This is a genomic window from Paenibacillus sp. ALE3 (assembly GCF_054113405.1).
On sequence record NZ_CM134214.1, the window covers coordinates 445514 to 906886 of the forward strand.

Genomic DNA, 461373 nt, shown 5'->3' on the forward strand with positions numbered 1-461373 from the left:
CCCCCAGACATAGTTGAGCCTGAACGAGAGAAGCCTGGCCACAGAGCTAGGACTTGGAACACACCGATGGTAAAGGCTTGTTTGTACGTGATCTCATCCAACGTATGTGATCTAATAGGCGGATGGAATTTTTCAGCCGCGATCATGAGCAAGCCCCCGATGACCAAACTGTATAAAACCGTTTCAGGACCAAACAAGTATTGCTTGATTACATCACGGAACAGTACACCAATTAATCCCGCAGGGATCATGGCTAAAATAATATGTAACAGGTTTAGACGTGGCTGGGATGAGATTTTGCGTCTGAAATCAAACAGGCTGAGGAATCTGCGCCAGTATAATACAACGACCGCCATTACAGCACCTAATTGTACGATAACCTCAAATGTTTTGACCGTATCATTCTCGGTGTTCAACCCTAGAAGATCAGCCGTAAGGATCATGTGACCCGTCGAAGAGACCGGCAAAAACTCTGTCAGCCCTTCAATAATTCCCATAATAATAGATGATAAAATATCCAATTTACTAGCTCCTCCTTACACGCATGTAGGGCAAACAACCTAAGTCGTTTGCCCTAAAAATATGTCATTTCAGTAGGAGTGAACGCAAGTGCCAAGTGCAGTATGCTGGTCGCTCAGATCACAAAGGTTCACTCCTGGGAAGAAGTGTCCGATTCCGACTCCATTTCCGAGGTCGGGGATTTGTGGTGTAAAATAATTTCCACCCGACGAATACGATTTTTACCCATTTCACGAATGATAAATTTCACATCATCTTCTATGAATTCCTTGCCCTGTCTCGGTTCCGGAACCCGGCTATACACCCACCCTCCGACAGTATCCACGTCTTCATCGTCCAATGCCAAGCCCGTCAGATCACTCAGATCGGAAAGCATCACTTTACCATCCATCAAATAACTGTTCTCCGTCAGTTTCTCGATTTCCTTCCGTTCATCCTTATCAAATTCGTCCCGGATTTCGCCGACAATCTCCTCCAAAATGTCCTCAATGGTAATCAAACCAGAGGTTCCACCATATTCATCGACCAGGAGAGCGATATGAACCTGCTCCTTCTGCATACGTTTCAGCAGCGTGTTGACGGGGATAACTTCCGGAACGGTCAAGATCGGTTGAATCAGGCTATCGAAAACAAGCTCGGGATTGCGATCATACTCAAGGAATAGCTGCTTGGTATTAATCATACCAATGATCTGATCCTTGCTGTCTGTCGCTACCGGAAAACGGGTATACTGTTCTTCGTGAATAGTCTGCATGTTTTCTTTGAGCGAGCGATTCGTAAACAAGCATACCATATCTGTACGTGGCACCATAATTTCTTTGGCAACGGTCTCGTCAAAAGCGAAGATACGATTCACGTAGCCATATTCGGTGTTATTGATCTTACCACTTTCCACGCTTTCGGACAAAATGATCTGAATTTCTTCCTGAGAGTGCGCTTCTTCATGCTCACTAGCCGGTTGGAGACCAAACAGACGAACCAGGCGATTGGCCGAGCCGTTAAGGAGCCAGATAAACGGATACATAATCCGGTTAAACCACACGATGACTGGAGAGGTTAACAAGCTGACAGCTTCCGCTTTGCGGATCGCCAATGTTTTGGGAGCTAGTTCGCCGATCACCACGTGCAGGTAAGTTACAATGACAAATGAAATAATAAAGGCCAGGATATGTGAAAACTCCCCATTGATGTTGAGCTGTTGAAAGAGAGGCTCCAGCAGTTTGACTACAGTCGGTTCACCGAGCCAACCGAGTCCTAACGCTGTAATCGTAATACCAAGCTGACAGGCGGACAGGTAGCCGTCCAGATTATTGACGACTTTTTGTAGCGCCAGTGCGTTTTTACGGTTCTCCACGACCAGCTGATCTACCCGGCTGGAACGGATTTTAATAATCGCAAACTCGGTAGCCACGAAGAAAGCACTAAATAAAATCAACATCGCAAACAAAAATAGACTGACACCTATACCCATATAATTTTCACTCATCCCTTTTTCGTTCAATTTTTTAAGAAACTCTATTTTGAGTTCACTTGAACTTATTTTAAGAACTTAAAAGAAAATATACAAGGTTCATATGGAATCGTAGCAGGTCACCTACCTCTAATTTACACGAAAAATAAGGCATAATAGAACCCGCACGGCTCATTGCTTCACTTTACAAGCCTAGTTTAAGGGCGTATGATGAGTTCGAATGAACTTGAAATGTAACAAAGGGAGGAAAGCAGATGGAGTCTTTTACCCTCACTCGCCGTGATATGGCCCATTTGCTGCTGGCCATGGAAGGTCGCAGCGATTTGCAGCCTTTGGCTGTTCTCCAAGACGCTTGGAGGCGCACTCATAGCCATCTTGCCCGTTCCGGTAGCACCATGCCGACATTTCTATATACCGAAGTGACGCCTGTGCTGGATAAAATCATTAAGGGCAAGCACAGCGCAGCCTTTTCGCTGCAGGAAATTGTTTCTCTAGGCCAACTGGTGGAATATAGTCATGTCTCACTCGCCTCTATGCAAAATTGGGTCAAACGTGATTTTAAGGAGTTTCTCGGCGCTCCGAAGATCGGCAAAAAATACTCAGTCAACCAGGCAGCCATATTGCTTATCGTGGAGGATTTAAAATCATGTCTTGATTTTGAATCCATCCGTCAGCTATTTCATATCCTGTTCCAACAGCCTGAAGATGATACGGATGATCTGATTCAGCCGGTCGATTTGTACGCTGCATATTCAACGTTATTTGAAGAACTGGATGCGAACGGAGACCAACTGCTTGATGTGACAGGAGCAGGGTATGCCAAAGACAACGGAAATTCTGCTACAGGACAGAAGCGGCAGGAAGCTGCGACAGAAGAACTGCTGGTACAGGCTGCAGATCAATATACTTGTCGTTTACAGCACTTGACCCCCAACCAGTGTGAAGCAGTGCGTAATACTTTGCTGGTAGCAGCGGTATCGGTGCAAAATAGTTATTTTTTGTCGATGGCACGTCGGTATGTGAATGCGACATTATTTTTGGATTTTCAAGGGTAGATCAGGATTGGCGTAAGAAGCCGATCCTATTTTTTTTGCTCTTTTTTGAGGATTGTCTACCCTTTTGGAGACTGAAAAAGTATACAAAAGAGGTATATACACTCAAACGCTGTCAAAGATACAATAAACATATATAATCCAGCAATTGGAAAAACTTTGAATATCTCTTCCAAAGCATCTGGATACACACACAGGAGGTAATGGCATGTCCGATGTCTCCATCATCATTTGTACCCGCAACCGGATCGAAGACCTGACACGCTGTATACAATCTATTGCTGCACAGCAGCAATTGGAGCATACAGCTGTAGAACTGCTGATTGTTGATGACGGCGATATTTCCGACCAACAGATTGAACAGTACCGTCACATGGTATCCGGATTGCCTCAAGGTGTTCTCAAATATTATAAAAAAAGTCGTCCCGGCGTTTGGTTATCCCGCTATGAGGCCTTGTCTCTCGTACGGTATGATATTGTGCTGTATTTTGACGATGATGCCGAACTGGACGATAAACTCTATATCCGGCGCTTGCTCGATACCTACGAACAGGATGAAACGATTGTAGGTGTTGGAGGGATTGCAAAGGGACTACATTCAAGCCGGGCAGGAAAGCTGCTTGGCGTTTTGACTTTTCAGATGTCTTCTTCCCTTGGCAAGCTCTCACCCAGTAGTCTGGCAGGTTCTTTGCTGCGTTGGAGCGAAGCAACTGAGACTTTTGACACTGAATTTTTCCATGGCTGCAATATGTCATTTCGGAGGGATGCGCTTCGGGACATGAAGCCGTATCCGTGGATGACCAGCTATGCGGTGGCTGACGACTTGTACATGTGCCAGTTAGCGAGCCGTTACGGCAAACTGGTGATTAATCCTGACTTAAAAATCATCCATCATGAATCTCCAAGCTCGCGCGATAAGGCGGGCAAAGTAGCCAAGGCGACAGCAATTAACCACTATTATTTTCTTGCCCTGAAAAAGGCGGGATTTATCCAGTATGGAGCTCTTTTATGGACCTTAACCTACTTGATGCTCAAAGAAACGCTGCGCCGTAATTTTAACGCAGCAGATGGATACAAGCAGGGGGTGTTGTTCATTCTGAACCCGCGTAAGCAAAAATATAACGAATATTTAGGCCCGGCGGTTCAGTAATCTGCTTTATACACATTGACAGGATAAAGGGGGAGTATGATGTTAAGCTTGTCCATTGCTCTGTGCACCCGCAATCGGGTTGACGATCTGACCCGATGCATCAATTCAATTGCCATGGGGGGAGCACCAGAGGCATGTGAAACCGAGCTGTGGATTATTGATGACGGAAAACTGCCAAAGCATGTGCTGGAACGTTATGAGCGTCAGTTGGGCAGAGCGGGAATTGCCTACCGATATCATCGTAAGGAGCAACCCGGACTATGGTTATCACGTGTAAAGACGGTGGAGCTTGCCCAAGGTGACATCATTTTGTTCCTTGACGATGATGTTGAGCTGCCAAGCAACTACTTGAATGAGTTAATGCGCACCTATGAGGCGTATCCGCAAGCAGCTGGTGTTGGCGGCATAGCAAAGGGAATGAGTAACAGTTTCATGGGTACGATTCGCTGCTTGCTTTCGTTCCAGCAATCCTTGTCCAAAGGAAGATTGTCCCTCAGCGGTCAGTCCGGCTCGATGTACAACTGGCATAAGGCCAAGAAGACGTTTAAGACCCAGTTTTTTCATGGTTGTAATATGTCATTTCGCCGTGATGCGATTCTAAGTCTGGAGCCGGTACCTTGGTTGCAAAGCTATAGCGTCGGCGAGGATTTATTACTTTCCCGTATCGCCATGAAAAGCGGTCCATTGTATATTAATCCGGCGCTTACGCTGCTTCATCACGAATCGCCGTCCTCGCGCGACAATATGGAACAGGTTACTTATATGCGGGTGATGAATCATATTCATCTACTACGTGACGAGGGGGCTGGGCCGATCGGTTATGCAGCACTATATTGGACGACGTTGTATCAGATTTTGAGGGAAAGACCCAAAAAAAACCATAAAGCCATTCAAGGCTATAGAAGAGCACTGAAAGAGATTTTCTCAAGTACGAAGGAGCCTGTTAGCGGAGGACAGTTGTCTGAGCGCAATACCAAAAAAACGGTGGGCTGATGGAGGTGCGTCAAAAGACGCGATGTGAGCATAGAGACGAGAGGCTTAATAAGGAACAGGAGTTGGACGTAACATGAGCACATGGACAGCAGCAAGGAAAGTATTCACGGGTGACAGTCTCGCCAAAACGATCATGCGCACAAGCTTTAATAATTTTTTTGTGCTAATCGTCACGACCCTGACTTCCATCCTGACCGCACGTATGCTCGGAGTAGAGGGGAAAGGTGAACTGGCGGCTGTTCTGTTCTGGCCTACGCTGATCGGCAGTGTATTGAGCTTCGGCTTGCCAACATCGTTAATTTATAACCTCAAGAAGAAAACAGGCACGACGGAAGAACTGCTGGCGTTGTCGCTCTGGATTCAGTTGCCTGCCAGTCTGTTGGCGGGAGCGGTGGCCTGGATATGTATGCCGTTGTGGCTGAATGGCTATGGTGCAGACATCATCCAACTGTCGCAGATTTATTGTGCGGCAGCAGTACCGCTAGCGGTGCTTACAGCACTCACGACGGCATTATCGCAAGGACTGGATCGATTTAGCGTATATAATGGCCTGTTGTTTTACTATCCGTTACTGAATTTCATCGGTCTAGTGACCCTGTGGCTGATGGGCTTACTCAATGTGCAATTGGCGGGGGCAGTGAATTTTGCTGCGAGTTTCCTTGCGCTCATGTGGGCGTTCCTCCGTTTACGCAAGCATATGAATTTGCGCGCATTTCGTCCGTTGACCAGCCGCCAAGTGCTGCGCCCTTATTATAGCTATGGAGCGCGGGTGTATGGGATGGAGTTGATGGGGACGCTGTCCACACAAACGGACAAAATCGTCATTGTGGCGCTGCTGTCACCCAAAGCGTTCGGTCTGTACTCTGTTGTCTACGCCTTGTCCCGTGTGTTCAATGTGGTGCAAAATGCCGTCACTAATGTAACCTTCCCGAAGGTGACAGGGATGGAACACAGCAAAATTGTCGAAACGGTGGGTCGTGCTTTTCGCATCTCTATGGCTGCGATGCTAATCGTCATTGTACCGGCTCTCTTCATTGGACGATACATGTTGGGATTGCTGTACGGTCCCGCTTTTCTGGAAGCGTCGCTAACGTTCTACCTGCTGTCACTGGAATGTATCATTGGTGGTGGCTCATGGATTTTGGCTTCGGCCTTTAACGCACTCGGTCGTCCGGGACTGGTACTGTTCCGGCAAATTGTAGCCTATGCGATCACCGTCGGTCTGTTTTTTATTTGTACACCGATCTTCGGTCTGGACGGCATTGCTATTGCTTTGCTTGTAGGTGCTTGTGTACGGTTGGCGTTCTCGCTGTTCTCGTTCCCCATGTTTTTCAATGTTCCGCTATCCCGGATCATTTTTGATAAAAGTGATATTACATTTGTCTTGCAGACTATACAAAAGAAGCGCAGGAAGGGAGAACTGAAAGATGCCGAATTCGCATCCCATGGCTAAACTGAAAAATAAGCTGAGCGTCATTCTCGACGTAGTCCCTCAAGGTTCGAACATTATTTATGTCGATTATCCCGTCTATAATAACGGTGGAGACGTACTGATCATGAAAGGCACCGAAGCGTTCTTTAGGGATAATGGCATTCGTGTCCGTGCCCGTTATAGCGCCATGGATATTCCCGATCAGCTTCATATTCCGGGCGACTGGATTATCGTGTGCCACGGCGGGGGCAACTTTGGTGACTTATATGCAAATCACCAAAATTTGCGGGAACGCATCGTTCGTGATTTTCCTAACCACCGAATTGTAATCATGCCGCAGACGATCCACTTCCAGTCTGAACAAAAGGCTAATGAGGTGGCGGCTCTGTTTAATGCCCACCCGGATCTACATATGTTTGTGCGGGATACACGCTCTTATCAGTGGGCTAAGGATAAACTGAACCAGTGCAGCATCACATTATGTCCTGATATGGCGCACCAGCTGTGGCCATTGAAGCCGACTACGGAAACCGTGAAGGACGTATTGTACTTCCTGCGTACAGATATTGAAACGGTAGGAGGACAAAAGAAATTCGATGACGAGGCTGATGCCTCTCACCGTCTGGACTGGGATACTTTATTCACTCCACTGGAAGTGAAGGGGATCGTCTATTTCCAAAAGTTTTACCGTCTGAATAAGAAAATCGGCGGCCCGTTGCCTACGCGTACATTCTGGTACAAGTACACCGACCATCTTATGAACAAGGCGGTTACGCTGTTCAGCTCTTACCGCGAGGTTCGCACTTCACGGCTGCATGGTCATATTCTGGCCTGCCTGCTTGATATGCCGCATGTTGTCATTGACAATTCTTACGGCAAGAATTCGCAATATTATAATACCTGGACACAGCCGAATCCGAAGGCAAAGCTGTTCAGTGAAACACCTGAAGCATTAGAGCAGCCGTCTTAATCGTAAGAAAAGCTAGTTAAAGACCTCCTGAACACTTCATTGGTTTAGGAGGTTTTTGGTTCAGTACTACAAAGAGCATAAGTATAATTTAATTAGATAAACAATTAACGCAATGAATATTTTAATGACTTAATCTATAAGAGAGGATATTTTCGCTCTATTTTGACAATTCATTTCATGAATAGATATAATTTATGGGATAAAACTTGCAGAAAAGCGCGGAATTCTCCAGCTTTTGCTGTACATCACATGATCGTATATTTATTTAAATGAATCGAGGCTGACGAATGAGCAATCAATCGATGGACATGCTTCTCACGAAGGATATCGTGCGTGAAGGGGAACCGATTTTGCGCAAAAAGGTTGATCCGGTATGTCTGCCGCTGTCTGAAGAGGATCTTCAACAGATGCAATGGATGCTGGATTATCTGAAAAATAGCCAAAATGAAGAGCTGGCCACCCGCTATGAGCTGCGCCCGGGTGTAGGACTATCCGCCAACCAGGTTGGGTTAAATAAAAGAATGTGTGCTATTTATTATGAGGACGGAGACCAAACGGTAGAATACGCCCTGTTTAATCCGAAGCTGGTCAGCCACTCTACATCCATGATTTACTTGGAACAGGGGGAGGGATGCTTGTCTGTAGATCGGTATATACCCGGATATGTACCGCGTTACGAGAAGATTCGCATCAAGGCCAATTTGCCGGACGGGACTCAGGAGTTGTTAACGTTTAAGGGTTATGCAGCGATTGTTGTACAGCATGAAATGGACCATCTGGATGGCATTATGTTCTATGACCGTATCAACCCGGAAGATCCGCATAAGCTGCCACAGGGAGTGCATATCGAACCTTTTGTACGTAAATAGTTCGTGATTCGTAAAGTGTGGTGACTCCGTTCACCACCTTTTTATTTTGCAAGAAAATATGGATATAAATGTTGTGAAGCTTTAAACTGAAAACATGTAAGCGCTTATTTCGTGGGAGGGATGGCATGTATCGTGGAGTACGGCATCTGATGAATAATATGCGTATGCGGAATAAGCTGCTCTTCTCCTACGTACTGATTGTCATGATCCCAGTGCTGGTGGTGGGCGGCTGCGTTACTTTTTATTTGCGAGAGCAGGCACTGGACAGTGCGATTGCCCAGACGGTAAATAATGTGGAAAAGATTAAGAGCCAGACAGCAAATTTACTACGTGTGCCAACAGATATTTCAAATGGGCTGATGTTCGATAAAAGACTAAAGGAGATGGCGAACCGTCGTTATCCCGGCATGGTGGAGCTCATGAATGCGTACCATCAATACAAGGATTTTAATGAGTACACCCAGCAATATAGAGAGGTTGCTACTATCCGGTTCTATTCGTACAATCTGACGTTGGTCAACAATCTGGAGTTTATTCCTGTGGACTCTAACATTGAGCGTCAGCCATGGTTCCAGGAGGCTTTGAAGGGGACGGCGATTAACTGGTTTTACATTCAGGATAAGGAGGATACCCCAGTTAATCGCCTCAGCCTGGTACGGCAAATTCCTTTTCCCGAATACAATTCCAAGGGAGTTCTGATGATTGCACTGAGTCAGACCGAGTTGAATCATATGCTAAGCAAGGAGCCCTTTGAAACATTGATTGCGGATCGTAACGGGATTGTGGTCGCAGCTACCCATCCACAGTCGGTAGGTCAGACGTTGACCGATTTACATTTAGGCTTTGATGTCCAGCGTGCAGGTAAGGGGATATATGAAGCAAAAATCAACGGAACGCCCTCGAACATTATTGTGGATGAGCTGCTGCCAACCTCAAGTGTGAGCGGATTGACAATTATTTCGGTGTTTTCAACGGAACATATTGTGCAGGGGGCGAACCGGGTCAGCCTGATTGGTGCATTATGTGTACTAGCGGTACTCATCATGGCGCTGATTCTGATTACCATCATTTCCTGGCTTATTACCAAACGGCTCCAGCGGTTGAGCTATGAGCTGGGTCAGGTAGCGGCGGGTGATTTTCATGTAGTATCCAGTGTGGAGGGAAGGGACGAGATCGGTGATTTATCCCGCCGTTTCAACTACATGGTAAGTAGTATCCGCCAGCTTATGGCACAGGTCTATGAGACGAGTGAGCATAACAACAAGCTTGAATTGGCACAAAAGGATATCAAGCTAAAAATGATGGCAAGCCAAATTAATCCGCATTTTCTGTTTAACGCGTTAGAATCCATTCGAATGAAAGCACATTTGAATGGGGAAGCGGAGATTGCAACGACGGTCCGTTTGCTTGGCAGGCTGATGCGCAGGAATCTGGAGATTGGCAGTGGTAAAACAACCGTATTACAGGAACTGGATATGGTGCGATCCTATTTGCAAATTCAGCAGTTCAGGTTTGGGAATCGTTTGGTCTATGAAGTGAATTTGGAAGAAAGCACGAAGGACATGTCGATTCCTCCCTTAATCATACAACCGCTAGTGGAAAATGCAGTTATTCATGGCCTAGAAAATAAGGAAGAGCCAGTTACCGTGAAGGTAGATATCACAATAGAACAAAGAGAACTGCACATTAAAGTGGCTGATGATGGAATTGGCATGAAGGAAGAACAACTGACCCGTCTGTTGGCTCGGATCACGGGTACGGAGGAGCCGGAAGGGAGCAGTATTGGTCTGCGTAATGTTCATCAACGTCTGACATTGATGTATGGTGAACGTTATGGTCTGCATATTGAAAGCGCATTACAGGTAGGAACAACCGTATACTTTTCCATACCAAGGGAGGAAGCGTCGAATGTATAAAGCGATGATTGTAGATGATGAGCCTGCGATTCGTGAAGGACTGTCTTCCATTATTGACTGGGGGGATTGTGGCTTTCGCATCGTCGATACGGCAGAGAACGGACGCGAGGCTCTGGAAAAGTTCGGAGAGCATCGACCGGAACTGGTCATTGTAGATATTCGTATGCCTGGGATGAGTGGATTGGAGGTTATACAAAGCATACGCCAAATGAATGGGGAGCCGTTTCACTTTCTCATTTTAAGCGGATATGCAGACTTTAATTATGCTAGGCAAGCCATGGGATTCGGGGTGGATGGTTATCTGTTGAAGCCGGTTGATGAGGAAGAAATGACGTTAGAGCTGAAACGAGTACGACAAAGCATTGAGAATGAAAAGGGAGATGGAAAGTGGGGGAGTCCATCTTCGCATGAGCGCGATTGGATTGAAGCACTGTTGTTTCCGGTTCATTCAGAGCACCCTCGGGATGCTGTAGAACCCAGCCATCGTGCATCCAAGCAAGCTGATCACCAAAGCGACGCTGGAAAGCATGGACAACAGCCAGCGTTACCAGCATTGGACTGGAGTAGCTATCAGGTGATTCTGCTGGATTTGCGTATACCTGACTGGGATCGGCAAGCCCGGCAGTTGGCAGCAAAGCAGCGGCTAGCGGAATTGTGTCGTGATCAGGATAGAGGCATTGTGTTTGAGGCTGGAATATATACGGGCCTATTGCTTCCCGCCATGTTAAAAACGGAGCAAGATGCTGTTCAGTTGCTGGCTACATGGCGACAGGAACTAAAGCCTTGGGTAAATGAAATCTATGGGGCTGCTGGCGCTCCGGTAGACATTCTTAGCGATATCCCCAGATCTTTTGAACAAGCGTTACGATTATTGGAGCGTACGTTTTTGTTCCGGGCAGAAAGAGTCATGCTTCCCGGAGACCTACGTGAATGGGAGACAGTCCATGCTGAAATGGATGAAGCGTCTGATAGAGCCTCGGATGACCCCATGCGTTATGCAGAAAAGCTGTACTATGCGCTGGATATGGCTAATGGTAAAGCGGCGACCCGTGTCATTAAGGACATGGAAGTCCAATTTCCACAGATTTATCGTACAGAATCTGCAATCAAGGCGGCATTCGCTCAGACATTCACACTGGCACTGAACAAGTATGCAGCTGGACAAGAACACAGCCGGACCGTGCTGGAGGAGCACTCTAACCTGATTACCAATGTATATGCTTATTCAACATTGGGCGAGCTGGTGGATCACTCGCTCGAGCATGTGTTGCAGTGGATTGGCCAGACTGATACGGGTGGCAAGGAGATCATCATGAAGCAAATGATTGACTTTATACATGGTCATTATGATGAAAATTTGCGACTGGAGTTACTGGCGGATATGTTCAATTACAATAGTGGGTATTTGGGCAAACTGTTCAAAAGTCATACAGGCGAGGCCTTTAATGCCTACCTGGATAAGGTAAGGATTGAGCGAGCAAGGGAATTGCTTGCACAGGGGATTAAGGTGCACCAAGTGGCGGGCCGCGTGGGATATGCGAATGCAGATTATTTTCATAGTAAATTTAAAAAATATGTCGGTATGTCACCTTCCTCCTATCGTAATCAGACCCAAAAAAACGGAGGAACAGATGGCTTTTGATCGATTTCCTAGGTTTAACGTTATGAAGTCTCTCTTGCAGATGTCGGAGGTATGTCCTTCGAATGAAGAGAGGCTTTTTTTATATGTTGAAAAAGGACGGATCAATAGAAAATGTCACATTCATTATGGATTTTAGGGCATTTTCATAAAAACGCCATCGTTATGACACAACTTTGACACGATGTTCACATTTTTGATTCTATTTCATTTAAATTTATTCTATATAATGGGGATAATCTGAAGCCCGGTTATGGCAACCATGGCAAGTTAGCTGAGTGGGTCATTTCCTAAGAAAGTGACGGTTTCATATGTAAGAGTGTGAATATAATCACAAATACAAAAGACTTCAGATCACAAACATTAAATCATTGTTAAGGGAAGTACAGGGGAGGAGCAGCATCATGGACGTATTGGATTTGGCACGGTTGCAGTTTGCAACCACTACGATTCTTCATTTTGTTTATGTGCCGATCTCCATTGGATTGTCATTGTTGGTGGCAATTATGGAGACTATGTATGTTATCAAGAAAAAGGATTTGTACAAAAAAATGGCTCAATTCTGGGGGACATTTCTGCTGATTAACTTTGCGCTAGGGGTAGTCACCGGGATTTTGCAGGAGTTCCAGTTCGGAATGAATTGGTCGGACTTTTCCCGTTTTGTCGGTGATGTATTTGGTACGCCGCTAGCCATTGAAGCATTGCTTGCATTTTTCCTGGAATCGACCTTTATCGGTCTATGGGTGTTCGGCTGGGAAAGATTATCCAAAACTGTCCATTTAATTTGCATGTGGCTAGTAGCGATCGGTACGATGCTCTCGGCTTTGTGGATTTTGGCTGCCAATTCATTCATGCAACGTCCCGTAGGATATGGGGTTGTAAATGGCCGGGCAGAAATGCAGGATTTTGCTGCCTTGTTAACGAACGAGCAGCTTTTGTGGGAGTATCCTCACACCATTTTTGCTGCCATTGCAACCGGCGCTTTTCTCGTAGCAGGTATTAGTGCTTGGAAGCTAATGCATAAAAAGAATATGGACTTTTTTAAACCTTCTTTTAAATTGAGCATTATTGTTGCATTAATCTGTGCCATTGCTATTCCTTTGTTTGGTCATGGACAGGCTCAATATTTGATCAAAACACAGCCCATGAAGATGGCAGCCAGTGAAGCTCTGTGGGGAGACAGCGGCGATCCGGCGCCTTGGACGGTTATTGCAAATATTGATCCTGATAAGCAGGAAAATACCTTTGAGATTAAGGTTCCGTTTGCACTGAGCTTTCTGTCGTATAGCAAGTTTTCTGGCTCTGTGCCTGGTATGAAGGAACTTCAAGCACAGTATGAAAAGACCTACGGTCCAGGCGATTATATTCCGCCTGTCCGTACGACCTTCTGGAGCTTCCGCATTATGATTGCGGCAGGATGTGCCATGATTGCACTTGCTCTGTACGGAGCTTACCTGAGTTTTCGACAAAAATTGGAGGGCTCACATCGTTGGTTCTTCCGCCTTATGCTGTGGGGGATATCGCTCCCATTCATTGGGAATACAGCAGGCTGGATCATGACAGAAATGGGACGTCAGCCGTGGACTGTGTTTGGCTTGCTTCAAACGAAAGATTCTGTTTCACCTACCGTTGTAGCAGGAGAAGTGCTGTTCTCCCTGATTGCATTTACGACGCTGTATCTCATTTTAACGGGTGTGCTGGCATTCCTGTTTGCTCGCACCGCTCGTAAAGGCCCAGATATTGAGCCGCATCAGCATACAGTCATTCATGATCCATTTGCTCAAGGAGGTGACAGCATTGTCGTTAAATGATTTATGGTTCTTATTGATCGCAGTGTTGTTTACAGGCTTCTTTTTTCTAGAGGGCTTTGATTTTGGCGTGGGGATGGCAACAGGATTAGTGCCGCGTAATGACCAACAAAAACGTTTGATGATCAATACGATTGGTCCATTCTGGGATGCCAACGAAGTGTGGCTGATTACAGCAGCAGGTGCGATGTTTGCCGCCTTTCCGCATTTTTATGCAACGATGTTCAGCGGATATTATCTGGTATTTGTGTTTATTTTGCTAGGTTTGATCTTGCGAGGAGTCTCCTTTGAGTTCCGTGGCAAGGCCGAAGGAAAAGGGTGGACAGGAACGTGGGATACTTGCATTCTGATTGGCAGCTTCCTGCCGCCGATGTTGTTTGGTATGGCCTTTGCGGCTTTGGTGAAAGGTGTACCTATTCAGCAAAACATGGATTTGAAAGCCGGATTTTTGGATGTGTTCAATGGATACACCGTATGGATTGGACTGACAGTGGTCGGAATGTGCCTCATGCACGGGCTGACGTTCATTTCTCTGCGGACGATTGGTGAAGTCAGAGATCGTGCTCGTGTGATCGCGTCCAAATTTCTTCCGGTATTGGGAATTCTACTTGCTGGTATGGTGGTATGGACTTATTTTGCAACGGATTTATTTGCACGTCGTGGTCCCTTTATGTATGTTGCGGTTGCGGTGGGAATTCTCGCCTATGTGCTGACATGGTATTTCCTGAGGCAGCGCCGCGAAGGGTGGGCTTTCGGGATGACAGGTGTCATCATTTTGCTAAGCTTCGTTTCGTTATTCGTTGGCTTGTTCCCAAGATTTATGGTGAGCTCGATCAATAGTGCTTTTGATTTGACGATATATAATGCAAGCTCCAGTCATTACACACTGAAAGCCATGACGATTGTTGCAGCAACGCTTTTACCCTTTGTGTTGGCTTATCAGGCGTGGAGCTATTTTGTTTTCCATAAGCGTCTCAGTGAGAAGGATCATCTGGAATACTAATGGATAAAGCCTGGTTTGAATTAAAGGGCATTCGGCCAGTAATGCTGCTGCTGGCCGCCCTTTCCCTGCTCCAGGGAGCAGCGGTAATTGCACAAGCCATCTTTTTGGCAAAGGCTGTAACGGTTTTGTTTAATAAAAATCCGCTGGTAATGGCTTGGCCATCGCTGGCGTTGTTTTTCGCGGCTTTTGCAGTGAGGCATACGATGATCTGGCTGCAACGCCGGACAGCCGGTCGTTTCGCCGAAGCAGCAGGCGCTTCCTTACGGGAGCGTCTGCTTGCGCGTTTGTTCGAGCGAGGTCCGGGTTTTGCCGCGCAGGAAGGAAGCGGCAAGTTGGTGACGCTAGCGCTGGATGGTGTGGATCGGTTTCGCAATTATTTGGAAATATCCATTCCTCGTATGATAGACATGATGGCTGTAACCTTACTAGTGCTTGTGTATGTTTTCACATTAGATATGATTTCAGGTGTGATTTTGACGACTACGATGCCGATTCTGGTGGGCTTCTTTATTTTACTCGGCTTGGCGGCGCGAAAACAGGCAGACAAGCAGTGGCGTTCCTATCGTCTATTATCACATCATTTCACGGATTCGTTGCGTGGCCTACAGACACTAAGGTTTTTGGGACGCAGTCGGGCGCATGGGGAAACCGTAGGGAAGGTCAGCGACCAATACCGTACGGCAACGTTGCGTACGCTGCGGGTAGCGTTTCTTTCTTCATTTGCCCTCGATTTTTTCAGTATGCTGTCGGTCGCTTTTGTAGCAGTAGGCTTGGGGCTGCGTCTGATTAGTGGTTCGGTGGGACTGGAGGCAGCGCTTGCGGTGCTTATTCTGGCACCGGAATATTTTATGCCTATACGCCAGTTGGGATCAGACTATCACGCCTCATTGGACGGTAAGGAGGCTTGGGGAGCGATACGCTCCATTCTCGTTGCAGAGGATGAAACGATAGAGCCGAAGACAGCTAATGATAAAGGATTAGACATCACGGGGCAGAACATCCTCAAGCTGTCCGATGTGTGTTTTCTTAATGAAGACGGCTCCGCCCGGCTTGAACATGTGTCTGCAAGTGTTGAACCGCACATGAACATGATTGGCATCGTCGGAGCGAGCGGTGCAGGCAAAACGACATTGCTTAGTCTGCTTGGCGGCTTTTCTGACCCCACTTCAGGTGAGCTGATCCTTAATGGATGCCGATTATCTGTGGATACCAAAGCTGAATGGCAACGGCATATTGCCTATATTCCACAGCATCCTTACCTGTTTAGCGCTACTTTGGCAGATAATATTCGCTTTTATGAACCGGAAGCATCCAACCAGCAGGTAGAGTGGGCGATTGACGCGGTTGGACTGCGTGAACTGGTGAATGGCCTTCCGGGTGGATTGAATGAGCCTATTGGGGAAGCAGGTCGGACATTGAGTGGAGGGCAGGCGCAACGGGTTGCCTTGGCGCGGGCTTTGCTTAGTAACCGTCCGATCATTTTATTGGATGAGCCTACGGCACATTTGGATATTGAGACAGAATGGGAGTTAAAACAGACCATTTTGTCCGTATTGAAACACAAAAGAATGTTTCTCGCCACCCATCGGCTGCATTGGATGCCGGATATGGATTGTGTCTGGATGATGAATCAAGGTCGTCTGGAAGAGGTAGGTTCCCATCAGCAACTAGTTGCCCAAAAGGGAGAATATTACCGATTGCTGACGGGAATGTCGGAAGGAGGGGACGGACGATATGAGAGCAACGGACAATAGTAGCCAAGGCTGGTTTTTGCCTTATCTGAAACACTATTTTTGGGCCTTTCTGGCAGCAGCTCTTTTGGGAGCGCTGTCCATTGGGTGTGCAGGCGCGCTGCTCTTTACGTCCGGCCATCTGATTACTCGTTCGGCCTTAAAGCCTGAGAATATATTAATGGTGTATGTGCCCATTGTGCTTGTGCGAACGTTTGGTTTTAGTAAAGCCGTCATTCAGTATCTGGAACGCTTGGTAGGCCATGATGCTGCGCTGCGCCTTGTGTCTCGTATGCGGGTACGCTTGTATCGGGCAGTGGAACCGCAGGCGCTGATGATTCGCAGCAAATTTCGTACAGGGGACCTATTGGGATTGCTGGCGGAGGATATTGAGCAGCTTCAAAATATCTATCTGAAGCTGGTTCTGCCTGCGTTATCGGCTTTGCTGATTTATGCAGCAGGCATCTTGGCGCTTGGCTGGATGGACGGAACATTTGCCTTGCTGATGGCGCTATATGGGGGATTTTTGCTGTTCATCGCCCCGGCTATCTCACTTGGGACCTCACTCGCCAAACGGCTTACGTTCAAGCAGGAACGGAGTAAAGCCTATCAGGAACTGACGGATGCTTTGTTCGGCATGAGTGATCTGGTGCTGAGTGGACGGACTGGGCATTTCCTTAACACCTTTACACAACGTCACAAGAGGGCTGCCATGGTGGAAAATTCACTTCGTCGGAACGAGTGGCGTTCTCATTGGATCGCACAATGCCTTGTAGGCGGCGGAATTGTAATTATGACTGTGTGGGCCGGAGGACTGGTAGCACAGAATCGCATTGAAGCCACATGGCTGGCATCCTTTGCCTTAGTAACTTTTCCGTTGCTGGATGCCTTCGTTCGCGCTGGAGAAGCGGTGGTTCATGCGCCGGAGTATCAGGATTCACTTCGACGGCTAAAGGATTCCGAGAAAGGTACATCTGCACTTGCAGCACGATCAGATGCAGGACAACCAGCAGCAGACGATGCAGCAGATACTAAAGAAGAACAGGCTACCGCTCAGCGATTAAGCCACGGGGGAGACCTACTGCTGAACAACGTAAGCTTCCGCTATGCGGCAACGCAGGAATGGAGTGTGCGTAATATCTCCCTACACGTACCCCAGGGGGGGAAGGTTGCATTGCTTGGCCGCAGTGGTGCGGGCAAGTCTACGCTGCTGAATCTGATTCAGGGAGCATTGCAACCTGATGAAGGGAGCGTCACTGTCGCAGGCGTCCCCGTATTTACAGGTGGAGCATACTCCAGTCTGTTTGCGGTGCTAAACCAGCAACCGTATTTGTTTGATACGACGGTAGCGAACAATATTCGTTTAGGGCGACCTGACGCCACGCTCGATGAGGTTCGTGCAGTAACGGAGCAGGTAGGGCTTGGAATTCTGATCGATTCTTTACCGGAGGGTTACGATACTAGAATGCAGGAGACGGGTCTTCGCTTTTCTGGTGGAGAAAGACAGCGCATTGCACTGGCGCGGATTTTGCTGCAAAACCATCCGATTGTTTTGCTGGATGAGCCGACAGTGGGGCTTGATCCACTGACGGAGCATGAACTTATGCAGACGATGTTTCGCGTACTGAAAGGCAAAACATTGATCTGGATCACTCATCATCTCACGGGGATGAAGCATATGGACGAGGTGATCTTTATGGAACAAGGCACCATCTCCATGCGAGGCAGTCATGATGAGCTTTGGCGCGATCATGCCCGGTACCGTAATCTGTATAAGCTGGATCATCCAGGTCTGGAAAATTAGTGATGATCACCGTGTCGGATAATATGATTCATCTGCTAGAAGCTTTGAAACAAGGTATTTAAAATTTCGATTAACTTTTATATACTGGTTAGAGTTGATGCGTCACATGTCATGTAGACATTCAACTGGAGGGGGCTGATAGAAATGAAAACACTCATCTCTAAACATTGGCATTTGATGCTGATTGGTTTTGTAGCCCTGATCATGGGCGGGTTTGTCTTGTTTTATTTTCAGGGGAGCGTGTCGTCGTTTCCGGCCGTTCAACCTAAACAAGCTCAGGAGGAGCCAGATGAAGCCAAATACGAGATTGTGACAGTGGGTGTAAAAGGGGATGGTTTCTATCCTAAAAATATTGAAGTGAAAGCCGGCGTTCCAACCAAGATCAATTTCAAGAAAATGACGTCTTTTACTTGCATTGATGAAGTACAGTCGTTGAAGATCGGAATGGACGTTTACCTGGATCACGAAAATAATTATTTTACCGTCCAGGACTTGAAACCGGGCATATATGAGTATAATTGTGGCATGTACATGTACTACGGGACGATCACAGTAAAATAAATCAAAAAAAGCTTTCTGGCACATTGATGCCAGAAAGCTTTTTTTCTTTTAACTAGGTGAATTGGGACAGTATGTGTATATATATCATCATCCAGCTGTGGTGCAATATGCCCTATCCTTTACCTCTGATCAGCTTACATTAGCTGATCTTTTGTTTTTTCTTCTCTCAGGGAATTTACATGAGAACGGAGCAGGCGGAATGGTGCTGTACAAGCGATAGCGGTCGCCTTTGTCCTCGGATTTCAACCTTTGTCTGCTTATCCAAGAAATCCGGGGACAACAGCGATGGGAAGCACCATCCGCATGCGTAGTGGCTTCAATGTAAATCTTAATCCACTCCCCATATATCTAATTTTGAACTGATTTTTCTCCTAATTCGTCGGGTACCCGCTTCTGAGCCAGCAAAGTATGATAATAGTATCTAGAGATGAGGAGGAGCTTGTTATGGGATCTTCAACTGAAACCGCTTCCAGAGCTGATACTGCGATTCCTGAATCCAATCGGGGAAGACCGCGTAAGGCTCGCGGATCGAAGCCCGAACGCGGTGAAAAAGGCCTGTGGAACAGCGTGAAACAGCAAAAGTATCTTTACTTTATGTCCATTCCTTTCGTCATATGGGTGTTTGTTTTCAGTTATTTTCCACTATGGGGCTGGACAATGGCGTTTCAAAATTATAAACCAGCCAAATCGTTTTGGGATCAAAAGTGGGTAGGGTTGAATAACTTTATTGAGCTTTTTCAGGATGAACGTTTTTATCTGGTATTACGCAATACGCTGGCGATGAGCCTGATGGGTATTGTTTTTGGTTTTGTTGTACCGATCTTTTTTGCAATTCTGCTAAATGAGTTGCGTGGTATGCTGTTCAAGCGAGTTGTGCAGACAGTATCCTACCTCCCGCATTTTGTATCATGGGTAGTTGTGGCCGGATTGGTGACGAAAATGCTGTCCATTGACGGAGGAATTGTTAACGATATATTGGTAGCGCTTCATATTGTGGATGAACCGATTCAGTTCATGGCCAAGGGGAGTTGGTTTTGGTACATTGTAACCGCTTCCGACATATGGAAAGAGACGGGTTGGAATACGATTATTTATTTAGCCGCCATCACAGGAATTGACCAGGAACAGTATGAAGCTTCGCGTGTGGATGGGGCCAGCCGCTGGAGACAGATGTGGCATATTACACTGCCGGGTATCCGCTCGACTATCGCCATTCTGTTTATTATGGCGATCGGGCATCTGGTCAGCAATGGTTTTGAAAAGCAGTTCTTACTTGGCAACAGTCTCGTAACGGATTATTCGGAAGTGCTGGATTTGTATGCACTGAATTACGGGATTAATTTGGGCCGCTTCTCTTACGGGACGGCAATAGGCATTTTCAACTCAATGGTTAGCATTCTATTGTTGTTTACAGCGAACGGTATATTCAAAAAACTGACCAAAGAAAGCATCATGTAGGGAGGGAGAAGCGAAATGACGAATAAGGCATTTAACGCTACACGGTCAGAAAAGCTGTTTGACTTGTTCAACTATATCCTCATGGCTCTGATCGTGGTGTTGACGCTGTACCCGTTTCTGAACGTACTGGCAATTTCCCTGAACAATTCGACGGATACGGTGCGTGGCGGTATTTATATATGGCCGCGCCAGTTTACACTCGAAAATTACAAAACGATTTTCCAATACGATGGCCTGCTTCGGGGTCTGCAGGTATCCATTTTACGTACAGTGGTTGGAACGCTGCTGGGACTCATCTGTGCTTCTATGCTTGCATTTACGCTGAGTCGGGTCGATTTCCGCGCGCGCAAGTTCATATCCACATTTCTGGCGTTAACGATGTATTTTTCCGGCGGGATGGTGCCTGTGTTTATTTTGATGCGTGATTTGCATTTGCTGGGTTCGTTCTGGGTGTATATTTTTCCGGGGCTGATCAGCGCGTTTAATGTTTTTGTCATTCGTTCCTTTATGGATGGTTTGCCGTATGCGCTACAAGAGTCTGCCAAGCTGGATGGAGCCAATGACTTTACAATATATTGGAGGATTATTTTACCGCTGTGCAAGCCTGTGCTAGCGACAATTGCCCTTTTTTTAGCGGTAAATCAATGGAACGCATGGTTTGATACGTACTTGTACAACGGAACCGCCGCACAATGGACAACGCTGCAATTTGAGCTGATGAAGATACTGCAAAGTACGCAGCAAGGCGGCGCCAATATGGCGAATAGCAACGATATGGCTAAGCAAATGGCTCAAATTTCGCCAGAGTCGATTAAAATGGCAATCACGATTACCGTCACGCTTCCTATTTTGCTCGTATACCCATTCCTACAAAAGTATTTTGTAGGCGGTATGACACTGGGAGCTGTTAAATCATAACAATCAAATCGTTACAGTCCATTCACAACGGTAAAATCCTACAAATGCAGGAGGTCTTGAACATGAAAAAACACTGGTCCAGATTTGCACTGATTCCCTTGCTCGCCGTATCTCTTGCTGCACTCGCAGGTTGCGGTGGAAGCGATAAAGCAGCGAAGGAAGGCTCATCCAGCGGCACAGATCCGATTACGTTTAGCTTCTTCGGAGCAGATACAAGCCCGCAATGGAATGGAATGAAAGATGAAATAGGCAAGGAAATCACCAAGAAAACAGGTGTAACTTTGAATGCGGAATTTGATGTCAGCGGCGGAGGTGGAGATGACCGAATTGCTTTGATGGCAGCAAGTGGTGAATACCCAGACCTGGTCTCTCCTAAAGCAAATATTAACAAGCTTGTGGATGCCGGGGCCATGATTGATCTGACTGATCTGATTAACGATCACGCGCCTAACCTCAAAAAGCTCTACGGTCCCTATATGGATCGGCTGAAATACAGCAATAAAGATCAAGCTATCTATGTTATTCCTACGTATGCAGGTGTTGGACAGGAGAGTTTTGATGCGACGGGAGGATTTGAAATTCAGCATAAGGTGCTTAAGGAGCTGGGATATCCCAAGGTAAGAACCTTACAGGATTTTGAAAACGTACTCAAAACCTATACAGCCAAGCATCCGACGATCAATGGCAAAAAAACGATCCCTCTCACGCTGGATGCGGACGACTGGAGAATTATGATTACCGTAACGAACCCTGCCTTCCAGACGACTGGAGCGCCGGATGATGGTGAATATTTTATTGATCCCAAAACATTTGAAGCCAAGCTTCATTACAAACGTCCGGAAGAAAAGGAATATTTCCGTTGGTTGAACCACATGTACAATGAAGGGCTGCTCGATAAAGATTCGTTTGTACAAAAAAGTGACCAATACAAATCCAAAATTGCCAGCGGCCGTGTCCTGGGTCTGATCGACCAAGAGTGGGGTTATCAGGATGCCGAAAATGCATTAAAAGCGTCAGGTAAGTCTGATGCCAGCTATGCACATTTTCCAGTTACACTTTCGGAGGAATATAAGGATCGTTCCTTTCAGGATACAGGATTTGCGTCCGGTTATGGTGTAGGGATTACGGAAAGTTGCAAGGACCCGGTGCGGGCTATTAAATTTCTGGATTATTTAGCATCCGATGAGGGACAGGTGCTAGTGAACTGGGGAATCGAAGGCAAGCACTATGAAATCAAAGATGGCAAACGCGTCATTCCTGCCGATGTATTGGATCAAAAAACGAACAATACAACCAGCTTCAATAAATCCACTGGAATAGACTTATACACATTAATGAGCGGACACTATGGTGACGGAGTGAAGGACTCTACGGGTAACTACTACACTGCCAAATTCCCGGAACAAATTATCGCGGCTTATTCGAAGCCGGAGAAAGAATCACTTAAAGCGTATGGCGTAAAAACGTGGAAGGAACTGTTTCCAGGAAAAGAAGAATTTGATGTGAAGCCTTGGGGCGCGGCCTATAACATAACGACAGACAATGAATCCAACTATAACGTTACATTCAAAAAAACGACAGACATTATCCGCAAACGGATACCGGAAGCGATATTAGCACCAGCTTCCAATTTTGATACGATATACGACAACATGATTAAAGAACTGGATGCCGCCGGAGCTGTCCAAATGGAACAGCAATATACGCAACTGGTGAAGGACAGAGTGGAGTTATGGAGTGGGAAAGCGTCCAAATAGTAAGTCCATTTATCCAAACTTTGAAATCTCGGAGTGACAGAGCGCATACGCTAGGGCCAATTTGTAGCAGCGCTTTGTCTGCCCCTGATGAGGGAGGGTTTGTCGTGACGAAAAGCGAAAGACCACAGTCCCTGCGGTTATGGTATCGCCAGCCTGCTGAGGTATGGGAGGAAGCATTGCCAGTCGGCAATGGACGGCTGGGAGCTATGGTATTTGGCGGAATCAGGGAGGAGCATTTGCAATTAAACGAGGATACGCTCTGGTCCGGATTCCCCAGGGATGGCGTTCAGTATGATGCATTGCGATATTTAAAACCTGCCAGAAAGCTGATTGCAGATGGAAAATACAAAGAAGCCGAACAACTGATTACTTCAAACATGCTGGGCCGCGATACAGAAGCCTACCAGCCTTTGGGAGATTTGTGGATTACGCAGGAGAACCTAGGGGAGATTGCGCATTATGAACGGGAACTGGATATGCAGACCGGAACGGCAACGGTCACTTTTCAGAGTGATGGAGTCCGCTATACTCGTGAAGTTATCGCCAGTGCACCCGATGGAGTCATTATGGTGTCACTGACTGCGAGTAAGGTCGGAAAAATCCATGCATCTGTGCGCATCACTACCCCCCATCCTTGTGAGGATGAAGTTGGAGAGGATGCACTTGAGAAATCCTCCAAATGGGCTAGCGATGACGATCCATCCGAGGAACCGACCAGGGACTTTATTACGTTGACTGGACGAGCGCCCAGTCATGTGGAATCTAATTATCACGGCGATCATCCACAGTCTGTCGTTTACGAAAATGATTTGGGGATGGCTTTTGCAGTTCAGGCGAGGGTTATTCCCGAGGGAGGAACCTTAACGACGGGAGATGACGGAGCATTGATCATCTCGGGCGCGGATAAAATCACGGTGTATTTGGCAGCAGCTACCGGATTTCGGGGATTCCAGGCTATGCCGAATAGTGATGCAACGGAGTCAGTAGAAGCATGCAAAGTCACTCTAGACGGAGCGATTTCGCTGGGAAGTGAGCAGATGCGGCAACGCCATGAGCAGGATCACCGGAAGCTGTTTGACCGTGTTGCATTAGAACTGGGAAGTGACACGCTAACCGACGAGTCCGTTCTCCCGACCGACCTGCGATTAGAACACTATCAGAAAGGTCAGGCAGACCTGGGGCTGGAAGTGCTGTTATTTCAGTATGGACGCTATTTGCTTATGGGCAGTTCACGTCCGGGCAGTCAGCCCGCCAACCTTCAGGGCATCTGGAATGACCGGGTACAGCCGCCGTGGAATAGTAACTATACAACCAATATTAATACACAGATGAATTATTGGCCCGCAGAGGTGTGCAATCTTGCCGAGTGCCATGAGCCATTGCTGCACATGATTGGAGAAGTCGGTCGTACGGGACGCAGGGTCGCTTCCATCAATTATGGGACTCAAGGTTGGACAGCTCACCACAATATTGATGTGTGGCGAAACGCCGGACCGTCAGGTGGCCATGCCAGTTGGGCATTTTGGCCGCTTGGGGGTGTATGGCTATCCGCTCACCTATGGGAGCGTTATCTGTTCACCTTGGATACAACCTATTTGGCAGAACAGGCTTATCCGCTTATGAAGGGGGCGGCGGCCTTTTGCCTAGACTGGCTCGTGGAGGGCCCGGATGGTCGGCTTGTAACGTCCCCCTCCACTTCGCCTGAAAATAAATTCATCACGCCCGAAGGCGAGGATTGCAGTATATCCATGGGCTCTACGATGGACATGACGCTGATTCGGGAGCTATTGAGCAACTGTATTCAGGCCGCGGATCTGTTGGAGTTAGACGATGAGTTCCGTAGACGCTGCGAAGAGACACGGGAACGATTAATACCCTATCAAATCGGCCGTCACGGTCAGTTACAGGAGTGGATGGTCGATTTTGAGGAAGCGGAGCCTGGGCATCGACATGTTTCGCATCTTTACGGGCTTTACCCCGGCCGACAGATCCATATCCGTGATACTCCAGAGCTGGCTGAGGCGGCCCGCATATCGCTACACCGCCGGCTCGATCATGGTGGCGGGCATACCGGGTGGAGCTGTGCCTGGTTGATTAACCTGTACGCCCGGCTGGAAGATGGCGACACTGCGCATCGGTATGTTCGCACGTTGCTGTCGCGGTCGACCTACCCTAATTTATTCGACGCTCACCCGCCTTTTCAGATCGACGGTAACTTTGGTGCGACGGCAGGCATAGCAGAAATGCTGCTGCAAAGCCGCCCGGGCGAGCTGACGCTATTGCCTGCCCTGCCATCGGCATGGCCTGAAGGACGGGTCAGCGGCTTGAAAGGGCGTGGCGGAATTACGGTCAGCATGGAATGGTCCGGTTCGCGGCTCGTCCGTGCGGAGCTTACCGCATCGGTCCAGACGGGAAGCTGTACGATTCGCAGTGCACATCCGTTTAGCGTTGATGATCGTCGGGCTCAGCCTGATCCCAAGCACGGAGGATTTATTTTGTCATGGACTTTTACCAAAAAGCAGGAAACAACGAATGAATATACGGTTATAATTAAGGGAGAGGAAGAGACACAATGACTATTTTTCAATTTCCGCAGGACTTTATGTGGGGTACCGCAACGGCCGCCTACCAAATCGAGGGGGCTTACCAGGAGGATGGGAGAGGGTTGTCGATCTGGGATACCTTTGCCCATACGCCTGGCAAAGTGTTCAACGGTGATAACGGCAATGTAGCTTGTGACAGCTATCATCGTTACGAAGAAGATATCCGTCTCATGAAGGAGCTGGGCATTCGTACATATCGTTTCTCGGTGTCCTGGCCACGTATATTCCCTAATGGTGATGGTGAAGTCAATCAAGAGGGATTGGACTATTATCATCGTGTAGTTGATTTGTTGAATGACAACGGAATTGAACCGTTTTGTACACTGTATCACTGGGATCTGCCTCAGGCGCTACAAGATGCCGGAGGATGGGGAAACCGTCGCACAATTCAGGCATTTGTCCAGTTTGCGGAAACGATGTTCCGTGAGTTTCACGGTAAGATACACCATTGGCTCACGTTCAATGAACCTTGGTGCATCGCCTTTTTATCCAATATGTTAGGAGTTCATGCTCCGGGTCTGACGAATCTCCAGACAGCGATTGATGTAGGACATCATCTGCTGGTCGCGCATGGCCTATCTGTACGCCGATTCCGCGAGCTAGGCACCAGTGGCCAGATCGGTATCGCTCCCAATGTCTCCTGGGCTGTTCCTTACAGCACCTCTGAGGAAGATAAAGCGGCTTGTGCGCGCACGATTTCTCTGCATAGTGACTGGTTTCTCCAGCCTATTTATCAAGGCTCGTATCCTCAGTTTTTGGTAGACTGGTTTGCGGAGCAGGGAGCCACCGTACCTATACAAGATGGAGATATGGACATTATCGGTGAACCTATAGATATGATCGGTATCAATTATTATAGTATGTCGGTTAATCGCTTTAATCCGGAAGCAGGCTTTCTTCAATCTGAAGAAATCAATATGGGACTACCTGTCACAGATATTGGCTGGCCGGTGGAGTCACGTGGGCTGTATGAGGTACTACATTATTTGCAAAAATACGGTAACATCGATATTTACATCACAGAGAACGGGGCTTGTATCAATGATGAAGTCGTAAACGGAAAGGTGCAGGATGACCGTCGAATTTCCTACATGCAGCAGCATTTGGTGCAGGTACACCGGGCGATTCATGACGGCCTCCATGTTAAAGGGTATATGGCCTGGTCACTTATGGACAATTTTGAGTGGGCAGAGGGATATAATATGAGATTTGGCATGATTCATGTCGATTTTCGCACACAAGTCCGTACCCCCAAGGAAAGTTACTATTGGTATCGAAATGTAGTAAGTAATAACTGGTTGGAGACTAGACGTTAAATCAAGAGAAATGATCTGAATATAAAGCAAATTTAGGTCTGCCTCCGCTCCCGTTTGTTTAAATAGGAGGTCCTCTGGGGTAATAATAGCCAAGATGAATTACAGATGGTTCTAGTATGTAGAGACCGGCAGGAATAATAAAATAAAAAATGTGCATACTGAAAAAAATACCTGGCGAGGGCACTTTTTAAACTATTTTAAACTAGAGGGAGTGGAGGGTATGGCTTCGAATTTTAGAAAATCAGGATCAAGTGATAACCAAATGAGCCGCACGGTATCTGTTATTTCTTTGATCGCTTGCATTGTAGGTATTATTCTTATTTTGCTTGATATAGGGAATTTAACCGATCGTAATATCTATTTAATGACAGGCATTGGCGCCTTTGCTGCCGGAATTTTCATTTTTCTAATCGGGAAATCATTTGTCATTGCCCGTAAGAAGGAAGACCAAGAGAACGGGCATCGTTAATACAATTGAAAAAATGATGTAAAACTGATAATGAAAACAACAGCGCGGGGCTTCGAGCAGTGTAGCATGATAACTGTAAGGAGTCCCGATTTTTGCTTTAGTATAGCTTTTTTAAGATACTTCAAGATGCATAATTAACGTTTTTATATGTCATTTTTGAATTAAAAAGAAATTTTGAATTTGCAAGAGAAATTTTATTTTTAGAGAGGTTTTTCACAAAAATCGGACAAATAATCGACAATTCTGTTAACAATAAAAAAAGTGGCCGCTTTTCTGCTATCTTATATAAGGGCAAGATTACAGGAGTTCGTTAAGTTTTGAGTAATTTACTATTTTAAGGAGAGGGGAACAACATGAACAAAAAACCAAAAGCGATTATTGCGTTGGTTTTGACCGTGCTCACGGTAGCATTGCTCATCTGGACGTGTTTTTATGCTGGCGGAAAATACGTTGTTTTCGATCCGAAAGGACCAATTGGGCAAGCACAAAAAGAGCTGATCATTCTTACAACTGCATTGTCTGCGCTTATAATTGTACCGGTTATGATTTTGACCTTCTTCATCGTTTGGCGGTATCGCGATACCCCAACAAACAAGGTGAAGTATCAACCTCACTGGGATGACAGCAAAAAGCTGGAAACCACATGGTGGGCTATTCCAATTATCGTTATCTGTATTATTGCGGTTATCACTGCGAGATATACCTACTTGCTGGAGCCTTCCAAGCCGTTGGCAAGTGAGCAAAAGCCAGTAACGATTCAAGTAACTTCACTGGACTGGAAATGGCTCTTCATGTACCCAGAGGAAGGTATAGCTACAGTGAACCAAGTTCACATTCCTAAAGGTGTTCCAGTCCGTTTTGAACTGACTGCTGACGCCCCGATGAACTCGTTCTGGATTCCGCAATTGGGCGGTCAAATCTACACCATGTCAGGCATGGCCATGAAACTGCATTTGCAGGCCGATCACGAAGGAACTTACTTTGGCTCGGGTGCAAACTTTAGCGGTGAGCATTTTGGACAAATGCGTTTTGATGTAGAAGTCCAGTCGGATGAAGAGTATAAAAACTGGGTCGCTGACATCAAGAAGCAGTCGAAGCCGCTGACGAAAGACGGCTATTTGGCGCTTGCAAAACCAGGTTTGTCCCAGCCTGATGAATATTCTTCGATTCCAGACGGCTTGTTCAAAGAGATTGTTAACAAGTATGTAGTGGAAGGCGCTCCTAACCCCCATGCTGGACATGGCGGAGCTACATCCACAGAAGATTCATCCAAATCCGGCACAGAAGATCATGCTGGAATGGACATGAGCGGACACAATTAAATGATTATAGGGAAGGAGGCCCCCAATGCTTGACAAAATAAAAGAGTTTGCATCCACTTTCTTCGTTACTGGAGACCCGATGATCTATGGAGCGGACGTTTCCATCGCATTAGCAACGATCGGGATCGTGTTTGTGCTCACTTATTTCAAAAAATGGGGCTGGCTTTGGAAAAACTGGTTGACTACGGTTGACCATAAAAAAGTCGGTATTATGTATATTCTTGCGGCCATCTTGATGTTATTCCGCGGAGGCGTGGATGCATTATTGATGCGTATTCAACTTGCTACACCGGATGTGACACTCCTACATCCTGAGCATTACAACCAGATTTTCACAACTCACGGCACAATCATGATCTTGTTTATGGCAATGCCGTTGATGTTTGGTTTGTTTAACATCGCCGTACCCCTTCAAATTGGTGCGCGCGACGTTGCGTTTCCTTTCCTGAACGCATTGAGCTTCTGGCTTTTCTTTATGGGTGCGATGTTGTTCAACTTGTCCTTCGTTATCGGCGGTTCGCCAGATGCAGGCTGGTTGAGTTATCCACCGCTCTCAGAACTGCAATTTAGTCCTGGCGTCGGTCAGAACTTCTATATCTGGGGTATTCAGATTTCTGGTATAGGTTCATTGGCTACAGGGATCAACTTTATTGTTACCATTATTAAAATGCGCGCACCTGGTATGACTTGGATGAAAATGCCTGTCTTTACGTGGTCCGTATTTTCATCATGTGTTATTATCATTTTCGCGTTCCCGATTCTGACGGTTACTTTAGCATTGCTATTCCTTGACCGCTTCGGAGGAGGGCACTTCTTTACCCTTGATTTCGGCGGTAACCCGATGATGTATATCAACTTGATCTGGATGTGGGGTCACCCTGAGGTATACATCGTAGTATTGCCAGCCTTCGGTATTTATTCCGAGGTTATCAGCGTATTCTCCAAAAAGAAATTGTTTGGTTACAAATCCATGGTTTACGCGATGTTCATTATTGCGATCCTGTCCTTCTTCACGTGGGCGCATCACTTCTTCACGATGGGATCTGGCGCAGATGTTAATGCATTCTTTGCGATCTCGACGATGGTTATCGCAATACCGACAGGGGTTAAAGTATTTAACTGGCTGTTCACGATGTACCGGGGTAAACTCGAATTTAAAACTCCGATGATGTGGTCTATTGCATTTATTCCGAACTTCCTGATTGCAGGTTTGACGGGCGTCATGTTGTCTGTAGCGCCTGCGGACTTCCAGTTCCATAACAGTTACTTCCTGATCGCTCACTTTCACTCCGCTCTGATTGGTGGGGTAGTGTTCGGTTACTTGGCAGGTCTGTACTACTGGTGGCCTAAGATGTTCGGTTTCACATTGCCTGAAACGCCTGGTAAATGGGCTTTCTGGTTCTGGAATATCGGTTTCTATGTATGTTTCATTCCGCAATATTCCCTCGGTCTGATGGGGATGACACGTCGTCTGAGCACTTACGGCTGGGATACTGGCTGGCAGCCGCTTAACATGGTGTCAACCGTTGGGGCATTCCTGATGGGGATTGGTTTCTTGTTCCAGGTTCTTCAAATTCTTCTGGGTATCAAAAATTACCGCAAGCTGAAGGATACAACGGGCGACCCTTGGGGCGGTCACACGTTGGAGTGGTCCATTCCTTCACCTGCACCGGAATACAATTTTGCTACCATTCCGCAAGTAGAAGAACGCGATGACTGGTGGGCAGAAAAAGATAAACGTGCAAAAGGTATTTTCAGAAAGCAACCGCCAATTGAAGCGATTCATATGCCGAAAAACTCGGCGATTCCATTCATTATGTCGGTATTCTTTTTCATTGCAGGTTTCGGGTTCGTATTTGGATGGTCGTTCTTCTATATTCCAGGGCTGATCGGCGTGGCAATTTGTATGATTTGCCGTTCGTTCTTCTCCTATGATGGCGACTACTATATCCCTGCGGATGAAGTAAAACGCACGGAAGCGGCAATAAGGGGGTCTGTATAATGGCACAAGCTGCAGCACATCACAGCCATGATCATGACCACGGGCATCACGATCCGCAAGAATTGAAGATGCTTGGTTTTTGGATCTTCCTCGTAACGGACGTAATCCTGTTCAGTACCTTGTTCGCAACCTTCGTTGTCCTTCGGAACAACACAGCCGGAGGACCAGGTGGCGCAGAGCTGTTTAACATGACGGGCGTTATTATTGAAACGTTCCTCTTGCTCACAAGCAGCTTCACAAGTGGTCTGGCTGTGTTGGCTATGAACAAAGGAAGCATGAAGGGATTAATCAGCTGGTTAATCGTGACAGCGATCCTGGGTCTTGGTTTTATCGGTTTTGAAGTTTACGAGTTTGTTGAGATGGTACATGAAGGTGCCAATTTTGGAACCAGTGCGTTCTTGTCGGCATTCTTCACATTGGTCGGAACACACGGACTTCACGTTTCGTTAGGTCTGGTTTGGATGATTGGACTTATGTTCCAGTTGAAAAAACGCGGACTTACTCCAGAGACGAAGGGCAAAGTTTCGGCATTGAGCTTGTACTGGCACTTTTTGGACGCTGTCTGGATCTTCTTGCTGACAGTTGTCTATTTGATGGGGGTGATGTAGATGGCACAGCATCAATCAGGAGCGGGTTCGCATGGTCATGATGATTCTCACGGTTCAGTGAAATCCTATGTTATCGGGTTTATTCTGTCCATCGTACTGACCATCATCCCTCTCTTCGTGGTTATGAATCATATGTTGAGCCGCACTTCGACCATGGTTGTTATTTTAGCCGCGGCAGTGCTGCAATTTCTGGTTCAGCTTTTCTTCTTCATGCACATCCGTGAAAGCAATGGACCACGTTGGAATGTTATGACTTTGATCTTTGGTGTTGTGATCCTGTTGACTGTCGTTGGCGGTTCTGTATGGATTATGGAATACAACATGGTAGCACACTAATAAGTCACACTAATAAGAGGAAGCGGCTCTATGCCGCTTCCTCTTTTTTGTAAAGGACCTGCTGGAATTTAACTGTGGCTTATTGAACACAAGTTTATATATATGTAAAATGGAATTGTATAACAGAAGAGTGAAAAAGATAATACTAATGAGAGAGTGAGGAAAACGTCATGAACACCGAAATATTGTTTAAACCTTTTAAGATAGGTAACTTATCGCTTCCCAATCGGATGGTTATGGCTCCCATGACACGAAATTTTTCTCCCCAAGGTATTCCAGGACATGAGGTTGCCGCGTATTATCGTCGCCGTGCAGAAAATGCTGTTGGATTGATTATTACAGAGGGAACGGCTATCAATCATCCCGCCGCTGTGGAGCACACAGGCATCCCTAACTTTTATGGTGAGGGATTGAAAGGATGGGCTAAGGTAGTAGAGGAGGTTCATGCGGCCGGCGGCAAAATTATACCGCAGCTCTGGCATGTGGGTACAGCCCGGAAAATAGGTGCGGATAACCAACCGAATCCCGAGGCATTGCCTGTCGGTCCTTCAGGTATTTCTCCCGCAGGTGAAAAGGTAGTTGAGCCATTGACGGAGGCGGAAATTACGGATATCATTGCAGCCTTTGCTCAAGCCGCTGCCGATGCCAAGCGGGTGGGGTTTGACGGCATTGAGCTTCATGGAGCACATGGCTATTTAATAGATCAATTTTTCTGGGACAAAACCAATAAGCGTACCGATCAATATGGAGGCGATTTGGTTCAGCGTACCCGGTTTGCGGTCGAGGTCATTGAGGCTTGTCGCCGTGCAGTAGGCCCGGATTTTCCAATTGTACTGCGATTCTCCCAGTGGAAGATGTACCATTATGGAGAAAAGCTGGCACAGACACCACAGGAACTTGAACAGTTCCTTGCCCCATTGGTACAAGCTGGGGTGGATGTATTCCATTGCTCAAGCCGCCGTTTCTGGGAGCCAGAATTCGAAGGGTCAGATCTAAACCTGGCAGCATGGACCAAAAAGATAACAGGCAAGCCAGTGATTACGGTGGGGTCAATTGGTTTGGAGAAGGCCTTTTTGAGTGATTTGGAAAAAAACAATGATCGTCAGACTGATCAATCGAGTAGTGTAGAGGCCAGATTAGAACAACTCGTGGAGCTAGTAGAACGAGAGGAAGTTGATCTGGTTGCAGTTGGACGTGCATTGCTGGTTGATCCGGCATTTGCAGTAAAATTACGTGATCAACAGATAAAAGAAATATTTCCTTACAATGATGAAGTATTAAAAACGTTGAATTAGGAAAATTTCGGTTACAGGGCAAGCTGTAATATAAGCTATTCGTAAATTCTACGAATTTGCTATAATAGGAGCATCAAGTCGAAATACACGGGGTGAAAAGGATGAATTCTGAAACGGAAGCTTTGGATTGTGAGCCGGCTTGTCACGGTTCAGATCAGGAAATTGAGCGTATAAAATCTTCCCTAGTTGAGGATTCCATCGCATACAAAATGTCGGAGCTGTTTAAAGCGCTAGGTGACCCGACACGGATCAAGCTGATTTATGCCCTGGCTCAAAAGGAACTGTGTGTTCATGATTTAACACAGGTGTTGAACATGGGCCAATCTGCGGTATCCCACCAGCTTCGTTATTTGCGCAACCTGCGCATTGTCAAACGACGCAAGGAAGGCAAGACAGTGTTTTATTCACTGGATGATAATCATGTGGAGCAGATTTTTTTGCAAACCCATCAGCACATATCACATCAATGATTTTTGACAAACCAACAGCAGGGCGCCAAGCAATTGGCGCTCTTTTGGTGTTTGTCCATTGAAGTCGATTTTTTTTCGTTAAAAAGGGCTATGATCATTGACTTTTGCCCCTAAACCTGAATATAATGACCTTAACAAATAATATATGAACAGTTGCTCATATATAGCTAATTGGAGGCCAATTATTATGGATGCTCTAAAAAGAAATGAACGGCATGAATGGGTTTTGGAAGGTTTGGATTGCGCCAACTGTGCTCTAAAGATTGAAAATGGAGTCAGTAAAATAGAAGGGGTCCTTGATTGCTCGGTCAATTTTGTAACAAAAACGTTGACGATGACCACAACTTCGGATCAAAAAGAAGAGGTTTTTCGCCAAACGGAACGGAAGGTCCACAGACTTGAGCCTCATGTTCGGATGGTTGCCAAAAGTGCGGGTGGACGCTTGCGCGAAGACAGTCGAAGTGGCGCTGGTGCAGTAGAGGCAAGCTGCACAGAGGATTGCGCATGCGGTCATGACCATGATGGTGAAGGACATAATCACAATGATGGAAAGCATGCTGCTCACAGTCATGGTGGTCATAGCCATGAAGCACATGACGCACACGATGGGCACGACCACGGTAATCATGCACACATGCACCACAATCACCATGCAGTGCACGATCATGGTGAAGCTACCCATGCTCATTCACATTCACATTCGCATGATGATGATAGTCATGCCGGGCATACGCATGATCATGGTACGGACGGTATGCGCCGCATGATTGCACGTCTGTCCATAGGAGCGGTTATTGCGGCTGTTGCCTGGTGGTTACCTGTCGAAGGTGTGGGCAAGCTGGCTCTATTTTTAGTGGCATATATTATCGTTGGCGGTGATGTTGTCTTGCAGGCTGCACGCAGCTTGGTGCGTGGAATGGCCTTTGATGAGTATTTCTTGATGACGCTGGCTACGGTGGGCGCATTTGCTATTGGGGAATACCCCGAAGGCGTGGCTGTCATGTTCTTTTATCAAATCGGAGAGCTATTCCAAGGCATTGCAGTTAACCGTTCACGTAAGTCCATCAGCGATCTGATGGATATTAGACCAGACTATGCCAACCTGAAGACGGCTGAATCCGTACGGAGGGTGTCTCCAGAAGAGGTCCGTATTGGAGATTTGATAGTGATCAAGCCGGGTGAGAAGATCCCGCTGGACGGTAAGGTTGTAGAAGGCAAGTCGCATGTCGATACCTCGGCGTTGACCGGTGAATCTGTGCCTCGTACCGTTGAGCCGGGAAGCAGTGTGATGAGTGGATTTGTGAACACGAACGGACTTCTGACGGTAGAGGTCAGCAAAGAATTTGGTGAATCTGCGGTCTCTAAAATTTTGGAACTGGTGCAAAATGCGAGTGCCAAAAAAGCGCCGACTGAAAAGTTTATCACGAAATTTTCCAGATATTATACTCCTGTAGTGGTTATTGTAGCGTTATTGCTGGCGGTTGTTCCTCCGCTGGTTGTGCCGGGTGCATTGTTTGCAGATTGGTTATATCGTGCGCTTGTTTTCCTCGTTATTTCTTGTCCGTGTGCGCTGGTGGTGTCTATTCCACTGGGCTTCTTTGGCGGAATCGGGGCAGCCTCCCGTTCAGGTGTGCTGATCAAGGGCGGTAATTATCTTGAAGCCCTGAATCATGTGAAATATGCTGTTTTTGATAAAACAGGTACGCTCACCAAGGGTGTTTTCCACGTGACAGGGATTTATCCTGCCGAAGCTTTTACGAAGGAAAGTCTGCTGGAGACTGCTGCATTGGCCGAGATGCACTCCACGCATCCTATCGCAGCTTCTCTGCGTGAAGCTTATGGCAATGAACTTCAAACGGAGCGAGTGCAGCAATATAGCGAAATATCCGGTCACGGGATTCGGGCTCAGATCGATGGGCGCTTGGTATTGGCCGGAAACGCTAAGCTGATGGAGCGGGAGCATATTGCTTTTAATGTGGCGCAGCAAGCAGGACCATTGGATGTAGGAACGGTCGTACATGTGGCTGTAGACGGAACGTATGCCGGGTGCATTCTAATATCGGATGAGGTTAAGGAGGACGCGGCCAAGACGATTGCTTCGCTGAAAAAGCTGGGGGTGGTAAAAACCATCATGCTAACAGGTGACAATCGGACAGTTGCCGAAGCTGTAGGACGTCAGTTAGGCCTGGATGAAGTACGGGCAGAACTGTTGCCTCAGCATAAAGCCGAAGCCATTGAGCAGTTGTCTGCAAGTAAAAAAACGAGCGATAAAATCTTGTTTGTAGGCGATGGAATTAATGATACACCTGTACTTGCTTTGGCAGATGTTGGTGTAGCGATGGGTGGTTTGGGCTCAGACGCTGCAATTGAAGCAGCAGATATCGTAATCATGAACGACGAGCCTTCAAGGCTGGTGACGGCGATTCATATTGCTCAACGCACACGCCGTATCGTATGGCAAAACATTATATTTGCGCTAGGTGTCAAAGTAGTATTTCTCTCATTGGGCGCGTTTGGTATTGCTACCATGTGGGAGGCTGTATTTTCCGATGTTGGTGTAACACTGCTAGCTGTATTAAATGTGATGCGTGTGCTGAAGGTTGGTACTGACGAATAAAAAGGTAACCCCCCGTTAACATTGGATGTAGGCATCCTATGAAAACAGGGGGTGTTTCTTTATAGCTGCCTTTTTTGTGCAGACATTTGCTTTCCGCAGACATTTGCTTTCCGCAGTATAGATCTATTTTTCTCATATATAGTAGTTGTGCAGAGATGTATAAATGTGGGGAGGGCCTAATACGTTTAAGGTAGGGACTTAATAAGTAAGGCCCACGTAACATTCGGTTGCTCAGCAATGAGTAAGCGTTTTCTTTATTTGGAGGGGTACTCGAATTCGTGTGTGCCACCTTGCTGACGAAAGAAAGGATGGATTAATAGCATGGAGGCTAAACTGATGCATGTATTCGCAGAGCTGTTGGGTGGCATAAACAGCAGGGATTGCAACGTTCCAGAGCCAGGTAAGGAGTCTGCTGCACGGAGATTGGCTATGGAGACGCTAAGAGCAGGAAGCCATCAAGTATCTGCTGCACAGGAGGAAGATCCATTGGGCTGGCTGGTTGGTTTAGCCGAGCAGGGTGCAATCAGTCGAGCGGAGGCATTGCTGGCTGTAAACCCGGAATTACTTGGAGAATCGATGCTGAATAACGGCAATGATACAGAGCAAGCCATGGACACACTACTAAAATGGAGCGATGAATACAGCGACACCTCCATACGGCTTTATGCTGATGCTCCTGCAAGTATGAGTCGTAAAAGTACAGGAATACGCGATCTTGACGGTTATAGCCTTCTGCATGGTCCATTGTCACTGGCATCCGGCCGCGTGAGGGAATTATGCTATGCCTATTTGGACGCGGCAGAGTCTGGACAAAAGATTCATGCCCTTGCTGGGGAGCCCGATCCCATCCTTGCCCCCGGTTCCCGTGCATCAGAGACGTACACAACATTTAATAAAGCATCTGGTTTGCCTGGATTGTGTGAGTACCTGTCCCGACGAATCATTGGCCTGCTGGAAACAGAGTACGAGGGCTTGTTTGAGTTGCTGGACGGATTGCCGTTGACTATAGCTTTGACTGAGCAGAACAATGCAGTGGGCATTGGAAGCCTGCAAGATATGCAGTTGGAGGCCCTACTGCGTGCAGCGTTGCGAAGCATGCGACAGGGAGGTGAACCACGGCTGGAGATTATGGTGCGCAATCCTACTGACGTAAACCAGTTCCAGACCATCCGAGACTGGATTGACGGCGTTGCCGAGCAAACGTTATGTGGCCGCCTGCGGTGCGTTCCATATCGGGTAGGTGTACTTTTGACGGTTGATACAAGTTTGGTGCCTAATGCAGGTCAAATAGGGGATGAGGAATCCGCACGGTCGGAGAAGTCGGACAACGCCGATGACATGTCCGAAGTGAGCGCACGACAGACCAAGCAGGCGGCTCAAGCCGCAGATTTGGCACGCTTTGCCGATACGGTCATTTTAGAAGTTTTACCAGCTCCATCTGATGGTATCAGAGCTGGGGATCCGTTGATTCCATCTGTTGCTGATGGGCATGAGAATGCTAATGATACGATAAAACGCATAATGGAAGCTGTTCGGCGTGTAAAGCCTGAGGTTCCTATATGGGTGGCGATAGATAAAATTCACCATTTCCTAGATAGGAATTGGATCTGGGAGAACGAGCTAACGGGGGTCATTTGCTCAGACCCAGCAGTTCCTACTGTACGTCTTGCGGCTGCGCGTTGGAGGCTGCAACAGCAAGCCAATCGGCAACACACTTCAGAAACTGCACACACCCATGCGTGGAAGTTTCCACTTTAGCCTTGAAGAATTTATGTGATAGAACGCTTTGAAATATTGAGGATACCTGCGTTGTTTACGCGGGTATCTTTTTATTTAGGCTATTAGCAGTTTACAAGCGGAAAAGAAAGGGTATATAATAAAACAAAAGTTTCTCTAAGCCAAAATAATTGTATAGATGCAAAAATGATTATCATTCTCATTGCCAAACATGCTGCTTCGGGCTTCCCGAAGCAGCATGTGCTATTTTAGGGCACTTAACAATGGATATCATTCTCAATGAAATGCAAGTACAAGGAACAAAAAATGGAAAGGAACGTGACATGATGCAAGCAGTTCAACGACTACAAGATACATTGTCTCCCTCTAACCGAGCACTTTCAAAAAACAGTGGCAGCGGACGCCCCGGTCCAAATCGCAAGCCGCAATTTCAGCTCAAAAGCATGCTGAAAAATAAGGAGATGCAGGCTGCTCTAGGCAGTGGAATACTAATGCTGATGGCATGGGGGGTCTCACATTGGTGGCAATGGCTATCCGTCATTCTCTATGTGGTGTCTTATGCCCTTGGAGGCTGGTCCAAAGCCAGAGAAGGGATTGAAACCCTGATCCGAGAACATGATCTGGATGTTAATTTGCTCATGATCGCTGCGTCTTTAGGAGCTGCGGCCATTGGCTACTGGAATGAAGGAGCCATGCTGATCTTTATTTTTGCACTCAGCGGTGCGCTGGAGAGCTATACCACGGAGCGTAGTAGTAAGGATATTTCCGAGCTCATGGCGCTGAAGCCGGAAACGGCTTTGCGTTTGTCTCACGAGGGAACAGAAACGGTTGGCATTGAGCAGCTGTTGCCAGGCGACCTGCTGCTGGTTAAGCCCGGCGAACTAATTCCGGCGGACGGTCGAGTCTCCAAAGGTGTGTCGGCAGTGAATCAGGCATCCATTACCGGGGAATCTGTTCCGGTAAACAAGATGGCAGGTGACGAAGTATATGCAGGCACCATCAATGGAGAAGGCGTGCTATATGTGGAGGTCAGCCAATCCTCAGAAGATACTTTATTTTCAAAAATTATTCGTATGGTAGAAGAGGCCCGGACTGAAGTTCCCGATTCCCAGCGGTTTATTAAAACATTCGAATCGGTATACGCCCGAATTGTTGTTGCCGTCACGTTGATCGTCATTGTAGGTGCGCCCATTCTATTGGGCTGGACATGGGCAGCGGCGTTTTACAAGGCGATGGTGTTCCTTGTCGTGGCCTCACCTTGTGCGCTCGTGTCATCCATTATGCCAGTGATGCTATCGGCCATTTCCAACCGTGCCCGGCGGGGCATTCTGTTCAAAGGTGGCGCGCATGTGGAGAATATGGCATTGACATCTGTCGTTGCTTTTGACAAAACGGGCACGTTAACGAAGGGCTCACCCGTGGTCACGGACTGGATCACCGCCCCAGATTACGATGCTGATGAGCTATTGCATATTGTCGCGACAATCGAAAGCTATTCCTTACATCCGCTGGCACGAGCGATTGTAGCCAAAGCCGAAGCTGAATTGGAACAGAGAGAGCTTCTCACAGCCGAGCAAGTGCAGGCTCTTACCGGATGGGGAATGGAAGGCATCATAGGTGGGGTGAAATGGAGAATCGGTCGCACGAATGTACTGGATGAACCTGGTCTTCTGGCTGGGCCAGAGTGGGTGGAGAGTCGAGCCCGACTGGAAGCCGAGGGCAAAACTGTATCCATCATTCTTGCGGATGATCGGATTGCCGGGATGCTGGCGCTGCGTGACGAGTTGCGTCCACAGGCACGAGAATCCGTGAAACGCCTGCAAGCGCAGGGTATCCGGGTCGTCATGCTGACTGGAGACCGCCCGGAAACGGCTGCAGTGATCGCGGCGCAGGCTGGAGTCGACGCCGTATATGCTGGCTTAATGCCGGAGGACAAAGTCAGTCATATTCGCATGCTGCGAGAGCAATACGGGCATGTCGTTATGGTCGGCGACGGTGTGAATGATGCTCCGGCTTTGACTGCAGCTACTGTAGGGCTGGGCATGGGGATGCATGGCAGCGGAGCAGCCCTGGAGGTTGCAGATGTGGTGCTAATGAACGACGGAATCGAGGAGATTGCTCCGACGATAGCACTGGCGCGCAAGGCGCAGCGAGTGGTCAAACAAAATATGATCTTCGCGGTAAGTGTCATTGTGCTGCTGGTGATTAGTAATTTTGTGCAAAATATAGCCCTGCCATTCGGGGTCATTGGGCATGAAGGTAGCACACTGCTTGTCATTTTGAACGGCCTGCGCTTATTGCGATCATAAGACTATAAACCAATTCACAAACATAACATTACAAACAGTCAGGAGCATTCAACCCTCTTACATGCAAGGGGGATTGAATGCTCCTTCTTTAGCAGTGTCAGTCTTTTTTTTGTATTTCAAGGGTAGTTCAATCTCATACCTCTAAATCACGATTGCAGTGCGCCTATCTACGACGCGGTGTAGACCGCCGCAAGAACAGGGAAAACAGTAATCCCGCCAGCGCAATTCCGGTTGCAATGATGAAGGCATCATTAATACCATGGATCGTCGATTCTGTAACAGCCCTTCCGTATACCTGTTGTATCGCGAGTGCAGAGCCGCTTTCCGTAGAAATACCCGCTGTTTGTGCGAGGGTTTGTCCCAGTTGTGATACGCCTTCCGTTACAGAGGCATTGGCTGTGGTAGCGACATTCGCATAATCTGCCATATGAACCGTAGTCCGGCTGCTCATTACAGTAATGAGCCAAGCGGTACCGATAGATCCGGCGATTTGCCGTACTGTATTGGACATGGCAGTACCATGGCTGCCGAGATGTGGAGGCAGCTGGTTGAGTCCTTCCGTCTGAACGGACATCATCAGCAATGACATCCCGAAGCTGCGAATCGTATAGATGATCATAATATGTCCGTAGGTGGTGGCATCGGTCAGCAGACTGAATTCCCATGTCGTGATTGCCGTAATGATTAGCCCGATGATCGCCAACGGTCTCGCGCCAATACGATCGAATACTGCCCCTGATATCGGTGACATCACACCCATCAGCAGCGCACCTGGCAACAGCAGCAGACCCGATTGCAGCGGAGTAAAACCGCGTATATTTTGCAAATAGATCGGTAGCAGCAGCATCCCGCCGAACATGGTCATATTGACGGTAGCCCCAACCAGCGTAGATACCGTAAAAATATCGTATTTAAATACACGGAATTCCAGCATAGGCTCCAGCATGTTCAGCTCACGCACGACAAAAAACACAATAAACACGATTCCAAAAGCGAGCGAGAGTATTACCGTATTGCTGCTCCAGCCCTTGTCTCCGGCTGAACTAAAGCCATACAACAGAAGACCAAAACCAAGGGTCGAAAAAATGGTTCCCAGCAGATCAAAATGTGGTTTTGTCAGCTTGGACACATTTTTGAGCCAGCGCACAGCAAACAGAATATCAATGATTGCCAGCGGAATTACTAACAAAAATAGCAGCCGCCAACTGTAGTGCTCTACAATCCAGCCAGATAAAGTGGGTCCTACCGCCGGAGCAAACATCATAGCGATCCCCATGGTCCCCATAGCAGCGCCCCGTTTTTCGGGAGGAAATACAGTCAGGAAAACGTTCATGACCACAGGCATGATGATGCCTGCTCCGCTGGCCTGGATAACACGTCCAACCAGCATAGGCGCAAAGCCGGTACTGGCAGCACAGACGACAGACCCGGCAGTAAATAACCCCATCGCGGAGATGAACAGTGCACGTGTTCCGAATGACTCAATCAGAAAAGCAGTGATAGGAATCAAAATTCCGTTTGTTAGCATATATCCGGTGGATAACCATTGAACGGTTGTGGCAGATACATTGAAGTCATTCATCAAGTGTGGAATAGCCACGTTAAGCAGCGTTTGATTCAAAATCGAAATGAAGGCGCCTAGCAGTAGCACGGACAGAATGCGTCCGACGGACATTTTTTGATCCATGACAGCCTCCTACTTGTGAACTCTGATTGTTGCACTCATTCCCGGGATAATACCTAGGCCCTTGTAACCTTGAATGGAAATGTTGACAGGCACGACCTGCGTCACCTTGGTATAGTTGGCAGTGGTATTGGAGGTGGGCAGCAGTGAAAAGGTGGATGCGGTTGCCAGACCGATCTTTTCGAGTTTACCGGTCAGGGATGTATCTGGGTAAGCATCAATATACACATCTACGGTCTGGCCTACTTGGAGATCCTGCACAGCCGTTTCGTCTATATTGGCAGTAATCCAAAGATTGTTCAGATCAAATGCTTTCGCTAAAGGTGTGCCCGCCCCGACAACTGAGTTGTTGACTGCAGTTTGCTGTACGATGGTACCGTCAGTCGGGATCGTAACGCTGATCCGGCTTCCGCCTCCCTCTACACTACCAAGCGAGCTGCCAGCGGTGTACGTTTTACCAACTTCAGCGTTCCAGCCCGTGAGCTTTCCTCCGCTTGGAGAGGCAACAGTAACTGCTTGTCCGCTCACTTGTGCATTGTCGGTTTTTATGTAGTTGGCGGATTGATTGTAGTAATAGGCGGCGGCTCCACCTCCTGCCAGAATAATAATAATTACTAGCAGATTAACTAATATGGCGCGCGAATTCATATTGTGCATGCCTCCTTAGTGTTTTTGGATGTTCAAAGTATGCGTCAAACGATTCATAATATTCAGATGGATTCTGGGAAAGGTTAAGAGCGTATGCAAAAAGGATGATCATGCTGATAAAGGATGATGCGCATAATGACGACCAGAATCATGATTGTATATGACAGTGAAAATGGACATACCGAACGTCTCGCTCGCTCGATCGCAGAAGGCGCACGTCTAGATCACACAGAAGTGGCGCTAAAGCATGTTAATGAGGCCGATGTGAATGAGCTAGTAAGCGCGGATGCGATCATATGGGGGTGCCCGGGTCATTTTGGTACCATCAGCAGCGGTCTGAAGAGCTGGATTGACAAGCTCGGATATTTGTGGGCGCAGGGCAAGCTGGTGGACAAAATCGGTGCAGTATTTTGCACAACTGCTACCGTTCATGGTGGATTGGAATCAACGCTTTTGAATTTGATTACTCCTATGCTTCATCAAGGCATGATTATTGTAGGCCTGCCCGCTAGCATCACGGAAAATGCGCTCTACGGCTCCTATTACGGTGTAGGGGTAACATGTCCGGTGGAGACAGACCCCGATGGACCGCCCAACCTTCCAACGGACGATGATCTTGCGTTAGGTCGCTCTTTGGGCAAACGGGTTGCTGAGATGGCGGGACGGTACCGTAGCGCTGAAAGAGAATAGGAGGCCGCCGATGACCATTGCTTTTATCGCAGTAGCTGTGGTTGCCTTGATCTTTTTGCTGGTATTTAACACAAAGATGACGCGCAAGTCCTCGGCCAAGAATCGCCCCAGCCAAGAGGAATCCCGGCAAAGAAGTAAACGTCCTTATCCTGTGCAAGTGGAACCCAAGGCGCATGAATTAGCGGAACATAACGGAGAGATGCCGCCTAAGGATTCCGAAGTTGAAGAACATCGTGCCAAGGAGCATCAGAAGTTGCCTGATATCCAAACGGATATGAAGGTAGAAAAAGATCGCAAGAACATAGAAGGTGCTTACGGGGATCAGGATTATCGTGCAGCTTTGCGTGGTTTTGCTGGAAAGGACGGAGAAAAGGATGGAGGTTCCCCAAGATCCAATGGGAAGAAAGGGACTTCCAAAAGTAAGGACGAACAGTACCGTGAAGCACTGCGTTCCATGAACCAAAAAAAATGAGGTCCCATCATTTGAACATGACAAAAAGGCTGCTTTTCTGTCTGAATTACAGGCAGAAAAGCAGCCTTTTTGTGCTGCGCGGCTATAGCCATTCGGTTAGCCCGATCATCGTAATCAAGCCAAGAATAAAAGAGAATGTCGCGATCCGCTGGTTACCGTCCCCGTGACTTTCGGGAATCAGTTCCTTGTAGACAATAAACATCATAGCCCCGGCGGCAAAAGCAAGGCCATACGGCACCAGTCCGTTCACCCAGCTGCTTAAATAAAAGCCGATTAGACTGGTGATGATTTCCACAGCTCCCGTTAGGGTAGCAATGCCCAATGCCTTGAAACGACCGATGTTTTGATTCACAAGGAATAACGCTACAATAAAGCCTTCAGGGGCATTTTGCAGACCGATAGAGAAGGCAATGAGATTGCCTAGATTCTGAGTCTCACTCGCGTAGCTGACCCCAACAGAGAGCCCTTCCGGCAAGTTGTGCAACGTAATAGCTGCAATAATGAGAAAAGATTTGGACTCCAATTGAAAAGTTTTGGAATCCGGGTCCTCCAAATCGGCATGGGGGATATACATTTCCATCACCAGTAATACGAGGCAACCAAGCAAAATTCCCGCAGTCAACACGAACCAATTGGAATGATGGATCGCTTCTGGAATCAGGTTATACACGGATGCAGAGGTCATAATTCCTGCGGCATAAGCCAGCAGAACATCGCGAAGCCGATGCGTGATATTACGCATAAACAATATAGGTACGGCGCCGAGTCCGGTGGACAGGGCAGAAATTAAGCTACCTACGAAAACGTCATTCATAATCGGGATAATCCCTCCATACCTCATTTATCTTTAAACTTCGCTTCATGAAAACTTCATTTGACTGTTTACAGCTCTTTCCGCATAATGAAATTAGGATTTAGAATCAGTCTAAGTCATAAGAAGCTACAAAACAAGTGATTCGTTTTTTACAATATCCGGGTGTCCACTTTTTGGGATGAGCTTCTGTCAGCACTACTTTTAGAGTATATGCAGTAGCCCAGCGCCCGGTACCGAAAACTCGCTATATAATACTTATGATATTTTAGGAGGAACCAAGATATGTACAAGTCCATTATTATAGGTACCGGCCCTGCCGGTTTGACCGCCGCTATTTACCTCGCACGTGCTAATATGAACCCGCTGGTAATCGAGGGACCACAGCCAGGTGGGCAATTAACCACGACTACAGAAGTTGAGAATTTTCCAGGCTTTCCTGAAGGAATCATGGGACCTGATTTGATGGATAATATGCGTAAGCAAGCGGAGCGTTTTGGCGCTGAATTCCGCACAGGCTGGGTGAACAAGGTAGACACAACTGCTCGTCCATTTACACTGGATGTAGAAGGTTTGGGTGAACTGGTTACCGATACGCTGATTATTTCCACAGGGGCGACTGCCAAATACCTGGGGATACCCGGTGAACAAGATAATATCGGACGCGGCGTGAGCACTTGCGCTACCTGTGACGGGTTCTTCTTCCGCGGCAAAGAAATCGTTGTTATCGGCGGTGGGGACTCTGCACTGGAAGAAGCTAATTTCCTGACTCGCTTTGCTTCCAAAGTAACGTTGGTACATCGTCGTGAAGAATTGAGAGCTTCTAAAATTATGCAGGATCGTGCTCGTGCGAACAGCAAAATTGAATGGGCGCTCAATCGTACTCCTGTCGAAGTAGTTGCAGACGAAAACGGAGTAACTGGCTTGAAAGTGCTAAACAACGCAACAGGTGAAGAGGAAATCATTACAGTGAGCGGCGTATTCGTGGCAATTGGTCATCATCCGAATACAGGCTTCCTCGAAGGACAAATTACAACGGATGCGAACGGTTATATCGTCGTCAATCCGGGTACCTCCGAAACAAACGTGCCTGGCGTATTCGCTTGTGGCGACGTACAGGATACACGCTACAGACAAGCGATTACGGCAGCAGGTAGTGGTTGTATGGCTGCTATGGACAGCGAGAAATACATCGAAAGTCTGGAGCACAGCGCACTGGCCCTGTAATGATATTTGGAAGTATGAATAAATATAATGTAACAAAATAAATGATGAGGTGATATTCATGGAAAAAGCAATAGTTTACACATCTACAAACTGTCCGCATTGCCGTCAAGTAAAAAGCTACCTGGCTGAAAAAGGTGTCGAATACGAAGAACGCAACATTGAAACCAATGAAGCTTTTGCGCAAGAGGTTTGGGATATGGGCATTCGCGCTGTTCCATTGACTTTGATCGGAGAAGAACGTATTTCCGGTATGAACAAAACCAAGTTTGAAAAAGTGTTGAACGCTTAATCCAACCTAACAGCAGATAACGGATTTTGCAAAATCCTAAGCAAAAAAAGCGTACAGGAACCTGAGTGTTCCTGTACGCTTTTTTTATAAAGATACACGTACACGCCCGAGAAAAGGAGCTGTTGCCGCATAGGCGGCACCTAGCATCGTCGAACGGCTGCCAAGCGTGGAGAAACGAATCTGTAGTTGCCGGCGGTGATAGGGCAGGGCACGTTCGTCAATCACTTTACGCATACTTTGCTCCAACCAAGGTCTGGCTTCCGCGAGTGGACCGCCAATGATAAGCATGCCAGGGTTGAGGCTGTTCACAATGTTGGTAATACCCACACCCAAATATCGCCCGATTTCACCAAGGACGCTTAATGTACTAACATCACCTTGCTGGGCAAACGGTAATAATCCCGCTGTATTATGTGCGGGCAGCTTCAAGGTGGATGCTACATACGCCTTCTCCGAAGCATACAGCTCCCAGCAGCCTCGGCTGCCGCAGGAGCAGAGGCGCCCATTCCAGTCAATGGACATATGCCCGCTCTCGCCCGCGTATCCCCAAGCCCCTTGATACGGCTTGCCATCAATGATAATTCCGGCCCCGATCCCGGAGCCTGCACTGATGTAGACCAGATCCCGCACCAGCTGCCGATGATCGGCGTCCATACCATAGTACAATTCGCCTTGTGCACCGACGTTGGCCTCATTATCCACCACTATGGGAAGACCCAGCTCTGTCTCCAGCTGCTGCCGCAGCGGAACCTCTTCCCAGCCCAGATTGGGTGCGAATAAAACATTTCCGGTTTCATCCACCATACCTGGTACCCCCAACCCAATGCCGACAATACCGTGAGGGGAGGGAGGGGTGACCTGCATGAGCTTCTGAACGAGCTTACGAATTTGTTCGATGACAAAGTCAGGATCATGCTGGGTTAGAGAAAGGGTAAGCTCTGTTTCAATGGTACCTGCCAGATCGGTCAAAGCACCCTTGATGTACTGTACACTAACCTCGATACCGAGTACAAAGCCTGCACGGTTGTTGAACAGCAGCATTAAAGGTTTGCGCCCACCGCTGGATTCTCCTAATCCCGTCTCATACACCAATCCATCGGTGATCAGCTCTGCAACCAGGTTGGACACGGTGGCCTTGTTTAATCCGGTTTGACTGGATAACTGTGCCCGGGATAGAGGGGCATGAAGGCGGATTCGCTCCAATACAATGGATTTATTCAGCTTTTTGACAAGCGCCTGATCGCCAGTAACATTCATGGTTATTTTCACTTCCTGTTGATGTAATTCCCTTTATTATATCATAAAAATAAACTTAGTTTAAGCAATAGACAAAGTTTCTTGGCTGTGCTAGAATCGTTTTTGTAAACGTTTACTACAAAGGAGGAACTTATAATGGCTTATTTCGAACAAGTATCCAAAATTAACTTTGAGGGCAAGCAATCTGATAATCCTTTTGCGTTCAAATTTTATAATCCTCAGGAAATGGTAGCGGGAAAAACGATGGAGGAGCATTTGCGTTTTAGTATGGCCTATTGGCATACGCTGGTTGCAGGCGGCTCTGATCCTTTTGGAGTAGAGACTGCGGAACGCCCATGGTCCAAGTTTACCGGACTTGATTTGGCGAAGGCACGTGTGGAAGCTGCCTTTGAGCTGCTGGATAAACTGAATTTACCTTATTTCGCCTTCCACGATGTGGATATTGCTCCTGAAGGCGCGTCACTGAAGGAATTTTACAGCAATCTGGATACCATCGTGGATCTGATTGAGGAGCACATGAAGGCTACGGGGAAAAAGCTGCTGTGGAACACGGCGAACATGTTTAGCCATCCACGTTATTTGCATGGAGCTGCGACGACTTGCAATGCAGATGTATACGCACACGCAGCTGCTCAAATTAAAAAAGGACTGGAAGTGGGCAAACGTCTGGGCGCAGATAACTACGTATTCTGGGGAGGCCGTGAAGGCTATGAAACACTGCTGAATACAGATTTGAAGTTGGAACAGGACAATCTGGGACGGATGTTCCATATGGCGGTGGACTACGCGCGTGAAATCGGCTTTGACGCTCAATTCCTGATTGAGCCAAAACCGAAGGAGCCAACCAAGCATCAGTATGATTTTGATGCGGCGACGACGATTGCCTTCCTGCAAAAATATGATCTGGATCAGCATTTCAAGCTTAATCTGGAAGCTAACCATGCCACTTTGGCGGGCCATACTTTTGATCATGAAGTACGTGTAGCACGGGTTAACGGCATGTTGGGTTCCCTGGATGCCAACCAAGGTGATTTGCTGCTGGGCTGGGATACGGACGAATTCCCGGTTGATCTGTATGATGCCACACTAACCATGTATGAAGTACTGCAAAATGAAGGATTAGGCCGTGGCGGTATCAACTTTGATGCCAAGGTGCGCAGAGCATCGTTTGAGCCAGAAGATTTGTTCCTCGCGCACATCGCAGGTATGGATACGTATGCGAAAGGGTTGAAGGTAGCCGCCAAACTGATCGAGGATCGTGTGTTTGAGGACTTTATTGAGAAGCGGTACAGTAGCTTTAAAGAAGGCATTGGAGCAGACATTGTATCCGGAAAAGCAACGCTTGCTTCCCTGGCTGAATATGCTCTGGCGAACGAAGCACCACGCAAAAACGTGTCCGGTCGTCAGGAATATCTGAAAGCAACATTGAATCAATACATTTTGGCTGATTAATGCCGGAATTTATATATGAATAAGGGCCGTACGATCACAGGGAAGGAGGAACTCCAATGCAGGAGAAGCTAAAACAGGAGCTGGAGCGCTATGTCATCGGAGTGGATTTGGGTACCAGTGCGGTCAAAACGGTGCTGGTCAACCGTAAGGGGCAGGTGGCTTATGAAACCTCTCAGTCCTATCCTCTTCATCAGCCGAAAGCAGGGTATAGCGAACAGCAGCCTGAAGACTGGGTGCGTGGGACGTTAGCATCGTTGAAAGAGCTTGTAGAGAAGGCCGGAATCGCCGGAACAGATGCTGTGGACGGCATCAGCTTTTCGGGGCAGATGCACGGGCTTGTGCTGACTGACAAGGAAGGCCAAGTGCTTCGTCCAGCTATTCTGTGGAATGACACGCGCACAACGGCACAATGCCGCCGTATTGAAGAACAGCTCGGGCCAGCGCTGCTAAGTATCGCGCGCAACCGCGCGCTGGAAGGCTTCACGCTACCCAAGCTGCTGTGGGTGCAGGAGCATGAGCCAGACGTGCTGGCTCGTGCGGCCCATTTTATGCTACCCAAAGATTATGTGCGCTACTGTCTCACAGGAGAGTTGGCGATGGAGTATTCGGATGCGGCAGGCACGCTGCTGCTAGACATCGCGAACAAGCAGTGGAGCGAAGAGATCGCAGCTGCGTTTGATCTGCCGTTGTCGCTGTTCCCGCCGCTGGTGGAATCCTTTGACCAGACGGGTACACTATTGCCGGAGATTGCGGAGCAGAGCGGGCTTTCGTCTGAAACCAAGGTCTATGCAGGTGGAGCAGACAACGCATGTGGCGCGATTGGTGCCGGCATTTTGAGCGAAGGCCGCACCTTGTGCAGTATCGGCACCTCAGGAGTTGTGCTTTCCTATGAGGAACGCAAGGATATCGACGTTCAGGGACGGGCACATTTTTTTAATCATAGTGAGCAGGATGCTTATTATATCATGGGGGTTACACTCGCGGCAGGATATAGCTTGACCTGGTTTAAGGATACCTTTGCGCCGGAACATTCTTTTGACGCACTGTTGGAGGATATAAACTCGATCGAGCCGGGCAGCCGAGGGCTGTTGTTCACGCCTTATATCGTGGGCGAACGTACCCCTCATCCGGATGCAGCTATTCGAGGCAGCTTTATCGGGATGGATGCAGGGCATAAGCTTCCGCATTTTACACGAGCAGTGCTGGAGGGAATTACGTTTTCGCTCAAGGAATCCATTGATATTCTCAGAGGCACGGGCAAAACGGTGAATGAAGTGATTTCCATTGGCGGCGGTGCGCGTAATGAGGCATGGCTGCAAATGCAGGCCGATATTTTTAACGCGGATATCGTCAAGCTGGAAAGTGAGCAGGGTCCTGCCTTGGGAGCGGCTATGCTGGCTGCTTATGGTAGCGGGTGGTTTGAATCGCTGCAGGCGTGCGCTGAAGCTTTTCTGCGTGAAGCAGCAAGATATACGCCAAATCCGGAACGTGTGGCACAGTATGAAGGCTTATATGAGCTATACCGTGAAGTTTATCTACACACACGGGAGCTAAGTGAGCAATTGGCGGTCTATCGGTAATACAGTGAACTTTGAACGTAAATGAGAAGCGGCTTCGGGTGTAGGAATCCCCGAAGCCGCTTATTTCATGGATGATAAGTTTTGGATTAAACACTTTTCTTCATTTTTGCATGACCTTCATTCACCGAGCTCACGGCACAGCCTGGGCATGACTTGCTCGATGAACAGCCAGCACAGGCGCCTTGGCGGCTTTTTCGCAAAAATCTTACCAGCACCCACGCACTGTAACCGAGGATCACCAATAAAATAATGATATTGACCATGGAATCCACTTCCTTTTATATACTCTAGGGTCTGACTTAACCCCAACCTAATAATCTGCCACACTGATAGATCAAGACGGCGATGATATATGCCACGGTCAAAGGATAGATCACAGAAAATGCGGTCCAGCGCCAGGAGAGTGTCTCCTTGCGAATAACCGCTACTGTAGCCAGACACGGCACATACAACAGAATGAACACCATAAAGCTAAATGAGGCAAGCGATGTAAAAGCATGACTGACTTGCAGTTCCAATCCCTGCATATCGGGAACATGATAAATGATATTCATCGTTGAGACGATAACCTCTTTGGCCATAAAGCCTGTGAGCAGAGACGCGCCTGCTTGCCAGGTGCCAAAACCAAGAGGAGCCAATAGAGGTGCAAACCATCCTCCAATCGTAGCGAGCAGGCTGTCATCCATTTCTACGCCGAAGCCCTGCGGACCGAAATTGGACAAGAGCCAGATGCCTACAGAGCCTGCAAGAATAATCGTTCCGGCTTTACGGACGAAGCCTTTGACCTTCTCCCACGTGCTGCGAAATAATGTAAGAGCCTGCGGCACCCGATAGGGAGGGAGCTCTACGATAAAGAGGGAGGGCTCACCTGATAAAATAGATACTTTGGAAAAAATTTTGGCAAGTATAAGCGATACGGTGATCCCTAACACATACATCAGCATGATAATGCTCGCCGCATGTGACGGGAAAAACACACCTGCAAACAACGCATAGACTGGCAAGCGGGCCGAGCATGACATAAAGGGTACCAGCAACGTTGTAATGAGGCGTTCTCTTGGTTGTTCTATGGTGCGCGCTGCCATAATTGCCGGAACATTACAGCCAAATCCGATGATGAAGGGAATGAAGCTTTTTCCGTTCAAGCCCACGGCTTGCATCAAGCGATCCATGAGTATTGTGACCCGTGCCATGTAGCCGGAGTCTTCGATCACCGAGATAATCAGAAATAAAATAGCAATTTGAGGCAGAAAAACAAGCACACCGCCGACCCCAGCCACGATGCCGTCCACGACTAGACTTTGCGTAAAAGCGGACGCGTTCAAGTGAACGAGTAATTCAGTAATCCAGTTGCTGAGTGTCCCTGAAAAAAATTCATCCAGCATATCTGAAAGAATGGTACCCGCCCAATCGAAGGTAAACTTAAAGGTAGCGTACATTAACAGTAAAAAGATCGGAATCCCCAAGTACCGATGAGTTAGCAGTGCATCCAGTTTATCAGTCAGGCTGTGCGGTCTGAGTTTGGATGTGTCAACTGCCTTGGTGCACAGCTCAGCAATCCATGCTGTTCTTACAAAACGAATATGTTGAGCAGGGGTGCTGTTATACCCTTCCCTGAGAAGCTCTTCCTCGCAGCGCTGGATGCGTGCAGTTACTTGTTCACGCAGTGTCTCATTCGTCATCCATTCCATGACGACCGGATTGTTTTCCAGACATTGCAGTGCAGCCCAGCGGAGCTGAGGCACAGATGTATGCGGCAGCAAGCTGCAAATATCCGCAATAGCAGCTTCGACAGCAGGGCCGTAATCCAGTTGAAAAGCATTGGATGTATGTCTGACCTCTCGAAGGGAAGCAAGCATTTGCTTACTTCCACTACCTGTACGTGCCACCATCGGAATAATGGGAACGTTCAATTGATCAGCCAACAGTTCCTTGTTTACCCGAAGACCGGTGGCATCGGCTACATCGGTCATGTTTAAGCCGAGTACAAGCGGACGGCCGTATTCCAATAATTGTACGGTCAAATATAGATTGCGCTGAAGCTGGGAGGCATCCACGATGTTAATTAGCGCCGCAGGCGGTTCTTCCAGCAAATAACGGGTTGCGACGCCTTCATCCAGCGACAGAGGGAGTAAAGAGTAGGCACCCGGCAAATCCACCAATACGGCAGACTTGTCACGCAGGATTCCTGTTTTCTTTTCCACAGTGACGCCGGACCAGTTTCCTACTTCTGCATACGTACGAGTCAACTTGTTGAATAATGAGGTTTTTCCTGTATTGGGATTACCGAAAAGAGCGATCATGTCCATGTCGGAACGACCTCCAGTTGCTTCACTTGATTTTGACGGAGGCCGACTAACTGGCCGTTGCATTCAATGACGATCGGGCCGCCCAATAAACTGATCTTTTTTAAGCGTATAATGGAGCCTTCGTTGATGCCCATGTCTGTTAAACGGCGGCGCAATGAGGGGTGAAGAGGGGCAAGAGATTGCAAACGCACAGTCTGACCTAATGGTGTACGAAGGAGTGAGATACATTCTGCCATGGTGCTCAGCCTTTCTGATCTAGAATGAGAATCAATATCATTTACTTCCGATGCCAGTACCATATCATGAGGAGTACTAGATTGCTGTGATAAATTTCTCTGCGAACGACATGTTTATGGTTATCCGTCTCTGTTATATAACAGAGTAAAGTGTCATAACCTGCTTTGAACTGCACGCTTACTCGTCTATAACCGACAAAACTAGAGCGTTTGGGGCAACTGTTTTTATGGTAAGATAGAGCTGTTTACAACTATGCTAAGAAGGGCAGGAACGCTCTGTATGAACAGAAAAATCGGGGTTAGGCTTGTAAAATGTCTGGTTGCAGGTGCAGCGCTGGCTGTGTTGCTGCCGCAGGCTGTAGAGTGGGGCAACAATGTGTATGCGGCGTCGGTCAAGCCGACTCCCTCCGTATCATCGCAGCAGCTTCAAAACAAGCTTTTACAGGCAATGGCTACGCGGAGTGAAACGCTGACCTTTACATATCAAGGGCGAGTGAACGGTCTCAAGCAGCAGTTACAGACAGCCATCCAACAGGCGATGGAGAGCGATCCGTATGTGAATTATACGATCAAAAGCTACGCATTCAGCTATACAGGCACAACCACCTCCGCCCAGGTTACGATTCGTTTAAGCTACCGGGAAACGAAGGAACAGACGGCATATGTGGATAGCACAGTGCAAGCTGTGCTGGGGGATATCATTACGAAGGGAATGACGGATCATGAAAAGGTGAAGGCCATCCATGATTGGATCGTCGTTCGCCTGAAGTATGATGAAGCACAGCAAAAGTACACAGCCTATGATGGTCTGAAAACGGGAAGCACGGTCTGTCAGGGTTATTCGCTGTTGGCTTATAAAATGCTCGAACGAGCAGGGATTACAAATCGGATTGTGGAAGGTAGAGCAGGAGGGCAGTTGCATGCATGGAATCTTGTTTTATTAGATGGCCGATGGTATCACATGGATACGACATGGGATGACCCGACCCCCGATCGCGCGAACGAGGTAAGCACTTCATATTATCTGCTGACGGATTCAGAAATGCGGCGGGATCATTCGTGGGTTAAACAATATCCTCAGGCGAACACATCGTACCGCGAAACCTTATCGGCATTGATAGCTGCCGGAGGAGCAAAGGCTGCCGTGTATCAAAAACTGTACAATAACCTGGAATATCCATTGCAAGACGGCAAGGGACTGGTTAAATCATCAGCTGACATCAAGGAACAGGTTCGGAAGATGATAACTAAGGGAGAAACGTCAATTACTTTTGGCTATCAAGGTACGGAACGAAGTCTTAAGGAGGATTTACAGTCCTTGTACCAACTCGGCTTAAAATCCATTTCCTATCAGATTACGGATCTCGGAAGTACCGGCAATCTTAGGGTAACCCTGAAATGGACTTAATTATTCGGCTGTAAAAAAGCCACATTATCAAAGGAGTATTCTAATTTATATGCACAAGCGTTCCTTTACCTATTTGCTTGGCACGCAGACGATGTCCAATGCGGCCGACATTCTTTACATTATGGCACTTGTGTCTTTGGTCTTTCATGAAACAGACTCGATCTTCTCTTCGGTGCTCGTTCCGTTGCTGCGGATGGGGGCGCAGATGATCAGCGGCTTTTTAGCACCGCTCATTTTGGCCCGATTCCAGCTTCCTTTTATTTTATTCGTTTCCCAGTTTGGACAACTGGCTTTCTTCGCCATTCTGCTGGGCCACTTGTGGTCAGCGGGCACAGAGCCTATGTGGGTAATTGTGTTTGCGCTGGTGACTGCCATGTCCTTTCTGGACGGCTGGACCACCCCTGCGCGCAATGCACTGATTCCCCGCCTTGCTTCTGGGGAAGGACTCATGCGGGCAAACAGTCTGGTATCGGTCAGTGATCAGACGGTGCAATTAGCAGGGTGGGGGCTTAGTGGTGTGCTCGTAGCTATGCTGGGCTCGGAGAAAACATTGCTGGTGGCTGGCGGTCTGTATTTGATAGCGCTGATCTTCACCAGCTTGATTCGAGATCCCCTAGAGGGCAAAGCTCATTATTTGCTTCAGCCTGGAACAAGGGTACAAAATGGGGATGTCTTGGCTTCTGAGGTTGTAACCGAGCCGGGACAAGGGCAACATGACTTGCCTCCAGCGCAGTTGGAAGATAAGCTGTATGGTCCGGAATCAGAGAGCACAGCGGTGCCTCCTAAACGTAAAAAAGAAATACTGCGTGAAGGCTGGAGTCTCATCGGAGCCAGTCACAGACTGAAGGCTCTTATTTTTATGGATATGATTGACCTGCTGGGGGGATCAGTTTGGGTAGGCGCGTTCACGCTTGCCTTCGCTCAGCAGGTCTTGCACAAGAGCGAGGCATGGTGGGGATACATTAATGCGGCGTATTTTGCAGGTGCGATTGGTGGTGGCATCATAGTCCTTGCCTGCGTCAAGCATTTGCAGCGCAGACTGCTGCCCGCTATGCTGGTGGGGATGGCAGGCTACGGGCTGCTGACGGCTTGGTATGCACTGAACACATTACCGCCACTAACGCTGCTTATCGTGCTGTTGATGGGACTACCTGCGGAAATGTCGGTCGTCTCCCGCCGCACGATGATGCAAATGAGTGTGTCGGTACATGATTTGCCCAAGGTGCTGTCCGCCCAGGCTACGCTGACAAGCCTGACGTTTTGTATTTCGCTGCTTTTAATGGGCTGGATTGCAGATCATCTGGGTATTGTTAATTTGTACTTGTTTTCAGCAGTGCTAACGATGATTGCTGTCATATACGGTATTTTTAGTCGTCGTGCCTTATCTATGTCTTTATCAGCTGAAGTAGCTGCTTCTTCCAAATAAACAGAAAAAGAAAAAGCCCGTCTCCGGGCATATACAGGGGAACATGCGGATAATGGTCTTGGGACCAGGTGTACCAGCGTGTTTTCCCTGATATGTGGAGACGGGCTTTTTATCACTGTGTTCTATTATTTATCCGAAGACGGATTTGAACTCAAATCACATTCTTTTAGCGGAACGATTTTAGTACGTTTGATCCATTTGTAGCCAAGCCACAGCAGAAGGAACAGCGGCACACTCATATACGTAGCGATCATCGTTTTCCAGTCAATCTCCTGTCCAGTGAAGGCATCTGTCCCTTGCCCGATAATGACAATGATACATAGAGCAAAGGCAAACAACGGTCCGAACGGGAACCAGCGGGCTTTGTAGGGAAGCTCACTCAGACTGTGACCCTGTGCAGTAAAGGCACGGCGGAAACGATAGTGGCTGACGGCAATACCGACCCACGTAATAAATCCGCACATTCCAGAGGCATTGAGCAGCCAGTTATAGACTACACCGTCTCCGTACAAGGAGGCGAGAAAAGCAAGCATACCAACAGCAGTCGTGATCAGAAGTGCATTCATAGGAATACCACGTCGATTGATACGCCCAAGGAAACGGGGAGCCTTGCCTTCCCGCGCCAAAGCGTACAGTACCCGAGTCGCTGCATACATACCCGAGTTGCCTGCTGACAATACGGAAGTCAAAATAACGGCATTCATGACCGAGGCAGCAATGGCAAGCCCTGCTTTTTCAAATACGAGCGTGAACGGACTGACTCCGATATCACTGATATCTCCCCGCAGCAGATTCGGATTCGTATATGGAATGATCAAACCAATAACGAGAATCGCGAGAATATAAAAGAACAAGATACGCCAGAAGATTTGACGGATGGCACGTGGCACATTGTCACGCGGATTTTCGCTTTCGCCAGCGGCTACCCCAATCAGCTCGGTTCCCTGAAAGGAAAAGCCCGCAGCCATAAATACGCCCAATACAGCGAAGAATCCACCATGGAACGGGGCATCTCCTACCGTGAAGTTGGCAAAGCCAACCGCAGGACCACCCATGATGCCGAAAATCATCAGCACCCCTACGGCCAAAAAGATGATTACAGTCACAATTTTAATCATCGCAAACCAGTATTCGGACTCACCGTAGCCTTTGACCGTCAATGCATTCAGCAAGAAGATTATGGCCAAGAATAACAGACTCCACCAGGCAGAGTGGCTTTCCGGGAACCAGTATTTGATTAGCACGGTCGCTGCTGCCAATTCGGCAGCAATTGTCACTGCCCAGTTGTACCAGAAGTTCCAGCCCATGGCAAAACCAAAAGCCGGATCGACGAAGCGACCTGCATAGGTATTAAAAGAGCCGGATTCAGGCATAAACGTAGCCAGCTCACCGAGGCTGGTCATTAAGAAGTAGACCATAAGGCCAACTGCTGCGTAAGCCAGCAGGGCACCGCCGGGTCCAGCTTCGGCGACCGCGCCTCCACTGGCGAGGAACAGCCCTGTTCCGATAGAGCCGCCGAGGGCGATCATCGTCATATGACGGGCTTTGAGACTTTTCCGCAAGGTTGCGTCAGATGTTGCTTTGTGTTGCACGTTCAAACACTCCTTCATGAAATTGTATTTCATGTCAGGGCAAGAGCCAGAAGGAGGGGGAGTATATAAATCAAAAGACCGCAGGGAATACGCCTGCGGTCTTGTCTATGCATTCCGCACCATACCTTCTTCTATAACAAGATAGCTCAACACACGTGTCTGTGTTAGGACATCGCGTGACAGTTCTGCTCCTTTCGGTTAGCAGCCCCAGCATACGGAGTATTTACAAAGAGTCGGCTCCGCATACTTCGGCGGGTGTACCTTTCTACTGGAATCTCAGACGGCTCTTGTCGTCTCCTCCAGTGTACTGATTACATCCGCGACCTCTACCTCATCATAAAACAGGTTGATGAGGTGTATGACATGATATTATATTGTATAGTGAACTATAGTATATCGTACCTGTACACTTTCTGACAATCGACAATTTTTTGGAATCCATTTATTGAATCTTAAATCAGGAGTTCCGCTTGGCCATTTGCTGCCACACCGTACCTGCGGCTTGTTCGCCTGATTCGATGCGCTCCAGCGCCATTTTAGCTTGCAAACTGACCTCAAATTCAGGGTCATCGACAGCCTTCTCCAGTGCATCACGCGCATCCTCGGTTCCAACCTCGTATAGAAAACGGGCTGCACGCCAGCGAACCAGCTTGCTACTGTCGGATAAGGCTCCGATCATAGCGTTGGTAGCGGCGGGATCACCAATGTCCGATAACGTGTCGCCAGCGGTGCGGCGTACTGCCGCGGAAGGATCGCGCAGCGCCTCGAACAGCAATTCCATCGCCTCCGGTGTACGAATATCGCCCAGATAGACGACTCCCAGCCTACGCAGCTGCATTTTGTCGTCATGCAGCGCTTGCCGGATCAGAGGCAAATGCTCAAGCGTCGGCTCCAGCCGATCCAGCGCAGCGTAGCGTGTGCGCCAGTCCTCGTGTTGGAGGGCCTGCTTCAGCTCGGCATCACTCCACTCGCGGCGTTCCTCCACGAATTCGCTGTTGTCCGCGCCGTGGGCAATCGCCTGCTGGATAATTTGTTCCAGCCGATCCTGCGGAAAGGCTGCCTCTAATTCCTGCTCAACCTCGCGGGCAATATCCGGCAGTTCACCGTAACGGATGCCGTAATCACTCAGCTTGCGTTCTTTGATCAGTGTTGCACTTGCCACGCGGGTAACGGCTTGCACGAAGCGGTCGGACAAGGAAATTCGTTCCTCCTGCTGTCCTGCTTTAACCCTAATCTGCATGGGAAGACCGCGGAAAAATTGTACAAAAACCTGTGCTTCGCCAAACGCTTCCCCAGAGGTTTCCTCCGGTAAATCCCAGTTTGCGTCAGCACCTTCCTCGCCTAGCTGATCCCGGACTTGACCCAGAATAGTAGACCAATCCGCATTTCCTTTACGGTCAAGGGCTACAAAATCGGTCGTGTGAAACACGCTTTTGACCCCTTCAATCGCCAGCATACGCCGGATAAATGGGGGAGCGGAGCGCTCATTGTCTCGTGTATATGTTCTGCGGATACCCGCTTCCAGTCGCTCATCCAGATGCAGCATCATGGTGTTCGGACTGGGAGTTGGCTCGATAGATGTTATCTTCATAGCTCGGTACAGCCTCCTATTCAAAAATTTTCCATAATATCATACATAGCTTATCTGTATTGTACCTCATTCTGCATATGTCTCCAAAGAGAGAGTTTTTATTTGTGAAGAAAATACAATGACATATATCACATGGTTTAGATGAATATGCCTGATAAATAGGAGTTTTTTCGAATGAAAACAGGATGCTGTATAAGCCAAACTCGAAAAATTAACATGAAAACGGAGTAGGCGGAATGGTGCTGTACAAGCGTAGCGGTCGCTTTTGTCCCCGGATTTTTACCCTATTCATAGGTTTTATTCTAGAAATCCGGGGGCGGTGGCGATGGGAAGTACCATCCGACTGCGCAGTGGCACTATAGGTAACTTTTAAGTTCGGTTTTAGTTTATGCGTCCCGCTTCAGCGGATTGTTCTGATGGATCAGGAGAGAAGCGATAAATCCCACAGACAGAACTGCCGCCAGCAGCATAAACGTAGTCATCTGATTGCCGCCATTTCCCATCAAACGAATGGAAAGCATAGGTGCTAGACTTGTACCGGCAAACAGAATGAAGGTATACAGTGAGACGGCTATGGCCCTTGCGGTACCGCTGAGCTGGCCAACTATTGCAATAAGTGAAGGGACACTCAGGGCAATGCCGCTGACAAAACATACACTTAATACCACGATAGATATTAGAGAATGCGTCATCCCCATCAGCGCCAAGCTGAGAATGGAAAGAAGAAGAGCTACACGTAATAAAAGGTGAACACCGAATTTCAGGGCCAGTTTTCCGGCGAAGGGTGAGAGAAGCATGCCGATGATGCCAGCGGATCTGACATATAGCATCTGTGTGCTATTCAGGCTAAATTCGGGACTGCCAAGGTAGCTTCCCAAAACCGTATACATGCTCACAAATGACATCAGAAGAACAAAAGCGATCGTGTAGCTTAACCATAAAGGATACGAACGCAGAACGGTCCCCAACTGACCGAAGGCTGCCCAAATGCGAACCCCTCGTTGCGGAGAGGGAGCTTTAGGCAGGAAAAAAAGAACGATCAGGAAGGTGATTCCGTACACAATACCTAGCATCTGAAATACCATATTCCATCCGGTTTGTTCGCTGATAACAATACTAAATACCTGTCCGGCAATACCTGCCACTAGAAAACCAGTGCTGATAAAGCCGATAGCCGTTACCCGTTTTTCAGTCGGAAACATATCTACGGCGTATGCGAGAGCAACGGGGGAAAAGGTAGCTGCCGCCAAACCCTGCAGCAAGCGAAGCACAACTAATACAGAATACTGATTGGTTAAGCCGAGAGATAACGAAAGGATCGTCAATGCGAGCAGTCCGGCAACGATAACCTGCTTGCGTCCAAAGCGGTCAGACAATCCTCCATAAATAAGACATCCCGCCGCAAATCCTAAGGAAAAGATACTTCCCGGCAGAGCTGCTTCAGCTAGCGTTTTTCCAAATACTTTAGCAAAGAGAGGGACCAAAGGGATCGTTACATACAGGCTGGACATCACGGCAACCGCTGACCAGCATAGGATTACAATCATCCATGCATAAGGGAGAGCAACATTTTCCTTCTGTATAACGCTATCATTTGTTCGTAATTTACTCATCAATAGAACACTCCTTAATCTTCAAATAAGTAATTTATAAATATAAACAATTAAATATATTAGATAACCTAATTATATGTTCAAAAAAAAATTACCTGCCCACCCCCAGTTTATCTTCCATATGATGATGGATTTTTTCTATAATTCGCAAAAAAACGATCTGCTCCTCGGGCTCCAAAATACTTGCTAGGGAAGCACAGGAAGACCAAAATACAGGAAGCACTTGCTGTACAAGGTGAGAACCCGCTTCTGTAATGCGTACATGAATTTTGCGCCGATCTGTAGAACTATGTTCTCTGATAATCCAGCCTCGTTGCTCTGTCCAGTCCAGGAGAGATGTAACAGATGCACGACGAATTCCCAGACGGTCGGCTATCATAGAAGGGCTCATCTGAGCTTGGGATTGGTGCAGTGTCAACAGCAACAATAAATCTAGCTTACTCTCTGTCAGGCCGTAAGCAGCCAGATCCAAATCTATTGCGTCGAGCGTATTATCACTGGTCCATAGCAAAAAGAGACCAATACGGGCAAGTTGCCGATCCGTTTCTGCAAGGGCAGTTTGATCCATTAACTCCAGATAAGGTTCTGGTCCCAGACGAGGAAGAGGCTGCTGGATGGTGTCCCGCTTACTTTGTTTTGGCGGCATAAGTTCACTCTTTTCATATAATTAGGTTATCTAACTATCCTAATATAACGTATTGCCATGCAAAAGACAATATCTAGCAAGAAATACTGCTACATTCCATACAGAAGCAGGGTTAAAAATCAGTTGAATGAACCAAACTGTGAGTAGGTTACCAAATTGCGCCAATAGATAAGTGAAGGAGGCGTTCCTATGTTCCGCAAGCAGGAAAGAACGCTCATTATTGTATGTATAGTCATTGCGGCCATTATGCTATATGCCGTAATTAAAAGCATAGCTCGCTTGACTCCCTAGTTGGTAATCAAGAGTGATTTCGAAGTTTTCCCTATTAAAAATGTGAAATGAAGGAGTGAAACCCATTTGTCTTCACTGGACCCTGTATTGCTAAGCCGGATGCTGACCGGAATTACCCTGTTTGTTCATATCGTATTTGCATCCATCGGCGTTGGTGTACCTTTAATGATTGCACTTGCAGAATGGCGCGGGCTGCGAACCGGTGATCCGCATTATACACTACTGGCCCGGAGATGGGCGCGAGGATTTGTCATCACTGTTGCCGTGGGTGTCGTTACAGGCACCTCCATTGGTCTGCAGCTCAGCTTGCTTTGGCCTACCTTTATGCGGGTGGCTGGACAAGCGATTGCACTGCCCCTGTTTTTAGAGACGTTTGCTTTTTTTATCGAAGCAATATTCCTAGGCATCTACTTGTATACTTGGGATCGGTTTAAAAGTAAATATTTTCACTTAATGCTGCTCATCCCGGTAGCGATTGCCTCGTCTGCATCAGCGGTTTTTATTACGACTGTGAACTCGTTCATGAACCAACCTCAAGGCTTTACACTCAAAAATGGAGTCATGACCAATATTCATCCCATCGAGGCTATGCTAAACCCGGCCACGCCGACCAAAGTGTCCCATGTACTGGCTTCCTCGTATACATTGAGCGCAGGGGTGCTGATGGGGCTGGCTGCTTACAGCATGCTGCGAGGGCGTAATCACCCTTATTTTAAAAAGGCGCTGAAGCTGACCGCCACCTGTACCATTGTGTTTGCCATCAGTACAGTGATGATTGGAGACGCATCAGGTAAATTTCTGGCCAAATATCAGCCGGAGAAGCTGGCTGCCGCCGAATGGCATTTTGATACGATGACGCACGCCCCCTTTGTATATGGTGGCTTTATGGATGAAAACGGTGAAATCAAATACGCTCTGAAAGTGCCTTATGCACTTAGTGTGTTGGCCGGGAATTTGCCTAGTACGGAGGTTAAGGGGTTAAATGACTATCCGGTGGAGGAACGTCCGCCGCTGTCTATTCATTATATGTTTGACCTCAAGATCACCACAGGAGTGCTGATTCTCGTCATCCCACTGCTATATCTGATCCGCAAGCGTTTGCCAGGTCGCAAACCCTACCCCAGATGGCTGCTGTTAGCGCTCATTCTGGTCGGACCGATGGCGATGGTAGCTATTGAGCTGGGCTGGATGTTTGCGGAGGTCGGCAGACAGCCGTGGATTTTACGCGGATATATGAAGGTGTCCGAAGCAGCAACTACTTCTACAAGTGTTGGGTGGATGCTAGTGTTGTTTGTTATTTTGTATCTGGTGTTGTGCTTCTCGGCCATCAAGGTACTCAGCAAACTATTCCGTAATAAGGATGCCGTGGAAGAGATAAGACAGCTGGGCCTGGAAGGGGCTGAAGGCAAGTGAACTATGAAATTGTAGGCATCGCCATTTTGTGGACCTTCCTGTTTGGATATTTGCTTGTGGCATCCATTGATTTTGGTGCAGGCTTTTTCAGCTTTTACAGTGTGCTGACAGGCCACCAGAACAAAATCCACAACATCATTCAACGGTATCTGTCTCCAGTATGGGAGGTTACGAACGTATTTCTCATCTTTTTTGTGGTGGGATTGAACGGTTTTTTCCCGGATGCAGCTTATTACTATGGGACGGCGTTACTCGTTCCCGGTAGTATTGCAATCGTGCTGCTCGCGATCCGGGGAGTATATTATGCTTACAATACGTATGGGCATTCGGGTAAAAATAATATCGTCTACATGGCGTTGTACGGTGCGACTGGATTACTGATTCCCGCGGCACTGTCGACGGTCCTCGCTATTTCGGAAGGCGGCATTATTTTGGAAAACAGCACAGGTGTTCATCTTCAATGGGGTCAGCTATTAAGCAACCCTTACACGTGGGCGGTTATTATTCTGGCGCTGGTGAGTGTATTGTATATATCGGCGATGTTTTTGTGCTTTTATGCCAAAAGGGCAGGGGACAAGGTCGCTTTCGAAATTGTACGAGGGTACGCGTTGCTCTGGAGTGCTCCTACGATTTTGGCGAGTTTGTTCGCATTTTTTCAGATTAACAAACAAAATCCGGACCATTTTTCCAATATGCTCAGTATGGCCTGGATGTTTGTCGCATCCTTCATATGCTTTGTAGGGGCAGTCTATCTGGTCTGGCAGCGGCGCCATTTGGGTATCTCCTTTATCCTAGTGATGCTGCAATTTGCATTTGCCTGGTATGGCTATGGCCGGTCACATCTTCCGTATGTTCTGTATCCCTACATTAATGTATATGACAGCTTTACGAACTCTACGATGGCATATGCATTGATTACGGCGTTTGTTGCGGGTCTGCTAGTGCTGATTCCTTCGCTGATCCTGATTTTGAGATTGTTCCTGTTCGATGCAAAGTATGTAAGAGGACAAGCGGGAAAGAAAGGGTGAGTTAGAGTGGTTGCTTTCGAGCATTTTACGATCATGTATGAGTCGCCGATCATTATCGTGGTGGCGATTGTGTTTTTGTTTATTTATTCGGCACACTTTAAAAACCCACAGGACTGACAATAACATGTGGAGCAGGCCTTCTGATAGACCCGGGAGGTCTGTTTTTGCTATATTATCGCTGAATTTCCTTTACAGATGTGATTGAATTATACTTTACATATATCAGGATGTTGCATCATTTCATGTTCACATTTGAGTGACAATATATAGTTAAATTGAACCGTTGTGTTTTTGGAGAACGGGTCTGTCAGGGAGGGGGCTGCATCATGCCTAAAGTGCGTTTTAACAATATGGATCATGTAAATACCGATAAAACCATCAAGCAATTCAGACAATGGCGGCAGGAGCGACGCAGCAAAATAAAGGATTATACGTTCGTTGTGCCAAACCATCCCCCGGAGCTGGAGTTTCTGCATCATAATCGGGAAATGGCGACGGCGACATGGGTGGGCCATTCCACCTTTTTTATTCAGTACCTTGGGCTGAATATTGTCACTGATCCGGTGTGGGCAGAGCGTATGGCTTTTGATAAAAGGCTGGCTCCACCCGGCATTCGCATTCAGGATGTGCCACCACTGGATATCATTCTGCTATCACATTCGCATTATGATCATTTACATTTGGCATCGTTGCGGAAGTTATATCGTGCAGACACATTGATGCTCGTACCCTCGGGGTTAAAGTCGAAAATGATCCGCAAAGGCTTTCGCAACTGCCATGAGCTGCAATGGTGGGAGCATTTTACGTTAGGCGGGGTACGGATTACATTTGTTCCGGCACAGCACTGGACACGGCGTACGCCGTTTGATACCAATACTTCGCATTGGGGTGGATACGTTCTGCAAAGTGAGCAGCAGGTGATTGGTTCTGCCACGTCTGTTGCAGGCTCAGATGCTCATGCAGAATCCGATTCAACGGAGGCACCTACGTTGTATTTTGTGGGAGATACCGGATATTTCCGTGGATTTAAAGAGATTGGCGAGCGCTTTGCCATTGATCTGACCTTTATGCCTATTGGCGCGTATGAACCGGAATGGTTCATGACCTCACAGCATGTGACACCAGAAGAGGCGTTGCAGGGCTTTGTGGATTGCGGCGCAGATCAGATGATCCCGATGCACTATGGAGCCTTTAAGCTGGCGGACGATACGCCGAGAGAGGCGCTGGATCGTCTCGAAGTAGAGCGAGAGCGCTTGGGGATTGCAAAGGAACGCATCCATGTACTGGGGCACGGAGAGACGCTGAAAATTGGGCGCCGTTGCTCAACCAGAATCTGAGGGATTCAATAAAATACGTATATAAGGGGATTTTGCAAAAATCCAATAAGCGGCCCAGCGGACAATTAATAATGCCTGCCGAGCCGCTTTTTTTAGTTCTATGCTACCGTTCAGAATTAAACGGCTTCGATCTCACTCGCCAAAGAGGAGTCATTGTTCGCAATGGGGTGACGAACGATTTTAACCTCATAGAACGTGATTTTATTTTCAATAATATAGTCTGGAATTTGACGGTGGTTGTGGGATTCACGGAACGCTTCACTTTTCGTCCAGCCTTGGAAGTTCTCTTTTTCCTTCCAGCGTGTGCTAATCGTTACCTCCTCATAATCCTTCGTGTTTTCCGTCAGCAGCACTTCCAGACCGAGGAAGCCTTCCATCTTTTCAACCTGTCCTTCTTTGTTAAATCTTTCGATGAGCAAATGGGCATTGCCTGGTGTGATTTTAGATGTGTTTGTAACGATAACCATATTAAATTCCTCCTGAATGATGTGGTATGGTCGGTATAATAACCGGATAGCCATCCTCAAATTTGATGGTAGCGTTCATTTCATAAATGTCGCGAAGAAAAGCAGACGTCAAAATCTGACGGGGTTCGCCAGCAACGGCGATTCGTCCCCTTTTAAGCGCAATCATATGATGACAATAGGCCGCAGCTTGCTGCAAATCATGCAGTACCATAACAATCGTCAAGCCGGACTCGTGATTAATACGCCGCAGCATATCCATAACTTCAAATTGGTGGGCGATATCCAGAAAAGTGGTCGGTTCATCGAGCAAAAGAATACCCGTTTGTTGGGCCAAGGCCATTGCAATTCGCGCTTTTTGTTGTTCACCTCCCGATAGAGTATGGAACATCCGATCTGCATAGGGCTGAATGCCCGTGATTTCCATGACATGGTCGATAATTTGCTGATCTTGTCTGGTAGGTCGTGTCCTCAAGCCCTTGGCATGAGGAGATCTTCCATAAGCGACCAGCTCACGAACCGTTAATAACGGCAGCATATCCTTCATTTGCGGCAGCATTGTAATCGTTTGAGCCAAATCACGCCGCTTGTATTCCTCCACGGGCTTGCCCAGTACAGAAACCTTGCCCTGATCCTGCTTGAGCAGCCGGGTCAAAATCCGCAAAAGCGTAGACTTGCCTGAGCCGTTGGGACCGACAATGGCGGTGAGCTGGCCAGCGGGCAAGGTAATGTTCACATCGTCCAGCTGGAAATATCCGCGTTGTAAGGAGAGATGCTCACCCTGAATGGCTGTCATCCGAAATTCCCCCGTTTCTTGAGCAGGATTAAGAAGAACGGTGCCCCAATGACGGCCAGCAAAATACCGACAGGCAACTCAATCGGGTCAAACCAAGAGCGTGCGACTGTATCCGCTAGGACAACCAGTGTCCCACCGCCCACAATGGAAAGGGGGAGGAGGAAACGATAATCTTCCCCGATGAGTAGCCTTATAACATGGGGAACGACCAGTCCTACGAACCCGATCAGCCCGGCTACACTGACCGCCGTGCCGGCGAGCAGAGCAGAGAGCAAGATAATGAGCATCCGTTGAAGCTCTACCCGCTGGCCTAGCAGCTGTGCTGAATCGTCGCCCAGCAGCAGCAAATTCGCAGGCTTAATCGCAAACAAAGAGGCGATTAAGCCAATGATAGCGTAAGGAGCCATGAACTCCAGATGATGCCAGCTGCGTCCATTTAACCCGCCAGATAGCCAAGGAAGTACTGCCTGTACGCGGTCGCTGTACATGACCATCACGCCGTTGGTGAGCGCGCCCAACAACGCGTTGATCGCAACGCCAGCCAGCACAATTTTGACAGGGGAAGCTCCTCGGTCCCAAGCCAGCAGGTAAATGACGATCGCACTCAGAAAGGCTCCCAAAAAGGCGGTTACCGGAAGAAGGTAACTAAGCTGTGGAAGCATCACCATCGTAATAACGGCAGCAAGTCCACCTCCAGCCGATACACCAATAATGCCTGGGTCAGCCAATGGATTTTTCATGACGCCTTGAAGAAGTGCTCCTGAAGCTGCGAGACAAGCGCCTACCAATAAACCTACCAATACTCTGGGGAGTCGGAGATCCATTAGAATCGTGCGATATGTGGATTCATCATTATGTAGCAAAACCTGATTGATTTCTTGAAGTGGAATCGACACCGAACCGTAGGCCAGACCGTACACAGAGACGGCTAGCAATAAGAACGGAAAGGTAATCCAGGCGATGGTGCGTCTTCTGGCGCGTTGTAGTTTGTTCATCGCCATCGCCTATTTCGCCGGATACAGCTTTTGGTGCATCAAATCCAGCGCTTTAGTGACCCGTGTCCCTGGATTTGTCCCGAACAAATCTGAAGGTAAAACCTCGACCTGGCTGTTTTGGACTGCCCGGATTCCGTTCCAAGCTGCATTTTCCTGCATTTCTTTTATAAATGCGGCTTTAACCTCTTCCGTATTGCCATGAGTCATGATGAAAATGTAGTCAGGGTCAGCCTGTACGATGCGTTCTGTGTTCAACTGCGCATATTGCGGGAAATTTTGCAGGCCCGGAAAATCAGAAGCGATATTGGAGCCACCTGCAACTTCCAAAATGTTTCCGCCTAGAGAATTCGGCAGCGCTGCCATGTACGTGGCCGGGGCTCCGTAAACCAGCAACACCTTCGGTTTGGAGGTAGAGGCTGTTTCTTTTTGCAGCTTGGCTACTTGCTGGTCAATTTGTTGGTTCAGCTTTACGGCCCCGTCCTGCTTTTGCAGTAATTGTCCGAACAGCGTAATTTGTGACTGGATATCCTTAACTGAATTAGCCCCAGTCAGCAGCAGCTGTGAACCGACTCCTTCAATGGCTGGGATGTCTTTTTCATTCATAGGATAGTTGCCTAGTACGACATCCGGTTTGAGCATCGTAATTTTCTCCAGATCTACTTCATGAGTGGAACCTATTTGCTGAACGTTTTCAGCAGCAGGTACGACGGAAGGTCCATTGGAGTTGGGCCTGCCCACGGCTGTCCCGCCCAATGCGTAAATAATATCCAGATCGCCATTACTGAGCGCAACGATATGTTGAGGGACCTTTTGAAACGCCAACGTCCGTTTTGAGAAATCAGTAACTTGAATCGTCGCGCCGCTTGTCGTGCTTGAAGTGGTAGATACGGAAGCACTGACTGGTTTGTGATCTGCGGTCGAGGTACCATTACTACATCCGGTAACTGCCAATAAAAGCGCTGCGGATGACCACAACACATAAGATTTCATGTTATTCCTCCTGCAATTTTCAAGTTGAACAATAATGATAATCATTTTCATTTATGGATAAGAGAATGATAATGAATATCACTGAGGATTGTCAATTGAAAAAAGCAAATTTTTAAATAAATTTTGAACTAAAAATAAAAGAGAGTCGTTCGAATTATAGAAGAAGGAACTACAAATTTTTATTAAAAAATAGCATATATCAAGGGATTACGTACACACAAATACATATTGACATTTTCGAAAAGTGTAAGATATATTGGTGATGGGTTTACTTGATTTTGCGAAATTATGGAATAGAGAGGTGGGGAGACAAGCTCGAAAAGAGCTATTTTTTTTAAATTATCAATTGAGAATGATAATCAATTAGTTTATTCTCGTGGGGAGGGACTGCTGTCAAAATGAAGAAGGGGTATTCTGCAATTATTGCTGTGTTTCTGCTGGTGAGTGTGCTGAGCTTTTGGCCAACTTCGTCATCTGTAGGAGCCGCTGCGGCTTCTCCAAAATTGGCGGATGGTACATACACGCTCAAATACAATATTCTCAAGGCAGAAAATGATTCGGTGTCCATGGCTAATGATTATTTTGAAAAACCAGCTAAGTTGTATGTAAAGAAAGGTCAAATGACCATGCAAATTAAGCTGAATCATAGCGAATGGACAACCGGGTTTAAAGTGGATTATAAAGGCAAAATCATCGATACCAAAGTCATCCAAAAGGATGCCAAAACCGATACTCGCACCGTGCAATTTCCAATTGCGAGTGTCAACAGCCCGTTGATCTCTAAAATTCATGTTACTGTCCCTGCATACAATTATGATCATGACTATACGATCCGCTTCGCTTTTGATTTCAAAAGCATCAAAAAAGTTGCAGCCGTCCAGTCAGCGAAATCAGCCAAATCTTCCAAAAAGTAAATTCAAGCTATCTTTATCGTTCATAAAATCAACATAAATTCAAGCATAAAAAATGAAGGAGTGTGTGTAGATATGAATATGGTAATGAATCGCTTTGAGCAATTTTCTTTCAAGAAGGTATTCGTAGCATTGATCATGACAGCACTTGTTTTTGCACTGATGGCTCCACTCTCTGCTAAAGCAGCAGCAGCCGACGGCACTTATAACGTAGATTATACCGTTCTGAAGGATCAAACCAATGAAACTTCTCGATTAGACAGCTATCTGACAAAGCCTGCTCAGGTTACGGTAGCCAATGGCAAAAATGTCGTTCGTCTGACTGTGAAAAGCAGCAATCTGATTACAGCGTTCAAAGTAGAGCAAAATGGCGTACTGCAAGATGCGACTGTAGTCAGCACAAATACGGCGAACAACACTCGTGTAGTGGAATTCGAAGTAGCTGACCTGAATGCAAAAGTAAATGCTTACGCTGAAATCACAATCCCAGTAGTTAACTACACAGGCAAGTACGATGTACAACTGCAATTCGACGAAATCTAATCCAAAATAAAACGTAAAAGGAGATTGAAAACATGAACATGATTATGAATTGTATGGAGAAGTTGTCTCTGAAAAAAGTAATGCTCACTGTATTGATGGCTGCGCTTGTTTTTGTGGTACTAGCCCCATTCTCAGCTAATCAAGCGAACGCGGCTTTGCCTAATGGAACGTATCAATTGCCTTATACCGTTTATAAGGATGGAACCACTCAGCCATCTTACATGGATACCAATGGTTATGTGAAAAAACCAGCTACACTGATTGTTACGAATGGTCAATACAAAGTGCGTGTAGCTATTACCAAAAGTGCTTGGGTTACTGAATTTAAAACTCAACAAAACGGTCAGTATGTGAATGCGACTGTGGTCAGCACATCCGGCGATACAAGAATAGTTGAATTCCCGGTAACTAGCTCGTCTCAAAAATTGAATGTCAAACTGCATGTAAGCGTACCTAAAGAATACACTGGCGGTATTCCTTACGATCACGACTATGTTGTTCAGTTCCAATTCGACGACAGCGATATCTAAGGGTTTCTTTTTGAAAATATGATTTTGAATTGAATACTCATTTGGAGCTCAGTTCCAGAGCTCCAAATGAGTATATTTTAAGTAGGGGGATATATCACCTTGAAAAGCCGATTTAACAAATATATTACGACATTCGCTGCTATTCTAATGTTGTTTTCTTTATTTTCACCATACGCAGGAGCAACACCCGAGGATGAAACCACTTCGTCGAATTTGTCTGACTCAAGCACTACAGTGACTAGTGCTACGTATGTTACTTATGAGTATCCGGTAGAACTGCCCGGTCCATATGTTGAGCCTACCAATGCTATAACTACTACTGAAGCGACTTATGCAGATGGAGAATACCTGATTGATTATAAGCCTTTACGAAAGACAGTCAGCGGAAGCACCAAGGACTCGAGTTTTAAAACAAACTATACCTATCCTGGAGACTTGATCATTAAAGATGGCAAATACCATTTTTCATTTAAATTTGCGGAGGCTCAAGGACTTTCGAAATTTTTAGTAGAACAAAACGGGGAAACGGTTCCCGCCAAAATAGAAGTAGATTCCGGAAAAGCTTCGGGAACTGTTAGCTTCGATGTTTATGATTTTCATCAAAATGTAAATACAGAGTTTGGATTTAACAGCAGTTCTCCATGGTATGTAGATACCGATCCAGACCGTTCAGTGAAGGAATGGATTGAGTTTGATCCTTCCAGTTTGAGACTTAAAAACTCAACGGAGAATCCAACCGTTCCACCAGTGACACCGCCGGTAACGCCTCCTAGCACAGGAGAAAAATTAGCTGATTTGGACTTTACCCTCTTGAAAGATGGAACAGATGAAAAGTCTATGATGGATGGGTATACAGAGAAACCAGGCTCACTAATAGAGCGTGGAGGTAAACAATATGCCCGGTTTACATTAAAGAATAGCAAGCAAATTGATGGCTTCAAAGTAGAGCAAAATGGAGTGTTAACCGATACCTCTATTGTAAGTGAAGATCAAAATGCGAATACTCGAGTTATCGAGTTTGAAGTAAAAGAACTGCCAGCCAAGCTGAACGCATGGGTGAGCATCAACTGGCCTGAGCTTAGCTACGTGCATACTTATAATGTAGATCTTCAGCTGTCTTCTGTACCTGTACCAACAACTTTGGCGGATGGAACGTACGCTATTAACTTTAATACCTTGCACGCAACTAAAGATCAGCCATCAGCCATGGCGCAATATCTGTTGTCTCCAGCGACTTTGACGGTATTGAAGGGACAAAAAGAAGTTTCTTTCACCATTAAAGACAGCACTACTGTAACAGAATTCAAAACAGAGCAAAACGGGACACTTACGGATGCAGATATTGTAAGTGAAGACAAGACAGTCAATACGCGTGTTGTGAAATTCAAAGTAGCCGATTTGGACGCGATTTTGAATGCACAGGTACATGTGAGTACGACTTATCCAGGTGGGGTTTATGAGATGGATCATAAACTTCGTCTTCAGTTCGATAAAAATAGTATCACAGAAAATGGAACCTCTCCGGAAACAAAATCCAATCTGGACTTCACTCTTTTGAAGGATGGAACGAATGAAAAGTCTATGATGGATGGGTATACAGAGAAACCAGGCACCTTGATTGAACGTAATGGCAAGAAGTATGTCCGTTTTACCTTGAAAAACAGTAAGCAAATTGACGGCTTTAAGGTAGAGCAAAACGGAGTATTAACTAATGTTGCTACAGTAAGTGAAGACAAAACTGCAAATACACGAGTTATTGAATTCGAGGTTAAAGAAATACCTGCTAAGTTAAGCGCATGGGTAAGCATCAACTGGCCTGAGCTGGGCTACGTGCATACTTATAATGTAGATCTTCAATTGGCATCTGTGCCCACATCACCTAGCTTGGCGGATGGAACGTATTCTATTAACTTTAACACCCTGCACGCAACCAAAGATCAGCCATCAACCATGGCACAATATCTGTTGTCTCCAGCGACTTTGACGGTATTGAAGGGACAAAAAGAAGTTTCTTTCACCATTAAAGACAGCACTACTGTAACAGAATTCAAAACAGAGCAAAACGGGACACTTACGGATGCAGATATTGTAAGTGAGGATAAGACAGCCAATACGCGTGTTGTGAAATTCAAAGTAGCCGATTTGGATGCAATTTTGAATGCACAAGTGCATGTGAGCACCACCTATCCAGGTGGGGTTTATGAGATGGATCATAAGCCTCGTCTTCAATTTGACCGCAGCAGCATTACAGCTAAAGGACCGGATAACGGAACCACAACCCCAATTGAAAATGGCAGATACAGCATTGATTTCTCCGTACTCAAAAACGGAAGCAATGACATATCTGTGATGGATGGGTATATGCAAAAGCCAGCTACACTGTTAAAACAGTCTGGTAAAAATATCATTCAAATTAAAATGGACAAGAGCAGCTGGATTAAAACGTTTAAAGTAAATGGTTCTGAAGCTCAGGTGGTTGAACAGTCCACCTCTGCAGACACAAGAACAGTACAATTTGAAGTGCCTAATCTTTCAGATAAAGTTACAGTGAACACGCATGTCATCGTACCTGGATTGGATTTCGGTGGCATCCCTTACGACCACGTATATGATGTGCAGTTCCAATTCGAGCCTGCTACCATTCGCAGCTTTGTGGAGCCTACTTCTTCAGGGGCAGCTGATCCTATCGTTAAATTGGATTTCGACAAGCTTGCCAATGGTAAATATGCATTGAAATTCAGCATTGTGCTGCCAGATGGTGTCACAGGATCTGATTCTCCGGCTCAACGCTTCATCACTAATGAACCAGCGCAATTGGTCGTGGAAGGCGACAAACGGTTTGTAGGTCTGAAGCTGCAAAACAGTAATGAAGTTAAGGCGCTGCGCATTTGGGATAACGCAAGTGGAGGTTATCAGGATGCAGAAGTGACCCGGGAAGATGCAGCAAGTAATACGAAGGACGTTCGTTTCAGTGTGAGTGACTTTAAGAACAACGTAAAAGGTCAACTGGTTGTCTACGAAGCTCCTAAAGTGGCAAGTAGCGCCCCGATGGTTTTCAAGGCGGAGGATCGAGTAGAAAAGGTATATGATTTTGAATTTAAATTCGATACCAGTAATGTATCTTATCATAACGAAACCAAAGCAGACAAAGTAGAACAGGGGAAAAATAACTTAGCCGATGGAGAGTACACTGCGAACTTCCGTGTGCTTGCAAACGGAACGGACAAGGATTCTTTGGTGGCTCCATTTGTACAGAGTCTGGCGAAGTTGATTGTGAAAAATGGTAAGGTCCAGGCCCATGTAACCGTAACGGACAATCAGGCTTTGAAATTATTCCAAACGGACTTTGAGGGCCGTTATGCTAATCCAACGATTGTGGCTTCCGACACAAAAGGGGATACACACACAATTGCCTTCGAAGTACCTGATCTGGATAAAAAGCTGAGTGTGTACACACAGGTATATCTGCCTGAGAAGTACATTTTTAATGAGAAATTCGGCGGACAGATTCAATTTGACCGTGCGTCACTCAAAGGTGAGGGAGTTAATGCAGCTACAACTGCAACCGCTACTGAACCGACAGCAGCTTCTACGGACAAAGCAGCAGAAACGACCACACCGGTAGCTGAAGCAAAACCAGCAGTTGAGCAACCAGTTCAAACGGCTTCCGAGAAGCAATACACGATTAATTACAACGTATTTAAAGACAAAACGAATGAAGCGTCCGTTATGGATGGTTATCTCGATAAACCAGCCACATTGATTGAAAAGGGAGACAAGCGTTATATCCAAGTCTCTTTGAAAAACAGCTCTTGGATGCCAACTCTACAAGTGGAGCAAAACGGTACCCTAAAAGATGTGGAAGTGATCTCGACATCCGGTGATACACGTATCGTCCAATTTGAGGTAGGGGACTTGTCCCAGAAAATCAGTGCTTACACACACGTAATTGTCCCTGGTTTGGTCCTTGGCGGAGTACCATATGATCACTGGTATACGGTTCAGTTCCAATTTGATGAAGCAAGCCTAAAGGTGAAATAACCTCAGGTTATGCCATCAATAAAGCCTGAATAACAGCAAAGCTTGTATGCGAGCAAGTCTTGGTGTCCCGGCATCAAGACTTGTCAGCATTTACATACCCGAAAAATTGGGACCCACGCTGTTGCTCTATATTTTGAATTGAGGTGATTGGATTTTCATGAAACAGTATGCAGCTTTGACTCAAAAGAAATCGTTTGTTTTCTATATGTTAATCGGCATTATGATCTTATTGCTGGCCGGATGCTCCGGGGGAGCACAGGCTGGACAGAACCCTAGCCATGGTTCGACTTCAACGGCAGCATCAGATGCAACCGGAAAGTCGTCTAATGATAAAAAAGCAACTCCACGTATTGTGGCGACTACAGTAGCCATTTCTGAAATTACGAATGCGCTGGGCTTGGATTTGGCTGGCAAGCCGACAAGCACCAAAGTATTGCCTGATCGTTACAAGGATGTCCCTGATGTGGGAAATCCAATGAGTCCTGATATGGAAAAAGTAATGTCCTTGAAACCTACAGATGTACTATCGGTGACCACACTCAAATATGATTTGGAGCCCAAGTTTAAGGACCTGAACATCAATGCTGAATTTTTGAATTTTGAAAGCCTTGCGAATATGCAAAAGGAAATTCAAAAGCTGGGAGACCGATTTGATAAAGCTGAAAAGGCGAAAGAGATTAATGGGGCCTTGGATGCCAAAGTTGCTGAGATTCAGCAAAAAATCAAAGGAAAGAAGTCTCCTAAAGTACTAATTCTACTGGGTGTTCCGGGAAGCTATCTGGTGGCTACCGAACATTCCTATATTGGAGATCTGGTTAAAATTGCAGGCGGAACAAATGTAGTTCAAGGCGAGAAAGTGGAGTTCATAGCCCATAATACCGAAGCCTTGCAGCAATCCAACCCCGATATCATTTTGCGTGCTGCACACGGGATGCCGGATGAAGTCGTAAAAATGTTCGATGAAGAGTTCAAAACTAACGATATCTGGAAGCATTTCAACGCTGTGAAAAAAGGGCATGTTTATGACCTGCCTGAACCGTTGTTTGGCACCACAGGGAATTTAGCGGCAAGCTCTGCGCTGGATGAGCTGATGAAAATGCTGTATCCTTCGAATTAAAGGAAGCTGATGACATGTCCAAAAAATTATGGAGCCTTATTGTTGTAATTGTCTTACTCGTCGCTGTCATGCTGTATTCAGCGATGACAGGCAGCCTCAAGGTGAATTTAAGCCAGTTGGTGACCGGATTGTGGACAGGTACAGATGATCAGGTGAATGTGGTCAAGGACCTCAGACTACCGAGAATTATCGTAGCTGTGATGGCGGGAGCAGCACTTGCGGTGGCGGGCGTTTTGCTGCAAGCTGTCATGAAAAACCCCCTGGCCGATTCTGGCGTGATCGGCATTTCTTCGGGAGCGGCCTTGATCTCGCTGATCGCGGTGACCATCTTTCCCGCACTTTATTTCTGGATGCCGTTCTTTTCATTTATTGGCGGTGCGTTGGCCTGTCTAATGGTCTACGGATTTTCATGGAAATCCGGCTTGCATCCCATTCGCCTTATTCTGATTGGGGTGGCAGTAAACGCCATCTTTTCCGGCCTAGGTCAGTCGTTTAACTATCGGGGCAGTTATGCGGTCACCAGCATTAATCAGGTCACCACCTCAACCTTGTCTATGAAAAAATGGGTAGATGTTGAGGTAATTGTGACCTATGGCGGGATTGGGCTAATTTTAGCCATGCTCGTCTTCTCCTGGTGTAATTTCTTGTCACTTCAAGATAAAACGGCTAAAAATTTGGGTCTTAACGTGACGCGCGCACGACTTTTGATTTCTGTGATTGCAGTGCTGCTTGCAGCGACTGCTACAGCTATCGCAGGGGTGATTGCTTTTATCGGCCTGCTCGTTCCGCATTGTGCCCGCTACCTGGTTGGTTCGGATCATAAGTGGCTGATTCCGTTCTCTGCCTTATGCGGCGGTTTGCTGCTGTTGCTTGCGGATACACTGGGGCGAACGGTGCTTGCTCCCAATGAAATTCCAGCCTCTATTATTATGGCAGTCATTGGCGGACCGTTCCTAATATTCCTGATCAGAAAGGCGGATCGTACCTATGGACATTAAAGATATAACCTTCTCCTATGATCGGAAAACAGACCGTTTACATGCGATCAATGCTGTTATTGAGCGGGGACGAATTACTACGATTATTGGCCCCAATGGATGTGGCAAATCGACACTGCTCAGCGTGATGTCCAACAATGCTGTTCCTCGCATGGGCCAGGTGATGCTGGACGGCAAGGAGATAGCCCACTACAAGCCCAAGGAGCTGGCCCGTCAATTAGCGGTAGTTCATCAGCAGAACGAAGCTCCCTCCGACCTGACAGTAGAAAAACTTGTCAGCTTCGGAAGACTGCCTCATAAGAGCATGTTCACAACCAGCCGGGACGAGGACGAGGAAGCAGTCGAATGGGCTATAGCCTGCACCAATCTGGAGGAACGCAGAACACATACACTGGATCAGCTCTCAGGAGGAGAACGGCAGCGTGTGTGGATTGCGATGGCCTTGGCACAGCGAACGCCGATTTTATTTTTGGATGAGCCGACCACCTATCTGGATATGTATTACCAGCTTGAGATTTTGGAGCTTATTCGTCAGCTCAATCGGGAGCACGGACTGACCATCGTGATGGTCCTGCATGATATTAATCAGGCTATTCGGTATAGCGACGTGATGATCGCTATGAAGGAAGGACGCATAATAGCGAATGGTCCGCCTAAAGAGGTCGTTACATCCGAACTGATTCAGGCAGTCTATGGTGTCAAAGTAGTCATAAGACAGGACGAGGAGGCGGGGATGTATCTTATTCCGATAGGCGTCGGAGCTTCCGAACATTTACACGTACAGAGAGAGTGTAAGGTATCTGTCCTTGAGTTATCTCATTGAATTTAAAACATAAAAATGGTTCTGGTCGAGGGGTTTGTCAGGTGACAATCGTGAAGACAGAAGCATTTTTTTATTTTATTTATAAGATATTGAATGAGATTCAGAGACAGTTCTGCTTAGACTACGGTTCGAATCCGATCTTTTGTGTGTTATACTATTGCCGTCGGTAATTTTGTGTTTAGCACTTTACTAATGATAAGGATGGTATGCTTATATGATCAGTACAAGCGGCGTAACGCTTCGTTATGGTAAACGCCCACTTTTTGAAGACGTAAATATCAAATTTACTCCTGGGAACTGCTACGGCCTGATTGGGGCGAATGGCGCGGGTAAGTCCACCTTTTTGAAAATTCTTTCCGGTGAAATCGAAGCCAATTCAGGTGAGGTTCACATGACACCGGGCGAACGGATGGCTGTCCTCAAGCAGAACCATTATGAATACGATGAATTTCCGGTTCTGGAAACCGTTATTATGGGTCATACGCGTCTGTATGAAATCATGAAGGAAAAGGATGCACTGTACGCCAAAGCGGAGTTTTCCGAAGCAGACGGTTTGCGTGCTGGTGAATTGGAAGGCGAATTTGCAGAGCTGAACGGTTGGGATGCCGAGCCGGATGCGGCTGCATTGCTGATCGGTCTCGGTATTCCGCGCGATCTGCATGACAAAAAAATGGCTGAGATGAGCGGCAACGACAAAGTGCGCGTTCTGTTGGCACAAGCGTTGTTTGGTCGTCCGAACAATTTGCTGCTTGATGAGCCTACCAACCATTTGGACCTCGAATCCATTCAGTGGCTGGAGAACTTCCTGATGGACTATGAAGGCACCGTCATCGTTGTATCCCATGACCGTCACTTCCTGAACAAGGTATGTACGCATATTGCGGATATTGATTTTGGTAAAATCCAGATGTATGTCGGCAATTATGACTTCTGGTACGAATCCAGCCAGCTTGCGCTTACACTGGCTCGCGATGCGAACAAGAAGAAGGAAGAAAAAATCAAAGAACTGCAAGCCTTTATTCAGCGCTTTTCTGCGAATGCTTCCAAGTCCAAGCAGGCGACTTCGCGTAAAAAGCAACTGGATAAAATTACGCTGGACGACATCCGTCCATCGAACCGTAAATATCCGTTCATTAACTTCAAGCCTGAGCGTGAAGCGGGCAAACAATTGCTGACTGTAGATAGTGTCAGCAAAACCGTGGAAGGCGAGCAAGTGCTTAACGAGTTCAGTCTGGTTGTGAACAAAGGCGATAAAATTGCGTTTGTAGGTCCGAATGGTCTGCCTAAAACGACGCTCTTCCAGATCTTGATGAACGAACTGGAAGCGGATAAAGGTGAATTTTCCTGGGGGATTACAACGAGCCAAGCGTATTTCCCGAAAGATAACTCCACTTATTTTGAAGGTGTGGATCTGAATCTTGTGGACTGGTTGCGTCAATATTCCAAGGATCAGGATGAAACGTTCCTGCGCGGCTTCTTGGGACGTATGCTTTTCTCAGGCGAAGAAGCGCTTAAGAAAGCAAGTGTACTGTCCGGGGGAGAAAAGGTTCGCTGTATGCTGGCGAAAATGATGTTGAACGGTGCTAACGTACTGCTTCTGGAAGAACCGACCAACCACTTGGATCTGGAGTCCATCACAGCGCTGAACAATGGTCTGATCGACTTTGACGGGACTATTTTGTTCACTTCTCATGACCATCAGTTCATTCAAACCATTGCGAATCGCATCGTGGAAATTACACCAAACGGCGTAATCGACCGTACGATGAGCTATGATGAATACTTGGAAAATGAAGAAATCGCTAAATTACGTGAACGCATGTACCCGGTAGAAATCGGCTAACATCCGAACTGCTAATTTCAGCAAATAGATAAACGAAAGAGGAGCTCCATCAGGCCATTGATATGGCCGGGAGACTCCTCTTTTTTCGTTTTGTGCCGTGCCCTTAGCTTAATCGGTTCCGAGAATGAGGTAAGATAGATCTTGCCTGCTCTTCGGTACCCTATATAGCCTAGGGGGGGCTTATGATCCGCCTGTACGACGGCGTTGGTTGTTCGGCTTCTTCGTATTTTGGCTTTTCAGTGTTTTGGTGGAACCGCCTTGAAAGCCGCCCTGCTGTGAAGCGCCGGACTGCTGTTTTTTTTGTGCCAGCTTTTCCCGAATGGCATCTGCGAGATTAATTTTACGTGGTTCGTTAGCATCGCTCATGAATAAATTCCTCCTGTTGCCGCCAGATTCAAGTCAATCATGCTGGATTGAAGAAAAACGCGGCTGTGTCCTCATTTTATACGTTTTTAAAAGAAGGGACAAGGGCAACAATGATAACACATCGCTGGAGTAAGGCAGGAGGGAAAATGTCTGTTTTTTGCATAAAGGAAAAATTGTTTTGTGTAACCTACAGGGATGGTGCCTGGCAATACTTTTTCGTTGTTCCTACAGCGATGTAGAGCGGAAAGACTGTTTCTCTAGACCCACACAAAGTACGTCTGTTATCCTGAAAATAACAGTTATCCAAAGGGAAATTGTTATTTTTAGTAGCAGCTTTGCTGCTTGTTTGAGGAGTAGTGTAAGGACAGCTGTGCTGCTTATTTTAAAGAATGGTACGACGGCAGCTATGCTGCTATTTTTATTTCTGGGCAGGTCTCTATGCTGCAAACTATCTATTTGAAGGAGTGTCCTCGGTTGTGGTAAATGTCTATGATGAAATACGAAAAGGTGAGCGAGGGGCGTGGGTGAGTATTGCTGCTTATCTCTTGCTGTCCGCCTTTAAGCTGATTAGCGGATATATATTTGCTTCTAGCGCGTTGCTGGCCGATGGATTCAACAATGTCACCGATATTGTGGTGTCGGTTGCTGTATTAATCGGTCTAAGAATCTCCCAGAAACCACCAGATTCCGACCATACCTATGGACATTTTCGGGCCGAAACGATCGCGGCGTTGCTGGCGTCCTTTATTATGGCTGTCGTTGGGTTGCAGGTGCTGATTGACGGAATCGGAAGCATTTTTAAGGGAGGAAAGCAAACACCGGATATTACCTCTGCGGGTGTGGCTGTGATTTGTGCAGTGATTATGTTGGGAGTGTACCTGTACAATAACAGGCTGGCTCGGCAAATCAACAACAAGGCGTTGCTGGCGGCGGCCAAGGATAATCTATCGGATGCACTTGTCAGTGTTGGAGCAGCAGTGGGCATTATCGGGGCACAGTTTGGGCTGCCGTGGTTGGATACTGTTGCGGCGATTGTGGTAGGGTTCATCATTTGTAAAACAGCGTGGGAGATTTTTAGGGATTCCACACATAGCTTGACTGATGGATTTGATGAGCAAGAACTGTCCGACTTACGGAGTACGATTGCTCTTATACCTGGAGTAGAGGGAATTCGTGACGTTAAGGCACGGGTACACGGTAACCATGCGCTGGTGGATGTGGTCATTGAGGTCAATCCGCAGCTCAGTTTGATCGAAGGACATCGGATCAGCGACCAGATTGAGGAACGTCTACAAGAGGTTCATAATACGATGCACGTTCATGTCCATGTAGAACCTAAATTATAGATTAATTATTAAATAATTAGTATAAAAAGTGACTTTAGACCTATACCTAAAATGGTGTACACGCTATCTTTTGTGACGTTTGGATTATATCTCTCTTCCTGCTGCTTTTACTATAATGAAGGCATGTCCGGCTATATTCGTCGGAATTATGCTCTTCAAATTCGTAAAAACAGCCAGGAGGTGCAACATTGAGAAGACGCGTGATGGGAATGCTCATGACGTCAGCCGCGCTGTTGGCAGCAATTCATGTGGCGCCGGGTCAGGTTGACGCAGCGGCATCGACTACAGCATCCACAGGCCAGAAGGCGGTTATCCAGGCGGCTGTAAAGCTTAGATCTGGCCCTTCCACTACGGGCGATGTAGTCAGCTTTATGAAGCAGGGAGAGGCCGTAACGGTATTGGAGAAAACAAACAACTATTGGTATAAGGTCAAGACTTCTGATGGAGTAACCGGCTACACAAGCAGCTCTGACAAGTACATAAAAGTTGGCGCTACCAGCGTCGCTGCTGCTGCCACGTCGCCTGTCAGCCGTAAAACGGAAGCCTCAGAGTCAGCTAAAACTGTTTCAGCTTCAGTTAAAAATGTTTCAACTAAAGAGGCTTCGGCTTCAGTGAATAGTTCTGCCGGTCAAACGAAAGCTACGATTCAAACGTCCGTTCGTTTGCGGGCGGAGGCATCCACTTCTTCCGAGGTTCTGGGCTATATGAACACAGGGGATGTCGTTACGATTACCGATTCAAGCAACGCATATTGGTTCAAGGTCACCACTGCTGACGGTACAGTAGGCTATGTCAGCTCATCTCCACAATATATTCGTATTGGTGAGGGCGTTGTTGTGCAGCAGGCAGTAGCTTCTGCGGCAGCTTCAGATACTACTGCTCTACCTGCGGTAGCGTCTCCTGTATCGACGGTTAGCTTGTCTTCTGGTGATACAGCGGCTGCAATTGAACAGGTTATTGACACAGGTATGACTTACCTTGGAACACCTTATGAATATGGTTCTGATCGCAACAGTACGGCTACTTTTGATTGCTCGGCATTTACTCGCCAAATTTTCCGTCAGGCTGTAGGTATCCAGCTTCCGGCAGATTCTCGTTCACAGGGTGAGTGGATCAAGCAGAACAGCCAGCCGAATACGGATATGACTACACTGAAGCGTGGCGATCTGCTCTTTTTTACAAATTATAATGCATCTTCAGGGGCGTACACGTCCTTGGATAATTCCTCCCAAACGATTACGCATGTAGCTGTATACTTGGGAGACAACAAGCTTCTCCATACGTTTTCTGTAGCGGCCGGTGGTGTAAAAGTTACGGATTTCAGCAAGCCTTGGCAGGATCGTTTCCTGTTTGGAGGCAGCGTGATCCAATAGAAACGCCGTTCACTGTTAAAAGTTGCATCAAAAAAGGATGTTCCACAACTCTGTTGACCAGGGTGGGAACATCCTTTTTTGATAAGCATATGATACATAACACTTTTGGGCGTAGCAATCATCCAATGCCTATGAGGCTCGTTTTCTTCCGGTAAAGAGTGAAATAACGAATAACACCAAAAATAGTACAAATAACATTTTGGCGATTGTAGCGGCTACGGAGACGACGATACCAAAAAAACCTAAAATCCCGGCGATCACAGCAAAAACTAAGAATAAAGCCGACCATTTCAGCATGTTCTGTATCCTCCTTTGATTGTATATAATGTGGCATACTCGCGCCCTGATCGAGCGTGGTAGCAGATGACAGTGACTTCTACAAATTAAGCGTGGCTGTGCCATCATTATATGGTGTTTTAAACGATGCAAGGGCCTGTGAATCATAACGATTGGAGCACAAGGAGCTACCAGTCTGGACGTTGTTTCGTGTCCGAATGTAGAGGGTAACTATGCAGTAATCATAAACATCATCGTGAAAGACGAAAGAGAGGTTACGCTATGTTAACACAGGTCAGCATTTTTATTATTGCTATCGCATTTGCCGTTCTCGTTATTTACCTTATTAAGACTTTGAAAGCAGCCCAAGGTTCTCTGGATAAGGTGACTCAAACCTTGCAGGAAGTACAAAAGACAGTCGATGAACTGAGTTATGAAGTAAAGCAAACGGTTCGACATGCAAATGACATCACCGCAGATGTTGATCATAAATTGAAGCAAGTGGAACCAGTGATGGAGTCGGTTAAAAACCTGGGGGAGGTACTTAGTGAAGTGACGCTGGCCGCCAAGCAGGCTTCAACAGCGTTAATGACACGGCTTCAGAAGTCGCGAAGCACTACGAGCAGCCCTTCCGGAACGGAGAAGGCAATCAAGTCAACGGTTTCGAACAGACCTTTGACTGCAACAGAGCGGACGGTTCAGAGCTACAATGCCACTTATGGGGAACCTGCGGGCAAGCCGGCTAAGAACTGGCTGGGTTATGTAGACATCGCTGCTGGGGTGTGGCAGAAAATGCGTCAGTAGTATAGTGCTGAACCGTAAACTATTGGAAATTCATTGAAAGGGTGAGAATTATGATGAAGACATTATTACTAGCCGCTGGTTTGCTCACTCCCTTTTCCGGACAGGATACGGTTCAGCAAACCGTCTCCCCGCAGACAGCGGGGCATATGGTAAGGGCTGTTCAGACGATAACTGCTCCACATGCTGTGCCAGCTGATTTTCAGACCTTAAATGGCATATCTCTGGATGATACTCGTGCGGATGTATTAAAAAAACTGGGCAAGCCACTTCGAGTCAAGAAGGATATGCTGCTGCTTTCTACAGAATATCAATATCCGGATGTCGTGGTAGGTATGCGTGATGACGTCGTCTCTTATGTGCATGTAGATCCTGCTGCAGGTCGAATCAAAGTGAATGATAAGTGGCTGCCACTGCAACGGAAAACGCTGGATCAGGCGCTAGGCGGCTCGCAATTTACGGCAGAAGACGGAGAAGTATATGTACGCGGGCAGCGTGCGATCAAAGTGTTTACGGATAAGACGTCTGATAAGCCGAAGTATGTTGAGTTTTTTGATGAAACGGAGTGGTGATCGATTTTTTCAAGGCGTGACATCATATGGAAGTTTCAAATGGATGAATGAAGTGTAATAGTCAGAGAAGTCAATCCTTAAAGGAGCGTGAGAAACATGAATCAGACCAATCATAAATCTTATGCCAAGGTGGTAGAGAACGGTGTACAAGCCGTTGAAGCTGTGAATGAGTTGCGTAACACGGGCTATCGTTATGAGGATGTGTTTGTGCTCGCTCATGATCAGGATCGGACGGATCGTATCGCCGATACGGTGGCTGCCAAGGAAATCGGGATTAAGGAAGAAGGCGTTTTCGACTCATTAGCGAATTTGTTCCGTTCCCGTGGCGATGAGCTTCGTGCTAAAATCACTTCCTTGGGTTTTACAGATACGGAAGCAGATTTTTATGAAAAAGAATTAGACCAGGGTAAAGTGCTGGTTATTGCGAAAAAAGCGTGATATTTCCAGCTCATCATAGGATCAAACAAGCTTAGAGTTGAAAAAGAGGATGTTGGCCGCAGCACAAGTGTTTCGCGGGTTCTCCAAAAACATAGATAAGGAATGGGGCTTCAGCCTCATTCCTTATCTATGTTTTTGGAATGCCTGCTTACGGAAACGCTATTTCCAATCAACATGGGTGTTGCCCCCTAAGCAGGTATAGTATAATACATGGGTTACAGATAAGGAGAGAGCAATGAGAATTCTAATTGTTGACGATAATCCAACGAATGTCATTATTATTCGTGAAATACTAAAAAAAGAAAATTATCGCGATGTAATCTCTGCCAGCTCGGCCGCAGAAATGCTGGAGCATCTGGGAATCGGCGACCGTACTATTAGTCTCCGGCCCCGTCCTTCGGATATTGATTTGGTGCTGCTGGATATGATGATGCCTGAAATGGACGGCATTGAGGCTTGCAGTATTGTGCAGGAATATGAACATTTAAAAGATATTCCGATTATTATGGTTACCGCTGTAGGCGATTCTAAAAAATTGGCCGAAGCCTTGGATGTGGGAGCCGTCGATTATGTCACGAAGCCGATTAACAAGGTAGAGCTAATGGCTCGTATTCGATCTGCCTTGCGTCTCAAGCAGGAAAAGGACTGGCATAAGGACCGGGATCAGCGAATTCAGGATGAATTGAAGCTGGCTGCGATGGTGCAGCAGGCGGTGCTGAGTCCTGCCATTCAGGACCCGATGCTGCAAGCGAATGCACTGTACCAGCCTTCCTTTGAACTGGCGGGGGATTTATATTCATGGTATCCGCTAGGGGAAGGGAGATATGCCGTCATTTTGCTCGATATGATGGGCCATGGCATTTCTTCTTCTCTGTTTTGCATGTTCATTGCGTCTGTACTTAAGGATACGGTGACCACGTATGTGGAGCCGGAGAAGGTCATACAAGAGCTGAATCGTCGTTTTAATCAACTGGATTTGGGCAAGCAGCTGGTACAGTATTATTTTACGGCGATTTATATGGTGATTGATACTCGTTCACGGCGAATTGACTATGTAAATGCAGGGCATCCTCCCGGCTTGCTGTTCAATCAGGACGGCAGTATAACCAAATTAGACCGTGCGTGTAGCCCGGTCGGATTGTTTGATAAAATTGATGCAGAGATGCACACGATTTATTACGAAGGAACTGGGCATATCGCTTTGTATACAGATGGCTTGCTGGAGGCGGTAGAAGGTGAATATGAGGAACAATTGGATTATCTGACTGCCTGTCTGCGTAAGTATGAGGAATGGAATGAAGAAGCGATGCTGGATGCATTTTTTCGTAATGACGGGGGACCGCAGGATCGCGATGATGATAAGTGCCTGATCTGGATTTCGCTGAAAGAGGGAGAGAGCTTGCATGAAAATCAGAAATAAGCTGCTGATTGGCTTTGGATCGCTTATGGCGATCCTCCTTGTGCTGACGCTAATCAGCTATGACCGGATGGGGAGCCTGAATGAACAGCTAAACCAGGTTTATCAAGAACGATATGTGAAGGTCCGGAAAACAACAGCTATACGCGGACAGGTGAACGATATGGCTAAAGTGATGGCCAATCTAATCTTGAATCCAGGCTCCTCTGTCAGTGAGGCCAAACGCGAGCTCGATGATCTTTCCGCTGCGGGTACGAAAGTGATGGCTAGTCTGCAAACGGATTCCGGCACCAGTGAAGAACAACAGCAGATTGACCGGGTGGCTGCTGCATGGAAAGACTTCATAAACTACGAAGAGAGACTCATTTCCTTATTGGGGCAAGATCGTATTGAGGAAGCTAATGCTTTCCGTAATAGCACTGGACTGCCTGCTCAAGAGGAGGCAATGGACAGCATTAATACCCTTGCCGTTTTTCAAGATCGGGAAATTGATAACGATATGAAGCAAGCCAATCGGGCCTATGAGGAATCTGTGCAGATTACCACAATCCTGATGGCTGCTGGTCTGATCATGGGCTTACTGGTTATTTTGTGGGTACTCCCGAGCATTGCCAAAGGTCTAAATACTGTTAACCTCATGATGAGCGGCTTTGGCAAGGGAAAGTACAGGGCTATCAGCCGGATGAGTGTGGCCTCCAAAGATGAAATCGGAGAGGTTGCTCGTGTGTTTCAACAATTGGCTGGAGACCTAGATGAAAAAAGGAAATTCGAGCATTCCGTCCTTCAAACGCAGAAGGACCAAACTTGGCTTAATGCCAATACTGCTCGGTTGACTGAGCTGTTTCGTGGTGTGAATTCACTGAAGCAGGTTGCTCAGATGTTCATTAGTGAGTTTACGCCCATCTTGGGAGGCAGTTACGGAGCCATCTACCTGCAAGGAAAAGATGTAGAAGACCACCGATTCAAGTTGTATGGCTCCTATGCAAAGGTGACTGGCGAAGGCTCGATCAGAGACGTTATCCAAGTGGGCGAAGGTTTGCTTGGACAGTGTGTTCTGGATCGTAAGCCAATCTTGGTTACAGAGGCGCCTGAAGGATACTTGTCCATTGGCTCCGCCTTAGGAGAAAGTAAGCCCGTGGGAATTATGATTTTCCCTATTATGTTCGAGGATGAATGCATTGGTGCCGTGGAAATAGCGTCACTGGATCGCTTCAGTGATCTGGAAACGAAGCTGTTTGCTCAGTTAGTGGAGAGCTTAGGGATCATTTTGAATAACATCAGGGGACGGATGCGAGTTGAGCAATTGCTGCGCGAATCGCAGGCACTTACCGAGGAATTGCAATGTCAGTCTGAAGAGCTGCAAACTCAGCAAGAAGAACTCAAGCGTTCCAACGAGAATTTGGAGCAGCAAACAGAGGAGCTTAAGCGTTCCGAGGAATTATTACAGCGTCAACAGGAAGAATTGGAGCATTTTAATACTGAACTGATTGCCAAAACGAGAGCACTGGAAGAACAGGTTCGAGAAGTGGAAGAAAAGAACGATGAAATCGAACGTGCACGAGCCCAATTGGAGCAGCAGGCCATGCAGCTTGGGATCACAAGCAAATACAAATCCGAGTTTTTGGCCAATATGTCGCATGAACTGCGTACTCCGCTAAATAGCTTGCTCATTCTTTCTCAGCTGCTGTCTGAGAACAAGGAAGGCAATCTTAAGCCCAAACAAGTCGAATATGCACAAACCATTTATATGTCAGGCGCGGATTTGTTAAAAATGATTGATGAAATTCTGGATTTATCCAAAGTGGATGCTGGAAAAATGGATATTAATCATGAAACGGTCCATTTGGAGGAGCTGGAGCTGTTTGTTGAACAGAATTTTGCTCCGGTCGCAGCCAAACGTGAGCTTCAACTGCATACCGAAATTGAAGAGAACTTGCCAGATGCCATTGTTAGTGACGGTTATCGTCTCAAACAAATTTTACGTAACTTGCTGTCCAATGCGTTTAAGTTCACCACGGAAGGTTCTATAAGTTTCAAGGTATCTCGGGTAAATGGAGAGCAGCTTCCGGGTATGCTAAATCCACGAAAATCCTATCTGGCTCTATCTGTGCGTGATACGGGCATCGGAATTGCTTCAGACAAAACAGATCTGATCTTCGAAGCCTTCCAACAGGTAGACGGTACGACTAGCCGGAAATACGGGGGAACAGGGCTAGGGCTGTCGATCAGTCGTGAGCTTTCCAAATTGTTGGGCGGTGCCATTACGGTGGAATCCGAGCAGGGGCAGGGCAGTTGCTTCACACTGTATTTGCCGGAACAAACGCCTACCGAAAAGAATATGGATTCTCATTCGAGAGAGGCGCTTGACAGTACAGATGTACATCCGGATTTTGAGGGTGTCGCTGCTTCAGCGGAAGCAGATCTTCCAATGATTATGCCTGCTGAACGCTTACCTGTATATCAGATGCCTGCGAAGAGCGGAGCGGAGGACATACATCCGGGTGATGACCGAAACGAGATTACCCCGCAGGATAAAGTGCTGCTGATTATTGAGGATGATATTAATTTTGCTAATATTTTGTACGACATGGCCCGTAGCCGAGGCTTTAAGGCGCTGATCGCTCTCAAAGGAGACGATGGGCTGAACATGGCTCATTCTTATTTGCCAGATGCTATTATATTAGATATTCAGTTACCTGTGATGGATGGCTGGTCCATTTTGGGCGAGCTGAAAGGAAACTCATCGACACGTCATATTCCAGTACATGTTATTTCGGTCATTGATGATGTGAAGCAGGGCTTGATGATGGGCGCAATTGCTTATCTCAAAAAGCCTTCCTCGAAGGAGAGTCTGGATAAGGCATTTTCACATATAAAGTCGTATACGGACCAAATGGTAAAACGCCTCCTTGTAGTCGAGGATGACGATAATCAACGCAAATCCATTATTGAGCTCATCGACCATGATGATGTGGCCATTACAGCGGTATCGACTGGTAAAGAAGCACTAAACGAGCTGGCCACCCAGCGGTATGACTGCATGGTACTGGACCTGATGTTGAGTGACATGACAGGCTTTGAATTGCTCGACCGCATTCGGGAAAATGAGCAGCTCACCGATCTGCCGATCATTATTTATACAGGCAAAGATCTGGATAGTAAGGAAGAAACACAACTTCGAAAATATGCAGAGTCCATTATTATTAAGGATGTCAAATCACCGGAACGACTTTTGGATGAGACTACGTTGTTCCTGCATCGGGTGGAGGCAAATCTTCCTGAGGACAAACGTAAAATTCTGCAGAAGCTTTATAACAAGGAAGAGCTGTTTGAAGGCAAAAAAATATTGTTGGTAGACGATGATATTCGTAATGTATTTGCTCTGTCCAGTGTGCTGGAAAGCTATCGTATGGAGGTTACCTTTGCTGAAAATGGAAGGGAAGCACTGGAACTGCTCGAACAGACACCTGATTTTGATCTGGTGCTGATGGATATGATGATGCCGGAAATGGATGGATATGAAGCGATGCGACGTATCCGGTTAATGCCACAATTCGAGAAGTTGCCTATTATTGCCCTGACAGCCAAGGCGATGAAAGATGATCGTTCCAAGTGTATTGAGGCAGGCGCTTCCGATTATGTAAAAAAACCGATTCAAACCGAACAGCTTTTATCATTAATGCGAGTGTGGTTGTATTCGTAACCCAAAAAAATGGGTAATATAAAACGACACATGATTGAGAGCGGTGCAGGCAAAACCTATTTAGGAATTGGAGAGAGATTATGACATCGAAGGATATGGCGGATAATGCTGCTAATGAAGTGAAATCGAATGACAATGAGCGGGAAATGATTGAGATTGAGCTGTTGCTGGAAGGTATACATCGGCTGTACGGCTACGATTTTCGTAATTACGCTCTGCCTTCGATCAAGCGGCGTATTTATTATCATGCGCAGTCCGAGAATGTAAGTACGATATCAGGACTTCAGGAGAAGGTGCTGCATGATCGCAGTGCCTTCGATAGACTGGTACAGAGTCTTTCTATTCCGGTGACCGAGATGTTTCGCGATCCGGAGCTGTTTCTAATTTTTAGGCAAAAAATTATTCCTATTTTACGAACGTATCCGTATATCCGAATCTGGCATGCAGGTTGCTCCACAGGTGAGGAAGTATACTCTATGGCAATCTTGCTGCATGAGGAAGGCTTATATGACAAGGCCCGTATTTATGCAACAGATATGAATAACTTGTCTTTACAGCAAGCGAAAGAGGGCGTATATGGGATCGACCGAATGAAGCTGTATACCAAAAATTATTTGGAATCTGGGGGCACACAATCGTTCTCTGAATATTATACAGCCAAGTATGATTCGGTGATGTTTCATCCCTTTTTACGAAAAAATATCATTTTTGCTGAGCACAATTTAGCGACAGACCGGTCTTTTAACGAGTTCAATGTGATTTTTTGCCGGAATGTTATGATCTACTTCAACGATGAACTTCGCAACCATGTACATGGGTTGTTTTATGATAGCTTGAGTCATTTTGGTGTGTTGGTGCTTGGGGCCAAGGAATCCATACATTTCACCGATTATAGTGATTCCTACGAGCCGCTGGACCGGGTAGAGAAAATATACCGGAAGATTAAATAGAGATGCTTAGGAGGATTCCATGGGGCTTCATGAACCGATTCATATATTGCTGGTAGATGACAGACCTGAGAACCTGCTCGCTCTTGAGGCAGTGCTGGAGAGTGAACAATATAATCTGGTAAAGGCCACATCAGGGGAAGAAGCGTTGCGATGTCTATTAAAAGACGAATTTGCACTTGTTGTCCTCGATGTGCAAATGCCGGGTATGGATGGAATTGAGACCGCAAAGCTAATCAAGGCCAGAGAGAAGACGAAGGATATTCCGATTATCTTCATTTCAGCTAACAGCAAGGAAGCGGAGCATTTGTTTGCGGGATATTCAGCGGGCGGTATTGATTATATGGTGAAGCCGTTCATCCCTCAAATTCTCAAGTCCAAAATTGAAGGCTTCGTACAAATGTATCTGACAAACAAGCGCTTGAAAACACAGTCCATGCTGCTTCATCAGAAGACGCAGGAGCTGGAAAAGATGAACAGCGAACTGATTGCCGCCAAGGAGGCGGCAGAGATTGCTGCCAATGCCAAAACCGAATTTTTGGCAATGATGAGCCATGAGATTCGCACACCTATGAACGGTGTCATTGGTATGATTGATCTGCTGATGGAGACAGAGCTGCAAAACGATCAACAGGAATATGCCGATATCATCCGCCGCAGTGCAGACGCGCTTGTCGCGGTCATTAATGATATTCTGGACTTTACCAAGCTGGAGTCAGGCAAGATGGAGGTTGAGGAATATCCATTTGATTTGGTTTCCTGTATCAAGGAAGTTTTCAGCCTGTTTACGGTAGAAGTGAACCGCAAGAATTTGGAGCTGGTTTATTTTCTCGATGAACAGTTGCCTCCCGTGTTATATGGAGATATGGGCAGATTGCGTCAAGTACTGATTAACTTGGTGTCCAATGCCGTCAAATTTACAGACCAGGGCGGGGTATATGTCTTCGCATCGGTTAAAGAGCGTAGCGACAATGGGCTTACGGTTGAGTTTTCTGTAAAGGATACAGGGATTGGTATTGATCCTGCCAAGGTTGGAAGGCTATTTCACCCTTTTTCCCAACTGGATTCTTCAATGACACGCAAATATGGTGGAACAGGTCTAGGACTCGCTATTTGCAAAACCTTAGTGAATATGATGGGCGGAGATATCCGTGTGGATACGAGTGGAGAACAGGGTGTGACGTTTCATTTTACAATGAAGCTTGGCTTTGCCAAGGAAAATGAACTGGAGGGGGAGTCCAGCCACGATTGGGAAATTCCACAACAGGAGCCCCCAACCCGTAGACCTGTACTGGTTGTGGATGACCATCCCATCAACCAGAAGCTGATGGTCAATATACTGGATAAGCTTGGCTTGGCTTCAGACGTGGCAGCAGATGGGCAACAGGCGCTTGATATGGTCACTGCGAATCAGGATTACGACTATATCTTTATGGACTTGCAGATGCCTGTAATGGACGGCCTGGAGTGTACGGGTAGAGTACGTGAACAGTTGGCGGGGAGATCTCAACCTGCGATTATCGCTATGACGGCTAACGTCATGGAGGGAATTCAGCCCCGATGTATTGAGGCTGGAATGAACGATTACATTAGTAAGCCCGTTAAAATCAGCAGTGTAAAACAGGCGTTGCTCCGGCATTCTCCAGACCATTTTCCAATGCAGCCAGGTAAAGATCGAATCAATGAAGCTTAGCTGGTGTTATTTGACAGGTGTATAAAAAGTTATAACGTGATTCAAACGCTCGTATATTGGGTTAGTATGTAGGGAAATCTTTTTTTGGGAGAGTAGGCCTATGAATACAAATAAAAATGAGAAGTTCAATGCGATCACAGAAACAGCTGATGGTGTAAATACCGTTTATCTGAGTGGAGAATTAGACCTTTCGGTAGCACCTGATTTCCGTCTGGTCATGGAGCCTTTAGTGGGGGAATCCAGCCAGGATTTGATTGTTAACTTGAGAGACCTTAAATACATTGACAGCACAGGCATTGGTATTTTGTTATCCATTTTAAAAGCAAGGCATGGGATGGAGTCCCGGTTTACGGTTCAAGAGGTACCGCCTCAGATTCAAAAACTGTTTGATATGACCGGTATTGCCAAATTCTTTGCCCCCCAGGAGAATTCCCAATAGGAAAGGAAAGAAAAAGAAATGAATGCTCAAATTCAAAAAGTAGTTCTTAATTTGCCGGCCACAGCTGACTTTGTTGATATTGTAAGATTAAATTTATATGGTATTGCCGCGAAAATGGGATTCTCTTATGAGGAGATTGAAGACATGAAAGTGGCCGTATCGGAAGCCTGTAATAACTCTGTTCTCTATGCATATGGTCATGAGGGAGGAGTCGTGGAAGTAACATTCGAATTTGACGAAGCTTCGTTGTCCATTCGTGTCAAAGATGAAGGGGAGAGCTTTGAACGTGTGGAGGACCCGACTCGTATCGCTTCCTTGCATGACAAGGAGTTGAATGATGCGCAGATCGGCGGATTGGGCTTTTATCTCATGCAGGCGCTTATGGACGATGTTCATATCTTGAATGAGACAGGAAAAGGCACCGAAGTGGTGTTGGTAAAGCGTCTGACCAGAAGTGAGGAAACAGTATGAATGAAAAGGTAACTCCCCCGGAGTCGATGGATGAAGCCGTTGGTCTAATCTGGGAGTACCAGCAAACCAAAGATAACGAAATTGCTACCGTGCTGATCCGCAAGTATGAGCCTATGGTCAAGATGGCTGCCGGGAAGATATCCCGTAACCGTCCGGACTTATACGAGGATTTATATCAGACCGGTCAGATGGCTTTGATACGTCTGCTCCAGCAATACGATATCAGCTTGGGTATCCCATTTGAGCCGTACGCTATGAAAAGTATGCTGGGACATATGAAAAATTATTTGCGCGATAAATCCTGGTACATACAGGTTCCTCGTCGCATCAAGGAAAAGGGTGCGCTTGTTCAACATGCCATTGATGAGCTGACCGTCAAATTAGAACGCTCACCCAATGTGAACGAGATTGCGGAGTATTTGGACCTTACCGTTGAGGAGACGATCGAGGTGCTTGCTGGCCGTGAGTGCTACCACTATGTTTCACTGGACTCGCCATTATCTCAGGAAGAGAGTGCAGCTACGTTAGGTGAGCTTATTAGCTCAGATGCTAACGATTTTGACACTGTGGAAAAACGGATGGATCTTCAGCAGGCTTTAAGCCAACTGAAAGAGCAGGAACAGAAAGTACTTCTTCTGGCATTTCAGGACGGTCAATCTCAACGTGCGATTGCACAGACGTTGGGCGTATCACAGATGAGCGTTTCCCGTATTCAGAAGCGGGCAACAGAAAAGTTGAAGCAGATTATGTCTAATTCCTCTATTTCATGACAAGATCGCTGAATTCATGGCTTATAATATTTGACGTCCCATCGTAAGGACACGTTATTCCAATTAGGGAAGCGTGTCCTTTTTATAAAGCGGAAAAAACAAAGAAAGGATGGAATCCATGACAGCATTTGAACAGATTTCTACCTTTCGTGGAGGCTGGGAATGGTGGGATATCTGTGCTGCGGACTGGCAGGATTCAGTCATACAGCACTTGAAGGAGAAGCTCCCAGAAGCCGCAGAGTGGCTGGATAAGGTAGAGGACATTCCATCCAGTTTTATTTCTGTGCGCTTTCCAGATGGCAATCAGCCGTTGATGTGCGGATCGTTGATCTACTCCGTTCAGGAGGAGATCGACAGTCAGCGTAATTGCAACAAGTTTTATTTTCTAGTCCTAGACCAGAAGCTAGTGACCTTAAATCTAGACCAAAATACACGTGAAATTATGCATACCGCGGAACGCCAAACCATGCTGGAACAGTGTGAGGATGCAGCAGACGGCATGTTCGTATTGGCGAGAGCCGTGCTTCATTATTTTCATACGGGAATGGATAAGTTTGAGATCAACCTGAGAAGACTGGAAGAGGACATGGAGAAAAGGAATGCACGTACGCTGATGGATTCTATATTGAATGCGCGTTTCGAGCTATTGTATTGGAGCAATATGTTCATCCCTTTTTCAGAGCTGGTCACGGCTTCCCGCGAAGCATATCTGGATAAGCTGGAGGAGAATCGCTTTTTTAAGCAGTTATTGTACCGTGTCACTCGGATGGAGGGACTTTTCCGCCATTATGAAAAGGAAATCGACACACTGATCTCCATAGATGATGCCATTTCCGCATTTAGGGGCAATGAGATTACGAAGACGCTCACCATTGTGACCGCTGTATTTACACCTGCCACTGTAGTGGGTGCTATTTGGGGCATGAACTTTGAAAATCTGCCTTGGATTAAAACAGGTTGGGGCTTTACCTTCGTGATTATCGCTACTCTACTAAGTATGGCGGGGATGTACGGCTGGCTGATGATGAAGGGGTGGACGGGAGATTTATTAAAAACAAACAAGCGTAACAAATTGTAGCGGCTGCTTACACTAATTACAATGTACATTCAAAAAACGATCCATCGCAACCGGGAGCATTTTGGGAGTCAATACCGGTTACGATGGATCGTTTTTATATGAGATAGAAGACAATTACTTAGTACCTTGACTCATTTTGATATATCCTAACAATTCGGCGATGAAATCTCCGATGACCGGAAGATTTAACTGCACTAGGAAGCTGAGCAACCAAGCGAGTAAGGCGAGTACGACCACTGTACCCAGTGTAAGGCCGAGACCTCGTGAAATCCCAGCCGTCAGATTGCTGATAATTCTTCTTTTTGTGCTGGAGTAGTTCTCTATAATATCTTTGAATTCTGCTTTTTCCAATGTATCTGCAATTTGATCTAAGCGTTTATTAAGCCGCTTGACCTCATGGCGCAGCTCAAAAGGATGTTCATTCACATCAAAATCTCTTTCATGATCATGCTTTTTAACATGAGTAGGTGAGGTCTGCTTGGATGAAACCTCGTCTGGTTGATCTTGTGTCTGCAGGGGGTGAAAGGTTCTCTTGTTGTTCCGGGCAAGATCATCTCCATAGGAGTGTGGTTTGTTCATGGTCATCCCAGCCTTTCTATCATTTAAAAACAGCCAGCTTCTTGCATGCTGGCTGTTCAGTGTTTGGAGCTTATTTTGGTTGTAATCGAAATATGTTGTTATTAGGAATTTGCATTTAATTGCTTCTGAGTGTCCTTGGCTGCCTGAGCCGTTGCATCCATAACCTCTTTATCTGCTTTGGCCGCTTCATTAGCGACATCCGCAGAGGCTTTAGTTACGCTGGATACGATGTTGTCTTTGCTCTCGGCTACCGTTTTGGCTACATCTGCTGTTTTGGTGGAAACGGTTTTAGCCAAATCCGTTGCTTTGCTGCTGACTACGGATGCGACATCCTTGGTTTTATCGGAGACAACGGTCATTTTTTCGGACAGATCGCTACGCAAATCGCGGCCTGGTTTTGGAGCGAACAGCAGGGCTGCCGCAGCACCAATCAAACCTCCAATGAATAAACCCTTTGCAAAACCTGAAGTGCTTGCCATATTTTGATTGTCCATGTTACTCATGATATATCACTCCTTTTATAGAATAAAAAATATATATAAATGTTAGGTAGCCCTTCTTAATAGTTTGGACACAAGTCCGAGCAAGAACACGAACAATGCGGTTCCAAGTATGGCTGGAATGACTGCAAAATCTCCGATGACTGGGCCCCAGTCTCCTAGAATCATGGCACCGAGCCAAGCTCCTACAAATCCAGCAATCATAGAGCCCGCAATGCCGCCAGGCATTTCATGACCAGCTAGTGCATCGCCAATCAATCCGATAATAATAGCCATTACAACACTTAGGACAATTCCCCACACAAGGATCGCCTCCTTTATCCTGAGTTCACACAACGATAATGTTTTTGATGAATGCTGAGCTTTCGTTATTTCTTCGCCTTGCTTACTTCGTATATAAACGTTGTGACCGTGAGTGAAACAAAAAGCCATCTTAGAATGCTTATGGACGGGGGAGAGATGAAGGGGAGGAAGGCCACAGACGCGCTTGCCAATAGACCACGGGAACGGTAAATACCAGCCAGATCATACCTGCAATATAGCCACCTACAATGTCGGTAGGAAAATGAACTCCTAAATATACACGGCTGAGGCCAATCAAGAGAATGAGCAATGCACCAAGAACACACGGAAGGAAGAATGTTCGCTTATGAACCATTCGTTCTATAGCCCAAATGGCAAATATCATTCCGTAAAATCCCATGGATATCATTGCATGACCGCTAGGGAAACTGTAACCCCCCACTTCCACCAAATGTTGAAGAGACGGGCGTTCCCGTTGTAAAAATTCTTTTATGATCGTATTTAGCACCCACATCGCGGTAAAGCTGCTTAGGATGGCAAAGGAGTACGCTTTTGAACGGAGATAGACCCAGCACAAGATTGCGGTACCGATTGCTATCAGTAATGATATGCGGAATGAGCCTAACGATGTAATGAAGATGGCGACGGGTAGCAGTTGGTAATGAGCAGCAGCTGTGTCTGGAAAAACAATATCTTGAATGCGCTCATCCCAATATAGAAAAGGAGCTGTGCCAATCCATCTTACTGAATAGGCAATGAGAAGTAAGACAGCGATCATGATCATAGATGCGGATAGACTGCGACGCAAATAGCTTGGTAAGAATCGGAATCGTTGAGGTTCATGGGATAGCATATGTAGTAAATCGCCTCCTTATGGCTGTGATAGATTGATTTTGTGTACTATTAACTTAACGAATAATGAACTGGAGAGCAAAATCAGACAGAGACAATAGGCTGATTGACGCATATAAGTGCGGGGTAAAGGGATCGTATTACAGCGTTTGTAAATGACAGGACCGGAAGTGGATTAGGAATCACGAAGTAAGGGCTGCTTTACGGAACTGAAATCCATGGAGGTGTTAAGGATGATTAAAATAGTGACATCAGCAGAGAGACATACCTCAAATAAAGGATGGATTCATAGTGAGTTCAGCTTTTCGTTTGCAGATTATGAAGATCCGAGCAATGCCCATTTTGGATGTATGCTAGCCCATAATGATAATGAGCTTAAACCGCAGCAAGGGTTCAAAAGACATCCGCATCATGATTTGGAAATCGTCACCTATGTAATTGAAGGTCTTCTGCATCATAGCGACAGCTTGGGCCACGAACAGGATCTGAAAAGCGGCTCGATCCAGGTTATGAGTGCAGGCACCGGGATTGAACATGAGGAGCGAAATCCTGGGGATGAAAAACCGGTTCGCTTTTTGCAAATGTGGTTTCTACCTGAGAGTCCTGGCCTTCAGCCTTCTTATCAGGTACAAAGATTCAAGCATAGTGAACGCCTAAATCGACTTCAGCCTGTAGTGTCTGGTTCAGAGGTGGAGGGAGCGCTATCCATTGCACAGGATATAAATCTGTATCTGAGTAGATTGGAAAAGGGACAGCAGCTTGAATATCCGCAGCAAGAAGAGCGCCGTACTCACATTTATATCATTAGCGGTCATGTCGAAGTTAGGTGTCAGGATGGGGAATTTCAGTTAAGACCTGGTGATGCCGCGCGAATTCAAAAAAGCTGTACATTAAAGATACTAGCTACAGGTAATGAGGAAATATCTGAACTGGTATTAGTAGATTTGCCTTGAAGCGTCCATGGGTAAAGGAAGAAGTGTATGAAAATACGTATATGCATCGAAAAAATAAAGCTCGTATCCCTTGCGCGTCTGTTAAGACGACCGGAGATACGAGCTTTATTTATGGTGACAAACTTAAAATAGCCAAGCTGTCTGTCCTACAAGCTGGTTTAGGAGGACTTACGCAATCTACCCAGTTCGGAGACAATGGCTTCAACCTCTGAAATGCTGAGGTTAGGCTTGCTGATCACCATATCGTAGACATCATGGATGTCCTCGTATTGCTCTAGCGAGAAAGCGGAAGCCTGCATAGCAGCACCACTCGCCATACGAAGCTTGGTTTTAATGCCCTCAATCATATACTCAATGTTGGCATGAGACGGTACAGACAAATCCATCGTTAATGTTCCATCCTTTCATAACAGGGGAAGTTGCCTGTATTGTATCATGTTTTTGTTGTAGAATGTACTGATAGCCAGATTACCGATATACAACTGAATGAAGGAGGATGGACAAAGTTGTCTTTGTATAATCGAGCTTCTACATCCGGTCGCTCACCCTTAGAACCTACTAATGTAGAGAAAACAGATCGCGACGGACTCGCACCGTTTTTCCGAGAAATTCAACATCAGCATGCTATAGATAAGTTGACTTTTGTATGTATCGGTACAGATCGCTCGTCGGGTGACTCACTCGGGCCACTGGTAGGCACCATGCTCAAGGAGCAAGGCTTTCCACATGTGATTGGCACAATGACGGAGCCTTGTGATGCGGATCATCTGGTTTCATACTTGGAGCGTATTCCCCAAGATCATCATGTCATCGCCATAGATGCTTGTCTTGGACAGCATGGCTCAACGGGAATGTTCCTTGTTGCCCGTGAACCGCTAACCCCTGCGCGATCGGTTGGTCTGTCTCTGCCGTCTGTCGGGCATTATAGCGTTGCAGCGATTGTGAATGAGCGCAGTGCCAAACCGTACTGGACACTCCAGATGACGTCGCTTCACCTGGTCATGACGATGGCTGCATATATTGCAGATGCAGCGGCTTGTGAATTTGGCTTAAAAACAGCTTCGCAAGATTTTCCAGCGGGTTACCGTTTCAGATATTGATGGTCTGCTTAATAATATACATCAGCATGTTCTACTTACTAATATATTCAGAATGAATAGATTATATACAGAGAAAGAAGGGTTCCACATGGTAAAGGTATTATGCGAAGGAACGACGATTTGCTATGCCGAACAAGGAAAAGGAGATCCGATCATTCTATTGCACGGATTTTGCGGAAACTCCTCCTATTGGGATGAGGTTGTTCCCTTGCTATCCCCAAGCTATCGTTGTATTGTTCCAGACTTGCGTGGACACGGACGCAGCGATGCTCCACTCGGAGCCTATACGATTGATCAAATGGCAGACGATGTGCTTAAACTTCAGGAACAGTTGGACATTCCTCAGGCTGCATGGTTTGGCCACTCCCTAGGAGGTTACTTGGCCCTTTCCGCGGTACAGAGACATGCAGAGCGTCTGACAGCCTTTGGACTGATTCATTCGACGGCTTATGCAGATACGGACGAAGGTAAAGAAAAGCGGAACAAGGCTGTATCCACCATTCAAACGGAAGGGATTACAACCTTTGTAGATGGACTCGTACCAGGATTGTTTGCTCCTGAACATGTGGAGTCGATGCCGAACCAACTACTAAAAGTCAAAGAAATTGGCTACAAAACACCTCCTCAAGGAGCCGTAGGAGCATCACTGGCTATGCGCGAGCGCCCGGACCGTCGGGATGTGCTGTCGGCTTCTGCATTGCCAGCTCTTTTAGTAGCAGGGGAGCAGGATCAGGCGGTTCCTCCAGCACGGACGTTTACAACAGATCGAACCGGGGTAACCCAGGTTACTCTACCGCAGTCTGGACACATGAGCTTGATCGAAGCACCGCAGTTATTAGCGAATGCCATCTTGTCATTTTTAGACCAGAACTTGAAAAAGTAGTGTAAGGTAAGTCTAGAAACCGGAACCTTCTGATGTGGTATTAGAGGGGATCCGGTTTTTTGCTGACTTGTTGCTTCCTATTGGTTAATGTGCAAAATGCCTAAGTCATATTGTTTTTGTTCAAGGCAAACGCCGTCGGCAAACCGTCAATACTCTCTAAATTCTTCTCGTATGCATACTTTTTAAGTGCTTCTTCGCCCATCTGAATCGCCACGTCCTTCAGCTTTTCCCGTTCGCTCGTGTAAGTCATGAAGGGAACTGCAAAACCACATGAATGTTGTACCATATGAACATCAACAATAATGATTTGTCTTGCCCCAGGCAGTGGATTGAAGAGAGGATAGAGCTCATTCCAACGCTTTGTATTGGGCAACACGACTGTGCCAGTACCAAAGAGTCTTAATACACAGGGCTCGCCTTCAAATGCACAGAACATGATGGTTACCCGTCCGTTCTCTATAATGTGCGCACTTGTCTCGTTGCCACTTCCCGACAAGTCGAGATAGGCTACCTTATGATCTGACAATATACGAAAAGAATCGTAGCCCTTGGGGGAAATATTTACATGCCCCGTCTCAGATACAGGTGCTGATCCTACAAAGAAAATATGCTGCCGCTGTATGAACTCCTTATATTCCGGTAGTATCGAACTAAATTGTTTTCCCATACTTCAACATCCTTCCCGTATAATATTAACTCATAATTTTGTTTCTAGAGAAAATAAATATTATATTTTATTTGGCGAATCAATATGTTAAAGAGATTATTTTTGTTTCTTGTGAAACAAAAATAACATGAGACTAACGGAGAATCAATATCAAATTTTCGAATACTTGTATTTGAAGTTGATCACATGACGGCTACAAAACACTGTGCTACCCCGAATGTTACGTGTTGTACGTGATTTTCTGAGTGCCGGATCATTGATGCTATAAATGATTTGTAATTGTGCTAAATGAGTTTACGCCATGTCGGCGGCATTTGGCTTTTAGACAAGGATGTCTTACAATCAGAAGGGACAGGGTTGCTGGGTCTCTAGGCATCAGGATGAAAGGAAGGGAACGGCTTGCTTAGAAAAGATTATTTGCTTAGCATGATGGAAGAATTGACATCAGCAGTAGCATCGGTGCTCGGTCTGAGGCGTGAAAATAAACACGTCGAAGCGCTAAAACAACTAGATGACCTACTCAACAAGCAGTTTCGCCTTCGTTCAGATTTGCTCAGACGATTGCCGCCGGAACAAATTATTGAGCTTTTCCTAATGGGCCCTGGGATGGAAGCGGATGAGCTTCAGCAAGTGGCTCGCATTCTGGAAGAAGAAGCTGTTATATACATGGAGACCAGCAGATTAGACGAGGGCATACGAATTTTAATGAAATCTCTTCATTTATATTTGTACAGCGATCTGAATGGCGCGACTCGTGATCTACAGGTCCTGCCTGAACGAATAGCGTGTATCGTAAAGTTGCTTCATGAATATGAACTTTCTCCGGAAACCAGCAAGCTGTTAGCTGTTCATTATGAGCGGGAAAACAGGCTGGACCAAGCCGCAGATGTCTGGTTTGGATTGGCATGGGAACAGCCGGAGCTGAGATCAGAAGCAGAGACATTTTACATTCAGTTACTGGATAAGACCGATGCAGAGCTAGAACGGGGTGAAATTTCACGCCAGGAAATCATCGAGGGTTTGTCCGAGATCACCCAATTACATGAAAGAAAGTGAGATGTACCTTTTGGATTCACTGCGCGAACTTGTATACCAATTGACCACGGGAGGATCCCTCATAACAGCAACGCTGAGTCAGCTGCGAAAACGTGAGGATGCTTCTTTTACTAAAGTACAAATCAAACCTGTGGAATTGAAAAACAAACTGCATTACCAGTTTGCCTTTCATTACAGCAACAAAGTCATTCATGAAAATCTGACCCCTGACGAAGCTAATGAGCGCATGACTGCCTTGTTTGAGGACACATTCCGCCAAGGACTTCTATGTGCCAAGGATGCAGACTACCAGGTGCTAATCAGTAAAAAATATAAAGTATCCATTCTGACAAAATCACCGAGCAAAAGTAAAGCCGATCTGTCTCATAATCGCAAAAAGCAATATGTGCTTGAGGAAGGAGAGCGTATTCCTTTCCTGATTGAGCTGGGGATTATGAATGAGGACGGTAAGGTACTGGCCCGCAAATACGATAAATTCCGTCAAATCAACCGTTTTCTCGAAATGGTGCAGGATGTATTGCCCAGCCTTCCGGTAGGCCGCCCATTGACGATTGTAGATTTTGGCTGCGGCAAGTCGTATTTGACCTTTGCCTTATATCATTATTTGGCAGTACAGCAAAAACGACCTTTGCAGATTGTCGGTTTGGACTTGAAGGCAGATGTCATTGAAACCTGTAATCTTCTGGCTCAAAAGCTGCAATATCGACAGTTGGAGTTTCTGGTCGGAGATATCGCAGACTACAATGAACTGGAGCAGGTGGATATGGTCGTTACCTTGCATGCATGCGATACAGCAACAGATGCAGCGCTGGAAAAGGCTGTCCGCTGGGGAGCGTCTGTCATTTTATCAGTTCCGTGCTGCCAGCATGAGTTGTTTAGCCAACTGGAAAATCCGGTATTGGAGCCTTTGCTCTCCCATGGCATTTTAAAAGAGCGTTTTTCTGCACTGGCAACGGATGGAATCCGGGCCAAGCTGCTGGATATGATGGGGTATCGGACACAGCTCTTGGAATTTATCGATATGGAGCATACGCCTAAAAATATTCTGATTCGTGCTGTCAAAGGCCAAGCGGGAGAACGGTCCGTTCTGTGGCGTGAGTATACAGCATTTCGGGATTTTATACATGCTGATCCTTATTTGGAACGTGCCTGTGCGGATTTGCTTCCCGAAGGGGCGGGACAGCAGCAGACACACAGCTAAGAATATAGCAAAAGTGGAGCCACTACAGGGTGGCTCCACTTTTTTGTAGTTTACAGTTCATGGTTGCTGTACGCAAACATCTACCCGCCATAGGCACTTCTAAAAGCTGTGCACAAGACATCACGATCCACCTTCCACAATGCCGCGAGCTCCTCGCTGACATCTTCGTCCCACCAGTCGCACAGTAGTTTGCGATTACTATGGTTTTCTGCAATCCAGATGAGGTGTCCAGCAACCTTGCGGCAGTATAGCTCCTCGCCCTGCTTGACCAGATCAGGGGCAATGTGAACAGGCAGACGTTTGCAGGTTCGGTACAACTCTTTGCTGCATGCGCGGCGGATACCACGAGCCGTGGGTAAACGGGATTGTGGATTGTCATGTTTGGGGAATTTGCCGGGAGGCATATTGTACCCCCTCCTCTCTCTCACAACTTATGCGGGCACAGGAGCCGAGGTCACTGACCTCCATAATTGCGTGAAGTGGCGGCGTGTTCTGCCGCTGTGATACACTAATGAAAATAGAGAAACAGGCAGGGAGTGGGAAGAGAAATGGACCATATATCTGGTATCATTAATTATTTGTTTGAGATCATTCGCAGTCTTGGGTATTTTGGTATTATGCTAGGCTTGATGGTGGAGGTCATTCCAAGTGAAATTGTCCTCGCTTATGGCGGTTTTTTAGTGTCCTCGGGTCATATTAATTTTTTTGGCGCAGTCGTGTTTGGAACGATTGGCGGGGTGCTGGCCCAGCTGTTTATTTACTGGATCGGACGCTATGGCGGCAGACCCGTATTAGATAAGTATGGTAAATACATACTCATCAAAAAAAGTCATGTTGACCACGCTGAAGCCTGGTTTAATAAATACGGCACAGGAGTCATTTTCACAGCTCGCTTTATCCCTGTTGTTCGTCACGCGATCTCAATCCCTGCCGGGTTGGCTCGAATGAACGTATGGCGCTTTATTATTTTGACGACGCTGGCGATTATACCTTGGTCTGTTTTGTTTATATATTTAGGTATGGTGCTGGGAGACAAGTGGGAGCAAATTGACGAAGTGGCGGCACCTTATATCAAACCCATTTTGCTGGTTGCTCTTGCGCTCTTGATCATTTATTTTGTTATTAAATGGATTGTAGCCAAAAACAAAAAGGGAAGTGTATAACATGAGCCGTACTAACGTATCGCAATATTTCGGCAAGGGCTTGAGTCCTGAACAATTTATGGAGGGCATGGAAAAGAACAAAGAAGCCTTCCGCTCTGGATACGATCAGTTTGTGTGGAGCAGCGAAGAGGATCGGGAGTTTTTTGAAAGCCTGAACCATCGTGATGATCTGCGTGTGCTTATTTTGGCTGCCGACTGGTGTGGGGATGTCGTACGCAATGTGCCAGTTGTGTTCCGCGCGTTGGACAATAGCGGTATTCCAACCGAAGTATTGATTCTGGAAAATCATCAGGCGCTGATGGACGACTTCCTGACAATGGGCGGACGTGCTGTGCCGATTGTGATTTTTGCGGATACAGGAGGTCATGTACTTGGCCACTGGGGACCACGCCCTGCACATGTCCAACAAATTATGATCGAATTCAAACGTGAAAATCCAGATCGGGAAGCCGATGACTATCAAGAAAAAATTGCAGTAGCTCGCAAAGAAATGGCTGAAAAATATGGGGAGGGAACCGAGGTCCATCCTGTGATTGTTCAGGAATTACGCGAGCTGATCTCGGGATTTTAACTTATGACCTTATCAATTCGCAGCTTTAATCTGGGTCCCCTTCAAACAAATGCTTATTTGCTTCAAGGGGATGATCCACAGCGCGCCGTTATTATTGATCCAGGAATGAATCCGGGTCCTTTGCTGAGAGCGATTGAGTCTCTAACCATTGAAGCTATTCTGCTGACCCATGCCCATTTTGACCATATTGGAGGGGGGGAGGAGATTCGCAATGCGAAAGGATGCCCGGTGTATCTGCACGCTTTGGAGCAAGACTGGCTCACATCTCCTAAGCTGAATGGCTCCCTGATGTGGCCAGAGGCATCTCCACCGATCTCGACAGGACCTGCCGAATATGATTTGGCGGAAGGTCAGCAATTAAATCTAATCGGACACACGTTCAAGGTGCTCCATACACCGGGGCATTCACCCGGAAGTGTTAGCTTCTTGTGTGGCAAAGATCTTTTCTCGGGGGATGTGCTATTCCGTCAGGGCGTCGGACGCACAGATCTGACTGGTGGTCGGGAACGCGACTTGTATGATTCCATTCAGAATAAGTTGTTTCCGCTTGGAGATGACGTTACAGTTTATCCTGGTCACGGACCCAAAACATCCATTGGTTATGAGAAAGCCAACAATCCGTATATTCGGTAAATTTGATAAACGTTAATTAATTGAGGCAAAATCAAAGAAGTGACAGGTTTTGCCTCAATTCGACAACAAAATATAAATTATGTATAGACAAAGGTTTTTATTTTTGTTAACATAAATTTATTAAAGTTACATACTAAACTCGCGAAGCACGCAAGCTGTGGATGAATCCCGGTTTGCGTTCTTTTTTTTGCCCATTAAGAGGATAAAGAGGCATGAGGCCATCAGATCACAAGGGGGAGCAAGAATGAAAAGAAAACATATATATGGTGTACAACGTGAGAACGAAGGCAGTTTCCGTCTTTCCGAAATAGTAGATATTGAAGATGTTGTGGTAGGTTCCGAACCGAAGATCATAACTTGGAAAAAGGTAAAACGGCGGGGCAGAACCCTTACGCAAAACTGGCATATACGGCTTAATGAGCATAGATTTGGACGTGGAGACGATCGATTATGAAGATACATAGATGATATAGACAAGCTACCTTTTTTTTAGTAGACTTAGCAGATAAGTTCAGACAAACGGGGGGGGCTAACGATGCATCATTTAGGAGCTAGAATTATGATCGTCGCGGATGCTTTTGAGCAGAATCTTCCTGTGGGCGAACATGGTTATATCATTGCTTACGACCGTAATGCGGACAATGCTTTTGACTATGTCATTCGCGTACCGAAGGTGAATCGCAATTTTTTCGTACCATCCGGAGACATCGAGCTGGAAGAAAGTATTCTCAAGCTGGAAGCCGAGCGGATTGAGCGTGAAGCGCTGATAGATTACGCCCTTGCTACTCATAATGAGAAGCTGTTCAGACATGTGATGAATGGTGGTCATGATTCAGTAGAGACTGAGGAAGAAGAAACCGCGGCAGAATTGTTGTCACAGGCTGATTTTATCAAACAAGTTAATTTGCGTGCTTGGATATAGGAATCGGCTGTTGCCGACTCTTTTTAACAATATATAATGGGCACGATTTCAGCTGCTATAGTTTTCTTGAAAGAGCACCGAAAGGTGCTTTTTTTATATTCTTTTAGTAACATTTACCTCATTAATGTATAGTCTGCTTCTGTACCGCGTCAAAGATTGAATTGTATAGGGTTCTATCCTATAATTAAAAACGTTATTTCAAAGTTCGGTGTAACATTTTTGATACCAGGATTTTGCAAAATCCGATTCCAGTCGCTTATTGGATTTTTATATATACATGAGGAGGGTTTTGAATGAACATTTCCAAGGAAGATGTCCGTCACGTAGCCAGGCTGTCCCGGTTGAATTTGACCGAGAATGAGGAAGAAACGATGACAGGGCAATTAAACGCCATTCTCCATTATGCGGAGAAGCTGAATGAGCTGGATACGGAGCAGGTAAAACCGACCACTCATGTGCTGCACGTCAGCAATGTCATGCGGGACGACGAAGTTCGCGAAAGTTTGACGCATGAGCAAGTGATGCGTAATGCACCTGAAGAAGAAGATGGACAGTTTAAAGTTCCTGCTGTTCTGGAATAGATTTCACATTTGAAAGGAGGATGCAAATTGAGCTTGTTTAATAACACATTGCCGGAAATACATAACAAGCTGCATCAAAAGGAAATTTCCGTGAGTGATCTGGTGGGGCACGCTCTGGAGACAATTGATGCGCGGGAAGACAAGATCAGAGCCTATATTACCGTTGACGAGGAACAGGCCCGGGCATCCGCACGTCAGCTGGATGATCAGCTGATTTCCGGAGAGGAAAGAGGATTGTTGTTTGGCCTGCCGGTTGGTATTAAGGATAATATCGTGACGGAAGGGCTACGCACAACATGTGGCAGTCAGTTTTTGAAAAATTTTGATCCCGTTTACGATGCCACAGTGGTTGGCAAGTTACGCGCAGCGCAAACCGTGACACTTGGTAAAATGAACATGGACGAATTCGCTATGGGTGGTTCTAACGAGAACTCCAGCTTTTTCCCTGCACGTAACCCTTGGGATTTAGAACGTGTTCCTGGCGGTTCCAGTGGCGGCTCGGCTGCAGCTGTTGCGGCGGGTGAAGCTTATTTCACGCTCGGTTCCGATACAGGCGGCTCCATTCGCCAGCCCGCTTCTTATTGCGGCGTAGTTGGCCTAAAACCAACCTATGGTCTGGTATCCCGTTTTGGACTGGTGGCCTTTGCTTCATCTTTAGACCAAATCGGTCCGATTACAAAAAATGTTCAGGATTCGGCCTATGTCCTGCAAGCCATTGCAGGCTATGACCAGAAGGACTCCACCTCTGCGAAGGTAGACATTCCTGATTATTTGAACGCTTTAACCGGAGATGTAAAAGGTCTTCGTATCGCTGTACCTAAAGAGTATCTTGGTGAAGGCGTAGACCCACAGGTCAAGGAAAAGGTGCTTGATGCACTGAAAACTCTGGAAGGATTGGGCGCTGTATGGGAAGAGGTATCTCTTCCGCACACGGAATATGCGGTTGCGACATACTACCTACTGGCTTCATCCGAAGCATCGTCCAATCTGGCCCGCTTTGACGGTGTGCGCTATGGTGTGCGCGCTGACAATCCAGATAACCTGCTTGATCTGTATCATCAGTCCCGTACGCAAGGGTTTGGTCCTGAGGTGAAGCGTCGGATTATGCTTGGCACCTATGCACTCAGCTCCGGGTACTACGATGCTTATTATTTGAAAGCTCAAAAAGTGCGCACACTGATCAAACAGGATTTTGATCGTGTATTTGAACAATATGATGTGATTATCGGACCTACTGCACCGACTACCGCTTTCAAAATCGGCTCCCAAGTGGATGACCCATTGACGATGTATTTGAACGATATTTTGACGATTCCGGTGAGTTTAGCTGGCGTGCCGGCGATCAGTATTCCTTGTGGTCTTGCAGATGGAATGCCAGTCGGACTACAAATTATCGGGAAAGCCTTTGACGAGTCTTCTGTACTGCGCGTAGCGCATGCATTCGAACAAAATACTGAATTTCACAAGCAGCGTCCGCAGCTGTAATTTGCCAAAAAGGAGGGAACCTATTCATGTCTACAACTACATCGAAGTATGAGACGGTCATTGGACTTGAAGTCCATGTGGAATTGCATACGAAGTCCAAAATATTTTGTGGATGCTCGACATCCTTCGGAGCGCCGCCAAACTCTCATACATGTCCAGTTTGTCTTGGACATCCTGGAGTATTGCCTGTATTGAATCGTCAAGCCGTTGATTATGCGATGAAAGCGGCAATGGCGCTCAATTGCACCATTGCTGATGTGAGCAAGTTTGACCGCAAAAACTATTTCTACCCCGATTCACCGAAGGCTTACCAAATTTCGCAATATGACCAACCGATCGGCGAGAACGGCTGGATTGATATTGAAGTGAACGGTGAAACCAAGCGTATCGGTATTACCCGGTTGCATCTGGAAGAGGATGCGGGGAAATTAACCCATGTTGATGGTGGCTATGCGTCTTTGGTTGATTTTAACCGGGTCGGCACACCATTGGTTGAAATCGTTTCGGAGCCGGATATATCTTCGCCGGAAGAAGCCAAAGCTTATCTGGAAAAAATACGTGCCATTATGCAGTATTGTGACGTATCCGATGTGAAGATGGAGGAAGGCTCGCTTCGTTGCGATGCCAATATCAGTCTTCGTCCGCATGGTCAAAAAGAGCTGGGAACCAAAGCGGAACTGAAAAACATGAACTCCTTCCGTGGCGTACAGCGCGGACTGGAATATGAGCAGTTCCGGCAAGAACAGATCCTGGACGAAGGTGGAACGATCGTACAGGAAACACGTCGCTGGGATGAGGCACAGGGTAAAACCCTGTCCATGCGTGGTAAGGAACAGGCGCACGACTATCGTTATTTCCCGGACCCGGATCTCGTTACACTGCATATTGATGAGGAGTGGAAAGAACGTATCCGTGCTTCGATTCCTGAATTACCCGACCAGCGCAAAACACGTTACACTTCGGAATATGGATTACCTGAGTATGATGCACAGGTAATTACGTCCTCCAAACCATTGGCTGATTTGTTCGAGGATAGTCTTCAGTACACCAAGGATGCCAAAGCAGTATCCAACTGGATTATGGGAGATTTACTCGGCTATTTAAACAGTGCCAGTGTAGAACTGTCGCAGGTTAAATTGACAGGTCGGGGCTTGGGTGAAATGATCGGACTACTGGAGAAGGGGACGATCAATAGCAAAATAGCCAAAACGGTCTTCAAGGAAATGCTGGAAAGTGATAAACTGCCACAGCAAATTGTTGAAGAAAAAGGGCTTGTGCAAATCAGTGATGAAGGTGCAATTCTGACAATTGTCGAGCAAGTTGTAGCAGCCAACCCGCAATCGGTCGAGGATTACAAAGCTGGCAAGCAAAAGGCCATCGGCTTCTTGGTCGGTCAAGTGATGAAGGAGAGCAAGGGAAAAGCCAACCCGGGTCTCGCTAATAAGTTGCTGACAGAAGTGTTGAACCGTTAATGGCATAGTTATGACAGGGGCTTGTCTTTTAGGGACAGGCCTCTTTTGCATAAGTGCAGAGAACGTATGGGCATCGAACAAGTATCAGAATCGTAATGACATATTATAGTTTCCTTAGGAGGGCAAACAGCATGGTTACCCTATGTTCATTGGAAGATGATGATATTGTCAGTCAGATATGGCGTCTTCAGCACGTCGCTTATAGACTGGAAGCTGAACTGATTGGATTTGATGAGATTCCTCCACTGATGGATACATTGGAGACACTTAGAAGCTGTGGAGAGTCTTTTTATGGGTGGTTGGAGGATGATGAACTGCTAGGAGCGCTAGCTGTGCAGTCTGAATCGTCTGGTTCGCTTACCCTTACACGTATGATGGTTCATCCAGATCATTTTCGCAAAGGGATTGCGGACTCCTTAATGAAGCATGTTTTGAATGAGTATCAGAATGTCCCGCTGTTTATCGTCACCACAGGAACTTTAAACACTCCTGCAGTGACACTTTATCGAAAACATGGTTTTCGACCCGTTTCCGCGGCAGAAGTGGCCCCAGGTGTGGAATTAACCACCTACCATTTGCATAACGTGGAATAATACTCACAAACCGCGTGCCCGGACAAGGAAGCACGACACAACCGGGAGGAGAGACTCGAATGAATAATCCGTGGATTATAGATGATTCACATATCATTTTACGGCTATTACTGTCCATGCTACTCGGTGGATTCATTGGCTTTGAGCGAGAACGTTCCAATCACGCTGCTGGTTTGCGGACTCACATTATGGTCAGTCTTGGTTCGACGCTGATTATGCTGCTCTCCATTTACGGCTTTGCTGATTTTATTAAAGAAGCTAATGTGCGTATAGATCCAGCTCGTTTGGCTACGGCGGTGATTACTGGCGTAGGCTTTTTGGGGGCAGGTACAATTATGTTCACAGGTAAATCCATTACTGGACTCACGACGGCTGCTTCCATTTGGGTCGTAGCTGCCATTGGCCTTGGGGTGGGAGCAGGCTTCTATTTACCTTCTATAGCAGCAACGGTGCTCGTATTTTTAAATTTATGGGTGTTCAACAAATTAGAACTTCGGTATATGCGTGGACGCAAGCCTCATCTTATTACACTGTACGGATTGTCCTCTCACGGATTGCTCGATCAAATTTCGACTTATTTAGAGCAAGAAAAAGTGGAAATACGTAAAATTATGATTAAAGAACATGAACATGTTCCATTTCATGAATTGCATCCGGATCGTCAGAGTATGGAGGTTTCCCTAGAGGTGCTGGCCCGACATGACTTTAATGCGGTACGTATTGCAGCTGATTTACGACAATGGGAAGATATAGCTGCAGTCTCTGTTGAGTGAACATAACCCTTTTTTTTACAGTTACTATCAAATCTGATTGGGGTACTATGTAACCATCAAAGCATTTTTCAGCGGAGCTACGTATGGAATTCAAAGGGGAGGATGGCATGAACTCGGAACAACCGTTACCGTCGGGAGAGTCCGGACAGGCTGAACAGCCACATGGACAGAAACAGCGGGGGCGTCTGCAATACGCTAAATTTCGCAAAGTAATTGCCATTATCATGGCAGCACTGATACCTGGAATGGGACATCTTTTTTTAGGACTACTTATTAGGGGGCTTACATTTATTGTATTGCTCCTGCTAGATATTTTTGCGATGCTGTATGTTTCCTCAGATGGATTGAGGATTAACATCCCATTACTTATTTTGCTTGGATTGTTCATACCCGTATTATATTTTTATAATGTATATGATGTACTACAGTCAGCGGATTACATGGTTCGTTATCGGCGCAAGCCGGATCAATATGCACGAATGGATGCTAGAGGTCAGCAAAGCAGTCCTTTTTATGCATGGGAAAGAGGTTTTGCTTTTGCAGTGCTACTGGTGGCAGGCGGTGGACTTATGATTCTGTTCCGCATGAAACCTCGCTGGTTAAGCATTTTCTTTGAAGATTATGGATTTCTGACGCTGGCCATTATATTAATGATGATCGGTTTATTCCTTTTTCTAAGGGAAGCCTTTCTATCCTTTAAACGTAAAAAGTTGAAAGAAAGAGGGTGAAGCAGGCGTGCACCGCAAAATAAGAGTCGGCCGCTACACCTCTTCGCTTCTGTTGATGGCTGTAGGCATTTTGCTGATTGTAGATGTGCTTCAGAACAAGGAATATATGCTTCAGCTCCTTGTGTGGTGGCCTGTAATTTTTGTACTTTGGGGACTGGAGTATCTGATTTTTTTTGGTGTGTATTATCGCAAAGAGGGCAAGCCTGACAACGGACGACGTTTTAGACCTGACTTAAAGGGGATTCTGTCCGCTTTGGTAGTGGCTGCTTCGGTTTTTATCGTGACCCAGCAAAACCATTATATGTACCTGTGGAACCGGGTTAGTCTCAATCTGACATCGGCCTCTATGGATTTTAGCCAGGCTAAAGAGAATCGGTATGATATGGGCGGTGTGCTGGTACCGGTAACTATGCAAACGTCCGATTTAGTAGTTGATTCAGTGAATGGAGATATAACACTGATCAGACGGCCGGTATCCAATATAGAGGTACGTGGGACTCTATGGGTGGATCAAGCGCCTGCTGCCGAAGCGGACAAGATTGCTCAAGCTTCTTCACTGACTTCTACCGACGGCAAGACCATCCAGATTCGTCCAGAGGTACAGTCATACGGAGCATCAAGTAAACGTCAGCCTCGTATGAACATATTGATCACCGTACCAGAGGATCGGCGGTTCAACATGCAGATTAGAACCTCCAACGGGAATATTACCTTGAATGGAGTAGACGCTATCGACAGCATCCGGCTTGAGAGTGGTAATGGGAATCTCACAGTTAATGACGCTATCGGTAATGTCAAAGGAGGCACCCTGAACGGTCAGATTAGATTGCATCGGATTTCCGGAGATGTGGATGTACGCACGAACCGTGGCGATATGCAGGCAGGGGATATTGAAGGTGCCTTGTCACTCCACACTATGGTAGGTGACATTCAGGTCGCTCGTTCGGAAGGGGATATTACCGTCGATACTCAAAATGGTGACATGAATGTGCTGAATTCTACAGCCAAGCTGAATGCAAATTCGCTTAATGGCGCTATCAAAGTGCATAGCGAGCAGGTAGGTGGAGATTGGAAAATATACAGTGCTGTCGGTGATATCGTATTGGATCTTCCATCGAATGGAGATTTTCAGTTAGAGGGTTCAAGCAGTTATGGTAATCTTCAGTCTGATTTTCCGTTTAAAATAGACAGTAAAAGCATTTCAGGCCAAAACGGAGATGGCAGATATGTGATTAGCGTAGAGGGTAACAGCAATTTAACCATTAAAAAGTTGCTGATGCCGTCGTTACCTGACTTGGATGATTCTGGGGGATCGACTGTGCCTGATGCAACTGGAATTTCTCCAGATGAGACTAAAGTTCCTGTGAACGATACTTCTATAGGAACATCCAGGGACAATACGGCGCGTTGACAAGAATCTTGAGTAGACCGTACAATGTGAATAGCTTTAGAAGTGAATTGTAAATAGATGCGTGGTAATTGATAGGATTGCAAGTAAGGGATAAGGCGGTGGACATATATGGCAGCACGCGTCCAGCATGCTTTGGAACTTCTGAAGAAGACAGGTGTACGCATAACACCCCAGCGCCATGCCATATTAAACTATTTAATGGAATCTATGGGGCATCCGACTGCAGATGAAATATATCGTGCGCTTGAGTCCAAGTTTCCAAGTATGAGTGTGGCTACGGTTTATAATAACTTAAAGATGTTTATAGAAGCGGGTATGGTACATGAGTTGACCTATGGAGATAACGCCAGTCGTTATGATGCCAATATTTCGGAGCACTATCACATCATTTGCGAAATATGCGGAAAGATTGAAGATTTCAGTTATCCGTATTTGGCAGATGTGGAACGCCATGCCGCGTTGGAAACTGGCTTCGAGGTGCATGGACATCGTATGGAGTTACACGGAGTATGCAAGGCTTGTAGTAACAAACAATCGTAACGAAACAAGGAATAGAAGTTTTTTGTGCGGTATGTATATATTGTAATGGATTGGAAACGTGAGGAATTCCCCATAAGTGGGGATTTACCGCGTTTTTTTGTTTGAATCACTTTGTTTTTTGTTTCAAGTAATCTGTTAAAGTTACAAAATACAGAAATCAAAATTTCTTACAATGGAGGTTCCATATTGGCCAGAAATTATTCCAGACGCCGCCGTAAACGTTCTCGATTCAAAGGAGCGGCAAGCCTGCTATTAATCGCAGCGATTATATGTGCAATTACTGTCGTATGGTACGGTAATCCTCTTCACGAGAAACCCGATTGGCAGGGGAGTGTCCGACCTATTTTTATGAAGGGCAAGTTAACCGGATATGAAGCTCAAAGCTCCGGTAAGAACATGCTGATGCCGCTTAAATTGATACAAGGTCAAATAGACCCTACAATTCGTTATGAGGATGACAGCCAAACCGTCATTATGGCAACGAGACAAAGCTTGCTCCATATGAATGTTTCAAAGACACAAGGCGAACTGAATGGTAAAACATATACGTCTAGCGCTGCTCCTCAGATAATCAGTGGAGAGGTGTATGTCCCCATTGAGGCTGTACGTGAAGTATATGGTATATCCATCCACGAAGACCCTGTAACAGGTGCCGTCATTCTGATGAAAGCCGGAGAGAAGGTCAGGCTAGGTGGTGTAGAAAAGAAAGATGGGCAACAGGATGCTAGGATAGCTTTGCGTAAAGAAGCCTCTAGTCTATCCTTTATTTTGGCAGATGTATCACAGCAGACGAAAGTACGCATCTGGTCTCAACAGGGCGATTGGTATTTTGTGCAGTTAGACAATGGTTATGCAGGATACATTAAGTCAGACTGTATCTCTGAAGGAGAAGAACTTGTGATACCTTCGGTTAAGGACGATTTGTCAATCTCGGAGAAGCATTGGCAGGGTAAACCTGTGAATCTCGCTTGGGAAGCCGTCTATAATCGTAGGCCGGATCCTTCCAAATTTGATCCTATGCCTGGAGTAAATGTGGTGAGCCCTACATGGTTCAGCGTCGTTGATCATGAGGGTACTGTAGAAAGCAAGGCGGACCCTGCATATGTCAGCTGGGCACATCGTAAGGGAATAGAGGTATGGGGCTTGTTGAGCAACAGCTTTAATCCCGAATTAACAACAGAGGCACTATCTACCTTTGAACGTCGAAAGTCGATTGTAGATCAGATGATTTCACTTGCCCAAGAAAATGATCTGGACGGTATTAATATTGACTTTGAAAATGTTCATACAAAGGATGGTCCCAATGTCACCCAATTTTTACGGGAACTTAAACCGATGGCTCGGGAACATGATTTGATACTGTCCATTGATGTTACTCCTAAATCTCAAAGTGAGATGTGGTCTGCCTTCTTGGATCGGAAATCATTGGGCGCGATTACTGATTATCTCATGGTAATGGCGTATGATGAGCATTGGGCAGCTAGTCCAAAAGCCGGTTCGGTCGCCTCGTTGCCATGGACAGAAACGTCAATTAAGCGCATTCTTCAGGAAGACGTAGTGCCGCCTCAAAAAGTGATTTTAGGTATTCCGTTATATACTCGTGTTTGGTCCGAGACTCCCAAAGAAGGGAAGATTAAGGTCACCTCCAAATCAATTGGTATGGAGTCAGCGGCGGAAATCGTAGCCCAATTTAAGTTGAAACCCAAATTTAGAGCTTCCGAAGGTCAGAATTATGTGGAGTATACCGAAGACGGTGTGGTCAAAAAGATTTGGCTAGAGGATCAGATATCCCTGAAAGCAAGAGTAGAACTTGCCCAATCACTGAACTTGGGTGGAATTGGTGTGTGGAGTCGAAGCTTTGCAGATAAAAACGCTTGGATAACACTGAAAGAAATAATTAAATAAGATAAAAATTTATACAATTGAAGAAGGAAGTCTCTTATTTATGTAGAAATGATCACATGTATCCAAATATCCAATTTAGCGGTTATAGCCGCCTTGCAGGTATGGAGGATGAAGTGCAGCTAACCAAATTAAACCTGATGCATGATGAATTGTTGCAGGAAGATTCAATAGGTGTTATTTCGTACAGAAAGCCAGGAGAATATTTTCATGGTTCAATGTTGTACGACTTTGATGAACTCATTCTAATTATTGGAGAAGGCCGGGAGCCAGTTCGATCTATTCAACACTTATATATTAATGGATTAAAATGCCAAGTGTTGTACACAACGCTTAGTTGTCTGAAGGGTTGGATTATCGCAGGTGAACAAGCCAACATTATAGATTATGTTCTAGAAGGTCGTATTGTCTGGGAACGGGATGACAGGGTGCGTCTTTTAAGGCAGGAAATTATTGAATTTGACGATCCACTGCGGGAGCAGAAGCGATTTCATGAGTTCTCGCGCTTTCTGGTCAATTACGTTCAAGGTAAGAAAGCAGTGCGAGAAGGGCGAATCATTGACGCTTATCAAAGTGTCCTGAAGGCACTGGATCATTGGGCGTCTATTGAACTCATTGAACGTGGGATTTATCCGAAGGTTCACTTATGGGTTCAGATGCAGCCGCTGGATCGAACAATTGAGAAGCTGTATAACGAGCTCACATTAAGTACGGAGACTCTGGAGCAACGGGTTGAACTGGTACTGCTTGCTTGTGAATTTTCAGTCATGTCAAAAATGGAGAACTGCTCCTCTCCGCTATTCCGTATATTAGGCAGCAGACGGGAACCTTGGTCTATAGATGAACTTATGAATCATCCTGAGTTAAAAAATCTACAATTAGATCTTACCGTCGTGCTCCGTAAACTGGTTTATCGTTCACTTATTAGAGAATCAGCCATCGGTGAATTTAGGGATCGCGGACAAAATCGTGAACTGCGCTACTCCCTTCTTTGATGAGCGGAGGTTAATTAATCAGGAAGAAAGGTCGATAAACGATCTATTCTTCCTTTTTTCTTGCGCGATTTAGAATTTACAGGAAATGAAAATAAACAAATGATTATTTTAGCTTGACGAGTATGTAAAATATGTGCTAAGTTATAACTCGCCCCATTAAGCAACATGAATAATTTAGAACTGTCTAAAGCAGGATAAAAGGTGTTGCATCAAGCAAGAAAATAAATTTTAAAAAAATGCTTGACGAAAAATGAGGTTGTGTGTTACATTATTTAAGTCGCTGCTGAGACGCGGTGGTGAAACAAAGTAAGAAAGAATGAAGTTTTGATCTTTGAAAACTGAACAACGAGTGAGTAAATTGATTTTGTTCGCAAAATCAACAATGAGATATTTTATCTCGTCAGTTTCAAAATGAGCTAATCGCTCTTTCTATAACCAACTTCGTTTGGTCTTTAATGGAGAGTTTGATCCTGGCTCAGGACGAACGCTGGCGGCGTGCCTAATACATGCAAGTCGAGCGGGGTTATTTAGAAGCTTGCTTCTACATAACCTAGCGGCGGACGGGTGAGTAACACGTAGGCAACCTGCCCACAAGACAGGGATAACTACCGGAAACGGTAGCTAATACCCGATACATCCTTTTCCTGCATGGGATAAGGAGGAAAGGCGGAGCAATCTGTCACTTGTGGATGGGCCTGCGGCGCATTAGCTAGTTGGTGGGGTAATGGCCTACCAAGGCGACGATGCGTAGCCGACCTGAGAGGGTGATCGGCCACACTGGGACTGAGACACGGCCCAGACTCCTACGGGAGGCAGCAGTAGGGAATCTTCCGCAATGGGCGAAAGCCTGACGGAGCAACGCCGCGTGAGTGATGAAGGTTTTCGGATCGTAAAGCTCTGTTGCCAGGGAAGAACGTCTTGTAGAGTAACTGCTACAAGAGTGACGGTACCTGAGAAGAAAGCCCCGGCTAACTACGTGCCAGCAGCCGCGGTAATACGTAGGGGGCAAGCGTTGTCCGGAATTATTGGGCGTAAAGCGCGCGCAGGCGGCTCTTTAAGTCTGGTGTTTAATCCCGAGGCTCAACTTCGGGTCGCACTGGAAACTGGGGAGCTTGAGTGCAGAAGAGGAGAGTGGAATTCCACGTGTAGCGGTGAAATGCGTAGAGATGTGGAGGAACACCAGTGGCGAAGGCGACTCTCTGGGCTGTAACTGACGCTGAGGCGCGAAAGCGTGGGGAGCAAACAGGATTAGATACCCTGGTAGTCCACGCCGTAAACGATGAATGCTAGGTGTTAGGGGTTTCGATACCCTTGGTGCCGAAGTTAACACATTAAGCATTCCGCCTGGGGAGTACGGTCGCAAGACTGAAACTCAAAGGAATTGACGGGGACCCGCACAAGCAGTGGAGTATGTGGTTTAATTCGAAGCAACGCGAAGAACCTTACCAGGTCTTGACATCCCTCTGACCGGTCTAGAGATAGACCTTTCCTTCGGGACAGAGGAGACAGGTGGTGCATGGTTGTCGTCAGCTCGTGTCGTGAGATGTTGGGTTAAGTCCCGCAACGAGCGCAACCCTTATGCTTAGTTGCCAGCAGGTCAAGCTGGGCACTCTAAGCAGACTGCCGGTGACAAACCGGAGGAAGGTGGGGATGACGTCAAATCATCATGCCCCTTATGACCTGGGCTACACACGTACTACAATGGCCGGTACAACGGGAAGCGAAGCCGCGAGGTGGAGCCAATCCTAGAAAAGCCGGTCTCAGTTCGGATTGTAGGCTGCAACTCGCCTACATGAAGTCGGAATTGCTAGTAATCGCGGATCAGCATGCCGCGGTGAATACGTTCCCGGGTCTTGTACACACCGCCCGTCACACCACGAGAGTTTACAACACCCGAAGTCGGTGAGGTAACCGCAAGGAGCCAGCCGCCGAAGGTGGGGTAGATGATTGGGGTGAAGTCGTAACAAGGTAGCCGTATCGGAAGGTGCGGCTGGATCACCTCCTTTCTATGGAGAATCGTTTCCTGCAATGGAAACATTCAAATATGAAGCGTAAGCTTCAAACTTACTCACTCGTTGCTCAGTTTTGAGAGTTCAAACTCTCGAATTGCACCTTGAAAACTGGATACCGAAACGAAATTGCGTTTTAGAATATTCCTTTAAGCTGATCTTGTGTAAACAAGTGAAATAAAGGTAGCAGATAAGGGAAGATATTTTGCTTATAGCAAAAATCATTTTCTTATTGAACATCGACATTTTCTTTCTGCGAAAGAAAAGTCTAGGTTAAGCTACAAAGAGCACACGGAGGATGCCTAGGCGCCAGGAGCCGACGAAGGACGTGGCGAACAACGATAAAGCCTCGGGGAGCTGTAAGCAAGCTTTGATCCGGGGATGTCCGAATGGGGAAACCCGGCTGTCTTCATCGACAGTCACTACTCACTGAATTCATAGGTGAGTGAGAGGCAGACCAGGGGAACTGAAACATCTAAGTACCCTGAGGAAGAGAAAACAATAGTGATTCCGTCAGTAGCGGCGAGCGAACGCGGATTAGCCCAAACCAAGGAGCTTGCTCCTTGGGGTTGTGGGACGTCTCACATGGAGTTACAAAGGAACCGGTTAGATGAAGAGGTCTGGAAAGGCCCGCCAGAGAAGGTAAAAGCCCTGTAATTCAAAACTTGTTCCCTCCGAGACGGATCCCGAGTAGTGCGGGGCACGTGAAACCCCGTATGAATCCGGCAGGACCATCTGCCAAGGCTAAATACTCCCTGGCGACCGATAGTGAAGCAGTACCGTGAGGGAAAGGTGAAAAGCACCCCGGAAGGGGAGTGAAATAGATCCTGAAACCGTGTGCTTACAAGAAGTCAGAGCCCGATCTAGGGGTGATGGCGTGCCTTTTGTAGAATGAACCGGCGAGTTACGTTCCCGTGCAAGGTTAAGGTGAAGAGCTGAAGCCGCAGCGAAAGCGAGTCTGAATAGGGCGAATGAGTACGTGGACGTAGACCCGAAACCGGGTGATCTACCCCTGTCCAGGGTGAAGGTGCGGTAACACGCACTGGAGGCCCGAACCCACGCATGTTGAAAAATGCGGGGATGAGGTGGGGGTAGCGGAGAAATTCCAATCGAACCCGGAGATAGCTGGTTCTCCCCGAAATAGCTTTAGGGCTAGCCTCGGAAAGAAGAATCGTGGAGGTAGAGCACTGATTGGGTGCGGGGCCCGCAAGGGTTACCAAGCTCAGTCAAACTCCGAATGCCATAGATTTAGTTCCGGGAGTCAGACAGTGAGTGCTAAGATCCATTGTCGAAAGGGAAACAGCCCAGACCATCAGCTAAGGTCCCCAAGTGTGTGTTAAGTGGGAAAGGATGTGGAGTTGCACAGACAACCAGGATGTTGGCTTAGAAGCAGCCACCATTGAAAGAGTGCGTAATAGCTCACTGGTCGAGTGACTCTGCGCCGAAAATGTAACGGGGCTAAACACACCACCGAAGCTATGGCTTGATGCATTTGCATCAGGGGTAGGGGAGCGTTGAATGCGGGTTGAAGGTGTACCGGAAGGAGCGCTGGACTGCATTCAAGTGAGAATGCCGGTATGAGTAACGAAAAGATCTGTGAGAATCAGATCCGCCGAAAGCCTAAGGGTTCCTGAGGAAGGTTCGTCCGCTCAGGGTAAGTCGGGACCTAAGGCGAGGCCGATAGGCGTAGTCGAAGGACAACAGGTAGAAATTCCTGTACCACCGTAATCCGTTATGAGCAATGGGGTGACGCAGTAGGGTAGTGACGCGGACTGATGGATGTCCGTCTAAGCAGTGAGGCTGATGTGTAGGCAAATCCGCACATCGTTAAGGCTGGGCTGTGATGGGGAGCGAAAATTATAGTAGCGAAGGTCATGATCTCAGACTGCCAAGAAAAGCCTCTAGCCAGGAGAAGGTGCCCGTACCGCAAACCGACACAGGTAGGCGAGAAGAGAATTCTAAGGCGCGCGGAAGAACTCTCGTTAAGGAACTCGGCAAAATGACCCCGTAACTTCGGGAGAAGGGGTGCCTCGGTAGGGTGAATAGCCCGAGGGGGCCGCAGTGAAAAGGCCCAAGCGACTGTTTAGCAAAAACACAGGTCTGTGCGAAGCCGCAAGGCGAAGTATACGGGCTGACGCCTGCCCGGTGCTGGAAGGTTAAGGGGAGTGGTAAGCTCGCAAGAGCGAAGCTATGAACCGAAGCCCCAGTAAACGGCGGCCGTAACTATAACGGTCCTAAGGTAGCGAAATTCCTTGTCAGGTAAATTCTGACCCGCACGAATGGCGTAACGACTTGGGCGCTGTCTCAACGAGAGATCCGGTGAAATTTTAATACCTGTGAAGATGCAGGTTACCCGCGACAAGACGGAAAGACCCCATGGAGCTTTACTGCAGCTTGATATTGAATTTGGGTACGATCTGTACAGGATAGGTGGGAGCCGTAGAACTTTGAGCGCCAGCTTGAGGGGAGGCATCCTTGGGATACCACCCTGATCGTATCTAGGTTCTAACTTGGTACCGTGATCCGGTACGAGGACAGTGTCAGGTGGGCAGTTTGACTGGGGCGGTCGCCTCCTAAAGAGTAACGGAGGCGCCCCAAGGTTCCCTCAGAATGGTTGGAAATCATTCGAAGAGTGCAAAGGCAGAAGGGAGCTTGACTGCGAGACCTACAAGTCGAGCAGGGACGAAAGTCGGGCTTAGTGATCCGGTGGTACCGCATGGAAGGGCCATCGCTCAACGGATAAAAGCTACCCTGGGGATAACAGGCTTATCTCCCCCAAGAGTCCACATCGACGGGGAGGTTTGGCACCTCGATGTCGGCTCATCGCATCCTGGGGCTGAAGTAGGTCCCAAGGGTTGGGCTGTTCGCCCATTAAAGCGGTACGCGAGCTGGGTTCAGAACGTCGTGAGACAGTTCGGTCCCTATCTGTCGTGGGCGTAGGAAATTTGAGAGGAGCTGTCCTTAGTACGAGAGGACCGGGATGGACGTACCGCTGGTGTACCAGTTGTTCCGCCAGGAGCACCGCTGGGTAGCTATGTACGGAAGGGATAAGCGCTGAAAGCATCTAAGCGTGAAGCCCCCCTCAAGATGAGATTTCCCAATTAGTAAGACCCCTTGAAGACGACGAGGTAGATAGGTTGGGGGTGGAAGTGCAGCAATGCATGGAGCTGACCAATACTAATCGGTCGAGGGCTTATCCTAAAGATAAGACGCAAGGAAGTTTCGGATCCAGTTTTCAAGGTGTAACCTTGAAACAAGTGTTAATGTTCCCTGATAGCTCAGTTGGTAGAGCACTCGACTGTTAATCGAGTTGTCACAGGTTCGAGTCCTGTTCGGGGAGCCATATGGAGAGGTGTCCGAGTTGGCCGAAGGAGCACGATTGGAAATCGTGTAGGCGCCAAAAGCGTCTCGAGGGTTCGAATCCCTCTCTCTCCGCCAGAATTATTCTATAGCATGGCCCGTTGGTCAAGGGGTTAAGACACCTCCCTTTCACGGAGGTAACAGGGGTTCGAATCCCCTACGGGTCATAAAAAAAAAAAAAAAAAAAGTTGCATTAAAAAGTTTGTTATGGTATAATACGAGAAGTGTTCCGTTGGGGAGGCTTAGCTCAGCTGGGAGAGCATCTGCCTTACAAGCAGAGGGTCGGGGGTTCGATCCCCTCAGCCTCCACCATTTTAAAATAAATACTTATTACTGTCGCGGGGTGGAGCAGTTCGGTAGCTCGTCGGGCTCATAACCCGAAGGTCGCAGGTTCAAATCCTGCCCCCGCAACCAATTTAAATTTATTATGGAACTGTGGTGTAGAGGCCTAACATGCCTGCCTGTCACGCAGGAGATCGCGGGTTCGAATCCCGTCAGTTCCGCCATTATTAATGTATTAATTGATAAAGGGTCTTATTGTAAGGCTCGGTAGCTCAGTCGGTAGAGCAGAGGACTGAAAATCCTCGTGTCGGCGGTTCGATTCCGTCCCGAGCCACTTTTAATTGAATAGTTTTTGTGCCGGTGTAGCTCAATTGGTAGAGCAACTGACTTGTAATCAGTAGGTTGGGGGTTCAAGTCCTCTCGCCGGCACCATTTTGGAGGATTAGCGAAGTGGCCAAACGCATCAGACTGTAAATCTGCTCCCTTACGGGTTCGGTGGTTCGAATCCATCATCCTCCACCAGTTTTATAGGGGCATAGTTTAAAGGTAGAACAACGGTCTCCAAAACCGTTGGTGTGGGTTCAATTCCTGCTGCCCCTGCCAATTACTTCTTTTCCTGTGGCGGTCGTGGCGAAGTGGTTAACGCACCGGACTGTGACTCCGGCATTCGTGGGTTCAAGCCCCATCGGCCGCCCTTTCTTATTGGGGATTAGCCAAGCGGTAAGGCAACGGACTTTGACTCCGTCATGCATAGGTTCAAATCCTATATCCCCAGCCATCTTATGCGGACGTGGCTCAGCGGTAGAGCATCGCCTTGCCAAGGCGAGGGTCGCGGGTTCGATTCCCGTCGTCCGCTTTTTATACTCTGGCGCCATAGCCAAGTGGTAAGGCAAAGCTCTGCAAAAGCTTTATTCCCCAGTTCAAATCTGGGTGGCGCCTCCATAATTAAATATGCCGGCGTGGCGGAATGGCAGACGCGCTCGACTCAAAATCGAGTGGGAAACCGTGGAGGTTCGAGTCCTCTCGCCGGTATTAACTAAAAGAGTTCATTAGAGACATTCTCTAGTGAGCTTTTTTATTTGAGCTTTAGTACCCCACTCATTGTTTGAGCTGAATGAGTTGTATTCCATATGCGAATAAATATTTGCCGTTGTTGGATAATCGCTGTGGCCTAACCATTCCTGAACTTCTTTCATGCTTACCCCTAATACATCTATATAAATATACTCCAGGTATTCAAGACAATAAGAATTGTCAGAAGATAAGCGATAGAATTCCTGTTATTCCTTCATACGAATCAGAAGCTCATAGAACGTGTCCATCAGTAGCAGTATATGGCGACTGGCTTTATTCTTGGTTCGGTCCTTTTCAAGTTCAATATATCTACTATTCTAACTGCCCGATGTGGCGGTATGTTTAATATTAATAGTCCAATTCAATAAATCAATAGCCGTCCATTTTAATCCTAGGACCTCGCTTCGGCTTAGCCCATAAAAGGCAGCCAGGATAACGGAAAGGTCAATTCTTTCGCCTCGGATTACTGCGAGGAGTTGATTCAGCTCCTCGGCATTGTAGAAGCTCACGACGTAATTGTTCTTTTTTGGGCTTTCAACTAAGTCAGGGAGATTCGCCACAATCAGCTTTATTTTCATGGCATACTGAAGGGCTGCAAATGTTCGCGTGATAATGAATAACGGTATTGGCGCTGACACCTTGCACATTCATTTCATGGGTATACAAGTTCTGAAAATCCTCTGTAGTTAAATCATCAAGCAATACATCCCTTTCTCTCGGAAAAAGGATCTACGTGGCCTTTTACAGTGTCGGAATAGGAGATATAGGAGATAAGCCCGATGCTGTTTTTCATCATCTCTAGCCATCGAAGCATAAAGTCTGCGAACAGCCTTTTGCTATTAACGAATGGAGTAGCTGCTTTTACTCTTACGCATATCTTCGTTTTCAACCGCGAGTGCTTGTCCTTCCATATGATAATTCTTCCTGGCTTCCTGAAGCAAGATTTCGGTTCTTTTCTTGGTTCCTTTTATCTTAAGCCCCGTAGGGATCCATTTTGGTTATCGTTTACCATTCTCATCTTTACAGTTAGGCGGATGTCCCGTTGTGCTTTCTCCTCTTCCAACAACCCCAGAGGGTGAACCCGATCCTTTTTCAAATACCGGTTGAGCTTCGGAATGGATTTGCTACAAAAGTGGTAGCTGAATCCGCCGATGGATTGCTTTAGCGCCCAGAAGGTGTTTGATTTTGAAGCGGACGGTATAAAGTTCGATGATCTAGATCGCCTCCAGTGTCAGATCGGTGCTGGCTAGAATGGAGCATCGCCTGTTAGGATTCACCAGCAAAAACCATAGTTTTTGCTATACTCTTTGACCCCATAACATATCCAGACACAGGTAACTGATGGATTATTCATTGACATACATGCTCACGATAGCGTACTCAAACGCGGCGATACGGCTTTAAAACAGCTCGGCCAAGCACCACCTTTGTCCTCTTTTTACGATAGCGACCCCGGTCTGTGGCAGGTGTACCAGGACGTTCAATAGGCCACGGTTACCAGAACCATCCGGGTGCTGCCGAATGGGTTCCATTGATCAATCCTCGCAAAGCAGGATTGATCAGAGGTATTCAAGACCATTTCTGGGACGTGCCCTAGTCAAAAAACAGCATAAGGCCGATGACCATGACAACAAACCCATGAAAAACGCCTCCAAAATTGCGTCACATTTAACACAATTGATATTGATTATCAATATCAATTGTGTTAATATGATTTTGTTTACTAGTGAACAAAATATAATCTAATGGTGACACTGAACTTGATCTGCAACTACTACAAGAGAGGGGAGATTGGGAAATTGGAGTTTCAAAATCATTTTAAAGGTCATCTTTACGAGCAATATATTAAAATGCTACATCTGAATGAGCTGTATACTGAACAAGAAATTAACTCGTTTCGGCAACAGGCCAGAAAGTACCAGATTGACATGCTCTCCAACAATATTACTAGTGTACACGTTATTGATTGCATTGGTGATTATGAACCGATAAATCATACCGGGATTGTGGAGAAGATGGGGTTGTCCAAAGCTAGCATTACTAAAATTAGTGCAAAGCTGCTGGAAATGGGCTTCATTATGAGAAGTCGACTGAACAGCAATCGTAAGGAGATTTACTTTAGTTTAACGGATAAGGGAAGACATGTTTATCATTTGCATAAAAAACTGCACAAAGAAAAAGAAGAAAGGTTTTACCAATTCATTGAATCCTATTCAGAGGTTGAGCTGCAGACTATTGGAAAATTTATGAGTGATTTGGTGGCGCGTGCCGAAGAATACTCCGAAGGGAAGTTTACGATAAATGACGACATTAAAGATTGAGAAATTAAGATCCAAGATTGAAGGGAAAGAAATTTTAAAAGGGCTCACACTGGAGATTCATGGCGGAGAGATTCATGCGATTATGGGGCCTAATGGGACAGGAAAAAGTACATTGGCTTCAGCTCTAATGGGCCATCCCAAATATGAGGTTACTGGCGGTAAGGTGACATTGGACAATGAAGACCTTCTGGAGATGGAGGTGGATGAGCGTGCCCAGGCAGGCTTGTTCCTCGCTATGCAATACCCAAGTGAAATTGCTGGCGTGACCAACTCGGATTTTCTCAGAACTGCCATCAATGCACGGCGTGAAGAAGGCGATGAGATATCCTTAATACGTTTTATCCGTGAAATGGAGAGCAAAATGAAGGGGCTGGAGATGAACCCGGAATTTATGCATCGTTATTTGAATGAGGGATTCTCTGGCGGTGAAAAAAAGCGGAATGAGATTTTGCAAATGATGCTGCTTGAACCCAAGTTTGTGATCCTGGATGAAGTGGACTCAGGGCTTGATATTGATGCACTGCGTATTGTGGCCAATGGCGTAAATGAGATGCGCAGCCCAGATAGAGGCTTTTTAATCATCACCCATTATCAACGACTGTTGAATTATATTACCCCGGATTTTGTGCATGTCATGATGCAAGGCCGGATAGTTAAATCTGGCGGTCCGGAGCTTGCCCACCGTTTGGAGGCTGAAGGGTACGATTGGGTGAAGGAGGAACTTGGGATTACGGATGAGACGGTAAGGGAAGCTTAAAAGCCGGAAAGGAGGAACAGCACGTGGATATACAAGCTAGAGCTTCAATGAATGTAAACGATTTACGCGCATGGTCAAGCGCTAAGGATGAACCTCGTTGGCTGATTGAACGCCGCGTTCACGCACTCGAACTGGCAGGGACGCTGGAGTTGCCTAAAGTGGAGAAAATCAATCTTGAAAAATGGGATATCTACGAAAGTGGAGATTACAAAGCTGAGAATGCGTGGTCTAGTTTGGAGGAAGCGCCGGAGGTTGTTCGAGGTTTGGTTGCTTCTCCGGTGAAAGGTGGACTAATCGTTCAGTTCAACTCGGATGTAGTGTATACGAAATTGTCCGAGAGCTTAGCCGCCCAGGGAGTCATTTTAACGGATTTGCATACTGCGGCAAATGAGCACGAGGAGCTGGTTCAACGTTATCTCTTTCAGGCAGTGAAGCCAGAAGAACATCGTTTATCTGCTGCACACAGTGCCTTATGGAGTGGTGGCGTTTTTCTATATGTCCCAGACGGTGTAGAGGTTGAAGCACCTATTCAAGCGATCTTTATTAACGATACAAGCGGTGTGTGTTTTGCTCCTCACGTCTTAATTGTGGCAGGGAGCAACAGCAAGATTACTTATGTGGATAATTGTGTATCGAGTCGTGATGATGTCAAGGTATTGCATAACGGTGTGACGGAGGTCTTCGCGGGGGCGGGCTCAAAGGTGCAAGTAGCTTCGGTTCATCAGCTTGCTGCAACTACAACAGATTTCACCCAGCGACGGGCGGTCGTCCTTGCTGATGGGGGTGTGGAATGGATTATCGGTGAGATGAACAATGGTTATACCGCCAGCGATACCAAGACTTTGCTACAAGGCAACGGGGCGGTCTCCGACAATAAGGTGATTGCTATTGGCACGGGCAATCAAAAATCGAGCTATACAACTCAAGCTCAGCATTTTGGCAGAAGCTCGGTAAGCCAGATGATTACGCGTGCAGTCATGCTTGAAGAAGCTACGGCCATTATCAACGGCATTACAAAGATTGAAAAAGGTGCAACCCATTGTGATGGTCAGCAAACAGAACGCGTGCTTATGCTAAGTCCTAAAGCTCGCGGCGATGCCAATCCGATCCTGCTGATAGATGAGGATGATGTAACCGCGGGGCATGCTGCATCCGTGGGGCAAGTAAATGCAGAGCAAATCTATTATCTGATGTCGCGCGGGATATCACGGAGTGAAGCCGAACATCTTGTTATTTTTGGATTTCTCGCTCCTGTCATTTCGGAGATCCCGCTGGAAGGTGTTCGCAGTCGCCTAAAAGATTTAGTGGAAAGCAAACTCGGCAGATCATAGCAAATCAAAATGAATCTTGAAAGGTTAAAAAGGAGTGATACTAATGGCAAAAAAAGCACTAGATATGGGCGAATATAAATATGGGTTTCGCGACAAGCACCAGTCTATTTTTCAATCTGGAAAAGGTCTGACGGAAGAGATTGTCCGGGAAATTTCCCGGATCAAGGAAGAGCCGGAGTGGATGCTCAATTTTCGGTTGAAAGCTTTGAATCAATTCTACAAAATGCCGATGCCTGAATGGGGAGCGGATTTGACCGGGCTTAGTCTTGATGACATCCAGTATTACGTTCGCCCTTCTGAAAAACAAGGAAAGACCTGGGAGGAGGTTCCTTCCGAGATCAAAGCAACCTTTGACAAGCTGGGCATCCCTGAAGCGGAGCAAAAGTTCCTGGCGGGCGTATCCGCTCAATATGAATCGGAAGTGGTATATCACAGCATGCAGAAGGAACTGGAGGATCAGGGTGTTATTTTCCTTGATACGGATACTGCATTAAAGCAATACCCCGAAGTGTTTAAGCAATATTTTGGAACGATCATCCCTCCCGCCGACAATAAATTTGCGGCGCTTAATAGTGCGGTTTGGTCAGGCGGTAGCTTTGTATACATTCCGAAGGGTGTTCAGTGCGAGGTTCCGATACAAGGTTATTTCCGTATTAATTCTGAAAATATGGGTCAATTCGAGCGGACATTAATTATTGCCGAAGAGGGCAGCTTTGTCCATTATGTTGAAGGATGTACAGCACCTATTTATAGTACCAGTTCCCTGCATAGTGGAGTTATTGAAATTATTTGCCGGAAAGATTCCCGTGTCCGTTACACGACCATTCAGAATTGGGCTCCTAATATCTACAACTTGGTAACCCAAAGGGCTGTGGTAGAAGAAAATGCCACAATGGAATGGGTGGACGGCAACATCGGCTCCAAGGTAACAATGAAGTATCCGGCAGTATTATTGAAAGGACGGGGAGCCAAGGGGGCCATCCTGTCTATTGCCGTAGCCGGTAAAGATCAGCATCAAGATGCCGGCGCGAAGGTAATTCACCTTGCTCCCGAGACAACATCTACGATTATATCCAAATCCATCAGCAAGCAGGGCGGAAAAGTAAACTACCGAGGGTTGTCCAGCTTCAGCCGCGATTCCGCAGGGTCCAAGTCCAATATTAAGTGCGATACGTTGATATTGGATAACATGTCAACATCAGATACGATTCCGTACAATGAAATTAAAAACGATCAGATTACTTTGGAGCACGAGGCAACAGTATCCAAAGTGTCCGAGGAACAATTGTTTTACTTAATGAGCCGTGGACTTACAGAACAAGATGCTACACAAATGATTGTAATGGGCTTTATTGAACCGTTTACCAAAGAATTGCCAATGGAATATGCCGTTGAAATGAATCGGTTGATTCAATTTGAGATGGAAGGAAGCATCGGTTGATTCATTAATTTAATAGATCAAACCTTTATCATTCTTTAAAGAGGTGCTAGTAATGAAGAAAAATAATTCGGACGATTCAGAACTAGCTCAAATTACTCGAGAGATACGAAAACTTCAGTTCTGCCTCCATATGCTGTCAGGATTGAGCGCAAGTTGTGGTGTGATGATACCTTTAGACTCTATTCATACGCTTATAAGGGAACTTTCGGATCAAGAGGTCACTCTTAGGCAAAAAGCAAAGGATCACTCAGACGATCTAGGGTGAAAAAAGGTCTGAATTGACGGTTGGTAAAACAATGGGAGGAGTTGACATAATGGATGAAAATGGAGTTTTGTTCGATGAAGTATCGGAAGTTCTTCTCAAACTACGTCCTTTCTTACTGCGTGACGGTGGAGATGCTGAACTGGTCGAAGTTGAGAACGGTATAGCAAAATTAAGATTTTTGGGAGCTTGCAATGGTTGCCCAAGTGCTACGATTACGTTAAAGGTTGCTATTGAGCGCGCAATTCTTGAGGAAATTGATGATATTAAAGAAGTTGTACAGGTATTCTAAATTCCTTGATACTGAGCAACTGAGTTAGTCCTGTCGCAGACCATAGCGACGGAAGTTGATCCCGCTGCTCAATACCAAAGTACATCGACAGATTACCTTGCGGGTCGAAATCGACGAGCAGTGCTTTTTTACCTTCATTAAACAAGGTATTATCAAGATTTTATTCGGTGTTGAGGTGAGGAACCGTGGAGGTTCGAGTCCTCTCGCCGGTATATATAGAAGGATGATAAAATGCTTTAATGCATTTTATCATCCTTTTTATTATTCGTATTCTTAACTTTGGCAACAAGATTAACTTGGATCCAGATGAGTGGAAGATAAGAACTTTGCAGAGATCCTTTTTAATTAGGTTTATATTTGACTGGGACTTTGAAGTTGTAGTAGGATGATGGTACTGAAAAAACATTTATAGTTTATTAAGTGTAAGAGAAATGAGGAATGCATATGCAGGAAAGAATTTTGGAAGCTTTTGTAGAGGAAGTTCATGAGAATGGCTTGAAATTTACTATGGATGATCTTGCGAAAAGACTTGCCATCAGTAAGCGTACATTGTACGAGAATTTTTCATCTAAGACGCTTATTTTAGAGACACTGATTGAGCGTACAAATGATGATATGATTCAAAAGACAGAACAAATTATCCAAAACAATGAATTATCTTTGTTAGAAAAGATCAAACAGTCGATTAGGGTTATGCCGCTGTATTATAAGTTTTATGATTTAAGAATATTAGACCAGATGAAAAAGTATTATCCTGAGCAATGGAAAAGAGTACATGCTGATTTAAATGATTGGTCTCCGATTAGAACATTAATTCAGGAAGGTATCCGAGAAGGAATTATTGTGAACAAAAATGAAGCTCTGATCATGAAGCTTATTATTGATTCAGTAAATTTAACGCTTGATCAGCGTTTCTTTCTGGATAACAGTGTGACGGTAGAGGAAGCAACTTATTCCATTGTAGATATATTGTTATTTGGGTTAGTCGAAAAACAAAAATAGCCTAATAATATGTGCATATTAAAAGAGGCTATTTTTTTATGTGAAAACTAATAAAACAATTAAAGTTTTTTTGTTTTTGAAGTTGGGATACTGAAATTAACTATTGATAAATAAAAGGTGTTCTGAAAAGGAAGGGTGGAAATATGTCTATACTGACAAGAAATCGGGGAGCAATGCTGTTATTGATGCTTAACATTTTTTTAGCATTCATGGGGATTGGATTAGTTGTACCTGTTTTACCTAAATTTATAAGCGAGCTAGGGATGAACGGTTCTTCAATGGGGCTGATGGTTGCAGCTTTTGCGTTGACACAACTTTTATTATCACCGCTGTCAGGAAAATTGTCTGACCGTTATGGACGTAAAAAGTTGATTGTTTCTGGGATGTTCATTTTTATGCTGTCAGAGCTTGTTTTTGGACTGGCGAGTTCCGTCCCTACCTTGTTTGTTGCACGAATCATGGGCGGGGTAGGGGCAGCGTTGCTTACTCCTTCTATTATGGCCTACGTTGCTGATGTGACCTCATTTGAGGAAAGAGGCAGGGGTATGGGGATGATTAATGCAGCGATTAACACAGGCTTCATAATTGGACCAGGGATTGGCGGTTTGCTTGCTGCCTATGGAATACGTATTCCCTTCTTTGCGGCGGCAGGTGCTGCAGGGATAGCGGCTATTTTGTCTCTGCTCGTGTTGCCGGAGTCTTTGAGCAAGGAAAAGCAACAGTACAATAGAGAGCTTCCGCGTGAAAAAGAAAACCTTTTACAGCAATTTGCGAAGTCCTATCAATCTCCGTATTTCATGGGCTTGCTCATTGTATTTGTCGTTGCTTTTGGATTGGCAAATTTTGAAACGGTATTTGGACTGTTTGTTGACCATAAATATGGTTTTACACCGATGGATATTGCCATCATTATAACGACAGGCTCTATTTTGGGAGCAGTTGTGCAAGCAACTATATTTGGTTGGATCATTAACCGTTTTGGTGAGAAAAAAGTAATTCACCTTTGCTTGGCTATCGGAGGACTGTTTATTTTCCTAACTTTATTTGCCGAGCAGTACGTGATGATTATGCTGACGACCTTTATCATTTTTCTGGCTATGGATATCCTTCGCCCGGCAGTAAGCACTTCTCTATCGCGGCAGGCTGGGGATGAGCAAGGGTTTGTAGCGGGTATGAACTCGTCCTATACCAGCTTGGGGAATGTCATTGGACCGTTAATTGCGGGACTGCTGTTTGATGTTCATATTAATATGCCTTATATGGTTGCAGCGGTAGCCTTATTTGCTTGTCTCGTCCTTTCACTACGCTCTAAGCATGCAGGAAAGCGGCACTCAACATCCCTTGCAGCAGAGCAGCATAGAGGAGGATAGCCGCAGGTCTATATCCATCCCCGACTTAGGTCTAGGTTCAAAAACCGTCTGGGGTCCGTTTTGTCAAACGCTAGGTCAGCGTACAATAAGGACATAAGCAAGACACAGTGAAAGGCGGTGAGAGATGATGAGAGTTAACAAAGGGAATGGGTTAGCCATTGTACTGATCGTGTTGGGTTCGATTATGCTGCTCGGTAAGTTTACTCCGTTTTTCGGTCACTTTGTAGGACATCTGATTGGTTACTTAATTCCGATAGCCATGGTTATGCTGGGGTACTACGGTGTGAAAAGAGGAAATGCACTCTTCGGCTGGATCGTGCTTGTGCTCGGGGTACTGATTTTACTGGGCAAGCTATCCTGGCTAATTGGACCACTGCTGGCAATCGGGTTAATCATATTTGGTGTATCCATGCTGAGTGACCGTAGAAGTCGCTACTGAATGTGACAGTTTGATGATGAAGAATAATGTACGAAAGCAAAGAGCAAGAAATGATGAAAATACGAAATTGTGAAAGGAGTAGACGCCAATGAGTGTTTTTCGAAGAATGCGTGATATTACGGTAGCAACCTTCAATGAGCATTTGGAACAAAGCCAAGATCCGGTACAACTCATTGACCAGTTCCTATATAATACCCGTCAGGAAATCGCTGAAGCGGAAAAGCTTCAGCAGCAGTATGCAGTGCATACAAGACAAATGAAGCAGCAGTTGGATCATGCATTGTCCATGCAGGCCAAACGGGAGGAACAGGCGCTTCTGGCTTTGAAAGCAGATGAAGAACACGTCGCAAAGCTAGCCCTTCAGGAAAAAATGCTGTATGCAGAAAAAGAAGAGCAGTATAGAGAACTGTGGGAGCAGAGCCGTGAATCATTACGTGAATTGGAGCAACAGCTGGATACATTAAAAACAGAATACCAAACGGTACACAGTAAGCGTCAGTATTATGCTGCACGTGTACAAACGTTGAGACTCCAGCAGCAAATGAACGAACGGGCAGGTACATACGGCGGACGAAATGTTCCCCGAATGTTCAACCGCTTGGAAGACCGGGTAGCTGATATGGAAGCAGAAACGATGAGTCTGCGTGAATTGCGCCGGGGTGAGGAGTATACAAGGGATGCTCACACCGGTGGATCGCTGCTCGAACAAGAGTGGGCGAGACTGAAAAGCAAGCTGAACAACAGCGGGAAGGAGTAAGTAAATTATGACCCGAATTTACCGATCAAACCGGGATAGAGTATTAACTGGAGTATGTGGCGGTCTTTCTGACGCAACAGGAATGGACTCAACTTGGATACGTATTTTGGTTGTGATCAGTTTCTTTATTACAGCAGGCACCACATTTATGATTTATGTGATTGCAGCGTTGGTTATTTCCAAGGAACCAAGATCTCCTTACGACGGAGGATTTGGTCCAGATAGTGGTCCCTATACCCATCAAGATCCACGCTATTATGGCGGTAGTAGTACAAGAACGCAGTATGGACAAGGAACTGGTTACAATCAAGGCGGAGCATACGGCAACTCGAACCCGTTTGGTCAGGATGCCCGCTATTCATCCAAATTTAATACAGGGCACAACAGTGATCTGGATTCCATGATGGAAGATATCGAGAAAAAAGCAATGAAAAAGGAACTGGAAGAGTTACGTAAAAAAGTAGAGCAATTCGAGAAGGGAGAACGTAAATAATGGGAATTTTTAAAAGAATGAAGGATATGACAAGAGCATCGGTGAATGAAATGTTGGATAAAGTTGAAGATCCGATTATCATGTTAAATCAGTACTTGCGCGATATGGAGGCAGAAATTCACGAGGCTGAGGTAACGGTCGCCAAGCAAATGGCAAATGAGCGTCGTATGAAACAGCGTTTGGAGGAGGCTGTGCGTGTATCCAATGAGCGCGAAAAGCAGGCCGAATCTGCATTGCGAAATGGACAGGAAGAAGTAGCACGCAAACTACTGGGCGAGAAGGTTTATTTTGTGCAAAAGCAGGATGAATACCGTGACTTGCACACTCAAGCCGAGCTCCAAGCCAAAGAACTGGTACAGCAGCTTCATGGAATGAAGGATGAATTCTACAAAATGCGCAATAAGCGTAATGAGCTGGTATCTCGTGCTCAAATGGCAAAAGCCAAAAAGCAAATGTCGCAAATCAATAGTTTGCACACGATTGAAAGCGGGTCTGCTTCGCTGGGCTTCCACCGCATGGAGGAAAAAATCATGCAAATGGAGGCAGAAGCTGACGTACTGCGTGCCCCTTATCGTCAAGCACCGGGAGAGGCATATGTTAATCCCGCAGAAGCTGAAAAACAATTTAAAGTGGATGAGCAGCTTCAACAATTGAAGTCCAAAATTCAGGCAGGTGCTAAACCTGTAGATATGAAGAAGGACTAACTACTCGGAACCCAAACATTATGATATGCTGTATAGATGGACACTGACCAATAACAGTGCTCAATCTGTACGGTTCGGAAGCCATATGGCGATATATTTCGCCACTATGGCTTTTCCTTCCGGTATAAACAAAAAAGGGGGTGCAGCATGGAGAAAAGAAAATCAGCCTTGGCACTGGCAGGGATTGGCATCGGGATTATCATTTTATTCGGTCAGTGGATTGGGTTCCTCTCCGTGTTTGCACTGATCCTAATGCTGGCCGGAATATATAAGATCCGCAATTCCAAAATCAAAAAGGGCTATACGATGCTTGCCATCGGTGCCGGTCTGCTGGTGCTGGATCATTTGTTCTTGTTTGTAGTGATCACATTGGCTTCGCTGGCTGTGTTCTATTCACGTTCCAGGAAGCTGCATAAAGGTCAAAGCTCCATATTCAAACACAATTTCATATCCAATCATAAATGGGATGAAGTGCCATGGAGCTTGCGTAGCACAAGCATATGGCATGTGGTTGGTGATGTGGATGCCGATTTGACGCTCGCTCTTCCAGAGGAACGTGAGCCCGTCATATTTTTACAGGGGATCTTCGGTGACATTGACATCACGCTGCCGGATAATTACGGTGTAGAGGTGGAGATGTTCGTATTGTTCGGTCAGATTCAGTTCGACCGGGATCATGAGGCGGGGATGCTCAATCGACTGGTGTGGAAGTCTCCTCATTTTGAGCAGAGTGAATATAAAGTGAAGTTTGTCGTTTCGTACTTGGCGGGCGATGTCCGTATTCGATTTTATTGAACCAGGAGGAACCGGGATGAATCACAAAAAAACGTCCAACATGGTAACCCGCAGTATGGGTGAAGGTATCCTCCTGTGTGTTGTTGTGGGCGTAGTTGTCTTTTATATGCTGTATACATATGGATATGTGAAGTCGTTCCCAACCTGGGGAATGATACTGAAAGTAGCAGGAGCCGTTATACTGGTGTTGATTGGTACAGGGGCAATGTACGGATTTTATGAAAGTTATCGCTTTAAAAGCAGACTGGAAATGTTGAGAGAGACATTGCTGATGTGGGAAAAGGGAACCCCTGCACGTGAGTTGCCACCTCTAGGGCATGATGAGCTTGGCAGACTAGGAGAGCAGTTGGAACGAATCGGGCGTAAATGGCAGGAACAAGTAACGTCTTTACAACGCTTATCTACGGATAATGCTCAGTTAGCAGAACAGGCACGGATGACTGCGATTGTGGAGGAACGGCAGCGGCTGGCCAGAGAGTTACATGACGCAGTATCGCAGCAATTGTTTGCTATTTCAATGACAGCGACGGCTGTGGGTAGGACGCTGGACAAGGATTTTGATAAAGCGCAGCGTCAAGTTGCATTAATTGAAGAAATGTCCTCCGTGGCACAATCCGAAATGCGGGCGTTACTACTTCATCTACGGCCTGTCTATCTGGAAGGAAAACGGCTTGAGCAGGGTTTGCGTGATTTGGTACAGGAATTACAGGCAAAGGTACCGATGGAGATTGATTTTGAGATGGAAAGCGGAGTACAGTTGGTTAAGGGCATTGAGAATCACTTGTTTCGCATTGTTCAGGAAGCGATGTCTAATACATTGCGTCACGCCAAAGCAACTCGTATGGAAATTCGTATTGTGCAACGCCCGGATTCCATTAGGTTGACGATTCGGGATAATGGTATTGGTTTTGAAATGGATGAGAAAAAGCAGACATCATATGGATTATCTACCATGCAGGAGCGGGTCAGTGAAATTGGGGGAGCTATTCAGTATATAACGGCTCCGGGAAAAGGGACACGGATCGAGGTGTCTGTGCCAGTTATTTATGATGAAAGCGGAAGGAACGATGATCATGGAAACGGAATTACCGATTAGCGTACTGCTGGTAGACGACCATGAAATGGTGCGGATCGGGCTTGCGGCGGTGCTGGGGACAGAAGAAGGGATTGAAGTGGTCGGCGAGGCCGGTAGCGGAGAAGAAGGCATACGCTTAGCATCAGAGTACAAGCCAAATGTGATTTTAATGGATTTGGTCATGGATGGCATGGATGGTATCGAAACGACACGCCAAGTGACACGCCTGCTTCCAGAGACAAAGGTGATTGTACTGACGAGTTATTTGGATGATGAGAAAATGTATCCGGTCATTGAGGCAGGGGCATTCAGCTATTTGCTTAAAACGTCTCGTGCTTCCGAGATCGCGGATGCGATCCGTGCAGCAGCACGTGGACAGTCCGTACTAGAGTCGCAGGTGGCCTCTAAGATGATGAATCGGTTTCGCCAGCCACAGGCTGAAGCGCCCGCACATACGGAGCTAACAGATCGTGAGATGGAGGTTCTTCGCTTATTGGCACAAGGGAAGTCTAACCAGGATATCGCAGATGAACTGATTATCGGGATTAAGACGGTAAAATTCCATGTCACGAACCTTCTCGCCAAATTAGGAGTGGAAGACCGCACACAGGCGGCAATCTATGCTTATAAGAACGGCTTAGCAGAGTAAATTGTAAAACGACGAATACAAAGAACCGGAGACGATGAATGTTCCTCCGGTTTTTTTTGTGTTCTGTAACACGGCGTTTAGATAAGGAGGAATAGAAAGGCGATTAAAGCCAGATCTAGTGCAAGTCCTGCCCCGTATCCATATCCATATCTACCACGATAGCCTGCTCTGCCGTTTCCATAACCCCTATTTCCATTTGAATCAAATGCGCCTACGTTATAAGGAAAGTATGGATTGAGAAGTTCGTCCGGCGGTCTATTAAAGGAATTTAGCTTGGCAGAAGAACGAGCTTTGTTTTTAGAGTTCTTTTTTTGCTTTTTAGAGGAGTTTTTTTTAGCTTTTTGTTTTCCTTTGTTACTGTAGCTTCCAGCATAGAGACTACCAGGAAAGGAGGATGGATATCCGTTCAACATCAGCTTACCTTTGCTACACCCACTTAAGATGCCAATGTGTCGTGTACCATCACGCATAACGGCACAGACCATCCGTCCGCCATGAGGTGCCACATTGGCTTCATTTACTGGATAAATGGGAAACATGATTTCACCTCTTTTGGTGTAAGATGCGTTGTGATTATAGTCTATTCTTATCGTGCCTACGGTGTATGGTCGAACACCCAGTAGGCGAATGAATATTTCTGAAAGGTTGTGCTGGCTTCCTCTGCGTATAAAACCTCTGGCAACGGGCATGCTATTGATAGATTCATAGATTTCAATCGAGCCGAAAAAAAAAGCATTCCATTGTGTGTATGCGGAGAATGAATGGTTATGGAGGGGGAAGAACGGCCATGTTAAAAGCAGAAATGATTAAAAAGGGAGTTATTGCATTTTTGGTATTAGGAACGGTGTTGGTACTGGCTGGCTGGCGTTACGGAACTCTTCAGACCAACGCAACTGATTCCCGTGAGGCAGAAGCGGCTTTACGCTCGTTATTAATCCTCTCGGATCAAACCCCGGGTACACTGGATAAGCTGGTTGTAAAATGGCAAGGCGATTGGATTCCTAATCATGGAGATCCGGCAGATATAGTGGCACAGATAGCTGAGCAACTGAATATCCCCACAGCAAGCAAACTCGTAGAAAATGGGCACACACTATATCGCTCTGTTCGTGATCGTGAGGATTTAAAAATTCGTTTAAATATGATGGAACGTCAAGCTGGACAATGGTATGTAGTCGTTCAACTGGAAAGTAGCGACACAGGACGTGAGCAGTTGATTCAGCTTCATAAGCTTTGTGCCGAGCAATTACATTCGATAGGGGTTCAAGCGCAGTGGAACACCTCCGTTCAGCGTTCGCTGCAAGCAAAGGAAAGCGAGGATCAACTGATGAAACGGACAGAAGCAAGCTTAGCAGGGGATATCTCCATGCAGGCTAAAGAAAGATACACAGATGCAACCACAGTAGCTGTATCTTATGAAGCTCCAGAACTGCCATTAATGGTGCAAAGCGGTGAGCATCAAGTCCAGATGCAGATGGCGGTACATGAAAATAGAGCGCAGCAGAATAAACGTATAACACTCGGTTTTCCGATTATCACAATTGAATACTGACTTATAAGGTAAATTTATGATTCATCGGATAGCTTATCCATGTAGAATATGTTAAAATGTCATCAAATCTTTAGTTCCATGTTTTTCGAAAATCAAGTATGATCTTGTATAAATATACACAATACTACATGCGGATTTCGAGGATTGTGGATTGCGGAATCTTGACATGGGAAGAATGAGGTACTTCATGGCTGACATACCTGTTAAAGAATCTCTTGTGACACAAGGTGCAGTTCTGTTTATTTTTGGTGCTACGGGCGATTTGGCTCGCCGCAAGTTATTTCCTGCTATCTACAGCTTGTACCGTGAAGGCAAGCTTGCTGAAGATTTTGCTGTTATTGGTGTAGCAAGACGTCCCCGCACAGAAGCAGCATTCCGTAATGACCTGTACGCTTCCATACAGGAGTTTAGTCGCTACAAAGCAGAAAATGATCAAGAATGGCAGGCATTTGCCGAGCATTTTGAATATAAATCGCTGGATATCAACAATGTTGATGGGTTTCATGAGCTCAGACAGCAGACGGAGGCTATAGAAGGTAAGTTTAACATACCGGGAAATCGGTTGTTTTATTTGGCCTTGGCGCCTGAATTATTCGGAAGTGTGTCGAAGAGCTTGAAAGAGGGCGGCATGTTGGACGGCAAGGGCTGGAATCGTCTAGTTATAGAGAAGCCTTTCGGTTACAACCTCGAGTCTGCACAAGAGTTAAACATCGAAATACGTGAAGTATTTGCCGAAGAAGAAATTTATCGGATTGATCACTATCTTGGTAAGGAAATGGTACAAAATATCGAGGTGATTCGCTTCGCTAACGCCTTTTTTGAACCACTATGGAATAACAAGCATATTGCCAATGTGCAAATTACGCTGAGTGAAACGGTAGGGGTGGAGGAACGCGGAGGTTACTATGATCATTCTGGCGCTTTGCGCGATATGGGACAGAACCATATGCTGCAAATGCTTACGATGATCGCGATGGAACCGCCTAGTCGTCTGTTACCAGAGGATATCCGTGATGAAAAGGTGAAAGTGTTGCGTTCACTACGACCTTTTGAATCGTCTGAGGATGTGAAGACCAACGTGGTACGTGGTCAATATACTGAAGGCAGTTACCGAGGTCAGCAGTTGCCAGGGTATCGTCAAGAAGACAAGGTTGATCCACAATCGAATACAGAGACTTATTTTGCTTCACGTGTGTTTGTAGATAATTTCCGTTGGGCTGGTGTACCGTTCTACATTCGTACAGGCAAACGTCTCCCTGTAAAAACTACGGAGATCGTTGTGGAATTTAAGAGCATGCCAACCAATGTATATCTCGGTCAAAAGCATAAGCTGGAACCAAACTTGCTCGTCATTCGGGTCAATCCAATGGAGGGCATTTACATTAAAATTAATGCCAAGAAACCCGGTTCGGAATCAGATATTGAGCCGCTGGCTATGGATTTTTGCCAAAGCTGTATGGTGGGGATCAACTCACCGGAGGCTTATGAACGGTTGCTGATGGATGCGATCGAGGGTGATTCGACGTACTTCACGCGGTGGGATGAGGTTGCTACAGCGTGGGGATTCGTTGATCGAATCGCCAAAGCATGGCAGCAGACCCCGGATACACTGGAAACCTATGCTGCAGGCTCATGGGGACCTGATGGTGCTCACAAGCTGTTAGAGCAGGATGGCTATAAGTGGTGGCCGGTTAGCGGTCAGGATGAAGATAATGTCATCTGGCGAGTAGGCGGCACTCAGTAATCCCGATTTGTCATGCATCCCCCTATGTCCTGTTTAGGATGTAAGGGGATGCTTTGCGTTCGGAGTATGCTATAATAGGCTTAGTCTCAGGTTTTCAGTTTGCAACTGATTATACGTTAAAGGCAGGCTAAAACATGTAAATAGATCGTATTTATCATGAATATGGTGACGGAGTATGCCGAATACTGGAGCTAACGGCAATGAGCCGATGAACTTATGAAAATAGGCGTGCATCATGGCCTTTTTATGAATAGCTTGAGCAGAAATGCAATGGATTTGATCATGAAGGGATATGTGAAATGAGTAAAACAACAGATATACTTCAACAGGAAGTCGACAAACGGCGTACGTTTGCGATTATTTCTCACCCGGATGCGGGTAAAACGACACTGACGGAAAAGTTGCTGCTGTTCGGGGGCGCTATTCGTCTTGCAGGTACAGTCAAAGCTCGTAAAGCCAGCAAGCATGCGACGAGTGACTGGATGGAGATTGAAAAACAGCGGGGGATTTCGGTAACATCCTCAGTGATGCAATTTGATTATAATGGGCATCGCGTTAATATTCTGGATACCCCGGGTCACCAGGACTTCAGTGAAGATACGTATCGCACATTAACAGCCGCAGATAGTGCGGTCATGCTGATTGACGTAGCAAAAGGTGTGGAAGCGCAAACGATCAAGCTGTTTCAGGTTTGTGCGAAGCGCGGAATACCGATTTTTACCTTCATTAATAAGCTGGACCGTGAAGGACGCAGTCCCTTTGATTTGATGGAGGAGCTGGAACAGGTGCTTGGTATCCGTTCGGTGCCTATGAACTGGCCGATTGGTACAGGACGTGATCTGTGCGGTGTTTATGACCGTGTCAAAAATCAGGTTGAGTTGTTTCAGGGAGATGACCATTCCACGATCAAAGTACAAAAAGTGGAAGGTTACAATGATCCGATTATTCGCGAGATGGCGGGCGAATATTTGCATGATCAATTATGCCAAGATTTAGAGTTGCTTGATGTCGCAGGTGACCCTTTTGATATGGAAAAAGTACAGCGTGGAGAATTAACGCCTATATTCTTTGGGAGTGCGATTAATAACTTTGGTGTGCAAACATTTTTAGAAAACTTCCTTCAGCTTGCTCCTAAGCCGGAACCGCGCCACAGTACAGTGGGGGAAATTGAGCCAACGAACGAGAAGTTTACCGGCTATGTATTTAAAATTCAGGCCAATATGAATCCGGCCCACCGTGACCGGATTGCATTTTTGCGTATCGTGTCTGGTAAGTTCCAACGCGGGATGAGTGTTAAGCATGTTCGGATGGGCAAGGAGATTAAGCTGTCCCAACCACAGCAGTTCTTGGCACAGGACCGTGATATTGTCGAAGAGGCATTTCCCGGGGATATTATTGGTTTGTTTGATCCGGGTATTTTCCGCATTGGCGATTCACTCAGTCAAGGCAACGAGGTTGTATTTGATGAACTGCCGACCTTCTCACCTGAGATTTTTGCCAAGGTTACTGTAAAAAATGCTTTGAAGCACAAGCAGTATCTGAAAGGTATCGACCAGTTGACCGAAGAAGGTATGATTCAGGTGTTCCGTACGGTAAGCTTTGATGATACGCTACTAGGTGTAGTTGGCCAACTGCAATTTGAAGTATTTGAATACCGCATGAAGGGTGAATATGGGGTAGATGTACAGCTTCAACGTATGCCGTTCCAATTTGCACGTTGGATTGTGGATGAGCAGATTGATCCGAGCAAGTTCCGTATCAACTCTACGCTGGTAAAAGATAAGAAAGGCAATTATGTAGCCTTGTTCGAAAATGAGTATGCCATGCGTACGGCTATAGAAAAAAATCCAACCGCTAAGTTTTTGGAAATGGCTCCATAAAATTTTATATGCAGAGCAATCTGATCTCAGTCATTTGATATATACCAAGAATAGTCCACTCGACATGAATGCGAGTGGACTATTCTTATTTTCGAATACGGGTAAAAATAATGAGCACAATTAAAGCATAACAAGAAGTTGAATAGCTAGGGTTAGGTTAAGGGCACGGGTTTGATTTTATCGATTTGTTCATGTGCCAAATGGACGAAATCCTGCTGCTGGTTTGGACTCATATGCTTCCATACGATTTCAAGAATGACACCTAATCCAGGCAAAGCGGCTTCCGGTCCATCCACTGACCCAATAATCATATCCGTAAGATCAGCCTCTGATTTGCCGTGAACTTTGTGAACAATCGCTTGTCGTAAATCCATTGTAATGGGCATGTGTACCTCCCGTATGTTGTAATAGTGATCGAATGTATTATGGCTTGGGCTGTGGCCCAGTATACATGGAGAAGCATTTGGAATAAGGATGTCAAAATTTATGTTTGTAGCATGATATGCTATACTATGACGGACAGTATGGTGAGCGGGAGGTAAAGAAGGAATGGCAAAAAAACAGTATGCGGTCATTGGCATGGGGCGCTTTGGTTCCAGTGTTGCCAGCGCGCTGAGTGAGATGGGGTTTGATGTACTTGCTATCGATTCGGACGAGCAGCGTACACAGGAAATGTCGAATATTGTGACGCATGCAGTGTCTGCCGATTCGACCGATGAGGAAGCACTGCGAGCACTGGGTATCCGTAATTTTGACGTAATTGTAGTCGCAATTGGTGAAGATATACAAGCCAGCATTCTAACGACATTGATCCTCAAGGACATGGGTGTGCCTGCTCTTGTGGTCAAAGCACAAAATGAACTGCACGGAAAAGTGCTGCAAAAAATAGGTGCGGATAAAGTGGTTTATCCTGAACGGGATATGGGACTGCGGGTAGCCCACCATTTAACGTCTCCTAATATTTTGGATTATATTGAGCTGTCCAAGGACTACAGTATTTTGGAAATGCGAGCCGCTGATTCCATGATCGGCAAAAATTTGAAGGAGCTAGACATACGGGCACGCTTCGGCTGCAATGTAATGGCGATCCGCAGAAACCAGGAGATGAACATTTCACCTTATGCCGAGGATCGTCTGGAAGCGGGTGATGTGCTGGTCATTGTGGGTCACAAGGACGATCTAACCAAGCTGGAGCTGGCTTTTGCAGCTTAGAGAGGTTTGATGTTCAAGTACAAGTGATGCATCATTTATTTTTAAAGAAACAGACCTAGAAACGGAAGGTTAAATCAATGGAAATCATTTCACCGAATAATGCACGTGTAAAAGAATGGTCGCAACTCCTCGAAAAAAAGCATCGCACACGGCAGCATAAATATATTGTCGAGGGTATTCATCTAGTGCAGGAAGCGCTGCGTTCGAACGCGGCTGTTGAAAGCGTCGCCTATGATTTGGACAAGGGGATTCCTGCCGAGCTGAATGGTCTGGATTCAGCCGATCAGCCGGTGGAATGGATTCCCGTGTCGGCGGCGGTCATTGCCAAATGCACTGATACCAAGACGCCGCAGTCTGTCTTTGCCATCGTGCGTAAGGAGGAGCGTAGCGCATTCGCAGCATTGCTGGAGCAACCAGATGCGCTGGTGATGGTGCTGGACGGTGTGCAGGACCCCGGCAATGTAGGCACTATCATTCGCAGTGCGGACGCTGCTGGAGCCGCAGGCGTTATATTGGGTCATGGTTGCGCCGACCTATATAATCCCAAAACGATCCGCTCCACGATGGGATCGTTGTTTCATCTGCCGGTGATCGAAGGCAGTCTGGAAGAGCTTTTGCCGCAGGCCAAAAGCAAAGGTGCCCGCTTGCTCAGCACCTCGCTCGATGCAAGCTTATCATGCTATACCATAGATTTGCGTGTATCCACTTGGCTCGTGATTGGCAACGAGGGCCAGGGTATTTCTGCTGCTACCGCAAGTATGGTGGATGAATCAGTATTCATTCCAATGCAGGGACAAGCGGAATCACTGAATGCAGCCATGGCCTCTACGGTGTTATTATTCGAGGCGATGAGACAGCGAAGCTAATACCTGAGTGTTTATTATTCACTGATTCGAGTTTTCATGTTTTTATAGTGAAAATGGACAGGGTATTTTATATATGATGTTGTAAGATAAACCTCTTCATAAGAATAACTTAATAGCTTAGCTAACTTGACAGTCCCGATAAATAAAATTATTTTTGGGGCTGTTTTTTAATTTTTAGACAGAAGGAGGACTAATGAGGAACAACATAATCAAACTGAATTCTCACAGATCATTGGGGTATCACAAGGAGCATTAATAGAAGCTTAGGTTTTTTCAGCGTACAAGTTGATGAGCTTGAGTCCAGATTAATCTCAGACGTAAAAACACCTACAAGGTTATCTCCATATCTTACGACATGGCTTGATTCTCTTGAAGATGTTTTGATGTGTCTCACGTTTTGGGATCAGCTACGTCGTTAAGCAACAGGGGCCTTCACAATTGTAATCATAGTTGGAAACTTAAGCTGCATAGCAGCCAGTGTTGCGTTTTGTTGGCTTCGTCTCTTGCAAATTGGGGGTATTGGTAGCCATATTCAATTTGACCTAACAAATTATTGTCTCTGATTTTAGTAGAAATATAACCTGCTGCATGAAGGCCATTTTTACATCTCCAGACCTTGTTATAATCGTCCGACAGCAGGCCCAATTCTTTGAGCTCACCGTTCAATCTGACGGAAAGAACAAGATGTCTTCCACGCTTTCATGCCACTGCTCGCCTTCCCGCAATCCATAGACTCCCAACCGAGAACATAAAAACCGAACCTTTTTTCCATCGAGCGACAATATAGGGTGTAAGCTGCTTACTTAGGAGGGCCCTCTGAATGCAAAGTGAATCTATGTACCACGTGCTCACAAAAATGATTGAAGGAGATCAGCAGGCGTTTCACACGTTGTATGATGCCACCTATAAGGATGTCTATCGGACCGTCTCTTTTCTGGTGGATCATCCGCAGGATCGCGAAGATATTATGAATGAGATCTACATGCAAATGTGGACCTCGCTTCCCAACTACGATCCGAATCGTCCTTTCCACTTCTGGCTGCACGGCTTGGTCATCCGACAAGTGCAAAGATTCCGGGTGAAAAGCTGGAGGAGATTCCGAATTTTCGAACGCATCCGTGTCTTTTCTCGGGAAGAGCGTCATTGGGATCAGACCACGGTGAGGACGGATGGGACAGACCCTGAAATATCGAAGGCCATGCACAAGCTGACCGATAAACAGCGAACGGTGATCATACTCCGCTTTTACCACGACTATAGGCTGGAGGAGATTGCGACATTACTCGATATTCCGCTGGGTACAGTTAAGTCCAGATATCATGCCGGCCTGCAGTCGCTTCGAAAACACTTGGGAAATCTCTCCTTGGAAAGGATGGAAAAGAACAATGCCTATTGAAAGCCAAATCAGCGAGTACCTGCACCAAGAAGCAGAGACCATGGAATGTCCCCCGGCTGTTTCCAAACGAGTCGAACAATCCTATTCTCAATACGTACAACGGCAAAGGAGCAAAAAAACGATGAAAAAACGATTGATCGGCGGCATCATCGCTGCAGTAATTATGATTCCAACCGCGGCATTCGCGGCCCCTCCCCTGATTGAAATGATTACGAGAACACCGATGACAGCCAAACAAGTCAAGATGGATGCGGTTGGCCAAGCAGCGCTTGAAAAGTTGTATCGCTCTTATCCGGAAACCAAGTCGTTTGAAATTATCGACGCCAGCCAGATTGGAGGAGACCCCACGAATACAAGTCAGGGGAAAGCCATTCAAACAAGCATCGTGCTACAGGAAAAGGGAGCTCACGGCAAAAAGGTCCGACTTGATTTGAACGGTATCACGGGTGAAATCGAACAAGTGAACCAAGAGAATTGGGAGCCTCAGGAGAAGCCGGTCATCTCCTTAACCGATCAAGAAATCAAATCGAAAGTAGATGACCTCATTAACAAACTGTACGGCAGCTCCAGTAAGTACGAATGTAACATGGAGCCGATGCAGACACCGGACCAAAAAACATTTATATTGAACTACACCGAAAAGGGATCAACAACGCCGTTTTATCAGGCATTCGTTCAAGGGAATACGATCAGCGTTTCTCTGATCGGAGGCGGCCCTGCTCCATCCGTGGAAGGCTTTTTCATGACTAACGGCAAGCCTGACTATACTGCAGATGCCTTTTTAAACGATGAAGAGCTCTTTTCTTTACTTCACATGAGTCCAGCAGACTTGAAAGAAGAATTGGCAAAGGGGGCATCTGTCGTCGAGATCGCAGCATCTAAAAAGATTTCCAAACAACAAGTCATGGACGTTATCGCAAGTACGCAGGCTAAAAAACAAATCCAAGCCGATCCGCATGGTGGAGCTACTGTTGACGATCGTACGCTGGAACTATTGAAACGGATTCTTGAACCCAAAGTATTGAAAGTGATTGAACACAAAACGGAAACGCCTTGGTAGGGAGAGCAATACAGAGTGTATGGTGTTTGATATAGTTAAGTAAAACGCGATAAACGAAACAAAGAAAGCTTCAGACTGATTCATCCGGTCTGAAGCTTTCTTTTCATTTGTCAGCTCACTATGATTTGTCTCACGTTATGGGGTCAGTCCCAACAGTACACATATCTGAACTTCGATTGAAACAGGCGAAACATGTATTCAAGTCAACAGAGTGGTCCATGTCTGATATTAGTGAAGAATTGCGATTAGAGAATCCATCGTCGTTTACAGGGTGGTTTGTGAACTGGGAGGGAATATCTCCGCAAAAATATAGAATTTTTAATAAGAGATAATAAGGACACTAAACTTGGTAAAGAAATTTTTTAAAAAGAGTTTATACTATAAGTCTTGCTATTCTTTGACTACAACTATAGCTTCCTTAAGCATGGCATTGTATCAAATGAATACCTTAAGCTTAACTTTTTGGTTTGAGATTGATTTTGTGAAAGTTAAGAAATGAGTGACATTAATAGGAGGAAGTTGTATCATTATAACAAAAATTGAGGGCTTTTAACATTCCTCAGCTCCGATTACAAGAAGATATTCTCCGGAACAACTTTGTGGATGTCAGGTGGTATGGGGGGAATCTTGCTCCATTACGTATCGCAGAGTTTAAATCTGAACTAATTGAAGGAAGAACTTTTATTGACACTAAACAAACAACTCGCGAACTGGACTGCATAAATATGTGAAGTTTTACAATTTCCATTGAAAGTACGATCCGTGATTTTGAGAGCATTCTTTCTGAGTTGAAGCTAGGTATATCACTGGCGGAACAACAAGGGGATACGACAAACAGAGGTGCAGTTTCTTTATCTAAATAAGTTTGAAGTGTAGATCACTTCAAGAGAGAAGTGCATCAAGTCAAAATTAAGAGGCATAAGCGCGGGACATCCCTATGGGGATTAGTAGAAATACGGAAAATGAGTCGGGTCATAGAACCCGACTCATTTTTTTATAAAGACACACGCTTCTGATGATCTGAATTCTTTATACCTTACAACAAAGTAATGTTTTTGTAAGCTTTGGCTGTTGTTCCTTAGGTAGAAGCTAATTAGTATGGAAAATAGCGAGCCGAGGAGAGAAGTGAGCAAAGTATGAACTATTCAAAGCATAAAATTAAAGAGGTATTTAAGTCGAAATTATGTTGTAATGAAACGTTAAAAAACTATAAAGAGATCATGATTACAGTAATAGTTATCGCCATTATAATTATCTTGTTAATCACTCTGGTGTTTGGCACCATGCATATCATTCGGGATTCAATTTACACCATGAGACCCTCCTAAGCTACAAATAAAAGGAATTCGGTTGTTGTTATTGCTTGGACGATCAAATAAAGGCATTATATATAGAAAATCATGTGGTTTAAAATTCAAGCACTAAGAAGGTAGAAAACACGATGCATAAAATATTAATCGTAGAGGATGACCCTCAAATTAGCTCCTTACTCCAATCCTATCTTGAGAAATATGGTTATCAAGGAGTTGTCGTTTCAAATTTTGATCAAGTCTTAGGTGTTTTCCAGAAGGTAAAGCCTGATTTGGTCATACTGGATGTGAATTTACCTCGGTTTGATGGATTTTATTGGTGCAGGCAAATTCGCACTCAATCTACTTGTCCCATCCTGTTTGTATCCGCGCGTGATGATAAAATGGATCAGGTCATTGCTTTGCAAAATGGAGCAGATGATTACATTACCAAACCGTTTCATCCGGAAGTACTGTTAGCCAAGGTAGAAAGCAATCTGCGACGTACCTATGGTTTATATGCAGTTGCCCAAAAATCACGCACCATAACAGTGTCAGGCTTAACTTTATATCCTGATACTATGAAGCTGGTGTTTCATGACAAGCAAGTAGAAATGAGCCATAAAGAAGCTGCACTGCTGGAGCTACTGATGACATATCCCAAGCAGGTTGTAGGGAGAGTTCATCTCTTAGAAGCGTTATGGGATGATTACCAATATGTAGGAGAAAATACACTGAACGTTTATGTTACCCGTGTCCGTAAAAAGCTGAGCGAACTGGGGTTGGAGGATATTATAGAAACGGTTAGAGGAGCTGGATACCGGCTGCACTTGACTGAGGAGGAAGAACAGTGAAGCTGTTTTGGCGTGATCATTTTTCCATGATCATTTTTAATATTATCCAACTTTTTCTTGTGTTGAGTATTTACTGGATGGATGGTTATCGTAACTTGTCGACCGCCTTGTATTCGGTCTTTTTTGGGTTTATCCTTTTGCTGGTCTATTTGCTATTTCGGTACGTCATGTATTCTGGTTTATATCGAATATTATCCACTGCTAACATTAGAGATTTAGATGAGCTTATTCAGATGAAGGTACTTAATCCGTTAGCCTCTTCTTTACAGCATTTGCTTTTGCAGTTCTACCAGTTGTACCAGTCTCAGATTCATCAATTGGAGCATCAGCAGCGTGATCACATCACATTCATTAACCAGTGGGTTCACCAGATGAAAACGCCCCTAGCTGTGATTCATTTAATTCTCAAAGGAAAAATAGATCCCGAGTCGGATCAGATTCACGATGAGATTGATCGAATGGGAAAAGGACTGGAAATGATTTTGTATATGTCACGATTGGAATCCTTTGAACCAGACTTTCATGTAGAGCCTGTTGTATTACGAAAGCTGGTTAGTGAAGTGATTTACGATAACAAAAGGTTATTGATTCGCAACGAAATTTATCCTTCCAATGAAGTGGACGAGCAGTTGAATGTGATTACCGATGCCAAATGGTTAAGATTTATCATTAATCAATTGGTGACTAATGCGATAAAGTATTCTTCAGGTTATGCCCACAGCCTGAAATTGATATCTGACGTAAGAGATCATGTGATTGTGTTGAAAGTACAGGATGAAGGGATTGGTATCCCTAATAAAGATATAGAGCGGGTATTTGAGGCTTATTACACAGGTGAAAATGGACGGAAGTATAGTGAACCTACGGGGATGGGGCTCTATTTGGTGGCAGAAATCTGCAAAAGGCTGAATCATGACATTCAACTCACATCGACGGTAGGTGAAGGAACGACGGTTGAGATTCTGTTTCCAATACACCCATAAGAAACCTTACAACACATTTAAGGTTTTTGTAATGTTAATCGATCGACGCTTTGTTCCGGATGGATTATGATCATGACATAGGAAAAAGAAAGGAATGAACGATGGAGATTGTACGAATGGATCAAGTCACCAAAATATACTATGGTAAGGTTCCACACCGAGCTCTCAACAATATCCATTTAACGATTCAACCAGGTGAGTTTGTTGGCATTATGGGTCCGTCTGGTAGTGGGAAGACAACATTATTAAATATGATTTCGACCATTGATATGCCGACTTCTGGCGAGGTTAGCATTAAAGGGGAAAATCCACATCTGCTCAAGAAGGATAAGCTGGCTTTATTTCGCCGCAAAGAACTGGGGCTTGTATTTCAAGATTATAATTTGTTGGAAACCCTCACTTTGGGAGAGAACATACTGTTTCCTCTGATGCTGAATAAAAAAGGGTTAAAGGAAATGGAGCACAAACTGGAAGAAGTAGCGAAAAAACTGGATATTACAGATGTTTTGGACAAACGGCCTTATGAGGTGTCAGGGGGACAAAAACAACGTGCAGCCATAGGCAGAGCTATGATTCACTCTCCTTCGCTCCTGCTTGCAGATGAACCAACCGGAAATCTCGATTCCAAGTCTTCGCGCTTTGTAATGGAAATGCTGAGCCTTGTCCACCGTGTAGACTATTCTACAATTGTGCTGGTAACACACGGCGCCTTGGAAGCCAGCTATTGCGACCGGGTAATTTTTATTAAAGATGGTGAGTTATATAATGAAATCCGTCGTAGTCATAGTCAGCAAATATTTTTTCAGGAAATCATAGATATGCTCTCCTTTTTGGGGGGAAGTAGACATGCACATGAGCTTTCGTCTGTTAGCGTGGAATAATCTCAAACGCAATGCGCGTGCTTACGTTCCTTATTATTTAAGCAGCTCCTTAATGATTACGATTTTTTTCGTATATGCGGTATTTATTTTTCACCCGGATGTCTCGAATGTAATCACAGCAGCTAATGTAAAAAAGGGATTACAGGTTGCGGATCTGTTGATTTTTGTATTTTCCTTTTTTTTCGTATTATACACAAACAATATCTTTGTTGCTGCACGTAAGAAAGAATTTGGTATACTCACCATTTTAGGCGCAAGTCATAGACAAATATATTTTTTAGTAGCTTTTGAAAATCTAATTATAGGCTTTTTATCATTGGTTACTGGCATGATTGGGGGATTTGTTTCCGCAAAGTTCTTTCTACTTTTGGGCTCCAGTGCCACAGGGCTGTATTTAACATTTTATTTTCCTTGGAAAGCACTGGCTTTCACCGTAGTTGGCTTTATGTTTTTGTTTACCTTGATCTCACTTGTATCTGTTTTCTTCATACGCCAATCTAAATTACAGCAGCTTTTTAGCAAGGTTCCTCAGCTCAAAAAAGAGCCTAAAGCTTCATGGAGCCTGTCCTTTCTTGCAATAGCGCTAATAGGAGCGGCTGTATATTTAATGAAGCTGGATTTTCCACCATATATTTATCTGGCACCGTATCGTTTGGGGACTCTATCCTTTTATATGTTGCACTATTCAGTTGGAGACACATTTAAATATACGATTGTAATGGGGTTTATTGGAATTTACTTACTATATGCCCAATCATGTGTATTATTCGTTCAATTGTTTAGAGCCAACAGGAAATGGTGTTGGAGTGGAACTCGTTTGTTATGGCTATCTGAAATCACATACAAAATGAGGAATAATGCCGGGCTGTTCACATTGGTTACCCTAATTTCTATCGTTTCCTTTCTAGGAGCAGCTTCAACTTTTGACTCCATGCAGCAGCAAAATAGATTTCTTAGGGAGCAGTCTTATTCATTTGCATTTTTTTCTGATGTTGTAAGTTCCATAGATCTTGAAGATGAGATTGATCAAAATCTTTATAAGGCCGGGGTGGATTATTCGAAAAGTGAAGTACTGATCTTTCCCTTTCGTGAACAGTTGGCACCTGTGATGAAACAATCCAACTATGAGCCTCTTGCTTCTAAATTAAAGAAACAAATACAGGTACCTACGCTTCGAGATGATCAAGGCTTTTTCATTTTTGATTCAAACGGGATGTCTTTAGAAGAACAGAAAACCTTTTTTGAAAAAAGGCTAACTTACAATCAAGGGAAATCCCGAATTACGGGTATCCAGATTGTGGATACTCAGAAGATAGACCATAGCATAAAGTTTGATGGAAACATCATTTCTGAACTAGGAAGGTTGCTTGTTGTCTCAGATCAAACTTACGAACATTTAGTTAAACAACAGTATTTCAATGTTCCATTGGCATACAAATCTGTTTATTATTTTGTGCCTAAATGGAAGAGTGGCCAAGTATCATTGGAAACTTCTGAGACCCAAGAAGAGGTGTGGTTGTATTCCCTGCTGGCCAACAAGGTGAATAAAGGATCGCTTAACTCTAGAGCAGTGGATTATCTGACATCGGAGATGGATCTGAATATTAGTAAATTTATTGGCGGATTTATCGCCATCATTATGTTGGCAAGCACAGTAAGCCTACTTTATTTCAGATTGTATGTAGATCTTAAACGGGATGAGGAAATATACCGGTCTTTATCCAAAATTGGACTAAGCTCAAGGGAAATGAGACGAGCTGCATCCAGACAAATTGCATTCCTATTTCTTCTGCCATTAGTTGTTTCATCCATAGGAATAGTGCTTTGTTTAGTTATGTCAGAACCATCTGTAGTACCCTTTCATCTTACGCTTATTCAAATTATGATTTGCTTTTGGGTAATTCAATTCTTTTCCTTTCTTATTGTACGTTTCCTGTACCTTCGTCAATTGGATTTAAAGATGCTGTAAAGAGCGATAAGCCACATGAAAAAAAGTTGCAGAAGGGTAGGGTTAGACTCCTCCTTTCTGGAATTTTCATCAAATACAAAATAAGGTCTCAATGGGCTGAGAGCCTTGACGAGTAGGTGCAGGGCGAATTTGTTCATCAGAAGATATTTAATTCATATAACAACGAATTAGTGAATTCTATTCAAGTCGATACCATATTTTAAAAGTGGGGATATCATGAAAAAAAGTTTGTTCATTTTATTGCTGCTCGCCTTGTCGGCCAGTTCTTTATCAGAGTCCTTTGTTCAAGCAGAGGAGGCGCAGCAGCAGGTTACCAAAGCGAGCGTGAAACTAACACTGAGCCAAGCCCAGCAATGGGCGCGGTCTAATAGCTTTAGCTTGAAGGAGGCCCAGCAAGCGATAGATCGTAACCGGATTAACCTAAAAAATGCTGGTAAGAATCTGGATTTTATTCCGGCAGGTACAGGCAACGGTGAAGAGGATGCGGCTAGTAGTTCAGCCTGGAAGGGGTATGCTTCATCGACGGTTTCTTATCTGGAATCCAAGAAGCAAATTGAACTTGCCCAAGATCAGACAGACTACGCTGCAATGAAAAACTATTACGATGTACTTTTGGCTGATAACAAAGTGAAGAGTAGTGAGGATGCACTTTCGCTCGCGTTATTAGAGGAAAAGGCTGCTGAAGCGAAGGCCAACCGTGGAAAAATTTCACCAGGTGACCAGAGCACGATTATTCAGAATCGTATAGAAGCACAAAAGAATGTAGACATTGCAAAGACTGCATTGCGAAAAGCGATGGATTCATTAAATACGCAAATGGGTCAACCTCAAGGTACGGTATATGAACTGGTTGATCGCCCTGTTTACCCCAAAATAGACAACACGAATTTGGATACGTTGGTGACGCGTGCAATCTCGGCGAGTTCTTCGGTGTGGAGACAGGAGGAAGCTGTCAAGCTGGCCAAGATGGAAGTTAAATATTACACCTGGAACTCAGGAACGGATGATTATGAAATTAAGCAGATTGATGTAGATTCAGCAGAAGGCGGACTGGAAAATACCAAGGATCAACTGGCAGAAACCTTGAAGAGTATGTACTTTAACTTACAGCAAAATGTTGAACAATACGAGCAAATGCAAAGTAATCTACAGAACGTCAATAAAGTATTGGACATTTCTCGTAAAAAAAAGGAACGTGGTTTTGCTACAGGTACGGAAGTCGCCACAAATCAATTAAAAGTGAAGCAAATCGAACGGAATATGGATGAACTGATTGTTCAAATGACGTTGCTGCAACATGCTTTGAACAAGCCGTGGAGCGTATAGGATTTAGAAAAAATACTTTTGAAGGGGATATAACATTGTCAGAAATAGAAAAGAAAGATGCATTGCAGGTAGTAAGAAAGAAAAGAAGGCTGAAAAGAATTATAGGCATTTTTGTCCTGATCATTATAGCGGGGATTGGCGGTACTGTTTATATGAACAGGAGTAAGGAAAAGCCTGTGGAGGGTCCTGCAAACCAGATCGTACAGGTACAGAAAACAAACATGACCGAGTCGCTTAAAGTCACTGGAACCGTTCAGGCTTCCAAGGAAGTAAACATTAATTTTACAAATGTCGAGGGTGCCAAGCTCGTCGCTGTCAATGTCAAAGCAGGAGATAGCGTCAAAGCAGGTCAGGTTCTAGCACGATTAGATGATTCGGATGCCAGGCTGCAAATTAAGGATGCCGAATCGAATGTGGCGATTGCAAGAGCCAAACTGGAGGAAGCCAAGCGCGGACCCAAAACGAATGATATAGAGTTGCAGAAAGCTAATGTCTTAAAGGCACAGATGGCGATTAAAACAGCCAAGAACACGATGGAATTAGAGGAAGCCGCTGCTCAAAAGGAGTCGGCCAAGGTGACTTTGGATAAGGCTCAGAAGGATTATGATGACCAGGCTTATCTGGTTCAGAATGATGCGGCAGCAGAAAGTGACCTGGCAACAGCCAAGCAAAATCTGGATAAGGCAAAATTGGATATGAGCAATGTGGAGCTGCAGTACAAGAAGGCACAGACCAAGCAAACTGAGGCGATCGAAGAGGCGGAAATGGGCTATAAAACAGCTTTAATACAATTAAAGGCTGCACAGTCCCCGCCCGAAGCTTCCAACATCCAATCCGCACAGGCTTCTTTATTGCAGGCTGAAACGGCATTAGAGCAGAAGAAAAGTGTCCTGAGTAAATTACAGGTTACGGCGCCGTGGGACGGGATCATTTTGAAGGTCAACGGCGATGTGGGTACCAGTCCTACTGCACCTTTTATTGTAATGAATAATTCAAACACAGGGGCTATGAAGGTTCTTGCCAAGGTTAATGAAAGTGATATTGCTAAATTGAAGACTGGACTTCAGGCGACAATGCACTCGAATTCATTTCCGGACAAACAATTTAAAGGCGAAGTCCTCTTTGTTTCTCCAGAGCCGGTTACCGAATCCAATGTGACTACATACAAAATCGAATTGTCTTTGGATAGCCAAAAGATAAGGCTGCAACCAGGGATGAATATGGATGTATCCCTTCTGTTAGCTGAACACAAAAATGCGTTATCTGTGCCGCTGTTTGCACTGAGATCTGAAGGCGGTGTGGATGGAGTATATGTGGCGAAGAACGCGGCGAATCCGGTGGATTATGAGTTTAGACCAGTGAAACTGGGTGTCTATACAGCAGATCAGGCGGAAATCAAGTCTGGTGTCAAGGACGGTGAGACCATTGTGATCCCACCTCAGGGTGGTAGTGCTGGTTCGAATGGCAGTCCAGAGGGTCAAGACCCTGATGGGGGGCAGGCACAATGAGTGAAACTCAATCCCATAAAGCTGTAATCGAAATTAAAGAACTGAAAAAAATGTATGAGGTAGGCGGACAGAAGATTCAGGCTCTGCGCAGTGTTAATTTATCTATTAGCGAAGGGGAGTTTGTTGCTATCATGGGGCCATCTGGTTCGGGCAAGTCTACCATGATGAATGTCATTGGCTGCCTGGATCATCCCGATACCGGAGAGTACTACCTGGATGAGTACTCCATATTGGATGCTAGAGAGAACGAGCTTTCGGAGATTAGAAACCAGAAGCTGGGTTTTGTATTTCAGAAATTCTATCTACTTCCCCGAACTACAGCATTAGCCAATGTAGAGCTGCCTATGATGTATGCAGGTGTACCTGCCAAGGAGCGTCGGGAAAGAGCCGTAGAGGCACTACGCAGCGTTGGCCTTGCAGAACGGATGTACAACAAGCCTAACGAGCTATCTGGTGGTCAGCAGCAACGTGTTTCCATTGCTCGGGCATTGGTGAATAATCCTGTTATTCTGCTGGCGGATGAGCCTACGGGAGCACTGGATACGAAGACGAGTATCGAAATTATGGAATTATTTCAAGGCTTGAATGAGCTGGGAAAAACCATCGTCTTGGTCACGCATGAGCTGGAGATTGCTGAATATGCCAAACGGTTGATCAGCTTTCGGGATGGTAATATTGAACGTGATGAGCCTATTGCAAATAGACGAATTTCATCAAGGAAGGTAAGCCTATGAATGTAATGGAAACCATCCGTGTATCCATGAATAGCTTAATCACTAACAAGCTACGCTCAATTTTAACGATACTCGGTATTATTATCGGGGTGGCAGCAGTTATTGCCATTATGGCGATCGGAAACGGATCTACAGCCCGCATAAAGGCGGAAATTAATAAATTAGGAAATAACGTATTGATGGTTGCGCCGGCTATGACAATGGTCGATGGTGAAATAGATTATGACCACACACCATCATTTACTTGGGCTGATGTCGAGGCGTTGGAACAAAAGAAGTCTATAGATGCATTAATGCCGAATATAACGAGCAATTCAAAAGCTACGTGGGGGCGATATAACTATAACGCCACTATTGTAGGAACTTCCGCTTCATTCTATAAGGTCAAAAAGTTTTCCTTTGCCGAGGGTAGAACATTTACCAACGATGAGATGGACAAACGCATGAATGTCGCCATACTTGAAAGCCAAGCGGTTCAACGTCTTTTTGGTGGAGATAGCCAAAATGTATTGGGACGGACGTTTCAAATTAAGCAGATCCCTTTCAAGGTAGTCGGAGTATTGGATACTCAGCCAGTTACGAACTTAAGCTACAGTAGTAATGAACAAATTTACATCCCTGCTACAACCATGATGAACCGTCTGGGTGAGAAGAATATTACCGGATTGGACGTGTCTGCCAAGTCACCAGCCTTGATGGATCAGGCTCGCTTAGACATCTTGGAAAGCTTGCGTGTGACACACCAGCTAAAACCTTCGGAACCAGATCAATTTCAAATTATGAGTCTGTCAGAGGCAGCAGGTGCAGCTTCTGGTGTAGATAGTATTATGACCAGCCTATTGGGTGGGGTAGCCGCGATATCCCTCGTGGTAGGGGGAATCGGAATTATGAATATTATGATGGTCTCAGTTATAGAGCGTACAAAAGAAATCGGTATTCGGAAAGCCATTGGTGCCAAGCCGAGAGATATTATGATTCAATTCCTGTCTGAAGCGATCATTTTTGGTCTGTTAGGAGGCACAATCGGAGTTGTTACAGGTATAGGAGCTTCCAAAATACTTGAGGCGGCTGCGCATATGACCATTGAATTTACAATCTCGCCTATCATATATTCGTTTCTTAGCTCTGCGGGCACAGGCATCCTATTCGGAGTATATCCGGCTTATAAAGCAGCAAGTTTGAGGCCAATAGATGCATTGAGATACGAATAATTGAATTGGCACATGGTCGCAACATAAAACGTGAACTGCTTCTAGATTTTGGAGGAACATATACTATGGAAAAAAGCTATGTGCAAAATAGAACCAGAGCTCATCGGATGAAGAGGAAGAGAAGAAGACTACTGTTTATTATTATCATTTGTATTGTTCTAATTATTTTAAAACTCTTTGACATTTTCAGTAGTAAACCACAACCAGTCAAAACGATTGAATTTGCAGAAAAAATAGAATCCGTATCAACCGACAAATTAAATAACGAATCCAAAGGGAGCGAATTCCCTGTAAAAAATGTTTCGGGTGTTGAGGATGCTGCATTTGTTGAAAAGTACTTAAATCAGCAAATCCAAGGTCAAAAGCCCGATGGGATAGACGGTAAAAAGGTTGTCTATTTATCTTTTGATGATGGGCCATCAGTAACCGTGACGCCTAAGATTTTAGATGTTCTTAAAGAACAAAATGTAAAAGCGACGTTTTTTGTGGTCGGAAAAGCAGTCGAAGAAAATGAAGGTACTAAACATTTAACCAAAAGAATAGTTAAAGAAGGGCATGCTATCGGAAATCATACCTACTCACATGATTATGGTTATTTATATCCTAATCAGACTGTGAATTCGAGCATTTTTATGAGCGATATTGAAAAAACAAATCAAATTTTAAAGCAAATTTTGGGACAGGATTTTTCCACAAGAGTGATTCGATTTCCAGGTGGCCATGTGACGTGGCAGAGAAAGGATCCCAAAGGCATGGAAGAGTTAGATAAATTTTTACATGATAAGGATTATCATCAGATTGACTGGAATGTGTTGCCTAAAGATGCGGAAGGTACATCTAAGAATGCCGTGGAATTAATACACGAATTTATGAAGAGCATTGGGACTAGAGAAAAAGCAGTGGTACTCATGCATGACACTTACGGGAAGGAAGAAACAGCTAAAGCCTTGCCTGAAATCATAACATATTTAAAAAAGCAGGGATATGAATTTAAGACTATAAAGTAGCTAGTGTATTTAAGTCAAGGGGAACACCGTAACCCATCGAAACAGAAAGGATTAGCAATAATATGGACATTAAAGATCTGGAAGATCTATATTTATCTCATAAATCAGAACTCCTTGGCTATCTTTTGAGAATAGTGCATAACAAACAGGATGCCGAAGATTTGTTGCATGAATGCTTTATTCGGTTTATAAGAGCTTCCCCTGATTTGCCCGAAGATCGTATTCGATTTTATCTTTTGAGAATTGCTAAAAATTTAGCCATAGATATAATAAGAAAGCGAAAAAAGATGGAGGAATATTTCTTGCGTAAGGAGCACGTCTACTATCACTGGGATACCCTCGATTTTGAAATTCAGGATGAGGTCGATCGAATTCTTTTGATGGCAAGTAATACCGAGCAAAGGACGGTACTTAAATTGCGTGTAGTCCAAGGATACTCCATAAAAGAAACGGCTAGAATTTTAAATAAGAGTGAAAATTCAGTGAAATCTTCGCTTCACAGAGCTTCCAAACGTATTAAATTGAGATATATTTCCTGACCACAATGGAGTGCTTGCTTTTTATAACAAGAAGTAAGACAAACAGTCCCGATGAGAAATCTCGATTGCGGGGCTGTTTGTACGTTGTACATAGTAGTTGAAATGATGAAAAAGGCGGTAAGTAATCACGGTTATTTTCTTATGCCAATCAGCAAGACATCAGCTTCAAAATCATGCATCCCAATGATCGTGATTTGCTCTTGCACAGAGATTGAAACTGTGCCAAAACGACGATTCTCCAGGTCAATGACCGTGAAGTCGTATTCACTCAAATCCACGTTTAGCTTCATCACCGTGTTGATTGGAACGTAGATGGCGACCTTGGTGTAATCGGTGCTTACAGCCGCACGAATTTCTTCCGTATTTTTCAGCACTATGTTCCAAGGCTGCATATCTGTAATTCCATATATCCCGAAGAGCCATTTGGCCAATCCATAATCCCATGCCCCTTCAAACTTAAGTGCAGACTGCCAATCATATGGACTGTCGAATCCCTCCCCAGTTACCCCGAACCTTTTGCCTTTTCGATGCCAGCTCCAAATACCGTGGGCTCCATAGGTTATGCCCGCAGACGCCCCGGACAGAAGACTTTGCCAGGCTGCCTTACGAACATCGGCGCGGCTGAAGCGGCCATAGACTTTTCGACTGTAGCCCATTTGTTCATAACAGGGCTCCGAGTTGAGCACCGGTCGGGTGACAGGCTTATTACAGAAATCCAGTGCGAGTGTATACGCCGTTGGTTGAAATTGTGAATTATGTCCTGACTGGTACATGTAAAAATCCAAATGGGGATCATCAATAAATTCCTCTGGCAGTGCCGCTAATCTTCCTTGAATATGCAGGGTAGTCAGACACTGCGGGCTGTGCTGTTTTATGGTATGGAGAGCAAGTCGGTAATATTGGTTGGCACGCTCGGAAGGGAAATCAGTGTCACCACTTATAATATAAATAGGGTAGAATTTGGAGAACCGATCGGCAATGTAACGTACATAAGGTTCCACTGCCCCAAGTGGCATTTTTTTCTCCTCACGAAGCTTGGCAGCCCAGGTATCCGGGATATAATTACACCATAGTAGAACCAGTGCAGGAACAAAGCCTCTGTTCACAGCCATTTCGATCATCGTCTCGGCTCTGGTAAAGTATTCTTCGTTCAGCATATAAAAATTGTAGCTGCCATCCTCGGCATATGCAAAAGGCTCATAGTTCAAATCGCTGTCACTTGCATCCCATTGGCGCAGCAAATTGATTTGCAAGACATTGAAGCCCTGACTTTTCCGGTAATCCAGATAATAGGCCCATTCCTCCAGCGTAATGTTGGTAAATGCGCTCCAAACCGTATCCGCCAAATAAAAAAAGGGGTTCCCCTCATTCATGAAATATCGTTTGTTCTCAGCGATACTCAGTTGAATCAAAAGCTTCCTCTCCTAACGATTGTAATGGCAGAAGCGGCGACCATGTATCCGTCCGCCGCTTCTGCTTTTTTTCTATTATAGAATAACAGGACTTGCTGTAGCTTCACTTGCTTGCTTGTCCAGTTGCTCCTGCGCTTCGTGTTCCTTTTTTAGAGCCTGCTTATCCAGCGCTCTAAAGAACGGGTAGTAGATTAGCATACTGATCGGAATGAGTACCAATTGTGCGGCGGCTAGTTTCCAACTGCCCTCAATGAAGCCCAGAGCAAAGATAGGGGTGCCGAAAGGCGGGTAAATTCCGATGGGTGCAGGCAACAAGCCGATGTTGGTGGCAATATAGCCGAGTACCGCACAAATGATGGGAGCAACGATAAACGGAATGGCTAGCAACGGGTTCAATACCATTGGAATTCCGAAGATCAGCGGCTCGTGAATGGAGAAAAAGGTACCCGGAAGACCAAGCTTGCCGATCGTGCGAAGCTGCTTGCTCTTGGCCAGGAAAACCAATAGCAGAGCAAATCCAAGCATCGGTGCATAGTTGCAGTAGATGGACCAGAAGGCCAGACCGATCGTGTTCGGAAGTGGAGCGCCTGCCTGGAAAGCGTCAAGGTTGGCTAGATCCAGACTCATCCAGATGGGTTTAACGATAGCGAGTATAACAATTGCACCGTGAATTCCGAACATCCACAAAGCCTGCATAATGATTAGCGCGATAATTAAAGCGCCGAGTGATCCGCCCAACCCTTCCAGTGGTATTTGGAGATAAGTGTAGATAAAATCGTGAACTGTACCAAATGGAGTCTGCATGAACAAACCAGCAACGATAACAAACACTAGGGCTACTAAGACAGCTGGGATCAAGCCTGAGAAGGTTTTGACAACGGTAGGCGGGACCCCGTCAGGCATTTTAATCGTCCAATTGCGGTCAACAATCCAAATATACAACCGTGCAGCAATCAACCCGACGATCATGGCAACGAACAATCCCTGCGCGCCGAGCCATTGAAGTGGCAAGGCACGAACTTTATCAAAGGTTTGGATCGGTGTAACGATAAGAAAAGAGAGAAGAGCGGTTGCCGCTGGCACAAGGGGGTCCTTGTCAAAAGCTTGCGCCAGTCTGTAGGCGATAAAAAATACCGCATACAGTGCAATGATGCCAGTGGTCATTGTCGATGCCAACCCGATTATAGCCTTTACGGGTGCAATAAGATTCTGGTAAGGCTCCCAAGCAAGTGCAGAGAAGAGGGTTGCAAATGCTCCGATAATCAGAAAAGGAAGGGTGGACATCAGCCCGTTGGAAATTGCGCTCATGTAACGGTTTTGCTGAATTGTACCCGCTACTTTTTGAAGCTTATAAGAGAATTTTTGTTGGTTAGCCATATTTATTCAACTCCTACTATAGACTTTCATCCGCCTATATAATGACTTAGAGAACGCTTTCATTTGGTGAAACACCATGCAGAACATCATATATCGTTGCCCGATTTGACCAACCTTCTTGTTCGGTCTGGTGATGAGCATCTGACTCTGAGCTTTACAGCTTAAGCGCGTCTCCTAGCACTTTTTCGCCGTTCATCATTCCATAGTCTACTATATTGATAACACTTACCTTAATGCCTTTAGGTTCATATTTTGCCTTGAAATCATCCTGCAGGTAGCCGACCTGTGGTCCAATTAGCAGTACATCTGTCTTGTCAGCATATTCTTTAAACGAACTTTCGGAAGTAGCCCTAATTTCAACCTCAAGGTTTTGTGCTTGTGCCGCCTTTTGCATTTTCTGTACCAACATACTTGTAGACATTCCTGCAGCACATACGAGTGTAATTTGTTTCATCCGTTGTTCCCTCCATTGGAAGTGTGATTTGTGATATCTTCATAGCGATTCAATCTGTTGTAAAGCTCAATCATATGTCCCGCCAGATCTTTAGTTGTGATGGCTGACATAAGGTGATCTTGAGCATGTACCATAAGCAGTGTGACTTCGTGGGCGGTTCCGCCAGCTTCCTGTTGAATCAGTCTCGTTTGTGATTTATGAGCTTTAACCAACTCGGCTTTGCTTTCTTCAAGCCGCTCTGCCGCCAACTGGGTGTTACCCTTTTGAGCAAGAGCGATTGCTTCCATCGCTTTACTCTTGGCAACACCTGAGTTGGTGATAATTCCCATAATGATTTCTTGATACTCCTCCATCTCGTTCACCTCATGCTTTTTTCTCTTTAACTTACAGTTTCAGTGTATAGGTTTACTGCCAAGATCTAAACCCAAGTCTTTTCCGCCAGTAGCGGAAATTCATTCATTGCTGTTACTCTTCCAATTTAAAAAGCTCCGAAGCAGCACCTGTTCTGTGACTATCAGCTGGATGCACTGCGGAGCTTGGTTCAATACAGCTTATATTTAACAATAATCCTGGAGAATTCCTCGTACGTTTCGCAATTTAACATCTGCTGGACGATATCCGAATTGTCGACCAGTTCCATGAGATGGTTATACATTTTAGCGGGTGGCTCTTTACCGTTTCTTTCAATGCTGAGGAGACAGATGAACTGCACCGGTTTGTCGCCCCATTCGATAGGCTGTTGAAGGGTGCAGACCGCCCATACGGTTTGATTGCTTTGCGGAATGATAGGGTGAGGAATGGCTACCAGATTTCCGTAAGCCGTGGGTGCAGCCTGTTCTCGTTCCAGGACAAGTCCAATAAAACCTTCGGCAGAGCGGATCAGCCCTTCAGCATATATTTTTTGGCCCAGAAATGAGATGACCTCTTCCTTGGTGGTAAAATTTTGTCTCAGAAATACGAGTTCCTTCCGGATGTAGTGAAAATCAAACTCGGCTTCACCAGCCAGCAAACTTTCAATTTTATCCATATCGCTGCCGCCAAGAAGAGTCTGCACGACCACGACTGGAACCGATAATGGCAGCTGAATGGGAATGGTGCTCACCACGAAATCAATGTCATGGAGGGGAAACTGCTGAAGCTTGTAATATTCCGTTGTACCCGCCACTTCAAGCGAGCTGCCAAAAGTGCTTTGCAGTTTGTACTTGAGCAGCCGGGCGCTTCCGACTCCTGAAGTGCAGACGACCAGACAGCGTTTTGGCCGGGTGTTCATACGCTGTCGTTCGATGGCTGCCCCGATATGAATGGCGAGATAGCCCATCTCTGCTTCCGGGATGGCAATATTCAGCTTGCTCTCGATCAGCTTGGCACCAATAACTCCCGCTTGAAAAGCCAGAGGGTAGTTGCTCTTGACATGATCCAGCATGGGGTTTCGGATGTTCATTCCATACTTTACCCGGTTCAGCGCTGGCTTCAGATGAAGGTAGATGCCTATGAGCAGTTCTGTATCACAGCTGATGTTCAGATTCAAATCCCTGTCGATCTCGGCGAGCATTTCCTTGCCCAGTTCAAAGAGGTTCCAGTCCAGCAGCTTCTCGGGTCCCATGTCCTCTATTTGGTGTCCTTCAATTCCGACAAACCACTTGTTTCCGGCAAGATGCATGGCAATGTAGGCGATTTCATCTTCGGGAAAAGACAACTGCAATTCCTTTTCGATCAGCTCGACAATATGCTCGGCAGCCCGAAATTCATCGGTGCCCCGCAGATCTCCTATTTCCGCCGAGAGCATAGCTACCTGGTTTCCGTCACGGATGCGCTTGCAGGCGATCGCAATATGAATGGACAAATTGCTGAAGGCGATATCGGAGAGTGTTACTTCATATTTCTGAGTCTGTTCCAGAACGATTCCACAAATCAGCGTCATTTCGCGCGGGGTGACGATGCGTAGCGCTGCATGAAGTGTTCCGCCTTGTTCTTCGGAACGGCTCACAATAAACTCGGACAAGCAAAACCGAAGCTGGACTTCATCACCTTTCAGTTTGATTCCGTAATTTGGCCGTTTATCAATGGTGATTCCGTAGCTTTGTAGGGTTTGTTTAACCTCTTTGAAATCATTCTGCACCGTAGACTTGCTTATATATAGCTCATCTGCGAGGTCTTCCAGCTTCACATAATGATCAGCGAGCAGGAGACGCTTGATTAAATACAATTGCCGATAGCCGGGAGAACCTGGATCATCGGGCTCGCCGGACAGGAACAGCTGCTGCAGCAGCGCACGAAAGCTACGATGATCCGTAATTTTTAGTTCATATCCCCTTGAACGAACAGGTTCAATTGCTGCCCCGTGCTTGGATAGAAATTCATCTAGTTCCCGGATATCGCTGCGAATGGTACGTGAAGTAACTTGAATCAATTTGGCCAGATAATCACTTTTGACGGGAGCATCGGCAGCCAGCAAGTACTGAAGAATTGAAACCATGCGTGCATTCAATCAAGGTTTCCCCCTTTCTGTAAAGCGGAATACATGCAGTGTACATAAAAAACCTCCGATTATCCAAGTGTAACACCTGTAAAATAATCGGAAGCTTGTAGTAAGAGCTCAAAAGTAAATGAGGAAGATTCATCAACAATTAGCGGAAGAAGATGGTGTAAGCGGTTGTTCTGAACGTATTACCATTTGCACTGCATTCTGCCAACCTGCATAAAGCCGCTGGCGGCTGACCTCATCCATACTAGGGGTGTAGTGCTCATACAGATTCTGATCAGAGGTATTTCCCGTGATGATGCCTTTAGGATCTGACCAGTATCCGACACCGAGACCGCCCAGATACACAGAACCCATTGCAGACAGCTCAGCACAGGTAGAGCGGGTAACATGGGTACCCAGAATATCTGCCTGAAACTGCATGAGCCAGCTGTTAGATGAGCCCCCGCCATCCGTACGTAAACTAGTAAGGGGCACACCGGATTGTTCACGTATAAATTGAACCGCATCTCTCACTTGATACCCGATGCTCTCTAGCGCTGCGCGTACAATATGTGCTTTGCCGTTTCCACGGGTCATACCTACAATTGCAGCACGTGCAGAGGGATTCCAGTAGGGAGCACCTAAACCGACAAAAGCAGGGACCAGATATACGCCCTCATTGTCCTGCAATTCGGTGATCATGGATTGCATTTCCTCAAATGAAGAGAATAATCCTAAATTATCCCGTGTCCATTTTATACTGTCTCCGGTCGTACGTATAACAGCTTCCAATGCATAAGATACCTTTCCTGAAGCCCCCCAGGCAATCGTTGTAACCAAGCCTTCACCGCCCTGTACGGGTTGCGAACCAATATTCATAAGTACAGATGTTCCAGTCCCATATGTCGCTTTGGCATCGCCAGTATCGAAGCAACGATGCCCGTACAGTGCACCCTGTGAATCTCCGATTATCCCTGATATCGCTACTTGTTCGTCCCATAATTCCACTTCCTGTGTATAGCCATACAAGGCATCGGATGCTTTTACCTCAGGGAGCAGGGAGGAAGGAACACCGAATATACTGCACAACTCCATATCCCAAGCCAGAGTATGAATGTTAAAAAGGGAAGTCCGGCTGGCGTTACTGTAATCGGTTGCATGTATTTGACCGCCCGTAAGCTTCCATAGCAGCCAGCTGTCAATAGTCCCTGCAAGTAGTTTACCTTCAGCAAGCAATTGGGGGGCATGAGGTACATGTTCCAAAATCCAATTGAACTTGACGGCAGAGAAATAAGGATCGAGCATTAGACCTGTCTTGGAGCGTATAATATCTTCATAGCCAGTATTCTTCAACCGTGTGCAGACCTCTGCCGTTCGCTGGCATTGCCATACAATGGCATTATAGATAGGCAAGCCAGTAGAACGGTCCCAGATCAGAGCCGTTTCTCGCTGATTCGTAATGGTTACTGCGGCCAGCGAGGAAGGAGAAAGCCCTGCTTTCTCCAGTACGCCTTTCGCAGCAATAAGTACATTATGATATATCTCAAGCGGGTCGTGTTCAACCCAGCCCGGCTGTGGGTAATATTGTTTGTGCTCCAAAGAATAACGGGTAATCACTTCGCCTTGCTGATTAACCAGCAGTGTTTTGGTTCCGGAAGTGCTTTGATCGATCGCCAGAATATAGGTCTCGGTATTCATTACAGCTACAGCTCCTTACTTGTTCATCAATTCGAGCACAATCTTGCTGATATTCTCAGAGGTAAGTCCATAATGTTCAAAGACTTCAGCTGTTTTGCCAGCAATCGCTGGCTCATCCGGTATGCCCAGCATTTTCATAGGAACCGGTTGATGTTGAACCACCACTTCTGCTACAGCGGCACCCAAGCCTCCGAATACACTATGCTCCTCTACGGTGACAATACCTCCCGTTTCCCGGGCTGCGGCGATGATCGCTTCCTCATCAAGTGGCTTGATGGTGTGCATATTGAGAACACGAGCTTTAATACCCATCTGCCCCAGCAACTCAGCCGCATCCAGAATGATACGGACGGTCTCACCAGCGCCAATCAGGGTAATATCTGATCCTTCTTGTAGGGTAACAGCTTTCCCAATCTCAAACGGATAATCATCGGACGGATAGACATCCTCAACAGCATTACGTCCGATCCTTACATATGCGCCTCCTTCATGCTGAACCAGCGCTTCGGTCATTTTCTTGGTTTCATGACGATCGGCGGGGAGTAAGACCATCAAACCAGGAATCGCTCGCGCCACAGCAATATCCTGGACAGAGTGATGGGACATCCCTAGTGCACCGTAGCTAACACCACCGCTTATCCCAATCAGCTTTACATTGGTTCCGGAATAGGCTACATCTACCTTGATCTGCTCAATACTACGCATGCTCAGGAAGCAGGCAGGAGAGGTGACGAACGGCTTTTTACCGCTGTGTGCGAGTCCAGCAGACATACCGACGATATTTTGCTCGGCAATGCCTACCTCCACAAATTGTTCTGGATAGGCATCGGCAAAGGGAGCCATAGCAGCAGAGCCGCGAGAATCACTAGCCAACACCATAATATCCCGATCCTCTTTGGCAAGGCTAAGCAGCGTTTCACAGATGACCTGACGATTTGGGATTTTGTTCATTGTTTATCTCACCTGTCCTTCCCCAGATAATTCGTCTATTTCTTGTGTCAGTTCCGCCAGTGCGCGTTCAAGTTCATCATCACTTGGAATACGGTGATGCCAGCCTGGAACACCCTCGGCAAAGGATACACCTTTTCCCTTGATCGTGTTTGCCAGCACCAACGTTGGTTTGCCTTCAATTTCAGGGACATTACGGAATGTATGGATCAGTTCCTCCATGCTGTTGCCGTCAATGGAGATCACGTTCCAGCCGAAGGCGGCCCACTTTTCCTCCAGGGGTTCAAGTCCCATAACCTCCTCGGTTGTACCGCTAATTTGCAGGCCGTTGCGGTCAATAATACCGACAAGATTATCCAGTTTGTAATGGGCACCTGCCATAGCAGCTTCCCAATTGGAGCCTTCCGCTTGCTCTCCGTCACCCATGAGACAGAATACACGGTAGGATCGCCCGTCACGCTTGGCAGCCAGTGCTATACCGACTGAGATGGGGAGGCCATGGCCCAATGCGCCTGTATTCATTTCAATACCGGGAACTTTATTGTTCGGATGCCCAATCAGACGGGTTCCGAACTGGCTATAGGTTTCCAGTTCTTCTTTAGGGAAGAAACCAAGGTCTGCCAGAATACACCATAAAGACTCGACGGAATGTCCCTTGCTGGCAATAAAGCGGTCACGTTCCTCCCATTTAGGATTAGTGATATCAATATTCATGATTTCGTAGTATAGGGCGGTGAGTATATCCGTATTGCTCAGCGAGCCTCCTGTATGCCCTGTTTTGGCACGATGAATAATGGTGAGCAGGTCCTTACGGATTTGTGCGGCTTTGATTTTCAAGTCTAGGATTTCCATAGTGCCCTCCTGAAATAATATAGTTAAACCAGAATACCCGACTTGGTGACAGCGAGATCGGAACCACGCAACCAGCGTTGAATTTCCTGTTCGGTAGGATCTACCGGATCTGCCGTGACACCTGGAAGGTAATTGCAGGCCTCGTACAGAGCCGGGATGACATTAGCATGAATGCCAACAGAGTGATGGACGTAAGGACCTTTGACGAGCTTTTCTTCCCATAACGGCCAGTCGTTGACCTCTACCCAGACATACGAGCCGCGGGTATAAGGTCCCTCAATTCCTTTAGCTTTGCCGAGGAAAATGGAATAATCTCCATGATCACCATCAAAACGGGCGATGGTCATGCCGCCGCCTTTGATTTGTCCTTCATGTGTGCCTGGTGCGTGATCATCGAACAGGAAGTGCTTGCGTAGTTTGGGTTTGTTCTCAATAGACATGGATACTGGAAAGTTCCCGCAGTGGAAAAGAAGCTCTCCATTGTCATTCTCAGGATGACGTACCGTAATATCAGCGAAAAAAGTGGGGAGTTCGTTCATCGCAGCCGCTTGTACCATAACCGAAGTAATTGCTCCGTGAATATCGGTTTCGCAGGTGACCGGAATTTGTTCATCTGTCAAAATGGCATTGGCCAGACAAGGCATAATTCCCATAGCTTCCTGGAGGGAGGACCAGCATTGGATCGCGATGGCTGTACTTCCCGTTTCGATAGCGTAGGATTTCATGGCTACTTTAAGTGCAGCAATGCGTCTGATATCTTCTTCGGTGACTTCACTGTAGTCCAGCTTCTCTTTGATATAATCAATCGCTTCTGAAAGTTCAGCACTGCTCCCGGCTGCAATTTTCTTTGAACGCAGCTGAATATCTACTAGCGTAATTGGATGAATCTCAATACCGAATCGCTCCAACAGCTCCCCTTCATTGCAGATCATAGTCCAAAAGGAAGCAGGACGAGGACCTATCTGGAGAATTCGTAAACTTTTGAACTGTCGTACTACATTGGCAGCCGAGATAAAATTGTTAAAGCCTCGTTCAAATACCGGATCGGCTACACGACTGTTTGTGATATAGGTAAAAGGGACATTAAAGCGACGAAGCACCTTTCCGCTAGCGAACAATCCACACTGGGTGTCCCGTAATCTCATGCCGTCGGCCAACGGAGCCTCATCACGTGGACCCCACAATAGAACCGGCTTGCCAAGTGCCTTGCCCACACGGGCAACCGTATCCTCGGTACCAAAATTACAGTGGGGGAAGAAAACGGCGTCCACTTCCTCTTCCTTGAAACGTTTGATAATCAAGTCCGCATTAATATGGTCGTCATACAGCAAACCTTCCTCATTAAGCCCTTCCAAATCCACGATATCAATGTTCATTCCGAAGCTCTCGATTTGTTGGCGAATGGCAACTTTGTAGCGGAATGCATCTTCAGCACTGAAGGTGAATCGTCGAGTAGGCGCATAACCCAGTTTCAGCTTTTTCATGAATAACTCTCCTTGTACTAGAAGTAACAAATTAAAATTTCACTAAACAAAACTAAATTGTAGTGGATAAATTATATAAATTTTTATTTTCAAAGTCATCGTATCACCTCTGTAAACCGCTGTCAATTAGCTTGTTTATAAAAAATTAGTTGTTTAGTTTAGTTATTTTGCGAAAATAAACTAAAAATTCGTATTTTGTTTAGAGTGAATAGCGTATGTATCATATCTATTAAATTTGACAGGCTCCTAAATCTTTGTTAGAGTTTCAATCAAATATGAATAACCTTTTCATGGGATGTTACCGTTAGGGCATAACCTGAATCGGCTTGTTTACACCGCAAGTGTAACCAGGCTGGTTTGGGTTTTTTTATTATTCATCTCCCTTTCTGTACACCCTTTTATCACACATTTGGAAGGAGAACGTTTATGTCCAGTTATATTTTTCCTAAAGACTTTTTATGGGGCGGTGCTCTTGCAGCCAACCAGGCCGAGGGGGCTTATTTGGAAGACGGTAAAGGATTGAGCCTGGTGGATCTGCTGCCTACCGGAGAGAAGAGAAGAAGCATAATGAAAGGGAATGATCCTTCGTTAACCCCACTTGAAAGCGAATTCTATCCTTCCCATGAAGCCATTGACTTCTATCACCAATATCGCGAGGATATTGCACTATTTGCAGAAATGGGTTTCAAAGCACTGCGTGTTTCCATTGCCTGGGCTCGTATTTTTCCAACTGGAGAAGACGCTACTCCCAATGAAGCGGGGCTGCAATTTTACGATGATTTGTTCGATGAGTTGCATAAACACGGCATTCAGCCGGTTGTAACCCTCGCTCATTTTGACGTGCCGGTAGCTCTGATCGAGAAATACGGAAGCTGGCGCAACCGGAAACTGGTTGGTCTGTTTGAAACCTATGCCAAAACCGTATTCACTCGTTACAAGGATAAAGTGAAATACTGGATGACGTTTAATGAAATCAACATGCTGCTCCACTTGCCGTTTCTCGGTGCCGGGCTTGTATTCCAAGAAGGTGAAAACGTTAAACAAATTCAGTACCAGGCTGCGCATCATCAGCTTGTTGCAAGCGCGCTGGCTGTAAAAGCATGTCACGAGATCATTCCAGATGCGAAAATTGGCTGTATGCTTGCTGCTGGAAGCTTCTATCCGTATACATGTAATCCCGAAGATGTGTATCAGGGGATGGAAAAAGACCGCGAGTCCTACTTCTTCATTGATGTACAGTCACGCGGCGAATATCCTGGTTATGCCAAACGCTTCTTCAAGGATCATGGACTAAACATCGAGATGGAATCCGGCGACGCAGCCATTTTGAAAGACCATACCGTCGACTACATCGGATTTAGCTATTATTCGAGCCGGACAACCAGCACAGACCCGGAAGTTGTCAAAAATATGACCAGTGGTAATGTATTCGGTTCCGTGGCTAATCCATATTTGGACAAATCCGAATGGGGCTGGACGATCGATCCAAAAGGATTCCGCATTACAGCCAACCAATTGCATGACCGTTACCAAAAGCCTCTTTTCGTAGTGGAAAATGGCTTTGGTGCCAATGACGTGGTTTCACCTGAAGGAGAAGTGAATGACGATTACCGAATCGACTATCTCAAGCGACATATTGCTGAAATGGGCGAGGCTCTTCAAGACGGCGTCGAAATTATCGGTTACACCAGCTGGGGACCTATTGATATTGTCAGCGCATCCTCTGGAGAAATGAAAAAACGCTATGGTTACATTTATGTAGACCGTGACAATGAAGGCAACGGTACGTTGAAACGTATTAAAAAGAAAAGCTTTGACTGGTATAAAAACGTAATTCATTCCGATGGTGAAAATCTCGGCGAATAGTCGTACGACAAGAAAATAGGATCGGACGTCCTGAATCAACGGGAATTTCCGATCCTCGTTTCTCAATTGAAAGCGTTGACAATCGTTCCTTTTCGGGCTATACTTGACGCAATTCCATCATTTTTAGGATTGTTACTGCAGAGCAGGCAAAACCTAAGCCACGAATAAGCGGATTTTACAGTCTTGTTTATTTGGCGTGCTTCGGTTTTTTTTGTTTGCAATAAAGTGGATGGAGCATGAGTGGCTCTTGCTGGCATATGGAACGGGGGATCGAGATGAATATAGCAAAGGTCATCAACAACAATGTAATTAGTGTTTACCAGACAGACGGTACTGAACTCGTAGTCATGGGTCGGGGGATTGCTTTTAAGAAAAAGCCTGGAGACACAGTAGATGAAACCAGAATTCAGAAGGTATTTGCGCTGAAAAACAAGCAGACATCCGATAACTTCAAAATGCTGCTGCGTGAGGTACCGCTGGATTTGATTGTGATTGTGGAGGAAGTCATTAATGACGCCAAGCATAATCTGAACAGAAAGCTGAACGAAAATATTTATGTTTCTCTGACCGACCATATCAATTTCGCTATTGAAAGGTACCGGGAAGGACTAGAAATCAAAAACGCGTTATTGTGGGAAATCAAGCAGCTGTACAGAGAAGAATTCGCGATTGGTCTAAGAACGCTGGAACAAATTAAACAAAAGCTCGGTATTGAACTGCCTGTGGATGAAGCGGCTTATATTGCCCTTCACATTGTGAATGCTGAAATGAATGAGGAAGTCATTACAACCATGAGCATTACGAAGTTTATCCAGCAAATTATCAATATCGCAAAGTACCACTTTAAGGTTGATTTTGACGAGGATTCTCTGAGCTATTTCCGCTTTATTACGCATCTGAAATTTTTCGCCCAGCGTGTATTTAAGGGAAATCACTATGAAAATAACTATGATCATTTATATGACTTGATTAAGGAAAAGCACAAGGATGCAGCCGCTTGTACGGAGAAAATCGGAACTTTTGTAAAGAAAGAATACAATCATGAATTGACGAACGAAGAAAAGTTGTATTTGACTGTACACATTGAACGAGTGGTGAACAGATAAGCTAAACTTTTTATTCGAAAAGAATCAAAATAAATGTTTAAATGTTTTTGTTGACAAATATGGTATATTAAATGTATTATGTGAGTAACAGGAATTTAATAAGTTTTAACTGGGATTGTTACTGGTTATGCAGGCAAAACCTAAGTCATGAAAAATCGCGGGACTCAAGTGCCCACCATTTTTCAAGGCTTAGGTTTTTTGTGTGCCTAAATATGTAAAAAGCCCCTTAGAACATGGAGGTGTCCATCATGAGTTATGAAAAACTGGCTAAAGAAATTGTGCACCTGGTAGGCGGGGAAAAAAATGTAGTATCGCTCGTACACTGCGCCACGCGCCTGCGTTTTGTGCTAAAAGATGAGGCGAAAGCAGATAAGGCAAAGCTGGAGAAAACCGATGGAATTATTACGGTCAAGCAGAGCGGTGGCCAGTTCCAGGTTGTGGTCGGCAACAAAGTACCAGAAGTATACAATGCCATCGGCCAAGTATCCAACATTTTGAATGAAACTGGAAAAGAAGAGAACTCAACTAAAGGCAAAAAAGGATTTGGCGCTGTCATTGACGTAATTTCCAGCATTTTCGCACCATTGCTTGGAGTTATGGCGGGGTCCGGTATTTTGAAAGGTCTGCTGCTGATTGCGAGCAACCTCGGCTGGTTGGTTCCGAAAGACACTACTTATATGATTTTGTATGCTGCGGCTGACAGCTTGTTTTATTTCCTGCCGCTCTTGTTAGCGGTTACAACGGCACGGAAATTCGGAGGTAATATCTTCGTTGCTTTGACCATTGCCGGAGGGCTGCTTTACCCGACGATTGTCACGCTGAAAACAGAAGGTACAGCAACAGACTTTTTCGGTATTCCTATTGTGATGATGAGTTATTCATCAACCGTTATCCCGATTATTTTAGCCGTTATCGTCATGAGTAAGCTGGAAAAATGGTGCAATCGACTGATCCATGAGAGCGTCAAAAACTTTATTACACCTTTGATTCTACTTGTAATTATGCTTCCTCTGACTCTGATGGTCTTTGGTCCAGTTGGGGTGTATGTGGGCAATGCAATCGCTACCGCGCTCGTTGCTGCGTTCAGCTTTAGTCCGCTGCTGGCTGGAGCAATTCTTGGTGCTTGCTGGCAGTTGCTCGTTATTTTCGGTGTTCACTGGGGTCTTGTACCTGTATTTATTAATAACATTGCTGTTAACGGCAGAGACGGTATTAAGCCTGCTGCTTCGGCCTCCATCTTTGCTCAAACCGGTGCAGCGTTTGGTGTCATGCTGAAAACGAAAAATAAAAAGCTGAAAACGCTGGCAGGTTCTGCTACACTTACCGCTTTGTTCGGTATTACAGAGCCAGCGGTCTATGGGGTTACGCTGCCACTGAAGCGCCCGTTTATTGCTGGTGTTATCGGCGGTGCTGTCGGTGGTGCCATTATCGGCCAAGCGGGGACGCAAGCATTTGCCTCCGGCGCACCTGGGTTGCTGACTTTGCCGATCTTTTACGGCCCTGGCGGACAAGGCTTCCCAGGATTGATTCTAGGAATTACTGTTTCATTCTTGGTTTCGGCTATCTTGACTTATATTTTAGGCTTCGAAGATCCAGTTGAAGAGGAAGAAACCGCTGACAACTCGGCTAAAGAATCGACTTCTACAGTTATCGTTTCTAACGAAGAGGTGCTAAGCCCGATTGAAGGAACGGTGGTCGCTCTGTCGGAGGTTCCCGATCCTGCGTTTGCTTCGGAAGCTATGGGTAAAGGTATCGCCATCCAGCCGACAACAGGCAGAGTCGTAGCTCCGTTCGACGGAACTATTACTGTAGCGTTCAAGAAAAAGCATGCGCTGGCAGTAGTTTCGCATCAGGGCGCAGAAGTTCTAATTCACGTCGGAGTAGATACGGTTAAGCTGGACGGCAAACATTTTACTTCCTATATTAAAGAAGGCGATCAAGTAAAAGCGGGAGATCTGCTACTCGAATTTGATGTTGAGCAAATCAAGGCAGAGGGTTATCCTACGATTACGCCGGTTATCATCACAAATTCTTCTGAATATACGGAAATTCTCCCAATCTCTCAAGGGCAGATAGCTGAGCAGGCACCGCTGTTGAAACTATCTAGTGCTCCAAATGTGCAAGAAGATATCGCCTGAATTTCTTAAAGACCAAGCTCTGACGATCCACTTTTTTGGGTCCTCAGAGCTTTTTTGTCGTCCTTTCAGGTAGCAGATAAGTCGATTTGTAATTGACAATATGTCAATTAAATTAGCTTGTACGGTTGTAAAAACTAATCTATAATTTCTTGTAAATATGAAAAAAATTTTCTGAAAACATTAACTGAATATGAATTGATGGATCAGGGGGAAATGCAAGGAATGTTAGAGAAGTGGGCAGAGGCAGTAAATGGCGTCATTTGGAGCAATCCTGTGGTATATGTCTGTTTGAGCGTGGGGCTATTATTTTCAATTATGACTCGATTTCTGCAAATCAGACATTTCAAAGAGATGATTCGCCTTGTATTTAAAGGGAAAAGTTCTGAGGCAGGTGTATCCTCATTTCAGGCCTTTACGATGGCGTTATCAGGACGTGTAGGAACGGGGAATATTGCGGGGATTGCACTGGCAGTCGGTATGGGGGGACCCGGGGCAATATTTTGGATGTGGGTCATGGCTTTTATCGGATCGGCCACTGCGTTTGTTGAATCTACACTGGCTCAGATCTATAAGGTAAAGCGTGATGGTCAGTATCGAGGCGGCCCGGCCTTTTATATTGAAAAAGGGACAGGCTTAAAATGGTTTGCGGTTATTTTCGCAGTTGTAGCGTTGGTCGCTATGTGTTTACTGTTGCCGGGAACTCAATCGAATTCGATTGCGGTAGCTTTTCATAATTCGTTTGGTATGGATATGAAGGTTTCCGGGATAGTAGTTGTCGTGTTGCTGGCGCTTATCATATTTGGTGGTGTAAAAAGAATTGCCAATGTGGCACAGGTAGTCATACCCTTCATGGCACTTGGCTACATCCTTGTCTCTTTCTATATTATGATGACGAACATTACTGCGCTTCCCGATGTATTTGCCCTTATTTTTCGCAGTGCCTTCGGTATCGATTCAGTGTTCGGTGGTATAGCAGGGACAGCCATTGCCTGGGGGGTAAAACGAGGCATTTATTCGAATGAAGCGGGACAAGGTTCTGGTGCGCATCCGGCAGCAGCCGCAGAAGTGTCCCATCCAGCAAAACAGGGGCTGGTTCAAGCCTTTTCCGTGTATGTAGATACTTTTTTAGTCTGTACGTCCACGGCTTTCATGGTCTTGTTTACAGGGATGTACAATGTGAAGGGACCAGGTGGGGGTTATATTGTGCAGCATCTCCCGGGTGTTGAAGAAGGAACACAATATACACAGGCTGCTATTGAATCGGTATTCCCGGGTTTCGGATCAAGTCTCTTGTCCATAACCTTGTTCTTTTTCGCATTTACCACCATTATTGCGTATTATTACATCGCTGAAACCAATATGGCCTACCTGGTTGCCGACCGTAAAGCCAAATGGCCTATGTTCCTGTTAAAGTTGGTTATTCTGGGTTCGACCTTTTATGGAACGGTCGTCAAGAAATCTGCGTTGGCGTGGACACTAGGGGATATGGGGGTCGGTATTATGATGTGGGTGAATCTGATTGCTATGATCCTCTTGGCCAAGCCTGCGCTTCTCGTGCTTAAGGATTACGAGCGGCAACGGCGCCAAGGGCTAGACCCGGTATTTGACCCGAAGCAGGCGGGAATTTCAAATGCAGATTATTGGTCACAGGCATATCAGCATCCTTCAGATGAGACGAAGATTACGGTTGAACCGGGTAAGCTTCAAGCCTAAATAAGATAGATTACTACCTTTAAAGGTGGCTCCTCGTGGGGTCATCTTTTTTCATTATCTTGCTTTTACATTCCCAAAGGGGTACATATGTTCACTGTTTAGTTTATAATTTAGATATGAGGCAGGGGACATTGCACAAGAGAGGGGATTAACATGAGCACATCCGATTTATCCATTACAGACGAGAAGTGGAGAGCTATTGTAGAAAATGACAAGTCTTATGACGGGGTATTTTTGTATGCTGTGAAGACAACGAAAATATTTTGTCGCCCCTCCTGCAAATCCCGACCTCCTAAAAGAGAGAACATCCGTTTATTTACATCAGCAGAGCAGGCTTTGGCTGAGCATTTTCGTCCGTGTAAAAGATGTAAACCGACAGGACAACGATTGCCTGATCACGACTGGATCGCAGGAGTTGCAGAATACGTAGATTCGAACTATATGAAGGACTTAACATTGCACGTCCTGGCAGAGATAAGTCATGGAAGCCCGTATCATTTACATCGTACCTTCAAGCGAATCATGCATGTCACTCCGATGGAATATATACAGCGTACTAGGTTGAAACAAGCGAAGAAGCTGCTTATTTGCTCACATCAATCTGTTGCGGAAGTGGGGGAGAACGTAGGTCTGTCCAATATCCCTTACTTTATTACGTTGTTTAAAAAGAATACAGGTTACACCCCGTTGCAGTATCGCCAACTCGAATCCAAAGCAACTCAAAAAGGAGGTACATAGCATGGTACATCAAATGAATAAAACGATCTATTGGTCATTATTGACGCATGAGGATTGGAATTTATATATTGCAGCTACATCGGAAGGATTATGTTATGTCGGTTCGCTTAATCAGCCTATAGAGGAATTGATGGCATGGGCAGGAAGTCGATTTCCCGGCAGTCCTTTAGTTGAAGAGGATATCGTTTTACAGCTTTATGCCAAGGAGTTGATTGAATATTTCCAAGGGGAGCGCACACATTTTACATTCCCTTTTGACTTTCATGGAACTGCATTTCAAATGGCTGTATGGAACGCGCTGTGTAATATTCCGTATGGGGAGACACAATCCTATTCAGACATTGCCAACGCTATTCAAAAGCCGAACTCTGTTCGTGCGGTAGGTTCTGCCATCGGTGCTAATCCGATTTTGGTCACCATCCCTTGTCACCGGGTCATTGGTAAGAATGGGGCTTTGACCGGGTATCGTGGGGGGCTGGACATGAAGGTGAAGCTTTTGCAGCTTGAAAAAAATCGCACACACAAATCAATATAGTAGTGAGGTTAGGTATGAAAAATGAGTATTACAAATCTCCCAAGACTCTTTTGAATAAAGGAACCGGCTTCTTGTCAGGGTATACACACTCGTTGAACCCGTATACCGGCTGTACCTTTGGTTGCTCGTATTGTTATGTACGCCAATTGCCAGTCTCTACGTTTCGGAAGGAAGCTTGGGGAACATGGGTTGATATTAAAAAAGAAGCGGCAGATATTCTTCGCAAGGAACTTCGCAGGGCCAAATCCAAAGGTAAAGTCACAATTTTTATGTCGTCAAGCACAGATCCTTATCAGCCGGCCGAGTACAAAGAAGAGGTGACCCGATCTCTGCTGGAAGTGATGGTGGAAGATCCGCCAGATTTTCTCTTTGTACAGACGCGTAGTCCGCTTGTACGACGAGATGTTGATTTATTGCTCCAATTGAAGGAACGTGTACGTGTGAGTATCACGGTAGAAACAGACCGCGAGGATATACGCAAACATTTCACTCCGGAAGCTCCTCCCATCCAGGCTCGTCTCCAAACGCTGCAACTTTTAAAAGAGGCAGGTGTACCGACGCAAGCTACTATTGCTCCGATGCTGCCAAGCAGTGAGCATTTTGCAGACAAGCTTGTGCCTCTGGTCAATCGTGTCTGTATTGATGATTATTTTATGGGAGACGGCAGCGGGGGAAGGCGGACGCGCAGCTTGAACATTGGTGCGCTGTACGAGTCATTGGGGCTGGAAGAATGGTATCACCCTGCTGCGTATAAGGCGGTTTATGAGCGTTTTCTTCATGTTTTTCCCGAAGAACAGCTCTATGTGAGCAAAGAAGGCTTTGAGCCCTGATATGAAAGCAGCCTATGCAATTAAAATGAAGAGTGTACCATACAAGGGGAGCGGGAGAACAAATGGAAACGGTCATGACCAAAAAATTTGACTATGGAGAAAAGGAAATCAACTACCTGAAAACGGTAGATACCGTACTTGGTGCCGCTATAACGCAAATGGGCAAGGTAGAACGCGTAATCATTCCCGACCTGTTTGCGGCGCTTGTTCATGCGATTGTGGGGCAGCTTATTTCCGCCAAGGCGGTTCAGACCATATGGACAAGGATGCAGGAGAAATTAGGCGCGATCACTCCACAAAATATAGCCGTTCAGACGGCTCAGGAAATTCAAAGCTGTGGCATAACCATGAAAAAAGCAGCATGTATCCTGAATATAGCCCAAACGATCGAGCAGGGATTGTTGGATTTACAGGAATTATATGAGCTTTCCGATACACAGGTGATCCAAAAATTATCCTCGCTACAAGGGATAGGCCCTTGGACAGCTGAAATGATGTTGATTAATTGCATGGAACGTCCGGACGTCGTCAGTTGGGGCGATATGGCTATTCGGCGGGGAATGATGAAGCTGTACCATTTAGATACACTGAACAAGCAGCAATTTGAGGAGTATCGCCGAGTGTATTCGCCTTATGGTTCAGTGGCCTCTATTTATTTGTGGAGCATTTCATTTCGTTAACAAACAGGGAGTGGAAAATATGGAGAAGACCATCAGAGAACAGATATTGTCACATGTGGATACAGATTTTCAGAAATTTACGGCTGCATTGCTGCCAACGATTAATAATGTGCTGGGTGTACGTCTGCCAGTACTGCGTAAGCTGGCTCAAAATATTGCCAAGGGAGATTGGCGCCTCTATCTGGAGACCGCTGAAAGCGAACACTTTGAAGAAGTGATGCTGCAAGGTATGGTGATTGGTTCTGTTAAAACAGATATTGAGGAAGTTTTGAGTTATACCGCCAAGTTCGTTCCTAAAATTGATAATTGGTCCGTATGTGACAGTTTCTGTGCCGGATTGAAAATTACGAAGCAACATAAAGAAAGAGTATGGGATTTTATTCTGCCCTACCTGTTTTCTAAGAAAGAATATGAAATCCGGTTTGGGGTGGTTATGCTTCTGAATTTTTTTATTGAGGAACAGTATATTAACCGGGTGCTTACTTTGCTAGATCAGACCCATCGGGAAGATTATTATGTACAAATGGCGGTAGCATGGGCGATATCTATCTGTTATATTAAGCTGCCAGAGGTAACGATGGCGTATTTAAGTCATAATACATTAGACGATTTTACTTTCAATAAAGCTCTACAAAAAATCACAGAATCATACCGGGTGGATCAGGCCACAAAAACAACCATTCGTAGTATGAAGCGAAAAAGAAAATAGGATGGGTCCCCACCTGTAAGTGTTATACTGAAAAAACATACGTATATAAGACCAACAGGAGGGGAGTCTGTGAATTCGATCCCGCTGGGAGTGCTTGTTGTAGATGATGAAACTAGGCAGCGTCGTGGGTTGGCTGCCATGATCCGGGATTTACGTCCAGAATACGAGGTATGGGAAGCCAAGAACGGGAAAGATGCTTTGACCATTTCATTATCCCAGACGATCCAGATCGTTTTTACAGATATTCAAATGCCGATTATGAATGGGATTGAATATCTACAACAATTGAGAATATCGGGTCAGCATGAGACCAAAGTTATTTTAGTGACAGTCTACCAGGAATTTAGCTATGCACAGCAGGCGGTACGGTACGGAGCGAATGATTATTTGGTGAAACCGGTGCAATCACAGCAGCTTATTGAAGTGATTCAACAGATGGAGAAAATCATTGTAGAAGAGCAGGGAGCACTCGGTGAAAATCGAACAGCGTTGAATCAGATCGAGCAAAGCATGCCTGCCTTTGTGGAGCATTTGTTTAGCAGATGCGTGACAGACAAGTTGCAGTCGAACGAGAAAAGCTTATTAAAGAGTCACTTTGGATGGCAGGGGGTAGGAGAAGTCCTCGCGTTGGGGACATCTGCATCCCGCCCCGAGGATATATATGCGTGGGATTCTAAGCTACGAAACGCGGTTGTTGAAATATTGCGACCGTGGGCATCTTCTGTCGTGTTCCCACTTGAAGTCCATAAAGACCATATGATCGCCGTGGTGAATTGGAGAGACAGGACTGAAGGCAAGGAGGCCAAAGGTGCACTTCAAGCTGGTCTGAAAAAGGTGGAGCAGCAAGCTATCTCCATTTGGTTTGCTTGGGGTCAGCCTTTTGATTTTGATGAAATGCAAATAAGCCCATCTCACGAAAGGGCTGTTCGCCTGATCTCCATGCGTTTTTATACACCTCATATCAGATGTTTGAACCTTGTCGCTTCAGATGATGACCAGCCGGTACAGGAATTGAGCACTCATGAACAAATAGCCTTTCTAAAATTCGTTGAAAGCGCTATCTCCAATGGAAAGCCCGATCAGCTATTGGAATGGGTACAACATTTCATTGGGCGAATGACGCAAGGGTACCCTCCACCTGATGCGCTTAAAGCTAAATTAATACACCTTCTCCTAGTTAGTTTACCACGGTTAAATATAGGGTGGAGTGAAGAAGTCTACTCACGTTACTCGGAACAGTTGAACCGAGCTGTCGAAGAGGCCACATGTATTCAGAATCTTGAGGATCGTATTACAGCATGGTTAAAAGAGCTGATTCTTGAGCTTGACGGCAGCTCTAAAGGTGAACCTATCATGAAAAAATGCAAGGAATTTCTGGATACACATCTACATGAAGACCTAAGTCTGGAGATTGTGGCCCGGCGCTTTCACTATAATGCGTCCTATTTTAGCATTCTGTTCAAAAACTATTTTGGGCTCTCGTTCACGGAGTATATGGTGAAGCTCAGAATGCAAAAGGCTCAGCACTTACTGCTGCATACAGACGCCAAGGTCGCAGAAATTAGTAGACAGGTTGGTTATAAAGATATCAAATACTTCTTTAAAGTGTTCAAAAAAAACGTAAAGCACACACCTGAAGAATTTCGCAGAAAATTCAATTAATCGTTAGGTGAAAGGAAGGTACAATGCGCCAAGTCAAATATATATATCAAAAATTTTTGGACAGTAGCTTTCGTACGAAGTTGATGCTGTCCTATTTTTTGTTGTCTGGTTTTATCGTTTTGATCCTGGGCTTTGTCTACTTCGAAACTAGTGCGCGGAATATTACTGCAAACGTAACAGATAGTGTTACAAGTGTACTTCGAAGTAATAACCAGCTGCTGGATAACAAGCTGACAGCTATTCAAAAAACCGTAGATATGATTCCAATTGATCATGACCTTCTACAGACCATTACAGACGTGGATACTACGGATTCTTCATCGCTTTTACGAACTGATCGCAGTATTACGAAAATTTTGTACAGATACTTTGGCAATATGGAGGAAGTATACGCTTCTCAGATTATGACGCAAAAGTATGCATACGGAAGTACAGAGCGGATGTATATTCCCGTTCTGCCATTCTATTCTTCTTCCTTGGCGACAACTGCGGTGCAAGCAGAGGGGGCTACCAAGTGGATTCCTGCCTATTCGTATGCCGACACCTTTCATCAGCAGGATTTAAAACAAGGTTCCTATGATTTTAGTTCTTTATTTGCTGTGGTTAAGCAGCTTCATTTGACTGCATTAGATGATGCTGGAACCTTTCATACGCTTCCTGAAGGCAAGGAAAAGCCTATACTTATATTGAATTTCCGGCCTGATTTGCTAAAGGTTGGTTTTGAAGATTATGCAGCCCGCAGCGGATTTGCACATCTATCCTACGGTATGATTCACGATAACAATGGGATAGTCATGAGTTCAGATCGACAGCAACAAGCGGGGGAGCCGGTGGCAGGTTGGCTGAAGAAGGCCATTACTTCGGAACAAGGGACGAAAATGGTAAACGTTAAGGGTCAAAGCATATTACTGGTTTACGAAGCGATGAAGACGACGGGCTGGGTATCGTATATAGCCATTCCCATGGAAGATGTACTGGGACATCTGTCAACGATTCGTACCTACACCTTGTTTTTTTTAGGCTTTATGATGCTCATTGCTGTTATCCTTGCTTATTTGCTGTCTGTATACATCAGTAAGCCCATTACAGATATGAAACAGGCGATGAAGGTAATGGAGAAGGGACATTTTGATATTCGAATTCCTGAACGTGGCTATGATGAATTGGGGGACCTGGTGATCCGATTTAATCAAATGAATGAGAAAATTAAAGATTTGATCGAAGAAAATTACAAATCACGTCTGCGAGCTAAAGAGTCGGAGTTAATGGCACTTAATTTACAGCTTAATCCCCATTTTTTGTATAACACCTTAACGACAATGTATTGGATCGCACTAGAGCATAAACAACAGGAACTGGGCCAATTGATCATTAGTCTGGCGGAAATGCTGCAAATTACGACTCGAAACAAAAATGATACATGGAGCCTGGAAACCGATCTGAATTGGCTGGAAAAATACATTTACATTATGCAAAATCGCTTTGAGAACAAGTTCACGGTGGAATATGATATTGATCCCATTTTGCTTCAGATGGAGGTTCCCAAACTCTTCTTGCAGCCTTTTGTGGAGAATTCAATTATTCACGGTTTCGCCGAAATGGAATCAGGCGGTCAGATTAAGATCACAGCCTGGATCGAAAAGCAATTGGTGTGTTTTAAAGTCGAGGATAATGGATTAGGAATTCAAGAAGATCATATACGCCGAATTCAAGCTGGAGAAATCCGGTCAACAGGCATTAAAAATGTAGACAGAAGAGTACGGCTGTTATATGGGATGGAATATGGGGTTGCGCTCCACTCGCCAGAAGATAAAGGGACATTTGTCCTGATCCGAATCGGAGAAACGCATAGATCTAATCAAATGACACCAATCCAATGAGAGTACGACTTTCAAAAATGTAAGCGTTTGCTAGAATGGATTTAGTGACGAAGCAACAAACGAAAAGATAAAAAAATAAACGGTTTGGGGGCGTTACTCATGTTAAAACGAAAGTTATGGATCGTCTGCATGTGCTTGGTCGTTGGACTGATGTCAGCCTGTAGTTCAAATGAGAGCAGCAGTAAGCCAGTAGATTTACAAGGGCACGAGCAAGTGACACTGACCTATGCCAGTTGGGGGAGCACCAATGAAAAGAAGGTTCAACAGGAGATTGCCAAAAAATTCACAGACAAATATCCGTGGATCAAAATTAACTATATGCACATTCCCGGGGATTACGTCACCAAATTAACGACGATGTTTGCCGCCAATCAGGCCCCAGATGTATTTCCTATTTATAAAGCACAGGCTCTGCAATGGGCTGAACAAGGCAAACTATATAATTTAAATGAATTTTTGAAGGAGGATAAGGAGCTAACGAAGGAGAGTCTCATTCCTAATTCAGTCATTTATTGGGATAAGGATAAAGTGGCAGGGGTCAAGGTGACGGAGGAAGCCTTTGCGCTTTATTACAACAAGGATTTGTTTGATGAGGCTGGTGTTGCCTTGCCGCCAGTCAAAGCTGAAGAGGCTTGGACATGGGAACAATTCTTAGAGACAGCACAAAAGCTCACCATTGATAAAGCGGGAAATAATGCGCTCAGCCCCAATTTTGATGCAAGTAACATCAAACAGTATGGAGTTCGGTTTGACACATGGATGTGGCATCTGCTAGTTCCTTCCAATAACGCAAGTGTGATTTCCGACAAAGGGGACTCGCTTAACCTTGAAAACCCTGATGTGATTGAAGCCGTGCAAAAGATGGCGGATCTGATCAACGTGTATCATGTGGCACCGTCGCCGACGCAGTCCAAAAATATTCCTTCTCCGGCCGTAGCATTGCAAAGCAAACGTGTAGCGATGGATCTGGATGGGCAGTGGGTCCAATTGGATCTTGGAGAATCGAAGGTGAATTTTGGTGTAGGCGTGTTACCCAAACTGAAAAGCAGTAAAACAATCCTGTTTGGTGAACCGGAAGTGATTTCTGCCAAAACCAAACATCCGAAAGAAGCATGGATGTTTTATAAATTCTTGCTGGATGCTGAAAGCGGACTTGACATGCATTCCAGCGGATTGTGGATGCCTGTCATGAAAAAGTGGTACACCGAACCAGACTTGATTAGCAAATGGGCAGATGTCAAGCCAGGCCATGCGGATGGATATCGGGATGCAGTCATGAACCAAACGTTGCATAACGGTGTCAATTCTTACGACTACTATCTGAAAAACTCGGAAAAAATCAATGCTATTATTAACCCGGCGCTAGATCAGGTATGGCTGGGCAAGAAAACGGTGGAGCAAGCATTTAAGGAGGTTTCCGCCAAGGCGAACGCTGAATTTAAGGGAACATATCCGAAAGAATAAGGTGAGGGTCTTGACAGAAAGAGAGGGATAGAATGCAATCGTTATCTTCTATTCGTAAGAAGGAAAATGGGTTGGGGTGGCTTTTTGCCGCCCCTGCTATTCTGGGCTTTGTCATTTTTGTTCTGGGACCGATGATCGCTAGTCTCTGGTTCAGTCTTACCGATTACAAGGTTGCTTCACAGGCCCGTTTTATTGGTCTGGATAATTATGTACACTTATTTGACGGTACGGATCAATTTTTTTACAAATCCCTTGGGGTTACTTTTTATTATGTGTTTTTGAGTGTGCCCCTGCAAATTATAGTGGCTTTCTTTCTGGCCATATTGCTCAATCAAAAGGTAAAAGGTTTGGCTTTTTTCAGGACCGTTTTTTATCTGCCCACGATTGTCCCACTCATAGCATCGTCTATGATCTGGATGTGGCTGTTTGATCCGGACCTTGGCTTGCTGAATGTGGTGTTGCGTGCGCTGCATTTGCCCGAAAGTCAATGGATTTATAGTGAAGGGTCGGTAGTTCCTACACTGGTTTTAATGAGTTTGTGGACCGTTGGGGGGACGATGATTATTTTTCTGGCTGGCTTGCAGGATATACCTAGGCATTATTATGAAGCCATTGAAATTGACGGTGGAAGCGCTCTTCATAAGCTTATCTATATCACAATTCCATTGACATCGCCTACGATTTTCTTTAATACGATTATGGGCTTCATCGGTGGATTTCAGGTGTTTGTCCAGCCTTACGTCATGACTCAGGGTGGACCTAACAATTCTAGCTTATTCTATACATTTTATTTATTCCGCGAGGCATTTACTTTTTCGAATATGGGTTATGCCTGTGCGATTGCTTGGGTGCTCTTTATTGTAGTTTTAACATTCACTGCCTTTCTGTTCAAGACAGCCCGAAAATGGGTGTATTACGAAGGCGGGGGGGCATGAGGATGAAAAAACATGGCTTGCGTTGGAGCAGAGTTTTTCTCTACACAGTGCTCATTGTGGGGTCACTTTTTTGCATGTTTCCTTTTTACTGGCTGGTGAGAAGCTCCATGATGGATTTAAGTCAGATTTTTCTGATCCCGCCGAAATGGATTCCCGAGCCTTTTGTATTCGAAAATTTTTTACAGCCGTTTGAAGAGTTATCGTTTGGGCGCTATTTTGTGAACACATTTATCGTCGTTGCAGGTACTTTAGCGGGTGTACTTCTGTCGAGTACCATTTCTGCCTATAGCTTTGCGCGAATGAGATGGAAAGGAAGAGATAAGGTTTTTGCCGTGTTATTAAGCAGTATGATGCTGCCGTTTGCGGTCACGCTAATTCCGTCTTTTATTGGTTGGCAGGCATTAGGCATGGTTAATTCCTACGTTCCATTGGTATTACCTTCGTTTTTTGGTGGAGGTGTTTTTAATATCTTTTTGCTTAGACAATTTTACATGACTCTTCCGCGAGAGCTGGATGAAGCTGTATTTGTGGATGGGGGCAACCATTTTACGATCTTTACTCGCATTATTTTACCTTTGTCCCGGTCAGCGATTTTGGTCATCGGATTGTTTACATTTTTGAACACATGGAATGATTTTATGGGACCGCTCGTTTATCTTAATGATGAAAGCAAATTTACGTTGGCGATTGGGCTACAGCAGTTTCAGGGAATATATTCGGCGCAATGGGGTGTTTTGATGGCCGCTTCTTTAATTGTCGTGTTGCCAGCTATCATTCTTTTTGCCATAGGACAGAAGTATTTTATGGAAGGCATTGCCTTAACGGGGATTAAGGGATAAGAGCAGCAGCCAGGTACGCACTTTGCTTTTTTTGGAATTTAATAATAAAATGGAAGTAACTTTCGAAAAGGAGATGACGTGAATTGGCAGAGCAAGTGCGTATTGGCAAAACAGATTTATATGTAAAACCAATCGGTTTGGGTGCGAATAAGGTAGGAGGACATAATCTTTTTTCCGGTTTGAACAATGAAACGGGCAAAGAAGTCGTTCGCACAGCTTTGGATAACGGCATCAACTTCCTGGATACAGCTTTTATTTATGGGCCTGAGCACTCAGAGCGGTTGATCGGTGAGGTACTTAAAGAGCGCGGCAAACGTGAGGAAGCTGTCATAGCGACCAAGGGAGCACATAAGTTTGTGAACGGAGAGGTTGTTTTTGACAACTCGCCTGCTTTTTTACGTGAATCCGTCGAATCCAGTCTGAAAAGATTGCAAACAGATTATATTGATCTGTTCTATATCCATTTCCCAGATGAAGCTACACCGAAGGCAGAAGCAGTCGGAGAACTGAAGAAGCTCAAAGACGAAGGTAAAATTAAGGCTATCGGTGTATCTAACTTTACCATTGAACAACTTAAAGATGCGAATAGTGACGGCTATGTAGATGTGCTTCAATCCCATTATAATCTGTTGCAACGGGAAGCTGAGAAGGATTTGCTGCCTTATACTAAGGAAAATGGCATTTCGTTTGTGCCGTATTTCCCGCTAGCTTCTGGACTGCTAGGTGGTAAGTATACGAAAGACATGACCTTCACGGACATCAGAGCGAAAGATCCACTGTTTCAGGGAGATGCATTTGCCCGTAATTTGGACAAAGTGGAGCAGGTACGTGAGATTGCCAATGCGTTGAATGCAGAGGTTGCTCATGTGGTGCTTGCATGGTACTTGACCCGTGATTCGATTGATGCCCTCATTCCAGGCGCGAAGGGACCGGAGCAGGTTCTGGCGAATCTGAAAACGCTGAATGTCCAACTGAGTCAGGCGGATATCGAAAAGATTGACCACATTTTCAAATAATAAGTTGAGTTGAACTGAATCGGATTTGAAATCATATATGTTTAACACCAGGAGGAGCTGCCGGACGGGCAGCTTCTTTTTCGTTTATTTGCGGCATATCCTTCTAAAGTAAGCTCATCGCTGCGGGGGGATCAGAATGAATAGAAAACCGCAATGGCACAGCAGACCGAACAGAAGGCGACGTGGTAGACGCAGGATGTGGCTCATTGTGGCATTGGCGCTGCTGGTAGGAATCGTACAGGTGGCCGCCTATGTGGAACAGCATTTGAAGCCACCCATGATGCATCTGGCTAAAGTGCGGGTCAAACAAATGGCGACAGAGGCTATTAATTCAGCAATTACTGCGCAGGTAGAGCAGGGGAAGACTGCTGATAATTTGATCGAATGGAGAACGGATACACAAGGGAGAACCTCTGGATTTGTTCTAAATTATGCGGAGCATATGAGAATTACGTCAGACACACTCAAAGCAGTTAAGGCAACGATGGACAGTATGAGTCATTTTGACGAGAGCGTTCCGATTGGTCAGGCATTGGGGAGTCCGCTGCTGGCAGCTTATGGACCCAAGGTGCCTCTAAAGGTGGAGCCGCATGGAGCAATCAAGGTGGATTTAAATACACGTCAGCAGGATGCGGGCATAAACATGATCTTGGTGGAAGTGTACATTCGAATTACGACGGAAGTGTCTGTGGTTATACCGTTTGAGATGCAACCTCAGATTGTGGAGACGGAAATCCCGGTTTCTTATTTGTTGGTGGTGGGCAACGTCCCGATGTACTACTATGACAATCAGGGTAAACCTGTCGGCAAAAATGGTGCAACCGCTCCGCAGTTGGCACTGCCTTCCCATTCTATAGAGAGTAGCGGCGCTGTAGATTCCAGCATAGAAAGTGTTCCAGAGATACAGGAAGAACCCAATTCCCTCAGGCAGTCTCCAAGGCCATAAACAAAGAGGGGATTGGTGTGAGATAATCAGGAAAAACCAAAGGGACCTATGAGGAGGTCCCTTTGGTTTTTCCTGATTTGAGCGCTTTACGTTCGCTCTGCTCCCACTGTCTCAATAACGGATATGGGTCAAAGGACCAGTCTGTCCAGCCATTGTCCCGGTATATACCATAGTGCAGATGTGGTGGAAACTTGCCTTGGGTACCCGGTTTTCCATAGCCCGAGCTTCCGACCCAGCCAACCGTCTGACCAGGCTTGACGATGTCTCCGTTATGAACGGTTTTATCAAAGCCGGAAAGGTGTGCATAGTAGTGATAGCGGTTGTTGAGATCACGAATACCGATTCGCCAGCCTCCGAAGGGATTCCAACCTTTCATTTCAACTACACCGTAGCAGGTGCTGCGAACCGGAACTCCGTAGCCTGCAAACAGGTCAGTCCCCTCGTGTATACGGTAGCCGCCCCAGCTGCGACGGCTTCCCCAAGTGCTGCGGTAGCTATAAATGCTGCCTAGAGGCAGCGGAAAAGCTTGACTGACCAGATCAAGCTTGCCATACGTCTGATACAGCTTGGCAAACTGCTGAACTCTTTGAACCGAGCGGCTGTTATGGTAATATTCCCACACGGCAATACCAAATTCATCCTCGCTATTTCCATACTTTCCGAGATAAGAAGCGATGCTGAACAGCAAATCCTTGTCATTATTGCGGTCAGCGATTCCATCGCCTGAGCCGTCTTGTCCCAGCCCGGAAAATAGTTCAATGGAACGCGGATTTTGATCCTCGGAATCAGGGTTCAACAGACCGGACCATACTGGTCCTGTCACAAAAATACCTATGATCCGTTCCGCATGCTTGCGATCCTTGGGATGGGCCACCGTAAGTGTGCGTTCGTACTGGTCGATGGCAGCCAGTCTGTACCAAGGGACTCCTGTCAGGGCTTCGATGGAGTGATATAAAGCAAGTCTGGACGTATACAATGAAGACGAAGCGTGTGAAGCATCGATATTTGCTGTCAGGTTATTTCCGGCTGACGAGGACTTTGTGTGCTCTGCAGAGGCATGAGCAGGAAGCGGACAAGCCGTTGTCAGTGTAGTAGCGCACAACAGCAGCGATAACAGACGAACAGCGCGGACTGCCCGCGTAGGGTAAGGCACGTGAACCGACCTCCTATAAAAGGGCTTAACCGCCCGGTAAATTCTTGGCCCGTATTCGCGTAAATAGGGCGCTTTCGATTAGATTGAGCCATATCCGCCGCTTTTATCCATCTCAAGAGTTTACTTTTTCCGGCATCAATGTCATATCAAAAAGGGAACAATGAATGGAGGTTTTTCCATGGCTTTCATGCTATAATGTATGGCAATGACAGCTTAAGCACATCAGAAAGAAGGTCTATGCCATTGTCTAAAAAAGTGAAGGAAGCTAAGCCCGACTGGATTCGTATTAAACTTACGACAGGCGATAACTATCAGGAAATCAAGAGCATGATGCGTTCCAAGACATTACATACCGTATGTGAGGAGGCACGGTGCCCTAATATATATGAATGCTGGGCCAACAGGACAGCTACATTTATGATTTTGGGTGATATTTGTACGCGTGCGTGTCGTTTTTGCGCAGTAAATACGGGAATGCCTACGGAACTGGACTTGCAGGAGCCTGAACGCGTCGCGGAAGCGGCTGAAAACATGAATCTAAAGCACTGTGTCGTAACCAGTGTGGCACGTGATGATTTGAAAGATGGGGGCGCTACAATATTTGCAGAAACGGTTCGTGCGATTCGCCGCCGATTGCCTTTTTGCAGTGTAGAAGTATTGATTCCCGATTTTATGGGCGATATTGAGTCGCTGCGAATTGTCATGGATGCCAAGCCAGATATTCTCAATCATAATATTGAAACGGTGGAACGCATGTCCGACAAGGTTCGGGCTAAAGCGAAATACCATCGCTCTCTGGAGCTGCTTCAACGTGCAAAACAATTAAATCCGGCGATTCCAACGAAATCAAGCATCATGTTAGGTGTCGGAGAAGAGTGGGATGAGATCTTACAAACCATGGATGATCTGCGCAAAGTCGATTGTGACATTATGACAATTGGTCAATACTTGCAGCCATCCGAGAAACATTTATATGTGCAAAAATATTATCCACCGGAAGATTTTGCGAAGTTAAAGGAAGAGGGATTACAGCGAGGATTCAGCCACGTCGAATCCGGTCCGATGGTCCGCAGCTCCTACCAAGCGCATGAGCAGGTGAAGTCGGCCGCTCAGCATAAGGAAGAAAGCGCCCTTTCGCAGGTTTGATCCGGGAAAGGCGGTCAGAATAGCTTGTTTCAAATCGGTGGTAAAAACTATGAAGTGTTGCAGGATCACAAGAATGGGTGGAATCCCGAAGCCTTTCGTGATCGCTATAGTGAAGTGTTGGATCGCTATGATTACATTATTGGCGATTGGGGTTACAATCAGCTTCGCCTGAAGGGGTTTTATCGAGAGGGGCACCCCAAAGCCAATAAGGATACATCCATTGTGGTATTGGACGATTATATTAATGAATACTGCAATTTTGGCTGTGCCTATTTTGTGCTGCAAAAAAGCCGTGAAGTTGAAAATAAGAACGGCACCAGTGATGACTTCGTTCCTCCCGACATCCAGCAGTTGGTAGATGCTCAAAGGGAACAAGCGGGAACGTTAGATTCCGAAGAGCACCAAGAGGTATCGCAGCCTTCAGCTGGACAAACGGAATGGCCGCAACCACAGCAGGATTCCGCAGCTACAGAGGAGTCACGAGTGGAACAGCCTTCAGAAGCCCGTGAACCACGCGAGTTGCAACGTAGGGAACCGAAGGATGCTCAGGAAGTGCGTGAACGACAGCCACGTGAAGCTCGCGAAAGTCGGCCATCCAGAGAAGGACGTGAAGGAAATCGGCAGCGTGAAGCACGTGATTCGCGCCAGCCAAGAGAACCGCGTGAAGCAAAGGATGGGCGAAGTTCGGGGGAAGGGCAGCAAGCCCGTGAACCACGTAGGCAGCGCAATCCGCAAGGAAATTTCGATAAAAAAGAATCGCGTGGGCCACGCTATGATCGCCAGCCCAAGGAAAATCGGGAGGGACGGCAAGTTCGTGTCTCGCATGAACCCGAGGGCCAGCGTCAAAAAAATAAAACATTCACATCTCCACAACAAAACGGTTCCTGAATTTTCAGGAGCCGTTTTGTTTGTAAGTTCCTCCAAGGCTGCCAAGTTATGACCAACTTTTTGCCTATTTAAAGTGGGGATATGCCCTCCTGATCAATTAAAAAAAGAGCCGGAGTCGGCTCTTTTACAAGTTCTAATTGAGAAAAGCGTTGCGTACCCGATCCCAAAATGGGAAAGGACGGTAACGAGCGAAGCTGATCTTCTGACTTGCAACCTGACATCGAACAGAGATTAAGTCATCCACAGGAAAGTTCAGGTGATCTACTGTCAGTAGAAGACGCTGATCTTTCCGTGAAAAAATATCACAATGATGATGTTTTGGCAGTAGCAGTGGTGATCCCAGTGTCCGGTACACACGGTTATTAATGGAAGCGATCTCAGTTAATTGCAATGCTTCGATGGTAGGGTGAACCATAGCTCCGCCAAGTGCCTTATTATAGGCGGTCGTTCCTGAAGGTGTAGAAACACATATACCGTCACCACGGAACATTTCAAAGGTGATATCGTTAATATCTACTTGGGCAACGACCGTGCCATCTACCCCTTTTAACGTAAACTCATTCAGGGCAATAAAAGAAGCATTGCCTGACTTCTTGTGAATTTCCAACTCAATCAGTGGATACTTAACGATTCTCGGGTTAAGCGGTCCCTCAGATCCGCTTTGGCTCATCAGGTGGATTAGCTCCTCCAGCTCGTCCGCACGCCAATCCGCGTAAAAGCCCAGATGACCGGTATGTACACCAACAAAGGCTATATCCGGAATGCGGTCAATGAAGGTATGAAACGCATGAAGCATCGTACCATCGCCTCCTATAGACACGACGATTTCCGGCGATTCGGCATCCAGCTTGAAATTCTTTTCTTGGGCAAGACGGTGAAATTGCTGACTCAAGTCCATGGAGTGCTGATCCCCGCGATCCAGAACATAATATCTCAAGATGAAAAGCTCCTTTGTCATGGGTATATACCGATCATAATCAATTATGAGCAAGAACACAATCGTTCATTGCCGGTGTATTCCTCTCAATCGTACGAATAAGCGATTTGTACCCACGCTTAACCAGGAGAGAGCCAGCATTCCAGTCAGTATACAAGCAAGAAGCAGCAGACTTTGCAGTAGCATAGCGGACGAGAAGCCAGGGGACCATGCGATATCATGTACCGGAGAAAAGACCGGAGAGCTTCCCTGTCCCATTAACGGGCGCCATAACACGAGAGCTAGCAGTGCGGAGATGATCCCATGCGCAGCCCGGGCCAGCAAAAATGGCATATAGCGGAGATTCGTCATATTTAAAATACTTGCAACCTGTGCATGGACCGATAGCCCGCCCCAGGAGAGAACAAAAGCTGCTGCAGCTACCTTGAACGGTAATGCCGCTGCTGCGGCTCCACCTGCAGCTTGCGCACCTAAAGTGACTTCAAAAATACCACCTACGATGGACTCTGTTAATGTAGGAGGAAGACCACAGGCAGACAATAGGCTAGCCGTAAGCAGATGTAGCCCGCTCATTAAGCCAGAGTTCGTCAAAGCTTCTAAAATGACGCAGAAGAATACAACCAGCCCTCCTACGACAATAATAAGGCGTAGGGAGGAAGCAATCGCCTGACGAAGCAACTCACCCAATGGACGTCCGTCTTCCAAACGTGCTGTATGCATAGCATATAACGCTTGGCGCAGTGGTCCAGGCTGCTTATTGCGACCTGTTGTTATTGTGTTAGCAGACTTCGACCAGTTTTTTTGAGGAGGCTGAGAACGTTCGCTGCGAATATCGTTTTTTTCTGAACGGGAACCATGAAAACGCATGAGTAGTCCGATGATGAGAACACCACCGTAATGGGCCGCTCCCAGTACGAGTGCAATTTCGGGTTGATGGAAGAAGCCAACCGAAACTGCACCGATCAGAAATATCGGATCAGAGGAAGTCGTAAACGCGACCAAACGTTCACCTTCAATGCGTGTGATCCATTTTTGCTCCCACAGCTTTGCGGTTAATTTGGCCCCTATAGGGTAGCCGGATGCACAGCTGACCGCAGCGACAAACCCCCCGCAGCCAGGTACACGGAATAGAGGTTGCATCAGTGGGTCCAGTAGCGCACCTATGAAATGAACAATTCCAAAGCCGAGAAGAAGCTCGGAAATAACGAAAAATGGGAATAAGGACGGGAATAGCACATCCCACCAGATGGCAAGACCGCGAAGCCCGGCATTCAGAGAAGATTGCGGATACGCGGCCATCAGTATGAATAGGAATAACAGCATAAGGATGAGCAAAGGAAGCGAGAAACGGCGATACAGCGACATAGAGGCCCCTCCTTTGGAGTTGTACTATTATACCTATGTCGGGGATGGACAAAGAGTACAAAAAAGTAAAGAAAACGATTACATGGAATGCTGTTTTTTTGTAAAGAGTATGTTAAAATAAAAAAACAACGATTCCATAACCTTAAGGATGGAGTGATCAGGATGAGTATCGTTGCCGGTCTGTTTGTATGTGCTTTTGTGTATGTAATTCGTGCCTCTCTCGTCCATCCCGGTGAAGAGGATTGGCGGAGTTATTAGTGGTATCATGGAATGACGAAGCGATGTGCATCGAAGCAAACCTCTTCATATGTTAAATTGATAAAATGACGCTTATTTTTAGCGTCATTTTTTGTTTTTTGTTATAATACGAGTGTATATTTATTACCATAGCACAGAAAGTTGGAGGAAAAGTGAATCCTAGCCTGAGCATTTATGACAACCTTGGGGGTGCAGAAGGTATTCGTGCTATTATTGAGGCCTTCTACCCGAGAGTTTATAAAGATCCGTTGTTAAGTCCCCTGTTTCCTAAAGACATGGAGCCGGTAAAGGAAAAGCAGTTTATGTTCCTGAGCCAGTTTTTTGGAGGGCCGTCCCTCTTTTCTGATGCATATGGTCATCCGATGTTACGTGCCAGACATATGAAGTTCCCCGTGACGGAGGAGCGAGCAGAGGCATGGTTGTCTTGTATGGCAGATGCGTTAACGGATACGGGAATTGAGGAGCCGCTTCGTTCCATCATACTTAGTCGTTTGTCCGGTCCTGCGCATCATTTTGTAAATACCCCGTAAGCTTTCGGGGATTGCCGAATTTTGGAGAGGGTTGTAAAAACATTGGAACTTGAACCGTTATATCAGATCAAAATCGTCTGCCCACAGTGCGAACAAGAATTTCAGACATCCCGTGTCAGACCAAGCCTAAAGAAGGCTATTCGTACCGATTCAGATTTTTGCGCTTATTATAAGAACGAAAATCCAGATTTTTATGTCGTACGGGTCTGTCCTCATTGTGGATTTACTTCGACAGAGCACTCTACCGTTCAGTTAAGCGATCAGCAAACCAAGCTATTTAAGGATAAAATTGGTAATCGCTGGCAGCCTCGCGAATATGGCGGGCATCGTAGCTGGGAAGAGGCATTAGAAACGTACAAATTGGGTTTACTCTGTGCACAGGTCATCGGAGAAAAGGAACGCGTAGTAGCCAGTCTATTGCAGCATATTGCATGGATGTACAGATACCAGGGGAATGAGGAGCAGGAGCTTCGCTTTCTCAAATTTAGTTTGGATTCCTATGTTCGAGTCTATGAGCTGGAGGGCGTCGGTGCGAATAATGCCAAACTGCTTTATCTGATTGGTGAACTGCATCGACGTACGGGTAACTTTAACGAAGCAGTGCGCTGGTTTTCGCGTGTCATTAATGACAAGAAAATTATGGATGCAGCGATGATTAGAGCTTCTCGTGAACAGTGGTCTGTCCTACGTGAACAAATGCTGGCAAAAAACTTCCAGCTACCTGAGGAAATGCAGAACGCAAGCTCCTCTTGAAGTAATAAAGGTGTGCACTATGAGCGATCTAAGCTCATGGTTCACACCTTGTTTGTAAAACGAGTTATCTTATCTTGCAACTGCCTCATAAGTTAATGATGGCGCAACGTGGTATCTGACAGCAAATAATCGTCGTCACAATCCACCAAAGTAACCTTGTTATGGCAGCATGGAAACACAAGCAGCTTTTTCATGCCTTCATGAATGAGCTTAAGCTCTTTGGGCTTCAGGGGTAGCAAGACGTTATCATGATTGCAAAACGGACAAGACTGTACATAAACATCTCCCATGACAATGTCATAAGGCCAGGTTTTATCAAAAGGAATCATGATTTGTCCGATTCTCCGCCGTTCGAGCCAGCGGTTTCTTCTTTAGCCAGTTCGGCCAGCTTTTGCATCAAAATGTGCTGGGGTGTATGCATAAGGTGTTCCAGCGGAATGCCGAGTTTTTCGGATAATTTCACAGCCGTTTCCGGCGAAATTTGTAAGGGTCTCATCCTGTTTTCCTCCTAATTGTAGTGATTGTATCATCACGATGTAGCTTTATTGTATATGAAACCACATGAATTCGCCAAAAAAGAAAGGTGGAACTATTATGAAAACACCGTTAAAGCAAACATGGGATCTGGAATCTATTTTTAGCGGAGGCTCTTCCTCTGCCTCATTTCATGCATTTTTGGAAGAACTGGAGAGCAAGGTCCAACAGCTGCAATCCCAGCTTAAAGTAGCCAAAGTGCCACAAACGGTGTTGGATACCGAGCGTCTGGATAGTGTTCTGAATAGCATACAGGAGCTGTTTAATGGAGCATCGCAGGCAGGTTCTTTTGTATCTTGTTTAACTGCTCAAAATCAGCATGACAAGCTGGCTGTTCAACTGGGGGCGCGTGTCAATTCATTATATGCCCAAGGGAAAAGTGCTTTAGTCGCTTTTCAGAACTTGCTGGCACAAACCAGTGAAGACATTTGGCAGAAGTGGATGGAGCGCGAAGCGATCAAGCCGATTTCTTTTGTCCTGACTGAATACCGGAACGAAGCGCGTGAAAAAATGGCTCCTGAGCTGGAGAGCCTTGCATTGGATTTGGCAGTGGATGGTTACCATGGCTGGGGTGACTTTTATGATACCATTGTCAAAAATATGACGATCCCTGTGCCTGAAAATGGTGAGATTGTAAACTTGTCTGTGGGTCAGGCAGCTAATAAGCTGGATGAAGCAGATCGCAGCGTACGTAAAGACGTATTTGCACGTTGGGAAGAGGCATGGACTCAGGTTGAGGACTATTGCGCCGATACACTGAATCATCTGGCAGGCTTCCGCCTCAAGCTATATGAAAACCGAGGCTGGACAGACGTGCTCAAGGAACCGCTGGAAATCAGCCGTATGTCAGCCCAAACGTTGGACACGATGTGGCAAGTGATTAATGAAACCAAGCCTATTGTAGTTAAATACCTGGAGCGGAAAGCCAAGCTTCTAGGCTTAGAAAAACTGTCCTGGCATGACATTGAAGCTCCGCTGGGAACATCAACCACTAAAATCTCTTACGACGATGCAGCCGCAACGATTGTTGAGCAATTTGGTAAATTTAGTTCGAGAATGGCTGACTTTGCCCAGATGGCTTTTGAGAAAAGCTGGATCGAAGCAGAGGATCGTCCAGGCAAACGTCCAGGCGGGTTTTGTACATCTTTGCGTCTAAGCAAAGAAACCCGTATTTTTATGACCTATGCCGGATCACCATCCAACGTTTCGACACTGGCCCACGAGCTCGGACACGGTTATCATCAGCATGTGATGAATGAATTGCATCCATTGAATCAAAATTATGCTATGAACGTGGCTGAAACGGCATCGACGCTGGCAGAACTGATTGTATCAGATGCTTTGCTGGAAGCTGCTGAGGGTCAGGAGAAGGTAGCTTTGCTGGAGGATAAAATTCAGCGTGGTGTAGCCTTCTTCATGAATATTCATGCCCGTTTCCTATTTGAAACCCGTTTCTACGAACTGCGGAAAAAAGGTGTTGTAGGAGCACAGCAATTAAGTGAGTTGATGGAAGAAGCGCAGCGTGAAGCGTTTTGTGATGTTCTGGATGAGGCTCATCCTCATTTTTGGGCTTCCAAGTTGCACTTCTATATTACGGAAACTCCTTTCTACAACTTCCCATACACATTCGGGTATATGTTCAGTGCAGGGATTTACGCTTTTGCGAAGGAAAATTCGGATGGCTTTGCCGACCAATATGATGCTTTGCTGCGTGATACAGGTCGCATGACAGTAGAAGAACTGGCCTCCAAGCACTTGGGTACCGATTTGACACAGGCTGACTTCTGGCGTAACGCCGCACAAGTTACTGTTCAGGATATTGAGCAATTTTTGCAAATGACAAAATAACCGAGTTATTTTAGAAGGTCTCCCGTAAGGGGGGCCTTTTTTGTGATTTTTGCAGAGGATGATGAATAAAGTCGCAAAATGTCGAAGTGTAATTGACACTACCTGTTAGCGAAATTTAAAATGATGGATATACTTAGAAAATAGTTATAAATACCCAATTATGTTGAATTTGATTGTAAGCTTAAAAACCTTGGCATATAATTGAGTCGTAAGACCTATTAAATATTTTTATATAAGGTATATAGGAGGGTTTTTTTGATGGATGAAGTAGGTCAATTGTCGTTGGCGAGGCAGATGGATATCGTTTTTAAAGAATTGGATAATGAACTGGCGGGTTTATCGTCAGGCATCGTATTTGTACAAATACGGAATAATGTAGTTGGTAAATTTGGGATTCGGCATAATCCAATTGCAGGCAAAGGTGGCACATTTGCAGCAGTAGAACCAGGCTTATCTGTACAGCATCGGGATCATTTTCGGCGTATGGCTCTGGAAACGCTAAATCACAAGCGTAGCTGGACTCATGGTGAGATTGCTTTCGATTTTGCCATCAGACAAGGAACAATCTTGGTAGATGCAACCTTAGAATCCAACTACAACATGGCGAATCTCATGATCCGCTATAACAAGCCTACATATCGCGCGGCTAAATCTGAATAATCATCGACATTAAAAAGAGCAAAGTAAAGAGCGGTCTTCTTATGAAGACCGCCTTTGTTATATACCCGTTATAACGTATTTTGGTAAATTACGATAACGGAATGCTCATGTGGAATAATGACGCTTATTGACCTGAACGACCTGATAATTGCTGTTCAGCCAGCTGTACTAAGCGTTTAGTGATATAGCCTCCAAGAGACCCAGCTTCACGGGACGGCATATCACCATAGTAACCGTCTGCCGGAATGGTGATGCCCAGTTCTTGCGCAGCTTCATATTTCAATTGTTGCAATGCGTTGTTGGCTTGAGGAACGACTAGAGTATTGCTACGACGTCCTCTGCCTTGATTGGCTTCATACATGTGTAGTCACCTCCTTCGGCTGTGATGAGGTTAGTATGCGACAGAGTTATGAAAATATGCGCCGAAGGAAGAAAAGTGACTATAGGGAAATTACGGATATATGATATGAATCTGAGTTTTGAGGTCGATGGATTGTTGAGGCTCCAGACGGATCAACCCACCATCTCCGACTGGGTCTGGAAAATTGGGAGCATCAGATAGCCAGGTATAAGGCTCAATGCAAAGATACTGATCGCATTCCCCTTTGGTATATAGCACCCAATATTTAAAGTATTGCTCATCTGCTGTGTAGCGGATTTGATAGCCATCATCACGAGTCAAAACAGCTTCAGCAGGGCCTTCCGTTGCTCGCAGCACAGTATCCAAATTTGTTCCTTTCAGACATAGACCTGAGGAGAGCTGTTCCAAATGATCTAAAGAAGTAATGACACCTGTAGGCAGCTGCTCAATATCCTGTTCGTATACTCCATTCACCGGTAGCTTCAGGCGCCAGCGCTCAGGCTCTCCATCCACCATAAACCAAGTGTGGTATCCCAAGCCGAATGGGGCTGTTTTTTCACCTAGATTTGTGACGCGTAGCGTTTGACTTAATACGGTGCCCTGCAAACGATACGTCATTTCCAGCCGCAAAGGAATGGGGTATTGTTCCATCCAGTGCGGATCACTTTCTGTCAGAAGCTCGGTTGTTACGCTGCAACCATCTTCATCCTCTTCAATATCGCTGCAACGCCAGGATTGATTGCGATGCAGACCGTGTATATGATTGTCGTTGGCTGTATTACGGTCAAACTGATATGGGACGCCGTCAAACTCAAATTGTCCTTTGCGAATTCGGCCAGGAGGAATCAAAATAGGTAAGCCAAAATGATATGGCTTTTGTAAATAAAATGCCAATTCTTCCTCGCCAGGTCGACGTACGATATCCCGGTTCAGCTTCAGATCACGCACGGAAATAATATTATTCCCGAGACGAGGGATCATTGTAACTTCCAATTCACCACTATGTAAAACATACGTGTCGTAACCGTTCCAGTGTTCTTTGGTCACTTGTTTCATATTCATGCTCCTTTGTCCACTATAATCGGTTGAAGCTTCGTGTCATTATGATAACAGATTTTTGGTCATATGGCACAATCGTCATTTGACAATAACAGTAAGCGGAATTATCATTAATGTAGCTTAGAAACTTAAAGAAATGACATGGATAACACGATGATGAGGACAAGTAAGCTTTTGCATAAGCTCTTCAGAAAGCTGGTGGTGGATGAGAACCGGTGAGCCTGCACTGCTGAATGGACCTTGGAGTGCCGCACAGAACAGGATTTTGCTTTCCTCAGTATGACGGCCGATTGCTCCCCGTTAACGGAGCTTTAAGATTGCAGCGGCCACGGGGGATAGCTCCGACAACTAATAGGCTGATGGCAATGAATAAGGGTGGTACCACGGTCTCGCGTCCCTTGAGGATGCGGGGCCTTTTTGCGTTCTAAAATATTGAAATAAACGGAGGAGGAAGAATATGAAAACCGTACTTTCAGGTATTCAGCCTAGTGGACAACTTACTTTGGGTAATTACATCGGCGCAATGAAAAACTTTGTTAAATTGCAAGAGGACCACCAATGTTACTTTATGGTTCCAGATCTTCATGCGATTACCGTACCGCAGGAACCAGCTCAATTACGCGAGCAGTCGGAGGCGGTGGCGGCATTATTTATCGCAGCGGGTATTAACCCAGAGAAATCCAACGTCTTTTTACAATCCCATGTTCCTCAGCACGCTGAGCTGGGATGGTTGATGACGACACTGACGAATATGGGCGAGCTCGAACGTATGACTCAGTTTAAGGACAAGTCTGCTGGCAAGGATTCCGTAGGAGCAGGGCTGTTCGTATATCCGTCGTTAATGGCAGCCGACATTTTGCTCTACAATGCGGATCTTGTCCCAGTAGGTGATGACCAGAAACAGCATCTGGAGCTGACACGGGATTTGGCGGGCCGCTTTAATCACCGTTATGGAGATTATTTTACTGTTCCCGAGCCGTATATCCCTGAAGTAGGGGCGAGAATTATGTCCCTGGATGATGCATCCAAAAAAATGAGCAAGAGTAATCCGAATGCAGGCAGTTTTATTGCGCTGCTGGACGATCCGAAAGTTATACGCAAAAAAATCAGCCGCGCCACTACCGATTCGGGCAGTGAAGTTAAATATGATCCGGCCAATAAACCGGAAATTAGTAATCTAATGAGCATTTACAGCCAGTGTTCCGGTTTGTCGCTCCAAGAAGTGCAGGATCGTTATGAAGGCCAAATGTACGGGACATTTAAAAAAGAACTGGCTGAGACGGTTGTAGCTATGCTTGAACCGATTCAGCAGCGCTATCGCGATATCCGGGAATCCGGTGAAATTGGACATATTTTGGCCCAATCCGCAGAGCGTGCTCAAGAAGCTGCTGAAGTCACGCTGTCTGCGGTTAAAGAGCGCATGGGCTTTTTGCCACGTGTACGCTAGAGCCCATTGAAGACAAGGCAGATGGGGTTTTCTACAAATTGACTTAAGAGCGACGTTGTCGGGCCTTGATTACGAAGCCCCAACCGATATTGCCGACAGATAAAAGCCCCAGTAATATAGCAAGCCAAGCAGAATAGCTGATGGATATAGCGGCTGCTGTCAGCAGGACAATGGATGAAACGGCGAACCATAGGGATAGACCTTTGCTCATGGTAAAAACCTCCAGCTTTCGAATGTTGAATTTCAGGAATAAGTAGATGTAAGTGAGCCATAATAATCTTGCAAGCTTGCAATGAACCTCACTCACAAAGAACTGAAAGGAGATTCAAATATGAGCAGACGTCGTTCAAACAACCTGCAAGTACCGCAGGCCAACGCCGCTTTACAACAATTAAAATATGAGGCAGCTCAAGAACTGGGCATCACCATCCCTCAGGACGGTTACTTCGGTAATGTCGTTTCCCGCGAAACAGGTTCTCTTGGGGGATACATCACGAAAAAGCTGGTCCAACAAGCAGAACAATCCTTGTCGGGCAGCAGCCGCTTGCAGTAATACACATAAACACTCCCATCTTGGAAGCTGTATTATGAGCAGCTGTGATGAAGGAAATCCGGAGCGATCATGCTCCGGATTTTTTTGTGCATGCTTACGACCATTGTGAATCACGTCAGTCTGCTTCGTCAAGAGGGCGCTTACATGAGATGCCTTTTTTACGGGAATGGTCAAAAAAACAGCAAGCCTCCGTTTAAGGGAGACTTGCTGCCTGTAAGTCACTGCGGCTTATTGTTAGCTTGTAAATATTTTTAATTCGTATGCAGGGAAAGACGTTTTTGCATTTTTTCGTCACTGAGCCATCCGATATAACTGTTGATCAGTCCGAATTGCTTATCCATCGCGACCACCGCCACGAATGGATATTGCCTCCGGTGTCGATACCTGACGTCTCCCCATCGCACAATATAACCCCACTCCAGTTCTTCCACCTCGGCGACGGCAAAGGAGGAAAAATAGCGAAATGCTTGCACATCGCGATAGGATGTAGAGGCTTCTACGGCTGGGTGTGTGGATGGAGTTGCGTGTTTCGTCCAAAATAAATGCTTACCATTTAATCCACCAATGTCATAGCTTCCATTCTGATGAGCTTTTACCACATGCCACCGGTTCCATGATACCGTGGGAATGATATAATAGGTGTCGCCTTCCTGACGTTTGTTGTCCATATCACGTACCGCTTTTCTGGTAATAAAATGACTCCAGGTTCGCCAAATGTAATACAGGCCAATAATGACGTACAGCGTAATAAATAAGGGAGCGGGCGGAACCAATCCGGTGACCCATAGCATTATCGCAGCAACATGAGTGCCGAAAATAAAGGGGTCAAAAATATGGATGATATTCCAAGATATCCACTTATTCGTGAACGGCCGAAATGCCTGGGTTCCGTACGTATTGAATAAATCTGTGAATACATGCAGGCAGACGGCAATCGTTACCCATAATGCTACATGACCCGGGGGCACATCCCTGAAGATCAGGCAAATCAGTCCCGTTATGGACAAGATCCATATCAACCAGAAGGGGATAGAATGCGACAGTCCACGGTGATTGCGAATATAGGCTGCATTATTTTTCAACCGAAGCAAGGTATCGAAATCCGGAGCTTGTGACCCTACGACTGTAGCGAGCAGTATGACTGCTGCTAGCTTGGGATCTCCGGCGACGACAGGATCAGTATAGGCCAGCCCGGCCAACCCGACTCCCATGACAAAGTGTGTGGCTGTATCCATATCTGTCGCTCCTTTTGTATTGTTTCCTGTACTTATTACTACCCAAATTTACTGTAAACGATCAACAGGGGTGATTTGCCATCTGAATTGTGAACGTTTTGTGCGTTTTCTGTCAAACTTTTTGGGGTAGGTATATGATAAAATTTATATCGGAGTTCAACTTACTCCCGAATTCATACATCTCTAAGGGGGAGTTACTCACAATGGATAATATTAGTTATAAGACTTCTTCGGATGCGGCTACCTATTCTGTAAAATCTAAACCACCCGGCAAGGCGGGCACTTGGAAAGATTTTATTACAGTTACCAAGCCAGGCATCCTTCGTACTAATCTGGTTGCAGCCTTCGGTGGTTTTTGGTTAGCATCGCAATGGGACGTTGACTATATAAAGTTAATTCTTACACTTCTAGGTACAATGTTGGTTATGGCATCTTCTTGTGTTTTTAACAACTACTTTGACCGTGAGTTGGATTTGAAGATGGAGCGGACACGTAATCGCTCACTGCCGACTGGGCGTCTGACCCCCACAACGGTGCTGTCATACGCTATTATTTTGGGCATCGTCGGATTGGCTGTTTTATTCTCCTTCTCTGGTGTGAAGGCAGGGCTACTGGGCATATTAGGTATGATTGTCTACGTTGGCATTTATACGCTCTGGTTGAAACGTTCGTCTACATGGAGTACATCCATCGGGGGTATTTCTGGGGCTATGCCTCCGGTAATTGGTTATGTGGCCGCATCGGGCCGTATCGATATGGGCGCTTGGCTCTTATTCGCACTACTGTTCTTATGGCAACCGCCTCACTTCTGGGCACTTGCCATTCGCAGAGTCGAGGAATATCGCGCAGCAGGATTTCCATTGTTGCCAGTCGTGAAAGGTATCCATCGGACTAAGATTCAGATGATTCCTTATATTGTGCTGCTGATTCCGGTACCCATCCTTATGTATGCTTATGGATATGCCGGTATGATTTTTATGATCGTGTCCGTGTTATTGTCCGTGCTTTGGGCATTTTATGCCTTTAAAGGCTTTACGATTAAGGAAGAAGAAACGGATTCTTGGGCAAAAAAAGTATTTTTCTTTTCCATTAACCATTTGACACTCAGCTTCTTGCTGATGATTGTTGATACGGTTCATAAGTTCTAATACCAATCTTAGAGGCATTGGTGATGGTGCACTATATAGCTGTCCAACAGGCATGAAATTGACCTGAGGACAGCTTTTTTATTTACAGGACTAAAGAACAGGAGGGTATATAATGTAATCCTCAAGCCCTGCTTTTTCCAACTGGGCAATCACATATTCATCCGGAGTACCTTCTACACCAGCATAGCCTTTGCGTGTATACATATGAAGTGCATCTGGAAAAGCGTCTGCAAGCACCCCTCTTATTTTTTTTCCTGAGCTGTCGTTGTCCATAAATAAATATATTTCGTCATGCTTAGTCCGCTGGCGGAGGGATTCCAATTTTATAGAGTTTAGTGTGCCGAAGGTGCATAAAATGTTGACCTCCGGATCGAGTAATCGGCGGAGTTTACTGCGGTCATTTTTTCCTTCGACAATCACGGTTATCGCCATTTTGCTCACCCCTTGCTTGATGCCTGTGCTCGAAATTCCCCGGGAAATGAAAGAATATGTGTATAGTTTAGCTCTAAAAGGGGTTCCCATGCAAAAAACAACAAAACAGCCTGCCAGAAGTGGCAGGCATAGGTACATAGTCAGCATATTAGGGCATATCAGACATCAGATCCAGCAAGTACGAAGAATGATGACGAGCAGAACATAAAGAACAAGAATGGTACCAGTCGAAGTGCCGAAAACAGGGCAAGGGCTTACAGGATGACAGTGGCTCACGGGCTGCACCTCCCTTTGTAAATGAATTGTTCAGTCAAATTAGTCTATGTTAAGTAGGGTATTAGGTACTGTGCGTATGCCCTCTAGAACGTATTTTGGGCTTTAGGTAGTATCTCAGCATGCCCCCTTAGTTGTAACTAGGAATGGTAAGGGCCCGAGGCAGATAGTGGTGGTGTAGGAGATAATCGCTGAATGGGAACGAATAGCAGGCCAGTCATCAGAATCAGAAATGCGATAAAAAAAGGAGATATGTGATCCGGAAGCTGACCCGCCAGTACAGGCCCGGCAAAGGAGCCGATAGACGTTGCAATGGATTGCAGGGCAAAGGTTTTGCCCAATCGAGCACCTCCAATCCGTATGAAGAGAGAGGCCAGCGCTGGAAAAATAATGCCTTTGGCTGTTCCCAAAATAAACAGGATAATGCCTATTATCGCTTCGGGCGTAGTGGCGAGTGCGTAGAAGCTTAAAGACATCAGAATAATGCCGCAAAGTAGCCTTACCATCGGTGAATATTTGTTCAGAAAAAGCAAACTGAGCGTACAGAGTGCTCCCAAACTGATGATGGAAAAGAGCAATCCGGTGGACATCATGGACGCAGAACCGTTATTTCGTAATGGGATCTCGTAAAATAAAATGCCTTGTGCGCACGCCAAAACAAAAGGTAGAAGCAGGTAACGCCAATTGAATGGTAACCGCGTCTGTGCTGCCGAGAGTGGAGCAGGTGTCGTATGACCATCAGATAATTGGGCCTGCGGAGCGGGTGCCTTTTTGGGTAAGGTGAAATAAGCCATAAGCCCCGTGATTACGAGAATGATACCAAGGGAACTAAATGTCTCGCTAAAGCCAAAGCTGGCAACGATAAATGCGCCTGCGGCAGGAGATAGAACAGAGGCCAACGTGTGGACGACACCATGTCCCGACATATATTTGCCCTGGGTAACCGGATGATCAGACAGTTGCGCCAGCATGGCCAGACAGGCTGGAGATAAAAAGGCCAACACATAGCCACTAATCGCACGCAGAAAAAGTAATTCCCACGGTGTATGAATGTACGATTGAATGATCAGGATCAGGCCTGCAGCTGTTAGGCTGAACATAATATATCGGCGACTGCCGTGTTTGTCGACTTTCGGACCTGCCATCAAGTTACCAGGCAGGTGAGTCAGAGAGTAAATTCCCATCATCCAACCGATAAAGGTAGGAGCTGCCCCCAAAGAGATGGCGAATGGTGTCAAAATAGGATATTGTGCATGCAGATCAAAAAAGGCAATGAACAAAAAGAGATACAGCCAGAGGGCTGTTTTCATGTGAATGACCCCCTTTCCTTAATGTAAACTTCCATCTTACTTCGTATTGGCCCTTCCTAAGTTGTACGCCAGATTGGACGAACATAGACCACTTTGTATGGACAAGAATTGAATGACAAGGTATGTATAAGACCTAAGCTGACAGGACATTGCGTAATCATGTATAATTACAGAGACAATTTTGCAATTTGAATCATGTAGTTGGAAACGGGAGTGTAGCGAATGGATAAGAACGTCTGGTCAGAGTTTTTGGAACATAATTGGCAGATCGTTCAGGATAACTGGCTGTATATAGTGATTGGGCTTGTCCTATTGTTAGTCATATTGAAGATTGTAAGAACTCTCGTAAAATGGCTGATCGTCATTGTTGTGATTGCAGGCTTGCTAGTCTACAGTGGTATTTCCTTTGAACAGGTTGGCAAGGTCGTGACTCAGGCAAAGGATGATGCAATTAACAAGGTTCAGAGCGAGGCTTTGAACATGATGATAAAAGAGGGGCAAAATGCCAAATACACCTCCAACGGAGATGGTACATTTACAGTGACCAGTTCCAACCTGGAAGTAAAGGGTCCGTTTGAGGGGGACAAGGTCAAGGTATGGTTTCAGGGAATGTCGCTGGGCGAATGGAGTATGAGTGACACAGTCAAGAAATATATCGAAAGCGCGAAAGACTTGGCTGCTGTACAGCAGCCACAGTCGCCGTAGAGACAGGAGGAACACAATGAACCCATCCTGGCTGGAGTCTATTCTTCATTGGAATGGCGTGACGGTGTTTCTGATCGCCATCGTAGTATTGTCGTTGATACAGGGGTGGAGGCGAGGGGCCTCCAGATCTGTAGGTGCGCTGTTTAGTCTCATTGTGGATGGCATACTCACTGTGGCGGGCATTTTGTGCTCGCTCGGGTTAGCCATGTGGCTTTCACCGAAGGTGCAACAATGGCTGGCAGCTTATATGGGGCATTTGCCACAGCGAAAACTAAGTGGGATTGAGCAATTCTATTATACGCTTGTGGCGGGGATAGAGGGTTTTCCGCTGCTGCGGTTCGCCGTATTGTTCATGCTCAGTTATGCTATTGCCCAGTTTATACTGCGTGCCATTTATGTGTTGATGGTAGGTGGCAAATCAGATTCCTCCCTCCATGAGCATCAAAAGAAATCGGGCTTTTTCAGCAGAGTGGCAGGGGCCGGCATAGGTACTCTTATTGGTGGAGCTCGTGCCATGATGATCATAGCCCTGCTGTTCATAGGCGTAAGTCTGTATCCAGACAGCGGGTTTAGCAGCTACGTACAAGCTTCGCCGGTTTATAAGCAAGGTGCGCAATCGGTCATTGAGCCGCTGTCCGGGACTCTGATTAAGGATAAGCTGCCCGTATTTACGCAGGCTGTTACCAAGGAATTGAATGGTATCATGCAGCGCAAATATGAAATAATCGACCGGGACATTCCAAGCGAGATCGTTCAGGCAGCGGCCAAGATTACAGAAGGGGCTAGCGGTGACGAGCAAAAAGCCAGAGCGTTGTATGAATGGGTAGGCACCCGTATTAGCTATGATTACAGTAAGGTGGAAGCCTATGAGCAACGTGGTGACTGGCATGAACAGACTCCCAGAGATACGTTTGATACACGTAAAGGAGTGTGCATTGATTATGCCCGCCTTTACTCAATGATGGCTCGTTCGCAGGGACTACAGGTCAAGGTTGTAACAGGCCTTGGATACAACGGACAGGGAGGATACGGGTCCCATGCCTGGAATGAGGTATATTTGAGCGGACAGGATCAGTGGGTACCGCTGGACCCGACCTGGGCACAAAGTGGAGACTGGTTTAACCCGCCAGGTTTTGCCCAAACACATATCAAGGATAAAGTGATTTAAGAAGGAGTGGAAAAGGGCACATGAGAAAGATGGACAACGAGCAAGGAAAAGACAATGAGACATCCGACCGAAAAAGATTTAGCTTCCGGATCAATCTGTTCTTTTTCAGCTCGTTCATTATATTTACAGTCATTATTGTAAGATTGGCGATACTTCAATTTGTAGATGGACCTCAGCTCAAACAGCAGGAGGCCAGTAATGTTACCAAAAATGTACCACTTACGCCGATTCGCGGAACGATTTATGATTCAACCGGGCAGAACAGACTGGCGTATTCGACACCTGTACAATCGCTGTATATCACGCTCTCCAAGAACTATAGCGACCTTTTGGAGAAATCGCGTAAGCCTGATAAAAAGCTGTTGCCTGAGCTGGAAAACATGACACAAAAGCTGGCAAATCGATTTGCCCAATATGGTAATAAAGATGAGCCAAAAATGACGGCAGAACAAATTATGGACGCTATGGATCGGAACTATCAGCGATTTAGCGGTTTTACGCCGCGTCTGATTAAAACGAATCTTACTCCAGACGAAGTCGCTTATTTTATGGAGCATAAAAGTGAGTTTCCGGGCGTAGATGTCGTAGAGGAAACGGTACGTCATTACGATCCTGATACGGTAGCTGTTCAAGCGGTCGGTTATATTAAAAGTTATAAAAGTGCGCGTGAAACATTGGATAAATATAAGAATATTCAAAAATCCATGTCAGCTGAAAATGATCCGGGCCTCATCTATATGGATAACGAATCTGTTGGCTTTGATGGACTGGAATATCAATATCAAGAACAATTACGAGGGAAAAATGGTTATAAAACGGTTCCGATTGATCCGCGCAATATGCCGGAGGGTGTAGATTCTGTTACTCCTCCGCAAAAAGGGGATAATGTCTATTCCACGATTAACAAAGAAATTCAGGTGAAGACTGAAAATGCCATTATGGATCAATTGAGATGGCTCCATACACACGCTGTATCCGGCAGGACTCATCCTTATGCGAAAACGGGCTTTGCTGTAGCGATGGAAGTAGATACCGGAAATGTGGTAGCTATGGCTAGTATGCCGGATTATGATGCAAATTATTGGCAAACGGGTACGATTTCAAAAGACAAATATGAAGAGATAAAACATGTGTATCAAAACGCTACAATAAAGAATGTTGGCTCAGGCCAACCTGGACAGCATCCAGATTCTACAGTGCTTCTGGGATCTACAATTAAGCCGCTGTCTGTTCTTATTGGATTGGAAGAAGGACTGTTTACAACAAATACGTACTATCAAGACACAGGAGCAGCTTATTTCGGACGGAACAACTCTTCACGGGTACGCAACGCATCTGGTCATGTGTACGGTTCAATGGACCCGGCTACCGCTATTCGCCATTCCTCCAATGCCTTTATGGTCGATATGGTTGGCAAGCGCTTATATAACAAATATATTAATAACGCAGCAGAAGACCAAGGTGTTAACGTATGGGACCGCTACATGAAGGAATTTGGATTAGGTGTTTCTACTGGAGTAGACTTGCCTGGTGAGTTCCTGGGTTGGCGAGAGTATACGAGGAGTAAATCCGAGTCTGCACTTTCCAAATTAGCATATGCATCCTTTGGTCAACAAGGTAAATATACGCCTATGCAACTTGCTCAGTATACAACGATGATTGCTACAAAAGGCAAACGTATGGAGCCGCATTTGGTCAGTCAAATTAAAGATACCAATGGTAATGTGGTCCAGACGTTTAAGCCGAAGGTGCTGAATGAAGTGAACTTCCCGGATGCATACTGGAATGAAGTCATACGCGGAATGGCAACAGATGTCAGCGCATTTAACGGCTTTCCATATGATTTTGCTCGCAAAACGGGGACATCACAGCAGGTTGTAGGCAGAGGACTAAAAGATAACGGAGTATTTATCGCCTTTGCACCACGTCAGAATCCTAAACTTGCAGTAGCAGTTGTCATTCCTGAAGGGGGCTTCGGGGCTTGGAGCGCCGGACCTGTGGCGCGTAAAATATTTGATGCTTACGACGAAGTGTACGGTCTGGACGGTGTTCCTAAGAAAAAGGATGCAGCGACAGCCGATTCCAATGCAGCCAAACAGCCATAATTATTTTTATACAGATACTATTTCAGGTAAGCTTCCCTTAGCCATTGGGCTAAGGGAAGCTTTTTTTGTTTTTTTGTATGTTTTCTTACAAAATTGTCATCTGGGAATTCATCGTTTATTGCTTTGGATATGGTAGGATCAGGAATATAAAACCTAACTGAAAGGAGTAATGACCAGCTAATATGGACAGAGGAAGTTTGGATAAAAAGTTTTCATTTAAAAAGAAAAATGTTGAAGAGAATGAAGAGTCACGAAAAAAACGGACGGTTTTACGAACCAACCTACTGTTTTTTAGTACTTTTGTGCTGTTTGCCCTGATCATTACCAGACTAGCTGTATTGCAGTTTGTACAATCGGAGGAGCTCAAAGGCCAGCAGCAATCCGTAAATACGAAAAATGTCCCGTTAGCCCCGAGTCGCGGCACGATTTATGACTCCACGGGTACGGTTAAGCTGGCGTATTCGACTTCAGTACAGTCCTTGTATGTAACTTTATCTAAGGATTATAGCAAACGTACGGAGAAAGATCGCAAGCCGGGGGAAAAGCTGCTCCCTGAGCTTGATGCTTTTGCTGCCAAGCTTGCTGCCAAATTAAACGAACTGGGTCGTACCGAAGGAGAGCAGCTTAATGCAGAGGAAATAAAAAAGCGACTGGACCCGGACTATAATCAATATAGGGGATTTACCCCACGTTTGGTCAAATCCGACTTGAGTCGGGAGGAAATCGCTTATTTTCTGGAACATCGGACAGAGTTCCCTGGTGTAGAGGTTGTAGAAGAAAGTGTACGCCATTATGACCCGGATCGGGTAGCGGTACAAACGATTGGATATATGTATAAGTTCAAAGGAGCTAGAACGAACCGGTCCAAATATAAAGAGCTCTATGAAGCTAATTCGGAGGTTTTAAAACCGGCACAGGTGTATTCGGAAAGTGAAACGGTCGGATATGATGGCTTGGAACTTCAGTACCAGGATGAGCTGAGAGGAAAAAACGGATATAAAACGGTAGAAGTCAATCCGCGCAGCATGCCGGAGGGTATTGAATCCATTACTCCTCCGGAAAAAGGACATCATCTATACTCCACCATCAACAAGGAAATTCAGCAGAAAACCGAACAGGCCATTATGGATCAGCTTCGCTCGCTTCATACTCATGCCGTATCAGGGGAGCTTCATCAAGACGCGACCACTGGCTTCGCTGTAGCGATGGAGGTAGAGACCGGAAATGTCGTGGCAATGGCCAGCATGCCGGATTATGACTCTAATGTATGGAAAAGTGGGAGTACCTCGCCTTCGGTATATGACGAAATTCAGCATAAAATGGGAAATGGAACAATTAAATCCGTACCTAGCGGAAAAGCGGGTCCACATCCAGAATCCTCGGTGATTCTGGGTTCAACCATTAAACCGCTAACCGTGCTGATCGGGTTGAAGGAAAACCTGTTTTCTCCCGGACAGACTTATCAGGATACGGGAAGTGCGTACTACGGCAAAAATCGCTCCAGCCGGGTTGGGAACTCTAGCGGACATGTGTATGGTACTTTGACACCTAGCAGGGCAATTGAGGTCTCGTCGAATACGTTTATGGTGGATATGATCGGCAAGCCGCTGTATGCCAAATACGGAAGTAATGCAGGGGTGCATCAGGGAATTGATGTATGGGACAAGTATATGAAAGAATTTGGATTAGGCGTTCCGACTGAAGTCGATCTGCCGGGCGAGTGGGCAGGCAGACTTGAGTATACGAGCAAGCATGAAAGTGCGCTGACACGTTTGGTACAGGCATCCTTTGGTCAGCAAGGGAAATATACAGCGATGCAGCTGGCCCAGTATACGACTGTGCTGGCAACCAAGGGCAAGCGAATGCAGCCTCATTTAGTCAGTAAAATTGTGGATGACCAGGGGAATCTCGTACGTGAGTTTAAGCCGAAGGTGCTGAATGAGGTCGCTTTTTCAGATACGTACTGGAATACTGTGATTCGCGGCATGGCTACCGATGTTAAAGCCTTTAACGGATTTCCCTATGATTATGCCCGCAAAACGGGGACTTCTCAGCAGGTGGTGGGACGTACGGTTAAAGATAATGGGGTGTTCATCGCTTTTGCTCCACGCCAAAATCCGAAGCTGGCTGTAGCGGTTATCATTCCTGAAGGGGGCTTTGGTGCGACGAGTGCGGGACCGGTTGCGCGTAAAATATTTGATGCGTATGACGAAGTATACGGGCTTGATGGTAATCCTAAAAAGCCTCTGGTAGCGAAATAAGGACTTGAATACTTTTGTGGGCTTCTCTTTTTCATGGTAAAATGTCGTTGGACATAAGGGACAACAGGAGGAAGAGAGACCATGGGAGAAAACCAATATAAATACAAACTGCTTGCGCTCGACATGGATGGAACTTTACTGAATGATAATCATGAAATAAGCTTGGAAACGATTAACTGGATTAATAAGGCGATTCAGAAAGGGATTCATGTATGCTTGTCCACCGGACGTGCAGCGATGCATGCTTTGCCTTACGGTCAGCAACTCGGTCTGGAGACGCCAATGGTAACTGTAAACGGCAGTGAAGTATGGAAATCACCTCACGAATTGTGGCGCCGCTATTTACTTGATAAGGAGCTTATTCGCAAGATGCACCAGATTGCCGTAGAAACAGGCTCCTGGTTCTGGGCTTACTCAACCGAGGAGTTATACAACAGAGATCGTTGGCCGGACACATTGGACACACAGGAATGGCTCAAATTCGGTTTTAATACGGAAAATGACGAAATTCGCCATCAAATTTTGCTCAAGCTTCAGGAGATGGGTGGACTTGAAATTTCCAATTCTTCGATGACGAATCTGGAAATTAATCCGGCCGGTATATCCAAAGCCAGTGGCATCGCTGAAGTGTGCGACCTGCTCGGCATTACCATGGAGCAGGTGGTTGCCGTTGGCGACAGTTTGAATGACCTGGCTGTGATTCAAGCGGCTGGACTGGGCGTAGCGATGGGGAATGCTCAGGATACGGTAAAAGAAGCCGCTAATGTGGTTGTGGCTTCGAATAATGAGGACGGCATTGTAGAAGTGATTCGAGATTATGTGCTTGTGTAATAAAATGAATAGTGCACAAGCAAGATGAATAGACGAGAAGGAGGAGGCCCATGGACGTTGTAGGTTGGATTGTTGTCATTGTACTGTTCATTGTGGGCATGGCGGGAGCGGTGTATCCCGTATTGCCGGGGGCGCTCGCCATTTATTTTGCATTTTTTGTATACGGCTGGTTTTTCTCGTTTGCTCCATACAATGCTTTGTTTTGGATTATACAAACACTAATCGTCGTTGCCCTTTTTATTGCGGATTATGCTGTGAATGCGTGGGGAGTCAAGCGATTTGGCGGCTCGCGTTTATCAGCGATCCTTAGTACAGTAGGAATCATTATTGGCCCTTTCGTTATTCCGGCATTCGGTCTGATTTTGGGACCATTTATCGGTGCTGTGCTGGGTGAACTGATTGGTAAAGCCCCGCTGGATCGAGCTATAAAAGTGGGCTTTGGCTCCGTCTTGGGCCTGTTTACTAGCACCGTGATGAAAGTAATTTTGCAGCTTGCCATGATTATTGTATTCTTGATTTGGGTGTTTTAACCAGAGATTCGTTTATTATGATTTGCAGAGACAGAATCGACATGCGGCTCCGCACCGGTGATGGCTCAGGCCATGACTGTTTGTTGCGGGGCTTTTGCATGCATGTGAACAGCAAGAAAGAAGGGAACGCATTTTGTCCAATAAAGAAACATTCCTTAAAGGTACGCTTATTTTAGCCGCTGCCGCTTTGGTGGCCAGAGTGCTTGGTCTGGTACAGCGCGTTCCATTGGAGCATTTGCTCGGCTCCGTCGGGAACGCCTCGTTTACTATTGCGAACAACGCTTATTTGATGCTGCTCACGGTCGCTACGGCCGGCATTCCCAGCACACTGAGCAAAATGGTTTCGGAACGCTACGCACTGGATCGGCCTGCGGAAGCGCGACGTGTGTATCGTGCGGCTTTGATATTCGCGGCCGTGGCCGGTGTTATCATTACGGCGCTGCTGTATTTTGGAGCGCCTTATTTTGCCGAGCATGTAGCAGGGGTTCCGCAGTCTGCTTTGGCTATTCAGGCTTTGGCACCCGCTTTGCTGTTGTTTCCTGCCATTGCGATGATGCGCGGATACTTCCAAGGACGCGGTAATATGACCGCAGGTGGTATTTCACAGATTGTGGAGCAGGTCGCACGGGTAGCCACCGCAATTCTACTCGCTTTTATTATTTTGAAGCTTGGCTATGGAGATCGTGAGGTAGCTGCGGGAGCCTCCTTTGGGGGTGTCATGGGAAGTCTTGGCGCTCTTGGGGTCATGCTGTATTACACGGTGAAATTGCGTCGTCAGGATCGCCAGGATCGTCAAGAGCAATTCCAAGAGGAAAGCTCCGCGCTACCGATGATGCGCATTTACAAAGATATTTTCAAGCTCTCTATTCCTATCGTGTTGTCGTCTCTGACGGTTCCGGCGGTTAATTTTATTGATACGTCGATTGTAGTTAGACTGCTGTCTGGACAAGTGGGATTGGATCAGGCGACTACTCAGTTGGGTTATTTAGGCTCTAGGGCACAGAGTGTGGCAGGCATTCCGCCGATTTTGGCCATTGCACTCAGTCAATCGCTCATTCCGATCATTTCAGCGGCTTTTGCCCGTAAGGATGAACAGCATTTACAAAATCAGATGACGCTGGCCTTGCGCATCTCTATTCTGACTGGAATGCCGATTGTGCTGGCTTTATGTGTAACTGCCTATTCTATTAATGGTCTGCTGTTCAGCTCGCTTGGAGGCAGCGGGATTATCGCTGTTCTGACACTCGGAACGATCTTTCAGATTACGATGATGACCTCTAATTCGATATTGATCGGTATGGGCAAGCCGCGTATTTCAATGGTCAATGTGATGGTTGGTATCGTCGTGAAGTTGGCAGCGAGCTGGCTGCTGGCTGGTTGGCTAGGGATTTACGGAATTATTGCCGCAACCGGTTTGTGTTTCCTCGTCATTACGTTGCTGAATTTGCGTGTGCTGAAAGGTATTGTTTCCTTCTCAATCATGGGCCGGCGCTGGGCAGGCTTCCTAACCGCAGTCGTTGTCTCGGGAGCTATCGGGTACGGAGTAAATGAAGCCTGCATTTTGCTGGTACATCTGATGCCTGCGCGTGTAGCCTTCTTGATTGCGTGCTGCATTGCCGGAGTGGTTGTACTGGTATGCTACTTGGTATTGCTGGTTGTACTGCGCGTATTGCGCAGGGACGAGCTGGGTAACTATCCGCGCGTGTTGCAGAAGGTATTGCGTCCGTTAATGCGCCTACAGCGTGAGTCCACTCAACAACGAGGCTAAAAAAGCCCTCTCATCTGTTCAGTGAAAGGACCGCAAGCTATGAGCATCATGGGCCATTGCTGTTTTTTGAATGCCATGGCGATGCTCATGGCGCATGGCAAATAACAGAGGCCGTTTTGGTTCACTGATATGCCCAAGTGTAGAACCGTCCTGAAACCAGTCATAACGGGGAATCGGATCATAGGCTGTATCTGACCAGACGGCGTTCAGCTCCGGGCTGTACAGACGTTGACTTGGCGGGAGCCATTCATGTGCTAAAAGCGTTGCACTCTCTGCTGGAGAGCGCAGCGCTTTTTGTACATTTGGTGTGAATAGTCCGGGCCAATAGTCGCTGCGAGACCCGGTATGCGGCACGCTGGTAGCAAATGCGGATACCTGATCCAGTACCTGCTGATGGCCAAATAACATAGCGTAAAGACTTTTACCAAAACCGATCCGCTCATCCAGATGGCCAAAACGCTCCATGACAAGTCCGGCAAGTCCACCGTTTAGCCCAAGCGGAAATATAACCTGATTGAGCTGAAGCCAGTCATGCAAATAAAAGCCTGGCTTATGTGTCACAAATTTTTGAAAATACGGGTCTTTCACAACCCGTCCTTCAATATAGTTTTGTTCATTAATAATGAGCGCTACCGTCAAAAGAGAACTATCCCGCCAAGCCCAGAAACGTTCCCAAAAGGGCTTCATGAATGGCGAAACGTGAAAATGAGGCAACAAATGGAAGCAACTCCGTCCCAAATGACGGCTGTGCATGTAAAGCTGCAACTGTGGATAAGCGTCTTGAAAAATAAGAGCGTTACAGCGCTCAAGTAGCCGATACAGCCACTCCTTTTCCTGTTCGCCGAACAGGTTGCCAATGAGCTCCCCCTTCAGGTCAGTCATATTATAGCCGCCATTACGAGAAACCAGATGGGCCAGTAATGCCCAGTGTAATTCCGGGTAGCCACGATAGCATTCAAGATAAGCGGCAGTGCGCGTGATGTTGCTGCGATTCTCCTGTGCTGTATCGTTCTTGATCCGCTCCAGCAGCTCACAGTCTGTTTCGCATAAGGGCATATTTAGAGAAGAGGGACGCGTAGCGGGTCCGTTCACCAGCATTAATGCTTCAGCTTCATTCATGGCGGCCTGTGCCGAATGATAATCCCACGGCAGATCACGCAAGGGATAGCGTAATTTACGGGATTCGGTCCAGGCCGCACGTTTGCCCTCCCATGCCTCCTCCGCAACACGTGGAACGGAACCCAGTAACTTTAGCCCTCCCTGAAGCTGTCGAGATGCGACATGGAGCCATTCGGTGAGAGACATGTTTAAATAACCTCCTTTCAAATGCAGGCATCCCCGTATTCCACCAAGTATGTTGGGTATGCTATTGGGATGTCGTCGCCTATGTGGATTCTTAAGTATATCTATAGTATGTCTCAATGAGAGGGCTTCCAATCGGCATGTGAGCATAATAGGGGAGTGTGCAAAAGCTTCACTTGGCGTTACAATAGAAAGTACAGGATCTCCTGCACAAAAGAAGTTTAAGGAGGAATTATGTATGCAAAAAATCGTCTCTCATGAAGACTTTAATAAGGCAATATCCACTCCAGGTGTAACGGTAGCTGTGTTCAAGGCGGACTGGTGCGGGGATTGTCATTTTATTGATCCATTCATGCCTGATGTAGAGCAACAATATGCAGACAAGCTTACATTAATTGAGATTGATGTAGAACAGGCCGAAAGTGTCAGCCAAGAGCAAAATGTTCTAGGGATTCCTAGCTTTATCGCTTACAGTGAAGGGCGAGAACTAGTACGTCTGGTGAACAGATTGCGTAAATCCCGCGAGGAAATCGAGCAGTTTTTGGACCGGGCTGTAGAAGTCCATGCTAACTTGGCAAAATAACGGATAATAGTATGTATGAGGGCTCCGCAGGGAACCTTAATCATCAGGATATTCAGAAAGCCGCTTCCTTCCGAAGGAGGCGGCTTTCTTACGGACACGTTCACATTTTGTCAACAAAGCTCGTATGTCAAGGAACGATATATCAGTTATAATTACTTTAAGTGATCATTTCACAACATATAAAGTGAATAAATATTATATTTGGAAGGATACGGGTGAATTCATTGAATAACAAAATCAGAATATTAAAATGGCTGGCACTCGTAACATGTATTGTCATGTTTTTGGCTACCTTCGGTGGAGGTGTCGTGACGCGAACGGATTCGGGTCTCGGCTGTGGAAGAGAATTCCCACTTTGTAATGGTAAGCTGGTTCCGGCGCATACCATCGCATCCCTTATTGAGTTCTCTCATCGCTCTGTCAGTGCCATGGCCGGAATTCTTTCTATCGCCTCGTTTGTCGGCTTTTTGCTGTTTATGAAGCATCGGAAGGATTTACAGCTATTCTCTTTACTCACGCTATTGTTTGTTATCATACAAGGTGCGATGGGGGCATTGGCTGTCATCTTCTCCCAATCGGCTGCAGTCATGGGGCTGCATTTTGGCTTTGCGCTTATTGCTTTTGCCAGTGCGACCATGATGACGCTGGGGGCCTGGCAGGAGCATGCGGATTCACGCTACACTCCCCGTCTGATTCCTGGGCGTGTCAGTCGCGGCTATCGTAACTTTATATGGCTATCAACGATTTATACCTATATTGCTGTCTATTCAGGAGCGTTGCTTAGTCATTCGGTCATCCAGAAGGTTGTAAATATTGGGGGTTTCATATCTCCACTGCTGCTTCATCAGATTTCAGCCGGTCTGCTGTTCGTCATTATTTTGGCTGTGGGTCACTACTCGTATCGTTATCACCCGAATCACCGGGATATTCGTACTCTGGGTGTCGTATCGGTCGTATTGATTATTCTTCAAGTGGTGATTGGTATTATCTTGCTGTACGTCAACAGACCTGAAATTTACATGTTTATCGTGCTGGGACATATGCTGGTGATTGCATCGTTGTTCTCCATTTTGGCTTATCTGAGCTATCGTGTATGGCAATTGTCACCGGACCGCAAGCTTGTTCCGACCCAAGCACAGCGTACCTAAGCATTTTGTAGATTATAATGAAGCGTATTTTTGCCCAAGAGGCGTTGGAACACGTATAATAACATCATAAGAAACAAACCAGGCCCACGAGTTTCTCGAGGGCTTGATTTGCTTAGGAGGAATCATCCAGTTGATCTACCAGAATTTGCGCCAATTTATTGAAGCGCTGCGTAAAGAAAATGATCTTAAAATTATAGAAGCACCTGTCGATCCTTATTTGGAGCTGGCCGAGATCCACCGAAGAGTCATTGAGGAAGAAGGTCCGGCGCTGCTGTTCACAAATGTCAAAGGAACCCCGTTTCCTGTAGCCAGTAATTTGTTCGGTACGAATCGCCGTGTGGACATGGCTTTTGGCCCTCGTCCAGAGCAACTGATGGATGCAATTGTAGGTGCGACCAAAACGTTGCTTCCACCTACCCCCAAATCGTTGTGGAATGAACGTGGGCTGATTAAGGACATGCTAAAAGTAGGACTAAAAACAGTATCTCATAGCGAAGCCCCTGTATTGGGCGTTCGCCGTACTGATGCTCCGCTGGCTCCACTGCCTAGAGTGACCAGCTGGCACGAGGATGGAGGACCGTTCATTACGCTTCCGCTCGTGTATACCGAAAAGCCAGGTCAGTCCAAGGATCATAATTTGGGGATGTATCGCATCCAGATTTATGATGATCAGACGACTGGGATTCACTGGCAGATCCATAAAGGCGGCGGCTTCCATTATCATGAAGCAGAGCTGCGTAATGAGCCGTTGCCTACGACGATCATCATCGGTGGCCCGCCTGCTCTGATTGCGTCTGCGATTGCTCCTGCCCCGGAAAATTTGCCTGAGCTATTGCTGGCTTCCCTTATTATGGGGGGTAAGCTGCCCATGACGGAAGACCCGCTCGGAGGTCACCGGATTCCGGCAGAAGCCGAATTTGCGATCAGCGGCTATGTGCCGCCTCATGAACGCCGCCCGGAAGGACCGTTTGGCGATCATTTTGGCTATTACTCATTACAACATGATTTCCCTGTGTTTCATGTCAAACATATGCATCACCGTAAAGATGCCATTTATCCGGCGACCATTGTAGGTAAGCCGCGGCAGGAAGACTACTATCTCGGCGAGTTTTTGCAACGTCTGTTGTCGCCCGCTTATCCGCTTGTAATGCCTTCCGTCAAGTCGTTATGGGCATATGCGGAAACAGGTGTACATGCGCTGGCAGCGGCAGTCGTACGTGAAAGCTACTCCCGTGAAGCGCTGGTATCCGGCTTCACCATTCTGGGTCAAGGCCAATTGTCGTTGACCAAATTCCTGATGCTGACGGATCGGGTAATCGATTTATCCGACTTTAACCTGCTGCTCGAAACCATTTTGGAACGATTTAATCCAGCCAGAGATTTGTTTATTTTCAACCATACGTCTCACGATACACTCGATTACACGGGCCGTAAGCTGAATCATGGCAGTAAGGCGATTCTGATGGGAGTAGGCGAGCCTGTGCGTGAATTGCCTCGAGTTTATGAAGGGGGCGATCTGCCGGGAATTCGTGACATCGAACCGTATTGCGGAGGATGCCTCGTTGTATCCGGCTCGTCCTTTGAGCAGGAGCCTGAACTCGCTGCGCGTGTATTGGAGCGATTAGCTGCGGGTGAGCAGGAGTGGCCGCTTGTCTTTATCGTGGACGATGCCAAAGAAGTTGTTCGCTCCCAAGCTTCGTTCCTGTGGACAGTATTCACACGCTTTAACCCGGCTACAGATATGTACGCTGACAGCGAAGTGCGTTTGCATCACCTGAACTATAAGCTGCCGATTGTGGTGGATGCACGTATGAAGCCGGGCTACCCTGATGAGGTACTGCCACGTGAAGATATTGTTAAGCTTGTAGATCAACGATGGACGAGTTATTTCGCTTGACGCCTATTAAAGCATCTTAACAGCCGGATTTTACAGATATGAAGGAGGCGTGAAGCATGATACGCAAGCTGTTGGGCGAGCCCCCGCGTGTAAATAATGGTTTCCTGCTGGATGCCATGAATAGCATGTCAGACATGTTACATTTGCTGGAGCGACAAATCCAGGCCAGTGGTGATCCGACTCATGACTTTCGGAAGGCGGATATTTTGACGCGTGGTCTAATGTCGTCATTGGATGAACTGGAGCAGAGCCATCATGCTGCCGCCTTTTTTCGTATGAAAGTAAAAGCCGGATACGCTGAAGATATGAGCAAGGATGAAAAATCCGATTATGCCTTGTACGTATTCTTTTATAAGGATGGGTTTGTGCGGGTATTCTCTATTTTGGATAAGTTGGGTAACTGGATGAATGACCTGTATGATTTAAAAACAGGGCAGTATAAGGCGCATTATTCGTATTTTACTGTGTTGCGACAGCTGAAGTATCTCAAAATGCATCCTGTATTGACCGATAATTTAATTGATATCAAGGACACATACAACGATGCTATCAATCGGCTGCGTAAGCGGCGAAATACGGAGATACACTATATGAACACGGAAATGCAGGATGATCTCTGGCAACGTCACCGTGCTTTATATGGCAAAATCCAACTGGAGGACCTCGATCACCATCTAGAAGATTTGCAGCAGGGCTTGGAAATGGTATGCCGGTCGCTATCAAACGCATTTTCTTATACTGCGAAACAATGGGAGAACCGGGCAGTGCGCCCATAATTATGACAGAAAATATCCTTTGACAAAGCAATGTAAACTATCTATACTGAAACCTAGTTTCAGAAAAATGCTTGAATTATTTTTTTATATAAACTAAACGGACAGCTAAAGCTGGAGTTTAACATATTTTTCTTATCCAGAGAGGTGGAGGGACTGGCCCGATGAAGCCCGGCAACCCGTTCTTTCCCGGTGTAATGCACCGGGAGGGAACATATGGTGCTAATTCCTACAAAACCGCTAGAGTTATAGCGATTTTGGCAGATGAGAAAAGGTTCGCAAGGTGGGGCCCTTTTCATTCTGTGAAAGGGGCTCTTTTTTGTATAAATAAATAGCCGATTTTATACAATCCTGAGAGATGACAACTGGTTAAAAGGGTAAGGAAGAAGTGAAGGGGGTCGCAGCACGTTGATAGAGCTTAAGCAATTAACCAAGCATTATGGTAAAGGAAACCGACGCGTTAATGCGTTGTCCGGGTTGAATCTTTCTATAAAGCGTGGAGAAATATTCGGGGTGATTGGTCATTCCGGGGCGGGCAAAAGTACGTTGATCCGCTGTATTAATTTATTGGAGCGCCCTACTTCAGGCGAAGTATGGGTAGATGGGGTTAACCTTGTGACTGTGAGTCAATCCCAGTTACAGAAGCAACGCCGAAAAATCGGAATGATTTTTCAACATTTTAATTTGTTGTCTTCGGCGACAGTGTATGACAACATTGCATTTCCATTGCGTCTGGTAAGTACCCCTAAGCAGGAGATGGACAAGAAAGTTCGTGAGCTGCTGGAACTAGTGGGGCTCAAAGAACACAGTGGAAAATATCCGTCACAGCTCTCAGGTGGACAGAAGCAGCGGGTAGGAATTGCACGGGCACTGGCTAGTGATCCGCATGTGTTGCTGTGTGACGAAGCGACGTCTGCGCTTGATCCGCAGACGACAGGGTCTATCCTGAAATTGCTGTTGGATATTAATCAACGTTTTAATTTGACCATCGTATTGATTACTCATGAGATGCATGTCATTCAAAGCATTTGTGATCGAGTTGGCGTCATTCATCAGGGCGATATCGTGGAGCAAGGTCCGGTGGCGGAAGTATTTTTGAAGCCACAGCATCAGGTAACTAAGGACTTTATCCAGCGGGAGGCGGAACATCCCGAGGAGTTACAAGCAGCGATTGCAGCTGCAGGTAGCGGGGAATCGACACAGGTAGTACGTATCTCCTTCTTAGGCAGCAAAACTTATGATGCGATTCTGTCGCGTACGGCTCGAAGTACGGGTGTTGATTTTGCAATCTTGCAGGGAACCATCTCTACAATTAAAAATGTACCGTATGGACAGCTGATCGTTCGTTTTGAAGGAAACCATTCAGATATAGAGCATACGCTGCGCGAAGTGTCTGGGCAAGGACTTGATGTGGAGGTGATCGGACAATGAGCGAACTTGATTTTTCGCAAGTGAGTTGGGAAGAGCTAGGGAATTCTACGCTGGAAACCCTTCAGATGCTCGGGGCATCTGCATTGTTCACCCTCGTTATTGGATTGCCGCTCGGTATATTGTTGTTTCTGGCGAGCCGCTCCTCGTTGACTTTGATGAAGGTGATATACATTGTATTATCCTTCATCGTGAACATTTTGCGTTCCGTACCATTTATCATTTTGATCGTTGCACTTATTCCTTTTACACGATCGTTGGTAGGTACCTCGACCGGGGTGCTGGGAACCATTCCGCCATTGGTTATCGGGGCTGCTCCTTTCTTCGCACGTCTTGTCGAAACGTCACTACGTGAAGTGGACAAGGGTGTCATTGAAGCTGCACAAGCGATGGGGGCTTCGACAGGACAAATTATCCGGCGTGTGCTGTTACGTGAGGCACTGCCGGGCCTGCTCGCCGCATTAACCATTACCGTCGTTACACTCGTATCCTACACGGCAATGTCCGGTATGATCGGGGGCGGTGGACTGGGTACGCTGGCAATCAACTACGGCTATTATCGTTATGAAACGGCTGTAATGATCGTTGCGGTCGTGCTGATGATCGTATTGGTACAACTGCTGCAAATGGCAGGAGATCGCCTTGTGCGGCATTATACTCGAAAATAGGGAAAACATATAGATATCCTTATTGATCAGGACGTCTGATCCTGAATATTACAAATTATTGGAGGGGTAACAACATGAAGAAATGGGTATTGGCTGTATTGAGCTTGACATTAATTGCGGTACTGGCTGCTTGCGGTACAAAGAGCACTACATCGGATACAAACAATGCGGCCGAAAATACAGGCGGGTCACCACGTGAAGTCGAACTGAAAGTTGGAGCTTCTCCTGTGCCACATGCGGAAATTTTGGAAGCGATCAAGCCTCAGTTGGAAAAAGAAGGAGTTCGCCTTCAAGTCGTTCAGTTTAACGACTATGTACAGCCGAACGTGCAATTGTTTGACAAGCAACTGGATGCTAACTTTTATCAACATGTACCTTACCTGAATGTGATGAATAAAGAGCGTAAAATGGATCTGGTATCTATTGGCGCTGTTCATCTGGAGCCATTCGGTATCTACTCTCAAAAATATAAAAAGCTTGATGAACTTCCAGACGGTGCGACAGTAGCGATTCCGAACGATGCGACCAATGGAGGCCGTGCATTGTTGCTGTTGGAGAAACAAGGTCTGATCAAGCTGAAGGACGCAAGCAACATTGAAGCTACCGTAAAAGATATTACTGAAAATAAGAAAAATCTGGAATTTAAAACTTTGGAAGCAGCTATGCTGCCACGTCAGTTGCCTGAAGTGGATATTGCGTTGATCAACACGAACTACGCTTTGGAAGCCAAGCTGAATCCGACCAAGGATGCATTGGCACTGGAAGACAAAGATTCACCATATGCTAACGTACTGGTAGCACGTCCTGATAATAAAGATTCCGAAGCGATCCAAAAACTGCTTAAAGCTTTGCAATCTCCAGAAACTAAAAAATTCATTGAAGACAAATATCAAGGCGCAATTATCCCTGCATTTTAAGCAGAAACTAAGAAACCGCTGAACGTAAACCCCAGCTTCTCTTAAACAAGAGGACTGGGGTTTCTTCTTGGCTGGAGTTGTAGGGATTGCTTAAATATTTTATACTTGGGGGTGACCGTTCTCTGTGAAGAGGAGGAAAACTGTTGAGAGACAAAGTCGCACTCATAACGGGCAGTGCCAAAGGTTTAGGTAAAATGACCGCTCTGCGTTTGGCTGATGAAGGTTGTGACATTGCACTAAATTATGTCCATAGCCAGGTTGAAGCCGAAGCGCTTAAGCAGGTAATTGAATCTAAGGGAGTACGCTGTCTGTCTTTACAAGCAGATATCTCTGTTCAGGAAGATATCACCAGGCTGATCGGTGAAGTGCAGGATCGTCTGGGCGGGGTTGATATTATGGTGAACAATGCCGGACCCTTCATCCGGGAACGCCGTCTTTTTGCGGACTACAGTGTAGCTGAGATTCATGCCATGATACAGGGAAATTTGGTCGGTACCATGTTGCTGGATCATTTGGTATTGCCGCACATGCGTAGCCAGCAATGGGGACGTATTATTCATTTTGGCTTTGGTCATGCTGGAGAAGCAAGGGCTTGGCCGCATCGGGCTGTCTACGCAGCTGCCAAGGTGGGGCTGGTGTCTTTTACGAAGTCACTAGCTGTAGAGGAAGCTCCCTATGGCATCACGGTCAATATGATCTGTCCAGGGGATATCCGAGGAGCGAACAAGGAAAAGTCGATTGCCGATGTCATCGGCATGCAGGATAAAGAGACACCGCGTGGGCGTCCAGGAAGCGGAGAGGACATTGCGCGAGTGATCGCCTATTTGTGTGAGGAGCATTCAGATTTTATAACAGGCAATATTATGGATGTGTCCGGAGGATTGGACCCCATTCGGCCAACCATATAAGCTTGAGAGAGCTTTAGACGCTGTAATACAAAAAAGAGTCTTGAGCTTCGTTACCGAACTCAAGACTCTCTGATCATTATGCATCAAGCATTAGAATACTTGTACCACTTCTTGGACGCCTTCAACTTCTTCGAGAAGAGCGCGTTCAATCCCTGCTTTCAGCGTAATTGTAGAACTTGGGCAACTGCCGCAAGCACCTACCAGCTTCAGCTTAACGATGCCGTCTTCAACGTCAACCAGCTCAACGTCACCGCCATCGCGTTGCAGGAACGGACGGAGCTTATCCAGTACGTCTGCTACTTCATCATACATCTGAACGCTTTGTGCTTCGCTCATTAGAATTCAACTCCTTTCCTATACCTTGTTTATTATATTACAAAGCGGGCCAAATTAAAATGCCCGTCATCCAAAGCAGGTGAAAAAAATGTTAAGACCTATTATTGAATTTTGCACCAGTAACATGCATTTTGGTACCGATGAGATTATGGCTAAACTGGAACAGAATCCAGATTATGATGTGATTGAATACGGCTGCCTAAGCAATTGCGGTCAGTGTAACGCTGAGCCTTATGCGATGGTTAACGGTGAAATTGTATCCGCAGATTCAGCAGAGCTTCTGTACGAAGTGATTCTCAACAAAATTAAAGAAGCCGAAGCATGGGACAACCTGGATTTGGATTGAAAATAGAAGTCATCCGCAGGGCCAGCCTTCTCTTGTAGAAAATATATATTATTCATAGATGCACCAGCAAAAAGGACCTGCTATGGAAGCAGGTCCTTTTTGCTTATTAAAGATCCAATTAGCCAAAATGGCGTTTGGACTTCCAGAGCACACCGCTTTTCAGCAGACGTGGCACTCGTCCACGCAATGAGGTACTGCCCATAAAGCCATAACCGAATCCGGCCTTCTTGCCCAGCGCACCTAATGTACCACGTAGCTTTAAAGGATGCGGGTGAGGCGTTTGGCCTTTCCACAGGTCGCGTACAATGTGGGCAATCTGCTCTCCTTGCACCTCTGCCGCCTGAGCGCTTGGAGAGTAAGGAAGGCTCGCACAGTCTCCGACGACGTACACTTCAGGATGATCCGGTATTTGATAATATTCATTTAGCACGATGCGACCCTGAGGGTCTTTAGGAACTGCTAAATCCTGTACAATTTTAACGGGCTGAATCCCGGCTGTCCATACAACCGCATCGGTCATAATTTGCTCGTCACGGTTGTAAATAGCTCCTGGCTCGATACGGGAAACCGCAACATGATTTAGCGCATTCACATGATGCTCCTTGAACCAGGCATGTACATACGCAGACAAACGTTGCGGAAATGCTGATAGCACCCGCTCGCCCCGATCCATAATCGTAATATTCAAATCCGCGCGGCTTTCACGTAACTCCGCAGCAATCTCGACACCACTTAGGCCGCCACCTACAATATGGACATGTCCATAAGGCTTGATTTCATTCAAGCGCAGATACGTTTGGCGGGTATGATTAAAGGACTGGATTGTACAGCTGTATTCTTCTGCCCCCGGTGTATTATGAAAGCGGTCGGTACAACCTAGTGCAATGACAAGCTGGTCATAGGGCAAAGGCTCACCGTCTTGAAAATGGACCATTTTATTCTCAAGATCCATCGATGTGACTTCTCCATATTTGCGAATAAGGCGTTGTTCATCTGGAAAGTGTACCCGCAAATCAAAATCAGATACGGTACCTGCCGCAAGGGCATAGTATTCTGTTTTCAAGCCCTGAAAGGGCATCCGATCCACTAAAATAACTTGAATATTGTCGGGAATGTGTTTATCCAGCAATTCTTTGGCAATGGTAAGGCCGCCATAGCCGCCCCCCAGAATAACGAAATTTTTCATCAAAATCCGCCGTCCTTTCGTTACCGTTTCCCCGGCAATGGTCTGGTGTCTTGTCGATCTAGCCACAAGTTTTTGTTGTTGTAAAACCCGGAAAAGCGGGCCTGCCTTTGGCAGACAGACCAGTGTGTTCCGGGGCAGCTTGAGGCTGCATGGTGTGAGTAATGGGGATAAAATGCACGCGGGAAATCTGAATCCGATGTTACACTTATTCGAAAACTTCGATTTCGTTATAGAAGGTGTCACGTTCTACAGGTATGCGTCCAGCACCTTTGACCAGCCAGATTAGCTCTTTGCGGGTCAATCCGGCAGGAGTCAACGCACCTGCGGCATGGCTGATCTGCTCGCGCACAATCGTGCCATGGACATCAGATGCGCCAAAGGTAAGAGCGACCTGCGTCAATTGCGGACCAATATTAATGAAGTAAGCTTTAACATGGTCGATATTGTCCAGCATCAAACGGCTGATCGCAATGGTTTTGAGATCCTCGTAAGCAGAGTTGCGGCGCATGATGTTGGCGTTTTTGCTTTTCGGCTGCATGGACAGTGGGATAAATACCATAAATCCATTTGTTTCATCCTGCAATTCACGAATTTGCAGCATGTGCTCAATACGATCCTGATAAGTTTCGACTGAACCGTACAGCATGGTCGTATGAGTTTTCATACCGAGATTGTGGGCCGTACGATGTACTTCAAGATAGCGGTCCACATTGGCTTTGGTAACACGCATCTTCTTCCGATATTCATCGGATAAGATTTCCGCGCCACCACCAGTCAAAGATTGAAGTCCTGCCTTTTGCAGCTCTTGAAGAACTTCTTTAACACTCAAGCCGCTTATGCGTGTGAAAAAGTCAATTTCCGCCGCAGTGTATGCTTTCAGTGTAACGTTGGGATACTTTTCGTTCAGCGCTTTCAGTGAATCTACATAGTATTGGAAAGGTACATGATTATTATGACCGCCGACGATATGGAATTCTCTTACGCCTGGATGGATATGTTGCTCTACATAATCAATCATTTCCTGCCCGGACAACGTATAAGAGCCTTCCTCCCCCTGATCCTTGCGGAAATTGCAGAACGCGCAGCGCGCTTCGCATACATTGGTGAAGTACAGGCTCATGTTTTCGATAAAATAAACCTTTTTACCGTTCTTGCGTAAATTAGCTTCGTTAGCCAACTGGCCCAGTGTGAGAATATCGTCAGTTTCATACAAATATATACCATCTTCGAGGTTCAAACGAATCCCGTTTTGTACCTTTTCTACAATTTCCGCCATTCTGCGGTCTGTAAAAGGTGTAACTAATGTGGACATGCCTATTCCTCCTTCAAGTTGCTCTGTGCGAGGCTGTCCGCCGAATTAGCGGCACAAGCGCTTGATGCGCACAGGATGTCCCGTTCCGTCGGTAAAATCCGGCAGCGCGGATATACGATATGTGAAAAATGTTACAATGCCAGGCTACAATGATGGATGTCTCATAATTTCGCCTTTGAAATGACAAATTTCCGACAGTTTCTTTAACACACTCTTCACCTATTATAAACCTCACACCACTGGTGTTCAATACAAACGAGTAGAAAAAGAGGTGTTTAAGCCTGTAACGGAAGGACATTCCATGACTTGAGCACCTGCAAATAAGAGAGTATACTGAAGGGGAGCATGAAGTAAAAGAGGAGGATGGAGCTATGATTAACATCACCGATTCCGCTGCTGAACGCCTGAAAGAAATGCTGGAGCAGCAGGAAACGCCGAATATGTTTTTACGTCTGGGTGTTACGCCAGGTGGATGTACCGGATTTTCGTACGCCATGGGCTTTGACGACAACGAGACGGATCAGGATATATATATGAATGTACAGGATATGAAAGTAGTCGTGGAAAAGGATAGTATCCGCTATCTGGACGGTCTGGAAATCGACTTTGAAGAGTCTGGTATGTCTGGCGGTTTCACGATTCATAATCCGAATGCTGTAGCTACATGCGGCTGCGGTTCAAGCTTCCGTACAGCTACAGATGCAGGGAAACCAAGCGAAGAACCTTGTTAATCGGAACTAAGGGACTGTATGCTGAACGTTTCAGGGAAAATTTTAATTTGAAATGGCTTATGTAAATAAAAAAACAGGCGTTGGTTGGGACTGACCCCTTAACGTGAGACAAATCAAAACACCTTCAAGAGAATGCAACCATGTCGTAAGATATGGAGACAACCTTGGAGGTGTTTTTTTGTTGGCAACAAGAGTCAGTTATCCATTAGAGGTTAAAATGAAGGCGATTGAAATGAGAATGGCTGGTATACCAGTCAAAGAAATCATGGAGCAATTAAACATACGAAACAAGACACAAGTGGAAACTTGGATGAGATGGTACCGTAGTGGCGAGCAAAACCGTTTAGAGCAGCCTGTAGGTAAGCAATACAGCTACGGCAAAGGACCCGAATACACTTCGGAATTAGAGAAGGTCCAGGCTGAGAACAGGTTTTTGAGACAACAACTAGAGTTGCTAAAAAAGTACAGGGTACTGGAGAGGAGGTATCGTCAAAGATCGTAATGGAGTGGATAGAGTCGATCCGAGGGGAAGTGAGTGTGAAGCAAGCTTGTGCATGGATAGGAATCTCTCGCGCCACGTACTATCGCTGGAAGGCGGAGTATGTGAGCAAACTTGAGGACCACTTGGTAGAGAAAATCCGCGAACTCTGTATCCAGCATAAATATCGTTATGGATACCGGAAAATCACCGCCTTGCTTCGGAGGGAGTATGCGGTAAACCACAAACGCGTGCAACGGATTATGCAGCGGGAAGGGCTGCAATGTCGTGTCAAAGCGAAGAAACGGAAACCTACTGGGCAACCCATTCATATCGCGGGGCATCTGCTAAAGCGACAGTTTGAAGCAGATACGCCTATGCAAAAACTTGTAACAGACATTACGTATTTGCCATTTGGAGGAAAAATGTTGTATCTGTCGAGTATTTTAGACTTGTTTAACGGAGAGATTGTGGCATACAGTATAGCTGACAAGCAGGACACCGCATTTGTGCTTGATACCCTTGGTCAGTTGCCATCTCTACCAGGTGCAATACTTCATAGCGATCAAGGCAGCGTCTACACATCCTTGGCCTACCAGGAAGCGGTAAAAGGAAAAGGCATTACCATGAGTATGTCCCGTAAAGGAACGCCTGCTGATAATGCCCCCATCGAATCGTTTCATTCCACACTAAAGTCTGAAACGTTCTACCTCGAAGGTTTAACCTGTACGACGACGGCAATCGTCGAGCAGACCGTTCGAGAGTACATCCTTTACTATAACTCAATTCGCATTCAAACAAAACTAAACAACCAGTCGCCGGTTCATTTCCGACAACTGGCTGCTTAAACTTGGAAGGTGTTTTGATCCCTGTCTCACAAACGGGGGTCAGTCCCGTTAAATACCGACACCTGTTTTTTTTGTGATTAATTAGTTATTTTTGAATGTAATTTATTAAAAATATAACATTAAACATTACATTTCAAGGAAAAACATCTTATTCTAACGTCCGAGCTGAAATATGATATGAACCTCTAGAACCGTCATCATTATAAACGTATACAGAGTATTGACCGTTAGCACTAGGACCATATACATCATATAGAGGGAAATTATTGGTAGTAGATTCGCCTGGAGCAAGTGTTATTCTCATTAAATTCCGAGAACCTCCAGGGAAGTTAAGTTCAACATGAATCCTTTTATTACCTGTATTTTTTATATAGAACCGAAGATCAGCTGTTCCGTTATAATTAAAATATGAGGTTCCTTCTCCTGGAAAAGTAACGTCGTTATCCAAAAGTAAAGCTTGTGGAGTAATCACATGATCTTTAGGAAGTGTTAAGTTTTCTAAATCCAATAGATTGGAAGGTTCACCACTTGCAAATGCATTAACGGATCCAATTAGCGTTAATGAAAGAACGATAGGAGCTACCAACAAGTGTTTGTAAATATGCAAAAAATCCATCTCCTTATTGAAAAGATATTTTATTTTTATGTAATTCTTGTTGTCATTTCTAGAAATGATTGGATTTGAGCTCTATTAAAATATACAATTAATTCTTTTTTATGTCAATATATTTCAAAAAATATATGATATTATATATTTTTTGAATATTATCTAGATGAAAACGTAAAATAGAGAGATTAGCGTATACTTGGATTCTAAACTACGGAAAGTATATATATTTAGTAGAATGTAGAGTTTTTATCTTCTTATAAAAAGAACGACAAGAAGTGGCTTTAAAAAATGATATGCACTAACCCATCACTGGAGGGAGCCGATTAAGTGGTTCTTCTACTCTCCACTTGATGAATTGTCGGTAGTAACACATGATCGGCTTTACTTGATTGCGTTATAAAAAAGAAAGAACGCTACCCCTAAAAAGGCTAGCGCTCTTTTGCTGTATCTAATGGTTGCTGCTCTATAAACTCTACAACCTCTTCAATTTTACAGTCCAATTCCTCACATATACGTGCAATGACACTCATTGCTACAAATTCTCCATTAGACATTTTAGCCAAAGTTGATGGTGAGGGTATATGACACGTAGTACATAGTATAGCTTCTGTTTCCAGTATAACAAAGGGCTGTTCCCTTTTCTACAAGTGGTGTTAGGCTTTACTATTTTACCGTGCTACAATGCCCTGAATTGATCTTCAACGCCCCATCTATATTGTTCCAAATGCGTGTATAGCACATTTCATTTTCAATAGTTGTCGCACGCAGCTTTTCCTCGTATTCGATGATTCGATAATTCTGCACATATGCCCTATTGCTTCAAATCAGTAAACAGCTCCTGCGCAGTACGCACAAATAACTGTACAGCAAGTGAAGCATTGTGTAGAGAGGGGATAGCGATACCGATTTGACGCGTGATCAGAGGCGTGGTTTCCTTGACGGTCAGATCATGGGGGAACGTGGATAAGGCGAGTGAAGAGACAATGCCCATACCTAGTCCTTGTCGGACCATGCTGACGAGGGTGCTGATATTGTGAGTAATGAATTGTGCCTGCAACTGACTCTGCTCACGTTCAAAACCTTCCATAATGGCGACCTCGTGTCCACCTTTACAAAAGATCATCTCCTGTTGATTCAAGTCTCGGATGGCGATTTTGTCGTGCGATTGAAAAGGATGACCGTCAGGCAAGAGAATAATCATGTCATCCTGACATAAAGGAATTACATCTACCTCAGGGTCTGGCAACAAGATGATTCCCGCTTCAATTTCTCTGGTATGCACCCACTCCTTGACCTCATTGGTAGAGCCTTCATGTAAATCGAAAACAAGGTTCGGATAGTGCTGACGAATATGATGAATAATGGGGGGCAGAAAATAGGCTGAGGCAGAAGGAAAGGCACCAATCGTGATTGTACCTACGTCCAAGCCTTTTTCAGCGGCCACCTGCTGCTGTACTTTTTCCATGCTTTGCAGCATCATGCGAAATTGCAGCAGCACCTTGTGTCCAATATCTGTCAGGAGCACGCCTCTTTTTCGATCGCGCAGCAATAGCTGGACATCAAGCTCGTTCTCGATACTAGCGATGGCATGGCTGACCGCAGGTTGCGTCATATGCAGCTCATGGGCAGTTTGAGTAAAGTTTAGTGTTTCAGCTACGCGAACAAAGATCATAATCTGAGTTATAGTCATAAGTGAAAAGTTATCTCCCTTATTGAAAACATTCATTTTATTTATTAGTGACCATAGTATAAGCTAGTAAAGCAAAACTTTGCAAACGGCTATTCAGATTTTAGTCGTAAGCAATGCGCAATGAAATTTTAAGGAGAGAGACATCTATGAAAAAATTAACGCATAAAGCTACGTTGTGGCTTGTCTTGATATTAGTGATGGTATGGGGGATCAACTGGCCGTTGACCAAGCTGGCTTTGCCAGATACGCCGCCGATATTTTTTTCGGGAATCCGCACGCTGCTGGGTGGTGTAATTCTGCTGTTGTTCGCTATACGTAACTGGGAAGGTTTACGACTTAGACAAAATGCGTGGACTTATCTTGTGCTGGCTATATTTAATATTGCAGGCTACTATGGCTTGCAGACGGTAGGGTTGCGTTATCTGCCTGCTGGGTTGTTCTCCACTTTAGTATTCCTTCAGCCGATCTTGTTGGGATTATTCTCCTGGTTGTGGTTAGGAGAGCGTATGTTTCCCCTGAAAGTCATTGGACTGGTACTGGGTTTTGGCGGAGTAATCGTGATTAGCTCAGGTGGAATGGCAGGTCATTTGTCTGTGCTGGGCATTGTGTTGGGGCTAGCCTCAGGACTGTGCTGGGCGCTCGGAACGATTTATATGAAGAAAAAAAGCAAACAACTGGACTCCATTTGGGCGGTGACGATGCAACTCATTCTGGGAGGGGGCATACTCAACGGGATTGGGTTTACGACCGAGAAATGGGGTGATATCCACTGGACAGCCTCCTTTATCGCGATTCTATTATTTATTTCAATATTCGTGATTGCGATGGGCTGGCTGATTTATTTTAAACTAATCGACAACGGGGATGCAGGAACCGTCGGCTCGTATACGTTTATGATTCCGGTACTGTCCACGGTCTTTAGTATGGTCATGCTCAGAGAATCCCTCACTTTGACATTTGTAGTAGGGTTGGTGCTGATTGCAGGTAGTGTGTATTTGGTAAATACGGCTTCTCCCGGAAAACGAGCGAACCAAAGCTCGAAGGCTGATGAAACGAATTCCTGTACAAATGCTTAGAAATATAGGATTAGGAAAAATATACTAGAATATCAGAGGAGAGAATAGTAAAATATGACTATATAAATAGAGAGGAAGTTTGGTATGGGAGAGTTAAGTGGTCATACTCAGACTGTGGAGCCGCAACCACAGTCTATTCGTAAGCTGGCAGTTGTAGCAACGGTCATTTCAGGAGTAGCTGTACTAGGCTGTATAGCCTTGGCGGTATGGAACTATAATCTGAATACGAAGGTCAATTCTTTAACTATAGCGAATGCATCGCTAAAACAGACAACACAAGCCTTAACCAAGCAACAAAATGATACAGAGGCCCTACTTGGAAAAGTAAAATTAGCAGCCAACCTGTCATCCATAACGCATGTGTTAGAGCAGACATCTGTCGTTACAGATGATTTTGTATTGGAAAAAGTGACTTTTGATGTGGCAGAGGATGGCAAGTTGAAGGGTGTGCTACTGAATGTGAACAACCAACCTAATCTCGGTTTTGGCGGTGCTTATCAAGGTTATGGCAAATATAATATGTCCTCTGCTGCATTGACGAAGAAGGCCGAGGAAGTCATAAATATAGTTATGAAAGAGTACGGTACATCTGACAAGCTTCCGGTATGGGATAAGAATACGAAGGTGGAAATGACGGTTCAAAATTATCCGCTTGGTAAGCGGGAAGGCGGCACTTTTAAGCTCACTGGTCAGCAATAGGAGGAACCTAACGTTAATCCGATGCTGGACTTTACAGATTTTTGTCTTAAGTATACAAATTGAGCGGGGGAGCTAGGATATGGACAGGTACACACCTACAGCGAGGGAACGCTGGCAGATGAAACAGAGTGAGCCGCAGCCGCAGGGCTGGGTGCTCGCTCTATTTGGTTGGATTTTTTCAGGTTTGGGGTTCGTATTTAGTTTTTTTGTTATTGGAGGCTTGTTTGGGCTTATAGGTCTTGTTTTCGGAATTTTGACTAGAAAGATGGAACAAAGAAACACGCAAGGCATCCTGATTATCGTTATCAGCTCCGTTGCCATTGGCATTGGCCTATTGATTTTTATGATTTTTTTCGCGCATGGTTTTGTAGAAGGTCTGAGAGAAGGTTATAATGAGCATTATTAGGTCAGGGAGGTAACACCATTGAGTGTCATTATTTCACAGCAAATCTCGGCAACGGGTGTGAAGGAATATACGAAGGTGATGAAAACATTTGATTCCCCTTTTACACCTTTGGTTGGACAGAAAATCAGGGATACGGCATTCGGCGATATGCAATATTATGATGTCGAGGACGTATTTATTGATCTAGCGGAGAATGAGTACTGGGTAATTCTACCTGCCATTTTGCTGCATACAGATGATATTGAGGATATACGAGATGCTGTGCGTGAGTATCGTTCACACGGTTGGGAATGTACGAAACCTCTATAAATGCATACTGCTTAAGCATCAACGTGGAGACGTCTTTCTTTTGCCAGATAGGCGTTTTCTTGTGTATTTGTGTATAAACTATTCCTAATGATTGGCATGAAAAGAAAGAAATTATGCTGAAAATGCGCAAAATGTATCATTTTTTATCATAAAACGACAAGTTGGGAAATGAAAACGGACTTAATGTGTTATACTTAGTATATCAAAGGACAAGAGTCTAAAACGACCGGTAAGGCCCTTTCTTTGAAGAGCCTCTGAAGGGTTCAACGTTTATCCAAAATAAATGGTCAAAAGGAAAAGGGGAAATGCTAACGTGAGAGTGAATTTGAAATTTACGAACAAAGGGCAAGTTGCAGTTGAGAAGTTCAACAATGAGGAGCTTATCGAAATCTTTAGCCGCTACATTAAAACGTTATGCAAGAAGTATGATATCTCGGTTACGGTACCTGAGGATCTGAATGAGCAGATTTTGGAAGAGGGCACCGTAAAGGTCGTGTTGGATAAGATTAATTGTGACATGGACGCTTTTTTCAAGGAGCTGAGTCGGGATATCAAGGTGCCGCTGGTCAAACGATTGGGTACCAAACTGGATAACGTGTTTAAGACCGAGGTCGTGGAGCAAGAACAGAGCTAAGAATAAGGATCAAGCGAGATCTCATGAAGATTTGCATCATGAATTGAAATCATAAAACCTCCCGAATGGGGCGCATGGCTAGGCAATGTGCTCGTTCGGGAGGTTTTATATGTTTAAGCTGCTTTATTCAGGAGATAACATGCATGGCATGTCTGCGCCTTTTAACGTGTTGTTGTGGACGTAGGGCGCAGTTTGGCTAAATCAAACGAAGGCACCAGTCCTTCCTGTGCGGCGCGACCGAGCAAGGCTTCGATGGCGGCATAACCGCTATCGCCCAGATTAGCGGTAAAATCGTTCACATACAGGTCGATATGCGATTGGGCCACATCAGGTGATAGCTCTTGCGCATGAGACAATACATATTCGCGCGAAGCTTCGGGATGTTTCCAAGCATATTCGACAGAGGCACGTATCCAGTTAGTGATCGCCTCCAGATCTAGCGTACGACGGGCAATAATAGCTCCGAGCGGAATTGGCAGTCCTGTATCTTCTTCCCACCAGTTCCCCAGATCAACTTGCTTGCTAAGTCCATAGGACGGATATGTGAAGCGTGCTTCATGAATCACCAATCCAGCATCTATATGTCCGTCACGGACAGCAGGCATAATTTGGTCGAACGGCATCACGACAATCTCGCCGACACCCCCAGGCACATGCTTGGCCGCCCATAGGCGGAACAGCAGATAAGCAGTGGAGCGTTCACTTGGAACAGCTACACGCTTGCCGGACAGTGCTTCCGGACCTTCGACGGTGGAACCTTCCTTGATCAGCACGAGCGGCCCACAACCCCGGCCCAGTGCGCCGCCACAAGGCAACAGGGCGTATTCATCCAGCACCCAAGGAAGTGCAGCGTACGAAATTTTCATGATATCAAGTCCGTCTGGTGTGATCGCCAGATTGTTGGTGATGTCGATATCGGCGAATGTAATGTCCAGCGCGGGTGCGCCCGGAATTAATCCATGAGCCAAGGCATGGAAGACAAAAGTGTCGTTAGGACAAGGTGAAAAAGCAATTTGCATCTATATAACCTCCGTTAATGTAGAAAATGCGGCTTCCAACGCTTGCAAAGCCTCTTTGATTCGCCAGGCTGCACGGTCACGCGGACCAACAGCATTGGAAATCGTGCGAATCTCCATCATCGGCAGCTCGAAACTGTTGGCCGCCACGGCAACGCCGTAACCTTCCATCGCTTCGGCAGCAGCTCCGGGAATGCGTTTGGCTAGGCGTTCCGCTGTTGCCGCCGTGCCGGTGGCCGTCGAGACGGTCAGGATCGGTCCGGCGACGGCCGTCTGGCCAGCGTCACGCAGCGCCTGAACGAATCGCTGCGTGGTGGCAGCGTTCACGGCAATGCGGCTGGAGCCAAAACCCAGCTCGTCCACGCTGCTGAAACCCTCTGCCGTCTCAGCCCCCAGGTCGGCGGCAATAATCGCGTCAGCGACGACGACGCTCTCCAGTGCAGCGACCTCCACGAAGCCGCCCCCAATTCCGGCGCTAATGACTAGACGGTAATCGCCTGTAGCTAGTGCCAGCGCGGTTGAAGCCGCTGCGGACGGAGCGCCTACACCAGCCAGTTCGACCACAAAGCGAGTGTCGCCTTTCAGGCCGCGCAGCACAGCCTCCCGTTCGCCTTCAACCGCGGTCATGACCAGGATGCGCCCATCTGATGTTGTATGCTCCATGGGTTGATTCCCCTTTAAATTTAGGTAATATGCTTTCTTATCATACTGCTTTTCCAAACGATGTTCAAAAAAAAGTCGACAAAAAAAGCGCTCTATGGCGCTTTTTCGGAGAAACCTGCAAGATTCAACAGATATGAAAATTGGTAGTTTAAACATATAACCATTCTAATCTGGAAGAACAGCGCAGACATAGCATATAATAATTATATCGGCTGATCCTTCGTGATTAGCTGAAACATTGTGATATTGCGGTCATAATGGCTTGGGGTCCCATTCTGATTGCGCACCCGAATCATCTCGCTGCTGAACAATTCGATATAACCACAGCCTATCTCACAGTACACGCCTGTAGGGTCTTCTTGCCAGACCGAAACGAGGTGTTGAGACAGCGCCGCGGTAAAAAATTCGATGTTTTTTTGCAGTACACGTGGCGTTTTCTTGGGTTCCATAACGTAAATCCTCCCTATATCATGCCATTTGAAAATCAGCAATTGAACGTGGCTACTAAGTGGCTATTAGACATCATAATGAACTTAAACAACTGAAAAAGGTATTCTACTCTATGAAACAGACGTAAACACTGTACCGCTTAATGCTATTTTTGTAAAGCATCCGTTTGACCTTTTCGACATCCATTGTGTGTTTACACACATTTTACATTGCGTTTACACTTCTGTGATGCTAGTGCGTTTCATCTAATAGTACAATAAAGGGTAACTATACTGCATGAAATTGATGGAGGCCATATGTTGATAGAGAGTCAGAAGAAGGATAAAGCCGGGTCAGAACGTTACTTTAACCGAGATTTAAGCTGGATTGAATTTAATCGCCGTGTGCTTCAGGAGGCTCAGGATGCAGATACACCGTTGCTGGAGAGAGCCAAATTCTTAGCAATTGTGTCCAGCAATTTGGATGAGTTTATGGCTGTTCGTGTTGCAGAGACGCGCGAGAAGATCAAGGCTGGTTTTATGCAAAAGGATTTTACGGGATATACCCCCTCCGGTTTGTACAAGCGGCTGATCAAGCGTACCGTCTCGATGGTATCCGAGCAATACCGGACCTATCGTGATATTTCTCGCCTATTGACGAAAAAAGGTCTTTTGCTGCTTGAATATAATGACTTAAATACGACACAGCGCAAGTCGCTGGATGCATATTTTCATGAAATTATATTTCCAGTGCTCACCCCGATGGCGGTCGATCAGAGCCGTCCTTTTCCACTAGTTCACAATAAATACGTATATTTGGCAGTAGTCTTGAGACGTCCGGGAGATACGGAGGAGGATAAGCCGCTTTTTGCCATTGTGCAGGTGCCTTCCAATATTCCGCGTGTTGTTTCGGTGCCGTTACGTTCCAATAGCAAGAAGAAATCATTTATTTTAATTGAGGAACTGATTAAGCATCATATACAAACGCTGTTTTCCGGATATATACCCGAGGCGGTTCATGCCTTTCGGGTTACGCGTAACTCTGATTTGTCCATTAATGAAGAAGAGATCGAAGATTTGCTCGAAGAGATTGAAAAAGAGCTGCGTCGTAGACGGCGGGGAGCACCGGTCAGACTGGAAGTGGAGAAAGGGATTAACCCGTTTGCTCTGATGGAGCTTCAACGCGAATTCAAGCTGTTCGATCATGTATTTGAGATCGACGGGCCGTTAGATCTGACGTTTTTATCGTCTTTTGCCGATCATTTGGAGGGGTATTCGCATCTGAAGTTTCCGGCAATCAAACCATTGTATCCGGAAGAACTGCCTCCGCAAGAGGATATCTTTAACGTACTTCGCAAACGGGACGTGCTCGTGTACCATCCGTATGAATCATTCGATGCGGTAACTGATTTTATCATTGAGGCATCAGAGGACCCGGATGTAATGGCCATTAAGATGACCCTGTATCGTGTCAATGGAGAATCGAAGCTCATTCCAGCTCTGGCACGTGCAGCCGAATCGGGCAAGCAAGTGACGGTAGTGGTCGAGCTGAAGGCACGTTTTGACGAAGAACGTAATATTGCTTGGGCGCGTACGCTTGAAAAAGCTGGCTGTCATGTAGTCTACGGGTTGGTCGGCTTGAAGACGCACGCCAAAATTATTCTAATAGTACGCCATGAACGTAACGTGCTCAAACGGTACGTTCATGTGGGAACTGGCAACTATAATGAAAGCACGGCACGTGTATATACGGATATCGGGTTATTCACAGCGGATCCGGTGCTGGGTGAGGATGCCTCTGAGCTGTTCAATGAAATTACGGGCTTCTCGGCGCTCAAGACACCGCAAGCTTTCACTGTAGCCCCGACGGGAATGAAAAATAAGCTGTTCGAGCTGATCCGCAGGGAAGCGGAGCAAGCACTTGCAGGCAAGCCAGCCCGTATCATTGCCAAAATTAATTCTTTATCCAATCAGGAAATGATTGATGAACTATATGCGGCTTCTCAAGCAGGTGTAAAGATTGATTTAATCATTCGAGGGGTCTGTTGTTTACGCCCTGGAGTGGAGGGCTTTAGCGAGAACATTCGGGTTATCAGTATTGTAGACCGTTTCCTAGAGCATTCCAGACTGTTTTATTTTGAGAATGCAGGTCATTCGGAGCTATTCTTGTCCAGCGCGGATTGGATGACTCGCAATCTGACTCGCCGGATTGAGCTGATGTGCCCAATTTATGACGACCGAATCAAAGAAATGCTAGTGGATATTTTACGTTTATCCTTGAAAGATAATGTAAAGGCGCGCCAGCTTATGCCGAATGGCAGCTATCAATTTGTAGCAAGAAACAACGAAGAGGCTCCCATCAGGAGCCAATTCGAAGCGATGAAGGTTAAAAACTGGAAGAAGGAAGAATGGACCACGACAACGTAAGATTCCAGGCCTTTTGAAAGTCTTTTGCGACAGCCACCAGCTCCCGTTGCTCCAGAATCGGTTCACTCTTGCTTTCCAGGCGAATATGCAGCGCATCGTCTCCTGTCGTGGGATGGATGTCGGAGATGATGCCGGATTCGCTACGATCCATGCCGATTGCTAGCTGGAGCAGCGAGCCGAGCCGGTGTACACGTTCTTCGTCGGAAGGCTCCAAAATATCTGCATGTGTGCGCAGCAAGCGGGGGGTCCGGTTTTTGGGGTGGTAATCAGCGATCAGCGCGGCTAGCACTGTTTCCCGGTGAGATAAGCCGCCAATGCCTGCGTGCAAGATCCAGAACACGGAATGCTGGCGGAAGTGATAGTAATTCAAGGCTGCGCCTGTCTTGTAAAGAGTTGCTGCGGTCAGTAACAAGCGTTTGTCCATAGCGATTGAGGGTCCTTCAGCTAAAGTGTCATAGAGCCGGACGGCGTACTCGTTAACCCGCTTGACATGCGCTTCGCTAACCGGGACAGCAAACGACAGGATATTGCGAATGGACGCGATGAGCGGATTAGCCACCACAGGCTGTTCAGCGTTGACTAGCTCATGAAACAGGCCGTCTCGCAGACCCGCTCCACTGACCAAATACGCAGAGCCTTGAGCAGCTTCAAAGATCGTTTTCAATATAATGAGACCCGGTACGATAATGTCGGCTCTGTCTTTGGACAGGCCGGCTGTTTTTTTGCGTTTTTCATAGGGGAGATGAGGCAGACTGCCATAGAAATAATCGACATCTTCTATTGTCATTTCGTAATGGTGTGTCACAGGAAGCGAGTAATCCCGCCGTTTCTGATTGATTTTAGCCAAAGTACGGAGAGTTCCACCCAGCCCGATAAACGGCAGACCCGGATTGGAGAAGATCCAATCATGGTTTTGCAGTGAAGAACGGACAAAGCTCTCCATTTCCTCAATCTGTCCAGGAGACCATTCGCCATTCTTGACCTCACGTCCAAAGCGCCAATTCATATTGACTGCGCCAAAGGGAAATGAAACTGTATGCAGTCGTGTCCGATCACGGAACAGCGTAATTTCGGTACTGCCGCCCCCGATGTCAATAATAATTCCGTCACTCACATTCATTGTATTCACTACGCCCAGAAAACCGGCATAGCCCTCTTGCTCCCCGCTCAGTATTTCCAATGTTAGATCTGTCTCTTCCGCAATCCATTGAACGATTTCGTCCGAATTCGCCGCATTGCGGATGGCCGCTGTTGCTGCTGCACGCATTCGGACAACCCCGTGCATACGGCACACTTCCATAAATTGGCGTAACAATGGAGCGATGCTGCGTATTGCTTCTCGTTCCATACGACCGTTGGCCCCAACCTTTTCGCTCAGCCGAGCAGCTTCTTTGCATTCCTGCACAATTCGATAAGCTCCTGTCTCTGTCATTTCATAGATCACGAGACGTATAGAGTTTGAGCCAATGTCCATGATGCCAATTTTGCTATTCATGAGTTGACCTCCTTGTTGAAAGAAACCATTTGCCAGCAAATTCAACTGCTCCGTTCTAAATGGTATTCAGATTATTGTCATTGTACCAGTGTTGTCCGGTGCATGCTACCGTTCACCATGATCTTGTCGAAATAGACACATGATCCTGACAAACATCCAAGAATAGCACACCCCTATTGAGTATGTATAAGTATACCTGACGGCGAAAGGAGAGAATTAGATGAGACAACTTGCAAGCAAATGGCTAAAGACGAAGGCCCTCCTCCATCATCCACATACCGCCGTTTATATACCGGAAACCTGTCTATATAGTGAAGAACAATTGCGCATGATGCTGCGGCGGCATGCTTTTGTATTTATAAAACCCGTAAAAGGAGGCGGAGGGGGCGGAGTCATGCGCGTGGCCAAGGAGGGGAGGGGCTATACCTGTACGCGTATGGAACAAACACATCGGTTCAGCCATTTTAGTGCGCTTGTAGTCGGAATCGATAAGCTCCGAATCCAACGTCCGTATCTCATTCAGCAAGGTATTCAACTAGCAAGTATCCAAGGTAGACCTGTTGACTATCGAGTCAAAGTCGTAAAGGAAGGGGGGAAATGGGAGTTTCGTGCAGTGGTGGCGCGTCATGCTCGTCCCGGACTGGTGATAACGAATCTGTGCAAAGGAGGAACTTTGTTGAAGGGAACAGAGGCACTTCGGATGATATATCCGCGACGGCTAGCTATACGAAAGCGGCGGGAGATCGTTGAACTTACACAGCACTGTATTCCTATACTCGAAAGGAGATTTCCCGGGATCGGACAACTGGGATTTGATTACGGGCTTGATTGGAATGGACGGATATGGATTTTAGAGGTAAACACAAGACCTCAATAAATTCATGTTTTTTTCAAAAAGTTTCCATTATAATCTATTAACAAGATGCTAAATATAATATATTTGTATAAACATAAAAAAATTTTTTTTTGCGTTTAATCGCCAAAATTCTGTGTATAAATATTGTCCACATTATCCCCTGTCACATATAAGGGTTAACGACACTTACCAACAATTTATACACAGGATTTCCACAATTGACTGTGGATAACAGAACGCTTGTTCCGTTTTTGGTATTTTGATAGAATAGATTTTGAAATAAAAGGAAAGGTTGTGTCGAGGATGGCTATGCTGACGGATGAAATGCTTTTGGATTCCTATCAGATGGCAATCGAGCTTAAACTTGAATGTGACTTCATTGCACTGTTGCTGGCTGAAATTCACAAAAGAAATCTAGAGATGAATACAGCCGTAGTCCTTCATTAGACCGGACAAGCTCTCGTACTGCGACTGTAAAGTCATTCAGGGTTCGGATGACTTTACGGACAATCACTGCAACGAATAGGCACACCGTAAAAAAGGGTATTTCACTCCAGAGATTCAAACCTGGAGTAAAATACCCTTTTTTGTCATAGTCTAAATTAACTACATTTTCATGTTACTGCTGTGACCGGGAGACAACTTGGCGTCTGGATCTACATAGACCTTGGCGTTGTTGACTGCCGTAGGGGCTTCACCAAAGCCAACCGCGATCAGCTTGAGCTTGCCTGGATAGGTGGTGATGTCTCCTGCAGCGAAAATGCCAGGAATATTCGTCTCCTGACGAGAATCGACCACGATGGAGTTACTTTCGATTTCAATTCCCCATTCAGCAATCGGGCCAAGTGTGGATACAAATCCAAAGTTAACAATGACATCGTCCACTTCGATTTCCTGAGTTTCTTTGGTTTTTACATGAGCAAGAGTGACCTTCGTAATCGTATTTTCCCCATGCAATTCTGCAATTTCCGTTGGTGTAATCACGTTTACTTTGGAAGCGAGGAGGTTTTCGACACTGTGTTCATGCGCGCGGAATTTGTCACGGCGGTGAATCAATGTAACCTGTTCTGCAATCGGTTCCAGCATAAGGGCCCAGTCTACAGCAGAGTCACCGCCGCCACTGATTAGCACCTTACGGCCTGCAAATTTGCTCAGGTCGCTGACAAAGTAATGCAGGTTCGTTTTTTCAAAACGATCGGCACCTGGAAGCTCCAGTCTGCGCGGCTCGAAAGCACCCACGCCAGCGGTAATGATAACCGCTTTACCATGATACTCGCCACCTTTGTCTGTTTTGACGATGAAGTGGCGTTCTTCTTTCTTCTCTAACGATACAACTTTCTCTTCTAGCTGCACCTCTGGATTAAAATGGTTCATTTGTTGAACCAAATTGTTGACCAGTTCCTGTGCAGTCACTTTAGGAAAGCCAGCAACGTCATAAATATATTTTTCAGGATAAAGGGCTGCAAGCTGGCCGCCCAGTTGGGGCATACTTTCAATTAAGGTGACGGATGCCTGACGCATTCCTCCGTAAAAAGCGGCGAAAATACCGGCTGGACCGCCTCCGATTATGATCAGATCGCGGATCTCCGCACCTGTGGATTGAGCTGTCACTCTAAAAACACCTCCGAAAGGGATAGTATGAATTGTAGATATTGAATCAGCCGCATAGAGGTTCAGATAGCCGCCGAACGTATGATTCACTGCTTATCATTATAAACTGCTGGGTTCCTCTTGCAAAGTTAAAGCGATTAATATTTGATGAAGACTTTCCTGTGAGTATAAATTAACCGTGTTGAGAGAAAAGCTGTCAATATTGAATGATTATGTATATCGGAAGGGGTAGAAGCATGAGCAGTATTCCCAAAATTGTCATTGTGGGCGCTGGATATGGCGGAATATTGACGGCTCAGCAATTGCAAAAGGAGCTCAAGCACAATGAGGCAACTGTCACGCTAATCAACCGTCATGATTACCACTATATTACGACTCATCTTCACATGCCTGCGGCAGGCACGGATACGATTGAGCATTCGAGGATTCCGATTGCGCAGCTCATCGATGAGTTCAAGGTGGATTTAGTCAAAGGAACAGTTAAGGAAATCATACCAACGGAGAAAAAAATCGTGCTGGAGGATGGCTCGCTATCCTACGATTATTTGGTTATCGGACTAGGTGGGGAGCCGGAAACATTCGGTATTCCAGGGATGGATCAATTCGCGCTGACGATTCGCAGTATTAACTCTGTGCGCCTGATTCGAGAGCATATTGAATACCAGCTGGCCCTGTATAAAAATGATGGTAAGCCAGGTCGTCTAAATTTCGTCGTAGGGGGCGCTGGTTTTAGTGGCATTGAGTTTGTAGCGGAGTTGGCGGATCGTCTGCCACAGCTGGCTAAAGCTTACGACATCGATTTTAATCGAATTCAAATCATTAACGTTGAGGCAGCTCCTACAGCATTACCAGGGTTTGATCCTGAACTGGTGGAGTATGCGATGGATGTCCTCAAACGTAAAGGGGTTAACTTCCGTATTGGAGTTCCGATTAAGGAATGCCTGCAGGATGGTGTAATCGTCGGTGAGGGTGAGAAAATTGAAGCCTGCACGGTCGTCTGGACGGGTGGGATCCGTGGGAACGGTTTGATCGAGAAAGCCGGATTCGAAGTAATGCGTGGAAGGGTGAAAATCGACGATTTTCTGCGTGCACCGGGTCACGATGATATTTTCATTATCGGGGACAGTTCTCTGATGTTTAATCCCGAAGGCCGCCCTTATCCACCGACTGCCCAAATTGCAATGCAGCAAGGAGTGCTTTGTGCCAAGAATCTGGCCGCTACGCTCCGCAAAAAGGAGCTGCACAAGTTCGTATTCTCCAATAAGGGTACAGTTGCATCTCTTGGAAAGGGCGAAGCCGTCGCCGTAGTAGGTAAACGCAAAATCAAAGGCTGGGTGGCCGCACAGTTGAAAAAAATCGTAGATCTACGCTATCTGTTCATCATTGGCGGCATTCCACTGGTACTGAAAAAAGGGCGGTTTTTCTAACGTCAGAAGGTTTCCATGACTCCTTGAAAGGAGCTTGGAGACCTTTTTTATTTAGGTGAACGAAAAAAAGATATTGACTCATAACTATTCGACGACGTATAGTATGATTACTAATTACAGAGGGGGAGCTTCACGTTGAATTCTGATTTTAAAATCAATGCCGATCCCAAGAGAATAAATTTATTGACTGAAAAATTTCCAAATGTGGACTCCCAATCGTTGAATACGTTCGTACTTTTCGTGCAGGCAGCACATGAAGTGTACAATGGAGTGTCTTCCAGACTCTCGGAATATGGGTTATCTGTAGGCAACCTGAAAATTTTAGTGCCATTGTTTTTACATGAACGTGCATTGACTCCATCAGAGCTGGCTGAATATTCAGGGGTTACTCGTTCAACAGTAACCAGCGTAATTGATAAGCTGGAACGGGACGGCATCATCCGCAGAAGTACGCTGACGGATCGACGTATGACTGCGATCTCCTTGACTGATGAAGGAAAACAGTTAATGACGGAAAAAATTCCGATGTTCATCCAGCTTTTTTCGGAGTTAATGAATGAATTTACGCAGGAGGATCATATTCTATTTGCTACGTTATTAAATAAGCTTTCCTCAGGACTTGAGCGGATAAAACGGAAATAATTAATTTCCTGGCTTAAATAGTTAGACGTCATACTATCAGGTTCCTTATTTGTTTTTGATAATTATTTTTTAACTACCATTGGTTAAATCATCATGAAGGAGAGTTTGTTGCAATGAATAAAAAGATCATTGTGTACGTGCTACTTGTTGTCGCATTAGGTACTGGAGGTACGCTGATGGCAATGAGCGGCAAGGATGCTGTGAGTATGGCAGCCCAACAAAAAAACACACTGCTTACGGCAGATACCGTGAATGTTGCTTTTCAGGGTGTAGGGGGAAGAGTAAACACGATTGAGGTGAAGGAAGAACAACAGGTGAAAAAAGGGGATGTAATCATGACTCTTGATCCTGTAGACCTTGATTTGCAAATTGAGAAATTAAAAACGGATATCGCACAGGTTGATGTGAAAATAAAACAGGCTAAAGACGGGCTGCAAAATCAGTCGGAGAAAATTTCAACTTCAGAAAAACAGGGACAATTGGACATTCAAGCCGCGCAAGCAGGAGAGACCTTATTAAATCAAGGAACACGTGCGGAGGATATTCTAAGACAAAAGCTGGCTATTGAAGCAGCACAGCAATCGTTGGACGCAGCTCTGACAGGAGTAGAGACAGCCAAAAGGAATGCGGAAATCGCGCAAAAAACAGTATCATCCAGACAACAGGCTCTGGACTTGGCTAATGTGAATTACAACCGTATCAAAGCGTTATATGATGCCGGAGCTGGAACCAAAGCAGAACTGGATAACGCCAAAAACCAACTGGATAATGCCCAAATCGCGTTAGATACAGCTAAGGATCAGGTTGAAATTTCTAATAACCAGATTACAGCGGCTAGCAAACAATCGGACATTGCTAGAAATGGGATCGCTCAGCAGCAAACCGCTTTGGATAAAATGGAGGCTGGCGCAACGGCTGAGGAACGCCAGCAGGCTCGTATCAAAACAGAAAAAGCCAAGGAAGCCTTGACTCAAACCTCGCAAACACGAAACGATGTTAAGAATAGCGAATACAATGTGGATCTTCTGGCTCAACAAAAGCAGGCATTAAGTGTTCAACTCAAAACTTTGGAATTACAGCGGGGACGTATGGTGCTGAAGGCACCCACAGATGGTAAGGTGTCGCGTATTGTACCTAAAATGGGAGAGATCGTTTCTACGGGGGCAACGGGCGCCGTTATCGAAACCACTCAGCTATACTACGATATTTATGTGGGTGAGGATTCCATGTCACAGTTTAAAGCTGGGGGAAAAGTGACTTCGCACGTTGTAGCTTTAGATAAAGATGTCCAAGGCAAGGTGAGGTACATCACTTCTGCTCCTCAGTATACCAACATGAGAATGAGTCGGGACAAAGGTCTGTCGGATATAAGCTCCTTCCAAGTACGGGTGGATGTTCAGCGCACATCTGAATTATTACCTGGAATGACGGTAGAGGTTGTGACGAAATGAAGGCGTTTATAGAAGAATGGAAGCTGTTGATCAGCGGTAAGATGGTTTTTGTTATGCTGCTCGTTCCTATCGTAGTAGCTGTAGCCTTTGGATTTGTTTTTAAAAATAATCAGCTTAACGATGCCTCTGTAGCTGTAGTCGATTTAGATCATAGCAGTTATAGCCGACAGCTTATTAATAAATTAGATGCATCGCAGTATATTGATGTACGCCATGTGCAAGAGAATGAAGCCGATCCGAATTTACTTTTATATAATGAAAAGTTTTTTGCGGTGATTTACCTTCCAGCTGGGTTGGAGGAAAATAGGATCAAAGGAGTTCAGAGCAACATCGGTTTTTATGTGGATAATACGGTAGGTCAGGCTACTGGAAATCTACGCTCGGCAGTCACAGAGATTATGGCGACGGAAAATGCGATGCTGGCTGGTGGTGGATTAAAGGGCATGGGAATGAGTGACAGCCAGGTTACAGGGCTTACTTCTAATATGCTGCTTCAGCAGCGCCTGTTATATAATCCTACCAATGCTACTTTGATGACCTCGGTTATGGGATTCATTAATACGGTCATGATTTCATTGATTGGTGCTACTGTACTGACAATCGTCCCGCGATTGCGGGAGCAAGGAAGATTAAAAGAGGAGCTTCAGCATTCGTATAGCTTGATTCTTAGGGTGTTACCGTATGCGTTAGTAGGATGTGTGTCCTTTTACCTGTCCATTGGTTTACTTAAGCAAATTGGGGGATTACGCTTTGAAGCGAATGTATGGCAGCTCAGTATTCCATTTTTCCTATACACGATTACGTTGAGTTTGTTTGCGATGGTTTTAGGGTGGAATGCTGCGAATCCTGGAAAAGCTTCCTCACGCCTCATGCTAATTATACTGCCTTCGTTTTTACTGAGCGGTGCTCAATTGCCAGTGGCTATGCTGCCTCCATCGCTGCAATATGTAAGTAACATTCTCCCATTGACCTGGCATTTCAAGTTTTTGAGAGGTATGGGCTTTAAAGGTGGGAGCTTAAAATATTTTATTCCCGAGTTGGGAGGCTTTTTGGTTTTACTAAGTGGTTTGCTGCTTATTATCTTTATTTTGATTGCTCTGGAGAAAAGAAAGCTGGCGAAAAGTGAGGATACATCCGTAGGAGGCGAGCCTGTGCTGCAATAATCGGAGATATTATTCCTTGGTTATGACCTGGAAATCATAAAGAATACGATTTAATCAGGCACCCGTGAGGGGCCTTTTCTCTTCTATTATAGCTTTAGGTCTTATAAAAAAAGGATTCCGTCGTCCCGAAAGTGGGAGTTCACGGAATCCTTAATTGTATGCTGCGATATGGTACTGACGGTGTGCTTACAGCTTCAGCATGTCTTCAAATGTTTCTTCGTTCAACACGCTGCCGACATAGAAGGAACCGAATTCACCGTAACGGGCACTCACTTCATCAAAACGCATTTCGTAAATTAGCTTCTTGAATTGAAGTGCATCGTCGGAGAACAGGGTTACGCCCCATTCCCAATCGTCAAAACCGATGGAACCTGAAATGATTTGCTTTACTTTACCAGCATAGCTGCGCCCAATTAAACCGTGACTGCGCATCAAGGTGCGACGCTCGTCCATCGAAAGCATGTACCAGTTGTCGTCCAGATCACGTTTCTTGTTCATCGGATAGAAACAAATATAACGAGCCTTGTTTAATACAGGCTTCAGGCGCGCGACAATTTGTGGATTTTGCATTGGATCTTCTTCCTTGCTCAAATAATTACTCAGTTCCACCACACTTACATAAGAATAAGTTTTGGTCGTATATTTGGCGAAGGTTGTTTTGTTGAATTCATTTTCCAATTTATTGAGGTCTTCCAGCGTTTCACGCAGGTGTAGCATAACAAAATCAGCCTTTTGTCCGACTATAGTATAGACAGCCGAGCTGCCCAGACCTGCTTCCTCGGTAACGCTCCATTCCTTCATAAACTCTTGAAGCTCGTCCAGTGCTCCCGCGCGCTCTTCATCATCTGCGGTTTTCCATGCCGTCCAGTTGATGGACCGGAAATCGTGAAGCGCGTACCAGCCTTCCAGTGTGGAGGTTACTTCGTTGGGTGTTGCTGGGGTTTGTTGAGGTTGATGTTGATTCACGATCTACACTCCTTTACGATCTGTAAATGTAATCGGCTTAGCCGAAATATGTGTACTTCCGTATATCGTTCCTGTATCCAATACGTGATGTTTAACCATTATATTGTAGCTCAATTTGGAGCTTTTCACCAATGAAAGAAGTGTGAAGAATATTATTTTTCCATGATGCAGGTCACAAACTCATAAAATAGTTAGTATTCTCGAAAAAAGAAGAACTCGGACGAATACGGCTGCCAAAAAGGAGGACAATTGCCCTTATTTTGTTGGTCCCACCCGAGGGCAAGTATGATAGAATAGAAAAACATCTTGGAGAACGTTATGTCAGGAAAGGAAGAATGTCGGAATGCGGATGAAAAACCTGCTGCACTATACTGAGAACCACCGCTACTGCGTTTATCGGGAGTTTGGCTTGAGCGCACTGGATGAATTGATGCTGGGAAGTGTCTATCAGCCGATGGTAGGCGCATTTGCGGTCAGTCTATATCGACTGTTGTTCCAGCATGTGCCAGTCGGACAGATCGGTTATTCGCCGTTGGAACAGCAACGTCGACTTTTTCTGACACTGGGACTGGAGCCAAGTGAGAAGGGACGCAAGTATTTGATTGAACAGACCTCCAAGTTGGAGGCTGTCGGTCTGTTGCAGACGTCCAGGCTGTATGCGCCTGAAACGGACGATTATATGTATGAATATGAGATGCAGCCACCGCTCGCACCTGCTGAATTTTTCAGAACGCAGCACCTCACCCTTTTGTTGAGAGACAAAATCGGTAAGTTTGCAGTGCTTTCTCTGAGAGAATCGTTGTGGAGCAGGGAATCTAGCGAATGGTCGCAATCTTCCCATAATAAAGAGAATATTTCGGTTCCGTTTTATGAGCTGTTTGAGCTGAACACCCATGTTATCGATTATGAGCTGGAACAGGCGCTGTCCGAGGTGTCCACGAGCCGTCAGACTGGAGCATTAGCGTCCGAATCGGAGGAAGCATTGAACTATGCCGATATTATTCTTCGTTTTCCGCGTGAATCCGCCAATCGCAAGCACGTGGAACGTCTTCGATTTGAACACGAGCAATTAGGTATGGTCAATTACGTGGTCCGTAAATTTGATCTCTCTGTACAGGATATCAGCCGCTTGCTGGATGAGGACGGCATTTTTACCGAAGCAGGTGACTTATTGCTCGACGAGCTTCAGCTTCGGGCTAGCCAGCACTCCAGGCAGGAACGGAAGCGTCAGGAGGAACAGCAGGTGCAGGCCGCCAAGGTGGTTGCCTTGCGCCAGAGGGAAACTTCCACACCTGAAGAGCCGCCTGCAGAGCAGGCTGTGGAAATGGAGTTTTATGTAGAGGTACCACCACAATTCACAGCCAAGTGTGACATTCACCAATATAATATGATGCTGCGCAACGAGCCTTATCGCCGTTTGCTGCAAACTTTTTTCCCCGGCACGGTTCCCGGTAACCTGCTGGATATATTCGAGAAGATAGATATCAGCTATAAGCTGCCTGGTGAAGTCATCAATGTGCTGATCCATTATTTAATGTCACTGCTCGTATCGGGGAGCGATCAACGGATTAACCGCAACTTTGTCGAGGCCGTTGCCTCCAACATGCTGCTAAAGCAGGTAAACACTTACGAAAAAGCCGTTCAATATATAAGGGATCAAGCCAAGGTAAAAGGAAAACAGTCTACTGCTTCTTCTTCGGGAGGCAGATCCCGCACGTATGCCAAAAACAATGGGCCTGCCAAGCCGTCTATTCCGATCGTACAAGATCAACCTTCCGAGGAATCCGTATCCGAGGAAGAACTGGATGAACTGCTTCGCCTGGCCGAACGATTGCAATCCGGTAAACAGAAAAAGGTCTAGTGAATTTTAGGTTTTATAAAACTATTAGCGAAGCCAATTCAATAATGTGCCGACTTTATGGCGGTCAGTAGCGGAGCGGGCAGAATTGTTCTGAAGAAGCGAAGCGTTTGCCTTTATCCTCGGATTTCAACTTTTGAAATTATAATTCAGAAATCCGGAGATAACAGCAATCGGAAGAACAATCTGCACGCGTAGCATCGTCTCCCTCCATAACTCTGCACTTTTTAAGAAAGGAGGAGCGTTCTTGGAATCACTCGGTGATTTGCTACAGCAGATGCAGAACCCTTCGTTTCGCCAACGCACTCGCAGCGTAGCCGATCAGGTTCTAAATGATCCGCTGGTGAAGGAATTTTGTGCTGCCCATCCTGATGTGGACGAAACGCAATTGCGACTTAATATGAGTATGCTCTTTCAGTATACCCGGGATCGTCGAAATTGCGACAACTGTCCGGGACTGGAACGGTGTCCTAACGATTTTCAGGGTCACTTTTGCAAGCTGGGCGTGGAGTACCCAAATGGAACAGCGGAAATGGTGGACATTCGGACCCCGTGCGCCAAGCTGGTTGCTTCTCAGCATGAACAACGGGTGCGCGAGCGAATTAAAAGCTTTTATGTAGATGAGCGCGCGCTGTTGGAAGGCTATAATGCCGTTGAAATTGCGCGCAAGGATTTGCAACGCGTGCCTGCAGTAAATCAGGTATTCCGCTATATTGAGGAAACCAAAAGTCAGGGTTTATTAAAAAAAGGGCTGTACCTGGAAGGTACGTTTGGTACGGGCAAAACCTTTTTGATGGGCTATCTGTTGCACGAGTTGGCTCTGTCGGGTTTCAACGGTGTGATTGTGTACATGCCTGATTTTGTGGAGGACTTAAAATCCATGATTCAGGATGGACAGAAGCTTAAGGAAACGACCGAAATGCTTAAAAATTGTGATCTACTTGTATTTGACGATATTGGTGCTGAAAATTTGAGTCCATGGGTACGGGACCATGTAATGGGCTCCATTTTGAATTACCGAATGAACCGCAAACCGACCTTTTATACTTCCAATTACTCGCTGCAAGGGCTAGAGAAGCATCTTAGCTTTACAAGCAAAGACGGAGAGGAAATGTACAAGGGACAACGCTTGATGGACCGGATTCGTCCTTTTGTAGATGTCATTACCGTCAAGGGGAAAAATCAGCGAGGATAAGCGGTCATCTGCCTACTCTTTTGATATCTTACAATTAAAAGACTATTGTGATATAATTAAAAGGTGTCGAAACAGACATTACAGGTTATAATAATGTTGACTTTTCTATAAAGGAGGAACATACAATGGCAATTGTTAACGTGTCCGATCAATCCTTCAACGCAGAAGTCGAAGGCACAGGAACCGTTTTGGTTGATTTTTGGGCGCCATGGTGCGGTCCTTGCAAAATGATCGCTCCAATTCTGGAGGATCTGTCCACAGAAGTTGGCGATAGTGTCAAAATCGCGAAGGTGAACGTGGATGAAAATCCAGAGTCTGCTTCCCGTTTCGGCGTGATGAGTATTCCTACCCTGATCGTCTTCAAAGACGGACAGCCTGTTGATAAAGTGGTAGGCTTGAACTCTAAAGAAGCATTGAAAAGCATGCTTACTAAACACCAATAATAATGGAATGTGACCCATGCTCCTGCGGGGGCTTGGTGGAGCGCCATGAACAGTCAATGCCTCCGGTTATATATACCGGGGGCGTTTTTGTGCATTATTCCTATATAATATAAGTAGTTAGTTGAGCAGTCATTAAGAATGGAAGGAGGAACCGGGCGAATGAAATCCTATGCGGAGGACTTGCAGAACCAGGAGAAGGCGCTGGAGAATATACGGCACAAATTAGCATTGCTGCCGGATGCATCAGGCTGTTACCTGATGAAGAACAGCGAAGGCACCATCATTTATGTCGGCAAGGCCAAAGTGTTGAAAAACCGGGTTCGTTCCTATTTTACAGGTAGCCATAACGGCAAGACGCAACGACTGGTTGCCGATATTCGTGATTTTGAATATATCGTTACAGGCAGCAATATGGAGGCGCTCATTCTGGAGTGCAACCTTATTAAAAAGCACCAGCCGCGTTATAACGTGCTGTTGAAGGATGATAAAACCTTTCCGTACTTGAAAATTACGAACGAGGCACACCCCAAGCTGGAGGTAACCCGTCGCGTTCTGAAAGATAAAGCGAAATATTTTGGACCGTACCCTAATTCCTACGCGGCACATCAGACGAAAAAGCTGCTGGATCGTATGTATCCGCTACGCAAGTGCGGTGTGATGCCAAAAGAAGTGTGTCTGTATTATCACATGCATCAGTGCTTGGGACCTTGTGTGAAAGAGGTTGAGAAGGAAACATATGACCAGATCAGTCAGGAGATTGGTTCCTTTTTGAGTGGAGGACATGAGGAAATTAAAAAGGATCTCCAACGTAAAATGCAGGAGGCCGCAGAGGAATTGTACTTTGAGCGTGCCAAGGAGCTGCGGGATCAGATTATTAGCATCGACGCGATGATGGAAAAGCAGAAAATCACCACATCTGATGCGAAGGACCGGGATGTATTCGGCTTTTCGGTAGATAAGGGCTGGATGTGTGTACAGATTCTATATGTCCGTAAGGGTAAAATGATCGAGCGCCATATGTCGACTTTCCCTTTCTACGGTGAAGCTTACAGTGATTTTATGTCCTATGTGACGCAATATTACAGTGACAACCCGGCAGTGCCGCAGGAGATATTGTTGCCGGATTCTCCTAAGCTGATGAAAGCAAAATCGGCTGATGTTGATCAACCGATTGCAACAGAAACTGAACTATACAGTGCAACTACGGCTGAGACTACCGGGATTACAGATGAGGAAGCAGTACAAACGGAGTCAGATCGTTCTGCTGACCCATTGCTGGTAGCCGAAGCACGAGCAGCTTATGCAGAAGGAACGAATTCAGCCCAAGTTGGTGACCAAGAAACCGAGGAAACTGAAACTCAACTATCCGGTGGATTGGAGGACCCATCTGCAGCAGCTCTTGCTCTGGCTGAATGGTTGGATGTAAAAGTACTTGTGCCACAGCGCGGGCTGAAAAAGCAAATGACAGGTATGGCGACGGAAAATGCACGTGTTGCTTTGGATGAGAAGTTTAAGCTGATCGAGCGGGATGAGGAACGGACATCCAAAGCTGCAAGCAATCTGGGACGTGCCATTGGGCTGGATAGTCTGCATCGGGTAGAGGCATTCGATAATTCCAACATTCAGGGTTCTGATCCAGTCTCGGCCATGATTGTCTTTATTGATGGCAAACCTGCCAAGAAGGAGTATCGAAAATACAAGATCCGTTCTGTGCAGGGACCAGATGATTATGAAACAATGCGTGAGGTTATTCGGCGTCGATATGAACGTGTGCTGAAGGAAAATCTTGAACGTCCCGACTTGATCATTGTCGATGGTGGCCGTGGACAAATTAAAGCGGCAACCGATGTATTGGAAAATGAGTTGGGTTTGTTTATTCCTGTGTGTGGTTTGGTGAAAGATGCCAAACACAGAACTTCCCAACTACTGATGGGAGAAACATTTGAGGCCGTGACACTTGCACGCAATAGCGAGGAATTTTATCTGCTGCAACGGATCCAGGACGAGGTTCACCGTTTTGCCATCACGTTCCACCGCGAGCAGCGCGGCAAATCTATGGTAACTTCCCAGTTGGACTCCATTCCAGGCATCGGCGAGAAACGGCGTAAGTTGCTGCTTAAGCATTTTGGATCGCTCAAAAAAATAAGAGAGGCCAGCGTCGAAGACTTCCGGCCTCTCTCTATTGGGGATAAGCTTGCTCGTCAGATTATAGCTGCCCTTCGGGAGGAGGAGTCGTAGAATACGGCTCCTCTTTTTTCATGGGTTCAAACATGATTCGATTAGGTTTTTTGGGACTAAACCAGTAAATGATGTAGCCTACAATAGCCGGAAGTAAGATCCAGAATAGGCCGGCGCTCACATTCACGGTGTCTCCCAGACTTATCACACTAAGCCCCATTAATATGCTATCAAAAATAACGTGGCTGAACATAGCAGCGATAAAGCCGTAACGCAAGAACACGAAACTAAACAGCAAACCAAGAAAAGTCAGCTCAATAGGTCTGGAAATCACCGGATAGATCGGATAAAGCGTATGTCCCAGTGCCCAAATAAGCGTAGTGATCAGACAAGCAACAAACGTATTCTTGACTATTTTTTTTACCATCGGAATACCAAATAGACGGTAAACAGTTTCTTCTCCAATACCTGCCATCCAAGCCATAATCGGCAATAGCCATGGATAAGCCATATTGTAAGGGGACTGCGTGGCGTCTGTAGTGGAGAACGTATTAAATGTGCGCTCCAATACAAAGAACAAAATGGATTGTACGCCCAGTAAAATGAAGGCCCACAAGTAACCGACATACATACTGCGAAGCACATACAATCCGTAGCCCGGCTCTTTAGCACGTGGCCATGCATTTAGTCCAACCTGACGCATAAGCCCGTCGCCGCCTACCAAGGAGAAATAGAGGGCTACAGCCATGAAGAAGGTAACACCAACCTGGAATACCATAAGAAATATAAGCATGCCCTTACTGCCTGCTTCAGCTTGCAATAAAGGTAGCATGTTCATTGTCCCAGCTATACTAGCAATAAAGTATACAATGGACAGAATAATACCGCGCACAAATGAAGTATGTCGTCGGGTGAGTGACGCATATACAATGGCAAGTACGCCCAGGACAAAGCTAAATAGGGCATAACCCGCATAAGTCATCCAATTCGCCCAGTATGTTTGCTTTTTAACATAGTCGGTATAGGACGAAGGGGCCGAAAAGCTTTGGGTAAACGAGCGAACATCCCCGTCTTCAAAAGTAAAAGCCAGCGTAAGTACCGAGGCGCCGATTTTCTTTCCGTCCACGGTATATTTTAATCCACCTTCCCCCTCAGTGGTCGCGAGCTTCAATTCAGATGGCTTAAAGCCAAAGCGTTTGATCCATATTGCTGCAGCCTGTTCCTTGGCTTCGAGCGTCATGTCACCCTCAGCTACACGTACAAGTCTGCTTCGTGCTTGTTCATCTGTAGAAACATCAGCCTGTGTGTAATTGGTGCTGGAGGTGATCCGTTTAAAGCTAACGACCTTCCCAGTGGATAAATCCACATGGATTTGCAGCTTGCCCTTCGCTGAGGAGTCAGGCAAATCAACCCGAAAGGTTTCATAAGGATAATTTTTTTTCCATGTACGATCGTACTCTTGAACCAATTTTTCTCTGGATAAATAACCGTACAAATCTGTTTCAGCCTGATAGGTTACGACGGGCTTCTCTGGCTGTGATTCCGTATAGCCCAGCTCGGAACGGGCAAAGTCCAGGGCGTGTATGACCGCTTCTTGTTTGCTGATGACCTTTGCATTCATCAATGATTCCGGACTTGGATTGCTAAGCGAGGGAATAAGCAATTGAAAGATAAAAAAGCAAACCAGGCCAACCCCGCCCAGCAAGCCTAATTTTTTGAAGTTGGCCGTGAGCACGACCGGTTTCCCGATAGGATTCATGAGTTTCCTCCTTAATCTGTAAATAAGAACATCCATTAAAGATATCATACTGCACAGGTTCCCGCCAACAGAGCAGCGATATTCATGAAAACAGAGTGAAAGCACTTTAAAGTTTTAATAAAATTAGATAAGCTGTGATTAACCGATGTCTATTCGCGAATTAAAGCCAATTTCACGTTTTTTCGGCGAAATCGGTTTTGTGATCTGGATAGAGAAGGATTATAATCTTGAGGCAATGCCTATGAAATATATGGGTAATGATATACATTTAAGCCGAATTTCTATGAGAAAACGGGGGAACCATGTTACTGGGGTGAATTTTACAGCCGATCCTGATGGACCGGAAGTGTAAATAGGGCATACTGTGCTGTCCGAATTCGTCAGCTAACCTCGTAGGCTGTGGACAGGAACCAAGTCAGGCACTCGGTTTTCCGGTGTCTTTTTTTGTGTGTATAAAAGTGTTTGGATTGGTTAGACCGCTGCGGGTTCAGATTATTCTTCCGATTGCTGTTATCCCCGGATTTTTTTGATTGTATAAACCCTTTAATGGTTAAAATCCGGAGATAAAGGCAAACGCTTCGCTTCTTCAGAACAATTCTGCCCCCTTCGCTGCTGCTCGCCAATAGCACCAGGGAGCCGGTTAGTGTTTGACATGCATTCTTCCTGTATTCAGGGAATGCTAATTATAGCTACTTAAGGTTTGGAAAATCAAAAAAATCAGGGGCAACGACGATCGGAAGATAAATGGAACGCGTAGCGGGCTTACACCGTATTAAGTCACTGTTTTTATAGTTTTAAGGATTAGGAGAGAAGTGATGAATAGATGAATCCCAATGCACGCTGGCTTCGGCTTTCTCCACCGCAGATATTCGTTGCAGGCTTTGCCATTATCATTCTAATAGGTAGTTTATTGTTAATGTTGCCCATCTCTAATACAACAGGAAAACCACTTGCGTTTATAGACGCTTTGTTTACTGCCGCGTCCGCGACCTGTGTAACCGGGCTTGTCGTTAAGGATACAGGGCTCTTTTTTACAACTTTTGGTCAAATCGTTATCGTTGCGCTGATCCAGATCGGTGGTCTTGGCTTTATGACCATGGCTACCTTGATCGCGCTGGTGTTCAAACGTCGCATTTCCTTGCGGGAGCGCCTTATTTTGCAAGAAGCGATGAATCAGACCTCTGTCGAAGGAATTGTTGGATTGATCCGCAAGGTGCTATGGTACTCGCTGATGATTGAGGGCGTATGTGCAGCTATTTTTTCGATTCGCTGGTCATTTGATATGCCTGTCGGCAGGGCGATTTATTTTGGAATTTGGCATGCCATTTCCATGTTTAATAATGCTGGTTTTGATTTATTCGGTGAATTTCGCAGCCTGACAGGTTATGTATATGATCCGATTGTTAATTTTACAGCCATGTTTCTCATTATTTCGGGTGGTATTGGTTTTGTAGTGATGTCAGACCTGGCAGATTATCGTAAGCGTAAGAGACTATCTTTGCATACCAAGGTGGTACTCAGCATGACAGCTGCTCTGATTGTCGTCGGGACGCTCGTCATTTTTGTATTTGAGTTTACGAATCCAAAGACGCTTGGCTCGCTTGATTGGGGTGGTAAACTGCTGGGTTCTTTATTCCAGTCCGTTACTCCACGTACCGCAGGTGCCAACACGCTGGACATTGCAGGCTTGCGGCAGGCTACGCAGTTTTTTATCATCATACTCATGTTTATTGGAGCTTCGCCTGGCTCCACTGGGGGCGGGATTAAGACCACTACATTTGCCCTGCTCATTGGAGCGGTGTTTTCGATGCTGCGGGGACGGGAAGATATTGTGCTGTTCCGGTACCGACTTGCGCAGGCACGAATTTATAAGGCTTTGACCATTACCTTGCTGGGGCTGCTGTTCGTGATTGGGGTGACGATGATTCTGTCCGCAACCGAAGATCATCATTTTCTAATGATCTTGTTCGAGACAGTGTCTGCATTTGGTACAGTAGGGCTGTCTATGGGGCTTACACCTGATTTGTCAGTTGTAGGCAAGCTGGTGATTACTCTGACGATGTTTGCAGGCAGGCTGGGTCCACTCACGCTAGCTTATGCACTGGGACCGAAAAAGGGTAAGGAATTGTATCGTCATCCAGAAGGTAAAATAATTATAGGGTAAGGGAGTTTTCGAGTAGATATGAAAACGCAGCAGTTTGTAGTCATTGGCCTGGGACGGTTTGGCTCAAGCCTGGCTTTGCAATTGGTGGATATGGGGTGCGAGGTGCTGGGCATTGATCGGAATGAGGATGTTGTAGACAGTATGAGTGAGATCCTGACACATACTGTCGTGGCGGACGCTACAGATGAGGATGCGTTGCGGTCACTGGGCATCCGTAATTTCGATTGCGGCATTGTTGCAATTGGTGATGATATTCAGGTAAGCATCCTGACCGCCATTTTGCTGAAGGAGCTGGGTGTGAGAAAAGTCGTAGCCAAAGCTATATCTGTACTGCATGGGCGTGCGTTAGAGAAGCTTGGGGTGGACCGAGTCATTTATCCGGAACGAGATATGGGTATTCGGGTAGCGCATCAGCTGGTCACGCCTAATCTGCTCGATTATTTGGAGCTGTCCAAGGAATACAGCATTGTGGAACTCAATGTGCCTGCATGTCTGAATGGCAAAACGTTAGCAGAATTAAATGCTCGTACTCGCTTTGGTTGCAGCATCGTGGCACTTCATACGGCGAATGGTATCTTGATCGCGCCGACAGCTATGGATCGGCTGAAAGCAGACGATATTATGGTCATTATCGGCTCCAATGACAATATCGGCCGCTTTGAGGATGAGGTCGTTAATGTCAATGAAGAGGGTTAAATTCTCTACACCATACGGTAGCCTGCAAACGATGCACGTGTCTCGCTAATCCAGCGTCGTGCTGTCGGGCCGAGATCGGCCGTTTCTGAGTATATGAGGGAGGTCGTTCGGCGTGTCTCCTTCAAATCAGGCAAGTACAATGCAGTAAGTCCATTATCTCGCAGCAGTTCGCTGCGCAAGTAGGATTTGGGCAGCAAAGCGGATGCCTTGCAGGTTGGAAGCAGGCGTACAATCGCCTCGAAGGAGTCGATTTCCATGCGGATATCCGGCATAATGCCGCTGCGCTGGAACAAGTCATCCGTCAGGCTGCGGTACCAGGTTCCTTTGGAGAAAATGATCATCGGCAATCCTTGCAGGTCCTTCATTGAAGCCGTTCCTGTCTTGACAGTTAATTCATGTCCGATGGGGACGACTAGCTCCAAATGATCGTCAAATAACGGAATGCAGCGTAATCCAGCTTCATGAATGGCAGACCCGACAACGCCGGCGTCTGCTTTTTTGTCGCGTACAAAGGCGACGATTTCATGCGTTTTGCCGGTGAGCAGCTTTAGCTCAGTCTGAGGATGCTTGCTCATGAAAGCCTCGACGAGGGTAGGCAACGTCGTTTGGAGTGTCGTAAGACTTGCGCCCAGAGTAAGCATGCTCTGGGCTTCATTTTTGTGCTGTGACAGCTTTTGTAAGAAGCGAAGCTGACGTTGCCGTTGCTCCAGCGCGAAAGTATATACAAATCGGCCAGTTGATGTAATTTCGAGCCGTTTGCCCCGACGATCAAAGAGATGGACACCCAGCTCTTCCTCCAGCTTGGCAATTTTGCGAGACAGGGCGGGTTGGGACAAATTCAGCAGTTTTGAGGCTTTATTCAAGCTGGACTGCTCGACAACGACGGCAAAAGCGTTCAAATCCTCAAACAAATCTTCCACTTCCTCTCTATATGCAAAAAAGACATAATAATTAATACGTATATTGCAATTCCATTATAAGCCGAAAAGGAGTAACATGAAAGCGACACAAGATGTTCACACTTTTGTTTTTCCTTATAAGGGACACCTTGTTGAACATTCCCTGTCGGGAACTGTCATTTTATATGTTATATTACTATTGAAAACGCTATTATTGGGAGAAGGGAGCATGACCTAGATGAGAGGATTTTATTCCAGAAAGCTGCATTCACTTCTTGGCGTCATTCCGTTGGCTCTATTTTTTGTTGAGCATTTGGTGACGAACTTCACAGCGGTGGAGGGCGGTAAGGAAGGTTTTAATCGCAGCGTGGCCTTCCTGAATGGTTTGCCGCTGGTTATTGTGTTAGAAACGTTATTCATCTACTTGCCATTATTATTCCACGGAATCTATGGCTTGTATATCGCTTATCAGGCTGATCCGAATGTTAAAAGGTTTGGCTATTCGCGTAACTGGCGCTTTTTGTTCCAGCGTATTTCCGGCGTCATTACGTTTGTATTTATTATCTGGCACGTATACGACACACGCTTTCAGGTGGCCCTGGGTAATGTCACTCATGAGGAGCTAGGCGGCGTAATGCATGGCATAGTGACGAACCCAGTCTATTTTATTTTGTATTTAATCAGTGTCGTTTCGGCATCATTTCACTTTGCTAATGGACTGTGGGCATTTATGGTCAGTTGGGGGATTACCGTGGGACCACGTGCCCAAAAAGTATCTTCCTATATCTGTATGACCCTGTTCGTGGTGGTGTCGATCGGCTTCGTTGCTTCCCTGCTTGCATTCCGTAGCGCGGAATTCCAAGAAACGGCAACAGCCTTGGTGCATTGCAGCGCTTTTAAACAGCTACTGTAAACGAGTTATTTAAATTATACATCGTGTTGAGATTCTATTTTGAATGGTAAAAGGGGATTTAGTACAAATCCTGAAAAGAAGGAGTGAGCAGAAATGGCAGCATCCAATATTATTGTCGTGGGCGGCGGTCTGGCAGGTCTAATGGCTACGATCAAGGCGGCAGAGGCGGGAGTCCACGTTCATTTATTTTCTTTGGTTCCGGTCAAAAGATCCCACTCCGTTTGTGCGCAAGGTGGCATTAACGGTGCGGTAAATACCAAAGGTGAGGGAGACTCGCCCTGGATTCACTTTGACGATTCAGTCTATGGCGGTGACTTTCTGGCAAACCAGCCGCCGGTAAAAGCGATGTGCGAAGCGGCTCCGGGAATCATCCATCTCATGGACCGTATGGGTGTTATGTTCAATCGGACACCAGAAGGACTGCTGGATTTCCGCCGTTTTGGCGGTACCCAGCATCATCGCACAGCCTTTGCTGGTGCGACGACAGGACAGCAGCTCCTGTATGCTCTCGATGAGCAGGTACGACGCTGGGAATCTGCGGGTTTGGTGACCAAGTACGAGAACTGGGAGTTTTTACAGGCTGTACTGGATGATGAAGGCATCTGTCGGGGGATTTGCGGGCAAGATTTGCGTACGATGGAAGTGAAGACTTTTGCAGCGGATGCCGTTATTCTGGCATCTGGTGGTCCCGGGATTATTTTCGGTAAAACCACAAACTCCGTCATTAATACCGGCACGGCTGCCGGTGCAGTGTATCAGCAAGGCGTTCGCTATGCGAACGGTGAGTTTATACAGATTCATCCAACGGCTATACCTGGTGACGACAAGCTGCGTCTCATGTCCGAGTCGGCACGGGGAGAGGGTGGTCGCATTTGGACGTATAAAGACGGAAAGCCATGGTATTTCCTTGAAGAAAAATATCCGGCTTATGGAAATCTGGTCCCTCGCGACATTGCGACACGTGAAATATTCAGCGTATGCGTTGATGATGGACTGGGTATTAACGGCGAGAACATGGTCTATCTGGATCTGTCTCACAAGGACCCGAAAGAGCTGGATGTAAAACTGGGCGGCATTATTGAGATTTATGAAAAATTTGTCGGCGACGATCCGCGTAAAATCCCAATGAAAATATTCCCGGCTGTTCATTATTCAATGGGCGGCATGTGGGTCGATTATAACCAAATGACAAATATACCGGGTCTGTTCGCAGCTGGTGAGTGTGAATTCCAGTATCACGGAGCGAACCGCTTGGGTGCAAACTCGTTGCTATCGGCCATTTATGGTGGGATGGTGGCTGGACCAAAGGCTGTGGAATATATCAAGGGCTTGAAAAAGTCTGCACAGGATGTAGCTTCTTCGGTATTTGATGCCGCAGTCCATCAGCAGACGGAGAAGTATGAGCGCATTTTGCATATGGACGGAAAAGAAAATGCCTATGTTCTTCATAAAGAGCTGGGTGAGTGGATGACAAACAATATGACCGTGGTTCGTTATAATGACAAGCTGGAAGCTACGATTCACAAGATCAAGGAGCTGAAGGAGCGTTACTCGAACATTAACATTAATGACGCTTCGCGCTGGAATAATGCGGGTGCGGCGTTTACACGACAGTTGTGGAATATGATGGAACTGGCTGAAGCGATGACCAAAGGGGCGCTACTGCGCAACGAAAGCCGGGGGGCCCATTACAAGCCGGACTTCCCGGATCGCAACGATGAAGATTATCTGAAAACGACGATTGCAGATTGGACACCGGAAGGACCACAAATTTCGTATGAAGAGGTCGACGTTTCACTGATCAAGCCGCGTGTTCGAGATTATTCCAAGAGCAAATAACAGAAGGGAGTGTATTTAGATGTCGGAGCAAGCAGTGAAGTCGAATAAAACAGTGAAGTTCGTGGTTACTCGTCAGGATGAGCCTAATGCTAGTTCCTATACGGAAGAATTTGAATTGGCCTACAGACCGGGAATGAACGTGATCAGCGCGCTGATGGAAATTCAGCGTAACCCGGTAGACAGCCAAGGTAAAGAGACGGCTCCAGTGTGCTGGGAGTCAAACTGCCTGGAGGAAGTATGTGGAGCTTGTTCTATGGTGATTAACGGCAAGCCACGTCAGGCGTGCGCAGCGCTCGTCGATAAGCTGGAGCAGCCGATTACGATTGCGCCCATGAGTACATTCCCGGTAGTACGGGATTTGGTCATTGACCGCAGCCGGATGTTTAACGCGCTCAAGAAGGTCAAAGCGTGGATTCCGATTGACGGTACCTACGATCTGGGACCGGGTCCTAGAATGGCAGAGAAAAAGCGTCAGTGGGCGTATGAGCTGTCCAAGTGCATGACCTGTGGTGTCTGTCTGGAAGCATGCCCGAACGTCAATGAGAAGACGACGTTCATCGGTCCTGCGGCGATATCTCAGGTTCGCCTGTTTAACAGCCATCCGACAGGGGAAATGAATCAGGAAGAGCGCCTGGATGCATTGATGACGGACGACGGGCTAGAAGGCTGTGGTAATTCGCAAAACTGCGTACGCTCTTGCCCGAAAGGCATTCCGTTGACAACTTCTATTGCCGAAATGAACAAGCAAACGACTAAGCATATGTTTAAGCGCTGGCTGACTGTGTAGCAGAGCCAGCCCATAGGTTGTACTCAAACAGGCTTCTTCCCAACCGGAGAAAGCCTGTTTTTTTGCGCTCAGGAATGATGGAGGGTAACATGGAGGAAGGAGCGAGGGACAGCACTTATGGTATAATTATAATATTGTGTATCGTTTTGGAGAAAAGGAGGCTGGACAGGTGACTGTGCAACCGATAACGAATCGACCTGTCACGAGGTCGGATGTAATGAAAGGATTAAAGGAGCTGGGAGTTCAGAGCGGCATGACATTGCTTGTTCACTCGTCGATGCGCAGCTTTGGGCGCTTTGTTCCAGGCGGGGCCTCCACCATTCTTGCCGCATTAACCGAAGCGATTGGCCGGGAAGGGACGCTGGTGATGCCAACACAGTCACACGACTTGACAGATCCGTCCACCTGGATGAACCCGCCTCTGGATGAGTCGTGGTGGGAACTGGTCCGCGAGGAAATGCCCGCTTATGATCCGGCCTGGACGCTGACCGGAGGGATGGGCGTCATTGTAGAAACGTTCCGTGGCCTGCCGGGAACAGTGCGCAGCGGGCACCCGCACGTTTCTCTGGCGGGGCGTGGACCTGCTGCTATAGGCTTGCTGGAAGCGCATGAGCTTGATTTTGGACTGGGTGAGCATTCGCCCTTGGCAAAGCTGTATGAGGCAGATGCCTATGTACTGCTGCTGGGCTGCGGACATGACAGCAACACCTCCTTACATTTGGCAGAATATCGAACAGCCTACAATGGACGTGAAGTTGTCACGCATCAAGCCCCTATGATGGTGGATGGGGCCAAAACGTGGGTGTCTTTTCAGGATTATAATATTACCTCGGATGATTTTGAGCAGTTGGGACTTGATTTTGAACGGGAATGTCCCACATCCTTTATGCGGGTGAACATTGGAGAGGCTTCATGTTTTTTCGCAAGGCAACGAGATTTGGTTGACTATGCAGAGCAGTGGTTGTCCACTCATCGCTAAAGCATTTGGACAGTAGGAAGTGCTGAGAAATGAGATAGAAAGGACAGAACGCAAGGGGGAACGCATAATGAAGAAGATGTCGCAAATCCGCCGCGAGAGTCAGGATGGCCCACATCAGGAGGCCACTATCCCTCCCGGTTCTTCGCGGCGTTCCTTATCAAATGAGCCAGCCAATCCTTCCCGCCGCCGTTTTTTGAAAAAGGCGGCTTTAGCCACAGCAGGAACTGCACTATTGGCTGGAGGATATGCCTCCTTATGGGAGCCTAATCATTTGGAGATTACACGCTTCAACTTGTCTCTCCCTCGTCTTCCGTCTGCATTTGACGGAATTAGGGTGGTGCATTTCAGCGATGTGCACTTGGGGTTTCACATGGATGAGCAGGATCTGAGCGAGCTTGCGGACCGAATAGCAGGTCTGGAGCCGGATTTGCTCTGTTTTACAGGCGATATTGTAGATGATTATTCCGTATCGATGAAGGCTGCTGTTCCAGTTATGGCTTCCATGCACGCTACCCTTGGTAAGTTTGCTATTCTGGGCAATCATGATTATAGAGGCTTACCCGCCGGCGTTCAGGAGCTATATCCAAAAACCGGATTTACACTGCTGAGAAATGAGCATGCGGTTGTAGAGCGCGCGGGACAACGTGTGGCCATCGTCGGCTTGGAGGATAACATCATGGGCAAGCCCAATCCGCAGCGTGCAATCCACGGACTGCCTGATGAGATGTGCAAGCTGCTACTGATGCATGAGCCGGACTATGCAGATGTGGCGGCACAAATGTCCTTTGATCTTCAATTGTCAGGACATACACATGGGGGACAGGTACGTTTGCCTGTCATTGGAGCACCGATGCCGCCCCCTGGTGGACGCAAGTACATTCAGGGATTATTTCATGTGGGAACGGATAGAATGCCACTGTATGTCAGCCGAGGCATTGGTATGACACATTTGCCAATACGGGTGCTGTGCAGACCGGAGCTTAGTGTTATTACGTTAAAATCTGGCCAATAGGTCATGATCTTTTTTTCATCTTCATCATATATGTTGGAACTACATAATGTTGGCTTGAATGTAGTGTAGAGATGTAGCCGTTTCGGACAAAGGAGTGAGATTCAGATGGATCGTATTGCTGTCATTTCAGATATTCATGGCAATTGGCCTGCTTGTGAGGCGGTGCTGGAGGATATTGCTTCCCGAGGCATCAGCCGTGTGTTTTGTTTGGGGGATCTGATCGGCAAAGGGCCTAGCCCGTGCGAGGTTCTGGATGCTATCCGTCAACATTGTGAAGTCGTCGTTCGGGGCAATTGGGATGAGCTGGTTAGCATAACGGATGATCTCAATTTTAGCTGGCAAGCCGAACGTTTGGGTGCAGACCGAGTGCAGTATTTGGCACAGTTGCCGTTTCATTATGATTTCAGAATGAGCGGACGTCGTATCCGCTTGGTGCATGCCTCGCCGCAAAGTGTGTATCACCGCGTACAGCCATGGGATGAGCCAGCCAAAAGGCTTGCCATGTTCGATCCGCTAGCTGAAGAAAGTGGAAAAGTACCTTTTGCTCCAGAGGTTGTGGGATATGGGGATGTGCATAATGCCTTTATCCAGCATTTCCAGGGAAAAACACTTTTTAACGTTGGGAGTATCGGGAATCCGTTGGATATTACCCAGGCTTCCTACTGCATTTTAGAGGGGCGATGGGGAGAGGAGCAGCTCACGCCTTTTTCCATTCATTTTGTACGAGTACCCTATGATATAGAATTGGCAGTAAAACAAGCAGAGGAGGCAGATGTGCCTTCTTTGGCATATTATATTCGAGAGCTGCGTACCGGAATTTACCGGGGAATTCAGGACCTGGATTAAGTATGGAAATATGCATGGCTAAAAGCAGAATCCATCCGCAGGAGGGAACATTGTGCTGACCAGAGAAATGCTTCGTCTCGGATTGCCGGAGCTTTACACTCGCCGAGTCCGATTGCGCCAGCTAAAAGCGGAGGATTATCCTGCGCTGGAGCGGATCTTATCCGATCCATTGGTAATCCAATATGTGAATCGAATTCGCAAGCCAGTCTATGCAAGAATGAGACGCCTGGTTGCGCAAATTAAAATATCAGCTGACTCACTGGACTCCCTACATTTTGCGGTGGAATGGCATCGGAGAAATACAGGAGAGAGCAATCTGCATGATGAATTCAACGAACGGTCCTCCTCATCGTTGCTCGGTATTGTTTCTTTTCAGCAATGGAATGAAAGAACGGGTGAGGCACAACTGGGCTATATTCTGGATCGGCCTTTTTGGGGACAGGGACTGGCTACAGAAGTCGTAGGAGAAATGCTGAAATTTGGTTTCGAGTCTTTGAAGCTCAAGCGGATCGAAAGCCGTTGCCAAGAGAATAACCAGGCTTCTATGCGTGTGCTTATGAAAAATAAGATGCGCCTGCTGCGCACCATTGGTGCCTATGATCCCTCAGGAGAGGTGCCGAGTGTATTGGTATTTTCGCTGACCCAAGGGGATTATGCGTAGAAATAACATTGGAATATTTTGTTACAAAGATGAAATATAACTGCAAAACAACTCTAACACAGGACGGGTACAATACAGACATGACCCCCTTTTGAATAATATATGTTGCTGGGACCCGATCATTCGGGTCCTCTTTTTTTGTTATCCTATAGTTAGAACCAATCAGGAAAGAAGGGCTATGTCATATTCAAAATATCATGCTACTAGGTGTATAGAGTCTAGGTCTCGGGATGACCACAACGCCACTGGCCCATGTCGCCCTTGTGCTGTATCGGCTGAAGAGGCAGGAACGGGTTCAGGCTTGTTTACGACCTTTATGTACTTGGCTAATTCGTTGGGTGTCGCTTTGATCGGTATCTTGTTCTTATCCTCGCTCAATCACACGCTTTTCAGATGCTAATCTGTCCGATTATATCAGGGCATTCTCTATTTCTGTGGCGGTGAGCGGCCTTCTTGCCTTGGCTGCGCTCAGTTATATTTCATTTTGTTACAAAAATGAAATATAACTGAAAAACTACTTTAATATAGACTGGGTACAACATAGACATGACCCCCTTTGAATCATATAAATTGCTGGGACCCGAAGCTTCGGGTCCTCTTTTTTTATAATTCATAGGTACGGTTCAGGCTGGTTACCAGCTCTGGAAGCCATTCATTTAGGGAGAGAAAGGAGTATCCCTCTGACTGGGCTTTGGACGTATCCATGTACCACGAATGTTTAATACCGAATGGAGACATGTGCTCGTTATTGGCTGTAGTGGAGTCGCATGTCCTGAGGGGGCAGATGAGTTTGAGCCGGAGTGGCTCATCCAAAACGAATGTTATGAAATGATCCATCAAATGATGGAACGCCATGAGGAAGCGCATCAAGGTAATTGGCAGGAATTTATGCGTCAGAGCGCCCAGGATTGGCGCCAATATCCGCAATTGACACGTAATGAGTTAAGCCGCATTACGTGCCCTGCATTATTTATTGCTGGTGAACATGACGACTTTGCCACAGAAGAGCAGCTTCAGAAATTATGCTCATGGGTCCAAGATTCACGTTATCTAGTTGCTCCGGGTTGTAGTCATCGACCGCACATGCTTAGAGAACAGCCCATTTTAATCAATGATTCTATTCTTCAATTTTTGAATAAACATGCTATTGGTTGATTAAAATTATTCCCCTAGAAGCTTCAAAAAATTGGCTGGCACCGTAATTTGCTGATTATTAATCATAATCTTTCGAAGCTCTTCCATAGAGTCTTCTTCACCTCTGGCATCTTTAATCTCCTTGATTTCACGATGCAGACGTTCCATTTGCAGATCCAGCGCATTAGCGGAATCCGCTGCGTTCTTTAATTCACGTGTCAGACTCTCGGGAACAGACTGGTTGTATTTATAAAAGATTTTATGCTCCAGGCTTGCCCAAAAATCCATCGCAATGGTTCGAATCTGCACCTCTACGCAGACTAGTTCCTCACAGTCCGACATGAATACAGGAACTTGAACCAGCAAATGCAGACTCTGATAACCGTTCGGCTTGGGATTCTTGATGTAATCCTTGATTTCCAGCACCTTGAGGTCACTCTGTCTCTGAAGCATGTTACTGACATCATAAATGTCAGAAATAAAAGAGCAAGTAATACGTAAGCCCGCGATATCCTTGATAGAATCTTTGATAGCATCCAGCGATAACTCACTATTTTTACGAAGCATTTTGTTCATGATGCTCTCAGGAGATTTAAGGCGTGATTTGGTATGCTCAATAGGGCTGTAATCGTGCAGCGCTTGAAATTCCTGCTTTAATATTTCAATCTTGGTTTCCATTTCGTCGAGTGCAAACTTATAGATGAGCATAAATCGCGTGATGTCATGCTTTAGCTTTTTGAGCTTGTCCATAGGATCTTCCAATTGCATATGTAATTCTCCTCACACAAAGATGTTGTTTATTTAAAATAGTGGGGTTGTACGGTTTTAAGGCGATTGGTAGCAGAGCGAGGATTTGAATCTGGAGAAGCGTTAGTGTTCGCCTTTGCAATGGGATTGTTACCCTATATAAGGGTTTCCCAAGAATCCCATTGCAACAGCGATTCCCACCCTTAATACATTTTAAAGCGCCACAGGAATTTTACGTTTTTCTTTAAAATAAACCCATTCCTGGAAGCCGATATCCTTCAGCATCGCTTTTACGTCTTCCCAATCGTCGCCTACCCGTGAAGGCTTATGGGCATCCGAACCAAAAGTGACCTCCACACCAAAATGGTGCGCTCTTTCTAAAATAGAAGCAGAGGGATACCATCCGCCACTCAGCTTGGTTTTACCTGAAGTGTTAATCTCAATCGCCACATTGGATTCCGCAATCACTCGCAAGGTTTCGTCAATGGCTTCATCGGCAGGAATGTCTGAAAAGGCAGGGAAGTTCCCTTTCATTGCGTCAATATGACCTAAAATCTGAAACATGCCGCTTCGCGCAGATTGCTGAATGAGCGCATAGTAGGCTTGTTTGACCTCGACTTTACGAGCGTCACTTAATTTTTTCCAACGATTGCGGTTAAAAATGCTGTCCCCTTCGACATTATGAATCGACCCGATAAGGTAATCAAATGGATAAGGAGCCAAAGTGGAACGATACAATTCAACAAAATCAGGGAAATAATCCGTTTCCAATCCAAGGAGCACGTCAATACGGCCCTCGTATTCCTTCTTAAGCTCCTGTACTTCTTTTACATATTCAGCAAGCTGTGACTTGGCCATATAAATTTTAGGAAAAGCCTGATCCTTTTCGCTACATAGGAAGGGGGAATGGTCGGAAATACCAATAGCTTGTAAGCCTGATTGAATACCTGCTTCGATGTAATCCCGAATGTTGCCGTCTGCATGACCGCAGCGGAAATGATGGGTGTGCAGATCAAATTTCATGGACTGTCTTCCTTTCGTAACCAAGGTTTATATTGTGTATGTTGTTCATAGCGAATTACGTTATTCAGAACTGGTGAAATTCGTCTCCGGCATCCCCTTCAGATCGCTCAAAAATTGCTGCATTGCTGAGTTTAGATAACGGCCGGACTTATAAATCACCCCTACCGGATGACTAACTTCCAGCTCGGGAATATGGATCATTTTTAATGTGCCTGTACGCAGCTCAGAAGTGACTGACAGTCTGGAAATTATGGCAGCTCCGAGATTGATTTCGACCATCCGTTTGACTTCCTCACTGCTGGACAACTCAATCACGACATGGGGCACAATTTGGTGCTTTTTAAAAACATCGTCCACGAATTTCCGTCCTACCGTATCGGGAGAGAGCAGAATGAGCGGAATTTCCCGAAGGGCTTCAATAGTAGCGTGTGGTTGCGAGGCCAGCGGATGTGTAGGAGACACGACAAGTTCAAAAGAATCATAATACAGGACTGAAGTGCTTAGATTGGGATTACGTTCGATCAGATACCCGATACCAACATCAATAAGTCCGTTCTCCACCTGCTGATAGATCATCGAGGAGGCCATGGATTGAATGGAGGTTTTGATGAGAGGGAACTGATCCTGAAAGTAGGAGAGCACACGCGGTAAAATTTGAATGGCGATGGATGTTGTGGTACCCAGCGCAATGTGACCCTGCGGTGTTTCGTTCAAGTCATACAATCTCTGTCTTAATTCCTCAACAACCTCCAATATGCGCTCGGCGTGTTCCAAAAAAACAACTCCCCGGTCGGTCAGGGTGACGGGCTGGTTGCGGTCAATCAGAATGGTTTTGAACTCATCCTCTAGACTTTTGATTTGGGCGGACACCGCCGGCTGCGTCAAATTGAGAAGTTCTCCGGCTTTACGGAAGCTCATCGTTTTGGAAATCATGATAAGTGTTTCAAGTTGACTGATGTTCATGAAGTTCCTCCTCTCTTTTCTTTAGCTTGTCGCAGCTGTATAAACTGAGTTTAGCCAATCTACTTGTTTATATGTAAAACCATCGTTATGCTTTATTTCATTAGATTATAGGTTATTCGAGCAGGAAGGGCAATGAATCGAAGCAGTACACCGTAAAGTGTGGTATATTGGGGAATAAAGACTAAAGTCCTGATATACTTTAAAAATAACCAGTCTAGATTCGGCTTGTAGTAAAGATATAGGACATTATTCACATTTTTTGTGCTTTAGCTATAAAAAATTGCCGGACTGCTGTCGATAAGTGATAGAGAGAGTATTTTATTGCAGGTTGAGTCGTTATCCAGCATTATTTAAATAAAAATTCAAATTTAAATGGGACTTTTGTTGTGTGTCTAAAAGCCCATCGTAAAGGGGCGCAATGATCGTGAAGGCAGAAGTGATAAATCCTTTTTTGGAGTCGGCGAGACGGGTCATTGAACAATTGATCCAAGTTTCTCCTTTACCCGGAAATCTCGGTGTGAAAAATGTCGAGTTGGTGGACGACCATATCTGGATTATGATCGGGATGACCGGACAGCTTAGCGGAAATATTGTGTTCGGCCTGAATGAGCAGGTGGCGCTACGTATGGTATCGGCGATGATGGGCGGATTTGTGTTGACTGAAATTGATGAGATGGGCAAAAGCGCAATTTCGGAATTGGGCAATATGATTAGTGGCAATGCCAGTACAATTTTGTCCAGTCAGGGAATTGTCGTGGATATCACCCCTCCGCAGGTCATGAAATCAGAAAACTTGACCACTTTTGTGCCCCAGCGCGCCCTTTGTATTCCGCTTTCGGTGGAAGGAATCGGTGAGCTGGATATTCAGGTGATGATCTCTTAATATTAAAGGAGTAAGTTTCTTTAATGTGGAGGGATGACCATGAGTACATTGCAGGATAAGGTAATTGTGATTACAGGTGCATCCAGTGGGATTGGCGCCCTTTGCGCTCAGTTGTTGAGCGCAAAGGGCGCGATTCCTATTTTAACAGCACGTTCGCAGGAGCGATTGAAGCAAGTATCTGCGGGAATCAGCGGCAGGCATGAGCTGATCCCATTGGACGTTACCTGCCAGGAGCAGGTAGAGGCTGTTGCTGCACGGGTATTGGAAGAATACGGACGGGTTGATATATTGCTCAACAATGCAGGTTACGGAAAGTTTGAGTATTTTAATGAAACCGACCTGACAGAGTTTGAACAAATGATGGACGTGAACTATATGGGGGTTGTTCGCTGCATCAAGGCGTTTCTGCCGCAAATGACAGAGCGGAACGATGGGCAGATTGTGAATGTAGCATCGATTGCTGGGAAAATCGGGACAGCCAAATCGGCTTCTTATACGGCCACAAAGCATGCGTTGCTCGGTTTCAGCAATGCGCTCCGGCAAGAACTGCGCGGAAGTGGAGTGACCGTAACGACGATTAACCCCGGGCCGATTGATACACCGTTTTTTGAGCTGGCAGATCCTTCAGGGGGTTATGTGCGGAATGTTGGCTGGTTTATGCTAAAACCTGATAAGGTAGCACAGCATATCGTAAGGGCGATGGAGCTCCGCAAGGAGGAGGTTAATCTGCCGCAGTGGGTATCTCCTTTCCTCAAGCTGTATCAATTAGCTCCCAGACTGATCGACAGGCTGGGGCATGGTGTGATGAATAAGAAATAATAGATGTCCCGTAGCCATTAGGTGTGGTGAGGGACATCTTTTATTTTTGTGATTTGGTAACAGGGCTATTTTCGCATATAATGGAGAGTAACGAATTTACGTATAGGGGTTGGACCTTTTCATGACATTGAATTTTGAAGCGCTCGGCGTTGAACAAGATCTGTTAGACAAACTGACCGAGCATGAAATTACACAGCCTTCGCCAGTTCAGGCAGAGGCTATACCGGAAATAATGAAGGGAAAGCATGTATTGGCGCGCTCACAAACCGGTACAGGCAAAACACTGGCTTATTTGCTACCGCTGCTACAAGCGATTGACCCACAGAAAAAGGCTACACAAAAGCTGATACTGGCTCCAAGCCAGGAATTGGCCATGCAAATTGTACGTGAGGGTCAGCGCTACGGAGAGCATCGTGGAATCCGTGTACTAGGTCTGATTGGTGGGGCGGCAATCAAGCGCCAAATCGAAAAGCTGAAGGATCATCCACAGCTTGTGGTAGGCACACCAGGACGTGTACGGGAACTCATCGCTTCGAAAAAGCTGAAGATGCACAATATAACAACTATTGTCATCGATGAGGTGGATCAGATGTTCCAACTCGGCGGAGCAGGCGATGTGACCCATATACTGGGCTCTGCTCAACGTGATCGTCAGTTGGTATTCCTGTCCGCAACGCTGAATAATGAAATTCAGTCATTGGCACAACGGGAGATGCCTGATTACGTAGAAATCGGGATTGATCCTGACCAGAAGACGGCCAGTGGACTGGAACATTACTACTTTGTATCCGAAGAACGGGATAAGGTGGATATGCTGCGCCGTCTGGTACGGCATTTTAATCCGAGAAAAGCGCTGGTGTTCGTAAATACGACCAATGCCATCGGGGAAATTGAAGCCAAGCTCAAGCACATGGGCCTAACTACGGCATCCTTGTATGGAGATGCAGATAAAGTCACGCGCAGCAACGTGTTGGCTCGGTTCCGCGAGGACAAGCTCAAAGTGCTGGTCGCTTCGGATGTGGCAGCCCGTGGTCTGGATATTGAGGGGCTTGAAATGGTCATTCATTTTGACCCGGCTACGGATAGTCAAGCTTATGTTCACCGTGCAGGGCGGACAGGACGTATGGGACGCAAAGGACTGGTGGTGTCGGTGGTGACCGAGCGCGAAACGTTCATCATGCGTAAGTTTTCTCGTGAGCTGGGAATCGATATTGCAGAGCGTGCGTTGTACGGAGGTCGAGTTGTAGTGCCGCGCCCGGCGGATGCCAAGCGTGCCCCTGTAAGGCCATCTGAGACTAGATCCATTTCCAATGGAACAGTGACGGAAAACCGCAAGATACCTGTTCGGACTGAAGCAGGGCGTCCAGGCAGGAATTCCGTGAACGGTTCAGCTCCAGGCAAGAGCAAAGGAGCAGCCTTATCCAAAGCAGGAAAGGCACAGCGCGAGCGTGATCGTAAAAACAAGGGTGCGCCAAGATGGCTGAAGGAAAAAGGATCAAAACCGAACGAGTAAGGGAGAAGAGGGGGAGCCATGGAACAACAGCCTGTGTTGCAAATTAACGGACTGACCGGTGGATACAGCGCCAAACGCCCGGTACTACATCAGATTTCGCTCGATGTGAAGCCGGGAGAAATGGTGGGACTGATCGGTCTGAACGGGGCCGGGAAAAGCACGACCATGAAGCATATTTTGGGACTGATGACACCGCAGGCCGGAGAAATTCGCGTACAGGGGCATAAGCAGGATGAGAATCCCGAAGCGTATCAGGGAGCTATTGCTTTTGTACCCGAAGCTCCAGAGCTGTATCCTGAAATGACAGTGATGGAGCATATGGAGTTTACGGCTAGAGCATACGGAGTCAGCGAAGCAGATTTCCGGACGCGCAGCGATCAAATGCTGGACTTGTTCCGTATGCGGGATAAAAGCGGAAGTATGTCGATGCATCTCTCCAAAGGGATGCGCCAGAAAGTGATGATTATGTGCGCATTTTTAGCGGGGCCGCCGTTGTATGTCATAGATGAGCCTTTTTTGGGTTTGGACCCGCTCGGCATTCGTTCCCTGCTTGACTTTATGTTGGAGATGAAGCGTTCGGGTTCGTCTATTTTGCTCAGTTCTCATATTTTGTCCACGATTGAAAATTATTGCGATCGTTTCATTGTGCTTCATCAGGGTGCCATCATCGCTCAGGGTACGCTGGACGAAGTGACAGCACAGGCGGGTAAGCCGGGCATGCCGCTGGAAGATGCATTTTATGAGCTGGTACAGGGCAGGGATTGAGCATGGATTTGCAACGTTTGCATAAAGAAAGACGTCTAGCGTTTTGGGGACAGGTGCTGCCTTATCTGGGCTATGTCATTCAGAGCGGCCTTGCAGTGGTCTTCGGCTTTTCGCTGATTGCCTTTGCCGCATGGTACACGTCCTTGCTGATGCATATTCCGCCGGATTTGCCCATCCGCTGGATCATGCTTATTGTAGCTATTCCAATCGCGCATGCGAGCTTTCGAACGTATTTGAATGAGGCAGATATTGTCTTCCTTCGTCCCCAGGAGCACGCGATGCCCCAGTATTTCAAGGCCAGCCGGATTCGAGGCGTGGTATATAAAATATTCGGGTTGCTGCTGCTGTCCATTATTTTGTGGCCGCTGTATATTCGCAGTGATGCTGCGCCTAAGCCGCTGCTATTGACTCTGCTGCTGTTCGTGCTGCTGAAGGTGCTATTTAGCTACGGCGGCTGGCAGGAGCTTCGCATGGTATCGATTGGCGGGAGTGTAGGCTATCGTCTCCTGCGGTGGGTTCTGGCTGTGCTGATGGTAGCCGCATGGCTATGGCAGCCTCCGCTACACAGCTTGCCATTTATCGTGTTGGTTGGCGTGGTGTACGTGCTTGTTCTGCGTTTACCGGTCAAACTGCTAGTGGCTTGGGAAAAACTGATCCGCACAGAGGGCATGCAGGCTGCTCGCGTGATGCGTACGTTGGGCTGGTTTGTCGATGTGCCTGCCCTTACGCAGAGAGTGACGCCGCGCCGCTGGCTGTCCTGGCTGGGTGGTAACATACCTTGGAACAGAAGGGGAGCGTATCGTTACTTGCTGTTTAAGACGTTCTTGCGTACAGAGCCAGCAGGCATTGTCATTCGGTTAGGTATTCTGGGTCTGTTAATTATATATATCACCCATGCTAGCTGGATTGGTATTGCCGTATATTTATTTTTTATATTCCTCATAGGTGTTCAAATCACTTCTTTAAGACAGTATCACAGGGATTCGTTGTGGCTTCAGTTATATCCGATTCCTGCGCATAGTCGCCGTGCGTCTTTTCTTGACTTTGTTGTTCGGTTGACGTTGCCGGCTGCGGTGGTGCTGTGGCTTCCTTTTCTGGCAAAAGGAACGGAGGATCTACTGTCTACATTGCTTATATTGGTTGGGGGAGTCCTTGTTGTGTTCCTGCTCCGTGGTACTCAAGCCAAAAAATGGCGTTTGGACGGACAGGATGAGGAAGAAGTGTGACCTATATCTGTGTGAATAAAATAAAGGCTAATTCGCAAGCAGCAAAAGCTGAGCTGCCTGCGGATTAGCCTTTTTTTGTACATTCGCTGCTATGGTAGTCGTGGGTGCAGATATCCGTCTGCTTAAACGAAGATCGTTTTGCTGATGATAACTAACAAAATGAACAGTACCAAAATTGTTCCTGTGCTTGTGAATGCGCCATAACCACCGTAACCGCCTCTTGTTTCTTCTGCTCCCATGCTCATTCTCCTCTCGGTCATTGTGATAAAGGATACATCGTATCTTATGAAGTGGGTTTTTGGATTGCGTGGGCCAATGTTCTGGTGTGTTGCCGAATCGCCCTATATTTTTCATCTGATACACGAAGTGAGAGAGGAAAAGGTACGTATTACCGAGAATAGAAGAAGTATGTAATCATTATCACTTGGAAAGTGGGAAAGACGAGATGCTGGTAGATAAGCTGCTCGTGAACATATTTCTTGTGTTTGTACCGTTACTCGTATATAGTGCTTTGTCGGATCATCGGCATAGGAAGCATACCTCGCTGCTTATGGGAGGGGTGCTGGGTGTTTCTTCTGTGCTTTGCCTTATGTTTTCGTACATTTGGTACGGATTATATTGGGATCTTCGCTATGTTCCTTTGATCCTTTCTGTTTTATATTTTGGTCCTAAGGCAGGTCTAATGAATGTGACGCTAATGGTAATGGCTCGCATGTATGTAGGCCCTGAGTCTATGGTGGTGGGGCTTCCGAGCATGATGTTGTGTTATTTGGGACCTCTCTTGGTAAGAAACAAATTTATGCAGCTCAAAAGCATGGTGCTTCGAGTGGGCATGAATATGGTAATGAGTATATGGATTACTGGGGTCATGCTGATTTTTCTTTTAATACATTCTTGGATCAATGGCAGACTGGATGAGGATGAGATTGAGCTGATCCGTTCAATACTCTGGTTCGGTGTGATTCAATTTTTAAGTATTGGAGCCTCTTCTTTCTGGATGGAGTTTAGTTTGGAGCGGGAAGAAATGAGAAGAAAAATTAAATATGCCGAGCATCTGAATACGTTGGGTGAACTGGCAGCCTCTATGGCCCATGAAGTACGAAATCCTTTAACCGTCGTAAAAGGGTTCCTGCAAATGGTCCAGTCAGGATTAGAAGGGAAAAATCGCAGATATGTTGCTTTGGCACTGGCAGAAGTGGATCGGGCTGAAAGAATTATTAGCGATTATCTGAACTTATCCAGACCGCAGATTGGAAACACAGAACGGATGGATCTGTCTGGCATGGTTCAACAGATCGTTTTGCTTCTGAAGCCAATGGCGACCAAGCAAGGCGTAAGGCTGTATACAGAGCTAAGGAATGAAATTTACATACATACAGATCGTAACCAGCTGCTACAGGCGTTAATACATGTGACGAAAAATGCGATTGAGGCTGCGGAAGACGGAGGCAGGGTATACATAAAGCTGGCGATTCAGGAAGAGCAGGCATGTCTGAGTATCAGGGATACTGGAAAAGGCATGAGCCAGGAGCATCTTGAACGAGTGGGTACTTTGTTTTTTTCAACCAAAGAGGTAGGCACAGGACTGGGAACGGTCGTTTCCTTTCGAATTATTGAAGCCATGAACGGGAGTATACGCTATGAAAGTGAGCCCGGAGTCGGAACGGAGGTCATCATCCTCCTGCCACTGGCACAGGAATCTCTGCTCGCTGCGGAAGGATAATTGTGCGGACGTGTAATGGACAATAGTCAGCCAATCAAAAGCGGTATGCCTTAATATCTGGCATACCGCTAGTTATGCTATATATTTAACCTGATACAGACAGATTAGGCGTTTAACAAATCTTGTGCGCCACGATAAACAATGTCATATAGGTCTTCCAGATACTCTTCTTCGATACATGAGAACGCAATACGGAGATCGTATTCACCCAATGCAATCGTGCCTACCCCATATTGCTCCAGCAAATGAGTGCGCAGTCGTTCAGCAGACAAGCCGTTCAGCTTGAGACACATAAAATAGCCTGAATTGAAAGGATAGTAGCTCCATACATCCCCGTATTTTCCGCTATCGAGCAACGCTTTGACTTTATTAGCCCGCCCCTTCATAATTTGGAACTTTTCATTCTTCTGTTGCTCAAAATCGGGTGATTTGAGGGCATCCAGTACGAAGGTTTGAGATGGGTGAGGCCCGCTCGAAATCGTTGCCCGGATAATCCCTAGTGTTTTTTGTTCAAGCGCATTCAGTACATCCTGATGCTCCGAAGCAAAGGTAATAAATCCGACACGGAAGCCCCAAACGAATTCTTCTTTGGTAGCTCCGTCAATTTTGACTGGTAAAATTCTCGGATGAAGTCCGGCTAGCTGACCGAATAATGATTCATGCAGGGAGTCCTCGAAGAACAGGCCAAAATAAGCGTCATCTGTCACAACTACGACATTGATGCCTGCTTCCGCCGCTTCCTGAATGGCAGCGACAATAGCTTTACCCTCTTCAATGCCCGGTGTATAGCCTGTCGGGTTGTTCGGGAAGTTCAGTACAACGATCGCTTTGCCGTATTCTTTCTGCGCTAGTAGCGCCTCGCGTAAACCCTCACTATTAAAACGGTGATCCTCTGTGAACAACGGAAAATTCACCAAACGTCCATGACGGCGAATACCGAAAGTCAGTTCATAGTTCTCCCAGTTTTTATCTGGATAAATGACAGCATCTCCTTCATCCGTAAACAGGTCGGCAACGATGCTCAAACCGTGGGTCAGCGCGTTCGTAACTACAGGAAGGCCGTAGCCTTTTCCAGCCAGCGAAGGATTTTCTTTCAGCATTTTGTCACGCCATACGCTACGAAGTTCAGGTTTGCCCGCAGGGGGAGCGTAAGGATATAAATCCTTGGGACTATAAGCGGACAGCTTCTCCTGAATTACCTCCAAATGCATAGGGCCATTGCCTTCAGTAGCAATCCCGATCGTAGCATTATATTTTTTAGCAAGTTTCCCTGCCTCGGCAGATTGACTCAAGATCCCTTCTTTTGGAAAATAAATCTCTTTACCTAAAAGAGAAAGCATTTGATATACATGCTCGTTGCCTGTCTGAATGTTTTGATTTAACTGCGCTGCCAGTGGATTCATTCCCGTTTCATCCTTCCAAGTCATTTTGATTACATATTATAGCATTACACACGGTAAGCGTCACGCACAAGCATTAGGGGGCATAAGAGCGTATTTTTTGCTTAATCGTGGCGCTGCGCTTATATTATAAAATAACGGGATAACAGGACAACCAGAGATGAACAAAAGGAGGTGCAGATTTTGCTGGATACATCTGCGTCATCGTTTATCCTGCTGCCGGCCTTTGCCAAAATTGTGTGCGAGCCGGGCTGGAAATGGCAGGTACGCGAGAAGCCGATGCCAAACTATGATTTATTTTATGTATGGAGCGGAGAAGGGACGGTTGTATTAAATGGGGAAGCCTATCCGGTGAGCAAGGGCAGCTGCTTTCTGTTCAAACCGGGAGACGATACCCGTGCCACACATAATCCGCAAAAGCCGCTCATACTTACTTATATTCATTTTGATCTCACCGAACAACCCAAGCAAATACCAGCCAGCTACCGTATGCTGGAGGAAACGTTCGAGGTGGAGCATATGCTTGCCAGATATGTCCGTCTGCGTCTGGAGCGTGCCTATGGGGCTGATGAGGAGGGCAGGCTGATCCTAAAGCAACTGATGATTCATCTGCTGCGTGCAGACCGGAAGGAACCGCAGGAGCAACAGGCCAGTAACCAGCTCACCGAGGTCATTCGAGAAACGGCTAACTACGTGCGGCAGCATCCGGGACTTCCTCATCGAGTCGAGGATTTGGCAGCACGTGCAGGGCTGTCACCGCGTTATTTTTCGATAAAATTCAAGGAGCTGCTAGGTGTTTCTGTGCAATCTCATATTATCAGTATGCGGATTGAGCGCGCGCAGCACCTACTGCTACATGCCGGAATGAATGTGACTGAGGTGGCGGAGGCTTTGGGATACCGCGACATCTTTTTCTTCAGCCGCCAATTCAAGCAGTATACAGGAAAAAGTCCGTCTGAGATTCGATAAGGCTATTAACGCATGACGAATATAAAGGATAAATCAAAAAGGACCGAAGCAGTTACGCTGGGTCCTTTTTCATTCTTTTGTTACAATCTGTCATTTAGGCTTTGGAATCGTGTCGAAAGCTACCAAGACGTTGTCCCATTTTCACCACATCCCCCAGCTTCAATGCGGGGTCGGGCTCAAATGTGCCGTTTTCAGTTAGCAAAACGACGGTTGAGCCAAATTCAAAATAGGCGAGATCGTCACCTTTTGTCCATGAAGTCGCTTGTTCATCCGTATATTTGATGCTGCTCACATTCATTGCGCCAACCTTGACGACTGCCACCTCACCATATTCGTGGGCCATGTACGTAATCTGTCGTTCATTGCGGCTAAGAACTCCCCTCATATGCTGCAAGCCGAAGTCATTCACTGGGTATACTTTACCGCGCAGATGCTCCTTTTCTACCAGTGTACCGGATACCGGTGCATGAATGCGATGATAATTTGACGGGCTGAGATAGAGCACAAAAGCATAGCCGTGTGTGTACTTCTCAAGACGCGGAGAGCGATTAAGAAGCTCTTCCAGCGTATAGTCTTGCCCCTTGACATTCAAAAGAGTGCCAGACGTAATTGGGCCGGTAAAAGTAATCCGTGCATCCACCGGACTGGTCATCACCTCGGCGTTCGTATCAATCGGGCGCATGCCCGCTTTTAATTTGCGTGTAAAATAGGCGTTCAGGGAGCGATATTCTTTCCAATCCTGTTCCGCCTCATGCGTCTGGATCTGGTACGTACGTATAAAGGTGGGGATAAAAAGTCGGCTTGCACCGCTTTGCGCGAAGGAGCCCACAATCCGGCACACCCACTTGCGCGATGATAGCTCCGTCATAAGCCGCAGCCACTGTTTTGCCATTACAGATCCCCCTTGTTCATTTCCGAGCCGTCTTGGCCGGAACCTGTCCGGCCGCTCTGAACTATATTGACACAGAATGTGATGTAAATCAATACAGGGGACGGCCTGGTGAACGTTCAGTGCCTGACGAAGACATTCGTTCGAGAAGCCAACGTGCGTAAGCCATTGGCTGAGCGTACGTTTCTTTCCAGACATTACTCATGCCTGCCTGGCTAAAGCCATAGCGCTGATCACGACCATTGCATTCGATAAAAACAATCTTGCCTTCATGGGTAATTCCCAGATCCAGTCCGACATCGGCCAGACGGGGCAGGTGTTGTGCCAATCGGTGGACGATTTGCAATGAGAGTCTCTCTAGCTCATTCATCAGCCGGGCTATGTTTGAGTTTTGAACTGTCTCTGTTCGTGATAACACCTCTGGTAGGGAACAAGCCGTACCGCCTTGGGCTACATTCGAGACGAAAGTGTGGGATGGAGCAATTTTGGCAAACATGCCTGTCACCCCCCAGATTCCGCTATACCCACGCTGAACGGTCACACGGATATCGAATGGACGATTGTCGCACAAAGCAAGCGGAATGGTTTGCTGTACGATATGAGGCACATGCATCAGTCGCTTATGCAGAAATAAAGGGAGCTCTCCGACCTTCAACCGTAGGGTGGACCAACGTTCAGATATCGTTGGATGAGCACATTGCAATGTCCAGCTTCCGCTGGAATGCCTCAACCGCATAATTCCTCTACCTATGCTACTGCTACTGGGTTTAATTACAACATCCCCGGTTTGCTCCATCAAGGTACGGATGGAAGACAGGTTGCCTTGCAATGTTTTGGGAAGGTGGGGATGTAGCAGAGGATCTTCCTGTAGAATTGCATGTATATGGTCTTTGCCGAAACGGTTTTGTTCATTAAAAATATAGAATCCCTTGTGTACCAGCCTGTTGATATCGCGGGCATTTTCATTTTGCCGATAGAGAGTCCGATTGTGGATGACTGGCGGCAACGGAAGAGTCATCTGCCGATACTCGTTACCGTTTTTAACAAAAGCCCGGCATGTTCCGGTCGATATATGAATATCTTCCAGACGAAGAAAGCAGGGGATTAGCTCGTAGCTTAACCCGGCCTCCTCGTAATTGGCGATAGATTCATAACGCGTCCTCATGACGGGAATGCCCCGGTAAGTTGCCGGGTTGAGCATGACGCCGACATGCAACATGAGTATGTCCGCCCTCCTTATCGTCAATCCAACTGACCATATTGTGATTCTAGTCCATCATATGTATCAAAGGTCGGCCAGGCATGGACGCTAGCCTTGCGATATGCCCAAAGTAATAAGCCAGGCACCTTTCAGAGCAAGAAACGATATGATACAAGATGAGTGTTGAAGGGTGAGGGAATAAGGTAAGGAAAGTAGGTGAGGTGATGCAGAGGCTGAAGGTAGCAGTCATTACACCGGGATCTTTTGTTATACCTTCGCCCCGCAGCAGTTCAGTGGAGCGGGTAATTGCTCGTATGGTACCGCTGGCTAGCCATAAGCTTCAGGCACAGATCTATGGCATAAGAGGAGCAGAAACACCGGATCACGGCGATGTTGACGGAATTCCTTGTATGCGCTATACGCAGGGGGCAGGTTATATTCCCGAGGTAATCGCTGATTTGAAGAGATGGTTACCTGCGGTAATAGATGTACACAACCGCCCTGCAGTTGCGTATGCCATTCGCGAGGCTTTGCCCGATAGCAAAATTGTGCTGACTTTGCATTCCACCACGTTCATCCGGGAGCCTCACCTCAAACGGAAGGACATGGGTAGGCTGCTGTTGTCGATGGATCGTATTATTGTGAACAGTGCGTATTTGGGGGCAATCGTGGCCTCTGACAGTCCCGATGCGGTCAGAGAACGCATCGTCATCAACAAGCTGGGTATACATCCTGGCGATTTCCTGCCACGGTGGACTCCTGCAGCAGAAGCGATTAGGTCGGCACGATTGGACGATTTCGGCTGGTCAGGCCGCCGAATCGTGTTATATGCAGGCAGACTGATGCCAGGAAAGGGAGTTCATCGGCTGCTAAAGGCTCTGCGGCGTATCGTCCATAACTGTCCGGACGCGCTGCTGCTCATAGCAGGGAGTGCCTATTACGGTCACGACCGCCTCACGTCGTACACCGCAGCATTGCATCGGCAGATCCGTAAACTAAGGTTGGCGAGGCATGTGCACTTCCTCGGCTATGTGCCGCATCCGGCATTGGCCTCGTTATATCAGTTAGCCGATGTAGCCGTTGTTCCTTCTATTGAAGCTGAAGCCTTCGGGCTGGTCAATCTGGAAGCCATGGCGGCAGGAGTACCTGTGGTAGCATCACGAATCGGTGGTATTCCGGAGGTTATACAACACGGCAAGACAGGCTGGCTTGTTTATCCGTCACGCGGTGAGCAGGAAATGGCCGACGCCATCACCAGGTTGCTCCAGCAGCACGACTTACGGCGACAAATGGGAGAAGCCGGGCTGGACGAGGTACGGAGGCGATTTTTATGGCAGCACTCCGCCCAACGCTGGGCTCAATTTATAACAGACTGCGCAACTGAGTGACGTGGTCGCGGTTACGTGCATAGGCTATCTCATAGGCATTAGGCCATGATTCCCACCTGGGTGAATGAAGCGGAGCGACCGCTGGTTCACTCCTGTGTCAAAGGAGCGGTCATCATGAACCATCGCACGAACCATAGCCCTAAGGATAAAAAAATAGCACGGCGTAACCTTTCCAATACAGTCCCCTCTCCCCGTGTAAACAAGGAAAAAACGGCTTCGCCTGCTGGCAGTCCCAGACCCACTCAGCGTGGAACGGCAAGGGTACCTGTTCCCGTAGAGAAGGATACCCCGGTGCAAGCTATAGAGGAAGCAGCATGGAAAAAGCATAAGCTTCCCAAAACGCTGGAGGAAGCGATGCAGATGAATCGAGCATCTGTGCTGCTGTTGTCTGTGCCTGACTCAGATACCGAATACGGAACGGATCACGACATGGCGTCTATGAAGACGGAAGGTCAGACCGAGCAAGATTCGTTATTGGATTGCTCTATAACCAGTATTCATATTGCGGAAGGAAGACAGCGTCCAAAGCAGCGAATGCGCTTGCCAGAGCAAGATACCCATCTAGTTTCTCAGACTGAAAAAGAATTAGGTCGGAATGCCATTCATGTTGGCTCAGTGACCGATGACGGGACTACTGACAGTGAAGTGACTTTACCTCAATTTGGCAGCACTTCTTTTTATCTTTCTGCACAAGAAGTTACAAGCAAAGTGAACGTTGTGTTTGATAAGCCCTTTATAGACACGCAATATGCAATCACCGCCAATGCGAGCGTACCGGGAGTGATAGTGTCCGTCACACAACGACAGAGGCATTCGGCAGTGCTTACAGTGGAACGCAGACAACCGGGTCAGATATGTGAGGGATGGATTCTCTGGATTGCGATGGGGACATCATAGATAATAAATATACACAGCTTTTGTTTAAGGTAATGTTAGAACAACCTCAGACACTGAAACAGGAATGAAAAAACGCCATTCTTTCCTATGATTATAAGGAAAGAATGGCGTTTTTTTACTTCTTTTTTTTCGGCAGAGCATAATAGCCAAAAGCTAAATCGAGGGAAGGTAAAGGAGCTAATGCATGACATAAAAAAGAGCTTAGTACAGCTTGTTTTATAGTCATGACCTACAAATATGACACTTTGACACTACCGTATGTGACAGATAACAAGTTAGATTCGAAGGGCAATTCATAACGTATTAGCAAATAAAATAAAGAGTAGGAGAGAATCAAATGACGAAAGAATCAGCTCGCAAAAGGTTGCAAGATTTCTACTTTTTGTTGTTTACCTTCGGATCGGGACTGTTTTATTTTTGCTTCTATTTGGTCAGCATTACATTTGCGTTGGGGATGGCGGTTATCTTCGTGGGTATTCCCTTGTTGGCATGTGTGTTGCGAACAACTCACACGTTTGTCCAATTTGAACGCATTCAGACGAAGGTTTATACGGATATATCGATAGAGCCAATCCTGACAAGGACAAACAGTGGAAGGGATAAATGGATGAAAGCGAGAGAAGCCATTCTTAATAGTAGCAATTGGAGGGCGGTTTTTTGGCTTATGCAGAAATTTTTTATTGGGGTGATCAGCCTTATATGTGCCGTTATACTGTACATAGCTCCGATCGTATTTATCGTTACACCGATACTTTTTCAACATCTTGATATATACTTATGGGGATTCGCTGTAGATTCATGGGAAAAGGCTATATGTGTTATGCTCGCTGGGTGTATTCTCGTCTGGATCAATACTCGCATTGGAAACAGCTTAGTTAAAATAGTCGGAATGTACACGCATTCCATGTTTAAAGCTATTAAGAGGTGATAATTTGTTTACAACCTGGAAACAATGGCTTTGGTATGACTGGTTATTGCTTTGTATACGTTTTGTCATCTGGTTTTCATTGATGATAACTACTATCCAACACCAAGACCATTTAACTGTGCCCCTTTGGATCATCGTTCTTTGGGAAATTGCCGCATTTTCAATACCTTGGATTTGTTTAATGTTCAGTTATCGCTACTATCTGCTTACTGAGATGGTTTTGTTTGGCGGAGTGTGCTTTTACTTAACCTTATTATTTCCGGCGGCATATCTTGCATTTTTAATGCCAACTTTCATGATCGCGGCAAATAGTGCTCATAAATCATTCCGTTGGTCGAGTTCTATCACGGTTGTTTTGTTTCCATTGCTCGTTGCAATATTTTCCCCAGGAACAGATCTATGGGCGATTATCCCACAAATCGGTCTAGCTTTTGCGATAGGATTTTCCTTCCACTTACTAGTTTCTAATTACCGCCAAAATGAAATTATACGCAATCAGAAGCTTGTGCTGGAACAGTACCTATCTCAGATTGAGCAGATTACTTTGTTAGAGGAGCGCGACAGACTTTCCAAAGATTTGCATGATACGATGGGGCATTCCTATACCTCGATCATTATGGGGTTGGAAATATTGCGTACGGAATTAGCAACAAAAGATGGAGAGCAGAAAATCGACTCATTATTGCAATTAGCCCGTAACAGTATGGAGGAAGTGAGAGCCTATTTGCATCAAATAGATTCACCACAAGAATCGCTTCCCTTGACTGTTACTTTGCAACAATTAGCAGAGGAGTTCCAGAAACATGCAAAAGTAAATGTACGCACTCGAATAATAGGGGAAGAGTACATAGTCTCCAAACAAGCGAAAATGACGCTCTATCGGTGCTTGCAGGAATCGCTGACTAATGCTGTGCGCCACGGACAATCCACCGAAATCATTGTGTCACTGCATTTTGAGCCACAACAAACAAGATTGGATGTACAGGATAATGGTCGAGGAGTGGAGGAGTGGAAGGATGGCTTCGGATTAACTGCAATGAAAGAACGTGCGACACAGTTACAAGGGAGAGTCACTGTATACTCCGAAAAGGGCGAAGGGACGTTCATCTCATGTGTGTTACCCAGACTTGTACAATTGTCCGATGAACGAATCCGCTTGTGTATCGTCGATGATCATTCGTTTATCCGAGACAGTCTCCATACCATCTTGGACGGACAGGAGGACCTAGAGGTAGTGGGGGTGGCTGAAGATGGGGAACAAGCTGTGGAATTGTGCAGAAGCCTGAATCCGGATTTGATATTAATGGATTTGGAGATGCCCAATCAGGATGGGATTCGTGCGACCCAAATAATCAAGGAAACATGGCCTGACATTCGCGTCCTCATCCTGTCAACGTTTCAGGATACAGAGAGGGCGAAGGAAATCATGCGAAGCGGCGCTGACGGGTATTTGTTGAAATCCATAGAGTCGCGTGAACTGGCTGAAACGATTCGCCTCGTCTATCGGGGAGGCACGGTAATTAACCAAGATTTGTTCCATAGAATGTGGGACGGAAATGATGAAGAAGAGTCAGTCGGACCGAGGTCAGATGGAGAAGAGTATGGCTTAACGAAACGTGAACTAGAGGTTCTGAATCTTTTATCTCAAGGAAACCGTTATAAAACAATTTCTGAGAAACTTTACCTATCCAACGGCACAGTAAGAAATTACGCCTCCACTCTCTATGACAAGCTGGGAGTCAACAATCGAGAAGAAGCCGTGCAAAAAGCAAGAGATACAGGATTACTTTTGTAAGAGAAAAGGGCGCCCCCTTGAGGGGGCGCCCTAAATAAGGGGGGGAAGGGGTGCAGACTTGTACACTGCACCCCTATTTTTCGTCCATGGTATGGGCAGGGCCAAGTGACAGTTGCACAATGGCAAAGGTCTATGGACGAGAATTTGAGGAGGATAGTGTATATGATTTAGTTTACGCCTACAGCGTCAAAAGACTTGGCAGCTGCAGTTGCTTCTGCTGAGTTCGCCCCGTACAGATCTTTTGCGGCTTGGATCACAGCAGCACGTGCGTTGGAGAAGTCAGAGGAAGAAGTCAGGTAGTTCGTAAAGGCACTGTAGTAAATTTGCACCGCTGCATCACGGCCAATTCCATTTACAGTTACGCCATGGAAATTACCACCTTGTGCTAACAAGTAGTAAGCTTTATTGATAATACCGCTGTTGGTGTGAACACCGCCGTTATCGGAGCTGCCTCTGTACAGGTTGGAATAGTGATCTGGTTGATCGTACAGGGTTGGATTGGACATTGAGCGAAGGGCATCGCCTGCAATGTTTGGCGTGTAAATATCATCGCCTACAAGCCAGTTTTTGCGCTGAATGTCATTACCGATAACGTCTGAGAAAGCTTCATTCAATGCGCCGGACTCTCCGTAATATTCCAAATTCGAAGTATACTCTGTGACACCATGCGTAAGTTCATGTCCTACTACATCGGGGTCCCCGCTGAAGGCGATAAATGTGCTACCGTCTCCATCTCCATAAGTCATTTGGGAGCCGTTCCAGAAGGCGTTGTTGTAGCGGCTACCGTAATGGACCGTCGAACGAAGTTGCAGACCGCGTCCGTCAATGCTGTTGCGTCCAAATTTGGCTTTATAGTAATCATAGGTTTTAGCAGCATACGCATGGGCGTCCACACCAGCTGGATCATTCCATACATTATCAGCATCTGTCAAAATGGTACCTGGGATGCTTTGACGGTTGGAGGCCGTGTAAGTCACGATTCCGTTACCGCGTGTTGTATCTTTTAACTGGTAGCTACTGCCGGAAGCGGTAGTAGTGAACGATTTGGAATCACCAAGCACACCTTTACCTGTGCCTGTCGCTTCATTAATGATGTCATACTGGAATACGATGCTGCCGTCATTGGCATCAATAATGTAGCGGGTACGCAGTGGGGCAGGTTCTAAAACATTAACTTCTGTTACATAAACCAGCAGCAGGTCATCCCCTTTAGGGTAGTAGTAGAGTTCTGCTTTAGGATCTACTTCAGGTTGCAGATTAGCGATTTTGGCAATGGAACTTTTTTCTGGTTCCACCGCTTCAATTTTGCTATCTTTCAGGACAGATGCCTGATCAAGACTCAGCTCGTCCTTATCAACAGAAAGCGTTTTGTCGTTGTTAGCTGCTTCGGCGTAAGTATCTTTACTTACACTGCTTGGCTCCTCAGCGTCTTTAGAAATAGTATCGTCGGAGGTAGGGAGGGCTTCAATCCGTGCAGCTGCTTCTTTATATGCGGTGTAGACCGCTTCAGAAGCGCTGATTTTTGGAGTTGTACCTTGCGTAGCTTCTGCCTGCTGATCCTCATTAACCACCGCTCCTAAATAAGAGGTGACCTCACCAGATTTGCCCACATGAATAGTTTGTTCAGCTCCATACACGGGAATCCCGTTTACATACTGCTTCAGTCGATAATGGCTTACACCGGATTTGTCGCTTGTGCGATCAACGATTCGGAATTGTTCACGTACACTGGAGCTATCCACACCCAGCAACGATTTCTTTTGTCGATTTAAATAGCTCCATACAATGTCATCCCCCGATACCGAGGTAGGTGCTTTCCATTGCTCGGCGTGGAAGGTCGGTGTAAGCTGAGCTGGCCCCGAAACGGAACTCTCCGCAGATGCACCAGACGCGACAGACCCTAATAACATAGCTCCTCCAAGAAGCGAAACCCATACTTTTTTCATTAAAATTCACTCTCCTCGATTAATGTCAGGATGAATTATCCTGTTTTAAATAAGGCATTACGCCATTTATGTAGGTCGTGTTGTCGTCTGGGGTAGAAGAATGGAACATGAAGAGAAATACCGAAGTGTTATTCATGAAGCGTGCGTGAAAAGAGGGTACTGCATTTGAAGCAAGTAGCCTAAAAAGGTAAAAAACTCCTCCCTTCCTGTCGTATACAAAGATAGTGGAATAAAAGCGGATAATGGAAAAAAGTTGCCTTATGCAAAAAAAACAAAAGTTGATTTTTCGAACTCCCATCATCTGGCTCTGATATTAGCACAGAGAATGACGGGCGAGAAGATCTATGTAACAAATTTATCCAAAATGATTCTTTAGACCCTAAAAACTCATTTATTTAATAGGAATAATAAGTTTTGTAAAATAAAGTCGAAAATTGCTGTGTCGAAAAGACTCCACGCTTGCCGTTACACACGGCGTTTGGACCGCATAGGTTATGTTGAACTGTCCTAATCATGCTGTTCATCTATACAGCAGCAAGGGAGGTGAGACGGGAGCATGAAAAAGCGTGGAAGAGCTGGATTCAAGATCAATCGGAGGAGGCATTCCAGGGCTTACTATCATTCTAAGATGTGGCTGCCATTCCGAATGCCGAACATGGATAAGAAGCCGATAACCCCTGATAAGAGCGAGGTTCTCGATACGGAGAGAGGGACACAGATCGGCGGAGCGCGGCCATCTGAACCGCCATCAGTGGGAAAGGTTCTCGTATCTGTCATTATTCCGGCCATGAATGAGCAAAGAACAATCGGAGCTGTGATTCGCGAAGCGCGCCATGTCCATCCACAAACAGAGGTTATCGTTGTTGAGAACGGATCACGCGATAGAACGGCGAAGGTAGCTGCGGCGGCGGGGGCTCGTGTACTTTCCTTCCCGGAACCGCTCGGACATGATGTTGGCCGTCGTATTGGAGCGGAGGCGGCATCCGGACAGATCCTGCTTTTTCTGGATGGTGATATCGTCATTCCCTGCGTCAGACTTCGGCCATTTATACAGGCCGTATGTGCAGGAGCGGATGTGGTGCTGAATGATTACCATGGACCTGTGAATCGCACGCCCATACATCCTGTAGTTGAGGCAAAGCATGTATTGAATATCTTGTCGAATCGTGCTGATTTAGGGGGAGCCTCTATGACTGGTATTCCACATGCCATAAGTCAAAAGGCTTTAAAGGAAATAGGTCTAAAGTCCTTGGAAAAACCTCCGCTATTTCAAGTGATGTCCATCGTCTCCGGGTTGCGAGTGGTGACTGTACATGGAATAGCTGTCGGTAGAATGAACGCAACACGTAAAAAACAGAACGGCAAGGACCCGCTGGCAGGTGTAATTGTCCAGGATCACCTGGATGCCATTGCCTGGCTTACATCACGTCTGGGAGCACGTGCGGGATATACGGATTTGGAGCGCAAACGGATCAGAGATGAGGTGAAAACGTGACTAGAGCGTATCGCAGAAGAAAGCGTGAAGACCCGGGCTGGGGGCTAAGACGTGTACAGCGAAAACGAGAAACGACGGCTTCGATGCATAGCCGGCGGGTGAGAAAACCCACCCCTCGGGCGCAAGAAATACCCGAAGTCAATCTGACCGAGGAACGTGAAGCCCCCAGTGATATAGTATTGCAGGGGACTGCAGCAGCCGTGGTCAGCGTCTGTAATGAGGAGGCTACGATTGACCGGGTACTGGGCGAGCTGGAGAAACTTCCGCTTGCGGATATCATTGTCGTATTGAACGGCTGTACGGATGGTACGCGCTCCGCCGTAGCCAAACGTCATCCTGGTGCGACTCTCGTTGACGTACCGGATCGTCTGGGGCATGATGTTGGCCGTGCGATAGGCGCACGTCTGACGCAGGCTGATATTGTGCTGTTCGTGGACGGAGATTTGCCGATCCCAGCGTCTGATTTGCTGCCTTTTCTTCAAGCGGTCGATCAGGGAACGGATGTGGCGCTTAATGATCTGGGCAGACATTTGCCTCCTTATACCCAGCAGGACAGCGTAACACGGTGCAAAGGGTTTCTGAACCGAGTACTGCGCAGGTCGGATCTTGGAGCAAGCTCATTGACCGCTGTACCGCATGCATTATCACGACGTGTACTGGATCAGCTTGGCCCAGCTGTGCTAGCAGTCCCACCGAAGGCCCACGCCATGGCAATTTTGTATGGCATGATCGTGGAGGCAGTACATGCTGTCGACGTTATTAATACAAACCGCAAGCGGACCTTCAATGTCGGGAAAGGGAACGCTATGGAGCAGTTAATCATCGGCGATCATGCAGAGGCGCTGACGGCAGTGTTTCAGGTAGCCGGGTATTCTCCGCTCGGGCCTGTTCCAACACGGGTAGACGTTGCCAAAGGGAGGAATGCACGATGAGTCTGACGAGCATCATTATTCCGACTTATAATGGCCTTCATTTATTAAAGCCGTGTATCGAGGCGATTCGAACACATACGATAGATGCACCGTATGAAATTATTGTTGTGGACAACGCTTCGAATGACGGGACGGATGATTTTTGTGCATCCGAGCGGCTAATCAGCATACGTCTTCCTGAAAACAGGGGCTTTCCGGCAGCTTGTAATATGGGGCTCCGTCTGGCTTCGGGCGATCAATTCGTCATTTTAAACAATGATGTGACGGTTACACGGGGATGGCTATCGAATATGTTGGCTGCTTTGCACAGTGAAAGCACAGTGGGACTGGTGGGACCGGTGACGAATTACATCAGCGGTATTCAGCAGATTCATGGAATAGAAGGAGATTTCGCCAGCTGTCTGAGGTATGCGGAGCAGAATAATGTAAGCAATCCCTCCAGATGGCAAGAGGTCAAGCGGCTAGTCGGGTTTTGTCTGTTGTTCCGGCGTGAGCTGCTGGAACGGATTGGATGGCTGGATGAACGATTCAGCCCCGGACATTATGAGGATGACGATTATTGTCTGCGTGCACGCGTACATGGCTATAAGCTGCTCATGTGCAACGACTGTTTTGTCTATCACCAGGGAAATGCGAGTTTCTCGCGCTCGGAAACTTCTTGGCTCGAAGAGCTGATCGAGCGGAACTATCGATTATTTATAGAAAAATGGAGCATAGATCCCAGAATGTTCATTGAAACTGGGAACGCTGCGATCCCATGCACTGAACATGCTGTCGAAGGAGGAAGGAAGATATGAAAGGGATTATTCTCGCAGGAGGAACCGGGTCGCGTCTTCATCCGTTGACTACATTACTCAACAAGCATCTGCTTCCAGTTGGCAAGTATCCCATGATCGTATATGGTATCGAAAGGCTACGGCAAGCGGGGATTACCGATATGCTCATTATTATTGGTAAACAATCGGCCGGACTGTACACTGATTTTTTAGGCAGCGGCAGTAATTATGGTGTCCAATTGACATACCGGATTCAAGAAAAAGCGGGCGGCATTGCGGAAGCACTCGAATTGGCAAGAAGCTACATGCAGTCAGAAGAGAAGTTCACTGTTTTGCTAGGTGATAATTTGTTCAAGGAAGACTTGGGACCTGTCATCGAACGCTTCAAACAACAGCCACCGGGGAGCGCCAGGGTCTTGCTGAAAAAGGTGGCAGATGCCCGTCGTTACGGGGTGCCCGTGTTTGATCCCGAGCGCCCGGAGAGTATTACGCGGATTGAAGAAAAGCCGCAGCATCCCCAGTCCAAATATTGCGTTACGGGTATCTATATGTACGATACTGCCGTATTTGATAAGATCCGGGAAATAGCGCCTTCGGCACGTGGTGAGCTTGAGATCACCGATGTTAACAACTGTTATGCTGCTGAAGGCAAGCTGGAATACGATATTTTACGGCGCTACTGGAGCGACGCAGGAACCTTCGATTCCCTTCAGGAAGCTGGAGTGAAAATGAAGGGACTTCTACCTTGATTTCACTGAAACACCATTCAGCCGGGCCAGGCATATAGTATAGGCATAATGCCACCCGGAGGAGTGAACGGCATGAAACGCCTGAGTACGCAAAGGAAACACAGCAAACGGCTCGGAAAGAAGGGCTATTGGTCAGGATATAACAGGGGCCAGGAACAAGGCAGGAAGTTGGGGCAGGCTTCGTTCGGCAAGATTTTTGAAGGCGTAAGTATTATCATTCCGTCCTGTAATCAGCTTCAACAGCTCCGTGCTTGCATTCACCATATTGAGGAGAATACGAGCCATCCTCACGAAATTATTGTGGTAGACTGCGGCTCGACGGACGGGACACCTACCTATTTGCTCCGTAAAAGCATCGCTGTACGCTATGCGCTGTTAACAAAGGATGTTCAGATGATCGGCAGTTTGAATCAGGGACTGATGATGGCAAAAGGTACAACTATTGTCGTACTGGACCCAAACTCGATGGTGACTCCTGGCTGGCTGGACCGGTTGATGAGCTGTTTATACAGCGATTCGCGTATGGGAGTTGTCGGTCCTGTAACGAATGGTCCATTCGGAGAACAGCAGGTTGAGGTTCCTGATATGAATAAAAATGAAGCGCGTCCATTTGCCATGGCCAATAATATTCCCAATCCGGATGCATGGCGAGAGACTGAAAGCCTGGCCGCATTTTGTCTACTACTACGTAGAGAAACTTTGGTAAAGACGGGATACTGGGATGAAGGCTGCCACAGTATTGAGGAAGCCCATGCAGATTGGTTGCTGCGAGTACGCTTGTTGGGGATACGCATGACAATTGCCGGAGATGCGTTTATCCATTTTGTAGAAAGTGATCGGGATACGGTTTATGGTTTTCCTCAAACGACCGAAAGAATCGGTTCAACGGAGGAAGGAAGCCGGAACCGATCCTTTTTTGTCCAAAAGTGGGGGGACGCGGATAAGCTGTTCCACCACCCGGAATTTGGAACAGCAGAGCCAGACGGCCAAGGATTATCAAGTAAGGAAGCACACTTATCAGCAGCAAGCTTTTATCCCGTCGGAGCGCTTGTTCAGGGACCGTCCGGTGCAGTATTTCGGATAGAGCCGGAAAGTAGGCGGCTGTTGCATGAAGCCAGTGCTGCGGGAGGTAAATACGTGCGTCCCGTTAGAGTGTCCCAGCTTGATTTATTGGCGCTTCCCTTGGCAGATGAGCCGGAGGCGATGGTGTCCGGCGCCGCTGATGCCCCCCCTGTAGCTGTGGCGCATGAGGAACCCTTGCCTGTGCTGGCGGCTCCTGAGCTGGGAAACATGTCCATGTTGCCCACACTTCATATCCCGGCTCAACGCAAGCGATGGATCGAATTACTGTATGCTGAAGGTGGGCAGCTGTACCAAATCGGCAACGGTTGGAAAAGACCGTTTCTGACCCTCTACGCTGTGATGAGCTGGCGGGCTGAGGACTATCCAATTCAGTTTTTGTCCTCCGAAGAATTGTCGGCATTGACGGAGAAGCAACCTATTATTGCTCCACCAGTGCTACGAGGGCATTTGTGATGATCGAATAGGCTTTTTTAGGCGGAACCGACTACTCGCTGCGGCATACGCTGTAGTAGCGGAAAGCCCGTAGGTATTTCGTGCGTTCCGCACGGCGGAACACATAAAGGAGGGGCTTATGCATAACGAGTTAGATGATTTGCTGATCCATATTTCGCACTCGCAGCAGCAGATGTCGAGGTTGCTGGATGCGGAACGGCAGGTGGTCGTGCGCATGGCACAGATCATACATGAACTGCCGGATGAGGAGCCGCGTTTTGATGGAATTCCGGGCATTATTGATAGCTCGGGACAAGTAAACAAAAGCATTGTTGCCTATTTGAACGGTATTGCCGACCTTCAGGAAGCAATGGCTGAAATGCTCGTTCGTGTCGTGAAGGAGACGGCATACCCGGAAGAGGAGTAGTGTAACAATCGAGGGTAGGGAGTGAACACATGAGTAGGGAAAAAGCAATGATTCACATGCTGGACGCAGCCTCTAAGATGCAGCGGAATGTGTCTATGATTCTGGAGGCCAAGGCGGTCGAAGCAGAAAAAATGCGTAATTGGACGCTGAACCATCTGGCGCCTCACGCATTTGACACCGATGAAGAGCAGTTGGGACGGCCTTTGGAAATTCACGAGCAGATGGTGGAAATGCTGGAGGGATTAACCCGGCTTCAGACTGGACTATGCAGTAATCTCAAAGCATTGCTGGACCAGGATGAGCAGCAGGGTGGCGGAATGGAAGGGATGATGGGAGGCATGGGCTCGGGGGATATGAACTAATGAGCATGAGGCGTGAACGTGAGATTAAGCTGGATATGATGGAGTCTATTGCTGCCAGCCAGCACGCCGTTGCCCGGATGCTGACCAGTCTTGCGGACTTGACGCCCCATGCGGATATGTCGGCTCCCCGTCTGGAAGAGACCATCCGTATACTCAGCAACTACCAGGGAGAAATCACGAAAATGTTGGCGGGTATTCCTTTAAGAAGACAGGTATATGGGAAACCAACGAAGCCATGGCTCCATGTGCCTGTTCAAAAAAATGAAACCAAGACGAGAAAGCAAAGGAGGAGTGAAAATGAGTACAAGGTGGGAACGCACAGCTCGAGACAAAGCCCGCAAAAGACGTAAAGATGCCCGGCGTTCTAGCATTCGTAGATTAAAACGGAGAAGAAGACGTCTGCTTGCTCTTAGACGCCGTAAAAGGGGGCTTAATTCAGTACGTAGAAGACGTTCTCTTCTGCGGCGGCGGAAAAAACCTCAAGCTAACCCGGCCGCAGCTCCTTCTGCGGAGAACCCACAGCCCGTTCCTGTTGCATTAGAGCATGACCCGCAGGCATTCCAGCAGGGATATGATGCTGCTTACAATGAGGGTTTCAATTCAGGCTTTGCCAAAGGTTATGAAGATGGCCACCAGGTCGCTTACAAGGCACAGTAAACTATGAAAATTATCTATTACGGTTAACCCCCCGAAGCCTAGCAGCTTCGGGGTTATTTGCGTTTGGGCAGTTGGACGGGCAAACGCCAATTTTGTCCGGGCAGTGGCAGTCGTCCATGATGCGTTTGACCCCTGTGCATATAGTTTAGGAGTGACAGAAGTTTATCCTACAACAGGACAGGGTGAAGGATGTGAATGATCAACGAAGCGGAAATGAACGCGAAGCATACCGATGTGGCTATCGGGAAGGACGCAGAATGGGCGGTTGCACGGCTGCTCTGTCACAGGTCGTGGCAATACAACCTGCTGTTCGCCAGTTGAAAGTGTTGTATATTCCGCAAGGTTTCGTAGCTATAGACACAGGTGTGCAAGAGGCATTAAGCCAAATATGCAGCTCGTGCGCCATCGGTACTCCTGCCACGATGCTGGCTGACGCTAAGGCTCACCGTCCAGATCTCGTACTGGTCATGAATGGGCTGCATGTGTTTCCGGACGATCATCTGGAGCAGGTACAACAAATACGAGCCATGGGTATTCGGACGGCCATATGGTTTGTAGATGATCCCTACTTTACGGAGGATACGGCGTTGATCTGTCAATCCTACGATGTCGTTTTTACGCATGAAAATTCTTGTCTGCCGTTTTATCGTGATCAGGGAGTAACGAGGGTTCACTATATGCCGCTTGCTGTGTCAGCCCGTATCTTTTATCCCCGGCGGGTAGAGCGTGAGCATCAGCATGATATTTGCTTCATAGGAAATGCCTTCTGGAACCGTGTGAAGCTGTTTGACTACCTTGCTCCCTTCTTGGCGGATAAAAGAGTGCTGATCGTAGGTGGACACTGGGATCGGCTGAGCCGGCTGGATGTGCTGGAACGCTTTATCCGTCCGGGTTTTATGGAGCCGGAAGAGACCGCTCAATATTATAACGGCTCCAAAATTGTCATCAATATGCACCGCCCGACAGACCCCGGACTGGATAATCGGAATACACACCAGTTGTCAGCGGAGTCCATCAATCCTCGGACATACGAAATTTCTGCTTGCGGGACGCTTCAAATGACGGATGTGCGGAAGGATCTGAGCCGTTATTACCAACCAGGCTATGACATTGAGACCTTCTCGGGAGCAGAGGAACTGAAAGTGAAGCTGGACTATTATCTCAGGCATGACTGGGAACGCGAACGCATAGCCTGGCGCGCACTGCACACAACCATGCAAAAGCATAGGTACTCGAATCGTATGGAAGAATTGCTGGACAAGGCGATGGCCTAAAGTAAACACCATAAACAGTGAGGAGTGAAAGTGATGACGATATCTACGACAGGACCGTATGACCCAGCTGTTCACCAGACGGCGGCGGCCTCCTGGGAGAAGGGGAGAGCTGCGGGAATCCATGACGGATACGACGAGGGATACCTGCGCGGACGCGCTAACGCGATTGTCTCGCGAACAAAAGCAACGTTCCCTTTTCGACAGATCCATGTACTGTATGTCGTCTCGGGCAAAGGCCTTCCGTATTCTCCGCTGGATGAGGCGGTCATCACCACATTGCAGAGCATGACGGCTCAGGTTACCGTAACAGACCCGCGCCAGCCGGTAGGAGATATTGCTGCTCAGCTTCGTCCGAATCTGATGCTGGCACTGGATGGGATGGATCTACCGTTAGAGCAGGTTGCTGCAGTACGCCAGTTGGGCATTCCCACTGCCATCTGGCTGACGGACGATCCCTATTACACCGATACGACGACCAAAATGGTGACGAATTATGATTATGTGTTCACCTTAGAAATGAACTGTATAGAACTGTATCGTCAGTTGGGCTGCACGTCGGTGCACTACTTGCCATTCGGGGCATTTTTGACTCACTATTTTCCACTCAGCTCGCCTGCTTCAGTGCGACGTGAGATTGGATTTACAGGCTCAGCCTACTGGAATCGCATCTATTTCTTTAATCCGATTATGCCGCAGCTCATGGCCCGCAACATTAAAATCAATGGAATCTGGTGGGATCGTCTTCCGGATTATCAGTCGTATGGTGACAAAATTGAGCTGGGCCGCTGGATGTCTCCGGGCGAGACCAATGATACGTATAACGGCAGCAAAATCGTAATTAATCTTCATCGTTCCCATCAGGATGATTCGGTGAACAACAACTCACTGAAAATTCCGGGGATTTCGCCAAATCCCCGCACGTTTGAAATTTCCGCCAGCGGGACGTTGCAACTGACGGATACAAGAGACGATCTGGCTCGTTTTTACAAGCCAGGGGAAGAGATTGAAACTTACAGTTCTCAGCAGGAACTGCTGGAGAAGGTTGAGTTTTATTTGACGCACGAAAAGGAGCGCCGTGAGATTGCTCTGCGTGCTCTGGAACGAACCCTGCGGGAGCACACGTATGGTCACCGGATTGACCAAATGCTATCGGTCATCTTCCCATAAGATAATTCACATGACGATGGTTGCTATTTTAAAGGAGGTGAACTCCGATCAAGCCGAAAATGATGCTATTCAGCCATGTCAGCAACGTCCGCAGCATTACAGGGGCGGAAAAGCTGCTACTGCATTTTTGTCTAGACATGCGTACGTATTTCGATTGCATTCTCGTAACGCCTGGTGAAGGGCGGCTGACCTCAATGGCCCGCAAGCGCGGGATAGCTGTTCAGACTCAGAATTTGTTCATGCTGCATGGCATGTATACCCCCTATGAGGGATTGGCGCAGGATGCGGAGAATTTGCGGAACCATGTGGCGTATGCACCACTGCACCAGATGCTTCGGCATGCTCGACCTGATGTGGTGCTGGTCAATACCTGTGTGAACGTCATGCCCGCAATGGTTGCCCAAGAGCTTAATATCCCGGTGATCTGGAAAATAACCGAGGTCATTAACCAGAATGCGCATACGCCGATTTCTGTTTCGATTATCGAGCGTTATAGCCAGTGGGTCATTGGCATTTCGCAGGCTGTTATGCGCCCTTTGCATGGCGGGGGATTGACACGTCCGCATACGATGTTGCCTCCTTGCCGGGATATGAATATGCCGTCTCCCAAAGAGTATGTGCTGGAGCGGAGAAGGAAACGTGAAAAGCTGGGACTGCGAGATTTTCATATCTGCATTGGTTATATTTCTTCCTTTATCTACGAAGCCAAAGGGCTATTGCCTTTTGTCCACATGGCTCTAAAGCTGTGTGAAACCAATTCGCGGTGCCGTTTCTGGATCATCGGTAGCTCAGTGGATTCCGAGTATTACGTAAAATGTGTCTCTTTGATTCGCCAGTCTTGTTATAGCCGCCGCTTCCAATTCAGTTCATTCGAGGAATCTGTTTCAACAGCCTATAGCGCAATGGATATTGTGGTGATCCCTAGTATGGTGGAGGAAGGCTTTGGTATGACGGCTCTGGAGGGTCTGGTGTACGGCAAGCCCGTCGTAGCCTTTGCGCAGGGCGGACTTGTGGAATTAATGGAGGCGACCGGAAATGCAGATTTTTTGGTAGAGCCAGGCAACAGCGATATGCTGGCGCAAAAAGTAGGCTATCTGCTCGATCATTCCGAGGAAGCGGAACGAATTGGTGTGCGTAACAACAGTGCGGCTACGCGTGTCTACGGACCTGATTCCTACCGAAGCAGTCTGCACGTCATGGTCAGTCAATGGGTATGTCATCATCCGCATTGGTTCCCGTTGATTCAGCAGCCGGGTGGTCCTGTATGGACGAGGGAAGGCGAAGGCCTGCGTCAGGTCACTGCAATACCGGAGGCTTATCTCAACACCGTTCGAGAATTTCCCGAATCGGTCGTTAATCAACTGCCGGTGCTGGGTCTGCCGCCAATCGAATATGCAGCCATTCAGGGTTTGCCACAACCAGTCCCCCCTTTGCCTGAGCCAACATCTGAGTTGCCTCGCCGCAAACGTAGTATTCGGGCAAGATGCCCAAAGGGCCGCAAGCATACCAAACTGCGGAGTCGCAGGTACAAGAGAAGCGCTGGCAGAAGCCGTCTCAAGAAAATTCACGGGTCCCCATTATATCGAAGATCCAAGTCCAGACAGAAGCTCAAGCGGAAACTCAAGCTCCAGTCAAGACGATCGAAGGCGCACAAGCAGAAGCGAGTCACACTCAAGGCCAGATAGCATTCCAAACAACGGTCCGGGTGAAATACGCCGGACCGTCGAGATGAACGATAAGTCGGAGCACAGCCAGTCTGCTGGATGGCTATTATTCATTGAACTCCACAATTCAATGAAACAAAGACAGCAAAGGTGGGTTCCAAAACCATGAAAATATTGACCGTGCTCGGCACAAGACCGGAGATTATACGGCTCAGCCTGATTATTCCGAAGCTGGACCACTATGCAGATGAACATGTGCTTGTGCATACGGGCCAAAATTATACGGAAAGCCTGAGCGGACAATTCTTCCGCGAGCTGGGTTTGCGCGCCCCGGATTATGTGCTTCAGGAGAAAGCGGGAACGCTGGGCAAACAACTGTCTGCCATGTACTCGCAGATGGAGGACATTTTAAACAAGGAACGCCCAGATCATGTACTATTGCTCGGTGATACGAACAGCGCCTTATGTGCCCTGCTTGCGGAACGTATGGGTTACCCAGTTGTGCATATGGAGGCTGGGAACCGCTGTTATGATCTGGATGTGCCGGAAGAGAAGAATCGGCGCGTCATCGACGCGATTTCTACCATTAATATGCCTTATACAGAGCAAAGCAAGCAGCACCTACTACGTGAAGGCTTTCCAAGCCAACGAATTATACTGACTGGAAATCCGATCTATGAAGTAATGCAGCACTATGAGAAAGAGATATCTAGCAGCGAAATTTTGAAAAAGTTAGGATTGTCGCCGGGGGAATATTTCTTGGTTACTGCCCACAGAGCTGAAAATGTCGACCATCCGCCACATTTGCTGGCTATTTTGGATGGTCTTAACCGGGTAGCCCGGCAGTTCGGGCAGCGGGTCATTTGCAGTATCCATCCCCGCACCGCCGCTCGGATCGCAAGCCACCCGCCGATCCAGCTTGATCCGCTGGTAGAATTTCACGAGCCGTTCGGCTTTTTTGACTTCGTTCTGCTGGAGCGGCATGCCCGCTGCGCTTTGACGGACAGCGGCACCGTACAGGAAGAATGCTGTGTCATGGGGGTGCCGACCGTCACGATGCGTCGTACGACCGAACGGCCGGAAACGGTAGATTGCGGCAGCAATATCGTGTCCGGTCTTGATGGCGAGATTATAGCAACCGCGGTAGCTATAATGACCGGGATGAACCATAAGTGGCAGTGTCCCGCAGGCTATCTGGCGGAAGATGTATCGGATAAGGTAGTCAAATTTTTGCTTGGAGGGAAACGGCATGTTTGAAAACCAACGTATCTTGGTTACCGGCGGTACCGGCTCTTGGGGGCATGAGCTGGTTACCCAGTTACTGCCGCGTAACCCCAAAGAGGTCATTATCTATTCACGTGGAGAATCGAGTCAGGTTGCCATGAACAGGCAGTTTGAGGATGAACGGCTCAGCTTCTGTATTGGAGATATCCGGGATAAGGACGCGCTGGTTACCGCTTGTCAGGGTGTGGACTATGTGTTTCATTTGGCGGCTCTCAAGCACGTACCTGTCTGTGAGGATCAGCCCTATGAAGCACTCAAAACCAATGTCGTAGGCACCCAAAACGTGATTGAGGCCGCTGTCGCCAATCAGGTAAAGAAAGTTATATATATATCGACTGACAAAGCCGCGAATCCGTCCAATTTTTACGGTATGACCAAGGCGATTGGAGAAAAATTGATTGTCTACGCCAATCTGCTGAATAGTGATACACGGTTCGTGACGGTGCGAGGCGGTAATGTATTGGGCACAAACGGAAGCGTAGTGCATCTGTTTCAAAACCAGATTCGCCAAAAGGGGAAGGTTTCTATTACGGATATGAAAATGACCCGTTTTTTCCTGACCCTGCGTGATGCGATCAGTCTCCTGTTCAAAGCTTCGGTGGAAAGTGTCGGCGGGGAAATTTTTATCATGACCATGCCAACCTGTCGCATTTTGGATTTGGCTGAGGTGCTCATTGAAGATTCGGGCGTGGAAAACGTAGAAATTGTAGAGCAAGGTGTCCGTCCCGGCGAAAAAATTCATGAGATTTTGATGAGTAACTTTGAAAGCCTGACAACGGTTGTGTATGACGAGCAATATTTGGTCATTCTCCCAACGCTGAACATCCCCCAATTAAGAGACCGTTATAGTCAGTGTCCTCCGGTATCATTCAGCAGCTTTAGCTCGGAGTTTAATCTGATGTCAAAAGAGGAAATTCGAACTATCCTCCGGAGCGGGGGGTTCATTAAATGAAGCTGCTTATTTTGGGTGGTAACGGCATGGCGGGCCATGTCCTGGTCGATTATTTTCAAAATCAGGGCGGGCATAACGTCTTCTATACCACCCGTGATCCCGAAAATAAAGGCGGTCTGCTGCTGGATGTAAGAGACAGCTTTATGGTGGAGCAGTTGGTTCGCAGTGTGCGGCCAGACGTCATCATCAACGCGGTGGGTGTGCTGAATCAGTATGCCGGAGAGGATCAGATTACAGCATACCAAATCAATGGACTATTGCCGCATCTTCTCCGGCGGACGTCGGACAGCATCGGTGCCCGACTCATTCATATCAGCACGGATTGTGTATTCGAGGGAAAGCGTGCTCCTGGTTTGTACAAGGAGACGGATCAACCTGACGGGACAAGCGCCTATGCTGTGACGAAAATACTCGGAGAAGTAAAGGCGGCAGGGCATCTGACTATTCGTACCTCTATTGTCGGTCCGGAAATTCGGAGGGAAGGCATTGGTCTGCTGCACTGGTTTTTGCAGCAGAGCGGAGATGTTGACGGATATCGCCGTGTCTTTTGGAACGGAGTCACGACACTGGAATTGGCTAAAGCGATACAGGTGCTTATGAATGAGCCGCTAGACGGACTCATTCATCTGGTTCACCCCGAACCGATCAGTAAACATGATTTGCTACTGCTGTTCAAAGACATCTGGAAGAGGGAGGATATTCGGATCGTGCCGAAAGATGAGCCGGTGCAAGATCGGACGCTTCGTTCTACCCGGGCCGATCTGCTCTACGATGTTCCTCACTACAGCATCATGCTGAAGGAGCTGCTGGAATGGACAGAAGCACAGCGGAACAACGTCGGCCTGTCATAGTTGTTACCGGAGCGGCGGGCTATACCGGGATGCATGCCTGCCGCCATTTTGCACAGCTCGGCTGGGAGGTGGCGGCGCTGACTCGCACTGCCGCTTCCGCATCAAAGCTGATCTCACTGGCTGGAGATGATGAGTATCCTAGTCCGGATGTCGGCACTCACGTCTGTATCACGCCTTATGTATGTGATTTGCTTGACAAGAAACGTCTTGGCGAAGTAATCCGCCAAATTGCACCGGATTATGTGCTTCATCTGGGCGGTAAAAATTCGGTGCCTGAATCATGGCAAAGTCCACTGCTGTACATGGAATCCAATGTACTGTCCACATTGTATCTGCTGGATGTACTGCGCCCTTTCCCCAAAGTCCGAATTGTAGTGGCGGGTTCTCGCCTAAAGACGGCTTTGCAGGCACCGTATTATCCTCCGCACCCGTACAGCCTCAGCAAAAGCCTTCAAGAGGCAGTCGCGCTTTCGTGGGGTGCGCTGTTCGATCAATCCGTCATGCTGGCGGAGCCTTGCAATCTGATCGGCCCGGGTCCCTCCACCGGTTTCTGTGCACTGTTGGCAGGCTATATCGCACGGACCGAGCAGAGCGTGCGAGACGTGCAGAATGTAGAGCCCCCTGCCCTTGCTTCCGTTTCTGCACCGACTCCGTTTCAGGTTTCTTCACGGCATGCGCAGCGAGATTTTCTGGACGTGCGCGATGCTGTCCGAGCGTATAGCGTGCTACTGGAGCGAGGTGTTCCGGGGCGTGTATACCCCGTTTGCTCAGGCAAGATGATGCAGTTGGGGGACATCACAGAACGCATGATTGCATTGGCAGACACCCCTGTTGCCATACAATGGGGAGATGTGACAGAAGAGGCGACCACGGATGTATATCAGGCAAAGGAACTAGAGGAACTGGGCTGGATGCCAACCATTCCGTTAGGGCAATCACTGAAGGATATGATTGGCTACAGTCGAGCCAGAAAGGAAGAAACGAGATGAGACCGAGTGTAACGATCGTAATTCCGTTTTATAACTGCAGGTACGTCGATCAGGCAGTGCAAAGCGCACTGGAGCAAACCTACGGCCCGCTTGAAATCATTGTCGTCGATGATGGTTCAACCACACATACTGAAATGCTTCATCCTTACCGTAAATATATCTATTATTTAGGTAAATTAAACGGTGGGACGGCCAGTGCACTTAATCACGGCATCCGACATGCCAACGGTGAATACATTGCGTGGCTCAGCTCGGATGATACCTTCCACAAGGATAAAATTAACAATCAGGTTTCCTTTATGCTGGAGCAAGGTGCACATATTTCTCACACCAACTTCAACACAATCAATGAATACAGCCAAATCACAAGATACCAGGCGGGACCGGTACTTCCGTCGAAACAGGAATTTTACCGTTTTTTTCTGAAAGGTAACCCGGTAAACGGATGCACGGTTATGTTCAAAAAAGATCTGTTTACGCAGATAGGGTTGTTCAATGAGCTGTTGACGTATACCCATGATTTGGATATGTGGTACAGAGTTATACTGGCAGGATACGAGTTTCCTTTTTTAAACGAACTGCTGGTAAACTACCGCTGGCATGATGAGATGGGAACGAACAAGCATCGACACGTCATTGAACAGGAATACTCAATTACCCAGGCACGCTACAGAACCAGCTTAACTGAGCTGCTGAACAGATTTGCAGCTATGTAGTACAAATCAGAATATTGGAAAATTTTCAGCCTGTGACCTGCAGTGCCAGTATAGAGCACGCAGATTCACAGGCCAATTACAAATGACTAATGATAGTAGGGAGAGACCAAGTTAGTTAGGGAAATAATACCTTTGTCATGAAGTTGGTCCTACAGTGCTAATTACTGTCCAATCGCCGAACGGGAATGTGTGTTCTGGTACAAAATTTCCAGCAGCATCTTTTCCTTGGGCTGCAATCGAGATATCACTTGCGATTGCGGCTGGGGCTGGAGATGAAACGTTAATGATATATGCGGGTACTACAGTAGGAATCGTAAGTGTGACGACTGCATTTGCAGCCAAGGCAAATGTGGTTAAGAAATAAGGTACTGCTGCTGTACCTGGTGGTGCACTCCCAGGCGCGCTATAAGCATGAACAACGATGGGAGAAAGTGCTGCTGCTGTTGTATTAGTGATACGTAGTGTAACAGAACTCGAATGGAAACTACCATCTGGATTAAGGTTTTCAACGGCTCCTAACGAAAAAACGGCCATATTTTTCACCTCCTTGTAATACCAATATATGAAGAAAGAGTAGTAATAGAGTGTGTTAATATATAGAGGTGTTTAGTACAAATTAAGGAATCCCGGCTTGTCCAGTACCCGCAATTAATATTGCCCATCGACTTTTATTACCGCTGTATGTCGCGAAAAGATGATTAAACTACAGGCTGGTTCTATAAAGAACCAGCCTGTAGTTTAATCATCATAAAGCCACGATCATTGGACCTTGTGGGCTTCGGTTAAATACATCCGTCGGAAGGGGGATAGGAGGCTGTGTGTGCCACCTGAATACATGGAGCTCTCTGTCACTGGGAATGGGGCGCAACCATCCGCCCTCTGCATAATACAGTCCGTGATCCGGGCCCATATACAACCGGTAATCGATCAGCTCATGTTCTTCGAAAACATTGGTATCAATAGGTGGACCAATAGGGAAAGTCTCCAGCTGCGCGAATGAAAGAGGAATCGATTCGTTGACCTCATAACCTAGCAAACGGAACGTTTCGAAATCGCGGAAGGGATAGCGCAGACCATGGCTGATCAGGTGCATACCGTTCATGGGATCTCTGGCGATGTAAACCGCTGGGAAATGCTCTCGAAGTTGGCCATTATGCAGTAACGGATTGCCGTCGGGGATGCTGGTCACCGTGGTATCCGACAGCTGGATTACCCGATCAAGACGAAAATGAAGAGCATGAAAAGTATCAAGCGACTCGACAGACCGCTTCAGTCCTTTCTCGATTTGATAAATATTTCCTTTGGAATCTCGAATGAGTATTCCATTAGGTAAGGAAGAATCCTTAGGTCGATGGTGCGGATGCCCCGCAGCAAACTGTCCGGGGAAAAAGTATTCATCTAATGTATAAATGAGGCGTTCAGGGTTAAAATTCCATTTTCTTAGAAATATTCGGCGATTTCTCTGTCCCCATTCAACTATATCGATTGAATTATGTGTAAAACTTGCGTTACCCTCATGATGGACATGACTGTCTCCTGCGATGAGGAGCCTTAATCCCTTTTTTAGTGTCCGATACCCGAAATCAATATCTTCATAGCCACCTCCCGGGAATGCTTCGTCTAAATACCCGATCTGACTTATCAATTGACGACGGAACAACATACAAAATCCGCTTAAAGCCGTTGCATCCCGCCAAAGTGAGGGATTAGTGACATTAAAATTTTTGCTGAATTCATGATATGTCTCTGTGGTTGAATAGGACATGGGAAGGCGTTGCATTGGCATCACCATATTAGACACAGGACCGACAATGCCAATATCCGCTGAGCTAAAAAGTGCATGAATTAAATTTTCCAGCCAATGGTGAGATACCATCGTGTCATTATTGAGCAGGAGAATAGTATCCCCTATAGATGCCTTAATACCTTGATTACAAGCTGCTGCAAATCCACGGTTAGTTTCATTCTCAATTAAACGTACATTCTCCCGACGACGTAGTTGATGTTGAGTACCGTCTGTCGATCCATTGTCAATACAGATCAATTCGTAAGGAATGGTAGTGTAGCGCACGATGCTATCCAGACACCGTTCTGTTAGTTTCCAGTTGTTTAACGTAAGGATAACGATACTGACCAGCATAAAATTCTCTCCTTAAAGAGTATTCAGAACCACTTGTAATTGGTTCTGATATGTCTGTCTGATGGTTTCTAATTCCTGTAAAATAGCTTGGTAATGCTGGACCGTACCCATTTGTTCATGACGACGGTAGGCAGTGAGAGGCTCATCTAAATAGTGAAATTCTGTATGGTTCAATACTACACGAATCCAAAAATCATAATCATGAGTGTATAACAGCTTCTCATTGAAGTATCCAATGTTACGAACATAATCCTTTTTCATCATCACCGTACAGCCATTTAACGGGCAGTAGGAGGAAAATGCCTCAATAAAGGAACGTACTGTCGTAAATTTGGCAGTTGCATTGTGACATATTACCTCGTTTGCTTTGTTAATGACATGATAATCAGTGAAACTGACCTCAGCTTGATGTTGCTCCATAAAATTCACTTGACGTTCAATTTTGGTCGAATAAAACATATCGTCTGAACTAAGCCAAACAGTATACTTTCCGGTGGACATTTGTATACCATAATTGAGCGCGGTTGCCGTGCCGCCGTTCATCTTTCCTAGATAATAAATGCGATCCATATAAGGGATCAAACGTTCCTGGTGCATAGTTGACCCATCATCTACAACAATAATTTCGATATTCGGATAAGTTTGATTTAAGACGCTGGCTACAGCCTGATCTACGTACGGACAGTTGAAAAACGGAATGATGACACTCACTTTCGGCAACGATTCCACGTTTCCTCACCCCGCAATCTTCATGTGCTTTCTCCCCACCATACGGTATGTTAAAACGAATTCATAATTGTGGACGATTGCCCGTGGTACTTCATTTTGGGGAGTTTATTTAAAGGAAAAAGAGGCAATTTACATCTCATTAATGTAACTGCCCCTTTTTTAGATTAGAGTGCTCAATGCCTGGATTGAACTTTTTATTGCTGGTTCAAACCATAAACGGCAGCGTCAATTTCCTGAAGCAAGTTATTAAACCGGTTTTGGAATATATCGATGCCGAAAGATTCTATGGATGCCTCGCGATTTTTAGTTCCTATTTCCAACATGCGCTCTTTATTTTGAAGGAGGTCAACAACTATTTGCCAAAGTCCGCCCACATCACCTTTAGGCACTAAAAACTTCTCATTACCCGTATTTTTGAGTAGCTCACCAAGTCCTGCTGAGTCATAAGCAACTACTGGTTTGCCGAATATCATCCCTTCAAGAGCAGTCATTCCAAATCCTTCATCAATCATGCTAGGCACGACTACGACATCAAGCGCAGGGTATAATTGTTCAATGTGGCTTTCGAACGAATGAAATATAATGCGAGATGGATCTAATGTTGAATACGCCAATGCTTTGCATTTATTGAAGTATTCTGTTATTTCTGGACTTCCGGCAATAAGAAATTTTACTTGAGGAAAGTGTGACATTAGCATACCGGCCATATAGATAAATTGATCAATTCCTTTATGGACGGAGATCATTCCGCTTATGAGCCCTATTAGTGTTTCGTGGTCGCCGATATTATGGGCTCCCCTCAGACAACGACGATTTTCCTCCCACCTTTCAGGGTGCAATTCAGCATCATTCCAGGAAGGATATATAAGCCTATTTTTATTATTAACTATTGAACTCTTAAAAGGTGCAAGTACTGCTTCCGATATACCGATAATCCAATCTGCATAGTGATTTACCATCCGTACTGCATCAATCTGATGTACACCTGGATACAAGATTTCGTCTATTATCCAAACAACGGGAATGCCTGCTTTTTTTGCCGCAGCCGCAGGCAATGCATTAACCGATGTATTAACCATCACCCAATCCGGCCTGTGAACGTGCAGAAGTGTTAATAGGGATTGGTAGTAATTAGAAGATTCTTGTTTTGCAAATTCCTGATGCATAGCTGGCGATGATTCATACAAAGACCATAGCAGTGGAGAATCTTGAATGGCTATACGTATCCCCTTAGTTTCTGCTTCTATTGACAGCATGCCGCAACAGGGAACAACCAGCACAACCTCATACTGCTCGCTAAGGGTTTTAGCTAAAAAAAGTAGCCATTTCTCGGCACCCGACATTCGAGCCGGATGGCAAATATGTGAGAATAACATAACCTTAGACTTTACGCTCACGGGCTACATACCCTATGCACTTCTCGGGTATGATTGTCACCTCCTTTGGATAGGTAATTTACTATATGAGCAATGTCTATCTGTCGACACGACCATTCACCCATGTATTATTCATTGCAAGGTAGTCATATATAACAGTTTGAATTTTTATGTGAGCACTCATGCGTGTGAAATGATCGTTTTTGGTGCCTGTGTGTGCTTGCGCCTGCGCCAAGCTATGGAGCAACGCATAAAATAATGCGAAGAGGGGAGCACATATGGGCCTGTCATGCTGTCATAACAACGTGAGGGATGCATCTGTCTCCGTAGTTGCTGGTAAGGCCCAAGCGCCGACCCGTTCAGGTTTGAAAGGAGGGGCACTAGTGAAGGCTTTGGTCACCGGGGGAGCAGGGTTTATTGGTTCCCAGCTGGTACGTGCGCTTGCTGACTCGGGCATCAGAGTACATGTGCTGGATAATCTGACGACCGGGAATGCTGCAAATGTAGATCCGCGCGCGGTCATGCATATTGCAGATATTCGCAGCTCTGAAGCCAGGACGCTGCTAATTCGGGAAAGCCCGGACATTGTGTTTCATTTGGCTGCACAGGCTGATGTGCAGCATTCCATCCATCACCCTGATGAGGATGCGGATGTGAATGTGCTGGGGACGATCCATTTGTTGCAGGCTTGTCGTGAAGCGGGTGTGTCGAAAATCATATTTGCCTCCACATCCGGCGTATACGGAGAGCTGCAAAAGCAATGTATTCAGGAAGACGATCCCGTGGAGCCTATTTCAGGCTACGGGCTGTCCAAGCTGACCGCAGAATCGTATATTCGGCTTTTTCATCGCTTGTACGGCTTGAACTACACGATTTTGCGTTACGGAAATGTGTATGGCCCCGGCCAGGCCGCGAAGGGAGAGGGCGGTGTAGTCGCTATTTTTATGGACCGGCTGAAAAAAGGCAGCCCCTTGCTCATTCACGGCGACGGGACGCAAACCCGTGACTTTGTGTACGTCAAGGATGTAGTCCGAGCCAATATGGCGGCTATACATGCAGCGGATCAACGCACAGTGCATGTAAGTACGGGACGAACGACGTCCATCAATCGGCTGGCCTACGATTTACTAAAGCTGCACGGTTCGTCTGTGCGGCCTGTGTATTCACCGGCGCGGGCGGGAGACATTCACCATAGCTGTCTGAGCAACGCAGTCGCCAGACATTGGCTTCATTGGGAACCGCTATACGGAATCTCTGCCGGTCTAAAGGAAACGTACGTGAGCAGTATGGGCACGGACAAAGAAGGCATCTAGGGCTAACGAGCGCGAGGATCAAAAAAGAGACTGAGGGAACTCTCAGCCTCTTTTCAGTTTGAACAGAAATTATAGGTTCTCGCCAGCCAGCTTGAAGGCTTGATCGAGGACAGCCGCACCGTTTCCTCTACCGTAAGCCAACGTGTCAATAACATCTACAGGGATGCCATAGGGAGCTGCAATTTCAGTTACTGGCTTTTTACGCATCCGCACCTGAGGTCCGAGTAAAATAGCAATCACTGGCTCTGTCATGCCTTCCAGCTCTTCCTTAATAGTGCTTTCGGGGATCGCTTCGATGTTCAATTCTATGGATCTCGCTGCGGCTTCTTTTTTCATCTTGGAAACCAGAATGGATGTCGACATCCCCGCAGAGCATGCCAGAATAATTTTTTTCATATCAAAAGCGCCTCCAGAAATTTATTTTGACTACTTATACTCTTCATCCAGATTAGCAACAAACAAGCGTTCCTTGATAACACTTTGATACCAGTAGCCAGATTTCTTCAAATGGCGGCTTCGATCATTTTCCAGGTTAATTTCCACCAGTCCATAGCGATTTTTAAAAGCATTCATAGGAGAAACATTGTCTGTGAAGGCCCACAGCATATAACCTATACAGTTGGAGCCTGCTGCTACGGCTTGTAACGTGTAGTATAAATGCTCAGTTATAAAGTCAATGCGATAGTCGTCCTGAATGATGTGTTCCTCATTTTTAAAAGCAGTTTCATTTTCAATCCCCATACCATTTTCCGCAACAAACCACTCGATATTGTTATATTCGTTCTTGATACGCATTCCCATATCGTGAATAATTTTAGGATAAATTTCCCAGCCCCGTGACTTGTTCATTCTTTTACCCGGAAGTTCGAAATGCTCGTAGTAGTAAGAGGGGTGAAAAGGAATGTTTTCGTTCCATGCTTTACTCTGCGCTTTGACCCGGTGGGGATAATAGAGATTGATTCCAACGTAGTCAACGGTATTTTCCTTAATCAAGGCCAGTTCCTCCGCCGTAGCTTCAAAGGCAATATCATGCTTGCTCATGAGCTCGAACAATTCTTGCGGGTATTCGCCTTTAATAAGCGGGTCCAGAAATACTCGATTGTAAAATAGATCATACACATGTGCTGCATACTGGTCATGAGGGGCACTGGATCGGGCATAGGTCACTTCGGGATTCAGAATAACCCCTATTTTAGCCCCGTTCTCACTATAATTTTTGGCTTTGAAAAGCTGTACACACTTCGCGGTAGCCAGCGTTTTGTTATAGTTCCATTGCATCCACTTCCGCGTATTTTGTTCATAGGGATAGCGAAGGGCATCCAGATAGACGCGAGTCTGTACAACAATGGGCTCATTAAACGTAAACCAGTGCTTGACTCGATCCCCGTACCGTTCAAACACCTTTTCCGCATATTTCACAAACAGCTCTACCACATGCTTGGAAGACCAGCCCTCATATTTGTCGAGCAAATAAGCAGGTAATTCATAGTGTTCCAGACAAATCATCGGCTCGACTCCGCTTGCAATCAACTCGTCAATGACCCTGCCCATATAATCCGCATAGGTTTCATCCACCACAATATTCTCATAATCCGTTAAGAAGCGGGACCAATTAATAGAAGTGCGATAATGAGTTAGCCCAATCTGCTTCATCAGGGCAATATCCTCGGCATAACGATTATAAAAATCGGTTGCACCCGCGGGTCCATATCCATTGTGCCAGACATAGCGGTCATTTTTGTACCATAAGTCCAGATACGAGTCTTGACCTTCCTGTTTACCGCTCCATCCCTCTGTCTGCCAGGCGGAAGCCGCTGCCCCCATAATAAAATTCGGCGGAATTTGTATTGTGTGTTTAGCCATGACATGCTTCTCCTTTTCATTCTATAGATTCCCCAAGGCGATCCTCTACGGGTGTATCTCTACAGTAGCGCATTATTCAGTCGTTCGCTTGTTGGCAATTTTGACGAACGGAAAATAGATGATAATGGCTACCATAATACAAATAATTTGAGTTACGACGGCGCCAATGCTTCCACCTGTAGACAGGTAGGCATTAATAATAGGCGGAGTAGTCCACGGAACCATAACGACAGCTTTACCTGCGAATCCAAGCAACGTCGAGAAGTAGCCAATTGTTCCTGTGATGAGTGGAGTTATAATGAAAGGAATCGCCATCAATGGATTCAGCATAATCGGAAGTCCGAAAATGACAGGCTCATTAATATTAAACAGACCTGGCCCAAGTGAAAGCTTGGTAATTTCCTTCATATCCTCACGCTTGGAAGCAATCATAATACTGATCAAAAGGGCCAGCGTAACTCCTGAACCTCCAACACTCATGTATACATCCCAGAAAGGCATCGTAATAATGTTCGGAATGGGGAGCCCTTGATCATATGCAGTCATGTTGACCGTAATCGCTCCAAGTAGCAGAGGTTCACGGATGGGCTTTACCATTTGGTTTCCGTGAATACCGATCACCCAGAAGGTTTGCGCAACCAGCATGAGTACCAGTATACCTGGCAGCCCTTGGACTATGGTCTCCAGAGGTTGTTGCACCACATTATAGACAGCATCGTACAGGTAGAGCCCCGTAAATTTATGGAAAAAGAATCCAAGCATCGAGAAAACAGTTACCGTAATAATGGAAGGGATGAGTGCGGAGAAAGAAACGGCTACATTGCTGGGAACACTTTCAGGCATTTTAATCTTTAGCTTATCGGACTTGCCCAGTTTGTTGTATAGCTCAACGGATAGGATACTTATGAAAATACCCAAAAACAAGCTTTTGGTGTCTGTGAATTGACGGGCGATGACGTCCGTTACTTTTTGCATTTCTCCGTTAACCATCAGCTCGATTGTTGTTGGTGTCACAGAGATAAAACAGATGAGGGCAAGTAAACCAGGAAAAAGATTTTTCTCCCCATTAATTTTTCCTAGCTCCAGGCCAATCATAAAAATAGCTAGAATGGTGAGGATATTCAAGCTGGCATAGTTAATGCTTGAGAAAATCGGTTTGTACTCTGCCAGGAATGAGAATGGCTTAAAATGGGCCAGACCATTGACTGGGTCCATGACCATATTGGAGATCAGTACAGCAAAAGCACCCACAATAATAACAGGCATTAAGGTGATAAAAGCTGATTTGATTGCTATTATATATTTAAAATTGTTAATTGCATTTGCCACCGAGGTGAGACCATCGATCAGTTTGTCTTTGAAAGCCATGGCTAGCGCCCTCCCTCTACGATTTTAATCCGAGCTGATCAATGCGTTCATACAGGTCTATAAATTCTGAGGCCATATCGTGAATGGTAATGGCATTCATCAAATGATCTTGGGCATGCACCATCATGACGGACATCTCTGTTTTTTCACCGGCTGCTTCCTTACGAATGATTCTGGTTTGAATTTTGTGGGAAGACACCAGTTCTTTTTTAGCTGAGGCCAGTTCTTCTTTGGATTCCCGAAATTTGCCCGCCTTTGCAAGCTCAATCGCTTCCATCGCCGAGCTGCGCGCATTCCCAGCGTATAATATAATTTGGAATACGATCTCTGTATCATCCATGTCCTCCATGTTCACAGCGTGTTCTACTGATTCATCATTATTCATATGTTCTTGACTCCTTTCATTCATTTGCTCGTATCGCCATTATAATTTGGAATCGCTTTCAACATAACGCATATTATTTCCTCTTCTTAACGGAAATCAATCGGTCTTTCTAGTTGATATCTCTATTACTAAACATAAAAAGAGAGAAATCCCTGCCATATAGGCTTCTGATTTCTCCTTTACTTGCATCCTGCTAATTTTCAACTATTTTTATGCAGCACCTCTACGAATTCCGTGTATGTTTTGCAGCGAATAAGCTGCTGGACTAGCTTTTCATGATTTAAAATGTTAAGCAAAATATGATACATACTTTGTAAATCTTCTGATTTGGTGCGCTGTATGCAGAACATGCAAATAAACTGTACGGGCTTGCCATCCCAGTCGATAGCTTTTTGTAATGTACAAATGGCCCAAAACGTGGAATCAGCAAAAGGCTCCAGCGGATGCGGAATCGCGACAAAGTTGCCAAATGAAGTGGGGGAAACAGCTTCACGCTCTATCACAGATTGCAACAATGGACCTTTTACAAGACCTGCTTCTTGTATCTTTTCGGCTATGAATTCAAGTGCCTGCAGTTTGTTATCAAACTTCTGCTGAAGAAAGATCAATTTTTTTCGAATATACTGTACAGCAGGAAGTTTTGACTCTGAGATGGCTTGTTCAATTTTAGTAATATCCGAACTGCCCAAAAATGTATTCACATGGATCATGGGGATAGAAAGCGGTTCTGATATGGGGATCGTGCTAATAATAAAGTCCAATGCATCCAACGGCATTTGCCTCAGCTTATAAAATTCAGTGGTTCCTACGATCTCCAGCCTGGAACCGAAAACCGATTGAAGCTTGTAGTACAGCAGCTTTGCGCTGCCGAGTCCGGAAGCACATACGATCATACATCTTTTGGGTGTGCCCTCCATTTTCTTTCTCTCCATTGCGACTCCGATATGAATGGCTAAATACCCAATTTCATTGTCCTCGATGTGTATATGAAGTCGCTGTTTGATAACTTCCGCAGCAATGATGCCTGCTTCAAAAGCAAGCGGGTAATGGGCTTTGATTTCATCCAGCATGGGATTACGCAAATTCATTCCGTATTGATAGCGATTAATGACTGGTTTGAGATGAAGGCAAAATGCAATCAGTAATTCTTGATCGTTTTGAATGTTCATGCTCAACTGCTGATCGATTCGGTCTAATATTTCGATCGTCAGTTCGTAAATATTTTTATCAATAATTTTTTTAATCTCTACTTCATCCATATGGACCCTGACAACGGTCCTTACACCCAGCAAGTGCACAGCAATGTACGCAATTTCAACAAGTGGAAAGGAGTGTTTCATGTTCTGTTCCAGAGCAGATACGATCTCAGTCGCGATCCTAAACTCTTTTTGCGCTTCGATTTTTTTCATCTCTTGAGGATAATACGATACATACCTCTCTTCACGAATACGCTTACATGCTATAGCGATATGAATGATCAGATTGTTCAGGGCAATGTCTGACAACTGAATATCATGATACTCAATCCGCTCGAGAATCACTTCTCTTATGAATTCCAGCTCTTCGTTAGAGATCAAAGAAGGGTGGGGCATCTGTTGCCCGCCTATTTTATCTGTCCTGTTAAATATATAGTCGGAAATGCAATAACGCAGCTTGGCCTCATTCCCCTTAATTCGAATACCATGATAGGGTCTGTTCTCCAGCGATAGTCCATAAGTTGACAGTAATTTGCGCACTTCTTTGAGGTCATTCTGTAAAGTAGATCGGCTAACATACAGCATCTCAGCTAAATCATCAAGTTTGACGTATGCATGAGTAAGCAGCAGTTTTTTTATTAAAAAACGATGTCTGGCTTCAGAAGAACTCGCTAATAGATGGGGCACATTGTTTTCATAGTCCTTTAATTGCTTCAGCAGATGATGAAATGCTTGTTCGTCCTGAATCTCTAGCTTGTAGCCTGTTCCTTTAAGGGGTTTGACAGCCGCTCCATGCCGTGACAACAGTGCATTCAATTCCTTTACATCTGTTCGTATGGTTCGAGAAGATACCTTCAATGCATTCGCCAAATGTTCACCCTTGATCATCTGTTCAGCAACCAATATACGTAGAATATCAAAAATACGCAAAACGAACCCCCTTCCTGAGCTGTTCTGATGAACAGTATACAATGCTTAGAGCGTAACCAAAAGAAGTACTAATCACAGCGCAAATCACCTATGATCTTGACACCCCAGTATATTCAAAGATATTATAGATACAATAAGTCTTTGATTGAGGTGTAGTTATGAAATTTACCAAAGCAACCAATTATGCTCTGCATACCATGCTTATGCTTGTTACGGATTCGTCGGTGAAGCCTATAGGTGTTCAGCAATTGGCCGAAGCGCAACAAGTCTCACCTACGTATCTTTCAAAAATTTTGACGAGGCTTGTGAAGGCGGGGATGATCGAATCGGTCTCTGGAGCCAATGGAGGCTATCGCTTATCCCGCAATAAAGACGATATTACCTTTTTGGATATCATTCATGCGATTGAAGGGACGAATTCTTTGTTTGAATGTGATTTTGTCCATGGATCAGAATGTCTGATTCAAGCTGTAATGAGGGAAGCGGAGGAGAAAATGGAGAGCCATCTTAAAAATACAAAATTGGTCGATTTAGCCCAACAGCAAGCGCAAATATAAAGGGTAGCGACTTTATAGAGAGAGAAGGTGGTTGCTAGTGATGTGAAGTTTTTTTGTTTTTATTATAGATATAAAGAGTCTTTAATATCTTTGAAAAGGAGCTGAATGTATGTTGTACGATTGCGCTATTATTGGCGGAGGGCCCGCCGGATTGAATGCAGCCCTTGTGCTTGGCAGGGCAAGGAGAAGTGTGGCTTTGATCGATAATAACCGACCCAGAAATGCGGTTACGCATGCGTCGCACGGTTTCATTACGAGAGACGGCGTAACGCCGGCCGAGTTCCGCCGTGTAGCTTATGAGGAAGTACTACGTTATCCGTCTGTCCATCATCTGCCAACCGAGGTTATTTCGGTTACGAAAAAAGAATCCATATTCGAGGTGTTTGATTCTTCAGGCCTTCGTGTTCAAGCGCGAAAATTGATACTGGCGACGGGCGTAAAGGAGGTATTCCCTGAGATCGAAGGTTTTTATACGTTCTACGGGAAAAGTTTGTTTAATTGCCCTTATTGCGATGGCTGGGAGCTACGGGATCAACCGCTTGTCCTCGTCTCTGAGTCGCCAGCTATATATCATACAGCCAAACTGCTCCTGAACTGGAGTAAGGATTTGCTTGTCTGCACGAACGGTCAGGCATTCTTGTCGGACGAGCAAAAAGAACGACTTCAATCTAAAGGAGTCGTGGTCATGGAGCAGCCTGTTGCAGCGTTCATTGGTCACCACGGGCAGCTGGAGTATGCGTCCTTTACGGACGGTACTCAAGTCCCGAGAGTCGGCGGCTTTGTGACCCCCCGATTTGTACAAAGTACACCGTTTGGAGGAGATTTGGGCTGTGAAAGGACAGAGTCGGGCGGGATCCAAACGGATGGAGCGGGGAGAACCTCCATACCTGGTGTATATGCTGCCGGGGATTCTTCGTATTTCATGCCTTCTCAGTTGATTTTTGCTGCGGCCGACGGCAGTCGAACTGCTGCGAGCGTAAATCTGGATTTGACAGAGGAAGATTTCAACGAGTGTTGAGCATTTGAAATGTTCGATGTGAATCGGATGCTGGAAAAGGCCGCCATATAGGCGGCCTTTTTCTATTCACTTGATTATAATTCTGCGTCTATACAAGACCTTCTTTCAATAACCTCTGTATTCACGAGAACCTGAGTATGATGCTCCTGATTGTGATTAAGTCTTTCCATCAGCAAATTTACAGCCGTTCGGGCCAAAATATCCTTTTTCACATGAATGGTTGTGAGTTCCGGGCTAATGACCTTGGCTTCATGAATATTATCAAACCCCATGACAGAAATTTGTTCAGGCACTCGAATGTTCATTTCCTGAAACGTTTTAATAGCACTGATTGCCATATAATCATTCTCACAAAATAGGGCTGAAGGCAGCTCATTCAGTTCATGAATAGCTGTTTTAAATGATTCCTGTGACATTACAAGCATCGGATGCATATCAAAGGTAAGCCCGTGACCTATGGCAAGATTGTGCTCCTCTAAAGCAGCCATGAACCCCTCTTTTCGTTTTGTAAAGTTAAGAATTCTGGTACTGGATTGTACGTATCCTATATTTCTGTGACCGGACTGGATTAAATATTGGCCTGCTTGGTACCCTCCAAGATAGTTATTAATAGATACAAAACTGGCATCAACGTGTTCAAAGCAGGTATCCAAAACTATGATATTGGAATGAATAGATTGTAAGGAATGAATAATCTCGGCAGTTAGATTGGTGCCCAGCAGAAGTATACCTGAAGAAGGCTGGTCCTTTTCCAGAGCAGACAACTCTGCCTCCAGGCTATGGTTATCAAATGATGAAAAAATCAAAGTATTTCCATGTTCTCTCACTTGATTGGTAATATGATGGATCAATTCATTGAAAAATGGAAGTGATTCATATTGCTCGGTCACGATGCCTGTATTTTTGCATGCAACAAAACGAATGACATGGTGATTCTTCGTAAATTCCTTATTTGACTTCATGGTACGTGGTCTATATCCATGCTCGTGGGCAATTCTTAATATATGCTCTTTGGTTTCTTCGCTAACACCGGGTTTGTTATTAAATGCTAAAGAGACGGCTGATTTTGAAACACCGGCAAGCTTCGCAATATCATCTATTTTCAACGTGGAACCTCCCATTGGACTAAACTATATAAATTATATCATGATTATATAATAAAGTTTAGTTTATAAATTAAACTAAACAAACAACAGATAAAATGAGTTGACCTTTTCGGATACATAGTGTTAATATTCAATTGTGAACGCTTTATTTAGTTTATTTTATTCAATATCGTATAAAATTATACATTAGTTTAGTTCTGTTTATGAGTGAAAGGGTGATTTGTTTGAGCTTAAGCATGGCTGAAAATCAAAGAAGTTTTGTGAAAAAGGGCAAGCCTTTCTTTTACTTGGCAGATACCGTCTGGAGCGTATTTACCAACGCCACTATTGAAGAGTGGAGCGATTACCTGGACTATCGAAAAATGCAGGGTTTCAACGTTTTACAGATCAATATGCTCCGACAATGGGATGCCAGCGAATCAGACCTGAATCTACAACCGTTTGCATTACTGGAAAATGGAGATTTCGACTATCACACATTAAGCGTAGCCTATTTTGAGCGGGCGGAAGTCATGATCCAGATGGCTATCGAGCGCGGCTTTATTCCAGCACTGGTTCTGTTGTGGTGTAACTATGTACCGGATACATGGGCTGAAATGTTCCAGAAAGGCAATAAAATGCCGCTGGATTGCGTTGAAAGCTATGTAACTTATGTTGTAAACCGCTATTCTCGATTCGAGCCTGTTTATTTGATCAGCGGAGACACTGATTTTCCTACAGAACGTGCTAATGCGTACTATTTGAAGGCGCTGGAAACGGTACAACAATTAAGCCCGGCAAGCTTGACTACGCTGCATATCCAAGGGAGATTGAGGGAAATTCCTGAAGCTTTTGAGCAACACAAGGGTCTTGGATTTTATATGTATCAATCAGGACATAATTCGGAGTTTCAGCATGTCGCCCATGAGATTGCCCAGCATTTTTATCACAAGCCGGAGATACGTCCCGTCATCAATGGAGAACCTTGCTATGAACAGATCAGTTACAGCCGCAATGTGTATGGAAGATACACTGCACTAGATGCCAGAAAAGCAGCATGGCACAGTCTTCTGGCAGGCGGGGGAGCGGGAATTACCTATGGAGCGCATGGCATTTGGAGTTGGCATAAAAAAGGCAAGAAGTTCGGAATTGTAGAAGGAGAGGGCTTTGATAGTCCCTATGATTGGAGAACAGCACTGCGTTTTGAGGGCGCATGGGATTATTCCTTTATCAAATATTTGTTTGAAATGTACAACCTGATTGGCATAAAGCCGTTGGATATTGTTTTAAACAAGACAGAGGAGATCAGAGGTGCGGGGAACGAGAATACCCTCGTCTTGTATATCCCGGTTAACACGAAAGTGCGGCTAAATATCAACGTGCAGGACTACAAGTTTACAACCATTGATTTAGCGGAGAGACGATTTGCCCAAACGGAGGTGGATGTCCAGGCTGATCAATCCGTCATTGATATGCATGGTTTTGAAAGCGATGTTGTGATCATCGGAACGAAATAAAACAGGAAAAGAATAGGAGTAAGGCAACAGGTGGAGTAGAAAAGTAGATAACGCATCCAAGTAGGAGTGATCATGATGGATTACCAAAAGACAGCCAAAGAAGTGCTTAGATCGGTGGGGGGGAACGACAATGTGAACAGTGTCATTCACTGTGTCACTCGTTTGAGATTCAAACTGAAGGATAATCAATTGCCAGATAAAGAAAAAATCAAACAGATTGACGGTGTTATTACCGTCGTGGAAAGTGGCGGCCAATTCCAGGTGGTGATCGGGAATGAGGTTCCCAAAGTATACGAGGCTCTTTTGGATACGATGGGAGTAAAGCCTGGGGACCAGGCTGCTGAAGACGATCAAAAGAATGAAAAAGGGAGCCTGTTCAGTCGATTTGTCGATGTAATCTCAGGTGTGTTTATGCCTGTTGTTGGCGTGCTCGCCGCTGTCGGGATTTTAAAAGGACTGTTGGCCTTATGCACATCTCTGGGCTGGATGACTGATCAGATGGGTACGTATAAAATTTTATATGCAACAGCAGACGCTATGTTTTATTTCTTTCCGGTTATTCTAGGGTTTTCAGCAGGTAAAAAATTCGGAGGAAACCCGTATCTGTCTGCTGTTTTAGGGGCCGCCTTGGTGTACCCAACCATGACTTCCGCCTTTACGGATAAAACGGCACTGTCGTTTTTGACCATACCTGTCGTTCTGATTAATTATACTTCTTCTGTTATACCTATCATTATTGGGGCGTTCTTGGCAGCTAAGGTTGAAAAATTTATAAGTAAGTATGCACCTGCTTCCATTAAAATGTTCATTGTGCCTTTTCTGACCTTGGTCATTATATCACCGATTGTTTTTCTGGTTGTCGGGCCGATAGCAACTATAATCAGCGATGGGTTAGCCAAAGGCTCCATGTGGATTTACCAGTTAAGTCCGGCTATAGCTGGTCTCATTCTGGCCGGGTTCTGGCAGGGCATTATTATCTTCGGCTTGCATTGGGCGTTCATTCCGATTCTCCTGAATAATGTAGTTACGAACGGGTTTGATCCGATTAACGGTATGCTGTTCTGTACTACGTTCGCGCAAACAGGTGCGGCTTTTGCTATTGCTTTGAAATCACGGGACCCCAAATTAAAACCCATTGCCACTTCTGCCACAATCGCGGGTTTGATGGGGGTTACGGAACCAGCTATTTACGGAGTTACGCTACCTACCAAAAAACCGTTTATTTTAGCCTCGATCGCTGGGGGTATAGGAGGAGCTGTAGCGGGCTTACTCGGCTCAACAGCATATGGATTTGCTTCAGGCGGGATTTTTGGTATACCTTTATTCATTAATCCAAAGGGGATAGATACAGGCTTCATAGGCTTTATCATATCTTTGGTTGTAGCTTTTGTAGTCGGATTTATACTGACCTATCTTTTCGGCTATAAAAATGCAAAACCTTCGCCTGATATTAAAATTGCAAATGAAAGCAAAGAGGAAGAAAAAACGGTATTCAGTCCTTTAAACGGTGAATTGATTCGTTTGACCGCAGTGAAAGATGAGGCTTTCTCCAGTGGTTCGATGGGTCAGGGAGCCGCGATTATCCCCCTAGAAGGAGTAGCTTACGCACCTTTTAACGGAACTGTTGTTACCGTTTTCAAAACAAAACATGCGATTGGACTGATCTCTGAGGATGGAGTTGAACTGCTCATTCACATTGGAATTAATACGGTCAGCTTGAAAGGAAAACATTTCACTTCTTTTGTGTCTGAAGGAGATACGATTCGAAAAGGGGACAAGCTGGTTGAATTTGATCCAAAAGCTATAGTGAATGAAGGATATGATCTCACCACCTCTGTTATTGTAACCAATACTGCGGTGTACACAGATATCTTAGCTGAAGAATCTAAGGATATTCATGTAGGAGATCGCTTATTGAGGATCAGATAGAATCCCAATACAATAATAGAGAGATAACTCATCAAGCTGACGATAACCCTGTGTAAAAATAGGGTTGTCGTCAGCTTTTTTGAATATGGAGACAGATTTTGCAGCATGTACTACAATAACAGGTTACCATACCCCCAACGAGTTCATCATCTGTCGGAAGGAGCGTACATATTTATCCGGCGCCAACAGGTTAACGATCCGTGTACGCCCCTTCTGGCGGATAGATTCGCGATGAGGTACGTTGTTCATCAGTTCCAGTCCTTGCAGTACCGCCTGTAAAATGTCTCCCTGCTGATAAAATTTACCGGTTTCATTGTGATCAATGAATGCTCGTACCCCGTCTGAATCAGAGCTTAACACCGGACAACGACAGGCCATCGCCTCAGCTACCGCATAGCCGAATCCTTCCACCAGCGAAGTCGAGAGCAGATACCCGCCTGAGTCGCCAATCATGGAATAATACAAAGGCATTTTAGCATGAGGTACGCTTTTAAGACGCTCGATAATCGAGGACATACCAAGCTGAGCAAGCATGTCCTCGAATTGTATTTTATCCTCTGGCTGAGACAAGGTGTCATCATAGAACATCCAAATCCGAAGATCGGCACGATTTTTTAGCATCCAGTAAGAGATGTCGACAAAATGCCTCCAATTTTTATTGGGCTCCAATCGCCCAACCCATGCAATGACCGGATTAGCCGGGGGAGTGTTAGGTACATAATTAAATACGTTAGTATCCAGAACATTTGGGAATACAAAACGATTAAGCCATGGACATATGCTGGAAAATAGCTGTACGAGGTGAGTTGTTTCCGGTAGAAGTACCGCATTGGCATGGTTATGAAGATACGGAACGGCATCTGCGACAATCCTTGCTGCTTCTTCGTGAGTGCCAAAGCCCTGTGATTCATAGATTAGTATCCCTTGGTAGCCCAACATTCGCAGTCTGGGGAGCATAGGATAGTCCGAAGAGACAATAATTGCATCGTACCGATGAGATTCCACCAGATTTCGAATTTCTTCTTCAGAGGAAGTCATGAACACCGGAATATCGCCGTGCAGGTTTTGCATCCCTGTACCCTGCCGATAATAGAGAAGATGACATTCAATCCCGTCCTGAATGAGCGCTCTACAGCGTTGACGGTTCAAGGTTTCCACGCCACCGCTCGGTATATAAAAAGTAAATAGAACTTTGATATCAAAAACCTCCTTTGCCAACCACAAGCTCTTATACCAAGTTATTCAACCTACAGGACGGGGTGTGGGTTTCTACGGAAGCCTGGCTCGAATCAGCGCATAATTATGGCTGAGGCGAGAATCTTCCGGGGAGCGCTCTGTTGCTTCTTTCGCAAACTCACATGCTTTGTGCATTAGACCCAACTCGTAGCAAGCGAGGGCTTCAAGATCATATAGTGCACTGCGTTTATCGGCCCAGCGCGCCTGCGGCATGGCAAGATGCTGTTGCAGCGTAGCGATGCACTCGTCCTAACGGGCATGATACATATAACCCGCCCCATGTAGTTCATATTGCGATCTCTTTAAGGAAATTCACGCACAGACTGCTCTAGCAGCGGAAGATATTGATTGCGGGACTTGTGCGGTTCTGGATCATGATACAAGCGGAGCTGGTCTAATCGGATGCTGTGTTCTTCACCTTCCACAATATATTCAATACCTTATGAACCGGGCGTACCCAACGGTAGACGTAATGATAGTAGATGTGGTATTTTATGTTCACATTTTAGACACATTATTTTAAGCTTCTATTTAAGTGATGTTAAGCTGAAGCTATATGTGGGGGATTATCATTAGAATTTAAAAGTGTAGCATGAAGTGCGAGGAGACCGCTCCGCGAAGGCTTTGAGCTTCCGATCGCTGTTGCTGTAGGATTCTTTTTTGATTAGTTAAGATATGTAAAGGTAAGAATCCTACAGCAAAGGCGAACGCTGACGCTTCTCCAGCTTCAAATCCTCCGCTTCGCTGCTACTTGCTTCCCATGCAACATTTTGGGATAGGGAGAATAGGAGAAGGAGAGCGCTGACCCAAGGATTTGGTCTTCCGATCTTTCGCTATGAAATTCTTTTGATATGTGTGTAGTTCGAAATGATTTGTCAATATGATAAAAGAAAGGGTGAAACATGTGCTCAAAGTGCAGCAGGTGAGCAAGTGGTATGAGGGCAACCGGGGCGTACATAAGCTGGATTTTGAAATGCAGCGCGGTGAAATTGTTGGTTTCTTGGGGCCAAATGGTGCGGGTAAAACGACCACGATGCGCATGATTACAGGATATCTTCAGCCAAACGAGGGAGTAATTACGATTGATGGTATCCCGATTCAGGATAAAGGCAGACAGGCTCGTTCCAAAATCGGTTATCTGCCGGAGACGCCCCCTTTGTATGGGGATATGTCTGTAAGATCCTACTTAAAGTTTGTAGCTAGTATTCGGGACGTGCCTGTGAGAGAGCAGAAGCTGCGTATTTCGGAGATGATTTCCCGGCTGGGCCTGAATGGACGTGAAAAACAATTGGTCCGTAGCTTGTCCAAAGGGTACAAACAGCGTCTGGGGCTGGCAGGTGCAATTATTCATAATCCGGATTTATTAGTGTTGGATGAACCGACCTCGGGTTTAGACCCCAATCAGATTTTAGAGATTCGTCAGCTCATTCAGGAGATTGGTGAAAATCATACAGTATTGCTCAGCACGCATATTTTGCCCGAGGTGGATGCTTTGTGCAATCGGGTGCTGATCATTCACGAAGGGAAACTGGTCATGGACGGGCGTCCTGACGCGCTCGGCGGTTCGATGGAAGACGGATTCAAGGTGAAACTGGAGGTCAAAGGCAAGCGTGAGCAGGTAATGGATGTTATACGAGCTTGGGGAAAAGTACAAGTTGAATCTTTGGCGCATACTCTGCCATCAGTGAATACGAAGCTGACTGCCACAGAGCAGGATTTGACCGATTTGTTGCTTACAGGAGCTTCCGATGAGGATTTTCGCGAAGAGCTGTTTTTTGTGCTGTCGGATGCGAAGCTTCCGATTTTGGAAATGAAAAAAGAAAACCTAAGCTTGGAAAATATCTTCCAGCAGTTAACGACTCGCGAGACGGAAGAAGGTCAGGGCGGCGATCCAGCGGTTCATGATCTACATACCTCTAAGAATGAAGCAACGGTCATCACGGCGGATCATGGAGAAGCCTCGGCCAGCGATAACAAGGTTGAAGAAGACAAGGATACAGGAGGTAATCGGTCATGAGGCGTTTGTTCGCAGTCTGTCAAAAGGAGCTGCAAGCCTATCTATGGACCCCAACGACGTATTTTGCGCTTGCGGTGTACATGCTGCTGACGGGGTTACTATTTTACACGAACTTTGTGATGTATCAGCCTAGTATTTTGGACTATCGGCTGGTACTCGGTGATACATTGTCCATGCTGGTGTTTGTTGTCCCATTACTCACGATGCGGCTGGTTGCAGAGGAATTCAGGCAGGGTACGGATGAGCTGCTGCTTACCTCACCTGTGAGTGTAACGGAAATTATGATGGGTAAATTTTTGGCATCGCTAGGCATGTTGCTCATACTGGTACTGTGCAGCCTGGCGTATCCGGTCGTGATGTCCTTTTATGGGACGCTGGATTGGACGCTGGTATTTACATCCGTGATCGGCCTGTTTATGCTTGGCGCAGCCATGATGGCAATCGGCTTGTTCGCATCAACGCTTTCACAGCATCAGATGATGTCAGCGGTCGTCAGTTTTATTCTTCTACTCGTGTTCTGGATGCTGGATTCGTTTGGTGGACAAACGGGCGCATCTGCGGCGCTGCAGCAGTGGCTGGAACCTTTTTCACTAACTGCACGGTTTGATAGTTTCACCAAAGGATTGCTGAATGGAGCCGATGTATTGTACTACGTGACGGTGGCTGCGCTCTTTTTGCTTTTTAGCATCCAAGTGGTTGAACGGAAACGGTGGAGGTAATGAATATGAAAAAATGGCTGGGTCATACCAATAGTATGGTACTATCAATTGCTGCTGTAGGTATTTTTATTCTATTGACGTTATTTCTGCGCTCGCTGGGAGGCTTTCAACTGGATCTGACGGCAGGCAAGCAGTATACGCTGTCTGATCAGACGTTGACGACCATTCAGGGTGTAAAGGAAGACGTACGATTAATTGCCTTTACCGTATCTACTTCGCAGAATCAGAAGCTGAACCGGGATGTTACGGATATGCTGAATGAATATGCCAAGCGTAACAAGAAGCTCAAAGTCGAGCAATACGATTTGAATCAGGAACCGATACTGGCTAAGCAGTATAGTGTTACTGCAGCCTCCATTGTGCTGGTGCAGGGAGAGAAAAAGCGGGTTATAGATATTGGAAGCCTATTTACGCAAGCCCAGGGGAGTGGTGAAGGGGCATACCAATTTACAGGGGAAGAAAAGCTGACTAGTGGACTGCTGGCATTGTCATCTACCCGTCAAGGAAAAGTGGTTTTTCTGACAGGGCATGAGGAAATTCCTTTGTCCCAAATGACCGAATTAAGCAGCTCATTGGCGCAAGATAATGTGAAAACAGAGGAAGTTCAGCTTAATCAAGCGGGTAGTGTGCCCAAAGATGCGTCTGTACTGGCTATTGTTGGACCAGAGCGGGATATTAGCGCGACGGAATTGAAAAGTATTCGTACGTATCTGAATGATGGTGGAAAGCTTTTTATGGCGTTAGGATTTCACCCGAACATGGGGTCCAACTGGAAAAATCTTGACGCATTAGCGGCTGATTATGGAGTGAAAGATACTCATGCTATCGTGGTGGATCAGGAACAGACGAATACGCTGGGCCCTCTATGGACGGTTCCTACCTTTGGCAGTCATGCGATTACTGATAAACTGGCGGCCTCTAATCTATATCCTGTTCTTTCGCTGTCTATTGCTTTGCAGGCAGGAGAGCAGAAGGATTGGAAGACGACGCTATTGATGAAAACTTCTGCAGCAAGCTATGGCGAAACGAATATCCAGGGACTGCTGAACAATGAAACGCAGAAGGATGACAAGGACCCACAGGGTCCGCTTGATCTCGGTTACGCGGTAGAAGGGAAAGACGGCAAGCCCAAAGCGGTTATTCTCGGAACGTCAGCCCTTCTAAGCGACACGGAGATCAGCACAGGAGGGAATCGAGACTTTGTGCTGAATAGCTTGAATTATGTGCAGGAACACTCTGATGGACTCACTATTCGTCCTCGTCAGGAGCAGGATTTTAAGGTAGCTTATTTAACTGCTGCACAAGCGAAAACGGTATTGGCCATATCTGTCGTCGGATTGCCGCTGCTGTTCGCGGTGATCGGAATCTTATTATGGTGGAGGCGAAAAAGTGCATGAGAAAATGGATACCCACAGTGCTGCTGCTAGTTGTATTGGGAGCGGGTATAATCTATGCCAAGAGCCAAAACTTCTTTCGTGAACAAGCCCCGGCGGCTCGCCAGCTCGTTCAGCTTACGCAAGGAGATATTACGTCTTTTGCGATCACTGGAAAGGACGGCAAGTCAGTGGAACTTAATCAACGTGATGGCAAATGGAGCATGAGTAAGCCACGATCTTACCCGTTAAATCAATATACAATAGACAATTGGCTAGCTGCGATTCAAAATGTAAAGATGGGTGGTGTCGTGGAATCATCCCCCACAGACGTAGCCAAATATGGAATTAGCGCTACCAATGACCAGATTGAGATTAAGACCAAGAAGGGTGATGTTCGTACCTTTGCCTTCGGTGAAACGCTGCCTTCCGGAGATGCTGTCTATGTACTATCAGACCAAAAAGAGATAGCTTCCGTACCTATAGATACGCTTTCGGGTTTGCTGCTGGGTGCTGATGATTTTACAGATACAACGCCGTTTGATTGGGATGATACCAAGCTGAGCGGAATAGAGTGGGAAGGCCAGAATGCCTCATGGATGCTCCGATCCTCCGGTAGCAGTGGAACTGGAGATAGTGCTTCCGCATCTTGGACGCTAAACGGCAAGTCAGTAGCCGGTGATACGGCAACTTCCCTTTCACAGCAAATCAAAAACCTGGCTAGCAGTCAGGCCTTGCGCAAAGCCTCCGAGCTGAACAAGCCTGTTCACCGCTTTACGCTGAGCATATCGCTGAGCAAGGAAGATTCCCAGCTGGTCTATCAGGGCTGGACACTTAACGATGATCCAGATACCGTGTGGGTTGTACCGCCACAAAGCAACTGGGCTTATGGCCTGTCCGCATCTGATGTGAACCGTGCTGAACAGAGTGGTCATGACCAGGCTAAGGCTAGCCAATAATCATTACATTTATAATAGCTGAACAAAGAGGCTCCAACGGCGAATAATCGTCGTGTGGAGCTTCTTTGTGTTCGTTATTCATCAGGCTTGCTGCTTTTGGAAGAAGGGCTGTTATTGTCGTTTAAATCTTGGATGACCTGAATCAGCTCATGAAGTGAGAGATCCAGCTTATCCAACTTTTCCTCCATCGTGTGCAGGATGTGCCGCAATAAAATAAAACAAAGTCCAGCCGGAAAGCCTACGTTGGTAACCAGAGAAAGAGCATCATCCATCTGCAATGTATTTCCCTCCTTTTTAGCCATATATAAAGGAAGGTAAATTAAAAGAACCATATACAACTGATTGTAAAAATAGTATAATAAATAAGAACAAGCGTTCTGTTTTGGTTGTAAAATAGAATTGCAAATTACCCTATAATATGAGGATTTAGAAAAAGTCAAATCCAAAGAGAAAGGGTGATTTATATTGGAAAAATCTCATCTAACATTGGTCGAACAATACCGAAAGAAGTTGTACCGCATTGCTTGGAGAATCCAGTATCGTGCTCGGGTACAAACCAATCATGAATTTGTAATGGAAAAGAACGAAACTGTCATCGCTCCATCTTTTACAGAATCTGCAAACTCTAATATGTACACACTACAACTTATCAACTCTCTATCTTCTGAGATCGGAAAAATGATCATCTTTGACCTTTACATACTAGACAAAACCGAAGCACAGATTGCAAAAGAGTTAAAGCTATCCCAACAGGCGGTGAATAAATGGAAAAAGAAAATGCTCAAAGAGTTATTTCGGATGCTGAGTTCGTCCAATGGCTCAAATTAGCACAAAGTGGGGATCAGGAGGCCATGAGCAGGATACTTTATTTGTTCGAGGAAGACATTCAGAGGACGAGTCGGTATATACGTATGTCCCGTGAAGATGCTGTTCAAAGTATCGTGGTTGATTTTATTGAAGAACTACGTCAAGAGCTGAAGACAGAGATATAGAAAAGTGGACAATGGATGTAGTCTTGTCTATCCTTATCGGTAGGTTTAACTTATGTGACGGAGGGCTTATATGTTCTATGAGTGATAGCAGGGCTTTATTCGAAAAAAATATGAAGTTGTATCCAGTTAACAGTATTCGCTCCAATGTTATCATTCTTGTTTTATTGCTGTTAGATCTGTTTTTGACTATTCCCTTAATAGGAAATCCCTACATTGCAGTTTATGTTTATGTGCTGATGCCACCGATTGTTCTGATTAATATTTGGGCGCTTGTACTGGTCATAATGCCACGCAAATTGCAGTTGAATTATGTTTTATTCCGTGGTGTATTTGGTTTGGTATGCTCTATTGGCTTCATGATTATGACACAAAAGTTTGCTTATGGTATGTTGGGTCTGGGTACTCCATGGTATTTTATAAGTTCTTTTGCCGCTTATGGAATCGCCTTGTACTGCTATATCAAATATCATCTGGCGAAATTCAAAAATCCTTCAAATTATAAGAAAGAACCAAAAGTGAAGAAAAGACACAAGCGAGAAGCTGTAGTAACAATGACCACATTTACCGGGGCTGGTTATTTGATAGCCAATCTTTCCCTCGGATTTGCTACACAACAATTCGTTGCTACAGTATTGATGTGTGTATACTCCATGCTTGCATTTGTTCTTTTTCATTTTATTATGGAGCTGCACCGCTATTATTGGCTTCATAAACTGAGGAAGCAGACAACGGATTGAACACAATACATGGATTACACTGTAATTTCTCTATAAAAGATGTTTGGAATAATAAATAAGCCTGCGAACGCCTACACTATGATAGGTGTTTGCAGGCTTTTTAGGTTGTAGATTTATTTAGTCAACATACTTGTTGCCGTCAGCGTCAATATAAATGGATTGAACTGCTGTACGGCGGTAAGGATATCCTGCTGCTGTGGTGCCGTTAATTTCATAGGTTACGGAATAGATGCCTGGCTTGTCCGCTTTGGAAAGCTCAATTTGCCCAGTAGGAGTAACGGTTTTTTGCTGCAATGTCAGACCTTTGGACGCTGTAGTCATTCCTTGTTGCGGATCACCATAGTATTGAACTTGGTAAGTGACTTGTGTAACGCTGGTTGGGGAATCCTGGGACTTCAGATTTAGTCTCGGGCCCACTGCATTTAGATTGTATTTGAGCTCAGGGACCTGAGCGGCATGATAGCGTGCAATCAGGAGATATGCACCATGATCAGGAATTACGGCGTTCAACTTATAGATGCCTGGTTGGGGATTGGTAACTACTGCACTATGATGCCAGGCACCAGCAAAGATTTCTTCATCACGACCTGCTTTCACATTAAGCAATTCGCTAGTACCGTCAGGTTTGGTCAGCTCAAGCTGACTTACACGTTTATCGCTGATCCAGTCCAGATCAATGGATTGGACACCATTTTCAACCGTGAGGGTTTCGGAGGCTTTTCCATTATAATCGCCGCCTCGAATAAAATATGAATTATCGATCTCGTTATAGGTGGATTGTACAGCAGAAGCAGTCAGGGAAGACGCTGCTGAAAATGCCTCAGTTTCCTTATTCAATGCTGGAGTGTTCGCTTGGAGGTAAGGTAGGATCAGGGAGAAGACGTAAGAACCGGTACGAACCTTGGCATGATCCCAGGAACCGATTTTAACTACACGTCCGCCGGGAAGCTTAGCATTGTCGACTGTGACCACTCCATCATTTTTGCCGAAGGATGAGAGATACATTCCACCCAGTATGTAGGAAGCAGTGCCGCCAGACCAGTTATCACCAGCAAACGTGAAGAATGGAATTGTAGTCGCGTTACTGAGTGCATCCGTTTTGGTTCGGAAATACTTCATATAAGATGTTTGTAATGTAGAGGTGCCGGGATTTTGTGAGCCGACGATATCTGCCAGCCATCCGGCCCAGCTGCTGTAGGCGAGATCTGCAAGTTGTGAACCATGATGGGGACTGCTGAGGGTGATGACACGTTGTACATAAGGAGCTGCTCCGTTATACACGAGAGCGGTTTGAGTATCCACTCCACCTTTACTGTGGGCGATGATGATGAGTTTTTTTCCGAAATGATTACTAATGACTTTGATTTTGTCGGCTAGAAGCTTGCCATTGTCCCACATATCCTGGGATGTGCCATTCGCATCGTACAAATTAATGGTGGCCGTCTGGTACCCAGCGTCACGTGCTTGCTGAAGCATATCATTATTATTCTTGGTCCACACTTCGGCGCTACTGTTCAAACCATGTACAAACAATAGTGCGGGTTTGGTAGGATCAACGCGATTAGGTGGTGGGCCTTCTGTCCAGCTTCCGGCGGGAGCTTTCGGTGCTTCAGGTGTAGTGGAGCCTGCAAAAGCACCGGCGGGGATAAGAGTGACGGATAACAAAAAAATGAGCATCAAAACGGTGAGCTTCTTCAAACTGTAAATCCTCCTTTTTGTAAAATTAAGTATTTCAAACTTATTATACATGCCATCTTGTGGTAAATCATCAATTCTATTTCATATTTACATTAAAATTTTATTTTTTCAGTCATTTTTTAGTCAGGATATCCCTAAGATTGATGGCGCATGCTAATCTCGTCACACATTTTATATGTATGGAGGATGAGTTCATGCCAGGAACTAAAAAAGTCATCAGTTTTACGATTTCAGCTGCTTTACTTGCCAGCATGGCTGCTTTAACCGGGTGTGGAAATGCTGATCATAACGTTCGTACGAACAGTACACGCTATAACGCGCAAAGCACACAGCATATGGATGGTGTGAATCGTTATGGTTTAGATGGTGTAAACCGTATGGATGGTGTGAATCGTTATGGGGTTAAATCCAACGGTATGGATGGGATGTCATTGAATGAAAATGGTAACAGAACCGGACATCCAATCCGTAATCTGCAAGTCGATCGCAACTTGTCCAAACGTATATCCGAGATGCCGGATGTAAAGTCTGCGACAGTATTGGTTGGTGAACGACATGCCTATGTAGCCGTTTCCTTGAAAGACCAAGCTAACGGAACGGGTGTTGGTGCTCCAAGCATTGACGGTACTCCGAGTGCTAATAATACAGGGCGTAACGGGAATGTACCGAGTGTGAATGGTGTTAATGGTACTAGAGGAAACCGTACTACGGGTACTACAACGCCTGGAATGACAGACAATGGTGTTACCGGGATTGGAACACCTGCACGTCGTGATGACGGTTTGTACGGAACAATGGGTACAGGCTCGTACGGTATGTTGCGTGGCTTGACGGACAACAACAATCGCACAGATAACGGCAACAACACCATCGAGGGAGCAAGAACTGCATATGAACCAACTGATGCAGTCAAGAGCCGTATTGCTAACAAGATTAAGCAATTTGCACCTTCCATTGAACAGGTGCATGTATCGGCTAACCCGGACTTTGTTAGACAAACCTCTGACTTTACACGCAGTGTACAAAATGGTCATCCGATCAGAGGCTTGAGCAATGAAATGGTGGATGTGATTGAACGTGTATTCCCGACTTCGGCGGCTGATACAAACCGTCCAATGGAAAATACAACACCAACACGTCCACAAAATAATACGCCCGCACCGATGAATCATCGCTAATTCAAACCCTTAATTGTGAATATCCCAAAAAGAGCTATCCCATCTCGGCGAGTTACGCTGATGGAATAGCTCTTTCTTTTGCGGGGATTATATAACTATAACGATTTGCGCACTCCTTTAATCCATACACCTTGCAGATTTAAGTCGGCATTCAGCAACAAGACGTCTGCTTGTTTACCTGCTTCAAGTGAGCCTGTTCGATCAGCTATGTTCAGGGATCGAGCCGGATTCAGGCTGGCCATTTGTGATGCCTCGGGGATACTCAAGCCTACATGTTGAACTAGATAACGGAAGCCCTCAATCATCGTTAGTGTGCTTCCTGCCAAAGTGACCCCATCCTCCAGTCGTGCGACACCATCCTGTACAATCACTGGCAAATCGCCGAGTGTATAATGACCGTCTTCCAGCCCGGTGGCTGACATGGCATCGGTGATGAGGATGAGATTATGGTCCTGCTTTAACTTGGCAAGCAGGGAAATAGCAGCAGGATGCACATGAATGCCATCTGCGATGATTTCTGCTTCAATGCGTGGATCAGCGAGTACGGCTCCCGCAGCTCCTGGCTTGCGGTGATGCAGCGGAGTCATGGCATTAAAAGTGTGCACGGCATGGTTCAGGCCCGCCGATGCTGCCTGTTCAACCTCTTCATACGTAGCATCCGTATGACCGAGCGCCGCGGTAATGCCATGGCTACGCAGCCATGCGATGAGTTCAAGGGCGCCTTTTTGTTCAGGCGCAAGTGTGACCTGGCGAACAAGGCCCGGATAGCGCTGCTCCCATTCTGCCATCCAAGCGAGGTTCGGAGGCACGATATGTTCCGGGTTTTGTGCTCCTGCCCAGTTCGGACTAATGAAAGGTCCTTCCAGATGCACCCCCTCCAACTGAGCATGGGGCATGGGATATGCCATGTATGTGTGAACTTCTTTTAATACCCGGTCAATTCGTTCCTTGGGCGCGGTCATAGTAGTAGCCAGCATAGCCGTCGTTCCTTGCGAACTGTGAAAAGAGGTGATTGCATCCAGCACCCTCGGATCAGAGTCCATAAAGTCCTCACCGTTACCGCCGTGAACATGAATATCAATAAAGCCTGGCAGCAGGTACCCCTCCTCCTGACGAACAACATTCGCCGCTTGTGTGGCAACTTCTTCAGGATTGCCTAAGACCAATGAGGTCCAGTCCACGGGCATATCCTCCTCTGAACCAGCGTATACAATGGATTGCCCCTCAATGATGACAACTCCGTTGGGAATGATGTCATTCCCAACGACGACTTGGCCATACAATAGCTGGGGTATGTTACCGTTCATTTCATCTGACTTCATTTGAGCCATCCTCCTGCTTCCTGATCCAGTAAAATAAGCACGTTGGGGTGGCATTGCAGCAGGGAAGCCGGACACTCCGTTGTGACGGGTCCAGTTAAAGCCTGCCTTATAATGTCGGCCTTCTCTGCGCCAAAGGCCACCAGCATAATTTGCTTCGCCTTAAGAATGGTGCCAACCCCCATCGTCACTGCTTGTCTGGGCACTGCATTGATATCGCCAAAAAATCGGGCGTTCGCTGAGCGCGTTCTTTCTTTCAAATCTACAACATGTGTGGCTCCGGTCAAGCTGTGACCGGGTTCGTTAAAGCCGATATGGCCGTTATGACCAATGCCAAGCAATTGGAGATCCACAGGTCCATGATCCAGAATGGCCTGCTCGTGCGCTGCACATTCTGCTGTGAGATTTAGGGCATTCCCGTTAGGGACGCGTGTATGAGGTATGGGAATGTCGATATGCTGAAACAAGTGCTCATTCATAAAGCTTCGGTAGCTCTGCGGATGTTCTGGGGAGAGACCAACATATTCATCAAGATTCACGGAGTAGGCGCGAGCAAAGCTCACCTGTCCCTTGCAGTACATATCCGCAAGATGTCGGTAAATGCCAATCGGCGTACTACCGGTGGCCAAGCCCAGCATAGCTTGTGGTTTGGACAGCAGCAAGCTGGCGATCACAGTGGCAGCAGTAGCGTTCAGGTTTTCACGGCTGTTCAAAATGCGAATGTTCATCTTTAGTGCCCCCCTGGTTGTTTTTTAAGCTTACTCACTTGTTGATATGAACCTTCCAATCTCGGAATATATTTGTCAAAATTCGCGCTCACCATACCTGTAAACAGGATATCTATAATATGAAGCTGGGCGATGCGGGAGGCCATGTCTCCACGTCGCATTCCTTCCTCCAATGAGGAGGAAAATAGCGCAATATCCGCAAGGCCTGCCAGCGTATTGTTTCCGAAGGAGGTCAGGGATAATGTTTTGGCACCCTGTTCCTTTGCACAGCGTAGAGCCGCAATGGTCTCCTGGGTTTCTCCTGAATAAGAGACGGCAAAGGCCACATCCTCCACTCCGAGCGAGGAGGCAGAGGTAATCTGCATGTGAGAATCTGCGAAGGCGGTGCTATTCTTGCCAATACGGATCAGCTTCTGGTAAAAATCCTGTGCCACAATCGAGGATGTCGCCATCCCATAGAGATCAATACGGCTTGTGGCTGACAGCCATGCAATGGCCTGCTCCAGCTTGCCCAAATCCAGCAACCGGGTCGTGTCTGCAATGGAGGCCGTATGGTTTGCCTGAATAGCCTGCACGATACGGGAAAGTGAATTTCCAGCCACAATGTCCTGATAGGATTCTTCACCTGTAAGGTTGGAATGGGACAACTCGGCGGCCAGCTTCATTTTGAAATCGGGATACCCTTTAAAATGTAGTGATTTGCAAAACCGTGTAACGGTTGCGGCACTCACACCGCAACGCTCTGACAGTTCCCGAATACCCAGATGCAGCACATCCTCCGGGGCTTGCAGGATAGATTCCGCCAGCTTACGCTCTTGTACAGGCAACTGCTCCAGTCGATGGGATAATGTATGAAGAATGGGGGACATGAGCTGTGCTCCTTTAGCTATATAATGCTTTTGTGAAAAAAAGTATCATTTAATTAAATGAAATTAAGAAAAATATTTTCGTGTATATTGTAAAATAATTACGCACTTCATACAAGAGGGGAGAGGCTGATCACTTTCAAGTGTAGCTTCTATAAATGAATAATAAATGCAGAAAAATTTGTAGAAGTTATCATACATTAATTTACATTTTGCGACTTTTACTTACAAAACAACCTATTGACTTGTCTCTTCAATGGAGGAGTATAATTGAATATAGTTCCAATCAAGGAATTTTACTAGGAGCTTTTCAAAGGGTATCGTTGGACGGAAGAGTAGGATCTCATTCACAAGGAGGAGTTTGCTATGCAAAGCCAAGTGATTGAAATGATCAGCGCGGTCAAGGAAGATCCTGAATTGGTCGCTAAGCTGAATGGACATTCGGACATTATTCATGATGCGGGACTGGATTCATTGCAGTTGGTTCATTTCATGCTGCAAGTGGAGGATGCATTTGATGTGGAGATTGATTTTGATTCCTTTGAGTTGGAACATCTCCGTTCAGTAGATGCGTTTTGCAGTTACATTCAAGGAATTAGCGATGCGGAGCAAGTGTCGCACCCGGAAGGTATGGAGACAGTCTGAACGCAGGGTAGACTTTGCCTGAAAATCCATTAAACGAGGTGTTTGCATGCAGCCCAAAAGCAATGTGCTGATTGATGAGAAGGCTTTCAAGCTCATCAAGCGTAACCTGAAAAACGCTTCCGTGTCTTATCGTAACGCAACACAGGATCCGGCTTTCAAAACGGACATGCCCCAGACGATCGGTATTAAGCTGACTAACCGTTGCAACTTAAGATGTACACACTGCTTTGAATGGAACGAGGAAGGCTATCATCACCAAATGGATAAAGAAGAACAGAATATGGATCTTGCCCCGGATATGCTTCGGCAGATTTTGAGCGAAACGAAGGAAGTGAAGTCCAGACTGTACATGTGGGGTGGCGAACCGATGTTTCACCGGCGCTTTGATGAAATTTTGGACGTGCTGGCGGAAGATCGGCGTGAAATGACCTTTTGTACAAATGGACTACTCATTGATAAATATTTGGACCGGATTTTGGATTTGTCCGAAAATCTGGAGTTGTTAATAGCGATTGAGGGTTTTGAAAAAGAACACGATTTAATACGCGGTAAAGGCACCTTTCAAAAAACAATGCGGCAGATGGATAAGCTGATTGAACTTCGCGATCAGGGATTGTACAAGGGACGGGTAACTGTCCATGCGGTCATTAACGATAACATGATCGGACGGATGTACGAATTTCTGCAAATGCTGGAGGACAAGAGGCTGGATCTGGTGCTGCTAACGTTCCCCTGGTACATTTCCAAAGAAACCTCCTTTAAAATGGATGAATATTTTACACGTAATTTCTCCTGGCTCCGACAACTTGAAGAAAAAAATATTAGTAGCTGGCATGCTTTCAAATATAAAATCAACCCGGCTAATATCGACCCTCTGATGCAGGAATTACAGCGGATCAATGAGCGGGTATGGAACATTCGCGTGCGTTATCAGCCCGGCTTGGATTATGAGGAAATTGATAAATTTATACATGGCGAGGAAATGGTCAGCCGTTGTTCCAATCATTGTTTGGCGCTCACCTCCAGAACAGATATTTTACCAGACGGAAAGGTTATGCCTTGCAAATTTTTCAGTGAGTTCACGATTGGAAGTTTGCGTGAGCACAGTCTGAAGGAAATATGGAATTCGGATGCGTATGAAAAAACCCGTCAAAAGATTAATCATGAAGGATTGACGCCGGTGTGCTCCAAATGCAGTGTGCTGTATCTGCATGGGGCAGGCTCTCTGAAATACATTTAGTTTCCTATGGAATATTGTTTGCTACTAGATGGAAGAGAGAGGGATGATGACAAGACGTGACGACTAAAACGATTAACCTTGTGGAAGCACTTGCTCATGAACGGGATCATGGGGTCCTGATTTGGCTGTTTAATATCGGCGCAGAGCAAGTGTGGCATCCATCCCCCCGGAAGGGGGGCATGGTAGACCGGGATGAACAGCAGGTCGTAAACCGGATGGAGGAAATGAATCTCCTGCTATGCCGAAGTCAGGATGTCATTGTACTCCGTGAACAGCCGGATGAGGCATTTCTGGACATGCTTCAGCGGTTAGGTTTCAGCCTGCCGCGTATTGAGGTGCCAGAGCCTTCTGATCCGCTAACGCCGATTTCAGAGTTAGTACTGGCGGATGACGCACTTTTGGCACGACTACGTGCGGTTGCGGATGCAGGCCATAGCAGCGGCGGAGCCAAAGCGTGGCTCGTACCCTATGCGGTCACACCGCAGGAGGAAGCGATTGCGGAGCGTTGTGGGCTGGAGTTGATCGGTGCTCCATCTGCGGTATGCGCCCAGGTGAATGATAAAATATTTAGCCGTCTGACCGCACAAAAGCTTGGTTTTGCTGTCAGCGAAGGCGCTGTATGTGCAGACGAAGCGGCAATTCGCAGAGAATGTGAGAGACTGGCTGGCTTATCGGACGAGCCTGTGAAGCTGATTATCAAGCAGCCACACGGGGCCTCGGGACAAGGCATGTATATGCTGGACGAGCTGTCCAAGCTGGACACGCTGCTGAGTGTGATGAGACGCTTTGGCGGCTCGTCATCGTCTTCTGGCGGCTGGCTAGTGGAGCGCTGGCACAATAAGCAAATGGATCTAAACTACCAGCTCTGCATTGACGAGGGCGGTGGGGTGACGATGTTTTCGCTAAAAAGGCAAAACGTAGACGGTACAGTATATATCGGCTCCCAGGTTCCCGCTGATATTGGCGAGACGCTGGAGGAAGAAGTGAGACGATGTGCTTATCAGTTGGGAACGTATCTCTATTCCATCGGGTATACGGGAATGGCTTCCATTGACGGTTTTGTTGACGAAGATGGTTTGCTGATTCCGGTGATCGAGATTAATGGCAGATTTACCCTGTCTACTTACATCTCGTTCCTGTCCTCTGTCTTGGGAGAACGGCATAAGACCTTGTCCCGTTATTACCGCAACGTGACCGCTACACCTCTCACCTACAGCCGTTTGTGCGGGTTGCTGGCGGAGGAAGGCTTGCTCTATACACCCGAACGGCCTGAAGGGGTATTTGTTTATACGGGGGTACCTTGTCTGGCATTCCTGTAAAGCGGGGCTATGTGAACCGGATTTTCACACTTATTTTGGCAGACAGTTGGCAGGAAGCGGATGCTTATGCGCACAAATTGGAAGGTATCATTGCTGGATTAGGATGCTCATAAATAGGAGGGAATCGAGAATGAAAACAGACGTATACCATGTAGTACCTTTGCTGGAAAAGGTTTTGAAGCTGGCTCCCGGCGAGTTGGAACAGTTGACTCCGGATCAGGACCTGCGAACCTTGGGCCTGAATTCCTTATCCGCTGTTGAATTAATTGTAGAATTGGAAAATGAGCTTGATATTACGATGGAGGATGACGATTTGGTGCTGGAGCATCTATCTACACTGCAAGGCATTGAGCGTCTGCTGAACAAATATGCATAAGGGCGCTGAACAGACAAGACCTATGCTGCAGTCCGATATGGTGACCCGTCATAATTCCATTGTTGATCATAGTGCAGAGGAAATCGCAAATGCTCTCCCAGGAAAGCATTGTGTATATTCTTCCCTGCGTACTTCATTACAGAGGTATGGGGTGAACATGGCCGAAGCCGAGCTGTTCATGCTGTGTGGGAGTATGTGCGCGGAGTATGGTGGAGATTTGAAGCGCTTCGGACCGGAGAAATATCCGGAGCAGCTTCAAGAAATGGCCGCCAGTGGCGGACCGGTTATTCGAGTAGAACCGTGGGTCGAAGGAGTCAGCAATGAAACCGATCTGTTGCGGGTGCTCACATCTGGTTATGGTACGATGCTGCACACATCGAGCACCGCTTTAACCTATCACGATGTATATGTGAAAAATTACCCAAGGGGTCATGTGATTGAGTTGTACGGACTGGACTTGCAAGAACGGATGGCACAGGTGAATGATAGCTTCCTGCTCGATTCCTCGGGACATGCGATGACTTATGTGGGCTCAGCCCGGCTCGACGACCTCATGCAGGGCATTATTGAGTATGCATGGCTGGTGGAGCAGCCTGTCCCGCTTTCGCCAAGGGAGATGCATGCTGCGTGTGCTTACCATATTCGTCAGTATGTGACGGGTGAAAAAGTTACAACAGACCAGCATGTCAAGCGGGGAGATGCGGGTTACCGGGCATTTGTCGGTGACTTCCATCTGTTAGAAGACATGGAGGATCAGGAGTTTCGGACGTTCTGCCATGAAATTTATTACAATCTGCGCTTGGGCAGCGCTCTTCATTTGGCGGATTATACAGCTGATTATTGCCTGCTGCATCAAGCTACGCTGGGGCCGCAAGCACAGCATATCATTGAATTGGCACAGGCGTTGTACGCGGATTGGCACAAGCTTAATCTGCATATTTACAAAACAGGACTCCAATTGCGCAAGCATCGGATGCCTGAGATTACAGAACGGGCTCTGCATTTGATTGAAAGACAGCGTCATATGCTGGAAGAACTGATGATTTTGACAGAGCAAGCAGCCGAGTAGTCAAAAGCCTTCAGTTGTATCAGACGCGTTCATCCAGGTATCACGCATAGAGGAAAGAGGAGGGGAATTCATTGCCGTCCATTACATTAAACCAATTGTCGAAAACGTTTACGTACTACAAAAAGGAGCCGGGCGTGCGCAAATCGCTACAAAATTTGTTTAAGCGTGAACAGCTGACCAAGAAGGCTGTACAGGATGTTAGCTTTAGCATTGAGGAAGGAGAAATTGTCGGATTTCTTGGTCCCAACGGGGCGGGCAAAACAACAACGCTCAAAATGCTGTCCGGCATTCTCCATCCCACGGACGGGGAGGCATCGGTACTCGGCTTTACTCCCTGGAAGCGACAAAAAGAGTTTAAACGTCAGTTTTCCATCGTGATGGGACAGAAAAACCAGCTTTGGTGGGATTTGCCTGCAAGCGAGTCGTTCGAGCTGAACAAGCTTATCTACGAAATTGATGATAATCGTTATAAAGAGGCGCTGGATGAACTGGTCACTTTGCTTGGGGTGGAGGAGCAGCTTCATGTGCAGGTTCGGCGGCTATCGCTCGGCGAGCGTATGAAAATGGAACTGATCGCCGCGCTGCTGCATCGTCCACGGGTCATTTTACTGGATGAGCCGACCATCGGACTGGACCTTGTTTCTCAGCGGCGAATTCGAGAGTTTTTCAAAGCCTATAACCGCACCCACCGGACGACCATTTTGCTGACAAGCCACTACATGAAGGACATTGAGGATCTATGCACTAGGTCCATCATTATCAGTGGGGGCAGACTGGTGTATGACGGAGACTTGCACAAGGTGAATGAGGTCATCGGTGCCCGTAAATTACTTAAGGTTCGACTGGAGAACCCCGTATCCAACCTAACATTGGCGAGCCTCGGCAAACTTCGCTCCAACTCGGAGCTGGAGGCGGTATTTGAGCTGGATGCAGAAGATACGTTGGCTTGGTCCAAAAAGATTTTGGACGCACTGCCTGTCGTTGATTTTACGATTGAGGACGTCCCGCTGGAAGAGGGGATAGCCAATTTGTACGATGGGGGCAGGCTGGCTGATGCGAAATAACAAATATGTGAAAGTACTCCAGCTTGGCATGCAAAACGAAATGGAGTATCGGGCTAATTATTGGCTCCAAATGGCGGGATTTATGCTGCCCATCATGACGCAAATTTTTCTCTGGCTAGCTGTATTTGGTTCTTCGGGACAAGCAAGAGTGGTGGACTATTCTCTGCCGGAAATGCTGGTGTATGTGGTCATGGCAGGAGTAACTGGAAAATTGATTGCGACGGGCTTTGAATATGAAATTGCTACAGATATCAAGGAAGGTGGACTGGCAAAATTCATGGTACAGCCTGTGCATTATTTTGCTTACCGTTTTTGCCGGTTTATTGGAGGCAAAGTCATACAGTCCGCAGTTGTGCTGCTGGCGGCTGCTATTTTGCTGTTATGTCTTAGCTTGGAAGGACAAATCAGCTTCGAGCTATCGTACATCCTGCTTTACATATTGGCGTTGCCGGGAGCACTTGTGCTTAATTTTGTGGTCTATTATGCGCTGAGCGGCATAGCCTTTTGGGTGACGGAATCGGCGGGACTTTTTTATACGCTGTCGCTGGTCATTTATGTAGCTAGCGGTACCGTGTTTCCGCTGACGATTTTTGGAGATGCTTTGGCCCGTCTGTTCAGTCTGCTACCTTTCAGCTACACCGTATTTTTTCCGGTGAATGCGTTGACGGGCAAGCTGACTGTGCTGGAAGCCGCTAAAGGCATTGGCGTGCAATGGCTCTGGATTGTAGTGCTGGCGGCCGTATCACGCTGGGTGTGGCAAGCCGGGGTCAAACGCTTTGTCTCGGTGGGGGGTTAACATGAAAAATGTTTTCCAAAACATTAGGCGCTACATTAGACTGTACTGGAAATTTGTCCAGTTTTCCGTCATGTCGCAAATGGAATATCGCACTAATTTTATAAGTGCATGTCTGGTTGAAACAGCTTATTTGTTTATCAAGCTGCTGTACGCATCGCTTCCATACCGCGCTGGGACAGACATTAACGGCTGGTCTCCTGACGCCATGTTGTTATATATCGGCGTGTTTACGATGATGAGCGGCTTTTATAGTGGATTGTTCTACAGTAATTTTACAAGCCTGCCTGACAAAATTCGTACCGGCTCACTGGACGTGCTCATGACCAAACCCGTATCGCTGCAATTTATGGTGACACTGCGTCAATTTGAGCTGGGCTATACCTTGCCGAATGTAATTGGCGGCGGAATTATGACGGGGGTCGGCTGGCATCGACTCGGATTGCCATTTAATTTGGAAACCGTAGGAGGGTTCTCCGTGCTGCTCGGATGCGGAGTGCTTACGGCATACTCCGTGTTTTTGCTGCCCCAATTGCTGGCCTTCTGGATTATTCGCACGAACGGTGTTACAGAGCTATCCAACAGCATTTTCGAGACAAATTATGTGCCAATGGCCGTGTACAGTAACCTGATTCAGCGTATTGGCTTGTTTGTGCTTCCGGTGTTTGTCATCTGTAATTTTCCGCCCATGTTCATTCTCGGCAAAATGGAACCCGGTTTGATGCTATGGGCATTTCTCGCACCTCTCTGGCTGCTGGCGATTATTCGCTTGATATGGCAGTTTGCTCTACGTGATTATACGAGCGCGAGCCAGTAGCGCTACCGTGTAGTAGGTTCATAATGAAGCAGGAAAGGAAGCGAATCATATGAATGCGATACCGAACCAGCGTCATTTATATATGGGAACATTTGAAGCGGAGGCTTACTGGCGAGATACCGAGCTAGCTTCCCTGCCCGCCCTGCCTGACCGGGCTTCTTCTGCCATTGTAGCGGCTATGGATGAATTGCTATTTAGCTTTTGTCAGCCGGGAGACGCCTTGTTGACACGTTTTGCCATTTCGCCCGTACATCGTCAGTATATTGCGCAGCTGGGCTTTCATCCGGCTGTAAACGAACGGGATTTGACCGACGGAATGGAACAGGCGGGCAATGTGTCGGCCGCTTCCGTTTTCGAGCTGCTGAGTAGTCGCAAGAGTGATACTGGAGAAGGTTTTCCTCAACTGGAAGGCTGTGTGCTTAGCCCGTTTGCGGGGTTGCCGCATGTGGAAGAGGCCGCGCGTGCTTGGGGAATTACATTGCATCAGCCGCCGCTGGAAACGATTCGCAAGGTAAATGCCAAAACCTATTCCTCTGAGCTGAAACGCAGTCTTGGTCTGCGCAACCCTGGTCATATTGTGACTTCGTTTGCGGATGTCGCTGAAGCAGGGCGTAAACTGCTGCGGGATGGAAGCTTTTTAATCAAGGATGATTTTGGCGTATCGGGCAAAGGCAATCTGCACATCACTTCGACACAAATGCTGGACCGGGTCGTATCGTATTTGCGTGGACAGGAGCGCAAAGGCAAACGGGTACTGTTCTTGCTGGAGCCTTTTCTGGAGAAAGAGCAGGATTTTTCATGCCAATTTACGATTGGCGATGATGGGCGTGTCGACATCGTATCTGTGCAATGGCTGGCTAATACTCAATTCGCCTATCGGGAATCCCTATCGCCGGACAGGGCTTTTATGGAGCGTCTGGAGCGTGACGGCTATTTTAGCTTAATGCAGGATGTGGGACAGCAATTGTATCGGGATGGATATTACGGCGATGTATGCATAGACTCCATGACACTTCGTGGTGGAAAGCTGGAGCCCATTATCGAAATTAATGCTAGAAAGTCGATGAGTTTGATTAAGCATCAGCTTGATACCTATCTGGCTGGGAAAAATATGCGTGGCACGTTGACGAATTATTCGCTTTCCCATGATGGCAGTCTATCTTATGAAGAACTGCTGTTAGGGCTAGAAGGCGAGGGATTGCTGTTTACAGGTGAACGTGAGGAAGGTGTCATGCCTCTGGGAGCCAATACGTTATATGTAAACACAGGTGGACGTGACGGTGAGAACAGGATTGTAGGCCATACCCCTGTGCCAAGCAGAAATGCAACCGGGTGCGGAGGCAGATCATCTGCCAAGCAGGTTCGTATAAGTGGGATTGGAGCCGGCGATGGCGGATCAGAAGGGAACGGCATGGGTCAGCCTGACTTGAGTGGTACAAAAGAAGCTGATGGAAATGAACGGGCACGAGGCAAAGGCCGGCTTTATTTGGAACTGGTTGCTGCGAATGATGAGGAAAAAATGCGATTGACTACAAAGCTGGAGCGTTTTTTGGCAGAGCGACATTTTACAGTGCTGAATTAAACGGGAGGCGTATAAGCATGCGTAAGAGTACGGAGAAGCTTTTGAAGGTAACGATTTTGTGTTCCGGTTTCGGATTGGGCTTTTATACCCCTGGCTTGCTGCTGCAAGCGGGTCTTCGCAGGCTGGGCATGGATACGGCGATCCATGTATTTGAAAATGTACTGCCGGAATCGGCCCGACTCAAGGTCGACAAAAGCCGGAAAGCTTACCATGACAATTTTGCAGTGGCCTTAATGTCGCAGAAGGTTCCGCAGGATATGCGTAATTCACTGGACCCTGCAGCGATGGAAGTACTGCTGAACCAATGGATAGAAGAGGATCGGCAGTATTTTATATGCTTATCCGGTCATTGGATGTATGTACTGGAGGAGTATCGCAAGCGCAGAGAGTCGGAGTCGGTGCATGCGGACATTGTGTATATGGATTCGACACCTTCTCCTTCCTGGAAAAATCTAGCCAAGCATAACCCGCATTTTGCTGATGGCTGTGAAGAAACGACCCTGTTTGAAAATGATAAAAATAGAGTCAATCACTATATTGACATCCCGGCAGTGGAGCATATCCCTTTTGAAGCACGGCAAGCCCGTTTATTCGTACATGGCGGCGGTTGGGGGATGGGCACCTACCGTGAGAAGGTTGGACGGTTAGAAGAAGCGGGCTGGGAACTGGATCTGTTGTTGTATGATCAGGATCAACCAGATGAAGAGCGGGACAGTATACGCTATTTTCGGATGGACCCGCAGTGGAGAACATGGCAGCGAAATGAAGCCGGGGAGCATACATTTCCACCTTTCGGAGAGGTGAAAATAGGTGATGAAACGGTGTATCAGATCGGACCGGATTACCATTGCATGCTGGACCGAGCATGTCATGCCCAGGCCATTGTCAGCAAGCCCGGTGGCGGCAGCCTGACCGATTCGTTCGCTACAGCTACTCCGCTGATTATGCTGGAGCCGTTTGGTGTACATGAGAAGCATAATGCGGATCTATGGGAACGTCTGGGGTTAGGTATGCGCTACGAGACATGGATAGAAACCTATGGCGGCAGTGCCCAGATCCTGGAGGAAATGCATCGGAGAATCGTAGAGCTGCGCAGTCGGACGCCACGTTATATAGAATCCTATGTGAAGAGCATTCAAGTGCCATCAGGAATGGAGCAGGGATCATGAACGCTGCCGCGGCTGCGCAAGAACCTGCGATGCAAGATATTCGCTTCGGGATCATTGGTTGTTCTGCCATTGCCCCTCGTGCGTTGCTGGAACCGATCCGACATGTTGCAGGAGCACGCGTGACCGCGCTTGCGAATCGTACGGTTGCCAAGGCCCAAGAAATGGCAGAGCGTTATGAAGTCAATGTCGTTTATGGTCATGCTGAGGATATGCTTAAAGACCCGGACATCGACGCTGTATATATTGCGCTCAGCAACGATTTACATGCTGAGTGGATTGGCAGAGCCTTACAAGCTCACAAGCACGTGCTGGTGGAAAAACCGTTATGCCTGAATACAGCTGATCTGGCTCCCTTGGCGGCTATCGTCGAACAGAGCAACGCTTATCTGCTGGAGGGAGTCATGGTGCAGCATCACCCTTGGCAGCGTGAACTGCGAAGAATCATAGAATCAGGTCGTTATGGTCGCTTATGCTCCATAGAAACGAGTCTATGCATTCCGGCAAAAGAAGGGCATGCGGACAATTACCGATCCCGTCCGGAGCAGGGTGGGGGATGCTTTTGGGATTTGGGTGTGTACTGGCTCCAGTTTCTTCAGGCCGTTGTTGGATTGGAGCAGGCGGAATTCCACAGTCAATCGGATTTCGCTGGCCCTCATGGTTGTGACTGGACATTTCATGCGCAAGCCCGTTACCCGAGCGGACTAGAGGCATCTGCCCTCTTCTCATTTGAGCGTCCTTATCGCTGTGCTCATGTACTGACCTTTGATTCGGCAGTAGTCACCTTAAAGGATTGCTTTCGAGCGAATTTGGGTTTCTATAAAATGACACTCAAGACGGAAATAATAAAGAAGGATATCGCGGTGAATATATCGGATGTGGAAGCACGGTCTGCGTTATCACAGTCATCCTTGCCTACTAAAACAGTTTTTGAGCCTATGAACTATTATGTCAATCAGTTGGATGCCTTCTGCAGCATCATCCGGGGTGAAACGGAGCCTATTCCATTTCATGAGGCTGCTGAACGCGTCAGACTGCTGGCAGCTATTCATAAAGCAGCGCGCTCAGGCGAGGCGATCTATGCAGTATAAGTATGGTCGTGGTTTTCAATCGGTGAGATTCGAATAATACAAAATACGGAATATCCAAGCAAAGAGAGGAGGGGATTCAGCAGATGGATCAAAAGGACGAAGTTTTACTGGAGCGATTCGGCGAGCATCCGACACCCTTTTATTATTATGATGGAGACGCGCTGCATGCTCACGTCAGCTCGTTGCTGGCCCGGCTGCACCCGGCCGTGCATGTACATTACGCGCTCAAGGCTAATGGTAACGTAGCCTTGGCTGGGTTGCTGCGCTCGTTAGGTTGCGGTGTCGAGATTGCTTCGGCTGGAGAAATGTTCGTCGCCATGGAGGCCGGGTATGCTGCGGAGGACGTACTGTACGCTGGACCGGGGAAAACAATAGCTGAGCTGCGTGAGGCGATAACCTGTGGGATCGGCTGCATTCATGTAGAATCGGTGAGAGAGCTGCGCCTACTGGAGGACATTGCCGCCCAAACGGGCGTGTTTGTCAGGGCTGCGGTTCGAATCAATCCCGATAATGACCTGTCGGGAGCGACGATTAAAATGGGCGGTGTTCCGCGCCCTTTTGGAGTCGATGAAGGGCAGCTGGATCACTTTTTTAAGGTGCTGGAAGATTGCCCGCACGTATATTTTCAAGGCATTCAAGTATATACAGGTACGCAAATGCTGAAAGCGGATCAGATTTTAGGTTCATTTGCGAATACCTTGCAGTTGGCAGAACGGGTGCAGGCTCAGTATAGTGTGGCGATGCATACGATCAATTTGGGCGGCGGGTTTGGTGTACCTTATTTTGCCCATGAGCAGCCGCTTGATATGGATCACGTCATTGATGGACTTAATGCACTTGCGGAGCAGACCCGATCCCGCATGCCGGGGGTTAGGCTGATCATCGAAAGCGGTAGGTATCTGGTCGCTCAATCAGGCATGTATGTCTGCCGGGCGTTGTATACCAAGGAATCCAAGGGAGAGAAGTTTGTCGTAGCTGATGGCGGCATGAACCACTACGTCGCAGCTACCTTTCGGGGACGCCGTTTAAGGGACAATTACCCTGTGCGAATTATGCGCAGACAATCAGCAGAGGTTTCTACGGAGCTGGAGACGGTAAGCATTGTTGGTCCGCTGTGTACACCCGAGGATTGTATAGTGAAAAAAGCGGAGCTGCCCCCGATTCAAGAGGGCGATTATATTGCTTTTCCGAATGCAGGTGCCTATGGATTGAGCTACAGCCCATTATATTTCTTGGGACATGCTACTCCGGCGGAACTGCTCGATTATCGCGGGAAAGTGCATATCATTCGTGAACACGGTGATCGCACGGACCTTCTGCATCATCAGCGCATGATTGCGTTGCCTGAGGATGTAATGTAAGTATGTAAAAACGCCAAAATCATGGGAGTCGATATCAATCGAACTTGTGATTTGGCGTTTTTTACATTTTGAGTATTATAGTATCGATTTAACGTGATTTGGAACTGCGAATTTCCTGACGGACAAGCTGCCATACCATAAAGATCAGCACAAGGGCTTGTGGGATAAATGTTTCCCAGGTTGGATACATTCCCAACCAGCTAATGGATGGAAGCGAGGACGCGGTGTGTCCCGGAAGCTTGCCAGCCACCTGAAGCGAATGAATACTTTCACCCAGAAAACGAAATACGAGATAGTAAATCAGTACAGTGGCGGTCAGGAAAAAGGCGCGAATTGGTAACCGTACACTGAACTTGATGATTGCAAATGCAAGAACGACCAGTATAACCGTTGCCGAGCCAATGCCGATCAGCAATTGCGAGGTTTCGATGGCTGGAGCCATACCGATATAAAAGATAGCTGTCTCGGCCCCTTCACGTAGAATCGCGAGCGCAGAAACCGCAAAGAGCGACCATAGGCTACCCCGTGCCAGTGCATTGCCTACGCTGTTTTCCACAAAGCGGTTCCACGCAGCAGCATTGGATTTGCTATGCAGCCAGTTACCGACAGTTAGCATCAGCACAACAGCTACCAGCCCGGTGACACCTTCCAGCAGCTCACGCATGCTGCCCGATGCAGCAGCTGCCACCAGCGAGGTGAACAGCACCGCCAGTATTCCGCTTAGCACCAGTCCTGTACCAGCTCCTGCCCATATCCAGCGTCCAGCCACGGCTTCACCGCTTTTTTTGGCATACGCCAGCAGAGCTGCGAGCACGAGAATGGCCTCCAGGCCCTCGCGCAGCAAAATCAGTGCGGCATCCCATGCAGTATAAGAACGTTCCTCGGTCAACGGACGGAGCTTGTCCAGCATCTGATCAAGAGTCTGCAGGGCTTTATCCGTATTCGGTGGAGAAGACAGCAGATATCCGGAAGTCTCGGTCATTTGATTCTCAATTGCAGTATAAGACTCCGGATCGGAAATTTGTACATGTCCTTCGACGGAAGGCCATAGAGCAATAAACTGCCCTACCTTGTCTGCGGCCTGCTCTGGCTGATTAGCTACAACATCTTGGCGTGCGGATTCAAGCAGGGTGACTGCATCGCCCAGGGAAGCTGTTGAACCATTCGCCGCTCCGGCAGCGGCATTGCCTGCATCTGCTCCTTGATCTGTGTTCTTAAGTTTGCCCTGACTATAATCAGACAACAGCGTCGTTAACTCCTGCATTTCCTTGAGAGCCTGTGCTTGACGTATGGGCTCTGCTTGCATAGAGATGCGGATGAGGCTGATTTTCGTTTCAAGCGAACTGTATACTGAAAAATGATCCAGACGAATCGGTGTCTCCACCTGATACCAGGCTTTAACGATTCGGTCGTAATCCACCCGCGCAGCAGCCCAGTCGCCTTTTTGCATGGCAGTCAGACTGCCCTTCGCCATAGGAAGCAGCTTTTCCGCTGCTTTGGCTCCGGCTGGAGCCGGTTGATCTCCTTCGGCAGCAGTCACGAACTCATTGACCGAGCGCGCCAGCACAGATAACGCAGCTTTTGCTGAATCCCCGCCGCCATGGGAAAGAGCCTCTTCCGCATCGGTCAGAGCTTGATCTACGGCCGCGATATGGGCTGAATCCCCGCCATTTGCTTTGGCGGCTTGCCACAAACCACGGAATTCCTTTAGGTCCTTGGAGGCTTCCGTCCATTGGTCTTGTCCCGCCTCCACCAGTGCTCCGCCGACCACAGGCATTAGCTGATCATTAGAGACAGCTTTAGCATTTGATTGTGCGAAAGCGGCCGACCCGGAGCCGGATATGAAGGGAGTTACTGTCAGCAGCAGAGCTGCTACCAGTACAAACATCCACCCCAAGCTTTTATTGCGCCGATTCATATAAATCCCCTTCCTTGCCTGCTGCTAAAATAACGTATCCCCGATGTATCCGCCTTGCGATACACCTGGGAAGCAGGCGAACACCGCACTGCCTTTGTGAACAATATATTCGTTCAGCTTGTCATTACGTGCAAGCTTCTCCTGAATGTGGACGAACTGCTTGAACAGATCACGCTGGTAGCTGATGAACAGCAGTCCGGCATCGAGCTGTCCTGTTTGTTTGTCTAATCCGCTTGAATAGGAATAAGATCTCCGCAAAATATTAATGCTTCCATCCCCATGAGCCAAAGCCACATGAGAGGTAGGGGGCGTAAGCGGATTGCCTTCCGGACTTGTAGCCGCCAGATCCAGCTTGTCAAACTCTTTGCTTTTGCCCAGTGGGGCACCGCTGCTGCGATGGCGTCCAAAGGTATCCTCTTGGTCACCTAATGTTGAACGATCCCATACCTCTACTCGCATACGAATACGGCGTACAGCCATATAGCTACCGTTGCCCATCCATGCCGGTCCGTCATTGGTCTGTGTCCACACCAACCGGTTCATTTCGTCTGCCTTGGACGTGTCCGGGTTTCCCGTGCCGTCCTTGAAGCCAAGCAAATTGCGCGGGGTGCTTCCCGCAGGATCAGCTTGTGCCGTCCGCTGGAAGCCTTCCTGTGTCCAACGAAGTACCGCTGTTCCTCTGGCGATACGCGCCAAATTACGCAGGGCATGGAAAGCTACCTGCAAGTCATTGGCACATACCTGCACTCCGATATCACCGCCGCACCATTGCTCATCCAGGGCGTCTCCTTGAAAACGAGGTAGCTCACGGAACCCGGCAGGTTTGAGACCTGCCAGGCCGTACCGTCCATCAAAAAAGGATGGACCCACACCAAAGGTGATCGTCGTCCGGGACGGAGACAATCCTGCTGCCTCGCCCGTATCGGAAGGAGGGAGGTTGAGATTTTCATTATCAGTGCCAAGCAGCATACCAGAAGTCATTGTAGCGCTTGCTTCCGTCCAGGCCTTGAAGAGATTTCGCACCTGTTCCTTGTCGCGAGTCGTCAGATCGAAAGCAGCAAAACAGATAAAATCTTGTGCCGGAGTTACAATGCCCGCCTGATGTTTACCGTAAAAAGGAACCACATCCTTGGTATCTGCCTCCGTCATCATGCTTTCGAGGCGTTGACTGGCTGACAGCACAGCGCCCACGCCACCGCCGCCAAGCAGTAGACCTAATCCACCTACCCCAGCCAGCTTCAATAGATCACGACGTGATACGGATTTACTTTTTCCTGATCGCTCATCATCCGCGGACTGAGTATCCTTTTCTGTCAGATCAGACACTTCATTACGGGATTCCGCATACTGCGGCTTTTCTTGTCCTTTTTGCCGCTTAAAGCCTTTCATATCATTACACTCCTAACAATTTCCCCATTTGGGACAACGGTTCTGCCAAAGCATCGAGGTTCTGGCTTAGTTTTTTAATTTCTTCCGGTTTCAGTTTGGTATACGATACATAGCCTTCGCCGTCTTTGAAAGGAGCCAGCTCCTGCTGTAAGGCTGTAAAGCGCTCACCAATTTGTTTTTCCAACGCCGCGTCTTTTTGGTTCAGATCTGTTTTCAAAATGTCATAAATCTTTTGAGCACCTTCTACATTGGCCGCAAAGTCGTACAAGTCTGTATGAGAATAACGCTCCTCTTCACCCGTTACCTTTGAGGTAGATACTTCATTCAGCAACTCGACTGCACCTGTTACCATTAAGCTGGCATCAATGTTAACTGTTTCTACTTTGGCACGCAGCAGCTTGGCATCACTCAGCAGGCGGTCGGAAAACTCGTCCAACCCTTTGGTGGTGTTTTCTTCCCATAATGTTTTCTCAATACGGTGAAAGCCGCGCCAATCCGCTGCCTCCACATCACCGTCACGAGCGTCAATATTCGGATCCAGATCGCCTAGTGCTTCCGCAATCGGTTCAATTCGTTCATAGTACATACGTGCTGGAGCATACAAAGCCTTGGCTTTGTCCAGCTCGCCAGCTTTGACTGCGTTCGTGAATTCTTCTGTCTTTTTCACAAACGTATCGCACTGCTCAGTTGCATAGGTACGATAAGCCGCAACCGCTTGATCAAAATTGGGAGCAGTCGCCGCAGGAGTCGTGGTCTGTGTTGTTGCTCCTGTATCTTTGGATGTTGCAGCGGGTTGCTGATCCGCAGTTCCGGCTTGTCCGCAACCTGTAAACAGAATAGAAGAGACCAGCACTCCGGCCGGCACGGCATAACGTAGTTTCATAATTAATGAACACCCTTTCTGGCCAAACTGGCCCTGAACCATAGTCTATAGCGCGATCTCTATATCGAATTATCATTTTTTGATAATGATTATCAGTCGCATTTTTTCTTATCATAAGGCTGCCCTATATGCCTGTCAATACATATTTTAGACACAAAGTTCAACTCATCATTAAAGCTGCAAGTAAGGTGCCTATGCCCATTTTTATCCGCACATTGAACCATACCTGAGCACATGACATAAAATGTGTTGACTGTATCCCTTAACCTTGTTACACCACACAAAACCCGAGCAAGGAGGGGTGAAATTGACGAAGGGTAACGACCAGAAAAACAAGTTTTTGTTAACTCACCGTGAACGTGAAGTATTTGAACTGCTCGTGCAGGACAAAACGACGCGTGACATCGCCGGACAACTATTTATTAGTGAGAAGACGGTGCGTAACCATATTTCCAACGTAATGCAGAAACTGAACGTAAAAGGTCGTTCACAGGCGGTCGTAGAATTAATCAGGCTTGGCGAATTAAAAATCTGACCTCTCGTTCCTTGCGGGGTACAAAGTCTTCTCAATGATCCTTCAACAATGAAGGATGGTCGGGAAGGCTTTTGTTTTGTGATAAATCAGCTGACACAATATATCTAAACTAGCAAAGGTGAATATATAACGAAAAAAACGATTAAACCGCTGAAATATATGGGAATTTGTGTGTAAGTGGTGTACTATATAGATAAGGAAGAAAATACCATGTGTTTGCCAATAAATTATATGAATAATTGAGGTGGAAAGCTGTATCACAAAGTTATGTTTAGATAGAAATGCATCTAGTGATAGTCTAAGAATATAAATTCCTACAAAAGCAGTACTCAGCATGGCGACAGGATGGAAGATGAATCAGGTTTTTGCCTAGAGCCTACCTGTGGTATATTCTTGATCGGAGGTGAACAATAAGACACATGACACCCAACCAACACTTGATGACTTATACGCTGAACAGCGGTATAAAGGGAACTGTCGACCTGACCAGTAAACAGGTGCAGGAATGGATTAAAGCATATCGAATTGGCAGTAAATTTGTAACGGTTGTGGGCAAACAATATTTTGGTTTAAACCCTGAGTTGGTAGCAGATTTCAAGGTACATAATGAATACTCGGAGCAGAGAGAGCACATATCCATGATACAGCCTATAATGGAACACAAAGCTGTAGATCTGGACCCACTGGTAGAAGCGTATAGTCAGTATAAAACATTAATTCAGGTAGAATGTAAATGTGGTGCTTCCTATATAGAAGAATCACCTCATAAGAGAACCAAGTGGTCATGCAAGGAATGCAACAATATTGTGTTCCTGGATCGTAAAAAGGGCATGGTGGATACGAATATAGGCAAGGCCTGGTACATGACCAACAAATACTATGTAGAAAGACAAAGCAACTGACGGATTGTCAGTTGCTTTTCTAACAGACTTGCACGCATCTTTGGTGCATTTCACGATATATTAAATCCATACCTGGAAATGCTACTATATCTTTTGCCAAATAATAAAATTGATGTTTTGTACGCTTTGTAGTACATTATCAAGTGTATTATAAGGAGGCTTCTCATGTACGGACATAGACAAGATGATACTTTATACATCATGACTTACACATTAAATAGTGGTATCAAGGGCACGGTGCCTTTGTCTAATCAACAGATACAGGAATGGCTTGAGTGTTACAGAATCGGCAAGAAATTTGTAACCGAGATTGGCAAAGAGTACTTTGGACTGCATGCGGAACTGGTGGCTGACTTTAAAGTGCACAATCAGTATTCAAGCTATCAGGAGGTCATTATCCCGATTCAACAGCCGGATACTGGCTTAAGAGAGCTATCTCAAGCTTACAAATCAACAGAAACCTTAATTAAAGTAGATTGCAAATGTGGTACATCGTATGTAACAGAATCCCCCTTTAAGCGGACCAAGTGGTACTGTACCAAATGCCGGGAGATTGTTTTTCTCGACAATAAAAAGGGAATGGTTGATACTTCCAGAGGCAAGGCTCATTATATGACCAATAAGTATTTTGTGGAACGGGAAACAACTGGCGTATAAGCCGGTTGTTTTTTTGTTCAAAGCCGATTGCGCTATAGTGAACAAGGGGAAAGATAAACCTTAAAATAAACGATAGTCAGGTGGTGAATATCATCCGGGAACATCATACGAATGGTGTAAGAAATCGCGTGAGCACGAACCATGTGTACATAAACGAAAAGCTTCATTTGGAACAAATCATAAGTGACCTGCGCGTGATGGGCTATGTGGCTTTTCATCATCATCCACATATTGTAGGTGAGCCTCTTGAGCTGGAGAAGTTAAAAAAGCAATTACTGTCATTTTTTCAAGAGCATCATGTATTGTGGCTTGAGCTTGATCCGCTAACGCAATATGTGGTGGTCAATAACATGGGAAAGGCCACGGTGCTGAAACTCATGGGTCGGAAAATAAACCCGCTACGTGATCAGAGAGCGAACGCTGCTTTGGCCGGACAGCCGCTGCATGAGTTGGATCGGGAGATAGAACGGTTAAATCGGCTGGTTCACCTGTTGCGCTACACTCGTTTTTCTTAAGCGACAGCATTAACGAAAAAAAGCATTCACGAAGCATATATAATCACATGCCGTGAATGCTTTTTAGTATGTTATTTTTTACCGCATAAGATGAGCAAATCTACTGTTACATACGGTAAATCTATTGCCTGCATTCGCTGCCAGTCTGCTTTCGTAGCTCTCCACGATAAGGGAGTCATATGGAGCAAAGGCTCCACGAGGTCGGCATTTAGCATAAAGCGATAGGTTACTCGTTCGGCGGATAGAAGATTAAATTGATCTTTAAATCGGCTTACTATATTGTCATTTGAATAAGCTGGCTTTTTCTGTTCATACAAGCATCTCAATTCCTCAAGATAATATTGTTCGGGAATGACCTTTAGGATGCAGCCGTCCTCCGATAGAATCCTTTTAAATTCAGCATAATTAGAAGGGGACAGAATATTGAGTATACTGTCAAATTGTTGATTTGCAAATGGGCAATGAGCCAGATCAGCAACACACCAGAGAGCATGGGGATATGCTTTGGCTGCGGCCACAATACCTTCTTTAGACAAATCCATACCTACGCTTGTAAGCTCGGTGATTCCCTTCCCGGTAAGCTTGTCCTGAATGTGGGTTGAATGGGAGCCTTCCCCGCAACCTGCATCCAGCAAGTACAGATGTGATTTTTGATCGAACAGTGGCTTCATCAACTTCATCATCGTGCAGCTTATGGCTTCATTTAAAGGATCGAAAAATCCGTTATTGCACATTATTCTTCTGGAGTTAAATAGTTGTTTATCATACTTGGTTTTATGGGATCGGGCGGATAAATGTAAATACCCGTGTTTTGAAAGATCATAGCAATGCTGATTCGTACATAGGAGGCTTTTGCCTTCCACCATACACATGGGTTGAGAGCATACAGGACAACTAAAAAGATGTTGATGCTTCCCGATCAGGCTGGCCTTCATCTCGTGTTTATTCCATTTGGACATAGAAAAGCACCTCGTTCATTCGTATTGGGTGAATGAAAAAAGGCACAGCCAAATAAACCCAACCCATCCTCGAAAAAAATGGTTGAGTTTTCACGAACTGCACCTCACATTACCGTAAACGAATGAACTGAATAATCATATTGTGCAGCGCTCCTCTAAAAAAATAGAAAGGGCTTTCGCCCTCTCTATTGTAACTTAGCTATTAGAAGTTGTCATATACTTACACAGATTTCAAAAACTCCACAATCGTCAGCATACCCTTATCGAAATTCTCCAAATTAAAATGCTCGTTTGGTGCATGCAGGTTTTCATCCGGCAAGCCGAAGCCCATCAATACAACTGGAGCACTCAGTACACGGGAGAAGGTTTCCACGATCGGAATGGAGCCTCCATCCTTGGTAAATAGGGCACGTACACCGTATACCTTCTCAAAGGCATCCGCTGCTGCTTGTAAAAACGCATGTGACGGGTCGATGTTAAAAGCGTTCGCTTTCTCACCTTGTTGAATATCCAGGGTAGCTCCTGCCTGAACGTGGGCGCGTAAATGGCGCTCGATTTTGTCCAGAATATCTTGTGGATTCTGGTTAGCTACCAGGCGACAGGTGATCTTAGCATGAGCTTCCTTCGGAATGACGGTTTTCGTACCTTCACCCTGGAAGCCGCCATATACGCCGTTCAGCTCCAGTGTAGGACGAGCCCCAACACGCTCGACGAAGCTGAATCCTTCTTCGCCATAGAGGGAATCAAGTGCAAGATCTTGTTGCAGTTTGCTCTCATTGAAGCTTTGCTTCACGAATTCTTCTTTCATGTCTGCCGATAATGGAGCAACATCGTCGTAGAATCCTTCGACGCTAACGCGGCCTTTATCGTCATGCAGGGTTGCCAGCAGGGACACCAGAGCATGCAGGGCATTCGGCACACCGCCACCGAAGGAGCCGGAATGCAGATCTGTGTTCGCCGTGTGAATGGCGACTTCCAGTGAGCACAGTCCACGCAAACCAGTGCAAATCGCAGGCTTCCCTTTTTCGATCAGAGAGGTGTCAGACACCAGTACAGCATCGGCTGCCAGACGTTCAGCACCGGTGTGCAAAAACTCAAGCAGGTTCGGACTGGACACTTCCTCCTCGCCTTCAATGCAGAATTTGATGTTCAGCGGCAATTTGCCTTCCTGCTTCAAAATGGCCTCAACTGCCTTAATGTGCAAGAAAACTTGCCCCTTATCGTCTGTCGCTCCGCGCGCATACAATTTTCCATCGCGAATGGATGGCTCAAATGGTGGCGTTTCCCACAAGTGAAGCGGGTCTACAGGTTGTACATCATAGTGTCCATACACGAGGATGGTTGGCTTGCCAGGTGCATGCAAATGGTCGGCGTACACCAGCGGGTGGCCTTTGGTCGGAATAATTTCAACGTTTTCCAAGCCTGCAGCAGTCAGTTTGGCTGCTAGCCATTCGGCTGCTTGGTTAATGTCTTTTTTGTGCTCCGATAATGCGGAGATACTGGGAATGGATAGCCATTCCTGTAGTTCGCCCAGTTGTTGTTCTCTGGCTTTTTCAAAATATTCAGTATAACTCATAAACTATGTATCCTCCTTTTAAATGTAAATTGTGTTTATATTGCGCTATCCTCCGAACCGAGGTCGTGGACGATATGTCTAGTTTACTACGTTTTATGCTGAACGAAAAATAGGGAGATAAAAAAACGATTCTGCCCGGGTCTGTACAGACCTGAGTAGAATCGTCTTTCATCATGAATAGGATGTACTTATGCCCGGATGTCCAGTTGACCCCCAAGATGTGGTTGTACGCTTTTTTCCATCATCTGTACCAAAGCTTGTCCTTGTTCACTACCCTGATCCTTAGCCATACCCAATACCTTCACACTTACGGCTTGAGCCAAGCTGGCCTGACTCATACCTGTGGATAATGCTGCGATATCCATGTCCCATCCTCCTTCATTTTGATAATTCGCTTTCTCTGTATTTATCGGTAGGAATGGTTATTTTGTTTCATCCAATTGGAATTGTGTCAGCAAATCTTGAAGCTGCTCTGCCAGACGGGTCAAATCTGCGGCAGACGAGCCGATCTCTTCCATGGAGGCGAGCTGTTCCTCGGCGGCTGCGGACACAGTCTCTGTATGAGAGGCTGCTTCTTCAGCGATGCGTGTAATTTCCTCCATGCTGCTAACGACTGCATTCGTTCCATTAGCAACTCCGGCGGTAGAAGCGGCCACGTTATCGAGCTGCTTCGCTGATTTGGCTACCGCTCTACGGATGCGCGAGAAGGAGCGACCGGATAGATCAATGGAATTGATACCTTCAGTTACACGTTCCTTGGCAGATTCCATAGCGATTAGAGCTTCAGATACACCGCTCTGTATCCCTTGAATCTGTTCGCGAATTTGCTGTGCGGAATAAGCTGAGTTTTCAGCCAGCTTGCGAACCTCTGTTGCTACGACAGCAAAACCTTTGCCATGCTCTCCAGCTCGTGCAGCTTCAATAGAAGCGTTCAGTGCGAGCAGATTAGTCTGGCTAGCAATTTCCGTAATGACGGTGACAATCGTTCCGATTCGTCCGGACCGGTCACTCAAAGCGCTGATAATCGTATCGAGCTCTTCCACGGTAGTGCGAATACCATCGATGGAGATGACACTATTGCCGATATGCTCACTGCCTGCATCCGATGCCTGAATAGCTTGTGCGGAATAAGTGGTCATTTCTGCCATGGTGTTGGTCATAGCTGTAATGTCAGCAGACATGCCGCTAACTCGTTCCTGATTATCTTTAGCACTATCCACCTGACGTTCGCTGCCGGCAGCGACATCCTGAATGGCTATGGTCACATGCTCGATGGCACGGGTCGTTTGTTCTGCACCTGCGGCAAGCTCTTGCGAGGATGCTGACAAATTGCCTGTCATTGCCTGAATTTCTCTAATGATGTTACGCAGATTATCCACCATTTGCTGAAAGTATCTCGATAGTTCACCAATTTCATCTGTGCTGTTCGTAGCCACGTTAATCGATAGATTACCTTGGCTGATGGCATCCATAGAGTTACGCAATCTATGGATAGGTTTAAGGATGCTGCTGATTAGCCACATTGCGAGCACACCAATGATGATGGCTGCAATGACCAACACTACGATTGTCGTGAGAAGAATCGGTTGGGCGGAGGCACGGGTTTCTGATTTGTCCATCGTTCCGGCAATTTTCCAGCCTGTCAGCTCATTGGTTTTGAAGATCAGATGTTTAGCTACGCCAGCATCATTGTGATCGAAGCTGCCTTCCTTGGAGGCAAACAATTCAGGCGTTTTTTCTCCCATTTCGGTACTCCCACTGACTTCTGTCGGGTGGGTAACGATACGTTTGGTACTATCAAATATCACAATATATCCATTTTGTCCGATTCTTAGCTTTGTGATTTCTTTTAAATTATTCAAATTCAGAGAAAGACCGAGAACACCGCTGTTGTCGGGAAGTGTACGTGAAATATACACAACGGGGACCTTGGCCGTATTGAGCCCGACAGGGCTGATTACGGTTTGACCGGGTTTCTCCATGGCCTGTTTATACCACGGACGCTCTCGAGGATCGTTTGTGGAGCCTACAGCTTTGCCAATGATAAGTTTACCTTCGGGAGTTCCTACAAACATATCAACAACTTCTGCATGCATTTTCAAATACACTTGTAATCTTTTTAGAATGGCATCATCTGCCTCAGCGCTGTCATCACTAGCCTTCAACGTTGTAGAGTAATATTCCAGATCGGCGAGTTTGGCTTGAATCGTTTGAGTAACTGCACGATCAGATGCGGTAACGCTAGATGTCGCACTGTCCTGTAATTGGCGATCAGTCTGGTTATATGCTGCCTGATAAGAGAAAGAGCCCACAATAATACTAGGAACAAGCATGACCAGCAGGAATGCTGCTGTCAATTTCTTGCGTAGTGTTAATGTTTTCAGTCGTTTCAGTTGTTTCATCAAACCCCTGCTTTCTATCTATATATTCATTTCAAAAGCTTACACCATATGTATTTACTATCGGTTTTTTCGAGCTGAATTGATAGATTTATTGCTAATTTGTCCAATACGTCTAAGAAATTGCTTGCATAGCATGGAGTATCTTGCAATTGGAGGGATAAGATATGGGTTTTTTTCTAGATATGAGAAGCTCCACCAATTCATCAAAAACAGGGGAGGGTCCCGATATTCAATTGGGTCCTGTACCAGAGCGATTCGGTATGATTACGCTGCGAACCTTTCTTGTGCCGAATCCGATTGTGTCTTTTAGTGGTTCGATTGGTCTGATCGGTGAGCTTGGTGATACGTATGCGGTTGAAATCGTGCGTGGAGCCGACTATGATCCGAGCGAGGTAGTCTACCGCGCCGAGGGGGTGCTGGGCGTGACAGGATCAAATGAAACGCAAGCTTTTAATGCACAGGATTTGTCCGCTCCTTGGGCAATACAAACGGTATATTCTTCTTATATTTCGGGTGTATCGACCACTGTTCGTAATGGTCCTGAGGTATTCACGGGCATCGCTTCAACTCCGTTTTTGTAAAATATATCAGACAAGTATTCCCTGGTTCAGGTTTGCTACCTATTCATGGTTTTCCTGGATTAGGCGGCTGCGCTTCAAGCCTACCAGCCACAGCCTGAGGCAGATATTTGCCGCAGGCTGTAGCTATGATCTTTAACCACAACACTCAGAACACAAATGATCTGATTGTTGTGATTTCTCTCGAAGTGTATTCTATAAAGTTTGATTGTGTTTCCCGGCTTTTAATTCTTTAAAATTTCTTGCAAATACCCAGCCAACTCTTCTGCTGCTTTAGTATGGGCGGAAAGTCCGGGATGGCTGCGAGACCCTATCGTTTCTTCTGTCGTGTTAGGCAGTTGGAATACCGACACCTTCCGATCCTTCGTTCTTTTCTTGTACGCGTCTACCGCCCGGTAGATCGCTGGCATCATTGGAGTACCAAGCATTCCATAAGCCCACACAATATGAGCAGTAGGATTGCAGCTCCGAAGCTTGACAAGGAAATGTTCGGTAGCGTTTTCAAAAGCTTGTAAATCTTCTTCATTGAACGTGCCATCCTCATTCAAACGTTGCTTATACACTTTCCCACTTACCAGGTCTGTCCATGCTGGAGAATAAAAGGCCCCACCGTCATTAGTCGCCAAATTCACTACGACCACGTCCGGCTGCCAAGAGGTAAAATCATGATCGGCAAAGGCCCCTAATGCTTCATTTCTCTCGCCGGTGAGTACACCACATATCTGCTCATAATATGCCGGTATATTCCCATGTGGATTGTTATCCCAGCTTGTTAGCACACCCCATCCGCTTTGTGAGAACACTCGGTAATCCGCATTCAGTGCCTCGGCTGTTATGGCTGTATAATTGCGTAGGGCCGTGAACAGCATAGGAACCCAGTCTGTCTCTTCCTTTGCTCCAATTGTTCCTTCTCCTGAAGTAATGCTGTCACCGATAAATTCTATCTTAAGAGGTTTATCCGGGACCGGCAGCAATTCTCCGTCAACCTTCAGGGCATGAATTTGCAACAAGCAGCGTGAGTCCGAACTCATAGGCTGGACATCCTTGACGATACGAACATTTTTGATCGTGTCAGAGTTCGAACCTCTCAAAAGACAGATCCAATGCCGACCAGCGGTCACCATCAGGCGACTCATCGGGACACCATTGACGACAATACTGATCCAAGACTCATAGATCTGATAATCGGCTTCGATTTCAATCCATAGCTCTGAGCCTTTCATATTCAATTCAATGCCGCTGCCTGTCCAAAATAGAGTGAGAGGTGTAAGTGTTGGCGTAGTTCGGCCATGAACCTTTACTTGCTTTGCTTTTGCAAGTGGATATGTCTTCAATCTCTTGTTATGCGACATACTAAACATCCTCCTCATGATTTCGAATGAATGCTAGTTTCTGTAATATTGTAAAAGAAGTGACAGGGAATCTCAAATTCTATTGTAAGAAGTCAGGGTTTAAGGCTTTATATGAATGATTTTGAGCAAATACGAACTTTATGGCAGCAATGGATAGCAAAAAGCACCAGCAGGTTTCATTTTGCTGATGCTTTTTTGATATTCAGAGCACAGTTACCGAATTTGATTTTTTTTCAGATATTACTTTCATTCTTTAATTAGCTTTGCCGAACATGACGATATTAATCGCCTTGCCGAAGTCTATACCTACTTTGCTAGTTAATTCTGCTGTTTTTTGCGCCAATACCACTGCATTGACACCACAAGAGAACAGCGCAATATCAAAGTCATCTTTGTGTGCTGCGATCCACCCGAGTGTTTCCGGCATCTGTTCATATCGATGAAATGCGATCGTGTGCGCGATATGCAGCCCATACGGATCGGCTTCAAGAACAGGCTTTACTTCAGCAGCTGTCCGGGTCACCAGTAGAATGCGTCGATTTTTCAGGATGTTCCAGAAAGCGGGTGTCTCCGCCAAATATCGATTCAGGCAGGCATGGCAAGTCAGCGCGGGAGAAAGATCATAGTGAGCAAAGACCTGATCGGTCAGCTCCCGCTTCATATAGGATGGTGCTTTAATAGATTCGTCATCATAAGGCAAAATGCCAGCTATGCTGGCTTTGCTCACTGCCTCTGCCACTGCGTCTCGTAGTTCCGTATTGGGCAGAAATAGTCCCTTTTGGCCGAGATTGGCTTTGATTGCCCAGCGTTCCTGTAACACCTTTTCCATCGGCCAGACGGTGTCTTGAGCCAATACCAAATTTTCGCCATCTCCAATACGTATGAGTGAGAAGGGCTGGTGCTGATCGAGTGCTAGCTTCAAACGTTTCAATACCTCGTCAATCTCCAGATATCTTGGATATGTCATATCTTGTTTCCTCCCTGTCAGTCCTGCTTGTTCGACTTTTCAAATAGAGCAAAAAACTTCGTATTCTATCATATGTCGAAAGTAAAAAGGTTTTTGTATGAACGGCTATTCTTTTTCGATTCTACCTATTTTTGCAAGAGTTGTTGCATCTGTACGTGCCGTTTCAGGAGCATCTTCATAACTTGAGAGAAGACGGATGAAAGGGAGGAAGTTCAATGAATCGCAAGATTGTGATTGAAATTAACTTTAATAACTATGGGATGAATCCCAACCGCCTGACACGTGAGTGGATTAGCGAGCGATTGGATATATTCAGAACCTTTACACTGCGGAGTCTGCTCAATCAGACGAATGCGGATTTTTTATCTGTCGTCAAGTTGGCGGGTGGATGCAGCGACATTGTGGAAGAGGAATTGGCCCAACGTGAAACTATTCCCGAGCACATCCGTTTTGGTACGAGCATTGAAAGTAAACGTCGTATCAATGCGTATATCGAAGGCGCGGACGAACTGCTTATTGCTAGAATTGATTCCGACGATTTGTACCACCAGTCATTTGTACAGCAGTTGCATGATTACAAGTTTCAACCGGATACAGTTGCACTGGTAAATCAAATGGGGTACTTATGGGATGCGGTTGAGGGACAGATGGCACCGGTGTTTCACCGCTCGCCTTCCTTTTATGTGTTTCGCTATCAAGTAGAGGAATTTCTGAATGATTACCGTGTCGTTATTCCTGGGAAAGGCACACACGGATATGTAACGGAGCTGCCACATGAGGTGATTCCGCTTCGTAACTATGTGAATGTCATTCATGCCGCCAATACTTCGGTGAAAAAGGTGCCGGCAAAGGATCGACTCTCAGAAAATGAAATGAACGCGGTGCTGGCTGAATTTTTGGGCACAGGCATTGCCAATTCGTAACGGTCAGGAGGAGATTATATTGTTCAAAGGAAAAAAACTGCTGGTGACCGGAGGAACGGGATCTTGGGGGCAACGCCTAACGGCTGAATTGCTGAAGGAGGGACCGACGGAAATTCGTATTTTCTCACGCGGCGAATTTGCACAGATTGCCATGCAGCGGCAATTCCAGTCTGATCCCCGGCTGAATTTCATGATTGGAGATATTCGGGACCTTCAGGCATTGCAGGAGGCTTGTTGCGGGGTAGATTATGTGTTCCATTTGGCGGCATTAAAGCATGTCCCTGTGTGTGAGAAACAGCCGGAAGAGGCTTTCAAGACGAACGTACATGGTACGGGAAATGTGATTCGGGCCAGCATAGAGCAGGGAGTCGCCAAGGTCATTGATGTTTCTACAGACAAGGCGGTAGACCCGGTGAATGTATATGGGATGACGAAGGCGATTGGCGAAAGATTGATGATCCGCGCCAACGCCTTAAGTGAGCGTACTCGCTTTGTGTGTATTCGCGGCGGCAATGTGCTAGGGACAAGTGGAAGTGTCGTGCCCCTGTTCAAACGCCAGATCGCGGAAGGTCAGAATTTAACGCTGACGAGCCCAGATATGACACGTTTCTTCCTCACGCTCGGAGAGGCAATTGGCTTGCTGCTAAAGGCTTCTGTTACGGCGATTGGTGGAGAGACGCTAGTCATGAAAATGAAGGGTTGCAATATTGCGGATTTGGCAGAGGTGATGAAAGAACAGGCGGGACAGCCTAAGTTAAAAGTGAAAGAAATTGGTATACGTGGTGGAGAAAAGCTGCATGAGGTGCTGATCTCGCCCTATGAGGTGCCGCACACGTATCGCTATGATGATCGTTATTTTGTTATTCTTCCCCAGCAAGCAGACAAGCGTTTGTTGAGTCAATATGGTGGATTGGAGCGGGTGAGCTTCGAACAATATCGCTCGGACGATGAGTTAATGGATCGCGCTGGAATTGCTGAGTTACTGCAAGGTATGGAGTAACGATGAAAGAGGTGGGTATTTTGCAGCTTATGGGAAAAATCACAAAAGGAACTGTAAAGGTGGCTGTGATCGGCCTCGGTTATGTAGGGCTGCCCATGGCAGTGGAAATGGCACAGGCTGGTTATGACGTATATGGTGTGGATTCCGATCCTGTCAAAGTAGCCAAGCTGCTTCAAGGAAAGTCGTACATCATAGACATTGGCGATGATGCATTGGAAGGTCTGATCGGACAGCAATTGCATCCAGTTACGGATATCAAGGTGCTAGAGCATGCGGATATCGTCGTGATTTGTGTGCCTACGCCGCTGACGGATGGACATCAACCGGATACGTCCTATATTGAGACGGCTATTGATCAGGCCATACCTCATTTGCGTAGACAAACGCTGTTGATCCTGGAAAGCACCACCTATCCTGGAACGACCGAAGAACTGATTCGGCCAGTGATAGAGCAGCGCAGGGGATGGACAGTGGGTAAGGATTTTTATGTGTGCTTTTCACCGGAACGTGTCGATCCGGGCAGCGTCCATTTTAACATTCGCAACACCCCTAAGGTGATCGGCGGTTGCACACCGGATTGTCTGGCAGCGGGAGCAGGTTTTTACGGGTCTTTTTTGGATCAGATTGTTCCGGTTAGCTCAACAACCGTGGCTGAAGCCGCCAAGCTGTTTGAGAATACGTTCCGCAGTGTCAACATTGGAATGGTCAATGAGCTGACAGCGGCCTGTGAGAAAATTGGCATCAATATATGGGAGGTACTGGATGCAGCGGCAACCAAGCCGTTCGGCTACATGCCTTTTTATCCGGGACCAGGCATTGGGGGACACTGTATCCCGGTTGATCCGCTATATCTGTCGTGGAAATCGGAGCAGCACGGTTTTCCGCTGGAATTCGTAGATCTGGCAGACCGCATGAATCGGCGTATGCCACTGTATATCGCGGAGCGAATCGAATCCATGCTAGCTCAGGAAGGGAAAGCCATAAACAAGGCCAACATCATTCTGGCAGGTGTAGCCTACAAAAAGGACATTGATGATGTTCGGGAATCCCCGGCTCTTGTCCTGTTCGAGCATCTAACAAAAATGGGTGCTTCGGTTAGCTTCACCGACCCGTATGTATCGAGTTTTAAGCTGAACGGTGAAGAAATCCCATCTCGGACGGCAAATGCCCAGCTGTGGGAAAGTGCAGATATTGTGGTCATCACGACAGACCATTCTGTGGTGAACTACCAACAGTTGGTTGACCATGCTCGGCTGGTCTTCGATACACGTAATGCGACTGCACATTGCACAGGTGGACATGTCGTGATTTTGGGGCATCCTGGTGACGGAGGGGGCGCCGCTGTTGGCTAACCGTGATCAGGTAAACGAACGTTATTACGGGCAGATTAATTCAGAGGAATCTCATGAAGCCACCCGCAATAGAATTCACTGGATTTGTCGCCATGTACAGGGTCGTACCGTGCTGGATGTTGGATGCAGTCAGGGGATAACGTCCATTTTGCTTGCGCGGGAAGGTTTTGAGGTAACGGCGATTGATTTGGAAGAAGAGAGCATTTCTTATGCGAAAAAAGAACTTCGTCAGGAATCTGCACCCGTCAGGGGACGAGTCCATTTTCAGTTAAAGGACATTTCACAATTTGAACGTCCTCCCGGTGGTTTTGACACTATTATTTTAGGAGAGATTTTGGAACATTTTGCGCATCCCGACACCCTGCTGGCCCATGCTTACCGCTTGTTGAATAAAAAGGGGACGCTCGTCCTGTCTGTACCTTATGGATATCATCCATTTCACGATCACAAACGGACTTACTATGCCGGAAGTCTCTCCCGTGTGCTGTATCCTTACTTTAAAGAACAAGCGCTGGAGGTACATCATAAATATTTGTGCTTTGCAGGTCACAAGAAGCCAAAAGAGCTGCGTGAGGCTATGCCAGGAGCAGAGCAACTGAATGAGTGGATGAAACTGGATGAGGAGCAGTTTCGACGGGTAGAGCAGCAGCATGTTCGCAAAATGAATCAGCGAAAGGCTGCACTCGACAAGGCGGTACAGAGAATCCGGTATATGGAGCAACAACTATTTTCATTGGAGAGGGTTACGCGTGTCGAACAGATAGACAAGACGCAGGATGAGAGGAGAGGTGCATATACTGATGGCAAGTCTACCGGAAAAACAACGGAAGAATCAGCCAACGGTAAAGGGGATGACGTGAAGTCATGACTGAGCATCTAATGACCATCAGCTTGTGTATGATCGTAAAAAATGAGGAGCAGATACTGGCCCGGTGTCTGGATTCGGTCGCAGACCTGATGGATGAAATCATCATCGTGGACACGGGATCGACGGATCAGACAAAGACGATAGCAGCGCGCTATACGGATCGGATATATACGTTTGAATGGATGGATGATTTTGCCGCCGCTCGTAATGAATCGTTTGACAAGGCAACGTGTTCCTATATCATGTGGCTGGATGCGGATGATGTGCTATTGGAACCCGATCGTGAACGTCTGCGTTCCTTAAAGCAGCGATTGTCTAAGCATATCGACGCGGTGGTGATGCCACTTCACTTGGCAGAGGGTGAGCAGGGTGAACTGTTGTTCACCTCACGCCGTATACGCCTTGTGAAGCGGGATCAACAATACCGCTGGGAAGGGCGCCTGCATGAGGATCTGGTGATACCTCAGGGGCAAATCGTACATTCGGATGTGGCAGTGACACATCGCCGAATGCAAGACCATACGCTCCGTAACCAACGTATTCTCGCCCGGTGGATCAGCGAAAGCGGCAAGCTGGAAGGGCGTTTACTGTATTTTCACGCCAATGAATGCTTTGACCGCAAGGAATATGCCGAGGCAGCAGAAGCCTTCGACCATTTGCTGGAGGAGCCGACCGGCTACCGGGAAGATCGGATTACTGCTTGTGCGCGATCGGCTGAATGCTATCTCCATCTCGGGAAGCCCGAGCAACAGCTGGATCGTCTGCTACGTTCTTTTCGATACGGGGTGCCGCAAGCAGACTTGTGCTGCATGATCGGGGACTGGTTTTTCACAAGAAACGAATGGAATACTGCCGCATATTGGTATGAAAGAGCAACGGAGCAACAGCATCACCTTACTGGTATGCGACCTGTCCCACTGCCATGCTACTCTTGGTTACCTCATGTGCGGCTCAGTCATTGCTATGCCCATATGGGTAAGCTGGAAGCTTCGTATGAGCACAACCAAGCCGCTTTACGTTATTTGCCTGATGATCCGCATTTGCTGGATAACGAACGCAAGCTTAGAGAGGCTATGCCCAAACTTCCATTCACAGCCCGGTCCTCAAAATAATTCAAGCTGTTCTGGCCCGTGATCCGCATCAGGCGGCTTGCGAGGTGGAAAAGGCTTAGGCTCCATGCCCAGCATGGTCATGAGTTGCTTAGCGTTGGCAGCAGCGTCTCCACCTGAGTTGTTGTTGAATATCACGCATACCTCACGGCTTTGCTGCTCCAGTTCCAGAAATCTGTCTTTCCATTCGGCTAATTCCTGTTCATTGTACCGATACAGATAACGAACCTCCCGCCAATTAGGTGCGGAGCTTTGATTCCAGCCTGATACGTTCCGTCCGTGGAGACGTACGATGGTCAGGTTGCTGTCTGTAGCCTGCGGCACAATGGGAACTGACCCAGGACCTGCCTGCGGCTCGTCGCATACGCTATGTATCCAGCCTTCCTCACGCATAAATGCCAGCGTTTGCTTCCGAAAATCTGCTGTGAACCAGCTTTGATGTCTAAACTCAAGTACGGATGGGACCTCTCCCATCCTATTTTTCGTGTCTCGCAGTATGGCGACATTCTCACGTGTGCAGTCAAACCAGGGCGGGTACTGAAACAGCACGGCTTTAAGCTTGCTCGCTTCGCGAAGAGGTAGTATGGATGCATGCAGTGCTTCGTACATGGCATCTATCGTTTTGAAGTAAGGCTGTTTGCCGCGGGTGTGTCCGGTCATTCCTTGATAGGCCTTGACGAGAAATGAAAAGGAGTCTGGAGTTTCCGCCGCCCAGCGCGCCATACGATCCGTTGGCTGTACTGCATAAAAAGAACTATCCATCTCTACTATCGGAAAATGGCTTCCATAGACACTTAGTTTTTGGTTAGCTTTAGTGCCCGTTGGATATAAGTCATCGTGATCGCCCCAACCCGTCAGTCCAATTTGAATCATAACTTTGCCGCTCCTTTCCTGCATGAAACCTCTGTAAAGGCGTTCCCATGATTCATTTTAATGATAAAATGGGGTAAATCACATGAAGTTGGTATGAAGTTCCTATGATTATTTAAGCTCAAATACGTTTATTGTAACATGCTCTCATGACAGGAAGCCTTGTGCTTTAAAAAAATGCTTATTCGTAATGTTTTTGAGTTTCCAGTTTGAAAAAGCTAATATAGTATGTAATAGAGCGAAATGAGTTCATGGAGGAGAAACGATATGGCAGAATGGTACGAGCAAAGCTTTGGGGAAGATTATTTATTGGTATACAAGCATCGCGACTTTCAGGGAGCCTATCAGGAAGTGCAAAAAATGATCTCCTGGCTCAAATTACCGCAAGGCTTCAGCGTATTGGATTTATGCTGTGGGATGGGACGTCATTCGCTTGCGCTTGCCGATGCAGGGTATAACATGACAGGTGTGGATCTTTCCAATGTATTGCTGAGAGAGGCCCGTGCGGCTGATATCGAAGGGCGGGTAAGTTGGCATCAAGGGGATATGCGAGCAGTGCCGCTGAAAGAAAGCTTTGATGCGGTAGTCAATTTGTTCACCTCCTTCGGTTATTTTGAAAAGGATGAGGAGCAGCTTAAAGTATTAAAGGAAATTTATCGTCTATTGAAACCGGGAGGCCGTTTTATTATAGATTATTTGAACCCTTCCTACGTAGCTGCTCATTTGGTACCGCATTCGTCCCGGGAGGATGAAGGGAATTGGATTGAGGAGCACCGGGTCATTGAAGATGGATTTGTGAAAAAGCAAATTGCCATTCGGTCAGCCGCATCTGTGACGACTACAGAAGCAGCCTCAGAGCTGGGTACCACTCACGCTGACGCAGAACCAGTGCGTGTGTACTATGAGCGAGTAAAGCTATATCCGTATGAAAAGTTCCGTGATTTGCTAGAACAAGCCGGGCTATCCGTAGAGCAGGTGCACGGAAGTTATGATGAAGATCAATATATCGAAGATGCTTCGCCCCGAATGATTTTTGTCGGTGTGCGGGCTTGAAACAGAAGGGCGGATGGGAAGCCATGAAATTGCCAGAGCTTACGCTCTGTGAGCGAATAGACGGAGGCTTTCAGGTCAAAATATCCATGTCTTTTCCGCTGCGCTGGGTGAATAGCTATGTGATCAAGGGACAGCATGGTTTTACAATTGTAGACCCGGGTCCGCGCAATCTGGATACAGAGGCAGAATGGGCATTTGTGTTTCAACAGCTGGGCATGTCCTTTGGGGATATTTCGGACATTGTGGTGACGCATCATCACCCCGATCATTACGGATTGGCGGGGTGGATGCAGCAGCAAGGTCAGGCTCGCGTACATATGTCAGCTCGCAGCCATAAGGAAGCGATGATGATGTGGGACGCTCCAGAATTGACGACCGCTATGGAGAAACGGCTGCCTAGCTTTTTTGTCCAGCATGGCTTTCCTTTGGAACAGGTATCAGCCTTGGAATCACATATGCAGCAGGCTTATTTGCAAGTGAATCCGCAGCCTGAGATTACCTTCATTCCTACCGGAATAGACGCTCGTCTGGAATTAGGCGGACGGTTCTGGCTGCCCGTTGAGACAGGAGGGCATGCGCCTGGGCATGTGTCCTTATATGAGCCGAATAGCGGCGTTATTCTGTGCGGTGACGCGGTGTTGCCGCAGATTTCTCCTAATATCAGTCTGCTGCCGGGCAGCGATGCCCAGCCGCTGAAGTCTTATATAGACGGCTTGCAGCGCCTAGGTGAGCTAGAGGTCGCCTGGGCATATCCCGGGCATCGCAATCCGTTTGGGTATTTTCGCGAACGGACGCAAGCATTGCTGGCGCATCATGAAGAAAGGCTGGAGAAATTCTGGCAGCTGATCCAACCGGAAGGGAGCACAGCCTATGAGCTGTGCATTGCCGTGTTCGGCGACAAGCTGGGGATTCACCAGCTAAGGTTTGCCATGTCCGAGACGCTGGCCCATCTGGTGGAGCTGGTGCGCCGTGAACGGGCCTCTATGAGCGAGGAGAATCCCATCGCGCGCTTTCATTCCTTTTGCCGTCCATAATGGCGGAAAGTTAACGAATATAGCGATATGACAAAGCAACATGACAGAACAACATGACAAAGCGGCATGCATGCCGGGAAAGAGGCCTTTATGAATTTGCTGCTGCTGGGAGCTACCGGACGTGTGGGCCGTTTTATATTAGATTATGCGTTAACGGATGGTCATACCGTAACTGCCCTAGTTCGTTCACCGGACAAGTTGGAGGATTTCGCATCCCAATGCGGGACACAGCTGCAAATCGTACAGGGTGATGCCACCAACGCGAAGGATATAGCACAAGCGCTGAAGGGCGGGCCATCAGTTGTGATCAGTGCGCTGAATACAGATGGAACCACCACCTTATCCGTTAGCACAGGTCTGCTGATTCGACTGATGCAGGAGCAGTCCATTCACCGGCTCATAACGGTAGGAACGGCAGGGATTTTGCAAAGCCGGACCGAACCGAGCCTGTATCGGTACGAGTCCTCCGATACCCGGCGACGCAGCACCCGTGCGGCCGAGGAGCATCGGCGGGTGTACGAATTGCTGCGTGAATCGGCACTAGACTGGACAATCGTATGTCCGACCTATCTGCCAGATGGCGGACGTACAGGTGTATATCGGGTGGAAAAAGACTTTCTACCCGAAGGTGGCTCACAAATTACCACTGCGGATACAGCTGATTTTACCTATCGTCAATGGAAGAGTTGCGATTTTATCCGTACAAGGGTGGGCATTGCCTATTGATCGTGGAACGCAAAACATAGCTTTATTGATAAGCATCCAACCAGAGCGCAGTAAGTGTATCTACTTATGTTGCGCTCTTTTTTGTTTGACAAACATTCCGGGATTGAATACTATGGTTCTATAAGGAAACAATGTTTCTGAGATAAGCAAAGGAAGTGCATTGAATGATGTCTGAGCCATCACAACCTTATAGAACCTATTCTGAGGTGAAGTTACAGCAACAGCAATTGCTCCGTAAAAATGTGATTGATGCCGCATGCATCCTTCTTGTAGAAGAAGGGCCTGAGGCTGTGACTGTACGGCGAGTTGCACAGAAATTAAGCTGTTCCACCAAGATCATTTACAGTATTTTTGGCAGTAAGGATGGTCTTGCCAATGAGATGTATCTGGATGGATGCCGGCTATTGGCCGAAACCTTTCAACAAGTACCTGTTACCCAAAATGTACTCGCTGATCTGGAGGCATTATGCTGGGCATATTGGGAATTTGCGAGGCTTCATTCAGCCTATTACAAAATGATGTTTGGCGGGGCATTATCTGATTTTAAGCCAGATGAACAGAGTTTAGAGGGCACCACAACGGCATTATCGCGAATCCTGCAAACCGTCGTACACGCTATGGAGCTGGGAGCACTGAAAGAGCAGGACCCGCTGCTGGTTGTCCGAATGCTATGGTCAGCTTTACACGGGGTGATACATCTACAATTTGCAGGTCATTTTTTGACTGCGGACATGGCACAAGAGGTATATGCATTTACACTGAGGAATACGCTCGATGTATGTAAACCCTCGTCATCTCCAGCGTAAATATGAAGTGGCTGAGGTCATCTTCGTGATGGCTTCAGTTCATTATATAGTAGTGGTAACAATGTTTCCGAAATAAAACGACGATACTATGGAGGTCATCATCATGTTTATGTATGCAAACAAAACAGCACTCATCACAGGGGCTTCATCCGGAATTGGCGAGGCATTTGCCTATTCGCTCGCGGCTAAGAAATGTAATCTCATTTTGGTAGCGCGCAATGAAACCAAATTAAAAGCACTGGCGAAAGAACTCTCCGCTAAATATAACGTAAAAGCTACGGTGATTGCGCTGGATTTATCCTCACCAGGAGCTCCTCAAACATTGCATCAAGAGGTTCAGTACCAACAACTCAAGGTAGATCTTCTGATTAACAACGCCGGTTTTGCCACCTACGGGTACTTTGAGCAGGTTTCAGGAGAAAGACAGCATGAGGAAGTGATGCTCAATGTGGCTGCTTTAGTCGATATCACACATGCATTTATGCCTGATTTATTGCGTAACCGGGATGGGGGACTCATCAATGTTTCATCCACCGCTGCATTTCAGCCCGATCCCTATATGGCCGTATATGGAGCAACCAAAGCATTCGTACTTTCTTTTAGCGAAGCGCTGTGGGCCGAAAATCGAAAACGGGGACTCAAAGTGCTCGCCCTCTGTCCAGGTGCAACCGAAACCTCATTTTTTGATGTAGTAGGCTCCAGTGAAGCCTCTGTGGGTTCCAGAGAAACACCCCAGATTGTCGTCCATAATGCCTTGAAAGCATTTGAAAAAGGGCGCAGTCATATGATATCTGGTCGACAAAACTATTGGGTAGCTCAAGTATCCCGATTTTTCTCTCGTCAATCCACACTTAACATTGTAGAACGTACGCTACGACCTCAAAATTGATTGCAATTCATGAATCAAGATAGCCTATCCTTAATCGTCAGAATTACCGCTCAATAAGCTGAAATTTTATACGCCGGGTCTGATTTCTTCCAGCTCAATTGAACTAGAAGAAATCAGGCTCGGCGTTTCTATTTACATAGATCAAGCGTTCAGATGCTATCCCAGATCTCGCGAATATAATAAAATCCCATCTCGCTTCTCCCAGCCGTTAGCTGACCAGAAGCGTTGACCTCCTATATTATGCTCCATCACAAACAGATGACATTTATCAATGCCTTCCTTGAGTAAAGCGGATAACGCTTTATCTACCAGTCTGGGCGCAATCCCATGACCACGATGTTCTATGGCTACACCCAGATGATACAGAAATCCTCTGCGACTATCATGGCCTGCTAAAATCGTGCCTATGATGTTTCCAGCGTACTCACAGACAAAGCTAAGGCCTTCATTTCGCTGCAAAAATCGTGCAATCCGCTCCGGTGAGTCGGCCTCACTCAATCCTAACCCGTCTAAGCCATTCCATAGTGCAATAGCTTGATCATAATCGTCAGCCTGCATCGTACGGAATGTATATCCATCAGTTACGCTTGCCATGTCTCTAGTTCTCCTCTTACCCTTGTATATATCTATTGTACGCCAACGCATTGTTTGCAATTAGCGTGTCATTGTTTACCGTGTTGTATTCGGTGCGCTTTCTTCTCCAAGCTCCTGTTCGCGCTCTGCCTGCTTGCGATGGGCGATACGACTGCTGGCCGAGGCTGCGATTGCACCCACAATATCGTCCAGAAACGTATTAATCGGTCCAAGGCTTTTATCGTTCAGGCGTTCCAGCACACCCGGTTTGAGCTTATCGACATAACCGTAATTGGTAAATCCAATACTGCCGTACACATTAACGATGGAGAAGGCTAGAATTTCATCCACTCCGTATAATCCCTCGTCATGCTCAATCATATCCTGCAATGGGGGAAGAAGAGCACCCTGTTCCGCAAGAATATCTAGCTGGATGCCCGTAAGTACGGCATTTTGAACCTCGCGCTTCATCAACACCTTGTCCACATTCTCTAAACATTCTTCCATCGTTAGGTTCGGGTAATATTTTTTCTGTAGAAGCATAACCAATTCTGCGATTTCAGTCATACTTACACCACGCTTGTGCAGCCACTCACGGGTGGCATCGGCTACCTTTTTACTATTCAGGCTGTAAGGTACTTTTTTCTTGTCCATAAAGTTGAAGTTACCCTCCTCGTGTAGATCCTAATTTTCTACTGCAATTATGACCAGTGTGTCCAGTCTGCTAAAAAAATAGTTATTTTTTACGCGGGGCTCGTATACATATTAGTACAATCTGTACAAAATTGTTAGGGAGGAACTTCATTTATGAACATAAAACACCCATGGCGTATGACCTCTGTAGCCGGGCTGCTATCCCTGCCCCTGTTGTTGTCCGGATGCAGCCTTTTCGGCAACGAAGCCGCGTCCATTGACCCTCCGCCGTCCACGACAGAGCAGTCCATGATTAAGGCTGTAACTGGAAAAGCACCTGCCACGACCGGGCAGTTGAGGGCTGTCTTTTTGCAAGATCATAACGGCTTGCTGGCCCCTGTATCTTTACCGATTGCTTCAGGCGATGTACAGGCAGATGCCAAGTCGGCGCTGGAAACACTGGTTGAGGGCGGGCCTTATGCCGGATTATTACCAGAAGGATTTAAAGGTGTACTGCCTCAGGGTACAGAAGTGAAAAGTGTGACAGTGGACAAGAATAACAAGCTGGCAGTTGTCGAATTTAACAAATCTTTCGCCAACTATAAGCCACAGGAAGAACGCAAATTAATGGAAAGCTTGACCTGGACCCTGACCGATCGTCCCGATATTAAGAGCGTACAGATTTGGGTGGATGGTAAAAAGCTGAACGAAATGCCTGTTGGCGGCACACCGCTCGACCATCCGCTGACGCGCGCAGTAGGGATTAATTTGGAGGTCGGTCATGGCGTGACCCCCCTGGATTCCAGTCCAGTCACCGTGTATTTCTCTTCATCTTCTCCTGCTGGGGTACAATATTATGTACCTGTAACACGACTGGTCAGTCCGGAAAAAGATCGTGTCCAGTCAGCTCTGCATCAATTAATTCAAGGGCCACAGACCAAGGATGGATTGCAGGAAGTGATGACAGGGGAGACGGCGCTGAAATCGGTAGAACGCTCCAAAGATAACGTCATTACGGTATCACTCTCGGATGATATGTTTGCCAAAGGAGAGGCCGTACCTGCTGAATTTTTGGAATCGGTCGTACTGACAGCGGCGGACAATTCGGATGATGCGGTCAAAACGAAGATTCGGATTGAACTGAATGGTGAGAAAAGCGTGATTGGACAAAATAATCAAAATTATGGAGAGCCTGTAGCCAAGCCGCAGCACATTAACGAAATTCCTCTTTAAGGACAGGGAATCGTCCTTGGGGTGCTTTTGCCTGCACACTTTGGTAAAATAAACATATAAGAACAGGTTGCATACGACGTAGGAGGAAAAAGCATGAGTAGATCTAACGGACGAAACGGTGATGAGCTGCGCCCGATGAAATTGACAGCAGGAGTAAATAAATACGCGGAGGGCTCTGTTTTTATAGAGGTTGGCGAGACGAAAGTCATCTGTACGGCTACAGTGGAAGAACGCGTTCCTCCCTTTATGAAGGGCCAAGGAAAAGGCTGGGTGACCGCCGAATATTCCATGCTTCCGCGGGCGACACATAGCCGCAATCAGCGTGAAGCTGCGCGCGGCAAGTTGACAGGCCGTACTATGGAAATTCAGCGTCTGATCGGAAGAGCGTTGCGTTCGGTTGTCAATTTGCAGGCGCTTGGTGAACGGACGATTACGTTGGACTGTGACGTCATTCAGGCGGACGGCGGGACACGTACAACCTCCATTACCGGTTCTTTCGTAGCATTGGCGATTGCAGTAAATAAAATTGCGATCCAGCACAAGTTGCCTGTTTTCCCTATTACGGATTTCCTGGCTTCTGTCAGCGTAGGGGTTGTTGGTGACAAGGCGCTGCTGGATCTGAATTATGAAGAGGATTCCAAGGCCAAGGTGGACATGAATCTCGTCATGACTGGCAGTGGAAAGTACGTTGAGCTGCAAGGTACAGGGGAAGAAAGCCCATTCGACCGTCAGGAATTGGATCAGCTGCTTAGCTTGGGCGAACAAGGGATTCTGCAAATGATTGAGCGCCAAAAAGAAGTGCTCGGACCGATTGCTGATAAGATTGGTGCTGGACGTACAGGAGCTGGGGCCTAATGCGACTGGATGGTCCGGTTGTCATTGTCGCTACGAAGAATAAAGGGAAGGTGCGGGAATTTGCACATGCTTTTGCGCCGTTTGGCAAGGAAGTCAGAAGTATGTACGATTATCCCGACATTCCTGATGTCGTTGAGGATGGCACAACCTTTGCCGAAAATGCGTTAAAAAAAGCCAAAGCGGTGGGAGATGTGCTCGGATTGCCTGTGCTGGCCGATGATTCCGGTCTGTGCGTGGACTTGCTGGATGGTGCGCCGGGCGTATATTCGGCTCGTTATGCTGGAGAAGGTGCCAGCGATCACGAAAACAATATCAAGCTACTCGACGTTCTGGAATCGAAGCAGCTTGGTGATGATACCGGACAGCCTTTGCTAAGCCCGGCTCAATTTGTCTGTACCTTGATTCTGTATAATCCACAGACTGGGGAGACGTTGGAATCGACGGGCTCCGTGGAGGGCTGGATTACGACTGAAACCGCGGGCAGCGGTGGGTTTGGGTATGATCCGCTGTTCTATTTGCCAGAGTTTGAAAAGACAATGGCGGAGCTGACGCTGGAACAAAAGCAGGCTATCAGTCATCGGGGCATAGCCCTGCGTAATTTGGCTACAAAGCTGGGAAATCCGCAGGCATAGTTTGGTAGCAGGGCGAATAATATACCTGTCATATACGAAAAAAAGGCTATCCGTCAGTCATAGGCTGCGGATAGCCTTTTTTGGTACTTTCTGTTCCACGTATCGTATGCATCAAGAAAGATGGGCGGTTGCCACCTCGTACTTTACGACTTAAGCAGTTAGCACATTTTATCGAATAGCCACCTTGTAGGTGCGCAGCCAATTATCCACTTGCGTCAAGTAAGCAAATAACTGCGGACCCGACATCAGCTGGCCAAACCAAGGTAGATTGGTGGATGCCTCCGGTGAGGCGGCAATATCCCGTACCTTTTGCGCATCGATCAGCTTGAGCAGTGGGGAAGAGGAATCGTCCAGCAGTTGCAGCGCCTGCTTTTTCACAGCGGCAAGATAGGAGGGATTATGCGTTTTGGGATACGGGCTTTTTTTGCGATACAGCACATCATCCGGCAATACACCCTCCAGCGCCTTGCGTAAAATACCTTTTTCACGTCCGCCTGTCATTTTGATGCTCCACGGAATGTTCCATACATATTGCACCAGCCGATGATCGCAATACGGCACCCGTACTTCGAGTCCCACCCCCATACTCATCCGATCCTTGCGATCCAGTAGGGTAGGCATAAAGCGGGTGATGTTCAAATAAGACATGACGCGCATTTGCGCAGCTTTTCCTGTTTCACCCGGTAGCTTTGGTACTTCTCCGACTGCTTCTGAGTAGCGGTCGTTCAAATACTCCAGCGGTTTGATCCAGTCCCGCACTTCTGGGGATAGCAGACTCGCTCTCATATCGGGAGCAACTGCCCACGGAAATGTGCCTGAGTTCAGCATATCCTCCCGATGGAACCATGGATATCCGCCAAACACTTCATCTGCTGCTTCACCAGAAATAGCAACCGTAGCGCCCTTTTTAATCTCCCGGCAAAAGAGATACAGTGACGAATCCACGTCCGCCATTCCGGGTAAATCCCGCGTTAGCGTGGAGTTGTTCAGAGCTGCTACAACTTCTGGTGTATCGAATTCAATCCAGTGATGATTTGTCCCTAATTCATCGACCATTCGCTGTATCCAGGGGGCATCAGCTCCGGGCTGAAACGCATGGGCTTTAAAATGCTTGTCGTTGTCCACATAATCGACCGAATACGTATGAACTTGTCCCTGCCCGGTACGTTTGTAATAATCGACGGCTAATGCGGACAGGGCGCTTGAATCCAGCCCGCCAGACAATAAGGTACATACCGGTACATCCGAAATAAGCTGCCGCTCCACGGTATCCATCAACAGCTCTCGTACCTTGAGTGCCGTTTCTTCGGTGTTATCCTCATGTGCAATGCTTTCGAGCTTCCAGTAGGCTTGGATGCGTACGCCGTCACGGCTGTAGGTTAGGGTATGTCCGGGACGCAGCTCCTTCATCGATGAATAGACGCCGTGTCCGGGAGTGCGTGCAGGCCCAATGATAAAAATTTCTGCTAGTCCCTCGGCGTCTACGGCGGCCTCCACGGCTGGATGCTGGAGCAGTGCTTTGGGTTCGGAGCCAAATACGAATACATCTTCGGTTTGGCTATAAAATAACGGCTTCACTCCCAGGCGATCTCGTGCCAGAAATACCTGCTCCCGCTCACTATCCCAGACCGCAAACGCAAAGATGCCGTTCAACCGATCTACACAATCCGGGCCCCATTCGATATAGGATTCGAGCAGTACCTCTGTGTCGCATTGTGTACGGAAAAAATGCCCGCGCTGTTGCAGCTCTTTTTTCAGCTCAGGCGCGTTATATATTTCCCCGTTATATACAATCGTATAAGTGATATCCTCAAGCTGCCGGATCATGGGCTGAGCGCCGTTTTCCGGGTCCATTACGCTTAGTCTTCGGTGTCCGAAGGCACACGGGTTGGATATCCAGGTACCCGCAGCATCCGGTCCGCGATCGGAGAGCGTTTGCGTCATATTTAGCAGCAACTCAGATTGATGCATCAAGTCTCCGTTCCACTGTATGAAACCTGTAATTCCGCACATGTCTATTCATCCTCTCTTTGTCGTGTTCATCCAGTGTTGGAATGAATCAAAAACTAAATCCCCAGTTCATCAGTATATATGCCGAAAAGAAGCATAAAATGTCTGTCCGTTCCGAAAACTACAGATGGGGCAACCCGTCTACTCGTGAGGAAGGAGGGAGACAATGTACTACATCAAGGATGCCAAAATACGCCGCTTCACTGAACTTGACGGAGTGCGCTGCGCTGAGGTAGAAGTGCGTCCCGGTGCCGCAGATGACCCGGAGCTACTGGTTTATATCACAGCCACGAATCAGAAGGATGGTCAGCCTGACTATGACATGGTAAGGATCATCCGCAATGATGCTGATCTGGAGCTGGATTGGTACGACAATAATCTGCATTCGGCATTTGAGGAAGTGACCGACAAGGCTTTTACTGACTCTACGCACATTACCGCTGGTGAGGAACGGGAAAAATTCAAAAGGGAATTGCTTTCCTATGGGCAGCTTAGTACAGAGTTTGCCAAGGAGTTCGGGGCATGAGGATATGGTGTGCTATACCTCGGCTTTTGTTGATTTGGGCACCGGCGCCATCGCCGGATCAGCGTGAAAGGAGGGGGAAATCATAGACGGCAAAGCGAAGTATAAGAAAAACAAAGGCAGCAGTTATATTCATAACAATGAGTTCGCGGAAGAAGTGCTGGAGAAAAACGTAAGACATGAAGTACGCAGAAGTCCTAAACGCTTTGGGAATAAATAAGCTACCAGTGAACTAAAGCAACTCATCAAAGTTGATCCCAAAGAAGCCTCCGTATTCGTCAGATTTGCGAATATGGGAGGCTTCTTTTAGAATTAGGCCGCTTCACGCAGCGTCATGATCCCTTTGTAGATGTTATAAACAAAAACGCCGAGATAGACCACTACAAATAGCAGTACAAACCCGATAACTGAACCTGCATGATTGGCAGTGATAATAAAATACACTAGCGGAATCGCCGCAATAATGGGGAAAATGTGCGATAAAATGGCTTTTTTCGCGTGTCCCTGAACATATTCGTCCCGGACTGCAATCCACACAATGACCGGTACCAGAAAAGGTGCGAAAAAAATGCTAAAATAACAAAGTGAAGACAAAAGGCCTTTCACGGATAACCCCTCCTTTTTGGCGTCGTTCTTTGTACATAATACCCCGTTAGCGTCCAAATGATTCCTTTTGCAGCCTGCTTTCCTGTATAATGAAAAAATGCTTTTGACAGTTGCCCAAAATGTGATATAATCATTAATGCACTGAATACATAAGGTTTTATGAATTATCATTTTGTCCCAGTAGCTCAGCTGGATAGAGCAACGGCCTTCTAAGCCGTCGGTCGGGGGTTCGAATCCCTCCTGGGACGTAATTAAATCAGTCACAAACCGTTGATATAAATGGATTTGTGAGAAATTAGGGCTTCGGTCAGGGCTTCGGTCACTGATGCAGAATCCCTTTTTTTTATATTACGGATTGTCAAGCTAAGTGGGACAGTTCCTCTGAAAAGGAGGGTCTGTCAAAAGTTTTATGAAAACTCTTTTAGGCACAGATTCCCCCGAGGGAGAAGTAGCGATTTATCGCAAGTGTTGACCGACCCGATCGGGGAAAAAGACCGACATCTGGAGCAACATTTGGCCTCAGTGTTGGACACGACCTGTCCATTTTCGAGTGACGTCGATGGTAGCCAGATAGAGCAAATTAAGTAAGGCTTCATCGGTAGGAAGGATGCTTCTTCCTTTCGTCACCTTAAGAAGTTGGCGATGGTAGCTCTCAATCCTTTTGGTGGTGTAGATGAGTCTGCGAATCTCTAGCGGGTATTTAAAAAAGGTAGCGAACTCATCCCAATGGGTTCGCCACCTGTTGAATGGCTGATTCAGATTCAGCACGTTCTTCTTCAGTGCACCTCTTGTTTTATGAATTGAGTTACTCAACAGGCGTGGCAGAATCTAAAAGTATCTATAATCATAAAAGATTTTTTCCATTTTTAGATAAGGATTGAGAAGACCATTTCAGCTAACTGCGGCTTTAGTTTAATAACAATCTTCCATAAAAGAGCGCGATTCTATAATAAGGATCAGTTCGTTTTCATTAAAGTGCCATATTATATCTTTTAATTTAAGTGAAACTGCCTAAAAAGTATGTTAATATCAGTTTTAACAGACAGACAAACTAGTATTTATAGAGGCGAAATTATGAAAAAATATAGAATATATCAAGTAGACTCATTTACAAAAAATAGATTTCATGGAAACCCTGCTGGGGTTGTTCCAAATGCAAATGGACTTACAGATGAGCAGATGCAGAGAATTGCAAGAGAATTAAATAATTCGGAAACTGCATTTATTTTTGAAACAAATTCTTCAAATTATGATGTTGGAGTAAGATTTTTTACTCCAACAACAGAGGTTCCAATTTGTGGTCATGCAACAGTAGCAGCACATTATGTTTATGCAATTGAGAGAAAAGTTGAAACTGGAAGAATTATTCAGAAAACAAAAGCAGGTATATTGCCTGTTGATGTTATAAAGCATGAAGATGACTATTCTATTGTAATGACACAGGGAGAACCTTCTGTATCAGAGCCTCTAAATGATGAAATAAGAAGTCAGATTGCAAATGCGTTAGGTATTTCTTGTAAAGATATTTGCATGGAATATCCAGTTGCGATATCTTCAACAGGTCATTCTAAGGTAATGGTTCCGATTTACTCCAATGAAATACTACATAGTTTAAAACCTGATTTGCAGAAGCTTACAGAAATCAGCAAGCATATTGGATGTAATGGATATTATGTTTTTACATTAAATCCACAAGAGGATATATTGGTTCACGGAAGAATGTTTGCTCCTGCAATTGGAATAGCTGAAGACCCGGTGACAGGAAATGCAAACGGACCGCTTGGAGCCTATTTGGTACACTATAACATTTTGCAAAATGAGAATGAGCAGTCTTTTGATTTTGATATTTTACAAGGTGAGGCAATCAAAAGAGAGGGAACAATGCATGTTCATGTGAAAAAGGAACAGGGAAAACCCGTATTAGTTCAAATTACGGGGAAAGCGGTTATTGCTTTTTCAGCGGAGATCATACTTTAAAAAGTCTAACAAATTTATCAATAAGCTTAATGACGGATTGTCAAGCCAAGTGCGACAGTTCCTCTGAAAAGGATTCGTGAGCGGTTCTCCAGCCCAGACACTTACGTGAACGTACTTCTTTCGGATGCTGGAAAATCGACTTGCCCACACCATACTTCCCCCGTGTCTCAGAGGGATTCTGACGCTTGCCTTTGTGCCTGAGAACAGCCAGCGATAGATCGTTTTAAGCTGTCCTTCTTGACGGTGACGTTGCTCAGGAGACCAGGTCGCTTGAAGCTTGTCTTCGATGATGCCAGCAAGCTCTGGCGTCCATTTGCCTACAGAAATTGAAGCCCGACGTCGCTGGACATAACTCTTCTGAGATGTCTCAGCACGGTAAGACCCCCCTGACCCATTATTCCGGCGGAGCTCTTGGCAAATCGTAGCAGGTTTGAAGCTACTGTTCCCAATAAAGATTGAACCTTTATTTATAAGAGCATCTTTAACAGTCAAAAAGCCTATTAATGTTGAAATAATAAGGTTTTATGATATTAGTAACACTAGGTGGCTTTAAATGTGGAATTATAAAATTAAGGTATTCTACACATCCTCTACATATAAATTTGACAAACCCAATAACACCAACGTCCTAGCAAGTACTCCTGGGACGTATAGCAAAAAGCTTCCTACATGCATGTAGGAAGCTTTTTTGTGTTCCAGCAGGATGATTGCTGCTAGCTTTATACCGTCGCCGTCGCCTTCTCCTTATGAGCAAAGAATTGAGGCAAATGCTCTTTGTGTGCTTCCAGCAATTCATCCAGTACGGTTTGGGCGATATCCCCGCTTGGTACGAGCGGATTCAGGGTGAAGGCTTGCAGTGCTGTTGCATAGTCACCGGTGACCGCCGCTTCAATTGTCAGTTCTTCCATTGCCTTCATCACTTGCAGCAAGCCCCGCTGTGCAGGTGGGAATTTGCCAAAGTTGACAGGTTCGGCACCGTGGGCGCGAATGACACTGGTCACTTCGATGGCGCTATCATAAGGAACATCATCAATCGCACCATTGTTACGTGTACTAACTACCATCAATGTGCCTTTGTTGTTATAAATGGAATTAATGATCTCACAGGCAGCATCGCTGTAATGCGCACCGCCGCGTTTGGATAGTTCCTCTGGTTTGTAATCCAAATTCGGATCTTTATACAGTTCAAACAGACTTTCTTCCAGACGTTTGACCACTTGTCCCCGAGTTCCTTCGTTTTTGGCTTCCTCTAATTCTTCCTTAAGCATGTTATCGGTCATGTAGTAATACCGATGGTAAGGACAAGGCAGCATTTTCAATTGACGAACCTGATCGTACAGGAAGCGCATGTTCTTAATATTTTCAACGACCTTCTCTGGCTTTGCGCCTGGAGCGTACAGTCCTTCAATGACTTGCTCTGTTAATTCGGCCCCTGTTTTGTCATAAACTTTGTGCCAATGAAGGTGGTTAATTCCTGCAAATTTAAAGAACAGCTCTTCTTCCGATTTGTCCAGTACAGCCGATGCACTCTTGATCGCGCCGATTGGAACATTACATAATCCGATGACTTTATCCCACTTACCATAACGAAGTACCGCTTCGGTGACCATACCCGCAGGGTTGGTGAAGTTAATCAACCATGCATTCGGACACAGTTCTTTCATATCTTCAACGATACTGAGGATAATGGGTATGGTACGAAAAGCTTTGAACATCCCGCCAGCCCCATTAGTTTCTTGACCGATCATGCCGTGTTTTAACGGAATACTTTCGTCCTTAATCCGGGCTTCCAGCAAGCCTACCCGAAATTGTGTTGTGACAAAATCGGCACCCTTCAAGGCTTCCCGACGATCCAGTGTCAAATGTACTTCACAATCAATGCCTGCGGCCTTCACCATCCGTTGGGCCATGGCCCCCACGATCTCCAGCTTTTCGCGTCCTGCCTCAATATCTACCAGCCATAATTCCCGAATGGGAAGCTCTGCATAGCGTTTGATAAAGCCTTCTACTAATTCTGGTGTATAGCTGGAGCCTCCGCCAATGGTTGCGATCTTTATGCCTTTTTTCATGGTTAGTGCCTCCTGAGTATGTTTTTTAAAACCGCTTTCTTAAGCTCAAATTCACTGTAATCCCTGTAATGCATTACAGGTCAAGCGCTTTTAAAAAACTTATTTGGGGAAGGTGACAATTGTAGGGACGGGACCACGAACATGCTAAACACGAACATGCTAAAATAGAAAGAACGAGGTGAGAAATGTGGCAAATATTCATGAAATTGCAAAGCTGGCGGGCGTATCCTCGGCAACGGTGTCCCGTGTCATTAATAACCATCCGTACGTAAGTGAACCGACAAGGCAGCGTGTACAGGAGGTCATAGACCGACTGGATTATGTACCTAATTTGAATGCGGTTTCATTGAAAAAGGGCATGACCAAGCTCATAGGAATTATTTCAATTTCTTTTAATGATTCATTGGGTTCATTTGTGCGTGGATTTACAACCTATGCTCAGGAGCATGGTTTTAATATGGCACTATTTATTACGAATGGAGAGAAGGAGCGGGAGCTTGAAGCACTGGAAATGCTGCGGAGAAAGCAACTGGACGCCTTGGTCTGTATGATTCGCGTCAATGAATGGAGCGTGATTGAACACTATACCAAATATGGTCCAATTGTGACGTGGCAGCGTGTAAACATTGATGCAATCCCGTCTGTATTTATGGATCAGTATCAGGGGTACATGCTTGCGCTGGAGCATCTGTATGCCAGAGGCTACCGCAGCATTGTGAATGTATACGGGAATATGAGGGGACTGAATACGAAGGAGCGCATACGGGCTTATCATGATTTTTGCAAAAAATATGATTTGAACGCTGATGCCTTCCCGCATTTTTATGATTTAAATTCAATGGAAGCGGGTGAACAAATTGCTCACTGGTGGAGCGAACAGCCCAACAAGCCTGATGCCTTCGCTTGTTCTACCGATTATTTGGCTGCAGGGCTTTTGACTGAAGCACGTAGGCTCGGTGTTTCTGTACCAAGTGATGTTGCAGTGGTGGGCTTTGATAACATCGAAATTTCGCATTTTCTTGATTTAACCACCATTCATTACCCGATTGACAAACAAGCGGAAAATGCATTCATCATGATTCGAAATGCCCTTGAGGGGGTTCATGAAGAATTACATCCTTTGGAATTCAAATTAGTAGAGCGAGCGACCACCTAATATCCTGGTTATTCTTTTTCGCTGTGGTTATCGGTGTGCTATTCAGGGATTAGTAAATAAAAAAAGGGACTCCATAATAGAATAAATTCCAGAGGAGTCCTTCTTTGCACGTACTCTAATTCATCGGTCTCTCATAATTCCATTACGAAATTAACGTCAGAATAAATGCACAGATCGTAAGTAGAATTAATTATTTAAAATAGGTATTTCTCCAAGCAGATTCTTTAAATTAATAGCATCCCACGGCATATGCTCGGTTATACCTAACCCAACTACATCGGTTTCTTCAGCTAGTTCTTTAATCAGATGAAGTAGTTGAGGTATTTGCATGGTTCCCGCAGGAGAAAGATTATAGGGAGCTTCAGGGTTGGCGAATAATAAAGAACGAAATGATTTTGGATCAAGTACATCTAAATCAAGGTGAATCGCCAGGTGTTTGATGCCGCTTTCTGTAATCCACTCTTTTATTGATTCGGTACTGATCGTTAACTCTTTGGTTCCAGCAGTTCGAATCCCTAATCTTTGAATTACTTCAGCATCTGTTTCTATAGTAGTAACACCTAGTTTTTGAAATGTTTCTGAAAATGCTTTTGTCTCTTCTTCTGTAGGAGCCGCTAATCCAGCGATAAAGACATTTTCAGGCTTAAGAGGAACTTTCACATGTTTTGCAAACTCCTCATCTCCTTCTCCCAACAGATTCCCAAGTGGTAATGTATGTCCGTTATCATAGCCCACATATCTAACTAAATCACTGTGAGCATCGATCCAAATTAGCCCTAATTCTCCACCGTATCGTTCGTTCAAATAGGCAAACGGGGCTTGTTCGACTAAGCAGTCACCACCAAACATTACAATGCGATCTGGCTTATGAGCGTCAATGATATGTTGAGCAGCCTCTAATTGTTCAAGTAGCTGTTTTCTCCCATTCATACCGTTCTCGTTGTCAAGCGGAGTTCCATCATAAGCTTGAACCGGAACATGAATAAGGGGTTGATCATTGTCTGGGGCTAGCCAAGCCAGCAGTTCAGCTCCAAAAGAGTAGTTAGGATTGTTTCCTCCTTGCCATTGCGGCATTAAGAGGCGTATTGTTCTAGTCATATTTTCTCTCCTTTACTTCAAATTACGGTTAGTATAAACTGAACGCAAATAAAAACGTAGTACGCACTAATTTGATAGGTACTACCCGAAAGGATAGTGTGAATATGAGTATGGCTGAATTTAAAGGTAAAGTTAAAAATATTGAAGATACACCTTTTGGTTATACAGTGTCAGTTATTGGTGGTAAATGGAAAATGGTTATTATTTATCTTCTGGCCGAAAACCAAGTGGTTCGCTTTAATGATCTGAAAAGACAAATCGGAGCTATTACATACAAAACATTGAGTTCACAGCTAAAAGAATTGGAAGCGGATGGTCTGGTGAATCGGAAAGAGTATCCCCAAGTTCCACCTAAAGTTGAGTACAGTCTCACAGAAAAAGCGGAAACACTATTGCCTGTTTTGGAAGGGTTATGTGAATGGGGAACCAAAAATCAATATAATTAAGTTTCGTTTTCTAATTGCTTTCGAATGTTATAGGAATATTAGAAAAGACGATTGACATATATTTATAGTTAATCAGGTATTCAACGAGCTCAAGTGCACTGGGGATAGGAACGCTTAAAAATCAGTATCATTTGGGGGATGTGATATTTTGACTATGGCGATTATTTTATTTATAGCGTACAACACAGAGCCTCATCTCTACTTTATTAGTGAAAATGAGGCTCTTGCGTGAATTATAGAAGTGACAATGGTGAAGGAAGGTACATAGCATTTTATAGCTTTTGGGACATCCCCGGATGTTTGATGCTTAGCACTACCTTTTTCTTTAATCCCTCTGCAGCAACTCGAATCTGTTCTGCCTGCGTCACGGCCGAAATCACCGCTACACCATCGGCACCCGCAACTACCACTTCCTCCACACGGTCTATCGTAATACCTCCGATCCCAACGATGGGCAGATCAATTCCTGCTTTGCGCATTTCATATAAAATGGCTGGACCCTGCACCGCATGAGCATCATCCTTTGAGATGGTGGGATAGATGGGGCCGACACCGAGATAGTCCGCACCATGCAGGATGGCTCGGCGTGCTTCTTCAATCGTATGGGCGGAGACGCCAAGGATTCGGTTTCCGATCCGCGCGCGCACAGAATCAGCCGATTCATCGTCCTGACCGATGTGAACACCGTCGGCGTTGAGCTCAAGAGCCAGCTCCACATCGTCATTGACGATAAAGGGGATACCAGCGTGGTGGCACAGATCTTGTAGCTGACGCGCAAGTTCAAACATAGGAACCCCTGTTAACGCGCTACGGCCCTTTTCCCGGAACTGGATCATGGTGGTGCCGCCAGCAAGAGCCTCCTGCACGACCCGACTTGGTTCCGCGAGGCAGTTCACGCTTCCAACAACCAGATACATCTGTAAATGCCGCCGCATGATCTCAGGTAATATTCGACCGCTCATTGGAGTATCTCCTGACGACGGCGGTAGGCCCAATGATTGGTTGGACCGTGTCCCTGGCCCAGATACAACGTATCCTCAATCGCCGCCTGAATGAAGGCTCTTCCATTCCCTATAGCTTCCGGTACAGACACACCTTTCCCTAATTCAGCGGTAATCGCTGCTGAGAACGTACATCCTGTTCCGTGTGTGTGGACAGTTCGCACCCGCTTGCCGCCCAGCTCGGTGAAGGCTGTTCCGTCAAAGATCAGGTCAACAACTTGACCGCTGTTTTCGCTCTCCTCATCATGGCCACCTTTGATCACAACGAACTTGGGTCCTAGGCTGCTAATATGTTTCGCAGCTTCGCGGCGATCCTTCATCGTACGAATGCTTATCCCGGTTAAGGCTTCCGCTTCCGGGATATTTGGTGTGACGACCAGGGCCAAGGGGAGCAGGTCGTCGTTCAAAGCCTGCACCGCTTCCGGTTGCAACAGCTTTGCGCCCCCTTTGGCAATCATTACAGGATCGACGACAACCTTTTCCCAGCCGAACTTTCGAATCTGCTCGGCCACAAGGCGGATGATGCCCGCGTCAAACAGCATGCCAGTCTTCAGGGCATCGACTCCAAGATCTGATCCTACAGCTTCGATTTGCTGCGCTGTTGCTTCCTGTGGCAACGGATATACACCGTGAACTCCCAAGGTATTTTGTACCGTAATGGCTGTAATAGCCGACATGCCGTATACGCCAAGCTCCTGAAAGGTTTTGAGATCGGCTTGAATTCCAGCTCCGCCGCCGCTGTCTGAACCGGCAATCGTCAGCGCTCTCGGTACATGCACGTCACTCATCGCGCACCACCTGCTGTAGTTGTTCCAGCTTCACGGATCGTGACATGCCCCTCCAGCGAACCAGTATGTAGTTTGGCAAGCTCGTCGAGGAAGGCAATCTGGAAGCTGCCTGGCCCCAGTTTTGCAGTATGCGCTGCGGCTCGGGAAGCTGCTGCACCGTAAAATGCCAAACCTGCTGTACCTGCGAGCAGCAGGTTGGGTTCAACTGCTGCAAAAGCGCCCAACACAGAGGTCAGCAGGCAGCCTGTTCCGGTTACCTTCGTAAGCATCGCGTCTCCGCCACTAATCAATCGTACTTCGACCCCATCGGTGATGACGTCCTCTTTTCCAGTGATGACAACCATAGTATGGAGCGTTTGTGCAGCCCGAACTGCCAGATCGACATTACTGCTGTCAGCACTGTTGCCTGCATCTACCCCTTTAATCTCTCGGACTTCTCCGATTAGATGGGCGACTTCGGCTGCATTGCCTCGCACTAGTGAGATTTTTACTTCTTTTAGGATCCGCAGTGCTGACTCGGTTCTAAAGCTCGTCGCTCCCGCACCAACCGGATCCAGCAGAACTGGAACACCATGAGCATTCGCTGATTGTCCAGCAATGATCATGGCATCTACCAGCTCGCGGTTCAGCGTACCGATATTTAACACGACGGCGCCCGCTATTTTTGCCATATCTGCTACTTCCTCGGGTGCATAAGCCATCACCGGGGAAGCGCCCAGCGCATACAGGCCGTTGGCTGTAAAGTTGGTGACCACCACATTGGTTATATTATGAACGAGGGGGTTGCTATTTTGTACCTTTGTCAGGAGATCCGAATAACTTTGTTCCCATATACTCATCATGTTTATCCTCTCTCATCTCTACTGATTATTCCAAGACCGTAGCGCGCATCTGGACGGGCCATTGTTCCTGCTTATAAGCCATATCCCAGAACATATATTCCAGCTGGCAGCTTAGCATAAAATGCTCAATCATCCGCTCTTGCTCGGCAGCCGTGGCGACATTCGCCCAAGCATCCACACGCTCGCGATATTTGGATGTTACATCTTCAATCTGGTTTCCATAGAAACAAATCCATTCATAGAATGGATGAGACTCGTCCGGTCTTACCTCATCCATTAGCCTGCGTCCAATCTCAAGATATGTCCATGGACATGGCAGCAGCACGGCCATGATTTCTCCAAGACTACCTTCATGTGCGACTGTTAGCATATGGCGGATATAATGATGAGCGGACGGAGCGAGTGGATATCCCTGCATCTCTTCATAGGTGACACCTGCGATAGCACAAAAGTTTTGATGTGGATGAACCTCGCTGTTGAGAATAAAAGAGATCTGTTCGTTAAATACAGCCATATCCTCCCGGCTTGTGCTTTTGGAGATCGCGATGCCGTAAATCCGCATGTAGGCGTTCAAATATTCAAAGTCTTGTTTTACATAGTGAATCAGCTGCTCCCTTGTTAAATTTCCTTCAGCAATACCTCTCACAAAGGGATGCTCATAAATGGCTTGAAAAATGCCATCCGCCTGCCGACGAAGTTCTTGCGAAAAACTCATTTCCCCACCTCCAATAAAAATGGAGAACAAGAAGTCCCGTAAGATACAATTCTCGGAACAACGCCAAAAAGCCGCCCCGAAAACTGGAGCGGCTTCAACATAGGTTCAATGCGCAAAAAACGCTTGAAACCTTATATACGAAGGCTCCACTTTCCTACGCTAGTACGAACTAGATCAGGTTCAAAGGGTCCAAGATTCATTCTTGTCTCAGCCATAGTGGCTCCCCTAGTGGACTTTCCTATTCTTTTGACTAATACTGTACATTCGTTCCTAGGTTATGTCAAACTGCTTTGATTCCGGTCAAGGATTAATGAGGGTGCTGGATTACACTTTCCACGGCTTTGACCCTTACATATTCCGGTTTCCACATCGCATCCCGAATGGCTTGTTCAATATCTGAAATGTGTGCCTGAGCTACCTGATCCTGAATTGCAGCCTTCGCTACCGCAACCGCAACCGCGAACGAAACATCACGTAATTTTCGGATATGGGGCAGCAGTGCACCGCCAAGTTCATTCGAATCTACGGCGTTGGCAACGGCATCAGCTGCTGCGGTAAACATAGAAGGGGTAATTCTTTTGGCCTTGACCACAATTGCGCCCAGACCTAGCCCCGGGAAGACAAAGGCATTATTCGCCTGTCCAATTTCAAACTTCGTACCGTTATAGGTGACGGGGTCGAAGGGACTTCCAGTAGCAATCAATGCTTTGCCATCAGTCCACCGTATCAAATCTTCAGGTACCGCTTCAGCAAGGTTGGTAGGATTAGACATGGGCATAATGATCGGCCGTTCCACATGCTTTGCCATTTCCTTGATAATCTCCTCAGAAAAGGCACCCGCTACACCGGAAGTTCCAATCAAGATTGTGGGTTTTACCTGACGAATGACCTCCAGCAACGGTATTTTATCATCTTCCGATCGGGCCCATGAGCTGATTTCTTCCTTTTTACGCACATATGGTTTCTGATAATCCAGTACATCTTCCATATCGTCTGTTAATAGTCCACGATAATCATAGGCCCAAAATGCCTTGAATGAATCTTCTTCAGGAAGCCCGTCCTCGATCATTGCACCCCGTATTTGGTCGGCGTTACCGATTCCTGCTGCCCCTGGACCAAAGACAAGTATTTTTTGTTCACGTAGCGGAGTTTTGGTGACACCTACCGCCGAAACAATCGCAGCTAATGTCACTGCTCCTGTGCCTTGGATGTCATCATTGAAGGTGAGAATGTTTTGACCGTACTTCCCTATAATGTGGCGTGCGTTCACGCTGCCCACATCCTCCCAATGCAAAAGCGCCTTCGGGAATTGTGTTAACGTTTTGCTGATAAAGGTATCAATAAATTGATTATAGGCTTCCCCGCGAACTCGTTTGTGCCGGTTTCCGATATACAGGGGATCATTCAGCAGCTTCTCGTTATTCGTGCCGACATCCAGTACAATGGGCAGCACCCGCCCGGGGTGAATGCCTGCCGCAGCTGTATATACAGCGAGTTTGCCAATAGCAATGTTAATTCCCCCGACACCCCAGTCACCAATCCCCAAAATACTTTCCGAATCCGTCACGACGATCAGGTCAACATCCTCACTACTCAAACCGGTATTATAAAACGCCTGTCCAATACCGTTCGGATTATCTATCGATAAATATACGCCCCCAGGGCGGTTGTACTCATGGCTGTATTCTTGAATGGCGGTTCCTACAGTCGGTGTGTAGACTACGGGCAGCATTTCACTCAAATGGTCGGTTAGCAGTCGATAGTAGAGTACGATATTTCGATTGTGAAGGTCGTTAAGTGAGGCATTTTTACGCAGCATGGTGGGTTGTGCCAAGAATTGCTGATATGCCCGAACGCTCTGTTTCTCCAATGAAAGGATAGTGGGAGGAAGAATTCCTTCCAGGCCCAGTTCTTTGCGTTCTTCTTCTGTAAATGCCACTCCTTTGTTCAAAAGAGGGTTTGCTAGCACGTCCTTTCCTCGTAAGGGAGTAGATAATGACCCATCACGATTGACATGGAATGCTTCCATAAAAAGACCTTCTTTCCCTGTATTTTGATAATTATTCATGATGAAAGATGACATGTTGTCCATAGTATGGACCTGCAAATTGGTTTTATTCTTCTATTTATCTATGACAAAAAGACCTTATATATATCTTCTTATTAATCCTATAGAACCAATTTTAATTTCGGATTCATCTTGTAATTCGCATGTTTATAGTCCTAATGAATCAGGTCCAAATACTCTGTTTTTATCAAATATGAAAATAGATTTTTCTTCTCTTAAATGTTTATATATCAAGGGATGTGAGCTATTTTGTTAAGAAAATATGAAGTATTTGGACATTAATTTAATCTTGCTAAGCAAACATTTTTAATTCTTTTTCAACAAAATAGAATTATTCGGAGGAAAAGGAGAGGTTTGTGTGCAGGGACCTATAGCCATTTTTAGCGATAACAACAGGGCTATTGATTATCCCAATGTGATTTGTTTTTACCAATATATACAGTGCGAGGACACGGAGACCGCTTCAGTCTACGAGGATGCATGTTGCTGCCTGATTGATTATAGGGAGCCGGGGCAAGCCGTGCGGAAAGCTAATCAGATCCGTAGCCAATTTCCGCAAATGCCATTGCTATTGGTGACGGATGTAACCTTTCCGTTCAGTGATCAGCATATGGTGCAAATTATCGGAGTAGGCCGATTGCGTCTGCTATTTTGGCAAGCCAATGATACCGAAGAAATCATTTCTGAAATACAAAGCTTGCTCTATCCCGAGTATTCGACCAAAAGCCAACATGTTGCATTCATCTTATCTGTATATAACGAAGAGAAACGTTTTGTTCATGTCAAAACCTTTGCTGAGCGACTGCAAACCTTTATCCGCAGCCATATTATAGAGGGTTCGATTTATCTCATTGATGATGGTAGTCACGATGGCACGAATGCCTTGATTAAAGCGCTGGAGGCGGCAACTGACTTGTCCGTAAACCGGATTAACCAGAACCTGAGTCCGCTGCTTCAAACAAGGGAATTGGGACGCAATACGCGCAAGGCAGGGACGTATCTCGAAGGAATGCGGACCATCGGTGCGGATTACTACGTATTTGTGGACGCGGACGATTCCTTTTTTATTGAGGACATTGCCAGAATGATTAATGTTGTTCAGCAGGGCTACTATGATGTTGTGATTGGAACCAAAGATATGACCGCCGAGAATCGCTCTTTATTGCGATCTATCGTCAGCTTTGGGAAAAGGGTCGTTTCTCGCCCCTTTTTACCAACAGGTGTGGTAGATTCCCAGACGGGTCTTAAAGTGATGAGTTCGGTTGCCGTGAAGCGGATGTTTCCACATTTGAAGGAACAACTCGGACTGGCGCTGGATCTGGAGATGATGTTTATTGCCAAGCGACTTCAGCTCCGTGTGCTGCAATTACCCGTCAAATGCATTGACCGAGATGGCTCGCACATTCATGTCTGGAAAGATTCCATTCGTTTTTTGCGCTCTATCATTGAGATTTGGCGACTGGATCGGCGGGTGAGATAACCACGTGAACAACCGACTGCGTTCGTTGATGTTCCCCCTCTTTAATGTGCTGCTTAACGGATTTAATTTTTTCTTCCACATTGCAGCGAGCTGGTATCTTACCGGACAAGCCTATGGTCAGGCGAACGCGCTGCTGGCCCTCTTTGCACTGCTGTCCGTTTTGGGCTTATCCATCCAGCTATTAACCGCCAAGCTGGTATCCAAGGGTGACAAGAAGCTTCCGCTACGCAGCTTACCGCTCGGTTCTCTATTACTAAAAGCACCTCTAGTGCTAACTGTGCTTGCCATGATCATTTTACTTTCCGTTCATCCGTTGCTGCGCTCGCTATTGGGTGTTGAGTCTGGCCCGCTGTTCATGCTGTATGCCTTGATCGGATTGCATATTCTGGTGAGTTCATGCCGCGGAGATTTACAGGGTAGGGAACGCATGCTAGCGCTCAATGTGAATTATTACATTGAGGTATTAGGGAAACTAAGCCTGTTTTTTGTCCTGGCCGCACTAGGTTTAAAGCTGGAAGCGCTACTGTTGGCAAGTTGCGGAGGAATGTTGCTGTCGCTGCTTCACGGCTGGATCGTTTCGGCTCGTGGCTTATCCTTATCTACACACAGTGGAGAACGTATCCCTTCTGGGTTATGGAAGTCGCTAGGTCAGGATTTTACCGATAGCCTTATGACGAATTTATTCATTCTATTTTGTATCTCCATCGACATGTTGTATGTACAGCATTACTTTCCCGAGCAAGCCAGCAGCTATGCCATTGCGCTGAAGTACAGCCAATTGGTCTATTACGTTTCCTACAGCCTGATCGCGGCCTTTATTCCCAAGATCGGTGCGCAGGGGCATGACCGTCAGGCTTTGGGCAAGTTAATTGCCATCTATGCTGGGTTAATGGCTGTTGCTGCGCTGTGTGTATATGTGGGCACGACCTTTGTGTTCCCAACGTCTATTCCCATATTATTCGGAGCTTCTTACCAGTCAGCTGAGGCCTATATTCCATGGGGGGGGTGGGTGTACTGGCTATTTTCCATCGTGATGTTTTTTGTGCATGTGCACGTATTGGTGGGCAGACGCAAATTTATATTTAGTCTGGTAGCAGGAGCAGCTGTTTTAGTAGCAGCCTTTCATATGGCTCACACAGACCCAGTAGACTTTTTGCTGTCAGAGTTCATTGTTTATGGGGCACTGTCTCTCTATTTTGTGATAGATGCCTATATATATTTATTCAAAATAAAGATAAGGGGGGATTCACCCCATGAATACCATACTTGAACAGAACGGTAAAACCGTCGTTCTATTGCTTTCCTGGCGTGACATTCGTTCTCCGAAAAGCGGGGGAGCAGAAATTTTCACCCATGAAATGCTGAAACGCACACAGCAAGGCCGTTTTCAGTTCATTCATTTCTCACCCCAATTTGAGGGGATGCCTGAGCATGAAGTCATTGACGGTATTACGTATATTCGAAAAGGAAACATATACAGTGTTATTTATTATGCGATGCGCTATTACCGTCTTCATCGGCAGCAGATTGACTATGTAATTAATCAGGCGAATACGCATCAGTTCTTTACCCGATTTTGGGTGGAGGCATCCAAGCGGATCTTTTTCATACACCAGCTAACAAGGGAAATATGGTATGAAAATGCTCGATTTCCGCTAAATATGATTGGATTTCATATGGAGCCCCTGATGCTTAAGCTGGCTCGGAAGGATCGGACGCTCACCGTATCCCCGTCTACCCGGTATGATCTGCTTAAGCTGGGCTTTCACCCGGATCGTGTTCACCTTTTACCGGAAGGCATTGAGTTTGATCATTGGCCGCGTGAACAATTTTTAATGAAGGAGTCTAACCCGACCTTTATGTATGCCGGACGCTTCGTTAAATATAAAGGCATTGATCTGGTCGTTGAAGCCTTTGGGCAGCTCAAGGAAAAGTTCCCCCAGGCTATGTTATGGATTGCTGGAAAAACCGATAAAACCTATGTGACAGAACAATTATTACCGATTATAGAGCGGTATGAATTGACATACGGAGAACCGGATGAACAAGGACAATCCCAAGCCGATATTACCTTTTACGGATTTGTTTCAGCAGAGCATAAGCTGGAGCTGATGAGTCGTGCCCATGCGCTTGTGTTTCCCTCCCTGCGTGAAGGCTGGGGGTTAACGATTACGGAAGCGGCAGCCGTTGGAACACCCAGTATTGTCAGCAATTCACCCGGTCTGGTGGATGCGACGGATTTCGGAAAAAGCGGATATTTATGCTTTCACGGCGATATTCGGGGATTATCTGAACAAATGGAAAGAGCAGCAAAGGGTGGCGAAGATTACATGGCCATCCGTGAGCGAGCGTATCAATATGCGCTAAGATTCCATTTTGATCATACAGCTGCCGCGTTTGAGCAGTTGATGGAGAATTGGGCAGAGGAGGCGGAACAGAGTGGACAAAGTGGTCATTCTCTTCTCCACGTACAACAATGAACGTACGATAGAGCCTTGTTTGCGAAGCTGTTTAGGGCAAAATTACAAGGATCTGCATATTGTAGTTGCTGATGATGGCTCCAATGACCGGACGGTTGAGACGATTCGTATGCTGTCAGCAGGAAGTTCGGTACCCGTAACGATACTAGAGCTTCCTCATGGAGAGCGGGGAGTTGCGAGGGTCAGGGCAGTTGAGGAAGCGAAACACTTGGGGGCTGAATACATATTTGTATTGGATTCCGATATGATTTTAGCCGAACATCTGATTCAGCAGAGCATCGACTTTTTTGACAATCATCAAGATATTGGCGCCTTGGTTGTTCCGGAGGAGGCATATTCGGAAGCGAATAATTTTTTTTCCAAAGTGAAAGTTTTCGAGCGGAATGTCATTAACAACGCGGGAGAGACCTTGGGAAAACGCTCTATTGAAGCAGCACGCTTCTGGCGAATGAGCGCTTACGAATCGACAGGCGGATTTAATGCGGAGCAGATTGCTTTTGAAGAAATACAGCCGACCTTGCGCTATATAGAGTCTGGCGGAGTCATTCGCCGGGCGGTTTTTACACGGGTATATCATGACGAAAAACAGGTATATCTGCAGGATGTATTACGTAAAAAAGCCTACTACTTCTCGGTAATGGATCGTACAATGTCATCTGAAGAGGGCGGATTGCGAAAGGCGCTGGAACGTTGGTACTTCTTCCGTCCGGTGTTGTATACATGGGGGAATGTGAAAAACTACATCCGCCATCCGCTGCTGACGGCGGGGATGTTGTGGATGTATACCTGCCTGACTGTGATTGGGGTAGCCGCCATGTTAAAGGGCGGCACCCGTCACTCAGGCGATCTCGCTAAGGCGGATAAGGCGTAACGATGAATGACCGAGGGTCAGCGTATCCAGCGAGTACAGGTCGGGATCGGAAGATTCCGGCTCCTCATACGGTATATATAATGAATGCGGAGTTAACTGAATACCTTCACCGTCAGGATGACGCAGTGAGCAGCCAACAGGATACAGCTCAGCAAGTGCAATGTGTACGGCAGTTACGATATCTTGATCATTCAGCAGTACATACGGTCGGTACGGAGCATTCAAAATGCTGTTTATAAATACCGATAGGTCAGATGCGACGTTCTGGTTTGCATACAGGCTGTTTCGATTGAGCCTAGCCTGATCAAGCGCCTCATACAGTATCTTTTTTAGCGTATCATCATCCAGCTCCAGCGGTTTCGTTAGAAAACGGAACACGCCGACTTGATTAATGGCCGATAAAATAGACTGCGTATGCAGGTGACCAGATAAAATGATGCGTACGATATGCGGATAATCCTTCTTAATCATACGAAGGAACGTAATTCCGTCCAAACCAGGCATAAGCAGATCGGAAACGACTACATCAATCGGATACTTTTCCAGCACTTGCAGGGCTTCTTTAGGCGTGTGAGCGGTATGTAAGGTGAATGTTTCTTGCATCAATGTCCGTTCAAGCAGGGACAGAACCATTGGACTGTCGTCAACAAATAGAATGTTTTGGGGTGTCATAAGAACTGCGCAACTCCAATCAGGAAGTAAGAAATGAGGAACTACATGTATAATATCAGCGTTTTGGCATTTTTGAAAGATGTCAGTACAGAACGGGCGTTGCGTCTTTTTTGTGAACGATTTGATTCGGCTGAACATGCGCTCTGGGAAAAAGGGATGCGTCTTCTTCACGAATATCATGCTGCGCGACATACAGGGGTGACCTTGGCTGTCTCCAGCGCACTTCAGCATATGGACGACCGTCATGATATTTACGTTGTTGATTTGCGAGCATACAGCGAGGAAGATTTGGATCGCCTGTATATCGCAAAAACATGCGAGTTGATTCTGCTGACGGACGGGGCAACGGAAACCGCTGCGAGGTTTGCCGCACTCCAGCGTCGCACTCCCCGGTTGCTATGCGCGCGTCTACCGCTGGTCAGCTACGAGCTGGAATGCCTGATGCAAGCAATTTTGAGCCGTCTTGAACAAAATGGAGGGGACAGGGCATGAAGCAATGGGCTTTGTTGAGACCAAGCTGGCAAAAGCTGATCCTGTACCTGATCGTCCTGTGTGTGACCGTGTTCTTGGCCGCTGTGCTACAATGGTTTGTCATGCGGCAATTCAGCGGTCACTTGGCGGAGATTCAGAATGAGCAGCTCCAGTATGAGGTACAGGAACTGTCTGGCAGCATAACGGAGCGTTATGCCGCATGGCAGGCTGAACTAAAAGAGCTGTCGTCCAGTCTGGGCAGAGAGATACTGAATCAGGGAACACGCCAGTATGCTGAGGGGTTTAAGCGTGAAAGCGGGTCTTTTTATGTGCTGGATGAACAGTATCATGTGATGGCCGGACGTGACAATCGTGAGATGAAGAGTGCAGTCCAGCAGATTAAGTGGCTGCAAAATGGTTGTGCGATAAGCTCTTTTGTGACTGAGGATCATCAGCCTGCCCAGTATATAGCGTGCAGGATTCAAGGGGCGCAGACGGGCGGTTTTATGGTGCGTACGGTTGACGCTGAGATGCTTAGTGGAATTATTAAAAGTAAGCCGGTGAATCAGCATGAGACTTTATTTTATAACGGTCAATTCAAGATCGTAGCTTCCCGAAATACTCCGGATATCAACCGGACGGATATCACGGGTGTAACCCGTAAGCTGCTGGAGGGCAATACGGGTATCGTTGAAGATCGTGGAGAGAAATACGGAATAGGATTCAGCCGCATTGGGGAAGAGGCCCTTTACATATCGGTTAAGGATATTAGTCAGGACACTGCCCAGCGAATTAGCTCCTTTCGCAAACAGTTGTGGATGGTGATGGCTCTAATACTCATGATTCTGTGGGCCATGCTCATCCAGTTCCGCAAACGGATTGTGAAAGATGCCATCGTGAACAATCAAGTGCGTGACCAGCGGCGGGATGAAGATATGCGACAGCAGCAGGACACGTATTATTTGCCGTTAATGCAGACGATTGAGCAGCAGCTGCAAGAGCTGCAAGAACAGACTAGCCGTCTCACGGGCGGCGATGATTTAAAGCTGTTGGGATTTTATCAAGATCTAGCCAACCGCTTTGAAGTGGCTTCCAGTCAGGGAAAAGGAGCATCTCATGAGGAACTGGAGTATTTCCGCGAGCTGAATGAAAATTTCATCCAGGGTCGTCTCAGACAGGAATCCTCACTTGGAGAGTTACTGACAGGTGTCCGTAGCTTGCGTGATGAGCTGGAAGAGAAAATGCATGATAATAGTGGAATTAGCTTCACGGATATGAACGAGGTATTGTCTGAATCACTGAAATGGGCGAACCGTTCGCTGAATATGAAGCACATTCAAGTGATCACGCGGCAAGAGCCAGTTCCATCCATTGCAGCACAAGCACCTATGCTGTACAAAACGATTCAGGGGTTGCTGGAAAATGCAGTAGAGGCCATGAACCGAGATGGAGAGCAGCTGGAGGAGCAGGAACGGGGCCGAACGGGCCTGCGGTCCAAGCGGCAATCTCATATGCTTAAGGTTAGCTCACGCCTGGAAGAAGCTGAAATTATGATTATGATTGAAGACACAGGCGGCGGGATTGATGATAAGATGCGTTGGAGTTATTTCCAGCCGGATTATTCCCAAAATGCGCAGGAGCATACGTTCAGCCTGTATCATATGGATGCATATCTGAAGACTATAGGTGGTCGCTTAAAGCTGCGTAATACCGATCAGGGATTGCAGGCCATCGTTCATTTGAGAAGATAGGTCCTAGATAACCAACCGATACACAAGAAGTTCAAGAGAGGGGGACAAGCATGAAAAAGTGGATATTTCGCTATCGCTACGATATGGCGGCAATCATATGGATGCTGGTTGCGATCGTTGCGTATCTTGCCCCCATCTATGGACCAGGCCAAATCGTGTTCAGTGACATTGCCTTTGGAGCCACCTCTCATCGGTATCTGGAGGAAATAACCGGGGTATGGAACGAACGATGGTCTACCTCGACTCTGTTCAATGCTCCACGCATTCTGTACATCTTGCCTTTCTATGGACTTTCATTATTATTTGACGAAAGCGGTCCGGTTTTGCTCAAGTCGTTTATCACAGGCTTGTTATTTGTTTCGGCTTTTTCGATGTATGCCTTTGCCAAGCGACTGGTCAGCGTGTATTATTCACCAAGCTTTACGAAAACCCGTATTTTTGCCATTGTGGTGGGTTCGTTGTTTTATGCACTGAATCCGTGGGTTATTTTTCGCATCCAGCATATTTATTTGCTTTGTGGCTATAGTTTGTTTCCGTTAATGCTGCGATTTTTTTTCAGTGCGGTGGACCCCAAGTTTCAAATTCAACAAATTAAAAACTATCATCCCCATAAATTGTATCAGCGGAACTGGATTGACCTGTTCTTGCTGGCTGCAGTATTCACCGTGAGTGCTGCGGCCATTCATTATTTTTTCTTTGGGATGATTTATTTGGGATTGTTCACCATGTTGCTTCTGCTCAAACTGACCTGGACCCATCGTAAGGCAGGGCGCGCCTATTTACAGCCCTTATACGGTAATTTTTTGCGTAAAGGCATGATTTTTGGCGTGTTTTTTGGTCTGCTCAGTTTTTATTGGTTGTCCCTGTATGTAGGCAGCATGTTGATGGACGCTCAAGCGTCTCAGCATAATATCAACGTCGTGGATACGTTGTCTCTGTTCAGCCGTAACAGCAGTTTATATAATGTGGGTTATTTACTGAGCTATTGGTGGCCCATGTTCTCGTTTTCCTCGCTGCCTGCGATGTTTTATGTAGGTGGGGGATTCTTGTTGCTATTGATCGGGTACGCGATGGTGACACGTTCACATAAAAATCCGATCATTCTGATCTTCTCGCTCCTTACGCTGTTATTTATGGTTGCAGCGACTGGAACGACATTTCCGTCCATTGCCAAGTGGTTTGTCATTCTGGTTACGAAAACCCCTGTGATTGGTTCGGTTTTCCGTGATCCTAACAAATTTATTGGACTGCTCTCCCTTAATTTCGGAGTGTTGCTGACCTTTGGCGTCATTCAATGTATGGAATGGTTTGGATCATCACCGCTACAGCGTGGGTATAAAAAGCTGGCGGTTGTTATCGTCGTTTTGTGCCTGGGCGTGTATTTGGCTCCCTTGCGTACGCAGTTCATTGAGGGGTATTACAAGCCGGTACAAGTGCCGGAGGATTATAGTCAAATGGCTGAAAAGCTGACTGACTCAGATCGTTTTGACAGCAAGGCACTGTATTTTCCAATTGCTGATAATATGATTCAAAGCTATAACGGAGTAGCGACGCCCAAATGGAATAAAGGAAAGACGGCAACCGAGAAGGCGACTGGAGATTTTCAGGTATACTCTTCTCCTAAAAATACGATCTTTCATCATGAAGGCAATGATCCCGGTATTACATACTATATGAATTTTCTGCAGTATGTTATGGACAACGGATTAAGCTCGCGATTAGGCTGGCTATTCTCTACTTTTGGGGTCAACCAGTTGGTCTACCATGACGAATATGAGGGACAGGAGAAGCGGCAGGATTTCCACCTGTCTCAGCTGGAAGGTCAGACCGGGTTGAAACGTACGTATAAGAACGACTTATTTTCCATATTCAATCTTGATCAGGCACCGCCCTATATGAATATCCTTGCAAGTAAAATTGTGACACCTTACGGATTTAGCCGGCTGGAGAGCTATAGTCATTTGCCTGGTTTTGATTTCAGCCGTTTTGGAGTGCTGTTCAGCGCGTTGAAGCCTGAGCTAAACACCATTCAGACGGTCAACAAGGGGGATTATGTGGAGGCAGTCTCCTTCAATGACTTGCTGTTGTCACAGCTCCCGGCAGAGAATTACTTGCGGCCTTTTGATGCGATTGAGGATGGCAATGCTTTTTTGAAATGGTCCAAAACTTTTGCATCAACCAACGATTGGTTGTGGTATTTATCCTCCCAAAATATACGGAACTTCCCGTTTGATATGGAGATGGATGCAGGGATTGCAGTCACCTTTGCCAGTAAGAAGCTGGATGTAGCACCGTATCAGATGAGCAGCATTGAAGGGAATACGGTGCTGGATTTTGACTCTATGCTGAGAACGGAAACCTTTTTCAAGCCTGATAATCCGCAGTTGTTCAGTGTGCAGGCTAACCCCCGAGAGGAATCAAACGATGTGCCGACTCTGCATGGCGAGATTATGAAGGGAGATCCGAGTAATATATGGCAGGTCGCCAGATCTGGATTGCTAGAAGCCAAGGAAAATAATCCATATCAGTTCCACATCACCGTTTCTGGCCGTGGGACGAACAAAATGCATGTAAAAATGAGGTTTTATGATAAGCAAATGCGTGAGCTGGGGGTCAGCTATGTTGTGGCACCTTCAGAGGGCTATAATTTTGACAGTGTAAAATTTTACGGGGAATACGTTTCACCACCTGGTAGCTATTGGATGCGAATGGATTTGTTAACCCTCCAGCGTCCGCAGCAAAAAAATTACTGGTGGATTCACGATATTCAGCTGCGTGATTTGGGGCAATACAGTAAGCCTAACACGTTTACGATGCATAAAAAGATGGACCAGCCTCAAACCTCGCATGTATATGCTAGAGTGTTCATGAATAAGGCAGGCGGGAAATTGCAAGTCACACTGCCGGATGGAGTGACTAACATCAAGACCCATGATGAGGGATTAAACCAATTCCAATGGGTCGATCTGGGAGAACATGTTTTTGCAAAAGGAGATAACCCAGTCACGGTTAATAACCTGCAAGGCTTTAATGCGGTCAATCAATTTGCGATTGTTCCTGTGGATCAACTAGATCGGTTATCCTTTCCGGTGGAGCAGGCATTGAAGCGGGGCAAGCTCTTTTTCACCTTGGAGGCAGAGAGCGATTTTAATGCCCAAGGGAATGTGCAGACGGAACGTGCGTTACCAAGACTTAGTATGGGACGGGGAATCAGTTACCAAAAAGGGACGTTAAGCAGAGAGGTGGAAGTCGCCAAAACGGGAACCTATGCCACAGCAATTTCGGCTAATCTACCTGCCGGATACGAAGGATCATTAACAATGAAATGGAAGAATGAAGAGACTGGAGAGGTGCTGACCAGAACAATTCGTACGGGTGAGTCATATAAGCGGTTACCCGCTACCTCATTATCCGAAAAGCAGGTTATTGAAACGGTGCCCAATCAGGATGGTTTTGCCAAGAAAATTATACAAATTCCCGGTCTGCTGAACGACTATGGCCGAGTAGAGTTCAAAAATTTATTCTTAACCAAGGGAAAATATCGCTTAACCCTTGCCCTGGACAGTCAGGTGCCGTCATTGAGCCATTTTACAGATATTCATCGAATGGACGGGCAGGAAGTGACGGTAATGCCTGGGCAGGACACGAAGGAATCATTGGGCTCGGATGTTGGATGTGTAGCAGATATTCGGCCTGGTCAGACGAATCTGTCCATCCAGAACAAACAACTGTCTATCCGTTACGCACCTAGTTATTCCTGTGACTGGAATATTTATGCGTCCAAAAAAATGAAGGCAGAGCCGCTGCAAGAGTACGTGGTGCAGTTGGATGCGCGATCAGAACAAATTGGAAGTCGGCACATGAAGATCATTTTCCTAAATAAAGCGTCCCAGATTCTTCAAACCTCCTATATTGATGAGGTAGAGGAGAGAGATAAGGAGCAATGGAATCATTATGATCAAATAGTGAAGGCTCCAGCAGGAACCGCCTTGATGCAGTTTCAGATATTGGCGCATGCGCACAAGAAGCAATCAGGCTTATTTCAAATGAGGCAATATTCCATCATCCCTTATCAAGCAATGATTACAGTGGATGAATTTACGCTGTTTGAGGGAACGGATATGGAAACCTTTTTTATGGCACCACACGCTTCGGAAAGCATTCAGGCTACTCGTGAAAATTCCATGGAACGCAGCTTTACACTATATAATCCAATGCATCAGCAGGTGCTGATCCGGGAGACAGAATCACCCAATCCATTATGGGAGTTCAGGCTGGGTAGCGAAAATCAGCGAGCACGTCTGTCTGTGAATGGAGTAACGACCGGATTCATAACGAATGGCAGCGGAAACGGTAAGGTTGTCATTATTCTGGCTTCAGCCTACCGTTTTGGCTGGGTATTGTTTGTCATAGGTATATTGGGTGGAGCAGCTTGTTTTCTTCCTTATCGGCGATGGACAAAGCGGAAGCTTCCATAAGAAGCAAGCTGCCCAGAGGGAACCAGACCGTTACTATAGGGCTACATCTCGTATTTGTAGCCTCTGCCCCAAACGGTACGGATATGCTGAGGATTTTTAGGGTCACGTTCAATTTTTTTGCGGAGGCTGGAGATATGTACGTCGATGGTACGATCCAGATAAGCGCCATCGCCACCTTTGACCCGATCCATCAATTCGCTACGGGTAAAAACTTTCCCTGGATTGCAGGACATCTCTTTTATAATAGAAAATTCGATGTGAGTAACTTCGATTTCCTGGTCATCGACCAACAGGCTATGACGGTAATCATTCACCCAGACTCTTACCTTTTTAAGCTTTTGGGTTATCGTTGGTGTCTCAGTGAGCATGTTGCTGCCACTGCGGCGCAGCAAGGCTTTGATGCGGGCGTTTAACTCTCTCAGACTGAAGGGCTTGCATAAAAAGTCATCCGCTCCGTCGTCTAGAGCCTTTATTCTTGTGTTCAGCAGGGTGTTATTAGAGATGACGAGCACAGGAACCGTAGTAAATTGGCGGATGTGGCTGATCAGCTCACATTCGACTTTACCGGAAAACATTAGCGCGGTCACAATAATGTCCGGCTTAAAGTGCATTAATGTAGGAATTGCGAGTTTACAATCATAGATTAGTTCGGTATGATAGCCTTCCTCTTGAAGATGAAGAGCAATCATATCAGCCAAACTTTTTTGACCTTCAATGATGAGTATTTTTGTAGGCATGACAGACATCTCCTGTACGGACAAAGATACAATTAACATTGTATAACTATGTATGTTCTACGATGTTACATACTTATGTATTCGGCAAAAGCACGAAAAGCAAACAGTCCTATAATGTAAGGAAAATATGAATTTAAAGGAAGAAGGTTGCATCTTTGCGAATGATTTTATTATCCGGAGGTTCGGGTAAACGACTATGGCCCTTATCCAATGTGAACCGCCCCAAGCAGTTTCTTTCCATCCTACGTCATGACGAGCGACCGGAAAGTATGCTGCAACGGATATGGAGACAGTTAGATGAAGCTGATTTGGCAGATCAAGCTTATTTTTCTACGAGTGGAACTCAGATCGAACTGATTCAGGGGCAAATCGGCGGAGACGCTGTGGTGATTGAGGAGCCGACTCAGCGGGATACCTTTCCGGCTATTTCCCTGGCTACAGCTTACTTGCATGATGTTGCAGGCGCATCACGCGACGAAATCGTAGGGGTCATGCCGGTGGATGGCTATGCGGGGGATGAATTTTTCGAGCACCTGCGCAGGCTTCCTTCGATATTAGAGCAATCAGGAAGCCATATCGCATTGATGGGGGCTGTTCCAACTGAGCCCTCGGACAAATATGGATATATTGTGCCTTCATCTCCTTTGTCTGACCAGGAATACTATAGAGTGAGTTCATTTGTAGAAAAGCCTGATCTGATTCGCTCCGAAGTATTGATCCGTGAAGGAGCGTTATGGAATTGCGGAGTGTTTGCTTTTAGAATCGGCTTTTTATTGGATGTGCTGACACAAATGGATTTACCAGCCGATTATGAAACACTTTCGACAAATTACGCAGACTTGCCTAAAACCAGCTTTGATATTGCGGTAGTAGAACACACTCGTAAGCTCTCCGTGCTCCCATATCATGGAGAATGGAGAGATTTAGGAACATGGGATTCGTTGGTGCGGGAAGTGAGTTCAAAGCTGAGCGGTCCCGGATATATTTCAGAAGCATCACATGATTCGCATATCATCAATGAACTGGAGATTCCGGTTAGCATTTGGAATGTCCCAGACATTATTGTTGTTGCTGGGCCGGATGGCGTGCTGGTTACGGATCGACAATCATCAACAGGAATTAAGGATATGGTGGCAGAAATTGAAATTGGGCCGCGTTTTGAGGAGCGCTTTTGGGGTAAGCAAACGGTCTTATCCCATCAACAAGCAGCAAGCGGGTTACAAACGGTCACCAAACGGGTTGTCATTTCGAAGGGGAGATTTATCAGTTATCATGAGCATCAGTTCCGAAAAGAAGTTTGGACCATCGTTTCAGGAACCGGAAGCGTCTGTATCAATGGGATGACACAGACCGTCACCCCCGGTATGGTCATCGTTGTAGAACCTGGTACCAAGCATTTTATAGGTGCAGTAGAGGGAGATTTGGAATTCATTGAGTCACAAATCGGACATATCGTATCCGAAACGGATATTATCCGATATGAATTTCCCGATTCGATTGATGCTCGTACTGTATAAAGGTGCCTGTAATATAGGAACGAACGGGTAAGAACGAGGTTCATCTGAAGCCAGTGAAGACCGCTAGGAACTATTTTTTAATCAAGCTTGATGGCTGGAAATGCTCAATAAAAAGGTATTCATGCGTTGTTCGCTTGAATACCTTTTTTGCATGAACAACTCGTATTGTTCTTAATGAATTGGATAGGAAAGAGGCTTATAAAATGAGTTTTTTGGAGGTTAGCCACTCTTTTACGGCATCTGTACTGAGGTCTCTTTTCGGCGTCCATTCTATTTTATCCACCAGCTTGCCGTTTCTGAATTCTGCAATCGTGGGGGTGTATTTTACGTTGTAATCTGCTTTGAATTTATTCCATTGGGCTTTGTCCTTATGAATTTTGTGAACGTTCAAAAACGTAATTTTGGAGCCCAGATCATACTGTTCGATCATCTTGTTAAAGTTAGGCTCAAATCGGTTGCAGTCGCCACAACTGGGTCTGCCAACATAAACAAATACACTTTGATCCTGCTGAATGAATTGTTTAAAACCATCAATTGTAACCGTATTCAAGTGGTCATATATTTCGGGGTAATTGCTTTTGCTCGCTTGGATCTCTTTATCTTTCTGCTGAACTACCTGCTCTAGGTCTTGAAATTTAACTACAGCTGAAATAGCGATACCAATGATAAGCAACACAATGACACTTAACCCGGCGATATATCCTTTTTTCACAGAAATCCTCCTTTTTTTACAATCTCAAACTTACAATATATGATATTTCCATTTTTCGCTGTAACACTTGTCTCATGATGTATAAAAAAGAAGCTTTCCATTAGGAAAGCTTCTTTTAGTCTGAAAGTTAAACGTTAGACTACAACAGTCAATAAGTAATCCTCACGTTTCACTTCAGTTTCCATGGTGTTCAGTACATCCAGGTATTGAGCGGAATTGGTTACGATGATCGGCGTAGTCGTTGTATAGCCTGCCGCCTTAATTTGTTTGATATCAAATTCAAGCAACAACTGCCCTTGCTTCACCACATCACCCTCTTTGACGCGCTTGTCAAAGAATTGTCCTTTCAGCTTCACCGTATTAACACCAACGTGAATCAGAATTTCTGCTCCGTCATTGGAAGTAATACCGATGGCATGTCCGGTCGGGAATACGGTCGTAATCGTTCCGTTAACCGGAGATGTCAGCACACCCTCTGTAGGATCGATCAAGATTCCTTTCCCCATAGCGCCTGAAGCAAAAGCAACATCAGAAGATTGTTCCAATGGGAGCACTTTACCTTGCAACGGACTTACGAGGATTTCCTTTTCGATTGTTACTTCTTTTTTTACGGGTGCTGTTTCTGTTTTTACAGCTTCTTCTTTTGGATCATCAAAGCCCAAAATCATAACCAATACAACTGCGAGTACAAAGGCAACAAGTAAGCCGAGGACAACCCACAAGAATCCAGCTCCAAAATAAGTTGGAAGCGCCAGTAAACTAGGCAGGGAGAAGGATTTTGCAGTCGCTCCACCGGAAGCAATAATCGCGCCCCCAATACCACCAGAAATACAAGCATAAATGAACGGCTTTTTCAATTTCAAAGTTACACCATAAATCGTAGGTTCAGTAATCCCGAATACAGCTGCCAGTGTAGAGGAACCAGCCAAAGCCTTCATTTGAGTATTTCGTGATTTCAGGAATACCCCCAGTGTTGCACCAGCTTGAGAAAGTACGGCTGCTGTAAGCATTGGAAGCATCGTGTCATAACCCAATGTTTGAATATTGGACAGCATAATAGGAACGAAGCCCCAGTGTACGCCGAAAATAACAAATACTTGCCAGAATGCCCCAGCAACAGCCCCGGCGATCAATGGGCTTAAATTGTATACCCATGTAAAACCGTTCGCCAAGCCTTGACTAATCAGGTTACCGACTGGACCAAAGGCCAAAAACGTCAATGGAACAACGACCAGCAGTGATAGCATAGGTACGATAATGTTTTTAACTGATTGATGAACAAAGGAATTAAACCAGCGTTCCACATAGGATTGTACCCATACCGCGAGAATAATTGGGATTACACTGGAACTGTATTTTATCAGAATGATTGGAATCCCGAGAAAAGCCAGTTTTGCCGGATTGTCCACCGCTGCAATAACATCCGGGTACACGAGTGCTCCAGCAACTGCGACTGATACAAAGGCATTGGTCTTAAATTTACGGGACGATGTAATAGCTAGAAATATAGGCAAGAAATAAAATACGCTGTCCGAAGCGGCGTTCAGAATGAGATACGTACCGCTTGCAGTATCAATCCAATGAAGCGACGCAATTAAGGCCATAATCCCTTTGAGCAAACCTGCTCCGGCAAGAGCACCCAAGAGAGGGGAGAAAATGCTGGAAATGATATCGACCGCTTTGCCGAGAAAATTCGTTTTTTCGGAAGATTCTTCTTTTTTCGCATTTGGATTATCCGCATCCTGCAGATTTGTTTCTGCCATCATATGCTCAAAGACTTGGCCTACATTGTTACCGATGACCACTTGGAACTGTCCGCTGCTTTCCACCACTGTAATGACACCAGGCGTTGCTTCCAGTGCAGCTTTGTCCGCTTTTGTGCGATCCTTTAATTTAAATCTCAAGCGTGTAGCGCAATGGAATACCGAATTGACATTCTCTTCGCCGCCAACGAGAGTCACTATTTTTTTGGATAGCTCTTTATCACTCATGTTCAGAACTCCTTAAGTGTTATTCTTGCTACTGATAGGATTTACCGTTTACTGCTGTTGCTAAGATGCGCCGGCGTGCATCTTTATAACCTTGTAAACAAGAAAAACCTAAACTCGTGGTGAAAACGACGCACTCCTTCTATGAGGGAACGTTGATTTCACCATCAGTTTAGGTTTTGCCTGCCTTACCAGTCACAATCCATGAACGATGAGGATATGAAGTTTTTAGCCTGATATGTTATTACGCTCAGTTACCCGATGAATGTGAATCGTTAGATATACATATTCATCTTTGCTTAAATATTGATCATATGTTTTTTCTAGATATTCATTAATTTTTTGGGCACAAGCAAAAGCTTCGGTATATGTTTGCTTTACCTGGTTGTACAAAAATTCTTCACCACTGTGAATAACCTCTTTACGAATCACTCGCATTGCAAAATATTGCAAATGGGTCAAAAATCTCGAATAGCTAAAAGAAGACTCATCCAGCACAATCCCATAATGATACGTAATAATGTTCAATATGTGTTGGACAATCTCGGTCATTTTCAGTGTAGCCTTCATCTCGTTACCGTCGATCCGTGCATTCACCATATGCAATGCAATAAATCCCGCTTCGTCTTCGCCCAATTTTACACCGAGCGTATTTTCTATTTTTTGCAGAGCATCCAGTCCAACTGCAAATTCTTTTTTATAAAAGCGTTTAATTTCATACAGCATCGCGTTTTTGAGTGCTAATCCTTTTTCTTCCCGCTGTATGGCAAAATGAATATGGTCGGTCAATGTTAAATAAATGTTATCACTTAACTCCGTATCCAGCACTTCTGCTGCATGGGTCACGATTTCATTCACGACCTCCAGATGAGACACGGGAATATCGTTCAGCAGCTCAGTTAGTCTGGCCGTGAACTCGTTTTCATTTAACATGAAAATCTTATCTATTTTATGATCATCGACTTGGTCGCCAGCCACCTTTTTGAAGGAAATACCTCTTCCCATGACGATAACCTCTTTGCCTTTATCATTTTTAGTCAACAGGACGTTGTTATTGAGCACCTTCTCAATAATCATTGAAGTTCCCCCTCCCATCCTTTACCAATAAAAAATGCCCAAGCACAATTCAATACTATTGTTAGCAATAGCACTCAATTGAACTCAGGCATTGCCCGCATCACCGGTCACAATCCTTCGATATAGTGCTATTGTAGCACAAAAAAAAGCGATTTCAACATGTTTTATTCTCTTTCGACAAAAAATATTTTATATTAAGGCCCATTTGCCTAGTTTGCGAGCCAACTGTGCTCTTAAGTGGTTGTACGCTCAATGAGGCTGTATTCCAGTGAATGAAGCTCCATCTGGCGTCCAATCAGCTGAGGAGAAAGCATGAAAAAAGCATTTTGTGCCTGAGCCATTATGGGATTTTGAACCGTTGTAATTCCCATCGTGTGCGCCAGCTCCGTGTTATCAAACCCAATAATCGCCAGATCTTCTGGTACCTTCAGCAATTGTCTGCGCGCTTCGCAGAGAATGCCCACTGCTACATAATCGTTTGCACACAAAATAGCCTCCGGAAATTCCTCACGATGCTGTAATAAATTGCGCACAACCTGTTCGCCGTCACGAATGTTATAAATAGAAGAATAGTTCCAGTGCTGCAACACTGGCAGATTGTGTTCACTCATGATCTGCTCATAAGCTCGTTGTCTACTGTGAGTATTGATGCTGCTTGGACGACCAAAAGCATTGGCTATACGTGTATAGCCTTTTTGTATCAAATGTTTGAGCGCTAACATATATCCTTCATACTGATCCATTGCGACGGAGCGAATATCGGTATGCTCCATTCGTTGCCATGCCACGATCGGTCCATATTTGCAATAGGTACTCAAAAAATCAGTGTCATTCACGCAGGAAATGATGACCAGCGCATCGACTCTTTTTCTTTTTAAATCCTCGAAAGCTTGAAGCTCTTTCTTTTTGTCTTCTCCCGAAGTATAAATAATGGTTTGAAATTCATATTGTCCTGCGATTTCTACAAAGCTGTCCAGAAATGCCAGAACAATTTCATTAATAGTTGATGTGATGATACCAATCTGAAGCGTTTGGCCCTTGGATAAAGAAATCGCATTCCGATTAGGAACATAATCTAATTCCTGCATGATTTTTAAAATTTTAGTTCTGGTTTCGTGGCTTACATGGGGGGACTGATTTAACACTCTGGATACCGTAGCTTTGGAAAAGCCCGCCAGTTTTGCAATTTGATCAAGATTCGACATGATGCTTCTCCTCACCTAAGAAAAAAATACTTGACATGAAACGCGTTACAACAATTAGGATGCTTATGAGGGTATTACGTCTATTTTAAAGCATCTATCGGTGCATTTCAAAGGATAACGGTTACCGTTAGTTATTGATTCGCATTGCAGCACCTGATGGGTTATTGACTAGAGTGAAAACATTAGATAAGAAAAGAGGTTTTCATACCATGACGAAGACGCTAAAAGGATTCCCGCAAAACTTCCTATGGGGCGGGGCAACTGCAGCCAACCAATTGGAAGGTGCTTTTGACGTAGATGGAAAAGGCCTGTCCAGCGCAGACATGATAGCCTATGTACCTAAGGCAGAACGTAAAAACGATCATGCTATAGAAATTTCGTCTGAACGACTGGAGAACATCTTGGCAGGGAAGGTAAACGCCCGTTTTCCAAAGCGTGAAGGTGTGGACTTCTACCACCGCTACAAAGAAGATATTGCTTTGTTTGCAGAAATGGGCTTTAAAGTATTCCGGATGTCCATCCACTGGTCGCGGATTTTCCCGAATGGATATGATGCCGAGCCGAATGAAGCAGGATTGCAATTTTACGACAATGTATTCGATGAGCTGCGCAAGTATGGTATTGAGCCGTTGGTAACATTGTCACATTATGAAACACCGCTAGGTCTGACACAGAAGTATAATGGCTGGTTGGGACGCGAAGTCGTAGATCATTACGTAAAATATGCCGAAACGGTATTTACACGTTATAAGGATAAAGTAAAATACTGGCTGACCTTTAACGAAATCAATGTTATGACCATGAGTCCGTTTACTGGCGGCGGTGTGGTTATTGACCGTGTAGAAAACAAGCAACAAGCGATATATCAAGCATTGCACCATCAATTTGTAGCAAGTGCACTGGCGACCAAACGGGGACATGAGATCATTCCGGGTGCTCAGATCGGCTGTATGCTGGCTCGCATTGAAAGCTACCCACATACGTGTAACCCAGAGGATATTCTGAAAGCACAGCATGAAAATCAAATGAACCTGTTCTTTACGGATGTGCATGCTCGTGGGGAGTATCCCAACTATATGAACCGCTATTTTGAAGAAAATAATATTGTGATCCAGACAGAACCCGGCGATGCTGAAATTTTGAAAAATAATACGGTTGATTTTATCTCATTTAGCTACTATATGACCTTGACCGTATCGGCAGGTCCAGAAGGAGAAAAGGCAGCAGGGAACCTGATTGGCGGTGTGAAAAATCCGTATTTGCAGTCCTCCGATTGGGGATGGCAGATTGATCCGATCGGCCTGCGTGTTACACTAAATACGTTTTATGACCGTTACCAAAAGCCGCTGTTCATCGTGGAAAATGGCCTGGGTGCGTACGATAAGGTAGAAGAGGACGGCTCTGTGCATGACACGTATCGCATTGATTACTTGCGTCAGCATATTGCCCAAATGAAGGAAGCCATTGCTGACGGTGTTGATCTGATTGGTTACACCAGCTGGGGTCCTATCGACCTTGTGAGCATGTCTACTTCCGAAATGTCCAAGCGCTACGGATTTATTTACGTTGATCTGGATGATGACGGTAACGGAACGCTCCAACGCTCCAAAAAGGACTCATTTAACTGGTATAAAAATGTGATAGCAACCAATGGTGAAGAATTGTAATTCTATATCGTTTTGGGGGGTACAGCAGAGAAAATCCTTAGGATGCAATCTGCTGTACCCGCTTTTTGTATAGACACCCTATTGATTTGTCAGAGGGCTTCACAAATTTTTCACTTGTAATACGCTGAAAGTTTTCTGTATAATAAATAAAAATTTCATATGTCTGGTTGATGTTTGCGGGAGATGGAACGAAAGTTCCGACCGAAGGGGCAAAACTCTCAGGTGCTTAAGCTGATTTACAGCAACAAGCAGGGACCGTAAACGGACAGAACTCTGGAGAGACCCTTAATTGGGCGCCGAAGGTGCACCGCAGATTATCATCTGCTTAAACTCTCAGGCAAAAGGACAGAGACGCGAATAACCTGTGACAGGGAGTGCCCTAGGCTTTTATGAGCTTTTTAGAGGTAGAATCCTGCACCAGATGGTTTATTTTTCGTGCCTTTAACCTCTCCAGGAGTCGAATCAACGGATTTGACTCTTTTTTGTTTTCTAATATGCTGGAGGAGCGGGTTGAAATGAATTTGGTACATGTGTTAGAAACGATTAGCAGTTGGATATGGGGGGCGCCTCTCATCGTCCTTGTCATGGGAACGGGGTTATGGCTGACCATACGTCTAAAAATGTTGCAGGTATTCCGCCTGCCTCTGGCGATCAAGCTCATCGGTAAGGCCCCGAATGAAGGCAGCGGGGATGTAAGCAGCTTTGCGGCTTTGAGTACGGCGCTGGCGGCTACCGTTGGTACAGGAAGTATTGTCGGCGTAGCGACAGCCATTAAGCTGGGCGGGCCGGGTGCCTTGTTCTGGATGGTCGTTGCAGCCTTCTTTGGGATGGCGACGAAATACGCGGAAGGTGTACTTGCGGTAAAATACCGGGTGAAGGATCGGAATGGACAATTCTCCGGCGGCCCGATGTATTATATTGAAAAAGGCCTGGGACGCCGCTTTAAACCGTTGGCGATGCTGTTTGCTTTCTCGGGGATGCTGGTTGCGTTGTTCGGGATCGGAACATTTCCTCAGGTCAAGGCGATTGTATCCTCCACTGAAAACAGTTTTGGCGTTCCGCCGATTGTAACGGCACTGACTATTGCTGTCCTTACAGCTCTTGTCACCATCGGAGGACTCAAAAGCATTGCCAAGGTATCGACGAAGGTCGTTCCTTTTAAAACAGGCTTGTACGTACTGATTTGTATCATTGTACTGATTCGGTTTGCTGACCAGCTTCCTGCCGCAATCGCGCTTGTGCTTCATTCGGCATTTTCAACTACATCGGCAACGGGTGGATTTGCAGGAGCTACGATTATGCTGGCCATGCGCAGCGGGGTAGCCAGAGGCATTTTTGCCAATGAGGCTGGATTGGGAAGCGCACCGATTGCAGCCGCAGCTGCCAAAACCAAATGGCCTGCGGAACAAGGGCTGATTTCCATGACGGGTGTGTTTATTGATACGATGGTTATTTGTGTGATGACCGGGTTGACGCTACTGGTCAGCGGGGTGTGGAGCGGGCCTACCGATGCAGGTTTGATGACTCAGCAAGCATTTTCCAGTGCATTTCCGCTGGGAGCAGAACTGCTCACCATCATCCTGATTATGTTCGCATTCACCACCATGCTCGGCTGGAACTATTACGGAGAACGCTGTGTTGAATATTTGCTTGGGGTCAAGTGGATTAAACCATACCGTTATCTGTTCATCGTACTGGTTGGCGGGGGCGCGTTCATCAAGCTCGATGCCATCTGGCTGCTGGCAGATATTTTTAACGCAATGATGGCTTTTCCGAACCTGATTGCACTGCTCGGCTTGTCAGGCATTGTCGTTGCAGAAACCCGAACCTATATGAATTCTTTGTATCCTAATAAGAAAAAGGGCATTCTTGCAGGTGCCAATGTAGGGGCGGCTATCCAAGTAGAAGAAAAAGGACAAACGATCAATTCATAAATAATAAAAGGGAGTGCTCTCAGCCATCACAGGCTTGAGGACACTCTCTTTTAATTGTTATAACGATGCACGCAAAATAGCTAAAATATCTTCCTGTTTCAGCTTTTGATAATTACCGAAACCTCCGTGCTCCATTTCACGGGCCGCAATGCTTGCGATGTTTTCCAATTGTTCATCATTAATGTTGTAATCGGCCAGGGTAGAAGGGGCACCAAGACTTGTCCAGAACGCACTTAGACGGTCAATACCTTCCAAGGCAATTTCTCTGTCAGTTTTACCTACAGTGTCCAAGTCGAACATACTGAGCATCAGCCGCTTCATGCGTGCAGCATCCTGATCCACTGTATGTCTCATCCAGTTGGGAAACAGAATCGCTAGACCGCCAGCGTGAGGAATATCATATACAGCAGATAGTGCATGTTCAATGGTATGCGAAGCCCAATCCCCGAAGTAGCCCATTTGCAGCGTACCGTTCAGGGCAATCGTCCCAGCATATAATATCGTTTCGCGATGCTCATAGTTGTGCAAATCCTCCAGCAGCTTAGGTGCCGTTTCAATCACGGTTTGCAGCACGGAAAAGCACATACGATCTTGCAGCGGTGTATTTTTAACATTGTGAAAGTACTGTTCAAAGACGTGGCTCATCATATCCACCATGCCATAAACCGTCTGATCACGTGGCACAGAAAAGGTGTTTTTCGGGTCCAAGATGGAGAATTTAGGATGCGTCACCGCGCTGCCCCACACGTATTTCTCGTTCGTTTCCCAGCTGGTGATGACAGAATCCGGATTCATTTCCGAACCCGTGGCGGCGAGTGTAAGGATGGTACCGAAGGGCAAAGCCTGGGTTGGCATATGTTTTTTGTTGATAATATCCCACACATCGCCGTCATATTCAGCCCCTGCTGCGATGGCTTTGGTGCAATCAATAACGCTTCCGCCGCCAACTGCAAGCAGGAAGTCTATTTTTTCATTTCGGCAAATCTCGATGCCCCTCTTAACGGTAGACAAGCGCGGATTGGGTTCAACGCCCGCCAATTCATGAATGTTGAGGTACAGAGGCTCTAACGCGTTTAATACCTGTTCATACAAACCATTTCGCTTGACACTTCCGCCTCCATATACCAGCAAAATGTTTTTGCCGTAATTCAACAGCTCTTGCTGCAATTGTTCAATTTGATTTTCTCCAAAAATTAATTTGGTGGGATTATAATATGTGAATTTGTTCATCTGGAAGGTTCCCCTCAGTTCATAGTTCATGTTCAAATGGTAATCTCTTATCTTGACTAGCTCGTTAATATCTGACTTGGCCATGTAAGCTATTTGAAATGACGATTAACAATTATACATGAAAAGAATAAGGGGAATCAAGTGAAGCTAATCTTTGATCGCTCCAGCGGCAAGATCGGAAATAAACTGGCGGCTGATAAAAAGAAACAAAATAATAAGAGGGAGTACAGCCAGCAGGGTGCCAGCAATGACCATCGCATAGTCCGTATTGTAAATCCCGTTCAACTGGGACAATGCAATCTGGAGCGTAAATTTGCGCTCATCCGTTAAAACGATTAACGGCCATAAGTAATCATTCCAAGCTCCTATAAAGGTAAATGCGCCGAGAAAAGCGAACGCAGGTCTTAAAATCGGTAGTGCTACATTCCAGTACAGCCGAAAAAAGCTGCACCCGTCCATACGCCCCGCATCCAGCAGCTCTTTGGGAATGGATTCTTCTGCATACTGGCGGATCCAGAAAATGCCGAAAGCATTTACCATACCTGGGATGATGAGCGCTTTGAACGTACCTACCCATCCAAAGGAAGCCATCATGACAAAGGAAGGGACGAGCGAAAGTTGTGAAGGGACCATCATTGTTGCAAGCAGTATGACGAATAGCCCCTTTTTGCCCGGAAAATCAAACTTGGCGAATGCAAAACCAGCCAGTGAATCAAAAAACAGCACCAATACGGTAACAGAACTGGCTACAAAAAGGGTATTAAAAAAAGCTCCAGCAAAATCAATCTGCTGCAATACTCTCGTTATGTTATCCAGGAAGTGGCTACCGAACCACAATTGTGGCGGAAAACGATAGATGTCTGAGGTTGTACGGGTCGCCATGACGATCAGCCAGTAAAACGGAAACATCGACAGGATGATCCCCACCAACAGCCCGGCATATAGAACAATGGATTTTGCACGTGTCTGCATCATGTTGTGACGCTCCTTCCATCGTTATTTTTTACCTTGAACGAGTTTCCAATTGATGATGGAGAATACGGCAATGATGAGAAACATACCCCATCCGACGGCAGCACCATATCCAAAATAGTTGTTGATGAACGACTCGCGGTACAGGTATAAAACGATGGTCATGCCACTTGCCCCGGAACCGCCGTCATTACCGACCAGAACCTGTGGCTCAGTGAAGAGCTGCATACCGCCGATGGTGGACGTAATGACCGTAAACAAAATCACTGGACGCAACATGGGAATGGTGATGCGGAAAAAAGCCTGTGCTCCGGTTGCGCCGTCTATTTTGGCGGCCTCATACAGCACATGCGGAATACTCTGGAGTCCAGCCAGATAGATGATGGCGTTGTAGCCCATCCATCTCCAGACGACCATGGAAGAAATGGCGATTTGGATACCCCACGGCACATTGAGCCATTGGATCATAGGTAGCCCCAAAAGCTGCAGAAGATAGTTGAGAAATCCAAAATTGTTGGCAAATAAGGCGCCGAAGATGATGGCAACAGCAACAATAGACGTCACATTGGGCAGGAAGAATCCAACTCGCCATAAGGTGCGCAATTTCACAAAAGGGGCATAAAGCAGAAAGGCAACAATAAGGGCTAGCAGTAGCATTGGAATCGTGGCATACACCCAGATCACAAACGTATTGCCTACAGCCTGCCAAAATTCGGTGTCTGTCACAAGGTAACGAAAGTTACCCCAACCGTTATAGGTCATGTCTCCGATCCCGTCCCATTTGTGAAACGCCAGGTACAATGAAAAACCAATCGGAAACAAGCCAAAGATGGCAAACAGCAGATAAAATGGCGAGATCGCAGCATAAACGGCCCGGTGCTTCCAGATTTCTCTCAGCATATTGTCCACACGCCTTTTTTGGATTTTGTTTTTTACCGCTGTAATTCCCGTTCAATTCGTTGCATCGTTTCCGACCATAATGCGTCGGGATCGGCATCTTGTTTGGCCACATTGGAAAGGCGGCGGGTCACTATGCCATGGATGACAGGATAGCGCTCGCCGAAATAGCTGCTTTTCACATGACGTGCGGAGGCGGCAAAAATGAGACCAGTGGCCTGACCACCAAAGAAAGGCTCGGGTGTCTCCATGACTGGATCGTCATAGACGCCGGGAGTGGATGGGAACAGCCCGATTTTGTGGTAGGCTTCCAGTTGGTGTTCCGGGTTTTGCAGCCAGGTCAGGACTTCAAAGGCTTCTTTGGGGTGTTGGCTGGATTTGAGGATAGAGATGAAAGAACCTCCCAGATTGCCGTCTCCTCCAGGAGCCCGAGCGACTCTCCATTTGCCTGCTGTATCCGGTGCAGCCTCTGTGAGAACTTGCTTCATCCAGATTGCCCCTACGAACGAGGCGATTTTACCGTTATTGACTGAAGCGTTCCATTCGGGAGTCCAGCCATCCGCATTGGCGAGCAGATGCTTCCTGTGGAAATCCACAGCGGTTTTCCAGCCTAGGCGGATGTCAGGAGATTGATTGCCGATATAACTTCCGTCCGGCTTGAAGTATAGGTTCGTATGCTGAGCAAGCACTTGATTGTAAACGTTTACAATATTATCAGCCAAAAACGAACGACTTCCGAATTTCTGACGAAGTTGTTCTCCGGCTGCCATGTAATCATCCCATGTACGGATAGAGGAACTGACCTGTTCAGGATCACTAGGTAAGCCCGCCTGTTCAAACAGGTCGCTACGATAGAAGAGGGCGGTGGGCCCAGTATCCATAGGAAATGCAATCATTTTACCATCAGGAGTGATCCCCTGATTCCATTTCCATTCCAAATATTGATCCTTCAGGCGGTCTGCTCCGAGTTCCCTTAAATCATAAAAACGATCCGCACTGGGGAACAGCTCCACCATCCAGTCGTTCAGAGCTACGATGTCTGGTTCACCGGAACGAGCTGCGAGCGTTGTCTTCAGTTTGGCTTTAAAGTCACCGCCTATTTTTTGAGTTTTTAATTCAATGTTGGGAAACTGTTTTTCGGCTTGGACGAGCAATTCATCGTCAATAGAACGGTTCCAGTACCACAATGTAAGCGTTATCTTTTTGCTGTTTGACAAATTAGCTTCAGATGATTGACCTTTAGAGGATAGGGACCCACTACAACCACTAATCATAGTGAGAAAAGCAAGACATAATACCAGCCATTGCCATTGTACTGTCTTCACATCATTTCCCTCCTTGCTGTCTGAATAATCTGCCTGCTGAACAAGTTGTAAAATGGTTTAGCTCCATCATATGAAGCTGTTACCCATTTATGTGCATTGCCTTAACCAAAAACAAAAAATTTGAAACGTTTATCCATAAAAAAAAGCACGTGCGTCTGTTATAGGAAGATCGCACGTGTTTAAGTCAGGGGATTAGCTTCATGACATCAACATCAATCGTTGTATCTCATCTTTCAGAGTTTCGGACCGAGTACCGAAAATAACCTGCAGGGTACCGTTCCCAAGCCTGATAATTCCTGACGCTCCGAGCTGCTTAAGAGCTTGATCGTTAACCGCTTTGTCGTCCTTGACGACAAGACGCAGCCGCGTGATGCAGGCATCAATGCTTTGGATATTGTCTGAACCGCCGAGATAGGTTAGGACCTGGCCTGCCTGACTGGACTGGGTGCCGGATGAGGCGCTTGCTTTTCCAACGGGTATGGATTTGTTAGCCTCAAATAGAAGGGTGTCATCTACATCGTCTTCGCGCCCGGGAGTCTTTAGGTTGAATTTGAGAATGATGAAGCGGAATAGAAAATAATACACGAAGGCGAAGACAAGCCCGATCGGGATCATTCGCAAAGGGTGAGTGGAGAGCTTCATATTGACAAGATAGTCAATGAGACCTGCTGAAAAAGAAAAGCCAAGTTTGACATCCAATAGGTATACGACCAGACCGCTCAGCCCTGTCAGCAGAGCATGAACGCCGTAAAGCAATGGTGCAATGAACATAAACGAAAATTCGAGGGGCTCAGTAATTCCGGTCAAGAACGACGCTAGCGCAGAACCAATAAAGATGGAAGCGACAGCTTTACGTTTTTCCGGTTTGGCCGTATGGATGAATGCGAGAGCCGCTGCCGGCAGAGCGAACATCATAATGGGGAAGAAGCCGGACATGAACATACCTGCCGATGTATCACCTGCAAAAAAACGCGTCAGATCACCATGAACAACTTCACCTGCAGCATTGGTATAGTCACCAATTTGAAACCATGCGATCGAGTTCAACACATGATGCAAACCGAGCGGGATCAGCAGCCGATTGGCAATCATAAACACCATTGACCCGATTCCGCCAAAGCCGACAATCCAGTTGCCGAAGGCTGCAATTCCATCTTGTATCGGACTCCAGATCATGCCGAGCAGAATGGCTAGAATCATGGTCGTGAAGGCGGTAATCATGGGGACAAAACGTTTGCCCGAAAAAAAGCCAAGCCAATCTGGAAGCTGAATATTGTGATATTTTTTGAACAGGTAAGCAGACCATCCGCCGATAAAAATACCACCCAATACGCCCATGTCCAGCTTGACGTCGTCTGGAATATACGCAAATATACCCGGTACGGCCGCCAAAATACGGGTCAGCACCAAGTAGGCAATGACTGCTGAAAGTGCGGCTACCGCGTCGCCTGCCAGGCCAATAGCAACACCGATGGAGAAAATGAGCGCCAGGTTGCCGAAGATGGCACCCGCCCCTTCGTTCAGAAAAGGAGTGACATAATGATTGAGAAATCCACCCACTCCAGGACCAAGCGGAATGTCTGTTTCATAATTAATGAGAGCTAGCCCTTGCAAAATCCCTGCGGCGGGTAAAGTAGCTACTGGAAGCATTAACGACTTGCCGATTTTTTGTAGAAATTTCAGCATAACATTCTTCCCTTCTTCATCAAGTTTGGGAGTGTCGTATTCATCCTGAAATCCTTACGTCCAGCCATTTTTTTTACATCATAAATCGCGCAATCTAACATGGTCAACGATTATTTTAGAATACAAAAAGACGTAAATCCGTAGTTGACATCGCTTACATGCTTATATAATATCAAATTTAAGTTAATAATCGTGACGGAGACGAGAGAGCCACGCAGACATCCCATGTACAGCACAGGGTTGGTTTGTGATGGCTTTTCTTTTTTTGCGCGATGAAAACGATCAAAATCGGAGGATCTATTGAGGAGGTTGGTTGCATGTCGCCATACGCAGCCGAATTCATAGGGACAATGATTCTTATTGCCCTAGGTGGCGGAGTGTGCGCAGGGGTGTCCCTGAAAAAGTCATTTGCTCACGCTTCCGGCTGGATTGTGATCGGAATGGGGTGGGGGCTCGCGGTAGCTATTGCGGTGTATGCGGTGGGTCAAATCAGCGGAGCGCATTTGAATCCGGCAGTTACACTCGCGTTGGCATTTCAGGGTAGTTTTCCATGGCAGGATGTTCCCGGCTATATTGTGGCCCAGCTTTTTGGGGCCATGGCGGGTGCAGTAATCGTCATTTTGCATTATTGGCCCCACTGGAAAGAGACGGAGGACGCAGCAACCAAACTCAGTGTATTTGCGACAGGACCAGCTATTGATCATCCGTTTGCCAACGTGCTTAGTGAAATGATAGGTACTTTTATCTTTGTCCTTGCCTTACTGTCGTTTGGTGCCAATTCATTTACAGACGGCCTGAAACCGCTGATTGTTGGTTTTTTGGTTGTCAGTATCGGTTTATCCCTTGGAGGTACAACGGGTTATGCCATCAATCCAGTGAGGGATTTTGGACCGCGTCTGATGCATTATTTGCTACCGATTCCTGGGAAGGGAGCATCCAACTGGGGATACGCATGGGTGCCCATTGTAGGACCGCTATTGGGGGGATCTTTCGCAGGGCCATTTTATCAGGCCGTTTTTAAGGGAAGTGTGACTCCGGCTTTCTGGATTTTATTAGGGGTCATCGTGGTTGTACTCTTGATTACCTTCCGTATCAGTCGTACTTATAAAAATCATAAAATGAATCATAAGCTTACAGCGTAAAAACGATGGATTTACACGGGGAGAGATGAACATGGGAAAATATATTTTGTCACTAGACCAGGGAACGACAAGTTCAAGAGCGATTTTGTTCAATAGCGAAGGAGATGTGGTGTACTCGGCCCAGCGGGAATTTCCACAATATTTTCCTCACCCTGGCTGGGTAGAGCAGAATGCGAATGAAATATGGAGCTCTATTCTGGGCGTTATTGCCTCCTGTCTTTCCGAATCGGGTGTAAAAGCTAACCAAATTGCTGCCATAGGCATTACCAATCAGCGTGAATCGGTGGTCGTGTGGGACAAAAATACAGGATTACCCGTGTATAACGTACTCGTATGGCAATCACGCCAAACCTCGGATATTTGCGAAGAATTGAAGCGGCAAGGGCATGAGGAGTTGTTTCACAGCAAAACAGGGTTATTGATCGACCCGTATTTTTCAGGCACTAAAGTAAAGTGGATACTGGATCATGTAGAAGGCGCGCGGGAAAAGGCGGAACGAGGTGACTTGTTATTCGGTACGATTGACTCGTGGCTAATCTGGAAACTATCCGGTGGAAAGGCTCATGTAACAGACTACTCCAATGCGGCCAGAACGCTGATGTACAATATTTATGAGCTCAAGTGGGATGAAGAGCTGCTGGACATTCTGGGTGTTCCAAAAATCATGCTGCCTGAGGTAAGGCCCTCTTCCGAGGTATATGCGCACACCGTGGATTATCATTTTTTTGGTCAGAATGTACCGATCGCTGGTGCAGCAGGTGACCAGCAGGCAGCCTTGTTCGGTCAGGCTTGTTATGAAAAAGGAATGATCAAAAACACTTACGGCACAGGCTGCTTTATGCTGATGAATACGGGGGATCAGCCTGTTGAATCCAAGCACGGCCTGATCACGACCATCGCTTGGGGACTGGAGGAAGGCAAAGTGCAATACGCACTCGAGGGGAGTGTGTTTGTTGCGGGCTCGGCGATCCAGTGGCTGCGAGACGGGCTGCGCATGTTCCGTGAGGCGAAGGACAGTGAGCCTTATGCGGCCCGTGTTTCCTCTACAGAAGGGGTGTATCTTGTACCCGCTTTTGTCGGACTAGGCAGCCCCTACTGGGATAGCGAGGTGCGTGGAGCGATGTTCGGTCTGACGCGGGGAACCACAAAAGAGCATTTTATCCGCGCCACCTTGGAGTCGCTCGCTTATCAGACCAAGGATGTGCTTACAGCTATGGAGATTGACTCAGGTATTACGGTGAAGATGTTGCGAGTGGATGGTGGAGCTGTGTTGAACAATTTTCTGATGCAATTCCAGAGCGATATTCTGGATGCGACGGTGGAACGGCCGGTCATCCATGAGACAACAGCGCTGGGTGCCGCATGTCTGGCAGGCTTGGCGGTTGGATACTGGAAGAGTACAGATGAACTTCGTAAGCGAGTGAGGGTAGAAACTTCCTTTACCCCTACGATGGATGAAGCAACACGTGACAGCCTGTATGAGGGCTGGAAAAAGGCCGTGAATGCAACGATGGCCTATAAGTAATAGCTTAAACGAAGAGGCTCTATATATTTAAACTGTAAAAAGGTGACTTCTGAATTTCAACAGGAGTCACCCTTTTTGAGGTATATGCTATCCCTTGATCCTCGTATGGTTCCAATTTTGCCGGGCTCCGCAAGAGGTACGAATGACTAGTTCGGGCTCTACTTTAATACATTTCGTATCCATTTGTTTATTCATCAGGTCAAACAGCACCATGGCGGCTAGACGACCTATTTTTTGCTTGTCTTGTTTTACAGTCGTCAATGGAGGATCGGTATAACGACAGGCTTCAATATCATCACAGCCTACTACAGCAATATCCTCGGGTACCCTCAAGCCGCTTTCCTTAAAAGCACGGATGGCACCAAAGGCAAGCAGGTCGGTAGCCGCAAAAACAGCTCTTGGTAAATCTCCTTGCTGTATCCACGCCTTCGCGATCTGGTATCCATCCTCTGCCGCATAGTCCTTACCATACACGATCCATTCAGGTCTGAAATCAAGGCTAAACCGCTTTAGTGAAGCCATAAATGCTTCCTCTCTCTCTTTAATAACCAAGGAGGGGCGTTCAATGCCTATAAAACCCATCTCGCGGTATCCATTCATGTAAAAGTGCTCAACAACCTTCATTGAGATCTTTTGATTGTCGGACATAATGTAGCAGGAACTGGCTCCGGTTAGCTCAATATCGACACCGATGCAGGGGATAGGACTGGCGTCGAGATCGAAAACACTTTTTTCCACTTCGTCCCCAGCAATAATAATGCACCCGTCCACTGAGAAATATTTCGAGCGAGCCAAATAGTCTTCTCCATTATCCAGAAATTTTTCATTTGAAAAAAACAATAGGTCGTAACCAAGTAAGCCAATCTGCTTTTTGAAAACATTAATAATGTCCACAAAAAAAGGATGACTAAAATCGACATTCAGCTTGCCAGCGAATATAACGCCTACCAGATTGGATTTTTTGGTAGCAAGTGTTTTAGCCGAGGAGGAAGGTCTATAGCCTGTTTCCTCCATAATTTTAAGTACTCGCTGCCGGGTTTCCTCACTGATATCTGTGTAATTGTTTATGATTTTCGAAACCGTCGCTACTGAAACGCCTGCCATACTAGCTATTGTTTTTATATTCATGGAATCCTCCGCAACTAAACTGATTTAGTTAAATTGACTTTGTATTTCAAATTCAATGATTACTCGTATTCTATGCTACCTCATAGATGGGAGTCAACAGAGTTAATAAAGGATTTATCCTAATATTTTAAGGAGTAACAACGATAATTTAACGGTTATTATATTTTTTTGATATTTCATAATTCTCTATTTACAAATACAGGTTATTCGATACATAATAGTAGCTATAATTAACTAAACCGCTTTCGTAAAAGTGAATGCATTTACCGCTGGTTATTTTGCATATTTTCCTCCAGCGCTTTATTGTCGGCGGTGCAATGGCCGGAGCTGTGAAGTCTTTATTTCTGAAAGGAAGGTACCGAGTATGAGCGAGAATATCTTTGTATTTCCTGATACGTTTATGTGGGGAACTTCAACCTCTTCCTATCAAATTGAAGGTGGCACAAATGAGGGCGGCAGAACGCCCTCCATTTGGGATACTTTCTGTCAAATACCCGGGAAGGTGATCGAAGGGGACTGTGGAGAAGTGGCTTGTGACCATTTTCACCGCTTTAAAGAAGACGTGCAATTAATGAAACAGCTTGGTTTTTTACATTATCGTTTTTCTGTAGCTTGGCCGCGCATTATGCCCGCGCCCGGCGTGGTCAACGAACAAGGGCTGCTCTTCTATGAGCATCTGCTGGATGAGCTTGAGTCGGCCGGGCTAATTCCAATGCTGACTCTGTATCACTGGGATTTACCGCAGTGGATTGAGGACGAAGGTGGATGGACGCAGCGAGAGATTATCCAACATTTTAAAACGTATGCCTCTGTGATCATGGACCGATTTGGCGAGCGAATAAACTGGTGGAATACGATAAACGAGCCTTATTGCGCCTCTATTTTGGGATATGGTACAGGGGAGCATGCTCCTGGTCATGAGAACTGGAGCGAAGCCTTTACTGCTGCCCATCATATTTTGATGTGTCATGGGATTGCGATCCATTTGCATAAGGAAAAAGGATTAACAGGTAAAATTGGCATTACGCTAAACATGGAACATGTGGATGCCGCTTCCGAGCGACCCGAGGACATAGCTGCTGCTGCCAGAAGGGATGGCTTTATTAATCGTTGGTTTGCTGAGCCATTGTTTAACGGAAAGTATCCTGAAGATATGGTGGAATGGTACGGAACGTATCTGAATGGATTGGATTTTGTACAGCCTGGTGATCTGGAGCTGATTCAGCAACCGGGAGATTTTGTAGGCATTAACTATTATACCCGCAGCGTCATTCGAGCAACTAACGACTCTTCGCTACTGCAAGTGGAGCAGATTCACATGGAGGAGCCAGTAACAGACATGGGATGGGAGATTCACCCTGAATCCTTTTATAAGCTGCTGACGCGGATTGAAAAGGATTTTAGCAAGGGCTTACCCATTCTGATTACGGAAAATGGAGCAGCGATGAAGGATGAACTGGTGAATGGACAGATTGAAGATACCGGGCGTCAGCGCTATATTGAAGAGCATTTAAAGGCGTGTCATCGCTTTATCCGGGAGGGAGGTCAGCTCAAGGGCTATTTTGTCTGGTCTTTCTTTGATAACTTTGAATGGGCCTGGGGATATAGCAAGCGTTTTGGTATTGTACATATCAATTACGAGACGCAGGAACGGACCCCCAAACAAAGTGCGCTGTGGTTCAAGCAAATGATGGAGAAGAACGGGTTTTAAACAGAAAACCAGGTGCAAGTTAGCGATAGCTTCAATTTATGTAGGCCGTCATGCTGTAAAACAGAGCATGACGGCTTTTTAATTTTATAAATCCTTGCGTCAGGTAGGGGATCTATGCAGAAAAATCTTGCAAATCCAATATAACAGGGCAGTGGTCACTGCCTGTAATATGGCAATCAATACTCGCATCCATTAATAGCGGACGAAGCCTCTCTGAGACGAGGAAGTAATCAATCCGCCAGCCAATATTCCGTTCCCTTACCTTTGGCATATAGGACCACCAGGAATAAACATCTGTCCGATCAGGATAAAAATATCTGAAGGTATCTATAAATCCGGCGTTGAGCAGCTGTGACATGCGGTCTCGTTCCTCGGGCGTGAAGCCAGCATTACCGTAGTTGGCTTTAGCATTTTTAAGGTCTATCTCCTGATGAGCCACGTTCAAGTCTCCGCAAATGATGACAGGCTTCTGAGCGTCTAGTTGTTGCAGATAGCTGCGAAAACGGTCTTCCCATTCCAGTCTGTATGGCAATCGCGATAAGTCTCGTTTCGTATTTGGTGTGTACACATTGACGAGGTAAAATTTTTCGAATTCTAGTGTAATAGTTCGACCCTCTGGCTCTTCATTTTCTTCAAGTCCATAATGCGCAGAGAGCGGCTTGATTTTGGTGAAAATAGCTGTGCCGGAGTACCCCTTTTTCTCAGCGTAATTCCAGTATTGAACGTATTCCTCCATGTTCTCCATGAGGATTTGTCCTTCTTGAAGCTTCGTTTCCTGTACGCAAAAAATATCAGCATTCGTTTCTTTTAGATAAGTATAAAATCCTTTGGTTACACAGGCTCTTAAGCCATTTACATTCCAAGATATTAATTTCATTTGATTAAACTCCTTACTACTCCACGCAGTCAAGCGGTGTAATGGTATACCCTCGATAAAAGGCTGTCCCAGACAAGCGCTCAAACAGCGCTGCGGAAACAGCCTTTTCTACATTAAAATAGGTTGTAATACGATGCTAGGCTCCAACATCCACAGTGAGTCCTATTTCGCTGGAAAATAAAAAAAGCTTCCTAAACAGGAAGCTTCGGCTATACGTCCCAGGAGGGATTCGAACCCCCGACCGACGGCTTAGAAGGCCGTTGCTCTATCCAGCTGAGCTACTGGGACATAAAATTCAAGCGAATATTAATATATCATATGGATGAAAAAGATACAAGTCTTATTTTGTATATATCGCTTATTTGGGCTCTACACCACATAAATTCAGAATACACATCGTTTTTTTTGCCTTATAAAAGGGTATGTTAGAATACAGGTGAATATGTTGAAGACGAGTGGTTGAACTTCGGCTGCTGTTTCTCATATAATCTACAAATACTTTAGCTTGCGGAGGAGAGGGGGTGCCTTGAAAATAAAGGACTCCAAGGTGACGACAAAAGAAAATAATATCGTATTGTTTCCGAAGACACTGGACTACTATCAAATTCAACTTACGGTGATGCTTGAGAACGAACGTTACGGAGAGGCGATGGCGATGCTGCGTTTTTTGATGCAGTGTCAGGGACAGGAGCAGAAACAATACGATGAATGGAACGCTCTGTTACAATGGCTGGAAGCTGCATTTCCACAGTACGCTGACAGCGGGGCGGCAACGGACAATGTGGAAGAAGATGAAGTCAGTGAAGTTGAGTTGGCTCGCCGTCATGCACGCTTTAAGCAGGAACAGGATGCAGGCTACGGTAACAAGCTTTTGCAGATGGCTATGGATCAACCGTTATCCGAACAGACGATTCTAGCTTTGGAACAGCTATCCTACTTGGAACTGCCGGAGATCGACGATGCCTTGCTTCGCTGGATTACTGAACGGGAAATCCATCCTCTTCTCCAATTCCGTGTTCTACAGACAATGAGACGCCGTGGAATAGAAGGGACGATAGAAATCAGACGGGGTGATGAAAAGACGGAAATCGATATTGAAACGGTTCCGTTACAGCCCGATGAGTTTCCAGAGGCGATTATGCGTATTTTGGAACGGGTAGCTGACCAGACTGAAGTGCATGAGCCTACACTATTCTATTTTGCACAGGAGCTATGGTCACAGTTTGTGATGGCAGTGTACGGTACGAAAGATTATAGATCAATGTTGGTGGAAGAGGACGGGATGCCGGATATTTGGGCAGCAGCACTCCATCAGACCGTTTCGGAAAGTTTGAACGGGAACAATAATGAGGAAGAAACCCGCGCTATATATGGCATTACAGATGCACTACGCTTCCGTTTTGAGCAAGCGTATCGGTCGATGCGATTATTCGTCGCGGCGGGAATGAACACTCCTTAATGACCGGAAACGTTTACCTGTTAAAGCATTCAAGGGCTGCTCTTGAAAAAGACAGTAATGTTAGATATACTATAGTGGTTATTTTGTGTGCGTTGATTGTAATGAAAACTAAGTGAAGATTTTGTTGGAGGGGAAAGCATAAAATGAAAGCAACTTGGGAGAAAATAGAGAAGAACCTTGGGGTTCTTGAAGTTGAGGTAGACGCGGATCGTGTAGCCGCTGCACTCGACAAAGCTTTTAATAAAGTGGTTAAACAAGTAAGTGTACCAGGATTCCGTAAAGGTAAAGTACCACGTCCTATCTTTGAAAAACGTTATGGTATTGAAAGTCTGTACCAGGATGCAATTGACTTCCTGTTGCCAGAAGCATACAGCCAAGCTGTAGAGCAAACAGACATCTTCCCAGTAGATAGCCCTGATGTTGAAATTGATCAATTTGCTAAAGGCGAATCTTTCAAATTCAAAGCAAAAGTTACGGTTAAACCTGAAGTAACTTTGGGCGATTACAAAGGCGTAGAAGTGCCTGTAAGCAAAAACGAAGTAAGCGACGAAGAACTGGCTCAAGAGCTGGAGCGCCTGCAACAACGTCATGCTGAATTGGTTGTCGTTGATGAAGATGCTGCTCAATCCGGCGATACAGCTATCATTGACTTCGACGGTTCTGTTGACGGCGTACAATTCGAAGGTGGACAAGCTGAAAAGTATTCTCTGGAACTGGGTTCAAATACCTTCATCCCTGGCTTTGAAGACCAAGTGATTGGTTTGCACACTGGTGATTCCAAGGACGTTGAAGTAACATTCCCTGAGAACTACCATTCTGCTGACCTCGCTGGTAAACAAGCTGTATTCAAAGTGAAAATTCATGAACTGAAACGCAAAGTTCTTCCTGAATTGGACGATGAATTTGCTAAAGATGTAAGTGAATTTGACACACTTGCTGAATTCAAGGAAGACTTGAAAAAGCAATTGCTGGAGCGCAAAGAAAACGAAGCTAAAGCAGCTCGTGAGGGCGCTGTAGTGGAGAAAGTTGCTGAAAATGCAACAATCGACATTCCTGAAGCAATGGTCAAGAGTGAAGTGCAAAACATGGTTCGCGATTTCGACAACCGTCTGCGCAGCCAAGGCATGAACCTTGAAATGTTCCTCGGCTTCTCCGGTCAAAGCAAAGAAGACCTGGAAGAGCAAATGAAAGCAGATGCTGAGAAGCGCGTACGCAACAACCTCGTGCTGGAGCAAGTGGCTAAAGCAGAAAACATCGAAGTTTCCGAAGCGGAAATTAATGAAGAACTGCAAAACATGGCTGACACTTACAAACGTTCTGTAGAAGAGATCCGCAGCATTCTGGAAAGTAACGGCTCGTTCGCTAACTTGAAAGAAGAGATCTCCCTGCGCAAAACAATCGCTTTGCTGGTGGAAAACAGCAAAGAAGTTGAAGCGCCAGCTGCAGCTGCTGAGTAATTTAAACGATAAAATATACGGTGTAGGCTATAACAGGCTGCAACGTAGTAATTAGATAAGGATAAGGCACGTAGTGAAAGTTACGTGCCTTATTTTTACCTTAGTCAACCCAAATTTTAGTCGTTTATGGAAAGCGCTGTGAATGGTGTTTTCTGTTTTACATAAGTCACTACCGTACATTTGCACATACATACGAAACATGGTTAAATATGAGAAGGTCTCGGCAGGGTGTCTGTACATAGCCTGCACTTCATATATGAGCAGGCAAATATGACACGAGACTCTGAACATGTTAAAATATTTTGTAAGGTGTTCACGTTTCATGATTGCCGCTTCCGTTTTAATGGGACATAAGGAAGCGGATGAATACAGGTGTTCATTTTAATAAAGAAAAGAGGTTGGTCGTGATGAGTCTCGTCCCTATGGTTGTGGAACAAACGAATCGAGGAGAACGATCTTACGATATTTACTCGCGGTTGCTTAAGGATCGCATCATTTTCCTAAGTGGCCCGATTGATGACGATGTCGCCAATCTCGTCATTGCACAGCTATTGTTCCTTTCTGCGGAAGACCCGGAGAAGGACATTAATTTGTACATTAACTCGCCAGGCGGTTCTGTTACTGCAGGCATGGGTATATATGATACAATGCAATTCATTAAGCCGGATGTATCGACGATTTGTGTAGGTATGGCTGCTAGTATGGGTTCTTTATTGCTCACAGCTGGTGCACCAGGCAAAAGATATGCACTTACCAATAGTGAAGTTATGATCCACCAGCCGCTCGGCGGCATTCAGGGGCAAGCCTCCGACATGCTGATTCATGCGGACTGGATTATCAAAACACGTGCCAAGCTGAATCAAATCTATGTGGAGCGTACAGGTCAGCCCCTCGAAAAAATCGAACGTGATACTGACCGGGATTTCTTCATGGAAGCGGAAGAGGCAAAAGCATACGGTATCATTGACCAGGTGCTGTCTAAACCGATTAATCTGTAAAGGGGTGGCTCTATGTTTAAATTTAATGATGAAAAAGGACAATTAAAATGTTCCTTCTGCGGTAAATCTCAGGATCAGGTTCGCAAGCTTGTTGCCGGACCGGGCGTATATATATGTGATGAATGCATCGAGTTGTGCACGGAAATTGTGGAGGAAGAATTGGGTCATGAAGAAGAAGTAGATCTGAAAGACATTCCAAAACCAATGCAAATCCGTGAAATTCTGGACCAATATGTTATTGGTCAGGATCAAGCGAAAAAATCATTGTCTGTTGCGGTGTATAATCACTACAAACGTATTAATACACAAAACAAAATTGATGATGTGGAACTGCAAAAAAGTAACATTTTGATGCTTGGACCTACAGGTTCGGGTAAAACGTTGCTTGCGCAAACCATGGCTAAAATTTTGAACGTCCCATTTGCTATCGCAGATGCCACTTCCCTTACGGAAGCGGGTTATGTGGGTGAAGACGTTGAAAACATTTTGCTGAAACTGATTCAAGCTGCCGATTATGATGTAGAAAAAGCAGAACGCGGCATTATCTACATTGACGAAATTGATAAAGTAGCTCGTAAATCTGAAAACCCGTCCATTACGCGTGACGTATCGGGTGAAGGTGTACAGCAAGCATTGCTTAAGATTTTGGAAGGCACGGTTGCTTCTGTACCTCCGCAAGGCGGTCGCAAGCATCCACATCAAGAATTCATTCAAATTGATACTACGAATATCCTGTTCATTTGTGGCGGTGCCTTTGATGGTCTGGAGCAAATGATCAAACGTCGTATCGGTAAGAAGGTCATCGGCTTTAACGCGACTAGTGAACAAAAAGATCTGAAACCAGGCGAATATACCTCCATGGTATTGCCTGAGGATCTGTTGAAGTTCGGTCTGATTCCGGAATTCGTAGGACGTTTGCCAGTCATTTCGACGCTGGAGCCACTTGATGAGAAGACATTGGTTCGTATTTTGTCTGAACCGAAAAATGCGTTGACCAAGCAATACCAGAAGATGCTGGAACTGGACAATGTGCAGCTGGAGTTTAAACAAGATGCTCTGGAAGCCATTGCTCGTGAGGCGATCAAGCGTAACACGGGTGCCCGTGGCCTTCGCGCAATTATTGAAGGTATTATGCTTGACGTTATGTACGAAGTTCCTTCCCGTGATGATGTGACGACTTGCGTCATCAACGAGCAGGTAGTAAAAGACAAAATTGCACCGGAACTCGGTGGTACAGATAAGGATAAAAAACAAGAAGAGAGCGCCTAAGGATTGATACTTCGCGATCTCTACAACATGAGAAGCCAGATCTCCACTTCACGAAACCTGTATGAGGTTTTATGGGGTGGAGGTTTGGCGTTAATGGGAGAGAAAAGTATATGTTCTTAAGACAAGACACACGTCCCGTTCAAGTCGGGAATCTGACGATTGGCGGCAGCAATGAAGTCATCATCCAAAGCATGTGCACAACCAAGACGGCAGATGTGGAAGCTACAGTAGCCGAGATTCTTCGTTTGGAAGAAGCCGGATGTCAGATAGTGCGGGTTACCGTCAACAATGAGGAAGCTGCCGCAGCTATTAAAGAAATTAAGAAGCGGATTCATATTCCGCTGGTTGCAGATATTCACTTTAATCACAAGCTGGCTCTACTGGCAATTGAAAATGGGATTGACAAGGTTCGCATTAACCCAGGCAACATTGGACGACGTGAAAAAGTGGAAGCTGTCGTTAAGGCATGTAAAGAAAAGGGGATTCCGATTCGGATTGGTGTAAACGCCGGATCATTGGAACAGCATTTACTGGATAAGTATGGCTACCCTACGCCAGAAGCGATGGTAGAAAGTGCACTGTACCATATCGGGATACTGGAAGAGCTTGATTTCCATGATATTATCGTATCACTGAAGGCTTCTGACGTTCCAATGGCGATTGCTGCTTACACGAAGGCAGCTGAAATTATTAAGTATCCCCTCCATTTGGGCATCACCGAAGCCGGTACACTCTTTACTGGAACGGTTAAAAGCGCGGCAGGTATGGGAGCTCTGTTGGCAGCAGGTATCGGGTCCACCATGCGTATTTCGCTAAGTGCTGATCCGGTAGAAGAAGTGAAGGTAGCACGGGAGTTGCTCAAAACGTTTGGGTTGATCACGAACGCAGCTACATTGATTTCTTGTCCGACCTGCGGGCGTCTGGATATTGATCTGTTCTCTATTGCGAACGAGGTAGAGGATTACATTGCAAAACTCAAGGTGCCGATTAAAGTATCTGTACTAGGGTGTGCAGTTAACGGCCCGGGTGAAGCGAAGGAAGCTGATATCGGAATTGCCGGAGCACGCGGAGAAGGTCTATTGTTCCGTTATGGAAAGATGATTCGCAAAGTCCCTGAGGCTGAAATGGTTGACGAATTGAAAAAAGAAATTGATATCATCGTCAAAGCTTATGAGGAAACAGGTAAAATACCCGGACGTGAAGAGCGTCACGCTGCCGAGAAAGTGTAGGCAAAAGCGGTTATTTTAAAAAAGGTATAATCATAAACTTTTGTCATTGTTTAAACACCGTGGAGAGCAGCTCTGCTACAGAACTGTTCTTCGCGGTGTTTTTGTATTTCTCTCTGATCTTTTGAAAGACAGCCGTTTAGCTCTCGTGGAAAAGGAAATACTGTCTTTCATAGAACAGCATTTTCAAATTGCTGAGATGAGAAACGGAGGGAATACGATGGACTTGACTATGATATTGTTATTGGTGCAAATGTTTTTCGGGATTGTTATTGGTCTGTATTTCTGGAACCTTCTACGGAGCCAGAAAACGAACCGTAGTGCGGTGGATCGGGAATCTCGGAAGGAATTGGATAAGTTGCGCAAATTGCGCTCTATTTCACTTACTAAGCCGCTAGCTGAACGCACACGGCCTGCCACGTTACAGGATATCGTCGGTCAGAAGGACGGGCTGCGTGCGCTCAAGGCGGCGTTATGCAGTGCGAATCCGCAGCATGTCATTATTTATGGCCCCCCTGGTGTAGGGAAAACGGCTGCCGCACGTGTGGTGCTGGAAGAGGCCAAGAAGAATCAGTCCTCCCCGTTCAAAGGGGATGCTAAATTCACGGAAATTGATGCCACAACGGCCCGTTTTGACGAGCGTGGTATTGCGGACCCGTTAATTGGTTCAGTTCATGATCCAATCTACCAAGGGGCAGGAGCGATGGGTGTAGCAGGTATCCCTCAACCTAAACCCGGAGCTGTAACGAAGGCTCATGGAGGGATGTTGTTCATTGATGAGATTGGCGAGCTGCATCCAACGCAGATGAATAAGCTGTTGAAAGTGCTGGAGGATCGAAAGGTATTTTTGGAAAGTGCATATTACAATTCTGAAGATTCGCATACGCCTGCTTACATTCACGATATTTTCCAAAACGGTTTGCCAGCGGATTTCCGCTTGGTTGGTGCGACGACCCGTTCACCGCATGAGCTGCCACCTGCTATTCGATCCCGGTGCATGGAAATTTATTTCCGTGCCCTGCAGCCGCAGGAGATTGCTCGTATTGCTGAAGATGCTGTACACAAGCTAGGCTTTGGTCCTTGTCCAGAGGCAGTAGAGGTTGTACAGCGTTACGCGACCAACGGCCGGGAGGCAGTCAATATGATCCAGCTTGCTGCTGGTTTGGCACTTACCGAGAAAAGGGAACGACTCGATGCTTCGGACGTGGAATGGGTAGCGGGTAGCAGCCAAATTCAACCCCGTCCTGATCGAAAAATACCGGGCTTGCCGCAAATCGGATTCGTTAACGGATTAGCTGTATACGGTCCGAATATGGGCATGCTGCTGGAAATTGAAGTTACTGCGGTTCCGGTTCCCGAAGGAAAGGGAAGCTATAATATTACGGGCGTTGTAGATGAAGAAGAGATCGGAGGTAACTCCCGAACACTGCGTCGTAAGAGCATGGCTAAAGGCTCTGTGGAAAATGTTCTGACTGTTTTGCGTACGCTCGGTTTATCCCCCTCCAATTACGATTTGCATATCAATTTTCCTGGGGGGACACCAGTAGATGGTCCGTCGGCAGGGATTGCAATGGCAACAGCTATTGCTTCTGCAATGCGGGGAATTCCGGTGGATCATGAAATTGCCATGACTGGCGAGATTAGCATCCATGGCCGAGTCAAGCCGATTGGCGGCGTATTAGCCAAGGTCGAAGCTGCTTTTCAGGCTGGAGCCAAAAAAGTGATCATTCCGCAGGACAACTGGCAAGCTCTTTTTGATAGCATTGAAGGTCTAAAAGTCATCCCTGTACAGTCGGTGACCGAAGTGTTCCGTCATGTGTTCGGAGAAGAGATGACGACGGATGCGCCTGTACATGCGCCAATTGAGACTTTTCGCCCATCCCAGTCCTCCTTGTTACAGGCGGATGGAACGCATAATGGGACGATTTCAGATACAGGATCTTGCTAATGAACTAGTCTTTCATTGGTTTTTTTATAAAACATTTGATAAAATATGAAAGATAGCAACGTGAGGATTGTAAAATCCGGAACCTGAGAATCACTGGAGGTGCGAAAGCGATGGGACCCACCAAGACAAAAGGTCGTCGTTTTCCTTTGCTGCCTTTAAGAGGACTTCTGGTTTACCCGAGCATGGTTCTGCATCTCGATGTGGGCCGGGAAAAATCGGTCAAGGCTTTGGAAAAAGCGATGGTTGAAGACAATTTGATTCTCCTGTGTTCTCAATCAGAAGTTAATATTGAAGAACCCACACAAGAGGATATTTTTCGAGTCGGCACGGTAGCCAAAGTACGCCAAATGCTCAAGCTTCCCAACGGAACCATTCGAGTATTGGTGGAAGGGCTGGAACGTGCTGAGATTATTCAATATACGGACAATGAAGAATATTACGAGGTAATGGCGAAGGAACTGCACGAGGCAGAAAATGTGCAGCCTGAAACGGATGCGCTTATGCGCACTGTATTAACTCAGTTCGAGCATTATATCAATTTGTCCAAAAAGGTAACACCGGAGACTCTCGCTGCGGTATCTGATATTGAGGAGCCAGGACGCCTGGCTGATGTGATCACAAGCCATTTGACGCTCAAAATTAAGGAAAAGCAGGATATATTGGAGACGATCGACGTAACTCAGCGTCTGGAGAAGCTTCTAGATATTTTAAACAATGAGCGTGAAGTGCTGGAGCTGGAACGTAAAATCAACCAGCGTGTGAAGAAGCAGATGGAAAAGACGCAGAAGGAGTATTATCTGCGTGAACAAATGAAGGCGATTCAGAAGGAACTTGGTGAGAAGGAAGGTCGCGCAGGAGAAGTTGAAGAACTACGCAACCAGCTAAGTGAACGAGAGTTGCCGGTTCCGGTGAAGGAGAAGGTCGAAAAGGAAATTGACCGTCTGGAAAAAATGCCGGCAAGCTCTGCCGAGGGTGGTGTCATCCGCAATTACGTCGATTGGCTGTTAAGCTTGCCGTGGAACAAGTTCACCGATGATGATCTTGATATTGTCAAAGCAGAAGAAATACTCGATAACGACCATTACGGGCTGGATAAGCCCAAGGAGCGGGTGTTGGAGTATTTGGCCGTGCGCAAACTGGTGAAGACCATTAAGGGACCCATTCTGTGTCTCGTAGGTCCGCCAGGAGTCGGCAAGACCTCGCTGGCTCGCTCGATTGCCAAATCCATGGGTCGGGAATTTGTCCGCATCTCTCTCGGAGGTGTGCGAGATGAAGCAGAAATCCGTGGTCACCGCCGGACTTATGTTGGCGCGATGCCGGGTCGGATTATTCAGGGAATGAAGACCGCAGGAACATCTAATCCAGTCTTTTTGCTGGATGAGATTGATAAAATGGCCTCCGACTTCCGGGGCGATCCATCGGCGGCATTGCTCGAAGTGCTCGATCCTGAACAAAACAACACATTCAGTGACCATTTTGTTGAGTTGCCGTTTGATCTGTCCAACGTGATGTTTGTAACGACAGCCAATGCTGCACATAATATCCCGCGTCCGCTGATGGATCGTATGGAGACGCTCTATATTCCCGGTTACACCGAACTGGAGAAGTTGGAAATTGCCAATCGGTATCTCCTGCCCAAGCAGAAGAGAGAGCATGGCTTGGGAGAGGAACAGTTGGTTATTGGGGAGGATACGCTGCTGCGTGTCATTCGTGAATATACCCGTGAATCTGGTGTGCGTAATCTTGAACAGCAAATGGCTTCTCTATGCCGCAAGGCGGCGAAGTCAGTTGTATCCGGTGGCGAAGGACCGATTGAAATCACACCGGATAATTTGAAAGATTATTTGGGTATCGCCAAATTCCGTTACGGTGTAGCAGAACTGGAGGATCAGATCGGTACGGTTACAGGCTTGGCGTGGACAGAGGTCGGTGGTGAAACACTGATGATTGAAGTGACGGTCGTGCCTGGGAGCGGGAAACTGATCCTTACGGGTAAATTAGGAGACGTTATGAAAGAATCCGCGCAGGCGGCATTCAGCTACACTCGTTCCAAAGCAGTCGATCTGGGCATCGAATTGGATTTCTATGAGAAAAATGATATCCATATTCATATTCCTGAGGGAGCAATTCCGAAGGATGGCCCATCTGCCGGAATCACGATTGCTACTGCATTAATTTCGGCTTTGACCAACCGTCATGTATCCAAGGATGTAGCGATGACGGGCGAAATTACCCTGCGCGGTCGCGTATTGCCGATTGGTGGTTTGAAAGAAAAATCGCTGGCTGCCCATCGGGCAGGCTACAAAAAAATTCTGCTTCCCAAAGATAATGAACGGGATTTGAAGGATATTCCCGACAGTATCCGGCAGGATGTTGAATTTGTCCCCGTTGCCCATATGGATCAGGTGTTAAAGCATGCTTTGGTTGAGCAGGCAAGGGTACATTAGAGAGGAATTAAAGACACAATGAAAGTAACAAAAGCAGAATTTATAATAAGTGCGGTTGGTCCGGATCAGTTTCCTGTGGACGCTTTGCCAGAGATTGCTCTGGCGGGGCGCTCCAATGTTGGAAAATCATCACTGATTAATCGGATGATTAACCGTAAAAATTTGGCGCGTACCAGTTCTACGCCGGGTAAAACTCAGCAACTCAATTATTACCGGATTAATGATGAGCTCTATTTTGTCGATTTTCCCGGTTACGGTTATGCTAAGGTATCCAAAACGTCACGTAAGGCTTGGGGACAAATGATTGAGTCTTATTTGCTGGAACGTGAGCCGCTCAAGCTGGTGCTACAAATGGTAGATTTGCGCCACCCACCGTCCAAGGATGATATCATGATGTACGACTGGCTGCGCCATAACGGGCTTCCTGTCTGTGTTGTAGGTACAAAAGCAGATAAAATCCCTAAAACACGTCGAGAAAAGCACTATAAGGTAATCAAGCAGGAACTTGGAATACTTCCCGGGGGTTTGTTTATCCCCTTTTCATCCGAAGAAGGCATGGGCAAGGAAGAGCTGTGGTCGGTTATCTCCAGTTATATCGAGAATGACGACGAAGAGCAGACGGAATTGTAAGGTTAGGGGCGTCCTTAAGGGCGCCTTTTTTTTATGATGTTGGATTCAAAAACATTAAACTCACTAAAAGGGTAGGAATAATATATAATAAACAAAGGAAATCGTGGGATTTAAGCATAAAAGTGAGCATATGGAGGATAATACAGCTGCGATTACGGTATTTTCCGTTTATCTTCGATGAATGGCGGATATTTATGATTTGATACGCAAGAAAGCGCAACAGGTCTGATGTATAATAAAGTATAAAGCTTACACTAAAGGTTCAGGAAAGAATTGAGGAGATTGGTATGGCACAGCGGTTAGCCACAGAGTATGTAAAAACCACTTTGACCTTGTCAGAAACCCAAATGGACGAATTTTTGCAGGCAGTGGATGATCCCCAGGTGCATTACCGCATTAAAGTTCTGGATAACGGAAGACAGGAAATTGTTATAGAGCATATTGCGGGTGAGGAAGTTCATTTATTTTTTGAAGCCAAAGAGGGAGCGTTTGTTTGTGAATTAACTTGCCGCTTAGTTCATCCACAGCTAACCCTGTTTATACGCCAACTATTTGTTCGCTTTAAGGGTGAAGGTATTGTTTACCGCATGTATCAAGGATTCACTATGGTGTATTTTTATAATGAAGGTGCGGTCCGCAAAATTATGGAAAAGAATGCGGAAGGCTCTAGGCTGGTGTTTGAATATAGAAATACAGTGCAAGAACTGCAGCAGCTTTTTCAACATCAGAACGTCGAAAATGAAATAGCAGATATATACAACCTCATTAATTCGTTACTTGACGAGCGGAATTTGGCGCGTACTTTCTCTGAGCTGGAACAGATTGACCATAAGCTTCGGATGAGTTGCTCCAAATTATTTGCACTGGAAGCTTAAAAGGCTGAATATATGGAATGAATTGTTATACAGTGTAGTCCCTTTCTTTGCCGAAAGGGGCTTTTTTATTCCAAAAAAATGATTGCATTTGCTGCACATAGATGTTATTTTTAATCTCGTTGAAAATGAATATAGGAACCAGGATTCACTCAGGACATTGAATGTTGCGAGAGGTTATCCCTCGGAGAAGTGAATGACGTAGGTCCTAGCGGATGAAATTTTTTTCAAACATTTTATTCCTAGGAAGGGGGAACCGAAAGATGGAATTGGAATACTCAACTTTCGGAAGACACGTTGCCGTAGATACTTGGGGTGTTGAGTTTGAATTACTGAATGATGCGCAGTTTCTGGAGGCTCAATTAGTTGAAGCTGCTGAAGCTTGCGGAGCAACGGTGATGTCCGTTCAATCCAAGCAATTCGAACCACAGGGAGCTACCGTGCTTGTACTGTTGTCGGAGAGTCATCTCTCTATTCATACGTATCCTGAGAGAGGGTTTGCCGCTATTGATTGTTATACTTGCGGTGAGACTGTTGATCCGCAGCTGGCTATTGATTACCTGGTATCCGTTCTAAAACCGAAAAAAACATATGCGAAGAAGCTGATTCGCGGCTTGGGAGAACTTCAGGTGGAATCACCGAAGTGCAAGTTGGCTGAGTTGGTATAAATCTTTTTTATGGAGCCTTTTGTGCGTCCTATATTATAACCATGGAACAATTCCATGGTTATTTGTTTTAAAAGTAGTTCAAACTAAACTAAATCATACAGAACGTGCTGGATGTTTATGAAAGCTATCCAATTTTCATAAACAATTCATAAAACAGCCGAAGGGGATTCGGACTTCTGTGATATAATTAACATAGTTTATGATAACAATGAGTATTCTTATTACAGTTTAGGCAGGTGAATTTTACAATGCACATCGTCGTTGTTGGGTTGAATTATCGTACGGCGCCTGTGGAAGTCAGAGAACGGTTTACATTTGCAGAACAGGATTTGCCAAAAGCGCTGGAGCAACTCAAACTTACCAAAAGTGTGTTGGAGGGCGTAGTTGTCGCAACCTGCAATCGGACTGAAATATATGTTGTGGTCGACCGCCTTCACATGTGCGGTTATTTTATACGCAGTTTTATGGAACAATGGTTTGGTATTCCTCGTGATCAGTTTACACAACATTTATATATATATGAGGACGAGCAGGCAATTCGGCATTTGTTCCGTGTGACTTGTGGTCTGGATTCTATGGTCATCGGAGAAACACAAATTTTGGGACAGGTAAAGAATGCTTTTCTTCAGGCTCAATCTCAAAAAATTACAGCAACGTGGTTTAATATGTTGTTTAAGCAGGCCGTCACATTGGGCAAGCGTGCCCATTCGGAGACGTCTATTGGAGAAAGCGCCGTATCTGTTAGCTATGCAGCCGTTGAGCTGGGCAAACGGATTTTCGGGATGTTTACGGATAAAAAGGTACTGATCCTCGGTGCCGGTAAAATGAGCGAGCTTACCGTTAAGCATTTGTACAGCGGCGGAGCTGCCGAGGTTATTGTAGCAAATCGAACTTTGTCCCGCGCCGAGGATCTGGCCTCCAAGTTTAACGGAACGCCAGTTACGATGGAGGAAGGCATAAATCGGTTGGCGGATGTGGATATTGTGATTAGCTCGACTGGTGCTCAGGGGTATATTCTGGATCGCAATCGCGTCGAAGCCAGTATGAAACGTCGTCAGTCTCGTCCTTTGTTTATGATTGATATCGCGGTTCCGCGCGATTTGGACCCAGCTATTGGCGAATTGCAGAATGTTTTCCTATATGACATTGATGACCTGGAAGGGATCGTGGAGAGCAATCTGGAAATGCGTCGTACTGAAGCTGCAAAAATCGAGCATATGATTGAAGATGAGCTTAGCGAGTTTTATCAATGGTTGAAAACGATGGGAGTGCGTCCGGTGATTCGTGCATTACAGGAAAAATCGGAGTCTATACATCAGGATACGCTGGAAAGCTTGTATAACAAGCTTCCCGAGCTGGATGAACGGCAGCGTAAAGTGATAAGCCGTTTGACAAAGAGTATGCTGAATCAGATGATGCATGATCCGATCAATCGGGTTAAGGAACTGGCTGTCCAAAAGCAGGGAAATGAGGCGCTAGACATGTTTAGCCACATTTTTGCTCTGGAGGATCGTTTGGAGGACGCCGCTCAGAAAGTAGATAAAAGCGATGCATCTGCGTTAATAAAACCGGAGGCTGGTGTTCATGGAAAAACCGGTCAGGCTCAGGCTTTGCCAGCGTCGTTTGCGCCGGCCAGCCTGTAAAGGTGGGTGAACAGACGTGGCCTCAGGCATGCTTATATATGATTCAATGATTTATGTTTTTGCCCTGAGCCTTCTGTTTGTATTTTCGGATGGAATTCGTCGCAATGCGAATGCTAAACGGACAGGTACAGGGCTTCTTATTGTCGTTGTAATGCTCCAGCTTGTTTTTATGGGAATGCGAACCTGGAATGAAGGGCATCTTCCTATTTTTGTGACCTACGACTTTCTGTTTCTGTTCTCATTTATCCTGGTACTGATTTCTTTGATTCTGTCACGTTATCAGCGATCGGAATTTGCGGTGTTGCTGCTTAATATCATTAGTTTTGCTGTTCTTGTGCTTAACAATATATGGATGGAGCCGATCGACAACCCGCTTGGAAATTGGCATACCGTACATGGGCTGCTTCTGATTCATATTGCGCTGGCTAATCTTGGCTTTGTCGCGATGACGGTAGCGGCTGTATTTTCGGGGTTGTATCTGTTTTTGCATCGTAAATTGAAAGTCAAGAAATGGAATGACACGATCAAGCGCCTGCCGAGTCTGGAAATGATGGATCGGTATACACATATGGCGCTGTTAATTGGTACTCCTTTGCTGGGAGTTTCTATTGTTGTGGCTGTTATTTCTATTATTGCCGAGGAACGCTGGCGTCTTTTACTAGATACCAAAGTGCTGATGACAGCGATTGCCTTATGCGTGTATATTGTATTTTTAGTGAGCAAAAGATTGAACCAGCGTTCTGGCCTGGTCATGGCAAAGTGGTCTTTGGTTGGCTACACGCTACTCATTCTTAATTTTTTGCTGAATTCCTGGTCTGTATTTCATCAGTGGACGGGGGAGTGAAAAGCCATTTGCAGCATTTTGTCCCGATTTCGTTGAATTGTAACAATAAGCTCTGTTGTGTTGTAGGCGGCGGCAGGATTGCAGAACGAAAGGTTAAGGGGATGATGGAAAGTGGGGCATCCATTACCGTCATTAGCCCGAATATAACGCCGGATTTGCAGATCCTGGCCGATCACAAGCAGCTCCACTGGGTAAATCGCGTATATCGCGAGGGTGACCTCCAGGGAGCCTTTCTTGTATATGCCGCTACGAACCAGAGAGAAGTGAATAATAAGGTTGCGCATGAGGCCAGACAAAGGGGTATACTGGTAAATGTGGCGGATCGCTCGGAAGAGGGAGATTTTATAACGCCGGGCATCATCCGACGAGGGAGACTGACGATTAGTATTTCCACCGAAGGGGCAGGCCCCGCTGTGACCGCTGATATTACATCAGCCTTGGATACGTTGTTCGGTAGTGAATATGAGCCTTATCTGGATTTTATGCACGATATGCGACAGGTCATCAAACGTAAGATAAGTTCCCCACAGCAAAGGACCAAACTATTAAGACGCTTGGCGAGTAGCGGAATTTTGGAACAGATACGACGTCATGAATTTATGGCTTGGACCGAAAAAGAAATAGATCTATGGATTGCGCAAAATCAGGAGGAATAACATGCGAACAATTGTGGTAGGCAGCAGACAGAGCGCTCTGGCGTTAACTCAGACCGGGCATGTCATTGAGGATTTGAATGCGCTGTGCGCGGAGCATGGATTGGATTTACAATTTGTCGTCAAAAAAATCCTGACCAAGGGTGATCGAATATTGGATGTAACCTTGTCCAAAGTGGGTGGCAAAGGACTTTTTGTCAAAGAGATTGAACAGGCCATGCTGGCTGGTGAGATTGATATGGCAGTACATAGTATGAAGGATATGCCGTCCGAATTGCCGGAAGGTCTTGTCAATGGCGCTGTACCGCGCCGTGAGGACCCACGCGATTGCCTAATTACATTGGGCGCCAAGAGTCTGGAGGATTTGCCTCCAGGAGCCAAGGTGGGCACAAGCAGCTTGCGCAGAGCCAGTCAAATCAAGTCCATGCGTCCTGATCTACAATTGGAGCCAGTACGTGGCAATATTGATTCCCGTCTGAAAAAGCTGGAGACGGAAGGTTTTGACGCCATCATTTTGGCAGCAGCAGGCTTGCACCGGATGGGCTGGAAAGACCGAATTACGTCCTATATACCAGAGGAGGCATGTTTGCCGGCAGTGGGACAGGGAGCGCTCGGTATTGAATGCCGTGCGAGCGATGAAGAGCTGTTGGCATTGCTGTGTCTCTACAACCACCAGGATACCTCGGCTACGGTTGAGGCAGAACGAACTTTTTTGGGTGTGTTAAATGGGGGATGCCAAGTGCCAATCGGCGCTCATGCAGTCTGGGCTGGTCAAGAAATCAGCCTCACAGGGATGGTAGGCTCGCCAGATGGCGAGGTTATTTTGAAGGAAACGCTCCAGGGAAATGATCCGCAGAAGCTGGGAGAAGCGGTGGCGGCCAGTTTGATAGCCAAAGGAGCGGAACAGATTCTGGCGCAGGTGAGGGGATAATGGAATGGTGGGAAAGGTATATTTAGTAGGTGCAGGACCCGGAGATGCAAGATTAATTACGGTTAAGGGTTGGGAGTGCATTCAACTGGGCGATGTCATTGTGTATGACAGACTGGCAAGCCCTCGCCTCTTGGGGCTGATGAAGCCAGGGGCCCAAAAAATATATGTCGGCAAGCTGCCAGATCGTCACACCATGAAGCAAGAAGAAATTAATCAGCTGCTGGTGGATTTAGCTTTGGAAGGAAAGACAGTCGTCCGGCTCAAAGGGGGAGACCCCACCATTTTTGGTCGAGTCGGCGAGGAAGCCGGGCTGCTGCGTAAACACGGCATTTCCTATGAAATCATACCTGGCATCACATCAGCTATCAGCGTGCCTGCCTATGCAGGCATTCCCGTTACACATCGGGATATGGCTTCGTCGCTGTCTATTATTACAGGTCATGAAAGTCCGGATAAACTCGATAAAAGTATTCATTGGGATAAAGTAACGAACGCAACGGGGACACTGATCTTTATGATGGGTGTAGCGAAGATCGGCTATATCAGTGATCAGCTGATAAAGCACGGTAAGCCGTCCGATACTCCAGTTGCATTGATCCGTTGGGGGACCCGCGCCGAGCAAGATACGCTAGTGGGCACGCTGGCGGATATTGAAGCCAAGGTGAAGGCAGCGAATTTCCAACCGCCCGCCGTCATCGTTGTAGGAGAAGTGGTCAATCAGCGTGAACAGTTAAAATGGGCAGAGGATATGCCTTTGTTCGGGAAGCGAATTTTGGTTACTCGCGCACGCGCGCAGGCCAGTAGTCTGGTTCACCGGATTGAGGAGCTTGGAGGCGAACCTTATGAGTTCCCAGTTATCCAGACCGTCGTCCCTTCGGACGAGCTGGCAAAACAGAAAATCAAAGAGGCGTTTGCGCGGCTTCCTGAATATGACTGGGTGTTTTTTACCAGCGTTAACGGAGTGGAGTACTTTTTCACTCACTTAAAGGAACAGGGCAAGGATGTACGTTCGCTATACAAAGCACGTATTGCCGCGGTCGGACCAGCTACAGCAGACGCGCTTCGGGCGCACGGAATTGTAGCAGAACAGATCGAAGGTCCTTTTCAGGCAGAGGGTTTACTTGAAGCGTTTGAGCAAGATTTGCAAGCAGGGCAAAACGTATTTCTTCCAAGAGGTGATCTCGCTCGCTCCTGGCTGCCAGATCAGCTGAGGGAAATGGGACTTCGTGTGACCGAGGCTGATTTGTATCAAACGGTGCTGGCGGCCAACACACAGGATGATGAACTGCTCAAGTTGCTGGAGGAGCGTGCCATTCATGCGATTACTTTTACCAGTTCCTCAACCGTAACCTTTTTCCTGGAAGCCCTCAGACAAATGGGGATCAGTGATCCAGTCTCCCTGCTGGAGGGAGTTACGATCGCTGTGATCGGTCCCTTGACTGGTGAGACAGCAACCCAAGCTGGCTTGACTGTCAGTTTGATGTCAGAGAAGGCGACCATTGAAAGTCTAATTCAATCGCTATGTGACTGGAAACAATCAAGTACGGTTATGACATTATAAATTTTAATTTTTACAAATGAATGTATAAAAAAATGGAGGTTTGTAACTATGAGTGTCCCTTTTACTAGACATCGTCGTTTGCGCCAGTCGGCTGCCATTCGCAGCATGGTGCGTGAAACGGTATTGAATCCGGCAGACTTTATCCAACCGATCTACGTAACATTTGGTACTGGAGTGAAACAGGAGATTAGCTCCATGCCAGGCGTATACCGTTTTTCTTTGGATCGGCTGGAAGAAGAGCTGAAAGAAATTAGTGAGCTTGGCATTCCTGCTGTGCTCCTGTTTGGCATACCAGAAACCAAAGACAGTGTAGGGACTTCAGCTTTTGTGGACAACGGTATTGTTCAGGAAGCTACTCGTTTGATCAAGTCACGTTATCCCGAACTGCTGGTCGTGGCAGACACTTGCTTGTGTGAGTTTACGGACCATGGACACTGCGGTATGGTGCACATGCATGAGCATGATGGTGAGGTATGCGGTGAAGTATTGAATGATGAATCTCTGGAGGTGCTGGTACGTACAGCCGTTTCTCAGGCGAGAGCCGGTGCAGATATTATCGCTCCTTCTAATATGATGGACGGTTTTGTACAGGCGATTCGGCAAGGACTAGATCTGGAAGGTTTTTCACATATTCCGATTATGTCGTATTCCGTCAAATATGCGTCTGCTTTTTATGGTCCTTTCCGGGAAGCTGCTGATTCTGCGCCGCAGTTTGGTGACCGCAAATCCTATCAGATGGACCCTGCCAATGCACGTGAGGCGTTGCGGGAAGCGGAGTCTGACGTGATGGAGGGTGCGGACATGCTGATGGTGAAGCCTTCTCTTTCTTATCTGGATGTAATGCGTACCATTAAGGACCAATTTGATTTGCCTATGGTGGCTTACAACGTCAGTGGTGAATATGCAATGGTCAAAGCAGCAGCTCTTCAAGGCTGGATTGATGAAAAAGCGATGGTGCTGGAGATTCTGACAAGCATGAAGCGTGCCGGTGCAGATATGATTATTACCTATTCTGCCAAGGATGCGGCAAGATGGTTGAAGCAATAAGTGTACTTTTCAGAAGACAGGAGTGATTAAAATGATCGACGAACAACGAACGGTACGCAAGGATACGCGTTCCAAAGCAGCCTTTGATGAGGCAAAACAATATATTCCGGGTGGCGTGAACAGTCCGGTTCGAGCTTTTAAATCCGTAGGTATAACGCCGGTATATATCGATCGTGGGGAAGGATCGCGTGTATATGATATCGACGGTCAATCCTATATAGACTACGTGTGTTCATGGGGACCGCTTATTATGGGCCATGCGCACCCCGAAGTGGTTAAAGCCTTACAGGCTGCTGTTGTAAAAGGAACCAGCTTCGGAGCCCCAACGTTGGCGGAAACGGAAATGGCTAAGCTCGTATGTGAGCGTGTTCCTTCTATGGACATTGTTCGCATGGTCAACTCGGGAACCGAGGCGACGATGAGTGCGATCCGACTCGCGCGTGGATTTACGAAGCGTAGCAAAATCCTTAAATTTGAAGGCTCTTATCACGGTCATGCGGACAGCTTGCTAATTAAAGCAGGCTCTGGTGTTGCGACCCTAGGTCTACCCGATAGTCCAGGTGTACCTGAAGTCGTGGCCACACATACAATCACCGTCCCTTATAATGATTTGGCGTCGGTGAAGCTGGCTTTTGAGAAATTTGGCGAAGAGATTGCTGCAATTATTGTCGAGCCGGTAGCCGGCAATATGGGTGTTGTACCGCCACAATCTGAATTTTTGGAAGGTTTGCGTGAGGTAACCCAGCAGTACGGAAGTCTGCTGATTTTTGATGAAGTGATGACTGGATTCCGGGTGGGACTTCATTCCGCTCAAGGGCGCTTTGGTGTGACGCCGGATCTTACGTGTCTAGGCAAAGTCATTGGTGGTGGCCTGCCCGTAGGTGCTTATGGCGGACGTCGCGACATTCTAGAGCAAATTGCGCCAGCTGGCCCGATCTATCAAGCGGGTACGCTGAGCGGAAATCCGCTGGCTATGGCAGCAGGTTATTCGACGCTTAAATTGCTGACACCAGAAGTATATGATCGTCTGGAAGAACGGGCAGCACGGCTTCAGGCCGGATTCGAACGTAACGCGCGAGAGCTGGGGATTCCTGTCACGATTAACCGTGTAGGTTCTATGGTGTGTCCGTTCTTCACAGACGAGAAGGTTGTCAATTTTGACACTGCTAAAACAAGTAATCAGGACCACTTCCGCCGTTACTTTACTGAAATGGTGAATGAGGGCGTTAGTGTAGCTCCATCTCAATTTGAGGGCATGTTCGTATCAGGTGTGCATACCGTTGAGGATATTGATGCGACCATTGAAGCGAACTATCGCGCGCTCAAACGTCTATGAGTTGGAAAGGCAGCTGGAAAAGAAGAGGACCGTGGCTGGAAGTCACACCAGGGCGAGAAATTGCAACTGATAAAAATCGCGCTGAAGCTGTGGACCGCTGGTTGCTGAACCGTCTGGGATTACCGGACAAGCTGTGGCGCAGGCTACGGCATGAAAAAGGGATTGAACTTACAGGGGACCGGCTGCGGCTGGCCCTTTTTCCTGTAGTGGACCTCGGCGTCATCCCACGTTGGTATGATTTGAAGATACTATACGAGGATGATTTTTGCTTGGTTGTACACAAACCAGCGGGGATGGCGGTCCATCCAGACGGTGGTGTAAAGGATGGTCCGCTAACATTGGATCATGCTGTCGCATCCTATTATGAAATCAACGACATTCATACAGCAGTACGGCATGTACATCGTCTGGATGTGGACACGACAGGCCCGGTGCTTTATGCCAAAAATGAATTTGCGTTGCTCAAGCTGGACGAACAAATGCGAGCTAAGGACATCGGTCGTCGTTATGTAGCTTTGGTACGAGGGAAAGTACCTCCATCGCTGCGGACGTTGGATTGGCCGATTGGCAAGGATAGGCATCATAAACAGCGCCGCCGTGTATCCCCAACTGGACAGAAGGCGGTTACCCATGTGGAAGTTGGAGAAGTATCGGGTAGTGGTCCGAGTGCGGTCAGTCTTGTGTATCTGACGCTGGAGACAGGTCGGACGCACCAGATACGCGTACATCTTAGTCATGCTGGCTATCCTTTACTTGGGGACGTATTATACGGCGGTCGTGCTGCTGATTTTGGCAGACAGGCCCTTCACGGAGAGCGCCTTACCTTCTATCATCCGCTGAGCGGCGAAACGATTATCGTCGAGGATGCTTGGCCGGATGATTTTCAAAAGCTGCACAAACAGCTATAAAAGATGGCATGCCTTCTATTTTGGCGCATATACTTGAACCTAGAAACGGTTTGCAATATGGAGTTTCCGTGCGCCTGACACGAGTCAGAGGATGTGCGGAGGCTGCCCAAAGGAGGATGCCATCCTTGAATAAACAACAGAATGATCAGCCGCAAGGCTTGCGTTTTGATATTTATGAACGCATTCATTTGACGGAGGAAGCTGCCGGGATTGCCGAGTTGGAGGAAATTGAGCTTCTGCCACGCATTCAGGTTGTAACCCACGGCGACCATGCCGCTTTGCGAGGGCATTTGCTGCTGGAGGGCGTGTACCGCACACCTGAACAGATCACGAGCGAGCTTCATCATTTGATCCCTGTGGAAATTACCATTCCGCTAAATCGGGTAGGAAGATTGGAAGATATCTCCGTGGAGATAGAAAATTTTGATGTGGACCTGCTCTCTTTACGCAGTCTAAACATTACAGGGGTTCTTTCTTTGCATGGGGTGGAAAGCTCTCATGCAGAGGAGACAGCGGTTTGGCTGGATGAGGAGTTTACTGTAGTGCATGCGCCTGAGCATCCGGCTCCATCTCTTTCCGGCGATGGGGAGCATCGTCACGAAGAGGCCTATTCTACCCAAGACTCGGCATTCAACAACTATACAGACTCGGAAACATCATACACAGTAGCAGCGCAACAGGAGTCAGCGTACTGGGAACAGTCGTCAGAGGATCAACTTGAACAGAAGTCATCATTGGAGCAGCAGACTTATGACCCGATAGTAGATCCGAATCGATATTATGAGCCATGGACGGGAAAAGCAATTGAAGACAGTTCTTCCGAAGTGAAGCATGAGCAGGAGTCACCGGAAGTGTGGGGAATTCAGCAAGAGGCAGTAGGGACGGTAGGAGATGAGCCTAAAGTATCTTCTACATCTCCCAATGTAGCATACGACTCTTTGCTGTCGGAGCCGCATTCTGACACAGAGTCGGAGATTTATTTGGAGCCGCAGTTGGAAGCAAGTCAGGGGAATGACTTTGACTTCAGGCCTGAGGCGTCAGAACAGGTAAACCATGAATTTCATGATACCTTTACTGAGGAAAAGCCAGAGATGCGCGTGGCTTTTAACAGTAAAAAGGATGAAGGAGCAGACGAGCCGGACCCGGTTGTCTACTCATCATTGCTTCAATCCAGCCGTTCGGTAAAAGAAGCGGAACACCAGCAGCAGCTGGAACATGAACCGCAAGGTCAGGATCAGAAAGTCGACGAAGAGCGTGAGGATGCCAAGTGGAAAAATCTTTTTTTCCATACACAGGATGAAACGCCTTTCCGCAAGGTAAGGTTATGCATTGTACAGCGCGAGGATACACTGGAAACGATAGCAGACCGTTATCAACTCAGCACACGGGAGCTACAATTGTATAACAGATTGGCAGAGCATCATGTAGAAGAAGGGCAAGTATTGTACATCCCTTGATTCGGTTGCTGAAACATGCGACGAAGTGCTGACTATCGTCAATGAGAAATGGGTGTTGACTATAGTCAATGGGAAATGTATGATGTGGTATAGTTATTGAAAGACTGAGATCGGGAAGAGTAGGCAGCAAGCCCTTCAGAGAGTGGAATTGCAGCGCTGTGAGGTTCCGCAGGAAGCTACTGGCCGAAGTCACCCGGGAGTCGCCTGTTTGAACGGTTCCTCATTTCATTCCTTCGGAAGGTAAGAGGTTCACGGTAGAATAAGGCCGGTCCGCAACCGTTATCTGCATAAAGTGTCACACCATGTGTAATGGATCAGTGGATACATACACTAGGGGTGAAACAAAGGTGGTACCGCGAGAGAACAGCCTTTCGTCCTTTGAGGATGAAGGGCTTTTTTTATTTGCCAATTGAAAAATCATGGAGGTATCCTGATATGTCAGAACAAGACAACAAGACAACCTTGGAAATGCCAACAACGTATGATCCCAAATCAGCAGAACAAAAATGGTACAAAACGTGGATGGAGAAGGGCTATTTCCGCGCCGGGCAACATCCAGAGGCAGAGCCTTTTACAATCGTTATTCCACCACCCAATGTTACGGGTATGTTGCATATTGGACATGCTCTTGACTTTACTTTGCAGGATATTATTATCCGCGCCAAGCGGATGCAGGGTTATGATGCCTTGTGGCTGCCAGGGGCAGACCATGCAGGTATTGCTACTCAAACAAAAGTAGAGCAGAAGCTGCGTGAAGAAGGCCTGACTCGCTATGATTTGGGCCGTGAGAAGTTTTTGGAAAAAGTGTGGGAGTGGAAGGATCTTTATCTGGATAATATCCACAACCAATGGGAAAAAATGGGATTTTCTCTCGATTATTCCCGTGAACGTTTTACATTGGATGAGGGACTGTCCAAAGCGGTACGCGAAGTATTCGTTAAACTGTACAAAAAGGGCCTGATTTATCGCGGTAAACGCATCATTAACTGGGACCCTGCTGCACGTACTGCGTTGTCGGATATTGAGGTGGAATACAAAGAGGTGAATGGAAATCTGTATCACCTGCAATACCCACTGAAAGACGGTAGCGGATTTATTACTGTAGCCACCACACGTCCTGAAACGATGCTGGGCGATACGGCTGTAGCTGTACATCCGGAAGATGAACGCTACAAGCAAATGATCGGCAAAACGCTTGTGCTTCCAATCATCGGGCGTGAAATTCCGGTCATTGCGGATGACTATGTGGATAAAGATTTCGGTAGCGGCGCTGTTAAAATCACACCGGCTCACGATCCGAATGACTTTGAAATGGGACAACGTCACCAGTTGCCACAAATTACGGTGATGGACGAGACGGGAACCATGAATGCTGAAGCAGGCAAATATCAGGGACTGGATCGCAGCGATTGCCGTAAGCAAATCGTCGCTGATTTGAAAGAGCAGGGTGTACTAATTCGTATTGAAGAGCATGTACACCAAGTAGGCCATAGTGAGCGTTCAGGTGTAGTTGTAGAACCTTATCTGTCCACGCAATGGTTCGTGGAAATGAAGCCTCTGGCGGCTAAGGCGATTGAAGCACAGAAGGCTGGCAACGGTGTAAACTTTGTGCCGGATCGCTTTGAGCGTACTTATCTGCATTGGATTGAAAATGTGCGAGATTGGTGTATTTCCCGTCAATTATGGTGGGGACACCGTATTCCGGCTTGGTATGATGAAGAAACCGGAGAAGTGATTGTATCGGCGGAGGACCCTACCACTTTGCCTGAATATGCCGGTAGAAAGCTCAAACAGGATGAGGATGTACTCGATACTTGGTTCAGCTCTGCTTTGTGGCCGTTTTCGACCCTGGGTTGGCCTGAGCAGACAGAGGATCTCAAACGCTATTATCCGACTAATGTTCTAGTTACAGGCTACGACATTATTTATTTCTGGGTATCGCGTATGATTTTTACCGCGCTGGAATTTACGGAAGAGATTCCGTTCAAGGACGTACTTATGCACGGTCTGGTTCGTGACGCGGACGGAAGAAAAATGTCCAAATCCCTGGGCAATGGTGTTGATCCGCTCGACGTGATCGAACAATATGGTACCGATGCTATGCGTTATATGATCTCCACCAGCAGCACGCCTGGACAAGACCTTCGTTTCCGCTGGGAACGTGTGGAGCAGGCGCGTAACTTTGCCAATAAAATCTGGAATGCATCACGTTTTGCGCTGATGAATCTGGAAGGCGTCACTGCGGCAGATATAGACATTACCGGTGACTTGAGCACCGTTGATCGTTGGATTCTGCACCGTCTAAACGAAACTTCACGCGACATCACGCGTCTAATAGATGCTTATGAATTTGGTGAGACAGGCCGCCTTCTGTACAACTTTATTTGGGATGATTTGTGCGACTGGTACATTGAGTTTGCGAAGCTTTCCCTATATGGCGATAATGCAGAGGCGAAAAAGAAAACACAATCCGTCCTTGCCTATGTTTTGGATCGGACACTGCGCATGATTCATCCGTTCATGCCTTTTATCTCCGAGGAAATATGGCAGCATCTTCCGCATGAGGGAGAAACGATCACACTGGCTGCTTGGCCTGCTTACGATCCAGCTTTCGAGGATAAGGATGCGGTTGCTGAAATGAATTTGCTGATCGACGTGATTCGTGCTGTGCGCAATATCCGCGCTGAAGTCAACGTGCCGATGAGTAAAAAAATTGAATTGCTCATAAAACCCGGCGATCAAGCCGTTCTTGATATCATTAACCGCAATGGGGAGTATGTACGTCGATTCTGTAATACGTCTGAATTCGACGCGGGATTAGAGTTCACCGCTCCAGATAAAGCCATGACATCTATTGTTAGCGGCGCAGAGCTATACCTGCCGTTAGCCGGACTGCTAGATATTGCCCAGGAAATTAGCAGACTCGAAAAAGAACTTCAGCATTTGAACAGTGAAGTGGAGCGCGTGGAGAAAAAGCTCTCCAACCAAGGCTTCGTGGCAAAGGCACCAGCCAAAGTCATCGAGGAAGAGAAGGCCAAGCAAGCCGATTACTCAGATAAGCGCGCTAAAGTTATCGCACGTATTGAAGAACTCAAGGGATAATTTCACTCACAATAAAATGACCTGAAGGTGAAGAGGATGGCAGATACGATCAGGGGCGGCGACATAGCCCCTTTACAAAGTTATGATGAAGCAGTGGAATGGATTAACGGGTTGATTCCGTTTGGCATTAGACCCGGACTGGAACGAATCGAACAGCTGATGAGTAGACTGGGTGATCCCCAACGACATCTGAAATTTATTCATATTGCGGGAACCAACGGTAAGGGCTCAACTTGTGCCTTTCTAACCTCTGTGCTTCTGAAATGTGGATACGATGTTGGGACCTTTACTTCTCCGTACATCACCCGATTTACGAACCGTTTTCAATTCAATGGGACCGATATTCCAGATGAAACGCTGGTTTCACTCGCCAATCGCTTGTATCCGTTGGTGAAAGAAATCGCAGATAGTGAGTTGGGATCACCTACGATGTTTGAGGTGTCCACAGCGTTGGCTATTTTGTACTATGCTACGGTAGCTTTTCCAGATGTTGTGGTATGGGAGACAGGTCTCGGGGGAAGGATGGATGTAACTAATATCGTGAGTCCTATCGTCTCGGTTATTACGAATGTCGGCTATGACCATACGGACATTTTGGGAGATACACTGGAACAGATTGCAAGAGAAAAGGCTGGGATCATCAAGCCTGGTGTACCTGTCGTCAGTTGTGTTTCCCAGCCCGAGGCTATTCAGGTCATACGTGAAACGGCGGCCAAGCAAGGAGCTACCTTGTACTTGGCAGGAGAACAATTTACGTATGAACGGTTAAATGGGAATGAAACAGGTCAGACCTTTTCATTCGCTGGACCCTTCCGGCATATGGAAATCGACATCACGTTGTTAGGCGAGCATCAATGTTCTAATGCGGCAGGAGCTATGATGGCACTTGAAGTCCTACGTCAGTATATGGCTTTTGTGTTGGATGATGCGGATCTGCTGGAGGGCTTTAGGCAAGCTGCCTGGGCAGGGCGTCTCGAACAAGTCAGTACCTCGCCGAGAATTGTCCTTGATGGGGCTCATAATCCAGAAGGGGCGCAGACGCTGGCCAAGAGTCTCCCACAAGTGTATTCGTACAAAAAATTGGTTTTAATGATGGGAATGCTGTCAAACAAGCATCATGAGGCATACTTGCAGCATATACTGCCACTAGTGGATACGCTTATCCTGACCGAGCCCGATTTTCGCCGCAAAATGAATGCCGCTGATTTGGCTCATCTCGTGGAGAAGCTGCGGCCGTCTTATGCCAAAACGGATTTAAAAATTATTGTAGAAGGTGACTGGAAAAAGGCTTTAAGCCTTTTTCAGTTACATACGGAAGCGGAAGATCTGGGGGTGGTGTCCGGCACGCTGTATCTTATTGCGGATGTACGGGCTACCCTTATGTATCAAACCGATTCGGAAAAAGGTTGGTGAAATTTGTTGATTACTTCGGAACATGTTCATTTTATCGGTATCGGCGGCTACGGGATGAGCGCGATTGCTCGGGTCATGCTGGAGATGGGATATACCGTGACCGGCTCAGATGTGGCATCACAGGAGCTGACAGAAAAACTGGCGGCAAAAGGCGCAAAAATATATATTGGACACACGCCTGAACATATTGCAGGCGCAGATATTGTTGTCTATTCAACAGCATTGTCACGTGACAATGTAGAGCGGGTGGCAGCGGAAGAATTGAATATTCCAACACTGCACCGTTCGCAGATGCTGGCTCGCTTGCTTAACGAACGTAAGGGAATAGCGGTTGCGGGTGCGCACGGGAAAACGACAACCTCTTCCATGATCGCTCTGGTTATGGAGAGATGTAACGTTGATCCAACGTATATTATTGGCGGCGAAATCACGAATTTGGGAACGAACGCCAAAGCGGGTAAAAGCGAGTTTGTCGTTGCCGAGGCGGATGAGAGCGATGGTTCTTTCCTGCAATATCATCCTTGGCAGGGTATCGTAACTAATATTGAAGCGGATCATTTGGAAAATTACGATGGCGATTTTAATCGGCTGAAAAGTGCTTACGTACAGTTTTTGAGTCAAATTCGGCCGGATGGAGCAGCTATTGTATGCGCAGATGATCAGAACATCCGAGAGATGTTGCCTCAGCTCCAAACTCGGGTCATTACTTATGGGGTAGAGCATGAAGCGGATTACATGGCGACAGATATCCAACTAGGTGACCGCCGATTAAGCTTTACGATGAGTCGTAAGGGAACAGCACTCGGAACGATTGAATTGTCTGTACCGGGTAAACATAACATGTATAATGCGATGGCTACCGTGATTTCATGTTTGGAAGCAGGAATTCCATTTGATCAAATTGCTGCAACTATTGTGGAATTTCACGGAGCAAAACGTCGTTTTCAAGTGCTAGGTGAAGGCAATGACATTTTGATTATTGATGACTATGCGCATCACCCAACAGAGATTGAGGCTACGATCAGTGCAGCGAGAGCGACTGGGAAGCGTATTATTGCCGTGTTCCAGCCACAACGCTACAGCCGTACCTTTTTCCTGTTGGATGCGTTCAGCCGTGCGTTTAGCGAGGCTAATGAAGTGATCATTACCGATATTTATTCACCAGCGGGAGAAAAACAGATTGAAGGTGTGCATTCTTCCAAACTGGTGGATTTAATCGTCCAAAACAGCAATGCGAATGCAATCTATTTACCGACCAAAGAAGCCGTGATCGAAGAGCTGAAAGATCGGTTACAGCCGGGCGATCTAGTGCTGACAATGGGAGCAGGGGATATTTGGAAAGCTGGCGACGCGTTAGCACGCCATCTTCGCGGGCAACAAGTGTAATTACGTATAAACATGGGCTGTTACGCCAATGAATTATAGCTTTGAAGGGTATTCCGAGCACGAAAGTGTTTCGGGATACCCTTTTTTGTAATGCTGTGGCATATTTCCTCAGCTTGACTCATACAACAGACTATGAGGAAGTATGGGACAAGGAGGGAGTGCATCCATGAACAAGGCCAAGATGACATTCCGGTTCGATCAACAGTTGCCGGAAACAAGCCGGGAGGATAAGCTACAGGTGCTTCCGAACAAAAATGAGTCGTTTACGAACGGACAGCGTGACATGATTAGAGATACGGAGTTACACCACGATGATGAGCTTTATCAAACTGATAACCAGCGTAAAGGAATGGAACGGACTAGTAGTATGGAGAAACATACTCGAACTACACAACATTCAGAGCTCGGCAAACCTGTGGAGACGAATAAACGCATTGCAACTCGGCGTTTTACTCCAACATTGAGGGTACAAGAGGGATGGGACGACCCTTTTGGTCGTTCGGCAGCTTCCTGGTCAGATGCGGACGTTCTACCGGAAAGTCCAGAAGAGGATGATGTTGAGGTTGAGGAGGCCTATTATTCCGGTCAAGAGTATAGAAAGCGTCCACCACACCCTTCCAGATGGAGGTTGATCGGTTCTGTAGCCAGTGCGTTGGTGACTGGGGGCATGTTCGGATATATTATGTTGTTATTGTTTAACGGAGGTAGTATGGTCCCGGGATCTGATTCTTTGGATAATGAGGCTGTACCCGTTTTCAAAGAATCTGTTGATGTCGATACAACGTCTGCAAAAGAGAATGCTGCCCCTGTCGCCGTCGTAGCGACTCAAGTGTCTCCACAAACCTTTTACTTGCTGCAATACGGGGTTTTCAGCACTCCAGAGAGGGCTTTACAGGCAAAGGAAGAACTGTTGAAGGCAGGCATTGCAGCAGGAGGGGATAGCGAGGATCAAAACCGAGTATATGCAGGAATATCGTCGGATAGGGAGCAAGCCAAGTTGCTTAGTAATCAATTGAAGACACAAGGAGTGGAATTGTATGTCCGCGAGCTCGAATTACCCGGATTCGAAAAAGCGGCTTACGGAGGTAATGGTGATAAACTCACTACCTTTTTTCAGTTAAGCAACTCATTAGTGGGCAAGCTGAGCGGACTTTCCTCAACTTTGCTCAGAGAAGAAGGCCTAAGTACGGTGCCAGCCTCCGACATGAGCGAGCTGAACGACCTGCATCAGCAGTGGACACAAAATATCGCTGCACTTCCCACTGGTCTTCCGAAGGAAGCGGCTGCCACCGCAACTTCGCTTGAAAAGGCGATGAACAGCGCAGTCTCTGCACTTGGAGAATATAACAAGAACACAGCCAAGGAACACATTTGGGAGATTCAGTCCTCCATGATGGAATATGTTTTGCGTGAGAAGGAATTTATCCAATTCATAAAACAGTAGACTAACCATACTTTCCGGCAAGGAACTGGAAATAGTTCCCCATGCCGGATTTCTGTTT

At 46.3% G+C, this 461373-nt stretch carries 418 protein-coding genes, 17 tRNA genes, 2 rRNA genes, 5 pseudogenes and 6 riboswitches (1 of these 448 running past the window's edge); of the genes and pseudogenes, 312 read left to right on the forward strand and 130 right to left on the reverse strand.

From position 1 onward, the window contains the following. Together bacA and ACXHJ2_RS01930 are read right to left on the reverse strand one after the other, a co-directional pair. A protein-coding gene (gene bacA / locus ACXHJ2_RS01925) for an undecaprenyl-diphosphate phosphatase (RefSeq protein WP_013373128.1) crosses the window boundary here: on the reverse strand, nucleotides 1-521 show its 5' portion. It extends 277 nt beyond the left edge of the window; 521 of the gene's 798 nt are visible here — the first part of the coding sequence; the start codon lies at nucleotides 519-521; the stop codon falls past the left edge of the window. A gap of 128 nt (nucleotides 522-649) precedes the next feature. After that, on the reverse strand, nucleotides 650-1990 hold the full coding sequence (locus tag ACXHJ2_RS01930) for a hemolysin family protein (RefSeq protein WP_185156529.1): 1341 nt from the start codon (nucleotides 1988-1990) through the stop codon (nucleotides 650-652). A 254-nt stretch (nucleotides 1991-2244) separates the two neighbouring features. On the opposite strand from ACXHJ2_RS01930, the gene ACXHJ2_RS01935 reads away from it, so the two are divergent. From ACXHJ2_RS01935 to ACXHJ2_RS02070, 28 genes are all read left to right on the forward strand, one after another. Beyond that, nucleotides 2245-3045, forward strand: coding sequence for a DUF1836 domain-containing protein (locus tag ACXHJ2_RS01935; RefSeq protein ID WP_058711501.1), 801 nt, complete (start codon nucleotides 2245-2247; stop codon nucleotides 3043-3045). Between the two features lie 205 nt (nucleotides 3046-3250). After that, complete coding sequence (locus tag ACXHJ2_RS01940) at nucleotides 3251-4192, forward strand: glycosyltransferase family 2 protein (RefSeq protein ID WP_016820344.1); 942 nt, start codon at nucleotides 3251-3253, stop codon at nucleotides 4190-4192. A gap of 39 nt (nucleotides 4193-4231) precedes the next feature. Further along, nucleotides 4232-5185, forward strand: coding sequence for a glycosyltransferase family 2 protein (locus ACXHJ2_RS01945; protein WP_165082664.1), 954 nt, complete (start codon nucleotides 4232-4234; stop codon nucleotides 5183-5185). A 73-nt stretch (nucleotides 5186-5258) separates the two neighbouring features. Beyond that, nucleotides 5259-6638: a lipopolysaccharide biosynthesis protein gene (locus tag ACXHJ2_RS01950; RefSeq protein WP_013373123.1), complete on the forward strand. Its 1380-nt coding sequence runs from the start codon at nucleotides 5259-5261 to the stop codon at nucleotides 6636-6638. Continuing rightward, complete coding sequence (locus ACXHJ2_RS01955) at nucleotides 6613-7587, forward strand: polysaccharide pyruvyl transferase family protein (RefSeq protein WP_165082571.1); 975 nt, start codon at nucleotides 6613-6615, stop codon at nucleotides 7585-7587. Before ACXHJ2_RS01950 ends, ACXHJ2_RS01955 begins: the two co-directional genes overlap by 26 nt. Before the next feature lie 287 nt (nucleotides 7588-7874). Next, nucleotides 7875-8456 carry a peptide deformylase gene (gene def / locus ACXHJ2_RS01960; RefSeq protein WP_016324730.1) on the forward strand — a complete coding sequence of 194 codons (582 nt, stop codon included), beginning with the start codon at nucleotides 7875-7877 and terminating at the stop codon, nucleotides 8454-8456. 125 nt (nucleotides 8457-8581) lie between these two features. Then, complete coding sequence (locus tag ACXHJ2_RS01965) at nucleotides 8582-10372, forward strand: cache domain-containing sensor histidine kinase (protein WP_165082569.1); 1791 nt, start codon at nucleotides 8582-8584, stop codon at nucleotides 10370-10372. Then, nucleotides 10365-12014, forward strand: a complete 1650-nt coding sequence (locus tag ACXHJ2_RS01970) for a response regulator transcription factor (RefSeq protein WP_165082567.1) — start codon at nucleotides 10365-10367, stop codon at nucleotides 12012-12014. Before ACXHJ2_RS01965 ends, ACXHJ2_RS01970 begins: the two co-directional genes overlap by 8 nt. Nucleotides 12015-12415: 401 nt before the next feature. After that, nucleotides 12416-13822: a cytochrome ubiquinol oxidase subunit I gene (locus ACXHJ2_RS01975; RefSeq protein WP_025674770.1), complete on the forward strand. Its 1407-nt coding sequence runs from the start codon at nucleotides 12416-12418 to the stop codon at nucleotides 13820-13822. After that, the gene (gene cydB / locus ACXHJ2_RS01980; RefSeq protein WP_025674771.1) at nucleotides 13809-14822 is read left to right on the forward strand and encodes a cytochrome d ubiquinol oxidase subunit II; all 1014 of its coding nucleotides are present in this window, start codon (nucleotides 13809-13811) and stop codon (nucleotides 14820-14822) included. The genes ACXHJ2_RS01975 and cydB overlap by 14 nt, the downstream gene beginning before the upstream one ends. Then, on the forward strand, nucleotides 14822-16576 hold the full coding sequence (gene cydD, locus ACXHJ2_RS01985; RefSeq protein WP_165082565.1) for a thiol reductant ABC exporter subunit CydD: 1755 nt from the start codon (nucleotides 14822-14824) through the stop codon (nucleotides 16574-16576). Before cydB ends, cydD begins: the two co-directional genes overlap by 1 nt. Further along, on the forward strand, nucleotides 16557-18356 hold the full coding sequence (gene cydC / locus ACXHJ2_RS01990) for a thiol reductant ABC exporter subunit CydC (protein WP_165082563.1): 1800 nt from the start codon (nucleotides 16557-16559) through the stop codon (nucleotides 18354-18356). Before cydD ends, cydC begins: the two co-directional genes overlap by 20 nt. 144 nt (nucleotides 18357-18500) lie before the next feature. Further along, complete coding sequence (locus ACXHJ2_RS01995) at nucleotides 18501-18917, forward strand: cupredoxin domain-containing protein (RefSeq protein WP_013373114.1); 417 nt, start codon at nucleotides 18501-18503, stop codon at nucleotides 18915-18917. Nucleotides 18918-19361: 444 nt separating this feature from the next. After that, a complete protein-coding gene (locus tag ACXHJ2_RS02000) occupies nucleotides 19362-20375 on the forward strand; it encodes an ABC transporter permease (protein ID WP_165082561.1) in 1014 nt (337 codons plus the stop codon). 15 nt (nucleotides 20376-20390) lie between these two features. After that, nucleotides 20391-21293, forward strand: coding sequence for a carbohydrate ABC transporter permease (locus ACXHJ2_RS02005; RefSeq protein WP_165082559.1), 903 nt, complete (start codon nucleotides 20391-20393; stop codon nucleotides 21291-21293). Between the two features lie 62 nt (nucleotides 21294-21355). Further along, the gene (locus tag ACXHJ2_RS02010) at nucleotides 21356-23050 is read left to right on the forward strand and encodes an ABC transporter substrate-binding protein (protein ID WP_058711491.1); all 1695 of its coding nucleotides are present in this window, start codon (nucleotides 21356-21358) and stop codon (nucleotides 23048-23050) included. Nucleotides 23051-23154: 104 nt separating this feature from the next. Then, nucleotides 23155-25626 (forward strand): glycoside hydrolase family 95 protein, encoded by a 2472-nt coding sequence (locus ACXHJ2_RS02015; protein WP_165082557.1) that lies wholly within the window; start codon nucleotides 23155-23157, stop codon nucleotides 25624-25626. Then, nucleotides 25623-26969 (forward strand): GH1 family beta-glucosidase, encoded by a 1347-nt coding sequence (locus tag ACXHJ2_RS02020; RefSeq protein WP_165082555.1) that lies wholly within the window; start codon nucleotides 25623-25625, stop codon nucleotides 26967-26969. Before ACXHJ2_RS02015 ends, ACXHJ2_RS02020 begins: the two co-directional genes overlap by 4 nt. A 220-nt stretch (nucleotides 26970-27189) precedes the next feature. Continuing rightward, nucleotides 27190-27438: a hypothetical protein gene (locus ACXHJ2_RS02025; RefSeq protein WP_013373107.1), complete on the forward strand. Its 249-nt coding sequence runs from the start codon at nucleotides 27190-27192 to the stop codon at nucleotides 27436-27438. Nucleotides 27439-27791: 353 nt separating this feature from the next. Beyond that, nucleotides 27792-28760, forward strand: coding sequence for a ubiquinol oxidase subunit II (cyoA, locus tag ACXHJ2_RS02030; protein WP_013373106.1), 969 nt, complete (start codon nucleotides 27792-27794; stop codon nucleotides 28758-28760). A 25-nt stretch (nucleotides 28761-28785) separates the two neighbouring features. Beyond that, the gene (locus ACXHJ2_RS02035) at nucleotides 28786-30762 is read left to right on the forward strand and encodes a cbb3-type cytochrome c oxidase subunit I (RefSeq protein ID WP_013373105.1); all 1977 of its coding nucleotides are present in this window, start codon (nucleotides 28786-28788) and stop codon (nucleotides 30760-30762) included. After that, the gene (cyoC, locus tag ACXHJ2_RS02040; protein WP_013373104.1) at nucleotides 30762-31370 is read left to right on the forward strand and encodes a cytochrome o ubiquinol oxidase subunit III; all 609 of its coding nucleotides are present in this window, start codon (nucleotides 30762-30764) and stop codon (nucleotides 31368-31370) included. Before ACXHJ2_RS02035 ends, cyoC begins: the two co-directional genes overlap by 1 nt. Beyond that, complete coding sequence (gene cyoD, locus ACXHJ2_RS02045; RefSeq protein WP_013373103.1) at nucleotides 31371-31706, forward strand: cytochrome o ubiquinol oxidase subunit IV; 336 nt, start codon at nucleotides 31371-31373, stop codon at nucleotides 31704-31706. It begins immediately after the preceding gene. 170 nt (nucleotides 31707-31876) lie between these two features. Continuing rightward, complete coding sequence (locus ACXHJ2_RS02050) at nucleotides 31877-33001, forward strand: NADH:flavin oxidoreductase (protein WP_165082553.1); 1125 nt, start codon at nucleotides 31877-31879, stop codon at nucleotides 32999-33001. Between the two features lie 101 nt (nucleotides 33002-33102). Beyond that, nucleotides 33103-33471 carry an ArsR/SmtB family transcription factor gene (locus ACXHJ2_RS02055; RefSeq protein ID WP_007432172.1) on the forward strand — a complete coding sequence of 123 codons (369 nt, stop codon included), beginning with the start codon at nucleotides 33103-33105 and terminating at the stop codon, nucleotides 33469-33471. Nucleotides 33472-33658: 187 nt separating this feature from the next. Beyond that, a complete protein-coding gene (locus tag ACXHJ2_RS02060; protein WP_165082551.1) occupies nucleotides 33659-36088 on the forward strand; it encodes a heavy metal translocating P-type ATPase in 2430 nt (809 codons plus the stop codon). Between the two features lie 321 nt (nucleotides 36089-36409). Next, on the forward strand, nucleotides 36410-37846 hold the full coding sequence (locus tag ACXHJ2_RS02065; protein ID WP_165082549.1) for a PEP-utilizing protein: 1437 nt from the start codon (nucleotides 36410-36412) through the stop codon (nucleotides 37844-37846). Between the two features lie 305 nt (nucleotides 37847-38151). Beyond that, nucleotides 38152-40134 carry a heavy metal translocating P-type ATPase gene (locus ACXHJ2_RS02070; protein WP_342212797.1) on the forward strand — a complete coding sequence of 661 codons (1983 nt, stop codon included), beginning with the start codon at nucleotides 38152-38154 and terminating at the stop codon, nucleotides 40132-40134. 163 nt (nucleotides 40135-40297) lie between these two features. Here ACXHJ2_RS02070 and ACXHJ2_RS02075 read toward each other — a convergent pair whose 3' ends face one another. After that, complete coding sequence (locus ACXHJ2_RS02075) at nucleotides 40298-41821, reverse strand: DHA2 family efflux MFS transporter permease subunit (protein ID WP_165082545.1); 1524 nt, start codon at nucleotides 41819-41821, stop codon at nucleotides 40298-40300. 9 nt (nucleotides 41822-41830) lie between these two features. Next, the gene (locus ACXHJ2_RS02080; RefSeq protein ID WP_013373097.1) at nucleotides 41831-42466 is read right to left on the reverse strand and encodes an HlyD family secretion protein; all 636 of its coding nucleotides are present in this window, start codon (nucleotides 42464-42466) and stop codon (nucleotides 41831-41833) included. Between the two features lie 135 nt (nucleotides 42467-42601). Between ACXHJ2_RS02080 and ACXHJ2_RS02085 the strand changes: the two genes are divergently transcribed. Continuing rightward, nucleotides 42602-43156, forward strand: a complete 555-nt coding sequence (locus tag ACXHJ2_RS02085) for an NAD(P)H-dependent oxidoreductase (RefSeq protein ID WP_165082543.1) — start codon at nucleotides 42602-42604, stop codon at nucleotides 43154-43156. A 10-nt stretch (nucleotides 43157-43166) separates the two neighbouring features. Then, nucleotides 43167-43628 (forward strand): hypothetical protein, encoded by a 462-nt coding sequence (locus tag ACXHJ2_RS02090; RefSeq protein ID WP_090738208.1) that lies wholly within the window; start codon nucleotides 43167-43169, stop codon nucleotides 43626-43628. A gap of 82 nt (nucleotides 43629-43710) precedes the next feature. Here ACXHJ2_RS02090 and ACXHJ2_RS02095 read toward each other — a convergent pair whose 3' ends face one another. After that, a complete protein-coding gene (locus ACXHJ2_RS02095; protein ID WP_040102862.1) occupies nucleotides 43711-44442 on the reverse strand; it encodes a ZIP family metal transporter in 732 nt (243 codons plus the stop codon). 282 nt (nucleotides 44443-44724) lie between these two features. Between ACXHJ2_RS02095 and trxB the strand changes: the two genes are divergently transcribed. Next, nucleotides 44725-45666 carry a thioredoxin-disulfide reductase gene (trxB, locus tag ACXHJ2_RS02100; protein WP_016820315.1) on the forward strand — a complete coding sequence of 314 codons (942 nt, stop codon included), beginning with the start codon at nucleotides 44725-44727 and terminating at the stop codon, nucleotides 45664-45666. 58 nt (nucleotides 45667-45724) lie between these two features. Further along, nucleotides 45725-45955: a glutaredoxin family protein gene (locus tag ACXHJ2_RS02105; protein WP_013373091.1), complete on the forward strand. Its 231-nt coding sequence runs from the start codon at nucleotides 45725-45727 to the stop codon at nucleotides 45953-45955. A gap of 84 nt (nucleotides 45956-46039) precedes the next feature. On the opposite strand, the gene ACXHJ2_RS02110 is transcribed toward ACXHJ2_RS02105, so the two are convergent. Next, nucleotides 46040-47212, reverse strand: coding sequence for an ROK family transcriptional regulator (locus ACXHJ2_RS02110; protein WP_165082541.1), 1173 nt, complete (start codon nucleotides 47210-47212; stop codon nucleotides 46040-46042). Between the two features lie 135 nt (nucleotides 47213-47347). On the opposite strand from ACXHJ2_RS02110, the gene xylA reads away from it, so the two are divergent. Further along, nucleotides 47348-48664, forward strand: a complete 1317-nt coding sequence (gene xylA, locus ACXHJ2_RS02115) for a xylose isomerase (RefSeq protein WP_165082539.1) — start codon at nucleotides 47348-47350, stop codon at nucleotides 48662-48664. A gap of 56 nt (nucleotides 48665-48720) precedes the next feature. Continuing rightward, a complete protein-coding gene (gene xylB / locus ACXHJ2_RS02120; protein WP_165082538.1) occupies nucleotides 48721-50244 on the forward strand; it encodes a xylulokinase in 1524 nt (507 codons plus the stop codon). A gap of 86 nt (nucleotides 50245-50330) precedes the next feature. Here the strand turns inward: xylB and ACXHJ2_RS02125 are convergent, their stop codons facing one another. The 3 genes from ACXHJ2_RS02125 to ACXHJ2_RS02135 are packed head-to-tail and all read right to left on the reverse strand — an operon-like array spanning nucleotide 50331 to nucleotide 52852. Continuing rightward, nucleotides 50331-50507 carry a FeoB-associated Cys-rich membrane protein gene (locus ACXHJ2_RS02125; RefSeq protein ID WP_090738214.1) on the reverse strand — a complete coding sequence of 59 codons (177 nt, stop codon included), beginning with the start codon at nucleotides 50505-50507 and terminating at the stop codon, nucleotides 50331-50333. A gap of 36 nt (nucleotides 50508-50543) precedes the next feature. Next, on the reverse strand, nucleotides 50544-52553 hold the full coding sequence (feoB, locus tag ACXHJ2_RS02130; RefSeq protein ID WP_165082537.1) for a ferrous iron transport protein B: 2010 nt from the start codon (nucleotides 52551-52553) through the stop codon (nucleotides 50544-50546). Beyond that, nucleotides 52544-52852 (reverse strand): FeoA family protein, encoded by a 309-nt coding sequence (locus ACXHJ2_RS02135; RefSeq protein WP_238791542.1) that lies wholly within the window; start codon nucleotides 52850-52852, stop codon nucleotides 52544-52546. The genes feoB and ACXHJ2_RS02135 overlap by 10 nt, the downstream gene beginning before the upstream one ends. Nucleotides 52853-53069: 217 nt before the next feature. Between ACXHJ2_RS02135 and ACXHJ2_RS02140 the strand changes: the two genes are divergently transcribed. Both ACXHJ2_RS02140 and ACXHJ2_RS02145 read left to right on the forward strand, forming a co-directional pair. After that, nucleotides 53070-54197, forward strand: a complete 1128-nt coding sequence (locus tag ACXHJ2_RS02140) for a transglutaminase domain-containing protein (RefSeq protein WP_013373078.1) — start codon at nucleotides 53070-53072, stop codon at nucleotides 54195-54197. A 49-nt stretch (nucleotides 54198-54246) separates the two neighbouring features. Beyond that, nucleotides 54247-55623: an MFS transporter gene (locus tag ACXHJ2_RS02145; RefSeq protein WP_165082536.1), complete on the forward strand. Its 1377-nt coding sequence runs from the start codon at nucleotides 54247-54249 to the stop codon at nucleotides 55621-55623. A 125-nt stretch (nucleotides 55624-55748) separates the two neighbouring features. Here the strand turns inward: ACXHJ2_RS02145 and ACXHJ2_RS02150 are convergent, their stop codons facing one another. From ACXHJ2_RS02150 to ACXHJ2_RS02165, 4 genes are all read right to left on the reverse strand, one after another. After that, on the reverse strand, nucleotides 55749-57215 hold the full coding sequence (locus ACXHJ2_RS02150) for an amino acid permease (RefSeq protein WP_013373076.1): 1467 nt from the start codon (nucleotides 57213-57215) through the stop codon (nucleotides 55749-55751). Nucleotides 57216-57349: 134 nt separating this feature from the next. Next, nucleotides 57350-57552, reverse strand: a riboswitch (Lysine riboswitch). 120 nt (nucleotides 57553-57672) lie between these two features. Then, nucleotides 57673-58806 carry a virulence factor gene (locus ACXHJ2_RS02155; protein WP_165082535.1) on the reverse strand — a complete coding sequence of 378 codons (1134 nt, stop codon included), beginning with the start codon at nucleotides 58804-58806 and terminating at the stop codon, nucleotides 57673-57675. Between the two features lie 386 nt (nucleotides 58807-59192). Beyond that, on the reverse strand, nucleotides 59193-60419 hold the full coding sequence (locus ACXHJ2_RS02160; RefSeq protein ID WP_165082534.1) for an MFS transporter: 1227 nt from the start codon (nucleotides 60417-60419) through the stop codon (nucleotides 59193-59195). A gap of 91 nt (nucleotides 60420-60510) precedes the next feature. After that, complete coding sequence (locus ACXHJ2_RS02165; protein ID WP_165082533.1) at nucleotides 60511-61065, reverse strand: MarR family winged helix-turn-helix transcriptional regulator; 555 nt, start codon at nucleotides 61063-61065, stop codon at nucleotides 60511-60513. A 357-nt stretch (nucleotides 61066-61422) separates the two neighbouring features. Here ACXHJ2_RS02165 and ACXHJ2_RS02170 point away from each other — a divergent pair, with 357 nt between their 5' ends. The 4 genes from ACXHJ2_RS02170 to ACXHJ2_RS02185 all read left to right on the forward strand — a co-directional run bounded on the left by ACXHJ2_RS02170 (nucleotide 61423) and on the right by ACXHJ2_RS02185 (nucleotide 65134). Next, on the forward strand, nucleotides 61423-62769 hold the full coding sequence (locus ACXHJ2_RS02170; RefSeq protein WP_013373071.1) for a cytochrome ubiquinol oxidase subunit I: 1347 nt from the start codon (nucleotides 61423-61425) through the stop codon (nucleotides 62767-62769). After that, nucleotides 62766-63797: a cytochrome d ubiquinol oxidase subunit II gene (locus ACXHJ2_RS02175; protein ID WP_165082532.1), complete on the forward strand. Its 1032-nt coding sequence runs from the start codon at nucleotides 62766-62768 to the stop codon at nucleotides 63795-63797. The genes ACXHJ2_RS02170 and ACXHJ2_RS02175 overlap by 4 nt, the downstream gene beginning before the upstream one ends. A gap of 6 nt (nucleotides 63798-63803) precedes the next feature. Next, nucleotides 63804-63914 carry a cytochrome bd oxidase small subunit CydS gene (locus ACXHJ2_RS02180; protein ID WP_436449168.1) on the forward strand — a complete coding sequence of 37 codons (111 nt, stop codon included), beginning with the start codon at nucleotides 63804-63806 and terminating at the stop codon, nucleotides 63912-63914. A 209-nt stretch (nucleotides 63915-64123) separates the two neighbouring features. Beyond that, complete coding sequence (locus ACXHJ2_RS02185) at nucleotides 64124-65134, forward strand: MBL fold metallo-hydrolase (RefSeq protein WP_165082530.1); 1011 nt, start codon at nucleotides 64124-64126, stop codon at nucleotides 65132-65134. Between the two features lie 116 nt (nucleotides 65135-65250). Here ACXHJ2_RS02185 and isdG read toward each other — a convergent pair whose 3' ends face one another. From isdG to ACXHJ2_RS02205, 4 genes are read right to left on the reverse strand one after another with little or no spacing between them, the layout of a single operon-like run. Next, entirely contained in the window at nucleotides 65251-65601 is a 351-nt protein-coding gene (gene isdG, locus ACXHJ2_RS02190; RefSeq protein ID WP_025674837.1) for a heme oxygenase, read from the reverse strand. Between the two features lies 1 nt (nucleotide 65602). Next, nucleotides 65603-66394 (reverse strand): ABC transporter ATP-binding protein, encoded by a 792-nt coding sequence (locus ACXHJ2_RS02195; protein ID WP_165082528.1) that lies wholly within the window; start codon nucleotides 66392-66394, stop codon nucleotides 65603-65605. Continuing rightward, nucleotides 66391-67389: a FecCD family ABC transporter permease gene (locus tag ACXHJ2_RS02200; RefSeq protein ID WP_185156528.1), complete on the reverse strand. Its 999-nt coding sequence runs from the start codon at nucleotides 67387-67389 to the stop codon at nucleotides 66391-66393. The genes ACXHJ2_RS02195 and ACXHJ2_RS02200 overlap by 4 nt, the downstream gene beginning before the upstream one ends. A 9-nt stretch (nucleotides 67390-67398) precedes the next feature. Then, the gene (locus ACXHJ2_RS02205; RefSeq protein ID WP_165082524.1) at nucleotides 67399-68379 is read right to left on the reverse strand and encodes an ABC transporter substrate-binding protein; all 981 of its coding nucleotides are present in this window, start codon (nucleotides 68377-68379) and stop codon (nucleotides 67399-67401) included. A gap of 398 nt (nucleotides 68380-68777) precedes the next feature. Between ACXHJ2_RS02205 and isdC the strand changes: the two genes are divergently transcribed. The 8 genes from isdC to ACXHJ2_RS02245 all read left to right on the forward strand — a co-directional run bounded on the left by isdC (nucleotide 68778) and on the right by ACXHJ2_RS02245 (nucleotide 79185). Further along, nucleotides 68778-69293 carry a heme uptake protein IsdC gene (isdC, locus tag ACXHJ2_RS02210; RefSeq protein ID WP_165082522.1) on the forward strand — a complete coding sequence of 172 codons (516 nt, stop codon included), beginning with the start codon at nucleotides 68778-68780 and terminating at the stop codon, nucleotides 69291-69293. 72 nt (nucleotides 69294-69365) lie between these two features. Continuing rightward, nucleotides 69366-69833: an NEAT domain-containing protein gene (locus tag ACXHJ2_RS02215; protein WP_013373063.1), complete on the forward strand. Its 468-nt coding sequence runs from the start codon at nucleotides 69366-69368 to the stop codon at nucleotides 69831-69833. 32 nt (nucleotides 69834-69865) lie between these two features. Then, nucleotides 69866-70363 (forward strand): NEAT domain-containing protein, encoded by a 498-nt coding sequence (locus tag ACXHJ2_RS02220; protein WP_165082520.1) that lies wholly within the window; start codon nucleotides 69866-69868, stop codon nucleotides 70361-70363. A 99-nt stretch (nucleotides 70364-70462) separates the two neighbouring features. Continuing rightward, nucleotides 70463-74404 (forward strand): NEAT domain-containing protein, encoded by a 3942-nt coding sequence (locus ACXHJ2_RS02225; protein WP_165082518.1) that lies wholly within the window; start codon nucleotides 70463-70465, stop codon nucleotides 74402-74404. A 157-nt stretch (nucleotides 74405-74561) separates the two neighbouring features. Next, complete coding sequence (isdE, locus tag ACXHJ2_RS02230) at nucleotides 74562-75521, forward strand: heme ABC transporter substrate-binding protein IsdE (protein ID WP_165082516.1); 960 nt, start codon at nucleotides 74562-74564, stop codon at nucleotides 75519-75521. Between the two features lie 14 nt (nucleotides 75522-75535). Beyond that, nucleotides 75536-76519, forward strand: coding sequence for a FecCD family ABC transporter permease (locus tag ACXHJ2_RS02235; protein WP_040102880.1), 984 nt, complete (start codon nucleotides 75536-75538; stop codon nucleotides 76517-76519). Next, nucleotides 76509-77342 (forward strand): ABC transporter ATP-binding protein, encoded by an 834-nt coding sequence (locus tag ACXHJ2_RS02240; RefSeq protein ID WP_165082514.1) that lies wholly within the window; start codon nucleotides 76509-76511, stop codon nucleotides 77340-77342. The genes ACXHJ2_RS02235 and ACXHJ2_RS02240 overlap by 11 nt, the downstream gene beginning before the upstream one ends. Before the next feature lie 214 nt (nucleotides 77343-77556). Beyond that, nucleotides 77557-79185 (forward strand): ABC-F family ATP-binding cassette domain-containing protein, encoded by a 1629-nt coding sequence (locus tag ACXHJ2_RS02245; RefSeq protein WP_013373057.1) that lies wholly within the window; start codon nucleotides 77557-77559, stop codon nucleotides 79183-79185. 180 nt (nucleotides 79186-79365) lie between these two features. On the opposite strand, the gene ACXHJ2_RS02250 is transcribed toward ACXHJ2_RS02245, so the two are convergent. Beyond that, entirely contained in the window at nucleotides 79366-79551 is a 186-nt protein-coding gene (locus tag ACXHJ2_RS02250) for a hypothetical protein (RefSeq protein WP_007432127.1), read from the reverse strand. Nucleotides 79552-80027: 476 nt separating this feature from the next. On the opposite strand from ACXHJ2_RS02250, the gene ACXHJ2_RS02255 reads away from it, so the two are divergent. Both ACXHJ2_RS02255 and ACXHJ2_RS02260 read left to right on the forward strand, forming a co-directional pair. Next, nucleotides 80028-80897: a cation diffusion facilitator family transporter gene (locus tag ACXHJ2_RS02255; protein ID WP_165082512.1), complete on the forward strand. Its 870-nt coding sequence runs from the start codon at nucleotides 80028-80030 to the stop codon at nucleotides 80895-80897. Between the two features lie 188 nt (nucleotides 80898-81085). Beyond that, nucleotides 81086-82270, forward strand: coding sequence for a C40 family peptidase (locus ACXHJ2_RS02260; protein WP_165082510.1), 1185 nt, complete (start codon nucleotides 81086-81088; stop codon nucleotides 82268-82270). Nucleotides 82271-82399: 129 nt separating this feature from the next. Here the strand turns inward: ACXHJ2_RS02260 and ACXHJ2_RS02265 are convergent, their stop codons facing one another. Further along, complete coding sequence (locus ACXHJ2_RS02265; RefSeq protein WP_013373051.1) at nucleotides 82400-82567, reverse strand: DUF1328 domain-containing protein; 168 nt, start codon at nucleotides 82565-82567, stop codon at nucleotides 82400-82402. Between the two features lie 261 nt (nucleotides 82568-82828). Between ACXHJ2_RS02265 and ACXHJ2_RS02270 the strand changes: the two genes are divergently transcribed. The 11 genes from ACXHJ2_RS02270 (at nucleotide 82829) to ACXHJ2_RS02320 (ending at nucleotide 94875) form a co-directional block, all read left to right on the forward strand. Beyond that, nucleotides 82829-83350 carry a DUF948 domain-containing protein gene (locus ACXHJ2_RS02270; RefSeq protein WP_165082508.1) on the forward strand — a complete coding sequence of 174 codons (522 nt, stop codon included), beginning with the start codon at nucleotides 82829-82831 and terminating at the stop codon, nucleotides 83348-83350. Nucleotides 83351-83400: 50 nt separating this feature from the next. Then, the gene (locus ACXHJ2_RS02275) at nucleotides 83401-83919 is read left to right on the forward strand and encodes a hypothetical protein (protein ID WP_013373049.1); all 519 of its coding nucleotides are present in this window, start codon (nucleotides 83401-83403) and stop codon (nucleotides 83917-83919) included. Nucleotides 83920-84015: 96 nt separating this feature from the next. Continuing rightward, entirely contained in the window at nucleotides 84016-84357 is a 342-nt protein-coding gene (locus ACXHJ2_RS02280; protein ID WP_013373048.1) for a general stress protein, read from the forward strand. Nucleotides 84358-84592: 235 nt separating this feature from the next. Then, nucleotides 84593-85777: a PP2C family protein-serine/threonine phosphatase gene (locus tag ACXHJ2_RS02285; RefSeq protein WP_058831093.1), complete on the forward strand. Its 1185-nt coding sequence runs from the start codon at nucleotides 84593-84595 to the stop codon at nucleotides 85775-85777. After that, nucleotides 85761-89477: a response regulator gene (locus ACXHJ2_RS02290; RefSeq protein WP_165082506.1), complete on the forward strand. Its 3717-nt coding sequence runs from the start codon at nucleotides 85761-85763 to the stop codon at nucleotides 89475-89477. The genes ACXHJ2_RS02285 and ACXHJ2_RS02290 overlap by 17 nt, the downstream gene beginning before the upstream one ends. An 80-nt stretch (nucleotides 89478-89557) precedes the next feature. Beyond that, entirely contained in the window at nucleotides 89558-90427 is an 870-nt protein-coding gene (locus tag ACXHJ2_RS02295; protein ID WP_016820280.1) for a CheR family methyltransferase, read from the forward strand. A gap of 19 nt (nucleotides 90428-90446) precedes the next feature. After that, nucleotides 90447-92117 carry a response regulator gene (locus tag ACXHJ2_RS02300; RefSeq protein ID WP_025365827.1) on the forward strand — a complete coding sequence of 557 codons (1671 nt, stop codon included), beginning with the start codon at nucleotides 90447-90449 and terminating at the stop codon, nucleotides 92115-92117. Between the two features lie 100 nt (nucleotides 92118-92217). Further along, complete coding sequence (locus ACXHJ2_RS02305) at nucleotides 92218-92556, forward strand: STAS domain-containing protein (RefSeq protein ID WP_013373043.1); 339 nt, start codon at nucleotides 92218-92220, stop codon at nucleotides 92554-92556. Between the two features lie 18 nt (nucleotides 92557-92574). Then, nucleotides 92575-93027 carry an anti-sigma B factor RsbW gene (rsbW, locus tag ACXHJ2_RS02310; protein WP_165082504.1) on the forward strand — a complete coding sequence of 151 codons (453 nt, stop codon included), beginning with the start codon at nucleotides 92575-92577 and terminating at the stop codon, nucleotides 93025-93027. Further along, nucleotides 93024-93797, forward strand: coding sequence for a sigma-70 family RNA polymerase sigma factor (locus tag ACXHJ2_RS02315; RefSeq protein ID WP_013373041.1), 774 nt, complete (start codon nucleotides 93024-93026; stop codon nucleotides 93795-93797). The genes rsbW and ACXHJ2_RS02315 overlap by 4 nt, the downstream gene beginning before the upstream one ends. A 118-nt stretch (nucleotides 93798-93915) precedes the next feature. Then, nucleotides 93916-94875 carry a magnesium transporter CorA family protein gene (locus tag ACXHJ2_RS02320; RefSeq protein WP_013373040.1) on the forward strand — a complete coding sequence of 320 codons (960 nt, stop codon included), beginning with the start codon at nucleotides 93916-93918 and terminating at the stop codon, nucleotides 94873-94875. A 114-nt stretch (nucleotides 94876-94989) separates the two neighbouring features. On the opposite strand, the gene ACXHJ2_RS02325 is transcribed toward ACXHJ2_RS02320, so the two are convergent. The 4 genes from ACXHJ2_RS02325 to ACXHJ2_RS02340 form a co-directional block, all read right to left on the reverse strand. Further along, the gene (locus tag ACXHJ2_RS02325; RefSeq protein WP_090738246.1) at nucleotides 94990-95460 is read right to left on the reverse strand and encodes a DUF5665 domain-containing protein; all 471 of its coding nucleotides are present in this window, start codon (nucleotides 95458-95460) and stop codon (nucleotides 94990-94992) included. A 95-nt stretch (nucleotides 95461-95555) separates the two neighbouring features. Beyond that, nucleotides 95556-95957 carry a YtxH domain-containing protein gene (locus ACXHJ2_RS02330; RefSeq protein ID WP_064963538.1) on the reverse strand — a complete coding sequence of 134 codons (402 nt, stop codon included), beginning with the start codon at nucleotides 95955-95957 and terminating at the stop codon, nucleotides 95556-95558. Between the two features lie 42 nt (nucleotides 95958-95999). After that, on the reverse strand, nucleotides 96000-96257 hold the full coding sequence (locus tag ACXHJ2_RS02335) for a GlsB/YeaQ/YmgE family stress response membrane protein (protein WP_165082502.1): 258 nt from the start codon (nucleotides 96255-96257) through the stop codon (nucleotides 96000-96002). A gap of 139 nt (nucleotides 96258-96396) precedes the next feature. After that, nucleotides 96397-97110, reverse strand: a complete 714-nt coding sequence (locus ACXHJ2_RS02340; RefSeq protein WP_165082500.1) for a phosphatase PAP2 family protein — start codon at nucleotides 97108-97110, stop codon at nucleotides 96397-96399. A gap of 232 nt (nucleotides 97111-97342) precedes the next feature. Here ACXHJ2_RS02340 and ACXHJ2_RS02345 point away from each other — a divergent pair, with 232 nt between their 5' ends. Next, nucleotides 97343-98062 carry a pirin family protein gene (locus ACXHJ2_RS02345; protein ID WP_165082498.1) on the forward strand — a complete coding sequence of 240 codons (720 nt, stop codon included), beginning with the start codon at nucleotides 97343-97345 and terminating at the stop codon, nucleotides 98060-98062. Between the two features lie 158 nt (nucleotides 98063-98220). Here ACXHJ2_RS02345 and ACXHJ2_RS02350 read toward each other — a convergent pair whose 3' ends face one another. Further along, a complete protein-coding gene (locus tag ACXHJ2_RS02350) occupies nucleotides 98221-98448 on the reverse strand; it encodes a DUF1128 domain-containing protein (RefSeq protein WP_013373034.1) in 228 nt (75 codons plus the stop codon). 120 nt (nucleotides 98449-98568) lie between these two features. Between ACXHJ2_RS02350 and yyaC the strand changes: the two genes are divergently transcribed. Continuing rightward, entirely contained in the window at nucleotides 98569-99162 is a 594-nt protein-coding gene (yyaC, locus tag ACXHJ2_RS02355) for a spore protease YyaC (RefSeq protein WP_129549969.1), read from the forward strand. Between the two features lie 88 nt (nucleotides 99163-99250). Further along, a complete protein-coding gene (locus ACXHJ2_RS02360; protein ID WP_165082496.1) occupies nucleotides 99251-100045 on the forward strand; it encodes an alpha/beta fold hydrolase in 795 nt (264 codons plus the stop codon). A 100-nt stretch (nucleotides 100046-100145) separates the two neighbouring features. On the opposite strand, the gene ACXHJ2_RS02365 is transcribed toward ACXHJ2_RS02360, so the two are convergent. Next, nucleotides 100146-100712 carry a pyridoxamine 5'-phosphate oxidase family protein gene (locus ACXHJ2_RS02365; RefSeq protein WP_165082494.1) on the reverse strand — a complete coding sequence of 189 codons (567 nt, stop codon included), beginning with the start codon at nucleotides 100710-100712 and terminating at the stop codon, nucleotides 100146-100148. A 399-nt stretch (nucleotides 100713-101111) separates the two neighbouring features. On the opposite strand from ACXHJ2_RS02365, the gene ACXHJ2_RS02370 reads away from it, so the two are divergent. Next, a complete protein-coding gene (locus ACXHJ2_RS02370; RefSeq protein WP_165082492.1) occupies nucleotides 101112-101768 on the forward strand; it encodes a DUF6483 family protein in 657 nt (218 codons plus the stop codon). Continuing rightward, entirely contained in the window at nucleotides 101755-102969 is a 1215-nt protein-coding gene (locus tag ACXHJ2_RS02375) for a class I SAM-dependent methyltransferase (RefSeq protein WP_016324720.1), read from the forward strand. Before ACXHJ2_RS02370 ends, ACXHJ2_RS02375 begins: the two co-directional genes overlap by 14 nt. Before the next feature lie 80 nt (nucleotides 102970-103049). Here ACXHJ2_RS02375 and ACXHJ2_RS02380 read toward each other — a convergent pair whose 3' ends face one another. Continuing rightward, entirely contained in the window at nucleotides 103050-103373 is a 324-nt protein-coding gene (locus tag ACXHJ2_RS02380) for a hypothetical protein (RefSeq protein ID WP_025675428.1), read from the reverse strand. 144 nt (nucleotides 103374-103517) lie between these two features. On the opposite strand from ACXHJ2_RS02380, the gene ACXHJ2_RS02385 reads away from it, so the two are divergent. The 32 genes from ACXHJ2_RS02385 (at nucleotide 103518) to ACXHJ2_RS02540 (ending at nucleotide 123421) form a co-directional block, all read left to right on the forward strand. Then, a complete protein-coding gene (locus ACXHJ2_RS02385) occupies nucleotides 103518-104132 on the forward strand; it encodes a DedA family protein (RefSeq protein WP_165082490.1) in 615 nt (204 codons plus the stop codon). Nucleotide 104133: 1 nt separating this feature from the next. Continuing rightward, nucleotides 104134-104703: a thioredoxin family protein gene (locus ACXHJ2_RS02390; protein WP_165082488.1), complete on the forward strand. Its 570-nt coding sequence runs from the start codon at nucleotides 104134-104136 to the stop codon at nucleotides 104701-104703. Between the two features lie 3 nt (nucleotides 104704-104706). After that, complete coding sequence (locus ACXHJ2_RS02395; RefSeq protein WP_165082486.1) at nucleotides 104707-105336, forward strand: MBL fold metallo-hydrolase; 630 nt, start codon at nucleotides 104707-104709, stop codon at nucleotides 105334-105336. Between the two features lie 244 nt (nucleotides 105337-105580). Then, nucleotides 105581-105790: a hypothetical protein gene (locus ACXHJ2_RS02400; RefSeq protein WP_165082484.1), complete on the forward strand. Its 210-nt coding sequence runs from the start codon at nucleotides 105581-105583 to the stop codon at nucleotides 105788-105790. A gap of 81 nt (nucleotides 105791-105871) precedes the next feature. Then, nucleotides 105872-106258 carry a hypothetical protein gene (locus ACXHJ2_RS02405; protein WP_016324719.1) on the forward strand — a complete coding sequence of 129 codons (387 nt, stop codon included), beginning with the start codon at nucleotides 105872-105874 and terminating at the stop codon, nucleotides 106256-106258. Nucleotides 106259-106551: 293 nt separating this feature from the next. Continuing rightward, a complete protein-coding gene (gene gatC, locus ACXHJ2_RS02410; RefSeq protein ID WP_013373022.1) occupies nucleotides 106552-106839 on the forward strand; it encodes an Asp-tRNA(Asn)/Glu-tRNA(Gln) amidotransferase subunit GatC in 288 nt (95 codons plus the stop codon). A 27-nt stretch (nucleotides 106840-106866) separates the two neighbouring features. Then, a complete protein-coding gene (gene gatA / locus ACXHJ2_RS02415; protein ID WP_025675437.1) occupies nucleotides 106867-108324 on the forward strand; it encodes an Asp-tRNA(Asn)/Glu-tRNA(Gln) amidotransferase subunit GatA in 1458 nt (485 codons plus the stop codon). A 26-nt stretch (nucleotides 108325-108350) separates the two neighbouring features. Continuing rightward, nucleotides 108351-109796: an Asp-tRNA(Asn)/Glu-tRNA(Gln) amidotransferase subunit GatB gene (gatB, locus tag ACXHJ2_RS02420; protein WP_165082482.1), complete on the forward strand. Its 1446-nt coding sequence runs from the start codon at nucleotides 108351-108353 to the stop codon at nucleotides 109794-109796. Between the two features lie 131 nt (nucleotides 109797-109927). After that, a complete protein-coding gene (locus tag ACXHJ2_RS02425; RefSeq protein WP_013373019.1) occupies nucleotides 109928-110389 on the forward strand; it encodes a GNAT family N-acetyltransferase in 462 nt (153 codons plus the stop codon). Between the two features lie 59 nt (nucleotides 110390-110448). Then, nucleotides 110449-111162, forward strand: coding sequence for an MgtC/SapB family protein (locus tag ACXHJ2_RS02430; RefSeq protein WP_025675440.1), 714 nt, complete (start codon nucleotides 110449-110451; stop codon nucleotides 111160-111162). 83 nt (nucleotides 111163-111245) lie between these two features. Then, on the forward strand, nucleotides 111246-111890 hold the full coding sequence (locus ACXHJ2_RS02435) for a hypothetical protein (RefSeq protein WP_165082480.1): 645 nt from the start codon (nucleotides 111246-111248) through the stop codon (nucleotides 111888-111890). A 7-nt stretch (nucleotides 111891-111897) separates the two neighbouring features. Further along, a complete protein-coding gene (locus ACXHJ2_RS02440; RefSeq protein WP_165082479.1) occupies nucleotides 111898-113301 on the forward strand; it encodes a DUF4097 family beta strand repeat-containing protein in 1404 nt (467 codons plus the stop codon). Between the two features lie 108 nt (nucleotides 113302-113409). Then, nucleotides 113410-113841 carry a Fur family transcriptional regulator gene (locus tag ACXHJ2_RS02445; protein ID WP_165082477.1) on the forward strand — a complete coding sequence of 144 codons (432 nt, stop codon included), beginning with the start codon at nucleotides 113410-113412 and terminating at the stop codon, nucleotides 113839-113841. 186 nt (nucleotides 113842-114027) lie between these two features. Beyond that, entirely contained in the window at nucleotides 114028-115746 is a 1719-nt protein-coding gene (locus ACXHJ2_RS02450; RefSeq protein WP_165082475.1) for a glycosyl hydrolase family 18 protein, read from the forward strand. A gap of 56 nt (nucleotides 115747-115802) precedes the next feature. After that, entirely contained in the window at nucleotides 115803-116738 is a 936-nt protein-coding gene (locus ACXHJ2_RS02455; protein ID WP_165082473.1) for a nucleotidyltransferase-like protein, read from the forward strand. 452 nt (nucleotides 116739-117190) lie between these two features. Beyond that, a 16S ribosomal RNA gene (locus ACXHJ2_RS02460) occupies nucleotides 117191-118744 on the forward strand. A 274-nt stretch (nucleotides 118745-119018) separates the two neighbouring features. Further along, a 23S ribosomal RNA gene (locus tag ACXHJ2_RS02465) occupies nucleotides 119019-121948 on the forward strand. Together the 16S and 23S rRNA genes with 15 tRNA genes alongside form the textbook arrangement of a ribosomal RNA operon. Before the next feature lie 66 nt (nucleotides 121949-122014). Continuing rightward, nucleotides 122015-122090: transfer RNA gene (locus ACXHJ2_RS02470), tRNA-Asn, on the forward strand. 3 nt (nucleotides 122091-122093) lie between these two features. Next, nucleotides 122094-122185, forward strand: a tRNA-Ser gene (locus ACXHJ2_RS02475). 17 nt (nucleotides 122186-122202) lie between these two features. Further along, nucleotides 122203-122274: transfer RNA gene (locus ACXHJ2_RS02480), tRNA-Glu, on the forward strand. Between the two features lie 69 nt (nucleotides 122275-122343). Further along, nucleotides 122344-122419, forward strand: a tRNA-Val gene (locus tag ACXHJ2_RS02485). 25 nt (nucleotides 122420-122444) lie between these two features. Then, a tRNA-Met gene (locus ACXHJ2_RS02490) sits at nucleotides 122445-122521 on the forward strand. A gap of 15 nt (nucleotides 122522-122536) precedes the next feature. After that, nucleotides 122537-122613, forward strand: a tRNA-Asp gene (locus tag ACXHJ2_RS02495). Between the two features lie 37 nt (nucleotides 122614-122650). After that, nucleotides 122651-122723: transfer RNA gene (locus ACXHJ2_RS02500), tRNA-Phe, on the forward strand. Nucleotides 122724-122745: 22 nt separating this feature from the next. After that, nucleotides 122746-122821: transfer RNA gene (locus tag ACXHJ2_RS02505), tRNA-Thr, on the forward strand. Between the two features lie 4 nt (nucleotides 122822-122825). Continuing rightward, a tRNA-Tyr gene (locus ACXHJ2_RS02510) sits at nucleotides 122826-122911 on the forward strand. Between the two features lie 7 nt (nucleotides 122912-122918). Next, a tRNA-Trp gene (locus ACXHJ2_RS02515) sits at nucleotides 122919-122992 on the forward strand. A gap of 18 nt (nucleotides 122993-123010) precedes the next feature. Further along, nucleotides 123011-123083 (forward strand) — tRNA-His (locus tag ACXHJ2_RS02520). Nucleotides 123084-123092: 9 nt separating this feature from the next. Further along, nucleotides 123093-123167 (forward strand) — tRNA-Gln (locus tag ACXHJ2_RS02525). Nucleotides 123168-123173: 6 nt separating this feature from the next. Next, nucleotides 123174-123245 (forward strand) — tRNA-Gly (locus ACXHJ2_RS02530). An 11-nt stretch (nucleotides 123246-123256) separates the two neighbouring features. Continuing rightward, nucleotides 123257-123331, forward strand: a tRNA-Cys gene (locus ACXHJ2_RS02535). An 11-nt stretch (nucleotides 123332-123342) separates the two neighbouring features. Continuing rightward, nucleotides 123343-123421 (forward strand) — tRNA-Leu (locus ACXHJ2_RS02540). A gap of 359 nt (nucleotides 123422-123780) precedes the next feature. On the opposite strand, the gene ACXHJ2_RS02545 is transcribed toward ACXHJ2_RS02540, so the two are convergent. Both ACXHJ2_RS02545 and ACXHJ2_RS02550 read right to left on the reverse strand, forming a co-directional pair. Beyond that, nucleotides 123781-124101 carry a site-specific integrase gene (locus tag ACXHJ2_RS02545; RefSeq protein ID WP_238791129.1) on the reverse strand — a complete coding sequence of 107 codons (321 nt, stop codon included), beginning with the start codon at nucleotides 124099-124101 and terminating at the stop codon, nucleotides 123781-123783. A gap of 762 nt (nucleotides 124102-124863) precedes the next feature. Continuing rightward, nucleotides 124864-124995: a hypothetical protein gene (locus tag ACXHJ2_RS02550; RefSeq protein ID WP_274597496.1), complete on the reverse strand. Its 132-nt coding sequence runs from the start codon at nucleotides 124993-124995 to the stop codon at nucleotides 124864-124866. A gap of 267 nt (nucleotides 124996-125262) precedes the next feature. Between ACXHJ2_RS02550 and ACXHJ2_RS02555 the strand changes: the two genes are divergently transcribed. From ACXHJ2_RS02555 to ACXHJ2_RS02575, 5 genes are all read left to right on the forward strand, one after another. Continuing rightward, on the forward strand, nucleotides 125263-125784 hold the full coding sequence (locus ACXHJ2_RS02555) for a MarR family transcriptional regulator (protein ID WP_165083766.1): 522 nt from the start codon (nucleotides 125263-125265) through the stop codon (nucleotides 125782-125784). After that, a complete protein-coding gene (gene sufC, locus ACXHJ2_RS02560; protein WP_165083764.1) occupies nucleotides 125765-126541 on the forward strand; it encodes a Fe-S cluster assembly ATPase SufC in 777 nt (258 codons plus the stop codon). The genes ACXHJ2_RS02555 and sufC overlap by 20 nt, the downstream gene beginning before the upstream one ends. Nucleotides 126542-126588: 47 nt before the next feature. After that, nucleotides 126589-127872 (forward strand): Fe-S cluster assembly protein SufD, encoded by a 1284-nt coding sequence (gene sufD / locus ACXHJ2_RS02565; protein WP_165083772.1) that lies wholly within the window; start codon nucleotides 126589-126591, stop codon nucleotides 127870-127872. A 43-nt stretch (nucleotides 127873-127915) separates the two neighbouring features. Beyond that, nucleotides 127916-129313 carry a Fe-S cluster assembly protein SufB gene (gene sufB / locus ACXHJ2_RS02570; RefSeq protein WP_165083762.1) on the forward strand — a complete coding sequence of 466 codons (1398 nt, stop codon included), beginning with the start codon at nucleotides 127916-127918 and terminating at the stop codon, nucleotides 129311-129313. 314 nt (nucleotides 129314-129627) lie between these two features. Then, entirely contained in the window at nucleotides 129628-129867 is a 240-nt protein-coding gene (locus ACXHJ2_RS02575; protein WP_013373004.1) for a NifU family protein, read from the forward strand. Here ACXHJ2_RS02575 and ACXHJ2_RS02580 read toward each other — a convergent pair. After that, nucleotides 129842-130015: pseudogene (locus ACXHJ2_RS02580) on the reverse strand (ParA family protein); the annotation flags it as partial. The gene ACXHJ2_RS02575 and the pseudogene ACXHJ2_RS02580 overlap by 26 nt on opposite strands. 296 nt (nucleotides 130016-130311) lie before the next feature. Between ACXHJ2_RS02580 and ACXHJ2_RS02585 the strand changes: the two are divergent. The 9 genes from ACXHJ2_RS02585 (at nucleotide 130312) to ACXHJ2_RS02625 (ending at nucleotide 137151) form a co-directional block, all read left to right on the forward strand. Beyond that, complete coding sequence (locus ACXHJ2_RS02585; RefSeq protein WP_016819928.1) at nucleotides 130312-130869, forward strand: TetR/AcrR family transcriptional regulator; 558 nt, start codon at nucleotides 130312-130314, stop codon at nucleotides 130867-130869. Nucleotides 130870-131012: 143 nt separating this feature from the next. Further along, the gene (locus ACXHJ2_RS02590; protein ID WP_165083760.1) at nucleotides 131013-132239 is read left to right on the forward strand and encodes an MFS transporter; all 1227 of its coding nucleotides are present in this window, start codon (nucleotides 131013-131015) and stop codon (nucleotides 132237-132239) included. A 127-nt stretch (nucleotides 132240-132366) separates the two neighbouring features. After that, complete coding sequence (locus ACXHJ2_RS02595; RefSeq protein WP_016324716.1) at nucleotides 132367-132678, forward strand: LiaF transmembrane domain-containing protein; 312 nt, start codon at nucleotides 132367-132369, stop codon at nucleotides 132676-132678. 88 nt (nucleotides 132679-132766) lie between these two features. Next, complete coding sequence (locus ACXHJ2_RS02600) at nucleotides 132767-133435, forward strand: PspA/IM30 family protein (protein ID WP_040102898.1); 669 nt, start codon at nucleotides 132767-132769, stop codon at nucleotides 133433-133435. A 7-nt stretch (nucleotides 133436-133442) separates the two neighbouring features. Continuing rightward, a complete protein-coding gene (locus ACXHJ2_RS02605; RefSeq protein WP_013372999.1) occupies nucleotides 133443-133928 on the forward strand; it encodes a PspC domain-containing protein in 486 nt (161 codons plus the stop codon). Next, on the forward strand, nucleotides 133928-134632 hold the full coding sequence (locus ACXHJ2_RS02610; RefSeq protein WP_013372998.1) for a PspA/IM30 family protein: 705 nt from the start codon (nucleotides 133928-133930) through the stop codon (nucleotides 134630-134632). The genes ACXHJ2_RS02605 and ACXHJ2_RS02610 overlap by 1 nt, the downstream gene beginning before the upstream one ends. 147 nt (nucleotides 134633-134779) lie before the next feature. After that, nucleotides 134780-135427 (forward strand): cell wall-active antibiotics response protein LiaF, encoded by a 648-nt coding sequence (liaF, locus tag ACXHJ2_RS02615; protein WP_013372997.1) that lies wholly within the window; start codon nucleotides 134780-134782, stop codon nucleotides 135425-135427. Between the two features lie 16 nt (nucleotides 135428-135443). Further along, nucleotides 135444-136523, forward strand: a complete 1080-nt coding sequence (locus ACXHJ2_RS02620) for a sensor histidine kinase (RefSeq protein ID WP_013372996.1) — start codon at nucleotides 135444-135446, stop codon at nucleotides 136521-136523. After that, nucleotides 136501-137151: a response regulator gene (locus tag ACXHJ2_RS02625; RefSeq protein WP_013372995.1), complete on the forward strand. Its 651-nt coding sequence runs from the start codon at nucleotides 136501-136503 to the stop codon at nucleotides 137149-137151. Before ACXHJ2_RS02620 ends, ACXHJ2_RS02625 begins: the two co-directional genes overlap by 23 nt. Nucleotides 137152-137228: 77 nt before the next feature. Here ACXHJ2_RS02625 and ACXHJ2_RS02630 read toward each other — a convergent pair whose 3' ends face one another. After that, nucleotides 137229-137690, reverse strand: coding sequence for a hypothetical protein (locus ACXHJ2_RS02630; protein ID WP_165083758.1), 462 nt, complete (start codon nucleotides 137688-137690; stop codon nucleotides 137229-137231). Between the two features lie 248 nt (nucleotides 137691-137938). On the opposite strand from ACXHJ2_RS02630, the gene ACXHJ2_RS02635 reads away from it, so the two are divergent. From ACXHJ2_RS02635 to ACXHJ2_RS02645, 3 genes are all read left to right on the forward strand, one after another. After that, nucleotides 137939-138703 carry a YwmB family TATA-box binding protein gene (locus ACXHJ2_RS02635; protein WP_165083757.1) on the forward strand — a complete coding sequence of 255 codons (765 nt, stop codon included), beginning with the start codon at nucleotides 137939-137941 and terminating at the stop codon, nucleotides 138701-138703. 187 nt (nucleotides 138704-138890) lie between these two features. Then, complete coding sequence (gene zwf, locus ACXHJ2_RS02640) at nucleotides 138891-140447, forward strand: glucose-6-phosphate dehydrogenase (RefSeq protein WP_165083755.1); 1557 nt, start codon at nucleotides 138891-138893, stop codon at nucleotides 140445-140447. Between the two features lie 299 nt (nucleotides 140448-140746). Then, the gene (locus tag ACXHJ2_RS02645) at nucleotides 140747-142327 is read left to right on the forward strand and encodes a peptide chain release factor 3 (protein ID WP_165083753.1); all 1581 of its coding nucleotides are present in this window, start codon (nucleotides 140747-140749) and stop codon (nucleotides 142325-142327) included. A 152-nt stretch (nucleotides 142328-142479) separates the two neighbouring features. On the opposite strand, the gene ACXHJ2_RS02650 is transcribed toward ACXHJ2_RS02645, so the two are convergent. Then, nucleotides 142480-142713, reverse strand: a complete 234-nt coding sequence (locus ACXHJ2_RS02650; protein ID WP_165083751.1) for a small acid-soluble spore protein SspI — start codon at nucleotides 142711-142713, stop codon at nucleotides 142480-142482. A gap of 157 nt (nucleotides 142714-142870) precedes the next feature. On the opposite strand from ACXHJ2_RS02650, the pseudogene ACXHJ2_RS02655 reads away from it, so the two are divergent. From ACXHJ2_RS02655 to ACXHJ2_RS02725, 15 genes and pseudogenes are all read left to right on the forward strand, one after another. Continuing rightward, nucleotides 142871-143539 (forward strand): annotated as a pseudogene (locus ACXHJ2_RS02655) (potassium channel family protein); the annotation flags it as partial. Between the two features lie 77 nt (nucleotides 143540-143616). Next, nucleotides 143617-144405 (forward strand): TrmH family RNA methyltransferase, encoded by a 789-nt coding sequence (locus tag ACXHJ2_RS02660; RefSeq protein ID WP_025675775.1) that lies wholly within the window; start codon nucleotides 143617-143619, stop codon nucleotides 144403-144405. A gap of 820 nt (nucleotides 144406-145225) precedes the next feature. Then, nucleotides 145226-145801 (forward strand): sigma-70 family RNA polymerase sigma factor, encoded by a 576-nt coding sequence (locus ACXHJ2_RS02665; protein ID WP_013372986.1) that lies wholly within the window; start codon nucleotides 145226-145228, stop codon nucleotides 145799-145801. Then, nucleotides 145791-146861: a hypothetical protein gene (locus tag ACXHJ2_RS02670; RefSeq protein WP_185156552.1), complete on the forward strand. Its 1071-nt coding sequence runs from the start codon at nucleotides 145791-145793 to the stop codon at nucleotides 146859-146861. The genes ACXHJ2_RS02665 and ACXHJ2_RS02670 overlap by 11 nt, the downstream gene beginning before the upstream one ends. Before the next feature lie 125 nt (nucleotides 146862-146986). Beyond that, nucleotides 146987-147193 (forward strand): helix-turn-helix domain-containing protein, encoded by a 207-nt coding sequence (locus ACXHJ2_RS02675; protein ID WP_274597497.1) that lies wholly within the window; start codon nucleotides 146987-146989, stop codon nucleotides 147191-147193. Between the two features lie 1109 nt (nucleotides 147194-148302). Continuing rightward, nucleotides 148303-149004 carry a response regulator transcription factor gene (locus ACXHJ2_RS02680; protein WP_165083747.1) on the forward strand — a complete coding sequence of 234 codons (702 nt, stop codon included), beginning with the start codon at nucleotides 148303-148305 and terminating at the stop codon, nucleotides 149002-149004. Further along, nucleotides 149001-149987, forward strand: a complete 987-nt coding sequence (locus ACXHJ2_RS02685) for a sensor histidine kinase (protein ID WP_165083745.1) — start codon at nucleotides 149001-149003, stop codon at nucleotides 149985-149987. Before ACXHJ2_RS02680 ends, ACXHJ2_RS02685 begins: the two co-directional genes overlap by 4 nt. Nucleotides 149988-150088: 101 nt before the next feature. After that, complete coding sequence (locus tag ACXHJ2_RS02690; protein ID WP_165083743.1) at nucleotides 150089-150868, forward strand: ABC transporter ATP-binding protein; 780 nt, start codon at nucleotides 150089-150091, stop codon at nucleotides 150866-150868. Then, entirely contained in the window at nucleotides 150834-152837 is a 2004-nt protein-coding gene (locus tag ACXHJ2_RS02695) for an ABC transporter permease (RefSeq protein WP_165083741.1), read from the forward strand. The genes ACXHJ2_RS02690 and ACXHJ2_RS02695 overlap by 35 nt, the downstream gene beginning before the upstream one ends. 216 nt (nucleotides 152838-153053) lie before the next feature. After that, nucleotides 153054-154163, forward strand: coding sequence for a TolC family protein (locus ACXHJ2_RS02700; protein ID WP_165083739.1), 1110 nt, complete (start codon nucleotides 153054-153056; stop codon nucleotides 154161-154163). 35 nt (nucleotides 154164-154198) lie between these two features. Next, nucleotides 154199-155671, forward strand: a complete 1473-nt coding sequence (locus ACXHJ2_RS02705) for an efflux RND transporter periplasmic adaptor subunit (protein WP_016819948.1) — start codon at nucleotides 154199-154201, stop codon at nucleotides 155669-155671. Continuing rightward, nucleotides 155668-156405: an ABC transporter ATP-binding protein gene (locus ACXHJ2_RS02710; RefSeq protein WP_016819949.1), complete on the forward strand. Its 738-nt coding sequence runs from the start codon at nucleotides 155668-155670 to the stop codon at nucleotides 156403-156405. The genes ACXHJ2_RS02705 and ACXHJ2_RS02710 overlap by 4 nt, the downstream gene beginning before the upstream one ends. Continuing rightward, nucleotides 156402-157616 carry an ABC transporter permease gene (locus ACXHJ2_RS02715; RefSeq protein ID WP_165083737.1) on the forward strand — a complete coding sequence of 405 codons (1215 nt, stop codon included), beginning with the start codon at nucleotides 156402-156404 and terminating at the stop codon, nucleotides 157614-157616. Before ACXHJ2_RS02710 ends, ACXHJ2_RS02715 begins: the two co-directional genes overlap by 4 nt. Nucleotides 157617-157681: 65 nt before the next feature. Further along, nucleotides 157682-158623 carry a polysaccharide deacetylase family protein gene (locus ACXHJ2_RS02720; RefSeq protein ID WP_165083735.1) on the forward strand — a complete coding sequence of 314 codons (942 nt, stop codon included), beginning with the start codon at nucleotides 157682-157684 and terminating at the stop codon, nucleotides 158621-158623. Nucleotides 158624-158685: 62 nt separating this feature from the next. After that, nucleotides 158686-159162, forward strand: a complete 477-nt coding sequence (locus ACXHJ2_RS02725) for an RNA polymerase sigma factor (RefSeq protein ID WP_031462211.1) — start codon at nucleotides 158686-158688, stop codon at nucleotides 159160-159162. Nucleotides 159163-159293: 131 nt separating this feature from the next. On the opposite strand, the gene ACXHJ2_RS02730 is transcribed toward ACXHJ2_RS02725, so the two are convergent. The 9 genes from ACXHJ2_RS02730 to ACXHJ2_RS02770 all read right to left on the reverse strand — a co-directional run bounded on the left by ACXHJ2_RS02730 (nucleotide 159294) and on the right by ACXHJ2_RS02770 (nucleotide 169851). Continuing rightward, nucleotides 159294-160574, reverse strand: coding sequence for an apiosidase-like domain-containing protein (locus ACXHJ2_RS02730; protein ID WP_165083733.1), 1281 nt, complete (start codon nucleotides 160572-160574; stop codon nucleotides 159294-159296). Between the two features lie 75 nt (nucleotides 160575-160649). After that, a complete protein-coding gene (locus ACXHJ2_RS02735) occupies nucleotides 160650-161951 on the reverse strand; it encodes a PTS sugar transporter subunit IIC (protein WP_016819953.1) in 1302 nt (433 codons plus the stop codon). A gap of 154 nt (nucleotides 161952-162105) precedes the next feature. Then, the gene (locus tag ACXHJ2_RS02740) at nucleotides 162106-162405 is read right to left on the reverse strand and encodes a PTS sugar transporter subunit IIB (RefSeq protein WP_019688563.1); all 300 of its coding nucleotides are present in this window, start codon (nucleotides 162403-162405) and stop codon (nucleotides 162106-162108) included. Then, nucleotides 162402-162758, reverse strand: coding sequence for a PTS lactose/cellobiose transporter subunit IIA (locus tag ACXHJ2_RS02745; RefSeq protein ID WP_016819955.1), 357 nt, complete (start codon nucleotides 162756-162758; stop codon nucleotides 162402-162404). Before ACXHJ2_RS02745 ends, ACXHJ2_RS02740 begins: the two co-directional genes overlap by 4 nt. Nucleotides 162759-162946: 188 nt before the next feature. Further along, nucleotides 162947-164893 (reverse strand): BglG family transcription antiterminator, encoded by a 1947-nt coding sequence (locus ACXHJ2_RS02750; RefSeq protein ID WP_025365795.1) that lies wholly within the window; start codon nucleotides 164891-164893, stop codon nucleotides 162947-162949. A gap of 132 nt (nucleotides 164894-165025) precedes the next feature. Continuing rightward, nucleotides 165026-166567: a glycerol kinase GlpK gene (gene glpK, locus ACXHJ2_RS02755; RefSeq protein ID WP_165083731.1), complete on the reverse strand. Its 1542-nt coding sequence runs from the start codon at nucleotides 166565-166567 to the stop codon at nucleotides 165026-165028. A 15-nt stretch (nucleotides 166568-166582) separates the two neighbouring features. Next, nucleotides 166583-167518, reverse strand: a complete 936-nt coding sequence (locus ACXHJ2_RS02760; protein WP_019688559.1) for a transketolase family protein — start codon at nucleotides 167516-167518, stop codon at nucleotides 166583-166585. Nucleotides 167519-167521: 3 nt separating this feature from the next. Beyond that, nucleotides 167522-168367, reverse strand: a complete 846-nt coding sequence (locus ACXHJ2_RS02765) for a transketolase (protein ID WP_019688558.1) — start codon at nucleotides 168365-168367, stop codon at nucleotides 167522-167524. A gap of 23 nt (nucleotides 168368-168390) precedes the next feature. After that, nucleotides 168391-169851, reverse strand: coding sequence for an L-fucose/L-arabinose isomerase family protein (locus ACXHJ2_RS02770; protein WP_016819960.1), 1461 nt, complete (start codon nucleotides 169849-169851; stop codon nucleotides 168391-168393). A 426-nt stretch (nucleotides 169852-170277) separates the two neighbouring features. On the opposite strand from ACXHJ2_RS02770, the gene ACXHJ2_RS02775 reads away from it, so the two are divergent. From ACXHJ2_RS02775 to yunB, 16 genes are all read left to right on the forward strand, one after another. Further along, nucleotides 170278-171717: a 6-phospho-beta-glucosidase gene (locus ACXHJ2_RS02775; protein ID WP_165083729.1), complete on the forward strand. Its 1440-nt coding sequence runs from the start codon at nucleotides 170278-170280 to the stop codon at nucleotides 171715-171717. Nucleotides 171718-171992: 275 nt separating this feature from the next. Continuing rightward, the gene (gene licT, locus ACXHJ2_RS02780) at nucleotides 171993-172823 is read left to right on the forward strand and encodes a BglG family transcription antiterminator LicT (protein ID WP_025365791.1); all 831 of its coding nucleotides are present in this window, start codon (nucleotides 171993-171995) and stop codon (nucleotides 172821-172823) included. 248 nt (nucleotides 172824-173071) lie between these two features. After that, nucleotides 173072-174961, forward strand: coding sequence for a beta-glucoside-specific PTS transporter subunit IIABC (locus tag ACXHJ2_RS02785; protein ID WP_165083727.1), 1890 nt, complete (start codon nucleotides 173072-173074; stop codon nucleotides 174959-174961). Nucleotides 174962-175183: 222 nt separating this feature from the next. Next, the gene (locus ACXHJ2_RS02790; RefSeq protein WP_165083725.1) at nucleotides 175184-176674 is read left to right on the forward strand and encodes an alanine/glycine:cation symporter family protein; all 1491 of its coding nucleotides are present in this window, start codon (nucleotides 175184-175186) and stop codon (nucleotides 176672-176674) included. Nucleotides 176675-176827: 153 nt separating this feature from the next. Continuing rightward, the gene (locus ACXHJ2_RS02795; protein WP_165083723.1) at nucleotides 176828-177412 is read left to right on the forward strand and encodes a bifunctional transcriptional activator/DNA repair enzyme AdaA; all 585 of its coding nucleotides are present in this window, start codon (nucleotides 176828-176830) and stop codon (nucleotides 177410-177412) included. A gap of 1 nt (nucleotide 177413) precedes the next feature. Further along, the gene (locus ACXHJ2_RS02800; RefSeq protein WP_165083721.1) at nucleotides 177414-177947 is read left to right on the forward strand and encodes a methylated-DNA--[protein]-cysteine S-methyltransferase; all 534 of its coding nucleotides are present in this window, start codon (nucleotides 177414-177416) and stop codon (nucleotides 177945-177947) included. A 14-nt stretch (nucleotides 177948-177961) separates the two neighbouring features. Next, on the forward strand, nucleotides 177962-178777 hold the full coding sequence (locus tag ACXHJ2_RS02805) for an SPL family radical SAM protein (protein ID WP_165083719.1): 816 nt from the start codon (nucleotides 177962-177964) through the stop codon (nucleotides 178775-178777). Nucleotides 178778-178839: 62 nt separating this feature from the next. Continuing rightward, a complete protein-coding gene (locus ACXHJ2_RS02810; RefSeq protein ID WP_165083717.1) occupies nucleotides 178840-179457 on the forward strand; it encodes a DNA-3-methyladenine glycosylase family protein in 618 nt (205 codons plus the stop codon). A gap of 19 nt (nucleotides 179458-179476) precedes the next feature. After that, the gene (locus tag ACXHJ2_RS02815) at nucleotides 179477-180166 is read left to right on the forward strand and encodes a DNA alkylation repair protein (RefSeq protein ID WP_165083715.1); all 690 of its coding nucleotides are present in this window, start codon (nucleotides 179477-179479) and stop codon (nucleotides 180164-180166) included. Between the two features lie 69 nt (nucleotides 180167-180235). Then, complete coding sequence (locus ACXHJ2_RS02820; protein WP_165083713.1) at nucleotides 180236-181828, forward strand: response regulator transcription factor; 1593 nt, start codon at nucleotides 180236-180238, stop codon at nucleotides 181826-181828. A 23-nt stretch (nucleotides 181829-181851) separates the two neighbouring features. Next, nucleotides 181852-183708 (forward strand): sensor histidine kinase, encoded by a 1857-nt coding sequence (locus tag ACXHJ2_RS02825; RefSeq protein ID WP_165083711.1) that lies wholly within the window; start codon nucleotides 181852-181854, stop codon nucleotides 183706-183708. A 99-nt stretch (nucleotides 183709-183807) separates the two neighbouring features. After that, the gene (locus tag ACXHJ2_RS02830) at nucleotides 183808-185172 is read left to right on the forward strand and encodes an ABC transporter substrate-binding protein (RefSeq protein ID WP_165083709.1); all 1365 of its coding nucleotides are present in this window, start codon (nucleotides 183808-183810) and stop codon (nucleotides 185170-185172) included. A 32-nt stretch (nucleotides 185173-185204) separates the two neighbouring features. Next, the gene (locus ACXHJ2_RS02835; RefSeq protein WP_025674174.1) at nucleotides 185205-186107 is read left to right on the forward strand and encodes a carbohydrate ABC transporter permease; all 903 of its coding nucleotides are present in this window, start codon (nucleotides 185205-185207) and stop codon (nucleotides 186105-186107) included. Nucleotides 186108-186109: 2 nt separating this feature from the next. Further along, entirely contained in the window at nucleotides 186110-186946 is an 837-nt protein-coding gene (locus ACXHJ2_RS02840) for a carbohydrate ABC transporter permease (RefSeq protein ID WP_058830380.1), read from the forward strand. An 83-nt stretch (nucleotides 186947-187029) separates the two neighbouring features. Beyond that, nucleotides 187030-187962 carry an aldo/keto reductase gene (locus ACXHJ2_RS02845; RefSeq protein WP_013372948.1) on the forward strand — a complete coding sequence of 311 codons (933 nt, stop codon included), beginning with the start codon at nucleotides 187030-187032 and terminating at the stop codon, nucleotides 187960-187962. A gap of 196 nt (nucleotides 187963-188158) precedes the next feature. Next, nucleotides 188159-188908 carry a sporulation protein YunB gene (gene yunB / locus ACXHJ2_RS02850; protein WP_165083768.1) on the forward strand — a complete coding sequence of 250 codons (750 nt, stop codon included), beginning with the start codon at nucleotides 188159-188161 and terminating at the stop codon, nucleotides 188906-188908. A gap of 46 nt (nucleotides 188909-188954) precedes the next feature. Here yunB and ACXHJ2_RS02855 read toward each other — a convergent pair whose 3' ends face one another. Beyond that, entirely contained in the window at nucleotides 188955-190061 is a 1107-nt protein-coding gene (locus tag ACXHJ2_RS02855; RefSeq protein WP_013372946.1) for a M23 family metallopeptidase, read from the reverse strand. Nucleotides 190062-190304: 243 nt separating this feature from the next. Between ACXHJ2_RS02855 and lipA the strand changes: the two genes are divergently transcribed. Together lipA and ACXHJ2_RS02865 are read left to right on the forward strand one after the other, a co-directional pair. Beyond that, the gene (gene lipA / locus ACXHJ2_RS02860; RefSeq protein ID WP_107734733.1) at nucleotides 190305-191207 is read left to right on the forward strand and encodes a lipoyl synthase; all 903 of its coding nucleotides are present in this window, start codon (nucleotides 190305-190307) and stop codon (nucleotides 191205-191207) included. Nucleotides 191208-191231: 24 nt separating this feature from the next. Continuing rightward, the gene (locus ACXHJ2_RS02865) at nucleotides 191232-192095 is read left to right on the forward strand and encodes a YutD family protein (protein WP_165083707.1); all 864 of its coding nucleotides are present in this window, start codon (nucleotides 191232-191234) and stop codon (nucleotides 192093-192095) included. A 133-nt stretch (nucleotides 192096-192228) separates the two neighbouring features. On the opposite strand, the gene ACXHJ2_RS02870 is transcribed toward ACXHJ2_RS02865, so the two are convergent. Together ACXHJ2_RS02870 and ylbJ are read right to left on the reverse strand one after the other, a co-directional pair. Further along, the gene (locus tag ACXHJ2_RS02870) at nucleotides 192229-193032 is read right to left on the reverse strand and encodes an NAD kinase (RefSeq protein ID WP_013372943.1); all 804 of its coding nucleotides are present in this window, start codon (nucleotides 193030-193032) and stop codon (nucleotides 192229-192231) included. A 66-nt stretch (nucleotides 193033-193098) separates the two neighbouring features. Then, the gene (gene ylbJ / locus ACXHJ2_RS02875) at nucleotides 193099-194397 is read right to left on the reverse strand and encodes a sporulation integral membrane protein YlbJ (protein WP_165083705.1); all 1299 of its coding nucleotides are present in this window, start codon (nucleotides 194395-194397) and stop codon (nucleotides 193099-193101) included. Between the two features lie 410 nt (nucleotides 194398-194807). Between ylbJ and ACXHJ2_RS02880 the strand changes: the two genes are divergently transcribed. After that, nucleotides 194808-195185 (forward strand): globin domain-containing protein, encoded by a 378-nt coding sequence (locus ACXHJ2_RS02880; protein ID WP_013372940.1) that lies wholly within the window; start codon nucleotides 194808-194810, stop codon nucleotides 195183-195185. 21 nt (nucleotides 195186-195206) lie between these two features. Next, a complete protein-coding gene (locus ACXHJ2_RS02885; RefSeq protein WP_013372939.1) occupies nucleotides 195207-195938 on the forward strand; it encodes a DUF2225 domain-containing protein in 732 nt (243 codons plus the stop codon). Nucleotides 195939-196030: 92 nt separating this feature from the next. Here the strand turns inward: ACXHJ2_RS02885 and ACXHJ2_RS02890 are convergent, their stop codons facing one another. Both ACXHJ2_RS02890 and ACXHJ2_RS02895 read right to left on the reverse strand, forming a co-directional pair. Beyond that, nucleotides 196031-196267 carry a hypothetical protein gene (locus ACXHJ2_RS02890; protein WP_013372938.1) on the reverse strand — a complete coding sequence of 79 codons (237 nt, stop codon included), beginning with the start codon at nucleotides 196265-196267 and terminating at the stop codon, nucleotides 196031-196033. Next, nucleotides 196264-196434 (reverse strand): YycC family protein, encoded by a 171-nt coding sequence (locus ACXHJ2_RS02895; protein WP_080683342.1) that lies wholly within the window; start codon nucleotides 196432-196434, stop codon nucleotides 196264-196266. Before ACXHJ2_RS02895 ends, ACXHJ2_RS02890 begins: the two co-directional genes overlap by 4 nt. Nucleotides 196435-196532: 98 nt before the next feature. Between ACXHJ2_RS02895 and ACXHJ2_RS02900 the strand changes: the two genes are divergently transcribed. Both ACXHJ2_RS02900 and ACXHJ2_RS02905 read left to right on the forward strand, forming a co-directional pair. Next, nucleotides 196533-198320: a M3 family oligoendopeptidase gene (locus ACXHJ2_RS02900; protein WP_165083703.1), complete on the forward strand. Its 1788-nt coding sequence runs from the start codon at nucleotides 196533-196535 to the stop codon at nucleotides 198318-198320. Nucleotides 198321-198578: 258 nt separating this feature from the next. Beyond that, nucleotides 198579-198980 carry a hypothetical protein gene (locus tag ACXHJ2_RS02905; RefSeq protein ID WP_013372935.1) on the forward strand — a complete coding sequence of 134 codons (402 nt, stop codon included), beginning with the start codon at nucleotides 198579-198581 and terminating at the stop codon, nucleotides 198978-198980. Between the two features lie 124 nt (nucleotides 198981-199104). Here ACXHJ2_RS02905 and ACXHJ2_RS02910 read toward each other — a convergent pair whose 3' ends face one another. Both ACXHJ2_RS02910 and ACXHJ2_RS02915 read right to left on the reverse strand, forming a co-directional pair. Continuing rightward, a complete protein-coding gene (locus ACXHJ2_RS02910; protein WP_013372934.1) occupies nucleotides 199105-199341 on the reverse strand; it encodes an alpha/beta-type small acid-soluble spore protein in 237 nt (78 codons plus the stop codon). A 90-nt stretch (nucleotides 199342-199431) separates the two neighbouring features. Then, nucleotides 199432-200397 (reverse strand): aldose 1-epimerase, encoded by a 966-nt coding sequence (locus tag ACXHJ2_RS02915; protein WP_165083701.1) that lies wholly within the window; start codon nucleotides 200395-200397, stop codon nucleotides 199432-199434. 460 nt (nucleotides 200398-200857) lie between these two features. Here ACXHJ2_RS02915 and trpS point away from each other — a divergent pair, with 460 nt between their 5' ends. Beyond that, nucleotides 200858-201847, forward strand: coding sequence for a tryptophan--tRNA ligase (gene trpS, locus ACXHJ2_RS02920; protein WP_058830386.1), 990 nt, complete (start codon nucleotides 200858-200860; stop codon nucleotides 201845-201847). Between the two features lie 43 nt (nucleotides 201848-201890). Here trpS and ACXHJ2_RS02925 read toward each other — a convergent pair whose 3' ends face one another. Continuing rightward, nucleotides 201891-202058, reverse strand: a complete 168-nt coding sequence (locus ACXHJ2_RS02925; RefSeq protein ID WP_016324694.1) for a hypothetical protein — start codon at nucleotides 202056-202058, stop codon at nucleotides 201891-201893. A 120-nt stretch (nucleotides 202059-202178) separates the two neighbouring features. On the opposite strand from ACXHJ2_RS02925, the gene ACXHJ2_RS02930 reads away from it, so the two are divergent. Continuing rightward, nucleotides 202179-202400, forward strand: a complete 222-nt coding sequence (locus tag ACXHJ2_RS02930; protein WP_013311857.1) for an alpha/beta-type small acid-soluble spore protein — start codon at nucleotides 202179-202181, stop codon at nucleotides 202398-202400. A 251-nt stretch (nucleotides 202401-202651) separates the two neighbouring features. Here the strand turns inward: ACXHJ2_RS02930 and ACXHJ2_RS02935 are convergent, their stop codons facing one another. After that, the gene (locus ACXHJ2_RS02935; protein ID WP_025674151.1) at nucleotides 202652-203635 is read right to left on the reverse strand and encodes a metal-dependent hydrolase; all 984 of its coding nucleotides are present in this window, start codon (nucleotides 203633-203635) and stop codon (nucleotides 202652-202654) included. Between the two features lie 203 nt (nucleotides 203636-203838). Between ACXHJ2_RS02935 and cyoE the strand changes: the two genes are divergently transcribed. Beyond that, nucleotides 203839-204783, forward strand: coding sequence for a heme o synthase (gene cyoE / locus ACXHJ2_RS02940; protein ID WP_013372928.1), 945 nt, complete (start codon nucleotides 203839-203841; stop codon nucleotides 204781-204783). A gap of 90 nt (nucleotides 204784-204873) precedes the next feature. On the opposite strand, the gene ACXHJ2_RS02945 is transcribed toward cyoE, so the two are convergent. Both ACXHJ2_RS02945 and ACXHJ2_RS02950 read right to left on the reverse strand, forming a co-directional pair. Further along, nucleotides 204874-205215 carry a toprim domain-containing protein gene (locus tag ACXHJ2_RS02945; protein ID WP_165083699.1) on the reverse strand — a complete coding sequence of 114 codons (342 nt, stop codon included), beginning with the start codon at nucleotides 205213-205215 and terminating at the stop codon, nucleotides 204874-204876. A 413-nt stretch (nucleotides 205216-205628) separates the two neighbouring features. Then, a complete protein-coding gene (locus ACXHJ2_RS02950; protein WP_013372926.1) occupies nucleotides 205629-206798 on the reverse strand; it encodes an MFS transporter in 1170 nt (389 codons plus the stop codon). Nucleotides 206799-207020: 222 nt separating this feature from the next. Between ACXHJ2_RS02950 and ACXHJ2_RS02955 the strand changes: the two genes are divergently transcribed. The 7 genes from ACXHJ2_RS02955 to ACXHJ2_RS02985 all read left to right on the forward strand — a co-directional run bounded on the left by ACXHJ2_RS02955 (nucleotide 207021) and on the right by ACXHJ2_RS02985 (nucleotide 216166). Continuing rightward, nucleotides 207021-207503: a hypothetical protein gene (locus ACXHJ2_RS02955; RefSeq protein WP_013372925.1), complete on the forward strand. Its 483-nt coding sequence runs from the start codon at nucleotides 207021-207023 to the stop codon at nucleotides 207501-207503. 16 nt (nucleotides 207504-207519) lie between these two features. Beyond that, a complete protein-coding gene (locus ACXHJ2_RS02960; protein ID WP_165083697.1) occupies nucleotides 207520-208671 on the forward strand; it encodes a transglutaminase domain-containing protein in 1152 nt (383 codons plus the stop codon). 20 nt (nucleotides 208672-208691) lie between these two features. Then, nucleotides 208692-210776, forward strand: coding sequence for a peptidoglycan D,D-transpeptidase FtsI family protein (locus ACXHJ2_RS02965; protein ID WP_165083695.1), 2085 nt, complete (start codon nucleotides 208692-208694; stop codon nucleotides 210774-210776). Between the two features lie 182 nt (nucleotides 210777-210958). After that, nucleotides 210959-213037, forward strand: a complete 2079-nt coding sequence (locus tag ACXHJ2_RS02970) for a peptidoglycan D,D-transpeptidase FtsI family protein (protein ID WP_165083693.1) — start codon at nucleotides 210959-210961, stop codon at nucleotides 213035-213037. A gap of 81 nt (nucleotides 213038-213118) precedes the next feature. Next, the gene (locus ACXHJ2_RS02975; protein ID WP_165083691.1) at nucleotides 213119-213868 is read left to right on the forward strand and encodes a Cof-type HAD-IIB family hydrolase; all 750 of its coding nucleotides are present in this window, start codon (nucleotides 213119-213121) and stop codon (nucleotides 213866-213868) included. 50 nt (nucleotides 213869-213918) lie between these two features. Then, nucleotides 213919-214398: a DUF456 domain-containing protein gene (locus ACXHJ2_RS02980; RefSeq protein ID WP_013372920.1), complete on the forward strand. Its 480-nt coding sequence runs from the start codon at nucleotides 213919-213921 to the stop codon at nucleotides 214396-214398. 133 nt (nucleotides 214399-214531) lie between these two features. Next, entirely contained in the window at nucleotides 214532-216166 is a 1635-nt protein-coding gene (locus ACXHJ2_RS02985) for a putative polysaccharide biosynthesis protein (protein WP_165083690.1), read from the forward strand. An 18-nt stretch (nucleotides 216167-216184) separates the two neighbouring features. On the opposite strand, the gene ACXHJ2_RS02990 is transcribed toward ACXHJ2_RS02985, so the two are convergent. Next, the gene (locus ACXHJ2_RS02990; RefSeq protein WP_165083688.1) at nucleotides 216185-217471 is read right to left on the reverse strand and encodes a DUF2515 family protein; all 1287 of its coding nucleotides are present in this window, start codon (nucleotides 217469-217471) and stop codon (nucleotides 216185-216187) included. A 235-nt stretch (nucleotides 217472-217706) separates the two neighbouring features. Between ACXHJ2_RS02990 and ACXHJ2_RS02995 the strand changes: the two genes are divergently transcribed. From ACXHJ2_RS02995 to ACXHJ2_RS03030, 8 genes are all read left to right on the forward strand, one after another. Further along, nucleotides 217707-218051 (forward strand): thioredoxin family protein, encoded by a 345-nt coding sequence (locus tag ACXHJ2_RS02995; protein ID WP_013372917.1) that lies wholly within the window; start codon nucleotides 217707-217709, stop codon nucleotides 218049-218051. A gap of 215 nt (nucleotides 218052-218266) precedes the next feature. Next, nucleotides 218267-219199, forward strand: coding sequence for a COX15/CtaA family protein (locus ACXHJ2_RS03000; protein WP_013372916.1), 933 nt, complete (start codon nucleotides 218267-218269; stop codon nucleotides 219197-219199). Nucleotides 219200-219329: 130 nt separating this feature from the next. Beyond that, nucleotides 219330-221096, forward strand: a complete 1767-nt coding sequence (locus tag ACXHJ2_RS03005; RefSeq protein ID WP_165083687.1) for a UbiD family decarboxylase — start codon at nucleotides 219330-219332, stop codon at nucleotides 221094-221096. Nucleotides 221097-221152: 56 nt separating this feature from the next. Continuing rightward, nucleotides 221153-221872 carry a Cthe_2314 family HEPN domain-containing protein gene (locus ACXHJ2_RS03010; protein ID WP_058830397.1) on the forward strand — a complete coding sequence of 240 codons (720 nt, stop codon included), beginning with the start codon at nucleotides 221153-221155 and terminating at the stop codon, nucleotides 221870-221872. Nucleotides 221873-222001: 129 nt separating this feature from the next. Next, nucleotides 222002-222140: riboswitch (SAM riboswitch) on the forward strand. A 137-nt stretch (nucleotides 222141-222277) separates the two neighbouring features. Beyond that, nucleotides 222278-223300, forward strand: coding sequence for a methionine ABC transporter ATP-binding protein (locus ACXHJ2_RS03015; RefSeq protein ID WP_165083685.1), 1023 nt, complete (start codon nucleotides 222278-222280; stop codon nucleotides 223298-223300). Continuing rightward, nucleotides 223297-223965 carry a methionine ABC transporter permease gene (locus tag ACXHJ2_RS03020; protein ID WP_031462166.1) on the forward strand — a complete coding sequence of 223 codons (669 nt, stop codon included), beginning with the start codon at nucleotides 223297-223299 and terminating at the stop codon, nucleotides 223963-223965. The genes ACXHJ2_RS03015 and ACXHJ2_RS03020 overlap by 4 nt, the downstream gene beginning before the upstream one ends. 74 nt (nucleotides 223966-224039) lie before the next feature. Then, entirely contained in the window at nucleotides 224040-224882 is an 843-nt protein-coding gene (locus tag ACXHJ2_RS03025) for a MetQ/NlpA family ABC transporter substrate-binding protein (RefSeq protein WP_165083684.1), read from the forward strand. 143 nt (nucleotides 224883-225025) lie between these two features. After that, the gene (locus ACXHJ2_RS03030; RefSeq protein ID WP_013372911.1) at nucleotides 225026-225790 is read left to right on the forward strand and encodes an SDR family oxidoreductase; all 765 of its coding nucleotides are present in this window, start codon (nucleotides 225026-225028) and stop codon (nucleotides 225788-225790) included. A 90-nt stretch (nucleotides 225791-225880) separates the two neighbouring features. On the opposite strand, the gene ACXHJ2_RS03035 is transcribed toward ACXHJ2_RS03030, so the two are convergent. Further along, nucleotides 225881-226126: a NifU family protein gene (locus ACXHJ2_RS03035; protein ID WP_013372910.1), complete on the reverse strand. Its 246-nt coding sequence runs from the start codon at nucleotides 226124-226126 to the stop codon at nucleotides 225881-225883. An 88-nt stretch (nucleotides 226127-226214) separates the two neighbouring features. Between ACXHJ2_RS03035 and ACXHJ2_RS03040 the strand changes: the two genes are divergently transcribed. Next, nucleotides 226215-226472 (forward strand): YuzB family protein, encoded by a 258-nt coding sequence (locus tag ACXHJ2_RS03040; protein ID WP_013372909.1) that lies wholly within the window; start codon nucleotides 226215-226217, stop codon nucleotides 226470-226472. Between the two features lie 118 nt (nucleotides 226473-226590). Here the strand turns inward: ACXHJ2_RS03040 and ACXHJ2_RS03045 are convergent, their stop codons facing one another. Together ACXHJ2_RS03045 and mqnE are read right to left on the reverse strand one after the other, a co-directional pair. Then, complete coding sequence (locus ACXHJ2_RS03045) at nucleotides 226591-227658, reverse strand: NAD(P)/FAD-dependent oxidoreductase (protein ID WP_013372908.1); 1068 nt, start codon at nucleotides 227656-227658, stop codon at nucleotides 226591-226593. Nucleotides 227659-227863: 205 nt separating this feature from the next. Next, a complete protein-coding gene (gene mqnE / locus ACXHJ2_RS03050) occupies nucleotides 227864-228970 on the reverse strand; it encodes an aminofutalosine synthase MqnE (protein ID WP_016820012.1) in 1107 nt (368 codons plus the stop codon). A gap of 371 nt (nucleotides 228971-229341) precedes the next feature. Between mqnE and ACXHJ2_RS03055 the strand changes: the two genes are divergently transcribed. Next, entirely contained in the window at nucleotides 229342-229701 is a 360-nt protein-coding gene (locus ACXHJ2_RS03055; RefSeq protein WP_016820013.1) for a HesB/IscA family protein, read from the forward strand. A 181-nt stretch (nucleotides 229702-229882) separates the two neighbouring features. Further along, nucleotides 229883-231027 (forward strand): IS3 family transposase gene (locus tag ACXHJ2_RS03060; protein ID WP_264218416.1). Its coding sequence is split into 2 segments (ribosomal slippage): nucleotides 229883-230156 and nucleotides 230156-231027, totalling 1146 coding nucleotides; the frame shifts between segments, so codons are not numbered across the junction. 148 nt (nucleotides 231028-231175) lie between these two features. Here ACXHJ2_RS03060 and ACXHJ2_RS03065 read toward each other — a convergent pair. From ACXHJ2_RS03065 to ACXHJ2_RS03080, 4 genes are all read right to left on the reverse strand, one after another. Beyond that, nucleotides 231176-231634, reverse strand: a complete 459-nt coding sequence (locus ACXHJ2_RS03065; RefSeq protein ID WP_025365764.1) for a hypothetical protein — start codon at nucleotides 231632-231634, stop codon at nucleotides 231176-231178. A gap of 431 nt (nucleotides 231635-232065) precedes the next feature. Continuing rightward, nucleotides 232066-232200, reverse strand: a complete 135-nt coding sequence (locus ACXHJ2_RS03070) for a helix-turn-helix domain-containing protein (protein WP_025365763.1) — start codon at nucleotides 232198-232200, stop codon at nucleotides 232066-232068. A 100-nt stretch (nucleotides 232201-232300) separates the two neighbouring features. Further along, on the reverse strand, nucleotides 232301-232441 hold the full coding sequence (locus ACXHJ2_RS03075; RefSeq protein ID WP_457874563.1) for a hypothetical protein: 141 nt from the start codon (nucleotides 232439-232441) through the stop codon (nucleotides 232301-232303). Between the two features lie 7 nt (nucleotides 232442-232448). Next, nucleotides 232449-233327 carry a LysR family transcriptional regulator gene (locus ACXHJ2_RS03080; RefSeq protein WP_025674128.1) on the reverse strand — a complete coding sequence of 293 codons (879 nt, stop codon included), beginning with the start codon at nucleotides 233325-233327 and terminating at the stop codon, nucleotides 232449-232451. A 146-nt stretch (nucleotides 233328-233473) separates the two neighbouring features. Here ACXHJ2_RS03080 and ACXHJ2_RS03085 point away from each other — a divergent pair, with 146 nt between their 5' ends. The 5 genes from ACXHJ2_RS03085 (at nucleotide 233474) to ACXHJ2_RS03105 (ending at nucleotide 236451) form a co-directional block, all read left to right on the forward strand. Beyond that, nucleotides 233474-234403, forward strand: coding sequence for a DMT family transporter (locus tag ACXHJ2_RS03085; protein WP_165081567.1), 930 nt, complete (start codon nucleotides 233474-233476; stop codon nucleotides 234401-234403). Nucleotides 234404-234487: 84 nt separating this feature from the next. Next, nucleotides 234488-235102 (forward strand): hypothetical protein, encoded by a 615-nt coding sequence (locus ACXHJ2_RS03090; RefSeq protein WP_165081569.1) that lies wholly within the window; start codon nucleotides 234488-234490, stop codon nucleotides 235100-235102. A gap of 79 nt (nucleotides 235103-235181) precedes the next feature. Continuing rightward, complete coding sequence (locus ACXHJ2_RS03095; protein ID WP_016820018.1) at nucleotides 235182-235508, forward strand: hypothetical protein; 327 nt, start codon at nucleotides 235182-235184, stop codon at nucleotides 235506-235508. 18 nt (nucleotides 235509-235526) lie between these two features. Beyond that, nucleotides 235527-235817, forward strand: a complete 291-nt coding sequence (locus ACXHJ2_RS03100) for a hypothetical protein (RefSeq protein WP_019688524.1) — start codon at nucleotides 235527-235529, stop codon at nucleotides 235815-235817. A gap of 313 nt (nucleotides 235818-236130) precedes the next feature. Further along, nucleotides 236131-236451, forward strand: a complete 321-nt coding sequence (locus tag ACXHJ2_RS03105; protein ID WP_013372898.1) for a hypothetical protein — start codon at nucleotides 236131-236133, stop codon at nucleotides 236449-236451. A 161-nt stretch (nucleotides 236452-236612) separates the two neighbouring features. Here the strand turns inward: ACXHJ2_RS03105 and ACXHJ2_RS03110 are convergent, their stop codons facing one another. The 3 genes from ACXHJ2_RS03110 to ACXHJ2_RS03120 all read right to left on the reverse strand — a co-directional run bounded on the left by ACXHJ2_RS03110 (nucleotide 236613) and on the right by ACXHJ2_RS03120 (nucleotide 238579). Further along, nucleotides 236613-237470: a 1,4-dihydroxy-6-naphthoate synthase gene (locus tag ACXHJ2_RS03110; RefSeq protein ID WP_165081571.1), complete on the reverse strand. Its 858-nt coding sequence runs from the start codon at nucleotides 237468-237470 to the stop codon at nucleotides 236613-236615. Beyond that, on the reverse strand, nucleotides 237471-238130 hold the full coding sequence (locus ACXHJ2_RS03115; protein WP_165081787.1) for a futalosine hydrolase: 660 nt from the start codon (nucleotides 238128-238130) through the stop codon (nucleotides 237471-237473). A gap of 203 nt (nucleotides 238131-238333) precedes the next feature. After that, the gene (locus ACXHJ2_RS03120) at nucleotides 238334-238579 is read right to left on the reverse strand and encodes a hypothetical protein (RefSeq protein ID WP_165081573.1); all 246 of its coding nucleotides are present in this window, start codon (nucleotides 238577-238579) and stop codon (nucleotides 238334-238336) included. A gap of 297 nt (nucleotides 238580-238876) precedes the next feature. On the opposite strand from ACXHJ2_RS03120, the gene ppk1 reads away from it, so the two are divergent. Beyond that, nucleotides 238877-240985, forward strand: coding sequence for a polyphosphate kinase 1 (gene ppk1 / locus ACXHJ2_RS03125; RefSeq protein WP_165081575.1), 2109 nt, complete (start codon nucleotides 238877-238879; stop codon nucleotides 240983-240985). Here ppk1 and ACXHJ2_RS03130 read toward each other — a convergent pair. Next, a complete protein-coding gene (locus ACXHJ2_RS03130; protein ID WP_165081577.1) occupies nucleotides 240945-242480 on the reverse strand; it encodes a Ppx/GppA phosphatase family protein in 1536 nt (511 codons plus the stop codon). The two genes, ppk1 and ACXHJ2_RS03130, sit on opposite strands and share 41 nt — an antisense overlap. 220 nt (nucleotides 242481-242700) lie before the next feature. On the opposite strand from ACXHJ2_RS03130, the gene ACXHJ2_RS03135 reads away from it, so the two are divergent. Continuing rightward, nucleotides 242701-243357, forward strand: a complete 657-nt coding sequence (locus ACXHJ2_RS03135) for a YheC/YheD family protein (RefSeq protein WP_013372891.1) — start codon at nucleotides 242701-242703, stop codon at nucleotides 243355-243357. A 282-nt stretch (nucleotides 243358-243639) separates the two neighbouring features. Then, on the forward strand, nucleotides 243640-243783 hold the full coding sequence (sda, locus tag ACXHJ2_RS03140) for a sporulation histidine kinase inhibitor Sda (protein ID WP_007431918.1): 144 nt from the start codon (nucleotides 243640-243642) through the stop codon (nucleotides 243781-243783). A gap of 159 nt (nucleotides 243784-243942) precedes the next feature. Here sda and ACXHJ2_RS03145 read toward each other — a convergent pair whose 3' ends face one another. Further along, complete coding sequence (locus ACXHJ2_RS03145) at nucleotides 243943-244947, reverse strand: NAD(P)/FAD-dependent oxidoreductase (protein ID WP_165081579.1); 1005 nt, start codon at nucleotides 244945-244947, stop codon at nucleotides 243943-243945. Between the two features lie 236 nt (nucleotides 244948-245183). Here ACXHJ2_RS03145 and ACXHJ2_RS03150 point away from each other — a divergent pair, with 236 nt between their 5' ends. The 4 genes from ACXHJ2_RS03150 (at nucleotide 245184) to ACXHJ2_RS03165 (ending at nucleotide 249630) form a co-directional block, all read left to right on the forward strand. Then, the gene (locus tag ACXHJ2_RS03150; protein ID WP_165081581.1) at nucleotides 245184-246374 is read left to right on the forward strand and encodes an NAD(P)/FAD-dependent oxidoreductase; all 1191 of its coding nucleotides are present in this window, start codon (nucleotides 245184-245186) and stop codon (nucleotides 246372-246374) included. 135 nt (nucleotides 246375-246509) lie between these two features. Further along, complete coding sequence (locus ACXHJ2_RS03155) at nucleotides 246510-247016, forward strand: MarR family winged helix-turn-helix transcriptional regulator (protein WP_165081583.1); 507 nt, start codon at nucleotides 246510-246512, stop codon at nucleotides 247014-247016. A gap of 113 nt (nucleotides 247017-247129) precedes the next feature. After that, complete coding sequence (locus tag ACXHJ2_RS03160; RefSeq protein WP_165081585.1) at nucleotides 247130-248467, forward strand: HlyD family secretion protein; 1338 nt, start codon at nucleotides 247130-247132, stop codon at nucleotides 248465-248467. Continuing rightward, complete coding sequence (locus ACXHJ2_RS03165; protein ID WP_165081587.1) at nucleotides 248464-249630, forward strand: ABC transporter permease; 1167 nt, start codon at nucleotides 248464-248466, stop codon at nucleotides 249628-249630. The genes ACXHJ2_RS03160 and ACXHJ2_RS03165 overlap by 4 nt, the downstream gene beginning before the upstream one ends. Nucleotides 249631-249816: 186 nt before the next feature. Here the strand turns inward: ACXHJ2_RS03165 and hemQ are convergent, their stop codons facing one another. After that, on the reverse strand, nucleotides 249817-250596 hold the full coding sequence (gene hemQ, locus ACXHJ2_RS03170; protein WP_013372883.1) for a hydrogen peroxide-dependent heme synthase: 780 nt from the start codon (nucleotides 250594-250596) through the stop codon (nucleotides 249817-249819). Between the two features lie 343 nt (nucleotides 250597-250939). Here hemQ and ACXHJ2_RS03175 point away from each other — a divergent pair, with 343 nt between their 5' ends. From ACXHJ2_RS03175 to uvrC, 4 genes are all read left to right on the forward strand, one after another. Next, entirely contained in the window at nucleotides 250940-252457 is a 1518-nt protein-coding gene (locus ACXHJ2_RS03175) for a replication initiation and membrane attachment family protein (RefSeq protein ID WP_013372881.1), read from the forward strand. Nucleotides 252458-252701: 244 nt separating this feature from the next. After that, nucleotides 252702-253649, forward strand: a complete 948-nt coding sequence (dnaI, locus tag ACXHJ2_RS03180; RefSeq protein ID WP_013372880.1) for a primosomal protein DnaI — start codon at nucleotides 252702-252704, stop codon at nucleotides 253647-253649. A gap of 125 nt (nucleotides 253650-253774) precedes the next feature. After that, on the forward strand, nucleotides 253775-254092 hold the full coding sequence (gene trxA, locus ACXHJ2_RS03185; RefSeq protein WP_010347861.1) for a thioredoxin: 318 nt from the start codon (nucleotides 253775-253777) through the stop codon (nucleotides 254090-254092). A gap of 159 nt (nucleotides 254093-254251) precedes the next feature. Beyond that, nucleotides 254252-256330: an excinuclease ABC subunit UvrC gene (gene uvrC / locus ACXHJ2_RS03190; RefSeq protein WP_165081589.1), complete on the forward strand. Its 2079-nt coding sequence runs from the start codon at nucleotides 254252-254254 to the stop codon at nucleotides 256328-256330. On the opposite strand, the gene ACXHJ2_RS03195 is transcribed toward uvrC, so the two are convergent. Further along, nucleotides 256299-258029 (reverse strand): CPBP family intramembrane glutamic endopeptidase, encoded by a 1731-nt coding sequence (locus ACXHJ2_RS03195; protein ID WP_165081591.1) that lies wholly within the window; start codon nucleotides 258027-258029, stop codon nucleotides 256299-256301. The two genes, uvrC and ACXHJ2_RS03195, sit on opposite strands and share 32 nt — an antisense overlap. 261 nt (nucleotides 258030-258290) lie before the next feature. After that, nucleotides 258291-258443: riboswitch (cyclic di-AMP (ydaO/yuaA leader) on the forward strand. A 409-nt stretch (nucleotides 258444-258852) separates the two neighbouring features. Here ACXHJ2_RS03195 and ACXHJ2_RS03200 point away from each other — a divergent pair. After that, entirely contained in the window at nucleotides 258853-260193 is a 1341-nt protein-coding gene (locus ACXHJ2_RS03200) for a TrkH family potassium uptake protein (RefSeq protein ID WP_013372876.1), read from the forward strand. Between the two features lie 18 nt (nucleotides 260194-260211). Then, on the forward strand, nucleotides 260212-260889 hold the full coding sequence (locus ACXHJ2_RS03205; RefSeq protein WP_013372875.1) for a potassium channel family protein: 678 nt from the start codon (nucleotides 260212-260214) through the stop codon (nucleotides 260887-260889). Nucleotides 260890-260894: 5 nt separating this feature from the next. On the opposite strand, the gene ACXHJ2_RS03210 is transcribed toward ACXHJ2_RS03205, so the two are convergent. Then, the gene (locus tag ACXHJ2_RS03210) at nucleotides 260895-261800 is read right to left on the reverse strand and encodes a LysR family transcriptional regulator (protein ID WP_058711984.1); all 906 of its coding nucleotides are present in this window, start codon (nucleotides 261798-261800) and stop codon (nucleotides 260895-260897) included. A 226-nt stretch (nucleotides 261801-262026) separates the two neighbouring features. Here ACXHJ2_RS03210 and ACXHJ2_RS03215 point away from each other — a divergent pair, with 226 nt between their 5' ends. The 8 genes from ACXHJ2_RS03215 (at nucleotide 262027) to ACXHJ2_RS03250 (ending at nucleotide 269980) form a co-directional block, all read left to right on the forward strand. Beyond that, nucleotides 262027-262701: a succinate dehydrogenase cytochrome b558 subunit gene (locus tag ACXHJ2_RS03215; protein WP_025674087.1), complete on the forward strand. Its 675-nt coding sequence runs from the start codon at nucleotides 262027-262029 to the stop codon at nucleotides 262699-262701. Between the two features lie 93 nt (nucleotides 262702-262794). Further along, nucleotides 262795-264540, forward strand: coding sequence for a succinate dehydrogenase flavoprotein subunit (gene sdhA, locus ACXHJ2_RS03220; RefSeq protein WP_019688513.1), 1746 nt, complete (start codon nucleotides 262795-262797; stop codon nucleotides 264538-264540). Nucleotides 264541-264559: 19 nt separating this feature from the next. Further along, complete coding sequence (gene sdhB / locus ACXHJ2_RS03225) at nucleotides 264560-265327, forward strand: succinate dehydrogenase iron-sulfur subunit (protein WP_013372870.1); 768 nt, start codon at nucleotides 264560-264562, stop codon at nucleotides 265325-265327. Between the two features lie 169 nt (nucleotides 265328-265496). After that, entirely contained in the window at nucleotides 265497-266306 is an 810-nt protein-coding gene (locus ACXHJ2_RS03230; protein WP_165081592.1) for an AAC(3) family N-acetyltransferase, read from the forward strand. 67 nt (nucleotides 266307-266373) lie between these two features. Then, nucleotides 266374-267318 (forward strand): metallophosphoesterase, encoded by a 945-nt coding sequence (locus ACXHJ2_RS03235; RefSeq protein WP_165081594.1) that lies wholly within the window; start codon nucleotides 266374-266376, stop codon nucleotides 267316-267318. A 105-nt stretch (nucleotides 267319-267423) separates the two neighbouring features. Continuing rightward, nucleotides 267424-268164 (forward strand): metallophosphoesterase family protein, encoded by a 741-nt coding sequence (locus ACXHJ2_RS03240; protein WP_165081596.1) that lies wholly within the window; start codon nucleotides 267424-267426, stop codon nucleotides 268162-268164. Between the two features lie 52 nt (nucleotides 268165-268216). Then, nucleotides 268217-268825, forward strand: a complete 609-nt coding sequence (locus ACXHJ2_RS03245) for a GNAT family N-acetyltransferase (protein WP_165081598.1) — start codon at nucleotides 268217-268219, stop codon at nucleotides 268823-268825. 714 nt (nucleotides 268826-269539) lie between these two features. Beyond that, on the forward strand, nucleotides 269540-269980 hold the full coding sequence (locus ACXHJ2_RS03250; protein WP_238791046.1) for an alpha/beta fold hydrolase: 441 nt from the start codon (nucleotides 269540-269542) through the stop codon (nucleotides 269978-269980). A gap of 6 nt (nucleotides 269981-269986) precedes the next feature. Here the strand turns inward: ACXHJ2_RS03250 and ACXHJ2_RS03255 are convergent, their stop codons facing one another. From ACXHJ2_RS03255 to ACXHJ2_RS03265, 3 genes are all read right to left on the reverse strand, one after another. After that, the gene (locus ACXHJ2_RS03255) at nucleotides 269987-270727 is read right to left on the reverse strand and encodes a GTP pyrophosphokinase (protein WP_013372861.1); all 741 of its coding nucleotides are present in this window, start codon (nucleotides 270725-270727) and stop codon (nucleotides 269987-269989) included. A 192-nt stretch (nucleotides 270728-270919) separates the two neighbouring features. Next, a complete protein-coding gene (locus tag ACXHJ2_RS03260; RefSeq protein ID WP_165081601.1) occupies nucleotides 270920-271729 on the reverse strand; it encodes a histidinol-phosphatase in 810 nt (269 codons plus the stop codon). Between the two features lie 60 nt (nucleotides 271730-271789). Next, a complete protein-coding gene (locus ACXHJ2_RS03265) occupies nucleotides 271790-272692 on the reverse strand; it encodes a LysR family transcriptional regulator (protein WP_016820048.1) in 903 nt (300 codons plus the stop codon). 424 nt (nucleotides 272693-273116) lie between these two features. On the opposite strand from ACXHJ2_RS03265, the gene ACXHJ2_RS03270 reads away from it, so the two are divergent. The 5 genes from ACXHJ2_RS03270 (at nucleotide 273117) to ACXHJ2_RS03290 (ending at nucleotide 277898) form a co-directional block, all read left to right on the forward strand. Further along, complete coding sequence (locus tag ACXHJ2_RS03270; RefSeq protein WP_025365744.1) at nucleotides 273117-273575, forward strand: chemotaxis protein CheX; 459 nt, start codon at nucleotides 273117-273119, stop codon at nucleotides 273573-273575. Nucleotides 273576-273614: 39 nt separating this feature from the next. Next, nucleotides 273615-274394: an SDR family NAD(P)-dependent oxidoreductase gene (locus ACXHJ2_RS03275; protein ID WP_165081603.1), complete on the forward strand. Its 780-nt coding sequence runs from the start codon at nucleotides 273615-273617 to the stop codon at nucleotides 274392-274394. 121 nt (nucleotides 274395-274515) lie between these two features. Beyond that, nucleotides 274516-275907, forward strand: coding sequence for a DEAD/DEAH box helicase (locus ACXHJ2_RS03280; RefSeq protein ID WP_165081605.1), 1392 nt, complete (start codon nucleotides 274516-274518; stop codon nucleotides 275905-275907). 18 nt (nucleotides 275908-275925) lie between these two features. Next, complete coding sequence (locus tag ACXHJ2_RS03285; RefSeq protein WP_025674065.1) at nucleotides 275926-276672, forward strand: ABC transporter ATP-binding protein; 747 nt, start codon at nucleotides 275926-275928, stop codon at nucleotides 276670-276672. A gap of 2 nt (nucleotides 276673-276674) precedes the next feature. Then, entirely contained in the window at nucleotides 276675-277898 is a 1224-nt protein-coding gene (locus ACXHJ2_RS03290) for an ABC transporter permease (RefSeq protein ID WP_165081607.1), read from the forward strand. Between the two features lie 122 nt (nucleotides 277899-278020). On the opposite strand, the gene ACXHJ2_RS03295 is transcribed toward ACXHJ2_RS03290, so the two are convergent. Continuing rightward, nucleotides 278021-278137, reverse strand: a complete 117-nt coding sequence (locus ACXHJ2_RS03295; protein ID WP_013372853.1) for a hypothetical protein — start codon at nucleotides 278135-278137, stop codon at nucleotides 278021-278023. A gap of 206 nt (nucleotides 278138-278343) precedes the next feature. Between ACXHJ2_RS03295 and ACXHJ2_RS03300 the strand changes: the two genes are divergently transcribed. Further along, nucleotides 278344-279621 carry a sensor histidine kinase gene (locus ACXHJ2_RS03300; RefSeq protein WP_165081609.1) on the forward strand — a complete coding sequence of 426 codons (1278 nt, stop codon included), beginning with the start codon at nucleotides 278344-278346 and terminating at the stop codon, nucleotides 279619-279621. 104 nt (nucleotides 279622-279725) lie between these two features. On the opposite strand, the gene ACXHJ2_RS03305 is transcribed toward ACXHJ2_RS03300, so the two are convergent. After that, nucleotides 279726-281024 (reverse strand): aminotransferase class I/II-fold pyridoxal phosphate-dependent enzyme, encoded by a 1299-nt coding sequence (locus ACXHJ2_RS03305; protein WP_013372850.1) that lies wholly within the window; start codon nucleotides 281022-281024, stop codon nucleotides 279726-279728. A gap of 180 nt (nucleotides 281025-281204) precedes the next feature. On the opposite strand from ACXHJ2_RS03305, the gene ACXHJ2_RS03310 reads away from it, so the two are divergent. Beyond that, a complete protein-coding gene (locus ACXHJ2_RS03310) occupies nucleotides 281205-281990 on the forward strand; it encodes a helix-turn-helix domain-containing protein (RefSeq protein WP_016820055.1) in 786 nt (261 codons plus the stop codon). Between the two features lie 94 nt (nucleotides 281991-282084). Here ACXHJ2_RS03310 and asd read toward each other — a convergent pair whose 3' ends face one another. Together asd and ACXHJ2_RS03320 are read right to left on the reverse strand one after the other, a co-directional pair. Further along, nucleotides 282085-282882, reverse strand: a complete 798-nt coding sequence (asd, locus tag ACXHJ2_RS03315; protein ID WP_165081611.1) for an archaetidylserine decarboxylase — start codon at nucleotides 282880-282882, stop codon at nucleotides 282085-282087. Between the two features lie 88 nt (nucleotides 282883-282970). Then, nucleotides 282971-284098 carry a YheC/YheD family endospore coat-associated protein gene (locus ACXHJ2_RS03320; protein ID WP_165081613.1) on the reverse strand — a complete coding sequence of 376 codons (1128 nt, stop codon included), beginning with the start codon at nucleotides 284096-284098 and terminating at the stop codon, nucleotides 282971-282973. A gap of 206 nt (nucleotides 284099-284304) precedes the next feature. Here ACXHJ2_RS03320 and ACXHJ2_RS03325 point away from each other — a divergent pair, with 206 nt between their 5' ends. The 4 genes from ACXHJ2_RS03325 (at nucleotide 284305) to ACXHJ2_RS03340 (ending at nucleotide 289088) form a co-directional block, all read left to right on the forward strand. Then, nucleotides 284305-285468: a glycosyltransferase family 4 protein gene (locus ACXHJ2_RS03325; protein ID WP_165081615.1), complete on the forward strand. Its 1164-nt coding sequence runs from the start codon at nucleotides 284305-284307 to the stop codon at nucleotides 285466-285468. A gap of 45 nt (nucleotides 285469-285513) precedes the next feature. Further along, entirely contained in the window at nucleotides 285514-286365 is an 852-nt protein-coding gene (locus tag ACXHJ2_RS03330) for a WIAG-tail domain (protein ID WP_081317883.1), read from the forward strand. Nucleotides 286366-286702: 337 nt separating this feature from the next. Further along, on the forward strand, nucleotides 286703-287293 hold the full coding sequence (locus ACXHJ2_RS03335) for a sensor domain-containing protein (protein WP_165081617.1): 591 nt from the start codon (nucleotides 286703-286705) through the stop codon (nucleotides 287291-287293). Between the two features lie 4 nt (nucleotides 287294-287297). Then, nucleotides 287298-289088, forward strand: a complete 1791-nt coding sequence (locus ACXHJ2_RS03340) for a helix-turn-helix transcriptional regulator (RefSeq protein ID WP_165081619.1) — start codon at nucleotides 287298-287300, stop codon at nucleotides 289086-289088. 167 nt (nucleotides 289089-289255) lie between these two features. On the opposite strand, the gene ACXHJ2_RS03345 is transcribed toward ACXHJ2_RS03340, so the two are convergent. After that, nucleotides 289256-291034: a M4 family metallopeptidase gene (locus ACXHJ2_RS03345; RefSeq protein ID WP_025675931.1), complete on the reverse strand. Its 1779-nt coding sequence runs from the start codon at nucleotides 291032-291034 to the stop codon at nucleotides 289256-289258. Nucleotides 291035-291590: 556 nt separating this feature from the next. Between ACXHJ2_RS03345 and ACXHJ2_RS03350 the strand changes: the two genes are divergently transcribed. From ACXHJ2_RS03350 to ACXHJ2_RS03430, 17 genes are all read left to right on the forward strand, one after another. Continuing rightward, complete coding sequence (locus ACXHJ2_RS03350; protein WP_165081621.1) at nucleotides 291591-292529, forward strand: glycosyltransferase family 2 protein; 939 nt, start codon at nucleotides 291591-291593, stop codon at nucleotides 292527-292529. Continuing rightward, nucleotides 292526-293461 (forward strand): glycosyltransferase family 2 protein, encoded by a 936-nt coding sequence (locus ACXHJ2_RS03355; protein ID WP_165081623.1) that lies wholly within the window; start codon nucleotides 292526-292528, stop codon nucleotides 293459-293461. Before ACXHJ2_RS03350 ends, ACXHJ2_RS03355 begins: the two co-directional genes overlap by 4 nt. After that, nucleotides 293458-294258: a glycosyltransferase family 2 protein gene (locus tag ACXHJ2_RS03360; RefSeq protein ID WP_013372837.1), complete on the forward strand. Its 801-nt coding sequence runs from the start codon at nucleotides 293458-293460 to the stop codon at nucleotides 294256-294258. Before ACXHJ2_RS03355 ends, ACXHJ2_RS03360 begins: the two co-directional genes overlap by 4 nt. After that, nucleotides 294255-294986 (forward strand): sugar phosphate nucleotidyltransferase, encoded by a 732-nt coding sequence (locus ACXHJ2_RS03365; RefSeq protein WP_013372836.1) that lies wholly within the window; start codon nucleotides 294255-294257, stop codon nucleotides 294984-294986. The genes ACXHJ2_RS03360 and ACXHJ2_RS03365 overlap by 4 nt, the downstream gene beginning before the upstream one ends. 72 nt (nucleotides 294987-295058) lie before the next feature. Next, the gene (locus ACXHJ2_RS03370; protein WP_165081625.1) at nucleotides 295059-296522 is read left to right on the forward strand and encodes a glycosyltransferase family 2 protein; all 1464 of its coding nucleotides are present in this window, start codon (nucleotides 295059-295061) and stop codon (nucleotides 296520-296522) included. A 118-nt stretch (nucleotides 296523-296640) separates the two neighbouring features. Next, nucleotides 296641-296928 carry a hypothetical protein gene (locus tag ACXHJ2_RS03375; RefSeq protein ID WP_013372834.1) on the forward strand — a complete coding sequence of 96 codons (288 nt, stop codon included), beginning with the start codon at nucleotides 296641-296643 and terminating at the stop codon, nucleotides 296926-296928. A 29-nt stretch (nucleotides 296929-296957) separates the two neighbouring features. Beyond that, nucleotides 296958-297290 carry a hypothetical protein gene (locus tag ACXHJ2_RS03380; protein ID WP_013372833.1) on the forward strand — a complete coding sequence of 111 codons (333 nt, stop codon included), beginning with the start codon at nucleotides 296958-296960 and terminating at the stop codon, nucleotides 297288-297290. Next, on the forward strand, nucleotides 297290-297640 hold the full coding sequence (locus ACXHJ2_RS03385) for a hypothetical protein (protein WP_129549923.1): 351 nt from the start codon (nucleotides 297290-297292) through the stop codon (nucleotides 297638-297640). Before ACXHJ2_RS03380 ends, ACXHJ2_RS03385 begins: the two co-directional genes overlap by 1 nt. Then, nucleotides 297588-297947, forward strand: a complete 360-nt coding sequence (locus tag ACXHJ2_RS03390; protein ID WP_155617182.1) for a FliH/SctL family protein — start codon at nucleotides 297588-297590, stop codon at nucleotides 297945-297947. The genes ACXHJ2_RS03385 and ACXHJ2_RS03390 overlap by 53 nt, the downstream gene beginning before the upstream one ends. 182 nt (nucleotides 297948-298129) lie before the next feature. Beyond that, the gene (locus ACXHJ2_RS03395) at nucleotides 298130-299221 is read left to right on the forward strand and encodes a CgeB family protein (protein WP_064963428.1); all 1092 of its coding nucleotides are present in this window, start codon (nucleotides 298130-298132) and stop codon (nucleotides 299219-299221) included. Between the two features lie 33 nt (nucleotides 299222-299254). Continuing rightward, nucleotides 299255-300388 carry a CgeB family protein gene (locus ACXHJ2_RS03400; protein ID WP_090738366.1) on the forward strand — a complete coding sequence of 378 codons (1134 nt, stop codon included), beginning with the start codon at nucleotides 299255-299257 and terminating at the stop codon, nucleotides 300386-300388. 59 nt (nucleotides 300389-300447) lie between these two features. Beyond that, nucleotides 300448-302073, forward strand: a complete 1626-nt coding sequence (locus tag ACXHJ2_RS03405) for a glycosyltransferase (protein ID WP_165081627.1) — start codon at nucleotides 300448-300450, stop codon at nucleotides 302071-302073. A gap of 144 nt (nucleotides 302074-302217) precedes the next feature. After that, nucleotides 302218-303309, forward strand: a complete 1092-nt coding sequence (gene wecB / locus ACXHJ2_RS03410; RefSeq protein ID WP_165081630.1) for a non-hydrolyzing UDP-N-acetylglucosamine 2-epimerase — start codon at nucleotides 302218-302220, stop codon at nucleotides 303307-303309. Continuing rightward, nucleotides 303302-304288: a polysaccharide biosynthesis protein gene (locus ACXHJ2_RS03415; RefSeq protein ID WP_013372825.1), complete on the forward strand. Its 987-nt coding sequence runs from the start codon at nucleotides 303302-303304 to the stop codon at nucleotides 304286-304288. Before wecB ends, ACXHJ2_RS03415 begins: the two co-directional genes overlap by 8 nt. Further along, on the forward strand, nucleotides 304285-305139 hold the full coding sequence (locus tag ACXHJ2_RS03420; RefSeq protein ID WP_165081631.1) for a dTDP-4-dehydrorhamnose reductase family protein: 855 nt from the start codon (nucleotides 304285-304287) through the stop codon (nucleotides 305137-305139). Before ACXHJ2_RS03415 ends, ACXHJ2_RS03420 begins: the two co-directional genes overlap by 4 nt. Then, complete coding sequence (locus ACXHJ2_RS03425; protein WP_165081633.1) at nucleotides 305100-306128, forward strand: NAD-dependent epimerase/dehydratase family protein; 1029 nt, start codon at nucleotides 305100-305102, stop codon at nucleotides 306126-306128. Before ACXHJ2_RS03420 ends, ACXHJ2_RS03425 begins: the two co-directional genes overlap by 40 nt. After that, nucleotides 306125-306844, forward strand: coding sequence for a glycosyltransferase (locus tag ACXHJ2_RS03430; RefSeq protein ID WP_165081635.1), 720 nt, complete (start codon nucleotides 306125-306127; stop codon nucleotides 306842-306844). Before ACXHJ2_RS03425 ends, ACXHJ2_RS03430 begins: the two co-directional genes overlap by 4 nt. A 135-nt stretch (nucleotides 306845-306979) precedes the next feature. Here the strand turns inward: ACXHJ2_RS03430 and ACXHJ2_RS03435 are convergent, their stop codons facing one another. The 4 genes from ACXHJ2_RS03435 to ACXHJ2_RS03450 all read right to left on the reverse strand — a co-directional run bounded on the left by ACXHJ2_RS03435 (nucleotide 306980) and on the right by ACXHJ2_RS03450 (nucleotide 311110). Further along, a complete protein-coding gene (locus ACXHJ2_RS03435) occupies nucleotides 306980-307378 on the reverse strand; it encodes a hypothetical protein (protein WP_165081637.1) in 399 nt (132 codons plus the stop codon). A 211-nt stretch (nucleotides 307379-307589) separates the two neighbouring features. Continuing rightward, complete coding sequence (locus tag ACXHJ2_RS03440; RefSeq protein WP_165081639.1) at nucleotides 307590-308984, reverse strand: glycosyltransferase family 2 protein; 1395 nt, start codon at nucleotides 308982-308984, stop codon at nucleotides 307590-307592. 12 nt (nucleotides 308985-308996) lie between these two features. Beyond that, a complete protein-coding gene (locus ACXHJ2_RS03445) occupies nucleotides 308997-309713 on the reverse strand; it encodes a glycosyltransferase (protein ID WP_165081641.1) in 717 nt (238 codons plus the stop codon). A gap of 194 nt (nucleotides 309714-309907) precedes the next feature. After that, entirely contained in the window at nucleotides 309908-311110 is a 1203-nt protein-coding gene (locus ACXHJ2_RS03450; protein ID WP_165081643.1) for a glycosyltransferase family 4 protein, read from the reverse strand. Between the two features lie 362 nt (nucleotides 311111-311472). On the opposite strand from ACXHJ2_RS03450, the gene ACXHJ2_RS03455 reads away from it, so the two are divergent. Beyond that, entirely contained in the window at nucleotides 311473-312402 is a 930-nt protein-coding gene (locus tag ACXHJ2_RS03455) for an NAD-dependent epimerase/dehydratase family protein (RefSeq protein ID WP_165081789.1), read from the forward strand. Nucleotides 312403-312471: 69 nt separating this feature from the next. Here ACXHJ2_RS03455 and ACXHJ2_RS03460 read toward each other — a convergent pair whose 3' ends face one another. The 5 genes from ACXHJ2_RS03460 to ACXHJ2_RS03480 all read right to left on the reverse strand — a co-directional run bounded on the left by ACXHJ2_RS03460 (nucleotide 312472) and on the right by ACXHJ2_RS03480 (nucleotide 318144). Then, nucleotides 312472-312798 (reverse strand): PTS sugar transporter subunit IIB, encoded by a 327-nt coding sequence (locus ACXHJ2_RS03460; RefSeq protein ID WP_013372815.1) that lies wholly within the window; start codon nucleotides 312796-312798, stop codon nucleotides 312472-312474. A 30-nt stretch (nucleotides 312799-312828) separates the two neighbouring features. Then, nucleotides 312829-314265 carry a glycoside hydrolase family 1 protein gene (locus tag ACXHJ2_RS03465; protein ID WP_165081645.1) on the reverse strand — a complete coding sequence of 479 codons (1437 nt, stop codon included), beginning with the start codon at nucleotides 314263-314265 and terminating at the stop codon, nucleotides 312829-312831. 72 nt (nucleotides 314266-314337) lie between these two features. Continuing rightward, entirely contained in the window at nucleotides 314338-315633 is a 1296-nt protein-coding gene (locus ACXHJ2_RS03470) for a PTS sugar transporter subunit IIC (RefSeq protein ID WP_165081647.1), read from the reverse strand. A gap of 16 nt (nucleotides 315634-315649) precedes the next feature. Next, on the reverse strand, nucleotides 315650-316018 hold the full coding sequence (locus tag ACXHJ2_RS03475; protein ID WP_013372812.1) for a PTS lactose/cellobiose transporter subunit IIA: 369 nt from the start codon (nucleotides 316016-316018) through the stop codon (nucleotides 315650-315652). 200 nt (nucleotides 316019-316218) lie between these two features. Further along, nucleotides 316219-318144, reverse strand: coding sequence for a BglG family transcription antiterminator (locus ACXHJ2_RS03480; protein ID WP_165081649.1), 1926 nt, complete (start codon nucleotides 318142-318144; stop codon nucleotides 316219-316221). A 158-nt stretch (nucleotides 318145-318302) separates the two neighbouring features. Here ACXHJ2_RS03480 and ACXHJ2_RS03485 point away from each other — a divergent pair, with 158 nt between their 5' ends. Beyond that, nucleotides 318303-318701 (forward strand): Rrf2 family transcriptional regulator, encoded by a 399-nt coding sequence (locus tag ACXHJ2_RS03485; RefSeq protein WP_165081651.1) that lies wholly within the window; start codon nucleotides 318303-318305, stop codon nucleotides 318699-318701. A gap of 109 nt (nucleotides 318702-318810) precedes the next feature. Further along, nucleotides 318811-319719, forward strand: a complete 909-nt coding sequence (locus ACXHJ2_RS03490) for an NAD(P)/FAD-dependent oxidoreductase (RefSeq protein WP_064963413.1) — start codon at nucleotides 318811-318813, stop codon at nucleotides 319717-319719. Nucleotides 319720-319793: 74 nt separating this feature from the next. On the opposite strand, the gene ACXHJ2_RS03495 is transcribed toward ACXHJ2_RS03490, so the two are convergent. Continuing rightward, nucleotides 319794-320825 carry a LacI family DNA-binding transcriptional regulator gene (locus ACXHJ2_RS03495; RefSeq protein ID WP_165081653.1) on the reverse strand — a complete coding sequence of 344 codons (1032 nt, stop codon included), beginning with the start codon at nucleotides 320823-320825 and terminating at the stop codon, nucleotides 319794-319796. A 215-nt stretch (nucleotides 320826-321040) separates the two neighbouring features. Here ACXHJ2_RS03495 and ACXHJ2_RS03500 point away from each other — a divergent pair, with 215 nt between their 5' ends. Next, nucleotides 321041-322321, forward strand: coding sequence for an apiosidase-like domain-containing protein (locus ACXHJ2_RS03500; protein ID WP_165081655.1), 1281 nt, complete (start codon nucleotides 321041-321043; stop codon nucleotides 322319-322321). A gap of 75 nt (nucleotides 322322-322396) precedes the next feature. Continuing rightward, nucleotides 322397-324250: a beta-glucoside-specific PTS transporter subunit IIABC gene (locus tag ACXHJ2_RS03505; protein ID WP_165081790.1), complete on the forward strand. Its 1854-nt coding sequence runs from the start codon at nucleotides 322397-322399 to the stop codon at nucleotides 324248-324250. 123 nt (nucleotides 324251-324373) lie between these two features. On the opposite strand, the gene ACXHJ2_RS03510 is transcribed toward ACXHJ2_RS03505, so the two are convergent. Further along, nucleotides 324374-325468 (reverse strand): glycosyltransferase family 4 protein, encoded by a 1095-nt coding sequence (locus ACXHJ2_RS03510; protein ID WP_040102980.1) that lies wholly within the window; start codon nucleotides 325466-325468, stop codon nucleotides 324374-324376. A 320-nt stretch (nucleotides 325469-325788) separates the two neighbouring features. Next, nucleotides 325789-325911 carry a hypothetical protein gene (locus tag ACXHJ2_RS03515; protein ID WP_457874573.1) on the reverse strand — a complete coding sequence of 41 codons (123 nt, stop codon included), beginning with the start codon at nucleotides 325909-325911 and terminating at the stop codon, nucleotides 325789-325791. 455 nt (nucleotides 325912-326366) lie between these two features. Between ACXHJ2_RS03515 and ACXHJ2_RS03520 the strand changes: the two genes are divergently transcribed. The 4 genes from ACXHJ2_RS03520 to ACXHJ2_RS03535 are packed head-to-tail and all read left to right on the forward strand — an operon-like array spanning nucleotide 326367 to nucleotide 330554. Next, nucleotides 326367-327503: an ABC transporter ATP-binding protein gene (locus tag ACXHJ2_RS03520; RefSeq protein ID WP_165081657.1), complete on the forward strand. Its 1137-nt coding sequence runs from the start codon at nucleotides 326367-326369 to the stop codon at nucleotides 327501-327503. Next, on the forward strand, nucleotides 327500-328222 hold the full coding sequence (locus ACXHJ2_RS03525; RefSeq protein WP_013372800.1) for an ABC transporter permease: 723 nt from the start codon (nucleotides 327500-327502) through the stop codon (nucleotides 328220-328222). The genes ACXHJ2_RS03520 and ACXHJ2_RS03525 overlap by 4 nt, the downstream gene beginning before the upstream one ends. Before the next feature lie 5 nt (nucleotides 328223-328227). Further along, nucleotides 328228-329619, forward strand: a complete 1392-nt coding sequence (locus ACXHJ2_RS03530; protein ID WP_165081659.1) for a GldG family protein — start codon at nucleotides 328228-328230, stop codon at nucleotides 329617-329619. Continuing rightward, complete coding sequence (locus ACXHJ2_RS03535) at nucleotides 329616-330554, forward strand: DUF4340 domain-containing protein (protein ID WP_165081661.1); 939 nt, start codon at nucleotides 329616-329618, stop codon at nucleotides 330552-330554. Before ACXHJ2_RS03530 ends, ACXHJ2_RS03535 begins: the two co-directional genes overlap by 4 nt. Before the next feature lie 74 nt (nucleotides 330555-330628). On the opposite strand, the gene ACXHJ2_RS03540 is transcribed toward ACXHJ2_RS03535, so the two are convergent. Then, nucleotides 330629-330832 carry a hypothetical protein gene (locus tag ACXHJ2_RS03540; protein ID WP_013372797.1) on the reverse strand — a complete coding sequence of 68 codons (204 nt, stop codon included), beginning with the start codon at nucleotides 330830-330832 and terminating at the stop codon, nucleotides 330629-330631. Between the two features lie 187 nt (nucleotides 330833-331019). On the opposite strand from ACXHJ2_RS03540, the gene ACXHJ2_RS03545 reads away from it, so the two are divergent. The 3 genes from ACXHJ2_RS03545 (at nucleotide 331020) to ACXHJ2_RS03555 (ending at nucleotide 332283) form a co-directional block, all read left to right on the forward strand. Next, nucleotides 331020-331382 (forward strand): sigma-70 family RNA polymerase sigma factor, encoded by a 363-nt coding sequence (locus tag ACXHJ2_RS03545; RefSeq protein ID WP_165081663.1) that lies wholly within the window; start codon nucleotides 331020-331022, stop codon nucleotides 331380-331382. A gap of 23 nt (nucleotides 331383-331405) precedes the next feature. Continuing rightward, the gene (locus tag ACXHJ2_RS03550) at nucleotides 331406-331546 is read left to right on the forward strand and encodes a hypothetical protein (protein ID WP_230493740.1); all 141 of its coding nucleotides are present in this window, start codon (nucleotides 331406-331408) and stop codon (nucleotides 331544-331546) included. A gap of 77 nt (nucleotides 331547-331623) precedes the next feature. Beyond that, on the forward strand, nucleotides 331624-332283 hold the full coding sequence (locus ACXHJ2_RS03555; RefSeq protein WP_165081792.1) for a hypothetical protein: 660 nt from the start codon (nucleotides 331624-331626) through the stop codon (nucleotides 332281-332283). A gap of 117 nt (nucleotides 332284-332400) precedes the next feature. On the opposite strand, the gene ACXHJ2_RS03560 is transcribed toward ACXHJ2_RS03555, so the two are convergent. Next, nucleotides 332401-333981: an esterase/lipase family protein gene (locus ACXHJ2_RS03560; RefSeq protein ID WP_165081665.1), complete on the reverse strand. Its 1581-nt coding sequence runs from the start codon at nucleotides 333979-333981 to the stop codon at nucleotides 332401-332403. A gap of 194 nt (nucleotides 333982-334175) precedes the next feature. Between ACXHJ2_RS03560 and ACXHJ2_RS03565 the strand changes: the two genes are divergently transcribed. After that, a complete protein-coding gene (locus ACXHJ2_RS03565; RefSeq protein WP_165081667.1) occupies nucleotides 334176-335159 on the forward strand; it encodes a YhcN/YlaJ family sporulation lipoprotein in 984 nt (327 codons plus the stop codon). 95 nt (nucleotides 335160-335254) lie between these two features. On the opposite strand, the gene nagA is transcribed toward ACXHJ2_RS03565, so the two are convergent. Genes nagA through ACXHJ2_RS03580 form a run of 3 tightly spaced genes read right to left on the reverse strand, consistent with a single transcriptional unit; the run spans nucleotide 335255 to nucleotide 338075 of the window. After that, nucleotides 335255-336481: an N-acetylglucosamine-6-phosphate deacetylase gene (nagA, locus tag ACXHJ2_RS03570; RefSeq protein ID WP_165081669.1), complete on the reverse strand. Its 1227-nt coding sequence runs from the start codon at nucleotides 336479-336481 to the stop codon at nucleotides 335255-335257. Next, nucleotides 336478-337206, reverse strand: a complete 729-nt coding sequence (gene nagB / locus ACXHJ2_RS03575) for a glucosamine-6-phosphate deaminase (RefSeq protein WP_165081671.1) — start codon at nucleotides 337204-337206, stop codon at nucleotides 336478-336480. The genes nagA and nagB overlap by 4 nt, the downstream gene beginning before the upstream one ends. Nucleotides 337207-337208: 2 nt before the next feature. Further along, nucleotides 337209-338075, reverse strand: coding sequence for a MurR/RpiR family transcriptional regulator (locus ACXHJ2_RS03580; RefSeq protein ID WP_165081673.1), 867 nt, complete (start codon nucleotides 338073-338075; stop codon nucleotides 337209-337211). 363 nt (nucleotides 338076-338438) lie between these two features. Between ACXHJ2_RS03580 and ACXHJ2_RS03585 the strand changes: the two genes are divergently transcribed. From ACXHJ2_RS03585 to ACXHJ2_RS03645, 13 genes are all read left to right on the forward strand, one after another. Further along, the gene (locus tag ACXHJ2_RS03585; RefSeq protein ID WP_013372788.1) at nucleotides 338439-338717 is read left to right on the forward strand and encodes an acyl carrier protein; all 279 of its coding nucleotides are present in this window, start codon (nucleotides 338439-338441) and stop codon (nucleotides 338715-338717) included. Nucleotides 338718-338763: 46 nt separating this feature from the next. After that, the gene (locus tag ACXHJ2_RS03590) at nucleotides 338764-339957 is read left to right on the forward strand and encodes a radical SAM/SPASM domain-containing protein (RefSeq protein WP_013372787.1); all 1194 of its coding nucleotides are present in this window, start codon (nucleotides 338764-338766) and stop codon (nucleotides 339955-339957) included. Between the two features lie 56 nt (nucleotides 339958-340013). Next, the gene (locus ACXHJ2_RS03595) at nucleotides 340014-341276 is read left to right on the forward strand and encodes a preATP grasp domain-containing protein (RefSeq protein ID WP_457874577.1); all 1263 of its coding nucleotides are present in this window, start codon (nucleotides 340014-340016) and stop codon (nucleotides 341274-341276) included. Further along, nucleotides 341258-341389 carry a hypothetical protein gene (locus ACXHJ2_RS03600; protein ID WP_457874579.1) on the forward strand — a complete coding sequence of 44 codons (132 nt, stop codon included), beginning with the start codon at nucleotides 341258-341260 and terminating at the stop codon, nucleotides 341387-341389. The genes ACXHJ2_RS03595 and ACXHJ2_RS03600 overlap by 19 nt, the downstream gene beginning before the upstream one ends. Before the next feature lie 17 nt (nucleotides 341390-341406). After that, on the forward strand, nucleotides 341407-341652 hold the full coding sequence (locus tag ACXHJ2_RS03605; RefSeq protein WP_013372785.1) for an acyl carrier protein: 246 nt from the start codon (nucleotides 341407-341409) through the stop codon (nucleotides 341650-341652). Then, nucleotides 341645-342721 carry a hypothetical protein gene (locus ACXHJ2_RS03610; protein WP_185156517.1) on the forward strand — a complete coding sequence of 359 codons (1077 nt, stop codon included), beginning with the start codon at nucleotides 341645-341647 and terminating at the stop codon, nucleotides 342719-342721. Before ACXHJ2_RS03605 ends, ACXHJ2_RS03610 begins: the two co-directional genes overlap by 8 nt. Nucleotides 342722-342792: 71 nt before the next feature. Continuing rightward, a complete protein-coding gene (locus ACXHJ2_RS03615) occupies nucleotides 342793-343785 on the forward strand; it encodes an ABC transporter ATP-binding protein (RefSeq protein ID WP_040102991.1) in 993 nt (330 codons plus the stop codon). Continuing rightward, nucleotides 343775-344581 carry an ABC transporter permease gene (locus ACXHJ2_RS03620; RefSeq protein WP_013372782.1) on the forward strand — a complete coding sequence of 269 codons (807 nt, stop codon included), beginning with the start codon at nucleotides 343775-343777 and terminating at the stop codon, nucleotides 344579-344581. The genes ACXHJ2_RS03615 and ACXHJ2_RS03620 overlap by 11 nt, the downstream gene beginning before the upstream one ends. 1 nt (nucleotide 344582) lies before the next feature. After that, nucleotides 344583-345395, forward strand: a complete 813-nt coding sequence (locus tag ACXHJ2_RS03625; protein ID WP_013372781.1) for an ABC transporter permease — start codon at nucleotides 344583-344585, stop codon at nucleotides 345393-345395. A gap of 49 nt (nucleotides 345396-345444) precedes the next feature. Further along, the gene (locus ACXHJ2_RS03630; protein WP_165081675.1) at nucleotides 345445-346977 is read left to right on the forward strand and encodes a hypothetical protein; all 1533 of its coding nucleotides are present in this window, start codon (nucleotides 345445-345447) and stop codon (nucleotides 346975-346977) included. Between the two features lie 17 nt (nucleotides 346978-346994). Continuing rightward, nucleotides 346995-348146 (forward strand): UDP-glucuronosyltransferase, encoded by a 1152-nt coding sequence (locus ACXHJ2_RS03635; RefSeq protein WP_165081677.1) that lies wholly within the window; start codon nucleotides 346995-346997, stop codon nucleotides 348144-348146. Further along, complete coding sequence (locus ACXHJ2_RS03640) at nucleotides 348143-349234, forward strand: Gfo/Idh/MocA family protein (RefSeq protein ID WP_165081679.1); 1092 nt, start codon at nucleotides 348143-348145, stop codon at nucleotides 349232-349234. Before ACXHJ2_RS03635 ends, ACXHJ2_RS03640 begins: the two co-directional genes overlap by 4 nt. 83 nt (nucleotides 349235-349317) lie before the next feature. Further along, entirely contained in the window at nucleotides 349318-350595 is a 1278-nt protein-coding gene (locus ACXHJ2_RS03645; RefSeq protein ID WP_165081681.1) for a type III PLP-dependent enzyme, read from the forward strand. An 88-nt stretch (nucleotides 350596-350683) separates the two neighbouring features. Here the strand turns inward: ACXHJ2_RS03645 and ACXHJ2_RS03650 are convergent, their stop codons facing one another. From ACXHJ2_RS03650 to efeO, 3 genes are read right to left on the reverse strand one after another with little or no spacing between them, the layout of a single operon-like run. Beyond that, nucleotides 350684-352513, reverse strand: a complete 1830-nt coding sequence (locus ACXHJ2_RS03650) for an FTR1 family iron permease (RefSeq protein WP_165081683.1) — start codon at nucleotides 352511-352513, stop codon at nucleotides 350684-350686. A gap of 24 nt (nucleotides 352514-352537) precedes the next feature. Then, entirely contained in the window at nucleotides 352538-353902 is a 1365-nt protein-coding gene (efeB, locus tag ACXHJ2_RS03655) for an iron uptake transporter deferrochelatase/peroxidase subunit (protein WP_165081685.1), read from the reverse strand. A 4-nt stretch (nucleotides 353903-353906) separates the two neighbouring features. After that, nucleotides 353907-354785: an iron uptake system protein EfeO gene (efeO, locus tag ACXHJ2_RS03660; protein ID WP_165081687.1), complete on the reverse strand. Its 879-nt coding sequence runs from the start codon at nucleotides 354783-354785 to the stop codon at nucleotides 353907-353909. A gap of 307 nt (nucleotides 354786-355092) precedes the next feature. Here efeO and ACXHJ2_RS03665 point away from each other — a divergent pair, with 307 nt between their 5' ends. From ACXHJ2_RS03665 to ACXHJ2_RS03680, 4 genes are all read left to right on the forward strand, one after another. Beyond that, nucleotides 355093-355320, forward strand: coding sequence for a helix-turn-helix domain-containing protein (locus ACXHJ2_RS03665; protein ID WP_013372773.1), 228 nt, complete (start codon nucleotides 355093-355095; stop codon nucleotides 355318-355320). Between the two features lie 419 nt (nucleotides 355321-355739). After that, nucleotides 355740-356222 carry a hypothetical protein gene (locus ACXHJ2_RS03670; protein WP_165081689.1) on the forward strand — a complete coding sequence of 161 codons (483 nt, stop codon included), beginning with the start codon at nucleotides 355740-355742 and terminating at the stop codon, nucleotides 356220-356222. A gap of 165 nt (nucleotides 356223-356387) precedes the next feature. Next, nucleotides 356388-356879: a hypothetical protein gene (locus ACXHJ2_RS03675; RefSeq protein WP_013372771.1), complete on the forward strand. Its 492-nt coding sequence runs from the start codon at nucleotides 356388-356390 to the stop codon at nucleotides 356877-356879. Between the two features lie 80 nt (nucleotides 356880-356959). Beyond that, nucleotides 356960-357394 carry a hypothetical protein gene (locus tag ACXHJ2_RS03680; protein ID WP_185156518.1) on the forward strand — a complete coding sequence of 145 codons (435 nt, stop codon included), beginning with the start codon at nucleotides 356960-356962 and terminating at the stop codon, nucleotides 357392-357394. 71 nt (nucleotides 357395-357465) lie between these two features. Here the strand turns inward: ACXHJ2_RS03680 and ACXHJ2_RS03685 are convergent, their stop codons facing one another. The 5 genes and pseudogenes from ACXHJ2_RS03685 to ACXHJ2_RS03705 form a co-directional block, all read right to left on the reverse strand. Next, a complete protein-coding gene (locus tag ACXHJ2_RS03685; protein WP_238791048.1) occupies nucleotides 357466-358077 on the reverse strand; it encodes a methyltransferase domain-containing protein in 612 nt (203 codons plus the stop codon). Between the two features lie 120 nt (nucleotides 358078-358197). Next, a pseudogene (locus ACXHJ2_RS03690) lies at nucleotides 358198-358353 on the reverse strand (putative RNA methyltransferase); the annotation flags it as partial. Nucleotides 358354-358573: 220 nt separating this feature from the next. After that, complete coding sequence (locus ACXHJ2_RS03695) at nucleotides 358574-359929, reverse strand: dipeptidase (protein WP_165081693.1); 1356 nt, start codon at nucleotides 359927-359929, stop codon at nucleotides 358574-358576. 188 nt (nucleotides 359930-360117) lie between these two features. Then, complete coding sequence (locus tag ACXHJ2_RS03700; RefSeq protein WP_090738398.1) at nucleotides 360118-360294, reverse strand: YjfB family protein; 177 nt, start codon at nucleotides 360292-360294, stop codon at nucleotides 360118-360120. Between the two features lie 57 nt (nucleotides 360295-360351). Next, nucleotides 360352-362331, reverse strand: coding sequence for a methyl-accepting chemotaxis protein (locus ACXHJ2_RS03705; RefSeq protein ID WP_165081695.1), 1980 nt, complete (start codon nucleotides 362329-362331; stop codon nucleotides 360352-360354). Between the two features lie 164 nt (nucleotides 362332-362495). Here ACXHJ2_RS03705 and ACXHJ2_RS03710 point away from each other — a divergent pair, with 164 nt between their 5' ends. Next, nucleotides 362496-362912, forward strand: coding sequence for a hypothetical protein (locus tag ACXHJ2_RS03710; protein ID WP_025678777.1), 417 nt, complete (start codon nucleotides 362496-362498; stop codon nucleotides 362910-362912). 221 nt (nucleotides 362913-363133) lie between these two features. On the opposite strand, the gene ACXHJ2_RS03715 is transcribed toward ACXHJ2_RS03710, so the two are convergent. Together ACXHJ2_RS03715 and ACXHJ2_RS03720 are read right to left on the reverse strand one after the other, a co-directional pair. Continuing rightward, a complete protein-coding gene (locus ACXHJ2_RS03715; RefSeq protein WP_165081696.1) occupies nucleotides 363134-364261 on the reverse strand; it encodes an SGNH/GDSL hydrolase family protein in 1128 nt (375 codons plus the stop codon). A 253-nt stretch (nucleotides 364262-364514) separates the two neighbouring features. Further along, on the reverse strand, nucleotides 364515-365228 hold the full coding sequence (locus ACXHJ2_RS03720; protein ID WP_165081698.1) for a GT-D fold domain-containing glycosyltransferase: 714 nt from the start codon (nucleotides 365226-365228) through the stop codon (nucleotides 364515-364517). A gap of 215 nt (nucleotides 365229-365443) precedes the next feature. On the opposite strand from ACXHJ2_RS03720, the gene ACXHJ2_RS03725 reads away from it, so the two are divergent. From ACXHJ2_RS03725 to ACXHJ2_RS03745, 5 genes are read left to right on the forward strand one after another with little or no spacing between them, the layout of a single operon-like run. Beyond that, on the forward strand, nucleotides 365444-366151 hold the full coding sequence (locus ACXHJ2_RS03725; protein ID WP_025678774.1) for a glycosyltransferase: 708 nt from the start codon (nucleotides 365444-365446) through the stop codon (nucleotides 366149-366151). 19 nt (nucleotides 366152-366170) lie between these two features. Next, the gene (locus ACXHJ2_RS03730) at nucleotides 366171-367151 is read left to right on the forward strand and encodes a polysaccharide biosynthesis protein (protein ID WP_165081700.1); all 981 of its coding nucleotides are present in this window, start codon (nucleotides 366171-366173) and stop codon (nucleotides 367149-367151) included. Between the two features lie 2 nt (nucleotides 367152-367153). Then, nucleotides 367154-368503, forward strand: a complete 1350-nt coding sequence (locus ACXHJ2_RS03735) for a nucleotide sugar dehydrogenase (RefSeq protein WP_013372759.1) — start codon at nucleotides 367154-367156, stop codon at nucleotides 368501-368503. Continuing rightward, the gene (locus tag ACXHJ2_RS03740; protein ID WP_129549888.1) at nucleotides 368496-369371 is read left to right on the forward strand and encodes a class I SAM-dependent methyltransferase; all 876 of its coding nucleotides are present in this window, start codon (nucleotides 368496-368498) and stop codon (nucleotides 369369-369371) included. Before ACXHJ2_RS03735 ends, ACXHJ2_RS03740 begins: the two co-directional genes overlap by 8 nt. Continuing rightward, entirely contained in the window at nucleotides 369368-370483 is a 1116-nt protein-coding gene (locus ACXHJ2_RS03745) for a tetratricopeptide repeat-containing glycosyltransferase family 2 protein (protein ID WP_165081702.1), read from the forward strand. Before ACXHJ2_RS03740 ends, ACXHJ2_RS03745 begins: the two co-directional genes overlap by 4 nt. Here the strand turns inward: ACXHJ2_RS03745 and ACXHJ2_RS03750 are convergent. Next, complete coding sequence (locus tag ACXHJ2_RS03750; protein WP_165081704.1) at nucleotides 370475-371353, reverse strand: DUF72 domain-containing protein; 879 nt, start codon at nucleotides 371351-371353, stop codon at nucleotides 370475-370477. The genes ACXHJ2_RS03745 and ACXHJ2_RS03750 overlap by 9 nt on opposite strands. Before the next feature lie 264 nt (nucleotides 371354-371617). Here ACXHJ2_RS03750 and ACXHJ2_RS03755 point away from each other — a divergent pair, with 264 nt between their 5' ends. The 5 genes from ACXHJ2_RS03755 (at nucleotide 371618) to ACXHJ2_RS03775 (ending at nucleotide 375858) form a co-directional block, all read left to right on the forward strand. Continuing rightward, on the forward strand, nucleotides 371618-372403 hold the full coding sequence (locus ACXHJ2_RS03755; RefSeq protein ID WP_165081706.1) for a class I SAM-dependent methyltransferase: 786 nt from the start codon (nucleotides 371618-371620) through the stop codon (nucleotides 372401-372403). A gap of 23 nt (nucleotides 372404-372426) precedes the next feature. Then, nucleotides 372427-373437, forward strand: a complete 1011-nt coding sequence (locus tag ACXHJ2_RS03760; protein ID WP_165081796.1) for an MBL fold metallo-hydrolase — start codon at nucleotides 372427-372429, stop codon at nucleotides 373435-373437. A 90-nt stretch (nucleotides 373438-373527) separates the two neighbouring features. Further along, the gene (locus ACXHJ2_RS03765) at nucleotides 373528-374163 is read left to right on the forward strand and encodes an NAD(P)-dependent oxidoreductase (RefSeq protein ID WP_165081708.1); all 636 of its coding nucleotides are present in this window, start codon (nucleotides 373528-373530) and stop codon (nucleotides 374161-374163) included. A 167-nt stretch (nucleotides 374164-374330) separates the two neighbouring features. Further along, nucleotides 374331-374969 carry a TetR/AcrR family transcriptional regulator gene (locus ACXHJ2_RS03770; protein WP_165081798.1) on the forward strand — a complete coding sequence of 213 codons (639 nt, stop codon included), beginning with the start codon at nucleotides 374331-374333 and terminating at the stop codon, nucleotides 374967-374969. 103 nt (nucleotides 374970-375072) lie between these two features. Continuing rightward, on the forward strand, nucleotides 375073-375858 hold the full coding sequence (locus ACXHJ2_RS03775; protein ID WP_165081710.1) for an SDR family NAD(P)-dependent oxidoreductase: 786 nt from the start codon (nucleotides 375073-375075) through the stop codon (nucleotides 375856-375858). Nucleotides 375859-376014: 156 nt separating this feature from the next. Here the strand turns inward: ACXHJ2_RS03775 and ACXHJ2_RS03780 are convergent, their stop codons facing one another. Together ACXHJ2_RS03780 and ACXHJ2_RS03785 are read right to left on the reverse strand one after the other, a co-directional pair. Further along, nucleotides 376015-376452 carry a GNAT family N-acetyltransferase gene (locus ACXHJ2_RS03780; RefSeq protein WP_064963384.1) on the reverse strand — a complete coding sequence of 146 codons (438 nt, stop codon included), beginning with the start codon at nucleotides 376450-376452 and terminating at the stop codon, nucleotides 376015-376017. 75 nt (nucleotides 376453-376527) lie between these two features. Then, nucleotides 376528-377085, reverse strand: coding sequence for a phosphatidylglycerophosphatase A family protein (locus ACXHJ2_RS03785; protein WP_013372749.1), 558 nt, complete (start codon nucleotides 377083-377085; stop codon nucleotides 376528-376530). A gap of 153 nt (nucleotides 377086-377238) precedes the next feature. Between ACXHJ2_RS03785 and ACXHJ2_RS03790 the strand changes: the two genes are divergently transcribed. The 3 genes from ACXHJ2_RS03790 (at nucleotide 377239) to ACXHJ2_RS03800 (ending at nucleotide 379784) form a co-directional block, all read left to right on the forward strand. Next, a complete protein-coding gene (locus tag ACXHJ2_RS03790; RefSeq protein ID WP_013372748.1) occupies nucleotides 377239-378297 on the forward strand; it encodes a GerMN domain-containing protein in 1059 nt (352 codons plus the stop codon). 93 nt (nucleotides 378298-378390) lie between these two features. Then, nucleotides 378391-379152, forward strand: coding sequence for a ribonuclease PH (gene rph / locus ACXHJ2_RS03795; protein WP_013372747.1), 762 nt, complete (start codon nucleotides 378391-378393; stop codon nucleotides 379150-379152). Next, on the forward strand, nucleotides 379152-379784 hold the full coding sequence (locus ACXHJ2_RS03800; RefSeq protein ID WP_013372746.1) for an XTP/dITP diphosphatase: 633 nt from the start codon (nucleotides 379152-379154) through the stop codon (nucleotides 379782-379784). The genes rph and ACXHJ2_RS03800 overlap by 1 nt, the downstream gene beginning before the upstream one ends. Nucleotides 379785-379952: 168 nt before the next feature. Here ACXHJ2_RS03800 and asnB read toward each other — a convergent pair whose 3' ends face one another. After that, nucleotides 379953-381797, reverse strand: a complete 1845-nt coding sequence (asnB, locus tag ACXHJ2_RS03805) for an asparagine synthase (glutamine-hydrolyzing) (protein WP_025678748.1) — start codon at nucleotides 381795-381797, stop codon at nucleotides 379953-379955. A 163-nt stretch (nucleotides 381798-381960) separates the two neighbouring features. Between asnB and ACXHJ2_RS03810 the strand changes: the two genes are divergently transcribed. Then, nucleotides 381961-382320, forward strand: a complete 360-nt coding sequence (locus ACXHJ2_RS03810) for a hypothetical protein (protein ID WP_031462108.1) — start codon at nucleotides 381961-381963, stop codon at nucleotides 382318-382320. A 309-nt stretch (nucleotides 382321-382629) separates the two neighbouring features. Here ACXHJ2_RS03810 and ACXHJ2_RS03815 read toward each other — a convergent pair whose 3' ends face one another. After that, a complete protein-coding gene (locus ACXHJ2_RS03815) occupies nucleotides 382630-382923 on the reverse strand; it encodes a DUF4870 domain-containing protein (protein WP_025678745.1) in 294 nt (97 codons plus the stop codon). Between the two features lie 174 nt (nucleotides 382924-383097). On the opposite strand from ACXHJ2_RS03815, the gene ACXHJ2_RS03820 reads away from it, so the two are divergent. Next, nucleotides 383098-383171 (forward strand) — tRNA-Arg (locus ACXHJ2_RS03820). A 208-nt stretch (nucleotides 383172-383379) separates the two neighbouring features. On the opposite strand, the pseudogene ACXHJ2_RS03825 reads toward ACXHJ2_RS03820, so the two are convergent. Then, nucleotides 383380-383634 (reverse strand): annotated as a pseudogene (locus tag ACXHJ2_RS03825) (transposase); the annotation flags it as partial. Between the two features lie 363 nt (nucleotides 383635-383997). On the opposite strand from ACXHJ2_RS03825, the gene ACXHJ2_RS03830 reads away from it, so the two are divergent. Then, nucleotides 383998-384900: a PhzF family isomerase gene (locus ACXHJ2_RS03830; RefSeq protein ID WP_165081712.1), complete on the forward strand. Its 903-nt coding sequence runs from the start codon at nucleotides 383998-384000 to the stop codon at nucleotides 384898-384900. Nucleotides 384901-384991: 91 nt separating this feature from the next. On the opposite strand, the pseudogene ACXHJ2_RS03835 reads toward ACXHJ2_RS03830, so the two are convergent. Both ACXHJ2_RS03835 and ACXHJ2_RS03840 read right to left on the reverse strand, forming a co-directional pair. Beyond that, nucleotides 384992-385329 (reverse strand): annotated as a pseudogene (locus ACXHJ2_RS03835) (IS30 family transposase); the annotation flags it as partial. Between the two features lie 290 nt (nucleotides 385330-385619). Then, the gene (locus tag ACXHJ2_RS03840; protein ID WP_165081714.1) at nucleotides 385620-386969 is read right to left on the reverse strand and encodes a 6-phospho-beta-glucosidase; all 1350 of its coding nucleotides are present in this window, start codon (nucleotides 386967-386969) and stop codon (nucleotides 385620-385622) included. 187 nt (nucleotides 386970-387156) lie between these two features. Here ACXHJ2_RS03840 and ACXHJ2_RS03845 point away from each other — a divergent pair, with 187 nt between their 5' ends. Then, nucleotides 387157-388125: a LacI family DNA-binding transcriptional regulator gene (locus ACXHJ2_RS03845; protein WP_165081716.1), complete on the forward strand. Its 969-nt coding sequence runs from the start codon at nucleotides 387157-387159 to the stop codon at nucleotides 388123-388125. A gap of 186 nt (nucleotides 388126-388311) precedes the next feature. Here ACXHJ2_RS03845 and ACXHJ2_RS03850 read toward each other — a convergent pair whose 3' ends face one another. Continuing rightward, nucleotides 388312-389223, reverse strand: a complete 912-nt coding sequence (locus ACXHJ2_RS03850) for an arginase family protein (protein WP_165081718.1) — start codon at nucleotides 389221-389223, stop codon at nucleotides 388312-388314. A gap of 104 nt (nucleotides 389224-389327) precedes the next feature. Between ACXHJ2_RS03850 and ACXHJ2_RS03855 the strand changes: the two genes are divergently transcribed. Beyond that, nucleotides 389328-389669, forward strand: a complete 342-nt coding sequence (locus ACXHJ2_RS03855; RefSeq protein WP_013372737.1) for a winged helix-turn-helix transcriptional regulator — start codon at nucleotides 389328-389330, stop codon at nucleotides 389667-389669. Nucleotides 389670-389941: 272 nt separating this feature from the next. Here ACXHJ2_RS03855 and thiE read toward each other — a convergent pair whose 3' ends face one another. The 5 genes from thiE to ACXHJ2_RS03880 all read right to left on the reverse strand — a co-directional run bounded on the left by thiE (nucleotide 389942) and on the right by ACXHJ2_RS03880 (nucleotide 395044). Beyond that, nucleotides 389942-390631 (reverse strand): thiamine phosphate synthase, encoded by a 690-nt coding sequence (thiE, locus tag ACXHJ2_RS03860; protein ID WP_165081720.1) that lies wholly within the window; start codon nucleotides 390629-390631, stop codon nucleotides 389942-389944. After that, nucleotides 390628-391458 (reverse strand): bifunctional hydroxymethylpyrimidine kinase/phosphomethylpyrimidine kinase, encoded by an 831-nt coding sequence (gene thiD, locus ACXHJ2_RS03865; protein WP_165081722.1) that lies wholly within the window; start codon nucleotides 391456-391458, stop codon nucleotides 390628-390630. Before thiD ends, thiE begins: the two co-directional genes overlap by 4 nt. Continuing rightward, complete coding sequence (gene thiM, locus ACXHJ2_RS03870) at nucleotides 391455-392300, reverse strand: hydroxyethylthiazole kinase (RefSeq protein ID WP_049825493.1); 846 nt, start codon at nucleotides 392298-392300, stop codon at nucleotides 391455-391457. The genes thiD and thiM overlap by 4 nt, the downstream gene beginning before the upstream one ends. A 25-nt stretch (nucleotides 392301-392325) precedes the next feature. Beyond that, nucleotides 392326-393015, reverse strand: coding sequence for a thiaminase II (gene tenA / locus ACXHJ2_RS03875; RefSeq protein WP_013372733.1), 690 nt, complete (start codon nucleotides 393013-393015; stop codon nucleotides 392326-392328). A gap of 134 nt (nucleotides 393016-393149) precedes the next feature. Continuing rightward, nucleotides 393150-393252: riboswitch (TPP riboswitch) on the reverse strand. Nucleotides 393253-393322: 70 nt separating this feature from the next. Continuing rightward, nucleotides 393323-395044 (reverse strand): NAD-dependent malic enzyme, encoded by a 1722-nt coding sequence (locus tag ACXHJ2_RS03880; protein WP_165081724.1) that lies wholly within the window; start codon nucleotides 395042-395044, stop codon nucleotides 393323-393325. A gap of 397 nt (nucleotides 395045-395441) precedes the next feature. On the opposite strand from ACXHJ2_RS03880, the gene ACXHJ2_RS03885 reads away from it, so the two are divergent. The 4 genes from ACXHJ2_RS03885 to ACXHJ2_RS03900 are packed head-to-tail and all read left to right on the forward strand — an operon-like array spanning nucleotide 395442 to nucleotide 399914. Continuing rightward, entirely contained in the window at nucleotides 395442-396563 is a 1122-nt protein-coding gene (locus ACXHJ2_RS03885) for a glycosyltransferase (protein ID WP_013372731.1), read from the forward strand. Nucleotides 396564-396567: 4 nt separating this feature from the next. Next, complete coding sequence (locus tag ACXHJ2_RS03890; RefSeq protein ID WP_165081726.1) at nucleotides 396568-397833, forward strand: polysaccharide biosynthesis protein; 1266 nt, start codon at nucleotides 396568-396570, stop codon at nucleotides 397831-397833. Next, nucleotides 397817-399043, forward strand: coding sequence for a glycosyltransferase family 4 protein (locus ACXHJ2_RS03895; RefSeq protein WP_013372729.1), 1227 nt, complete (start codon nucleotides 397817-397819; stop codon nucleotides 399041-399043). Before ACXHJ2_RS03890 ends, ACXHJ2_RS03895 begins: the two co-directional genes overlap by 17 nt. Then, nucleotides 399003-399914 carry a glycosyltransferase family A protein gene (locus tag ACXHJ2_RS03900; RefSeq protein WP_137079138.1) on the forward strand — a complete coding sequence of 304 codons (912 nt, stop codon included), beginning with the start codon at nucleotides 399003-399005 and terminating at the stop codon, nucleotides 399912-399914. The genes ACXHJ2_RS03895 and ACXHJ2_RS03900 overlap by 41 nt, the downstream gene beginning before the upstream one ends. Here ACXHJ2_RS03900 and ACXHJ2_RS03905 read toward each other — a convergent pair. Further along, entirely contained in the window at nucleotides 399882-400586 is a 705-nt protein-coding gene (locus ACXHJ2_RS03905; protein ID WP_013372727.1) for a response regulator, read from the reverse strand. The genes ACXHJ2_RS03900 and ACXHJ2_RS03905 overlap by 33 nt on opposite strands. Nucleotides 400587-400631: 45 nt before the next feature. Here ACXHJ2_RS03905 and ACXHJ2_RS03910 point away from each other — a divergent pair, with 45 nt between their 5' ends. The 3 genes from ACXHJ2_RS03910 to ACXHJ2_RS03920 are packed head-to-tail and all read left to right on the forward strand — an operon-like array spanning nucleotide 400632 to nucleotide 407286. Beyond that, nucleotides 400632-401078 carry a hypothetical protein gene (locus ACXHJ2_RS03910; protein ID WP_013372726.1) on the forward strand — a complete coding sequence of 149 codons (447 nt, stop codon included), beginning with the start codon at nucleotides 400632-400634 and terminating at the stop codon, nucleotides 401076-401078. Continuing rightward, on the forward strand, nucleotides 401075-402808 hold the full coding sequence (locus tag ACXHJ2_RS03915) for an ATP-binding protein (RefSeq protein ID WP_165081728.1): 1734 nt from the start codon (nucleotides 401075-401077) through the stop codon (nucleotides 402806-402808). The genes ACXHJ2_RS03910 and ACXHJ2_RS03915 overlap by 4 nt, the downstream gene beginning before the upstream one ends. Nucleotides 402809-402858: 50 nt before the next feature. Then, nucleotides 402859-407286: a hypothetical protein gene (locus tag ACXHJ2_RS03920; RefSeq protein ID WP_165081730.1), complete on the forward strand. Its 4428-nt coding sequence runs from the start codon at nucleotides 402859-402861 to the stop codon at nucleotides 407284-407286. A gap of 41 nt (nucleotides 407287-407327) precedes the next feature. Here the strand turns inward: ACXHJ2_RS03920 and ACXHJ2_RS03925 are convergent, their stop codons facing one another. After that, complete coding sequence (locus ACXHJ2_RS03925) at nucleotides 407328-408023, reverse strand: response regulator transcription factor (RefSeq protein WP_013372723.1); 696 nt, start codon at nucleotides 408021-408023, stop codon at nucleotides 407328-407330. 161 nt (nucleotides 408024-408184) lie between these two features. On the opposite strand from ACXHJ2_RS03925, the gene ACXHJ2_RS03930 reads away from it, so the two are divergent. Further along, nucleotides 408185-409540 (forward strand): sugar phosphate nucleotidyltransferase, encoded by a 1356-nt coding sequence (locus ACXHJ2_RS03930; protein WP_165081800.1) that lies wholly within the window; start codon nucleotides 408185-408187, stop codon nucleotides 409538-409540. Nucleotides 409541-409736: 196 nt separating this feature from the next. Here the strand turns inward: ACXHJ2_RS03930 and ACXHJ2_RS03935 are convergent, their stop codons facing one another. The 4 genes from ACXHJ2_RS03935 to ACXHJ2_RS03950 all read right to left on the reverse strand — a co-directional run bounded on the left by ACXHJ2_RS03935 (nucleotide 409737) and on the right by ACXHJ2_RS03950 (nucleotide 414522). Then, on the reverse strand, nucleotides 409737-410252 hold the full coding sequence (locus ACXHJ2_RS03935) for a thioredoxin family protein (protein WP_165081732.1): 516 nt from the start codon (nucleotides 410250-410252) through the stop codon (nucleotides 409737-409739). 134 nt (nucleotides 410253-410386) lie between these two features. Further along, the gene (locus ACXHJ2_RS03940) at nucleotides 410387-412243 is read right to left on the reverse strand and encodes a beta-glucoside-specific PTS transporter subunit IIABC (RefSeq protein WP_165081734.1); all 1857 of its coding nucleotides are present in this window, start codon (nucleotides 412241-412243) and stop codon (nucleotides 410387-410389) included. Between the two features lie 225 nt (nucleotides 412244-412468). Next, complete coding sequence (licT, locus tag ACXHJ2_RS03945; RefSeq protein ID WP_016818607.1) at nucleotides 412469-413317, reverse strand: BglG family transcription antiterminator LicT; 849 nt, start codon at nucleotides 413315-413317, stop codon at nucleotides 412469-412471. Nucleotides 413318-413550: 233 nt separating this feature from the next. Next, the gene (locus ACXHJ2_RS03950) at nucleotides 413551-414522 is read right to left on the reverse strand and encodes a LacI family DNA-binding transcriptional regulator (RefSeq protein ID WP_013372718.1); all 972 of its coding nucleotides are present in this window, start codon (nucleotides 414520-414522) and stop codon (nucleotides 413551-413553) included. 209 nt (nucleotides 414523-414731) lie between these two features. Between ACXHJ2_RS03950 and ACXHJ2_RS03955 the strand changes: the two genes are divergently transcribed. Continuing rightward, nucleotides 414732-416189: a glycoside hydrolase family 1 protein gene (locus ACXHJ2_RS03955; RefSeq protein ID WP_165081736.1), complete on the forward strand. Its 1458-nt coding sequence runs from the start codon at nucleotides 414732-414734 to the stop codon at nucleotides 416187-416189. 167 nt (nucleotides 416190-416356) lie between these two features. After that, nucleotides 416357-416441: riboswitch (glycine riboswitch) on the forward strand. 11 nt (nucleotides 416442-416452) lie between these two features. Continuing rightward, a riboswitch (glycine riboswitch) is annotated at nucleotides 416453-416548 on the forward strand. Between the two features lie 156 nt (nucleotides 416549-416704). Beyond that, nucleotides 416705-418123 carry an alanine/glycine:cation symporter family protein gene (locus ACXHJ2_RS03960; RefSeq protein WP_025678493.1) on the forward strand — a complete coding sequence of 473 codons (1419 nt, stop codon included), beginning with the start codon at nucleotides 416705-416707 and terminating at the stop codon, nucleotides 418121-418123. A 57-nt stretch (nucleotides 418124-418180) separates the two neighbouring features. Here ACXHJ2_RS03960 and ACXHJ2_RS03965 read toward each other — a convergent pair whose 3' ends face one another. The 5 genes from ACXHJ2_RS03965 to ACXHJ2_RS03985 form a co-directional block, all read right to left on the reverse strand. Further along, a complete protein-coding gene (locus ACXHJ2_RS03965; RefSeq protein WP_165081738.1) occupies nucleotides 418181-419353 on the reverse strand; it encodes an iron-containing alcohol dehydrogenase in 1173 nt (390 codons plus the stop codon). A gap of 147 nt (nucleotides 419354-419500) precedes the next feature. Continuing rightward, nucleotides 419501-420328: a carbohydrate ABC transporter permease gene (locus ACXHJ2_RS03970; protein ID WP_013372706.1), complete on the reverse strand. Its 828-nt coding sequence runs from the start codon at nucleotides 420326-420328 to the stop codon at nucleotides 419501-419503. Nucleotides 420329-420349: 21 nt separating this feature from the next. Beyond that, entirely contained in the window at nucleotides 420350-421225 is an 876-nt protein-coding gene (locus ACXHJ2_RS03975) for a carbohydrate ABC transporter permease (RefSeq protein WP_013372705.1), read from the reverse strand. 32 nt (nucleotides 421226-421257) lie between these two features. Next, complete coding sequence (locus ACXHJ2_RS03980) at nucleotides 421258-422547, reverse strand: ABC transporter substrate-binding protein (protein WP_165081739.1); 1290 nt, start codon at nucleotides 422545-422547, stop codon at nucleotides 421258-421260. A 198-nt stretch (nucleotides 422548-422745) separates the two neighbouring features. Beyond that, on the reverse strand, nucleotides 422746-424233 hold the full coding sequence (locus ACXHJ2_RS03985; RefSeq protein ID WP_165081741.1) for a PTS transporter subunit EIIC: 1488 nt from the start codon (nucleotides 424231-424233) through the stop codon (nucleotides 422746-422748). Between the two features lie 317 nt (nucleotides 424234-424550). Between ACXHJ2_RS03985 and ACXHJ2_RS03990 the strand changes: the two genes are divergently transcribed. Together ACXHJ2_RS03990 and glpK (ACXHJ2_RS03995) are read left to right on the forward strand one after the other, a co-directional pair. Continuing rightward, complete coding sequence (locus ACXHJ2_RS03990; RefSeq protein WP_165081743.1) at nucleotides 424551-425375, forward strand: MIP/aquaporin family protein; 825 nt, start codon at nucleotides 424551-424553, stop codon at nucleotides 425373-425375. A 31-nt stretch (nucleotides 425376-425406) separates the two neighbouring features. Continuing rightward, nucleotides 425407-426900: a glycerol kinase GlpK gene (gene glpK, locus ACXHJ2_RS03995; protein WP_058830507.1), complete on the forward strand. Its 1494-nt coding sequence runs from the start codon at nucleotides 425407-425409 to the stop codon at nucleotides 426898-426900. An 87-nt stretch (nucleotides 426901-426987) separates the two neighbouring features. Here glpK (ACXHJ2_RS03995) and ACXHJ2_RS04000 read toward each other — a convergent pair whose 3' ends face one another. Then, nucleotides 426988-428028 (reverse strand): LacI family DNA-binding transcriptional regulator, encoded by a 1041-nt coding sequence (locus ACXHJ2_RS04000; RefSeq protein ID WP_165081745.1) that lies wholly within the window; start codon nucleotides 428026-428028, stop codon nucleotides 426988-426990. 364 nt (nucleotides 428029-428392) lie between these two features. On the opposite strand from ACXHJ2_RS04000, the gene ACXHJ2_RS04005 reads away from it, so the two are divergent. Then, the gene (locus ACXHJ2_RS04005; protein ID WP_165081747.1) at nucleotides 428393-429739 is read left to right on the forward strand and encodes a GH1 family beta-glucosidase; all 1347 of its coding nucleotides are present in this window, start codon (nucleotides 428393-428395) and stop codon (nucleotides 429737-429739) included. A gap of 112 nt (nucleotides 429740-429851) precedes the next feature. Here the strand turns inward: ACXHJ2_RS04005 and ACXHJ2_RS04010 are convergent, their stop codons facing one another. Both ACXHJ2_RS04010 and ACXHJ2_RS04015 read right to left on the reverse strand, forming a co-directional pair. Beyond that, complete coding sequence (locus ACXHJ2_RS04010) at nucleotides 429852-430616, reverse strand: exodeoxyribonuclease III (RefSeq protein WP_165081749.1); 765 nt, start codon at nucleotides 430614-430616, stop codon at nucleotides 429852-429854. A gap of 214 nt (nucleotides 430617-430830) precedes the next feature. After that, nucleotides 430831-430904 (reverse strand) — tRNA-Arg (locus ACXHJ2_RS04015). A 238-nt stretch (nucleotides 430905-431142) separates the two neighbouring features. On the opposite strand from ACXHJ2_RS04015, the gene ACXHJ2_RS04020 reads away from it, so the two are divergent. The 23 genes from ACXHJ2_RS04020 to ACXHJ2_RS04130 all read left to right on the forward strand — a co-directional run bounded on the left by ACXHJ2_RS04020 (nucleotide 431143) and on the right by ACXHJ2_RS04130 (nucleotide 461315). Then, complete coding sequence (locus ACXHJ2_RS04020) at nucleotides 431143-432075, forward strand: hypothetical protein (protein WP_165081751.1); 933 nt, start codon at nucleotides 431143-431145, stop codon at nucleotides 432073-432075. Nucleotides 432076-432218: 143 nt separating this feature from the next. Continuing rightward, nucleotides 432219-433532, forward strand: coding sequence for a trigger factor (gene tig / locus ACXHJ2_RS04025; protein ID WP_058712258.1), 1314 nt, complete (start codon nucleotides 432219-432221; stop codon nucleotides 433530-433532). 407 nt (nucleotides 433533-433939) lie between these two features. Then, on the forward strand, nucleotides 433940-434530 hold the full coding sequence (clpP, locus tag ACXHJ2_RS04030; protein ID WP_016324659.1) for an ATP-dependent Clp endopeptidase proteolytic subunit ClpP: 591 nt from the start codon (nucleotides 433940-433942) through the stop codon (nucleotides 434528-434530). A 12-nt stretch (nucleotides 434531-434542) separates the two neighbouring features. After that, the gene (gene clpX, locus ACXHJ2_RS04035) at nucleotides 434543-435799 is read left to right on the forward strand and encodes an ATP-dependent protease ATP-binding subunit ClpX (protein ID WP_013372695.1); all 1257 of its coding nucleotides are present in this window, start codon (nucleotides 434543-434545) and stop codon (nucleotides 435797-435799) included. A gap of 110 nt (nucleotides 435800-435909) precedes the next feature. Continuing rightward, nucleotides 435910-437028: a flavodoxin-dependent (E)-4-hydroxy-3-methylbut-2-enyl-diphosphate synthase gene (ispG, locus tag ACXHJ2_RS04040; protein ID WP_165081753.1), complete on the forward strand. Its 1119-nt coding sequence runs from the start codon at nucleotides 435910-435912 to the stop codon at nucleotides 437026-437028. 217 nt (nucleotides 437029-437245) lie between these two features. Continuing rightward, nucleotides 437246-438973 (forward strand): ATP-dependent protease LonB, encoded by a 1728-nt coding sequence (gene lonB, locus ACXHJ2_RS04045; protein WP_016324658.1) that lies wholly within the window; start codon nucleotides 437246-437248, stop codon nucleotides 438971-438973. Nucleotides 438974-439083: 110 nt separating this feature from the next. Further along, entirely contained in the window at nucleotides 439084-441420 is a 2337-nt protein-coding gene (gene lon / locus ACXHJ2_RS04050; protein ID WP_025678468.1) for an endopeptidase La, read from the forward strand. 18 nt (nucleotides 441421-441438) lie between these two features. Further along, the gene (gene yihA, locus ACXHJ2_RS04055) at nucleotides 441439-442050 is read left to right on the forward strand and encodes a ribosome biogenesis GTP-binding protein YihA/YsxC (RefSeq protein ID WP_013372691.1); all 612 of its coding nucleotides are present in this window, start codon (nucleotides 441439-441441) and stop codon (nucleotides 442048-442050) included. A 287-nt stretch (nucleotides 442051-442337) separates the two neighbouring features. Continuing rightward, nucleotides 442338-442925: a non-ribosomal peptide synthetase module gene (locus ACXHJ2_RS04060; protein WP_165081755.1), complete on the forward strand. Its 588-nt coding sequence runs from the start codon at nucleotides 442338-442340 to the stop codon at nucleotides 442923-442925. A gap of 266 nt (nucleotides 442926-443191) precedes the next feature. Continuing rightward, nucleotides 443192-443590 carry an adenosylmethionine decarboxylase gene (gene speD, locus ACXHJ2_RS04065; protein WP_025678464.1) on the forward strand — a complete coding sequence of 133 codons (399 nt, stop codon included), beginning with the start codon at nucleotides 443192-443194 and terminating at the stop codon, nucleotides 443588-443590. Nucleotides 443591-443838: 248 nt separating this feature from the next. Next, on the forward strand, nucleotides 443839-445233 hold the full coding sequence (gene hemA / locus ACXHJ2_RS04070) for a glutamyl-tRNA reductase (protein ID WP_017427411.1): 1395 nt from the start codon (nucleotides 443839-443841) through the stop codon (nucleotides 445231-445233). A 16-nt stretch (nucleotides 445234-445249) separates the two neighbouring features. Next, a complete protein-coding gene (gene ccsA, locus ACXHJ2_RS04075) occupies nucleotides 445250-446077 on the forward strand; it encodes a cytochrome c biogenesis protein CcsA (protein WP_016818412.1) in 828 nt (275 codons plus the stop codon). A gap of 8 nt (nucleotides 446078-446085) precedes the next feature. Then, a complete protein-coding gene (locus tag ACXHJ2_RS04080; protein ID WP_113050805.1) occupies nucleotides 446086-446733 on the forward strand; it encodes a precorrin-2 dehydrogenase/sirohydrochlorin ferrochelatase family protein in 648 nt (215 codons plus the stop codon). Between the two features lies 1 nt (nucleotide 446734). Then, nucleotides 446735-447661 (forward strand): hydroxymethylbilane synthase, encoded by a 927-nt coding sequence (hemC, locus tag ACXHJ2_RS04085; RefSeq protein WP_165081757.1) that lies wholly within the window; start codon nucleotides 446735-446737, stop codon nucleotides 447659-447661. Nucleotides 447662-447665: 4 nt separating this feature from the next. Next, the gene (gene cobA / locus ACXHJ2_RS04090) at nucleotides 447666-449222 is read left to right on the forward strand and encodes a uroporphyrinogen-III C-methyltransferase (RefSeq protein ID WP_165081759.1); all 1557 of its coding nucleotides are present in this window, start codon (nucleotides 447666-447668) and stop codon (nucleotides 449220-449222) included. A 48-nt stretch (nucleotides 449223-449270) separates the two neighbouring features. Then, on the forward strand, nucleotides 449271-450269 hold the full coding sequence (hemB, locus tag ACXHJ2_RS04095) for a porphobilinogen synthase (RefSeq protein WP_013372683.1): 999 nt from the start codon (nucleotides 449271-449273) through the stop codon (nucleotides 450267-450269). A 31-nt stretch (nucleotides 450270-450300) separates the two neighbouring features. Continuing rightward, nucleotides 450301-451605 (forward strand): glutamate-1-semialdehyde 2,1-aminomutase, encoded by a 1305-nt coding sequence (gene hemL / locus ACXHJ2_RS04100; protein ID WP_165081761.1) that lies wholly within the window; start codon nucleotides 450301-450303, stop codon nucleotides 451603-451605. Continuing rightward, nucleotides 451602-452513, forward strand: coding sequence for an RluA family pseudouridine synthase (locus ACXHJ2_RS04105; protein WP_165081763.1), 912 nt, complete (start codon nucleotides 451602-451604; stop codon nucleotides 452511-452513). Before hemL ends, ACXHJ2_RS04105 begins: the two co-directional genes overlap by 4 nt. Before the next feature lie 125 nt (nucleotides 452514-452638). Next, nucleotides 452639-453970 (forward strand): LysM peptidoglycan-binding domain-containing protein, encoded by a 1332-nt coding sequence (locus ACXHJ2_RS04110; protein WP_165081765.1) that lies wholly within the window; start codon nucleotides 452639-452641, stop codon nucleotides 453968-453970. Nucleotides 453971-454405: 435 nt separating this feature from the next. Next, nucleotides 454406-457072, forward strand: a complete 2667-nt coding sequence (locus tag ACXHJ2_RS04115; protein WP_013372679.1) for a valine--tRNA ligase — start codon at nucleotides 454406-454408, stop codon at nucleotides 457070-457072. A 36-nt stretch (nucleotides 457073-457108) separates the two neighbouring features. Next, nucleotides 457109-458485: a bifunctional folylpolyglutamate synthase/dihydrofolate synthase gene (locus tag ACXHJ2_RS04120; RefSeq protein ID WP_165081767.1), complete on the forward strand. Its 1377-nt coding sequence runs from the start codon at nucleotides 457109-457111 to the stop codon at nucleotides 458483-458485. A 6-nt stretch (nucleotides 458486-458491) separates the two neighbouring features. Beyond that, nucleotides 458492-459871 (forward strand): UDP-N-acetylmuramate--L-alanine ligase, encoded by a 1380-nt coding sequence (gene murC / locus ACXHJ2_RS04125; RefSeq protein WP_058830530.1) that lies wholly within the window; start codon nucleotides 458492-458494, stop codon nucleotides 459869-459871. Between the two features lie 166 nt (nucleotides 459872-460037). Next, complete coding sequence (locus ACXHJ2_RS04130; protein WP_165081769.1) at nucleotides 460038-461315, forward strand: SPOR domain-containing protein; 1278 nt, start codon at nucleotides 460038-460040, stop codon at nucleotides 461313-461315. Nucleotides 461316-461373: the final 58 nt, after the last annotated feature.

Coding starts and splice junctions, on each gene's coding strand:
- ACXHJ2_RS01930 (WP_185156529.1), bottom strand. CDS start 1,990: ATGGGTATAGGTGTCAGTCTATTTTTGTTTGCGATGTTGATTTTATTT.
- ACXHJ2_RS01935 (WP_058711501.1), top strand. CDS start 2,245: ATGGAGTCTTTTACCCTCACTCGCCGTGATATGGCCCATTTGCTGCTG.
- ACXHJ2_RS01940 (WP_016820344.1), top strand. CDS start 3,251: ATGTCCGATGTCTCCATCATCATTTGTACCCGCAACCGGATCGAAGAC.
- ACXHJ2_RS01945 (WP_165082664.1), top strand. CDS start 4,232: ATGTTAAGCTTGTCCATTGCTCTGTGCACCCGCAATCGGGTTGACGAT.
- ACXHJ2_RS01950 (WP_013373123.1), top strand. CDS start 5,259: ATGAGCACATGGACAGCAGCAAGGAAAGTATTCACGGGTGACAGTCTC.
- ACXHJ2_RS01955 (WP_165082571.1), top strand. CDS start 6,613: ATGCCGAATTCGCATCCCATGGCTAAACTGAAAAATAAGCTGAGCGTC.
- def (WP_016324730.1), top strand. CDS start 7,875: ATGAGCAATCAATCGATGGACATGCTTCTCACGAAGGATATCGTGCGT.
- ACXHJ2_RS01965 (WP_165082569.1), top strand. CDS start 8,582: ATGTATCGTGGAGTACGGCATCTGATGAATAATATGCGTATGCGGAAT.
- ACXHJ2_RS01970 (WP_165082567.1), top strand. CDS start 10,365: ATGTATAAAGCGATGATTGTAGATGATGAGCCTGCGATTCGTGAAGGA.
- ACXHJ2_RS01975 (WP_025674770.1), top strand. CDS start 12,416: ATGGACGTATTGGATTTGGCACGGTTGCAGTTTGCAACCACTACGATT.
- cydD (WP_165082565.1), top strand. CDS start 14,822: ATGGATAAAGCCTGGTTTGAATTAAAGGGCATTCGGCCAGTAATGCTG.
- cydC (WP_165082563.1), top strand. CDS start 16,557: ATGAGAGCAACGGACAATAGTAGCCAAGGCTGGTTTTTGCCTTATCTG.
- ACXHJ2_RS01995 (WP_013373114.1), top strand. CDS start 18,501: ATGAAAACACTCATCTCTAAACATTGGCATTTGATGCTGATTGGTTTT.
- ACXHJ2_RS02000 (WP_165082561.1), top strand. CDS start 19,362: ATGGGATCTTCAACTGAAACCGCTTCCAGAGCTGATACTGCGATTCCT.
- ACXHJ2_RS02005 (WP_165082559.1), top strand. CDS start 20,391: ATGACGAATAAGGCATTTAACGCTACACGGTCAGAAAAGCTGTTTGAC.
- ACXHJ2_RS02010 (WP_058711491.1), top strand. CDS start 21,356: ATGAAAAAACACTGGTCCAGATTTGCACTGATTCCCTTGCTCGCCGTA.
- ACXHJ2_RS02020 (WP_165082555.1), top strand. CDS start 25,623: ATGACTATTTTTCAATTTCCGCAGGACTTTATGTGGGGTACCGCAACG.
- ACXHJ2_RS02025 (WP_013373107.1), top strand. CDS start 27,190: ATGGCTTCGAATTTTAGAAAATCAGGATCAAGTGATAACCAAATGAGC.
- cyoA (WP_013373106.1), top strand. CDS start 27,792: ATGAACAAAAAACCAAAAGCGATTATTGCGTTGGTTTTGACCGTGCTC.
- ACXHJ2_RS02035 (WP_013373105.1), top strand. CDS start 28,786: ATGCTTGACAAAATAAAAGAGTTTGCATCCACTTTCTTCGTTACTGGA.
- cyoC (WP_013373104.1), top strand. CDS start 30,762: ATGGCACAAGCTGCAGCACATCACAGCCATGATCATGACCACGGGCAT.
- cyoD (WP_013373103.1), top strand. CDS start 31,371: ATGGCACAGCATCAATCAGGAGCGGGTTCGCATGGTCATGATGATTCT.
- ACXHJ2_RS02050 (WP_165082553.1), top strand. CDS start 31,877: ATGAACACCGAAATATTGTTTAAACCTTTTAAGATAGGTAACTTATCG.
- ACXHJ2_RS02055 (WP_007432172.1), top strand. CDS start 33,103: ATGAATTCTGAAACGGAAGCTTTGGATTGTGAGCCGGCTTGTCACGGT.
- ACXHJ2_RS02060 (WP_165082551.1), top strand. CDS start 33,659: ATGGATGCTCTAAAAAGAAATGAACGGCATGAATGGGTTTTGGAAGGT.
- ACXHJ2_RS02065 (WP_165082549.1), top strand. CDS start 36,410: ATGGAGGCTAAACTGATGCATGTATTCGCAGAGCTGTTGGGTGGCATA.
- ACXHJ2_RS02070 (WP_342212797.1), top strand. CDS start 38,152: ATGCAAGCAGTTCAACGACTACAAGATACATTGTCTCCCTCTAACCGA.
- ACXHJ2_RS02075 (WP_165082545.1), bottom strand. CDS start 41,821: ATGGATCAAAAAATGTCCGTCGGACGCATTCTGTCCGTGCTACTGCTA.
- ACXHJ2_RS02080 (WP_013373097.1), bottom strand. CDS start 42,466: ATGAATTCGCGCGCCATATTAGTTAATCTGCTAGTAATTATTATTATT.
- ACXHJ2_RS02085 (WP_165082543.1), top strand. CDS start 42,602: ATGACGACCAGAATCATGATTGTATATGACAGTGAAAATGGACATACC.
- ACXHJ2_RS02090 (WP_090738208.1), top strand. CDS start 43,167: ATGACCATTGCTTTTATCGCAGTAGCTGTGGTTGCCTTGATCTTTTTG.
- ACXHJ2_RS02095 (WP_040102862.1), bottom strand. CDS start 44,442: ATGAATGACGTTTTCGTAGGTAGCTTAATTTCTGCCCTGTCCACCGGA.
- trxB (WP_016820315.1), top strand. CDS start 44,725: ATGTACAAGTCCATTATTATAGGTACCGGCCCTGCCGGTTTGACCGCC.
- ACXHJ2_RS02105 (WP_013373091.1), top strand. CDS start 45,725: ATGGAAAAAGCAATAGTTTACACATCTACAAACTGTCCGCATTGCCGT.
- ACXHJ2_RS02110 (WP_165082541.1), bottom strand. CDS start 47,212: ATGAATGTTACTGGCGATCAGGCGCTTGTCAAAAAGCTGAATAAATCC.
- xylA (WP_165082539.1), top strand. CDS start 47,348: ATGGCTTATTTCGAACAAGTATCCAAAATTAACTTTGAGGGCAAGCAA.
- xylB (WP_165082538.1), top strand. CDS start 48,721: ATGCAGGAGAAGCTAAAACAGGAGCTGGAGCGCTATGTCATCGGAGTG.
- ACXHJ2_RS02125 (WP_090738214.1), bottom strand. CDS start 50,507: ATGGTCAATATCATTATTTTATTGGTGATCCTCGGTTACAGTGCGTGG.
- feoB (WP_165082537.1), bottom strand. CDS start 52,553: ATGGACATGATCGCTCTTTTCGGTAATCCCAATACAGGAAAAACCTCA.
- ACXHJ2_RS02135 (WP_238791542.1), bottom strand. CDS start 52,852: ATGGTACTGGCATCGGAAGTAAATGATATTGATTCTCATTCTAGATCA.
- ACXHJ2_RS02140 (WP_013373078.1), top strand. CDS start 53,070: ATGAACAGAAAAATCGGGGTTAGGCTTGTAAAATGTCTGGTTGCAGGT.
- ACXHJ2_RS02145 (WP_165082536.1), top strand. CDS start 54,247: ATGCACAAGCGTTCCTTTACCTATTTGCTTGGCACGCAGACGATGTCC.
- ACXHJ2_RS02155 (WP_165082535.1), bottom strand. CDS start 58,806: ATGAAGATAACATCTATCGAGCCAACTCCCAGTCCGAACACCATGATG.
- ACXHJ2_RS02160 (WP_165082534.1), bottom strand. CDS start 60,419: ATGAGTAAATTACGAACAAATGATAGCGTTATACAGAAGGAAAATGTT.
- ACXHJ2_RS02165 (WP_165082533.1), bottom strand. CDS start 61,065: ATGCCGCCAAAACAAAGTAAGCGGGACACCATCCAGCAGCCTCTTCCT.
- ACXHJ2_RS02185 (WP_165082530.1), top strand. CDS start 64,124: ATGCCTAAAGTGCGTTTTAACAATATGGATCATGTAAATACCGATAAA.
- isdG (WP_025674837.1), bottom strand. CDS start 65,601: ATGGTTATCGTTACAAACACATCTAAAATCACACCAGGCAATGCCCAT.
- ACXHJ2_RS02195 (WP_165082528.1), bottom strand. CDS start 66,394: ATGACAGCCATTCAGGGTGAGCATCTCTCCTTACAACGCGGATATTTC.
- ACXHJ2_RS02200 (WP_185156528.1), bottom strand. CDS start 67,389: ATGAACAAACTACAACGCGCCAGAAGACGCACCATCGCCTGGATTACC.
- ACXHJ2_RS02205 (WP_165082524.1), bottom strand. CDS start 68,379: ATGAAATCTTATGTGTTGTGGTCATCCGCAGCGCTTTTATTGGCAGTT.
- isdC (WP_165082522.1), top strand. CDS start 68,778: ATGAAGAAGGGGTATTCTGCAATTATTGCTGTGTTTCTGCTGGTGAGT.
- ACXHJ2_RS02215 (WP_013373063.1), top strand. CDS start 69,366: ATGAATATGGTAATGAATCGCTTTGAGCAATTTTCTTTCAAGAAGGTA.
- ACXHJ2_RS02220 (WP_165082520.1), top strand. CDS start 69,866: ATGAACATGATTATGAATTGTATGGAGAAGTTGTCTCTGAAAAAAGTA.
- isdE (WP_165082516.1), top strand. CDS start 74,562: ATGAAACAGTATGCAGCTTTGACTCAAAAGAAATCGTTTGTTTTCTAT.
- ACXHJ2_RS02235 (WP_040102880.1), top strand. CDS start 75,536: ATGTCCAAAAAATTATGGAGCCTTATTGTTGTAATTGTCTTACTCGTC.
- ACXHJ2_RS02240 (WP_165082514.1), top strand. CDS start 76,509: ATGGACATTAAAGATATAACCTTCTCCTATGATCGGAAAACAGACCGT.
- ACXHJ2_RS02245 (WP_013373057.1), top strand. CDS start 77,557: ATGATCAGTACAAGCGGCGTAACGCTTCGTTATGGTAAACGCCCACTT.
- ACXHJ2_RS02250 (WP_007432127.1), bottom strand. CDS start 79,551: ATGAGCGATGCTAACGAACCACGTAAAATTAATCTCGCAGATGCCATT.
- ACXHJ2_RS02265 (WP_013373051.1), bottom strand. CDS start 82,567: ATGCTGAAATGGTCGGCTTTATTCTTAGTTTTTGCTGTGATCGCCGGG.
- ACXHJ2_RS02270 (WP_165082508.1), top strand. CDS start 82,829: ATGTTAACACAGGTCAGCATTTTTATTATTGCTATCGCATTTGCCGTT.
- ACXHJ2_RS02275 (WP_013373049.1), top strand. CDS start 83,401: ATGATGAAGACATTATTACTAGCCGCTGGTTTGCTCACTCCCTTTTCC.
- ACXHJ2_RS02280 (WP_013373048.1), top strand. CDS start 84,016: ATGAATCAGACCAATCATAAATCTTATGCCAAGGTGGTAGAGAACGGT.
- ACXHJ2_RS02285 (WP_058831093.1), top strand. CDS start 84,593: ATGAGAATTCTAATTGTTGACGATAATCCAACGAATGTCATTATTATT.
- ACXHJ2_RS02290 (WP_165082506.1), top strand. CDS start 85,761: ATGAAAATCAGAAATAAGCTGCTGATTGGCTTTGGATCGCTTATGGCG.
- ACXHJ2_RS02295 (WP_016820280.1), top strand. CDS start 89,558: ATGACATCGAAGGATATGGCGGATAATGCTGCTAATGAAGTGAAATCG.
- ACXHJ2_RS02300 (WP_025365827.1), top strand. CDS start 90,447: ATGGGGCTTCATGAACCGATTCATATATTGCTGGTAGATGACAGACCT.
- ACXHJ2_RS02305 (WP_013373043.1), top strand. CDS start 92,218: ATGAATACAAATAAAAATGAGAAGTTCAATGCGATCACAGAAACAGCT.
- rsbW (WP_165082504.1), top strand. CDS start 92,575: ATGAATGCTCAAATTCAAAAAGTAGTTCTTAATTTGCCGGCCACAGCT.
- ACXHJ2_RS02315 (WP_013373041.1), top strand. CDS start 93,024: ATGAATGAAAAGGTAACTCCCCCGGAGTCGATGGATGAAGCCGTTGGT.
- ACXHJ2_RS02320 (WP_013373040.1), top strand. CDS start 93,916: ATGACAGCATTTGAACAGATTTCTACCTTTCGTGGAGGCTGGGAATGG.
- ACXHJ2_RS02325 (WP_090738246.1), bottom strand. CDS start 95,460: ATGACCATGAACAAACCACACTCCTATGGAGATGATCTTGCCCGGAAC.
- ACXHJ2_RS02330 (WP_064963538.1), bottom strand. CDS start 95,957: ATGAGTAACATGGACAATCAAAATATGGCAAGCACTTCAGGTTTTGCA.
- ACXHJ2_RS02340 (WP_165082500.1), bottom strand. CDS start 97,110: ATGCTATCCCATGAACCTCAACGATTCCGATTCTTACCAAGCTATTTG.
- ACXHJ2_RS02345 (WP_165082498.1), top strand. CDS start 97,343: ATGATTAAAATAGTGACATCAGCAGAGAGACATACCTCAAATAAAGGA.
- ACXHJ2_RS02350 (WP_013373034.1), bottom strand. CDS start 98,448: ATGGATTTGTCTGTACCGTCTCATGCCAACATTGAGTATATGATTGAG.
- ACXHJ2_RS02360 (WP_165082496.1), top strand. CDS start 99,251: ATGGTAAAGGTATTATGCGAAGGAACGACGATTTGCTATGCCGAACAA.
- ACXHJ2_RS02365 (WP_165082494.1), bottom strand. CDS start 100,712: ATGGGAAAACAATTTAGTTCGATACTACCGGAATATAAGGAGTTCATA.
- ACXHJ2_RS02375 (WP_016324720.1), top strand. CDS start 101,755: ATGAAAGAAAGTGAGATGTACCTTTTGGATTCACTGCGCGAACTTGTA.
- ACXHJ2_RS02380 (WP_025675428.1), bottom strand. CDS start 103,373: ATGCCTCCCGGCAAATTCCCCAAACATGACAATCCACAATCCCGTTTA.
- ACXHJ2_RS02385 (WP_165082490.1), top strand. CDS start 103,518: ATGGACCATATATCTGGTATCATTAATTATTTGTTTGAGATCATTCGC.
- ACXHJ2_RS02390 (WP_165082488.1), top strand. CDS start 104,134: ATGAGCCGTACTAACGTATCGCAATATTTCGGCAAGGGCTTGAGTCCT.
- ACXHJ2_RS02395 (WP_165082486.1), top strand. CDS start 104,707: ATGACCTTATCAATTCGCAGCTTTAATCTGGGTCCCCTTCAAACAAAT.
- ACXHJ2_RS02400 (WP_165082484.1), top strand. CDS start 105,581: ATGAAAAGAAAACATATATATGGTGTACAACGTGAGAACGAAGGCAGT.
- ACXHJ2_RS02405 (WP_016324719.1), top strand. CDS start 105,872: ATGCATCATTTAGGAGCTAGAATTATGATCGTCGCGGATGCTTTTGAG.
- gatC (WP_013373022.1), top strand. CDS start 106,552: ATGAACATTTCCAAGGAAGATGTCCGTCACGTAGCCAGGCTGTCCCGG.
- gatB (WP_165082482.1), top strand. CDS start 108,351: ATGTCTACAACTACATCGAAGTATGAGACGGTCATTGGACTTGAAGTC.
- ACXHJ2_RS02425 (WP_013373019.1), top strand. CDS start 109,928: ATGGTTACCCTATGTTCATTGGAAGATGATGATATTGTCAGTCAGATA.
- ACXHJ2_RS02430 (WP_025675440.1), top strand. CDS start 110,449: ATGAATAATCCGTGGATTATAGATGATTCACATATCATTTTACGGCTA.
- ACXHJ2_RS02435 (WP_165082480.1), top strand. CDS start 111,246: ATGGAATTCAAAGGGGAGGATGGCATGAACTCGGAACAACCGTTACCG.
- ACXHJ2_RS02445 (WP_165082477.1), top strand. CDS start 113,410: ATGGCAGCACGCGTCCAGCATGCTTTGGAACTTCTGAAGAAGACAGGT.
- ACXHJ2_RS02455 (WP_165082473.1), top strand. CDS start 115,803: ATGTATCCAAATATCCAATTTAGCGGTTATAGCCGCCTTGCAGGTATG.
- ACXHJ2_RS02550 (WP_274597496.1), bottom strand. CDS start 124,995: ATGGAACCCATTCGGCAGCACCCGGATGGTTCTGGTAACCGTGGCCTA.
- sufC (WP_165083764.1), top strand. CDS start 125,765: ATGACGACATTAAAGATTGAGAAATTAAGATCCAAGATTGAAGGGAAA.
- sufD (WP_165083772.1), top strand. CDS start 126,589: ATGAATGTAAACGATTTACGCGCATGGTCAAGCGCTAAGGATGAACCT.
- sufB (WP_165083762.1), top strand. CDS start 127,916: ATGGCAAAAAAAGCACTAGATATGGGCGAATATAAATATGGGTTTCGC.
- ACXHJ2_RS02575 (WP_013373004.1), top strand. CDS start 129,628: ATGGATGAAAATGGAGTTTTGTTCGATGAAGTATCGGAAGTTCTTCTC.
- ACXHJ2_RS02585 (WP_016819928.1), top strand. CDS start 130,312: ATGCAGGAAAGAATTTTGGAAGCTTTTGTAGAGGAAGTTCATGAGAAT.
- ACXHJ2_RS02590 (WP_165083760.1), top strand. CDS start 131,013: ATGTCTATACTGACAAGAAATCGGGGAGCAATGCTGTTATTGATGCTT.
- ACXHJ2_RS02595 (WP_016324716.1), top strand. CDS start 132,367: ATGAGAGTTAACAAAGGGAATGGGTTAGCCATTGTACTGATCGTGTTG.
- ACXHJ2_RS02600 (WP_040102898.1), top strand. CDS start 132,767: ATGAGTGTTTTTCGAAGAATGCGTGATATTACGGTAGCAACCTTCAAT.
- ACXHJ2_RS02605 (WP_013372999.1), top strand. CDS start 133,443: ATGACCCGAATTTACCGATCAAACCGGGATAGAGTATTAACTGGAGTA.
- ACXHJ2_RS02610 (WP_013372998.1), top strand. CDS start 133,928: ATGGGAATTTTTAAAAGAATGAAGGATATGACAAGAGCATCGGTGAAT.
- liaF (WP_013372997.1), top strand. CDS start 134,780: ATGGAGAAAAGAAAATCAGCCTTGGCACTGGCAGGGATTGGCATCGGG.
- ACXHJ2_RS02620 (WP_013372996.1), top strand. CDS start 135,444: ATGAATCACAAAAAAACGTCCAACATGGTAACCCGCAGTATGGGTGAA.
- ACXHJ2_RS02625 (WP_013372995.1), top strand. CDS start 136,501: ATGGAAACGGAATTACCGATTAGCGTACTGCTGGTAGACGACCATGAA.
- ACXHJ2_RS02630 (WP_165083758.1), bottom strand. CDS start 137,690: ATGTTTCCCATTTATCCAGTAAATGAAGCCAATGTGGCACCTCATGGC.
- ACXHJ2_RS02635 (WP_165083757.1), top strand. CDS start 137,939: ATGTTAAAAGCAGAAATGATTAAAAAGGGAGTTATTGCATTTTTGGTA.
- zwf (WP_165083755.1), top strand. CDS start 138,891: ATGGCTGACATACCTGTTAAAGAATCTCTTGTGACACAAGGTGCAGTT.
- ACXHJ2_RS02645 (WP_165083753.1), top strand. CDS start 140,747: ATGAGTAAAACAACAGATATACTTCAACAGGAAGTCGACAAACGGCGT.
- ACXHJ2_RS02650 (WP_165083751.1), bottom strand. CDS start 142,713: ATGCCCATTACAATGGATTTACGACAAGCGATTGTTCACAAAGTTCAC.
- ACXHJ2_RS02660 (WP_025675775.1), top strand. CDS start 143,617: ATGGAAATCATTTCACCGAATAATGCACGTGTAAAAGAATGGTCGCAA.
- ACXHJ2_RS02665 (WP_013372986.1), top strand. CDS start 145,226: ATGCAAAGTGAATCTATGTACCACGTGCTCACAAAAATGATTGAAGGA.
- ACXHJ2_RS02670 (WP_185156552.1), top strand. CDS start 145,791: ATGCCTATTGAAAGCCAAATCAGCGAGTACCTGCACCAAGAAGCAGAG.
- ACXHJ2_RS02680 (WP_165083747.1), top strand. CDS start 148,303: ATGCATAAAATATTAATCGTAGAGGATGACCCTCAAATTAGCTCCTTA.
- ACXHJ2_RS02690 (WP_165083743.1), top strand. CDS start 150,089: ATGGAGATTGTACGAATGGATCAAGTCACCAAAATATACTATGGTAAG.
- ACXHJ2_RS02695 (WP_165083741.1), top strand. CDS start 150,834: ATGCACATGAGCTTTCGTCTGTTAGCGTGGAATAATCTCAAACGCAAT.
- ACXHJ2_RS02700 (WP_165083739.1), top strand. CDS start 153,054: ATGAAAAAAAGTTTGTTCATTTTATTGCTGCTCGCCTTGTCGGCCAGT.
- ACXHJ2_RS02710 (WP_016819949.1), top strand. CDS start 155,668: ATGAGTGAAACTCAATCCCATAAAGCTGTAATCGAAATTAAAGAACTG.
- ACXHJ2_RS02715 (WP_165083737.1), top strand. CDS start 156,402: ATGAATGTAATGGAAACCATCCGTGTATCCATGAATAGCTTAATCACT.
- ACXHJ2_RS02720 (WP_165083735.1), top strand. CDS start 157,682: ATGGAAAAAAGCTATGTGCAAAATAGAACCAGAGCTCATCGGATGAAG.
- ACXHJ2_RS02725 (WP_031462211.1), top strand. CDS start 158,686: ATGGACATTAAAGATCTGGAAGATCTATATTTATCTCATAAATCAGAA.
- ACXHJ2_RS02735 (WP_016819953.1), bottom strand. CDS start 161,951: ATGGCTAACCAACAAAAATTCTCTTATAAGCTTCAAAAAGTAGCGGGT.
- ACXHJ2_RS02740 (WP_019688563.1), bottom strand. CDS start 162,405: ATGAAACAAATTACACTCGTATGTGCTGCAGGAATGTCTACAAGTATG.
- ACXHJ2_RS02745 (WP_016819955.1), bottom strand. CDS start 162,758: ATGGAGGAGTATCAAGAAATCATTATGGGAATTATCACCAACTCAGGT.
- glpK (WP_165083731.1), bottom strand. CDS start 166,567: ATGAATACCGAGACCTATATTCTGGCGATCGATCAAAGCACTTCCGGA.
- ACXHJ2_RS02760 (WP_019688559.1), bottom strand. CDS start 167,518: ATGAACAAAATCCCAAATCGTCAGGTCATCTGTGAAACGCTGCTTAGC.
- ACXHJ2_RS02765 (WP_019688558.1), bottom strand. CDS start 168,367: ATGGAAATCCTAGACTTGAAAATCAAAGCCGCACAAATCCGTAAGGAC.
- ACXHJ2_RS02770 (WP_016819960.1), bottom strand. CDS start 169,851: ATGAAAAAGCTGAAACTGGGTTATGCGCCTACTCGACGATTCACCTTC.
- ACXHJ2_RS02775 (WP_165083729.1), top strand. CDS start 170,278: ATGTCCAGTTATATTTTTCCTAAAGACTTTTTATGGGGCGGTGCTCTT.
- licT (WP_025365791.1), top strand. CDS start 171,993: ATGAATATAGCAAAGGTCATCAACAACAATGTAATTAGTGTTTACCAG.
- ACXHJ2_RS02785 (WP_165083727.1), top strand. CDS start 173,072: ATGAGTTATGAAAAACTGGCTAAAGAAATTGTGCACCTGGTAGGCGGG.
- ACXHJ2_RS02790 (WP_165083725.1), top strand. CDS start 175,184: ATGTTAGAGAAGTGGGCAGAGGCAGTAAATGGCGTCATTTGGAGCAAT.
- ACXHJ2_RS02795 (WP_165083723.1), top strand. CDS start 176,828: ATGAGCACATCCGATTTATCCATTACAGACGAGAAGTGGAGAGCTATT.
- ACXHJ2_RS02800 (WP_165083721.1), top strand. CDS start 177,414: ATGGTACATCAAATGAATAAAACGATCTATTGGTCATTATTGACGCAT.
- ACXHJ2_RS02805 (WP_165083719.1), top strand. CDS start 177,962: ATGAAAAATGAGTATTACAAATCTCCCAAGACTCTTTTGAATAAAGGA.
- ACXHJ2_RS02810 (WP_165083717.1), top strand. CDS start 178,840: ATGGAAACGGTCATGACCAAAAAATTTGACTATGGAGAAAAGGAAATC.
- ACXHJ2_RS02815 (WP_165083715.1), top strand. CDS start 179,477: ATGGAGAAGACCATCAGAGAACAGATATTGTCACATGTGGATACAGAT.
- ACXHJ2_RS02825 (WP_165083711.1), top strand. CDS start 181,852: ATGCGCCAAGTCAAATATATATATCAAAAATTTTTGGACAGTAGCTTT.
- ACXHJ2_RS02830 (WP_165083709.1), top strand. CDS start 183,808: ATGTTAAAACGAAAGTTATGGATCGTCTGCATGTGCTTGGTCGTTGGA.
- ACXHJ2_RS02835 (WP_025674174.1), top strand. CDS start 185,205: ATGCAATCGTTATCTTCTATTCGTAAGAAGGAAAATGGGTTGGGGTGG.
- ACXHJ2_RS02840 (WP_058830380.1), top strand. CDS start 186,110: ATGAAAAAACATGGCTTGCGTTGGAGCAGAGTTTTTCTCTACACAGTG.
- yunB (WP_165083768.1), top strand. CDS start 188,159: ATGTGGCTCATTGTGGCATTGGCGCTGCTGGTAGGAATCGTACAGGTG.
- ylbJ (WP_165083705.1), bottom strand. CDS start 194,397: ATGTCGCTGTATCGCCGTTTCTCGCTTCCTTTGCTCATCCTTATGCTG.
- ACXHJ2_RS02890 (WP_013372938.1), bottom strand. CDS start 196,267: ATGATTCCTTTTGATAAAACCTGGCCTTATGACATTGTCATGGGAGAT.
- ACXHJ2_RS02895 (WP_080683342.1), bottom strand. CDS start 196,434: ATGAGACCCTTACAAATTTCGCCGGAAACGGCTGTGAAATTATCCGAA.
- ACXHJ2_RS02900 (WP_165083703.1), top strand. CDS start 196,533: ATGAAAACACCGTTAAAGCAAACATGGGATCTGGAATCTATTTTTAGC.
- ACXHJ2_RS02905 (WP_013372935.1), top strand. CDS start 198,579: ATGGATGAAGTAGGTCAATTGTCGTTGGCGAGGCAGATGGATATCGTT.
- ACXHJ2_RS02910 (WP_013372934.1), bottom strand. CDS start 199,341: ATGTATGAAGCCAATCAAGGCAGAGGACGTCGTAGCAATACTCTAGTC.
- ACXHJ2_RS02915 (WP_165083701.1), bottom strand. CDS start 200,397: ATGAAACAAGTGACCAAAGAACACTGGAACGGTTACGACACGTATGTT.
- trpS (WP_058830386.1), top strand. CDS start 200,858: ATGAAAACCGTACTTTCAGGTATTCAGCCTAGTGGACAACTTACTTTG.
- ACXHJ2_RS02925 (WP_016324694.1), bottom strand. CDS start 202,058: ATGAGCAAAGGTCTATCCCTATGGTTCGCCGTTTCATCCATTGTCCTG.
- ACXHJ2_RS02930 (WP_013311857.1), top strand. CDS start 202,179: ATGAGCAGACGTCGTTCAAACAACCTGCAAGTACCGCAGGCCAACGCC.
- ACXHJ2_RS02935 (WP_025674151.1), bottom strand. CDS start 203,635: ATGGATACAGCCACACACTTTGTCATGGGAGTCGGGTTGGCCGGGCTG.
- cyoE (WP_013372928.1), top strand. CDS start 203,839: ATGGATAATATTAGTTATAAGACTTCTTCGGATGCGGCTACCTATTCT.
- ACXHJ2_RS02945 (WP_165083699.1), bottom strand. CDS start 205,215: ATGGCGATAACCGTGATTGTCGAAGGAAAAAATGACCGCAGTAAACTC.
- ACXHJ2_RS02950 (WP_013372926.1), bottom strand. CDS start 206,798: ATGAAAACAGCCCTCTGGCTGTATCTCTTTTTGTTCATTGCCTTTTTT.
- ACXHJ2_RS02955 (WP_013372925.1), top strand. CDS start 207,021: ATGGATAAGAACGTCTGGTCAGAGTTTTTGGAACATAATTGGCAGATC.
- ACXHJ2_RS02960 (WP_165083697.1), top strand. CDS start 207,520: ATGAACCCATCCTGGCTGGAGTCTATTCTTCATTGGAATGGCGTGACG.
- ACXHJ2_RS02965 (WP_165083695.1), top strand. CDS start 208,692: ATGAGAAAGATGGACAACGAGCAAGGAAAAGACAATGAGACATCCGAC.
- ACXHJ2_RS02970 (WP_165083693.1), top strand. CDS start 210,959: ATGGACAGAGGAAGTTTGGATAAAAAGTTTTCATTTAAAAAGAAAAAT.
- ACXHJ2_RS02975 (WP_165083691.1), top strand. CDS start 213,119: ATGGGAGAAAACCAATATAAATACAAACTGCTTGCGCTCGACATGGAT.
- ACXHJ2_RS02980 (WP_013372920.1), top strand. CDS start 213,919: ATGGACGTTGTAGGTTGGATTGTTGTCATTGTACTGTTCATTGTGGGC.
- ACXHJ2_RS02990 (WP_165083688.1), bottom strand. CDS start 217,471: ATGTCTCTCACCGAATGGCTCCATGTCGCATCTCGACAGCTTCAGGGA.
- ACXHJ2_RS02995 (WP_013372917.1), top strand. CDS start 217,707: ATGCAAAAAATCGTCTCTCATGAAGACTTTAATAAGGCAATATCCACT.
- ACXHJ2_RS03010 (WP_058830397.1), top strand. CDS start 221,153: ATGATACGCAAGCTGTTGGGCGAGCCCCCGCGTGTAAATAATGGTTTC.
- ACXHJ2_RS03020 (WP_031462166.1), top strand. CDS start 223,297: ATGAGCGAACTTGATTTTTCGCAAGTGAGTTGGGAAGAGCTAGGGAAT.
- ACXHJ2_RS03025 (WP_165083684.1), top strand. CDS start 224,040: ATGAAGAAATGGGTATTGGCTGTATTGAGCTTGACATTAATTGCGGTA.
- ACXHJ2_RS03035 (WP_013372910.1), bottom strand. CDS start 226,126: ATGAGCGAAGCACAAAGCGTTCAGATGTATGATGAAGTAGCAGACGTA.
- ACXHJ2_RS03040 (WP_013372909.1), top strand. CDS start 226,215: ATGTTAAGACCTATTATTGAATTTTGCACCAGTAACATGCATTTTGGT.
- ACXHJ2_RS03045 (WP_013372908.1), bottom strand. CDS start 227,658: ATGAAAAATTTCGTTATTCTGGGGGGCGGCTATGGCGGCCTTACCATT.
- mqnE (WP_016820012.1), bottom strand. CDS start 228,970: ATGTCCACATTAGTTACACCTTTTACAGACCGCAGAATGGCGGAAATT.
- ACXHJ2_RS03055 (WP_016820013.1), top strand. CDS start 229,342: ATGATTAACATCACCGATTCCGCTGCTGAACGCCTGAAAGAAATGCTG.
- ACXHJ2_RS03080 (WP_025674128.1), bottom strand. CDS start 233,327: ATGACTATAACTCAGATTATGATCTTTGTTCGCGTAGCTGAAACACTA.
- ACXHJ2_RS03085 (WP_165081567.1), top strand. CDS start 233,474: ATGAAAAAATTAACGCATAAAGCTACGTTGTGGCTTGTCTTGATATTA.
- ACXHJ2_RS03090 (WP_165081569.1), top strand. CDS start 234,488: ATGGGAGAGTTAAGTGGTCATACTCAGACTGTGGAGCCGCAACCACAG.
- ACXHJ2_RS03095 (WP_016820018.1), top strand. CDS start 235,182: ATGGACAGGTACACACCTACAGCGAGGGAACGCTGGCAGATGAAACAG.
- ACXHJ2_RS03110 (WP_165081571.1), bottom strand. CDS start 237,470: ATGCAAATTGCTTTTTCACCTTGTCCTAACGACACTTTTGTCTTCCAT.
- ACXHJ2_RS03115 (WP_165081787.1), bottom strand. CDS start 238,130: ATGGAGCATACAACATCAGATGGGCGCATCCTGGTCATGACCGCGGTT.
- ACXHJ2_RS03120 (WP_165081573.1), bottom strand. CDS start 238,579: ATGGAACCCAAGAAAACGCCACGTGTACTGCAAAAAAACATCGAATTT.
- ppk1 (WP_165081575.1), top strand. CDS start 238,877: ATGTTGATAGAGAGTCAGAAGAAGGATAAAGCCGGGTCAGAACGTTAC.
- ACXHJ2_RS03130 (WP_165081577.1), bottom strand. CDS start 242,480: ATGAATAGCAAAATTGGCATCATGGACATTGGCTCAAACTCTATACGT.
- ACXHJ2_RS03135 (WP_013372891.1), top strand. CDS start 242,701: ATGAGACAACTTGCAAGCAAATGGCTAAAGACGAAGGCCCTCCTCCAT.
- sda (WP_007431918.1), top strand. CDS start 243,640: ATGGCTATGCTGACGGATGAAATGCTTTTGGATTCCTATCAGATGGCA.
- ACXHJ2_RS03150 (WP_165081581.1), top strand. CDS start 245,184: ATGAGCAGTATTCCCAAAATTGTCATTGTGGGCGCTGGATATGGCGGA.
- ACXHJ2_RS03160 (WP_165081585.1), top strand. CDS start 247,130: ATGAATAAAAAGATCATTGTGTACGTGCTACTTGTTGTCGCATTAGGT.
- ACXHJ2_RS03165 (WP_165081587.1), top strand. CDS start 248,464: ATGAAGGCGTTTATAGAAGAATGGAAGCTGTTGATCAGCGGTAAGATG.
- ACXHJ2_RS03175 (WP_013372881.1), top strand. CDS start 250,940: ATGCGGATGAAAAACCTGCTGCACTATACTGAGAACCACCGCTACTGC.
- trxA (WP_010347861.1), top strand. CDS start 253,775: ATGGCAATTGTTAACGTGTCCGATCAATCCTTCAACGCAGAAGTCGAA.
- uvrC (WP_165081589.1), top strand. CDS start 254,252: ATGAAATCCTATGCGGAGGACTTGCAGAACCAGGAGAAGGCGCTGGAG.
- ACXHJ2_RS03195 (WP_165081591.1), bottom strand. CDS start 258,029: ATGAATCCTATCGGGAAACCGGTCGTGCTCACGGCCAACTTCAAAAAA.
- ACXHJ2_RS03200 (WP_013372876.1), top strand. CDS start 258,853: ATGAATCCCAATGCACGCTGGCTTCGGCTTTCTCCACCGCAGATATTC.
- ACXHJ2_RS03205 (WP_013372875.1), top strand. CDS start 260,212: ATGAAAACGCAGCAGTTTGTAGTCATTGGCCTGGGACGGTTTGGCTCA.
- ACXHJ2_RS03215 (WP_025674087.1), top strand. CDS start 262,027: ATGAGAGGATTTTATTCCAGAAAGCTGCATTCACTTCTTGGCGTCATT.
- sdhA (WP_019688513.1), top strand. CDS start 262,795: ATGGCAGCATCCAATATTATTGTCGTGGGCGGCGGTCTGGCAGGTCTA.
- sdhB (WP_013372870.1), top strand. CDS start 264,560: ATGTCGGAGCAAGCAGTGAAGTCGAATAAAACAGTGAAGTTCGTGGTT.
- ACXHJ2_RS03235 (WP_165081594.1), top strand. CDS start 266,374: ATGAAGAAGATGTCGCAAATCCGCCGCGAGAGTCAGGATGGCCCACAT.
- ACXHJ2_RS03240 (WP_165081596.1), top strand. CDS start 267,424: ATGGATCGTATTGCTGTCATTTCAGATATTCATGGCAATTGGCCTGCT.
- ACXHJ2_RS03250 (WP_238791046.1), top strand. CDS start 269,540: ATGTTTAATACCGAATGGAGACATGTGCTCGTTATTGGCTGTAGTGGA.
- ACXHJ2_RS03255 (WP_013372861.1), bottom strand. CDS start 270,727: ATGCAATTGGAAGATCCTATGGACAAGCTCAAAAAGCTAAAGCATGAC.
- ACXHJ2_RS03260 (WP_165081601.1), bottom strand. CDS start 271,729: ATGAAATTTGATCTGCACACCCATCATTTCCGCTGCGGTCATGCAGAC.
- ACXHJ2_RS03265 (WP_016820048.1), bottom strand. CDS start 272,692: ATGAACATCAGTCAACTTGAAACACTTATCATGATTTCCAAAACGATG.
- ACXHJ2_RS03275 (WP_165081603.1), top strand. CDS start 273,615: ATGAGTACATTGCAGGATAAGGTAATTGTGATTACAGGTGCATCCAGT.
- ACXHJ2_RS03280 (WP_165081605.1), top strand. CDS start 274,516: ATGACATTGAATTTTGAAGCGCTCGGCGTTGAACAAGATCTGTTAGAC.
- ACXHJ2_RS03285 (WP_025674065.1), top strand. CDS start 275,926: ATGGAACAACAGCCTGTGTTGCAAATTAACGGACTGACCGGTGGATAC.
- ACXHJ2_RS03290 (WP_165081607.1), top strand. CDS start 276,675: ATGGATTTGCAACGTTTGCATAAAGAAAGACGTCTAGCGTTTTGGGGA.
- ACXHJ2_RS03295 (WP_013372853.1), bottom strand. CDS start 278,137: ATGGGAGCAGAAGAAACAAGAGGCGGTTACGGTGGTTATGGCGCATTC.
- ACXHJ2_RS03300 (WP_165081609.1), top strand. CDS start 278,344: ATGCTGGTAGATAAGCTGCTCGTGAACATATTTCTTGTGTTTGTACCG.
- ACXHJ2_RS03305 (WP_013372850.1), bottom strand. CDS start 281,024: ATGAATCCACTGGCAGCGCAGTTAAATCAAAACATTCAGACAGGCAAC.
- asd (WP_165081611.1), bottom strand. CDS start 282,882: ATGGCAAAACAGTGGCTGCGGCTTATGACGGAGCTATCATCGCGCAAG.
- ACXHJ2_RS03320 (WP_165081613.1), bottom strand. CDS start 284,098: ATGTTGCATGTCGGCGTCATGCTCAACCCGGCAACTTACCGGGGCATT.
- ACXHJ2_RS03325 (WP_165081615.1), top strand. CDS start 284,305: ATGCAGAGGCTGAAGGTAGCAGTCATTACACCGGGATCTTTTGTTATA.
- ACXHJ2_RS03330 (WP_081317883.1), top strand. CDS start 285,514: ATGATTCCCACCTGGGTGAATGAAGCGGAGCGACCGCTGGTTCACTCC.
- ACXHJ2_RS03335 (WP_165081617.1), top strand. CDS start 286,703: ATGACGAAAGAATCAGCTCGCAAAAGGTTGCAAGATTTCTACTTTTTG.
- ACXHJ2_RS03345 (WP_025675931.1), bottom strand. CDS start 291,034: ATGAAAAAAGTATGGGTTTCGCTTCTTGGAGGAGCTATGTTATTAGGG.
- ACXHJ2_RS03350 (WP_165081621.1), top strand. CDS start 291,591: ATGAAAAAGCGTGGAAGAGCTGGATTCAAGATCAATCGGAGGAGGCAT.
- ACXHJ2_RS03360 (WP_013372837.1), top strand. CDS start 293,458: ATGAGTCTGACGAGCATCATTATTCCGACTTATAATGGCCTTCATTTA.
- ACXHJ2_RS03365 (WP_013372836.1), top strand. CDS start 294,255: ATGAAAGGGATTATTCTCGCAGGAGGAACCGGGTCGCGTCTTCATCCG.
- ACXHJ2_RS03370 (WP_165081625.1), top strand. CDS start 295,059: ATGAAACGCCTGAGTACGCAAAGGAAACACAGCAAACGGCTCGGAAAG.
- ACXHJ2_RS03375 (WP_013372834.1), top strand. CDS start 296,641: ATGCATAACGAGTTAGATGATTTGCTGATCCATATTTCGCACTCGCAG.
- ACXHJ2_RS03380 (WP_013372833.1), top strand. CDS start 296,958: ATGAGTAGGGAAAAAGCAATGATTCACATGCTGGACGCAGCCTCTAAG.
- ACXHJ2_RS03385 (WP_129549923.1), top strand. CDS start 297,290: ATGAGCATGAGGCGTGAACGTGAGATTAAGCTGGATATGATGGAGTCT.
- ACXHJ2_RS03390 (WP_155617182.1), top strand. CDS start 297,588: ATGAGTACAAGGTGGGAACGCACAGCTCGAGACAAAGCCCGCAAAAGA.
- ACXHJ2_RS03400 (WP_090738366.1), top strand. CDS start 299,255: ATGACGATATCTACGACAGGACCGTATGACCCAGCTGTTCACCAGACG.
- ACXHJ2_RS03405 (WP_165081627.1), top strand. CDS start 300,448: ATGATGCTATTCAGCCATGTCAGCAACGTCCGCAGCATTACAGGGGCG.
- wecB (WP_165081630.1), top strand. CDS start 302,218: ATGAAAATATTGACCGTGCTCGGCACAAGACCGGAGATTATACGGCTC.
- ACXHJ2_RS03415 (WP_013372825.1), top strand. CDS start 303,302: ATGTTTGAAAACCAACGTATCTTGGTTACCGGCGGTACCGGCTCTTGG.
- ACXHJ2_RS03420 (WP_165081631.1), top strand. CDS start 304,285: ATGAAGCTGCTTATTTTGGGTGGTAACGGCATGGCGGGCCATGTCCTG.
- ACXHJ2_RS03425 (WP_165081633.1), top strand. CDS start 305,100: ATGGACAGAAGCACAGCGGAACAACGTCGGCCTGTCATAGTTGTTACC.
- ACXHJ2_RS03430 (WP_165081635.1), top strand. CDS start 306,125: ATGAGACCGAGTGTAACGATCGTAATTCCGTTTTATAACTGCAGGTAC.
- ACXHJ2_RS03435 (WP_165081637.1), bottom strand. CDS start 307,378: ATGGCCGTTTTTTCGTTAGGAGCCGTTGAAAACCTTAATCCAGATGGT.
- ACXHJ2_RS03440 (WP_165081639.1), bottom strand. CDS start 308,984: ATGCTGGTCAGTATCGTTATCCTTACGTTAAACAACTGGAAACTAACA.
- ACXHJ2_RS03460 (WP_013372815.1), bottom strand. CDS start 312,798: ATGAAAAAAATTATTCTGGCATGCTCTGCGGGGATGTCGACATCCATT.
- ACXHJ2_RS03465 (WP_165081645.1), bottom strand. CDS start 314,265: ATGGCTAAACACACAATACAAATTCCGCCGAATTTTATTATGGGGGCA.
- ACXHJ2_RS03470 (WP_165081647.1), bottom strand. CDS start 315,633: ATGGCTTTCAAAGACAAACTGATCGATGGTCTCACCTCGGTGGCAAAT.
- ACXHJ2_RS03475 (WP_013372812.1), bottom strand. CDS start 316,018: ATGAATAATGATGAATCAGTAGAACACGCTGTGAACATGGAGGACATG.
- ACXHJ2_RS03485 (WP_165081651.1), top strand. CDS start 318,303: ATGAAATTTACCAAAGCAACCAATTATGCTCTGCATACCATGCTTATG.
- ACXHJ2_RS03490 (WP_064963413.1), top strand. CDS start 318,811: ATGTTGTACGATTGCGCTATTATTGGCGGAGGGCCCGCCGGATTGAAT.
- ACXHJ2_RS03505 (WP_165081790.1), top strand. CDS start 322,397: ATGGATTACCAAAAGACAGCCAAAGAAGTGCTTAGATCGGTGGGGGGG.
- ACXHJ2_RS03520 (WP_165081657.1), top strand. CDS start 326,367: ATGATAAAAGAAAGGGTGAAACATGTGCTCAAAGTGCAGCAGGTGAGC.
- ACXHJ2_RS03525 (WP_013372800.1), top strand. CDS start 327,500: ATGAGGCGTTTGTTCGCAGTCTGTCAAAAGGAGCTGCAAGCCTATCTA.
- ACXHJ2_RS03530 (WP_165081659.1), top strand. CDS start 328,228: ATGAAAAAATGGCTGGGTCATACCAATAGTATGGTACTATCAATTGCT.
- ACXHJ2_RS03535 (WP_165081661.1), top strand. CDS start 329,616: ATGAGAAAATGGATACCCACAGTGCTGCTGCTAGTTGTATTGGGAGCG.
- ACXHJ2_RS03550 (WP_230493740.1), top strand. CDS start 331,406: ATGAGCAGGATACTTTATTTGTTCGAGGAAGACATTCAGAGGACGAGT.
- ACXHJ2_RS03555 (WP_165081792.1), top strand. CDS start 331,624: ATGAGTGATAGCAGGGCTTTATTCGAAAAAAATATGAAGTTGTATCCA.
- ACXHJ2_RS03565 (WP_165081667.1), top strand. CDS start 334,176: ATGCCAGGAACTAAAAAAGTCATCAGTTTTACGATTTCAGCTGCTTTA.
- nagA (WP_165081669.1), bottom strand. CDS start 336,481: ATGAAGTCAGATGAAATGAACGGTAACATACCCCAGCTATTGTATGGC.
- nagB (WP_165081671.1), bottom strand. CDS start 337,206: ATGAACATTCGCATTTTGAACAGCCGTGAAAACCTGAACGCTACTGCT.
- ACXHJ2_RS03580 (WP_165081673.1), bottom strand. CDS start 338,075: ATGTCCCCCATTCTTCATACATTATCCCATCGACTGGAGCAGTTGCCT.
- ACXHJ2_RS03585 (WP_013372788.1), top strand. CDS start 338,439: ATGCAAAGCCAAGTGATTGAAATGATCAGCGCGGTCAAGGAAGATCCT.
- ACXHJ2_RS03590 (WP_013372787.1), top strand. CDS start 338,764: ATGCAGCCCAAAAGCAATGTGCTGATTGATGAGAAGGCTTTCAAGCTC.
- ACXHJ2_RS03605 (WP_013372785.1), top strand. CDS start 341,407: ATGAAAACAGACGTATACCATGTAGTACCTTTGCTGGAAAAGGTTTTG.
- ACXHJ2_RS03610 (WP_185156517.1), top strand. CDS start 341,645: ATGCATAAGGGCGCTGAACAGACAAGACCTATGCTGCAGTCCGATATG.
- ACXHJ2_RS03620 (WP_013372782.1), top strand. CDS start 343,775: ATGCGAAATAACAAATATGTGAAAGTACTCCAGCTTGGCATGCAAAAC.
- ACXHJ2_RS03625 (WP_013372781.1), top strand. CDS start 344,583: ATGAAAAATGTTTTCCAAAACATTAGGCGCTACATTAGACTGTACTGG.
- ACXHJ2_RS03630 (WP_165081675.1), top strand. CDS start 345,445: ATGAATGCGATACCGAACCAGCGTCATTTATATATGGGAACATTTGAA.
- ACXHJ2_RS03635 (WP_165081677.1), top strand. CDS start 346,995: ATGCGTAAGAGTACGGAGAAGCTTTTGAAGGTAACGATTTTGTGTTCC.
- ACXHJ2_RS03640 (WP_165081679.1), top strand. CDS start 348,143: ATGAACGCTGCCGCGGCTGCGCAAGAACCTGCGATGCAAGATATTCGC.
- ACXHJ2_RS03645 (WP_165081681.1), top strand. CDS start 349,318: ATGGATCAAAAGGACGAAGTTTTACTGGAGCGATTCGGCGAGCATCCG.
- ACXHJ2_RS03650 (WP_165081683.1), bottom strand. CDS start 352,513: ATGAATCGGCGCAATAAAAGCTTGGGGTGGATGTTTGTACTGGTAGCA.
- efeB (WP_165081685.1), bottom strand. CDS start 353,902: ATGAAAGGCTTTAAGCGGCAAAAAGGACAAGAAAAGCCGCAGTATGCG.
- efeO (WP_165081687.1), bottom strand. CDS start 354,785: ATGAAACTACGTTATGCCGTGCCGGCCGGAGTGCTGGTCTCTTCTATT.
- ACXHJ2_RS03670 (WP_165081689.1), top strand. CDS start 355,740: ATGACACCCAACCAACACTTGATGACTTATACGCTGAACAGCGGTATA.
- ACXHJ2_RS03675 (WP_013372771.1), top strand. CDS start 356,388: ATGTACGGACATAGACAAGATGATACTTTATACATCATGACTTACACA.
- ACXHJ2_RS03685 (WP_238791048.1), bottom strand. CDS start 358,077: ATGATGAAGTTGATGAAGCCACTGTTCGATCAAAAATCACATCTGTAC.
- ACXHJ2_RS03695 (WP_165081693.1), bottom strand. CDS start 359,929: ATGAGTTATACTGAATATTTTGAAAAAGCCAGAGAACAACAACTGGGC.
- ACXHJ2_RS03700 (WP_090738398.1), bottom strand. CDS start 360,294: ATGGATATCGCAGCATTATCCACAGGTATGAGTCAGGCCAGCTTGGCT.
- ACXHJ2_RS03705 (WP_165081695.1), bottom strand. CDS start 362,331: ATGAAACAACTGAAACGACTGAAAACATTAACACTACGCAAGAAATTG.
- ACXHJ2_RS03710 (WP_025678777.1), top strand. CDS start 362,496: ATGGGTTTTTTTCTAGATATGAGAAGCTCCACCAATTCATCAAAAACA.
- ACXHJ2_RS03715 (WP_165081696.1), bottom strand. CDS start 364,261: ATGTCGCATAACAAGAGATTGAAGACATATCCACTTGCAAAAGCAAAG.
- ACXHJ2_RS03720 (WP_165081698.1), bottom strand. CDS start 365,228: ATGACATATCCAAGATATCTGGAGATTGACGAGGTATTGAAACGTTTG.
- ACXHJ2_RS03725 (WP_025678774.1), top strand. CDS start 365,444: ATGAATCGCAAGATTGTGATTGAAATTAACTTTAATAACTATGGGATG.
- ACXHJ2_RS03735 (WP_013372759.1), top strand. CDS start 367,154: ATGAAAGAGGTGGGTATTTTGCAGCTTATGGGAAAAATCACAAAAGGA.
- ACXHJ2_RS03745 (WP_165081702.1), top strand. CDS start 369,368: ATGACTGAGCATCTAATGACCATCAGCTTGTGTATGATCGTAAAAAAT.
- ACXHJ2_RS03750 (WP_165081704.1), bottom strand. CDS start 371,353: ATGATTCAAATTGGACTGACGGGTTGGGGCGATCACGATGACTTATAT.
- ACXHJ2_RS03755 (WP_165081706.1), top strand. CDS start 371,618: ATGGCAGAATGGTACGAGCAAAGCTTTGGGGAAGATTATTTATTGGTA.
- ACXHJ2_RS03760 (WP_165081796.1), top strand. CDS start 372,427: ATGAAATTGCCAGAGCTTACGCTCTGTGAGCGAATAGACGGAGGCTTT.
- ACXHJ2_RS03765 (WP_165081708.1), top strand. CDS start 373,528: ATGAATTTGCTGCTGCTGGGAGCTACCGGACGTGTGGGCCGTTTTATA.
- ACXHJ2_RS03770 (WP_165081798.1), top strand. CDS start 374,331: ATGTCTGAGCCATCACAACCTTATAGAACCTATTCTGAGGTGAAGTTA.
- ACXHJ2_RS03775 (WP_165081710.1), top strand. CDS start 375,073: ATGTTTATGTATGCAAACAAAACAGCACTCATCACAGGGGCTTCATCC.
- ACXHJ2_RS03780 (WP_064963384.1), bottom strand. CDS start 376,452: ATGGCAAGCGTAACTGATGGATATACATTCCGTACGATGCAGGCTGAC.
- ACXHJ2_RS03785 (WP_013372749.1), bottom strand. CDS start 377,085: ATGGACAAGAAAAAAGTACCTTACAGCCTGAATAGTAAAAAGGTAGCC.
- ACXHJ2_RS03790 (WP_013372748.1), top strand. CDS start 377,239: ATGAACATAAAACACCCATGGCGTATGACCTCTGTAGCCGGGCTGCTA.
- rph (WP_013372747.1), top strand. CDS start 378,391: ATGAGTAGATCTAACGGACGAAACGGTGATGAGCTGCGCCCGATGAAA.
- ACXHJ2_RS03800 (WP_013372746.1), top strand. CDS start 379,152: ATGCGACTGGATGGTCCGGTTGTCATTGTCGCTACGAAGAATAAAGGG.
- asnB (WP_025678748.1), bottom strand. CDS start 381,797: ATGTGCGGAATTACAGGTTTCATACAGTGGAACGGAGACTTGATGCAT.
- ACXHJ2_RS03810 (WP_031462108.1), top strand. CDS start 381,961: ATGTACTACATCAAGGATGCCAAAATACGCCGCTTCACTGAACTTGAC.
- ACXHJ2_RS03830 (WP_165081712.1), top strand. CDS start 383,998: ATGAAAAAATATAGAATATATCAAGTAGACTCATTTACAAAAAATAGA.
- ACXHJ2_RS03840 (WP_165081714.1), bottom strand. CDS start 386,969: ATGAAAAAAGGCATAAAGATCGCAACCATTGGCGGAGGCTCCAGCTAT.
- ACXHJ2_RS03850 (WP_165081718.1), bottom strand. CDS start 389,223: ATGACTAGAACAATACGCCTCTTAATGCCGCAATGGCAAGGAGGAAAC.
- ACXHJ2_RS03855 (WP_013372737.1), top strand. CDS start 389,328: ATGAGTATGGCTGAATTTAAAGGTAAAGTTAAAAATATTGAAGATACA.
- thiE (WP_165081720.1), bottom strand. CDS start 390,631: ATGAGCGGTCGAATATTACCTGAGATCATGCGGCGGCATTTACAGATG.
- thiD (WP_165081722.1), bottom strand. CDS start 391,458: ATGAGTGACGTGCATGTACCGAGAGCGCTGACGATTGCCGGTTCAGAC.
- thiM (WP_049825493.1), bottom strand. CDS start 392,300: ATGATGAGTATATGGGAACAAAGTTATTCGGATCTCCTGACAAAGGTA.
- tenA (WP_013372733.1), bottom strand. CDS start 393,015: ATGAGTTTTTCGCAAGAACTTCGTCGGCAGGCGGATGGCATTTTTCAA.
- ACXHJ2_RS03880 (WP_165081724.1), bottom strand. CDS start 395,044: ATGGAAGCATTCCATGTCAATCGTGATGGGTCATTATCTACTCCCTTA.
- ACXHJ2_RS03895 (WP_013372729.1), top strand. CDS start 397,817: ATGAATACCATACTTGAACAGAACGGTAAAACCGTCGTTCTATTGCTT.
- ACXHJ2_RS03905 (WP_013372727.1), bottom strand. CDS start 400,586: ATGACACCCCAAAACATTCTATTTGTTGACGACAGTCCAATGGTTCTG.
- ACXHJ2_RS03910 (WP_013372726.1), top strand. CDS start 400,632: ATGTATAATATCAGCGTTTTGGCATTTTTGAAAGATGTCAGTACAGAA.
- ACXHJ2_RS03915 (WP_165081728.1), top strand. CDS start 401,075: ATGAAGCAATGGGCTTTGTTGAGACCAAGCTGGCAAAAGCTGATCCTG.
- ACXHJ2_RS03920 (WP_165081730.1), top strand. CDS start 402,859: ATGAAAAAGTGGATATTTCGCTATCGCTACGATATGGCGGCAATCATA.
- ACXHJ2_RS03925 (WP_013372723.1), bottom strand. CDS start 408,023: ATGCCTACAAAAATACTCATCATTGAAGGTCAAAAAAGTTTGGCTGAT.
- ACXHJ2_RS03930 (WP_165081800.1), top strand. CDS start 408,185: ATGATTTTATTATCCGGAGGTTCGGGTAAACGACTATGGCCCTTATCC.
- ACXHJ2_RS03940 (WP_165081734.1), bottom strand. CDS start 412,243: ATGAGTGATAAAGAGCTATCCAAAAAAATAGTGACTCTCGTTGGCGGC.
- licT (WP_016818607.1), bottom strand. CDS start 413,317: ATGATTATTGAGAAGGTGCTCAATAACAACGTCCTGTTGACTAAAAAT.
- ACXHJ2_RS03950 (WP_013372718.1), bottom strand. CDS start 414,522: ATGTCGAATCTTGATCAAATTGCAAAACTGGCGGGCTTTTCCAAAGCT.
- ACXHJ2_RS03955 (WP_165081736.1), top strand. CDS start 414,732: ATGACGAAGACGCTAAAAGGATTCCCGCAAAACTTCCTATGGGGCGGG.
- ACXHJ2_RS03960 (WP_025678493.1), top strand. CDS start 416,705: ATGAATTTGGTACATGTGTTAGAAACGATTAGCAGTTGGATATGGGGG.
- ACXHJ2_RS03965 (WP_165081738.1), bottom strand. CDS start 419,353: ATGAACAAATTCACATATTATAATCCCACCAAATTAATTTTTGGAGAA.
- ACXHJ2_RS03970 (WP_013372706.1), bottom strand. CDS start 420,328: ATGATGCAGACACGTGCAAAATCCATTGTTCTATATGCCGGGCTGTTG.
- ACXHJ2_RS03975 (WP_013372705.1), bottom strand. CDS start 421,225: ATGCTGAGAGAAATCTGGAAGCACCGGGCCGTTTATGCTGCGATCTCG.
- ACXHJ2_RS03985 (WP_165081741.1), bottom strand. CDS start 424,233: ATGCTGAAATTTCTACAAAAAATCGGCAAGTCGTTAATGCTTCCAGTA.
- ACXHJ2_RS03990 (WP_165081743.1), top strand. CDS start 424,551: ATGTCGCCATACGCAGCCGAATTCATAGGGACAATGATTCTTATTGCC.
- glpK (WP_058830507.1), top strand. CDS start 425,407: ATGGGAAAATATATTTTGTCACTAGACCAGGGAACGACAAGTTCAAGA.
- ACXHJ2_RS04000 (WP_165081745.1), bottom strand. CDS start 428,028: ATGAATATAAAAACAATAGCTAGTATGGCAGGCGTTTCAGTAGCGACG.
- ACXHJ2_RS04005 (WP_165081747.1), top strand. CDS start 428,393: ATGAGCGAGAATATCTTTGTATTTCCTGATACGTTTATGTGGGGAACT.
- ACXHJ2_RS04010 (WP_165081749.1), bottom strand. CDS start 430,616: ATGAAATTAATATCTTGGAATGTAAATGGCTTAAGAGCCTGTGTAACC.
- tig (WP_058712258.1), top strand. CDS start 432,219: ATGAAAGCAACTTGGGAGAAAATAGAGAAGAACCTTGGGGTTCTTGAA.
- clpP (WP_016324659.1), top strand. CDS start 433,940: ATGAGTCTCGTCCCTATGGTTGTGGAACAAACGAATCGAGGAGAACGA.
- clpX (WP_013372695.1), top strand. CDS start 434,543: ATGTTTAAATTTAATGATGAAAAAGGACAATTAAAATGTTCCTTCTGC.
- ispG (WP_165081753.1), top strand. CDS start 435,910: ATGTTCTTAAGACAAGACACACGTCCCGTTCAAGTCGGGAATCTGACG.
- lonB (WP_016324658.1), top strand. CDS start 437,246: ATGGACTTGACTATGATATTGTTATTGGTGCAAATGTTTTTCGGGATT.
- lon (WP_025678468.1), top strand. CDS start 439,084: ATGGGACCCACCAAGACAAAAGGTCGTCGTTTTCCTTTGCTGCCTTTA.
- yihA (WP_013372691.1), top strand. CDS start 441,439: ATGAAAGTAACAAAAGCAGAATTTATAATAAGTGCGGTTGGTCCGGAT.
- ACXHJ2_RS04060 (WP_165081755.1), top strand. CDS start 442,338: ATGGCACAGCGGTTAGCCACAGAGTATGTAAAAACCACTTTGACCTTG.
- hemA (WP_017427411.1), top strand. CDS start 443,839: ATGCACATCGTCGTTGTTGGGTTGAATTATCGTACGGCGCCTGTGGAA.
- hemC (WP_165081757.1), top strand. CDS start 446,735: ATGCGAACAATTGTGGTAGGCAGCAGACAGAGCGCTCTGGCGTTAACT.
- cobA (WP_165081759.1), top strand. CDS start 447,666: ATGGTGGGAAAGGTATATTTAGTAGGTGCAGGACCCGGAGATGCAAGA.
- hemB (WP_013372683.1), top strand. CDS start 449,271: ATGAGTGTCCCTTTTACTAGACATCGTCGTTTGCGCCAGTCGGCTGCC.
- hemL (WP_165081761.1), top strand. CDS start 450,301: ATGATCGACGAACAACGAACGGTACGCAAGGATACGCGTTCCAAAGCA.
- ACXHJ2_RS04105 (WP_165081763.1), top strand. CDS start 451,602: ATGAGTTGGAAAGGCAGCTGGAAAAGAAGAGGACCGTGGCTGGAAGTC.
- ACXHJ2_RS04115 (WP_013372679.1), top strand. CDS start 454,406: ATGTCAGAACAAGACAACAAGACAACCTTGGAAATGCCAACAACGTAT.
- ACXHJ2_RS04120 (WP_165081767.1), top strand. CDS start 457,109: ATGGCAGATACGATCAGGGGCGGCGACATAGCCCCTTTACAAAGTTAT.
- ACXHJ2_RS04130 (WP_165081769.1), top strand. CDS start 460,038: ATGAACAAGGCCAAGATGACATTCCGGTTCGATCAACAGTTGCCGGAA.